Raw genomic sequence first — 448,686 nt, forward strand, 5'->3', positions numbered from 1 at the left:
GCCCGCGCATGCCGACCTCGGTGGCCTTGTTCGTCGGCACACGGAGGGTCATCTTGTCCTTCTCGAAGGAGATGACAAACAGCTCGAGAGAGAGCCCCGCGATTTCCTGTTCCTCGATCGATATGATCTGTCCGACGCCGTGCGCCGGGTACACAACATAATCGTTCGGGCGGAAATCAGGTTTCTTCGTTTTGGTCATGTAGTTCCCTCACCAGGACGCGACAGGCCAAAAAAGCCCGCACCGGGAAGAACCTCTTCCGGAGCGGCCATGGACCAGGGCGTCAAGAGTCCGCCAAACAGGCGAGCAGTCGCTGCAGGCGGCGTCAGTCATCATCGTAGTCTGATATATATAGCACAGATTTGGTCAAATTCAAAGCGCCGCGCCGCGGCGCCGGCGGAGCGCCTTGATCCGCAAGACGATCGGGACAGCGTCATCGGCGGAAATCCGCAAAGCGCGCGGCCGGGAATTCGCCCTCTGCCGCGCGTGTCCGGACATCCCGGTCCCGACAGGCCGAATCGCAGCTCAGCCGCCTTCGCCAGGCGCCTCGGAAAACAGCTCCATCTTGCCCGGCTTGCCGTCCATCTCCTCGGCCGTGGGGAGCGGATCCTTCTTGGTCACGATCACCGGCCAGAGCTCCGAGTACTTGCGGTTGAACTCGACCCATTTCTCCATGTCCGGCTCGGTGTCCGGACGGATCGCGTCGGCGGGGCATTCCGGCTCGCAGACACCGCAGTCGATGCATTCGTCCGGATGGATGACCAGGAAATTCTCGCCTTCGTAGAAACAGTCGACGGGACAGACCTCGACGCAGTCGGTGTATTTGCAGGCGATGCAGTTTTCCGTGACGACGTAGGTCATGGGGGTCTCCGGATTGTCTTGTCGGTGTCAGGTAGCGGAGGCTGCGGGGCTAATCAAGCGGGTCGGGACGCGAATTGACGAGTCTGCGACGTTGTTTTTTGGTCGGCCGGGGCCCGCCCTCGCCCAACGGCCGCTGGGCCGGCTGGGTTTCGGGCGGCGAGAGATCCTCGTAGAGCGCCTGCGCCTCGCTGGCCGGTCCGCGGCGGATGCCGAGGGCGAGGATCCGGACGACGCGGATGGCGTTTCCCTGCGGAAAGGTCAGGACGTCGCCCGGCCCGACGCTGCGGGCGGGCTTGGAGATGCGGGTCGAATTGACCCGCACCTTCCCTTCGGAGACCTGCCGGGCGGCGAGGCTGCGGGTCTTGAAGAACCGCGCATGCCAAAGCCACTTGTCGATCCTGAGCGTCGCCGGGCCAGACCCGTCATCCCGGCTGGCGGAGGCGTCGCTCATGCGGCCGATGCCCCGGTCATTTCTTTTCCGTCAGCCCCATCAGCGCGGCGGCGAAGGGGTTGTCGGGGTCGATCGGCTTTTCCTTCCGCGGCGGGCGGGCCTGGTAGGTCTTGGCGCCCTGGGGCTTGTCGCCCCGGCCCTTGCCGTCGTGACGCGGCGGGCGCTTGCCGCCCTTCGCGCCCTTGCCGCGCGGCTTGCCACCCTGGCGTTCATCGCCCTCGCCGTTCTGGCGGCGCGGACGGCCACCGGCCTGACGGCGCGGCGCCCAGGTGAAGGAATAGAACACCTCCGTCTCGGGCTCAGCGGGGGCCTCGGCCTCCTCTGCGGGGGCCTCGGCATCGGTCGCCTCGGCGGGACCCTCGGACAGCTCGACAGAGGTTTCTCCTTCGGAAGCAACGGCTTCTTCGACGGAGCTCACCTCTGGCTCGACGGCAGCCTCAGGCGCGTCCGCACCGCTGGCATCCGCATCCGGCATCTCGGGGGCGGCCGCCTCGTCAGGGGCGGATGCCCCCTCCTCGGCGACGTCAGCGGCTTGCGCCACTTCCGACACCGGCTCGGGCTTGGGCGCCCGGACCTTCTCCCGCTCGCCCTTTTCGGCGCGGTAGCCGAGCCCCTGCATCAGGTCGGCGAATTGTTCCAGCGTCATGCCGGTGATCGACAGCATGTCGGCCTTGGCCTCGAAGCCGCCGCGGCTGTCCTCGCCGCGCAGCATGTCCGCAAGGCGCTCCAGCATGTCGATGCGGATCGCCCGCGCGCCGGCGATGCGGTAGCCCGACATCGCGGCGTGGATCTGCGGCGTGCCCTCGGGCACCGGCACGGTCACCAGCCCCGGAGGCGGCGCCTCGGGGAACTCGTCCAGGCCGTTCCAGAGCGACCAGAGCACCAGCCGCAGCCGCGTCGGCGCGGGCTTCAGCAGCGCCGGCAGGAAGACCGTGTACTGGCCGAAGCGCACGCCATGCTTGCGCAGCTGGCCGCGCGCCTCCTGGTCCAGCGCCTTCACGTCGGCGGCGACGCCATCGCGCGGCAGGACGCCGAAGCTCTCCATCAGCTGGAAGGCGAAACCGCGGGAAAGGCCGGAGAGCGTCTCGTCCCGGCTCATCGCCAGCAGCGGCTCGAACAGCGTCGCGACCTTGCGGTCGATGAAATGCTGCAGGCGCCGCGCCACCTTTTCGGAGACCTCGCGCCCGGCGTCTTCCTCGACGAAGGCCACGACCGCGGGTTTCATGCCCTCGGCGCCCTTGACCAGCTTGCCCACCGCATGCTCGCCCCACATCAGGCCACCCTGCTCGGTGAAGTCGATCTCGGTATCGGGCGCGTTGTAGAAGCGGTCCGCCCTGAGGTGGAATTCCGGCTTCAGCGCCGTCATCGCCGCCTGCCGCAGCATCTTCGCCTCTTCGGGCGTCGCGGACTTGTCCTGACTGAACCGGAAGCCCTCGAGACGGCCCACGAATTGCTCTGCGACCGTCACTTCGCCCTTGTCGTTCACCTCGGCCACCAGGCCCTCCTTCTGCTTCAACCGGCGCAGCAGCACGCTGGTGCGCCGATCTACAAATCTCTGCGTCAGCGCACCGTGAAGGGCATCCGACAGGCGGTCTTCTACCGCGCGGGTTTCGCCGCGCCAATGGCTTTCGTCGTCCAGCCAGCCTGAACGTTGCGCGACATAAGTCCACGTGCGGATGTATGCCAGTCTTTTGGACAAAGTATCGATATCGCCGTCCTTGCGATCGATGCGCTTGACCTGCCGGGCCATCCAGTCGTCCGGCACCCGGCCGACATCGTGCAGGAAGCCGAAGATCCGGCCGAGCAGGCTCGCGTGTTCGGCATGGCTGATGCCGCGGAAATCCGGAATCCGGCAGACATCCCACAGCAGCCGCACATCCCGGGCGTTGCTGACGCGCCCGGTGACCTCGGTCTCGCCCGCCAGGCTCTTGAGCGCCACGAGGTCGTCGGAATCGCGGGTCCGCGTGAGCCATTCTTCCTCGGTGCGCTGCTCCAGCGAGCCGATCAGCCGCCCCACCGAGCCGAACTCGAGGTCGCTGTTGCGCCACTGCAGCTTGCGGACCGGGGCGAAACGGTGCTCCTCGATCGCCTCCACGACGCCCTCGTCGAGCGGGCTGGCCTCGCCGGTCACGCCAAAGGTGCCGTGGGTCTTGTAGCGCCCGGCTCGGCCGGCGATCTGGGCCAGCTCGTTCGGCGCAAGATCGCGCATCCGCCGCCCGTCGAACTTGCGCAGGCCGGAGAGCGCCACGTGGGTGATGTCGAGGTTGAGCCCCATGCCGATCGCGTCGGTGGCAACCAGGTAGTCGACCTCGCCGGACTGGTAGAGCTCCACCTGCGCGTTGCGGGTGCGCGGGCTGAGCGCCCCCATCACCACCGCCGCCCCGCCCTTCTGGCGGCGCAACAGCTCGGCGATGGCATAGACATTCTCCACCGAGAAGCCGACGATGGCCGAGCGCGGTGTCATCCGCGAGATCTTCTTGGAGCCGGTATAGAGCAGGTCAGAGAACCGCTCCCGGCGCAGAAACTGCACCTTTGGCACCAGCGCCGCGATTGCCGGGCGCATGGTGTCGGCTCCAAGGAACACCGTCTCGTGCAGCCCGCGCGCCCGCAGCAGCCGGTCGGTGAAGACATGGCCGCGCTCGGGGTCGGCGCAGAGCTGGATCTCGTCCACCGCCAGGAAATCGGCCCCGATATCGGTCGGCATCGCCTCCACGGTGCAGACCCAGTAGGCCGCCCGCTCCGGCACGATGCGCTCCTCGCCGGTGACCAGCGCCACAACCGAAGGCCCGCGGATCGCGACGATCCGGTCATAGACCTCGCGCGCCAGCAGCCGCAGCGGCAGGCCGATGACGCCGGTGCGATGCGCCAGCATGCGTTCGATAGCGTAATGGGTCTTGCCGGTGTTCGTGGGACCCAGCACCGCGGTCACGGTGGTTTCTCGCAACATCTCCGGTCCCTTCGGGTGGCCCGGGCGGGCTCAGAGGCGCTCGCCCTCGACCTTGCTTTCAAGCCGCTCGATGCCCTGTCTTACGGACTCGAGATGGGGATGTATAGCCTCGACGGCGCGGTAGGCCTCCAGCGCCTCGGTCTCGTATCCGAGCTCCTCCAGGATGATCCCGAGCCCCGTGATCGCGCCGAAATGGTCGGGGTTCAGCGCCAGCGTCCGCTCGATATCGGCCAGCGACAGGCCGTACTCGCCGGCATGGAAAAACGCGGTCGCCCGCGCGTTCCAGCCTTCGGCGAAATCCGGGGCATGGTCGGTGAGCGCGCTCAGGTGCTCGATCGCCGCCTCCATGTCGCCCTCCTCCATCGCCTGCTGACCGCGCTGCAGAAGCAGGTCCATCGCCGGCGAGCCGGACTTGGACCATTCGCGCATGATGCTGGCCTCGATCTGCTGCCAGCCCTGCTGCTCCGGCTGGGCGAGCTCTCCCAGCAGCCGCTCGACCTCGGCCGAATCGGCGCCCTGGGCGAATGCCGCGGGTGCCAGCCAGAGGGCGGCAAGAAATGCCGTAACGATCCGGTTGAGAGATGGGGCGATGCGAACCATAACGTAGGTCAGTCTAGCGCGGTTGCGGGAAATGCCAATCACCCTCGCAATCACAACCATTGGAGGAAATGCGCGTGAGTGAAGTTATCGACAAGGCCGTCGCCGTGCTGAGCGAGCGTCTGGACGGAAATGTGCCCGGCACCGCCAAGTTCGTGATCGAGGGCGAAGGCGCGCTGATGATCGACGGCACCGGCGTGCACGCCGGCGACGAGGATGCGGACGTGACCCTCACCGCCGACGCCGAGACCTTCCAGTCGATCCTCGAGGGCGAGACCAACCCCACCGCCGCCTTCATGACCGGCAAGCTGACCGTCGACGGCGACATGGGCGTCGCGATGGCGCTCGGGAACGCGCTCGCCTGACACCCGGCACCGCAGGGCAGGACGGATGACGCAAGCACCGTTTCACCACGGCATCGCCGCGGCCCCCGAGGGGGCCGAGGCCGTCTGGGTCGTCGCGCCCGATGGCGTGCGGCTGCGCCTGGCGATGCTGGCCCCGCCGCCCAACGACTGCCGCGGCACCGTGCTGCTGTTCACCGGGCGGACCGAGTTCGTCGAGAAATACGGCCCCGCCGCCGCCGAGCTGCAGGCCCGCGGCTATGCCAGCGTGACCCTCGACTGGCGGGGCCAGGGGCTCTCCGACCGGCAGCTCGACGATCCCGCCACCGGCCATGTCAGCCGCTTTTCCGAGTACCAGCTCGACGTCGCCGAGCTGGTCCGCTTCGCCCGCGCCAAGGGCCTGCCGGAGCCGTTCTTCCTGCTGGCCCATTCGATGGGCGGGGCCATCGGGCTGCGTGCGTTGCACGAGCGCCTGCCGGTCGCCGCGGTGGCCTTTTCCGCGCCGATGTGGGGCATCAAGCTGCACCCCGCGACCCGCCCCTTCGCCGGGCTGATCACGGCCTCGGCCCATGCCACCGGCTTCGGCAGCCGCTACGCGCCCTCGACCAAGCCCGTGACCTACGTGCTCGACGCCCCGTTCGAGAACAACACCCTGACCACCGACCCCGAGATGTTCGCCTGGATGCGGCGCCAGGTGGAGATGCAGCCCGAGCTGGCGCTCGGCGGCCCCTCGATGACCTGGCTCAACGAGGCGTTTCGCGAGGGCCGCCGCCTGCGCCGCCTGCCGCCGCCCGCGACGCCCTGCATCACCTGGATGGGCGGCAACGAACGCATCGTGGAGATCTCGGCGATCCGCAGGCTGATGGCCGACTGGTCCGGCGGCGCGCTCACCGAGGTGCCCGGCGCCGAGCACGAGCTGATGATGGAGCCGCAGCCGATCCGCGCCGCCTTCTTCGACGCCTGCGCCGCGCTTTTCGACACCCGCGGCGCCGCAGCCTGATCATCGCGCGCCCGGCGGAACGGCAGCAGACGCAACGCTGCGTCGGGCCGCAACCTCTGGCCTTCCTGCCCTTCATCGCCTATGTGCGCCCACAAGGAAGGACCGCCATGACCGAAACCACCGAATCTCACTATCGCGACGCCATTTCCTCGGTCGAGGAAATCATCGAAGACGCCCGCAACGGCCGGATGTTCATCCTCGTCGACCACGAGGACCGGGAGAACGAGGGCGACCTGATCATTCCCGCGCAGATGGCCACCCCGGATGCGGTGAATTTCATGGCCACCCATGGCCGCGGCCTGATCTGCCTGTGCCTGACGCCGGAGCGGATCGACGCGCTTGGGCTGCCGCTGATGGCGGAGAACAATTCCTCCCGCCATTCGACGGCCTTCACCGTATCCATCGAGGCCCGCGAGGGCGTGACCACCGGCATCTCCGCCGCCGACCGCGCCCGCACCGTCTCGGTCGCCATCGACCACGCCTCCACCGCCGCCGACATCGCCACCCCGGGCCATGTCTTCCCGCTGCGCGCCCGCGAGGGCGGAGTGCTGGTCCGGGCCGGGCACACCGAGGCCGCGGTCGACATCTCGCGCCTGGCCGGCCTGAACCCCTCCAGCGTGATCTGCGAGATCATGAACGACGACGGCACCATGGCGCGCCTGCCCGAGCTGATCGCCTTCGCCCAGAAGCACGGGCTCAAGATCGGCACGATCAGCGACCTGATCGCCTACCGCCGCCGCCACGACAACCTGATGGAAGAAACCGAGACCCGCGAGGTCAGCTCGGTCTTCGGCGGCACCTGGAAGATGCATGTCTTCACGGAGCGCTCCGAGGGCGTCGAGCACGTTGCGCTGGTCAAGGGCGACATCACCACGCCCGAACCGGTCCTGGTCCGCACCCATGCACTCAACGCGCTGGAGGACCTGCTCGGCATCGGCGTGACCCGCCCCGACACGCTCGGCCGCGCGATGGAGATCATCGCCCGCGAGGGCCGCGGCGCGGTCTGCCTGTTCCGCAACCCCCACCACAAGCTGCAACTCGACGAGGAGGAAGGCCCGCGGATCGTCAAGCAGACCGGGCTCGGCGCCCAGATGCTGTCGAACCTCGGCGTTTCGGAGCTTGTCCTGCTGACGGATTCCCCCTCCACCCGCTATGTCGGCCTCGACGCCTACGGGCTGACGATCACCGGCACCCGCCCGATCACGGAGTAACCCATGGCCCAGGCCGAAACCCACCACGTCCTGCCCCTGCCCGAGTTCGACCGGCCGGTGAAGCTGCTGATCGTGGTCGCCCCCTATTACAAGGACATCGCCGACGAGCTCGTCGCCGGCGCAAAGGCCGAGATCGAGAAGGTCGGCGGCAGCTGGGAGCTGGTCGAGGTCCCCGGCGCGCTCGAAGTCCCCACCGCGATCCGCATCGCCTATCGCCAGTCCAACTTCGACGGCTTCGTCGCGCTCGGCTGCGTGATCCGGGGCGAGACCACCCATTACGACACCGTCTGCAACGACAGTTCCCGCGCGATCCAGCTGCTCGGGCTCGAGGGCGCCTGCATCGGCAACGGCATCCTGACCGTCGAGAACCGCGAGCAGGCCGTCGTGCGCGCCGAGGCGGCGGGCCAGAACAAGGGCGGCGGCGCGGCCGCCGCGGCCCTGCACCTGATCGCCCTCACCCGGCGCTTCGGAAACGAGAAAAAAGACATCGGTTTCAAGCCGCTGCGCGAAGGCATTCAGATCGCGGGCGAGGCCAAGGGGCCGACCACGGCATGAGCGACAAACGCCAGATGAAATCCGCCGCCCGCCTCTACGCGGTGCAGGCGCTGTTCCAAATGGAAGTCTCCGGCCAGACCACGCAGGCCGTCGAGACCGAGTTCGAGAACTACCGCTTCGGCGCCACCTACGAGGGCGACGAAATGGCCGAGGGCGATTCCAAGACCTTCCGCGCCCTCGTCGACCGGGCGGTGAACGAACAGGCCCGGATCGACCAGATGACCGACCGGGCGCTGGTGGCCAAGTGGCCGATCGACCGCATCGACCCGACGCTCCGCGCGCTGTTCCGCGCCGCCGGGGCCGAGCTGGTCGCCGCCGAGACGCCGCCCAAGGTGGTCATCACCGAGTTCGTCGATATCGCCAAGGCCTTCTTCCCCGAAGGCCGCGAGCCGAAATTCGTCAACGCCGTACTCGACCACATGGCCCGCGAGGCGCAGCCCGAAAAGTTCTGACCCCGGCCGGGGGCTCCCGCCCCTGCCCCTCGCCCTTGCGGGCTCGGGAACAGGGTTGGGCCGGGCGCGCGCTTGCGCGCGCGTCACCTGCCCTCGAAGGCCACCTCGAACCCGCCGAAGATCATGCGCTTCATGTCGAAGGGCATGGCCTGCGGGTCGAACATCTCCTGCCAGCGCGCATCCGATTCCATCGAGGCCATGCAGGCGTCATGCGTGGCCTTGTCCGGGAAACTCACCCAGGAAAACACCACCGTCTCGCCCGGCTCCGCCTTGACCGCCATGGGAAAGGAGGTCAGCTCGCCGTCCGGCACCGCGTCCCCCCAGCATTCGCGCATTTCCACCGCGCCATGGTCCTTGAACAGCGGCCAGGCGCGCCGCGCGCTCTCCAGATAGGCCGCCTTGTTCGCCTCCGGCACGGCCTGCACGAAACCTGCTACATACGTCATTGTTTCCTCCTGAAATTCCGGTGTTTCAATCGCCCGCGAAGGCCGCTTCGAGCACCGCAATGTCGAGCTTTCCCACCTGCATCATCGCCGCCTGGGCACGTCCCGCTGCGGCACGGTCTTCCGACTCCAGCATGCGCGGCAGTGCCTCGGGCACGATCTGCCAGAGCACTCCGAACCGGTCGGTGAGCCAGCCGCACATGCTCTCCGCCCCGCCCCCTGCCGTGAGCGCCGCCCAGAGCCGGTCCGTCTCGGCCTGGTCCCCGGTCAGGACCGAGATCGAGGCCGCGGGCCCATGGGTGAACTGCGGCATCCCCTCGGCCGGCGGCACGTCGAGGATCATGTAGGGCACCCCGCCCAACGTCATCCGGATGACACGCGGCGCGGCCGCGCTGTCCCTCCGGCCCACATGGTCGATCCGGCTGTCGGGCAGCAGCGAGACATAGAACTCCGCCGCCGCGCCCCCGTCGCCGTTGAACCACAGGCAGGTGCGCAGATCCGAGATCATGCCGTCCCCCGCAGAGGCTGCAACATGCAGGCAGAGTTGCCCTCGCAATCAGTGAAGGCCACGTAAAGCCCCACCCCGGGGATCTCGTGCGGCGAGCCGTGCACCGTGCCGCCCGAGGCGCCGATCCGCTCCATCGCCGCGGCGATGTCCGCCACGCCGATCACCACAAGCGGGCCCTGTGCCGGCCGGTCGTCCCGGCGCGGAAAGAACCCGCCGTTGATCGCGCCGGGCGTCACCGCCCGCCCGGCCTCGGTCTCGGTGGTTTCCGCCAGGACGTAGTGCCCCATCTCGGGGCCGAGCGCGTTGGTCTTCCAGCCGAAGACCTGCTCGTAGAACGCGGCCATCCGGCCCGCGTCCTCGTAGGGCATCTCGAAATGCACGACGGGGCAAGGCTCGGTCATTGCGCCTGCTCCATCGCCTGCCGGTTCAGCCAGAACGGCTCCCAGATGTGGCCATCGGGATCGGCAAAGGCATGGCCGTACATGAACCCGTGGTCTTCCGGCGCGCGCACCGCCGCCCCGCCGCTGGACAGCGCCGTCGCCACCATCGCGTCCACCGCCTCCCGGCTCTCCAGCTCGAGCGCGACCAGAACCTCGCTCACCGCCCGCGCATCCGCGATGGCGCGGGGCGTGAACCCGGCGAATTTCGGCCGCGTCAGAAGCATCGCGAAGCTCGACGGCCCCAGCACCATGCCGAGTGCCGTCTCGTCGCAGAACCGTTCGTCGAAGCTCAGGCCGAGCGCTTCGAAAAAGGCCCGGCTGCGCCCGAGGTCCTCCACGGGCAGGTTGATGTAAGTATTCATGCGTCGGTCTCCCTGTCAGGTGCCGCGATTCAACAATCGTAAATCAATGCCGCGAGCGTGGTTGACCGTTATGTTGATGTCAACGTAAATTCTCGGCCATGCGTGACGACCTGCCTCTCGAGATCACCCAGGAGGTGCGCGACAGATGCCTCTGCCTGCACCTGCAACGCGCCGCCCGCGCCATCGGCCGGCGCTTCGACGAGGCGCTGCGCCCCCTCGGCCTGACCAACGGCCAGTATTCCCTGCTGGTGTCGCTCAACCGCCCGGAGCCACCGCGCATGGGCGACGTGGCCCACCTGCTCGCTCTGGACCGGACGACGCTCACGGCGAACCTCAAGCCCCTGAACCGGCGCGGACTTCTGGAGATCCTGCCCGATCCTGAGGATGGCCGCAGCCGTCGCCTGGCCCTCACCGACGCGGGGCGCGACCTGCTGGTGAAGGCGGTGCCGATCTGGCGCGCCACCCATGACGCGGTCGACCGGATGCTCGGCGCTGACGCCGACGATCCCCCCCTGCGCGGCCAGCTCCTGCGGCTGACATTCGGCAAGCCCGACGGGGAATGAGCGCGGCAAGACACCACCGGCGGCAAACATATTCAATAATTTTAATTTGGCGGCACAGCCCCGATGCGCTATCTTGGAGATCAAGGAAATCGAACCTTTCGCAACCAGGGAACCGGCCATGCCGCAGCTCGTCCGCCTCTACATCCGCCAGGTCATCATCGGCTTTCTGCTCTCGGCCGTGTTCGTGTGCCTGCTGATGGTGGTCAACGTGGCGAACCTCTGGCACCTGGTGACCCATTCGAGCGGCGGCTACGTGGCGGTGCTCCTGCTCTGGTTGTTCAACGGGATCGTCTTCGCGGGCGTCCAGTTCGGGATCTCGATCATGCGGATGAGCCAGGACGACGGCGACGCCGGCCGCGGCAAGCGCATCACCTTCGCCACCCCGACCGTCCCGCAGGACGGCACCCTGGCGGTGAGTGCCAGCGACAAGCGCGGCTGAAACGACCGAATCCCCAGGACGAAATGACCGAAACGCCCGGAAATCCCCGGGCGTTCGTCGTTTCGTCGCCGATGTTTGCATGAAAATCCGTCAAACGACCGTCAGTCCGGTCGTTTCCCACCGCCGTTCCGGTCGTTGCGACCAGAACAGGCGGTGCGAAATACGTGGCGGGGACCGTACGCAACCGTGAGGGCGTTTCATTCCCGAGGACCTGTATATACAGGTGGGCGCCAGGTAACCGAACCAGGGTCCGGACAGAGCCAGCTCCCTCGGAATTGCTTAAGGCCACTGGAATTTTGGCCCCGCACGGGAAGGACAGATCCGCCAGCGTCGGAGATAGGGGCCGGCGGAGGTTTCGGCAAGAGGGCGAAGGTCATTTTCCGCGCCGAAGGCCCCGCCGCCAACGGATACCCACTCCGCCCCTTGCGAAATGTTCCCGGATTGTTCACATTGGCCCCATGCCCTTTGCCACGCCCGCTCCACAAGACCAGATGCAGCCCGGCCAACTGCTGGCCCGCGGTGTCTGCCGCCACCTGCGCGGCCACGGCTTCGTCACCGTGGAGGAGCTGGTGCCCTCGCCCGGGCTGCGGGTCGATGTCATGGCGCTCGGCGCGAAAGGCGAGATCTGGGTGGTGGAGTGCAAGTCCAGCCGGGTCGACTTCACCTCGGACCGCAAGTGGCAGGGTTACCTGGAATGGTGCGACCGGTTCTTCTGGGCCGTCGACGGCGATTTCCCGACCGACCTTCTGCCGCCGGAAACCGGCCTGATCCTCGCCGATGCCTATGACGCCGAGATCCTGCGCATGGGACCGGAGTCGAAGCTCGCCGGTGCGCGGCGCAAGGTGGTCACCCAGAAGTTCGCGCGCCATGCCGCCCGGCGGCTGCAGGCCCTGCGTGACCCCGGCGTGCGCGGCCTGATCTCGGACGACGAGACCGGCTGAGCCTATTTCTTCTTGCGTCCCATCTGGCGCGCCCGCTCCGCCGCGGCGCGCAGCTCCTCGGCGATTTCCTCGGCCTCTTCGGGCTCGAAATCCAGCGGCAGCTCGACCCCATCGCCCTCGACATAGATCCGCACCATGCCGAGCGAGGTCGGTCCGATCTGGAGGTTGGCGGAAAGGTCGCTTTCCTTGTCGATACCCATGCTGGTCTCCCTGTCGTCGGCTTGCCCCTCTTTATGCCCGACCCTGTGGCCGTTGCCAGAGCGAAAACGCGCCGGAGGCCTCTGCCGGCCGCTAAGGGAAAATCTGCAAAGAGGCGGCGGAAGGGCTTGCACAGTCCGCGCACAGCGGCTAAACGACCGCCCTGTGCCGCCTTAGCTCAGTTGGTTAGAGCGCTGGATTGTGGATCCAGAGGTCCCCTGTTCAAGCCAGGGAGGCGGTACCATCTCCCCAGTTCCCGACAGCATCCGACCGCGCTTGCGGCAGCCTTCTTCTGTCCGGAAACATCCCCACCGGAGGCACGCGCCCGCAAGGGCGCGCCCCCTGCCCGCTCAGTAGATCTTCGGGACGTAGAGATCGTCCGGCAGCACCTTGCGCTCGTAGTCGGGGTTGTAGGTCCGCTCCGGGAGTTCGACCTTCTCGTGTTCGACGGGCTCGTAGGGAATCCGGCTCAGGATGTGCTCCATGCAATTGAGCCGTTCGCGCTTCTTGTCGTTGCCCTCGACGATGTACCAAGGCGCCTCGGGGATGTTCGTGCGGGCGAACATGTCTTCCTTTGCCTTGGTGTACTGCTCCCAGCGGACCCGGCTCTGCAGGTCCATGGGCGAGAGCTTCCACTGCTTCATCGGGTCATGGATCCGCACCTGGAACCGGAGCTGCTGCTCGGCGTCGGTGATCGAGAACCAGTATTTCAGGAGGATGATCCCGTTGCGGACCAGCATCCGTTCGAATTCCGGCACGTCGCGGAAGAACATCTCCACCTGGTCCTCGGTGGCGAAGCCCATCACCCGCTCGACGCCGGCGCGGTTGTACCAGGAGCGGTCGAAGAGCACGATCTCGCCTCCGGCCGGCAGGTGCGGCACGTAGCGCTGGAAATACCACTGGCTCTGCTCGCGCCGGTTCGGCGCCGGGAGCGCCACCACGCGGGCGACGCGGGGGTTGAGCCGCTGGGTGATGCGCTTGATGACGCCCCCCTTGCCGGCGGAATCGCGGCCCTCGAACAGAATGCAGATCCTGGCGCCGGTGGCCTCGACCCAGTCCTGCATCTTGATCATCTCGGCCTGGAGTCGCAGCAGGTTGGTGAAATAGGTGCGCCGGTCGAGCGAATCCGGGTGCGCCTTGCGATAGATCTTGCGGATCTCCTGGCTCAGCATCGGCTCGCTGAACTCCATCTCGAAGGTCTCGTCGAGGGTTTCCTCGAGTTCGGCTTCGAGCCAGTCCTTGTGCATGTCGTCGAGCGGCGTGTCGTCAGGCGCGTCGGTCATCTCGGTCCTCCCGTCTTGCTCTTGCAGCGTCCGGCAGCGTCGCGGACACCGCCTCACTTTGGCGGTATCAGGTGACCGCAACATGTCAATGACGCCGGAAGTCGCTCCGGATGCAGGAATTTCCGCCGTCGCGTGGCCGGTTACTCGACGGCGACCCGCTGGCGCAACGCGCCGGTCGCGGCATCGTAGATCAGGATCTCGTCGGCGTCGGTCACCACGGCCCACCAGCCTTCGCCCTGCGTCACCGCCAGCGGCCGTGCGCCGTCGGGCAGCGCGATCCGCTCGGGCAGGCGCAGGCCCTCCGCCGCCGCAGGCGTACTCCGCTCGCCGCCGGGGAACCGGGTGGCGAAGAGCACCACCAGCGTCCCGATGCCGAGGATCATGGTCGCCGTCAGCACCAGCACCAGGCCGCGCAGGAAGCGCAGGGTGCGGGCGTCCTCGGCACTCAGGTCGGGCTCTTTGGGCTGTTCCACGGCTTGGGCCTCCGTTGCGTTTTCCCGCTGATACGGCAGGTGCGGGGCCGGCGCCAGTGGGCAGGCGGCGCTTGCGCCGGGGGCGCGGGCAGCGTATCGGCCCTGCAAACCCGAAAAGGATCCGCCATGACCGAGCCGCTCCGGACCCTCCGGATCGAGATCACCAGCCCAACCCCGGAGCGCCTCGACAAGGCGCTGGCCAGGGACGTGCCCGAAGAGGCCGCGCTCAGCCGGTCGCGGCTGGCGAAGCTGATCGGGGAAGGCCAGGTGCGCGTCGGCGGCGCGGCGGAGACCAACCCCAAGGCCAAGGTCGCGGCCGGCGACGCGGTGGAGATCACCCTGCCCGAGGCCGCGCCGGTCGAGACCCGCGCCCAGGAGATCCCGCTCGAGGTGGTCTACGAGGATGATGCGCTGATCGTGATCGACAAGCCGGCGGGCATGGTCGTGCACCCTGCCCCGGGCTCGCCCGACGGCACGCTGGTCAACGCGCTGCTCCACCATTGCGGCGACACGCTCTCCGGCATCGGCGGCGAGCGTCGGCCGGGCATCGTGCACCGGATCGACAAGGACACCTCCGGCCTGCTGGTGGTGGCGAAGTCGGACGCCGCGCATCACGGGTTGGCGGCACAGTTCGAGGCGCACAGCGCGGAACGCCGGTACCTGGCGCTGGTCCACGGCTGCCCCGACCACGCCGACCCGCGGCTGCGCGGGATCAAGGGCACCCACTGGGAGAGCGCCGAGGTCCTGCGGATCACCACCCGGCTGGCGCGCCACCGCCACGACCGCCAGCGGCAGGCCGTGGTCTGGGACGGCGGGCGCCACGCCGTCACCCGGTTGCGGGTGCTCGATCTGTTCGGCGCGCCCCCGGCGGCGGCGCTGGTGGAATGCCGGCTGGAGACCGGCCGCACCCACCAGATCCGCGTGCACATGTCCCACGTGGGCCACGCGCTGATCGGCGATCCGGTCTATGGCGGCCGTCGCAAGGCCTCGGCCAGGGCGCTTGGCGCGGACGCCGCGGCCGCGGTCGACGCCTTCCCGCGGCAGGCGCTCCACGCTGCCACACTCGGCTTCGTCCACCCGGTCAGCGGCGAGCGGCTCGATTTCGAGAGCCCGCTGCCGGAGGACATGGCCGGGCTGGTCGCAAAGCTGCAGGGCGGAACGTCCTGAGCCCGGCGGGCCCGGACTAGCGCTCGATGCTCTGGAAGTTCCGCCGGTCGGCCCGCATGTTCAGCAGCCGGGTGCCGTAGGCCTGGTAGAAGATGACATCCATCCAGTTCACCGCGCTGTAGGCATCCCGCTCGAACGCGCGGTCCATCACGACGCAGAACACGATCCCGATGTCCTCGAAACCGGGCAGGCTCTGCCAGTGCCGAACCTCGCCCCGGCAGGTTGCATCGCCATCGGTCAGCGGCAGGGCGGCAGGATCCGGATACAGGATGCCGATCATCGCCGCCTCGCCATCGGGCAGCAGGGACGGCAGGCGGCACAGGATCGGCGCCCGGAGCGGCACGCCCTCCGCCGTGGCGCTCTCCGGCCGGGGGTTCACGCAATCGGAGGCAGGGGCGGCCGTCGGGACCGGATAGGCCGCGTCGTAGCGGGCGAAATAGGCTTCGACATCGGGCACGTGGCGCGGCGAAATCCCGGTGAAGGCGGTCCCGTCGAATTCGAAGACATAGGGCACGAAGGTCTCGGGGGCGTCGCGATCCTCGAAGGTGAAGGCGCCGCCGTGGAAGATGAGCCTGCCATCCTCGACCGTCGCGTCGAAGCGGCGATACCCCATCAGGATCTCCTTGCCGGACAGCATGCCGGTGATCATCCCCTTGAACGCCGAGGCGCGCTGCGCGGAATCGGGCGTCTCGCCGTTTTTCAGGACCGGAGCTGCCAGATGCGAGGCGACGCCGGTGTTGATCACGAAGACCACGAACATGACCAGGATGAACGCCACGAAGGAGAAGGTTTTCATTGATTGAAATGTCCTGACAAGAAACCGGCTCTGCGCGCTGCCCCCGGAGGACTGACGCCTGATGCAGGTAACCGCCGCAGCTGGGCCGGAGTGTGGCCCAACTGTGCCCGGAGCGGGGTTCACGCGAGAAACGGCTGCCCGAATGGAGGTTTTCGGAAACAAAACCCACCGGGAAGGCCTTGTAATATTCAGTGAACACCCCGTGAGAGACATTGCAGCCGCCTTACGCGGCGGCTGGCCCGGGTCTATAGTTGAGACAAGGAAGCGCGGTTATCGCAAACGTGCCCACTTGAACCGAACGGTTCAGTTCATAGATACTATCTCAAGAACTTTGCACCAACGTCGTGCGAAGTGTCCGACAGGCTAGGAGGGACGATAGAGATGAGTAATTACACGAGCCTTCCCGCCCCCTCTCCGGAGCAGGGGCTGAACCGGTACCTGCAGGAGATTCGCAAGTTTCCGATGCTGGAGCCGGAAGAGGAATACATGCTGGCCAAGCGGTGGGTCGACCACCAGGACACCGAGGCCGCGCACAAGATGGTGACGAGCCACCTGCGCCTCGCCGCCAAGATCGCCATGGGCTATCGCGGCTACGGCCTTCCCCAGGCCGAGGTGATCTCGGAGGCCAACGTGGGCCTGATGCAGGCGGTCAAGCGCTTCGACCCGGAAAAGGGTTTCCGGCTGGCCACCTATGCCATGTGGTGGATCCGCGCCTCGATCCAGGAATACATCCTGCGGTCTTGGAGCCTGGTGAAGCTCGGCACGACCTCGGCGCAGAAGAAGCTGTTCTTCAACCTGCGCAAGGCCAAGTCGCGCATCGGCGCCCTGGAAGAGGGTGACATGCGGCCGGAGAACGTGACCCGTATCGCCACCGATCTCGGCGTGACCGAGGAAGAGGTGATCTCGATGAACCGGCGGCTGTCGGGCGGCGACGCATCGCTTAACGCCACCGTTGGCTCCGACGGCGACACCACGACCCAGTGGCAGGACTGGCTGGAGGACGAGGACGCCGACCAGGCCGAGCAATATGCCGAGAGCAACGAGATGTCGGTGCGCCGCGATCTGCTGCTGGAGGCGATGGACGCGCTCAACGACCGCGAGAAGGACATCCTCACGCAGCGCCGCCTGGCCGAGCCGCCGGTGACGCTGGAGGAGCTCAGCAGCGTCTATGACGTGAGCCGCGAGCGCATCCGCCAGATCGAGGTGCGCGCCTTCGAGAAGCTGCAGAAGCGGATGAAGGAACTCGCCCGCGAGAAAGGCATCATGACGGCCGCCTGACCGGCCGCCCCCGTGACGACACAGAAGGCCCCGCTTGTTCCGCAGGCGGGGCTTTTTCGTGCGCGCCGGAAATCCCCCCACGTGCGACGGAACCACCGCTCTCCCACGTTCCAACCATGGGCGGATCTCCTGCCCTTCCGGCAGGATCCGCCGCTGGAGGGAGGAAGAGATGAACGCCGCGCATTCCACCGCGCCGCAGGCTGCCGTTCCGCAGCGCTACGCGCATTTCACCGGCCGGGCCTTTGCCGTTTTCGGGGTCAGCCTGACCTTTCCGGTCCTGCTGTTGAGCGGGATCATCCTCTACATCGCGCCGGCGGGCCGGATCGCCAACCAGTCCGGCTGGCAGGTCCTTGGGCTGGACCGGAGCGGCTGGGAGACGCTGCACGCGACGGCTGCGGTCCTGTTCCTCGGGCTCGTCGCCTGGCACGTGCTGGTGCACCTGCCTGTCTATCGCTCGCTGCTGGGCGGCACGCCCGCGCATCCGGGCGGCCATCGGCGCGAGGCCTTTCTGGCGCTCGGGATCGTCGGGCTGCTGGTCCTGCTGGTGGCGCTCACCTGGCCGCCGGCCAGTTGGCTGGAGGATGGCAGCCGCTACTTCCGTCAGGAGCACTGGACTACCAGCGCCACGGCGCCGGGTCAGTGGCGCGGGGGCGCTCACTGACCCGCGCGGGCCGCGTCAGGCCTGGTGAACGTAGGTCCCCGGTGCCTTGCAGAGCGGTTTGAACCCGGCCCGGGCATTGCCCATCGGCGGCGGCGGCACCTGCTGGCCGCTGCCCTTGCCGCGCAGGAACTCGGCCCAGACCGGCCACCAGGAGCCCTCTTGCGGCTCGTGGCTCTGCACCCAGCTGTCCGGGTCCTGGTAGAGTTCGTCCGGGCAGCGCACACCGACGCGGAAGCTGCGGCGCGCATGGCCCGGCTCGCTGACAATCCCGGAATTGTGCCCGCCTGCCGTCAGCACGAAGGTCTGCTCCGCGTCGTTGAAGAGACGGATCTTGTAGACCGATTTCCAGGGCGCGATGTGGTCCTTCTCGGTGCCCACCACGAAGAACGGCGCGGAGATGTCGGAGAGCGCGATCACCTTGCCCTCCACAGCGTAACGCCCGCCGGTGAGGCGGTTTTCCAGGAACAGGCCGCGCAGGTACTCGGAATGCATCCGGTAGGGCATGCGCGTCGCGTCGGCGTTCCAGGCGGAGATGTCGAAGGGCCGTTCCTGCTCGCCCAGCAGGTAGCGGTTGATCGCACGGGCCCAGATCAGGTCCTCGGCGCGGAGTGCCTGGAAGGCGCCGGCCATCTGGTCCTGATCGAGATAGCCCTGATCCCACATCATGTCCTCGAGATAGGCGATCTGGCTCTCGTCGAGGAACATCATCACCTCGCCGGCCTCGGTGAAGTCGGTCTGCGCGGCGAGCAGCGAGACCGAGGCGAGCCGGTCGTCGCCGTCACGGGCCATCGTCGCCGCCGAGATCGACAGGATCGTGCCGCCGAGGCAGTAGCCGCAGGCGTGGACCTTGCGGTCCGGCACGATCGCCGCCACCGCGTCGAGCGCCGCCATCACCCCGCGCTTGCGGTAGTCGTCCAGCCCGCAATCGGCGAGGCTGGCATCCGGGTTGACCCAGGAGATGGCGAAGACGGTGAAGCCCTCGTCGACCAGGTACTTGATCAGCGAATTGTGCTGGCTGAGGTCGAGGATGTAGTACTTCATGATCCAGGCCGGCACGATCAGGATCGGCTCCGCCTGCACCTTCGCGGTGGTCGGCGTGTACTGGATCAGCTCCATCAGCTCGTTGCGATAGACCACCTCGCCCGGCGTGCAGGCGATGGTCTCGCCGACGCGGAACTGCTCCGGCATCGGCTCCTTCTCGCCGGTCAGCTCCCGCACGAGGTCGTCGGTGAGGTTGCGCCCCCCCGCAAGGAGGTTCTGGCCGCTGGTCTCGAGCGTCCTGGCAATCACCTCGGGATTGGAGAAGGGGTAGTTGGAGGGCGCGAAGGCGTCGAGGATCTGCCGCGCCTGGAAGGCCACGCGCTCGCTCGACTTGTGGCGCATGCCGCGCACTTCCTTGGTCGCCTCTTCCCACCAATCCCCCATAGCGAGGTAGTTCTGTTTCCAGAACGAGAACGGCGGCGCCTCCCAGCCCTCGTGCCTGAAGCGGTTGTCGCCCTTCTTCGGCGCGAACCCCTCGCCGATGCCCATGACGCCGAACCAGAGCTTGCGGGCGTTGTCGACCGCCTTTTCGGCAAGCTCCTGTTGACGGCCCGGCGCCTGCGCGAGGTGCTTGGCCCAGTCGGTCCAGGCCGCCTGCGATGCGTTGACGGACATGCCGTTGGTGATCTGTGCGTTCTTGGCGCGGATCGAACGATCGAGGTTGTGGTAGCGGCGATGCGTTGGCTGGGGCCTGGAGGCCGCCGGCGCCGGGGCGGTGCGGGCGACCGGCTGGCTGTCTGCATTTGCCGACGCCGCCACCGGCTTGAGGGTTTTCACTGAGGACCTGCTGACCATTTCAACCTCGCTCGAATGGATGTCTTTGCCCCGTCGCGCTGCCTGTGCCGCAACGCAGCAGAGCGGTTATCGCCCCTCTTCCGGGCGAAGTAACTGCGACCATCCTTCACCGTTAGCGCAACACCCCGGTCCGGCTCCGGCAGAATACATTCAAACTGTGAAATAATTGGGGTACCCGCATGGAAACAGGCGGTTTCCTCGCATTTTCACACAGGCAGACACGGCCAGACCGGCGCCCCTGTGACGGCGCGACTCACCACGCCCTTTGACAACGCCCGAGTCCCGCCCGATGGTGGCCCCGGGCGGATGCGCCGGCCGCGGGCCGGCACATCCGGGAGACACACGAGGAGGTTTGTCATGAAAACGATCCGCTGGGGTATTCTGGGGGCGTCGAACTTCGCCCGCCAGCACATGGGGCCGGCGATCCACGCCGCCCGCGGGGCGCAGCTGGCCGCGGTGGCGACCTCCTCGGACGAGAAGGCGGCGGCGTTCTCGGAGCTGTTCCCGGGCATCCGTATCCACAAGAGCTACGACGCCCTGCTCACCGACTCGCAGATCGACGCGGTCTACGTGCCGCTGCCCAACCACCTGCACGTGGAATGGACGCTGCGGGCGCTGGCGGCGGGCAAGCCGGTGCTCTGCGAGAAACCGATCACGCTGCAGGCCGGGGAGTTCGACCGGCTGATCGCGGCCCGCGACGCGGCCGGGAAGCTCGCGGCCGAGGCCTATATGGTGGTGCATCACCCGCAGTGGATTCGCGCCAAGGAGATGATCGCGGACGGCGCCATCGGCAAGCTGACCGACGTGCGCGGCGCGTTCTCCTACAACAACCCCGACCCCGGCAACATCCGCAACCAGGCGGAGAGCGGCGGCGGCGCGCTGCCCGACATCGGGGTCTATCCGCTCGGCACCGTGCGCTTCGTGACCGGCGAGGAGCCGGTCTCGGCCACCGCGCGGATCACCTGGGTCGACGGCTACGACACAACCTCGCGCAGCCATCTCGTCTTCCCCTCCTTCGAGATGTCGATGATGCTCTCAACCCGCCTCGCGCCCTACCAGGAGATGGTGTTCCACGGCGACAAGGGCCTGCTGCGGCTCGACTATCCGTTCAATGCCAATGTCCACGGCGAGGCGCGGCTCGACCTGATCCGCGGCAACGAGACGATCACCGAGCGCTGGCCGGGGGTGAACCATTACGTGTTGCAGGTGCAGAACTTCGGCGAGAGCCTGCGCAGCGGCGCGCCCTACCCCTGCCCGCTGGAATTCAGCCGCGGCACACAGGCCGCGATGGACATGATCTTCGCCGCCGATCCCGCGCCGAGCTGAGGGGCGTCACTCCGGCAGGCGCGCCCGCAGCACGCGGACCATGTTTTCGCCCATGACCTTGCGGATCTGCGCCTCGGTGAGGCCCTCGTCCAGCAGGGCCTGGGTGAGCGCGGGCAGCTCGGACGTGTCGAAGGCGGTGGCGACGGAGCCGTCGAAATCGGAGCCGAGCGAGACGTGGTCCTCGCCCACCACATCGATGGCGACCTTGATCGCGCCAGCGACGCCCGCGGGGCTGTCGTCGCAGGTCACGTCCTTCCAGTAGCCGATGCCGATCACGCCGCCCGTGCGGGCGACCTCGACCATCAGCGCGTCGAGGAAGTTCCGCTTCACCTCGCAATGGGAATAGATCCCGGTGTGGCTGACGATGACCGGGCTGGAGACGAGCTGCAGCGCCTCGGCGGCGACGCGGGGGCTGGAATGGGCGAGATCCATGACCATGCCGCGACGCTCGATCTCGGCCACCACCTCGCGGCCGAAATCGGTGAGGCCGGCATTGGCCAGCCCGTGCAGCGAGCCGCCGATCTCGTTGTCGAAGAAGTGCTGCAACCCGATCACCCGGTGCCCGGCGGCCTCCAGCGCGTCGAGATTGGCCAGATCGCCCTCCAGCGGGTGTGAGCCCTCGATCCCGAGCAGCGCCCCCACGACCGTCTCGCCCGAAGCGCGGGCCGCGAGCACGGCCTCCAGGTCGCCCTTCGTGCGGATGATGCGGAGTTGCCCGCCGCTCGCCTCGGCAAAGCGGTGCAGCTTCTCGGCCTGGTAGAGCGCACGCTCCAGCAGGCTGCCCCAGGTCCGCACCGGCCAGAGCTGGCCGATGGCGAGCGCGGTGATGTTGTCGAATGCGTCCGTCGCGTTGGCCTCGTAATTCTGGCCCGCGGGGCTCTTGGTGACGGCGGTGAAGACCTGCAGGCCGACATTGCCCTCGATCAGGCGCGGCAGGTCCACCTGCCCCCGCGACGCGCGCTTCAGCAGGTCGCGCTTCCACAGCAGGCTGTCGGCGTGCCAGTCGCCCACAAGCAGCGTCTGGTGCAGCGCCTGCGCCTCGGCACTGACCGGCCAGGGATCGTGTGGCGCCACCGCGTTGCGGCCCCGCTCCACGTATCCGGGCGCGAAGGCCAGGAACGCCGCCAGCAGCACCGCGAGCCCGAAGAGCACCCGCCCCAGCCATTTCCCGAAAACCCGCATCGCATCGCCCCCTGTCGCCGCGGCCGGCACAGAACCACGCGCCCTGCCCGCTGCCAAGCCCGCCCGGACGCCGCCGGCCGCTGCGAGGTGTTGAACGTTGCGGCACAGGCGTTAATGTCGGGCCGTCCCGGACACGGAGCCGCCCCATGCGCAACGAAGACATCGACGGCCGCCTGCACGGGCCGCAGCCCGACGCAGGCCCGCAGGAGCCGCTGCTGCTGCGGCTGGTCTATATGCTGATCATCTATTTCATGATCGGTATCGCCCAGACGGTGCTTGGCGTGGCGACGGTGGTGCAGCTGATCATCATGCTGCTCAACCACCGCAAGCCGAACGAGCGGCTGGCCGATTTCGGCACCGACCTCGGCATCTGGATCGCCAAGGCGGCACGCTACCAGACCGCCGCGAGCGAGGTGAAGCCCTGGCCCTGGACCGAGCTGGACTAATCCGCCGGTCCAGAATTCCGGAAGAGATTTCAGTGCCTTTTCGTGATACGCCTCGGGGGCGTATACCTTCGAGGCATTGAATGATCTATTTCCTGACCCGGCTCGATGCCGATTTCCGTTTCGTGGGAGACGAGTTGAAGCCCGACCGGGCAACGCTTCCCCTGATAGAGACCTCCGGGCGCGGCGCCAACAAGGTTGCTGTGGACGGTTCGGACTATTCCCAGCTTTGGGACGGCACCAAGCTGCTTGCGATCGACGGCAGGGTTGTCGAGATCGACTATCCCGTGCCGTTCACGGCCAACACTCTGGCCTTGGGCTTCAAGAGCCCGGAGGCCAACTCGGTGCTGACCGACGACAAGGCCGTGTTCGACACGCTGTCCGAGGACTTCTACCTCGGCTTCGCGGCCTATGGCATTCGCGCCTACAAGGTGAACCCGCGGACGTTAGAGTTCACCCTGATCGACGACGATACCGGCAACCGCGTCACCGGCACCAACGGCGACGACGTCCAGCACGGCGGCGCGGGGAACGACGTGCTGAGGGGGCTGGGCGGACGCGACGACATCACAGGCCGCGGCGGCGTTGACGTGATCTACGGCGGCAAGGGAAATGACCGGCTCGACGGCGGCGGCGGCGCCGACACGATCGAGGGCAACGGCGGCAAGGACACGCTGATTGGCGGCGGCGACACGGATAGCCTGCGCGGCGGCGGCGGCAACGACCGGATCGTCGGCGGCACGGGCGACGACCGGCTGTTCGGTGACGCCGGGGCGGACAGGCTGATCGGCGGCGGCGGCCACGACACGCTGACCGGCGGCACCGGCAACGACATCCTGACCGGCGGCAAGGGCGGCGACCATTTCATCATCTCGGCGGGCGACGACAGGGTGACCGATTTCACCGAGTTCGACATCATTACTCTCGAAGGGGTGCGGGAGAACGAGGTGGACCTGCTCTACCGCAAGGGCGACACGCTGCTCCGGGCCGAGGATTTCACGCTCAGGATCGAAGATTACCGTCTCGAGAGCTTCGACTACGGTCTCGTCGATTTCGACCCGTACTAGCCCCCAGCCGGCGCGGATGGCGAATCGTCGCCCGGATGCTATGTGTCTGGGAACGCGGGTGCCGGGAGGCCGGCGCCCGTCGAAATCCGGACCACAGGGCTTTTCCGATGCGCGTTTCTCTCCGTTCCCTTCTCCTCCCCCTGCTCTTCGCCGCCGGCCCCGCCGCCGAGGCGCAAACCTGGACCTCGGCGATCGCCACCAACGGGGAGAGCGCGGGCGGCCTGATCACGGTGGGAGAGAAGACGCTGACGCTCGGCTGCAACCGCACGACCGGCACCTGGCTGTCGCTGGTGCTCACGGGCGGGCCGCACGCGGGAATGAAGAACGCCGACGACACGGCGGACGACATGATGATGTGGATCGTCCTGTCCGGCGGCAACCGCGCCAAGCACCCGATCTCGGGCTTCTACTACGAGGCCGACAAGGCCTTTGTCGGCCGGCTGGAGACCAGCGACACCGTGCTGCGCGAGTTCGCCCAGGGAAGCACGCTGGAGCTGACCAGCAGCTCCGGCGATGTGGTGTTCCAGGCGCCGATGACCGGCACCGGGGATTTTCGCAAGCAGATCCTGGAGGCCTGCGGGATCTGAGCCGGGCTCAGTCCTCCATCGCCTCCAGCTCGTCGATCATGCCGGAGATCATGGCGAGCCCCTTGTCCCAGAACGCGGGATCGGTGGCGTCGAGACCGAAGGGCGCCAGCAGCTCGGTGTGATGCTTGGAGCCGCCCGCCTTGAGCATCTCGAAATACTTCTCCTGGAAGCCCGGATCGCCCTCCTCGTAGACCGCGTAGAGCGCGTTCACCAGCCCGTCGCCGAAGGCATAGGCATAGACGTAGAACGGCGAATGGACGAAATGCGGGATGTAGGACCAGAAGGTCTCGTAGCCGTCCATGAAGCTGAACGCCGGGCCGAGGCTCTCGCCCTGAACCGACATCCAGAGCGCGTTGATCTCGTCCGGGGTGAGCTCGCTGTGGCGGCGCGCCTCGTGCAGCTTGCATTCGAAATCGTAGAAGGCGATCTGCCGGACCACGGTGTTGATCATGTCCTCGACCTTGCCGGCCAGCAGCACCTTGCGCTGCGCCTTGTCCTTGGCCTGGTCGAGCAGCTTGCGGAAGGTCAGCATCTCGCCGAAGACGCTCGCGGTCTCGGCCAGGGTGAGGGGCGTGGAGGCCAGCAGCTCGCCCTGCCCCGCGGCCAGTACCTGATGCACGCCGTGGCCCAGCTCATGCGCCAGCGTCATGACGTCCCGCGGCTTGCCGAGGTAGTTGAGCATCACGTAGGGGTGCACGTCGACGACAGTCGGGTGCGCAAAGGCCCCCGGCGCCTTGCCGGGCTTCACCCCGGCGTCGATCCAGCCCTTCTCGAAGAACGGCGCGGCGATCTCGGCCATGCGCGGGCTGAACCCGGCATAGGCGTCGAGAACGGTCTGCTTCGCCTCCTCCCAGTCGACGATCCGGGTGTCCTCCATCGGCAGCGGCGCGTTGCGGTCCCAGACCTCCAGCGCGTTCAGCCCGAGCCACTTGCGCTTGAGGTCGTAGTAGCGGTGGCTGAGCTGCGGGTAGGCGTTGACCACGGCGTTGCGCAGCGCCTCGACCACCTCGGGCTCGACCTGGTTGGACAGGTGACGGCCGGTCTGCGGCGTCGGCATCCCACGCCAGCGATCCTCGATCTCCTTCTCCTTGGCCAGCGTGTTGTGCACCCGGGCAAAGAGCGAGAGGTTCTCGGAGAAAACGCGGGCCAGTTCGCGGGCGGCAGCCTCGCGCAGCTCCCGGTCCTTCTCGGTCAGGAAGTTCAGCGTCGATTCCAGGCTGTGGGTCTCGCCCTGCACCTCGAATTGCAGCCCCGCCATGGTCTCGTCGAAGAGCCGGTTCCAGGCCGCGGCGCCGACGGTGGACTGATCGTGCAGGAACTTCTCCAACTCGTCGGAGAGCTGGTAGGGCTTCATTGCGCGCAGCTTGTCGAAGATCGGCTTGTAGCGGTGCAGATCCTCGTTCTCCGCCAGCAGAGTGGCCAGCGCCTCGTCCTCGATCCGGTTCAGTTCCAGGCTGAAGAAGACCAGCGGCGTGGTGAAATTGGTGATCTTCTCCTGGCAATTGCCGAGGAACTGCGCCCGCTCGGGGTCGGTGGTGTTCTGGTAGTAGCGCAGCCCGGCAAAGGACATGATGCGCCCGGCGATCACGTCGATCTTCTCGTAGCGCAGCACGCATTCCAGCATTCCCGCGGCGTCGAGCGCGGCGAGCTTGCCCTCGTAATCCTCGGCAAAGCTCAGACAGGCCTGCTCCAGCCAGTCCATGTCCCGCTTCAGCTCCAGGGCGTCCGGCGCGGTGTAGAGATCGCTGAGATCCCAGTCCGGCAGATCGCCGAGCCGCCGCGCCCCCTTGGGTTCGATATCGCGGACGGGACGTGGCATTTGCTGCATCATGGCGGAACCTCCTGCTCTGGTGCCGCTCAGATAAGCCGTCACGCGGGCAATCTTCAACCGCCCCGAGCGGCTTCTGCGTCTTCTTGGCGGAAATACCCCCGCCGGAGGCATGAAATCTTTGTGCGCTCCGCCGGTGGAAGCGCGGGGACCGAGGTCAGCCGGCCTCGGCCAGCCGCGCCACGTAACGGGCGAGCGTATCGATCTCGAGGTTGATCCGGTCGCCCGTCTTCACCCGGCCCCAGGTCGTGACTTCCTTGGTGTGGGGGATGAAATTGATGCCGAAATCCCGGCCATCGACCTCGTTGACCGTCAGCGAGGTGCCGTCGAGCGCCACCGACCCCTTGGGCGCGATGAACCTGGCGAGCGCCTCGGGCGCGCGGAAGGTGACGCGGGTGCTGTCCCCCTCCTGGGCCATGGCGATCACCTCGGCCACCCCGTCGACATGGCCCGACACGATGTGCCCGCCGAGCTCGTCGCCCACCTTGAGCGCGCGCTCGAGGTTGATGCGTCCGCCGACGGTCCAGTCGCCGATGTTGGTCTTGCTCACGGTCTCGGCCGAGATGTCGACGCTGAACCAGTCCGGCCCCTTGTCGACCACCGTCAGGCAGACCCCCGCGCAGGCGATCGAGGCGCCCATGTCGACGGTGTCCATGTCGTAGCTTGTGCCGATCTGCGCCCGCAGATCGCCGCGGCGCTCCAGCGCCCGGATTTCGCCGATGTCGGTCACGATGCCGGTGAACATGGGGGACTCCTTCATGGCTTTCCCGTGAGGTAACGGCGCGCGGGACCGGCGGCAAGCGCCAAACCGTCACTCCCGCCCGGGTCGAGGCCAGGCCGGCACGCGGACCGCATATCTCGCCCCGGCACGCAGGAAAGGCGTGACAGGCGCCGCCGGGGGCGCGATAGATGCCGGGCAATGAGACATCCCGGCACGCCCACCGACGACGCCCCCGCGCCTGACCGGCGGTTCCTGTTCCTTCAGGGGCCGCACGGGCCGTTCTTCGGCCAGCTCGGCGCCATGCTGCGCGCCGCCGGGGCGGAGGTCTGGCGGGTCGGCTTCAACGCGGGCGACGCGGCCTTCTGGCCTGACGGGCGGAGCTACCTGCCCTTCGCGGAAAGCCCGGATGCCTGGCCCGCGCGCTGCGCCGCGCTGCTGGACGACAAGCGCATCACCGACCTGGTGCTCTATGGCGACATCCGCCCGATTCACGCCGAGGCCGTGCGGCAGGCCCGCGCGCGCGGCCTGACGGTGCATGTCTTCGAGGAGGGTTACCTGCGCCCCTACTGGGTCACCTACGAGCGCGGCGGCTCCAACGGCCATTCCCGGCTGATGCAGCTCGGCGTCGAGGCGATGCGGGCGGCACTCGCGCATTCCGACCCCGACCTGCCGGATCCGCCCAGCCACTGGGGCGACACCCGACAGCACATCTGGTTCGGCGCGCTCTACCACTGGCACGTCATGTTCCGGAACCGCCGCTACGCCGGCTTTCGCCCGCATCGCGCCCTGAATGTGCAGCAGGAATTCCGGCTGCACCTCAAGCGGCTCCTGCTGCTGCCGGCGCACCGGCTGGAGCGCCACCTCGCCACCCGCGCCATCCTGCGTGCCGGCGCGCCCTATCACCTCGTCCTGCTCCAGCTCGAACACGATTCCAGCTTCCAGGCCCATGGCCCGTTCGAGACGATGGAGGCGTTCCTGCGGCTCTGCATCGAGGCCTTCGCCGCCGGCGCGCCGCGGCATCACCACCTCGTCTTCAAGGCGCACCCGCTGGAAGACGGGCGCAGCCCGCTCCGGCCGGACATCGCCCGGCTCGCCGCAGAGGCAGGCGTCTCCGAGCGGGTGCATTTCGTGCCTGGCGGCAAGCTCGCACTGCTGCTCGATCACGCCCGCAGCGCGGTCACGGTGAACTCCACCGCCGGACAGCAGGTGCTCTGGCGCGGGCTGCCGTTGCGCAGCTTCGGCGCGGCGGTCTACGACAAGCCGGAATTCGTCTCCGATCAGCCGCTGGAAGCGTTCTTTGCCGCCCCCGCCCGCCCCGACAGCCGCGCCTACCGCGCCTATCGCTCCTACCTGCTGGAAACTTCGCAGGTCACCGGCGGCTTCTACTCCGCGCGCGGCCGGCGCGAGCTCCTGCGGCAAGTGTTGGACATGATCCTCGCCCCGCAGGACCCCTATGACGCCCTCGCCTCCGGCAACTCCGCGCCCCGGCAACAGCTCCGGCTCGTCAAGTGAGCTTTGCATCGCGCGCCCGTTGCGCGAACGGGCGCGGCGCCGGCGCAACACTCGCCGTCCGGCTGCGCGGCGGCCTTCCCTTTTCCACGGTCTGCTGTAGGTTTGTCCGCAAAACTTGAGGCACAAATCCGTCCAAGGAGCCCGAGCAGTGACCAAGAGACAATCCCGCTGGGCCAAGGCGTTGGCCCTGTGCCTGCTGGCATCGGTTGCCAGCGGCTGCGCGCTGCCGCGATCCGGCCCCAGCAAATCCGAAATCTATTCCGGTTCGGTCCTCGAGGACGGCGATGCCTTCGTCGTCTCCGTGAACGACCGCGTCACCCGCGCCACTTCCGTCACCCCGGTGCTCGGCTTCTCCAGCGAGTTCCTGAACGCCGGCGAGGTCGGCTCCGACACGATCCGCCCGGGCGATACACTGGGCCTCACGGTCTGGGAGAACGTCGACGACGGTCTGCTTTCCAGCGCAGGACAGGCCGCGACCGCCCTCGAGGAAGTGCAGGTCGACGGTTCGGGTTTCATCTTCGTGCCCTATGCCGGGCGCATCCGCGCCGCCGGCAACACCCCCGAACGCCTCCGCCAGATCATCACCGAGAAGCTCGACGCCCAGACCCCGGACCCGCAGGTGATCGTCACCCGGCTCGCCGGCGACGGCGCAACGGTCTCGGTCATGGGCGGCATCGCCTCGCAGGGCGTCTACCCGATCGAGCGCCCCACCCGGCGGCTCTCCGCGATGCTGGCCGAAGCCGGCGGCGTCACCGTCACCCCGGAGATCGCCCAGATCACCGTGATGCGCGGCAGCCACCAGTCCAAGGTCTGGTTCCAGGACCTCTTCGCCGATCCGCGGCTCGACATCGCCCTGCGCGGCGGCGACCGCATCCTGGTCGAGGAAGACACCCGCTCCTTCTCGGTCCTCGGCGCGACCGGCTCCCAGAACCGCATCCGCTTCGAGACCCAGACCCTTTCGGCCATCGAGGCGATCGCGCAGGTGGGCGGGCTCAACAGCAACCTCGCCGACCCGACCGGCGTCTTCGTGTTCCGCAACGAGCCCGAGTCCATCGCGCGTGCCGTGCTGGGCCGCAACGACCTCGTGGGCGATCAGCGCATGGTCTACGTGCTCGACCTGACCGAGCCGAACGGCATGTTCGAGGCCCGCGACTTCGCGATCCGCGACGACGACACGCTCTACGTCACGCAGGCGCCCTTCGTGCGCTGGCAGAAGACGCTCTCGGCGGTCACCGGCAGCCTGACGCCCTTCGCCAACTACTCCCAGCTCGCCGGCAACTAGGCCGCGCACGTGGAGCATTCCCCCATCGATGCCGCCGCGGAGACCGCTCCGCGGCGGCTTTTCGTCTACAACGGCGGCTTCCTGAACCGGCGTCTGCGGCGCATCCTGTCGCTCGCCGGCTGGCAGATCACCACCGGGCGCCCCGGCCCGGAGGACTGGGTCGGCGTCTGGGGGCACAGCCCGACCGCCGCGCGGGGCGAGGCGATGGCGGCACGCAGCGGCGCGCGGCTCCTGCGGATAGAGGACCCGTTCCTCCGCTCCGTCCACCTCGGGCGCGCCGGTGAGCCGCCGATCGGGCTGCACATCGACACCTCCGGCGTCCATTTCGACAGCGCCCAGCCCTCCGACCTCGAGCAGATCCTCGCCAACGAACCGCTCGACGATACCGCCCTGCTGGACCGCGCCCGGCAGGCGACGGAGAGGCTGCGCCGCGGCCACCTGAGCAAGTACAACGCCTTCGACCCCGACCTGGAACCGCCCGCGCCCGGCTATATCCTGGTGATCGATCAGACACGCGGTGATGCCTCGATCCGCCACGCCGGCGCCTCGGCCACAAGCTTTGCCGAGATGCTGACGGAGGCGCGGCTCGACAATCCCGGCGCCCGCATCCTCGTGCGCACCCATCCCGAGACGACCGCCGGCCATCGCCCGGGCCATTTCGACCCGGAGGACCTGCCAGAGGGCATCGAGGTCTGCACCGGTCCGGTCTCGCCCTGGCACCTGCTCGACGGCGCGGTGCAGGTCTATACCGTGTCCTCGCAGCTCGGCTTCGAGGCCATCCTCGCCGGGCATCGTCCGCGGGTCTTCGGCCAGCCCTTCTATGCCGGCTGGGGCCTCACGGAGGACGTGCGCCCCGTCTATCGACGCCAGCGGCGCCTCACCCGGGCGCAGCTCTTCGCCGGAGCGATGATCCTCTATCCGACCTGGTACGATCCCTGCCGTGACCAGCTCTGCACGCTGGAAGAGGCGATCGACGGGCTCGAGGCCCGGGTCCGGGCCTATCGCGAGGACCGTGCGGGCTATGTGGCGACGGGGATGCGGCTCTGGAAACGGCCGACCCTGCAGGAGTTCTTCGGCGGGACGCGCCGGCTGCGGTTCCGCGACGCGGGATCGGCCAGCAAGCAGGCCCGGAAGGACGGCTGCCCGGTGCTCGCTTGGGCAGGCAGCGTGGGGCCGGACCTGCAGGACACGGCCGAGCGGGCCAACGTGCCGCTGATCCGGGTCGAGGACGGGTTCCTGCGCTCGCGCGGGCTCGGGGCGGATCTGGTGCCGCCGCTGTCGCTGGTCGCCGACGACCTCGGCATCTACTACGATCCCACCCGCGAAAGCCGGCTGGAGATGCTCATCGCCGGGGCCGCGGCGCTGCCGCCCGAGGGGCTCCGCCGGGCCGAGCGGCTGGTGCTTCGCCTCACCGAGGCAGGGCTTACGAAGTACAACCTCGCCGCCGCGGCCCTTCCCAGCCTGCCGGAGGGTCGGAGGATCCTGGTGCCCGGCCAGGTCGAGGACGATGCCTCGGTGCGTCTCGGGTGCGGGGAGATCCGCGACAACCTCGGCCTGCTGCGCGCCACGCGCGAGGCCAACCCGGACGCCGTCCTGGTCTACAAGCCGCATCCCGATGTCGAGGCCGGGCTGCGCCCGGGCGCGGTGCCGTCGAGCGAGCTCGAAGCCCTTGCCGATGCGGTGATCCGGCAGGGCGATGCCGCCGCGCTGCTGGCAGAGGTCGACGAGGTCTGGACGCTCACCTCGCTGATGGGGTTCGAAGCGCTGTTGCGCGGGCGCAGGGTCACCTGCCTCGGCGCGCCGTTCTACGCCGGCTGGGGCCTGACCCGCGATCTCGGACCGGTGCCGGCACGGCGGATGGCCCGCCCCTCGCTCGCCGCGCTGGCCCATGCGGCGCTGATCGCCTACCCCCGCTATCGCGACCCGGTGAGCGGCCTGCCCTGCCCGCCCGAAGTGGTGGTCGAGCGTCTGGCGCGCGGCACGCTGCCGAAGCCCGGACCGTTCAACCGCTCTCTCTCCAGGCTGCAGGGCCTGCTCGCCAGCCGAGCCGCGCTCTGGCGGTAGGCGTTGGGCAATTTTTCGCACGAAAAATCGTGGGCCCTGCGGCGAGCTCGTCAGGTAGTGGCGCGTTCGGCCGGACGCCAGCGGGCAAGCACGTCCGGGCCGATCCGGTCCAGCCGGTCCAGCGCAAACCTCGGCGCTTCCGCGAGGCGATCCAGCCCCATCGCGCCAAGCCCCGGCTGGCCCTCTGCCCCGAGGCCAATGCCCGCAGTGAAGGTCACCAACTCGTCCACCAGCCCCGCATTGAGCAACGAGGCCGCGAGCGCCCCGCCGCCTTCGCAGAAGGCCCGCGTCAGGCCGGCCGCGCCAAGCGCCTGCAGAAGCGAGAGCGGATCGATCTGCCGGCCGCCGTTCGCGGACACCTCGATCATGCGCGCGCCGCGCCCGGCCCAGGCAGCGTGGCGCTCCGCATCGGCATCGGGGCCGTGGCAGATCCAGACGGGGGCTTCCTCGATCCGGGTGAAGAGGCGGCTGTCTGTCGGCAGGTCAATCCGGCGCGAGGCGACGATGCGGACCGGCTGACGGTCGATGCCGAGGCCGCGGACCGTGAGGCTCGGGTCGTCCGCCCGCGCTGTCCCCGCCCCGACCAGCACGGCATCGTGGCTGGCGCGCATCGCATGAACCGCCCTCCGTGCCTCCGGGCCGGTGATCCACTGGCTCTCGCCGGTCGCGGTCGCGATACGCCCGTCGAAGGAAGTCGCGAGCTTCAGCGTGAGATGGGGGCGGCCGCGGGTGATGCGGCTCAGGAATCCCTCGTTGCCGCGCCGAGCCTCCGCCTCCATCACACCGGTCGTCATCTCGACACCATCATCGGCGAGCCGCGCATGCCCCTGCCCCGCCACCCGCGGGTCGGGATCGGTCAGGGCGCTGACGACGCGAGCAATGCCGGCCTTGGCCAGCGCCTCGGCGCAGGGCGGGGTCTTGCCGTGATGGGCACAGGGTTCCAGCGTGACATAGGCGGTGGCGCCGCGCGCCGCGTCGCCGGCCTGGGCCAGCGCCTCCGTCTCGGCATGGGGGCGGCCGCCCGGCTGCGTCCAGCCACGCCCGAGAACGCGGCCATCCTTGACGATGACACAGCCGACCGCCGGGTTTGGCCAAACCTGGCCAAGCCCGCGCGCGCCGAGACCGAGCGCCATCGCCATGAAGCGGCGATCGATCGCGGCCATGTCCTGCATGCCTATTCCTGGGGCGGCAGGTTCGGGCGCAACTCGCTGACGAACTTGTCGAAATCGTCCGCAGCCTGGAAGTTCTTGTAAACGCTGGCAAAGCGAACGTAGGCGACGGTGTCGATCCGGGCCAGGCTCTCCATGACGATCTCGCCGATCACCTTGGAGGGAATGTCCGTCTCGCCCATGCTCTCCAGACGCCGCACGATGCCGGAGATCATCTGGTCCATGCGTTCCGGCTCGACCGGGCGTTTCTGCAGCGCGATCCGGATCGAGCGCTCCAGCTTGTCGCGGTCGAAATCCTCGCGCCGTCCGTTGGACTTGATCACGACCAGGTCGCGCAATTGCACCCGTTCGTAGGTGGTGAACCGGCCGCCGCAGGCCGGACAGAAGCGCCGCCTCCGGATGGCCACGTGATCTTCCGCCGGGCGGGAGTCCTTCACCTGGGTGTCGACATTTCCACAAAACGGGCAGCGCATCGCGTCCCCCTTACCTCTGCTCCCGGGGGTGCTCCCCCTCTTGTTGGACCGACTATAGGGAATCGGCCATGGCTTGGGTAGAGGATTTGTCCACATACCGGATATTGGGTCATTCCACAGGATTTTCTGCCACTTGTCATGGCGGCTTCATCCAGCGGATCAAGCCAGGTGAACGGCGACCTCGCGGCGGTGCGGACGGGTGCGATGTTCGAAGAGGTAGACCCCCTGCCAGGTGCCGAGAGCCATGCGCCCGCCAATGACCGGGATGCCGAGCGATACCGGCAGGAGCGCGGACTTGATGTGCGCGGGCATGTCGTCGGGCCCCTCGTAGGTGTGCCGGAGGTAGCGCATGGAGGGATCGTTGCTCGGCGGCACGAGGCGGTGGAAGAACTCCCTGAGGTCGTCCTGCACCTCCGGATCGGCGTTCTCCTGGATCAGAAGCGAGGCGGAGGTGTGCCGCACCAGGAGCGTCAACAATCCGTCACGCGGTGGAAGCGTCGCCAGCCAGGCCGAGAGGTCAGGCGTGAACTCGTAGAGCCCGGGACCCCGGGTCTCGATCTCGAAGATATGGTTCATGGTCAAACGACTTGGTGGCCTGCCCTGCAGCCCCGCTTCCAAACCGGGGACGCCGCGCCATCCAGGGCGCAGCCCCCTGACTTACTTGCCCCGGTCCTGATTGACACGCGCCTGGCTGCACAGCACGCGCGCCTGTCTGACGCTGGAGGTCTGCCCGGTGCGCGGCCCTGCGACCATCTCTCCGACCGAAGAGGTTGAGCCCGCCGCCCCGAGGGCAAAGGTGAAGGCTTCGCGATTGGCCGCGTATTTGCTGGGAGCCCGTCCGCTGACGACCGTCAGGGTGTCGGAATTGTCGGCCCCCAGACGCCGCTTTGCGAAATCGCCCGCCGCGCAGAAGTAATCCGCCTTGCCCATGCCGGCCCGCGTCCAGACCTCGAACGTGGGGCCGGGACCGATCGCCGAGAGGCCGCTGGCCGTGGACAATCGCTGGACGGACTGACCAACCGACACCTGCGGCGCAAGTGCCAATACCAGGGCCATCGAGAGCAGAATTTTACGCTGTGTCATCTTCCCGACCTCCTTCGTCAAAGGGAAGCAGTCCGACGTGGAAATCCACGGCACTCCATGGCACGAAAATGCGAGCCTGCCGTGCGGTCCACCCGGTGCACTCGGTGTAACGCTTATCATGGCCACATCAAATGCGCATCGCCACTCAAGCGCTTTTGATGCAAGGAATTTGACGGCTCAGCCGAAGAGGGCGTCGCCCCGTTCGTCGATCAGCTTCTTGGCCTTGGCGGTCGAGATCTCGCGCGCCTCGTCCTCGTTGTTGCAGACGTCGGCGCGGATCAGCCGGTGGCTTCGGGTCTCGCCGTCGAAATCCTTCTCGATCGTCGCGCAGACCCGGAGCCCGCCGGATTCCTTGATGGGTTCCGGAAGGATCCGGAACCCCTTGTAGGTTTCGGGTTCGACCTCTGGGGCCGACCCACCGCCGCCGAACAGGCGTGAAAGAAGCGACATTGGCGCGGCTCCCGTGGTCTTGGCGTTACTGGTCCAGGAAACTGCGCAGCTTGCGCGAGCGGCTCGGGTGCTTGAGCTTGCGCAGCGCCTTCGCCTCGATCTGGCGGATCCGTTCGCGGGTCACCGAGAACTGCTGGCCGACCTCCTCCAGCGTGTGGTCGGTGTTCATGCCGATGCCGAAGCGCATCCGCAGAACCCGCTCCTCGCGCGGGGTGAGCGAGGCCAGAACCCGCGTCGTCGTCTCCTTCAGGTTTTCCTGAATGGCGGAGTCGAGCGGCAGGACGGCGTTCTTGTCCTCGATGAAATCGCCGAGCTGGCTGTCTTCCTCGTCGCCGATCGGCGTCTCGAGGGAGATCGGCTCCTTGGCGATCTTCATCACCTTGCGGACCTTCTCCAGCGGCATCTGCAGCTTTTCCGCCAGTTCTTCCGGCGTCGGCTCGCGGCCGATTTCGTGCAGCATCTGGCGACCGGTGCGGACCAGCTTGTTGATCGTCTCGATCATGTGGACCGGGATCCGGATCGTGCGGGCCTGGTCGGCGATGGACCGGGTGATCGCCTGGCGGATCCACCAGGTCGCGTAGGTCGAGAACTTGTAGCCGCGGCGGTACTCGAACTTGTCCACGGCCTTCATCAGGCCGATGTTGCCTTCCTGAATGAGATCAAGGAATTGCAGGCCTCGGTTCGTGTACTTCTTGGCAATGGAGATCACCAGCCGCAGGTTGGCCTCGACCATTTCCTTCTTGGCCTGCCGGGCTTCCTTCTCGCCCTTCTGCACCTGCTGGACGATGCGGCGGAATTCCGGGATGTCGACGCCCACGTAGGTACCGACCTGGGCCATCTCGGTGCGCAGCTCGGCAACCTTGTCGGCGGAGCGCTCGAACAGCGCCGCCCAGCCACGGCCCGGCTGCGCCGACATCCGCTCCATCCAGGAGGGGTCGAGCTCGTAGCCCTTGTAGGCCTCGATGAACTCGCGGCGGTTGATGCGGGCCTGGTCGGCCAGCTTCACCATCGAGCTGTCGATCGACATGATCTTGCGGTTGATGCCGTAGAGCTGGTCGATCAGCGCCTCGATCCGGTTGTTGTGCAGGTGAAGCTCGTTCACCAGCTCGACGATCTCGGAGCGCAGCTTCTGGTAGCGGGCCTCCTCGGACGCCGAGAAGGAGCCGTCCTCGTTCAGCGTCGCCGACATCCGGGCGTCCTGCATCTCCTCCAGGTCGGAGAAGTCGCGGGCGATGCGGTCGAGGATGTCGAGCACGCGCGGCTTGAGCGCGGCTTCCATCGCGGCGAGCGACATGTTGGCCTGCTCGTCCTCGTCGTCCTCTTCCTCGCGGCGGATCGGATTGCCGTCGGCGTCGTACTCGGGCTCGTCCTTCTTGGTTTCGGACGAGGAGGCCTCGACGTCGAGGTTCTCCACCACCGGCTCGTCGCCCTCTTCCTCGTCGAGGCCGCGCCCGAAGGTCGTCTCGAGGTCGATCACGTCGCGCAGCAGGATTTCCTCGGCGAGGAGTTCGTCGCGCCAGATCGTGATGGCCTGGAAGGTCAGCGGGCTTTCGCAGAGGCCCGCGATCATTGTGTTGCGGCCGGCCTCGATGCGCTTGGCGATGGCGATCTCGCCCTCGCGGGACAGCAGCTCGACCGAGCCCATCTCGCGCAGGTACATCCGCACCGGGTCGTCGGTGCGGTCGAGCTTCTCGGTCTCGGTGGTGGCGACGGCCACCTCGCGGGAGGTCGAAGTCTCGACGACCTCGGTGGAGCCGCTCTTGCGGGTATCGTCCCCGCCTTCCTCGTCCTCGGCTTCCTCGGCCTCGATGACGTTGATGCCCATCTCGGAGAGCATCGACATGACGTCTTCGATCTGCTCGGAGGACACCTGGTCGGGCGGCAGCACCTGGTTGAGCTGGTCGTAGGTGATGTAGCCCTTCTCCCGGGCTTCGGCGATCATCTTCTTGACCGCCGCCTGGCTCATGTCGAGGGTCACGTCCTGGTCGGAATCGTCGGTCTTGCGGTCTTCGGTGTCCTTGGCGGCCATTCAGATCTCCTGATCTCGCGGGAGGCTGATTCGTTGTCGATGTAAACGAATCAATAGCGCACGATTCGCGATGCGCCACCCGGCATATGCACAGCGGCCCGGAATTCCAAGGTCCGGGTCCTGGTTGTCACTCACGCTGCCGACCTCTCTCACCGGGTCCGGCGAACCCGATGGCGTTCAGCAGCGCCTCAAGATCCGAGCGTTCGTCCCGGTCTATGCGGGCACCATTCTCGGCAATATCGAAATCCGCCCGGTCGCCTTCCTGGTTGCGCGAAGCCATCTCCCGCGCCCGAGCCGAAAGGGTCAGGCGGTGGTCGATCCAGGCTTCGGGCGCATCCGCGAAACCGGCCATCGCCTCTTCGATCTCGCGCAGGGCGCCGCGCATGGCGGCAAGCTTGGCGAATTCCTCGGTCAGGCACAGGCGGGCCAGTTCCACGTCGCCGGGTTTGCGAACGGACGGGGCCAGCGTGACATGGCGCGCCGAGTGCAGCCTTTCAAGGGCATCCGCCCCGATCCTTTCACAGATCCGGGCCTCGATGCTCTCCTGCGTGTCCTCCGGGCCACAGAGCAAGAGCAGCCCGGCAATCCCGGCGTGGTCGGGGCCGGCGAATTCCATTTCCTCCAGCGCGTGGGTGAATTCCTCCAGCATCGCCGGCGTGCGGATCAGCGTGGCCAGGATCACCGCCTCGCGCAGGAGCAGCGCCTGGTCGGCATCCGCCGCGGCCAGCAGCGAAGCCCGGGTGCCAGCCACCGGAATGGCCGCTTCGGGCTGCGGGCCGCGGCCGCGCCACGGCGCCCGCCACTCACCCTTGCGCCCCTGCCCCGCGCCATGGCTGCCCTGCGCCCGGTTGAAGCCGAAGAGCGTGCTGCGCCGGTCGCGAATCTCCTCGGCGTAATGGGCGCGAATCGCCGGGTCGGCGATCTTCTTGATCGTCTCCCGCAGCGACTTGTCGAGTGCCGCGCGCCGCTCCGGGCTGTCGAGCACCTTGCCTTCGATCTCTCTCTGCCAGAGCAGCGAGACCATGGGCTGCGCCTCCTCGAGCAGCGCCCGCATCGCCTGCGGACCCTTCTCCTTGAGCAGCTCGTCGGGGTCCTGCCCCTCGGGCATCAGGCAGAAGCGCAGCGACTTGCCGGCCTCGAGCAGCGGCAGCGCCACGTCGATCAGCCGCTTAGCCGCCCGCAGACCCGCGGTGTCGCCGTCCAGCGCCACGACCGGCTCGGGGTGGATGCGCCACATCAGCCGGAGCTGGTCCTCGGTGATCGCCGTCCCCAGCCCCGCGACCGTGGCGCCGAACCCGGCCTCGGAGAGCGCGATCACGTCCATGTAGCCCTCTGCCACCAGAAGCGGTTGCCCCTTGCCGGCGGCCTCGCGGGCCGGGCCGTGGTTGTAGAGGCTGCGCCCCTTGTCAAAGAGGTCGGTGTCCGGGGAGTTCAGGTATTTCGCGTTGTCGTTCGGATCCATCGCCCGCGCGCCGAAGGCGATCGCCCGGCCGCGCGCATCGCGGATCGGAAACATCACCCGGTTGCGGAAGAAGTCGAAGGGATTGCGCCCCTTGTCGGACGGCTTGGCAAGGCCACAGCCAAGGATCAGGTCGGGTGCGATGCCCTTGGCGGTGAGGTGATCCCAGAGGTTCTGCCAGCCCGGCGGCGCGAAACCGATCTGCCAGCGTTCCAGCGCCTCGGGCGAGAGCCCCCGCTTTTCACCCAGGTAGGCGCGCGCGGCGGCCCCGGCGCCGGTCTGAAGCTGGAGCCGGAAGTACTTCACCGCCTCTTCCATCACCTCGGTGAGCTGGCTCCGCCGGTCGGCCTTCTGCTGCGCCTTGGGATCGCGCGCGGGCATCTGCATGCCGGCTTCCTGGGCCAGGATCTCGACCGCTTCCATGAAGCCCACGTTCTCCGTCTCGCGGACGAAGGCCAGCGCATCGCCGGAGGCATGGCAGCCGAAGCAATGGTAGAACCCCTTGCGGTCGTCGACGTGGAACGAGGCGGTCTTTTCCTGGTGGAACGGACACGGCGCCCACCAGTCGCCCTTGCCCTGGTTGGACTTTCGCATGTCCCACGTCACCTTGCGACCGACCACCTGCATAAGCGAGGTGCGGGTGCGAAGCTCGTCGAGGAATCCGGGTGGCAGGGACATTCGCCCAATATCGGTCGCGGCCGCGGGCAAGTCCAGTGGCCCCGGCGCGATCGCTCGGATTGTCCACATGAAAAATCCGGCTCAGCCGCGCGCCGCCACGCTGCGCATCGCTTCCTCGATCTCGGCGGCGGCGGTCCCCGCCATCGAGCGCATCACCATCAGCTCTAAGCCCCCGTCGACGGCCGTGATCTGCGCATTCATGTGCCCCAGCAGGCTGCGCGCGGTGCGCCCGGGCGGGAAGGCCTTGCCGCGCAGGTCCAGCGGGCAGAGCCGGGCCAGCACCTGCGCGGCCCCTGCCCCCTCGAGCCGGAGTCCGGCCCAGCCCTCGGTCTGGTCTACCACGGCCCCGTGATGCGCCAGCTCGGTCGCTGGCGCCGGCCCGGCGAGCAGCGCCTGCGCACGACCGGCCCAGAGGATCCGGGTGCTTCCGTTCTCCAGGGTTTCTCCCGGCTCCGGGAAATGCACCCCATGCGCCGCCTGCAGCGCGTGGCTCATCGCCCGCGCTTCGCCCGGCCAGGGCGCGAGCCAGGTCAGCCTGATGGCCGGCAGTTCGGCCAGCGTCAGGTCGCCGTGGGAGACGCAGAGCCCGCCGAGCGGGGTTTCAACTGCCAGCCTGATCACGCATCCGCCCTCCTTCGGGGTCGAAGAAGACCGGGTCGCGCACCTCGCAGAGCGCCTGGGTCTCCTGCAACCGGTCCACCATCCGCACGACCTCGCCATGCCGTTCCCGCCCGCCTGCGAGGAAGCCGAGCGCCAGGTGTGTGCCGAGCGTCGGCGAGAAGGCCGAGGAGGTGATGTAGCCCTGGTCGGTCTCCGGCGTGGCCGAGGCGCCCTTGCGGAAGAGATGCGCACCCGCCGGCAACCGCCAGTCGGGCTCCAGTGGAACGAGGCCGACGAGCTGTTCCCGGCGCGGGCCGAGCAGCCCCGGCCGCGCCGCCCCTGCCCGGCCGATGAAATCCGCTTTCTTGGGCGACAGCATTCCCTGCAGCCCGAGATCGAAGGCGGTGGTTCGGCCGTGCATCTCGGCATGGGTCGGGAAACCCTTCTCGATCCGCAGCACGTTGAGCGCCTCCATGCCGTAAGGGCCACCGCCAAGCCCCTCGGCCACCGCCAGCAACAGCCGGAAGAGGCTCGCGCCATAACGGGCGGGCACCGCGATCTCGTAGCCGAGTTCGCCGGAAAAGGAGATCCGGAACAGCCGCGCCGGGGTGCCCGCCACATGGACCGCGCCGCAGGACATGAAGGGAAAGGCCGCGCCGCCGACGTCCTCGTCCACCACCGCCTGCAGCACCTCCCGCGCCCGCGGGCCGGCAATCGCGAATTGCGCCCAGGCGTCGGTGGCGGAGGTAAAGCGCAGCCGCGCCCGCGGCAGGAAGGCCTGCTGCACGAGTTCGAGATGCTGCATCACCTGCCCCGCGGCGGCGGTCGTGGTGGTCATCACCCACCTGTCGCCGTCGAGCCGCGCGGTGGTGCCGTCGTCCATCACGTGGCCATCCTCGCGCAGCATGATCCCGTAGCGCACGCGCCCCGGCTTCAGCGTCGAGACGCGGTTGGCATAGACGAGATCGAGGAACCCGCCCACGTCCGGCCCCTGCAGCTCGATCTTGCCGAGCGTCGAGACATCGCAGATGCCCACCGCCTCACGCACCATCCGCACCTCGCGGTCGCAGGACTGCCGCCAGCTCGTCTCGCCCGGCGCGGGGAAATAGCCCGGCCGATACCAGAGCCCCGCCTCCACCATCGGCGCGCCGCGAAGGAGGCTCGCCGCGTGGCTGGTGGTCAGCCGCTCCGGCGCAAACCCATGCCCCTGCGCCCCCGCCCCCATCGCGCCGATCGGCACCGGCAGGAAGGGCGGGCGGTAGGTGGTGGTGCCGGTCTCCGGGATGCTCCGGCCGGTCGCATCGGCCAGAACGGCGAGCGCGTTGATGTTGCTGTTCTTGCCCTGGTCCGGCGCCATGCCCTGCGTGGTGTAGCGCTTCATGTACTCGACGCTGTCGAAGCCCTCGCGTGCCGCCAGCGCCACGTCCTTGGTCGTCACGTCGTTCTGGAAATCGAGCCAGGCGCGCCCCTTGCCGGGCACCACCCAGATCGGGCTGCTGCGGCCCGCGTCCTGCTCCGCCGGCGGCACATCCAGTTCAGCGACCGGCAGGCCGAGGCGTTCGAGGGCGACACCCGCCGCCCGCAGCCCGTCCCGCAGGCACCCCGCCGTGTCGAACACGCCATTGGCCGCCCCCGCGGGGATCAGCCCCGGCACCGCGCCCGGCGCATCCGGTGGTGCGGGCAGGAAGGCGTGGTGCGCCGCGCTCCAGACCGGCCGCGCGCCCATGTGGCAGCTCAGGTGGACCGAGGGATTCCAGCCGCCCGACATGGCCAGCGCCTCGGCGGCGATGGCCCGCGTCGTGCCGCCCTGCCGCACCAGCACCTGCCGCAGCCCCTTGCGGCCGCGCGTGCCCACGACCTCCGCCCCCGCAAGCACCGGGAAATCGCCGTCGCAGGCCGCGCCTTCCCGAGGGTCGATCAGCGCGGCCACCTGCACGCCCGCCGCGGCAAGGTCGCGCGCGGTACGGTGCGCATCGTCATTCGCCGCGAAGACGGCCACCGTGGCGCCAGGGCTGACGCCGTGACGGTTGAGATAGCTGCGCACGCCCGAGGCCATCATCACCCCGGGCCGGTCATTGTCGGCAAAGGCGATGGGGCGTTCGATGGCGCCCGTGGCCATCACCGCCGTCCGCGCAGTGATGCGCCAGAAGCAGTCACGCGGCAGGTCTTGCGCGGGCGCGGCCAGGTGCTCCCCCACCCGCTCGAGCGCGCCATAGACGCCGCCGTCATAGGCGCCGGTGACGGCGGTCCGGGTCATCACCCGCACGTTGGGCATGGCACGGAGCCGTGCCGCCATCTCGTCCGCCCAGCCGGCGGCAGACCCGCCACCGATCTCCTCGACCTCGGAGAGCAGACGCCCTCCCGGCTCGAAACTCTCGTCGGCGAGGAGCACATCTGCCCCCGCCTCGCCCGCCGCGAGCGCCGCCATCAGCCCCGCGGGCCCCGCGCCGATCACCAACAGATCGCAATGGGCAAAGGCCTTTTCGTGCCGCTCGGTGTCGGCGGCCTCCGGCAGCCGCCCGAGGCCCGCGGCACGACGGATCAGCGGCTCGTAGACCCGCTCCCAGAAGCCACGCGGCCACATGAAGGTCTTGTAGTAGAACCCGGCCCCGAGAAACGGCGACAGCAGGTCGTTCACCGCCAGCAGGTCCGCCCCGAGGCTCGGCCAGCGGTTCTGGCTCCGCGCCTCCAACCCCTCGTAGAGCTCCTGCACCGTCGCGCGAACGTTCGGCAGCGCGGCCCCGGCGGCCCCGATCTCGACCAGCGCATTCGGCTCCTCGGAGCCGGCGGTCATCACGCCGCGGGGCCGGTGGTACTTGAACGACCGGCCGACCAGGTGAATGCCATTGGCCATCAGCGCCGAGGCGAGCGTATCGCCCGGATGGCCGGTCAGCAGCCTCCCGTCGAAGGTGAAGGGCAGCGAGACCCGCCGGTCGATGCGGCCGCGCCCATCCACCCTCATTGCTCGGGCTCCCCCGTCACCAGCGACACGCCGATCACCTCGTGGGTCACCGTGTTGCGCTCCACGATCAGCCACGCCCCGCAGCCCGCGCCGTGCCACCAGAGTTCCCGGGTCGCCCCGGCGGGGTTGTCGCGCAGGTGGAGATAGGCGTGCCATTCCTCCGGCAGCGCCTCGGCGTCGGGACGTTCGAGCGTCACCGCCGCGCCGCGCGGCGAGAACTCGCGCAGGTCGCGCGGGCCGCAGAGGGGACAGGGGATCAGCATGGTCCCTCCGGCATCACGCCCCCTCCCCGGGGAACGCTGGGGAGCGCGGCCCGGATGGCCTCAATGCAGATTGTGCTGCGCACCGGTGCCCTCCTCGTCCATCAATCCCCGCCCCGTCTCGAACCTGTCGAGCCGGTACCGAGCCGCCGCCGGGTGCGGTTGCCCGGTGGCGATCAGGTGGGCGAAGCAATGCCCGGAGCCCGGCACCGCCTTGAACCCGCCATAGCACCAGCCGCAGTTCACAAAGAGCCCGTCCACCGGCGCGTGGTCGATGATCGGCGAGCCGTCGGGCGACATGTCCATGATCCCGCCCCAGGAGCGCAGCACGCGCGCGCGGCCCAGCATCGGCATCAGGGTCATCCCGGCCTCCATCACGTGCTCGGCCATCGGCAGATTGCCCCGAGCCGCATAGGACGGGTAGAAATCCAGGTCGCCGCCAAAGACGAGGCCGCCCTTGTCGGACTGGCTGATATAGAAATGCCCCATGCCATAGGTCACCACGTGGTCGATCACCGGCTTCAGCCCCTCCGTCACGAAGGCCTGCAGCACGTGGCTCTCGATCGGTAGGCGCAGCCCGGCCATCGCGGCGACCTGGCTGGAGCGCCCGGCCACCACGATCGCCACCTTTCGCGCCCGGATCGCACCGCGCGTCGTCTGAACCCCGGTGACCTTGCCGCCCGCGATGTCGATGCCCGTCACCTCGCAGGTCTCGATCAGGTCGACGCCCTGCCGGTCGGCCCCGCGGGCGTAGCCCCAGGCCACGGCATCGTGCCGCGCCGTCCCGCCGCGCGGGTGGTAGAGCCCGCCGTAGATCGGGAACCGCGTCTGGTCGTGGTCCAGGTAAGGCAGCATCGCCCGGCATTCCGCGCGGTCGAGCAGGATCGCGTCGTCCCCCTGGTTGAGCATGGCATTGCCCCGCCGGGCGGCCGCGTCGCGCTGGCCGTCGGAATGGAACAGGTTGATGATGCCCCGCTGGGAATGCATCACGTTGTAGTTCAGCTCCTGCTCCAGCCCCTCCCAGAGGCGGAGCGAATGCGAGTAGAACTGCGAATTCCCCGGCAGCCCGTAGTTCGCCCGCACGATCGTCGTGTTGCGCCCGACATTGCCGGAGCCGAGATAGCCCTTCTCCAGCACCGCGACGTTCCGCAGGCCGTGCTCTGCCGCCAGGTAATAGGCCGTCGCCAGCCCGTGTCCGCCGCCACCGATGATCAACACGTCATACTCGGGCTTCGGATCGGGCTTGCGCCAGGCCGGCCGCCAGCCGCGGTTGCCCGCAAGCCCCTGCTTCAGGATCTGAAAGGCGTTGTAGCGCATGCCGCTCCCCGCTGGCCTGCCTCCAGCAAAGCAACGGTGCCGCCGCATTGCAATGCTGCGGCGCGACATCAGGCGGGCCACGGGCGACATCTTCGCCGATCCTCCGCCTCCCCTTGCCCGTCACCGCGTGCTAGGATCGACGCAAATCAAGAACGAGCAGGAGTGAGCAGATGACAATTGCAATGCGCGGCGCCGCGCTGGCGCTGGCGGTATGCGCGACCGGTCTTGGCGCGGCGCCGGCCATGGCCGCGACCACGGTCGAGGTATCCGGCCTGGACGGCGAGGAAATGCTGAAGCTGCGCAGCGGCCCCGGCACCGGCTATCGCATCATCGTGGGCCTGCCGAACGGCACCGTCCTTCGCAACCACGGATGCGACCGGATCGGCGGAACCCCCTGGTGCAAGGTGTCGCTGAGGGAAGCCCGCAGCCTCCAGGGATACGTCTCCGGACATTACCTGAAACAGAAGTGACCCGTCCCGCTCCGAGCGGCGAGCGAAGATCGACCGGCGCGCGCGTCAGCGCGCGCCACGCCCAACGGGAGGAGACGCATCTGCGATGCGCCGACGACGGGCGGGAGCCCGCCTCCCCGGCCGCTTCCCACCGAGGCGCAAGCGCCCGACAATCCGCATTCACGGGTTCCCGAGCGTGTTCTGAAGCCGTTTTCCGCCAGTGCGAATCACGCCGACGCCAACCTTGCCGGCCGGAGCCCGACGCGCCCTTTCAGGACAGTTCCAGGGAATGCCCGCAATCATTTCCCGAGCAGAAACAAGCCGGTGCCTCTCGGTCGCGCGAAAACCTTTGAATTCCGGTGAATTCCGGCAATTCCCCGGGAATCCGCCGCGAAACAAGTGACTTGCGTGGCGACTTTGTGGCAAAAAGTAGTCATTGGGTGGGGGCGCCCAAATCGAGTTGAGTTACAGGGTGTCAGTCATGTTGCATTCGTCCCGGTCGGCGGCTTGCCGCAAAGATGGCGTTCTCGCCGCCATGCGCCGCGCAGGAGCCTTCGGGCGCCGGGAAGACGGCGCGCTGATCGTTTTCACGCTCTACATTCTCATCTGCATGCTGCTCGCCATCGGCATGGGCATCGACATCGTTCGCACCGAACTCGCGCGCATCAAGATCCAGAACACGACCGACACCGCCGTGCTGGCCGCCGCCGACCTGGAACAGACCCTGTCCCCGGAAGCCGTGGTCAAGGATCACTTCAAGCGCGCCGGCATCGACGAGGACGCGATCACGATCACCGTGACCAACGTCACCAACGAAAAGATCGTCTCGACCCAGAGCAACATGATGATCCCGACGATGTTCATGGACATGGTGGGCATCACCAGCCTCGCCGCGCCGTCGAGAGGCACGGCTGAGGAATCCGTCACGGACCTGGAGATCTCCCTGATCCTCGACAACTCGGGATCGATGGGACAGAACAGCAACTACCGCCTGAACCTGCTGAAGCCGGCGGCGAAGGAGTTCGTGGACACGATCTTCGAGGCCGACAGCGACACGAAGCGGATCTCGATCTCTCTGGTGCCCTTCGCCACCCAGGTGACCGCCGGAGCAGAGCTTCTGTCTCATTACTCCGGTGTCACCTCCGAACATGCCTATTCGCATTGCGTGACCTTCGAGGATGCGGATTTCAAGACCACCTCCGTTCCGACGACCCAGACGCTGGCCCGGACCGCACATTTCGATCCCAGCAGCACACGCACCCCGCCCTACGATTCCGGCCGGGTCTGCTCGACCCTCGGCAGCCGCGAGATCCTGCCCTGGTCCAACAATGCCACCGCATTGAAATCGCAGATCGATTCGATGGTCGGCCAGGGCTGGACCTCGATCGAGGTCGCGACGAAATGGGGCATGACCCTGCTCGACCCGTCCTCGCGCAGCGTGCTCTCGGCGATGGCCGACAAGAAGCTGGTGGACGAGGAATTCCGCGGCCAGCCCTTCGACTACACGCGGCGGGCCACCCAGAAGTTCCTGGTCGTCATGTCCGACGGCGAGAACACCAACCAGTACGACATCAAGGCGCCCTATCGTGAGGGCCTGTCCACGGTCTTCGTCTACGAGGAGTCGGGCCGCACGCGGTATACCTATTACGATGAGACCCGCGTCGGCAGCGACAAGTACTACCGCGTCAGCGAGGACCGCTGGAGGTCGACGCCGAACAGCGCCAACGATGCCGTGCGCTGGACCTGGCCCGAGGTCTGGGAGAACATGGGCGTCAAGAAATACACGCAGGACATCGTGTCCGAGGCGCTCGGCGGCACCGCCAACAGCTATTACAACGACATCGTGAACTCCATCGCCTCCGGCAAGAAGAACACCCGCACGTCGGATATCTGCAGCGCCGCCAAGGCCAAGGGCGTGATCGTCTTCACCATCGGAATGGACACCTACGGGCAGGGCGACGCCACGCTGGCCGATTGCGCCTCGAGCGCGTCGCATTTCTACGACGTGGAATCCACGGACATCTCCAGCGCCTTCGCGTCCATCGCCCGGACCATCACCCAGCTCCGCCTGACGGACTAGGCGCCGGAGGTGCAGGGCTGACGTTGACGCAAACGGCAAGTTGCCCTTGGGTCAACATCTGGTCGCCACATTTCCGCCATGAATCGGCCCGCGCACGCCCTGCGCGGGCCGTATTTATGCCTGACTGCGCTGCCTTATGAAGTGCGCGGCTTTCAGGATGGGCCGTCTCCATGATCCAACCCGTCAGGTGAGCCAATGCCGAATGAAAGTTTCAGGCGAAAACGTCGTGCCGCGACGCCGCACAAGTCGAACCAACCTGCCGCCCGCCCCCTGCATGCCAGCATGGCGGGTCTCTTGCATCTGCGGGTGACGAGATTTCGGCGCGACGAGGATGGCTCCCTGATCATCTTCAGCCTCTACATCATGCTCTGCATGATGCTGGCGATCGGCATGGCGCTCGACACGATCCGGTTCGAATACAACCGCACCCTCCTGCAGAGCACGCTCGATCGCGCCGTGCTCGCCGCGGCCGACCTCGATCAGGCACTGGTTCCGAAAGAGGTCGTCGAGGATTACTTCGACAAGGCGGGCCTTGCCGATCACCTCGACAGCGTCGTCGTCACCCAAGGCATCAACCACCGCTCCGTGACTGCCAATGCAAGCGCCGAGATCGACACGATGTTCATGGACATGGTCGGCATCAGGACCCTGACGGTTCCCGGCAGCGGCACGGCGGACGAGTCGCTCGCCGACATCGAGATCGTCATGGTGCTCGACAATTCCGGCTCCATGGGCTCCAACAGCGACTACCGGCTCAACCTCCTGAAGCCGGCAGCCGAGGACTTCATCGACGCCGTTGCGCGCGATGCCGACGACACCGACGGCACCACCGCGATCTCCATCGTCCCCTTTGCGACCCAGGTCACCGCCGGCAAGGATCTGATGGACACGATCAAGCACACCGGCGATCACAGCAGCTCCTACTGCGTCACCTTCGAGGAAGCCGACTTCGACTCGACCACGATGTCGCAGACCAAGACCTACCGCCAGACCGCGCATTTCGACCCCTCCGGCACCAGCTGGACAGCGAGCTCGAATGACCTCGTCTGCTCCAACTGGAGCAGCCGCACCATCACGCCGTGGTCGACCGACGCCGAATATCTCAAGGGCCGCATCAAGGCCATGGAGGCCAATGGCTGGACCTCGATCGAGCTTGGCGTGAAATGGGGTGCCGCCCTGCTCGACCCGAGCATGCAGGACGCCCTTACCGCGCTCGCCGACAAGGGAATTGCCGACGAGGAACTGCGCGGCCAGCCGTTCTCCTACGAGCGGGACAACACCATGAAGGTGATGGTGGTGATGTCGGACGGCGAGAACACCAACCAGTACGACATCAAGGACGGCTACCGCTCCGGAAACTCGCCGCTGATGTACGACTCGAGTTCCAAGGACTACACCTACCACTATCCCGAACGGTCCGGCACCTACGACTATTGGCACGAGGATCGCGACCAGTGGTACACCTACCCGGACGGCTCCAACCCCAAGTACATGACCTGGCCGGAAGTCTGGGCCGACATGACCGTCAACAACTTCGCCAAGAACATCAAGCAGGACGCGATCGGCGGCAGCACCAGCACCTACTACGACGAAATCGTCGAATCCTACGGCTCGACGCTCAAGAACACCCGGACCTCCGAGATCTGCCAGGCCGCCAAGGACGCCGGCGTGACGATCTTCACGATCGGCATGGACACCTACGGCCAGGGCGACGCCACCCTGTCGGACTGCGCCTCGGCGGAGACCTACTTCTACGACGTCGAGAGCCTCGACATCTCGGTGGCTTTCGCGGCGATCGCGCTTCAGATCAACCAGTTGCGCCTGACGCACTGATCGAGGAGCCGGCATGGGCACTGTCGCGCGGAGGTGCAAAATCCGCAGTTCTGCGCGGCGCCTGCCCCAATTCCGCCACAGGTATGAGGTTTCGTTAAAACACAAGATCTTCGGCGTCTGCAGGCAGCCCAAGTCGGAAGGGATTGGTTTCCTGGCCCGGCGCGGCGGCCCAGAGGCCGAGCCTGCCTTTGAACTGCCCGGCGGCTCCACGACGGAGACGCTTCAAGATTGTAACCGGGGCCATGTGCATGAACCGTATTGTAAGTAACTGGAAGGCGCGCATCTTCCATCGGTCGCGGCGGGAGGATGGGAACGCCTCGATCGAATTTGTTATCCTGTTTCCCATCTTCATGGTCCTCTTCATGTCGGCCTTCGAGATCGGCCTGGTGATGGTTCGCCAGGTGATGCTTGACCGCGCAACAGACATCGCCGTGCGCACCCTGCGCCTCGGCCTCTGGTCCGATCCGAACCACGACGATCTGAAGGATTACATCTGCGAAACCGCCGCGGTGCTCCCCGATTGCAAGACCAACCTGCTGATCGAGCTGAGCCCGGTGTCGACCACGACCTGGGCCCCCCTGCCGGATGCCACGACCTGCGTCGACAAGGTGCAGAACATCCAGCCCGTCACGACCTTCGAGGAAGGGATCGACCACGAGCTGATGATGGTGCGGGTCTGCGCCCTGCAGCAGCCGCTGTTCCCGTTGACCGGGCTCGGGCTGCAACTGCAGCGGGTCGACCCCGACCATTACGCGCTGATCTCGATGTCAGCCTTCGTCAACGAGCCGAGCTGAGGGGAGGCACCGCATGTTCCGTTCCGCGACATCCCGCCTGACCGCCCCGCTCCGCCGCTTCCTGGTGCGCGCCGACGGATCGCTTTCCGTCGAGGCGGCGATCATCCTGCCGGCGCTCTGCTACATCTACGTCGGGTCCTTCGTCTGGTTCGACGCCTTCCGGATGCAGACGGTCAACCTCAAGGCGACCTACACGATCTCCGACATGATCAGCCGGGAATTCAACGCCATCGACCAGGATTATTTCGACGGGCTGGACAGCGTCTACGAATACCTGACCGACGGCGTCTACCCGACGCAGCTCCGCGTCTCGATCATCGAATGCACCGACGGGTGCGACAGCGACGACACGCGCCAGCTTGCCGTCTGCTGGTCCAAGGCGACGACCGGCCGGCTGCCCCTGACCGACACGGACCTTGCCGCGAAGGCCAGCATCGTGCCGTACTTCCAGTGGGCGGACCAGCTGATCATGACCGAGACCTTCATGGCCTATACCCCCGCCTTCAACGTCGGGCTCGGGGACCAGACCTACGAGAACGTCGTCTTCACGCGCCCCCGCCTGACCGGCCAGGTCAAGTTCGAGCTCTCGGACGGTACGTTCGAGGATTGCAACAACAACAACTGATCCGGCGGGGCGACGCGGACCGGCCAAGGTCGCCCCTGCCGGCACCGGCGCCGGATCACTCGGACGGCGTGCTTTCCTCGTAGGCCCGCCGCGCGACCAGCGCGGTCAGGATCTCGGAGGTCACCTTGGCCTCGGAGGCGGAGGTGATCCCGCCGACCCCGACCCTGCGGCCAAGCCGCCACCAGAGCCCCGGCGCCCAGTGGTTGCCCGCCGCGCTGTCCGACAGCCGCAGCAGGAAGCCGTTCGACGGCTTGATGGCAAAGGTGCCACGGTCGATCGCGACGATCTGGTCGATCCGCGCCAGAACCTCGCCGCTGCTGTCGCGCAGCTCGGTCTCGGTCAGCTCCAGCCGCTTGGCGGTGGCGCGGCGCATGGCTTCGGAAAGCGCCAGACCGCCGCCCCCGACGACCAGCATGAAGAGCTGCAGCAGCAGATCCTCCGGAGGGCGCGTGACGCCGACATAGACCAGCAGGCTGCCGAAGGTGCACAGGATGATGATGCCGACGACCCTTCGCGGGGTGGACGGGGTGATGGTGGCCAGGATCTCGGGCGTATCGTCGTTCATGGCGGCTCCATAGCGTGCCTTGCGCGCCAAGGCGAGAGCCGCCGTGAACCTGAGCGTCCGTGCACAGTGACCTGATCATCCCCGATCACCTGTGCGGATTGTCACAAACCCACCAGCGACCTACCTTTGCGTCACTCAAGGAGACGCAGCCATGTCCATCAGACCTGTCGACCATACGAGCCTCGCCCGTCCGACCATGGAAGGCGCCGGGGTCCATCTTCACCGCGCCTTCGGCTTTGGCGATCCTGCCCAGAGCGACCCGTTCCTGCTGCTCGACGATTTCCGCAACGACCGGCCGCAGGATTTCCAGGCCGGGTTCCCGTGGCATCCGCACCGGGGCATCGAGACCGTGACCTATGTGCTGAGCGGCACCGTCGAGCATTCCGACAGCCTCGGCAACACCGGCCGGCTCGGCGCCGGGGACGTGCAGTGGATGACCGCCGGCTCAGGCATCCTTCACCAGGAGATGCCCGAGGGGAATGCCCGCGGCCAGATGCACGGCTTCCAGCTCTGGGCCAACCTGCCCTCCTCGCTCAAGATGACCGCACCGCGCTACCAGGATGTGCAGGGCGGCGAGATCCCCGAGATCATCGACGACGACGGCACCCGCGTCCGTGTGGTGGTCGGCTCCTTCTGGGGCAAGACCGGGCCGGTCGACGGCATCGCGGCCGATCCGCAGTTCCTCGACATCTGGGTGCCTGCGGGGGTGAAGAAGACCTTCCCCGTCGACACCTACCGCCGCGCCTTTGCCTATGTGTTCGAAGGGGCCGGCGCCTTTGCCGACGCCTCGAAACCCACCGGCATCCTGCTCGAGAAGGAGGTTCGCGGACAGGAGGTCAACATCCGCGACATGTCGGGCAACCGCACCCTGGTACGCTTCGGCAATGGCGACGAGGTGACGGTTCAGGCCGGGCCAGAAGGCCTGCGGTTTCTGCTGATCTCGGGCGCGCCGATCCAGGAACCCGTCGCCTGGCACGGGCCGATCGTCATGAACACGCAGGCCGAGCTTGAACAGGCGTTCCGGGAGCTGCGCAACGGCAGCTTCATTCGGCCGCAGCACTGAGCGCCGCGTCACCGCCGGATCCGGCCCGCCCGGGTCCGGCCGCCGCGTCGGGCACGCCAACGGCTCCGCGCACCATGTCCCAATAGAGCTGTTCGACATCGAACCGGCTGAGCCGCCCGGTATCGCGGAACCAGGTGCCGATGCCGGTCAGCATCGCGATCAGCCCCATGGTCGCGACCTTGGTATCGGGCACGGTGAAGCAGCCGTCCTCCCGCCCACTGGCGAGGATCGCCTCCAGTTCCCGCTCATAGCGCCGTCGAAGCCCCTCGATCACCGCGAAATGCTCCGGCTCGAGGTTGCGCAGTTCCATGTAGGAGATGAACACCTCGTCCGGCCGGTCGAGGTGGTAACGGATGTGGAACCGGGTGAAGGCCTCGAGGCACGCCAGCGGGTCGTCCGGCCTTGGCTCTTCCTCCCAGCAGCCGAGCAGGTGCTCCATGTGATTGCGCATCAGCTCGAACAGCAGCGACTGCTTGTCGGCGGTGTAGGTATAGAGCGCCCCGGCCTGCACCCCGACCTCGGCCGCGATCTGGCGCATCGAGACCGCCGCGTAGCCATGCCGCGCAAACAGCTCCAGTGCCGCGGCGCGAATGCGCGGACCGGTGATTTCGGCGTGGGATCCTGTCTTGCGTGCCATTGAACGACCTTCCCTTGAACGGGCGTTCAATTCAAGAGCCGATCCTCCGCTTGCCCTTTTCGGCTGCGTGGATAGGGTGCGCCAACCGCTTCACCGGAGCCCAGATGCCGCGAACCGCCCCTGCCCCGATCCTGTTGCTGTGCCTCGCGGCCCTTGCCGGATGCGCGCAATTCCCGGAACTCGACGCCGCGCTGACCGAGGAAGGCAGGCTGGCGCCGGAGCCGGAGCTGGTGGACAACGCACCGCTGCTGGCCGCGGCGGCCGCCGGCACCGTGGACGAGAGCACGCAGGTCGCGCTCCAGTCCCGCGCAGCTGCGCTCGAGGGGCGGGCAAGCGGGCTCGCCGGACCCGTCCTGCTGCCCGAGGAGCGCGCGGAAATCGACGCAGCGCACAGCCGGCTGCGCGGGCTCACCCCGCTCGTTGCACCGGATAGCTGAACGCGCTAAGTCACGCCGGGCCGCTTCCCGGCGGCTCCAGACATCGATCATCACGCAGACCGGAGACCCGCACATGACCCAACCCCTTCGCCTCGGCATCGCAGGGCTTGGCACCGTCGGCACCGGCGTTGTGAAGATCGTCCGCCAGAAGGCCAACCTCCTGGCCGCGCGCACCGGCCGGCCGATCGAGATCACCGCCGTCTCGGCCCGCAACCGCGACAAGGACCGCGGCGTCTCGCTCAAGGGCTACGCCTGGGAAGACGATCCTGTGAAGCTCGCCATGCGTGACGACGTCGACGTCTTCGTCGAACTGATGGGCGGCGCCGACGGCCCCGCCAAGGCCGCGACCGAGGCCGCGCTCGCCGCCGGCAAGGACGTGGTGACGGCCAACAAGGCGATGCTGGCGATCCACGGGCAGGAGCTGGCGGAAAGCGCCGAGGAACTCGGTCGGGTGATCCGCTTCGAGGCCGCCGTCGCCGGGGGCATCCCGGTGGTCAAGGCGCTGACCGAAGGGCTCGCCGGCAACGAGATCACCCGCGTCATGGGCGTGATGAACGGCACCTGCAACTACATCCTGACCCGGATGGAGGATTCGGGCCTGCCCTATGACCAGATCTTCGACGAGGCGCACCAGCTCGGCTATCTCGAAGCCGACCCCAACCTCGACGTCGGCGGCATCGACGCCGGCCACAAGCTGTCGCTGCTGGCATCCATAGCCTATGGCACGCAGGTCGATTTCGGCAATGTCGAGCTGGAGGGGATCCAGAAGATCTCGATCCAGGACATCCGCACCGCCGCCGCCATGGGCTTCCGCATCAAGCTGCTGGGCGTGGCGCAGATGACCGGGCGCGGGCTGGAACAGCGCATGTCGCCCTGCCTCGTGCCGGCCGACAGTCCGCTGGGCCAGCTCCAGGGCGGCACCAACATGGTCGTTCTGGAAGGCGACAGCGTGGGCCAGATCGTGCTGCGCGGCGCCGGCGCCGGCGAGGGCCCGACGGCCAGCGCGGTGATGAGCGACGTGATCGAGATCGCCCGCGGCACCCGTCTGACGACCTTCGGGCAACCGGCCGCCGGGCTGGAAAAGGCCCGTCCGGCCCGCGCCGCCGCGCCGGCTCCCTACTACCTGCGCATGATGCTGACCGACAAGCCGGGCGCGATGGCCAAGGTCGCGACCGTTCTCGGTGACGCCGGCATCAGCATCAACCGCATGCGCCAGACCCACCACGACGACACCGCCGCCCCGGTCGTCTTCGTGACCCACAAGACGGGCCGAGACGCGCTCGACCGCGCGCTCGCGGGCTTTGCCGGCACCGGCGTCGTCCAGGGTGAGGCCGTGGCGATCCGCATCGAGGACGTCTGACGCCCGGGCTTTCGACGGTCTTTCGAAAAAAAGCGAGGCTGTTTGCCGCGATAGCGCTAACGACGCTTGCACCCCGGCTGACAGCGCCGCTACCCCGAAGCTGACCGATCAAACCCTTTGATTCAGGAAGACACAGATGCACAACCCTCCCGAGTTCCACGACCGCCTGCTCTCGCTTTCCCTCGCGCGCGTCACCGAAGCCGCCGCGATGGCGTCCGGGCACCTGGTCGGCCGTGGCGACGAGAAGGCCGCCGACCAGGCCGCCGTCAACGCCATGCGCGAACAGCTCAACCGGATGGAAATCCGCGGCACGGTGGTGATCGGTGAGGGTGAGCGCGACGAAGCGCCGATGCTGTTCATCGGCGAGCAGGTCGGGCTCGGCGAGGGCCCCGAGGTCGACATCGCGCTCGACCCGCTCGAAGGCACCACGCTGACCGCCCATGACAAGCCCAACGCGCTCTGCGTGATCGCCATGGGCCCGCGTGGCTCGATGCTGCATGCCCCCGACGTCTACATGGACAAGCTCGCCATCGGCCCGGGCTACCCGCTCGACGTCGTGACGCTGAAGATGGACCCGGCCGAGCGCGTCCATGCCCTCGCCAAGGCCAAGGGCTGCGACCCCTCCGAGATCAATGTCTGCGTGCTCGACCGTGACCGCCACGAGGACATGATCAAGGACCTGCGCAAGACCGGCGCGGCGATCCGCCTGATCACCGACGGCGACGTGGCCGGCGTGATGCACTGCGCCGAGCCGGAGCTGACCAATATCGACATGTACATGGGGTCCGGCGGAGCGCCCGAAGGCGTGCTGGCCGCCGCGGCGCTGAAATGCATGGGCGGGCAGATGTATGGCCAGCTCCTGTTCCGCAACGACGACGAGCGGGCGCGCGCCGCGAAGGCGGGCATCGAGGATCTGGACCACATCTACACCCGCGACGAGATGGTGACCCGCGACGTCGTCTTTGCCGCCACCGGCGTGACCGACGGCAACCTGGTCCACGGCATCAAGCGCAGCCCGCACCGGTTCACCACCGAAACGCTGCTGATGCGGTCCAAGACCGGGTCGGTGCGCCGGATGATCTATTCCAACCCGGTCTGATCCCGGCATGGCGGCATTTCTGGGGGTCGAGCAGTCGCTCACCGGGCGCACCTGGGTCGGCCCCAGCATCGAACAGGAACGCCGCGCCGAGGCGATGGCGCAAGCGACCCGGATGCCCGGGCCGCTGTGTCACACGCTGGTCCGCCGGGGGGTGGAGATCGACGCCGTCGACGCCTTCCTCGCCCCGACCCTGCGGGACATGCTGCCCGACCCGCGCAGCCTCAAGGACATGGACGCCGCAGCGGATCGCCTGATGACGGCGCTGGAGCGGCGCGAGCGGATCGCCGTCTTTGCGGATTACGACGTGGACGGCGGCAGCTCGGCGGCGCTGCTGCTGTGCTGGCTGCGCGCGCTCGGCCGGCCGGCGACGCTCTACATTCCCGACCGCATCGACGAGGGCTACGGCCCCAACCCGCCGGCAATGCGCGATCTCGCGGCAAAGCACGATCTGATCGTCTGCGTCGACTGCGGAACGCTCTCGCACGAAGCCCTCGCGGCGGCCGACGGAGCCGACGTGGTCGTGCTCGACCACCACCTCGGCGGCGAGACGCTGCCCCCAGCGGTCGCCGTGGTCAATCCGAACCGGCAGGACGAGGACGGCGCGTTGGCGCATCTTTGCGCGGCGGCCGTGGTCTTTCTGCTGCTGGTCGAGGTGAACCGGCGGATGCGCGAGGCCGGCGCGCGCGGGCCGGACCTAATGGCAATGCTCGACCTGGTCGCGCTGGCCACGGTGGCCGATGTTGCCCCGCTCATCGGCGTGAACCGGGCGCTGGTGCGAAGCGGGCTCAAGATCATGGCGCGGCGCGAGCGGCCGGGCCTGCGCGCGCTCGCCGATGTTGCCGGCATGAAAGAAGCGCCGCGGGCCTATCATCTCGGCTACCTGCTCGGGCCGCGGATCAACGCGGGTGGACGGATCGGCCAGGCAGACCTCGGCGCGCGGCTGCTGACCACCGACGACCCCGCAGAGGCGCAGGCCCTTGCCGAACGCCTGGATGCGCTTAACCACGAGCGCCGCGAGATCGAGGCGCAGGTCACCGCCGCGGCACTGGCGCAGGCCGAGGCGCGCGGAATGGATGGCCCGCTGGTCTGGGCCGCCGGCGAGGGCTGGCATCCGGGCGTGGTGGGCATCGTCGCCTCCCGGATGAAGGAAGCCACCAACCGCCCTTCGGTCGTGATCGGGCTGGCCGAGGGCGAAGGCAAGGGCTCCGGCCGCTCCGTCAGCGGCGTGGACCTCGGCGCCGCGATCCAGCGGGTGGCGCAGGACGGGCTGCTGATCAAGGGCGGCGGACACAAGATGGCGGCGGGCCTGACGGTCGCGGCGGACAAGCTGGAACCCGCGATGGAGCGCCTGGCGGACCTGCTGGCCCGGCAGGGCGCCGGCGCGGGCGGCCCGCGCGACCTCGCCCTCGACAGCCTGCTGATGCCGGGCGCTGCCAGCGTCGATCTGATCGAGAAGATCGAGGCCGCCGGCCCCTTCGGCGCCTCCGCCCCTGCCCCGCGATTCGCGATCCCCGACGTGGCGATCCTGCATGCGCGCCGGGTCGGGGAATCACACCTGAAGCTCTCGGTCGGCGACGGGCTCGGCGCGAAGCTCGACGTTATCTGCTTTGGCGCCTTCGACACCCCGCTCGGGCCCCGGCTCGAGGGGCACGCCGGCGCGAGGTTTCACCTGGCCGGACGGCTGGAAGTCAACGAATGGAACGGCCGCCGCGCGCCGCAGCTCCGCCTGGAAGACGCCGCCCCTGCCTGAGCGCCACCGTGAATGGACTCTCGGAGAAACCTGCGAGAATTCCGCCGCCCGACACGAAAATCCCCTTGCACCCCGCGGCCAGCTTTTCTACATACCGCGTCACGCCGATGCGGTCCGTTCGTCTATCGGTTAGGACGCCAGGTTTTCAACCTGGAAAGAGGGGTTCGATTCCCCTACGGACTGCCACTTTTCCCTCATATCGTTGCCGAACTGACGGGCCTGCGCTCAGGTCTCTGCGGGTTGGTCCGCCCTGAGACTGCACGGCGTGTGGCGCCTTTCCCGGCCGCACTGGTCCGAGCTTGCGCGGCTCTCCTGCCACCCTTCTGCGTCCTTGCAATGGCGGGGCAGCGAACGCCTTGGGGGACCGAAAAGCGCCAACAGAGCCAGCTACGTCCGAAGACCTATCCGAAAGCATAGGCAAATCTACCCATATTCCCATTGCTCTATACATGTGCGGGACTGCCCGGGGTTGGGTCTTGGTGCTCTTCTGAGCTTGTTCGAGACACTGACGAGTAGGCGAGATAATGACCCTTACCGAAAAAGCCCGCACCCGCCGCATCACCTGCCTGAGGTTCATGGCCACCCGTCCGCGCAGCCACCGCCCCGTGATGACGTTCGAGCCGGTGGTGGTCGACCTGTTCCGGGGTGCCGGAAGGCAGCGCCCGAGCGGCCGGCACCAGGCGCACGCCGCCTTCTGATCCCGTTACCTCGCCCCCCTGCCGCACGGCGAACGGCTCCGACCAGACCATATCCGTGACGTCGTCCGACCTTGGTCCGAAGAAACCCCGTCTCCCGAGGGGTTAGCTGGTAGCATCGGGCGCTTGCCCAAATGGACCTCTGCCCCGGTTGAGCGGGGCGCCAACGGGAGACCTCACATGTCCAACGAGTTCCGGAAGCTTCTGTCCTCCACCGCCAGCCTTGCGCTGGCCGTGGCCATCTTCTCGGCCGCGCCGTTTCACCTGCAGCTCAATCCTGACGGGGTCGTCGCCGGATTCGACACATCGGCGGCCTGGGCCAAAGGCGGCGATGACGATGACGATGACGACGACGATGACAGCTCGGGCAAGGGCAGCGGCAAAGACGATGACCGGGATGATGATCGGGACGATGACCGCGACGACGACCGGGATGATGACCGCGACGACGACCGGGACGATGACCGGGACGATGACCGGGACGATGACCGCGACGACGACCGGGACGATGACCGGGACGATGACCGAGACGATGACCGGGACGACGACCGGGATGATGACCGCGACGATGATCGGGACGAGCGCGATGACGACGACGAGCGCGGCCAGAGTGGCAACAGAAGCGACGACGACAGCATCGAGGTGACCTTCCGGGACGGCAGCAAGATCGAGATCGAAAACGGCCGCTACGAGCGCAAGGACGCGAACGGCCGGACCGTGGAAGAACGCCCGGCACGGCAGAGCGACTACGCCAGGCTCCAGCAGGCCGGCACCGCGTCGGCGGCTGCCGCCAAGGGCTCCGGAGGTGGTCAGCGGGCTGTGGGCAACGGCAAATTCCGCGGCGGCGGCGTGGTCGCGAAGCTGGAGACGAGCGGCCAGAACATCGAGATCACTTACACCGACGGCTGGAAGGAAGAGATCGAGAACGGCCGCTACGAGCTGAAGGATCCCCAGAACCGGACGGTCATCGAGCGCCGCGCCCGGCAATCGGACCGCGCCCGGCTCTTCAAGGCGGTGCGGTAATTCAGCCCTCCGGCCAGCGGCCGTGCGCGATGAGCGCGGCCTCTGTCCGGTTCCGGACCTGAAGTTTCTGCAGAATGATGGTCATGTAGTGTTTGACCGTTTTTTCCTGGAGGTCGAGCGCAAGCCCGACCTCCTTGTTGCTGCTGCCCCTGGCGACGAGGCGGAGGATCTCCTCCTCCCGCGCGGTGAGGCTGTCCAGCGGGTCCTCCCGGGCCGGCTTCGACGCTCCGCCCCGCATCGCCTGCAGCACCTTCATGGCGAGGCCCGGCGAGACATAGCTGCGCCCGGCGGCCAGATCCTCGATGGCGGCCAGCAGGTCCCTGCCCCCGATCCCCTTCAGAATGTAGCCATCCGCCCCCGCCTGCAGCGCCTTGAAGACGTCGTCGTCCTCCTCCGACACGGTCAGCATCGCCACGACGGGCGGGGGGTCGAGCCGCTTGATCTCACGGAGCGCCCAGAGCCCGCCGTCTGGCATGGAGAGGTCCAGCAGGACGAGGTCTGGCTCCAGCGACCGGGCAAGGTCGAGCGCGGCTTGTCCGGTATCCGCTTGCCCGGCGACGACCGTTCCCTCATGTCCGCCCAGCAGGCCCGCGACCCCTTCTCGAAACAGCGGGTGGTCGTCCGCGATCAGGATGCGTAGCGGTGTCATTTCCATTCTCCCAGGTCAAAGCTCAGCCGGAGTTCGCCCCCCGGGCCGCCTCCCCGCCCGGCATGAAACGCGCCCCCGAGGCTCTCGATACGGTCCCGGAGCCCCGACAGGCCGAGGCCGAGCGGCGTGTCCTCCGGGTCGAAACCGGGGCCTGCGTCGTGCACGGAGAGGGTGAGCCGGTCTGCATCGCAGGCAAGGGACACCGCCATCCCGGCGGCTTCAGCATGGCGGCTGGCGTTGTTCAGGCCTTCCTGGACGAAGCGGAACAGGCAGAGCCGGGCGGCGAACGGCATGTCCACAGGGCCGTCGCAGGCCAGCTCCGTCTCGACCGGGTTGCCGGTGCGGGCGCGGTGTTCCTCGACCGCCAGGGCGACGATCCCGGCGGGAGTCCTGTCGGCGACATCCGGCAGCGACAGCCCGCGGGAAATCGTCCGGATCTCGGCCAAGGCCCCGGCGATGGCGCTGTCTATCCGCTCGATCTCGCCCTGCCGGTCCGCGACCGTTTTCGCCTCCTGCAGCGCATCGAGCCGGAGCGCGGCAAAGGCGAGTTGCTGCGCCGGCCCGTCATGCAGATCGGCGCCGATCTGGCGCAGCACCCTGTCGGCCCGCTCCGCCGAGCGACCGGCGGCGTCGCGCACCCGCCGGCGAAGCTCCTGATTGTGCGACGACAGCGCCTCCAGCTCCGCGTATTGGTTCAGAAGCCGCCTCTGCTGGCGGTCGATCACGCGGCTGCCGCGCAGGACGATCAGGTAGAGGATGACGCCCAGCCCGCCAAAGGCGCCGACGACCACCAGCCAGGCATCCCGACGGGCTCGGGCGAGGTCCGCGGCAAGCTGCTCGTGCACCTCGTAGAACTCGACGACCGCGATGATCTCGCCGGAGTAATACTCCCGGATCGGGCTGTAGATCTCCAGCAGCGGCAGGCCGAGCGCCTGCTCTCCGGCGTCCTCGGCATCCCCGAGCGCCTCGAAATCGGCGGCCACATGTCCCTGCCACGCGGACTGGAGACCGTCGGTCACGGGAAAGATCTCACCGACGATGGCCGGATCGGAGGCCTCGACGATCCGTCCGCCGCGTTTCCAGAACTTGTAGGAGATCACCCGCTCGCCGATCGGCGTGTTCTCGAAAATCTCCTCGAGCGCGCGCCGGGCGCCGGGCGACAGCCTGTCCTGCTCGGCGAATTGCTGGCCGATCGGCGCCAGCACGCTTTCCATGAACATGGCCGTGGAATTGGCGCTGTTGCGGACGACATTCTCCTCGATCCTGGCGGCCACCACCGTCCCCACGAGGATCGCGGCCACCACGAGCACAGCGCTGCTGGCAAACGCGTATTGCGTCGCCAGAGACGCGCCCTTCCACAGGAATTTCTCGGTCCGCCCTCGCTCCATCCCTTCCCTTATGCGCCGATACCGCAGGGGCGAACACGGGCTTTGGTCCGAAGCGGGGGCGATTTGCTGTCACAGGGCATCGGGGCTGCGGGGAAAACAGATGGCCTCGGCCCCGACGGCCGTTACAGGACGCCCGCCGTTCGAATGTCCTGCTGCGCGAAGTCGATCAGCGCGCGAAGCTTCCGCGGCAGCGTCCTCCCTTCGAGGTAGACCGCCGAGATCGGGCTTACCTCGCCCGCGTAATCCTCCAGCAAGGGGACAAGCCGTCCGTCTTCAATGGCCTCGTGCAGCGCGAATTTCGGCCCGTAGGCGATCCCCTGCCCGTTCACCGCGAGTTCGCAGGCGGCACGGGCAGAATTGACCATGAAGCGGCCCGAGACCGGCACGGCGACCTCCCGCTCGCCATGGCGAAAGACCCATCGGGCCGGGGACCGGCGATTGGTGTCGAGGATGCAGATGTGGTGCGCAAGATCGTCAGGGTGCGCGGGGCGCCCGTGTGTCTCGAGATAGGCCGGGCTCGCCGCCACGCAGCCCGCAACGGCACCGAGCTTGCGCGCCTTGACCGACAGCGTCTCGGAGGTGCCGATGCGAAAGGCCAGGTCGATCCCCTCGCTGGCAAGGTCCGAAAAGCGGTCGGTCAGCCGCAGGTCGATGGAAAGGTCGGGATGCAGCGCGGCGAAGCGGCCGAGCATGCCGTTCACGTAGGTCTCCCCGAGGATCACCGGGGCCGAGATGCGGATCGTGCCGGTGAAGCCGCGCGTGTCTTCCGTCACCTCGGCCAGCATGTCGTCCAGCTCGTCGATCAGGGCCGGCGCCCTGGCCATCAGGTCTTCGCCCGCCGCCGTCAGCCCGACCTTGCGCGTGGTCCGCTGGAAAAGCCGCACCCCGAGCTGGGCCTCCAGCGCACCCACGTATTTCGAGGTGAGGCGGTTGGAGATGCCCATCTGCTCCGCCGCCGCGGTGAAGGAGCCGGTCTGGGCAGTCGCGACAAAGGCCCTCAGGCCGTCAACGAGATCCAAGGACGCCCCCAATTGAGAATGAAATGACGATAGTCATACAACACCTTCGCCATTTTGTTGACCACGGGCAAGTCCTACGTTCGGTGCAGATCGAAACACACCGAACGCCAGCGTGCGGACGGATTACCGATACAAGGACCTGACACAATGATCGACCAGACCACCGCGCCCTACGCCGCCCTTGCCCTGCGCATCGCCACCGGCTCGGCCTTTCTCGCCCACGGGCTGCTCAAGCTCTTCGTCTTCACCATTCCCGGCACGGTCGGCTTCTTCGAGAGCCTCGGCCTGCCCGGCATCTTCGCCTACCTGACCATCATCGCCGAGATCGGCGGCGGCGTTGCGCTGATCCTCGGCGTGGCGACGCGGCTCGTCTCGCTGGCGGTCCTGCCGATCCTGCTCGGCGCCGTCTGGGTGCATTCGGGCGCCGGGTGGCTGTTCTCCAACGAGGGCGGCGGCTGGGAATTCCCGCTGTTCTGGGCCGTCGCCCAGGCCTCTCTCGCGCTGCTCGGCAGCGGCGCCTACGCCCTCAAGCTGCCCGCCGTCGAAAAGGCCCTCGGCCAGTTCGCCTGATCCAACGGCGCCGCCCATCGGGCGGCGCCCCCTGCCACAGGTATCTCCCATGAGCGTTGTCCAATCCCTGCAATCCCTCCGCGACCGGCTCCATGCCTCGGACCGGTTGCCCGTGGTCTTCCTCGGCCATGGCAACCCGATGAACGCCATCGAGGATACCGCCTACAGCCGCAGCTGGTCCGACCTGGGCCGCACCCTGCCGCGCCCGCAAGCGATCCTGGTCGTCTCGGCGCACTGGATGACCAAGGGCACCACCCTCGTCGATGTCTCGGCCATGCCGCGCATCATCCACGATTTCTACGGCTTCCCGCAGGAGCTCTACGCGCAGCAATACCCGGCGCCGGGCAACCCGGAGCTCGCCCGCGATGTCGTCGCCCTGCTGTCGAGCCATCACGCGCAGGAGGATGACAGCTGGGGTCTGGACCACGGCGCCTGGACGGTGCTGAAGTTCCTCTACCCCGGGGCCGACGTGCCGGTCTTCCAGCTTTCGATCGACATGTCGCAGGACCTCGACTGGCATCTCCAGATCGGGCGGACGCTGTCGGAGCTGCGCGACCGGGGCGTGCTGATCCTCGGCTCGGGCAACATCGTGCACAACCTGCGCGCGCTCAGCCAGACCGGCACGACGCCGGACTTCGCCCTGGAGTTCGACAGCCTGTTTGCCGAGCGCCTGACCGAGCGCAATCTGGGCGCGCTGGCGGATCGCAAGGGGCTGGGATCGCTGCTTCACCAGGCGCACCCGTCGGTCGATCACTACCTGCCCGCGCTGACCATCGCCGGCGCTTCGGACGAACGCGACGAACTGACCTTCATGAACGACAGCTTCGACCTCGGCTCCGTCTCCATGCGCTCCTTCGTCTTCCATAGCTGAGCCAGGACGCGCATCACCTGCCATGTTCCCAGCCGGAACAGATCAAGCCGCAGCGCCGGCGCTATCTGCCGCGCGCTGCCGGTTCCGGCAGTTCCCCCTCCGGATGAAGCGGACAGGATGAAACAGAAGGCCGCGCATCGCGCGGCCTTCGTTGGTTTCGGATGTCGCAGGGCGACCGGGACCTGTCAGATCGCCGAGGCCACGTTGGTCATCTGCGGCGGCATGACGAGCCGCAGGACCTTGGCCGTCGGGGTCAGGAAGGCGTCCGGCGTGCCGCAGGTCCTGAAGGTGTGCTGGGCGGAGAATTTCACCCGCTGCGACGAATAGATCGACAGGCCCTTGGACACGATCCCCGAGGAGGTTGCGGAGGCGACATCGACATCGTCGTCCACGACCAGGGTGAGATTGGAGATCGTGAATTCCGCCGGCACGCTGACCTTGGACTTCGACATCAGGATGGTGCGTTCATCCTCGTTGCAGGCCTTGCTCGGATCCGCGACGGTGACGGACGAGCCCGCGGTCACGGTGGCGTTCGAGCTTTCGCGCGTCGTCACGATCACCGAGCCAACCGCCCGCGCGCCATCGGCGAAGTTGATGTTGCAATTGGTCATCAACGCGGCATCGTTCATCTGTGCGGTGGTGGCACTGAAATTCAGCCAGGTTTTCGTGCCCGATCCACCGGAGGTGCAGGTCACATGGTAGATCAGGCCGGAGGGAAGCTTTTGCACGGAGTTGAACTGCGCCTGGCTCATCGGAACGACGGTTCCGAGCGGCACGGCCGCTGTCAGGATGTTCTTGTCGATCAGTTCGGTCTGGTCGCCAACAATGAGGCCGTCGAAGAACTCCGTCACGATCTCGGCCTGCCCGACCAACCCGGAATAGACAAAGGCGTCGTAGGTGTCCTGGATCCAGGCGGCGATGTCCGGAATGTGCATGTAGCTTTCGATCGCGACGATCCCCGGATTCTGGGAGTCATCGCACTTGTCCTCGCACAGCGCGAGCTTGGGCATCGAGACATAGGCGCCGGGCTGGAAGGTGTTCTGCTGCGGCAGCCAGACCTTGTCGTTGGAATGCACGCAGAAGCCCGCGCCGATATCGGTCTGGCTCGTCAGGGTCACGGTGCTCTGCGCGTAGATCCCGTCGGACGAGGTGCACTTGCCGTTGATATCGAAGACGGCGGCGCTGAAGACCGTGGTCTCGAAAGACGGGACGTTGGCGAACTTCAGCAGGAAGGTGCGGATGTCGTTGCCGCGCGACCGCGTCCTCTGGAGCCTGACGATCACGGTGTTCGGGTCGTTCGCGTTGTCGAACTCGTTCTTCGTGGTGTCGTAATGGACAAGGGCCACGTCCACCGAGCCGTCGATGACCTGCCCGAAGATCGTGCGCGGCAGGTTCTCCTCGACGATCGACACCACCTCCGCCTTCAGCTGCGCCTCGGGCATGTCATTGGCGATCCCGACCGCGCCGGCATGGGCGCCGATGTCCGCGGCGGCCGAGAGCCTCGTCTTGTTCCACCAGCCCTGGGTGCTGTCCAGCATGATCCCCAGAAGGCCCAGAACGACGATCAGCATGTAGAGCGAAAAGGCGGTTCCGGCGCCCGACTCGCCGCCTGCGAAGCGCCTGACTGTGCTCTGGACCTGTTTCATCACGAGGCCTCGTAGGTGGGCTCGAGCGCGTGGGTGACACGCACTTCAAGCTGCTCGCCGTAGATCCAGCGGAGCACGCCGAACGGGGCGAGCCCTTCCAGCGGCATCGCCATGTCGACAGTCACCCTTGCGGAGGCCATCGACACGTCGACCGTGGGAACGAGGGTTCCGACGCTGCCGGCGCTGGCGGCATAGGTCTCGGCGGTCAACTCGTCCATGCCGTGGCGGGCAATGACGCGGGCAGTCTCCCGAGAGACCTGCCACATCTGGCTTTGTCGCATGAACACGAGCGATGCGTCCGCTGCGAACAACAGAAGAAAAGCGAAGAACGGCAACCACATAACAAACTCAATAGTTACCGAACCACGCTCGCTCTTGAGAAACCTGCGAGTCATTTGATAACACTTTCAGTCTGCATATCAGAATTTCATTATTCATTCGGTCCGTGTCCCGGATTGGGCCGAATTGCGGCACAAATTGGCACGAACGCTGCTTTTGGGTCCCCGGACGCGTGGCGACTGCCGTAGCGCCCGAGACCTCAACGGGCGCGGCATTCGAGCCATTCGGGAGCCTTTTTTCATTCATTCGCAAACATGTCCGAGGCAGGGGCTCACGGCCGATGATGAGGTTGTCCGGATCACCGGTGCGAGATCCCAGCGGATGCCATGCGGGAGCGTCGATCACCTGCCGCCACCGTGCCGCAAAGGGTGAGCTGTCGCGCTGCATGCAGGGGTCCGGAGGTGTCTTGAAGTCGGTCATCATTCCGGGGGGCGATTCTCACTGCCTTTACCAAGGAGAGCAGCGGCGGTCGCCAAGGCTCGCGGAACCGGGCACGGGCGTCGGAGCGGCTTGACGCTGAAGCGAAAAGCGATCACTCGCCCGGGCGCGGACGGAACGAGTCCGTTCGGACATCACGCGACCCACCATGAATCCAGTTATCCTGTCGTCGGGGGATCTGCTTGCAGACCGCCGGGCCCATTTTGCCGAGACCCGTCGTGTCGAGAGCCCGCAGGCGGCATGCGACCTCTATCTCCAGGCGCTCGACCTTGCCCCCGATTGGGCTGCGGGCTGGTTCCGGCTCGGAGAAATCCGTGCCGAGGCGGGCCTCGACGGGGCAGCGGACGCCTTTGAACGTGCTATCGAGGCCGATCCCGAAGACAGGCTTGGCGCCGGGCTGCGCCGCGACCTGCTGCGCAAGCGGACGCTGAGCGCCGACATGCCGACGGCCTTCGTCGAGACCATGTTCGACCAGTATGCCCCGGAGTTCGATGCCGCGCTCCTTGGCCGGCTGGACTACCGCGCGCCCGGCCTGCTTGCGGAGCGGCTGCGCCCGCCCTTCGGGCGCGTGCTGGATCTCGGTTGCGGCACCGGGCTGATGGGCCGGGAGTTGCGCGACGGCGCTCTCTGGCTCGAAGGGTGGGACATCTCGGTCGAGATGCTGCGCGAAGCGGCGGCCAAGGGGCATTACGACGCGCTGGACCGGCGCGACCTGTCGGGACTCGAACCGACGGGCGCAAGCTGGGACACGATCACGGCGGCGGATGTCTTCGCCTATCTGGGGTCGCTGGAACAGATCGTCGCCTGGGTCGCGCAGGCGCTTCGACCCGGCGGACAATTCGCCTTCACGGTGGAACTGCACGAGGGTCTGGAAGCCTGGGTGCTGCGCCCAAGCCGCCGCTATGCCCATTCGGAGCGCTACCTGCAGCAATTGCTCTCCAAGGCCGGATTCTCGTGCAGCATCTCGCGCGAGGTTCTTCGCCAGGATCGCGGCCGGCCGATAGAGGGGCTGGTGATCCATGCGGTTCTTTGCAGCGCCGCCCATCACGGATCAGAGGCCGTGGGACAGCAGATCCCGGATGCTGCGATCCGCGTGGCGCTTTCCGGATCGTGAGCCGGACACGCGGTCACGCCCCGGGATCGTTCGTGGTGTAGGTTCGTCGAATTGAGGTCGGCGCTCGAGGCAGCAACCGTCTCGAGCGCTGCAACGGCGAAGGCGCGGCGAGCCAATCCTGCGCCCCAAAGCGGCAAGACCGGCCGGTTTGTGATAGGATGCCCCCGACAGAGGAGGCGCATTCGATGTTCAACACCGATCATTTCATTGCCGATTGTCTCGCCGCCGTGCACCACGATCCGACCCACAAGAGCGTCGAGGAAGTGGTGCGCCGCGCGATGTCCGATCCCGACGACGTTCTGGCCGCCCTCGGGGAACCCACGGAGCCGGGGATCACGCCGCTCTACCAGTCCGACAAGCTGACGATCGTGAACCTTGCCTGGAAGCCCTCCACGACGATCCCGCCGCACAACCACGAGATGTGGGCGGTGATCGGGATCTATGGCGGGCGGGAAGACAACATCTTCTGGCGGCGCGTGAAGGACCACCCCGAGGGACTCATCGAGGCGGCGGGCGCCCGGGCGCTGACCACCGGCGATGTCTGCCCTATGGGGCCGGACATCATCCATTCCGTAACCAACCCGATCCCCCGGCTGACCGCAGCGCTCCATGTCTACGGCGGCGATTTCTTCGAGGCCGAGCGCAGCGAATGGGAGCCCGAGGGGCTGACCGAGCAATTGCTGAACATCGAGGAAGTCCGGCGCCGCTTCTCCAACTGAAGGGCCTTGGGTCACGGGCAGCGCATTCCGACACCCGAACAGAGGCGGCGCGGGCAGATTTAGTCGCCTTCGTCCGAAGAGCCTTATGACGGCCATGGGGATTAAGCAAAACCTAATCAAGGATGACGAAAAGAGTTCTTTCCTCCAAACTCCCAACCCGTGAAATCAGCCGGGAAAAGCGCAGCGGCCAGGGCGCCGCGAGAGGACAGGACATGACTTCCGAACGGATCGACACGCTCGTGGTGGGCGCGGGCCAGGCCGGCGTGGCCGCGAGCGAGCATCTCGGCAGGAACGGCGTGCCGCACCTGGTGCTGGAGCGGGCCCGGATCGCCGAGCGCTGGCGCACGGAGCGGTGGGATTCACTCGTGGCGAACGGGCCGGCCTGGCACGACCGCTTTCCCGGCATGGAGTTCGGCGGCTTCGGCGGCGACGATTTCGTGCCGAAGGAGGCGGTCGCCGACTATTTCGTCGCTTACGCAGAGAAGATCGGTGCTCCGGTCCGCTGCGGGGTGGAGGTGCGCGAGGTCCGCAGGCTCGACGGGCGGCCGGGCTTCCGGGTGGAGACATCGGAGGGCGTGATCGAGGCCACGAACGTCATCGCCGCGACCGGCGCCTTCCAGCGGCCGATCATCCCGCAGCTCGTGCCCGAGACGCCGGGGCTGACGCAGATCCACTCCACCGGCTATAGCAACCCAGACCAACTGGACGACGGCGGCGTGCTGGTCGTCGGCGCCGGCTCGTCCGGGGTGCAGATCGCGGACGAACTGCTGCGGGCGGGCAAGCGCGTCTACCTTTCCGTCGGCCCCCACGACCGGCCGCCCCGCAGCTACCGCGGGCGCGATTTCGTCTGGTGGCTCGGCGTCCTTGGGAAATGGGACGCCGCGGCGATGGCGCCGGGGCTGGAGCACGTGACTATCGCGGTGAGCGGTGCGAGTGGCGGCCACACGGTCGATTTCCGCCGGCTGGCCCATGACGGCATGACGCTGGTCGGCCGCACCGAGGCGTGCCGGGACGGCGTCCTGACCTTTGCGGGCGACCTTGCGGAGAACATCGCGCGGGGAGACGCCAACCTCCGGGCGCTTCTGGACGAGGCGGATGCCTACGTCGCCCGAAACGGGCTCGACCTGCCTGAAGAGCCAGAGGCGCGCGCCACCCTGCCCGACCCGGACTGCCTCACCCATCCGCTCCGCGAGCTGGACCTGAAGGCGGCTGGCGTCAGCACGATCATCTGGGCCACCGGCTTCGCCGCCGATTACGGCTGGCTCAAGGTCGACACCTTCGGACCGGACGGCAAGCCTCGCCATCAGCGTGGGGTGTCCGCCGAGCCGGGCATCTATTTCCTCGGCCTGCCATGGCAATCGCGCCGGGGGTCTTCCTTTATCTGGGGCGTCTGGCACGATGCCCGGTATGTTGCGGATCACATCGCGACCCAGCGGGTCTATCGGGACTACGCGCCCGACACCGCGCGCTGAGCACAGGAGCAAAGAGGAACCGGGAATGGCCAGAGATCACGTTGACACCGATCCCGCAGCCCTGCTTGCGGCCAACACCGCCCTGCCCTTCGAGCGCGCCGAGGCGATGCCGCCCGAGGTCTATACCTCGGAAACCTTCGTCGAGGCCGAACTGGAGCACATCTTCCGCAAGGAATGGTTCTGCGTCGGCCGCGCCAGCACCCTGCCCGAGCCGGGAGACTACACCACGGTCGACCTCGCCGGTCAGCCGGTGGCGGTGGTGCGCGACCGCGACGGTGCGCTGCGAGCGGTCTCCAACGTCTGCCTGCACCGGATGTCGACCATGTTGCAGGGCCGTGGCCACACCCGCGCCATTACCTGCCCCTATCACGGCTGGACCTACAACCTCGACGGCCGGCTGCGCGGCGCGCCGGGCATGGGGCTGAACGAAGGGTTCTGCAAGCAGGACTACAGGCTGCCGCAGGTACGCTGCGAGGAGTGGCTCGGCTGGATCTTCGTCTCGCTCGCCCCGGAGGTGGCGCCGGTGGCCGAGCGCTACGGCAAGCTGCTCGACCTGGTGGGCGATTTCGACATGGGCGGCTATGTGGAGAGCTTCCAGGAAACCCATATCTGGAACACCAACTGGAAGATCCTCGCCGAGAACTTCATGGAGAGCTACCACCTGCCGGTCTGCCACATGGGCACCATTGGCGGCCAGGTGAAGCTGGAGGAGATGGTCTGCCCCGAGGGCGAGGAAAACTTCAATTACCACTGGATCCTCAAGGACGACTCGCTCGATCTGGCCCTTGCCCACCCGACCAACACCGCGCTCAAGGGCGACGCCCGGCGCACGACCTGGCTGATCTCGCTCTATCCCGGGCTCTTCATCACGCTGTCGCCGGGGTATTTCTGGTACCTCTCCCTGCATCCCGAGGGCCCGGGAAAGGTGCGGATCCTCTACGGCGGCGGCATGGCCAAGGAATTCGCCGCCGATCCCGACGCCGCCTCCCATTTCGAGCGTCTGAAGGTGCTGCTCGACGACGTGAACGTGGAGGACCGCGGCTGCACCGAGCGGGTCTACAAGGGGCTGCTGTCGGGGCTGTCCCGGCCGGGGCACCTGAGCCACCTGGAGCGCCCCAATTACGAGTTCGCCCAGTATCTCAACCGCCGGATCAACGGCGCCGCCTGACAGAACGGAGTGCCGCATGGCCCACACCCGGATCCGCAAGTTCAACACCGCGGACACCTATCCCGAACAGAACCTCGACAACGACCTCTGCCAGGCCGTCGTCACCCGCGGCGGCCGCACCGTCTGGCTGCGCGGGCAATGCCCCCAGAACCTCGACGACGCGCGCTCCATCGACAGCCACGACCCGGTGGAGCAGACCCACAAGGTGATGCAGAACATCCGGCAGCTCCTCGAAGAGGCCGGCGGTTCGATGGAGCACCTGGTGAAGGTCGTGGTCTACATCACCGACGTGCGGCACAGGGAGGCGGTCTACCGGACGATGGGCGAATACATCCGGGGCGTGCACCCGGTGTCCACCGGGCTCGTGGTCTCGGCGCTGGCCCGGCCGGAATGGCTGGTCGAGATCGACGGCACCGCCGTGATCCCGGATTGAGCCGATGACCTTCTCCCTCGTCGCCCGCTGCGCGGAGACCGGCATGTTCGGCATCGCCATCTCCTCGTCTTCTCCCGCCGTCGCCGCGCGCTGTTCCCACGTGCGCGCCGGAATCGGCGCGGTGGCGTCGCAGAACGTCACCGACCCCGCGCTCGGCCCGCTGGCGCTCGACCTGATGGAACGGGGCCTGACGGCGGGCGAGGCCGTCGAGCACATCGTGGCGCAAGGTCGGTTCATGGAATACCGCCAACTCCTCGCGGTGGACCGCGCCGGCCTGACGGCGATCCACTCCGGAACCCGGAGCCTCGGCACATGGTCGGAGTCGCGGGCCGAGAACGTCGCCTCCGGCGGCAACCTGCTGGCAGACCCGGGCGTGCCGCAGGCCATCGTGGAGGGGTTCCTCGCCGCCACGGGCCATCTCGGCGACCGGCTGATCGCAGCCCTCCGCGCGGGTCTTGCCGCCGGCGGGGAGGCTGGCCCGGTGCATTCGGCGGGCCTCAAGATCGTGGACAAGGTGCCCTGGCCCGTGGCCGACCTGCGCTGTGACTGGACGGAGGATTGCCCCATCGAGGCGGTCGCGACCGCCTGGGAGGTCTACAAGCCGCAGCTCGACGCCTACGTGCAACGCGCGCTCGATCCCCGTGAGGCTCCGTCCTATGGCGTGCCCGGCGACGCGTGAGGTGGACGGGCTTGATCCGGCCCGCGGGCTTCGGCTAGCTGCGCCCATGCCGTTGCGCTTCACCCTCCGCCAGCTCGAATACTTCGTCGCCGTGGGCGAAGCCGGGTCGATCGCACTGGCCTCGGAGCGAGTCAACGTCTCGCCTCCCTCGATCTCCACCGCCATCGCCCAGCTGGAGAAGGAATTCGGCATCCCGCTTTTCGTGCGCAGGCACGCGCAGGGCCTGTCGCTCTCGCAGGCCGGACGACAGTTCCTGGTGCAGGCGAAGAAGGTGCTGGACGATGCGGATGTCCTGAACCACCTCGCCGGCGACGTGTTGGGCAAGGTGCGCGGGACGCTCTCCGTCGGCTGCCTGCTGACCTTTGCGCAGCTCGTCGTGCCCCGCCTGCGCCGCTCCTTCGAGACACGCTTTCCCGAGGTCACGGTGCGCCAGCACGAGCTGACCCAGGCCCAGATCTTCGACTGGCTGCGGCGGGCAGAGATCGACCTGGCGCTGACCTACGACCTCGAGATCCCCGCCGATCTGGATTTTCTGCCGCTCGCGGAGCTGCCGCCCTACGTGCTGCTTCCCGAGGATCATCCGCTGGCCGGTCGGAGCGGAGTCGCCGTCCCGGAGCTGCAGGACCTTCCGATGATCCTGCTCGACCTGCCCTATTCCTCCGACTACTTCCTGTCCCTGTTCGACGAGCAGAGGGTCCGGCCGCGGATCGTCGAGCGGACGCGGGACATGGCGGTGATGCGCTCGCTCGTCGGCAACGGCTTCGGCTTCTCGCTCGCCAACATCCGCCCGCTCTCCGACACCTCGCCAGACGGCCGCCGGGTGGTCTCGGTGCCGCTGACCGGCACGGTCCGGAGCCTGCGCCGGGGCCTCGCCATGGCGCCCGGCGCGCGGTCGATCCTGAATATCTCGGCCTTTGCCGAACATTGCCGGGAGGTCGTGACCGCCGGGACGATCCCCGGACTGAAGGCGCCGGAGAACTGACAGATGCAAAGCCTCGACCTCCTCGACCGTCTGGTCGCCTTTCCGACGGTCAGCGCCGACACCAACCTGTCGCTGATCGATTTCGTGGGGGACTACCTTTTGCGGCGCGGTTTCGAGGTGCACCGGATCGCCGACGACACCGGCACCAAGGCCGGTCTCTTCGCCCGGACCGGGCCGCTCGGTCCCGGCGGCGTGATGCTGTCGGCCCATTCCGACGTTGTCCCGACCGCGGGGCAAGCCTGGACCAGCGATCCGTTTCAGCTCCGACGCGACGGCGACCGGCTGTTCGGTCGCGGGACCACGGACATGAAAGGGTTTCTCGCGTCCGCTCTTGCGCTGGCCGACCGGCTCACGGGCCGGCCACTGCGGGAACCGCTCAAGCTGTCGATCTCCTGGGACGAGGAGGTCGGCTGCCTCGGCATTCCTCAGATGCTGCGGCATCTCGGGCCGACCATCGGCGCGCCCCGGCTCTGCATCGTGGGAGAGCCGACGTCCATGCAGGTCGCGACCGGGCACAAGGGCAAGGCGTCGCTGCGCGCCACCTGCCGCGGCGAGGCCGGCCATTCCGCGATGGCGCCGGATTACATCAACGCCCTTTACCTCGCCGCCGATTTCATCACGGGCGTGCGGGAGATCCAGGCCGAGCTCGCCCGGACCGGCGCGCGCGACGAGGGCTACGCGGTGCCCCATTCCACCGTCCATGTCGGCCGGATGCAGGGCGGCACGGCGCTGAATATTGTCCCCGAGCAGGCCGTGATCGACCTGGAATATCGCCACGTGGCAGCCGAATCCTCCGAAGCGATCGAAGATCGGCTTCGGGAAGCGGCCCGACGGGCCGACCCCGGCAAGGCCGGCTGTGGGGTGTCGCTGGAGCGTCTCGGCGGCTACCCGGGGCTCGATCATCCGTCCGACGCCGATTGCGTCCGCGAGGGCGTGACGCTCTCCGGCCACGCTCAGACCATCAAGGTCGGCTATGGCACCGAGGCGGGCCATTTCGCGGCCGCCGGCATCCCGACCATCATCTGCGGCCCGGGATCGATGGACCAGGGGCATATTGCGGATGAATTCCTGTCACGCGATCAACTCGCAGCCTGCGATGCCTTCATGGATCGATTGGCCGATCGCCTCGTCAGCGGTGCGTGACGCGTTCGCGGGCCTCTTTTCGAGCGCCCGGTGCAGCCAATGCTGGCTCTCCGGTGACCGCCGCCGATCCTTGGAGAACTTTGCGGCATTCTGACCGCAAAGGCGCTTGCAATGGCGCGAATCCTTGGCTAGTACACGCGCCACGCTGGTACGGTCCGTTCGTCTATCGGTTAGGACGCCAGGTTTTCAACCTGGAAAGAGGGGTTCGATTCCCCTACGGACTGCCAGCATTTTCCCGACATAGCAGGCAAAAACCAGTTCTGGCTATCATTGGAACCGGCTGCGTATCGGACTCGTTCGGGGCCGGATGCCCCCGCAACCGATTTCATCGCCGCCCTGCCCGAACACGCCCACCGAGCCACCCCGACCATTGCTTCCGGGATCACCCGTCGGGGACGGAACCTGCCTCCGGACGCGCAAGCATGCAGCGCCCCCTGCCGGCGTGCTTGGACGCGTAAAGCGCCTTGTCGGCCTCTTCCAGCAAGGTTTCGCTTCCAACGCCCGGATGCGACTCGCTCGTTGCGATGCCGATGCTGCAGGAAATCCGGCAGGCATTGCCCTCGTACGGGACCGGCTCCTCGAGGCGCGAGATGATCCGCCGGGCGATCGTCTGAAGCAGCTCCGTATCGACGAGCCGCTGGAACACCAGCACGAACTCGTCGCCCCCGACCCTTGCCACGGTATCGCATTCGCGGGTCTCGGAAACCAGGACCCGGGCCACGACCTGCAGCACCTCGTCGCCCGCGGCATGGCCGAACCTGTCGTTGACCTGCTTGAAGTAATCGAGATCCACCTGCATCAGGCCAAACGGCACGCCGGTCGCTTCGAGCCGATCCAGCACGTGCCCAAGCGCCCGGCGGTTTTTCAATCCGGTGAGCGTGTCGGTAAATGCCTGCTCCTCGGCCGCGACCTTGGCGCCCTGAAGCCGCTGGTTCAGCTTCTTGGATTCGCTCATCGCCGCGGATTTCGCCTCGAACAGGTAGAGCATCTCGACGGCGAGATCTGTCGCCGCGAAGTCGCGGGAGGACAGGTCGTAGGCTTCCACGGCATCGACCACTGAGATCCCGAAGGACAGGTTCACGAGGATTCCGCGCCCGCAGGAGAGCTTGGCGGCGAGGGCCTTGAAGTGGGTCCGCACGCCGTCGCGGAAGACGATCGAGACCCGGCCACCGTCCTGCGCGGGCAGCGCCTCGATGTCGGTCACACCGCGCGGCCGTCGCATCTCGAACAGGTCGAAGAACATGCCGCCGATCAGGCCGCCCTCGGGCCGCAGCTTCCGCAAGGTCGGGCCGGCGCGCAGGATGCGCCCGTCCATCGCGACGACCATGTGCATCGGCATGAAGGCGGACAACGCATCCATGTCGAGCAGGTTGACCCTCCCCAGAAGGTCCGGGCTGCAGGCCCGTGGTTTGCAGGCCTTGAGGTTGACGGGGGCGCCAATGTTCATGTGACCTCCTGCTGCGGGCGACGGGCGAGGGAAAAGCACCGCCCTTCGGCGAAGGAGGAATCGAGCACACCGATCGTGATCGCCATGTTGCCGTCGCCCAGGCACTTCTGATCCAGCAGCACCAAGGCGCCGTAATCGTCGGCCATGGTCCGCAGGACACCGACCAGAACGAAGGCAAAGCCCGGGTGAACGCCGCGCACGTGGAGCGTGAAATTCGTCTCGTCCTCGTCCGTGAGTTCGAGCTCCGGCAGTTCAAGGTCGGCAACCGCCAGCTTTGCGCGGTCCGGCAGATCGTCAAGGGAATGCAGGAAATCGGCAAAGGTCTCGCCGCCGAAGCGCAACAGGCGGCGGATTGCCTCGGTGTTCTGGTGGCTTACGAGGTAGGTGCCCACGTCCTCCAGAACCATCTCCTCCGGCTTGTCGAGCTGCAGCACGACCTCGCGAAGCAACGCGTTCCCGAGCGCGTCCTCGTAGACCAGCATGGCCTCGAACCCCTCCGGCCCGATACCGACGGCCTTCGCGATCGACAGCCATCGCTCGACACCATAGGTGTCGCGCACGAAGCATTGGATGGAGCGATTGATCAATCCGTGCATGGCCTGGCCTCTCCTTGAGGCAAGACGCTAGGCTCCGGGCCTTAAGAAAGAGCAAACGCGCCTGTCCGGCAGCAGATCAGAAATCCGTCGGCGCTCCGCCCTCGGCCTTTCGGCGCGCGACGAAATCGGCGAGTTCATCGGCGATCCCGGCGTCCATGGGGGGCGCTTCGAAGGAATTCACGATCTCCTTCCACAGGAGATGGGCGCGTTCGGAGACCCAGGCGCCGCCGGTCAGCGACCATGCCTCGTAGTTGCGCCAGTCCGACAGGAAGGGCTGGTAGAACGCCGTGGTGTAGCGCGACTGGGTATGGTCGGCGCCGAAGAAATGCCCGTTGGGGCCGACGTCCGCGATCGCATCGACGGCAAGGTCCTCCGGCCCGGTCGCGGTCAGCGCCGGCTCGAAATACCGCTGGATCTGCTGGAGGATCTCGCAATCCATCACGAATTTCGCAGGGCTGGCGATCAGCCCGCCCTCCAGCCAGCCGGCCGCGTGATAGACGATGTTGGTGCCCGACTGCACCGCCGACCAGAGCGCGTTCGAGGTTTCCCACATCGCCTGCCCGTCCGGCACGTTGGCCGCGCAGGAGCCGCTGGCGCGCAGCGGAAGGCCGTAGAACCGCGCCATCTGGCCGGTCATCTGGGTCGCCCGCATGTATTCGGGCGTGCCAAAGGCAGGAGCGCCGGATTTCATGTCGACGTTGGAGGTGAAGGTGCCGAGCACGCAGGGGCATCCGGGCTGCACCCACTGGAAAAGCGCGATGGCGGAGAGCGCCTCGGCGATCGATTGCGCCACTGCACCGGCCATGGTGACGGGCGCCATTGCGCCGGCCAGCGTAAAGGGCGTGACGATCACCGCCTGGCCGCGACGGATGAGCCGCAGGCAACCGTCGATCATCGGGATGTCGTGCTTGAGCGGCGAGGTCGAATTGATGTTGGTGTACATGCGCGGCGTGGCGCGGAATTCCTCCTCGCTGAGCCCGCCGGCGATCCGCACCATCTCGGCCACGTCATCCACCCGTTCGGGGCCGAGCGCATAGGCGTGCACCACCTTGTCCGACAGCATCAGCTTGTCGTGCAGCACGTCGAGATGGCGCACCGAGGGATGAATGTCCACCGGCTCCACCGGATAGCCGCCGGCGAAGTGGATGCAGTTGAAATACTGCGTCAACTTCAGCAGGTCGCGGCACTGATCGCGCGTGCCCGGGGTCTTGCCAAGCTCGACATCCCAGTAATTCGGCGGCGAGGAGACGTTGCCGAACAGGATCGTGCGGCCGCCGATGGTGATCTGTCGCTCCGGATTGCGCGGAGTGATGGTGAATTGCGCCGGCGCCCGGCCGACCATCTCCATCACCCAGTCGCGCCCCATGCGCACGTTGGTGCCCTCGACCTTGCAACCAGCCTCGGCAAAGAGCGCCAGCGACTCGGTGTTCAGGAACTCGATGCCGATTTCCTCGAGGATCCGCATCGCCGCGTCATGGATCGCCGCGACGCCCTCCTCGCCCAGCGGCTCGGTGGGGCGGTCCGGGTTCTCCGGCAGGCGCCAGGGCATCTGTTCGATCACCGCGGACTTCGCCCGGCGCGCATTGCCGGCGCGGCCGCCGCCCCGGGCCCTGCGGCGGAGCGGGCTGGCGTCGGAGGCTGGGGGTGTGGCGTCGGTCATGGCTGTGCTCCCGCTGGGTTCCATCAGGATGGCAGGGAGATCGGATCGCCCGAGCGTCGGAATGCGACCGGAAATGTCGGAAAAGGCGCCCGCCTCAGGCCAGACCGAGCCAATCGGGCAGATGGCCGATGTCGGGCAGGACGACGTCGGCGTGCGGCGCCAGTTCGTCCTCCCGCGCCAGACCGGTGAGCACGGCGATGGTTGTCATCCCCGCTGAGCGACCCGCGTACAGGTCGTGGGTGCTGTCGCCGATCATGGCGATCTGCTGCGGCGCGAGCGCGACATGCTCGGCAAAGGCGAGGCACTGGCCCGGCGCTGGCTTGGCGCCGTGGCCGCTGTCGGCTCCGATCACGATCGCAAAGGCATCCAGAACACCAAGCCCGTCCAGTTGCGCCCGCGCGGCCTCTTCGGCGTCGTTCGTCGCCACGCCGAGCGCCAGCCCGGCCCCGCCGAGCCGCGCAAGGAGCCCGGCGAGCGGTGCCGCCTGCACCGGTTCCAGCGTCAGCGAGCGCTCGATGATCAACGCGCGCAGCGCCGGGGCCTCCATCCCCGGCAGCCCGGGCAGGAGAACCGCGACCGACTCGTCGATGGTCCCGGCGATGATCGGGCTGTGCGGCAGGAAGGCCGCCGCCTGACGGTCGAGCCCCGCGCGATCCGCGAGGTCATCGGCCTTCGCCGCGTCGCCGCCCGCCAGCTCCAGCATCAGCGCCGCCGCCCAGCCGCCCCAGCTGCGCTGAAAATCGAAGAGCGTGCCGTCCTTGTCGAAGAGCAGGCCGCGAATCTCTGTCATGGGGTTCCCTCGCTTGCCGTGCGCGGCCGGGTCAGGTCCAGTTCGGCAGCGCGCCGCCGGGCAGCGCCTGGCGCGCGATCATCGGCTGATCGAATCCGAGCCCTGCCGCCTCGCAGAAGCCGGCGATCCAGGCGTCGTCCATGGTCAGGAAATCCAGCACCGCGGCAAGGAATTCCGGCTCGCTGGCGCGCGCCTTCACATCCTCCAGCGAGGCCCCCGTCGCGCCGAGAAACACCGGCAGCAGATCCTCGTTGCCGGCCAGCCAGGCCAGCGCCTGCAGACCGATGGTTTCGGCGGTTTCCGTCTTCATGCACGCCCCTGTGAAATGCCGGGAAAGGTTTCCTTAACCAATCTCAACAAAGACTGACCTCGACAAGTGTTGGCGGGGGCCATCAAACAGGAGTGCGGCGCAATGCCCGGGCGAATTCTGATCGTTGATGACGTCGCAACCAATCGCATGATCCTCAAGGCCATGCTGGCCGGAGCCTGCTACGACGTGCTTCAGGCCGATGGCGGCGCCGAAGCGCTGGTGGTGGCGGAGCGGGATCGGCCGGACCTGATTCTCCTCGACATGTCGATGCCCGATATCGACGGGCTGTCGGTCTGCCGGAAGCTCAAGGCCACGCCCCGGACCGCCGATATCCCGGTGATCATCGTCACCGCGCATGACGACACGCCCTCCAAGCTGGCCGCGCTCGAGGCGGGTGCCGAGGAGTTCCTGTCCAAGCCGCATGACGAGATGGTTCTGCTGGCCCGTGTGCGCAGCCTGCTCCGCGCCCGCAGCATCGAGGCGGAGCTGGCGCTCCGGGACGGCACCAGCCAGGCGCTCGGCTTCGCCGAAGCGGGCAGCGAGTTCGTCCCCGCCGGACGTGTCTGCCTCGTGGCCGACGCGAATGCGGAAGCGCTGAGCTGGAAGACCCGGATGAGCGAGCGCCTGCACGACACTGTCGAGATGCGCAGCCGCGAGACAGCGCTGGCCGAGACCGGACCGACGCCCGACCTCTTCGTCGTGAACGCGGATCTGGGCAGCCCCGGCGGCGGGTTGCTGCTGCTGTCGGAGCTGCGCTCGCGCCCCGAGACCCGCCATTCGGGCATCATCGTCATCGTCCCGCCGGGAAACAGCGCCCATGCGGCCATGGCGCTGGACCTCGGCGCCTCCGACGTCGTGCGGGCCCCGATCGACATGGACGAGATGGAACTGCGACTGAAATCCATGATGGCCCGCAAGCGGCAGGCCGACCGCTTGCGCCGCAAGGTCCGCGACGGGCTGCAGATGGCGGTGACCGATCCGCTTACCGGGCTCTACAACCGCCGTTATGCGCTGCCCCACCTCGGGCGCGTGCGCGAGCGTGCGCTGGATACCGGGCGCAGCTTCGCGGTGCTGATGATAGACCTTGACCTGTTCAAGTCCGTCAACGACGCCCACGGCCACGGCGCGGGCGACCGGGTCCTGAAGACCGTCACCGACCGGTTGCAGACCAACCTTCGGACGGTCGACCTGGTGGCGAGGGTCGGCGGCGAGGAATTCGTCGTCGTCCTGCCCGAGATCAACCCGGAGGCGGCGCTGAATGCGGCCGAGCGGCTGCGGATCGCGATTTCCGACACGCCGATCACGCTTCCCGCCGGCCCGGCCCGCCCGATGCCGGTAGACCTGACCCAGACCGTCTCGATCGGGCTGGTAATCGGCGGCGCGGCGCAGGGCGGACTGGAGGACGACGCGGAACAGCTTCTCGAAACCGCCGATTCCGCGCTCTACCGGGCAAAGGCCAGCGGACGGAACCGGGTCGTGCTCGCGAACGGCGCGCGGCGGGGAAGCGACCGCCCCAAGGCCACCGTCGCTCCGCCCACCTACCCTGCCCCCTCCGCGCCAAGCATGCTGGCGCAACGCCTCAGCGTGGGGATCCGGTGATCCCAGCCACGGAAGCGGCGGGCACCGAGATGGTGCCGGCCGTTCACTTCGATACGAGGTTTCCCCTCCGCAACGGCCTCGAAACCGCGCGTCACTGCCGCGGCTGACGGTCTCCGTCCATGTGGCGGCCATTGCCGGGCCTACCCTTGTCGGAGCGTTCGCCGAAACGCATCGTCCGTTCGAGCCGGTCTGCAAAGGCGTTGCGCTCCTCCGGCGACATCGCCGCAAGCCGCAGCGACAGTTCTTCCTGCCCGATCATCCGCCCGCGCGCCGCGATCTCCGCCTGGCGCTGGACCAGGAAGAGGAACCGCTCGCGGTCGAACGGTTCCTGGCGCAACAGCGTGATCGACTCGCTCAGCGCGTCCCGCCATTCGGCGCGGCCGGCGGCGAGATCCTTGTCGCGGTTGCGGCTGGCGTCGCGCAGGGCCTTGCGGTTCTCGTCGTCCAGCGCGAACAGGAACGGCCCGAGCCCAAGCTCGCGGGTGATCCGGTCCGGCCGCGTGTCGTCGCCCTTGCGCACCTGCAGGACGGTGCCGAGCACCACCCCTGCCACGGCGAGGTTCAGGGCAAGCGATACGAACAGCAGCACCCGCAGCCAGACACGGCTGCGCGGTGCCTTTGGCGGCGTGGCGGGGTTCGGTGAGGTCTCGGTCATCTCTGTTCGGTCTCGGGCATCAACTGTCGGACAGCAGGAACGCGTAATCCGGCAGGGACGAGGCCATCGACAGGCTGTCATCCGCCGTCAGCGCATAGCTGCCACCGACAAAGGTCTCGGAAAACGTATCGAACGCGGCGGGCGGGTTGTAGCCAATCCAGATCCCGGCCGCGGTCGCGGTGACCAGCCCGGCCATCGCCGGCCAGCCCCCCACCGCCTGGAGCAGCCCGGCAAACAGGCCCCGGCGCGGAGCCTCCGGCACGGGCACGGGCATCGCCTCGGGCGCCGCATCGGAGACGACCAGGGCATCCTGCTCGGCATAGGCATCCGCCAGCACGCGCGACAGCAGGGCGGGCGACGGATCGCCACCGACATCTCTGGCCGACTGGAAAAACGCTTCCAGCTCGGCATCGAGTTCGCGGGACTTGTCCTGTTCAGTCGTCATCGCTCAACCCCAGTTCTGCGCGGCGGCCGGACAGTCGGGCGGCCAATGCGCGTTTGCCCCGTGCGGTGAGGCTCTCCACCGCTTCTACGCCGATGTCCATTACGGCGGCGATCTCGGGGTTCGACAACCCCTCCAGGTGCCGGAGCACGACCGCCTGTCGCTGTCGTTCCGGCAATTCTTCCAGCGCGGCCTGCAGCGCGATGGCCCGTTCGGCCTGCCGCAGCCGGTCGTCCGCGCCCGGTGTTTCGTCCGGCGGCTCCACCCCGTCGCCAAAGGCCTCGTCCAGCCCGGTGCTCCGGCGCCGTCTCAGCCGGTCCGTGCACAGGTTCATGGCGACCCGGTAGAGCCAGGTAGAGACCTGAGCCTCGCCCGTGCGCCAGTCCGGCGCGATCTTCCACAGCCGCAACATGGCCTCCTGGGCCACGTCTTCGGCCTCCGCCAGCTCGCCCAGCATGCGCTGCGCCAGCGACAGCACGCGCGGCGTCAGGCGCACCGTCAGGGCGCGGGCCGCTGCGCGGTCGCCATCGGCGTAGCGTATCAGAAGGGCTTCGTCCGAGGTTTCGGACTCGGCGTCGTAGGGCATGGTCATCGCATCCGTGGCCTAGCCTTGTTCCCGCCTCGGGCGCAATGGCCCGGGCGATCCGGCATGCACGGCCTCGCGCCGTGCATGCCTGTCTTGCGGCCGAACCGGTCTCAGTTGCGCCAGAACGGCATGCGGTCATTGTCCCGGCCGTCCCAGCCGCCCTTGCCGCCGCGGCCCTTCTGATCGCGGTCGGAGCGGGCGTGGCGCTGTTCCATCCGCTCGGCAGCGGCGGCGAATTCCTCCTCGGAGACCGCTCCGTCCTTGTCGGTATCGGCCATCGCGATGAAGCGCTCGCCCGGGCTTGCCTTTCGGCCCTGGCCCATGCCGTCGAGCATTTCCTGCTCGCTGACCGTGCCGTCCTTGTCCGCGTCGAAGCGGGAGATCATGCGCTCGGCGCGCTCGGCATCCCGGGTCTCGCGCATCTGGGTCATCGCGGCGGTCAGCTCTTCCTTGCTGATCTTGCCGTCCCCATCGGTGTCGGCGGCCTTGAAGCGCTCGGACGCCATGGTCGCCGGCAGGGCCTGCATCTCCTCGGCGGTCACCTTGCCGTCGCCATCGGTGTCGATCTGCGCGAAGCTCGGGCGCTCCAGCGATCCCTGCGCGCCGCCGAAGGCGTTGGCGCCAGTGGTGACCATCAGGCCGGTGACGATTGCCGTGGTAAGAAGTGCGATTCGTGTCATTTCCTGTATCCTGTCTCTGACTTGCGTCTTCTTGAGACGCGACCTCTCATCGCCGCGTCATGCATCTTTCACGGTGCCCCCCGGTGTTTCCGTCGCCGCGTGTGCAAGTTTTTTTCCGCCGCTCGATTTCGCGACATCCCGACGCACTGACAATCCGCGGCCTCGCATCCGCCGGCGAAGCTGCCATTGTAGCGCCCGCGAACGGAATTCGGCCGCCTCCGGGCGGCATTGGAGCTTCAGGAAATGCATACACCCGACCAGCGAGGCGCCGTATCGGGCGCCTCGGACGAACGGCCATTGAAGCCGGCACTCAAACGCGGCTGGCGCCGGCGCTGCCCGAATTGCGGCAGCGGCCCGCTGCTCTCAGGCTATCTCAAGGTGGCCGACCACTGCCCCGTCTGCGGGCAGGAATTCAGCCACCAGCGCGCGGACGACGGCCCCGCCTATTTGACGATCCTGATCGTCGGGCACCTGATGGCGCCGCTGATCCACGTCCTTTACGCCCAGCTCCGGCTCGAGCCGCTGGTCATGGCCTCGATCCTGACAGTGATCTGCGTGGCCCTGTGCCTGTACCTCCTGCCACGTATCAAGGGGGCCTTCATCGGCCTGCAATGGGCGCGGCGGATGCATGGGTTCGGCGGGCCGAACGGCTCCGTCGAGAGCTGACGGCCCATGGTCGACAAGAGCGCATTGCGGGACGCCGCGACCGTGATCCTCTGGCGCGAGGGCGCTGGCGGCCCGGAAGTGCTCATGGGCCAGCGCGGCTCCTCCGCCGCCTTCATGCCGGACAAGTTCGTGTTTCCCGGCGGCGCGATCGATGCCGGCGACGCGGCGGTCACGCTGGCGGCACAGCCGGGCGCGACCTGCCTGCGGCGGCTGGCGATCGACACCGACGCCCGGCTGATCCCGGCGCTGCTCGCCGGCGCGGTGCGCGAGGTGTGGGAAGAGACCGGCCTGATCCTCGGCCGTCCTGGCCGCTGGGCCCCTCCCGATGCCGATTGGGAGAGCTTCGCGGCCACCGGCCACGCGCCCTCGGCCGAGGGCTTCTCCTTCGTCTTCCGCGCGATCACCCCGCCCGGCCGCCCCCGCCGCTTCGACGCCCGCTTCTTCCTCGTCCCCGCGACCGCCGTAAGGGGCGACCCGGAGGATTTTACCCACGCCTGCGACGAGCTCCGCCACCTGCAATGGATCCCGCTGGGAGAGGTGCGCAGCTTCGACCTGCCCTTCATCACCGAAGTCGTGCTGGCCGAACTGGCGCCGCTGATCGGGCGTGGCGGCGTCCCGGAGAGCGTGCCGATGGTGCGCAACGACGACATCGTCTCCGGCATCACCCGGCTGCGATGACCTGATCCGCCGTCAGGTCACGAGGACCAGCACCACGAGGCTGAGCGCCAGAAGGCCGATCCCGAACACCTCCCGCCGCGACAGGCGCTCGCCGAAAAAGAGCGCCCCGCCGGCCACCGAGAACAGCAGCTCCACCTGCCCGAGCGCATAGACATATGCCGCGTTCTGCAGCGCGAAGGCGGTGAACCAGCAATAGCTGCCGGCGAGGCTCGCCGCCCCGACCGCCAGCCCCGGCCGCCAGGCCTGCAGCACCAGCCGGATCTGCGCCCGGTCCTTCCACAGGAACCAGAGCAGCATCAGAAGCGATTGCGTCGCGGTCACGAGCGCCAGCGCCAGTGCGGCGCGGAACGCCACCGGGCCGTCCCCGAGAGAGAGCGTCGCCCCCCTGTAGGCGACGCCTGCCAGCGCGAAAAAGGCGCCGCTGGTCAGCCCCAGCAGGACCGAGGGGCTGATGAGGCGTTTGACCGCCCTGCCCGCCCCGCGTGGCCCCGGCGGCTCGGCCAGCACGAGGAGCGCCACGAGCCCCAGTACCAGCGCGCCGAACCCGGCTGGCGAGACGGTCTCGCCCAGCAGGAGCCAGCCCACGAGGACCGTCTGCAGCACTTCGGATTTCTTCAAGGTGATGCCGACGGCGAAGTTGCGGAAGCTGAACAGCATCACGACGCAGATCGTCGCCAGGATCTGTGCCACCCCGCCGGCCAGCGCGAAGGCCCAGAACCGCCCGGTGAGCGGCGGCATCTCCGCACCGCCAGCCAGGATCCAGCCGACAACGGCCGAGGCGATCGCCGGCGCGGACCACAGGAAACGCGCCCATGTCGCCCCGGCGGCGGAGAGGCCGGCCTGCTTCAGGCGCTTCTGAAGCGCGAACCGCAGTGTCTGGAACAGCGCGGCTGCCAATGTGACGGCGATCCAGGTTTCCATCTCCGCCCCTTGGCAGGCCGTGGCCGGTCAGTCCAGACAGATCTCCGCCCGGATGCCACCGTCGAGCAGCACCTCGTTGCAGCCGAACATCGGGACGACCGGCGTGCAGGTCCGGGACCGCGCAAGGCACATGCCCTCGCAATCGGAGTTCTGCGAACAGGTCTGGTTGGCATCGCGCGGCGTGATGTAGCACACGCTCGTCGCGCCCCCGGGCGCCTTGCCGAACTGTCCGCCCCGGGCCTCGCAGGACGCCTTCTGTTCTTGGAAGAACTCCGGCGTGCCGGGCGCGGCCTGCGGTTCGGGCGGGCTGCGGTCGGGCAGGCAGGCGGCAAGGGCCAGCAGGCAGGCAAGCGAAAGGAAGTGACGCATCGGACGCTCCGTCGGGCGAGTCTCGGCGGCACGAAACGCCATGCGGCCGGGCGGCGCAAGCCCACGACCGCGTGAACGGCGCAGGCTTGCCGGCCCGCGGCTGTTCGCGGGCGGTGCGCCTGTCTCAGTAGGGCATCGGGTGATCGCGCTGGATCTGGTTGATCTCGGCCAGGACCTCGTCCGACAGTTCGAGGTCGATCCCGTTGAGGATGCGCGCGAGCTGTTCCGTGGTCGTGGCCCCGAAGATCGCCGACCCCATGAACGGCCGCGCCCGGCAGAAGGCCAGCGCCATGTGGACGGGATCGAGGCCATGCCGCTCTGCCAACCCGCAATAGGCCTCGACCGCGGCGTCCGACCGCGGATTGGCGCGCCCCGACAGGTTGGCGTTGAGCGACATCCGGCTGCCTTCCGGCACCACGCCGCCAAGGTACTTGCCGGTGAGCAGCCCGGCCCCGAGCGGCGAATAGGCCAGCAGCGGCACCTTCTCGTTGACGCTGAGCTCCGCCATGTCGGTGTCGAAGATGCGGCAGAGGAGCGAATACTCGTTCTGGATCGAAACCATGCGCGGGGCGCCGGTCTCCGCCGCCAGCCGCAGCCATTCCGCCGTGCCCCAGGCGCTTTCGTTCGACAGGCCGAAATGACGGACCTTGCCGGCGCGCTGCAGCTCGGTCATCGCCGCGAGCACTTCTCGCATGTTGGCCTCGGTCTCCGCACGGTCCTGACCGGAGGGGTCGTAATCCCAGTACTGGCGGAAATGGTAGGAACCGCGATTCGGCCAGTGGAGCTGGTAGAGGTCGATCACGTCGGTCTTGAGCCGGGCCAGCGAGGTCTCGACCGCCGCGACGATGGTCTCGCCATCGATCCCGCGCCCGCCCCGGCAGATGCCCTTGTTGGAACCTGTGATCTTGGTCGCCAGCACGATATCGCCGCGACGGCCGGAGGCGGCGATCCAGTCGCCGATGACCTCCTCGGTCCGGCCGATGGTCTCGGCGCGCACCGGGTTGACGGGGTACATCTCGGCGGTGTCGATGAAGTTGATTCCGGCGTCGAGCGCCATGTCGATCTGGCGGTGGCCGTCGGCCGCCTCGGTCTGGTTGCCGAAGGTCATGGTGCCAAGACACAGGTCGGTCACCTCCAGGTCGGAGGTTCCGAGAGGTTTCTTCTGCATGGTGATCCCTGGTTTTTCGCTTGCGCCCACAGTCGCGTTGCAGGCTGGCGGGAGCAACCCCCAATCGTCGGCCTCCCGCCCGTCGCCGACGCATCTTCAGATGCGCCGCCTCCCGTTGGGCCGGGCCGCGCGCCGGCGCGCGCGGCGCCTCCGACGGGGATGTTTCCCGACAGACGAAAGGGCGTGCGGGTCCATCGGGCGGGCTGCCGCGCTGGTCCCTTGCAACGACCCTGGCCACCCTTTCCACAGGCGAAGCCTGCCCGGCCCAACGGGATGAGATGCCGAAAGGCATCGAAGACGGGCGGGAGAGCGCCGGGCCGGACCCAAGGCACCACTTGAGAACATTAAGTGAACATATATACTCTCTCCCCATGTCCCGTCACCATGCCCTGCTGACACGCCACTCCCATGCCGGTCACCCCGCCCTGCCGGTTGCGGGCGAGATGTCGCTGGCCCTGGCGCGGGTGCATGAATTCTGCGGCCCTGCCCGGCACACCCTGGCGCTGGCGGTTGCGGCGGCCCGGCCCGGCCCGGTGCTGTGGATTGCGCCCAGCTGGGAGGCGGAATGGCTCAACGGAGAGGGGATGGCGGCCCGGATCGACCCGGGCCGGCTGGTTTTCGTGGCGGCTCCACAGGCCGGCGACCTGCTGTGGTCGATGGAAGAGGCGCTGCGCTCGGGCGCAACCGCGCTGGTGGTGGCAGAGCTGCCCGAACCGCCGGCGCTGACGCCCGTGCGGCGGCTGCACCTGGCGGCGGAAACCGGCGCGTCCGAGGGCGCGGTCGTGCCCCTGGGGCTGTTGCTGACCCCCGGCGATGGCGGCGCGCAGGGGGTGGAGAGCCGCTGGCACCTCGCGCCCGACCACACCGCAGCAGAAAGCCACTGGCGCCTGGAGCGGCGGCGCGCCCGATCCGCACCACCGGCTGGCTGGAGGCTGGCGGAGCGGGCCGATCCCGCCGACGGCAGGATGCGGCTTGCCTCCCTGCCCTGACGGATCGGCAGGCCTGACCGGCGCGCGGGCCACTGTTTGCCGGCCCACGTCCCGCCGGATCGGGGCGGCAGGGGTGTGGACATCCCCGCCCGAAGCTTTCATGTCTGTCCGGGTTGGAAGTTCCGGAGCCGAGATGACCACGATCACCGTCTGCACCACCTGCCGCAACGCGGTGAACCGCGACACCCAGAAGGGCGCGCCCACGGGAGAAGATTTCCTGGACCTGGTCCGCGAACGCGCGGAAGGATCGGGCATCGCGGTGCGCGGGGTCGCCTGCCTGATGGGCTGCAACCACGGCTGCAACGTGGCGATCTCCGACACCGGCAAGATGACCTATGTCCTCGGCCGCTTCGACGGCACCGAGGCGGATGCCGCCGCGCTGACAGACTACGCCCGGCAACACGCCACCAGCGCCTCCGGCACCGTGCCCTTCCGGCAATGGCCGCAAGGCGTTAAAGGCCATTTCGTCGCCCGCGTCCCCCCGCTGGACTGACCCGCGACCGCCCTCGAGGGCACCCACGCAATCACATCACCTGTCCGGAAATATCCCCGCCGGAGGCATCCCACGGCGCAAGGGGCGCCTCAGCCCGGCACCGGGCGCGCCATCTCCAGCAGACCGTCGACGTCCATGTGGGCCTCCAGATGCGCGGCCAGGTCATCCAGCGCCGCCTCGACCGCCGCGCCGTGCGACAGGCCCGACGCCACGCCTCCGAGCCCCTGCAGGAACGCCGCCCGGAAGCCGTCCTCGGCGAAAAGACCGTGCAGGTAGCTGCCCATGATCCGCCCGTCGCCCGAAATCGCGCCCTCCGGACGCCCGTCGACCATCGCGAAGGGCCGCGCGCGGTCCGGACCGTCGCTGCGGCCGATATGGATCTCGTAGCCCGAGAAGCCTGCGCCCGTCGGCACATGGGTCGCGCGCACCCGGGTCAGCCGCTTCTCGGGCACCATCTCCGTGACGATATCCAGAAGGCCGAGCCCCTCGGTCTCCCCCGGCGTGCCCTCGAGCCCCTCGGCGTCGACGATGCGACGCCCCAGCATCTGGTAGCCGCCGCACAGGCCCAGCACCCGGCCTCCCCGGCGGACATGCGCAGCCAGATCGATATCCCACCCCTGCGCGCAAAAGAAGGCGAGGTCGCCCCGCGTCGATTTCGTCCCCGGCAGGATCACGAGGTCCGCATCGCCCGGCAACGGATGCCCCGCCCGCACCATGGTGAGCCGGACCCCCGGCTCCAGCCCGAGCGGGTCCAGGTCGTCGAAATTGGCAATCCGCGACAGCACCGGACAGACAACGTGAAACCCGCCCTCGCCGGAGGCGGAGCGCAGATCCAGCGCGTCCTCCGCCGGCAGCCGGCCCGCGCCCTCGAACCAGGGAACGACCCCGAAGCCACGCCAGCCGGCCTTCTCCTCGATCAGCCGATAGCCATCTTCGAAGAGCGCAGGATCGCCTCGGAACTTGTTGATCGCAAAGCCGCAAATCAGGTCGGCATCCTCGGGATCAAGCACCGCGCGGGTGCCGACGATCTGCGCGATCACCCCGCCGCGGTCGATGTCTCCCACCAGCAGGACCGGAACCCCGGCCGCCCGCGCGAACCCCATGTTGGCGATGTCGCCCGCCCTCAGGTTGACCTCCGCCGGGCTGCCCGCCCCTTCGACGAGGACGAGATCGGCCTCTCCGCCCAGGCGCCGAAAGCTCTCCAGTACCGGCGCCATCAGTGTCGGTTTCAGCGCCGCGTAATCCCGCGCCCGCACCGTTGCCACTCGCCTGCCCTGCACCACGACCTGCGCGCCGGTCTCCGTTTCGGGTTTGAGCAGCACCGGGTTCATGTCCACCATGGGCTCGACCCCGCAGGCCAGCGCCTGCAGCGCCTGCGCCCGCCCGATCTCGCCCCCGTCGGCCGTCACCGCCGCGTTGTTCGACATGTTCTGCGGCTTGAAGGGACGCACCGTCAGCCCGCGGCGCAGGAACGCCCGCGCCAGCCCGGCCACAAGCATCGACTTGCCGACATTCGACCCGGCGCCCTGGATCATCAGCGCGCGCATCAAGTCCGCAGCCCCTCCGACGCTGGAATGCCGAGTCTTGCTTCGATCAGACGAGCGCAGCCCAGAGCGATCCCATCGCATTCCATCGGGTAGTAGGCGAGGTCGGCCTCTTCAGGGAGACCTCCGTCTTTGAGCCATTGCCGACCGACCTCGCTGGCATCGACAAGAGTTCGACCCTCATTGAATTCGTAAGCGTAACGCCCTTTCAGGAACGCATTCTTCAGTGCCTTAAGGACCGTTTCCACATCTTCAGCGTTGCGAAGTCTCGCGTGCTCCGCGTAGCGCTCGCGTGCGACGTTCAGAATAGCTTCACGCGGCTCACTGCCAAGATCCTTCCAGATCTTAAAATAGTCGTGTTTATGAGATCGATTGGCGCTTCCACTGTCCAAGCGATAGGCAGCCTTCAGTAAGATCTCCATTTCAAGAGTAGCGAGCATCGCGGAGGCATTTCCATACCCGACAAGTGCAGCCGATAACTTGTCGGAAGCCTCAATGTAGTCCCGTGCGTGTCCATGCATATCACGCACGATCTGCTCATTCGAACGACCCACGCCTAGAACTCGACCCCGGCCTGCGCCTTCACGCCCGAGCGGAACGGGTGCTTCAGCAGTTCCATCTCGGTGGCGAGATCCGCGATCTCGATCAACTCTTCCTTGGCGTTGCGGCCGGTCAGCACGACGTGGGTCATCGGCGGCTTTTGCGTCCTCAGGAAGTCCACCACCTCGGCCACGTCGATGTAATCGTAGCGGATCGCGATGTTGATCTCGTCGAGCAACACCATCCGGTTGGTCTCGTCGAGGATCAGCTCCTTGGCTTTGGCCCAGGCGGCCTGCGCCATCTCGATGTCGCGCGACTTGTCCTGGGTCTCCCAGGTGAAGCCTTCGCCCATGGTGTGGAAGGCGCATTTGTCGGCAAAATGGCCGAGGATCAGGTCGCGCTCGCCAGTCGACATGCCGCCCTTGATGAACTGCACCACCGCGCAGGGCATGTCGTGGGCGATACAGCGAAAGATCATCCCGAAGGCGGCCGAGCTCTTGCCCTTGCCCTTCCCGGTGTGGACGATCACCAGTCCCTTCTCCTCGGTCTTGGTGGCCATGATCTTGTCGCGCGCGGCCTTCTTCTTGGCCATCTTGGCGTTGTGGCGTTCGGTATCGTCGGTCATGCGTTCTCTCCATCGTTGCCGCCATGAGGATGGCGCGGCAGGTCGTCCGAAATCATCATCCAGGACAGATGTTCGGCGTGGTGGACATGAAACCCGGGCCGGTAGTCGGCCGGATCGTCGAGGCCGGCCGCGTAAAAATGCATCTCGCCGCGGTACTTTTCCGACGCGTAGGCGACCGGCGTGCCGCAGGTGGCGCAGAAGAAGCGGGTCACGCCAGGTGCGGAAGCGTAGGTGGCCGGCACCTGCCCGGTCCATCGCCAGTCTCCGTTGCGGACGCCGAAAAAGGCCGCAACCGGAGCCGCGCAGTTCCGCCGGCAGCTCTCGCAATGGCAATAGGCCGACCAGAGCCGCGGCCCCGTGATCTCCCAGCGGATCGCCCCGCAGAGGCAGTGTCCCCGCTCCGCCATCAGCCGCGCCCCGCCCCGATCATCTCCGCAAGACGCATCCGGGCGGAGTTCGAGCGCGGCGTCCAGAGGTCGCGGTCGATCGCCTCCTGGAAGCGCTCGGCCATCTCGCGCAGCGCCGGCGCGTTGGCGTCCGCGACGAATTCGCGGGTGTCGTCGTCCTCCAGATAGGCCTCGTAGACCAGGTCGAAATGGTGATCGCGCACCGCGCCGGTGGTGGCGGCAAAGGCGAACAGGTAATCGACCGTCGCGGCCATCTCGAAGGCGCCCTTGTAGCCGTGCCGCTTTACCCCGGCGATCCACTTGGGATTCGCCGCACGGGCGCGAACGACGCGGCCGATCTCCTCGTCCAGCGTCCGGATCAGCGGCCGTTCCGGGCGGGAGTGGTCGTTGTGATAGACCTTCGGCGCCTCTCCCCGCAAGTGCTCCACCGTCGCGGCCATGCCGCCCTCGAACTGGTAGTAGTCGTCGCTGTCGAGCAGGTCGTGTTCGCGGTTGTCCTGGTTCTGGACCACTGCATCGACCTGCTGGAGTCGCGCCGCGAAGTCGCCGCGCGCCTCGGCGCCCTCGTGCCCCTCGCCATAGGCATATCCACCCCAGGTCAGGAAGGCATCGGCCAGGTCTCCCTTGTCCTGCCAGAGCCGCTCGTCGATCATGGCCTGAAGACCCGCGCCATAGGCGCCGGGCTTCGAGCCGAACACGCGGAAGCCGGCTCGCGCGGCGCCCTGCTCGGCTGAGTCGCGGCGGAACCGGGCGGCGGCCGGGTTCTCGGCCTCCGGTTCGTCCAGTTCCATCACCGCCCGTGCCGCCGAGGCGACGAGGTCCACCTGCGCCGGGAAAGCATCGCGGAAGAAGCCCGAGATGCGGAGCGTGACATCCACCCGCGGCCGGCCAAGCGCGGTGGCGGGGATGATCTCGAACCCGGTGACCCGCCCGGACATCTCGTCCCAGACCGGTTTCACGCCCATCAACGCCAGCACCTGTGCGATGTCGTCACCGCCCGTGCGCATGTTGGCCGTGCCCCAGGCGGTCAGCGCGATGGCGCGCGGCCAGTCGCCGTGGTCCTGCAGGTGCCGGTCGATCAGCATCGACGCCGATTTCCATCCAAGTTCCCAGGCCGCCCGGGTCGGGATGGCGCGGCTGTCGACCGAGAAGAAGTTGCGCCCGGTGGGCAGCACGTCGAGCCTGCCGCGGGTCGGGGCGCCCGAGGGTCCTGGCGCAAGAAAGCACCCGTCGAGGGCCGTCAGAAGCCCACCGATCTCCGCGGCGCCGCAGTGCTGCACCGCCGGGCGAACCCGTGCTTCGATCTCCTCAAGCACCGCCTCCGAGGCCGGGCCCGGGGGGCCGAGCGTGCCTTCGACCATTGCAGCCGCGTAGACCTCCAGCCTCTCCACGGTGTCGCCGGCGCTGCGCCAGGGGTTGCGCTCTCCTGTCGGAGATCGCGAGGGGGGGCGGGAGCCGGGCGCGCCTTGCGCGCCCGGCTCCCGCCCCCGCGGGTCGTCTGCGTCAGCAGGCGAAACATCCAGCGTCGCCAGAGCATCCGGCCGCGCACCGCTCCACGGCGCCGCCAGCGCACAATCCAGCGGGTCGAAGTCGAGGCCGAAGTCACCGGCCAGCGCCCGGATCAGGGAGGCATCGCCGCCCTTGCCGTCTCCGCGGGGAACACGCGTCAGCGCAACGATCAGATCCCGGGCAAGGCGGCCGCCGGGCGCCTCGCCGAAGATGTGCAGCCCGTCCCGGATCTGGCTTTCCTTGAGCTCGCAGAGATAGGCGTCGAGCTTCTGCAGTCGGCTGTCCGTGTCATCGCCCTCGACGACGCCCGCATCCGTCCCGAGCCCCGTCGCCTCCATCAGCGACAGGATCTCGCGGCGCAGGTACTCGATCCGCCGCGCATCGACGCCGGCGGCCTGGTAGTACTCGTCCACCAGCACCTCGAGGTCGCGCTGCGGGCCATAGCTTTCGGCCCGGGTCAGCGGCGGGGTCAGGTGATCGACGATCACCGCCTGGGCGCGCCGCTTGGCCTGGGTGCCTTCGCCGGGGTCATTGACGATGAACGGATAGACATGCGGCAAGGGCCCGAGCACCGCCTCGGGAAAGCAGCAGTCGGACAAGGCCACCGCCTTGCCGGGAAGCCACTCGAGATTGCCATGTTTCCCCATGTGAACAATGGCATGCGCACCGAAACGGAACCTCTGCCAGAAGTAGAAGGCAAGGTAGTTGTGGGGGGGCGCGAGGTCGGGGGCGTGATAGGTGTCGGTCGGGTCGATATTGTAGCCGCGCGCCGGCTGGACCCCAACGACCACGTTGCCATATTCCAGCACGGACAGCGCAAAGCCCGTGCCGTCGCAGAACGGATCGGCCTCCGGCGGACCCCACCTGTCTTCGACCTGTTCGCGCACTTCCAGCGGCAGGGCGTCATAGGCGCGCCGGTAATCCTCCAGCGACAGACGCACGCCACCTGTCCGCTCGGCGCGATCGGTGAGCCAGTTGGTCGGACCGGCCAGCACCGCGGCCATCAATGCGTCGGAACTTTCCGTTTCATTATCAATTTGATACCCCGCACTCTTCAGAGCCGACATCACCCCGACCGTCGCCGCGGGTGTGTCCAGCCCGACGCCGTTCGCGAGGCGTCCATCCTTGTTTGGGTAATTGGCGAGGATCAGCGCGACGCGCCGTTCCGATGCCGGCGTCGCCCGGAGCCGCGCCCAGTTCTCGGCGAGGTCGGCCACGAACTGCACCCTGTCGCCCCGCGCCCGGTAGGCGGCGATGGCGCATTGGGTGGCGTCGTCGAAATAGGCCTGCGCCTTGAAGCTGACAGCGCGTGTCAGGACGCGCCCGTCGACCTCCGGCAGCGCCACGTTCATCGCGATATCACGGGCGGTGAGGCCGCGCTCACTCTCGGCCCAGGCCTCCTCCGCGCCACCCGAGAGCACCACCTGGAGCACCGGCGCGCCGGGGGCATCGAGCACGGTGGACGGACGCTCCCCGGCCCAGGCGGCCGGGTCGGGTGAGGACACGGCAAAGCTTGTGGCATTCAGAACCACATCGGGCGGCGCCACGGCAAAGAGCCGTTCCAGCGTCGCCACCGAAACCGGATCCTTCAACGAGGCCACGAATACGGGCAGCGGGTTCAGCCCCCGCCGCAATAGCGACTTCACCAGTTGATTGACCGGGTGCAGCCCGGCCCCCTGCAGGAGCGCGCGGTAGAAGGTGATCGCCACCACCGGCGCGCCGTCGCTCCAATGGTTGCGCAGGCCGGCAAGGTCGGTGCGGCTCTCGCCCGGCCAGTAGAGCCCGGCGCGGAGCAGCGGCTCGGCCTCGGGCGGGCGCTCGCCCCGGCCCAGAATGTGACCGGTCAGGCGCAGGAAGTTGCCGGCATTCTCCGGCCCGCCCTCGACGCAATAGGCCCAGAGCGCGTGCCAGTCCTCGGCAGAGACGGTGGAGAGTCGCAGCAGTTCCGGGTCCGGCTTGTCATCCCCCGGCAGCAGCGCCAGCGCCACGCCGGCCGCGCGCAGACGGGCCGAGAGCTGCTCCACCGCGTAGGACCAGTAGGCCGCGCCGCCCAGCACCCGGGCGATCACCAGCTTCGACCGCTCCGCCGTGTCGCCGATATAGGTGTCGACGGAAAAGGGATGGGAAAGCCAGCCGAGGTTGGCGAGCCGCAGCTCCGGCGCGGCGTCTCCGAGGGCCTGGCGGGCTTCGGAGAGCGCCGCCAGTTCGGTGTCGGCGGCGGACAGGAAGATCACGTCCGCGGGCGTTTGCCCGGGATCGACCGGCTCGCTGCCGTCGGTGACCTGACCGGGGATGGCGGCGAGCAGATGCATTCAGAGCGCCTTTTCCATGTAGAGGCTCCACGGCGTGGGCGTGTAATCCCCGAAGGCACCGCGATAGGCATAGCCGCTGCGCTCGTAGAACCGCAGCGCGGCCTTGAGCTCGGTGCCCGTCTCGAGGAGCATCAGCGGAAAGCCGAGCTGCCGCGCCTCCTGCTCCACATGCGCTAGCAACTCGGCGGCGAGGCCGGAGCCGCGCATGTCGGCGCGCACGAACATGGATTTCACCTCGCCGTAGCCGTCGCGTTCCGCCAGAGCCACGCAGCCCTGCGCGTCCTCGCCAACCTCGGCCACGAAGAAGTGGATTTCCGGGGCCACCAGCTTGTCGATCGGCAGGTAGTTGCGCGCCTCCGGCGGCGATGAGGCGTGCATGATCTCCTGGCTGGCCCGCAGCAAGGCCGTGGCGCCGGGCTCGCGCGGGTCGCCCCTGCGGATCTGCGCCGCGCTCACGCCACCAGTGCCTTCTCGATGGCCAGCCGGTCGAGTCCGGCCTGGCCAATCACCACCAGCCGCGTCTCGCGCGACTCGTGGGCGGCGAAGGGGCGGTCGAAATAGCTGTCGATCCGGGGGCCAACTGCCTGAACCGTCAGCCGCATCGGCTTGCCCGCCACGGCGGCGAACCCTTTGAGCCGCAGGATGTCATGGGCGCGGATCACCTCCGCCATCTGCTCGGCAAAGGCCGCGGGATCGGCGATCTCGGAACGGCTCACCACGAAGCTCTCGAACTCGTCGTGGCCGTGCTCGTGTTCGTGATCGTGGTCGTCCTCGTCGTCATCGTCGTGGTGATGATGATGGTGATGCACCTCGTGACGCCCTTCCAGGTCGTCCTCGGCGCCGATGCCGAGACCGAGCAGCACAGCGGCGTCCACCGCGCCCATCTCGGCATGCAGCACCGAGACGCCCGCGCGCACCTCGCCCCGGAGTTTCGCGGTCAGCGCCTCGGCAGCGGCACCGCCCAGCAGGTCGGCCTTGTTGACGACGACCATGTCGGCGCAGGCGAGCTGGTCCTCGAACAGCTCGGACAGGGGCGTCTCGTGATCGATGGTCTCGTCGGCCACACGCTGGGCGTCCACCGCCGCCTCGTTGGCGGCAAAACGTCCCTCGGAGAGCGCCGGCCCGTCGACCACCGCCACCACGCCATCCACGGTGACCCGGGTGCGGATGTCGGGCCAGTTGAAGGCCCGCACCAGCGGCTGCGGCAGGGCGAGGCCGGAGGTCTCGATGACGATGTGGTCCGGCGCGTCGGGCCGGTCGATCAGCTTCTGCATCGCGGGCAGGAAATCCTCCGCCACGGTGCAGCAGATACAGCCGTTCGAGAGCTCCACCACGTCCTCTTCCTTGCAGCTCTCGATGCCGCATCCCTTGAGGATCTCGCCATCGACGCCGAGGTCTCCGAATTCGTTGATGATGAGCGCGATCCGCTTGCCGTTGGCGTTGTCCAGCAGGTGGCGGATGAGGGTCGTCTTGCCGGCGCCGAGAAAGCCGGTGACGACGGTTGCGGGGATCTTCTGGGCCATGGCGCGGGCTCCTTGCGACAGCGGCGAAAGGTGCAGGAATCACGCGGGCGGCCTCTGACCGGCGCGACCCCGGAGCACCCCGCCCGAACCCGCATCCCGCACCGGCTGCGCCGGCGGCACGAGGCAGGTCTCCTGGCTCGCGGGTCATCACCGGCACCTGCCTTCCCGGCGCGTCTTGCGCCAGTGGCCCGGGGTGTCGGCTCGCCGCGTACAGTCGCGGGGGCGGCTGCGGTTCGGGGCAACGGCCCCGGCGCATTCCCTCTTCGCCCGGAATCGTCCGGGCACCTCGTGGCGGAGGTTATGGAGCCGTGCCGGAAGGCGTGTCAAGCACACCCCGGCCGGCGAGCAAGCCGAGCACCGCGCCGACCGTCAGGACGTGCGCCACGCCCTCGGGCAGCGGCGGGCGGTCGATCATCATCACCCGCAGGCCGAGATCCGCGGCGGCATCGAGCTTCGCCCGCCCCTCCGTGCCGCCCGCGTTCCTTGTCACCAGGTGGGTGATCCGATGCGCCCGCATCAGCTCAAGTTCCTCTGCACGGGAGAACGGCGGGCGGGCGAGGATCTGGGTGACATGGGCCGGCAGCGCCCCGACCGGCTCGATGGAACGCAGGAACAGCGCCAGGTCCGGCCGCAGGTCCAGCGCCTGCGCCGAGCCGGATCCGGTGGCGAGCAGCGCCCGCGCCCCGGCGGTCAGCGCAGCCATCGCGGCGGGAAGGTCGGCGAAATGGCTCCAGTCCGCACCGTCGGTCCGCTCCCATGCCGGGCGGCGGAGCACCAGGAGCGGGCAGCGCGCCAACTCGGCGGCGCGGACGGCATTCGCGGTGATACCCTGCGCGAAAGGATGCGTGGCATCAACGAGCGCGGTGATCCGCTCTTCGGCCAACGCCGCCGCCAAACCCTCCACACCGCCGAAGCCACCGCGCCGGACATCGCCGGGAAGCGATGCCGGCTGCCGCGTCACCCCGGCGAGCGAGGTCAGGGTCGCGACACCACGTCCCTCCAGCACCTCGGCCAGTTGCCGCGCCTCGGCCGTGCCGCCGAGGATCATCACCCGCACGCTCACGCCGGGCCTGCTTCGGCCAGAATCTGCCCTTGCCGGTCCACCACCAGCACGTCGACGGCGATCCCGGCGCCAGCCACGAGTTGCGCCGCTTCCGCCTGCGCGGCCTGCGCGATGGCCTGCGCCAGCGGCACCCCGACGCGTTCAAGCGCCTCGAGCGCGGTGTTGCAGGCGGCGATCTGCGCCCGATCCGCGCCGAGCCCTGCCGCCGTCTCTGCCAACCGCAGGAAATCCACCTGGCTGCGCGCCGAGTGCAGGTCCCGCGCGCCCTGCGCCAGCTTGGTGAGCTTGCCGAAGCCTCCCGCGATCGTCACCCGCGGCACCGGGTGACGCGCCAGGTATTTCAGCATTCCGCCGGCGAAATCGCCCATGTCGAGCATCGCGTGGTCCGGCAGACCGAAATGCGACTGCGCCACGCGCTCCGAGGTCGCGCCGGTGCTGCCGACCACATGGCTCAGGCCGGCGGCGCGGGCGACGTCGATGCCGCGGTGGATCGAGGCGATCCAGGCGGCGCAGGAAAACGGGCGGACGATGCCGGTGGTGCCAAGGATCGACAGTCCGCCGACGATCCCGAGCCGGGGGTTCCAGGTTTTCCGCGCCAGCCCCTCGCCACCGGGAACCGCAATCTCCACCTCGAAATCGGCGGGGATGCCGCGCGCTTCGGCGACGTCGGTGAGGGCACGGGTGATCATCTGGCGCGGCACCGGGTTGATCGCCGGCTCGCCGACTGCGATGGGCAGGCCAGGCCGGGTCACCTGCCCCACCCCCTCGCCCGCGCGAAACACGATCCCCTGCCCCGGCGCAGCATGGCGCACCGTCACAAGAATCAGCGCGCCGTGCGTCACGTCCGGGTCGTCGCCGGCGTCCTTGATGACCCCGGCCCGCGCCCAGCCCTCGCCCAAGGCCATCTCGGCCAACGCAAAGAGCGGCGTCTCGCCCCGCGGCAGGGTGATCTCAACCGGGTCCACCCATTCGCCCGTCACCAACGCGCCGCAAGCCGCAGCGGCTGCCGCCGTGGCGCAGGCGCCTGTGGTGAAACCGGTTCGGAGGGGCCCCTCGGGTTTGCGTGTCATGCCAGCGGTATAGCCTGATGTCGCAGCCATGCGACAGGGGCAAGCGCGCTGCCCGCCGCGAGCACGGATGGCATCTCGCCATTGCCGTGGGCCGGCGGTATGGTGCGGCCCATGACTGACGCCCCCACGATCGTTCTTCCGCCGCACGACTGGCCGGCCTTTCCCGCAGGCCTTGTCTGGCTTGTCGGCGCCGGCCCCGGCGAGCCCGGACTGCTGACCCTGCAGGCGCTGCATGCGATGCAGCAGGCCGACGTGATCGTGCATGACGCGCTGGTCGATCCGCGCATCCTCGACTGGCGACGGCCGGGAACGCAGCTCGAATATGCTGGCAAGCGCGGCGGCAAGCCCTCCGCGAAGCAGCGGGACATCTCGCTGCGGCTGATCGAGCTCTCGCGCGAGGGCAAACGGGTGCTGCGCCTCAAGGGCGGCGATCCCTTCGTCTTCGGGCGTGGCGGCGAGGAGGCGCAGACCCTGGCGCAGGCTGGCGTGCCGATCCGCGTGACGCCCGGCATCTCCGCCGGGATCGGCGGGCTGGCCTTTGCCGGCATCCCGGTCACCCACCGCGACGTCAACCACGCCGTGACCTTCCTCACCGGCCACGACCAGACCGGCCTCGCGCCGAGCGGCATCGACTGGCCGGCGCTGGCCAAGGGCAGCCCGGTGATCGTGATGTACATGGCGATCAAGCACCTGCCGCAGATCTCTGCCGCGCTGCTCGACGCGGGCCGCCCGGGCCACGATCCGGTCGCCATCGTCTCCAACGCCACACTGCCCGACATGCGGGTGCTCGAGACGACGCTGGCCTGCGCCGCCGAAGACGCGGTGCGCGCCGAAATGCAGGCCCCGGCGATCGTCTGCCTGGGCCGCGTGGTCGAGATGCGCAAGGCCATCGACTGGATGGCGCAGCTCCGTGGCGAGGCGCCGCGCGATCTCGACCCGCTGAAACTCGCGGACACATCCGAGGCATCATGACAGCACGCGGTTTCGTGATTGCCGCCGCCAGTTCGGGTGCCGGCAAGACGACGGTGACGCTCGGGCTCCTGCGGGCGCTCCGGCGTCGCGGGATCGCCGTGCGGGCCGCCAAGAGCGGGCCCGACTACATCGACCCCGCCTTCCATGCCGCCGCCTGCGGCGCGCCGTCCGTGAACCTCGATGCCTGGGCGATGCCGCCCGACACGCTGCGCGCCCGCGCCGCCGGACAGGGCGGCGAGTTGCTGGTGGTGGAGGGCGCGATGGGCGTACTCGATGCCGGGCGCGACGGTCACGGTTCCGCCGCCGACCTCGCGGAAGCGCTCGGCCTGCCCCTGGTGCTGGTGCTCGACATCTCGCGGACCGGGCAGTCGGCGCTGCTGCCGGCGATCGGATTGCAGGCGCTGCGCCCCGACCTGCCGCTCGCCGGGGTGATCCTGAACCGCGCCGGCTCGGAGGCGCACGCCGCGATGGCGGCGGGCCCGCTGGCGGACACCGACACGACCGTCTTCGGCACCCTGCGCCGCGAGGACGTCCTGCGCCTGCCCGAGCGACACCTGGGCCTCGTTCAGGCCGCCGAGACCGAGGCGCTGGAGCACTTCCTCGAGCAGGCCGCCGACCGGATCGAAGCTGCGCTCGACCTCGATGCGTTGCTGGAGGCCGCCCGCCCCCTGCCCTCCGCATCCGGTGCGTTTCCGCGGCTGAAACCGCTGGGCAACCGGATCGCCGTCGCACGGGACGCCGCCTTCAGCTTCACCTATCCGCATCTGCTGGAGGACTGGCACGCGCAGGGCGCACAGATCCTGCCTTTCTCGCCCCTCGACAACAAGGGGCCGGACCAGTTCGCCGACGCGATCTACCTGCCGGGCGGCTATCCCGAGCTCCATGCCGGACGGCTGGCGGCCGCGGGAAAATTCCTCGGCCTGATGCGCCGTGCCGCGCAGCGGGGGGCCCGGATCTACGGAGAATGCGGCGGCTACATGGTGCTGGGAGAGGGTCTCACCGATGCGGAAGGAACGCGGCACGACATGCTCGGCTTGCTCCCGCTCGAGACCTCCTTCGCAGAACGGCGGCTGAGCCTCGGCTACCGGCGGCTGTCGCCCGCGCCTGGCGCGCCCTGGGAGGGGCCGCTGCTCGGGCACGAGTTCCACTATTCCACGGTGCTCCGCGAAGGCGCGGTGGAAAGGCTGTTCCGAGCCGCGGATGCGGCCGGAGCAAAACGCGCGGACATGGGCCTTTGCTCGGGGCGCGTCTGTGGCAGCTTCGCCCATGTGATCGGCCCGGCCTGATCCTCGTCACAACAATCCGTATCTGTCCCGCGCGCCGGAGGCGCGCCCGGCCCAACGAGGCAAGACGCGGCAGCGTCGCGCCTCGGCGGGAGCCCTCCCGCCCGCCGGCACCCCATCCAGGGATGGGGCTTCGCCGGTTGGGCCGGGCCGCGCGCATGGCGCGCGGGCGATCTTTCGGACGAAAGATCGTGCCTCCGGCGGGGATAAATTTCGACAGAAGAAGATCGGGGGCACCTCAGGCCCGGCGTTTCGGCCTCAGGATGTGGGGCTGGTCGGCGTCGTAGAGGGCCGAATCCGGGAAGTCGTGATCGGCGAAGACACGACCGACGAAAACCAGCGCCGTGCGCGTGAGCTTGGCCGCGCGGACCTTGTCGCGGATATCCGAGAGCGTGCCACGGATATAGGCCTCGTCGGGCCAGCCGACGCGGTAGGCGACGATCACCGGGCAATCGGCGCCGTAGAGCGGCGAAAGCTGACGTTCGATCTCGAGCAGGTTGCGGATCGAGAGATGGATGGCCAGCGTCGCGCGGGAGGCGCCGAGCGTGGCGAGGTCCTCGCCTTCCGGCATCGACGAGGATTTCATGGCCGTGCGGGTCAGAATGACCGTCTGCGCCACCTCGGGGATCGTCAGCTCCTGCCCCATCGCGGCGGCGGCAGCGGCATAGGCGGGCACGCCCGGGGTGATTTCGTAGGGAATGCCGAGCGCCCGCAGACGGCGGACCTGTTCGGCGATGGCGCCATAGAGCGAGGGGTCGCCGGAGTGCACCCGGGCGACGTCCTGCCCCCTGGCATGGGCCGCCGCGATCTCGGCGATGATCTCGTCGAGCGCCAGCGGCGCCGTGTCGATCACCCGCGCGCCCTCCGGCGCCCCGGCGACCACGGCCTCGGGAACCAGCGAGCCGGCATAGAGGCAGACCGGGCAGGACGCGATCAAACGCTGCCCCCGGACGGTGATGAGTTCCGGATCGCCCGGGCCGGCGCCGATGAAATGGACGGTCATGTCTGGTCTCCGTCAATGCGTTTCGCGTAGCCGCGCGGGGTATAGATCCAGCTGCCTCCGGCGCCGGCCTCGATATCGCCGCTGGGAATGCGGCGGGAGGTCGAAGCGCCGACGAGCACGATGGTCATCATGTCGACCTCGTCGACATCGAGCGCGTCGAGCCGCCGCAGGGTGAGGCGTTCTTCCGGCCGCCCGAGGCTCTGGGCGAGCAGCACCGGCGTGTCGGCGGGACGGTGCGCGAGCAGGATCTCGCGTGCCTCCGCCAGCAGGGTGCGGCGGCGGCGCGAGACCGGGTTGTAGAAGGCGATCACGAAATCGCCCGCCGCGGCAGCGTGGAGCCGTTTCACGATCGCCTCGCGCGGGGTCAGCAGGTCCGACAGCGAGATCGCGCAGAAATCGTGCCCCAGCAGAGCTCCGGCGCGCGCCGAGGCTGCCTGCAACGCGGAGATGCCGGGGACGTGGGTGAGCGCGACCCGCCGGGCGGCGTCCGAAACCCCGCCCGCCGCCGCGTCCCGGTCCAGGAGTTCCATGACCAGCGCGCCCATGGCGTAGATCCCGCCGTCGCCGGAACAGATCAGCGCCACGCGCCGCCCCTCGCCCGCGGCTTCCAGCGCGTACCGGCAGCGTGCCTCCTCCTCGCCCAGAGCGAAATCGCGGCGCATCCGGCCGCGGGCTTCCGGCCCCAGGAGGTCGATATAGAACCCGTAGCCGACAAGCTCGTCAGCCTCCGCGATCAGCCGCGTGGCCTCCGGGGTGCGCCAGGCGGCCTGGCCCGGCCCGATCCCGATCACGGAGAGGTGGCCGCGTGGGCTGCCCTCGGTCCCGCCGGCGCCGATCCGGGCGGCGGCGCAGGTGGCGTTGGCGCTCTTGCACTTCGGCATGTCGAGCGCGCCCTCGGGGCCTGCTGCGGCAAGCGCTGCGCCCTCGGCCACGCCATGGCAGCCGACCTCGGCGAAGACCACGTCGGAGGGGTTGGCGAGCCGTGGTGCCTCCTGCTCCAGCCGCGCGGCGGGATGGAAGCGGGCCGGCACGCCGAGGTGACGGGCCAGCGCATGGATTGCCGCCTCATCGGTCTTGATGTCGATGGAATGGACCGCCGCGATCTCGCCTGCGGCGATACCGGCCTCTGCAAGGCTCTGCCCGACAAGCGCGATCAGTTCATCCGACGGGCAGCCCCGGGCACAGCCGACCCCAAGGGCAAAGGCGCGGCGACGGTAGATCAAGGGCGGCGTTCCCGCCACGCTGAGCACCACCGGGGCGTCCGCATCAGCGGGCAGCACATCCACCGCGCCCTGCTCCGCCAGCGGTGTGAGCCAAGGCGCGTCGCCGGAGAGCTGACCGCGTTGGCCTGCGAGCAGTGCGGCCATGACCGGCTTGGCGTCCTCCGGGTTGTCCAGCCGCCACCCCTCCGGCGGCTCGTCCAGCGCCACGCCGAGCGCGACATCCCCCGCGGTGGTCAGCGCTGCCTCGGTTCCGAGCATGCCGGCGATCTGTCGGGCCAGGGCGTTGGCCCCGCGATGGCCGCCGAGCAGCGGCACCACGGCGGACCCGTCCTGCGCGACCGCCAGCACGGGCGGCTCGCTGCGCTTGTCGCCGAGAAGCGGCGCAAGGGTGCGGATCAGGATCCCGGCGGCGGCGATGCCGATGATCGGACGGCCAGAGGCGAACAACGCCTGCAGGTGCGCCGCCACGTCGTCGAAATCGCGTCCCCGCAGGTCGGCGCGGCCGCCGGTCGCCGTGGCGATGCGCTCGGCCAGATCGCCATGCGGCAGCAGCGAGACAATCACCGGTTTCGCGTCAGACATGGGCGTCCCTCCCCGGCAGGATGATCATCGAGAAATAGGGCGCCGTCTCCGGCGCCTCGCGAAGCGGGCGCACGTTCTGTTCCGGCAGAGAGGCATGGGAGACGAAAACGGCGCGTTCGGCGAGGCCAAGGCCCTCCAGCAACGCCCTGACCTTCGCGAGGTGCCGACCGATCTTCATGATCGCCACCGCGTTGGACTTGCGGATCTGCGCCTCCAGTTCGGCCTCCGGCAGGGTCGCGGGGAGCACGGTCAGCACCTCGTCGCGGGCGATGAGCGGCCGGCCGGCGGCGGCGGTCACGGCGCCAAGGGACGAGACACCGGGAACCACCTCGGTGGGGAAGCGCTCCGCGAGCCGCGCATAGAGGTACATGAACGAGCCATAGAAGAACGGGTCGCCCTCGCAGAGCACCACCACATCCTGCCCCTGTTCCAGCGCCGCGGCGATTTCCTCGGCGGCGCTGTCATAGACCTCCTGCGCGGGAAATCGTTCGCTGCGCATGGGGATCACGATCGGGATCTCGCGGGCGGTGTCCGGAATGAACGCCGCCGCGATGGAACGCGCAAAGCTCTCGCCGGTGTCCGGGGCCGGATAGGCAATCACCTGCGCGCCGGAGATCAGCCGGTGCGCCTTGAGCGTCAGAAGCTCCGGATCGCCCGGGCCGAGGCCCAAGCCGTAAAGGGTACCAGTCATTTCGTGAAACTCCATTGGGTGACGGGCATCAGCGGCTTCCAGCCGCGCAGGCTGCCCACGGGCGCGGCGCGGGAAACCGCCACCCGAATGAGATTGCCGCCATGGGCCGCATGGAGCTGCGCAAGCAGCGCCTCGCTCTCCAGCGTCACGGCATTGGCGACGAGGCGGCCATGCGGGCGAAGGGCGTCGAGCGATGCCCTTGCCACCTCCTCCGAGAGCCCGCCGCCGATGAAGACCGCGTCGGGCGGGGGCAGGCCTTCCAGCGCGTCAGGCGCAGAGCCATGCCGGAGGTCGAACCGCGGCGCGCCAAGGCGGGTCGCGTTGCCGGCGGCCACGGCGAGCCTCTCCGTGGACGCCTCGATGCCGATGGCCCGCATGTCGCGCTCGGCCCGCATCCACTCGATACCGACCGAGCCGCAACCGGCCCCGATATCCCACAGCAACTGCCCGCGGCGGGGCGCCAGCGCGGCGAGGGTCAGCACCCGCAGCTCCCGCTTGGTGAGTTGCCCGTCGTGCTCGAAGGCATCGTCCGGCAGGCCGGTGCGGGGCAGGATCGCGGCCCCCGGATCGCCCGCGCAGGCAACCGCGAGCACGTGGAAGTCGGGTGCCTGCGCGCTCCACTCGGCGGCGGTGCCGTCGATGCGGGCCTCGTCGGGGCCTGCGAGCGATGCCAGCACGGTCAGCCGGCTCGCGCCCATCCCCGCCTCGCGCAGCATTTCGGCCACGCGGGCGGGAGAGCCGCCATCCTGCGTCAGGATCAGCAGCCGCGCCCCGGGGACGAAAAAGGGCAGCGCCTGTTCCGCAGGGCGCCCGTGGATGGTGAGCGTCTCCACGTCGGCGAGGCTCCACTTCAACCGCGCGGCGGCGAGCTGGAAGGCGGAGAGCTGCGGGTAATAGGTGATCTCCTCGGGCGCGAAATGGCGCATCATCAGCGCGCCGGCGGAGAACCAGAGCGGGTCGCCGGTCACCAGCACCGCGACCCGGCGGCCGCGCCATTTCGTCAGTTCCTCCGCAAGGTCCCGGAATGGCGAAGGCCAAAGCACGCGCTCGGCCGCAATGTCGGGCAGGAGCGCCATCAGGCGTTCGCCGCTGACGACGATCTCGGCCGCTTGCAGCCGCGCCCGCGCCGCCGGCAGCAGCCCGTCCCAGCCGTCCTCACCCATGCCGATCACGTCGAGCCAGGCCGTCATGTGCCGTCGCCTCCCAGTCCGAGGGTCAGCGCATTGACCGCCGCCGCCGCCATGGCCGAGCCGCCGCGCCGCCCGAGCAGCGTGACGAAGGGGACGCCATGCGGGCGCTCGGCCAGCGCCTGCTTGCTCTCGGCAGCGCCGACGAAACCCACCGGGAAGCCGAGGATCAGCGCCGGGCGCGGCCAGCCACGCTCGATCCCTTCCAGCAGGTGAAAGAGCGCGGTCGGGGCGTTGCCGATGGCGACGATGCTGCCCTCCAGGCGCGCGCGCCAGAGCTCGGTTGCCGCGGCGGAGCGGGTGGTGCCGAGGCGTTTCGCCAGATCCGGTACGGAGGTGTCGTTCAGCGTGACCACCGGCGAAACGCCCGCCGGCAGCGCGCGAGCGATGATGCCCCGGGCAACCATTTCGCTGTCACAGAAGATCGGGAGTGTCTCGGCGGAGGCCGTTCCCGTGTTCGCCGCGCGCTGCACAGCCGCACGCCCGGCTTCCACCGCGCCCGAAGAGAGCCTGATGTCGGAGGCCACGTCGACCATACCGCAGGCATGGATCAGCCGGATCGCCAGCGGACGCGCGGCTTCGGGCAGCGCGGAGAGGTCGGCCTCGGCCTCGATCGTGGCGAAGCTCTGCCGGTAGATCGCCGCGGGATCGCGCTCGTAGGTCAGCGGAGCGGGGTCGCCCCGATGGATCACCGGGTCGGTGTCGCCGCCGGAGCGGAACCCCTCGGGATCCGCCATCCCGAGGATCATCGCTTCCTCGGTGCGAACCGCCAGGGGCATCGCGCCCGCCGCCGCGAGATGCCGGGCGAGATCGCCCTGCGCATCGAGGCGCGCGAGCCTGTCGGTCACCGCAGTCACCTGCCGTGCATCCTTGGGCATGTCGCCGGGAGCCGGCTCCAGAAGCGACGGATAGATCTCGGCAAAGACATGAGCCGTCCCGTCTCCCAGCGTCTCGAACGGCCAGATCGCGGCGCCGCAGCGGTGCCGGAGCCGCTCCAGCGCGGCAATGCCGGTCAGCGCCTGTCCTCCGACCGAACCAACGCCATTGAGCTTCCACACCTCCTGCGCGGATCGAACCTGCGTCTCGGCGTGCCGCGCATTGGCTGGCAGGCTTTCGCCCCAACCTTCTTTCCGCTTGGTTCTGGCGAGTCCGGCAATGTCACGTTTCAACCCGTTGCCCCAGAACGGCCCCTCGCCGGGAAAGGACGCGTTCAGGATCGCGGCGGCGTCGAACCGGTTGTTGGAATTGCGCGGCCCCTCTTCGATCAATGCGGCGATCCGGCGCCACAGGGGCGTCCAGCCCGCCTCGCCGGTGATCGCCTGCGCGGTGCCGGCCGGATAGCCGAAGGGAAAGTCGAACCCGCACAGGATGCGGTGCCCGACCCCCGAGGCCCGCGCGAGCAGCGCCTCGATCCGGTCGACCGCCTCGGCGCGGGTCGCGGGATTCTCCAGCACCTCGCTGTCGCCGGGCGCCCTGAAGGAGATCCAGATACTGTCCGGTCCGGTCTTCGGCGTGCCGCTGGCCGACCAGTCCACGGCCATGTAGCCATCGAACAGCCGCCCCTCGCCGCGCGTCATTTGCTCTTCAGATGCTTGCGGACGCTCTCCGGGCCCATCGGGTGATCGGCGTGGGGATAGGGCGGATGGTGGTGGTCGTGATCGTGGGAATGCCCGTGATCATGCGCGTGATGATGATCGTGGCCGTGGTGGTCATGGTCATGGTGGTGATGATGGTGGTCATGCCCCGCGTCGAGCCGGCAGGCGCCGGTGCAGAATGTGTCGCAGAGCGTGCAATCCTCCACGTTGGAGCCGGGGGCGGAGGCGCCCTGGCCCTCGACGTGGTGATGATGGCTCTCCTGCGGCATCCCGACCTCGGCCTCGAAGCCGAGCACCTGCGTGCGGTACTTGCACAGGGAGCAGTTCATCGCCGTCTCGCCGCCGAGGATCTCGGTCACGCGTTCGGCAAAGGTTTCAAGCACCTGCGGGTGGTCGTTCAGGTAGCCGGCCTTGACCCACTGGGCTTCCGGATGGGCGCTGGCAACCATGTCGGTAAAGCCGTAGATGCGGTCGATCAGGATGCCGGTGAACAGGAAATAGGGGAACACGACGTAGCGCTTGAACCCCAGCTTGGCGGCCTGTTCCAGCGCCGGTTCAACCAGCGGGAAGGTGACGCCGGAATAGCCGACCTCGCACCAGCCGAAGCCCATCCCCTCCCAGAGCATCCGGGCGATCTTGGAGACGTTGGAATTTGCGTCTGGGTCGGAGGCGCCGCGGCCGATCACCACCAGGCAGGTCTCGTGCGCCGGCACCGCGCCCTGCTCCGCATCTGCCCTGGCGATGGCCTCGCCGATGCGGTCCGCAGCGGCGGCGATCATCCGTGCATCGACGCCGAGGTCGCGGCCGTAATCCACCTGGATGCCATGCTCGGCTGCATAGGCGTTGAGCACGGAAGGGATGTCGTTCTTGGCGTGCATCGCGGCAAAGAGCATGCCCGGCACCGCCAGGATTCGCTCGCAGCCCGCCTCGCGCAGGTTGTCGAGGCCGACCCGGATCACCGGGTTGGCGAATTCAAGATAGCCGTAATCGACCATCCAATCCTGCGGCAGCAGCGCGGGCAGCTTCTGCGCCAGCACCGCGAACTCGTCCACCGCGGCCTGGGAACGCGAGCCGTGCCCACAGAGCATCACACCGATCCTGCTCATCGCGCGGCCTCCTTGGACGGGGAAATCTGGACAGCAGTCATGGCGTGGCTCCCTCGCTTCGCTGGTCTGCGGCAATACGGGGACGGCTCGGGCGCGGCAAGCGTCCGATTCGACGATGATCCGCCGCGCCCCCGGAATGGGTCGGCGCCGCATCTCTCCCGTTCAGCCCGCAGGCATCGTCTCGGGGTGGCGTAACAGGGCCACCGCCGCGCGGCAAGGTCCGACCCGTCATTGCCCGACCGCGACAATTGCCCGCGACGCACCGCCCGGCCCCGCCTTTTCCGGACCGGTCGTTTTGCGCGATTGACTTCTTTCACCGCGCGGGGAATGAAAGGTCATCTTCGGTTCCGTCGGCGGTTCAGCGCCGAGGGATTCAAAAGGGAACACGGTGCGGCGTACCCATCAGGGACCAAAACCGTGGCTGCCCCCGCAACTGTAAGCGGAGAGCGAGGCCGAACATGCCACTGGGGATATCCCCGGGAAGGCCGGCCGAGCCCAGACCCGCGAGCCAGGAGACCTGCCGAGGCCACATGGGGCTTGCCCCATGGTTTCACCGGGCGCCGGGGTGAGCGTCTGGCGCGAAGCGGGCCGGAGCAATCCCCCAAATCGAGCCGTACCCCGTCCGTCCTTTCAGGATCGCCGCCTGTGCGTGGCCTTTTGAGAGAGACGACAGATGTTGAACCGAAGCTTCCTGCTGGCCGCCTTCGCCAGTCTCGGGCTTTCAGGGCCAAGCCTGGCCCATTTCCAGCTGATCTATTCCCCGCAGACCCTGATCGAGACGCCCGGCGACGTGCCGGTCAAGCTGATCTTCTGGCACCCGTTCGAGAACGGGCATGTCATGGACATGGGCGAGCCGCTGGAATTCTACATGGTCAACCGTGGCGAACGCGTGGACCTCAGGGACCGGCTGTCGCCCGCGACCTTCACCGGCAGCGCCAATGCGGCGGCGGCCTGGGATGCCTCGATCCCGGTGAAACGCTCGGGCGACTACGTCGTGGTGCTGGTGCCCGCGCCCTATTACGAGCAGAGCGAGGACATCTACATCCAGCAGATCGCCAAGAGCTATCTGAACCGGGCGCAGATCCCCTCGGACTGGGCAGAGCCGCAGGGCCTGCCGACCGAGATCCTGCCGCTCAACCGCCCCACCAACGTGCTCGCCGGATCGACCTTCACAGGGCGGGTGATGTCGGAGGGGGCGCCGGTGCCGGGGGCGGAGATCGAGATCGAGTACATCGCGGCCGAGCCGGACATGGCCACCGGCCAGCCCGGATCGCCAACCGCCGCCCCGCCGCCCGGTGGCGCGCTCGTCGCCATCGCCGACGACGCAGGATATTTCTCCTTCGGCATCCCGCGCGCCGGGTTCTGGGGCTTTGCCGCGCTCGGCACCGGCCCGGAGACGGAGCACGAGGGCAAACCCTTGAGCCAGGATGCCGTGATCTGGATCCGCGCCTGGGAAATGGAGTGACGCAATGCACATCGTAGACGGAGCGCTTTCCAACCCGGTCGTCATCGGCGGCGCTGTGCTTGCCGTGGGCGGCATCGCGCGGGGACTTCGCAGCCTGCCGATGGAGAAGATCCCGGTGGCCGGCGTGCTCTCGGCCATGTTCTTCGTGGCCTCGCTGGTCCATGTGCCGGTCGGGCCAACTTCGGTGCACCTGATCATGAACGGGCTCGCAGGGCTCGTGCTCGGCTGGGCGGCCTTCCCGGCCCTGTTCGTGGGCCTTCTGTTGCAGGCCGTGTTCTTCGGCTTCGGCGGGGTCACGGCGCTCGGAGTGAACACGCTGGTCATTGCCGGCCCGGCGGTTCTGGTCTGGGCACTGGTCGGTGGCCAGGTGCGCCGAGGCTCCGCGCGCGACGCCGCGATCTGGGCCGGGATCGGAGGGGCGCTTGCCATCGCCCTGACCGCAATCGCCGTCGCCGGGATGCTCGCCCTGTCGGGCGAAGGGTTCGTGCTGGCGGCCAAGGCGGTGATCGCCGTCCACCTGCCCGTGATGGTGGTCGAGGGGCTGCTGGCGGCGGCGGCGGTTCACCTGGTCAAGAAGGTGAAACCGGAGCTCTTCGCGCCGATTGGCGGAGCGCTGGCATGAAACGCGCCCCTACGCTTTGCTTGGCCGTGGCCGCAGTGCTCGCGCTCGGCTCCGGCCCGGCGTTCGCGCACAAGATCATCGCCTCGGTCTTTGCCAGTGGCAGTTCGGTCGAGGGCGAGGTCGGGATGTCAGACGGCACCATGGCGGCAGACCAGACTGTCGAGGTGTTTGGACCCGACGGTCAGAAGCTCGGCGAGGCCACGACCGACGCCGACGGGTTCTTCCTGTTCACGCCGACGCAGCCCGTCGCCCACGAGTTCCGCGTCGACCTCGGGATGGGGCACGTGGCGTCCGCCCGGATGAGCGCCGAGGAGATCGGGGCGATCCTGGGCCGACAACCGAACGCCGCGAGCAAAACTCCGTCCGCCGGTGCGACCATCGCCTATGCCCCTGCCCCGGCGTCCGGCGCCACCGGGCTGAGCCTCGAAGAGCGTGAGGCCATCGCCGAGATCGTTCGCACCGAGACCCGCTCGCTGCGCCAGGAGATCGCGGCCTACAAGGAAAAGAACGACCTGCAGACGATCCTCGGCGGGATCGGCTACATCCTCGGCCTGTTCGGCATCGGCTTCTACGTCGCCGCGCGCCAGCGCCTGCGGGACACCGCATGAGTTCCGTCCTCAACACCCTCGAGAAACCGCTGACCGCGACCGGCGGGCGGCGGCAGATCAGCTGGCTGGGGCGTATCGATCCGCGGGTCCGGATCGTGGCGGCGCTGGCCTTCGCCGTCGTCACCGTGGCCTGCGGGCGGCTCCCCGTGCTGCTGGCGGCCCTCGGGATCGCCGTGGCGCTGCTCGCGGCCTCGCGCCTGCCTGCCGGGCGCACGTTGCGGCGGATGGCCACGATGGACGGTTTCATCCTGATCCTGCTGGTCATGCTGCCCTTCACCGTGCCGGGCGAGCCGATGTTCTCGCTCTGGGGCCTGCCGGCCTCCCGCGAGGGCCTGGTGCAGGCGGTGGAGATCCTGCTGACCGCCAATGCGGTGATCCTGGCGCTGATGGCGCTGGTCGGCACGATGGAACCGGTCACGATGGGCCATGCACTGCACGCGCTGCGGGTTCCGGCGGCGCTGGTACACCTGCTGATGTTCACCGTGCGCTACATCGACGTGCTACGCGAGGAATACCTGCGCCTGCGCCAGGCCATGAAGGCCCGTGGCTTCCGGCCCTCGACCGGCTGGCACTGCTATCGCAGCTTCGGCTACCTGCTCGGCATGCTGCTGGTGCGCTCCATGGAGCGCTCGGAACGCATTCTGGACGCCATGAAATGCCGCGGTTTCACCGGCCGCATCCCCCTGCTCGACCGTTTCGCCTTCGCTCGGCGGGATGCCGTTTTCACGGCCGGCTTCTCCCTGCTGCTGGCCGGCCTGATCGCGACCGAGATTGCCCATGCCGCTTCTTGACCTGCGGGGCATCGAGTTCGCCTTTCCGGGCCAGCCGCCGATCCTGCGCGGGGCCGACCTTGTCCTGGAGCCGGGTGAGCGGCTGTGCCTGACCGGGCACAACGGCGCCGGCAAGTCGACGCTCCTGCGCATCATGGTGGGCCTGCTCCGGCCGACGGCGGGGCGGGTCCTGGCCTTTGGCTCGGAGCGCGCGGCCGAGGCGGATTTCCACGAGGTGCGGCGGCGCGCCGGGCTGGTGTTCCAGGACCCCGACGACCAGCTTTTCTGCCCAACGGTGGCCGAGGACGTGGCCTTTGGCCCGCTGAACCTCGGCGCCAGCCGCAATGAGGCGATGGCGATCGTGGACCGGGTGCTTAGGGGGCTCGAGCTGATACACCTGCGCGACCGGATCACCCACAAGCTGTCGGGCGGCGAGAAGCGGCTGGTGACGCTGGCCACGGTGCTGGCGATGGAGCCGGATGTGCTGCTGCTCGACGAGCCGACCAACGCGCTGGATGAGCGCAACGAGGCGCGGCTGACCGAGCTGTTGCTGTCTCTGCCGCAGGCGATGGTGATCGTGAGCCACGACCCGCATTTCCGCCGCCGGCTGGGCACCCGCAGCCTGCGCCTGCAGGACGGCAGGCTGGCCCCGCCCGAGCCGGGCTGCCGCCACGCCGTCGCGCCCTGAACCGCCCGCCGGCCCTCCCGCCCGCCTGCGCCCCATCAGAGATGGGTTGCAGTCCGTTGGGCCGGGCCGCGCGCTTGCGCGCGCGGGCGATTTTTCGAACGAAAAATCGGGCCTCCGGCGGGGGTATTTCAACCAAGAAGAAACGCCGGTGTCCCGAGGCGGCCGTCAGCGTTGGCGGAGCCGGTCGAGCAGTTGCGCCCAGCCGCCCGGGCGAAGCACGCCCGAAAGGGCAAACCCGGTAACGAAGCCTGTCAGCTCTGCCACCCAGGCCGGGTTCGACCCGAAGATCAACCCGAAGAGAAGCTGGATGCCGAGCAGGAATCCGATCAACCGAAAGGCCTGCAACTGGTTCTGCCCGGCCCGACCGAGACCGACCCAAAGGATAAAGGTGAAGGCGCCGATCAGCCCGTAGGCCCCGGGATAGCCACCGAGCAGCGGATAGGGATTGTCCAGCAGCAGCCCATAGGCCAGCGCCCCTGCGATGCCCGCACCGAAGAACACCGCGACCACGGCCGTCTGGCTGAAGGTCTCTCCCACCATCTTGCCCAGGGCGAGGACGAAGACGCAGACCATCACCGCGTGGGTAAAGCTGGCATGGACGAAGAGATACGTGACGAAGCGCTGCAGGTGATCGAGCGGCCAGCGCCCGGTCTCGATCATCCAGGCGAGGATCTCGCCGGAGAACGCGAAGCGCTGGATCGCGAAGATACGCCAGTCCTCGCCGCCGCGGGTATTGCCGATGAAGCCCGATTTCGCGAGGAGCAAGAGCACCTCGACGCCGAAGATCGCCAAGACCAGCACGACCACCACCGCGGGGATCGTGTTGAACGGATTGTCGTGCGGTTCCTGTTGCCGGCCCTGCTGCATCCCTGCCTCCTGTTGACGCCCTTTCCCGCCATGGGTAAGCGGATGCGGCCCGTATGACCAGCCGGAGATCCTCAGATGTCGGACGAGACGCCAAGCCAATTCACCCCCCGCGTATTCTCGGGGATCAAGCCCTCGGGCGGGCTGACGCTGGGCAATTACCTCGGGGCGATCAAGCGGTTCGTCGACTGGCAGGAGGCGGGCACGCACGAGACGATCTATTGCGTGGTCGATCTGCACGCGATCACCGTGTGGCAGGATCCGGCGGAGCTTCATGCCGCGACCCGCGAGGTCGCCGCGGGCTTCATCGCCAGCGGGATCGACCCGACGAAATCCGTGCTGTTCAACCAGAGCCAGGTCTCTGCCCATGCCGAACTCGGCTGGATCTTCAGCTGTGTGGCCCGCGTGGGCTGGATGAACCGCATGACCCAGTTCAAGGACAAGGCCGGTGCGAATGCCGAGAAGGTCTCGCTGGGGCTCTATGCCTATCCGGCGCTGATGGCTTCAGACATCCTGCTCTACCATGCTACCCATGTCCCCGTGGGCGAGGACCAGAAGCAGCATGTCGAGCTGACCCGCGACATCGCCCAGAAGTTCAACCACGACTACAAGGTCGACTTCTTCCCAGAGACCAGGCCGGTCATCGAAGGTCCGGCGACGCGGGTGATGAACCTGCGCGACGGCACCAAGAAGATGTCGAAGTCGGGCGAGAGCGACATGGAACGCATCAACATGACCGACGATGCCGACACGATCGCCAAGAAGTTCAAGAAGGCCAAGACCGATCCGGAGCCGCTGCCCGAGACCATGGAAGGGCTGGAAGGGCGGCCCGAGGCCAGGAACCTCGTCGACATCTACGCCGGCCTTTCGGGAATGACCGACGAGCAGGTGATCGCGGAATATGCCGGCGCCGGCTGGGGCCGTTTCAAGCCCGCGCTCGCCGATCTCGCCGTGGAAAAGCTGGCGCCGATCTCGACCGAGATGGCGCGGCTGATGGATGACCCGGCCGAGATCGACCGGATTCTCGCCCATGGTGCCGAGCAGGCCCGCGAAATCGCCAACCCGATCCTGAAGCGGACCTACGAGATCGTCGGTCTCGTCGGGAGCTGACCCGGCGGCCGGCCTCCGCCCCGCTCAACCACGGCAACCGCGCGCCCCGCGCGCGCGGTGGACATCTGTCACCGAACTGTCGCCTCACCGACACATGGCTGAGTCGAATCCGGTCGAGAGTTTCGCCTGCGCGAAGCTTGCGCGTCGACGACCGGTTCGAATTTCCCCATCTCCGCCGGGGTTCCCCCGCGACGCTCTCCCGGCCGCACCGGCATGTCTACGGCTCTCGGGCTTCTTTCCACGAAGCAGCGCCCCCGATCGGGACAATCGGGGGCGCTGCGCTCTCGCGGGGCCGGCCACTGGACCTCGGCTGGCGGCGGGCATAGGGTCCGCGCAAGCCTGCGGGCTGCGCAACCGCCCGCGAGAAGGAGACCGGCCATGGCGATAGGCAGCAACATCCGAACCTATTTCAACGGCACCTGGCATGACGGCGACGTGCCGATCATGCGGGCCGCCGACCATGGCAGCTGGCTCGGCAGCACCGTCTTCGACGGCGCCCGGATGTTCGAGGGCGTGACGCCGGATCTCGACGCCCATTGCGCCCGCGTGAACCGGTCGGCCGAAGCGCTGATGATCACGCCCACGATCAGCACCGAGGACATGGTCGAGATCGCCCGCGAGGGGCTTGCGGCCTTCGCCAAGGGCGCGGCCGTCTACATCCGGCCGATGTACTGGGCGCTGGACGGCGGCGACACGGGCGTGCTGCCAAAGCAGGGCGCGACGGGTTTCGCGATCTGCCTCGAGGAGATTCCGATGGCGCCCGCCGACAAGGCCACCACGCTGACGCGGACCCGGTTCCGTCGCCCGGTGCTCGAATCGAGCGTCTGCAACGCCAAGGCCGGCTGTCTTTACCCCAACAACGGGCGCATGCTCGCCGAGGCCAAGGCCAAGGGCTTCGGCAATGCCCTGGTGGCCGATGCGCTCGGGAACGTCGCCGAGAGCGCCACGGCGAACGTCTTCATGGTGCGGGACGGCGTTGTCTTCACCCCCGTCGCCAACGGCACCTTCCTGTCCGGCATCACCCGCGCGCGCCACATCTCCAACCTGCGGGCCGACGGGCTGGAGGTGGTGGAGACCGTGCTGAGCTTCGAGGATTTCGAAGCGGCCGACGAGGTCTTCCTGTCGGGCAACATGTCCAAGGTCACCCCGGTCACGGCATTCGACGATGTCTCCTACCAGGTCGGTCCGGTGACACGCCGCGCCCGCGACCTCTACTGGGACTGGGCGCTCTCGGCCGCCTGATGCCATGGGCCCGGCTCCTGCGGCGGCTCCTCGGGGCCGGCGCGCTTGCGAGCGGGGTTATCTCGGTCTGGCTTCTGGCGCAGTCGCCTTTCGCCGCGCCCTGGGTCGAGCGGAACGCCGACGAGGCGAAACGGGCGCTCGACCGGGCCGTCGCGCGACAGGTCACCCCCGACTGGCTGTTGCCCCGGATCAACGCGGCGCTCGCCGAGCACGACATGCTGGCGCTGGAAAGCTACCTCTCGCTTGCGGAGGACCACGGCGTCGCCCTGCCGGAGGACCGGCGCCGCGATATCGAATTGCTGCAGGCGCGTCGTGAGAGCCTGCTCGGACAGGCGGGCGCCTGCGGGGCCTGCGCCTGGGACATCACAACCTGCGACAGCCTCCAGAGGCTCAGCCTTTGTGCCCTGCCCGTCGAAATCACGCCGATCGGCGATCTGAACGCGCTCCGCCGGAATGGCGCAGCCCTGGCGAGCGGCGCGCAGGTCGACAGCATCGAGGTCGGCCTCGCCACCCTTGGCCTGGGCGCAAGCGCCGCGGTGGTCGCGACCGGGGGCGGCGCGGGGCCGGTCAAGCTCGGGGTGACGGCGCTTCGCCTGTCGCGGCGGCTTGGCACCCTCACGCCGGAATTCACCCGGGTCCTGAGGGCTTCGCTGCCACCAAGGCGCGCGCTCCTGCGGGGCGAGGGCCTCGGCCCGCTCCGCGCCCTGGCGGCCGACCTGGGGGCGGTTGCGCGCAATACCTCGCCCGCCGACACGCTCCTGCTGCTGCGTCAGGTCGACACGGCAGAGGATGCTGCCCGGCTGGCGAGGCTGTCCGCGATTGCCGGTCCGGAGACGCGCCCCGCCCTTCTGGCACTGGGAAAGGCACGGGCCTTTCGCACCCTCGTCCGGCTGAGCGACATGGCCCGCGCCGCGCTGGTGGCGCTCGCGGCCCTGGTCGCGCAACTGGCCGGGTTGGCGCTTTCGCTTGTGTTGCGGTCCCTGCGGCGTCAGATTGCTGCAACCGAAAGCCGGCGTCTTTCCTGCCGGCAGGGGGAGTAGTCATGCGAAAGTTCCTCGTCGTGCTCGACGACACGCGAGAATGCCTGAACGCCATGCGTTTCGCCGCCATGCGGGCGGCCCATACCGGCGGCGGCGTAGAGATCCTGTCGGTAATCCCGCCGGAGGAGTTCCAGCACTGGATCGGGGTTGGCGACATCATGCGGGCCGAGGCGCGGGAACGCATCGAGGTCCATTTCGAGGTCTTCGCCAAGTGGATGCGCGACCGTCAGGGGATCGACCCGCATCTCGTGATCCGCGAGGGCGAGGCGGTGCCGGAGTTGCTTGCACTGATCAAGGAAGACCCCGACATCGGCGTGCTGGTGCTGGGCGCCGGCACCGGCAAGGGCGGCCCCGGACCGCTGGTCACCCAGCTTACCCGGAACGCGGGCACCTTGCCGATCCCGATCACCATCGTCCCCGGCAGCCTGAGCAAGGAACAGCTCGAGATGGTGAGCTGAGGCGCCCACTTTAGAATCATTCCAGACGGATTGACTCGGGGAAGCCGAGGGCGCATATACGGTCCATCCCTCCAGAGAGGCCCTGCACATGTTCATCCAGACCGAATCCACGCCGAACCCGGCAACCCTGAAGTTCCTGCCCGGACAGACCGTGCTGGAAGCCGGCACCGCGGATTTTCCCTCCGCGAACGCCGCCGAAAGCTCGCCGCTCGCCAGCCGGATCTTTGCCGTGGGCGGGGTGACCGGCGTGTTCTTCGGCAACGACTTCGTCACCGTGACCAAGGCCGAAAGCGTCGAATGGGAGCACGTGAAGCCCGCGATCCTCGGGGCGATCATGGAGCACTTCCAGTCCGGCCAGCCGGCGATCGCCGACGGTTCGCAATCCTCCGGTGGCGGCCATGCCGCGCACGAGGGCGAAGACGCCGAGATCGTCAACCAGATCAAGGACCTGCTGGACACCCGGGTGCGCCCGGCGGTGGCCCAGGACGGCGGCGATATCACCTTCCACGGCTTCGACCGCGGCGTGGTCTACCTGCACATGCAGGGCGCCTGCGCCGGTTGCCCGTCCTCGACCCTGACCCTCAAGATGGGCATCGAGAACCTGCTGCGGCACTACATTCCGGAGGTCGTGGAGGTCCGCCCCGTTGCGGTCTGACCCGGCCATCCTGGCCTTCGACACATCGGCCGCGCATTGCGCGGCCGCTTTGCTGTTCGGAGGCGAGATCCTGCAGGCAGAGACCCGCGAAATGGGAAGCGGCCAGGCAGAGGCGCTGATGCCCCTGCTGGAGGATGTGCTCGAGGCGGCGCATCTCGGGTGGAAGGATCTCGACGCGATCGCCGTGGGCATCGGACCGGGCAATTTCACCGGCATCCGCATCTCCGTCTCCGCCGCGCGCGGGCTGGCGCTGGCGCTTGGCATTCCCGCGGTCGGGGTTTCGACCTTCGACCTCATGGCCTATGGCCAGGCTGGCGCGGAGCTTCTGGTGAGCCTGGCCGCCCCGCGCGACCAGGTCTATCTGCAGCCCTTCCACCACGGCACAGCCAGCGGCCCCGGGCGTCTGGCCGATCCCGCGACCCTGCCCGGCGGCCTTGGGCTGGAAGACGGCGGCATGGTCACCGGACACCGGGCCGAGGAGATCGCCCGGTCGCTGGGCGCACAGGCTGCCCCGGCCGAGCTTGAGGAGATCCCGCAGCGCATTGCGCGCATCGCCGCCGAGCGGCTTGCCGGGGACGGGGCCGCGCCGGAGCGCCCTGCCCCTCTCTACGTGCGCGCCGCCGATGCCGCGCCGCCGTCCGATCCGCCGCCGGTCATCCTGCCGTGACACCGGTACACCTCGCCGAGTTGCACGCCCGCTGCTTCGAAACCCCGCGGCCCTGGTCGGCGATGGAATTCGCGCAACTGCTCGACTCTGAACGGGTCTTTCTGTGTTCCGACGACGCGGGCTTCGCGCTCGGCCGGGTCGTGGCGGACGAGGTGGAATTGCTGACCCTCGCCGTGGCGCCGGAGGCCCGGCGCAACGGGGTCGGCCGGGAACTCGTGGCTCGGTTCGAGGCGACGGCGAGCAGCCGCGGCGCCTGCTCCGCCTTCCTGGAGGTCAGCGCCGAGAACGCCCCGGCCATCGCCCTCTACGAGACATCGGGTTACCTCCGGGGCGGCCTGCGGCGCAGCTACTACGCCGCGCCGGACGGCCGGCGCATCGACGCCCTGCTCTTTTCCAAGTCATTGACCTGACGCGGGACCTCTGGCCGGGCCGGTGCCGCCGAATGACGCACGGGAACGGGGTCACCTGACTGGCGGGACGACCAAAAACCGGTTGACCCCCCCTCGCCGCTGCGGCCTTATTCTCTCCGTGATCCAACGTGGATCTGACGTTTTTGCGGTTCGGGTCGAAGGGCCCCCCGCCCATAACATGTCCAACCGGGAGATACCCAATGACCTTCATGCGGAGCATCCTCGGCGCAGCAGCCACCCTGGCGCTGGTCGCCGGAACGGCCGCGGCCGACCCCGCCATCATCTTCGACCTCGGCGGTAAGTTCGACAAGTCGTTCAACGAGTCGGCCTTCACCGGCGCGAAGCGTTGGGCCGACACCACGGGCGGTTCGTTCCGCGAGATCGAGATGCAGTCCGAAGCCCAGCGTGAGCAGGCCCTGCGCCGCCTCGCCGAGGCCGGGTCCAACCCGATCGTCATGACCGGCTTCGCCTTTGGCAACGTGCTGGCCGAGGTCGCGCCGGATTATCCCGACACCTCCTTTGCCATAATCGACGCGGTGGTCGACGAGCCCAACGTGCGTTCGGTGGTCTTCTCCGAGCACCAGGGCTCCTACCTGGTCGGCATGCTGGCCGCAGAGGCCTCCAAGTCCGGCACCGTCGGCTTCATCGGCGGCATGGACATCCCGCTGATCCGTCACTTCGCCTGCGGCTATGCCCAGGGCGTGAAGGCGGTGAACCCCGACGCCAAGATCATCTCCAACATGACCGGCACCACCCCGGCTGCCTGGAACGACCCGGTGAAGGGCTCCGAACTCGCCAAGGCCCAGATCAGCCAGGGCGCGGACATCATCTATGCCGCCGCCGGCGGCACCGGCGTGGGCGTTCTGCAGGCCGCGGCCGACGCGGACGGCGTGCTCTCGATCGGCGTCGACAGCAACCAGAACCACCTGCACCCCGGCAAGGTCCTGACCTCGATGGTCAAGCGCGTGGACAACGCGGTCGAGCAGGCCTTCAATGACGGCCCTGGCTTCGAGACCGGCACCGTCGTCCTCGGTCTCGCCGAAGAGGGCGTGGGCTATGCCATGGACGAAAACAACGCCGAGCTCGTCAGCGACGAGATGAAGGCCGCCGTCGAGGACGCCAAGCAGAAGATCATCTCCGGCGAAGTCGAGGTTGTCAGCTACTACGACAACAACTCCTGCCCGGCGCTCGAATTCTGATCTGACGCCGCAGAGACTGGCTAATCAGGAAGGGGCCGCGTAGCGTGAAGCCGCGTGGCCCTTTCTTTCAACTACGGGGGTGATCGATGAAGGATCTTGCCGAGAACTCTGGCCAGCCGCCCGGTGCGGCTCCGAACGCCCCTCCGGCGATCGAACTGCGAGGCATCTCCAAGGCCTTCGGCCCGGTGCAGGCCAACAAGGACATCTCGCTGAAGGTCGCCAAGGGCGCGATCCACGGCATCATCGGCGAGAACGGCGCCGGAAAGTCGACGCTGATGTCGATCCTCTACGGCTTCTACAAGGCCGACCGGGGCGAGATCCTGATCAACGGCAAGCCGACCGAGATCCCCGACAGCCAGGCCGCCATCGCGGCCGGTATCGGCATGGTGTTCCAGCATTTCAAGCTGGTGGAGAACTTCACCGTCCTCGAGAACGTCGTGCTCGGCGCCGAGGAAGGCGCGCTGTTGCGGCCGACCCTCGCGAAGGCGCGCAAGCACCTGACCGAAATCGCCGAAGAATACGAGATGAACGTCGACCCCGACGCGCTGATCGAGGAGATCGGCGTCGGCCAGCAGCAGCGGGTCGAGATCCTGAAATCGCTCTATCGGCACGCCGACATCCTGATCCTCGACGAGCCGACCGGGGTGCTGACGCCGGCCGAGGCGGATCACCTGTTCCGCATCCTTCGCGGCCTCCGCGACGAGGGCAAGACGATCATCCTGATCACCCACAAGCTGCGCGAGATCATGGAGGTGACCGACACCGTCTCGGTGATGCGGCGCGGCGAGATGACGGCGACCGTCAAGACCGCCGAGACCAGCCCGGAGCAGCTGGCCGAGCTGATGGTCGGCCGCAAGGTACTGCTCCGCGTCGACAAGAAACCGGCCCAGCCGGGCAAGACGATCCTGAAGGTCGAGGACCTGAGGGTCGTGGATGACGACAAGGTCGAGCGCCTCAAGGGCGTCTCCTTCGAGGTGCGCGCGGGCGAGATCCTCGGCATCGCGGGCGTCTCCGGCAACGGCCAGTCCGAGCTGCTGGAAGTGCTCGGAGGCATGATGCCCGCCACCGGCCGGGTCGAGATCAACGGCGAGGCCATCGACCTCACCGGCAAGCATTCCGACGGCCGCTCCCGCCGCAAGCGCGGCATCGCCCACGTCCCCGAGGATCGCCAGGCCGAAGGCCTGATCATGGATTTCGCGGCCTGGGAAAACGTCGCCTTCGGCTACCAGTGGGACCCGGCCTACAACAAGGGCTGGCTGATGGACAACGCCGGCATCCGCGAGGACACCGCCGGCAAGATGGAGCGCTTCGACGTGCGCCCGCCGCACGCCCACCTGGCGGCCAAGAGCTTTTCCGGCGGCAACCAGCAGAAGATCGTCCTGGCGCGCGAGATCGAGCGCAATCCGGACCTGCTGCTGGTCGGCCAGCCGACCCGCGGCGTCGACATCGGCGCCATCGAGTTCATTCACCAGCGGATCATCGAGCTGCGCGACGCCGGCAAGGCGATCCTGCTGGTGTCGGTGGAACTGGATGAGATCATGGGGATGTCGGACAGGATCGCGGTGATGTTCGACGGCCGGATCATGGGCGAACGCCTGCCCGGCGAGACCAACGAAGGCGAACTCGGCCTGCTGATGGCCGGCGTGACCAGTGGCGAAGGGAAAGCATGATGGATGTGATGCCCAGATGGGCCGACGTGGTGCTGGTGCCACTGATCAGCCTGATCCTCGCCTTCGGAATCTCCGCCCTCGTGATCCTCGGCATCGGCAAGGACCCCGTCGAGGCCGTCAAGCTGATGGTCACCGGCGCCTTCGGCTCGACCTATGGCTGGGGCTACACGCTCTTCTACGCCACCAACTTCATCTTCACCGGGCTGGCCTTTGCCGTGGCCTCCCATGCCAGCATGTTCAACATCGGCTCGGAGGGCCAGGCGACGCTCGGCGGCCTCGGCGTGGCGCTGGTGTGCCTTGCCCTGCCCTGGCCGCACTGGGCGATTGCGCTTCCCGCCGCGATGATCGGCGGCGCGCTCTTCGGCGCCGCCTGGGCCTTCCTGCCGGCCTGGCTGCAGGCGAAGCGGGGCAGCCACATCGTCATCACCACCATCATGTTCAACTTCATCGGCGCCGCCGTGCTGAACTACATGCTGGTCAACGTGATGCGCCCCGAGGGGTCCATGGACCCGGCCTCCGCCAAGTTCCCGGCGGGCACCAACCTGCCGACGCTGCACGACATCCTCGCCCCTTTCGGCATCGAGTTCTCCAGTGCCGCCCCGGCCAACATCAGCTTCCTGATCGCGCTGCTGGCCTGTTTCCTCGTCTGGCTGATGCTCTGGCGGACCCGGTTCGGCTTCGAGCTGCGCGCCTTCGGCCGCTCCGAATCCGCGGCGGTCTATGCGGGCATCTCGCCCGCCAAGATCATCATCGTCGCGATGCTGATCTCTGGCGGCCTGTCCGGCCTGATGGCGATCAACAACGTCATGGGAGAGGCCGAACGGCTGGTTCTGAACTCAGTCGAGGGCGCGGGCTTCATCGGCATCGCGGTCGCGCTCATGGGGCGCAACCACCCCGTGGGCGTGGCGCTGGCCGCGATCCTCTTCGGCTTCCTCTACCAGGGCGGCGCGGAGCTGGCGCTCTGGATGTCGATCCCGCGTGAGCTGATCGTGGTGATCCAGGGCCTCGTGATCTTGTTCACCGGCGCGCTGGACAACATGGTGCGCATGCCGATCGAGCGGGTGTTCCTGATGATGCGGCGCAACGCCAAGGCAGGAGAGTGAGCATGGATTTCTCGACCCTGATCCAGATCCTCGACTCGACCATGCGGCTGGCCACGCCGCTGCTGCTGGCCTGCCTGGCGGGCCTCTTCTCCGAGCGGTCCGGCATCTTCGACATCGGGCTGGAAGCCAAGATGCTGATCTCCGCCTTCTTCTCGGCGGCCGTGGCCTATGACACGGGCTCGGTCTGGCTCGGGCTGCTGGCCGGCATCGCCGCCTCGATGGTCTTTGCCGCGATTCACGGGGTTGCCTCGATCACCTTTCGCGGCAACCAGCTGATCTCGGGCGTGGCGCTCAACTTCCTCGCCTCGGGCATGACCGTGCTGATCGCGCAGAACTGGTTCCAGCAGGGCGGCCGGACGCCGTCGCTGCTCGGCAAGGCCCGGTTCGAGCCGCTCACCCTGCCCTTCGCGGACGCACTCTCGGACGTTCCCGTGCTGGGCCCGATCTATTCCGAGCTCCTTTCCGGCCATTCCATCCTCGTCTACGTGGCCCTGCTGGCCGTGCCGGCGACCTACTGGGTGCTCTACCGCACCCGCTTCGGCCTGCGCCTGCGCGCGGTCGGCGAGAACCCCGCCGCAGTGGATACCGCCGGTGTCTCGGTGATCGGCCTGCGCTATGCCGCCGTCGCCATCGCCGGGCTGCTCTGCGGCATCGCCGGGGCCTATCTCGCCACCGGCCTGCAGGCCGGCTTCGTCAAGGACATGACCGCCGGCCGGGGCTATATCGCGCTCGCGGCGTTGATCTTTGCCAAGTGGCGGCCGTGGTACGCGCTCTCCGCCTGCCTGCTCTTCGGCCTGCTGCAGGCGCTGGCGCTGCGGACCGACGTGGTCGAGGCGATCTTCCCCTTCCGGATGCCGGTGCAGCTGCTCGACAGCCTGCCCTACATCCTGACCGTGGTGATCCTGGCCGGTTTCGTGGGCAAGGCGATCCCGCCGCGTGCGGGCGGCCAACCTTACGTCAAGGAGCGCTGAGCAGCGCCACAGGCCCGGCGCCTCGGGGACACAGCTCCCGAGGCGCCGGGCCAAACTGACGTAGCGGCACATTACGTCAACGGCAGCCCGAAAGATCGGGCCAGGAAAGTTTTGGGAACCCCGGCTTGGGCGTTGCGGCGTCACAAGTCTCGGCCTAAAGGTCGCACATGCAGATCTACCTGCCCATCGCCGAAGTCTCCGTTAACGCCTTCCAACTGCTCGGTCTCGGCGGGCTTGTAGGCGTCCTGTCCGGCATGTTCGGCGTGGGGGGCGGCTTTCTCCTGACGCCGTTGCTGTTCTTCGCAGGGATCCCGCCCGCGGTGGCCGTGGCGACCGGAGCCAACCAGATCGTTGCCTCCTCCGTCTCCGGCGTCCTGGCGCATTTCCGGCGCAAGACGGTCGACATCCGCATGGGGTTCGTGTTGCAGGCCGGCGGCCTGGTGGGCGCGGCCATGGGCATCGCCGTCTTCAACATGCTCAAGGCGCTCGGACAGGTCGACCTGCTCATCACCCTGTTCTACGTCGTCTTCCTAGGGATCGTCGGCAGCCTGATGCTCGTCGAATCCCTCCGCGCGCTGCGCCGCTCGAAGTCGGACGTTCCAAAACCCTACACGCGCCGACAGCGCAACTGGGTCCATACCTGGCCCCTTAAGATGCGGTTCCGTGCCTCCGGTCTCTATATCTCCGTGATCCCCCCCCTGCTCGTCGGCATGTCGGTGGGCGTGCTCGCCGCGATCATGGGCGTCGGCGGCGGCTTCATCATGGTCCCGGCGATGATCTACATCCTCGGCATGCCGACCAAGGTTGTCGTCGGCACCTCGTTGTTCCAGATCATCCTCGTCGCCGCCTTCTCGACGTTGCTGCACGCGATCACCAACCACACGGTGGACATGATTCTGGCGCTTCTGCTGCTGATTGGCGGCGTCGTCGGCGCGCAGTTCGGCACGCAGATCGGAACCAAGCTCAAGGCCGAACAGCTGCGGGTGCTGCTGGCCGCGCTGGTGCTCGCGGTCTGCGGCAAGCTCGCCGCCGACCTGCTGATCGAACCGCGCGAGCTGTTCTCCATCAGCGAATCCGGGGGGCATTCGTGATGCGCAGGGTGCTGCCCGCCGTCCTCGCCCTCGCGGCCGCCCTCGGCATCACCGCCGCGGCGAAAGCGCAGACCGTCGTCGCCGACCTGAGCCAGAGCCGGGTTGCGATCACCACGAATTTCGCCGGCTCCCAGATCCTCGTCTTCGGCGCCGTACAGGAGACCGGACCGGACGCCGGCACCCCGTTCGACATCATCGTGACCGTCTCCGGCCCGCGGGAGCCGGTGACCGTCCGCAAGAAGGATCGCGTGGCCGGGATCTGGGTGAACACGGAAGCCGTGGACATCACCGCCGCGCCGGCCTTCTACGCCATTTCCACGAACCGGCGCATGGAGCAGATCCTGTCCATGACCGAAGACCTGCGCCGCTCGATCACCATTCCCCGGGCGATCCGCTCTGCGGGCCTGGCCAGCCAGGTCGACGAGGCCGAAGAATTCACCGAGGCGCTGATCCGCCTGAGGGAGAGGAACGGCAGCTACCGGGTCGAGGAACACGGCGTCACGATGATCGGACAGCCGCTGTTCAGGACCGACATCAACCTGCCGTCCAACATCTCCGAAGGCCGTTATACCGCGCGGATCTTCATGTTGCGGGACAAGGAGGTCATCGCCTCCTACACGGACGTTCTGGATGTGCGGAAGGTCGGGCTGGAGCGCTGGATCTACAACCTCGCCCAGGAGCAGGCCATGATCTACGGCCTGCTCTCCCTCGCGATCGCGATGGCCGCGGGCTGGGGCGCCTCCGCGGCCTTCCGCTACATCCGGGGAAGCTGAGCTAGGCGGTCCGGTTCAACCGATCTTCCAGCACCTCGAAGGGCACGGAAGGCTCGTTCTTGCCGTCCCGGATGACCAGCGAGGTCTTGACGCTGGCGACATTGGGCGCCGCCGTCAGCTGCCCGGTCAGGAAGGACTGGAAGGTGGACAGGTCGGGCGCCACGCATTTCAGGATGAAGTCGATCTCGCCGTTGAGCATATGGCATTCGCGGACCAGCGGCCACTCGCGGCATTTCTGCTCGAAGGCGCTCAGATCGGCCTCGGCCTGGCTGTTCAGCCCCACCATCGCAAAGACCTGGACCTCGAAGCCAAGCTCGCGCGGGTCAATCTCGGCATGGTAACCGCGAATGAAACCGGCCTCCTCCAGGGTGCGAACGCGGCGCAGACACGGAGGTGCGGAGATGCCGACCCGTCGCGCAAGCTCGACATTGGTCATGCGGCCGTCCGCCTGGAGTTCCGCCAGAATCTGGCGATCGATTGGGTCGAGTTTGGCTCCCGGCATTCAGCCCTCCGAGTTTTTTCCGAACCTTAGCGAGGCAAGCCGGACTGCGCAACAATGTTTCACAGAAGCGCAATATTTATCCGCTTTGCGCTGCGTGCATGGTTGAATGCGGGAAAAGCTTCCAGTTCGACCGGCCCGGTCTTATATCCGACGGAACGGTGCGCCACCGGCGGCACCACAGGTTCACGAAAGGCTCCAGATGTCCAGCACCCGCCACACCCGCGTTCTCATCATCGGATCCGGCCCGGCCGGTTACACCGCCGCCGTATACGCAAGCCGCGCCATGCTCAACCCTATCCTCGTGCAGGGGATCCAGCCGGGCGGGCAGCTGACGATCACCACCGAGGTCGAGAACTGGCCCGGCGAGAAGGAGATCCAGGGCCCGGACCTGATGGTGCAGATGGAGGAGCACGCGCGCGCTGTGGGCACCGAGATCATCGGGGATCATATCGCGTCGATCGACCTGTCGCGCCGCCCGTTCACGGCACAGGGAGACAGTGGCACCACTTACACGGCCGATGCCGTCATCCTGGCCACGGGCGCCCAGGCGAAGTGGATCGGCATGCCGGGCGAGGAGAAGTTCAAGGGGTTCGGCGTCTCGGCCTGTGCGACCTGTGATGGTTTCTTCTACCGCGGCAAGGAGGTCGTGGTGATCGGCGGCGGCAACACTGCGGTCGAGGAAGCGCTGTTCCTGACCAACTTCGCCAGCAAGGTGACCCTGGTGCACCGCCGCGATTCCCTCCGTGCCGAGAAGATCCTGCAAGACCGGCTGTTCAAGCACCCCAAGGTCGAGATCCTCTGGGATCACACGCCCGAAGAGATCGTCGGCGCCGAAACACCGCTCAGCGTCGAGGGTCTGCGCGCCCGCAACGTCAAGACGGGCGAGATCACCCTCGTCCCCGCCGCCGGTGTCTTCGTCGCGATCGGCCATGCGCCGGCCTCGGAACTGGTGAAGGACCAGCTCGAGACCCACATGGGCGGCTACGTTGTCACCGCGCCGGATTCCACGGCCACCTCCATCCCCGGGGTCTTTGCCGCGGGCGATCTGACCGACCACAAGTACCGGCAGGCGGTGACCTCCGCCGGCATGGGCTGCATGGCCGCGCTGGAGGCGGAGCATTTCCTCGCGGAGCAGGAAGCCGAGACGGTCGCGGCGGCGGAATAACCGGCCCGGTACATGGAAAGCCGTGGGCCGTGCAGGGTATCATTAACCCACACGGCCCGCGACGAGCGAGCACCGTCTCTAGAATGCGATCGTGTCCCAGTTCACGAAGAGCAAAAGGCAGACGAACGCCCCGAGCGCCGCGAAGGTGCCGCCCATCAGGAAATCCCTGGTCAGAGAAATCGTCGCCCTCTGCGGGTTTCGCCAATCATGGTGGACATCGATCGTTCGGCCCTGCAGGGACCGAATGCCCTGCTCCGTATGGAGTGCAAAGACACCGCCGGGGGCGGCTTGCTCATATTGGATGAGGGCGCCGTTCGCGGCCTTGAACCGCACGGTCACAATGGCCGATCGGTCTGAATCCGATCCCCGGGCCCGGTGAAATCTCGTGTCGACAATCGTACCGGGGGAGACATCGTGACAGGCGGCGATCCTGATGGCGTCACGGAGCATGAACAGCCCCGCGAAGACAAAGCCCAATCCTCCCACGCACAGCAGGAGCTTGAGGATATCGTCGAGACTTCCTTCCATTCGGATCGCTCCGCTGCCGTGCCGGACTGCCTTCCGGCCACGTAGAACCTAGAAGAGGATTATGGTGGATCTGCGACGGAACCCGCGCGCAGCCGCGTTCGCAGCGCCCCCATGCGCCGCTGATCGGCAGCCGACCAACGGGCTCGCAGGGAGCGGGTCGGGCAGGTGTTGCGTACCGGCAGCATTTCGCCACTTCCGGGAAATTGTCCCCCGCCCCCCCTTTGCCTCACATGGGTTCCGTGACATGCGTTCACGCGTGAACAGATAACGAGTCGCCGATGCCACCCGCCGCAGAGAAAGCCACGACACCAGAGGAGGAGGACCTGCTCTTCCGTCTGCTGCGTCAGCTCGATCTGGCGCCGGAAGCGTCGCAGCGGACCACCGCCGCGGCCCTTGGCATTTCGCTCGGCCGGCTGAACGCCCAGCTTCGGGCAGCAGCCGAGGCCGGGCTGGTCAAGGTCACCGGGCGCGACGGGCCGGACAAGCGGCAACGCTTCGCCTATTCCATCACCTCCCGCGGCGCGGCAGAGCAATCCCGCCTTCGGGACCAGTTCCTCGCGCGAAAATTCGCGGAATACGACGCCCTGCACGCAGAACTGACCGGCACGACGAGCGGTCTCAACCCATTTCAACACAGGACCAAGACGATGCAGAACCAACATGCGCCCATTCCGGAGCTCTATGTCTCGCATGAGAGCGCCCAGAAACTGAAGGTCGAAGCCGCCGACCTGCCGAGCTGGGACCTGACCCCGCGCCAGATCTGCGACCTCGAGCTTCTGATGAACGGCGGCTTCAACCCGCTCAAGGGCTTCCTCTCGGAAGAGGATTACAACGGCGTCGTGGACAACATGCGCCTGGCCGACGGCACCCTCTGGCCGATGCCGATCACGCTCGACGTGAGCCAGAAGTTCGCCGACAGCATCGAGCCCGGCCAGGACATCGCACTGCGCGACCAGGAAGGCGTGATCCTCGCGATCCTGTCGATCACCGACCGGTTCACTCCGAACAAGGCCAAGGAAGCCGAGAAGGTCTTTGGCGCCGATGACATCGCCCACCCGGCGGTGAACTACCTGCACAACGTCGCCGGCCCGGTCTATCTCGGTGGCCCGATCATCGGCATCCAGCCGCCGATGCACTATGATTTCCGCGCCCGCCGCGACACCCCCAACGAGCTGCGCGCCTATTTCCGCAAGCTGGGCTGGCGCAAGGTCGTGGCATTCCAGACCCGCAACCCGCTGCACCGCGCGCACCAGGAACTGACCTTCCGCGCCGCCAAGGAATGCCAGGCAAACCTGCTGATCCATCCGGTCGTCGGCATGACCAAACCGGGCGACGTGGATCACTTCACCCGCGTGCGCTGCTACGAGGCGGTGCTCGACAAGTACCCGGCCGCCACCACCACCATGTCGCTGCTGCCGCTCGCCATGCGCATGGCCGGCCCGCGCGAGGCGGTCTGGCACGGCCTGATCCGCAAGAACCACGGCGTGACCCACTTCATCGTCGGCCGCGACCACGCGGGCCCCGGCAAGAACTCCGCCGGCGAGGATTTCTACGGCCCCTATGACGCCCAGGACCTCTTCAAGGAATTCGAAGAGGAGATGGGCATCGAGATGGTGCCGTTCAAACACATGGTCTACGTGCAGGAGCGTGCCCAGTACGAGCCGGCCGACGAGATCGAAGAGGGCGTGACCGTTCTCAACATCTCCGGCACCGAGCTGCGCCGCCGCCTGGCCGAGGGGCTGGAGATCCCCGACTGGTTCTCCTTCCCCGACGTGGTTTCCGAGCTGCGCCGCACCCGTCCGCCGCGGTCCAAGCAGGGCTTCACCGTGTTCTTCACCGGCTTCTCGGGCTCCGGCAAGTCGACCATCGCCAACGCGCTGATGGTCAAGCTGATGGAAATGGGCGGCCGCCCGGTGACGCTGCTCGACGGCGACATCGTCCGGAAGAACCTGTCCAGCGAGCTGGGCTTCTCCAAGGAGCACCGCGATCTGAACATCCGGCGCATCGGCTACGTGGCTTCCGAGATCACCAAGAACGGCGGCATCGCGATCTGTGCGCCGATCGCGCCCTACGCGACCACCCGTCGCGCGGTGCGTGAGGATATCGAATCCTACGGCGCCTTCGTCGAGGTTCACGTCGCGACCACGATCGAGGAATGCGAGAAGCGGGACCGCAAGGGCCTCTACAAGCTCGCCCGCGAAGGCAAGATCAAGGAGTTCACCGGCATCTCCGACCCCTACGACGTGCCCGAGAACCCCGAGCTGCGCCTCGACACCGACGGCGTCGATGTCGATTACTGCGCCCAGCAAGTGCTGCTGAAGCTCGAGAGCATGGGCCTGATCGGCGCCGAATCCTGATCCCAGGTTCGAACTGACGACACAAGGACGCCCCGCCATCTGGCGGGGCGTTCTGCTTTTCCTGCCTGCCCCTACGGCCGTTCGCGCCTTCGGGGAAATCCCCTCCAAATTGCCCCAATCCGCCTGCGATTTCGCCGGATTCCGGGCGCCTCCTCGCGCTCATTGTTGATGTGTTGAGAGGTGAATTTCATGGGAACGTTCAATCGCGCCGGATTCAGGTCGACCGGGGTCTGGGTCCTCCTGAGATACCTGGCGCTTCCCGTCCTGATCTGCGTCGCGGTCTATTCCTTCGGCGGCCCCCACCTGCGCACCAAGATCCACGCCAGGGCGTCTGCGGTCGTCACACCGATCCAGGAAAGCGTGGCGGCCCTCCTCGGGCGGTCGGAGATGCTGCAGCAGCGGGTTCACATGCGGGACCCCGAGATCGCGCCCGGAACCGCCACGATACGGATCTCCGACCTTCCGGTCGCTGCAAGGGTGCCCGTGGTGAAACTCACCGATCTGCCGACGGTCGAAGGTACGCAAACCGTGCGCCTGAGCGACCTGCCGGAGCCGGTCGAGAACACCTACTATTTCCTGACAGACAAGCCCGAGCCGACGCTGGCGGTGATGACATCCGGCAGGCCGGCGCCGCGTCCGGTGCAAGCGGCATTGGCAGACGTGGTCGCGGTCGACGTCACGGGAGCGGCCCGGGACGGGTCCGCGGGCGCGCTCGAAACGCCGTGAGTGGCGGCAGTCAGTGGACGTTCACCGGGGTCATGTCGTTCTGACGCGCGAGGACGAACGCGAGTTTGCGACCCCGCACAAGGGCCAGGCGCTGCCCTTCGGCGTCATGCACCGCATACAGGTCCTTCACGCCTTCGGCCTGACGCCGCAGTTCTTCCGGCAGATCGTCGAGATCGACGGGGCGGACATAGACGATCGGCCTGTCGTTCGTCGTCTGCGATTCGCCGATCGGATGTTTGTGATCCATGTCTGCCTCCTCAGTTCCGGTTGATCTGGATTGTCTGAACAACGGTGTCGGGCGCCGCATGTTCCAGATCCACATGCAGCAGACCGTTTTCCATCGACGCGCCCTTCACCTCGACACCGTCCGCCAGCACGAAGCTGCGCTGGAACTGACGCGCGGCAATACCGCGGTGGAGGAAGAAGCGCTCGCCATCCTCTTCGGCCTGACGGCCACGGATCACCAGCTGGCGGTCTTCGACGGTGATCGACAGGTCGGTCTCCGAGAAACCCGCAACCGCAAGGGTTATCCGATAGTTCCGCTCGCCGGATTGTTCGATGTTATAGGGCGGATAGCCGTCGTTTCCAGACTTCGCAGTCCGTTCGACGAGGCGCTCCAACTGTTCGAATCCCAACAGGAAGGGATGCGAACCGAGGGCTGTCTTGGTCATCAGGCACGTCCTTTCATGAAGCGACCATGCAGTTGCGGGCCCCGTGCTTGGGCACCCGAAGGTGAATATGGGCGCGATGCGGGCACCGCGCAAGGTTGGGGCTTTGCGCGAGCGACCGAACCCGCCTATATTCGGGGAGTTATCGCGCAGAGTTGACGAAGGGTCCGATGAACGCTCCCAGTGAAATGGATCCGCTCGAGGTCAAGCGGGTGAAGCTGCGGGTTCTCGTCCGGGAACACCGCGATCTCGACGATGCCATCCGCGCCCTTGAGGAGACCGGGACCGCCGATCCGTTCACCGTCCGCCGGCTGAAGAAACAGAAGCTCGTGCTGAAGGACCGTATCGCGGTCCTCGAAGACGAGATCACCCCCGACATCATCGCCTGAAGCCACGCAGCCGTTGCCCCTGCCCGCGGCGCTGCTATGGTGCGCGCTCGCGACAGCAGGAGGGCGCAATGCCGGAGCCGAAGGTGGGAATCATCATGGGCAGCCAGTCGGACTGGCCCACCATGAAGGAAGCCGCGAAGATCCTCGAGGAGCTTGGCGTTCCCTTCGAGACGAAGATCGTGTCCGCGCACCGCACGCCCGACCGGCTCTGGGCCTATGGCAAGTCCGCCGCCGAACGGGGCCTGAAGGCGATCGTCGCCGGCGCTGGCGGCGCGGCCCACCTGCCGGGCATGGTCGCTTCCAAGACCCGCGTCCCGGTGATCGGCGTGCCGGTGCAGACCCGCGCGCTCTCGGGCGTTGACTCGCTCTATTCCATCGTCCAGATGCCCAAGGGGTTCCCCGTGGCCACCATGGCAATCGGCGCCGCCGGTGCCGCAAACGGCGGGCTGATGGCCGCCGCGATCCTCGCCAACGAAGACCCTGCCCTCGCCGAACGGCTCGAGGCCTGGCGCGCGGCGCTCTCCGCATCGATCCCTGACGCGCCGGAGGACATCGAAGAGTGAGCACGATCGGATTCATTGGCACGGGTCACATCGCGGCCCCGATGGTGCGCCACCTTGCCGCCAAGGGGCACGAGATCGTCGTGACCGAGCGGAATGCCGAGGTTTCCGCGGCGCTCGCCGCCGAACTCGGCGTGGGCGTGAGCGACGCGCAGGGTGTGATCGATCGGTCCGAGATCGTCTTTCTCTGCCTGCGTCCGCAGATCGCCGAGGAAGTGCTGGCAGAGCTGACCTTCCGCGCCGGGCAGAAGATCGTGTCGGTCATGGCCGGCATCGGCGTGGAGCGGCTTCAGGTGATCTGCGCCCCCGCTGGCGACATCGTGCAGACGGTCCCTCTCGGCTTCGTCGAAAATGGCGGTTGCCCGCTGGCGGCCCATGGCGACACCGATCTGCTCGCCTCGCTCTTCGAACCCGAGAACCCGGTCGTGCCGGTCGCCAGCGAGGCGGCCCTCGACGCGCATTTCGCGATCTGCGCCATGGTGCCCGGCCTGCTCGACCTGATGGCGACGGCCTCGGGCTGGCTCGGCGCCCGCACCGGCGACGCCAACGCGGCCGAGTTCTACACCACCCAGATGATGACCGGCTTCCTCGCCGCGATGGACAAGGGCGGCGCCGGCCGGCTGGCCGAAGAGCGGGACGCGCTGGCCACCGAGGCCACCCTCAGCCTGCAGATGGTTCAGGGCCTCTCCAACGGCGGCGCTCATGCGGCGCTGGCCGAAACTCTACAAGCGATCCGAAGCAGATTGAGCGGCGATTGATGACAGCCCCCCTTCCCCCCGGCGCCACCATCGGAATTCTCGGCGGCGGCCAGCTCGGCCGGATGCTCTCGGTCGCGGCGGCGCGTCTCGGCTACCGGAGCCACATCTTCGAACCCGGCGCCGCGCCGGCGGCGGATGTCGCCGCGGACACCACCCGCGCGCCCTACGAGGACGGGGAGGCGCTGGAAGCTTTTGCCCGCTCGGTCGACGTGGTGACCTTCGAGTTCGAGAACGTCCCCGCCGAGGCGCTCGACCGCATCGAGGCGCTCCGCCCGCTGCGCCCGAACCGAAAGGCGCTCGCGGTCAGCCAGGACCGGCTGCACGAGAAGGACTTCCTCTGCGGCCTCGGGCTTGCCACCGCGCCCTACCGCAATGTCGAAAGCGAGGACGACCTGCAGCGCGCCGTGGATGCGCTCGGATGCCCGTCGATCCTCAAGACCCGCCGCCTCGGATATGACGGCAAGGGCCAGGTCCGCCTCGCCGCCGCCTCCGATGTCCCCGAGGCCTACGCTGCGATGCAGGGCGCGCCGGCGCTGCTCGAGGGGTTCGTCGACTTCTCCATGGAGATCTCGGTCATCGCCGCCCGCGGCGTCTCGGGCGAGGTCGCCTGTTTCGATCCCGGCCAGAACCTGCACGAGGGCGGCATCCTGCGCCGGACCACCGTGCCCGCCCCGATCCCGGCCCGGCTGCGCACCGATGCGGTGCTGCTGGCCGGCCGCATCCTGAACGCGCTGGACTACGTCGGCGTGCTCGGCGTGGAGCTCTTCGTCACCCCGGCCGGCCTCGTGGTCAACGAGATCGCCCCGCGGGTGCACAATTCCGGCCACTGGACCCAGAACGGCTGCGCCGTCGACCAGTTCGAGCAGCATATCCGCGCCGTTGCAGGCTGGCCGCTTGGCGACGGCAGCCGATATGCCGACGTCGTCATGGAGAACCTGATCGGCGACGACATGGACCGCGTGCCGGAGCTCGCCGCCACACCGTCCACCGCGCTGCACCTCTACGGCAAGGCGGAAACCCGTCCCGGCCGCAAGATGGGCCACGCGAACCACGTTTCTCCGAAGACCGACTGACCCATCAACTGTTCGGAAAGCATCCTCGAGGGGAACACGCCGCCTCGATCGCGCCTCTGGAGCCCCGCCGCCACCTCTTTGCCAAGGCCCGCCGCTCACGGATCGTAGCGAAACACCTTGTCCCGCGCCTTGGCGCCGCGCACCAGGGTCAGGCTCGATTTCGGCACGCCGAGCGCGCGGGCGAGCAGCTTCTGCACGGCGGCATTGGCCTTGCCGCCCTCGGGAACACTCGTGACCAGCACCCGGAGCCCCTCGGGCCCGGCCTCGACGGCATTTCGCGACGCCCTGAGCGTCACCCGCACGGCGATCTCCGTCCCGGGCTCCGCAAGTTCCGACAGATCCGCCTTTGCCATCGCCTCTTTCCGTTCCTGGCCCGCCCCCCTAGGCTAGCCCGGGCAGGCAGGGAGAACCACGGATGCGGACGGGCTTTTTCTGGGATGAACGCTGTTTCTGGCACTCTGGCGGCAACTACGCCCTGACCCTGCCCGTCGGCGGGCTGGTGCAGCCGACCATGGGCGGGCTTCCCGAGAACCCCGAGACCAAGCGCCGGCTGGTGAACCTGATGCGGGTGACCGGGATGGACCGGCATCTCGCCATGCGCGGCGCCGAGCCCGCCAGCGAGGCCGAACTCGCCCGTGTCCACCCGCTGTCCTACCTCTCCGAGTTCAAGGCCCTTTCCGATACCGGCGGAGGTGAGATCGGGCTTCGGACGCCCTTTGGGCAAGGGGGTTACGAGATCGCGGCCCTCTCGGCCGGCCTCGCCCGCGACGCGCTGGTCGCCGTGCTTCGCGGGGAGGTCGAGAATGCCTATGCGCTCTCGCGCCCGCCCGGGCACCATTGCCTGCCAGAGTTCCCCAATGGCTTCTGCCTGCTGGCCAACATCGCCATCGCGATCGAATCGGCGCTGGATCAGGGCCTTGCCGGGCGGATCGCCGTGGTCGACTGGGACGTGCACCACGGCAACGGCACGGAGGCGATCTTCTACGACCGGGCGGAGGTGCTGACGATCTCGCTGCACCAGGAGCGCAACTACCCGCTCGACACCGGCGACGCGGAAGACCGTGGCGCCGGCGCAGGGCTGGGCGCCAACATGAACATCCCGCTGCCGCCGGGCACGGGGCACCGCGGCTACCTGCAAGCCATCGACCGGCTGGTGCTGCCGGCGCTGGAGGCGTTCGAGCCCGACGCGATCATCGTCGCCTGCGGGTTCGATGCCTCTGCCGTCGACCCGCTGTCGCGGATGCTCGCCAGCGCCGAGACCTTCCGCGCCATGACTCAGCGCCTGCGCGCGGCGGCGGAGGATCTCTGCGACGGGCGGCTCGTGCTGGTCCACGAGGGCGGCTACTCGGAGGTCTACGTCCCGTTCTGCGGCCACGCCGTGCTCGAGGCGCTGTCCGACGCCCCCGTGGCGGCCCCCGACCCGCTGGCCGAGACCGTCGCCGCGCGGCAACCGGGACCGCGGCATGACCGGATGGTCGAGGGGCTGATCTCGGATCTGGAGGAAGTGTTCCGGCGGCGATAGGAAGGGGCAAAGCCCGATCCAACGGAGGCCCCATGCCGGACCCGAACCAAGCCGCCCTCGATTTCCTTCTGACCCGGCGTTCCCGCCCGGCCAAGACCCTGCGAACGCCTGTGCCGGACGAGGCCGCACTGCGCACCCTGCTGACGGTAGCCGCCCGCACGCCCGACCACAAGAAGCTGGAGCCCTGGCGCTTCATCGTGTTGGAGAAGCCGGCGCTGGAGCGGCTGGCGCTGATGGTGCCCGACCGCGCCGAGGCGCTCGGCATCGCGCCGGAAACCGCCGAAAAGATGGTCCGCCAGTTCGCCGATGCCGATCTCGTCGTCGCCGTGATCGGTGTGCCGCGGGACAATGACGCGGTGCCCGAGATCGAACAGATCCTTTCGGCCGGCGCCGCTTGCTATGGCCTGCTCTCCGCCGCCCTCGCCGCCGGATGGGGCGCCAACTGGCTGACCGGCTGGGCGGCTTTCGACCGGCCCTTCATCGAATCCGGCCTTGGACTGCGCAGCCATGAGTTCGTCGCCGGCTTCATCCACATCGGCACCGAGACCAGCGCCCCGCCGGAGCGACCGCGCCCGAACCTGGACGCGATCACGGAATGGCAGCGTAAATGAGGATTCTCGGCGATTTCGCACGCGCGGTCGGCCAGATCCCGGACCCGCGCTTCCTGCGTGTCCTGCTCCTCGGCCTGGGCCTGACCCTCGCTCTTCTGATCGGCGCGACCTGGCTCTTTGCCTGGGTCGCGGGCTGGCTCGTGCCGGAGAGCTTCACGCTCTTCGGGCTCACCATCGACTTCGCCGGCGGCATCGCTTCGGGCGCGGCGGTGCTGGTGATGCTGGTGGCCTCGGTCTTCCTGATGGTGCCCGTGGCGTCGGCCTTCACCGGCCTCTTCCTGGAACAAGTCGCCGAGGCAGTGGAGGCCCGATTTTATCCCCATCTGCCCCCGGCCACGCCGGTCCCGATGGGCGAGGCGCTCAAGGACACGGTCAATTTCCTCGGGGTGATCATTGCCGTGAACCTGCTTGCGCTGATCCTGTATTTCTTCGTCGGGCCGTTTGCGCCGGTCCTCTTCTGGGCGGTCAACGGCTTCCTGCTCGGACGGGAATACTTCCAGCTCGTCGCCATGCGCCGGGTCGGCCGACAGGGGGCGATTGCCGCGCGCCGGCGGCACATGCCGGAGATCTGGCTCGCCGGCGGCCTGATGGCGATTCCGCTGTCTGTGCCGGTGATCAACCTTTTCGTGCCGATCCTCGGCGCGGCGACCTTCACGCATCTCTACCACCGGCTGGAGCCGCAGGACGCCCGCGTCAGTTAGTGGCGGGCGCCTTGTCCCAGTTCTCCCGGAAGTAGTCCCAGGCGTCGACCCGGGTGCCGTCGGTCAGCACGCAATAGCCGCGCTGGCCGTCGGCCTCTGTCTCGATCACGTATTGCCCCCCGCTCTCGATGCAGAACGTGGCCGCCGGATTCGCGGCCGCGGTGGTGTTGGCCTGCCCGCCCGTTGCGGCAAAAGCCAGAAGGCCGGCGACGGATATGGTGGTCAGATGATTCACGTTACTGCTCCCCGGATGAGGATGCGCCCGCCCCCGGCCCGAACCGGTGGAACAGGTCGAAGTCGTCGACCGTGATGGTTCCGGTGAGGATGATGGCGCAGGTGATGGCCCAGAGCGGCAGCGTGATCGCCGTCACGATCCGCGCCTTGCGCTTCAGGTTCGGGTTGGTCGGTGCCGAGCGCGGAGTGCCCGGCGCCACGTCCCCGGCCTCGTGCTGCGTCTGAAGCCTGAGCGGCAAGACGATGAAAAAGACCATGAACCAGATCACGGCCAGCAGGACGAGAGCGGAGGTGATTGCCATGGATCAGACCTGCTCCAGTTCGATCAGGCAGCCGTTGAAGTCCTTCGGATGCAGGAACAGCACGGGCTTCTTGTGGGCGCCGATCTTCGGTTCGCCATTGCCGAGCACGCGTGCGCCCTGTGCCTTGAGCTTGTCGCGGGCGGCAATGATGTCCTCGACCTCGTAGCACATGTGGTGGATGCCGCCCGAGGGGTTCTTTTCGAGGAAGCCGGCGATCGGGGAGTTCTCGCCCAGCGGGTAGAGCAGCTCGACCTTGGTGTTGGGCAGTTCGATGAACACCACCGTCACGCCGTGGTCCGGCTCGTCCTGCGGCGCGCCGACCTTGGCGCCGAGCGTGTTGCGGTATTGCTCCGACGCGGCTTCGAGATCCGGCACCGCGATGGCGACGTGGTTGAGACGACCGATCATGATCAGCTTCCTCCTGAGTGGATATGCGCCGCCTTATCGCTCCGCAGGCCCACCCTCCGCAACCCTGCCAGCCTGCGGCGCAGGGTCCATTTACCGCTCGTTAGGCAGAATCGCTCTTAATCGACTCAAAGGTTGAAAGGAACTGCCATGACCGACGACCTCAGCATCCAGATCCCGTCCCGCAAGCCGTCGGTCGACCGGCCGCTCCAGGGGCTTACCGTGCTTGTGGTGGAAGACAGCCGCTTCGCCAGCGAGGCGATGCGGCTTCTGTGCCTGTGCAGCGGCGCGCGCATCCGTCGTGCCGATTGCCTCGCCTCGGCGCACCGGCATCTCGCCGTCTACCGGCCCTCGGCGGTGATCGTCGATCTCGGGCTGCCCGACGGCTCCGGCGCCACGCTGATCCGGGAAATCGCGCAATCGGACCAGCCGGTGCCTGTGCTGCTCGGCACCAGCGGCGACGACGCCGCCGAAGGGGTCGCCATCGCGGCCGGCGCGCACGGGTTCCTGCAGAAGCCGATCACCAGTCTGGCGGTGTTCCAGCAGGCGATCCTGTCGAACTATCCCGGCACGATCGCGCCCAATTGCATGCGCCTGGTCTCCGCCGACCGGGTCACGCCCGATCCGCTGGCTTTGCGGGACGATCTCAGCCACGTGGCCGAAATCCTCGCATCGCCCATGACCCGGCAGAAGCTCGACTATGTGCGCCAGTTCCTCTGCTCGGTGGCCTTCAGCGCCTCCGACGACAAGCTGGCCCGCGCGGCGAACCGGCTGGCCTGGGCCTCGCAGCCGGATCCCAACGCGCGGGCCGCGCTGGCGGAAGTCACCAGCCTCGTCGAAATGCGGATGACCGGCACCGGCGCGTTCTGAGCCACCCGTTCAAAGATCGCTCCGGACCCGGCCTTCGCCGGTCTCCGCGTCAGAGGATCACTTTGCCGATCCCGCTCATGTCCAGACCGGGAAAGATCGCGTCCTCGAGGGTCGCGCGATCGAGGCCCAGAAGTTCGCGCATCGCCGCTGCCGCGTAGCTTCGGACATCGGCCGTCGGCATCAGGTCGCGCCCGGCATAGAGATCGCCCTCCCCCATACCCGGCCAGTCCCGGTGGACGAGTCCGCCCCGCACCGCGCCGCCGGCCATCAGCATCGCGCCGCCGGTGCCATGGTCGGTGCCGCCGGTGCCGTTCTCGCGCGCGGTCCGGCCGAATTCGGTCATCGCGAGTACCGCGGTCTTGCCCCAGACCGGCCCGAGCCCGAGTTTGAGCGCCAGGATCGTGTCGGAGAGCTGCGCCAAGGCCCGGCCAAGGCCCTGCGACTGGCCCCTGTGGGTGTCCCAGCCGTTGATCGAAAAGGCCGCGACCCGGGTGTCGGCGCGCAGGCGGTTGACCGCGAACTCGGCCACGCGCAGATGCCCGCCGCCGGTCGTGGCGGCCTCCATCATCGATTGCATCGCCGCCATGTCCGGCCCGGCGTCCTCCAGCGAGCCGGCAGCCGCAAGCTCGCCGGTCAGCCGCAAGGCCTCCTCGGAGGCCGCGTGGAACAGCGGATCCTGCTCGTAGATCCGGTTCAGGAGCAGCTCCGCCTGTGGCGAGAGCGCAAGCCTGGTCCCGGGCGCCCAGTTGGCGACCGGTGCCGTGCCCTTCAGGATCAGCAGGTCCTCGCGCCCGATCGCATAGGCCGTCTCCGGCTCCAGCCCCGGCACCGCCTGCAACATGCGGTTCAGCCAGCCGTCGCGCCCGGCCGCGCCGCCCGGCACATCGGCGGTACCGGCCTCCAGCAAGTCCTGCCCGTCGAAATGGCTGCGCTTGTCGCGGTAGGGCGTGGAAACCGCATGGGCGAAGGAGAGTTCGCCCGCCGCCCAGAGCGGCATCAAGGGCGCAAGGGCCGGATGAAGCGCGAAGAACCCGTCGAGGTCCGCCGCGCCGGCCGCCTCGCCGACCTTGAGCGCGTTGCCCCTGAGGCCGGCAAAGGCCGGATCGCCGTAGGGCTGCACCACATCGAGTCCGTCCATCCCGCCGCGCAGGATGATCACGACGAGCCGCATGTCCCACGGCGCCGCCGCGAGCGACACCGGCGTCATGAACGGGCTGGCCGCAGCGGTGCAGCCGAGCGCTGCCCCGGTCAGCAGGAAACGACGGCGGTCGAAGGTCGCTTTGCGTGTCATGGCGCGCTCCTAGCGGCGTTGGAATTCCGGGGAGGCGAGGACAATCCCCACCCCGTCCCCGCGGGTCTCGGCGGCTCCGGCCGCAAAGACCAGTTGTTCGGACGCCATGTCGCCAAGCGCCGTCGCGACGAAGGCGCGCGGGTCGGGCATATCGCCGCCGAAATGGCGCTGCAGCCCCATGGCCCAGGTGATCCGAACCGCGAGCCCCTGCGGCGTGATCCAGGCCTCCGCCTCCTCGGGCCAGCCGTCCGGGCCGGACGGGTTCTGCCAGGGCTGTCCCATCATCTCCAGCGGGCGCAGGACGAGCCGCTTGAACGCCTTCGGGTCCATCTCCGCCATCTCCTGCCCCGTCATGCCGAGCGCACGCAGGCTTGAGACAATGAAATCCGTGGGTTGCTTCGCTTTCTGAAGGCGCGGCCGGGTGGCGGAGGGATGGGCCAGCAGGGTGCCGGTCACCGCGCCGAGGTCGCCACCGGTCTCGAGGAAGGCCGCCTCCAGCGCGGCGACCAGCTCGGCATCCGGCTGATCCGAGACGAAGTGAACGGCCAGCTTGCGCGCGATGTGACGCGCGGTATCGGGGTGCACGGCGAGATCGTCGAGCACCTGTTCCACATCCTCCAGCTTCGGCTTGCGCCGCCCGTAGTTCCGCCCCAGCACGGTCTCCGGTCCGGGCTCGCCGCGGTTCTCGTTGAAGGAGAACCCGTTGATCGCGTTCCCGGTCAGCCCGGCAAAGAGCTCCGCCAGTTCACGCACGTCGTCCTGCCCGTAGCTGCCCCCGACGCCCAGCGTGTGCAACTCCAGCACCTCGCGGGCGAGGTTCTCGTTCAGCCCGCGGGCGGGCCTTGTCCTGGCGAAGGCGGAGTTCGGACCGACGGAAGCGCTCTGGTCGAGATAGAGCAGCATCATCGGGTGCTTCACCACCGCGCGCAGCATGTCCGAGAACCGCCCGGCAACATGTGGACGGATCGCCTCCTCGGCAAAGATCGACACGCCCGCGCGGGTATCCGTGCTCTTCCCCAGAACCGTGAAGTGATCGGCCCAGAACCAGGTCAGCCGCTCGCGCAGGCCGTCGTCGGTGTCCAGCCCGCGCGCCAGCGTCTGGCGCGTCAGGTCCCACTGGCGGGCCTGCAGTTCGCGGCGCAGCGCCGACTTGCGGTCGAGGTCCGCCTTGCTGGCGGTGCCGGCACGCCGTCGGTCGTTGACCTGCTTGATCTCCGCGATCGCCGGAAAAAGCGAGGTGAACGCCGGGATCGGATAGGCGGCGGCCATCCGGTCCTGGCCGGCAAGCGCCGCCAGCATGGCGTCTGCGCCCTGCGGGTCCGGGATCCGCGGCGACCGTCCGGTGCCGAAGCGGATCGCGGCAAGGGTTGGATCGAGTGTCAAGAATGCCTCCGCGACGATGACCGCCCCATCATGCAGTCAATGAGGGGTGCAGGTCCCGGATATTCAATAGCATTGCGCGCAACGCGGCGCACGAGGCATGCGGTTGCGCCGTTTTCCGCCGCAGGTCCATGCCCGGAGAGGCCCGAAAAAGGAAACGCCCGGGCGGTGGCCCGGGCGCGTCGGCAGTGCCGCTCAGGGCGATGTCATTCCTTCTCGATCACCCGCAGCGACAGTTCGCGAAGCTGTTCGTTGGTGGGCAGCGAGGGCGCGCCCATCATCAGGTCCTCGGCGCGCTGGTTCATCGGGAACATGATGACCTCGCGGATGTTGGCCTCGTCGGCGAGCAGCATGACGATCCGGTCAATGCCGGCCGCGCAGCCACCGTGCGGCGGGGCGCCGAAGCGGAAGGCGTTGACCATGCCGCCAAAGCGCTTGATCACCTCTTCCTTCGGATAGCCGGCGATTTCGAAGGCCTTGAACATGATCTCCGGCTTGTGGTTCCGGATCGCCCCCGAAAGGATCTCGTAGCCGTTGCAGGCGCAGTCGTACTGGTAGCCCAGCACCTTCAGCGGATCGCCTTCCAGCGCCTCCAGCCCGCCCTGCGGCATCGAGAACGGGTTGTGCTCGAAATCGATCTCGCCGGTCTCCTCGTCCTTCTCGTAGATCGGGAAGTCCACGACCCAGCAGAAGGCGAAGCGGTCCTTCTCGGTCAGCCCGAGCTCGTCGCCGATCACGTCGCGCGCCTTGCCGGCGACCTTCTGGAAGGCCTCCGCCTTGCCGCCAAGGAAGAAGGCGGCGTCGCCCTTGCCCAGGCCGAGCTGCTGGCGGATCGCCTCGGTGCGTTCGGGGCCGATGTTCTTGGCCAGCGGGCCCGCGGCTTCCATGCCGTCCTCGCCGTCGCGCCAGAAGATGTAGCCCATGCCGGGCAGCCCTTCCTGCTGGGCGAACTTGTTCATCCGGTCGCAGAACTTGCGGGACCCGCCGGTGGGCGCCGGGATCGCGCGGATCTCGGTGCCGTCCTGCTCCAGCAGCTTGGCGAAGATCGCGAATCCGGAGCCGCGGAAATGCTCCGAGACGTCCTGCATCTTGATCGGGTTGCGCAGGTCCGGCTTGTCGGTGCCGTACCACAGCGCCGCGTCACGGTAGGAGATCTGCGGCCAGTGCTTGTCGACCTTGGCGCCCTTGCCGAACTCCTCGAAGACGTCGGTCAGCACCGGCTGGATCGTGTCGAACACGTCCTGCTGGGTGACGAAGCTCATCTCCATGTCGAGCTGGTAGAAGTCGGTCGGCGAGCGGTCGGCGCGCGGGTCCTCGTCGCGGAAACAGGGCGCGATCTGGAAATACTTGTCGAAGCCCGCGACCATCATCAACTGCTTGAACTGCTGCGGCGCCTGCGGCAGGGCGTAGAACTTGCCGGGATGCAGGCGGGACGGCACGAGGAAGTCGCGCGCGCCCTCGGGGCTCGAGGCGGTGATGATCGGCGTCTGGTACTCGCGGAAGCCCTGGTCCCACATGCGGCGGCGCATCGAGGCCACCACGTCGGAGCGCAGCTTCATGTTGTCCTGCAGCTTCTCGCGGCGCAGGTCGAGGTAGCGATAGCGCAGCCGGGTCTCCTCCGGGTATTCCTGATCGCCGAAGACCATCAGCGGCAGTTCCTCGGCGGCGCCCAGCACCTCGATGTCGCGGATGAAGACCTCGACCTCGCCGGTCGGGATCTTGGGGTTCACCAGCGCGTCGTCGCGGGCCTTTACCTCGCCATCGATGCGGATGCACCACTCGGAGCGCACCTTCTCGACCTCGGAAAAGGCCGCGCTGTCCGGGTCGGCCAGCACCTGCGTCACGCCGTAATGGTCGCGCAGGTCGATGAACAGGATGCCGCCATGGTCGCGCACCCGGTGCACCCAGCCGGAGAGACGGACGGTTTCGCCCACGTTGGCGCGGGTGAGGTCGGCGCAGGTCATGCTGCGATAGGCGTGCATATCGGGGCCCTTTCGGCGGAAAATCTCGGTCCGCGCCGATACACCCCTTGAGGCGGAGGATGTCAAGCCGAGCCAGCACCGCCTTCCCCCGCGCCGCAGGCGCGCCCGGCCCAACGGGATGAGGGGCCGCAAGGCCCTGAAGACGGGCGGGAGCCGTCGGTCACATGTCGGATCGCTCGATCATCGAGCCGACAGCCCGTCCGTTGCCGCGAGTGGCGGCGTGCTCAGCGCAGGATCGGCGGATCGTCGGGGTCCATTCCGGGCGGGGCGATCTCGGTCACCTCCGACCGGGCCGGTTCCGGCAGGTCGAAGCGCAGCCCCACCCTGGCCAGCCGCGCGGCAAGCGGGTCGCTTGCGGCGATGAAGGCCACGTCCATCTCGCCGGCTTCCAGCCCGGAAAAGGTCAGCGCCTCGCCCGCGGCGGAGGCCAGCGCCCGTTCCGCGCCCGGCACCGTGTCGACAAAGGCGAGGAGGTGTCCGTTGCGGCCGCTGTCGTACTGCACCGCGACCAGGTAGGCCAGGCGCGCAAGTCCGGCGGCGACGGCCAGCTTCGCGTCGAGCCCGCTGAGCAGGCTCTCGGGCACCGACCGGGGCGCCGAAACCTCGCGCGGGCGCTCCTCGGCCTCCTGCGGACCATGCCCGAGCATGTCGGCCAGCCAGTTGACGGCCTCCGCCGGAAGGATCGTCTCGGAGGCCGGAACCCCGAGGTTCACGCCGAGCCCGATCCCCTGCCCCGCAAGCATCTTCACAACATGCCGTCCCGAGAGCGCGGCGAAATCCGCTTCCGCGCCGACGAATTCCGCGAGCCGCAACTCCCGGTCGAACACCAGCACCACCGGCCCGTCCCCCAGCGGAAACACCTTGGGTTCGATGCTCTCGCCGTCGGCCTCGCGCTCGAGCAGCAGGAACAGTTCCGAATCGGCCAGTCTTTCGTGGAAGCGCATCCGCGCGGCGTCGCTGTCCGGCTCCGCGATCATCGCCTGGTGGGCCCGGTCGAGGGCGGTCGCCTCGTCGTTCATCGCATCGTCTCCTGCACCTGTCGTCGCAGAACCGGCAGCAGGTCGCTCTCGAACCAGGGGTTCCGCTTCAGCCACGCCGTATTGCGCCAGGACGGATGGGGCAAGGGGAATACCTCGGGCGCATGGTCGCGCCAGCGCGCCACCGTCCGGGTGACGCCCCCGGCCGCCGCCGCGCCGAGGTGGTATTTCTGGGCATAGCCGCCGATGACGATGGTCAGCCGGAACGGCCCTGCCCAGCGGAGCGCCTCGGCCCGCCAGGTGCGCGCGCAGATCGGCGGCGGCGGCAGGTCCGAACCCTTGCGGTAGCCGGGAAAACAGAAGGCCATCGGCATGATCGCCACCCGGTCGCGGTCATAGAAGCTGTCGCGGTCGAGCCCGAGCCAGTCGCGCAGCCGGTCGCCCGAGGGATCGTGGAACGGTATGCCCGCCTCATGCACCCGCGCCCCAGGCGCCTGCCCCACGATCAACAGTCGCGCGCCGGGGCGGAACCACACCACCGGCCGCGGCGCATGCGCCGTCTCGGTGGCGGCAAAGCGCTCGGCGCAGAGCCGGCAGGCGGATATGCGGGCGGGCAGATCGTCCATTCTGCGAGGGTATCTAGTGCCGGTCCGGAGATCATGCAAATCTGTCATTGCGATATTTCTAGAAGTATAGAAATATATTGGCATGACGACTCACAGCCCTCCCCCCGCCGCCCCGGGCATCGCGCTCGAAATCGCCGCCTCGACCTTTGCCGCCCTCGGCTCCGAACAGCGGCTGAGCGTGTTGCGCAGCCTTGTCCGCGCCGGGCCCGAGGGGCTCTCGATCGGAGAGCTGGGCGAACGCTGCGGGGTGACCGGCTCGACGCTGACCCACCACGTCAAGACGCTCACCCAGGTCGGGCTGGTGAAGCAGACGCGCAAGGGCCGCAGCGTCATCTGCGCCGCCGTCGCCTACCACGAGATCCGCGCCCTGACCGACTTCCTCCTCTCCGAATGCTGTGCCGACAGCACCAACCCACAGGATCACCATCGCCATGAGTGACACCACCCAGACCCCCTCTCCGCTGCCGGCCTTGTGGCGCAGAACCGACAAGGTGTGGCTGCTGATCGCCGCGATCCCGCTGGGCATCGCGCTGTTCGACGCGCCACAGGCGTTGGACACCATGACCTTCGCGCTCGGCGCGCTGGCCCACACCGCGCCGTTCATCCTGTTTGCGGTTCTGGCCGTCGCCTATCTCAAGGCGACCGGCGCCGAGACTCTGCTGGCCCGCGCCTTCGAGGGGCGCGAGACGCGGATGATCCTGCTCGCCGCCATGGCGGGCGGGCTCTCGCCCTTCTGTTCCTGCGAGGTCATCCCCTTCATCGCCGCCATGCTGGCCATCGGAGCGCCGCTCTCGGCGGTGATGGCCTTCTGGCTTGCCTCGCCGCTGATGGACCCCGCGATGTTCATCATCACGACAGGCGCGCTCGGACTGGATTTCGCAGTTGCCAAGACGCTCGCGGCGGTCGGCGTGGGCCTGATGGGCGGTTTTGGCGTCAAGCTCTTCGCCAACTCCGCCATCTTTGTTGACCCGCTGCGCGAGAAGCCGCAGACAAGTTCCTGCTGTTGCTCGAAAAAGCCCCTCTCCGGGGAACCGGTCTGGAAGTTCTGGACCGAGCAGCCCCGGCGCGAGACCTTCGTCTCCACCGGCCGCAACAACGCGATCTTCCTCGCGAAATGGCTGTTGCTCGCTTACATCCTCGAGGCGCTGATGCTCACCCATGTTCCGGCCGAGTCGATCGCGCGCCTGCTCGGCGGCGAGGGGCTCTGGCCGATCCTCGTGGGTGCCCTTGTCGGCGCACCGGCCTACCTCAACGGCTATGCCGCGGTGCCGCTGATCGACGCGTTGCTGCAACAGGGCATGTCGAACGGGGCCGCGATGTCCTTTGTGGTGGCCGGCGGAGTGAGCTGTATCCCGGCAGCCGTGGCCGTCTGGGCGCTGGTCAAGCCGCGGGTCTTTGCAGGTTACATCGGCTTCGCCCTCACCGGCGCGGTGCTGGCCGGAATCGCCTGGTCGCTGGCTGCCTGATCCCGGCGCAACAGATGCTGACACGAGCTGGGCCGCGGGCGGAATGGCGCGCGGCCCTTTGCGTTGGACCACCTGCACCATTCACGACATACTGGCGCCCAAAACGCCTGCGATGTTTAACCACAAGGAAACCCTGCGGGCCCAGAGTCGCGATAACTGGCCCCGCCTGGAACGGTGCATGATCGAGTTCAACAATGTCAGCAAGTCCTTCTGGACCGGCACGCAGCGCAAGGTCATCCTCGACCGTGCGAACCTGCGCGTGGAGCTTGGCCGGTCGCTGGGCATCCTGGCGCCCAACGGCACCGGAAAGACGACGCTGATCAACATGATGGCCGGGCTGGAGAAGCCAGACGAGGGAGAGATCCGGCGCAGCTGCCGCGTCTCCTTTCCGCTCGGCTTCATGGGCGGAGTCGTCCACCGCCACAGCGGAACCGAAAATGCCCGCTATATCGCCCGCCTGTACGGGCTGGACCCGGATTACGTCGAGGCATTCGTGCGCTGGATGTGCGATCTCGAGGAGTATTTCGAGATGCCCGTGGGCACCTACAGCCAGGGCATGAAGGCCCGCTTCAGCTTTGCGCTGATGCTGGCGCTCGATTTCGAGATCTACCTGATCGACGAGGGCATGCCCAACACCACCGACGTGGAATTCAACCGGAAGGCCGGGGCGATCCTGCGCGAGCGACTGAAGCACACGACCGTCGTGATCGTGTCGCATCAGGCCAAGACGCTCGAGAAATTCGCCCGCAGCGCCGCCGTCCTGCGCGACGGCAGGCTCCACATGTTCGACACCCTGGAAGAAGCGAAACAGCTCTATGACTACCAAGGCCAAGGCCAGGAAATACCGTCTCAGGCGCAGTGACGCGCTCGCCGAAGGCGTCTCGGCCGATGGGGTAGCGCGTGCCCGCGCCGCAATCCAGGCCGCGCGGAGCGCGTCCCAGGCGTCCGAAGCCGATGCAGCGCCGAACCCGGCCAACAGCGCCGACGCCCCCGCCGAGGCGCGGTCCGGCGAGATCTCCACGCCACAGGACGTCGCCTCCGAGACCGACATCGCCGCGATCCGGCGCGAGGGGCTGACCGGCCGCCAGCTTCGCCTCGCACGGCGCATGGCCCAGAAGCACGGGCTGGCGGTGACCTCGGATTTCGACGCCGTCCGCCAGCTCCGCGCCCGCGGGATCGACCCGTTCGAGCGCGCCGCGATGCTTGAGCTCGTGCCGACCGAGGCCCGCACCGGTACGTCCGAGGCGAATTACCAGCTGCCGCAGACCGTGGAGCCCACCAAGCCCCCCGCCCTGCCCGAGGTTCCGCTCTCGCTGCCCGAGGACCGCGCCGGCGAGATCTATCGCATTCAGCAGGACATCGCCCGCCGTCGCCGCCGCAACACGATGGCGCTCTTCGCCCGCCTCGCCGTCTTCGTCTTCCTGCCGACGCTGCTGGCCGGCTGGTACTACGCCGTCATGGCGACGCCGATGTACGCCACGAAATCCGAATTCGTGATCCAGCAGGCCGACATCTCCGCCTCCCCCGGCGGGCTTGGCAACCTGTTCCGCGGCACCGGCCTCGCCGTCCAGCAGGACAGCACGACGGTGCAGTCCTACCTGCAATCGCGCGACGCGATGCTGCGGCTCGACGCCGATCTCGGCTTCAAGGCGCATTTCCAGCAGGACTGGATCGACCCGATCCAGCGGCTCGACCCGGACGCGACCAACGAGGCCGCCTACAAGCTCTACACCCGCAACGTCCAGGTCGGCTTCGATCCTACGGAAGGCATCCTCAAGATGGAGGTGATCGCCGCCGACCCGCAGACCAGCCAGGCCTTTGCAGAGGCGCTGATAGGCTATGCCGAGGAGCAGGTCGACCAGCTGACGCAGCGGCTGCGCGAGGACCAGATGTCCGGCGCGCTGCAAAGCTACGAATCCGCCGAGCAGAAGGTGGCCGACGCGCAGGACCGCGTTCTGGCCCTTCAGGAAGAGCTTGGCGTGCTCGACCCGGTCTCGGAGACCGGCTCGATGATGCAGCAGATCACCACTTTCGAGGTCCAGCTTTCCGAGAAGAAACTGATGCTGGAGCAGCTGCTCTCGAATCCCCGCCCGAACGAGGCGCGTGTCGCCGGCACGAGCGGCGACGTCGCCCGGCTCGAAGCGCTGATCGAGGACCTGCGCGGTTCGATGACCGAGAGCGGCACCGGAAAGGCCTCGCTGGCACGCATCAGCGGCCAGCTCCGCATCGCCGAGGCGGACATGACCACCCGGCAGCTTCTGCTCCAGCAGGCCGCCACGCAGCTCGAGATGGCCCGGATCGAGGCCAACCGGCAGGTGCGCTACATGGCCGTCGGCGTGCGCCCCGTCGCGCCGGACGAGCCCACCTACCCGCGCGCCTTCGAGAACACGCTGCTGGCATTCGCGATCTTTGCCGGTATCTACCTGATGGTATCGCTGACCGCCTCGGTGCTGCGCGAACAGATCTCTGCTTGAGGACCCAACCATGATCGACGTCACCGTCGGGCCGCTGACCATCGGCAACGACCGCCCCCTCACCGTGATCGCAGGCCCCTGCCAGCTGGAAACCGCGGAGCATGCCCTGATGATCGCGCGCGCTATGTTCGAGGCCTGTGCCGCCGCCGGCGCGGGCTACGTGTTCAAGGCTTCGTACGACAAGGCCAACCGGACCTCCGTCTCCGGGCGTCGCGGCCCCGGCATGGCGGCCGGCCTCGAGATCCTCGCCCGCGTGCGCGAGGAAATCGGCTGCCCGGTCCTCACCGATGTCCACGCGCCGGAGCAATGCGCCCCGGCCGCCGAGGCCGTCGACATCCTGCAGATCCCGGCGTTCCTCTGCCGGCAGACCGACCTGCTGCTCGCCGCAGGCGAGACCGGCGCAGTCGTCAACGTCAAGAAGGGCCAGTTCCTTGCCCCCTGGGACATGGACAACGTCGCGGCCAAGGTCGCCTCGACCGGCAACAGCCGCATCCTGCTGACCGAGCGCGGCAGCTCCTTCGGCTACAACACGCTGGTAACCGACATGCGCAGCCTGCCCCGGATGATGCAGACCGGCTACCCCGTGGTGATGGATGCAACCCACGCGGTGCAGCAGCCCGGCGGGCTCGGCGGCGCCAGCGGCGGCCAGCGCGAATTCGCCCCGGTGCTGGCTCGCGCCGCCGTCAGCCTCGGAATCGCGGCCGTCTTCATCGAGACTCACGAAGCCCCGGACACCGCCCCGTCCGACGGCCCCAACATGATCCCCCTCGCCGAGATGCCGGCCCTGATCGGGACGTTGATGGCATTCGATCAACTTGCAAAGGCCACGCCCCTCCGCATCTGAGAGGGGCGACAGGCAAATGCAAAAAATATGTCACAAGGGTCTTGCGGTGCCCGGAGGCTGCAAGTATGAACCGCTCCGCTGCTGGGGTGTAGCCAAGTGGTAAGGCAGCGGTTTTTGGTACCGTGTACCGTAGGTTCGAATCCTACCACCCCAGCCATGAAATCCCTTACGGATAGAAAAAATCAACGGGATCAATGCCCTTCCCGGGTGCGGATTTCGACGTTCTCCCGTCTCCGCCGGCCCCGCCGTGACGTCACGCCCTACGTCCGCAAGCGCTGATCCAATGTCACACCCCTAGATGCCTGGAACACCGAGGACGTCGATGCGGGAGATGTCCGGGTTTGCTCCACGCGGGTGCGACAGATTTATTTGAGCGAAGACATGCACCTGACCGAGCATCACCCTGCCGGGCGGCGTGTTCGCTCGTGGTCCGACCGCCGTGACAAGGATCCGGGCTCCGCAGATTGGGCCTCTGTCGCCGATATGCTCAAGGACATTGGGTGTTCGCCCGCGATCGTTGCCAAGGCAGAACTGGCCCTTCATCCGATCCGTGACAATCTTTCCAGAGTGGGCAGGCATTTGAACTTCGCCCAATTAAGGCGACCGGGCGTTCGCTGGGCAGGGCGTCGTAGATGGCTTGGACGGCTTCAACCGCCCAGGTTGGCAATTTCGGTCTCTCGGCCCGGAAACTTCGCTTGGAGCAGCGCAGTGCTCCGCGCGATAGTGACCAAAGATGCCACCTGAAGGACCCGCCTCACATGCCCACCCCGACGACGCTCCGAAATCTGTCCGTTCCGGCCCTGGTATGCGCATTGGTCGGGGCGCCCGCCCTCGCGCAGGAGGAACGCCGGGAGCTGCCGCGACTGGTGCTGCAGATCACCGTCGACCAGTTACGCGGGGATCTGCTCGACCGCTACGGACGGCATCTGGGCGATGACGGCTTCCGGCGGCTGCTCGAAGGCGGGGTGCACTTCGTCGACGTCCATCACCGGCACGCCAACACCGAGACGATCGTCGGACACACGACCCTCGCCACAGGCACCGACCCGGCGATTCACGGCATGGTGGCAAACCTCTGGTTCGACCGGATCGCGGGCACCGAATTCTACAACGTGCAGGACCCGGACTTTCCTCTCGTGGGGGCCGCAGGCGTCGATGCCGATGCGGAGATCGATCCGACCCAGCGGGCGGCCACGACCGACGGGCGCTCGCCGCGCAATATCCTGACCTCCACGATCTCGGACGAGATCGCACTGCATTTCGGGCCGGAGGCGAAGGTCTTCGGCGTCTCGGTCAAGGATCGCGGCGCCATATCGATGGCGGGCCACGCGGGCTCGGCCTACTGGTTCTCGAAATCCGATGGCCGCTTCGTGACCAGCACCTTCTACCGCGACACCTACCCCGAATGGATTGCCGACTGGGAGGCGAAAGGCGTGGTCGCGAGCTACGCAGACCGCGCCTGGGAACTCTCCTCCCCGCCGTCCGCCTACCTGTTCGGCAGCCGCGACGAGCAATCCTGGGAGCCGGTGGCCCCGCCCTGGGTGACGGACTTCCCCGGCTTCGGCCGCACTTTCCCGCACACCTGGGGCGCATTGGACGACAGGTATTTCACGACGCGCCTGACGCTCAGCCCCGCGGGCGACGAGATCACCGTGGATTTCGCGAAGGCGCTGATCGACGCCGAGGCGCTTGGGCAGGACGACGTGCCCGATTATCTCGCGGTGAGCCTGTCGTCGACGGATTACGTGGGCCACCTGTTCGGTCCGTCGAGCCTCGAGGCCGAGGACAACCTGCTCCGACTCGACCGAACGCTGGCAGACCTGCTGTCGCACGTGGATGCCCGGATCGGCCTCGACCGAACGCTGGTCGTCCTGTCGTCGGACCATGGCGCGCCCGAACATCCCGGCTATCTCGCGACCCTTGGCATCGAGGCCGACACGTTCGACTTCAGGCGGGTGGATACCGAGCCGGGATTCGTCCGACTGACGGCGGAATTCGGCGAGAGCCGCGACCTGATCCTCAACTTCTCCAATCCCTACCTCTACCTCGACACCGCCGAGATCGAGGCGCGTGGTCTCGACCGCGCGGACGTGGAACGCGCGGTTGCGAAGGAGTTGGAGCAATTGCCGGGCATCGCCCATGCGATCACAAGTTCGGCCCTGCGCTCCGGTCAGGTGCCCCGCGGCAAGATCCACGACGCCGTTCTGGCCAATTTCCACAGCGACCGGTCGGGCGATATCTACATCGTCTTCGAACCGCACTGGTTCGTTGCCGATTTCGACGGGCTTACCGTGGCCTCGGCGCATGGCTCGCCCTGGAGCTACGACACACATGTCCCGATCATCGTCTCCGGCCCGGGCATCGAACCCTCACGGGTGGCTCGGCGGGTGGAAACGGTCGATGTGGCCCCGACAATCGCGGCCTACTTGGGTACCAAACCGCCATCCGGCTCCCTCGGGCAGCCGCTTGTCGAAACACTCCAGTAGAGCTCGCGGCGGAGGAATCCGCTCCGATCTGGCAAATTCGATGACCCGAAAGCAGCCAGGTGAGCCGTTTGGTCTGTCGGGGATGTCGAGTTCAACTCCTGTGCGAACCTGGGGCGACTGGAGCGTCTCACGGCGAAGACTGCTCCGAAGCGGTCATGCCTCAGAGGAACCCGGGTGGCTTTGGGCCGCGCGCATCCTACGCCTCAAGGTGTTTTCTTGGCAACGCGGAGGGGGTGTCGTCTCGCATCGCTGCCTTCGTCGGGCCCGTGGCGCCACAGGCATTGGTCGGGCATTCCCGGAAGATGCGCGATGGTCCTTTGGAGGCGTTGCGAATGGAGGCGTTGCGAATGTTGGCTACCGTGCGAATAGCCCCCATTGGGAAGGTTGTCAGCACCATATGCTCCCTGAACTTTGCGCCGACGACATGGGTTTTCTTCGCTATCAGGCTTTGGATCGCGGCGAAGCGGACCCCGAAGGAACCCGCGAAAAATCGGCTCCACCACGGGCCGCGTCCCGCTCTTGGCCGCACCGACGGCGGTGCCGATGAACGGCGGCTTCGGAGGTCGGCGTGTCTCGAATGCGCGCGGCAGGGAATTACTGAAACAACCGCCGGGTGTTGCCATCGACACGGCATCACGGAATCGAGAGGCCAATGCGCACCTCCTGCGCCATGCCGTCGGACTCGGCGCGGGCAATCGCCGTTGCGGCGTCCTTCGGCACCGGGACGCCCCAGGCAATGGCGCCACCCACTCGCGCCTCTATGAAGCGCGAGCGACGGCGTCTGCCCGAATCCAGGCCGCCGCCTTTTCGGCGATCATAAGTGTGGGAGCGTTGGTGTTGCCGCTGGTGATCTCGGGCATGATGCTGGCATCCACGACCCGCAGGCCGCTGACGCCCTTGACGCGCAACTGCGGATCGACGACCGCGTGGGCATCCTCCACCGTGCCCATCTTCGCCGTTCCAACCGGGTGAAAGATCGTCGTGGCAATGTCTCCGGCCAGTTGCGCCAGCTCCTCTTCGCTCTGGAACTGAACGCCGGGCTTGTATTCCTCCGGCTCGAAGCGCTGCATGGCCGGTTGCGCCATGATCTGCCGGACCTGGCGCAGGCTCTCGGCGGCGACCTTCCGGTCGTCCTCCGTCGCGAGGTAGTTCAGCGTAATGGCGGGGCGGTCCCTGAAATCGGCGGAGCGGATACGGATATGGCCGCGGCTGCTCGGGTTCAGGTTGCACACGCTCACGGTGATCGCCGGGAAGTCGTGCAACGGCTCGCCGAAGGCCTCCAGGCTCAAGGGCTGAATGTGATATTCGAGATTGGCGTGCGCCCTGCCCGGATCGGAGCGGGTGAACGCCCCGAGCTGGCTCGGCGACATGCTCATCGGCCCGGAGCGTGTGAGGGCGTATTGAAGCCCGATCTTCATCTTGCCGAACACCGAGTGGAGCAGCATGTTCAGCGTCGGCGTGTGCCGGACCTTGAAGACCGTGCGGATCTGCAGATGGTCCTGCAGGTTCTCGCCCACGCCGGGCGCATCCAGAACCACGTCGATGCCATGGGATTTCAGCAGCCCCGCCGGCCCGACCCCCGAGAGTTGCAGGATCTGCGGCGTGTTCACGGCCCCCGCGGAGAGCACGACCTCCCGTCGGGCATCGACCTGAACCGACGTCCGCTCGCGGCACACGTGCACTCCCGAGCACCGGATGCGCCCTTCGGCGGTCCGCTCAAAGGTCAGCCTCTCGACCTGCGCATCTGTCCAGACCGTGAGGTTCTTGCGCGAGCGTGCCGGACGCAGAAAGGCCTTCGACGCATTCCAGCGCCATCCCGAGCGCTGGTTGACGTCGAAATACCCCACCCCGCTGTTGTCGCCGGAGTTGAAATCGTCGGTCTTGTCTATCCCGTACTGTTCGGCGGCGTCGGCAAAACTGTCCAGCACGTCCCACCGCAACCGCTGTTTCTCGATGCGCCACTCCCCGCCGTGGCCATGCGTGTCCGAGAACCGGCTGTTGTGGCCGGTCGACGGGTCGGCCCCATCGTCGAGCCGGTAGTGATCCTCATGCGCCTTGAAGTCCTCCAGCGCGTTCTGCCAGGACCAGGCGGGCTCTCCGGTCAGCCGGGCCCAGTTGTCATAGTCGCGGGCCTGCCCCCGCATGTAGATCATCCCGTTGATCGACGAGCACCCGCCCAGCGTCTTGCCGCGCGGATAGATCAGGCTGCGCCCGTTCAGACCCACGTCGGCCTCGGTCCTGTACATCCAGTCGGCGCGCGGGTTGCCGATGCAGTAGAGATAACCGACCGGGATATGGATCCAGGGATAGGTGTCCGGCTTCCCGGCCTCCAGCAGCAGGACGCGCACCTGCGGATCCGCGCTAAGCCGGTTTGCCAGCAGGCACCCCGCCGTCCCGGCCCCCACGATGATGTAGTCGAATGGTTCTTGCGACATCGTCTCCCCCTCCCCCGCCCAGACATGCACGACCAGAGACACGGCCCGCAAGTCGTTGGTCCGGCCCTGGTCCGTTGCATCCGCTCTCCAGCGAAGGATCCGAAGCATAGGAAACACGGACGGAGACGCTGGACACACGCGCCATCCAGCCGGATTTTCGGTTGCTGGATGGCTGGTTACAGCATTGGGGGAACTGCCCGGCTCGCATACTGGCCCAAGGCACGTTATGAGAACGCTGCCGGAATTGGAGCAACGATTGACCGAACTTCCAAGGATCATCCTGAAGCTCGACGACGCTGGCGCGGAGAGCGACGTCGCTCCGGCGTGCTGGCGCGAGACGATGGACGTGCTGAACGAGCAGCGGGTCGTCGCCTCACTCGGAGTGATCGGGCGCGGGCTGGAAATGCCGGGAGAGGCCTTCCTGGATTGGCTGACGGATCAATCGGCAACGGGCCACGAGATCTGGAACCATGGATATGCGCACGACCGTCCGGAGGATGCGCAGCCTCTCGACGGCCAGCAGGGCGCCGAGTTCCGCGGGACGTCTTTCGGCCATCAACTTGCGGCGTTGCGACGGACGCAAGAGCTTGCCCGGCGCCGACTGGGCCTGACGCTGGCAACGTTCGGCGCTCCGTTCAATGCCACGGACCAAGCCACTGTTTCCGCGATGCATTCGGTCGAGGAACTCGAAGTCTGGCTGTTCAAGGAGACCCCGTTCCCGACCTCGAAGCGGGTTCTTCATCGCATCCCAGAGGTGAACATCGAATACCCGGTCCATGTGCCCGACTACGAGGCGTTCCGGCGGGGCTTCGACCGGCATCTGGACAAGCAGGTGCTTGTTCTCCAAGGGCATCCGAACAGTTGGTTCGGAGACCGCAGCCGGTTTGCCGCGTTCACGAGAATCGTCCGGTTCCTCGTCGATCAGAAGGCGGTTTTCCTGACGCCCCGTGAATGGGCCACAGGCCTTTCGCCGTCGACGTCCGAGGGTTGAAACGCACCCTGCTCCGCGAGCTGGCGGCATGTCCCCCGGCCGTTGCAGTCGGCGCGCGACAGGGGATCTGAGCATCCGCCCCCTTCCACCTGCGCGCGCCCGTCCACGGCATCGGAACGGGCACCGGCGTCATGCCGATCCTGCAGGAAACCGCTGAGACTGGCTCCAGTGCCGAGGCGACTGCCCGTACATGCGCTTGAACTCGCGGCTGAACTGGGAGGAACTCACGTATCCCACATCCATCGCCGCCTCGTTCACGGTCATGCCGCCGGCAATCCGCATCGCGGCATTGTTCAGCCGCATGGATTTGACGAACTGGATGGGCGACATGGTGGTCGCCTGTTTGAACTTGCGGTGAAACACGGCACGGCTCATGCCCACCTGCGCGGCCATATCGTCGATGGTGACCGGTTCGTTCAAGCGGGAGGACAGAAACTCGATCGTCCGGGCGATCTCGTTGCCGACACCAAAGGCCCGCCGCGCCGCCGCCCCCGCCTCGCCTTTCAGAACGGCGTAGTAGAGCTCTCGCAGACGACCATCTCCGAGGACGGTCCGGTCGGTCGGGCTGTCCAGCAGCTGCAGCAGCCGCAGCAGTGCGTCGGTGAACGCATCATCCCAGCGAGCCAGGGTGAGCCCCTGCGGGAGCGGCCCGCCCTTCGGGCTACGGATGGCGCCCGCGGCGTTTTCCATCTCGATCGCGAGTTCGGTCATGACCCGCGTGTTCAGCGAGATCAGCACCCCGAGGAGCGGCGTTTCAGGGGACGCCTCGGGCGTGCCCGCCTCTACCGGCATCGTCATCGGGCAGCACATGTATCGCGTGCTGTCGTAGAGGTGCCTTTCGCCGTCCAGGATCGCCTCCTTGGACCCGCTCACGACGGCCACGACGCAGGGCTCGTAGACCGCGGGGGCGCAGCGAAGCGCTTCGGTGACCCGAAAAAGCTGTACGCCCCTGATCCCGGTCTCGACGGTGCCAGCCGCGCTGACCCGGCGCTCGATGAGGTGCTTGATCCGTTCCTTGCTCATGAGACCGATCTAGCGCCGCTTGATGTCACCATTCAATACACGCGAGACGATCAGGCATGTATTCGAGATGTATTCGCCTGTTTTGCGACGATGCCCGCGTCTAACTGATGCTCCAGACAAGACGAACACACCCCACACAAGCAGCCAGCCGTGGCTGACAGGAGCATTTAAATGGCAGATACACGATTTGGCCCCAAGGGCTGGACCCCGGACCGCCTTGGCGACCTTTCCGGCAAGACCTACCTCATCACCGGCGCCAACGCCGGGGCCGGCTTTCAGGCGGCGCGGACGCTGCTGGCCAAGGGTGCCGGAGTCGTCATGCTGAACCGCAGCGCCGAGAAATCCGCCGCTGCAGAGGCTGACCTCAGGAAAGAGTTCGGCGCTGGCGCCGAGCTGACCTTTGTCCGCATGGACCTCGCCTCGCTCGCCAGCGTGCGGGAGGCCGCGGCGGACGTCCTGAAGACGGTTCCACGGATCGACGCCCTGATCTGCAACGCCGCCATCGCGCAGGTGCCGACGCAGAAGCTCACCGTGGACGGGTTCGAGAGCATGCTCGGCACGAACCACTACGGCCATTTCCTTCTGTGCGGCCTGCTCTTCGAACGGATCGAGGCATCGAAGGGCCGGATCGTGGTCGTCTCGAGCCTCGGCTACACCATGGGGATCAAGACCATCCAGTTCGACGACATGAACTGGGACAGGAACTACCACCAGAACAAGACCTACTCCCAGAGCAAGCTGGCGCAGATGATGTTTGCCTACGAGTTGCAGGACCGGCTTGCAGCGGCCGGGAACACGGACGTCGAGGTCTATGTCTGCCACCCCGGCTCGTCGCGCACCTCTCTCATAACAACCAGCGGCAACCTGGCGACGCGGATCATGTTCGGGCTCATGTCGCTGTCTCCGATGGTGCAATCGGCCGAGAAGGGATCCTGGCCGGAGGTGATGTGTGCGACCGAGACCGGCCTGGAACAGCGGGCGCTCTATGGCCCCACGGGCCGCATGGAATTCGTCGGTCCGGTCGGCAAGGGCACGCTGCACCCGCATGCCCACGACAAGACCGTCATGGTCAGGCTGTGGGACCTGTCGGAAAAGGAAACCGGGTTCAGCTGGAACCTGTAGCGGGCATTCGCCCTGGCAGAGATGGGCGGGCCAAGCGAAGGCCGCTCGGAACGCCGAGCTTCCCCTTCTGCCGCGCGACCAATCCTCCGAGGCAAGCCTGCTGCATGCCCGGCCATAGCTCACAGACGAGAGCCAATCACATGGACATCCTGAAAACAGCCACCGACTGGACGAAGGCCGAGATGGTTTCCTCCGCCTTCTTCGTCCTGTTCGGCCTTTGCTTTATCCTGGCGAGCCTCGGGTTCTGGCAACTGGGAAAGACCGATGTTTCGAAAGCCTATGTCGTCCCGACCCTGGTCGCGGGCAGCTTGCTCCTGATCATCGGGCTCGGGATCTTCCTTCCAGGTTTCTGGAGGGTTTCGAGCTTTGCGGAGGCCTACAACAGCGACGCCGCCGGGTTTGTCGCATCCGAGATCCGGCGGGCCGACAAGGTCCTCAACGACTACCGGATTGCTGTTTTCAGGGTCATCCCCCTGATCATTTCCGTCTGCGCGCTGGCGATCCTGTTGTTCGAGGCGCCCATCTGGCGGGCAAGCCTGGTCACGACCATCGCCATGATGGCCGCCATCCTGATGATCGATACCAACGCCAACGCACGGCTTGAAGCCTACCGGGAGCACCTGTCGGCAGCAGAGCCCACACGGTAAAGGCGTTTGGCCCGGTGTCGCACGAGCAGATCCCGAGCATGCACCGGAGCCGAAATGGCCATCGCGGCACCGCGACCTATTGAGAAGCAGCGGCCGAGGTGCCATTCAGCTAGGGATCAAGTGGAGCGAGCCGATGACGTCCCGGGAGCAGCAGAAGAGCCGTACCGAGTTGATTTGCGTGGCATTGCGCTCCGCGATCCTGGAGCGCGCTCTGCTGCCCGGCATGAAACTGCCCGAGGATTCGCTGGGCGAGCGCTTCGGGGCGAGCCGCACGATCATTCGACAGGCGCTGGAGCGGCTCTCGGTGGAGGGGCTGGTGGAGCTGCGGCACAACCGCGGAGCGGCGGTGGCGCAGCCGAGCCTCGAGGAGGCGCGCGACCTGTTCGAACTGCGGGCGCAGGTCGAGGACCTGGTGATCGCCCGTCTTGCCGCCGACCTGACACCGTCTCAGGAAGAGGCCCTGCTTGCCCATATCGAGAGAGAGGCCGAGGCCAGCGACGGTCCGCCGGCGATCTCGATCCGGCTGGCCACCGAGTTCCACATCCTGCTGGCAGAGCTGACCGGCAGCCCGGTGCTCATCCGCTACGTGAACGAGATCGGCTATCGCTGCGGCTTTACACTGTCGCAATTCTCCCGGCCACATTCGACCCAATGCGGCATCCAGGAACATCGCGACATCGTCGCGGCGCTCAAGTCCGGCGATGTCGCGACGGCGCAGAGGGTGGCGCGGCAACATCTCGATCAGGTCGCCTCGCGCGCGCAGTTCAACGGGGCCGACCTCAACGGGTTCTCGCATCTCGATGCGCTGGAACCCTACGCCAGCCCCGTCCGTGCCAAGGGCTGACGCGCCGCTTCAGGCCTCGATGCCGCGGGCGGTCAATATCCGCTCGGCGCTGTCGTTCCAGACGTCCATCTTCACGATCTTGCCGTTCTCGACGACGAACCGGTCCACGTAGCGGTTGCCGTCGAACGGCGTGCCATCCGGCCAGGCGCCATAGAGAAAGCCCGTGGAATAGACCACGGTGCCCTCGGCGCCCTGCGCCACGTCGAACTGCCGCATGTCCTTCTTCACCCAGGCATAACGCATCGCGTTGAAGGCCGTGGGCCCGGACGGATGATCGAAGACCCGCCCGCCGGTAAAGGTGATGACCACGCCCTCGGCCACGTAGGTCGCCGCGCGCTCGGGGTCGGGCTTCATCGAGGCTTCGAGGAAGTCATGCACGATCCGGGCCTCCTCGGGCAGCGCGTCGTAGTCGATCTTGAGCGGCTCAGGCATAGGTTTCTCCTTCGATCAGTCGATTCGAGACCTGCCACAGATCGCGGCCGCTGTAATCTGCATGCGAAAATTAAATACAAAAATTGCATGCAATCTGCCTCATCTCTGTGCAGGCGCTGTATGACTGGCGGAAATGCAGCCCGTTTGCCCCTGCGCGTTTGACACTCCGGAGCCTCCGAACGCCCCTGAAGGCACCCGCTGTTGTGCTCACGGAGACATATGATGCCTATCTGCCTTCCCCTCACGCGCCGCCTGCTGCTTGCAGGTGCGGCCGCTCTGACCCTGGGTTACGCCCTGCCCGCCGCCGCCCAGGATGACCCGATCAAGATCGGCCTCGTCGCCGCGCTCAGCGGTCAGTCCGCGAAATCCGGCGAGGCCATCACCCGCGGAATCACGCTCGCGCTCGACAAGATCAATTCGGAAGGCGGCGTGCTGGGCCGGCCGCTCGAGCTCGTCAGCCGCGACGACGAGAGCAACCCGGGCAAGGGCCTGATCGCCGCGCGCGAACTGGTGCAGCGCGAAGGTGTCGCCGCGATGATCGGCGGTCTCGACACGCCGGTATCGCTCGCCATCGTGCCCTTCGCGAACGACGCCAAGGTGCCTTTCATCGGCCCCTGGGCCGCGGGCACGCCGATCACCAAGAACGGGGCCGAGGAGAACTACGTCTTCCGCGTCTCGGCAGTGGACGAGTTCGTCGACGAGGCGATCACCGAATACCTCGTCACCAAGTACGGCTCCAAGAAGCCCGGCATGATCCTCATCAACAACCCGTGGGGCGAGTCGAACGAAAAGGGCCTGATGATTGCGCTGGAGAAGCGCGGCATGGAGCACGCCGGGATCGAGAAGTTCGAATCCAACGATGTCGATGTCGTTCCGCAGCTCACGCGGCTGAAGGAAAACGGGGCCGACGGCCTGTTCCTCGTGGCCAACGTGGCGCCCTCGGCGCAAGTCGTGAAGTCGCTCGACCGGATGGGCTGGGACGTGCCGGTCGCCTCGCACTGGGGCCCCTCCGGCGGCCGCTTCACCGAGCTTGCGGGGCCCTCGGGCGAGAAGGTGCACTTCATCCAGACCTTCCTCTTCACGGACCCCGCGCATCCGCTCTTCATGAAGCTGCAGGAGCGGTTCCCCGAGATCGAGAGCCTCGCCGACGTGACCCCGGCCACCGGTATCGCCAACGCCTATGACGCGACGCTGCTTCTGGCCGCCGCGATCGAGAAGGCCGGCTCCACAGAGGGTCCGGCGATCCGCCAGGCGATGTACGAGATCTCCGGCGTCGAGGGGGTCATCAAGACCTACGACATGCCCTTCACGCCGGAGGATCAGGACGCGCTCGGCCCGCAGGATTACATTTTCGCCAACTTCGTCGAGGGCGAGATCGTCCCGCTCGCAGACTGACCCAGGCGCGGCAGCCTTCCTCCCGAGGGCTGCCGCCCCCCTTCCCGGTCGCGCGCCGGGACCGTTCCTTCTTCAAGGCCAAGACCCGGAGCCCCCAATGACCCTATTCGTGACCGCCCTCGTGACCGGCATCGGCCTTGGCGCGATGTACGGCCTGATCGCGCTTGGATTTCAGATCACCTATTCGGTCTGCTCCCGGGTGAATTTCGCCCAGGGCTCGATGGTCATGCTGGGCGCGGTGCTGGGCTTTGTCCTGACCGAGCGCGCCGGGCTGCCGGTCATCCTGGCCTACCCGCTCGCGCTTCTGGGCTGTGCCTTCATGGGCGTGGTCGTTGAGTTCTGCCTGGTCCGTCCCTTCGCGGCGCGCGGCTCCGAGGCCTGGCTCATGGCCACGGTCGCGGGCGGCATCCTGCTCGACAACACCGTGCTCTTCACCTTCGGCAACGAGCCCCGCAGCCTGCCATCGCCTCTCGTCGAGTCGAGCTGGCAGATCCTCGGAACCGGCGTCTATCCGCAACAGCTCCTCATCCCGGCCGTCGCCATCGGCGTCGCAGTGGCGCTCCAGCTTCTCTTCCGCCGCACCCGGCAGGGCCGTGCGCTGCTGGCGGTGGTGCAAAACCCCGATGCCGCGCGGCTGATGGGGATCAACACCTCGCTGATGATCTCGGGCTCCTTCGCGCTCTCGGCGATGCTCGCGGGCGCCGCGGGCCTGCTGATCGCGCCGCTCTTCTCGGTGCATTCCGACATGGGCACGCTCTTCGGGATCAAGGCCTTCGCCGTCGCGATCCTGGGCGGCATGACCTCGGCCTCGGGCGTGATGCTTGCGGGGTTTCTCTACGGGCTCGTCGAAGCCTTCGTGACGACCTATCTCGGCTCGTCCCACACCTACATCCTCACCTTCGCGCTGCTGATCGCGGTGCTCGCCGTGAAGCCCAACGGGCTCTTCGGCAAGGCGGCCCTGCGGAAGGTCTGAGCCGATGAGATCGTTTTTCCGCCCTCGTCCGCTCGACCTGACCATCCTCGCGCTCACCGCGGCGGCGATCCTGTCGCTCGGCGTGATCGGAGGCTACACGCAATTCGTGATCGGCCTCGTGGCGATCTGGACGATCCTCTGCGTGGGGCTCAACGCGCTCTACGGCCTCACCGGCCTCGTCTCGCTCGGCCAGGTCGGGTTTTTCGCCATCGGGGCCTATGCCCATGCGATCCTGATGCAGGCCGGGCTGAGCTTCTGGCTGGCCCTGCCGCTGGCGACCGCGCTCTCCGCGGGCGTCGGCGCGCTGCTCGCCGTGCCGGCGGTGCGGATGGCCGGGCCGTTCCTCGCCATGGTCACCATCGCCTTCGCCTTCATCGTCGAGCATGTCGCCATCGAGTGGCGCAGCCTCACCGGCGGCCAGAACGGCCTGATGGGGTTCGACATGCCGGGACTCCTCGGGCTTTCCTTCGGCGAACGTGAACTGGTGATCCTGTCCATCGTACTCGCTGGCGCGGCGCTGCTGGCCTACCGCGCACTATCCGACAGCGGATGGGGCATGGCGATGGCCGCCCTGCGCGACCAGGAGGTCGCGGCGGGCTCCCTCGGCTTCGACCCCTTCATCACCAAGCTCACCGCCTTCGCCATCGCCGCAGGGACGGCGGGACTGGCGGGCGGGCTCTTTGCCACGCTGATGCAGTTCATCGCGCCCTCGAACTTCATGCTGTCGCAATCGATCCTGTTCCTCTTCGCGGTGATCCTCGGCGGCGCGGGCACGGTGCTCGGCCCGCTCGTCGGCGCGGCCATCGTGGTCTTCCTGCCCGAGATGCTGTCGGGGTTGGCCGAATATCGGCTGCTGTTCTTCGGCGCGCTTCTGATCGCCGTTCTCCTGCTCGCGTCACGCGGCGTGGTCGGCACCATCGCGGCCTTCCTGCCGCGCGCCACCGAAACAACGCCGGCCGCCTCGCGCGACACGGTGCTCGACTTCATCCGCCCCGAGACCAGAGGCGGGCTCAAGGTCGAGGGCCTCGGCATCACCTTCGGCGGGCTCAAGGCCGTGGACGGGGCGACCTTCGATGCCGCGCCCGGCGAGGTCACCGCCGTTATCGGGCCGAACGGAGCGGGCAAGACGACGCTGCTGAACATGGTCTCCGGCTTCTACGTGCCGGAAACCGGCCGCATCGAGACCGCAGGCCGCAACGTCGCCGGCTGGTCGATGCACGCCACCGCCCGGCTCGGCGTGGCGCGCACCTACCAGGCGACGCGGCTCTTCGGAGCGCTCAGCGCCGAGGAGAACGTGATCGCCGGCCTGCCTCGCGGTCGCGGCGGGGCGCCCTTCTCGGCGCTGGCGACACCGGATCGCCGCGCCCTTGCGCGCGGTCTGCTGGCGCTCGTGGAATACGAAGGCGATCCCGCAACCCCGGCGGACGACCTGCCCCACGTGGACCGCAGGCTGGTCGAGATTGCCCGCGCGCTCGCCATGCGCCCGCATGTCCTGCTGCTCGACGAACCGGCCGCGGGCCTCATGCACGCGGACAAGCGCGCGCTATCCGGGCTGCTGCGCAAGCTGGCCGATTGCGGGATCGCCGTGGTGCTGGTCGAGCACGACATGGAGATGGTCATGGGCATCTCGGACCGGATCTTTGCCATGGATGCGGGCCAGCCCATCGCCTTCGACACCCCCGAGGCCATCCGCAGCAACGAAAAGGTCATCGCCGCCTATCTCGGCGAAGGTACGCTCGATGCCCCGCCGCGGGAGCTGGACTACGTGCCGGGCGCGATGGAGCGCCTCATCACCCGCAAGCTCTGCGCCGGCTATGGCGCGGCGGACGTGCTGCAGGAGGTCGACCTGCGGATCGGACAGGGGGAGCTGGTGGCGCTTCTCGGCGCGAACGGCGCGGGCAAGTCGACCTTTCTCAAGACGCTGTCGGGCCTGATGTCCCCGAGCGCCGGCGAGATCATCCTGGAAGACCGGAACATCGAGGGCAGGCCCGCCCACCAGATCGTCGAACGCGGCCTCGTGCTGGTGCCCGAGGGGCGTCAGGTCTTTCCCGACCTGACGGTCGCACAGAACATCGAACTCGGGGCCTACAAGCGCAAGGAGCGCCCGGACCCCTCCGAGCTCGAAGCGATCCTCACGCGTTTCCCGCGTCTGCGCGAGCGGATGAACACCCCCGCCGGACTGCTGTCCGGTGGCGAGCAGCAGATGATGGCGATCGCGCGCGGCCTCATGGCCAAGCCTCGACTGCTGCTGCTCGACGAACCCTCCCTCGGCCTTGCGCCGGCCATGATCGAGGAGCTCTACGCCATTCTGGCCGAGCTCCGCGACGACGGCATCACCATCCTGCTCGTCGACCAGATGGCGACCTTGGCGCTGGCGGTGGCCGACCGCGCCTATGTCCTCGAACAGGGCCGTGTGGTGGCAGAGGGCACGGCCGAGGAGCTGCAGGGCGACGAGGCTCTGATCGCGGCCTATCTCGGCGGCGGGACAGCGGAGGCCGAAGCCCCCCTGTTGAAGGAAGACGTCGCATGACGCTGGACCTCGTGATCCGCAACGCCCTGCTGGAGGACGGCGGCGTTCCGCAGGACCTGGGCATCAGGAACGGGCGGATCGAGACCATCGCACCGCGCATAGCCACCGACGCCCGCGCGCTCGATGCAGGCGGCGGGCTGGTGATCGCGGGCTTCGCCGACAGCCACCTGCATCTCGACAAGGCCTGCCTGCTGGACCGCGCCTCCAACCCGACCGGCACGCTCAAGGGCGCCATCGAGGCGGTCAGCGCTGCCAAACGCGACTTCACGACCGCGGATGTCCATGCCCGCGGCGCCCGCGTGCTGGAAAAGGCCATCGGCCAGGGCACGACGCTTATTCGGACGCAGGTCGAGATCGACCCGGGCGTCGGCCTCGCGGGGTTCGAGGCCGTGCGCCAGCTCAAGGCGGATTACGCCTGGGGCGTGGACCTGCAGATCTGTGTGTTTCCGCAGGAGGGCCTGCTGAACTACCCCGGAACTGAGGCGCTTCTGCGCCGGGCTCTGGACGAGGGCGCAGACCTTCTGGGCGGCTGCCCCTATACCGACAGCGATCCCGAGGGGCATATAAAGGCGCTCTTCGCGATGGCGCGGGACTATGATGTCGATCTCGACTTCCACCTCGATTTCGACCTCGACACGAGCTGGCGGCACCTCGACTGGGTCGCGCGCGAGACCATTGCCCACGGCATGCAGGGCCGCGTCGCCATCGGTCATGTCACCAAGCTCTCGATGCTGCCCCCCGGCCCCCTGACCGATACGATCGCCCTGATGCGCGATGCCGGGATCGCCCTGACGGTGCTGCCCGCGACCGATCTCTTCATGACCGGCCGCGACCACGACCACGGCGTGCCGCGCGGCGTGGCCCCGGCCCACAGGTTCCACGAGGCAGGGCTGTGCTGCACCGTCGCCACAAACAACGTGCTGAACCCCTTCACGCCCTACGGCGACTGCTCCCTGCCGCGCATGGCGAACCTCTTTGCCAACGTGGCCCAGCTCGGCAGCCCGGAGGCGCTGGCCCGGTGCTTTGCGATGGTCAGCGAAGAGCCGTTCCGGCTTCTGGGGCGCGACCCTGTGATCCGCGAAGGCGCGACCGCCGACCTGGTCGCCCTGCCCTGCGCCAGCCGTGCTGATGCGGTGGCCGAAATCGGACGGCCGATCTGGGGCGTCAAGCGCGGCAAGCCGAGTTTCGAGGCGCCTCTGCCCCGCCTACTGCGCCCCGGCGTGGCGCGCCCGGCGGCGCTGGCGGTGTGACGATGGCCGAGATCAACCTGCCGGATGTTCTGGCCGAAGTGACCGAGGCGTTCCATCGCTACGAGACCGCGCTGACCAGCAACGACGTGGCAACGCTCGACGCACTCTTCTGGTCGAGCCCGCATGTCATCCGCTATGGCGCGACCGAGAACCTCTACGGTCAGGAAGAGATCCTCGCCTTCCGCCAGGCGCGGCCTTCCAAGGGCCTCGACCGGACGCTGACGCGAACCGTCATCACCACCTTCGGACGCGACTTCGCGACGGCCAACACCGAGTTCACCCGCGACGGCGTGGCGCGGATCGGCCGCCAGAGCCACAGCTGGGTCCGTCTGCCCGAAGGCTGGCGGATCGTGGCGGCGCATGTCTCGTGGATGGAGGGATGAACGGCTGAACGGGAGTTGCGGCCGGCCCCTGCCTCGACACCTCCGGAAGGCGCGGCGCCCGCTCTTGCTACCGGTCCGGCGCGCCCGCCTCGGCAAATCCGACCCTTTCACGCCGGGCGAAGGGCGACAGCGGCGGCATCCGGGAAGGCAGCAGTCCGCCCTCCTGCTGACGGCGCCACTGCGCCACCCAGGCCGTGGCGAGCAGCATTGCGAGGCCGGCTGGCGGGAGTATCCAGCCCAGCCAGGGCGTCTGACCGAATCCGTGGATCAGGGTCTGGAAGCCGAGGGAGATCAGTGTACCGGTCGCGAAAACCACCAGCCCGTGCTGCCCCATCAGCCTCAGCGGCGCGGCCGCGCGCGACTCGGAGAATCGGACGACGATGGGCAGGCACGAGAGAACGTAGACAAGCGCCAGGCTGTGCAGCAGCCGCGGCAGGGCGAGGTAGCTCTTTTCGTGCGACACGACGTGGAACGGCGCGCCCGCTTCCGCCAACCGCCACATCTGGTGGTTCATGAACGCCGTCACCTCCGGCATGTGCTTCCACGCGACCACGAAGACGAGGAAGGCCGACGCCAGGCCGAACAGCCACTGGGACCGGGGCACCAGCCGCTCGCCACGCCGAAGGCGCAGGCCGATCAGCAGGCCGATCACGAAGATCAACTGCCAGGACAGCGGATTGAAGAACCAGACCCCGCCTTCGGGGAAGTTGGAAAAACTCACCCGCCACCATCCGGCGGCGAACCACAGCGCCAGCGCCAGCCCGAGCAGAAGCATCGGGCGGCGCAGGCCGATCAGGATCGCGGCCGGGGTGAAGAGCAACAGCACGCAATAGACCGGCAGGATGTTCACGTAGCCGATCTGGTGGCCCAGAAGCGGGATCGCGAAAAGCACATCTCCCGGCCGCTCGAAGACGGCGCCGAGGTTGTGCATCTGCAGCAGATCCGGCTTCCCGAAAGCCGCCGCCGCGACGCCGAAGATCGCGATGACGCAGACCGTCAGGAACAGGTGCACCAGGTAGAGCGTCCATGCCCGCCGCCAGATCGGGGCGACGCCGGGCCAAAGACCTGCACGCACTCGCTGGGTGACCTCGAGCCCCCTGGCATAGGCGACACCGGCGGCGATGCCCGACATGATGAAGAAACCTTCGGCGGCGTCCGAGAATCCCCAGTTGCCGATCGTGTACTTCTCGTAGGGATTGCCGGGCATGTGGTTGATGAAGATCATCGCCAGCGCCAGCCCGCGAAACGCGTCGATCCGGGCGTCACGCCGACGCCGGGGCACAGATATGCCCTGCCCTGCGGACGCGGGCATGCTGTTCGTAACGGTCGCTACCACTTCAGGCCGCTTCCTTCCCCATCGGGGCTTCCTGCGGCGAGGCAGGTGTCAGCCAGCGGGCGGCGATGTCGCGGAACTCGGTGACCACGGCCGGGACCTCGGTCTCTTCCGGCACCGAGAAGACCGCGTGGGTCAGCGGCCGGGAGGTCCAGGCGACCAGCACCGGCGCCAGCATCATCGGCAGGCAGACCGGCAGCAGCCAGGGCGCCTGTTCGGGGGCGATCTGGAGAACGGCGACATAGGCCAGTGCGCCCCAGACCACGACCCAGAGGCAGGCGCGCAGGGTCTGGCCGAGATGCAGGATGCCCTCTCCGCGGGCATTGGCCGGCCAGCCGCCGTCCTGCCCGGACAGCACCTGCAGCACCGCCCGGGTCTGGTAGGCCAGAAGGACCGGCGCCAGCAGCGAGGTCAGCGCGATCTCGGTCACCACCGAGGCAAGCGCCCGTATCGGCCCGCCATAGGCCTCGGCCCGGCCGGTCAGCACGGCCTCCGCCCAGACGGCGAATTTCGGCAGGATCAGCAGGCCCACGATCCCCAGGACCAGCGCCAGGATCTCCTGCGTCAGGTCGCTCGGGAAGACCGGGAACAGCTGGTACGGCTCGGGAAAATAGTCCGGCGGCGGCGCCAGCGCGGCAGCGGCCAGCGAGCTGAGCAGGAAACCGGCCCAGAGGAGCGAGACCAGGTAGGCGACGATCCCCTGCAGGAAAACGAAACGGCTCCAGCCCGCGAGACCGGGCGCGAGAAGCAGTCGGATATGCTGCAGGTTGCCCTGGCACCAGCGGCGGTCGCGCCGGGCGTGAGAGAGCACGTTCTCCGGCCCTTCCTCGTAGGAGCCGGCGATCGCGGGATCGACCTCGACCCGCCACCCGGCCCGCGCCAGCAGCGCGGCCTCGACGTAATCGTGGCTCAGGATATGCCCGCCGAAGGGCGGTTTCCCGGCAAGCGCCGGAAGGCCGCAGCTCTCGGCGAAGGCGCGGACGCGGACGATCGCGTTGTGCCCCCAGAAGGGGCCCGTCGCGCCCTGCATACGGGCAAGGCCGCGGGTGAAGACCGGGCCGTGGAAGGCCGCCGAGAATTGCATCATCCGCCCGAAGAAGGAGCGCGCACCGACGATGCGGGGCAAGGTCTGCAGCAGTCCCAGGTCCGGATCGGCCTCCATCCGGGCGATCATGTCCCGGATCGCCGCACCGCTCATCAGGCTGTCGGCATCGAGGATCACCGCATATTCATAGGCGCCGCCCGAGCGGCGGATGAAGTCCTCGACATTGCCGGCCTTGCGGCCGCGCCCGTCCTCGCGGACACGGTAGAACACCCGCCCCTGCCCGCTCACTTCGCGCCGCAGCCGTTCGAAGGCCTCGCGCTCGCGCGCATTCGCTTCGGGGTCGCGGGTGTCGGAGAGAATGGCGATATCGAGAGACACGCCGGCCGCAGCGATCGAATGGTCGATGGCCGCGACCCGCGCGAATGTCAGGACAGGATCCTCGTTGCAGATCGGAACCAGCACCACGGCCGGCGGCTGCGCACCCTGAAGGGCCGGCACGGACCGGGCCCGCCATGGCGCAAGCCCGGTCAACGCAAGCATCACCCCCCAGCCGAGCCAGGCGGTGGTTGCAAAGATCAGGACGATGCGAAACCAGTCGAAGACGCCAACGCTGTCCTGCGCCGCGACGTCGGCCATCAGGACAGCGGCGACCAGCGCCATGAGCGTCGCGCCGACAAGGGCGATCAGGCGCGCGGACCGGGTCGTGCCGGACGCAGGGATCGGTTTGCGCATGTCAGGCCGACTGCCAGCCGAAGACCAGCCGCATCAGCATCGCCAGGCGGCTCGAACTGCGGGGAGCCAGCACCTGTGGCGGCATCGCCAGCGGCGCTTCCGGAGGCAGGCAATCGAGCTCCGGCGCCTTGGTGTCTTTCACGAACTGTGTGTCGTTCATTTGTTTACCCATTGGTACAACCAGGTTTCGCTCAACGCGTGTCCGTATCCTTCGAGGGAGGCCTTCATCTCCACGACAGCGCCATCCGCGGCGCGCGCTTCGATGACCAGTCGCCACGAGCCTGTGTCCTCGATTCGGGACAGGACGGTCTCGACAACCTCGCCATTCTGGATACTGACATTCGGAGCAACTTCTGCCTCACCAGAAAGTTCCGCCAGGGTGCCGCCGGCGAAGTCGACGACGAATTTCCGCCGATCGGAGGGGCCATCCACACCCGAAACGCCGCCTTTTCCGACTCGCGTGCGCAAAACCCGGGCAAGATCTGGAGACCCGTTCCCCTCGGGCGCCAGCCCCCAATACAACCTGTAGGAGAATTCCAGCTCCTCACCGGCCTTGGTCTCGCGGTTGGGAACCCACATCGCAACGATGTTGTCGTTCACCTCGAGGTCCGAGGGGATCTCCAGCAGGCTCACGCTGCCCTGCCCCCAGTCGTTGAGCGGCTTCACGATGACGGAGGGCCGCTGGTCGTAATGCGCCTCGGCATCGAGATAGGTCTGGAATGCCCGGTCGCGTTGGACCAGACCGAAGGAGGCCGGGCTCTGCGCGCCGAGGAAGGAGCTGGCGAGCTGCGGCGGGTTGTTCAGCGGGCGATAGAAGGTCTCGCCAGAGGCCGTGTTCAGGACCAGCGCCTCGCTGTCGTGCACCGCGGGGCGGAAATCGTCGAAGGCGCCGGGGTCGGCACCGCCGAACAGATACATCGAGGTCAGCGGCGCGATGCCTAGATGGCGGATATCCTTGCGGAGGAAGAGCCGCGCGGTCACGTCCATCTCCGTCGTCTCGCCGGGGCGAATGACAAAGCGATAGGCGCCGGTCACCGAGGCACTGCGCAGCGCCGCGTAGAGCGTGACACTGCCGGTTCCGTTGGCGGGACGCTCCAGCCAGATGTCGGAGAAGCGGGGGAACTCCTCGCCCTCCGGACGGCCGGTGTTGACGGCAAGCCCGCGCGCGCTCAGCCCGTAGACGGTGCCGCGCCCGAGCGCCCGGAAATAGCTCGCACCGAGAAAAGACACGAGCTCGTCGAACTTGTCGGCCCGATTGAGCGGGGTCATCAGGCGAATGCCGGCGACGCCCGACATCTCGAAATCTGCGGGGACGTCGGTCTTCAGATCGGAATAGATGAAATCGGCCGTCGAGAACGACATGGGACGAGCCTGACCGTCAATGATTTCATACACATGCACGGGCTCCTTAAAAAGCCACCCGAGGTGGAACGCGTTCATGTGGAAGTCGGGATTGTCGGCCCAGCGGGTCCGATCCGGGTCGAACCGGATGCGCTGGAACTCGTCGTAATCCAGCTCGGCGAGGAAGTTACCGATCTTTTCCACCTCGACAGGCGCCTCGCGGCTCTCGGCCCGCATCATCTCGGTCAGGGTGTCGAAGGAGAACGGCGCCTCCGCAGGCGTCGCGGCAGGCGCGCCTTCGGCAGCGGGCGCGTCAGCCTGCTGGGCAAGGGCCGGAACCCCGCCGACCAGTGAGCCGAGCGCGGCGGTTCCGAGGAGCCTTCCCAGAAAGGTACGGCGGTCCAGGCCGACCGTTTTCCCGGGGAAGGAAATCTCGTTCTTGATCAAGGGACTCTCCATCGTCGATCGCGGGTAGATAATGCGCCATGCCGCGCTGCAGAATTGGGAATCTGCCATCGGGTCAAGCCATCGGCAGAAATCCGCCGCAACCCGTTTGGCTGCAGGCGTTTTTTTGTCAACTCCGAAAGTTAGAAGTGGTTCCCCGAAAAGTTGGAGAGACGTCGCGCTCTCAGGAATTATGCATTAAATACAATTCTTTGACTGAACGTGTTGAATTCGCGAAGGAGCACTCGAAACCTGCCGCCCTGCACAAGCCCTCCGGGCATCTTCGTCACCCGCCAGCCAAGCCGATGCGTGCAATCACCAGGCTCCGCCCCGCATGCCCGATTCGCAGGCGTTCCGCACCCTCGGCGCTGCGCCTGCGAGGTCGGACTCAGGCATTTCAGGCGATGGTTTCGATCGCGAACTGGAACAGCGAGCGGATATGATTCGCCACCGCCTTGCGCGCCGCCTTGGCATCCCGCGCCTCCAGCGCGTCCAGGATCTCGGCGTGCTGTCGGGAATCCGGCTCCAGCCGTTCGTAGAGACGGTCGATCTCGAACATCTTGGTACTGGCGCGCAGCCCGTGGATCAGTTCCGCCATGACCTTGTTGCCGCAGTTCTCGATGACCAGCCCGTGCACCTCGTCGTCCGAGCGCCAGTGCGCCAGCATGTCATAGGGCCGGCGCGTCTCCACCGCCTGCAGGTTGGCCCGCGCCGCCGAGATAGCCTCCCGATCCACGCGATCGACGCAGAGCGCCGCCGCCTCGCTTTCCAGAAGCTCCCGCACCTTCAGGCTCTGCAAATACTCGCGCAGCTCGACCTTGCGCACCTGGAACGAGCGGTTGGCCGACTTCACCAGCACGCCCTCCGCCTCCAGCCTCTGGAGCGCCTGCCGAAGCGGGGTTCGGGAAATGCCCAGCTGGTCCGCCAATTGCTGTTCGACGATCAGGCTCCCCGTGGCGAGCTCCCGCCGCTCGATCATCTCCGAAATCGCGTCATAAGCCTGCTCTGAAAGAGTGCCCCGCCTCGGGAAGGCCGGGGCAATGGTGGCTTTTGCGGAATCGGGAGCGGTGTCGAGCGCGGGCGTCTGCTTCGTCATGTCGTCAACTTTCCAACAATGTCGTCACGGCAGGCACAGCGCCGGGTCCGCGATGACAATTTCATCGTTTTGAGCACGCTTCTCATCCCTGGCCTCTCTTATTCCATGGATACAGAACAAAATCTATTGCGCTCTTTCGGTGTACGGTCTGTTATGCATTGTATACCGCCGGAACACGGAACTGCAAAGGATCAGTCATGAGCGACACCGCCGCCCCCGAGGCCGACAGCCAGAGCGCCATCACCTTCCTGCGCGAGCTGATCGCCGCACAGCCGCGCGGCGAGCACGCGGTTCAGCAGGTGATCGGCGCGCGGCTGGCGCAGGCGGGTTGCAAGGTGAGCCGCCATCACTATGACCCGGCGAGCGTCCCCATGAAGGGAGAATTCGCCGCCGACTCCTCCCGCAACCCCGAGCAACGCAGCGCGGTGGTCGGCACGCTGGAAGGTCGGGACGACCTGCCGAGCCTGCTGATCTTCGCGCACCCGGACGGTGAACCCGTCACCGATGCCGATCAATGGACCCATGACGCCTTTGCCGGGGAAATCGACGGTGGCCGGCTCTATGGCTGGGGCGTTGCGGACGACCTTGCGGGCTGCGCCGCCGCCGTCCTGGCAATCGAGGCCGCGGCCGCGAGCGGCCGGCCGATGGGGCGTGCGGTCTTTGCCTCGACGCCCTCCAAGCGATATGCCCGCGGCGTCGCCGCCCTGCTCCACGACGGGCTGACCGCCGACGCGGCACTCTATCTGCACCCGGCGGAATCCGGGGTCGGCATGCGCGAGATAAAGGCGCTGGCATCCGGCCAGCTCGAGTTCCGCATCACGGTCACCGGCCAGGCACCCGACACCACCGAACCCGGGCAGACCGCGTTCTCCCACCTTGCCGCCAACCCGGTGGACAAGGCCATTCTGATCCACGGCGCGTTGATGGCCCTGGCCGAGGATCGCGCCAGACGCATCCGTCAGCCGCAGATCGAGGCGCGGGTCGGACGGGCCACCAACCTCCACATCTCCCGCATCCAGTGCGGCCAGATGACCAAGCTCGCCCGGATCGCCGATGAATGCGTGATGGGCGGAGCCCTTTCCTTCCCGCCGGGCGAGACGCTGGCGGAGGTGCAGGCCGAGGTCGAGGCCGCCGTCGCCCGCGCCTGCGAGGCCGATGACTGGCTCAGGGCGCACCCGCCCAGGATCGACTGGCTCACCGGCGTCACCGGCGCCCATGTCCCCGAGGAACATCCGCTCTTCCAGGTGACGGCGCGCTCCGTCCGCGAGGTCACCGGCGAGCAGCCCTACGTCAACGCCATGCACACATCGAGCGACATCCGCAATCCGCCGGTCGAGGCCGGCATCCCCTGCGTCGCCTTCGGCTGCCTCTGCGGCGATCTCAGCCAGAACGAGAAACGCGACGAGTGGGTCGATGTGGCCGACTTCCTCCGCATGGTCGACGTCACCACCCGCGTCGTCACCGGCTGGTGCGGCGGCGCCGGCAAACCCTGATCCGAAACACAACAGAAAGGCCGGTCAAGCGGCCCCGCTTCACTTCAACAGAGGACCTTCACGATGATGAATACCAAAGCGACCCGGATGGCTGCGACCGTCCTTCTGACCATGACCGGCGGCGCTGCCGTTGCACAGGACTGTCCGACCGGCCTGCCGGTGGTGGAAGAAGGCAAGCTGGTCATGTCGATCAACGCCACCATCCCGCCCAAGCAGTACATCGACGCCGACGGCAACATCGCCGGCCTGCACCGCGAGATGGGCGACGAGATCGCCAAGCGCCTGTGCCTCGAGCCGGTCTACCAGAACGTCGACTTCGCCGTGCAGATCCCCGGCCTCGACGCCGACCGCTGGGACATGATCAACACCGGCCTCTACTTCACCGACGAGCGCGCGGGCTTCATGCAGCTGGTGCCCTACTCGGTCAACGCGCTGGCGCTGATCTCCGCCGCCGGCAACCCGCTGGGCGTGAGCGAGCCCAAGGACCTGGCCGGCCATGCCGTCGGCGTCGAGATCGCGGGCTTCGAGGAGAAGAAGCTGAACGAGATCAACGACGCCCAGGTGGCCGAGGGGCTGGAGCCGATGGATATCCGCGCCTTCAACACCTACGGCGAGACCTTCCTCGCGCTCGGCGGCGGCCAGATCGATGCGGTCTTCGCAGGTGACGCGATCGGCTCCTACTACCAGGAGAAGGGCCAGTTCACCAAGGCCGCGACCGGCCTCTATCCCGGCACCCCCGGCGCCTTCGCCTTCGACGAGCCGGACCTGGCGCAGGCCGTGGCCGATGCGCTGAACGCGATGAAGGCGGACGGCACCTACGATGCGATGATGGAAGCCTACGGCACCACCAAGATCGACGTCTGGGACCGCTGGCCGGGAGAGTTCACCTATTTCTACACCGGCGACTGATCGCTTCGGACAACTGATCGAAACGCGGGTGGCGCGGACGCGCCACCCCATACCCTGAAGGGGGGTTCTCATGTCCTGGAGCTGGGACCATTTCATGCGTTTCCTGTTCAGCGATTACATGCTGCACGGGGTCTGGACCACGATCTGGCTGTCGATCGTCGCCATGGTGCTGGGCTGTTCGCTCGGCGTCGTCGTGGCCTTCATGAAGATGTCGAAGACCTGGATCCTCCGGCAGATCGCGAACGCCTACATCTGGGTGTGGCGCGGCACGCCGCTGCTGGTCCAGATGGTCATCATCTACACCGTGCTGCCCAAGGTCGGGATCCGCCTCGGCGTGGTCGAGAGCGCCATCGTCGCGCTGTCGCTGCACGAGGCTGCCTATTTCGCCGAGATCGTGCGCTCGGGCGTGCTGTCGGTGAACCGGGGCCAGAAGGATGCGAGCCGCGCGCTCGGCATGACCTGGGCGCAGCGGATGCGCTACGTCATCATCCCGCAAGCCACCCGGGTCATCATCCCGCCGCTCGGAAACCAGTTCAACCTGATGATCAAGACGACCTCGCTCGCCTCCGTCATCTCGATGGAAGAGCTGTTCCGCCGGACCCAGCAGCTCGCGCAGCTCGAGTTCAAGGTGCTGGAAGCCTACATGTGCGCGGCTTGCTGGTACCTGCTGATGACCACGGTCTGGGGCCTGATCCAGAAGCAGCTCGAAGCACATTACGACAAACCCTTCGGACCGGTTTCCGATTCGAGCGAAAAGAAGTCCGATCCGGTCCTGAGCGGCCAGGCGGCCCAGGTCTGACATGGGAGACGAGGACATGACCCGCATGGAAGCAGACGTCGTCCCCGCCGCGCCGGCCAAGCCGCGCGAGCTCGGGCCGCCCATCGTCGAGATCTGCAACGTCGAGAAGCGCTTCGGCTCCAACCACGTCCTGCGGGACGTGAGCCTGACGGTCCGGCGGGGCGAAGTGGTGGTGATCGCCGGCCGCTCCGGCTCCGGCAAATCGACCCTGCTGCGCTGCATCGATCACCTGGAAACCATCGAGGGCGGCACTATCCACGCCTGCGGCGAACTCATGGGATACCGCCAGGATTCCATGGGGAAGAAGACCGAGCTGAGCGACCGGCGCGTCGCCAGGCAGCGGCGCAACATGGGCATGGTGTTCCAGTCCTTCAACCTGTTCCCGCACCTGAACGTGCTGCGCAACATCACCATCAGCCCCGTGAAGATCATGGGAGAGGACCCCGCCAGGGCCGAGGCCCATGCCCGCGAACTGCTGGAGCGCGTCGGGTTGCCCGACAAGGCCGAGGCCTATCCCAGCCAGCTCTCCGGCGGCCAGCAGCAGCGCGTTGCCATTGCCCGCGCCTTGGCGATGCGTCCGCAGGTCATGCTGTTCGACGAGCCGACCTCGGCGCTCGATCCCGAGATGATCTCGGAGGTCCTCGACGTGATGATCGACCTGAGCCGCCAGGGCATGACAATGATCGTCGTGACCCACGAGATGGGCTTTGCCCGCGCCGCCGCCGACCGGGTGCTGATGATGGCCGATGGCGTGATCGTCGAGGACGCCCCGCCGGAAGAGTTCTTTACCAATCCGCAGAGCGAGCACACGCGGCTCTTCCTGTCGAAGATCCTGTAGCGAGAGGGCGGCGTCGTGATCCGGACGGTACTTGGCGACGTGTCGGCAGACGCGGTCGGGCCAGCGCTCATGCACGAACACCTGCTGTTCGACATCGTGCCGCCGCAGGCCGACGGCGACCGCGACGCGGAAATCGCCATGGAGGATCGCTGGCAGGTGGATTACCGCTCCAACGAGACCCCGGCCAATGCCCTCCAGACCGACGCAGAGGTGGCGGCGCACGAACTGGCGTTCTACGCCGCCGACGGGGGCAGCCTCGTCGTCGACCAGAGCGTCCATGGCCTTGCCCGGGACGCCGGGGGGCTGGCCCGCGCGTCCCGGGCCAGCGGCGTGCATGTCGTGGCCAGCGCCGGCACCTACGTCGAGGCCTACGTGGATAGCGCAACGCGCACCCTGAGAGCGGCGGCACTGGCCGATCGCTTCACGCGGGAGGTGACGGAGGGGCTCGACGGCACCGAGATCCGCGCCGGGCTGATCGGCGAGATCGGCTGCTCCTGGCCGCTCACCGGATTCGAGACCCGCGCGCTCGAAGCCGCAGCCGAGGCACAGCGGCGCAGCGGAGCCGCCATCAGCGTCCACCCTGGCCGTCACGAAACGGCCTGCTCCCGGATCCTCGACATCCTCGCGGCCAGCGGCGCCGACCTCTCGCGGGTGATCCTCTGCCACATGGACCGCACCCACCCCGACGGCCATGGCATCCTTCCGCTGCTGGAGCGCGGCTGCGCGGTGGAATGGGATTTCTTCGGCATCGAGCAATCGCATTACTGGATGACCGACGCGGTGGAGCTTCCGACCGATCTCGGCCGCCTTCGCCTGATCCGGGAGTTCGACCGGCAGGGATTTGGCGAGCAGATCGCCATTTCCCATGACATCTGCACCAAGACCCGCCTGCGCCAATGGGGCGGGCACGGATACGGACACATCCTGCGCAACGTCCGCGCGCTCATGCTGCGGCTGGATTTCCGGCCGCCCCTGATCGACGCGCTGCTGCGCGATACCCCACTCAGATTGCTGAACTTGAAGGAGACCCCGCAATGAAGACCGGCTTCCGCGGTACATTTTCCGTGATGGTCACCGCCTATGACGACGCGGGCGCTTTCGACCCCGCCCGGATGGCACGTTTCACCGACTGGCAGGTGACCGAAGGAATCCACGGGCTGATCCCGCTGGGCTCGACAGGCGAGTTCCTGTCCCTGACGGTGAATGAACGCGAGGCGGTGGCGCGCTGCGTCGTCGATACGGTGGCCGGCCGCGTTCCCGTGCTGATCGGCGCCGGTGCGGAGCGGACCGAGGACGTGATCGAGAACTGCCGCATGGCGGAGGCGGTCGGCGCCGACGGGGTGATGATCATCCCGCCGTTCTACTCGACCCCGACCGAGGATGAGCTCTATCGTCACTATGCCCGCATCAGCGAAGCGACGGACCTGCCGATCATGCTCTACAACAACCCGGCCACGGCCAATGTCGACCTGACCCCGCCCATCGTGGCGCGGCTCTCCACGCTCAAGGGGGTCGACTACATCAAGGAAAGCACGATGGATGTGACTCGGGTGCGCGACATCGTGGACCTATGTGGTGACCGGATGTGCGTCTTTGGCGGGATCATGGGGTTCGAGAGCTTCGTGAACGGCGCGCAGGGCTGGGTCGCTGTCGGCTCCAACATCCTGCCGCGGGAATGCGCTCGGCTCTTTACCCTGACGGCCGACGCAAAGGATTACGACGCCGCGCGCGAGATCTATGCGCGTATCCTGCCGGTGATCCGGCTGGTCGGCGGGCATCGCTACGTCTCCGCCACGAAGAAGGCGCTGGAGCTGATGGGCCTGCCAACGGGCGATCCGCGGTCCCCGCGCCTGCCCCTGCCCGAGGCGGACATGCCGGAGCTGCTCGCTGCGCTGAAGGCGGTGGGCCTGCTGGAAACCGCCGAGGCCTGAGCTTCATGCGCTTCACCTGGAATGGCGCGCCGCTGGAGGCCCGCCCCGGCGACAGCATCGCGGCCGCGTTGACCGCGGCGGGGATCCGCAAGCTCGGCTCGGGTTGCGCCGGTCAGGATCGCGCGATGTTCTGTGGCATGGGGGTCTGCCAGGACTGCGCCGTCCAGGTGGATGGTCAGGTGGGCCGGCTGGCCTGCATGACCAAGGTCGAACCGGGCATGGACGTCCACCAGCAGGACGACCTCACCACTCTGCCCGGCCGGTGGGCCGGAGAGGCGACCCCGCCGACGTCCCTGACGGTGGACTGCGTGATCGTCGGCGCCGGGCCGGCCGGCCTGCGCGCCGCGCTGGCCCTGGTGCAGGCGGGCTTGCGCGTACAGGTGCTCGACGAGCGCGACGCCGCGGGCGGACAGTTCTACAAGCCCCGCACCGAAGGCTTTCGCGCCGACACGCCCCACGGCGCGCAACACCGCGCCGGCACCGCCCTGCGCGCGGCGATCGAGGCCGCAGGTGTACCAGTCGCGCAGGGGCAGATCGTCTGGCATGCCCGCGCGGGCGAACAGTTCATCCTGCGCAGCCACGGGGAGACCGGTGGCCTCGAGATCACCGCGCGCACCGTGCTGCTGGCGACGGGAGCATACGAACTGCCGCCGATGGTGCCGGGATGGACGCGGTCCAACGTCCTCAGCATCGGCGGCGCGCAGACGCTTGTCCGGCGCTACGGCGTGCTGCCGCCGGGCCCCGTCCTGATCGCCGGGAACGGCCCCCTGGGCTGGCAACTCGCGGACGAGATCCTGCAACTCGGCGGCAAGGTCGCGGCCCTCGTCGAGCGGGCCCGGCTTCGCGACCCCGGCGCGGTTCTGAGGGCTGGAATGGCCTCGCCCGGCTTGATCCTGAAAGGCGCGCAGCAGAGGCTCGCCATGGCCCGCGCGGGCGTGCCCGTTCTGACGGGCTGGGAGGTGACGGAGATCACGGAGGCAGGGGCGCTTGTCGCGCCCGTCACCGGCGGAGAGTCCCGCATGATCGCGGCCGGGACGGTTTGCATCGGCGAAGGCCTTGCTCCGCAGCTCGACCTGGCGCGCCTGTTGGGGGCAGACCTCTCACCGGATCCGCGCAATGGGCTGCCCGTCCCGACACGAACGCCGGACGGGGCCACCTCTGTTCCCGGCCTCTGGATCGCCGGCGATGCGGGCGGCATGGGAGGTGCGCCCGCCGCTGAGGCCCAGGGCGCGATGGCGGCCGCGGCCATCGCGCGCCACCTCGGGCTCGAAGCGCCGCTGGCCAGTGCCGGGAGGCTGCATCGGGCACGGCGTTTTCAGGCCGCGCTCTGGGCACTCTTCGACGCCCCCCGCCGTGCGCCCTGCCCGGACACAACCATGATCTGCCGCTGCGAGGCGGTCGACGCGGGGCGGCTGCGGGCGGCGATGCGCGACGGCGCCTGCGACCCCGGCGCCCTCAAGCGGGCGACCCGCATGGGCATGGGGCGCTGCCAGGGGCGGTACTGCCTGCCCGCCGCGCAGCGGCTGCTGGCCGAGGCCGGGCAGCCGACCGGCCCCGAACGGCTCTTCGCCCCGCAGGTCCCCGCCAAGCCGGTGCCCGTCTCCGCCCTCGGCATCGAGAAGCCGGAATGGGGTGGCCACAGGGAAAGCGCCCCGGCCGCGCGCCCCGGCACGCCGCCCGAAACCCCGCTGGCACAGGAGACAGCCGACCTCGTGGTGATTGGCGGCGGCATCACCGGCATCTCCGCCGCGCTCTTTGCCGCCCGCGACGGCGTGCGGGTCACGGTGCTGGAGCGCGGATGGCTGAACGCGGAGGCGTCGGGCGGCAACGCCGGCAGCCTGCATCTGCAGCTGCTGTCCTGGGACTTCGGCCAGAAGGCCGTGGGCGGCGGGGACCTCCAACTGCGCACCCTGCCCCTTCAGCAGGAATCCATCGCGCTCTGGGCCGACCTGCAACGGAGCCTCGGCGCGGATTTCGAGATGGCGACCACCGGCGGCCTGATGGTGGCCGAGACCGAGGCGCAGATCCCGTTCCTCGAACGCAAGGCCGAGGCCGAAGCGCGGGTCGGCATCCGGACCGAGATCATCGGCGCAGACCGGCTGCGGCAGATCGCGCCGGAGATTTCCGACCGGATGGTCGCCGCCGCCTGGTGCCCCGGCGAGGGCAAGATCAACCCGCTCGCCGCCTCGCTGGCGCTGATCGCCGAGGCCCGCGCACGCGGCGCAGTGTTCGAGGAACAGGCCCCCGTCACCGCGATTGCGCGAGATGGAACGGGCTACGCAGTGCAGACACCGCGCGGGACTATCCGCGCGCCGCGCATCCTGATCGCGTCCGGTGGCTGGTCGTCGCAGATCGGCCGCATGCTGGGTGCGGAGATCCCGGTGAAGGGCGCGCCGCTGCAGATGGTGGTCACCGAGCGCACCGCGCCGATCCTGCCCTGCCTCGTCGCCCATGTGGACCGTCACCTGACCATGAAACAGACCCGGGCCGGCACGATCCTGATCGGCGGCGCCTGGACTGCGGAGACCGGCCCTGCCGGGCAATCCCGCGTGCTGCCATCCAGCCTCGAAGGCAACCTCTGGGTCGCCGCCCGGACGGTCCCCTCGGTCGGTGGCCTGCGGGTGCTGCGCAGCTGGGCCGCGATGAACATCGACATCGACGGCGCGCCGCTGATCGGCGCCCTGCCCGGCCACCCCGGCATTACCGTCGCCGCCACCGCCAACGGCTACACGCTCGGCCCCTTCATGGGGCGCGAAGCCGCGGCCGCCGCGCTTTCCGGGCAGCTCCGGCAAGACCTCGCGGCATTCTCCTTCGAACGCTTTCAATCCTGAAGAAAGGCAAACCATGACCAAGCTGAAGATCCATGCCGGCCCCTACGAGTTCGACGCCGTGCTCGAGGAGGAGGCCGCGCCCAAGACCTGCGAGGCCTTCCGCAAGACCCTCCCCTACACCAGCCAGATCGTCCACGTCCGCTGGAGTGGCGAGGGCGTCTGGATCCCCCTCGGCGACCACGATTTCGGCGTGACCTACGAGAACCACACCTCGCACCCCGCGCCGGGCCATTTCATCCTCTATCCCGGCGGCATCTCGGAAACGGAGATCCTGCTGGCCTATGGGGGCGTGGATTTCTCGTCCAAGATGGGCCAGCTTGCCGGCAACCACTTCATCACGATCACCAGCGGCCACGAGAACCTCATGAAGCTCGGCAACCTGGTGCTGTGGGAAGGGGCCAAGGAAATCCGCTTCGAGCTGGCCTGACCCTCCGGCAGCGCGGCGCAGGGCATCCTAAGCGTTGCCCGCCGCTCCAACGGGCGGCAGGCCCTTTCATAAACCCGTTCCGGGGCGCCCCGCGTCCCGGAGTCGCGCGCCAGCCCCCCGTTCCGAGCCTTGTTGCCACCCGGTCGCAGGCATAAGCGTCACCTCACCTGACGGTCCCAGCCTTTCCCCGCCCCGGCGCGCGTGCGCAGGGCCGTCGACGGCATGAACTCCGCGCCGCAACCACTTCAAAAGGTGAGCAGATGAACGAAGCCTACATCCACTTCGAGCAGACGACCCAGAAGCTCGTGCGCCCGCTGGTTTCGCTCATGCGCCCCGGGGAAGCGACGCTGCCCATCGCCGGCCCCGCGAGCGACCACGACCAGATGGCCGACGAACTGGAGAGCTTCGCCCGGCCCTGCCTGCTGATCTCGCTCTGGCTGCAATCGACGCCTGTTCCGGCCGACCGCGACGAGATCGGGCTCGACCGGGAGCAGGTGGCGCAGTGGATGCGCGCGGCGCTGCTGCTCGGTACCGATCCCGAGAGTCCTAAGTTCTGGGGTCACCTGCGGAACTTCCATCAGCACGGCGTCGAGATGGCGATCATCACGATGTCGCTGGAGGTCGCCAAGGCCCAGCTCTGGGAGCCGCTCTCGCAAGCCGAGAAGGCCCAGGTCGCCGCGTGGTTCGGTGCCATGCGGGGCAGCGCTCGCTACTGGAACAACCACCTGTTCTTCGGCGTGCTGACCATCGAGTTCCTGCGAAACAACGGCTTTGCAGAGCCGGAAGACGGCGCGCTGATCGAGCACATGTTCCGGCAGCTCGAATGCATGCACCAGGGCGGCGGCTGGTTCATGGACGGCTCCAACCAGAGCTTCGACTATTACAACGCCTTCGCCTTCCACACGTATGGCATGTGGTGGTCGCTGAAATACGGTCACAACGACCGCGCGCGCGCGGATCGGTGGCTCGGATGGGCCAGGAGCTTCGTGAAGGATTACGCCCATTTCTTCGCCGCCAGCGGACAGCACGTCGCCTATGGCCGGTCGATCACCTACCGGTTCAACGCGCTCAGCGTGTTCGGCCTCGCCGCGCGGCACGACCTCGGCGTCCTTCCGATGGGCGAGATGCGCCGGATCTGCCGCAAGAACCTCGAATTCTTCATGGATCAGCCGATCACCCAGGCGCAGGGCTGCCTGTCCATGGGCTGGACCGACGAGTTCCAGGAGATGGTCGAGCCATATAGCTGCGCCGCTTCGCCCTACTGGGCCTCCAAGGGCCTGCTGTTCATGATGCTTCCGCCCGCGCATCCGTTCTGGACCGACGAGGAACAGCCCTACCCGGCCGAACGCGGCGATTTCGCGCATGCCATCGAGACACCCGGCTTCGTCCTGCGCGGCATCGGCGGCGAGGTCGAGCTGCTGAACGCCGGCTCGGCCATCGCCTTCGGGAGCACGAAGCGCTACGGCTCCGCCAACTGGGGCCGCGCCAGCTACCGCACCGGGCACGGGTTCAACATCACCTACGATCCCGCCTTCACCCCGATCGACGCCGCGCTGACGGTGCTCTCCTCCGACGGCAAGCAGCGTTACGGACGGAATTCCACGTTCCCCACCCATGTCGGCACCGATCACCTGTCCTACATGTACAGCTACGGGCTGCGCGAGGATCCGTTCATCACGCAGATCAAGACGACGCTGTTCTGGAACGGGAACTGGACGTTCTGCCTCAACCGGATCGCCGCGCAATCTCGGTCGGTCTTCAGCTTTGGCGGACATGCCGTCGCCTCGGCGGAAGCGACGGCGCTGAGGTCGCGGGCGCACGACCTCTTCGGCACGGCTCATTCGGCGGACCGGTCGGTCGCCCTGCAGGGGCTCGTGGGCTTCACCGGTCTCGTTTTCGAGGAGCGGCTGAGCGATGCCACCCCGCGCGTCAACATCCGGCGGCCGTACCACATGGTTCCGGTCCTGACCTCCGACGAGATCGCGGGCGAGCGCCTCACCCTCGCTGCGCTCATGTGGACCGGCACCGCACAGCAGGAAACGCGCCCCTGGACCCTCAGTTCCGCGGCAGAGGGCAAGTGGGTGCTTTCGCAGGACGAGCATCCGGATTGGGAGATCGCCCACAGGGATCTGCCGTCGGTTCCGGGCGTGGTCTGACGCTTTTGGGATGGGAGCTGTCGCGACGCAGCCGGACGGCTGCGCCCCGGCGGCGAAACGAGCGCGCCCCCCTTCTGTCCGGGCTTGCGACCTCGCAATCGCAAGCATCAGGCCAACCCTCACGGCCCCCCAGCGCCACGAAAGCCAGAGATCCCGCCGCAAGGAACTTGCGCGAGATCAATGACAACCGGCCCCGTCGCCCTATCTTTTCGCGTGGGGAGAGAGGGACAGAGCCTATGGCACGCAAGGGAGAGCGAGCCGATGACGCCCGGACGGGCGTCAATGCTGCGATTTCGCGGCCTCCAGATGGTGTGTCCACATGGGAGCGTACCGAGATCCGCCAGATCGAGGATCTGGGCGATGCCATCAAGGATGCCGGCTTCGAAGCGATCCAGATGCCGCCGCATCCTGTCAAAGGCAGTATCGTCTTTCGGGAGCAGGACGACATCCGTTTCAGCTGCGGCAGGATCTTCGGACATGTCTGCATCAGTGGCGCTCTGCCCGAGAACAGGATTTCCCTTGCCGTCGGCCTACGCATCGCCCCCGGATCCCGGCTCTGGCACCAGGAGATCCACACCGGCGTTCTCGTAGTCCTGCGCCCCGGCGACAGGCAGCAGGCCCTGTTCCTGCCCGGCACGCTCTATGCCGCCGTGACGATGCCACAGGACCGGCTGATGGAAGTGGCCGCGGAGTTCGGGCTGAGCATCGACGAACGGGCGATCCGGGAAACCGGGTTCAGGAACCCAGTATGCCCCACCCCGAATGCCGACGCGCTTTGCCGTGCGATGGACGACATTCACGACGGCGCACTGCAGGCACGTGGTGTGGAGGAGAGGCTGTTGGGGCATCTCGCCCACCAGGTCTCCCGAAACACTGCCCCTCTCGTCCGCCCGGATCACCAGCGCGGCCATACGCGGATCGTCTCGCGGGCCTGTTGCTTCATCGATACGCAGTTCGACAAGCCCCTGACCGTCGACGACGTCGCGGACGCGGCGATGACTTCGCGCCGGACCCTTTACAGGGCGTTCCGGGAGGTGATGGGCCAGCCGCCGCATGTCTACCTGCGGACCATGCGGCTGCACCGAATGCGGCAAACGCTCTTGCGGGCAAGCGACGGCCGCATGTCCGTCACCCGGGCCGCCACCATCTCCGGACTGGACCAGTTCGGCCGGGTGTCCGGGAGCTACAGGGACCTCTTCGGCGAACTTCCCTCACAGACCCTGGCGGGCGCGTTGCGACTCCAGTCTGCTGAGGCCGACTGACCCGCCTCCGTTCCCGGCGGGAACTCCGCAAGCCGACACTTTTTGGCACGATTTGAATAGATCGGCGGGTGTCACGTGCCTAAGCTGGCCCGGCGTGTCTTGGAGCGACGCATGCGGGAGCGTACCGGGTTGGGAGAGGACCGGAGCGCCGAGGGCCACGCAGGGGGAATGGCTTGGCCACGTGAGATCATCGCGACATCCTGACTCGACGCGGCAGTCCCGCCTTTTGCCGCAGCCACAGCCGTTCCCCCCTCACGTGATGCCGCACCGCGCGCTCCAGTAGCCGCAGCGGGATCACTTCACCAAAGGGGGAGATGCAATCATGAAACCTGTTCGCCTTCTGGCCATGGCCGCGCTGGTCCTGACCGCCGGCGCAGCAAGTGCCGAGACGATGTCCACGGTCGTGTGTGAGGACATAAAGGTGACGATCGACGAGAAGCAGACGATGGAGATCAAGGCAGTCACAGGCGAGGAGAACTTCGCCCGGGACGTCTGCGCCGTGATCGGGGACATCGACACCTCGAACCTGTCCGATCCGATGGACGTCGACATGACGTTGTCGAACGGAAACATGTACAAGGTCACGCTCGAAGCCGCCGAATAACCGCTGCCCTCGTGCGGTTTACCACCCGCGCAGCCCGTGATCTTCGGAAGATCGGCCTGCGCGGGTGGCTGTATCGCAGATACCCTCGCGTGCCGACATGATGCTTCCGACACGGCTCGAGTGGCGCAGACGGAGTTCAGACACGTCCATAGATCCTTTTCCGGGATGGAGATCACTCATGATGAAGGACATTTCTATCAATCCAGGATCCATGACCCTGCGACTCGCGGCCTGTCTCGCGGCGCTTGGCATGGTGACGGCCGAGGCACAGGAATATACGACCGAGCAGGAAGACACCGAGGCGGTGCTCGCGCCGGACGGGTTCTCGCCCTATGCCGGGCGGAACTTCCCGCAGGTGCCGCTCTGGGGCGATTCCCACCTTCACACCATGGTCTCGGTCGACGCCGGCACGATGACCCGCCTCACCCAGGAGCAGGCGTTCCGCTTCGCACGCGGCGAAGAGGTGACGACGACCCACGGGCTGCGGGCGAAGCTGTCCCGCCCGCTCGACTGGCTCGTCGTATCCGACCATGCCGAGATGTACGGGCTGATGCCGCAGCTTCTCGCGGGCGACGGCCAGGTGCTGGCCAACGAGCAGGGCAGGCTCTGGTACGAGGCGCTGACCTCGGGCGACCCGCAACTCGCCTTCGACACCGCGATGGAGATCGTCGCATCGCTCTCCGACGACACCCCGCCGATCGACAACCCCAAGGCGATCAAGCACGCCTGGGAGGATTACACCGCCCTGGCCGACAGCTACAACGAGCCGGGGATCTTCTCGGCGATCATCGGCTACGAATACACCACCGAGGGCGCCAACAACCTGCACCGGAACGTCCTGTTCCGGGATGGCCGGTTCCGCGCCAACCAGACGCTGCCGTTCTCGCAATACGACAGCAAGAACCCCGAGGACCTCTGGGCCTATCTCGCCGATTACGAGGCCCGCACCGGCGGCGAGGTACTGGCGATCGCCCACAACGGCAACCTGTCGAACGGGCGGATGTTCTCGTTCAATGCCTATGACGGGTCCGAACTGACCGAGGAGATCGCCTCGCTTCGCGCCCGGTTCGAGCCGCTCTACGAGGCGACACAGATCAAGGGCGACGGCGAGGCGCACCCGTTCCTCAGCCCGGATGACGAGTTCGCCGATTTCGACACCTGGGACGCGGCGAACCTGAACGGCACCGAGGTGAAGGAGCCCGAGATGCTCGCCGGGGAATACGCCCGCGAGGCGCTGAAACGTGGCCTCAGGATCGAGCAGGACCTAGGCGTGAACCCGTTCAAGTTCGGCATGGTCGGCGCCACCGATGCGCACACCGGCATGGCGACCGCGCAGGAGGACAACTTCTTTGGCAAGCACTCCGGCGTCGAGCCGGAGCCGGGCCGCTGGGAGCATGTCGTGATCGAAGCGCCTGATCCGGACCTGACGATCTATGGCTGGAAACAGGCCGCGGGCGGGCTCGGCGCCGTCTGGGCGCGGGAGAACACGCGGGCCGCGATCTTCGACGCAATGATGCGCAAGGAGACCTATGCCACCACCGGGTCGCGCATGTTGGTCCGGTTCTTCGGCGGATACGACTTCACCGATGAGGATACGCTCAGCCGGCTTCCGGCCGATCTGGGATATGCCAAGGGCGTTCCGATGGGCGGCAACCTGAGTGCTGCGCCCGATGGCGAGGCGCCGAACTTCCTGTTCGTTGCCCTCAAGGATTCCATCTCCGGAAATCTCGACCGCATCCAGATCGTCAAGGGCTGGATCGACGCCAATGGCGAGACGCAGGAGAAGATCTACAACGCAGCGTGGTCGGGCGACCGGGAACTCGATGCGGACGGCAAGCTCCCCGAGGTCGGCAACACGGTGGACGTCGCCAACGCCACCTGGACCAACACGATCGGCGCGCCGGAACTGATCGGGGTCTGGGAAGACCCGGATTTCGACCCCGCTCAGCCCGCGTTCTACTATGCCCGGGTGATTGAGATCCCGACGCCACGCTGGACAGCCTACGAGGCCAAGCGGTTCGGCATCGAGATGCCGGACGAGGTGCCGATGATCACCACCGAACGCGCCTATACCTCGCCGATCTGGTACACGCCTGCGGCCGAGTGAACCAACCGGAGCCGCGACGCGTACCTCGCGCCGCGGCTCCGGGTCTTCGCTGATCTCCAGCGCCCACAGCCCGCCGCACGGTCATGCGGTGGCATGCATCTCCCTACTCTCTACACATTTTGAATCGATTTTCGGATTGCCTGCCGTACCGGCTTCAATGCGACGCCGGCACGGTCGCAGAACCGAAGGGATCGAATACGGATGATCAGGCTCGATGTCGCCTCGCGGACCGGCGCCCGTGCAGAAAGCTTGGCTCGGGGGCACAGCCCCGCCCGCACGGCGCTTCTCTGTGATGCCGAGACGGGCCTGACCTGGACACTCGCCACCTGCCCCGGCCGGCTCGACTGGTACGACGCCCTTGCCTGGGTGGCGGAGAACAACACGGACGCCCGCTTCGGCTTCACCGACTGGCGGCTCCCCAACGCGGCCGAACTGGCCCACGTCAAGCGGCGTTTTCCCGGCATCTTCCCGGACAGCGGCGCCAGGATCATCACCCTTTTGCCGGAGGCCATGGCGGCCGAACCGGCGCAAACACCGCTCCAGACCTCTCCCACTCACGGACCCCGGTTGCAGAATGCGGCAGGCAAGCCCGCAGGCGACCGGGTCGAACATCTCTGGAGCCCTGTCCAGGGCGGCCGCGCCCCCCGAACTCCAACAGCGGCCGACCCTGGACACGTGAACACCCCAAGGCCGCACAGCCCGATCGGCCGCCGGATCTTTGACCGGGTGCCACTGGTTCGCACGACCGGCGCCCTCGATCCGGCCTGATCCATTGCGTGGCGCGCGCCTCCCCATCGCGCGCCACGCAATGCGACCTAACCCAACGACGGCCATGCGTCGAAAGGCTGCTTCGCCAGCGTCATCTGCCCGTCCTCGCCCCGGTGGATCGTGATCCAGGCACGCCAGTTCTCGTCATCCTGGTCCGGGTAATCGAGGCGGTAGTGGCTGCACCGGCTCTCGGTCCGCATCAGCGAGGCCCGCAGCTTCATCTCGGCCGAAACGATCATGTTCGCCGTCTCGTGCGCCAGGCGCAGCTCGTGCAGGTCGCCTGCGCGCAGCATCGGCACATGGTGGTCGCGCAGTTCCTGCACATAGGCCAGCGCGGCCCGCATCAGGCTCTCCTTCTTGATGTAGAGCACGAAGTTGGGGATCATGACCCCCTGCAGCGTCTGGGTCACCCAGGCCGGGCCATAGCCCTCCTTGCGCGTGAGCGGCGCAAGCATCTCGGCGCGGATCGCGTCCAGCCGCCCCGAAGGCACCTCGGCAAGGTCGACCCCGCGCGCATATTCCGCAGCCGCCTCTCCGGCAATCGCCCCCTGCACCGCCGACCCTGCCAGCGAGGAACCGATCTGGGTGTAGATACCGCCCGCCATGTGCGAGCCGAGCGCGTCCCCGGCGGCGTAGAGCCCCGGAACCGTCGAGGCTCCGCGGTCGTCCACCGGCACCAGCCCCTCGGACTTGTGGATGGCCATGCCGGCGGAGGCGCCGCCCATCTGCCCGCCCTGCATCGGCCCCGGCCCGCCGCCCTTGCCGCCCGGCGGCGGCGGACGCCGGTCCATGCCGCCGCGCTCAGGCGGGCCGCCTTCGTCTCCCGGCCTTCCCGGCCTACGGCGAAACTCTTCGGGCGTCACCGGCCCGCCGCTGACCCCGGCGGTGTCGATGCTGCCCGGCGGGCCGCCCGCCAGCGGATTCCCGGTCCGGTAGGCGGCATAGTTCATGTCGACCCCGAGGTCGTGGTGGATCTCCACCCCGTTGGTCCCGGGCACTCGTTCGAACATGTCGCCCCAGGCGTCGAAACAGGCGGCGGGGTTCGTGGAACGGGTGACATGGCCGTCGTTCCATTCCTTCCCGGTCACCCAGGCGCCGATGCGGTAGGCCATCACCGTGCCATCGTGCGTCAGGTCGCAGACCGGGAAGCCGTTCGGCTTGAAGCCCCCCGCCCCGGTGCAGAGCACCACGGCGCGGGCGCGCAGGGTGATGACCTCGCCCGCGCCATCGAGACCGAAGCCCGCAGCGCCGGCGATCCGCCCCTCCTCGCGGATCAGGTGCGTGATCATGACCCGCTCGAGCCGCGCGATGGCGCGGGCGGCGATCGGCTTGAGGAACGGGCGATGCGACAGCGTCTGATCGAAGAAGCCCCAGTCGCGCAGCTCTCGGGCACGCTCCAGCGCATGCTCGGCCAGTTGCCGCGTGAAGACCGGGTTGTTGGTGCCGAGCGCCGAGCGCGAAACGGAGTCCACGAAATCGTCGATGCTGCCGCTCTCCGTCTCCGGATCGAAGACGAAGAACCCTTTGGCAAAGGGCGTCATGCCGGAAGCGCCGAGCCGCCCCTTCGAGACCATCAACACCCGCGCCCCGGCATCGTGGGCCTTCACGGCAGCGAACAGGCCAGCCATGCCGCCGCCGATCACCAGCACATCTGTCTCATGCGCGGTTCCCACAATGGCGGCGGCGTCGATCCCGGGCCGGTTGGTGGCCCAGCCCGCGCCCATGCCGGCTGCGGCCAGTCCGGTGGCCGCGCCTGCAAGGCCAAGGAAGGTGCGTCGGCTCGGCTGGTGGAAGGGATCTCTCTGGTTCATGACGGAACTCCGGGAACACCGCGCGATTGCCGCGGGCGGTCGAGCAGATAGAGGCGAAGCAGCAAGGCGAGCCCCACCGCTGCCAGGACTAGGAGAAAGCCCCCCAGCAACAGGCCGGTGTGCCGTCCCAGTTCGATCGCGTGCCAGAGCCCGACCACGACAAAGCCGACCGCCAAGCCCCCGTGCAGGGAGCGCCACGACCGGTAGCGGAGCCCGCGACGCCGGATCAGCCGCATCCGCCCGTAAGCGGTGGCAACAAGCAGCACCATCGACGCCCAGGCAGCGAGCCCCAGGACCACGCCGAGGCTCTCGAACTGCGTGAGCAGGGTCACCAGCGCGTCGAGGGGCCGGACCCCAGCCTCGAGATAACGCGGCAGTACGATCAGGCAGGGATGCACCGCGAGCAGAGCGATGGCGCAGTAGCCAACGACCTTGTGCACGCGTTGTACCGCAGGCGCCTTGAACAGATGCATCAGGACCGGAAGGCTGCGCGCGAGGAAAAACTGCGCGACAACCGCGACGAGCGCCAGAACCGTCAGTATCGACAGCCCCTCCTTCAGCGACGAACGGCGCGGTACGTCGGCCGCGACGTAGAAGGCAAGCGGCAGGACCGCGAACAGGGTGATGGCCGCGAGGAGCACAAGGGCTTTGGGATCGCGTTTCATGCTCACCCCCAGGCAAGGATGACGGGAATGGATTTCTCCGGCGCCATCTCGATCGCATCGACCGGGCAGTACATCCGGCACAGGTGACAGATCTGGCAATCGGCGGGATAGGCGATGACCGCCTTGCCGTTGCCCGGGTCGAGGCGAAGAACGTCGCAGGGGCAGGATTTCACGCATTCCCCGCAGCCGATGCAGCCGTGAATGCTCTTGATCGTCATGGTCGGAAGAACCTCCGGAACGTCGCGTGGACAGGCGGCGCCGTTCGGAGACTTCAGAAGGATGCAAGCATGCGCACTGGCCGAACGGCGCCTCGGGGCGAGTCTGGCCAACGAATGTGCAGCGAGGACGAAGTTTGGAAGGCCAGGACAACAGCTTCGGGCGCCGCCGCAACACGCTGAAAAATCGACGATTATTGGGATCTGAAGAATGAAGCCGCGCGCAGGATGCCGCGCCCGCGGGCAATGCCCACGGGTTCTCCACAATCTGCGCTGCGAAATGCCGGAGGTGGCGCGTCAGCCGGCGGCGGTCAGTCTGCCGCCGCGACTCCGTCCATCTGGGTGTGGTGGTCCTCGATCCGCAGGACTTCGGAGCGCGAGCCAAGGACCACGGGCGTCCGCTGGTGGATCGAGGTCGGCTGGACTTCGAGGATCCGTGCCCGGCCGGTCGAGGCGATGCCTCCCGCCTGCTCGATCAGGAAACCCATCGGGTTGGCCTCGTAAAGCAGCCGCAGCTTGCCACCGGTCGCCCGGTTGTCCCGGTCTTCCGGATAGAGGAAGACGCCGCCGCGCGTCAGAATGCGGTGGATGTCGACCACCATGGACCCGCTCCAGCGCATGCCGAACCGCTTGCGCCGCGGCCCCGCCTCGCCTTCGAGGCACTCCTCGATATAGCGCCGCACCGGCGCGTCCCAGTCGCCGAAGCGAGAGGCGTTGATGGAGAATTCGGCGCTTTCCTCGGCGACCTTCATGTGGCCGGAGACGATCCTGAATTCCCCTGTGCCGAGGTGGTTGACGAATTCATGCACCCCGTGACCGAGCGTGATCACCAGCGTCGTGGCGGGGCCGTAGATCGAGTATCCGGCGCAGATCTGCTCGGTGCCCGGGCGCAGCACGGAGGCGACGTCGCCGGCCTCGATGGCCTCGGGCAGTTGCACGATCGAGAAGATCGAGCCGACGGAGAGGTTGACGTCCAGGTTGGACGAACCGTCGAGCGGGTCGAAATAGACGATGTAATCGCCTGCCGCCGGGCTGTCCTTGAGCCAGATGACCTCCTCGACCTCTTCCGAGACCAGCGCCGCGACCCGGCTGCAGTTGCGGATATGGCTGACGAACTGGTCGTTGGCGAAGATATCCAGCTCTTTCTGGGTCTCGCCCTGCACGTTCTTGGACGCCGCGCTGCCGAGTGTGCCGAAAAACGCCCCGTTGCGGATCGCGAAGGAGATCTCGCGGCAGGCGGTGGCGATGTCTTCGAGCAGGAAGACGAGATCCTTCTCGACCCCATGGGTGCGGTATTCCTGCAGCAGGAAACGGCGGAGGGTCAGTCGGTCGTAGAACATGGTGGCTCCTTTTCTGGAGGCAGGCCGCCCTGGGGCCGGCCGCGTGATCGATAATGACCCCTCGCATCAGCCTCGGGGCGCAAGCGGCGGAAAGCAAGATAAATTTCCGCGCCGGCGAAAACCGGCCCGGAGGCATCACGCCGTGTAGATCGAACCGGCCGTGAGTTCATTTCTCAGCGGCTCGCCGGCCAGGAAACGGCAATAGTTCTCGGCGATCAACTCGACCGCCCTTTCGTCGCGGTCCGGCTCGCGCGGAGAGGTATGCGGGGTGACGATGACGTTCGGCAGGCGCCAGAGCGGACTTTCGGCGGGTAGCGGTTCCTGCGCGAACACGTCGAGCCCGGCACCTGCGATCCGTCCGGTCTCAAGGGCGCGGATCAGGGCGGGCTCGTCAACCACGTTGCCACGCGCGATATTGACGAGATGCGCGGTGGGCTTCATCTGCGCCAGTTCCACCACGCCGATCATCCCGTGCGTCGCGTTGGTCAGCGGCACCGCCAGCACCACGTAATCCGACCGGGCCAGCATGTCCCCAAGGCTCCCGCCCCGCTCCTCGCAGTAGATCTCGTGAACGGCGGGGACCGCCTCGCCGTCGCGGCGGCGATAGCCCAGCACGTTCATCCCCATCGCCTCGCAGCGCACGGCCAGCGCCTTGCCGATGTGACCCAGCCCGACGATCCCGACGGTCTGCTTGTAGAGGCTGCGCAGGTGCTGGCGGCCGGACTTCTCCCATGCCCCGCGCCTCTGGCTGTCGAAGAGGTCCATCGCCCGGCAGGAGAGCGCCAGCATGAAGAAGAGCGCATGCTCGGCCAGCGTTTCCACCGAGTAGCCGGCCGAACCAGAGAGCCGGATACCGCGCTCCAGGATCTCGGGCCGCGCCACACGGTCGAGCCCGGCATGGGTGATGTGAACCCACTCGAGCCGGCGTCCCTTGATCTCCCCGGGCGCCGGAAGCTCGGCCAGGATAGCGACCTCGGCCCGGTCCATCGCCTGTTTCAGCCCGTCGAGGTCTCCGGTCGCGACGCGGATGACGGTCGCCGGCGCGAAGATCTCGCAGATCCGTTCCCACAGCACACCTTCGTACTCCACGTTGGTGACGACGTCGGTGATCCGGTCCCTGTCTGCCATGCTGCGCTCCCCTCGACGGCCTCAGTAGTTCCAGAGCGTTCCGTCTTCGAGACGGGCGACAGGCAGGCTTCCGGGCGTGTAGCTGTAGCGGGCCGCTTCCCTCTCGTCGAAATCGATCCCGAGACCCGGCGTGTCGCTGACATGGAACAGACCGTCCTTGAGGTAATGCTCCGAGGGGAAGAGCGCGTCGCACTCCGGCGTGCCCAGCACCAGGTATTCCTGGATGCCGAAATTCGGCGCCCAGACATTGAGATGCGCCTGCGCCGCCATGCAGATCGGCGAATGGCTCGGGGCGCCGTGAAAACCGGTGCGTACGTGATGCATCGCCGCCAGATCGACGATGCGCCGGGCGTGGGTGATGCCGCCGACATGGCTCACGGCCACGCGGATGAAGTCGATCAACTCGTTCTCGATCAGCTTGTTGCAATCCCAGATCGAGTTGAACACCTCGCCGATGGCGATCGGCACCGTGGAATGCTGCCGCAGCAGGCGCAGCGCGTCCTGATCGTCGGCCGGTGTCGGGTCTTCCAGCCAGTAGAGCCGTACCGGCTCTACCGCCTTGGCGAACTCCGCCGCCTCGCGCGGCAGCAGGCGGTGGTGCACGTCGTGCAGGATCTTGAGGTCGGGGCCGAAACGGTCGCGGATCTCGGCAAGCGCGCCGGGCATGTAGCGCATGTAGAGATCGGTGTCCCAGATCTCTTCCTTCGGGATGATGCCGCTGAAATCGGTGATGTAGTTGCGGTTCTGCCCCTTGCCCTCTGAGACGCCGTAGCTGGCGCTCGGCATGCCCGGCACGCCGCATTGCACGCGCACGGCCTTGTAGCCCTGCTCGACGTAATAGGAGATCGAGTCCATCAGGTCCTCGAGATCGGAGCCGGTGGCATGGGCATAGACCAGCGCCCCCTCCCGGCTCTTGCCGCCGAAGAGCTGGTAGAGCGGCAGCCCCGCGATCTTGGCCTTGATATCCCAGAGCGCCATGTCGACGGCAGCAAAGACGGTCATCGCCAGCGGGCCGCGCCGAAAATAGGCCCCGCGGTAGAAAAACTGCCAGATGTCCTCGCTGTTGCGCGGATCCTTCCCGATCAGGTTCGGGACGATGTAGTCCTGCAAGTAGGCCGCCGTCAGGGTCTCGCGCCCGTTGATCGTCGCATCGCCGAGGCCGTGGATGCCCTGGTCCGTCTCGACCTTGAGCGTGACGTAGTTCTTGCCGGGCCCGCCGACGAACACTTTTGCACCGGTAATCTTCATGGGGCGACCTCTGTCTTGTCTGTTGGCGGGGCGCCGCGCGCCGGTGCGCGGCGGCCCCTTGATACCGGCCTCGCTCAACCCAGCGAGGACACGTCCGTCCAGTTGCCGTTCTTCCGGATCAGGTCGATCAGTTGCTGGTACTGGCTGCCTTCCTGAAAGGTCGGATAGGGCTCCACGGCCTCGCCGCGGATGTCGTTGACGAATTCCCGCGCCAGGTAGTGCCAGCACTGCTCGGTCTCGCCCTTCACGTCGGGGATGCTGGCGGCGATGTCCTGCGGCAGAGGCACCTCGTTCCAGCTCTTGTCGGCGCCGTAAAGGTAGAGCTGGCCGCTGCCGTAATGCCCCTTGATGTAGATCGCGCCCTTGGTGCCGTAGAACACGATGTGATCCTCGTGGAACCGAGGCACCAGCCCGCCGTGCTTGAAGAGCACCGAGACGGGCTGCTTCGCGAAGGGGCTCTCGAGCTGCGCGAGCACCGTGTAGGACCATTCGACATTGCTCTCGCCCCACTTGAGCGAGGGGTCGTTCAGGTCCTTGGGGATGAAGTTCCGCCGGGTGGCGAAGTTGTGCACGCCCTCGACGATCGGCGCGCGGCCCAGGTCGTCCCGCACCTCGCCGATGATCGACAGGATCTTGTCGCCGACGACGGAGGTCGCGATCGACAGGGTGTGCGTGAAGTTGTTGTTGAGCCGGCCGCCGCCATCCTCCTTGCGGTGGGACCAGCCAAAGGGGATCTCCCGCTCGAGGTTGAAATGCGAGATGCACTCGATCTCGGTCGGCTCGCCGATCGCCCCCTCGGCGACCAGGCGCTTCGCGTGCAGGACGGAGGGAGAATAGCGGAAGCTCGCGGCATAGGCCGTCTTGACGCCCTTGTCCCTGGCCAGTTCGAAGAGCTCCACCGCGGTCTCGCCGCTCTCGGTCATCGGCTTGTCGACGAAAACGTGGCAGCCGGCGTCCAGCGCCTGCTTGATCGGCTCGTAATGGGCGCCGCCCGGCGTCGCGATGGAGACGATGTCGGGCTTGCAGGTCTCCAGCGCCTCCTGCCAGTCGGTGCCGCCGAATGGGATGCCCATCTTCCCGGTCACCTCGGAGACCACATGCGGAGTGCGGCCGACCATTCCCACGACCTCGACGCCCGCACCGCGGAAGGCATCGGCATGGCCTTGCCCGGCAAAGCCGGTTCCGGAGACGAGGACAGTCAGTTTCCGCTTGCCTGCGTCTCCGGATTTGCTGGGCGTGGCGTCATTCGTGGCGGTGGGAGACATGTGAAATTCCTTGGATCGTGTGTTTCGAACGAACGGAGTGGCGCTCCCGCCGCCATGAGGCGGAAGCGCCAGGGTTGGCGTCAGCCGCCGTACTGGCGGGTGTAGGCGGATTGCATGACCTCGAGCACGTCGCCCATGCCCATGCGATCGAGCTGGGCGAGGTAATCGTCCCACTCGGCTTCGACATCGGAGGCGCCGAGGATCCAGGCCTGCTGCTTCTCGAGCATGTAGGTCTGGGCGGCGGAGTAGTACTTGTCGTAGACCTTCTGCTCTTCCTCGTTGAAGGCGACGCCGAGGAAGTCCTCGATCAGGTAATCGCCGGCCTCGTAGAGCGCGATGCCTTCGAGCGCCTTCTCGTTGGTCCACTGGATCTCGTAGCGATAGTCCTGGTAGTAGCCGCGCGCGGCGAGCTGCCCGCCGATCTCGTAGAGCTGCGAGTTGATCGGCCGGCCGTTGCTCAGGAACTCCTCCTTGAACACCGGTTCGCCGTCGATCACGTCATAGGTGAGCCCCTCGACGCCGAAGTTGACCATCTCGCGGCCCTTGCCGCCGAACCAGAAGTCGAAATACTTGATGGTCTCGACCGGGTGATCGTTGGTGGCGCTGATCGCCCAGCCGTCCGGCTTGACCGGAATGCGGCGGTGCTCTTCCATCTGCACGCCCGAGATCGAGGCCGGCGGCACGAAGGCGCGGAAATCGAAGCCCGGCACCTTCTCCTGGAGGACGTCGTTATAGCCGGCGGTGGAGGCGAACCAGTCATGGGTCGAGCCGCCGAGGTCCTCGGACAGCAGGTATTCCCGCGAGGAGGAGCCGCGGGTGAACACCTCGGCGTCGATCAGCCCCTCGGAATACCACTTGGCGAGATTCTTGATGCCTTCGCGATACCCTTCGCCCATGTAGGGATGCCGGATCTGGCCATCGTCGACATAGAAGTCGTGGTAGGTGTCCGAGCCGGAGGAACGGCCGTCCCACAGCGTCACGAGGCGGATCAGCTCTTCCCACTGGCGGGCAAAAAAGGGCACTTCGTCCTTCTGGCCGTTGCCGTTCGGATCCTGGTTCCGGAAGGCGGTCAGAACCTCGTAGAACTCGTCGACCGTGCCGGGCACCTCGAGGCCGAGCTTGTCCAGCCAGTCGTAGCGGATGAAATAGCCCCGGCCGAACTTCCCGTCCGGGGTATAGGGCAGATAGTAGATGTTGCCGTCCGCCGCGGTGATCGCCGACTTGATCTTTGGGTTCGCCTCGAACAGCGCCTTGACGTTGGGCGCGTGCTCCTCGATCAGGTCGTTGAGCGGCACGAACGCGCCCTGCGGGCCGTACTGGTTCACGAAATCCTTGATCAGGTGGGAGCCGACGATGTCGGGCAGCTTGCCGGTCGCCAGCAGCAGGTTCATTGCCTCTTCGCTGTTGGTCGAGTTCGAGCCGACCGTGGCGTTCTTGAGGTGGATGCCGGTGACCTCGCGGGCCTTCTGTTCGATCGGCCAGTCTTCCTCGTAATTTGTGTAGAGGTAATGGTGCAGGTGCACTGTCAGCTCCAGCGGCTCATCGACGATCCGGAGGTCGTCATTGGCCCAGGCCGCCGAGACGTTGCAGAGCGCCGATGTCGTCAGCGCAAGGGCCGTGAGTGTCGAAAATCGCATGGATTCCTCCCTGGGGTTGTCTGCGATGTTGAACGTCGTTCCTTTGCTTCGGCCGGCGGCACCGCCGCGGCCGGAGCTGTCAATCGTCGTCGGGCGCCTCGATGGTCCCGAGCATTGCCTTGTCCCGGAACAGCACGCTGATCTGCTGCTCCAGGTCGCCGATATGCGCATTGAGCGCCGCCGCCGCGCGGTCCGGGTCCTGCGCCCGGATCGCCTCGACGATCGCGGTGTGCTCCGCGAGGATCTTCGGCCCGTTGACGACGCCGTGCAGCCGCCGCACATGGCGGGCGCGGTTCACGTCGAACTGGGTACGGCGCGCCGTGGTCCAGGCATCCCCGAACCCCGCCATCTCGAAGAGCTGGAAATGAAACGCCTCGTCGAGTCTGTAGAGGCTCTCGTAGTCCTCGTTGGCGACGGCCTTGGCCTGCTGCGCCAGCATCCTGTCGAGGAATTTCATCCCCTGCTTCAAGTTCGGCGAGCACGCTGCCGCACGGACCGCGCCAAGCTCGAGCTGACGCCGGATGAAACAGGCCGTCCGGTAGCGCTTCACCGAGATTTTCGTCACGTATGTCCCGCTTTGCGGAACAATCTTTACAAGTCTGATCTCGTCCAGCCGGATCATCGCCTCGCGCACGGGCGTCTTGCTGGCCGAGAGCGCTGCCGCGATCTCCTTCTCCGAGAGCCGTTGCCCCGGCCGCAGCTTCACCGAGACGATCAGGTCGCGCAGGATGTCGAACACCTGAAAAGTGATATTCTTTTCAGGGTCCAGGCGGATGCCCACAAGCAGTTCCGAAATCGTCGGGGTCGGCTCCGGCAGCGTCGACAGCTTTTCCGCTCGCTCCTGCACAACGCCCTCCCCGCGTTTCATCCCAATGTCGGGATCGGCTGGTTCCAAAAACCGCCCCTCCTCCTTGCGCAAACTGATATATCAATTCTGGGGGATGAGAAAGACAAATTTTGACATTTCGCAGCCGGCATCGCGAGAGGTGTAAAAGGCGCCGCCAAACTGGGAGTCCGATGGGGCGCAGCAGGATTCAAAGCGATTTGAAACGGCGGTTCGCGACGGCCGGCTGCCGCCCGAAATCACCCGGCTCGAACGATGGGGTCCGAAAGACGAAGGCGGCACGGCCAGGCCGCCCCGATAGACGACGGGCAGAAGCGACTCAGCGCCCTGCCCGCCCCTGAAGATCTGCCCGGTCGAAACCGGCGATGTCCCGTCAGCCGGCGGCGCGGCCGCTGGAGGTCAGCGGCCAAAGGCCGGCCGATGCGCCCTCGGCGACGAAGATCCCGACGTGGTACAGCAGGCGCGACAGCCCCGCGTCCCAAGTGACATTGCCCTGCGCATCGAACTGGTTGACCCAGGACGGCTGATCGCCGGGCGCGAAGTACCGGCCGAAGATCACGTCGGCAATTTCCCGCGCCTTCTGGCCGGCGGCCGCGTCGCCGGTATCGCGCGCCAGGGCGGCGAAATACTTCCCGGCCTCGGTCAGCGGCCACAGGAGGTGCGTCGCCTCCGTCACCTGCCCGTCGGCGGACAGCGCATCGAACAGCGCCCCGGCCATCGGCCCTTCAACCTGCCAGCCATGCGCGGCAGCAAAATCGGCCATCGGGCCGACGAAGCGTCGGGCGTCCTCGTCGCCGGTGAGGTCGACATGGCGCATCAGCAGCCAGGCCCATTCGTACTGGTGCCCCGGCTCCCGGCGGTTGCCATCGGCGGTGTCGATCGGCACGAGGTCATGGCCCACGAATTCCCGCACCGCCCCGGTGGCCGGATCGAAGAAGAAGCGCTCGCCCGCCCGCACCAGAGCCCGCGCCCGGTCGGCCCATACCGGATCGCCGGTCAGTTCCAGGCACTGGAGCACGGCCTCCAGCATGTGCATGTGCGGGTTCTGCGCGCGCAGATCGCCGGGCTGCGCGCCTGCGGCGGCCATGCGGTCGTTTTCCCAGAGCGCGGCATTGGCCGTATCGGTCAGCGAGGTCTCGATGAAGGACCAGCAAAGCTCGATCTCTTCTTCGGATACGGCCTCGGGATCGGCTCGTCGCAAGGTGACCAGTGCCAGCAGCACGAAGGTCTGGTCATAGGTCCGACGCGTGGTCGCCTCGATGCTGTCGATCCGCGAGCCGTCGGGATTGACGGCAAAGACGCAGCCGCCGTCTGGATCCCGCAGATAGCGGGTGATAAAGCCGTTGATCCGGCGCGCGGCATCGATCAGCCGCGGCTGCCCGCCGAGATAGCCCAGCTGCGCGAGAAAGAACGCCGTGCGCGCCTGCGCCAGCGTGGTCGACGGCCCGCCCTTGTCGGGGAGTTCCTCCACCACCGGCGCCGGACCCTCTCCCGCGGGCAAGGCGATATCCAGCCAGGCCGGCAGGAAAACGTCGGTAAAGCTGGCCGCACGCGCGGCGCCGTCTACGGTTGCAGGGCTTTCCCGGGTGGGCATCGTGTCATCCTCCGTGGATCGGTGCGCAGCCGGGCAAACCCGCCCGGGCGCGCGTCTGCCCTATGCCAAGCGTCTCTGTCAGGCAAGAATGAGCCGGCGCTCCGACCAGCGCGCCACGCGGACGTGGATCAGCACCGGGCCGTTGCTGGCTGCGCTCCCGCGGCGGTGCGTGCGGCAAGTTGCCCGGGTCCTCCGGAATCCTCCGGATTGCGGATCGGGTCGGCCAGAAGGCGCAATCCGTTGAGCACCACCAGCACCGTGCCGCCCTCGTGCCCGATCACCGCGATCGGCAGCGGCAGGTGGAAAAACAGCCCGGCAGTGACCAGCGTCACCATCGCCCCGGTCGCGAAGATCAGGTTCTGCCGGATGATCCGTGCAGCCCGCTGCGCGAGCCGGTGCGCCGCCGCCAGCCGCCGCAGGTCTTCCGACAGCAGCGCCACGTCAGCCGCCTGCAGTGCGACCTCGGAGCCCGCAGCGCCCATCGCGATCCCAACGTCGGCACGCGCCAGCGCGGCAGCATCGTTCACCCCGTCGCCGATGAAGGCCACCCGGTCGCGGCTGGCGAAGTCAGCGACCAGCGCCACCTTGTCCTCGGGGCGCAGACCGGCGTGGATCGCTTCCGGCGCGATGCCCAGTTCCGACCCCACGCGGTCCGCCACCGCCTGCCGGTCCCCGGTCAGCATGGCGATCTGCGTGACGCCCCGCGCGCGCAGCGCGGCAAGGCCCGCGCGCGCGGTCTGGCGCGGCTGGTCCTCCACCGTGGCAACCCCGAGGATCCGCGCGCCCCGCCCCATCAGCACCAGGGTCATCGGCGTGTCGTGCAGCGCGGCGAGGAAGGCCGGGCAATCCATCGGCGCGCTGTGCCGGGCCATGCGCCGCGCCAGCCGTTCGTTGCCCGCCCATATCATGCCCTCGGCATCGACGCCGACCATGCCCTCCCCCGGCACGGCCTTTGCCTCGCGCACCTCGACGGGCTCGATCTGCCGCTCCTCCGCGGCGCGCCGGATGGCATCTGCGACGGGGTGCTCGGAATGGGCCTCGAGCCCGGCGAGACGCGCCAGCAGTTCGGTCTCGTCGCCGTCGCTGTGAATGCCCGTGAGTTCCTGCCGCCCGGTGGTGAGCGTGCCCGTCTTGTCGAAGGCGAAGGTCGAGACCGACGCCAGCGTCTCCAGCGCCGCCCCGCCCTTGAACAGCACCCCGCCCCGCGCCGAGGCCGACAACGCCGAGAGGATCGCCGCGGGCACCGAGATCACGATGGCACAGGGGCTGGCTGCGACCAGCAGCGTCGCTGCACGGTAGAGCGCCTCGTTCCAGCCGTTTCCGAGCGCGAGGAACACAAGGAAGGCCAGCACCGATCCGCTCAGCACGGCAATGGTGTAGCGCTGTCCGAACCAGTCGGAGAATTTCTCGGAGGGCGCCCGTGCGGCCTGTGCCTCGGTCACCAGCGCGATCATCCGGGCCACGGTGCTTTCTCCCAGCGCCCGGTCGACCCGCACCGCGAGCACGCCGTTCTGGTTCACCGTCGCTTCGAAGACCTGCGCACCGGCCGCCTTGCGGACCGGGACGGACTCGCCGGTGATGGTGGATTCGTCGATCTCGCCCTCGCCCTCGATAATGGCCCCATCGACCGGCACCCGCGCGCCAGGCCGCAGGATCACCACGTCGCCGGGCACGAGATCCTCCACCGGGACCTCCTCCGTTCCGGTGGCCGTGCGGCGAAGGGCCCTGTCGGGCCGCAGTTCCATCAGCGACTCGATGGCCCGCCGCGCACGCCCCATCGCGCGCTCTTCCAGAGTCGTGGACAGGCTGAAGAGCGCGAGCAGCACGCCACCCTCGAACGCCGCCCCGACGAGCGCCGCGGCGAGCGCCGCGACCACCATCAGCAGGTCGATGTCGAGCTCGTGCTCCTTCCAGAGCGCGGCAAGCGCCCGCAGCCCTGCCGGAACCCCGCCCGCCGCGTAGACAACCAGAAGCGCGAGGCTTCCGAGGACACCCGCCCAGGCCAGTTCCGACGGCAGCGCCCAATGCGCAATGGCCGCGACGAGCATCCCGGCAAGCGTCAGCCCGGTCAGAACCATCGGCCTGAGGTCTTCGTCGATCCTGAACATCCTGGCGATCCTTCGCTGTCGCACAGTCCGGGCTTGGCGACCCCGCGCGCCCAGACTACCCGCAGATGCAGCGGGCTCAAAACCGGACTAGCCTGCGGCCCGGCGGCCGGCCATCGGACATTTTGACGGGGTGAGCGGTCAGGAAACCTGAATGCGGGCTCGTCACGACCGTGACTTCGCTTCCGCCCGAATTGACCGCACCGGCTTTCGGATATCGGAGAGGTCTCGGACTGCGGCTCCGGTAAAGGCAACGGCAGGCTCCAATCGAAGACCGGTCACCCGACAGGCACCACAAACGAAAAGGTCCCGGCCAACGCGATGGGGAATGCGTGGCCGGGACCGCTACTCGGGAACAACAATGTAATCTTCCGGGGGTAACAGATTTACTCGTAACGGGGTGTGTGCGTGTCAGTGAAATCAACCTAACAGTGCCTGCGTGATCGGCCCGTGAGCCTGCCGTCTCACGGCACGGAATCTTCGAAATCAGGGGTGGATGCGGGCACAATAAGCCGAGATCTGGGGAATCATCCCAACCCGCTAAACGCGGCACTTCCGCCGGGGGCCTTCTCAAGTGAGTCGCCGGCGGGCATGGTGGGTTTTGACCCGCCCCCGAGGCGCGCCGGCGGGGTGCAGACCGGACGAAAACCGCCGATCACGGGCGGTCGGCCGGAGACGAGAATCGAAACGGAAATGCCAAAACGCCCATGGCCTCCATGTACAGGACGACCGATCATGCCCACCCCTTCCAAGGCTCCCACGATGGAACAGCTTGAACTCCAGGAAGCGACGCTCGTGTTCGAGGCGTTCGACGAGGTCACCGCGCTGGATCTTGGCTCCGCGCTCGTCGCGGCCGCGCAGGCTGAAGCGGCGGCCGTGGTGATCGACATCCGCACCCCGGACCGGACGCTGTTCCACGCGGCCCTGCCGGGGAGCGCCCCGGACAACGACCACTGGGCACGGCGCAAGAGCAATACCGTGCTCCGCAAGCATCGCTCTTCAATGCTGGTGGGGATGCGGAACGCCGCCAAGGGCAACGTGGTCGGCGCGTCGCTCGGCCTCGACCCCATGGACTTCGCCGACCATGGCGGCAGCTTTCCGATTCGCGTGAAGGGAGTGGGTGTGATCGGCGCGGTCACCGTCTCCGGTCTGGCCTCCGAGGATGACCACGCGATGATCGTCGGCGTGCTGGAGAAAATGCTCGCCTAGCAGGTCGTGTGCGGGCTCAGACGTCGAACCGGGCGCTGACCGAGTCGACGTCGAATTCGAGGCAATCGCGCGGGTCGGAGAAGATGTCGAGAAACTCGAGACGGCGGCCCGGAGACCGGCGCGAGCGGAGCAATTCGACCGCCGTCTTGTCCGCGAAGACAATGGTCGCAACCCCGCGACGCTGCGGGAGGACAAAAGAGCCCGGGCCGAAACCGGTCTGGCTGTTGGCAAGAAAAGCGAGCAGGTCCGATCTGTCGGACGCGAATACCTTGATCACTCTGGTCATGGAATATCTCCCAGCATGTCGAGCAATGCGGTCTGGAAATGAAGCGCAGCGACACCATGACAGCCGCTGCGTGAATCATGCGTGATGCGGCTCTCACGCAAACGCAAGAACCTGAAGATATTCACAAATTCGTTTCAGAGACGCTTCACGGGCTCCGGGAAGGGAGATCGCATCCGGCCCGCGCCCGACTTGACGGTCATGCGGCCTGTCGGGAAGTCCGCCTGCGCCTCGTCCCTGCGTGCCTGCTCGGCCAGCAGCTCGCTTCCGGAAGTATCGGTCTCGCCCCTCAGGCGCGCGAGCGCGATGAACCGGACGGCCTGGGGCGCCGCGAAGCTCGTGCCTCGCATCGCCACGACCGACCCGTCGGCAGAGCCCGCCGCGAGCCGCCCGTAGATCGCCGCCCCGTCGTCGGTCGGGAGCGCCGCCGTCGGCGCGCTGCGCCCATCGTTCGGCAGCGGCACACCTGCGCCGGTGGAGGAATACGGCGCCTCGCGGCCGTCGTTCAGCCGGTAGCCGCCGAGGCAGGCAACCTCCTTGCTCGACGCGGTGGCGTTGATCGTACCGTGTCGCAGCACGACCGGCGTGCCGGGCGGCGCCCCCGGAGGCGTGTTGACCGGCACCGGCTCGGTCGCGGCCGTGTCGAGCAGCCGCCCGGCTTCGTTGTAGCGGTGATAGTAGGGGCTGTCGAAATAGGCGCGGCGGCCCGCGGTGCTGCCGGGCAGGATCGCCTGATCGGTCTGGATGTTCAGGTCGATCTCCAGCCGGTGCGGGCCCAGGTTGCGCAGGTGGATTTTCCACGCGCCGGAGGGAGCGCAAGGACCGGTGTCACCCGGTCGGCTCGTCGGCGCGACGCAAACGAGGATACGGAAGAGCTGCTTGCCGTCCTGACGGTCGGCCGGGTCCATCCCGCAGTGGATCTCGGCCACCTCTCCCCAAAGCGACCGCGCATTCACGCGGGTCCGCCGCGGCTGCGGCGTCCCGCCGGGCGGCACGACATCGATCTCAAGCGGCGCATAGCGCGGATCGAGTCCCTCGACATCCGCCTCGAACAGGATCTCGACATAGCCGGAGGACTGGTCCCCCGGCTGGATGCGCAGCTCGAGTTCCGAGGCCTCGCCCGCGCCTTCCGGGCCGGGTGCGAGGCTGGCAACCGCGTGCATCCGCTCGAGGTTGTCATTGCCCGCAGGGGTCACGACGTCGATCGGCGCATAATCCGCCCGCCGCAGTTCAAGCAGTTGGCTGACCGCGCGCGCGAATATCCCCCTGCGATCCTTGATCCCGGCCTGACGCCCGAACGACAGGTTGACGACGAGCGGATAGCCGTAGGGGCCGTCGCCCGGCTCGGGGTGGTTCCGCAGCCAGATCGCATCGCTCAGGTCGACGATCCGGCGGAGCGCATGCACCATGTAATAGTCGAGGAACTCGCCCGACGCGCCGAAGGCGATCCGCGGCGGCAGGTTGACCGCGAGGACCCGGGTCTGGGCAATCGGATCCTGGTCGCCCTCTGGTCGGCATCCTGCCGCGACGTCCAGCACGTGCGCCCCGTGCGAATAGCGGCTGGCCAGCGCGCGGCGTGCGTATCGGTCCTTCATGTTGACCATCCCGGTGCGGCGGTCGAAAGCCGATTGATCGAGCCGGTTCTCCGGCCCGGACCGGTACTCGCTCAGATAGCGGTCGATATCGGCGGCGTAGAGTTCATGGCCGAACGGAAGGTAATCCGGCCCGTCCGGCAGCCCCATCTGCCAAGCGGCGGCGATACGCGTGTTGCCAGAGGCATCGCAGAGGCGGGTGTGGCCGAGCGGAATGTCGGCGTCGATCACCCCGACCATCACCGTGCCCTCCGGCACCACTGGCAGACGCTCCAGAGGCGGTAGCCAGTCGCCCTGCGCCTCGAGATGCGCCTTGAACCCGGCGTTCCAGGTGCCCGGCGGGGTCGGCGCGGTCAGGGCATTGCTCATTCTGAGGCGGGGCTCGACGGGTTTGCCGCGTGCACCGGGCAGGAGCGAGCGCAGCGGCACCACGTCGTGCATCCGGCCGGTCGGCTGGGGGTGCCCGCTGCCGCGTTCCATCCTGCTCCACCAGTCGTGATAGGGCGACTCGCCCGGCTCCCGCACCGGGCGCCACGCGCTCCAGCGGGTCACGACGGCCACTCGCTCTTGGCTTCCTTGAAGAGCTCGGCGATCAGCGGGATCTTCTCGACCTTTACCCCGCCACCTTCTTCGCATGCTTCGTCGAAGAAGGAATGGGCGAGCCATCTCAGGTCGAAATCCGCCTTGGCGTCGAGCTTGCACTGCCCCGGCCCCTTCCCGCCATAGCCGCGCGGACGCATGTGCCGCCCCTCGGCCGCGGCAAGGACCAGCTCGCCGATGGTGCAGCCGAGCACCGCGCCGGCCGCGGAATCCACCGGGTAGTGCACGCCGGCAATCGTCCGGTTCACCGCGATCCGGTATGCGGCGAGATAGGCCATGCGGGTCTGCACCGATCCCTTGTCGCCAATCAGCAACCGGTCCAGCACGGTCGCCAGCGCGAAGGCTTCTGTGGCGTGGCCGGAGGGGAAGCTCGAATGATCCGGCGTCTGGATGATCGGCTGGACCTTTTCGCTGCGCTCCACCGGCCGGGCCGCCCAGCAGAAATGCTTCACCTGCATTTCCAGCGCGATCGCAAGGGATTGGGTCAGCACCAGAAGGTCCAGCGTCGATTTCCGGGCGGTCTCGTTCAGATGGGTCAGCGTGCCGAAGAACGGCATGATCGTCGCCGTCTGGGCGACGATCTCCGGAATGCGGTCCGAGCGCAGGTCTGCGTAGTTGCGCAGGTAGCGCATCTGCTCCTCGAAATCCTTCTCTCCCGGTCGCCGGATCTCGAAGAGATCCGCCTCTCCGACCCGCAGCCTCGCGGCCCCCTTGGCGGGGTTGCTCACCGACAGCGGGCCGAGCATCTGGCCCAGCAGCACCTCGGCCCGCCGGCCGGGAGACAGGTAACTCAGGTCATTTCCCACCGAGGTCCGCGATGGCCTGGTCAGGCCGGAGCCCGTGTTCCAGTAGCCGGCCAGCGCGTCGTGCGATGTCGTCAGCGCGGAGGACAGAAGCGGCGAGGCCGCGCCCCCTGCTCCGCCGAAACCGCCGCCGAAACCACCTCCAAATCCGCCGCCGAAACCGCCCCCGAAGCCGCCGCCAAAACCTCCGCCGAAGCCGCCCCCGAAACCGCCTCCAAATCCGCCGCCGAAACCACCTCCGGCTGCCAACCCATTTGCCATGTCCAAACCCTCTGTCCCTCGAAATGCCGCCAGTGTGACCGACATCCCCCCTTGAACAAAGCACTTTTCAATTGACTCACGCTGACTTCACGGGCACCCGCGAAATCGTTAACGTAAGGACAGAGGGAGGCCAACGCGCCCCGGTCGGACGGATTAGCCATGACCACGGACCCGGAACTGACGATCCATCTATGCGGCCGATTCCGGGTCGAGACCCGGGCGGGCGAAGAAGTGACTCCTGTCGGACGCAAGGCCCAGGGGTTACTCGCGCTGCTGGCCACCGAGGCCCGCATGACCCGCACGCGCGTCTGGCTGCAGGACAAGCTCTGGGAGGGGGAAACCAAGTCCAGCCAGGCCAACCTGCGCCAGACACTGCGGACGCTGCGCCGGTCCTCCGAAGCCCTCGACGCGGCCTTGCTGACCGACCGGGTGAATGTCGGCCTCGACACCGGCCGGGTCACGGTGATCGACAGCGACGCGCCCGATGCCGAGTTCCTCGAGGGGCTCGATGTCGACAGCCCGGAGTTCAACGACTGGTTGACGCTGATGCGCAGCAAACGCCAGCCGACGGGCGCCGAGCCGACGCAGGCACCGCCCCCGCGCGCGCCGTCCGCCCCCCTCGCCCATCATCACCGCACGCAGCGGCAGATCGTGCTCCAGCTCGGCAGTGCGCAGGGCTCCGCGCTGCGGATGTTCGAGAAACAGTTCTGCGACCACTTCTCGAAGTCCCTGCGCGAGAACTTCGACATCGACGCGCATTTCGCGACGCCCAGTTCCGTCGAGCCCGATCTGCTCGTGGCCGAGGTCGAGGCCTTCTCGACGGGCAGCTCCGAAGAGCTGGGGCTGCGCATGTCGATCGTGGAGAGCGGCACGCATCGCGCCGTCTGGACCGACAGCGTGATCGCCCGCCAACCCGCCTCTCAAGGCGTCGTCGGCATCGCGCACATGGCGCTGAGCCACCGGGCGGTGGTCGCCGTGATGGGCCTGGTCTGCCGGTCCGCCCCGAACCGCCAGCACGACCACGATGCGGATGCGCTTGCCAACACCGCGTTGCGCAAGATGTTCACCATGCGGCGCAAGGATCTCGACGAGGCGAAGCGGCTCCTCCTCCGGGCGCGGGAGATCGAGGCCCGCGGCCTGTTCGACGCCTGGCTCGCGCAGCTCGAAGTGATCCGCTACGTGGAGTTCTGCGACGTCGACCGCGCGAAAACGGCAGAAGCCGTCCGGCGGCTCTGTGCGGACGCGCTCGCCGACGAGCCGACGAATTCCAACGTGCTCTGCTCGGTCGCCAATGCCCGGATGGCGCTGGAACGCGACGGTCAGGCGAGCCGCGAGCTCTCCAAGATCGCGGTCACGGCAAACCCATCGAACCCGCTCGCCTGGTGGTCCTGGTCGACCGCGCTGCTGTACACCGGCGACAGCGAGAAGGCCTATTCCGCCGCCAAGACGGCGCAGATGCTGTCTTACAACGCTTCTTTCCGCTTCTGGACGGAATTCCAGGTCGCCCTGACCGCCGCCGTCACCGGCAGGCTCGAGGAGGCCACGGCCCATCTCGAGACCTCACGGTCGCTGAACCCCGCGTTCCGGCCGCCGTTGCGGTATCTGATCGGGCTCTATTCGCTGGCCCATAACGAGGAAGCCACGCGCCGTTCGATCGAATTGCTGCGGTCGGTCGAGCCCGAATTCACCGTCAGGCGCCTGATCGAGGACGAGACATATCCGGTCTCGATGATGCGCAGCGCCGGGCTTTCCGACGCCGAGTTCCTCCGCGGCCTCGAGTAACCTCCTGCCGGATCACGCTGCACTAACGCTGGCCTTGTTTGACTGCACGACGCGATCGCAAGGAGTCATGCATGCCGTCTTTGGAGAATCTGACGCTCGCCCTTCTGGCGGAATCGATTGCCCTGGACCAGGGCGAGTCGAAAGTGGCGGGCAATACATGGCTGGAGGAGAGGCTTGGGCGCGAAATTCTCGCGAGTGCCATCAGCGAAGGACCAATCGAGGGGCTGATCGGCTCCGCGAGCCCGTCGCTCGACCCGTCGGCCCTCGGGCGGCAGGTCAGCGAGAGGCTGGTGAAGGCCTTCGCGGAGGACCTCCGAAGTCGCGAGGAGGCCGTTCCCGGCAACGGGTTTCTCGGGATCCCGCCCGAGGAGGTCTGCTCCAGCATCACGGCCTTTCTCACCATCGGCCTGGGGATCGGGCCTCGCGCCGCCTGTCCGGCCGGCGCACTGATCCTCAGGCGGCTGAACGATGCCAGCCCGGTGGACAAGGCGCCATCCGCTGACGGCCCTCAGCGCCCCGTCGCCGGCCCATCCTACAAGGCGGCAGCCGGTTGCCGCGATTGAAGCGGGAAATGAGGAACACGCTTTCGCTCGCCCAATCAGGGTGGAGGCGTCCGGATTACTCCACCCACGCCGTCCGAAAGCACGTTCCACGCGAAGGAACACCGGGCGATGCCCGGTGCTCCCGTTGGTCGCGCATGGAGCCATGGCCCATGCGGTGATGGCCTGACGCGCCTATGCGAAGTAGAAGGCGTCCGCATCAAGGTACTCGTCCACGCCGTACAGGGTGGCGATCTGCGTACCGTCGAAGCTCAACTCCAGATCCTGATCGACGATTTTCTGCGTCAGGTGGATGTTGTAATTGTCCGGATCGAGATCGAACCCGATCAGTCCAACCGCATCCCCCTCCTCGGCACCGAAGGCGTAGACCTCGTTGGCGCCGACCCCGGCGGCCGTCAGTTCGCCGTAGCCGAGAACCAGAAGGTCGGCCTCTCCATCGGCGGTCCCGGAACCGGCACCGCTGAGGTAGAACGCATTGCTTCCGGACCCCACGAGGGTGTCGCCGCTGGTGCTTCCGACGACATCGACGCCAGCAACCTCGATCGCAACTTCCTCATATTCCATGAGAAGTTCGGCATCGTAGAGGTTCACTGGCTTCATGTCCCCCTTGATGTAGAAGGCGACATCGAAGTCCTCGGTCATGTTGACGCCATTGGCCGAGACCTCTCCGGCACCGGTTATCCAGCCGGCGCTCAGGGTCATCGGAGACGTGCCGTTCCAGTCGAGCAGGTTCAGCACGGTCGTGGTGTCGACCCCGACCTCGTATTTCTCCTCGCCATTGGCAACCGGCGGGGCCTCGCTCGGATCCTGCGGGATGATCACGCTCGGCAGATCCTGGCCGAACTTGTCAGGCTGCAGCCGCCAGCGCGGACCGATGTCATACGCAGTCCCGTCCTCGGTCAGGTCGGCCATGAACGGCTCCCGATCCATTGTGGTGTACCAGGCTTCCGTGAAGCCGCCCAACAGGTCGGAAGAAAGCCCCCCGATCGTGTCGAGCATAGAGCCGTCAACGGCGTCGATCAGCGAGAAATCGCGAAGGATCGTGCCCATTGGCAGGAAGGTCCCGTCACCGGCATAGTAGTCGTTGATCGACACCCAGTTGCCGTTCGCATCCACCTCGTAGCTTGGCAGGATGCCGATGGCGGCCTCGTTCTCGAAGTCTTCCGGCCGGATCTGGTCGTTCGGGTTGTTGGTGACCGTGTGGTTCACCACCAGCTCGGCGGCCGTGATACGGAAAAGGACATCCGCGAAACCGTCACCGTCTGCGTCGGTCTGCCATTCATCCGGCAGGTCGAGCTTGGCATCGATCCGCATGTCGTTGGGCCGCTTGACCGCGTTGCCCCAGCGATAGAGCAGCTTGCCGTCGTCCTTCAGCGTGACCGAGTAGTCATCGCCGACCGCGATATCCTCGATGATCGAACTTTCGTTCGGCTTGAGAACATCCGCGAGGCCATAGGTGCCGAAACCGTTGAGGTTGCCGTCGTAGTAGTCGATGGTGCCGTCGTTTCCGATGTCCACGACAGCCACGTTCCGCGTTACGCCATCGATTTCCATATCGGTCATATAGGCGGCGTAGAGATCGTCCGTGCCGTCACGGTCGAAGTCCTTCCAGAGCTCCGTCGGCGCAGTGTAGCCACCGGCGTCCTCCAGCGCCCCGATCAGTTCCTTGACATAGAAGCCGTGCATGGCGTCATCGACCAGCGAACTGCTCGGATTGCCAGCCTCGTCCACCGGCATGCCGTCGTCACCGGTCCGATAGTCGACGATCCAGAGATCGTCATCGAGCTGATAGTAGCCGCTGGTGTCGCCCGGATAGGCCTGGTCGGACAGGATCGCCTGCATCACCGTGTAGTGCTCGGTGGATGCCTTGACGAAGTTGCCACCGATGCCTTCCAGCCAGGTTCCGAAACGCGCCGGCACCGAGAAGGTGACGGTGCGCGCGTTGGACACGGCGATGCCGCCATCCGCCAGCTCACCCACGAAGCCTTCGCCGAAGTCCCCGTCAAAGACCTTGGGCTGCGCGCCGATGAAATCGGTCACGTAGAAACCGAACTCGTTGTCGACCGCGTACATCTCAACGCCGGCCTTGGTCGTCATCGCCACGGAGTCGGACAGGCTTTCGGGCCGGGTTGCGAGCGTTTCGCCGCCCCAGCCGACCGTGATGTCGCCGACCTTGAAGGTGTAGCCAGCCTTGTACTGAACCGTTTCGGGATCCAGCAAGGGGACGTCCGGCGGCGTGGGTGCCGGGGCCGGCTTGTCAGAGATGCCGTCACCGTCGCCGGTGCCGTCCCCCTTTCCGTGACCGGGATTGCCGGCGTCGTCGGGCTTGTCGGGGATCCCGTCCCCGTCACCTTCTCCGTCGCCGTTCTTGTCGGGATTGCCGCCGGCACCGTAACCGTCGCCACCCCTGTCAGGGTTGCCGCCGGCACCGTAGCCGTCACCGCCCTTGTCGTTATTGCCGCCAGCGCCGTAGCCGTCACCGCCCTTGTCGGTATTGCCGCCAGTGCCGTAGCCGTCGCCGCCCTTGTCGGTATTGCCGCCAGCGCCGTAGCCGTCGCCGCCCTTGTCGGTATTTCCGCCAGCTCCGTAGCCGTCGCCTCCGGTTCCGGCTCCATCAGGCTTGCCGCCGACCCGGTCGGCGAGGTCGGAAACGACGCGCTCCCAAAGATCGGCCGCCCGGGCCGAGCCAGGGATGTTGGCTATGACCTCGGACAGTTGACCGGCCCTCGAAATGGCCGCCTTGGACGTCTTTGTGCCCGACGCCGCGAGGGATGCGGCCACGCTGTCCAGAACAGAGTCCAGATAAGATATATCCTGAGTGAGAGGTATGTCATACCTCGCCCCTTTGCGAGCCTCCGCCGTGCTCCAAGGCGTTTCCCAGGGAATGTCGCTAAGCGCGTCTTTCAGGTAATTTCTCTGCGATTTCTGGGCCATCTCTATCCCCCATAGTTAGAGATTCTGGTGATTAACCTGGCCAGACGCCAAGCTCTCCCTTCCCCGAGACGCCCAGCACAAATTATATATCTGATTTATTAAATTTTAGATGGAGCGTCGTTGACCGAGATCAAATCACGTGCAACGACCTTGTTTCCGAACACCGCCGTTGACCGGAGAATACCCGCCCGAGAGGACAGGCCCGTCTTCACGCAGGCTGAAGGAATTCACCGGACCCGGAACGAAGCTCAGGTCGAGACCTTGCGCAGCCGTTCGAATTCCTGTGCCATATCCTCGGCGAGGGCCGAGAGGTCGGCCTCGCCTGTGCCCTGATGCAGCTCGAAACGAAGCGCCATGATACAGGCCTGCAAGCGGCGCGCGAGCCGCTGGGGATCGGTATCCTCGGGAAGCTCACCCGCCGCGATTGCGCGCTCGAAGACCTCGGTCATCGCGTCCCGCATCCCTGAGAGGTATTCCCGCGATTTCTCGGCAATAGCCGGTTCGGTCGCGCGCGTGTCCACGAGGGTCTTCAAGAGCATGCACGCCTGCGCCCGGGGATGGTCCGTCGGGATATCGGCATAGCTCCGGAGATGCTGTGCAACCCCCTCAAGCGGCGAGCCGGCCTTGGCCATCTCCGCGGCAAACGCGCCTCGGGAGGTCTCGTAGTACCGGGCAAGCGCCTCAAGGAAGAGCCCCTCCTTGCTGGAGAAGGCAGCGTAGATGCTGCCGGGCTTCATGTTCAGCGCCGCTTCCAGATCCTTCAGCGACGTGGCGTGATAGCCCTTTTTCCAGAAAAGCGTCATCGCCGCCTCCAGGGCGGTCTCGCGATTGTATGGCAGAGCTCGTGTCATCACCCGGGAACATAAGAGGTTGCGCGGGCATTGTCCCGTCAGAGAGCGCGCGCAAGGCTCACGATTGAGTGAACGCTCAAATCGCGCATTGAGCAATCACTCAAAGACACCTAGTTGAGGGTCATCGAAGCGCGGACAGGGATCGCGGCGCACAGCCGGCGCAGTCCCGATCCGCTCACGCAAGTGCGGCCATACCGCAGGAGACCAGAATGACCGAGTACACACTCCACGACGAAACCACCGCGCCCGAGGCGTCGAAGCCGCTGCTGGCCGAGAGCCGCAAGAAGAACGGGCGCATCCCCGGCCTGCACGCCGCCATGGCCGAGGCGCCGGGCCTTCTGGCGACCTACAATTTCGCGCACGAGCAGTTCATGAGCTCCAGCTTCGACGCCGAGGAAAAGACCGTCGTCTGGCAGGCCATCAACGTCGAACAGAACTGCCATTACTGCGTGCCGGCGCACACCGCGATCGCCAAGATGATGAAGGTCGACGACGCGATCACCGAAGCGCTCCGCAACGAGACGCCGCTGCCGAGTGCGAAGCTCGAGGCCCTGCGCGATTTCACCCTCTCGGTCGTGCGCAACCGTGGCGATGTCGACGAAGCGGCCGTCCAGGCGTTCCTCGATGCCGGGTTCACGCAGCGGCAGGTCCTCGAGGTCGTTCTCGGGGTGGCGCAGAAGGTGATGTCAAACTACGTAAACCACCTTGTGGACACGCCGGTCGACGAGGTGTTCCAGAAATTCGAATGGAAGAAGGCGAGCTGATCGCCGAACAGGGTCCGGCCTCCGGGCCGGACCTGACCAAGGAGACGCGTCCATGACCGACACTTCCGAAACACTGCGGATCGACATCGTGTCCGACGTCGTCTGCCCCTGGTGCATCGTCGGCTACCGGCAGCTTGTCCGGGCGCTGGAGGCCACCGGCACCAAGCACGAGATCCATTGGCATCCGTTCGAACTGAACCCGCAGATGCCACCCGAAGGCCAGAACCTGCGCGAGCACATCGCGGAAAAGTACGGCGCATCGCCGGAGGAATCCGAACGCAACCGCCAGCGGCTGGCCGAGATCGGCGCCGACCTCGGCTTTGCGTTCAACTACACCGACGACATGCGGATGCCGAACACATTCGACGCGCACCGGCTTCTGCACTGGGCCGACCTGCAAGGCAGCAAGCACGCCCTGAAACAGGCGCTCTTCGCGGCCTATTTCACGGACCGGCGGGACATCTCTGACCACGAGGTGCTGGCCGACATCGCGGCCGAGGTCGGGCTCGACCGGGCCAAGGCGCTGGAAGTGCTGACCGAGCAGCGTCATGCCTCCGACGTGCGCACCGAGCAGAATTTCTGGCTCCGGCAAGGCATCCGTGGCGTTCCGGCCATGGTTTTCGACCGTCGGCACCTCGTGACTGGCGCGCAGGGCTTAGACGGTTACATCGACATACTGAACCAGCTCGCACAAATGCGGGCAGAGACTCACTGAGCAGGAGAAGCTACCCCATGACCGGGAACGACACCTACCAACCGCCTGCCGTCTGGACCTGGGATGCCGAGAACGGCGGCGAATGGGCCAGCACGAACCGGCCGATCGCCGGGGCGACCCACGACGCGGAACTGCCGCGCGGCAAGCATCCGCTGCAGCTCTATTCGCAGGGCACGCCCAACGGTCAGAAGGTGACGATCCTGCTCGAGGAGCTTCTGGCGCTCGGCGAGACCGGGGCCGAATACGACGCCCACCTGATCCGCATCGGCAAGGGCGACCAGTTCTCCTCCGGCTTCGTGGAACTGAACCCGAATTCCAAGATCCCCGCCCTGCTCGACGCGGAAACCGGTCTTCGGGTGTTCGAGTCCGGTGCGATCCTGCTCTACCTCGCGGAGAAGTTCGGGCATTTCCTGCCCACGGATCTCGCGGCTCGCACCGAGGTGATGAACTGGCTGTTCTGGCTGCAAGGGTCGGCGCCATACCTCGGCGGCGGCTTCGGGCACTTCTATGCCTATGCGCCCGAGAAATTCGAGTATCCGATCAACCGATACACGATGGAAGCCAAGCGCCAGATGGACGTGCTGAACCGTGAACTGGCCGAGAACCGATTTCTTGGCGGCGACAATTATACCATCGCGGACATCGCGACCTGGCCCTGGTACGGGAACCTCGTCCTCGGCAATTCCTACAATGCCGGCGAATTCCTCGACGTCGAGAGCTACACCCACCTGCGCCGCTGGGCGAAAGAGATCCTGGCGCGTCCCGCCGTCCAGCGCGGCCGCATCGTCAACCGGCTCGCGGGCGACCCCTCCGAGCAACTGCACGAGCGCCACGACGCGTCCGACTTCGAACTGCGCACCCAGGACAAGCTGACCCGGGACCCTGCGGCCTAGGATCCTGCGCCCGCTGCAACGCACAGGTAACTCAACACACCCGCCCGAGGCGTCCAGTTGCGCCTCGGGCGTTCTTCGTGTGCCCCCCAGCATGCCGCAGGTGGTTTCCCTGCGAACGGCGGCCCATCCTGCCACCGTCCGCAGTGCCGCGCGGAGTGTGCTGACGTTATTGTGATTCTTTGCGCGCCTTGACTTTGGTCAAGATTGATTTATCGCTGCCCTGATAATAGGCTCCGAGAACATACAGCCAGTTCGGATGCCTTCATGCCAATCCCGACAAGCCGACGCGACTTTTTGCGTGGATCGCTCCGCGGCGGTGAGTTTTTGCGTCCGCCGGGCGCGCGGCCTGCGGGATTCGAGCGCGCCTGCACCGGGTGCGGCGATTGCGCGGCGGCCTGTCCGGAAGCGATCATCCAGACCGACAACCGGGGCGCCGTGCGCCTCGATCTTGCCCTGGGCGCCTGCACCTTCTGCGGCGACTGCGCCCGCGCCTGCCCGACCGACGCCCTGTCCGCAGACCGGCTGGGAGACTGGCCCTGGGTCGCGACCATCTCGGCCGAATGCCTGTCGCTCAACGCCGTGTCCTGCCGCGCCTGCGAGGACGCCTGCGAACCACGGGCGATCCGTTTCCGGCCGGCGCTTGGCGGCCGGGCCCAGCCGATCGTCGATGACGAAGGCTGCACCGGATGCGGCGGCTGCATCTCCATCTGCCCCGTCGGGGCGGTTTCCCTGTCCCATCGCGCCCCTGCCGAATGCGAGGTCACCCAATGAACATCTGCGGATGCCTGGTCCATGCCGCCCCCGGACGCGGCGAGGCCACCCGGGCCGCCATCGAGGCGATGAACGGCACCGAGGTCCATGCCGTGACCGAGGACGAACGCCTTGTCGTCGTCGTCGAGGACACCGGAGCGAAACGCGCCTCGGAACTGATCATGGAGATGCACCAGATCCCCGGGGTGATCTCCGTCACCCTGACCTATCACCACTTCGAAGACCCCGAGGGCGGCGACAGCCGGCCACAGCCGGTCGCCACCCCTTGCACCCTCTGAACCGGAGCACCTGAGCATGACAATGTCGGAATCCCGCCGGACCTTCCTGAAATCGACCGCAGCGGCTGCGACGGCCTCCGCAGCGGGGATCACCCTGCCCGGCGCACCCGCCCAGGCCCAGATCCAGACGCCCGACATCCGCTGGGACAAGGCCGCCTGCCGGTTCTGCGGCACCGGCTGCTCGGTGCTCGTGGGCACCAAGGACGGCAAGGTCGTCGCCACCCAGGGCGACCCCGACGCACCGGTCAACCGCGGACTCAACTGCATCAAGGGCTATTTCCTCAGCAAGATCATGTATGGCGAGGACCGCCTGACCACGCCGATGCTGCGCAAGACGAACGGCGTCTTCGACAAGAACGGCGAGTTCGAACCGGTGAGCTGGGACGAGGCCTTCGACGTGATGGCCGAGAAGTGGAAGGCCGCGATCAAGGAAAAGGGCGGCGCCGGCGTGTCGATCTTCGGCTCGGGCCAGTGGACGGTCTGGGAAGGCTATGCCAACGCCAAGTTCATGAAGGCCGGCCTGCGGTCCAACAACATCGACCCCAACGCGCGGCACTGCATGGCCTCCGCCGTGGTGGGCTTCATCCGCGCCTTCGGGATCGACGAGCCGATGGGCTGCTACGATGACCTGGAGCACGCCGATACCTTCGTGCTCTGGGGCTCAAACATGGCCGAGATGCACCCGATCCTGTGGTCGCGCCTCACCGACACGCGCCTGACCAAGCCGGGCTGCGAGGTCCACGTGCTCTCGACCTTCGAGCACCGGTCCTTCGAGCTTGCCGACAACGGCATCGTCTTCGCCCCGCAGACCGACCTCGCGATCCTGAACTTCATCGCAAACTACATCATCCAGAATGACGCGGTGAACCAGGACTTCATGGACAAGCACGTCAACATCACGCGGACGGCGACGGACATCGGCTACGGCCTGCGCGACGACAACCCGCTCCAGATGCAGGCGGCGAACCCGAACTCGGGCGAGCTGTCGCCGATGACCTTCGAGGAATACGCCGCGGCGGTTTCCGAATACACCGCCGAGTATGTCTCCGAGCTTTCCGGCGTCCCGGTGGCGCAGCTCGAGCGGCTGGCCCAGCAATACGCCGACCCGAACCGCAAGGTGATGAGCCTCTGGACGATGGGCTTCAACCAGCACACGCGCGGCTCCTGGGTGAACGGGCTGATGTACAACGTCCACCTGCTGACCGGAAAGATCTCGGAGCCGGGCAACTCGCCCTTCTCGCTCACCGGCCAGCCTTCGGCCTGCGGCACCGCCCGCGAGGTCGGCACCTTCGCGCACCGCCTGCCGGCCGACATGGTCGTGGCCAACGACGCACACCGCGAGATCTGCGAGACCGCCTGGAACGTCCCGGCGGGCACGATCCCGCCCAAGCCCGGCTACCATGCCGTGCTGATGAACCGGATGCTCAAGGACGGCGAGCTCAAGTGCCACTGGGTGCAGTGCAACAACAACATGCAGGCCGCGCCCAACATCAACGAGGAAGGCTTCCCGGGCTATCGCAACCCCGAGACCTTCATCACCGTGTCCGACCCCTACCCGACCGTTACCGCGCTGTCGGCCGACCTGATCCTGCCCACCGCGATGTGGGTCGAGAAGGAAGGCGCCTACGGCAACGCCGAGCGCCGCACGCAGTTCTGGCGCCAGCAGGTGAAGGCACCGGGCGAGGCGAAGTCCGACCTCTGGCAGGTGATGGAGTTCTCCAAGCGCTTCACCGTCGAGGAAGCCTGGGGCGAGGAACTCGTGGCCCAGAAGCCGGAGCTTGCCGGCAAGACGCTCTACGAGGTGCTGTTCGAGAACGGCGTGGTCAACCAGTTCCCGCTGTCCGAGACCGCCGAGGGCTTCGACAACGACGAGAGCACCGATTTCGGCTATTACGTCCAGAAGGGCCTGTTCGAGGAATATGCCGCTTTCGGCCGCGGTCACGCCCACGACCTCGCGCCGTTCGACACCTATCACCAGGCCCGCGGGCTGCGCTGGCCGGTCGTGGACGGCAAGGAGACCCTCTACCGCTTCCGCGAGGGCTATGACCCCTATGTCAAGGAAGGCGAGGAGGTGAAGTTCTACGGCCACAAGGACGGCAAGGCCAAGATCATCTTCGCCCCCTACGAGGCCGCCGCCGAGGAACCGGACGAGGAGTTCGACCTCTGGCTCTGCACCGGCCGCGTGCTGGAGCACTGGCATTCCGGCTCGATGACCCGCCGCGTGCCCGAACTGCACCGCTCCTTCCCCTCCGCCGTGGTCTTCATGCATCCCGACGACGCCAGCGAACGCGGGCTGCGCCGGGGCCAGGAGATCGTGCTCTCCACCCGCCGGGGCGAAGTGAATTCCCGGGTCGAGACCCGGGGCCGCAACAAGGTGCCGCGCGGGCTCGTCTTCATGCCCTGGTTCGACGAGAGCCAGCTCACCAACAAGCTGACCCTCGACGCGACCTGTCCGCTGTCCAAGGAGACCGACTTCAAGAAATGCGCCTGCAAGGTCGAACGGGCCTGATCGCGAAACAGGAAACGCGCGTTGCCTCGAAGCACGCAGGAGTGAGCCATGGCCGCCGCCACGCCCAGCACCGTCAACCGCCGTCGGTTCCTGACCGACAGCGCGCGCATGGCCGCGGGCTGTGCGGTGGCGGGGTCGCTCCTGGCCTATGTGACACGCGATGCGAGGGCGCTTCCGGATCAGGCCCTGCGGCCGCCGGGGGCGCTGCCCGAGGACGACTTCCTCGCCGCCTGCATCCGCTGCGGCCTCTGCGTTCGGGACTGCCCCTATGACACGCTGACCCTCGCGGCTCTGGGAGAGGACGGGCCGGCCACCGGCACACCCTTCTTCACCGCCCGCGACGTGCCCTGCGAGATGTGCGACGACATCCCATGCGTCGCCGCCTGTCCTACCGGCGCGCTCGACAAGGACCTGACCGACATCGAGGACGCCCGGATGGGCACCGCCGTGCTGGTCGACCAGGAGAACTGCCTGAACTTCCTCGGCCTGCGCTGCGACGTCTGCTACCGGGTCTGCCCGATGATCGACGAGGCGATCACGCTCGACGTGCGACACAACGAGCGCTCCGGCCACCACGCGATCTTTGCGCCGACGGTTCATGCCGCGGCCTGCACGGGCTGCGGCATCTGCGAAAAGAAATGCGTGCTGCCCGAGGCCGCGATCAAGGTGCTGCCCGTGCGGCTGGCCCGCGGCGCGCCAGCGGAGCATTACCGTAAGGGCTGGGAGGAGAAGGACGCCAAGGGCGCCCCGGTGGTCGAGGGCATCATCGACCTGCCGGACCGCCTGCCCGGCCCCGGCACCGACAACCTCGCCGCGCCCGGCGGCTACGAGCCCGGTCTCGGCGCTGTCGACGGCAGCGCCGGAGGCTTCCGGCCGACCTTCCAGCTGCCGGAGGTGCGCCAATGAGCACCACTGGCAAGGTCCATCTTCCCACCGGACAGGAAGCCCTGGAGAAGAAGGGCTGGTTCGGTGCACACAAGTACCTGGTGCTGCGCCGGCTCAGCCAGGCGTTCTTCCTGTTGCTGTTCCTGCTCGGTCCGTGGTTCGGCATCTGGTGGGTGCAGGGCAACCTGGCGGGCTCTATGACCTTCGGCTTCCTGCCGCTGAACGACCCGCTGATCCTCGCGCAGATGATGGCCGCCGGCCACTGGCCGGAAACCACCGCCCTGATCGGCGGGCTGATCGTTCTGGTCGCCTATGCGCTGATCGGAGGCCGCGTCTATTGCTCCTGGGTATGCCCGATCAACCCGGTGACCGACGCCGCGCATTGGCTGCATGTGAAGCTCGGCCTGCAGAAGGGCTGGCAGCCCAAGCGGTCCGCCCGGCTCTGGATCCTGGCGACCGTGCTGATCGTCTCGGCCCTCACCGGCACCATCGCCTGGGAGGTCATCAACCCGGTCACCATGGTGCACCGCGGGCTGGTCTTCGGCATGGGATTCGTCTGGGCCCTTGTCGCGGCGATCTTCGTCTTCGACCTGATCGTCGCCCGGCGCGGCTGGTGCGGTCATGTCTGCCCGGTGGGCGCGTTCTACGGCCTCGTCGGCGCGAAGAGCCTGCTGCGGGTCAGCGCGGTGCGCCGCGACGCCTGCGACGATTGCATGGATTGCTACGAGGTCTGCCCGGAAAACCAGGTGATCTCGCCCGCCCTCAGGGGCAAGGGCGCGAGCACTCCCCTGATCCTGTCGCCCGACTGCACCAATTGCGGGCGATGCATCGACGTCTGCGCGATGGACGTCTTCGCCTTCACCCACCGTTTCGACGATCACGTCGAGACCCCGCCCGACGCGGCGACCGACGGTCGGCCGCGTGAAAAGACAGCAGCGTGAACTGAGCAACGGAGAACCATGATGAACAAGCCGATCCTTGCAGGCGCCTTCGCCCTCACGGCGTCCCTCGCCCTTGTCGGCGCCGCCCTGGCGCAGTCGGCCGGCGGGCTCTCCACGCTGCGCGGCGCCTCGGTCGAAGACCCGGTCGCGGTCGAGCAGGTCTTCCAGCAGGAGACCCAGCGGTTCAACCGCGAGTACCGCCAGCAGCCGCCGCTGATCCCGCATTCGATCGACCAGTACCAGATCGACCTGCGCGCCAACCAGTGCCTGAGCTGCCACGACTGGACCAATGCCGGCGACCGCGGCGCGCCCACGCTGTCGATGACCCATTACCTCGACCGCGACGGCAACGAGATGGACCACGTCGCCGGCACCCGCTGGTTCTGCAACCAGTGCCACGTGCCGCAGGCCAACGCGCCGGAACTGGTGGAGAACACCTTCGAACCGTCCACCGGCCGCTGAGCCAGGCGTCAGACAAGGAATACAAGTGATGGCAGAGCACAGCACAGACGGCAAGCGGCCCGGTTTCCTTCGGCGCACATGGGAGTGGTTCTGGCGCCCCAGCAGCGTCCTCAGCTTCGGCTTCGTGATGATCGCGGGCTTCGTGGCGGGCGTCCTGTTCTGGGGCGGGTTCCACTGGGCGCTGGAGGAAACGAACACCGAGGAATTCTGCACCTCGTGCCACACGATGACGAAGAACTTCGACGAGTACACGGAGACCGTGCATTACAACAACCACTCCGGCGTGCGCGCGACCTGCCCGGATTGCCACGTGCCCCACGAATGGCAGCACAAGGTCAAGGCCAAGATCATGGCCAGCAAGGACGTCTATCACGAGCTGATGGGCACGATCGACACCGACGAGAAATATGACGAGCGCCGGCTGCACATGGCGAGCGCGGTCTGGACCAAGATGAAGAAGACGGACAGCCGCGAGTGCCGCAACTGCCATGCCTTCGAATTCATGGACTTCACCATCCAGGAGACCCGTGCCGCCGCCGAGCACCAGAAGGCGATCGACGAGAGCATGACATGCATCGACTGCCACCAGGGCATCGCCCACGGGCTGCCGGCGGGCTATCTCGAGGAATACCGCCGGGTGGTGGACGAGATGGCCAGCACCGAGGCCGACGGGCCAGTGACGCGGGTGGGCATGATCGATCCGACAGGTCTCGGCAGCGCGATCCGGGGCTACCTGTCCGGCACCGACCACTAGGGCGCGCGCGCCGTCAGGACAGGTGGCGCGTGAACTGCGGGCGCTCCGCCTGCCAGAGATGGGGGAAGGCGCGCATCGCGGCCCGCGCGCCGGCCTCGTCACCGGATTTCGCGAGAGTTTCGATGTCGCCGAGCGCCCGGTGCAGGGACTTGGCTTGGAACGTCCCGCAGGAGCCGGCCATCTTGTGCGCCCGGGCGACCAGGTCGCCAAGCGGCTCCGCATCCAGGGTTTCGGACCCGAAAAGCGTCGCGCCCGCGTCGAGTTCCTGCACGAAGCTGCCGACCAGGCCGGTCACCTTTTCCGCCCCCAGCGTCTCGACCAGATCACGCAAGGCATCATCCGCAGGGCCATTCGATGTGCCGGCATGCTCCGCCGGTGCGGGGGTGGCGGAGCCGACCCGCTTCTCGATCAGGCTGAGCTGGTGCCGGAGACTGTCGCGCTCGATCGGCTTGGTAACAAGTCCGACCATGCCTGCGGAACGGAATGTCTCCCGGTCGGCAGGCATTGCATGGGCGGTGACGGCCAGGATCGGCGTGCCGCGGTTGGGACCGTCGCCCTCGCGGATCGCGCGGGTTGCGGCGATCCCGTCCATCACCGGCATGCTGATGTCCATCAGGATCACGTCGAACGCCTCCGCCCCCGCGACCGCAACGCCTTCCCGGCCGTCGAAGGCCTCGGTCACGGCATGGCCGTCCTGGGTCAGCATCCCGTGCAGCACGCTCCGGTTGATCTCGTTGTCCTCGACGATGAGGATCGAGAGCTTGTCCTCGAACGCCTTCTTGCGCGGATCGGACGCGGCCGTCTTGGGGCCGCTTGCGATCTCCAGCGGGATCCGCACCCAGAACAGGCTCCCTTCGCCCTCAATGCTCTCGACGCCAATCTCGCCATCCATCGCCCGGGCCAGGCGCCGCGCGATCCCGAGGCCGAGCCCGGTGCCGCCGGTCTTTCGGCCGTAGGACGTGTCGATGGTCTCGAAATCGTCGAAGATCCGAGCCTGGTCGGCGTCGGAAATGCCGATCCCGTCGTCGATGACCCGGAATTCCGCCACTCGACGCCGGCCGGTTCCGTTCACCTCGGCCTCGAGCCGGACCTCGCCGGCATGGGTGAACTTCAGCGCGTTGTTGACGAGGTTCAGCAGCACCTGGCGCAACCGCACCGGATCTCCGCGCACCTCGCCCGGCTTGGGCGACGTCCAGACCTCGACAAGCTTGTTGCCATGGGCAGCGGCCACGCTGCTCTGACCGGCGACGACATCGCTCAGAAGCGCGGCCAGATCGAAGACCTCCGAGTTGATCTCCATCCGCCCAGCTTCGAACTTCGAGATATCGAGCACGTCGTTGACGTGGTGCAGCAGCAAGTGGCCGGAGGCGTCCATGTTGTCGAGATAGGTCGACTGCCGCTGTGTCAGCTCGGTTTCGCGCAGCAGCGACATGGTCCCGAGCAGACCGTTCAGCGGTGTGCGCATCTCGTGGCTCATCACCGCAAGGAAGTCGGCCTTGGCCTTTTCGCCCGCCAGCGCCTTGTCGCGCGCCGCGACCAGCTCTTCCTGCGCCCGCTTGTCCTCGGTGATGTCGCGCAGGAAGGAGACGAAGCTGATCCCCTCCTCGCTTTCGATCATGTCGATCGACAACTCCACCGGGAACACCTCGCCCGACTTGCGCTTGCCCTCCAGTTCGACCCGCCCCGCGCCGACAACGCGCTGCTTGCCGGTTTCGAGGAAGCGCTTCATGCCGGCGGTATGCGCCGCCGCGTAGTGGTCGGGGATGATCAGGTCCACCAGCGACTGGCCCACCGCCTCTTTCTCGGTATAGCCGAAAACACGCTCCGCCGCGCCGTTGAACTGCTTGACGACCCCCTTGCCGTCGGACTCGATCACCGCGTCGAGCGAGGTGCCGATGATCGCCCGCAGACGCGCGGCAAGCAGCCTCTGCTCGCGCCCGCTCTGCACCGCGGTCTTGTTCATCCGCCACAGGCCGAATGACAGCAGGACCAGCAGCGACACCAGCGCGGCAAGCGTGATGGCGAGCTTCAACAGCGTGGCCGAGACCGCATCACGGCGCTCGTCGGAGGTGATGGCAAACAGCTCCAGCGCGCGCAGCGAGAGATTGCGAACGTCTTCCCGAAGCTCGGCGACCGTGGAATCCAGCGCAGGAAGCTCCGAGGCAAGCACGTCGAGCGGGCCGTCGACCAGCGGGATCGTGTCCTCCAGGAAGCGCTGAACCGGGACGAGGCTCAGGGCAAACGAATAGTCATCCTTCAGATCCTGGTAGGCCGTGCCATTCTGCAGCGTCGCGACCCGGCTATAGAACACGTCGAAGCGCCGCTTCATCTGAAGCAGCGCGGTCTCGGAGCCGCCCCGCGCTTCGCGCAGCGACATCTGGAAAAGGAGGAACTCCACCTCGAGCTGCGACAGCGTCCACTGCACGTTGTCGGAATGCGCAACGTCCAGCGATCTCAGCTTCCGCGACACCTCGCTCGACAGCATGATGATCGCGCCGGCAAAGGCAAGTGCGGCAACGACGACCAGGACCGGCCGAATCCCGCGAAGAATGGAAGTCCTGATCCCGCCTTGCATGGTGCCTCTTCAGTCGTGTGTTATTCGAAACCGGTGGCTCAGTCCGGCTGAACCTCGATCCGGTCAAGTTGCCATATGCTGCGTGAATAGATGCTTTCGGCCTGGTACTCGGGGTTGGAATCGTAGGGATAGATGATCCACAGCGGCCCCTTGTCGCGCACCGACATCGGCTCGCCGTTATTGGCATAGGCGACGATCGGACCGTCCGGGATGGCGTCGGCCACCGGGATCGTGACCGAGTAGTCGTTGATCGCGGTGGCCGAAAGTGTTCCGCTGCCGACCCCGAGCAGGTCGAGCAGCGTATCCAGACCGACGCCGGTGAACTCCTGTTCCCCTTCGGTCCAGATCGTGGTGGTGGCAATGGTGCGGCTCTCCAGGGCGCTGAGCATGTCCAGGTCGAACCGGGCCACGTCGTCGCCGTTTGTTGTCGATATCGCACCGCTCACAGTCAGGACGACCTCACCTTCCGGTTGCGGCAGGTCCGCCGCACCGGCTGCGCCGGAAATTGACACGGTGAATGCGATGGCTGCGAGGCTTGTCGAGAGTCCGTGGAGCGTGCGCATGTCCTGATCCTGTTCGCTGCTTGCGTAAGTTGTCCCTAGCACGGATCGGCACGGGGGCCAGTTGGTCAAGCGTATAGCGACCTATCCGATCGGATAGGTCGCCATGCCGCAGGCCCCGTGAGGCCCTTCGGCAACGTTCGTGTCAGTAGGCGCCACGCCCGGAGAAGACCGCGCGGAAGGTCATCAGGATCAAGGCGATGTCGAGCAGGATCGTGCGGGACGCGGCATAGGCGAGGTCCATGTCGAACATCTTTTCCGCCCCGATGTCGGCGCGTCCGGAGACCTGCCACAGGCCGGTCAGGCCGGGCCGGACAGCCAGGCGGCCGTGGGCGCGGGTCGGATAGGCGGCGACTTCCTGCGGCAGCGAGGGGCGCGGCCCCACGACCGACATCTCGCCCTTCAGGATGTTGAGGATCTGCGGCAGCTCGTCGATCGAGTAGCGGCGCATTATCCGGCCGACGCGGGTAACGCGGGGGTCATGGCGGGACTTGAAGAAGATGCCTTCGCGGTCGGACTGCGCCAGCAGCGCGGCCCGGCGGGCCTCGGCGTCGACATGCATCGAGCGGAACTTCAGCATCTCGAAGGCGCGGCCGTCGCGGCCGACCCGGGTCTGGCGGAAGAAGACGGGGCCACGGCTGTCGAGCTTGATGGCGAGAGCCACCAGCGCGAAAAGCGGCGACAGAGCAAGGATCGCTGCCCCGGTCAGCGCAACGTCCAGCGCCCGCTTGGCCACGGCGTCGCGGTTGGCGGAAGCGACGGCGTGGGCGGCCGCACGCGCCATGAAGGTCACGTTGCCGACGAGGTAGCGGCCCGCCATGCGGCGCGGTTCCATCGCCAGGCGCCAGGCCCATTCCATGCGCGCGTTGCGCACCGCGGCGGGCGCACGGCGCACCCGGCCGGCGAGGAAGTCGAACAGCGCGCCAACCCCGAGGCTCAGTTTCGGCGCGAGGCGGTCCGCGTTCTGCTCCAGCCAGATATCCTGGCGCGGCACGCCCATCGCGACGATCAGGATGTCGGCGCCGGAGCGGTTGATCGCATCGATCGCGGCCTCGTCGTCGGCCGCGCCATCGAACCCGTCGCGCGTGCCGGCGATGCGGAGGCCGGGGATGTCGAGGCAGAGCTTATCGGCCGCCTGGTCCGCCACGCCGGGAGCCGCGCCGAACAGGAACACGGAGAGCCCGCGCCGCGCCGCCTCGCGCAGCAGGCGGGGGGTGAAATCGGTGCCGTTCAGGTTGGCGCTGAGCTGCTGGCCGGTCATCTTCGCCGCCAGATCGATGCCGATCCCGTCGGGCAGGACCGCGTCCGCCGTGGCCATCGCCTGGGCATAGGCCGCATCGCGCGCCATCACGTTCGCGCAATGCGCGTTGAGAAAGGCGACCCGATGGCGCTGACCGTCGAGCAGGTGGTCGATCGCCTGGTCCGCATCCGCATCGACGATCGCGAGATCGAAGAGCGGGATACGCTTCATGGGCTTGCGCGCCGGAGCGGCGGCAACGTCCTGGGTGTCGGCGTGGAACGGGGCGGTGGCGGTGGCGGTGATGGCAGCGTCGAAGGGCATCGGTGTCTCCGGTCGGGGGTATCGGTTGGTCACCATGGATGCCGCCCCGGCCGCCGTCTCTCAACGTGGCGGAGGGAGAGGTTGCGGGGCCTATCGGCTGGCCGGCTGTCCGCCCGGAGCCCGCGATGGGCCGATCGCGCCCCGCTCCCTCGCCTTTCGGATAGAGAAAGTACCCGGATGGTAACGACTTCGCCGGCGGGGCTGGTCCATTATTCGTGGGACATTTGAAAGGCCCGCGATATGATCGGCGCGATCTTCCGCTTCAGAGGACAAGATGAAGATACTTATCGCCGACGATCACGACCTGCTCCGCGACACCCTCGTGGCTTTCCTCGAAAGCGAGAGCGACATCACGACCGCCAGCGCCTCGACCTTTGACGAGGCGGCGGCCCGGATCGCGGACGACGACAGTTTCGACCTGGTCCTTCTCGATTACAACATGCCGGGAATGAACGGCCTGTCCGGGCTGGAGCGGGCGATCACCACCGGACGCGGGCAACGCGTGGCGCTGATCTCGGGCGTGGCGGCGCGGGACGTGGCGGAAAAGGCGCTGGCGCTCGGCGCCGCCGGCTTCCTGCCCAAGACGCTCTCGGCCAAGTCCCTGGTCAACGCGGTTCGGTTCATGGCGATGGGCGAGCAATACGCGCCGCTCGACTTCATGACAGCCGAGGAGGAGGCGCCGAAGCACGAGCTGGCCGAGAAACTCTCCCGGCGCGAGTTGCAGGTGCTCGAAGGGCTGACCCAGGGCAAGTCCAACAAGGAGATCGCGCGCGATCTGGATGTGCAGGAGCCGACCGTGAAGCTCCACGTCAAGACGCTCTATCGCAAGATCGGCGTGGCGAACCGCACCCAGGCCGCCATGGTGGCCAAGGAATCCGGCCTCTTCTGAGCGCCGCACCCATCCGAACGGATAGGTCCGACTCCGGATGCGTCGCCGCCTATCCTTCGGCGGCGCAGCATCATTCTGCGCAGGCATGTAGACAAGGCGGCAAAGGAGAGCCGCCATGACCGACTGCACCACCGCCCTGCCCGATGCCCCCGCCGCCAAGCCGTCGCGGAACTTCTGGATCTTCCGGATGCCGCTGCGCGAGCTGAGCGCTGCGCGGATCTTTCGGGGCGGGCGGCTCAACGATGCAGGCCGGCTGCCTCGGTACATCTTCATCTTCCTGCTCGGCGCAGCGGTGATCTGGGCCCCCATCGTGGGTTACCTGTCGACAGCCCCGCTGCGCTTCACCTCCACCATGTCGCTGATCCTGCCCGGCTCCGGCGCGTCGGCTTCCGTCAACCTCGACCGGATCGGGCAGGCCTCCTCCTTTGCCAACTCGCCCTTCGCCAGCAGCTCGGTCAGCCCGACGGAGACCTACAAGCGCCTGCTCGCCGCCGACCGCATCCTAGCGGCCGCTGCCGGCAAGGTTGGCATGGCGCGACAGGATTTCGGCATGCCGCGGGTCAACCTCGTGGACCAGACGAGCCTGATACATGTCGAGGTCACCGGCAATTCGCCCGAGGACTCGCAGGCGCGCGGCGATGCGCTGCTCGAAGCCTTCTTCTCCGAGATCGACGCCCTGCGCAGCGACGAGCTGACCGTGCGCGAGGACGGCGGACGCGGCGCACTCGAGGAATACCGCAGCTCGGTTTCCGCCACCCGCGAGGAAATCAGCCGCCTGCAGCGCGAGACCGGGCTGATCAACGCCAGCCAGTACGAAGACCTCGTGCGCGACACCGACGCCCTGCGCGGCCGCATTGCCGAGGTCTCGTCGGAACTGAGCGAACGCACGCAGGCGACCGAAGCCCTGCGCGCCACGCTGGGGATCGACCCTCGCGCCGCGGCGGCGACGCTCAAGCTGCATGCCGACAGCGAGTTCAACACGGTCATCCAGGAGATGAGCCAGCACGCGGCCAGCCTGGCCGAGGCCGAGGGCCGCTACGGTCCCAGCCACCCTGCCCTCAAGGCCGCGCGCGAAAGCCACGACGCCACCCGGATGCGGGCGCTCGACAAGGCGGTCGAGATCACCGGCCTGTCGGTGACCGAGGTCGCCCGCCTCGACATGTCGCCCGTCGGTGGCCGCGCCGAACTGCTGGGCCGGCTGGTCGAATACGACAGCGAACGCTCCGGCCAGGCCGCCGAACTGGCGGCGCTGCAGCAGCAACTGGTCGAGGCAGAGGCCCGGGTGATCGACCTGATCGAGCCCGCCGCGCGCCTCGAGGACCTGCAGCGCGACTTCTCCGTGGCCGAGGCCGTCTTCGCCTCCACCGCGGCGCGGTCCAAGACCTCCAAGGTCGATCTCTTCGCCTCCTATCCGCTGGTGCAGGTGCTCGAGAACCCCTCGCTGCCCACCGACCCGACCTCGCCCAAGCGGGTGCTCGCCGTTGCGGCCGGCATCGCGGCGACCATGATGCTGCTCTTCGGCCTGATCCTCGGCTGGGTCCGCGCCCGCCTGATCTCGCGGCTGCTGGCCGACGGCAAGGCCACCGCGCCAGCGGCGGCGCAGGCCGCGGCATGAGCGACGCCCCCGCCAAGCTGCGCCCGGCCAACCCGGCCGAGGCGATGGTTCTCAAGACCCTCGCCTGGACCTGGCCCTTCTACTTCATCGGCGCGCTTTACGTGGTCGGGCCGGTGCTGGCCTGGACGCTTGGCGGCCTCGCGCTCCTCTCGCTATACCTCGGCCCGGCCATCCGGCCGGACCTGCGGGCGACCGGAACGATCCCGCCGGTGGTCTGGGCCTGGATTCTCGGCATGCTGGTCATGCTGGTCGCGCTCTGGGTCGGCCATGTCGACTGGGGGCTCGGCCTCAAGAAGACCATCAAGTCGAGCATCGGCTGGGCCAAGGGCTGGGCATTGCTCGCGCTGTTCCCGCTGATCGGAGCGGTGCTGCCGATCCGCCGCGAGATCCTCGCGCGCGGCCAGTGCATCGTCGGCCTGTGGACGCTGGCGCTGCTGCCCATCCTCGCCGTGGCCCCCTACATCGGCCTGCCGGAGAAGATCTTCACCTCGCCCTTCAAGGCCGTCGGCGGCCCGGGCCCGGAATATTTCAGCGTCTACTTCTTCACCTACGACCCCTCGAGCTGGACGCCGCGCTGGCAGTTCTTCGCCCCCTGGTCGCCCTTTGCCGCGCTGCTCGGCGTGGTGATGGTGCTGTTCGCCCTGGAGGAAAAGGACCGCCGCTGGCGGGCCGCCGGCATCGCTGCCGGCATCGCGATGATCCTGATGTCGAAATCCCGCATGGGCCTTGTCGGCCTCGTGGCGTGCACCATCGGGCCGCGGATGCTGCCGCTGATCCTGCGCGGCTGGGCCTGGCAGATCGTTGCGCTGATCACCGCCTCGCTGGCGGTCATCGGGCCGGCGCTCCTTCAGGGGTTCAAGGATGGCGTCGCCGCCTTCAAGGGCGCGCGGGCCGACAGCACCCGGGTTCGCGAAACACTTCAACGTATCGCCGGAGAGCGTTGGCAGAACGAGGCTTTCTGGTTCGGCCACGGCACCGTGCAACCCGGTCCGCACCTCGTGGAATACATGCCGATCGGCAGCCACCATACCTGGTGGGGCCTGCTGTTCGTGAAGGGGCTCGTGGGCTTTCTGGCGATGCTCGTGCCGCTGCTCTGGCAGACCTGCCTCGCCCTGCTCGACGCCGCCCGCAATCCGCGCGGACGCCTGCCGCTCGGCATCGTCATGACGCTGGTCCTGCTGTCGATGGGAGAGAACATCGAGATCGAGGCCTACATGATGTGGCCGGGCCTGATGGTTCTCGGCCTGCACGCGCGGGAGCTGGCCGATGAGCAGATGGAGCGCATGAAGCAACGCACTCTTCAGGCCCGGGCCGCCTGATCCGGGCGCCAGTGGCTCAGGTCACGCCCGAACCGCTCCTCCAGCCACGCGATGTCCTCCTCCAGCTCGGCAGCCAGCCGACGCGCGACGTGTGGGTCGAGCGTCGGGCGTTTTCCCGCATTGAGACGATCGAGCGCTGCGCGGATCCGGCGGCGCCCGCCCTTGGGAACCAGGCGCGACACCGCCTTTACGCCCGCGCCCGGGTGGGACAGCATCCGCCGAAGCGCAGGGCTCCGCGCCGTGGTCGCGACGGCTGAGGCCTGGTTGGTCCTCGCAGCCAGCTCATCGGCCGGAAAGGGCGGGATCCCCAGGAAATCGGACAATGTCGAGAGGAAGCCTGCGGGATCGGCCTCCATGTCATCATGGAACAGCACGCAGAGCCGCTCGCGCGGAATGACCGCCTCGAAACGGCGCAGGGTCTCGGCGTATCGGCTGCCGCTGGCGTAGCCACAAAAGGGGGACCAGCCGGCCGCGAGGCGGGACGGCTCGTCGGCGAGCGCCTGTCCGAAGTCCGACGTCGTCTCCAGCCCGTCGCGCACATGGTGGGCGAACTGGGAGAACGCGCGCGCCACAGGATCGCGGAGAACCAGCAGCACCTTGATCTCGGGCGACCATTCGGCAATCCGCCCCGCGGCCTCCGGCACCAGGGCATAAACGGGCGATGCCTCGCCGCGCAATTTCCCATGGGCGTCACGAAAGAGGGCCTGGTAGGCGGAAGGATCGGTCACGATGGTCGAGAAATAGTCCGGGTCGAAGGGTCCGGAAGCGGGCCGTGGATCGCTCCCGGCAAAGGCGAAAAAGCCCGGCTCCTTCGAGCCGGGCATGAAGGTGGATGGATGGCGCGACAGGGCGGCCCAGAGTGCAGTCGTTCCTGCTTTCGGCCAGCCGGCTACCACGAAGTCGGGGCCGGTCTTACCTGCCGCGCCTCCGCCGGTCATGCTGCGTCTCGCGAGTGGTGGTGACCGGCGATCTTGTTCAGAAGCTTGGCCCAGAGTTCGGGCGTGGTCCGTTGGACATCGGCCGCGGAGATGCGGCCCCAGGCGATGCCGATATGCAGCGCCGGACCGGTCTTGCAGGCGGTTTCGATCGCCTCCCGCCAGGCTTCGACGGTGCCACCCGCGACCGCGCGGGCGCCGCCCTCGATGTGATCCTGCAGCCCGTCGACCTGCGCCACCAGCAGCGCGCGACCCGCGGCCCGCGCCTCGAGCGCAACCAGCCCGTAGGCTTCCCAGCGGGAGGGCATCGCGACCATGTCGAGCTTCGCCATCTCCGCGGCGGGGGTGCTGCTGTAGCCGTGGAAGGAGATCCGGCTGTCGCCGCTGGCAAGCTCCTCCAGCGCGGCCCGGTCCGCCCCCTCTCCGATCAGCCGCAGGCGCAGGTCGGGATCGGCGGTCTCGCGGAAGGCGCGGATCAGGGTGTCGAACCCCTTTTGCTCGTCAAAGCGGCCGATGGCGCCGATGATGCGCGGCGCGCCATAGCGCCCAGGCAGGGCAAGAAACGGCGCGAGATCGACGCAGGACGGGATCACGGCAAGGGCCTCTTCGCGGACCAGCCCGCGCTCGGCCAGCCAGCGCCCCTGCCCCTCGCTCACCGCGATCACGCGGTCGAAAAGCGAATAGGCCGTGCGCAGCAGAGCGAAGAACCGGGTGCGGTGGCGCACCTTCAGGCCGGTGAAAGCGCCGGTGTAGCTGTGCTCGACGTGGATCAATGTGCGGTCGGCATAGCGGGCCCGCAGACCGACCAGCATGGGCAGGTTGCGCCAGCTCACCGACAGGTGGGAAACGATGATCTCCTCGTCGAGTTGCGGTGCCGCGAGGCGCCCGCGGGCCACGACCTGCACCCGGTGGCTGCCAAGCCGTGCCATCTCGGGGTTGGTCTCGATGAAGTCCAGCATCCGCATCACGCCGCCGGCGGTGGTATCGTCAACAAGGTGAACAATGGTCTTGGGGCTCATGATCTATTCCTCCTTCAAAGGGTTTGGTCGGAGGTCGCGGTGCGACCCGAAACAGCGTTGCGCAGGGACTGGAACCGGTCGGCCCCCAGAGCGCCGAGCGCCAGCGCGGCGGCGAATGTCGTTGCGCTCTTGGCGGGTTCTTCCCAGAGCGGGCGGCGCGAGCTCTGGAAGCTGCGCCGGGCGAGCGTCGCGGCCGCGGCGGCATCGCCGTCGCTGATCGCGCGGCGGCAGAGGTAGCGCAGCTGGTAGGCGCGCGCGGCCGGGGTGTGGCGCTCGAAGAAGCCGGGCGCCAGCGGGGTCAGCTTTTCTACCAGCCGCTCCCAGGCGCGGAACTGGGCCTCGACGCCGGCGGAAAGGCCGCCGGAGTTGATCCGGTAGAGCGTCAGGTCGCCCCGGATCCCCTCGAAGGCCCAGTCGGTGGTCAGCGCCATGCGCAGCCAGCATTCGATGTCCTCGGACTGGCGGAAGCTCTCGTCGAACCACCAGTCGCGGATGAACTCGCCGGCCGGGCGCCAGGCGATCGCGTCGAGCGCGGCGCGGCGGATCACCGGGGCGGAGCCATTGCCGACCGGGTTGCGGCGAAAGATGTGGGCGGCGTCAATGTTGGTCAGGCGCGGCGTCTGGCTGAGACCGAGCGGGAGGCCAGCCTCGTCGATCATCGCCGAGGCGCTGTAGCTCACACCGACCTCCGGGCGCGCGTCGAGGTGCCGGACATGGCGCTCCAGCTTGGTCGGATGCCACAGGTCGTCGCTGTCGCAGAAGCCCACCAGTTCGCCCCGGGCGGCCGCGATGCCGCTGTTTCGCGCCCCGGCAAGACCACGGTTCGCCTGTTCGACGATCCGCAGGCGGTCGCAGTCGAAGCTCTGGGCGATCTCTAGCGTCTCGTCGGTCGAGCCGTCGTCCACCAGAACGATCTCGTAGTCGGCGAAGGTCTGGGCGCGCAGCGACTGCAGGGTCGCGGGCAGCGTTGCGGCGACGTTGTAGGCGGGGACGACGATGGAGGCCTTGGGCATCGGAAGGTCCTTTCGGTCAGCGGGCAAAGAGGGTGCGGGAGAGCTGCCGCGGCAGCACCGGGGAGAGCGCGGCGGCGAGCGCGGTCAGGGCGCCGCGGCGGGGGTCGGAGAAGAAACCGGCGGGGCTGGTGCAGATGCCGGAGAGCGCAAGGCGCAGCGGCAGCACCCGGCCGGATTGCAGGCGCAGCGCCCGGCGGGCGAGATAGCGCAGGTGCACCGCCTCGTGCCGCGCCGCAGGCACCGCGCCGAAGCGGCGGGCGGTGGCCAGGGCGGCGGCGCGGCCCTGGCGCATCCGCTCGAGATCGGCAGAGAGGCCGGTGGGGCTGGCCCGATACCAGACCAGCAGATCCTGAACGCCGCCAAGGCGATAGCCCTGGCCGACCAGCCGGATCAGCCATTCCAGGTCCTCGTTATGGACCATGTCCTCGTCGAACCCGCCGGTGGCCGCAAAGACGTCGCGACGGACCGTGAGGTTGGACATCGTGCAGACCGGGTTCTCGCCGAGCAGGTCGTCGATCCCCAGCGGGGACGCGGGCACGGTCGAGAAGACCCGGGCCGCGTCCGGCGCGGCATCGAAAAAGGCGATGCGGGCGAAGCAGGCGTCGTGGTCGCTGGCAACGCAGGCGGCATGGGTGCGGGCGAGCTTCTCGGTCGACCAGATGTCGTCGGCATCGAGAAAGGCGATCCAGTGGCCGCGGGCCAGTTCCAGCGCGGCATGGTTGCGCGCGGCGCTCGGTCCCTTGCCCGGGTTGGCGATGCGGCGGATGCGCGGGTCGGTCTCGGCGATGCGGTCGATCAGAGCCGCGGTCCCGTCGGTCGAGCCATCGTCGACGCAGATCGCCTCCCAGTCGGTCAGGGTCTGGGCCGACAGGCTGGCCAGGGTCTCCGGCAGGGTATCGGCCGCGTTGTAGCAGGGGATGACAACGGTGAAGAGCGGCATCGATCAGGCCTCCGACAGGGCAGGTTTGCGGGCGCCGACGAACGGCAGCGCGGCGGCGACGAGCTGGGTGAAGGTGGCAACGAGGAGGTAGCCCCAGGCCAGCGCCATCAGCCCGTGCGGCGCCATCAGGACGGTGTTGACGATCAGCGCGAGGGTCATGACCAGGGTCGCGGCAAACTCGATCTCGGGGCGGTTGTCGGCCCGGAGCCACTGCGCCGTCGCCGCCCAGATCACGCCGGGGATCGCCGCGAGGCAGAGGATCGAGACAACCCCGCTCAGGTCCTGCCAGTCCGGGCCGAACAGGAGCGGCACGTAGAGCGGCGCGGCGAGCGACTGGAGCACCACCATCGGGACGATGACCGAGAGCGCCATGATCAGCGCACGCTGGAGCGAGGAGGCACGATCGTCGCTGGCACAAAGGTGGGGGAAGAGCACGTTGGCAAAGGCCATCGCGAAGGAGTTGGCAAGCCCGAGGCCGGCGTTGAAGGCCATGAAGTAGAGCCCCAGGATCTCGGCCCCCATCAGCACGCCGACCAGCAGCTTGTCGGCCTGAAGACGCAGCGCCTTGACGACCTCGACCCCGAGCACGGCCCAGCCGTAGGTGACGAAGGGGCGCAGCGGCGCGAGCGGCTGGGTGGTGTCGGGCGACCAGGGGCGCAGGCGGCGCACCGCGATCAGCCAGATCGGCGCCGACAGCAGGCGCGGCAGGACGAGGGCCAGCGGCCCCGGCCAGACGATCGCCAGAGCGACACAGGCGACATTCGCGCCGACGATCTGCCCGGCGGAAATGGCGGCGGTCTGCTGCAGCTTGCCTTCGCGCATCGCGAGGGCGACCTGCACCAGGCCGGCCGGCATGAAGAGGTACTCGGCTGCGAGGATCACGATCAGCATCGGGATCACCGCGCTGCCGCTGACGGCGAAGAACACCGCGGCGACGGCGCATTGCAGGGCGAAAAGGCCAAGGCACCATGCCCAGAAGATGCGCTGCGCGGTCCGGCAGGTGCTCTCCAGAGTGGCAGCGGGCGCGGCGATGATACGCTGGACGGCGCCGTTCTCGGTCAGGGACTTGAGAATGTCGGAGGTGGCGAGCGCGGCAGCGGCAAGACCGATCGCCTCGGCCTCCATGGTGCGGGCGACGGCGACCACGACGAACAGGCGCGAGGCTTTCGCGGCGACCTCGGACACGGAATACGCCAGCAGGTCGCGGGCGAAGGGGCCGAGCCGGGCGATATGGTCTTGCAAAGTCATGCGGTTTGAAACCTGTCCTCGATCTGCCGCCACGTTGACGACCGGTGAGGACTGTCTAAACCGTGGCGGGTCGCGATGCGCGGACGCCGACGGACACGTCGATGTCCAGCCCGGACAGGCTCCTATCCCTTCGGATAGGCCGGACCCTGCGGATAGACTTGGCCCGCCGCAGGGACTATCGTGCCCACAAGGACAGAGCAGAAGACGAAAAAAACGTGAGACAGGCAGCCGGTATCATCCTTGCGGTTCTCGGAACGGTCGCGCTGAACGGCTGTGGTCCGCAGGGCAAGGCGGACAATCTGGAAATCGTCGATCGGGCCGCTGCCGACGCGGCCTACCAGGCGCAGTACCGCCTGCCCGTGCCGCGCAGCCAGGCAGCGGACATCCTCGTCGCCAAGCAGATGAACGCGGATCGCTGCCGCCCCTGGGCGGGCGGCGACGGCTCCAAGGCCGCGAGCCCCCTGCCCGCCGAGCTTCGCCGCGAGAGCCTGTCCGATGGCGATCTCGTCGAGGTGCATGTCGAGGGTGACCAGGCGGTGCTGGGCGAGCAGGCCATCTTCTCCGGCGACTACATCATCTCCCGCGAAGGCACGATCAAGCTGCCGTTCATCGGCGCCTTCCGTGCCGACGGGCGCACGCCGGAATCTCTGGCCGCCGAGATTGCCTCGGCCCTGGAGCGGGGCGAGTTCTACAACGAGGCGCCGCGGGTGTCGGTGCTGCTCTCGGATCTCGGCCCGGTGCGGGTCACCGTGGCCGGCGCCGTCTTCGAGCCGAGCCCGATGGACCTCGGCAAGCCCGAGGGCACCCTGACGGACGAGCGGCGGATCAACGCCCGCGGAGCGTCCACCGATGCCCGCAACCTGACCGTTGCCCTGCGCCGGGCCGGCGGGGTGCGCCCGGACGCCGACCTTTCTGCGGTGGAGCTGCGCCGTGGCGGACGCAGCTATCGCTTCGACCTGCGCCCGGTGATCGAGGGCCGCGCCTTCCAGGACGTTATGCTGGTGAGCGGCGACGAGGTCATCGTGCCGAGCCGTCTCTGCTTCCAGGACGAACTGATGGTGCCGAGCCCGATCAGCCCGCCGGGCATCAGCCTGTTCCTGTCGAACCTCATCCAGCCCACCCAGGGCAACGCACCGGCCGCCGTCGGCCGCGAGGCGCGCTCGGTGCCCTACGGCACCCGGATGATGCAGGGCATCGTCGGCACCAACTGCGTCGGCGGCGTGCGCGCGACGAATGCCAGCCGCTCCGCGGCGCTGTTCTCCCGCAACCCGCTGACCGATGTCTCCATCGTGGTCGAACGCGACGTGGAGGACATGCGCGTGCGCCAGGACCGGGACGATTACGACCCGTTCCTGCTGCCGGGCGACGCCATCGCCTGCTACGACAGCGGCGTGACCAACGTGGCCGATGCGGCCCGGATTCTCGGCATCGTCGGCGGCGCCGCGCTCCTGGCAGGCGCCAACTGACCCTGCGCCCCATCGGGCGCCGGGAGGGTGACCGCTCGCGGCGAACGTGATTTACTGGCCCCGCCCCGACAACCGGACCGCAAGACACCTTGGCCTTCACCCTGCGTCAGATCCAGTACTTCGTCGCCGTCGCCGAACACGGCTCGATCAGCCATGCCGCCAAGGCCCTGTCGATCTCGCAATCCGCGGTGACGGAGGCCGTGCGGTTCCTCGAGGAAGACCTCGGCGTCACCCTGTTCGACCGCCACCCGCGCGGCCTCAACATCACCCACAAGGGCCACCAGTTCCTGCGCCATGCGACCGCGATCCTCGCCGAGGTCTCCGGCGCGCGGCGGGCGCTGGAACACGAGGGCGAGGCCTTGACCGGCCGGCTGAACCTCGGGGTGACATCGCTGATGGCGGGCTACGTCATGTCCGACCTGCTGGCGCGCTATCGGCGGGCCAACCCGCTGGTCGACATCTCGGCCATCGAGGACAAGGGCGAATACCTCGAACACCTGCTGGTCGGCGGCGAGCTGGATGTCGCCGTCATGGTCACCTCCAACCTCTATGACCGGCATGCGCTGCAGGTGGAGATTCTCGACGTCTCGCCCTACCGGCTCTGGCTTCCCATCGGGCACCGGCTGGTGGCGCAGGACAGCATCTCGCTCGACGACCTGACCGGCGAGCAGCTCATCATGCTGGACATCGACGAGATGGGCGAAGCGGCGGTCAAGCTGCTCTCGGCGCTCGGCACCCGGCCACGGATCGCCTTTCGCACCCGTTCCGTCGAGGCCGTGCGCAGCCTCGCGGCCACCGGCGCGGGCATCGCCCTGCTTCCGGACCTTGTATATCGCCCGTGGTCGCTCGAAGGCGACCGCATCGTCTCCCGAGATGTCTCCGGGGCACTGCCCGTGGTCCAGGTGGGCATGGCCTGGCGCAAGGGCTCGCCGCTCTCCCCCGCGGCGCGGGATTTCATCGCCATCGCGCAGGAACACCAGTCCGCGCAGCAGCGTTAAAGGCCGATATCGGTTTCTCCGATACCTGCGTTTTGTATTTTGCGTTTGCGAAAGCAAGCGCCCGCCCGCATCGTTTCTCCCAATGAAGCCCCGGAAAGGGGCGCGCCCAAGTCCAACAGGAGAACCACAATGCAAGCGACGCCAAGGACGCTGGCACTGCTGACCAGTGTCAGCCTCATCGCATCCCAGGCCACGGCCCAGGAGATGCTCACCGAGATCGGAGAAGGCGAAGGCCAGGTCAATATCGTGGCCTGGCCCGGCTACATCGAGCGCGGCGAAACCGACGCCGCCTTCGACTGGGTCACCAGCTTCGAGGAAGCCACTGGCTGCAAGGTCAACGTGAAGACCGCCAACACCAGCGACGAGATGGTCGCGCTGATGAACGAGGGCGGGTTCGACCTCGTGACCGCCTCCGGCGACGCCTCGCTGCGCATGATCGCGGGCAAGCGCGTGCAGCCGGTCAACATCAGTCTGATCCCGAGCTGGGACAGCGTCGACGACCGGCTGAAGGAAGCGCCGTGGCACTACGTCGGCGGCATGCATTACGGCACGCCCTACATGTGGGGCCCGAACGTGCTGATGTACAACACCGAGGCCTTCCCCGAAGCTCCCACCAGCTGGTCGGTCGTGTTCGAGGAGACCACGCTGGCCGACGGCGAGAGCAACAAGGGCCGCGTGCAGGCCTATGACGGCCCGATCCACATCGCCGACGCGGCGAACTACCTGATGTTCCACAAGCCCGAACTGGGGATCACCTCGCCCTACGAGCTGAACCAGGAGCAGTACGACGCCGCGCTCGACCTGCTGCGCGGGCAGCGGGAGCTGGTGTCGCGCTACTGGCACGACGCCTTCATCCAGATCGACGACTTCAAGAACGAGGGCATGGTCGCCTCCGGCTCCTGGCCTTTCCAGGTGAACCTGCTGCAGGCCGACGGCGCGCCGGTGGCCTCCGTCATCCCCGAGGAGGGCGCGACGGGCTGGGCCGACACGACGATGATGCACGTCGATTCCGAGAACCCCAACTGCAGCTACATGTGGATGGAGCACACGCTCTCGTCCAACCTGCAGTCCGATCTCTCGGTCTGGTTCGGCGCCAACCCCTCGGTGCCGGACGCCTGCACCGACGGTCGCGGCATGCAGACCGCCGAGGGCTGCACCACCAACGGCATGGACGATTTCGAGAAGATCAAGTTCTGGCAGACCCCGGTCTCGAGCTGCGAAAGCCAGGGCGAGTGCGTGCCCTACTATCGTTGGGTGTCGGACTACATCGGCGTGATCGGCGGCCGCTGAAACACCACTCACGGCAACGACCCACCGCCCGGTTGCGGGCGGTGGGCCCTTGAACGGAAGACCCATGACAGCAGCGGTTCGATTCTCAGGCGTTTCGCGCCACTACGGTGACGTGCGCGCCGTCGACGACGTAGACCTCAGCATCGCCGAGGGCGAGTTCTTCGCCATGCTCGGCCCCTCCGGCTCCGGCAAGACGACCTGCCTGCGGCTGATCGCCGGCTTCGAGCAGCCGACCGCGGGCGAGGTCTCGATCTTCGGGGAGAGCGCCCACGGCGTGCCGCCCTACCGGCGTCACGTCAACACGGTGTTCCAGGACTACGCGCTGTTCCCGCATCTCAACGTGATCGACAATGTCTCCTACGGGCCGATGATCGCCGGCACGCCCAAGGCCGAGCGCCACCGCGCCGCCGAGGACGCGCTGGAGATGGTCGCCCTGCCCGGCTACGGCAGCCGCAAGCCGTCCGAGCTGTCTGGCGGCCAGCGGCAGCGGGTAGCGCTGGCCCGCGCGCTGATCAACCGCCCCCGAGTGCTGCTGCTCGACGAACCGCTCGGTGCGCTTGACCTGAAGCTGCGCGAACAGATGCAGGAGGAACTCAAGGCGCTGCAGCGCAAGCTCGGCATCACCTTCGTCTTCGTCACCCACGACCAGGGCGAGGCGCTCTCCATGGCCGACCGGGTGGCGGTATTCAACGCCGGCAAGATCGTGCAGATCGGCGCCCCGGAAGACGTCTATTACCGCCCCGAAGTGCCTTTCGTCGCCGACTTCGTGGGCTCCTCCAACGTGCTGCCGCCGCATCTCGTCGCCAAGGTCACCGGCCAGTGGCGCCACGGCGCGCTCCGCCCGGAGGCCGTCCGGCTGGGCGATGCCGGGCTGGGTGCCGACGGGCTGCACGCAACCGTTCATTCCACCGCCTTCCTCGGCGCCGCGACGCGGGTGTCCCTGGATCTCGAAGACCTCTCGATGGTGGCGCTCCTGCCCAAGGGCGCGCGCATTCCTCAGCCCGGCGAGCAGGTGCATGTGAGCTGGGCGGCTGAGGACCTTCACATGATGGAGGCCACGGAATGAGCGAACACGCGATCGACCCCGGCCGGCGCGGCATCCTGCCCGCGCTCTCGGACCTTCTCTGGCGCAACCCGCGGCTGGTGATCCTGCTGCTGCTCGGGCCGCCCGCGCTCTGGCTCGGCATCGTCTACCTCGGCGCGCTCTTCGCCCTTCTGGCCCAGAGCTTCTTCTCCATCGACGAGTTCTCGGGCCTGATCCAGTACGAGTTCACGCTCAAGACCTATCGCGAGCTGTTCACCCCCGCGAATTTCGACATCATCCTGCGCACCGTGGTGATGGCCGCCTCCGTCACCATCGCCGCCGCCATCGTCGCCTTCCCCATCGCCTATTACGCGGCGCGCTATGCCCGCGGAAAGTGGAAGGCGCTGTTCTACCTCGGGGTGATGCTGCCGCTCTGGTCGAGCTACCTGGTCAAGGTCTATTCCTGGAAGCTGATCCTCGCCAAGGAAGGCATCCTGAACTGGCTCTTCGAGACCCTGCACCTGAGCTGGCTGCTGAATGCCTATCTCGCGATCCCGGTGGTGGGCGGCAATTCGCTTTCAGTCAGTGCCACCGGCACCTTCCTGGTGTTCCTCTATGTCTGGCTGCCCTTCATGGTGCTGCCGATCCAGGCCGCGCTGGAGCGGGTACCGGCCTCGATGCTTGAAGCCTCGGGCGATCTCGGCGCCACGCCGGGACAGACCTTTCGCCACGTGCTGCTGCCACTGGCGCTTCCGGGCGTGATCGCAGGCTCGATCTTCACCTTCTCACTCACGCTGGGCGACTACATCATTCCGCAGATCGTTGGCACATCGCGCCGCTTCATCGGCCAAGCCGTCTATGCCTACCAGGGCACGGCCGGGAACATCCCGCTCGCAGCCGCCTTCGCCGTAGTGCCGATCGTCATCATGGCCATCTACCTCTGGGCGGCCAAGCGCATGGGGGCCTTCGATGCACTCTGACCGCGCGCCACTCGCCCTCAAGATCGCCGCCGCCGCCGGCTTGGCCTTCATGCACCTGCCGATCCTGCTGATCTTCGTCTATGCCTTTACCACGGAGGACAAGTCCTACCAGTGGCCGCCCCCGGGCTTCACCACCAAGTGGATCGGCGTCACCTGGGAACGGCCCGACGTGTGGGAGGCCCTGTCGCTCTCCCTCAAGGTCGCCGCCATTTCCACCGGCATCGCGCTGGTGCTGGGCACGCTCTGCGCCGCCGCCGTGAGCCGCACCCGGTTCTTCGGGCGCGAGGTGGTGTCGCTGCTGGTGATCCTGCCGATTGCCCTGCCCGGCATCATCACCGGCATCTCGCTGCGCTCGGCCTTCCACCTCGCCGACATCCCGTTCAGTTTCTGGACCATCGTTCTAGGCCACGCGACCTTCTGCGTCGTGGTCGTCTACAACAACGCGGTGGCGCGGTTCCGGCGCACGTCGGGCTCGCTGATCGAGGCCTCGATGGACCTCGGCGCGGACGGGTTCCAGACCTTCCGATACGTGATCCTGCCAAACATCGCGACCGCCCTGCTGGCAGGCGGCATGCTCGCCTTCGCGCTCAGCTTCGACGAGGTGATCGTCACCACCTTCACCGCGGGCCAGCAGCAGACGCTGCCGATCTGGATGCTCGAAGAGCTGGTCCGGCCACGTGAACGCCCGGTCACCAACGTCGTCGCCATGATGGTGGCGCTGGTGACGCTCCTGCCGATCCTCGGCGCCTATTACCTGACCCGCGGCACCGACACGGTGGCCGGACAGGGCAAATGACAACAGGGAGACAACCATGGAAACCAACATGCTGATCGGCGGGGATTTCGAGGCCGGGACAGAGACCGAGGAGATGGTGCTCAACCCGCGAACCGGCGAGCTGATCGTCAAGATGCCGGAAGCCAGCGGCGAGCAGATCGACCGGGCGGTGGCGGCGGCGCGCAAGGCCTTCGTCAAATGGTCCCGCACCACGCCGGCGGAGCGCTCGGAAAAGCTGCTGGCGATTGCCGACGCGGTCGAGGCGAATGCGGAGGAGCTGGCGCAGCTCGAGGCGCTCAACTGCGGCAAGCCGATCGGCGCGGTGTGCGGCGACGAGATCCCGGCCATCGCCGATTGCTTCCGCTATTTCGCGGGCGCGGTGCGCAACATGCACGGGCCGCTGGCGGGGGAATACATGGAGGGCCACACCTCGATGATCCGGCGCGACCCGGTCGGAGTCGTGGCCTCCATCGCGCCCTGGAACTATCCGATGATGATGATGGCCTGGAAGCTCGCCCCGGCACTGGCGGGCGGCAACACCGTCGTCCTGAAACCCTCCGAACAGACGCCGCTCACCGCGCTCAAGCTGGCCGGCGTGCTATCCGAGATCCTGCCCGAGGGCGTCGTCAACGTCATCGTCGGCCAGGGGGCGAGCGTCGGCAACACGCTGATCAACCATCCCGGCGTCGACATGATCTCGATCACCGGCGATATCGCGACCGGCAAGAAGGTGCTGGTTGCGGCGGCCAATTCGGTCAAGCGCACCCATCTGGAGCTGGGCGGCAAGGCGCCGGTGATCGTCTACGACGATGCCGATCTTGCCCGCGTCGTCGAGGGGCTGCGCGCCTTCGGCTATTACAACGCCGGCCAGGACTGCACCGCCGCCTGCCGGATCTATGCCGGCGCCGGCATCTACGAGAAGCTGGTGGCGGATCTCTCCGGGGCGGTCTCCGGCATCGTCTATGACAATGCCGACGACACCGTGAACGAGATCCCGCCGCTGATCAGCCAGCGCCAGCGCGACCGCGTTGCCAGCTTCGTGCAGCGCGCCGCCGACCAGGGCCACATGGAGGTCACCACCGGCGGCGGGCTGCATGACGGGCCCGGCTTCTACTACAAGCCCACGGTCATCGCCGGCGCGCTTCAGACCGACGAGATCGTGCAGCGCGAGGTCTTTGGTCCCGTCGTCTCGATCACCCGCTTCGGCGCGGACGACGACGTGATCTCCTGGGCCAACGACAGCCGCTACGGGCTCGCCTCCTCGGTCTGGACCACCGATATCGGGCGGGCGATGGAGGCCTCGGCCCGGCTCAGCTATGGCTGCACCTGGGTCAACACGCATTTCATGCTGGTCAACGAGATGCCGCATGGCGGGTTGAAGCAATCGGGCTATGGCAAGGACATGTCGATGTTCGCGCTGGAGGATTACACCGCCGTGCGGCACGTGATGATCGCTCATTGACACCGCTTCGGCCTGCCCCCCGCCGTGCGCCGGAGGCAAGTCGTCGGATTGGGGTATTTGAGCCAAGAAGAGGCTGGGAGCGCGCTGTGCGCTCCGGGCGCTTGTGGTCAGTCCCGGAACTGGATGACCGGCGCCTGCAGCGTCTGCGGCGGCGGCAGGTGCGGCTCGGCGATGCGGCGCAGCAGGTGGTCGCCCAGGAGCCGGCCAGCCTCCTCGATATCCTCGTGAATCACCTCGGCGCCGGCATCGATCTGGGAGAGGATGCCGGAGATGGATTTCGCAACGGCACGAAAGCGCGCGCCCTGTCCCGCCGCGCGATAGCCGTTGCGGATCGCGAGCCAAGATGCCTCGCCCCCGCAGATGAAGCCGTCCGGGCTGTCCGGGGTGGTGGCAATGGCCTGCGCCCAGGCCTGGATCCGGTCCATCGGGGAATCCAGCGTGACCTCATCGGGAATATGAAACTCAACGCCGGTCTCGCGCACCGCGCGCATCAGGCCGTAGCGCAGGTGCTGGCGGAAGGTCAGGCTTTCGGGCGGCAGCAGCGCGCAGATCCTCTGGCACCCCTGCGCGACCAGCCGGCCGGCCGCGGCATAGGCGAAGGCCTCGTTGTCGTGATCGACCCAGGGGTGCGGCTCGGTGAACTCCGTTCGCCCGTGGCAGACGAAGGGAAAGCCCTGCTCCATCAGAAACCGCACCCGCTCGTCAAAGGGCGCCGTCCGGGTAAAGATCAAGCCGTCGGCCTGCCGGTTGGTGACGATGCGGCGGATCGGCGGCAGGACGTCCTCCTCGGTAAAATGGGGCGTCACGACGAGGTTGTAGCCGGTGCCCTCCAGCGCGCCAGTCAGACCGACAAGCAGCGCGTTGCCGAAACCCAGCACTTCGAAATGCGGGTCGAGGATCAGGTTGATCACCATGGTCCGGCCGGTGCGCAGGCGCCGCGCCGCGCGGTCCGGTTCGTAGCCGATCAGGCGCGCGATCTCCGCCACCCGCTTGCGGGTCGCCTCGGCGATCTTGGGATCATCGGCCAACGCCCTCGAAACCGTTGCCACGGCCAGCCCCGACATCTCGGCGATGGTCTTCAGCGTGGGCCTTGGGGGGCCGCTTCGGACGGAGGGCTGTTCGTGGTCGCCGGTCGGCATGGGCTGGCTCGACACCGAAGATTAAAACGATTCAAATTCCGCGACACCGCGGCTTGACCTTGGATCATACCGCCAATGAAAGATAACGAAAGACTGTTTGCGAAAACAGTGTTGACAGATATGCCAAGTTAAATCGTTATAAAGCTCACTTTCGAACCTGCGTGTTTTCATTGGGAGGAAACCATGAAACTCAGACTAGCCCTGAAGGCTACGGCCTCGGCAATCGTACTCTGTGCCGCCGCGCCGCTGGCCCAGGCCGAAGAAGTGGAGGTCCTGCATTGGTGGACGTCCGGCGGGGAGGCCGCGGCGCTCAACGTGCTCAAGGAGAACCTCGAGGCCAAGGGCGTCACCTGGCAGGACATGCCGGTCGCCGGCGGTTCCGGCGTCGAGGCGATGACCGTGCTGCGCTCGCGCGTGACCTCGGGCAACCCGCCCACCGCCGTGCAGATGCTGGGTTTCGACATCAAGGATTGGGCGGCCGAGGGCTTCCTGGGCGACCTGTCCGACCTCGCTGCGGAAGAAGGCTGGGCCGAGGTGGTTCCGCCGGCGCTGCAGGAGTTCTCCAAGTTCGACGACAAGTGGATTGCCGCACCGGTGAACGTCCACTCCACCAACTGGATGTGGATCAACAAGGAGGCGCTCGACGCCGCTGGCGGCGCGGCCCCGACCACCTGGGAAGAGCTGATCGCCGTGCTCGACAAGATGAAGGAGAACGGGATCATCCCGCTCGCCCACGGCGGCCAGCCCTGGCAGGACGGCACGATCTTCGACTCGGTCGTGCTGGGCCTCGGGGACGATTTCTACAAGGCCGCCATCATCGAGCAGAACCCGGAGGCGCTCTCCTCCGAGCAGATGGTCGAGGCGTTCAAGCGCATGGAAGTGCTGCGCGGCTATTTCGACGACAACTTCTCGGGCCGCGACTGGAACCTCGCCTCGGCGATGGTGATCAACGGCGAGGCCGGGATGCAGGCCATGGGTGACTGGGCCAAGGGCGAGTTCCTGCGGGCCGAGCAGGTGCCGGGCGAGGATTTCGTCTGCATCCGCTTCCCCGGCACGCAGGGCAGCGTCCTGTTCAACTCCGACCAGTTCGCCATGTTCGACGTCTCCGAGGACAAGGTCGCCGCTCAGAAGCTGATGGCGTCGGCGGTGATGGACCCGGCCTTCCAGGTCGCGTTCAACACGGTCAAGGGCTCGGTGCCCGCGCGCACCGACATCTCGGACGAAGCCTTCGACGATTGCGGCAAGAAGGGCATGGCCGACCTGGCCGAAGCCGCTGCCAACGGCACGCTGCAGGGCTCGATGGCGCATGGCCACGGCGCCAGCTCCAACATCAAGAGCGCCATCTTCGACGTCGTCACCGCGCATCTGAACGGTGAATACAGCGCCGAGGACGCCGCCGAAGAACTCGCCGCCGCCGTCGAGGCCGCGCAGTAACCTCGTCTCGCCGCGCGGGGCCTGCCCCCGCGCGACCGCGATCCGGGCCGGCGGCCTGTCTGCCGGCCCCTCAGGACCGAGGGAGCCTTCATGAGAGACCGCCTTCAGGACTGGGTGCCACGCATCGTGCTGGCCCCTAGCTTTGCCGCCGTATTGCTGTTTGTCTACGGCTTCATCCTCTACACGGGATGGCTGTCGATGACGAACTCGCGGATGCTGCCCAACAACGACTTCATCGGGCTGGCCAATTACGTCAAGCTGTTCGGGCTGAAGCACTGGAACATCGCCCTGGTCAACCTGGCGATCTTCGGCACGCTCTACATCCTCATTAGCTCGGTGCTCGGCCTTTTCCTCGCGATCCTGCTCGACCAGCAGATCCGCAACGAAGGCTTCATCCGCACCGTCTATCTCTACCCGATGGCGATTTCCTTCATCGTCACCGGCGTCGCCTGGAAATGGTTCCTCGACCCCGGCATCGGGCTTCAGAACACCATGCACAAATGGGGCTGGGAGAGCTTCGAGTTCACCTGGATCAAGGACAGCGACATGGCGATCTACACCATCGTCATCGCCGCGATCTGGCAGAGCTCGGGCTACGTGATGGCGATGTTCCTCGCCGGGCTGCGGGGTGTCGACAACGAGATCATCAAGGCTGCGCAGGTCGATGGCGCTTCGGGCGTCCTGATCTACCGCCGCATCATCATCCCGATGATGCGACCGGTGTTCCTCTCGGCCTTCGTGGTGCTGACCCACCTCGCGATCAAGTCCTACGACCTCGTCGTGGCGATGACCGGCGGCGGCCCGGGCCGGGCGACCGAGATGCCGGCGACCTTCATGTATTCCTACACCTTCACCCGCAACCAGATGGGCGTGGGCGCCTCCTCGGCGATCATCATGCTGGTGATGATCTTCTCGATCATCATCCCCTATCTCTACAGCGAAATCCGGGCGGGGGCCGACAGACGATGAGCATTCCAAGCCAGGACAACGCGATCCAGTCCGGCCGCCTGATGCGGGCGCTGATCTACACGCTGCTGATCTTCTTCGTGCTCTATTACCTGCTGCCGCTCTGGGTGATGGTCTCGAACTCGCTCAAGACGCTGGACGAGATCCACGGCGGCGACATGCTCGCGCCTCCCAGGGCGATCACCTTCGAACCGTGGAAGGCCGCCTGGTCCACCACACAGGTCGGGGTCGAGGCGACGGGGCTGCGCCCCTATTTCCTCAACTCGATCCTGATGGTCGTGCCGGCGGTCCTGATCTCGACCTTCCTCGGGGCGCTCAACGGCTACGTGCTGACCAAGTGGTCGTTCCGCGGCGCCAACCTCGTCTTCGGGCTGATGCTGCTGGCCTGCTTCATCCCGTTCCAGATCGTGCTGATCCCGATGGCGCGGATCCTCGGCATGCTGGGGCTGGCGGGCACGATCCCGGGGCTGGTGATGGTGCATACGGTCTATGGGCTCGGCTTCACCACGCTGTTCTTCCGCAACTACTACGCCGCATTCCCGACAGAACTCGTGCGTGCGGCGCAGATCGACGGCGCCTCGTTCTTCCAGGTGTTCTGGCGCATCCTCGTGCCCTCCTCCGGGCCGATCTTCGTCGTCACCATCATCTGGCAGTTCACCAACGTCTGGAACGACTTCCTCTTCGGGGCGTCCTTCTCCAGCTACGATTCCACGCCGATCACCGTGGCGCTGAACAACCTGGTGAACTCCTCCACGGGGGTGAAGGAATACAACGTTCACTTCGCTGGCGCGATCCTTGCCGCGCTGCCCACCCTCGTCGTCTACATCGTCTCCGGACGCTACTTCGTGCGCGGCCTGATGGCCGGCGCCGTGAAGGGATGATCCCATGGCCTCACTGACCATCGACAAACTGACCAAGAGTTTCGGGGTGGTGGATGTCCTGAAGGGCATCGACCTGGAGATCGAGGACGGCGGCTTCCTGGTGCTCGTCGGCCCCTCCGGCTGCGGCAAGTCCACGCTGCTCAACTGTATCGCGGGGCTGGAAAAGATCAGCTCCGGCGAGGTTCGGATCGGCGACCGCAACGTCGAGGGGCTGCATCCTTCGAAGCGCGACATCGCGATGGTGTTCCAGTCCTATGCGCTCTACCCCAACATGACGGTGCGGGGGAACATCTCCTTCGGGATGGAGATCCGCGGCATCGACAAGGCCGAGCGAGAGAAGGCGATCGAGGAGGTGGCCGACATCCTTCAGATCGGCGAACTCCTGGACCGCAAGCCGTCCCAGCTTTCCGGCGGGCAGCGCCAGCGGGTCGCGATGGGCCGGGCGCTGGTCCGTCATCCGCAGGTTTTCCTGTTCGACGAGCCCCTCTCCAACCTCGACGCCAAGCTGCGGGTCGACATGCGGACCGAGATCAAGCGGCTGCACCAGCGGATGGGCACCACCATCGTCTACGTCACCCACGACCAGATCGAGGCGCTGACCCTTGCCACCAAGATCGCGGTGCTCGAGGCCGGCTACCTGCAGCAGTTCGGCACCCCGGACGAGATCTACAACGACCCCGCCAACATGTTCGTGGCCGATTTCATGGGCTCGCCCTCGATGAACCTGATCGACGGGATGCTGGACCAGGGGCAGGAGGGGCTAGAGGTCCGGATCAAGGGGCACGGCGGCAGCGAGATCGCCCTGCCCGCCCCCGACACTGCCGCGATGCGCGAGCGTCTCGGCAAGCCGGTGGTCTTCGGCATACGCCCGGAGGCGATGACCGACCCCGACGGCGCGGACCGTACCTCGCCGCGGATCGAGACCCGCGACTGCTACATCGAGGTCAGCCAGCCCGCCGGATCGGACACCTTTGCCCTGACGCCGCTCGGCGGCAAGGAATGCATCGCGCGGTTCCGCGCCGACGCAAAGATCCAGCTCGGCAGCTTCTCCCCGATCTCCTTCAACATGACGAAGGCCGTGTTCTTCGATCCGGAGACCACCCTGCGTATCCGCTGAGGCGGGGACGCAGGCGTGGCGCTAGAGGCCGACGGCCGCAAACGCCGGCTCGGCGTCGAACTGCAGCGCATCGCCGGACCGGTCCGCAACCCGCAGGCGCCCGCCCTCCAGCGTGACCTCGGCCACCTCCCGCCAGCCCCCGGGGCGCGGGAAAGCGAGGATGGCATGGGCGATCCGGTGCTCCCGCCCCGGCGCCAGGTCCAAAGCATCCGCCACACCGGCGGCGGAAACCGCGTTGGGGTGGAACGCGGCGCTGTGTCCGCCGGCGCCGGGCGCGCAGCCGTCCTCGATGCCCAGCACGCCGGTATGACGCCCGTCCCAGGGCGCATAGTCCCGCCCACCGTTGGAGTGCCAGAGCATCGTCACCGGCAGGGTCGCCGGGTCCTTCAGGATCAGCACCACGTCGTCCTCGGCGTCGCGCACTACAGCGCTCCAGCCGAGCGGACTGCCCGCCGCCTCCACCAACAGGATGAAATCCTCGCAACCCTCGGCGATCGGCAGGGCGTGGAGATCGACAGTGTCGCCACCCGCCGCCGGAAAGGCGGAAAGGTCCGCTCCCCGCGCAGGACATGCCAGCCGGTTGCGGCCAGCCTCGAGCGGCGCATCAGGTGTGACCGCGAAGCGCTTGGCAGAACAGGAAAACCGCGCCGCGCCCTGCATCCGGATCATCGGGTGATGCGCCACCGGCAGCCGCCCCTCGCCGCCGAGGATGCGGTGCTCCTGGCAAAGAACCGGCACCTGCCGGCCGAGCCGCAGCGATTTGGTGATCTCGGCGCCCTGGACGAGCCGATCGAGCCGCAGGTCGAGCGCCCCGTCCCCCGCGCCCACGACCCGCCAGGGACTGTTCGCGGTCCAGCCGTGGATCGGCCCCGGCTCCACGTCGTTGCCGCCAAAAGGCGCGCAGAAGAAATCGCCCGCGAGCCGGCGCTCCACCGGGTCCATCAACGCAAGCTCGTCCTCGCGCCCCTCGTCCACCCACGGCGCGCGGTGCAGTGGCGCGATCTCGCCCCCGCCAAAGGCGAAGCTCAGGCTGTTCAACCCGCCGGTGCCGGTGTCGACCTCGACGCGTGCGATGCCTGTCTCTGCCCGCGCCACGCCGTGCGCCAAAGCCTGGGTCGTCATGGTCGGATCCTCGGGAAAGCTCACCACGCAGCCGTGATGCGGCAATGCGCGTGGCATGTCCAGACGACAGGACAGCGCGAGCCGCCTGCTCAGGCCACCGCGCGGGCCTGTTCGGAACCGGCAGCCTCCATCGACTTTGGATAGCGCAGGAACAGGATCGCCGGGCTTTGGATGCCTTCGCCCGCGACCGTCTCCGACAGCGTGCCGAGCGTCGCCCGGACATGCCTCTCGCGGTCCGTGCTGACCGAGGCTACGATATCGACCGGGCAGCCGGCGGGAACCCCGTCGGCCAGCAGGTCGGCCTCCACCTCGGCGGCCCGCTCCACGGCCATGTAGAAGGCGACGGAGCTTCCGGGACGCGCCAGCCCGGCGCGCTGCGGGTTGGCGTCGCCGGGGCGGCAGGTGCCGGTGGTGGCGACGAAGGTGTCGATCTCCCCCCGCTCGGTCAGCGGCTGCTGCAGGCTTGCGGCAGCCGCCGAGGCGGCGGTGATGCCGGGAACGAGCTCGACCGCGATGCCCGCGGCGCGGGCGGCGGCGAGTTCCTCCCCGGCGCGGCCGAAGACGGACGGATCGCCGGACTTGAGCCGGACAACCCGCCGCCCGCGCGACGCCTCGGCGACGATCAGCGCGTCGATCCGGTCCTGCGGCCAGCTGCTGGCGCCGACCTCCTTGCCCACGAACACCCGGTCCGCGTCGCGCCGGGCCAGCTCGAGCACTTCCGGGTCGACCAGCCGGTCATAGAAGATCACGTCGGCCTGCTGCAGCCGCTGTACCGCCCGCAGGGTCAGCAGGTCCCTCGCCCCCGGCCCCGCGCCGACCAGCGCGATATGGCCGGAAGCGTCCGGTGCCTGCGCGGCCTCGATGGCGGCCTTCAGCATCTCGGCCGCGGCCGTCTCGCGTCCGTCGATATGCGCGCGATAGGCCGCGCCGGAAAACGCCCATTCCCAGAAGCCGCGGCGCGCGGACGGCGCGATCCGCTCGGCGACCGCATCCCGCAGGCGCCCGGCCAGCGCCACGAACGGCCCGAGGCGGGGCGGCAGCATGGTTTCCACCTCGGTCTTGATCGCACGCCCCAGCACCGGCGCCGCGCCCTCTGTGCCGATTGCCACCACAACCGGGTCGCGGTCCACGATCGAGGGCGTGAAGGCATCGCACATGCCAGGCCGGTCGACCACGTTGACCACGGCCCCTGCCCGGCGCGCGGCATCCGCCAGCGTAGCATCGAGCCCCGGGCAGCCGGTGGCGACAAAGGCCAGCGCGGCGCGGTGGAAGGTATCCTCGCGCAACGCCGGATGGTGCACCGCGCGCCCCGAGGCCACCAGCCCCGAGAGCTCCGGGTCCAGCTCCGGCGCCAACACGACTATCTCGGCCTCGGTCTTGAGTACCAGCCGCGTCTTGCGCGCCGCCTCGCCCCCACCGCCACAGATCACCACCCGCCGGCCGTCCATGCGGAGGAACATCGGAAAGTTCTTCATCTTGATCGCCTTTCAAATGCAAAAAAGGCCGCCGACATGCGCGCGACGAATGTCGCGACAAGTCGAGCAGCCTTGCTCATGGGCCCGGTCTTCGGGAAAGGCGGCGCCGTTGCCACCGACGGCAGACTAAACGCGCCCGGCCTCCGCGATCAAGCAAAAGATGCTGCGCCTGCGAAAAGCGGCTTGGCGCGCCCGGTCCGACAGGTGGCCGGGATCAGCGCATCCAGAGCTTCGCGGCCTTGATCCTGTTGCGGATCTTCTGCTCCGGCCGCGGCAGGTTCGCGCGGTCGAACATGGCCCGCACCTTGTGTCCGCGCCCCTGGTAGATCATCCGCAGGAAGGGCTCGTGCTCCTTCAGCGCCTTCTTGATCCAGTTCGGGGCCGCGACCTGCTCGAGCACCTCGACGGCCCGGTCGCTTTCGCGCGCGTAGAGCAGCGGCAAGACCCGCCAGTGGCAGGTTACATCGCCGTCCATCGCCGCGAGCTCCGGCCCCGGCCGGCCGCCCCCGAAGGAATGGATCACCAGCGGCAGAACCACCTGGTCCAGCCAGGGGTCGAGCGACTGGCAGACCAGTTCCTCCGGCGGGTCATCCCGCACCGACCGGGCGAACTCGAGAAACCGCGCGCCAAATGCCTGCGGGTCGTGGAAGAAGAACCAGCCCGCGTTGAAATAGAGGTATCGCTGCCAGTAGCCGTCGGGCTGCGAGAGGTCGAGCGAGCTGTCGAAATCGAGCCCGAAGCGGCGGTAGAGGCTGCTCCAGATATCGTTGTAGCCCGGTCCGTAAAGCTCGATCTCGGGCCAGGTCGGTTCCCGCCGCATCGAGGCCGATGGCCGGTCGAAGTCGAAGGGCACCGCAGAGAGCGGGCCGGTGATCAGTGTGTCGCTGTCGAGAAAGAGAAAGGGTTCCCCTTCCGGCAGGGCCGCCAGTGCCTCGATCTTGTTGCCTTGCGGATAGGCCGCGCCGAAATGACGGGCCTCGAAGGGGATGATTTCTGCACCAAGCCGGTCGAGGGCGGCGCGGGTCGCTTCGCCCCGGATCCGGGGATCCTCCGGCCAGGCGCCGCCGGGCTGCGGCTCCAGCAGGATCACCCGGCCCGGGAAGTCCGGATCGCAGGCCCGCAGGGAGGCAACCAGAAGCAACGCCTCGTATTGCAGCCGACCGCCCTGGGCGATGGCCGCGATGTTGAAGGGTTTGCCTGAAATGGTCTGCATCCTGCCCGTGCCGCCCGCGGTTCGTTCTTCCCGCGACCATAGGCGGCAACAAGGGCCAGATGAAGAACCGAGCGCGGCAATTTTCGGCGCCGTGCCTCTCCCCGCTTGCCAGACGGCCGCCCCCGATGCAGGCTTTTCCCGTCGTCACAGACGCTCAGGAGGCCGCCATGATCCGCCCCGCCCTTGCCTGCCTTGCCGCGCTTCTGGCCACGCCGCTCGCTGCGGAGGATTTCACGACCGCCGCCGAGGTTCGCCCGATCCTGAACATGCAAAGGGCAAGCTGGATCGCCGTGCGGGAATACGATGGTCAGGACCTCGTCTACTTCACCTCCGTCCTCGCCTGGCGTTGCGGGCTGGAGTCGGTGCATTACGGCTTCAACGACGCGCCGGCGGAGACGCCGCTGGAGATGGAGCCCTGCCACACCGACACCGCCACGCCGAATGCGATCACCGGCGATGCGCATCCGATCTACGTCACCGCACCGCTCGGCAGCGTCGAGACAATCCGGCTGCGGCTGACCTACGACGACGGGATGACCGATGAGGCGAGCTATGCTCGCAAGGATGTGCTGATGCCCTGAACCACGCGAGGTTCAGACGAACTCCAGATCCGCCGCCCCGAGGTCCGAAAGGCTGACGCCGGCCAGAGTGATCGTGTTCAGCCCGTCGCCACCGGCATCGAATACGGTGTCCCCGCCCTCCTCCCGGCAGGCTTCGAGAAACGCGTCCGCATCCGCAACCTCGGCCGTGGACAGGACAAGACGGTCCGAGGCCCCGCCCAATGCGTCCGGGCGGAAATCGCCGATGATGTCCTGCCCGAAGACCTTGGCGCTGAAGATGAACCGATCCGCGCCGCCACCGCCCGTCAGCACGTCCGCCCCCAGCCCGCCGTTCAGCAGGTCGGCCTGTGCCCCGCCGGCAAGCGTGTCGCTGCCGCGTCCGCCGAACAACCGGTCCGCGCCGCGCTGACCGGCGAGCAGGTCGCTGCCGGTACCGCCGCGGGCCACATCGTCGTCCGCACCGCCATAAAGGCTGTCGTCCCCGCCGCCGCCCACCAGCAGGTCGTCGCCGCCGCGGCCGCGGATCTCCTCGCCATGCACCTCTGCCATCACGAAGGAATCGTCCGCCGCCGTTCCGCGCAGCACGCCGTCCGCCGGCGGCGTGACGCTGGACAGGATATCCTCCGCAGATGACAGTCCCACCGGACCGAGCGGACTGCCGGTATCGGGCGGGAAATCGTCATCACCCCCTGCCGCCTCGACCAGCGCGCCGATCAGGGCGTTGCTGTTTGTGGAGCTGAAATCGTAGCGGACGTCGGCCTCGTCGATCATCCGCGCGTAACGCACCATCAACGCCCAGGCCTCGTCCACCGTCAGGTCCGGAAAGTCGAGCGCCACCGCATCCCGATCCGACGGGCTCTCGCCGCCGCGCGCTTCCGGAGAGCTCTCGATCGGCTCGTTGACCTGAATGTCGAACCCTCCCCCTACGACATCCTCCGGCCCGTCCGGGCCACCCCCGATGATGTAGTCCTGGCCGAGGTAATTCCGATAGACGAGATAGAGGTGATCGGCCCCGAGCGGGACAAGCCCGAGTGAAACCGGTCTCGCTTCGACATAAATCATCGGCATGGGGCGCTCCCTGGTGACGGAAAGGCGACGGCTTGCGCGCCGCGAGCGATTTCGGCCAACCTAACACGCCCGGCCGGAATTCAGGTCACAGTGTTTCGACAAAGTGCCTGGACTGCGGAGCGCAGGCCACGCTCCATCAGCGTCACCGGCCCTGAAGGCATCCTGCCAGCATCGCCTGCACCACCTCTTCGGCGGATCGCTCGCTCGGGATTGTGGACCATTCCACCGAGCCGGACGCGCGGGCCAACTGGGCCTCAAGCACCTCGACCGTGGCATCGGACGGCCCCTTGGGCCGGACTTCGATCCTGTGGCGGAGGACATCCGGATCCGCCGCCAGCCAGAAACCGGCAAACCGGTGCTCGCGCAGGGCCTCCGCCAGTGCCGCGCGCCGATCTGAGCGGTCGAAGACCGCGTCGACGACCACGCTCGCGCCAGCCTCGACAAGCGCCCGCGACCGGGCCGCCAAGCGCGCATAGACCTCGTCGGAAACCTCGGTGTCATAGGCTTCCGGCGGCAGTGGCGTCTCGGCCGGCACGCCGAACATCGCCTTGCGGGTGCGGTCGCTTTCCACCACCCGCGCGCCGGGCGGCGGCGGCATGCGCGGTGCCAGCGTCTCGGCGATCGTCGTCTTGCCGCTGCCGGAGAACCCACCGATGGCCGTTACCCCGCAGGGTTCCGCGTCCAGCAACTCCAGCGCGAGATCGAAGTATTCCCGCGCGATGGCCGCCTGTCGCGGCGCATCCGCCCCGCAATCCTTCGCGAAGGTCCCCGTCACATGCGCCCGGACCGCCGCCCGCACGGCCATGAAGAACGGCAGCAGCTCATAACCGGCATCCTCCCCGATCTCGTCGAAATAGCGGTTGGCCACGAGGTTCGCCAGGCCGCCCAGGTTGCGATGCCAGAGGTCCATCAGCAGGAACGCGAGGTCATAGAGCACGTCGACCGTGGCGATCTGGTCGTTGAAATCGATGCAGTCGAACAGGGTCGGCCGGCCGTCGAAAAGGCAGATGTTGCGCAGGTGCAGGTCGCCGTGGCACCGCCGCACGAGTCCCCGCGCCTCGCGCGCGTCCAGAACGGCCGCGTGCCGCTCCAGACGCTGGCGAAAGGCGGCGTCGAAGGCGGCAACCTCGGCCTCGCCGAACACCTCGCCGGTCGCGAAGCCGGCCCGGTTGATGTCCAGAACGCCGGCGAGGTTCTCTGCCCCGCCGCCCGCGTGGATCACGGGCGCCTCGGCGTGGAACTGCGCGATGCGATGCGCCAGCGTGGCCATGATCGCGGGGGTCAGCACGCCGCTCTCGGCCTGCCGGTCGAACAGGTCGCATTCGTCGAACCGCACCATCTCGACCACCGCATCCACGAGCTCTCCCGGCCCGTCGAACTCCAGCCCGCCGCCCGCCGCACGGGTGATCCGCCGCACGCCGAGATAGAGCGAGGGCGCCGTGGGCTTGTTGAGCGCAAATTCCGCCTTGCAGGTGGCGAGCCGCAGGTCCGGCGTCGAGAAATCGGTATAGGGCAGCCGGACCGCGCGCTTGAGCTTGTAGGCCCGGTCCCCGTTCAGCACGACGACCGAGATATGGGTGCGGATCACCGTCGCCGGCTCGGCCCCGCGCTGGTTGGCGGGATCGGTCAGAAAGGCGATGACGGCATCCTGAGCGGCGTCGGGCATGATGGCGGCTCCCCTGCCGTGCCGCGCACGGGCATTCTCGCCCGGGCAGCGAGCGCACTTGCCTTCAGCTTGCGGTTCCCGCGCCGGAGGTCAAGCGCCGAGCCCACGGGTGCGACGCCATGAAATCGCACAGGGTCATCCGGTTCAGGCGCGACACGTCGCCTGCGTTGAAACACCCCTAGAATGGCGCGCCCTGTGCCGCGACGGAGGCATCGCCCCCGTCGTTGTCGGCGACAGGAATTGGCTAGTCCGCACGGCAGGCCATCCGGCCCGGAACAGATCTACCCGTCGGCTGCCTCCCGCACGATCTCGTCCAGCAATTGCTGCACTTCCTGCATCGGGCCTTCGGGATAGGTCCGGTAACCGACCTGCACCTTGCCGTCCGTTTCCAGGACAAAGACGTTGTAGGGGCAGTGGATCACGTTCATCGGGTCGGCTTCCATCACGCTCCGCGACACCACGGCGGAGCAAAACAGAAAGACGTCGGCCGCGTCGAAGATGGTCACGTCGCTGCCCACGTCGGCACCGGTGCGTGCGAGCATCTCGCCGACATGGCTCACGTAATCGACAACCAGCCCGCGCCCGACGATCGCCGATTCGACGGCAAAGGTCGCATCCTCGAAGGAGCCGTCGAAGTCGTGCAGAACAGCCTCCTGGGCACTGGCCGGCAACGCCAGCGCGAATGCCGCCGCTGCGATGGTAGAGATATGGTAGCGCATTTCTTCCTCCTCTGTTGTCCGTCTTCTGCTCTCTGACAGCCCTGCCCCGACTGATCCGTGGCCCCGAGGTGGCGTCCTGCGCGGTCAGCCCCGGCCCCACGGGGCCGAAGCAGATGGTCTTGCGTCAGCCCCCCCCCTCAGGGATGCGCCTTGAGATACGCGATGACCGCTGCAGTATCCTCCGCCTTCTTCAGGCCGGCAAAGGACATCCGGTTGCCCTTCAGATAAGCCTTCGGATTGGTCAGGTATTCGGTGAGCGTCTCGTCGGTCCAGACAAGGCCGTCGGCACCGGCACCGGCCATGACCTTGGAGTATTTGAAGCCCTCTCCGGCACCGGCAGCGCGGCCGACGATCCCGTTGAGCGTGGGGCCGACCTTGTTCACCGCGCCTTCGCCCACCTGGTGGCAGGCCTGGCACTTCTTGAACACCTTCTCGCCTGCGGCGACGAGCTCCGGATCGGGCGTATCGGCAGCAGCGGCAGGGGCTGCGGCGACTTCCTCGGCAGCAGGGGCTGCCTCCGCTTCCGGCGTGGCCGCCGGCTCGGCCGCGGCAGCGACCTGCACGGGCTCGGCCTCGGCGGTTCCCGCTGGGACGCCCGCATCCTCCGGCGTCACGTCGAGGACGGCCGCGCGCATGGTGATCTCGACGCTCTCCTTGCAGTTCTCCATGCAAGGCTCGGCGCTGAACAGCCCCAGCTCCGTTTCCGCCCGGTCGTCGACGATGAACCCGTCGGCATTGGGCATCTCGACCTCGAGGAAGGTCTCTTTCGAGAGGACGAAATCGTCATCCACCAGGTCGTTGGAATAGAGGATGTAGGCCACCATGGCATAGACGTCGTCGTCGCTCATCGTTTGGGCCGCGCCGAAGGGCATCGAGCGGCGAACGTAGTCGAAGGCCGTGGACAGGTAGGGCCAGTAGGAGCCGACGGTCTTGAGCGGATCCTCGCGGTCCAGCGTGTCCATGCCGCCCGCCAGCTTGGGCCAGTTGTCGACGCCCTCGGCGAAGTCGCCATGGCAAACGGCGCAATTGTCGGCAAAGACCTCCTCGCCGGTCCAGACATCGCCCTCGCCATCGGGCAGCCCGGTGCCGTCGGGCATGATGTCGAGGTTCCAGGCGGCGACCTCCTCGGGCAGCGCGGCGCGGCCGAGACCGAACTTGCCTTGCGCGGCGGCGGTGTCCTCGCCCGTCATCGCATCGGTGTCGCCCTGGCCATCGAGCTTGTCGGTCGCGCCATCGACCACGGCGACGGCAACCGGTTCCGCGGGGGCGTCCGGAGCGGGCGCTTCGGCCACCTCTTCGGCCGGGGCTTCTTCCGCCGGCGCCGCATCGGCGACCTCGGCTGCCGCAGGCTCGTGCGGCACGGCGGACTTCGCCGTCGCCTCGGCATGCAGCGCCGCCTCGTGGGCCGCCTCCGCCGCCTTGTGGGCGGCGCGTTCCGACATCCCGACCGCCAGAGCGATGGCCGAGACGCCGACCAGGCTCACAAGGGCGAGCTGGTTAGGAAATTTCGACATTTTCGGCCTCCCCGTCGGCGTTGACCCACCAGGTCTGGATACCGTTGTTGTGATAGATCGAGTTCAGCCCGCGCACCTCGCGGAGCTGGTTCTTGGTCGGCTGGACATAACCGGTCTCGTCCCGCGCCCGCGATTGCAGGAACATCTCCTCGCCGGTCCAGACCGTGTCGAGGTAGAAGCGGGTGAGCGCCTTGTCCTGACCGGGTGCGGCAAGACGGGCCTTCTGCCAGTTCTTGCCGCCGTCGACCGAAACGTCGACCCCGGTGATCGCCCCGCGTCCCGACCAGGCCAGGCCGGTGATCACGAGCGGGCCCGGTCCGTGAGTGATGGGGGCCTGCGGGCTGGGCGAAGTGATGACGGATTTCGCGTCCATCTCCCAGGTCCATTTGCGGCTGGTGCCGTCGGCCAGGGTATCGGTGTATTTCGAGGTCTCCTCGCGGCTTTCCACGGCGGCGTCCGTCACCTCGATCCGGCGAAGCCACTTCACCCACATGTTGCCTTCCCAGCCGGGCACCACGAGGCGCACCGGGTAGCCGTGCTCCATGCGCAGCGCCTCGCCGTTGGCCTTGAAGGCCACCAGCACGTCGTCCAGCGCCTTTTCCAGCGGGATCGAGCGGCCGTTGGAAGAGGCATCGGCGCCCTCCACGTAGACCCATTTCCCTTCCGGCTTCACGCCCGCCTCGTTCAGCAGCGTGCGAAGCGGAACCCCGGAATATTCCATGTTGTGGATCATGCCATGGGTGAACTGCGCGCCGTTGAGCTGCGCCCCGGCCCATTCCATGCCCGAGTTCGCCGCGCATTCGCAGAAATAGACCCGGTTCTCGCGCGGGAAGCGCTCGAGATCGGCATAGGTGAAGACCAGTTCCTGATCGACGAGACCGTTGATCATCAGCCGGTAGTCTTCCTTGCGCAGCGAGATCGCGCCGGAATGGTGCCGCTCGAAGGCGCAGCCCTGCGGGGTGATCGTGCCGTCGAGCGCATGGATCGGCGTGAAGTTGATCGAGGAGATCGTGTCGGCGGTCAGCCATTCCACGTTGCGGCGCACCACGTCGCCCTCGAACTCGATCGGCAGGCCATAGGGCGTGGCATCGACGCCTGCGCCCATGCCCGAGGCCCATTCCTGGACTTCTGTGATCAGCGGATCGGGTCCGGCAGCGCGGCTGGCACCGGCGGCCATGGCTCCGGCACCGACGGCGGCGGCGCCGGTCAGGAACTGCCGCCGCGACGGGCTGGGCCCCTTGTCTTTGGTGGTCATCGGGGATGTCCCTCCTTGATGTTGCGTTCGGCCGTCGGGGTGGCCCCGCGGCGATGTTCGATGACGCCGGCGTCAGGCGCCGGTGACTGTGACGGAATTGTTCGGACGGGTGGAGACGGTGCCGAGCTTGCGGATGTGGCTCTCGACCACGTCCCAGATCGGCGGGCCCTCGGTGCCCTCGTTCACGCTCGCCCAGCCGGCGACCATGTAGGTCTTGGCCGGGTCGATCGCCTCGCCGGTCTTGAGCAGGGTCAGGTTGGTGATCCGGCTGCCCTGGGGCTTGGTGACGTCGATGTCGTAGCCCATGCCGCCGATCCGGACCATGTCGCCGCCCTGCTGGTAATAGGGGTCGGGGTTGAACAGGTTGTCGGCCACGTCCTCGAGGATCACGTGGATGAACTCCCCGGTCATCTCGGTGCGATAGGCGTTGGGGTAGGTCATCGAGGTGACGTTCCAGATGTCCTCGCGGGTGATCTCCTGCCCCGGCAGCAGCGACGGCCCCCAGCGGACGCCGGGCGACATGGCGATGTCGGCCTCGCGCTCCGAGAGCAGCGCGTCGCAGATCAGGTCGTCCCAGGAGCCGTTGAAATTGCCGCGGCGGTAGAGCACCGCCTCCATGTCGAGCTGGCCGATCACCTCGGTGAGCTGGTCGAGATAGGGCGCACGCTGCTCGTCGATCAGCGCGGTCATTTCGGCGTCGGGCTCGATCACGTCAGAGAAGATCGGGATCAGCTTGTGCTTGAAGCCCATCATCTTGCCGTCGCGAACGTCGAGGTCCACGCGGGAGACGAACTTGCCGTTGGAGCCGGAGGCGATGATGATCGTCTCGCCCACCAGCACCGGCTCTGGCACGGCGTCGTGGGTGTGGCCCGAGAGGATCACGTCGATGCCAGACACGCGCGAGGCCATCTTCTTGTCGACGTCGAAGCCGTTGTGGCTGAGCACGACGACCAGCTCGGCGCCTTCGCCACGCGCCTCGTCCACCATCTCCTGCATCCGCTCGTCGCGAATGCCGAAGGAGTATTCGGGGAACATCCAGCCGGGGTTGGCGATCGGCATATAGGGGAAGGCCTGACCGATCACGGCGACCAGCGTCCCGCCGCGCTCGAACAGCTTGTAGCTCTCGAAGTTCTCGCTGGGCTCGTCCCATTCCTGGTCGAAGATGTTCTGGCCGAGCGCCGCAAAGGGCAGATCGGCCAGGATCTCGTGCACCCTGTCGGAGCCCAGGGTGAACTCCCAGTGGAAGGTCATCGCGTCGGGCGCGAGCTTGTTCATCACGTTGACCATGTCCTGGCCCTGCGTGTGATAGCAGGTGTAGGAGCCGTGCCAGGTGTCGCCGCCGTCGAGCAGCAGCGCGTCGGGACGGGCGGCGCGGATGGCGTTGATCACGGTGGAGACCCGGTCGAGCCCCCCGACCTGCCCGTATTCCTTCCCGAGCGCCGCGAAGTCGTTGTAGGTGAGCGCATAGGCCGACGGGCTGCCATCCTCGATGCCATAGAGCTTCCGGAACTCCGCCCCGGTGATGTGCGGGATCTGGCCGCGTGCATCGCCCACGCCGAGGTTGATCTCCGGCTCGCGGAAATAGATCGGCTTGAGCTGCGCGTGGATGTCGGTGACGTGGATCAGGGTCACGTTGCCGAAGGTGTCGAATTCCAGGAGCTGGTCCTGGGTCAACGCCTGCTGGGCGGCAAGGCGGCCCCAGTTTCCGAAACCGGAAGCCCCGACGATGGCGGAGGCAGCCATCGAGACCTGCAGAAAGTCACGGCGCGAGATCATGCGATTCTTTTCCTCGTGGTGGCGCTGGCTGCCCTGTCAATGCGGCAAACATGCGCAAATTTGAATATTTCTGAACGCAAAAAACCCGCACCGGCTCGGGGCCGATGCGGGCATGTCAGCTCAGTTGCGGACCGACGGACCTTCGACCGACAGGCCGTTGCCGCGGGACGTCACGTAGAGCTCCAGCGCCACGAACTCCGGGCTGCCGATGCCGAAGGGCTCGGCGCGGGTATCGCGGATGCAGCCCTTGAACCGGTTGTGGATGCCGTTCAGCTTGGCGTTCTTCAGACGATAGGTCGGAAAGCCGTTGATCTGGCCCTGGCTCAGGTGGTCGGCGCGGATCATGTTGCCGTAGTTGTCTTCGTGGCAATTCGCGCAGGCAAGCTCCAGTTGACCGTACCGGGTGTAGTAGATCTCCTTGCCCTGCTCCCAGGTCTCGGCGGCCGGACCGTCGATGGCGACGTTGACCGGAAGACCGCGCGAGACATAGGACATCAGCGCGGACATGTTGATCATGTCGTCGCTGTTGTAGCCCCAGGCCTCGGCGCCCATCTGTTCCGTCCGGCAGGAATTCATGGCCATCTCGATGGTCCAGACCTCGCCTGCGGCCTCGTTCCACTTGGGATAGACAGGCTTGACGCCGACCATCTGGTCCTCGTCGATCGCACCGTGGCAGTCGGAGCACGCCTTGCCGGCAGTGCCTTCGACCGTGTCCCAGGCCTCAATTGCGGCCTCGACCCCGAGCATCCCCGGGTTGTCGAAGTCGTCGCGCTCCATGTCGCGGGTGTCGTCGTTGCGGAACATCCAGCCCGACATGACCTCGTCGACGTATTCCATGTGCTCCGGCGCGGCCGTCTTCACGGTCATCTCGATCTCGTCGTTGATCACCAGCGTGTCATCGACGGGGTCGGCATTCGCGGCTCCGACGGCGGAGATGGCAAGTGCACCGGCAAGCGCCGTCATTGCCTTGAATTTCATGTCTCGTGTCCTCCCTGTGGGTGGCCCGCCCCCGGAGCGCTTCCGGGAGCCGGCTGTCCTTCCCTTGCCCTGCCCGGGCTCAGCCGATCGAGATCGACTTGGCGTCCTCGTAGACGGAGCCGTCGTCGTCGTACCAGGTGAACTTGAACTCGCCCGCTTCCGGCACCGTCGCTTCGAATTCGAAGTACGGGTTGGTCGAGATCGCGGGCTCGAGCGTCACGTCGATGACGTTCTTGCCGTTGAAGTCGCAGGTGAAGCGATTGATGATCGACCGCGGGATCGGGTTGCCATCGCCATCCTTGCGCTGCCCGGATTCCATCGGGTGCGAGATCAGGGTCTTGATCGTGATCACGTCGCCGGCGGCCGCAGATTTCGGCACCTTGACGCGGGGTTTGACACCATCTGCCATTTTCTATGTCTCCTGTTCTCTCAGCCGCCGCAGCCGCCGATGGTGACCTTCACGGTCGAAGAAGCCTGAACGAAGCTGCCGTCCGCCATCTTGGCGACGGCGACGACGTCCTGCGTGCCGGCGAGGCGAATGCGGGTCGAGGCCGCCTGGCTGCCCGCCAGCTCGCCGAACTTGAACTCGGCCACGCCCGGGGTCGGGTTGCCGGTGGCCAGCAGCAGGATGGCGGCCGCGCCGGGCGCATCCACCGCGATCGGAACCGTGTTGCCGTTCTCGGCGATCTCCGGTGCGGTCAGGGTCAGTCCGCCGGAGCCGACCTCGGCGCCTCCGGTGAAGGCGGCAATGGCATCCTCGGCGGCGGCGTTCACACGGAAGGGCATGAAGCCCATCGCGGCGGCGCCGAGGCCCAGGGCCAGCGTCTCGCGTCGTGAGAAGTTCATCTCTCTCTCCTTGGTTGGGACCGGCTGACCCTTGTCGGGCCCGCCCGGTCGGGAAGTGCTATTCCTTGAGCGTCACGAGATAGGCGACGACATCCTCGATCTGCTGCGCGGTGAGCAGCGGGGTGACATCCTCAGGCGCCAGCGGCTTGGCCGTGAAGCCGACACCGGGCCGGATGAAATCACCGGTCTTGTAGAACGAGGGCATGATCGTGCCGTCGTAGGTCATCTTGGCATTGGCGACGATCCCGCGGATCTCGGCCTCCGACCAGCGATCGCCGACACCGTCGAGCGCCGGGCCGACATTGCCCTGGAAGGGCACGTCCGGCATCGCGCTGACCTGATGACAGGACACGCAGTTGCCGATCGACTTCTCACTGATGACCTTGGCCCCCTCCTCCGGGTTGCCTGCCGCACCGGAAAGAGACGCCGTGATCGCGCCCTCCTCGTAGACCACGTCGTTCGGATCGACGGTCTCGGCCATGGCCGGGATAGCCAGAGTCATGGCGGCGGCTGCCGCTGAAATAGCGCGTTTCATATGTCCTCCCGTAGCGACGCCTTCGCGTTTCGTGCGATGTCTGATCTGGATCGCTCCGTGTACCGTAGCGCACAGAAATCGACCCACGCAACAACAAATTCTATTTTTTGAATTTTGCCTGTTGATCGATCCGTTCATCAGGTCACGCGAAGGCAGTCAATCCTTTCAATTCCCGCATGAAATCAGACACAAAACACCGATCACCCCTGACGCTCCTTGAGCTTGCGTGCGTGATACCGTTGGAAGTCCTCGTCGGTCTCGTAGCCGTGCTCCGTGACCCAGACCAGCAGATCCATCGTGGTGCTGGCCCCGAAAGCGCCCGGCATCGTGGCCACCGCGGCGCGGTTCGCAGGCTCGCCTTCCGCCACCTCCTCCGGCAGGAAAAGAATCAGAGGCGTGAACATCAGGCCCCACTTCTTGGCCATGTCCGATTCGCTCAGGACCTCGCCGTCGAAATCGGTCACCTCGGTCTGACCGTGCATGTTGAGCTGAACGACGAAGAAGTTCTCGGCGATGAAGTCCGAGACCTCCGCCTTGGAGAAGACCTCCTCGTGCATCTTCTTGCAGTAGATGCAGCCGCGCTGCTCGAAGATCACCATCAGCCGCTTGTCCTCGGCATTGGCCTCTTCCAGGTCCTCGCGCAGGTCCTTGAACGTGTCCCGCATCCAGGGCTGCTTGTGAAGCCCGTCGTCCCCGATCTCGGCCGCAAGCAGCATCGGCGCAGCCAGCAGGAGCGCCACCGTGGCGCCGAACATTCTCCTCGACATTCCGCGTCTCCTCCCAAGGTATGAAATTGGCCCGACGGCATCAGCCGATCGCGGGCAGGTAATTCAGCATCCATTCGGCAATCAGGTTCACCGAGTTCGTCCCGATCAGCACCCCGAAGACGATCAGCAGGACACCCATCGCCTTCTCGATCTTCGGCAGGTGCTTCCGGAAGCCTTTCATCCAGCGCATGAACGGCCCGATGAAGAAGGCCGCCAGCACGAAGGGCAGCGTCATCCCGATGCCGTAGACCAGAAGCAGCATCGCGCCCCGCATGGCGCCCTCGGCCTCGGTCGCCGCCGTGAACAGAATCGCCGCCAGAACCGGGCCGACGCAGGGCGTCCAGCCGAAGGCGAAAGCCAGACCGATGACATAGGCCCCGAGCCAGGACATCCGGACCGTGTCGCCCGCCTCCGCCCGGAACTGGCGATAGAGAAAGCCGATGCGGATCACGCCCAGGAAATGCAGCCCCATGGCGATGATCACCACCGCCGCCACGATTCGCAGCATGTCCATGTATTGCGACACCAGTTGCCCGAAGGCCGAGGCGGAGGCGCCGAGCGCCATGAAGATGGTGATGATCCCGGCCGAGAAGAAGATCGCCGAGATCACCGCGCGGCGCCGCACCTCCGGCGGGATCGTCCCCTCGGCACTGATCTGGTTCATCCCGACGCCGGCCATGTAGGACAGATAGAATGGAACGATCGGAAGGATGCATGGCGAGAGGAAGGACAGCAGGCCCGCCAGCGCGGCCCCCGCCCAGGAAACCTCGAGCATGGACGTCCCTCCCTTGTCCCATTCATATATTCATATTATCTTTGTCGAATGTGACCCGTCAATCGGAGCCGACACCCCATGTCCGGAATTCTTCGCGTTCTCGCCGTGTCCGCCATGATGGCGCTGGCCGCGTTGCCCGGTCATGCCGTGGAGCTGGTGATGGTCGAGCAGGCCGGCTGCAGCTACTGCGCCCGCTGGGAAGACGAGATCGGACCGATCTATCCGAAGACGCCCGAGGGCGCCCATGCGCCGCTGCGGCGTGTCGATCTGCGCGGCGACGAGATCGACGCGCTGCGCCTGAAACGCCGGGTCAACTTCACACCGACCTTCATTCTGATCGACGCCGATGGACAGGAAATCGCTCGGCTCGAAGGCTACCCCGGGGAGGACTTCTTCTGGGGTCTGATCGAAAGGATGCTGCAGGAAAACACGGCCTACCGCCCTCCTGTGGCCGCCGGTGGCTAAGCCGCCGACACACCAGCCGGACGCGCGCGCGCCGGCCGGGAATGCGGAAGAAACCGCACAATCCGCTGGCGTTTCCGGCCATACGCAGTCAGGATTGCCGGCAACACCGCCCGACCGCATTGAAAACTCTGCGCCCAAATGCAATTTTGGGTTCTGTGAAGCTGATGAAAGTAGATTGGACGCCATGGGATTGCCGATCATCGACGCCAAGACAACCGAAGAGGAAATCGACAAGATCGTCTCCAAGGCGACCACGGCGTCGAACTTCCTGAAGGCGATCAGCCACGAGGGACGGCTGATGATCCTGTGCCACCTGGTCACGGGAGAGAAATCGGTCACCGAACTCGAGAACCTGCTGTCGGTCCGCCAGGCGGCGGTTTCGCAGCAATTGTCGCGGCTTCGTCTTGAGGGTCTCGTGACCCCGAGGCGCGACGGAAAGACGATCTACTACTCCTTGACCGATGACCGGCCCCGCAGGATACTCGAGGTCGTTTACGACCTTTTCTGCAAGGAAGAGAGCGCCGACTAGGCCGTCGGCCGACTGCCACGACAGGGCATCGACCCGGCCTGAACAGCTGGGGAGGGCTGTTTATGGGCGAGATCCTGCAAGACAGCGTGCTTGTCGCGCTGCTTGGATTCCTGGGAGGCCTGGGCCTGGGGCTTGCAGCCCGTATCGGCCGCTTCTGCACACTTGGCGCAATCGAAGACGCTCTTTACGGCGGGTCCGACATCCGGATGCGCATGTGGGCGGTTGCGATCGGCGTCGCGGTCATCGGCGCCTTCGGTCTCGCCGGAGCCGGCCTCTTCGAACCGACCGACAGTTTCTACCTCGGAACCGGCTGGAACCCGGTCGCCCATATCGTTGGCGGCCTCGTTTTCGGCTATGGCATGGCGCTGGCCGGAAACTGCGGCTACGGGGTGCTCGCCCGGGTCGGCGGCGGCGACCTGCGCGCCTTCATCATCGTCCTGGTGATGGCGATCGCCGCCTATTCGGTGATCTCCGGTCCCTTTGCCGCGCTGCGGGTCGCGGTCTTTCCCGACACCCTGCTGGGCACCGGCACGCCCGCGGGCTTCGCGCATCTTCTGTCCGACGCAACCGGCCTCGCCCCCGCCGCCATCGGGATCCTGATCGGGGCCGCGATCCTTGCCGCCGCGCTTGCGCCGGCGCGGGTGCGGGCGAGCCGCAAGGCGATGGGTTGGGCGGCGGTCGTCGGCCTGTCGATCGTCTCGGGCTGGGCCGCCACTACCTACATGTCCCACCGCAGTTTCGGCGCCATACCGGTCGAGAGCCACACCTTCTCGGCCCCGCTCGGCGACACCGTGCTCTACGCCATGCTCGCCTCGGGCATGAACCTCTCCTTCGGCGTCGGCTCGGTGGCCGGCGTGCTCTGCGGCGCCTTCATCGGCAGCCTGCGCAAGGGGCATTTCCGCTGGGAAGCCTGCGAGGACCCGAGGGAACTCCGCCGCCAGATCGGCGGCGCGGTCATGATGGGCGCGGGCGGCGCCGTCGCGATCGGCTGTTCCGTGGGACAGGGGCTCTCCGCCTTCTCGCTGCTGGCCTTCTCGGCCCCCCTGACGCTCGGCGCGATCATGATCGGCGCCTGGCTCGGGCTGCGGCAGCTGATCCACGGCTTCGCCCCGCTCTGACGCCCCGGCGGCCTCCCGGAAAGATCTTCGGGGGGCTCTCAGCCCCCCGCGATCCGACGCCTCAGTATGCGCCCCGGATGTGGTCCTTGATCTCCGCCGCGTAGAACGCCGCAAGCTCCTCGTGCAGTGCCTTGGGCAGCGGCGCCACGTCCGACGCCGCGGCATTCCGCAGGATCTGGTCCGGCGCCGAGGCCCCCGGGATGATCGTGGACACCGCCGGATGATCGAGGATCCAGCGCTGCGCCATCTTGGCCAGCGTCATGCCCTCCGGCCGCATCCCCTTGAGCGCCTCGGCCAGTTCCACCGCCTTCTCGAACGGCAGTCCGGAGAAGGTCTCGCCCACGTTGAAGGCCGCACCGTCGCGGTTGTAGTTGCGGTGGTCCTTCGCATCGAAGGTCGTCTCGGCGGTGAACTTGCCGCTGAGCACTCCGCTCGCCAGCGGCAGACGGACGATGATGCCGACGCCCTTCGCGTCCGCCTGCGGCAGAAGTTCGGTGACCAGCTTCTGCCGGAACAGGTTGAAGATCACCTGCAGCGACAGCAGCCCCTCCTGCTCAAGGCAGATCAGCCCCTCTTCCACCGTCTCGACGCTGGCGCCGAAATGCCGGATCGCGCCCTCGTCCTGCAGCTTGCGGAGCCAGTCGAATATCTCGCCCTGCCGCATCACCTCGGTCGGGATGCAATGGAGTTGCACAAGGTCGATGGCCTCCACGCCCAGCCGCTCCCGGGATGCCTCGACGCCGCGGCGCAAGGCGTCCTCGGTGTAGCCGTCGGGATAGACGCCCGGGCCCCGCCCGAACTTGGTGGCCACCCGGATCGGCGCCCCGTCCCAGTGCTTCAGGAACTGCCCGATCAGATCCTCGCTGCGCCCTGCCCCGTAGACATCGGCGGTATCGAAGAAGCTCACACCATGCGTTGCGGCGGTGGTCAGGATCTCGAGCCCGATGTCGCGCGCCACGCCGCTGCCCCAGTCGGCGCCGAGCTGCCAGCAGCCCAGCCCCACCTCGCTCACGTCGAATCCCTTCGCGCCCAGCTGTCTCGTCTTCATGAATGCCTCGCTGATTGGGCCCCGCGCCGTCGCACCCCTGCGGAGGACAGCGGACCTCGGGCGCGTTATCGGTGCCCTGCCCCAGAGGGTCAACTGCACCATCGGACGCGCCCCCTGAGCACGTCGCCTGACCTGCCCTCGCCGGCGCCGCTCAGCTGCGGCCGGCCAGCGCCTGCTCCATGTCGTAGATTGTCACCAGCATCGCCGTTGCATCTGTCCGGATCAGGCCCTCGGTGGCGCGCTGCATGTCGAGGATCGAGGCCATCACCAGGAACAGGAAGCCGGAGAATGCGAAGGTGCGCCAACTGAGCTTGCGTCCGATGGTCCCGGCCCGGTTGCCGAGCAGGAACAGCGCGAGCAGGGCCGCGGCGAGCAACATCGCCTGCGCCAGTTCGGAGACCGGCACCGAGAGCGTCTCCACCCGGTAGAGGTGCGAATCCAGCGCCTCGTTCACGGCGCCTGCGACAAAGGCCTTCATCGGCGGCGGCAGCGGGTCGGCCGTGGCTTCCAGCGTCAGGGGCCAGAGCCTCGCCTGCAACTCGAGCGTCGTGGCGATGAAGCGCTGCGCCTCCTCCAGCGAGGTGATCGAGTTGTCTCCCGGCAGGAGCCGCGTCCGCGCATAGTCCAGAAGCGCCACCTGCAGATCTGTCCTGCCGGGCTCGGCGAGGTAGTCCGCCCGGAGGAACGCGGTTCCTAGGGCCGCAGCCTCCGAAACGAGGACAGACTTGCGGGTTTGCGAGAGGTTCAGGGAGTTGCCGTAGCTGAAGGCGATCAGCAGCCCGAGCAGCGCCAGCGCGGCGCCCAGCGTCGTCTCCCCGGCCACCTGGTCCACCGGACGCCCGGTCTTGATCAGAACCTGACGACGCCGCGCGCCGGACAGGAAGCCGAGGACCGCGGCCGCCGGCAGCGATACCAGAAGGATCAGCATTGCCCCGCCTATCGAGAAATACGGCAAGCTGATGTTGTCGTACAAGGCCGCAGCGCCGATCGGTTCCATCTCCCCCTCCCCAGCAGGATCTCCTCAGACTGAATATGAGCAGATCGCGTCCGAGCGCGCTACATGTTTGCGAATGACTCCCGTCTTTTCAGGGGGCTGCGCGACGTTGCGAAGGTCGCCCCACGCTCAGGCCGGCGGCTTGCGATGGGCATAGAGCGCCGCCACCGCGCAGGAGACGAGCCGCGCCTTGTCGTCATCGGCACGGCTGGTCAGGATCACCGGGCATTTCGCCCCGATCACGATGCCGCCCGCCTCCGCATGCGCGATGAAGGTCAGCTCCTTGGCAAGCATGTTGGCGGATTCGAGGTTCGGCGCGATCAGGATCTCGGCCTGCCCCGCGACCATCGACTGGATGCCCTTGGTACGGGCGGCCTCGAGGTTGATCGCGTTGTCCATCGCCAGCGGTCCGTCGACCAGCGCCCCGGTGATCTGCCCGCGCTCGGCCATCTTGGAGAGCGCGGCAGCCTCGAGCGTGGAGGGGATCCTCGGGTTCACCGTCTCCACCGCCGAGAGGATGCCGACCTTGGGCTCGGCCATGCCGAGCGTATGGGCAAGGTCGATCGCGTTCTGGGTGATGTCCACCTTGGTTTCGAGGTCCGGCGCAATGTTGATCGCGGCGTCAGAGATCAGCAGCAGGTGGGTGAGCCCCGGCACGTCCATCACGAAGACATGGCTCAGCCGGCGCCCCACCCGCAGCCCGCCATCCCGCTTGACGATCTCCGCCAGCAGGATGTCGGTGTGCAGGTTGCCCTTCATCAGCGCCGCCGCACGCCCCTCGTTGACAAGTCGGACACCGAGCGCGGCCGCGGCCCGGTGGCGCGGCTCGTCGATCAGCTCGAATGCCGAGATGTCCCGGCCGACCTTGGCGGCCGCCTCCCTTATCTTGGCCGCATCGCCGATCAGGATCGGGTCGATCAGCGTGTTGTCGTAGCCGAGCAACGGCCCAAGCAGCGCATCCTCGCTCTCGGGCGCCACAACGGCCGTCCGGATCGGCGGCAACGGCCGCGCCTCCGCCAACAGCTTGTCGAAATGGACATGCCGCTCGACGATCAGGCCGGGGATGTCGTCGAAACTGTAGTCCATCGGGTCGGTCGGCGCGATCACTTCGGCCACGCCCCGCGCCAGCTTCTTGCCGTCGGTGGTGTCGATGGCGCATTCGAAAACGGCGATGCAATCGTCCTTCTTCTCGGTCAGCTTGATCCGGACGACAACCTCGTCACCGGCAAAGGCGCGTTCGAAGAACTCGAGGCAATGGGACTTGTAGAGCGTGCCCGGCCCGGGAAGCTTGTTGCCGAGCACCGACGAAACCAGCGTGGCGATCCACATCGCCGGGGCCACCGGCTCCTGAAGCGCCCCCTCGACATTCTTGAACCGTGGGAAGTGCTTGGGGTTCATGTTGCCGGTGATGTTGGCGAAGACGAAGAAGTCGTCGGCGCGGCAGACCCGGCGCAGCTCGGCCTCCATTCCCACTTCCAGCGCGTCCCAAGGCGTGTTCCTGATGGTCGTCATCGTCACATCCCATGTCCCGGTCGCGGTTGTCGTGAGATGCGGCGGCCCCCGGGCGGCCAGTGCATCGACAGGTGTTGCCCGCCAAGACCTATCTCAGGGCCGCAAGTTCATGACAGACGATCTGTCGCCGCAGGCCGCCTCTCGGGCCGGGTGTTTCCCGAATGCAGCGCCCCTGAAAGGCCCGCGCCGCACCCCGCGCGGTCGCAAGCGCCCTGCTCAGAAAGGTTTGCGCACCGCCGGCAACGTGCTAACCCTTAGGAACGAGCGTTTTTTTGGTTACCTTGAGAGAGCAATCCGATGATGCCGAAATCCATTGCGGCCTTGGCCATGGTCGCCATTTCAGGCCTGAGCGCCGCCCCTGCACTTGCCCAGGACAGCGGCTTCGGGCTGGAACTGAACAACGTCCGGGATTCCGAGAACGGCTGCCGCATGACCTATGTCGCGCGCAACGCAACCGGCACGGATCTCGATGCGATCTCCTTCGAGGTTGCCGTCTTCGACGCGAGCGACATCGTATCGCGGCTGCTGATCCTCGAGTTCGGGGCGCTGACCGACGGCAAGACCAAGGTCGTCCAGTTCGATCTCGCCGATCAGCCCTGTGAAGGCATCAACCGCCTTCTGATCAACAACGTCACCGAATGCGCCGCCAGCGAGGGCGAAGCGCCGGATTGCATGGCCGTGCTGAACGCCAGCAGCCGCACCGACGTGGGCTTCGGGCTCTGACAGCTTCGGGCGGGCGCCTCGGGCTCCCGCCTCCACGGGTCAGGCCACGCGACGACCGGCAACCCAGGCGCCCCGAACCGCGCCGGCGCCGGCGACCCTGTGCACCCGGATCACATCGGCGCGGGCGCCGATCTCCAGTCGCCCGCGATCCGCAAGCCCGACCACATCCGCCGGCGCCGTCGTTACGGTGCGCACGCCGCGCGGCAGATCCCCCCAGAAATCGCCCAGCATCAAGGCCGCCGAGAGCAGCGCCGAAGGCACGTAATCCGAGCTGACGATGTCCAGCATCCCGGCCTCCGCCAGGGCACTGGCGGCGACATTGCCGGAATGGCTGCCGCCCCGGATCAGGTTCGGCGCTCCCATCATCACCGCGATCCCGTGGTCGTGGCAGGCGGACGCCGCCTCCAGCGTGGTCGGGAATTCCGCCAACCGGACCCCGTGCGCCGCCGAGACCTCGACATGCTCGCCGATGGTGTCGTCGTGGCTGGCCAGCACCGCACCGTAGCGCCGCGCCTCCGCCACCGCCGCCGCCTCGTGCGCTTCCCCATACCTGTCGCGGAGGGCGCGCAAATGGGCCACATGCTGCAGGAACTGGTCGTCGGACATGCCGTGCTTGCCCTGCACATACTGCTTGAGGCGGGAGACATCCCGGAACTGCCGCTGTCCCGGCGTGTGATCCATCAGGCTGACGATGCCGATCCGGTCCCCGGGGCCGAAGGCCGCCATCTCCTCGATCAGGGTCTGCGAGCAGATCTCGGCCCGCAGGTGCAGGTAATGGCTGATCCGGAGCACGCCCTCGGCGCGCAGTTGCAGCAGCTCGGTCGCCAGCCCGCGGGCATAGGCGGCGTAGTCGTTGCGGGGATTCGGCACCGAACCCACCCGCATCGCGTCGAAGACCGTGGTGATCCCGACGCTGGCCAGTTCCGCGTCATGGGCCACGATCGCCGCCGCGTGGGGCCAATCGACCTTTGGCCGTGGCTGAATGTGCCGCTCCAGGTTGTCGGTGTGCAGCTCGATCAGCCCCGGCATCACAAGATCGCCCTCGCAATCGACCGCCCCCTCGGGCACGCCGCCGCCCGCCGCGATGTCGACGATCCGCCCGCCGTCGATCCTCAGACTGCCCATCTGCACGCAGTCGGGAAGCACCATCCGGGCATTGGCGAGAATTGTCAGCGACATGAGAGGTTCCGTTCTTCTATGATCTCGCGGCCAGAGCCGTGACGTGCTAGGCGCGAGACAGGAGGAAAGCCATGGACGGTTTCACGCGATACGCGCTCTACTACGCTCCGCCACCTGGCGCCCTGGCGGATTTCGGTGCCGCATGGCTCGGCTGGGATCCGCGCGGCGGCCGCAAGGTGGCGCGCACCACCCTGCCCGGCCTGCCGATGCCGGTGGCGAAGATCACCGAGCCCCCGCACCGCTACGGCTTGCACGCCACGCTCAAGCCGCCCTTCCGGCTGGCGCCGGGCTTCGACGTCTCCGAGCTGCACAACGCGGTGGAGGCGCTCGCCTCCTCTCTCGAGCCGGTGATGGTGGACGGGCTGCGGCTTGACCGGATCGACGGCTTTCTTGCCCTCGTCCCCGAGGGCGACCCCACCCCGCTCGCCCTGCTGGCCGCCCGCGTGGTCGAGGCGCTCGACGCCTTCCGCGCCGTACCGAGCGAGGCCGAGCTGGAACGCAGACGGCAGGCCGGCCTCAGCCACCGGCAGGAGGTACTGCTCCAGCAATGGGGCTATCCCTACGTGATGGAGGAATACCGTTTCCACCTCACGCTCTCCGGCCCGCTGCCCGACGAGGAGGCCGAAGAGATCGAAACCCTCCTCTCCCCCGTGCTCGAGCCGATCCTGCCCGCCCCCCTTCGCATCCGGGACATCTGTCTCTTCGGCGAAGGCCAGGACGGGCGCTTTCACAACCTGCACCGCTACACGTTGAACGGCTGAAGCACGGACAGGAAGGCCTGCACCGCGGCCTCGAGCTCTCCGTTGTTCTCGACCACACGGATCGGCGGTCCGTATGGGATCTCATAGGCAGCCCTCGCAAGCCGCGTCGCCATGCCGTCCCTGGTCTCGCGCCCGCGCGCGGCCAGCCGCTCGGCCAGCACCGGCACGGAGGCCGTCACCAGGATAACCGACAGGCCGGGAAATTCCTCCCAGGCCCGCCCCATCACACCGCGAGAGCCGTTGAACAGCACGTCGCGCCCCTCGGAGACCGCAAGGTCGATGCTGCTCGGGATCCCGTAGAACAGCCCGTGCGCCTCCCAGTCGAGCGCGAAATCGCCCTCGGCCTTGCGACGCTGGAACTCCTCCACGCTGACCGAGTCGAATTGCTCGCCCCCGGGCACCTCCGGCCGGGTGATGACCCGGCGCACGACATGCAGGTCAGGCCGGCGGCGCTTGGCCTCCGCCATCAGGGTATCCTTGCCGGCGCCCGAAGGTCCGACCACTGCGAACAGCCGCCCCGCCATGTCAGCTCTCTTTCATCCTGCTGGCGCTGCTATCGAACTGCTGTCGCAGAGGCGTGACGTCGCCCACCGACAGCGCCCTGCGTCGGCCGCCACACATGCCCGCCTCAATTCTCATGCCCCTGCCTCCCCTGGTCGCTCCGGCCCGATTCAGAGCCAGCCGCGCCACTTGAAATACAGATACCCGATCGCCCCGGACCCCACCATCAGAAGCACTGCGAAGAGGAAGCCCCATTCGCCATGCAGCCCGGGCATCCAGTCGAAATTCATCCCGTAGATCGACGAAATCAGCGTTGCCGGCGCAAACAGCGCCACCAGCGCCGAGAGCACCGACACCGCCTTGTTCTGCTCCAGGTCGATCAGGCCCAGCGTCGCGTCGGTGACGAAGGAAACGCGCTGCGACAGGAAATCTGCATGGACCTCCAGCGCTGCGATGTCGCGCGCCTGTCCGCGGGCGAGCCGCTTGGCATCCCGGCTGGTCTCTTTTTCCGTTGGAAACTGCTCAATGTAGTTCAGCGCCCGCTCCAGCGTCAGCAGCGACAGCCGCACCTTGCCGATCCGCTCGCCCAGCAGACCGGCCGCGATCAGCGCCCGTTGCAGCACGTTGGCACGGCCAAGCCCGCCTTCGTCGAACACCTGCAGCGAGATCTCGTCGAGCTTGCGCCCGATCTCCTCGAGCGTGTCGGCGAGATGGTCGACGATATCCTCCACCAGCCCCATGGCGACCCGCCCAGGCGTGGCCGAGCCGATGCCGTCCCGCCCGGAATTGGCAACATAGCGCCGAAACGGCTCGGGATCGTGGTAGCGGACCGTGACCAGCCGCTCGTGGGCCAGGATGAAACAGACCGGCAGGGATTTTCGGCGCCCCTCGGGCGTCAGGCCGGGCAGCACCACAGTCATGTAATCGGTGGAGCCTTCCCGGTAGAGCCGGCTGGAGATCTGGATCTCCTCCAGGTCCGTCAGGCTCGGAACGCTGAGCCCGAGCGCCTCGACCCTCTCGATCTGCTGGGGCTGCGGCCCGAACAAGTCGATCCAGACGCAATCCTCGAGCCCCTCCTCCTGGGACAGGATCGGGCGCAGGCCCCGTTCGGTGTTCCGGTAGGCATGGAGCATGAGAGGGACCCGCGAGGCGATCAAATCGGGATCTGGGTATACCTGTAAGTTCGACGATCCAAGCCCCTCTCGCCCTCGGCGCGACGCTTGCGCATGGGAATGTCGAGACAATCGGGCAGCGCACGGGCTGTTGGACACGGCGCGGTTCGAATTGTCCCCGTTCGAACCCTCCGCCGCCACGCCACCGCCCCAATTGGGCGGCATGGTCATCGGCGTAATAGGTAGCGGAGGAAGACATCATGGCATGGCTGTCGCAGATCACCGTCGGAGAAGTCATCATGACCTTCCTCGCCTGTTGCCTGATCCACGAAACGCTGGTCGTTGTCCTGCCGGACCATCTCGCCGGCCCGGGCGGCTGGCTCATCGATACCGGCGACCAGGACTGACGGCCCCGTCTGCGGCGCACGAACTGCTGCCCCCCTGAATGACGGCTGTGCGACGCAGCCCCGCTGTCACGTCCGTGCCCCGACGAACCGCGCGTGCAAGAACGCAGCCCGGCACGGGATCACCGGCCTGAGACCACGTCACGTTCCTGCGAAAACGCCCTGAAAACCGGTCGTTTCGTCACAATCGCGATACAGAATATGCGTATCCCGGTGAGACAAAGTGACGAAGCGGCAACTCAGAGCACTCACCCGATGCACACGGCCCTGCCCCCGGTGCGCCTGACCGGCGCGCATATCCTCCGCGACGGCGCCATCCAGCGCCGTTCGCTGGCGATTGCCGATGGCCGGATCACCAAGGGTCCGTTGCCGGAGGTGGACATGCGGGGCTACCTGCTGCTGCCGGGGATTATCGATCTGAACGGAAATGCGCTCGCGCGCAACCTCTGGCCCGAACCGCATGACGACCTGAAGCGCGTGCTGTCCGCCATCGACCGCGACGCCGCCGCCCATGGCGTGACCACCGGCTGGCTGGCGCAGGGCTGGTCCTGGGAGGGCGGCACCGAGGGCCCGGATTTCGCCGAGCGCCTGCTCGCAACCCATCTCGCCCGCCAGCCGACCCTCGGCACCGACCTGCGGCTGCAGCTCAGATGCGAGACGCACCTGCTCGGCACGGCCGACCGGATGCTCGCCGCGATCCGCCGCCACGGCGTCGATTTCGTCCTCTTCGACAACCGCCTCGAGCAGGCGCTGGAGATGGCGCGCTGCAACCCGGAGGCATTCGCCGTTCGCGCCCGGCGGGCCTGCCGAACACCGAGCGATCTCCGGGACGGGATCGAGGAGATGCTCGCGCGCCATTCCGAGGTTCCGCGGCATCTCTGCCGGCTTGCGGAAGCCTTCGACGTGCTCGGCGTCTGCTACGGCAGCAAGGCCGATCCGGACGGCGAGACCCGCGAGACCTATTCGATGATCGGCGCCAGCATCGCCGCGATGCCCGGCTCGCGCCAGGCCGCCGCCGCAGCCAAGGCCATGAACGACCCGGTGATCCTTTCCGCCCATGACGTTCTGTTCGGCGGAAAGAAGACCGGGGGCACCCGCCCCGTCGACCTGGTCGCGCAACACCTGTGCGACGCGCTGGTTTCGGACGACCATTACCCGTCGCTCGCGGCCGCGGCGTGGGCGTTGGTCGACAGGGGCCTGCGCAGCCTGCCCGACGCCTGGACGATGATCTCCTCCGGCCCGGCGGAGATCATGCGCCTGACCGATCGCGGCACGCTCGATTTCGGCAAGCGTGCCGACGTCGTCGCCGTCAACACCCGGACCCGCGAAGTCGAGATGACCATTGCGGGGGGCGTTGTCACCCATCTCGGCGAAGGCGCGGCCCGGCGCTTCGCCGGTTTCAACGCGATGCTGGACATGGCGGCGGAATAGCGCTCCGCTCTCGGGCACCAGACATCCTGCAACCGCCGGATGCGGGTATTTTCACCAAGAAGACGAGAGCCGGGCTTTCTTCTTGGCTGAAATACCCAAGTCCATCGGCATTGCCGGGCGACGCGTTAGAGGACCACTTCGATCAGGTAGGGGCCAGGCTCGCCGACACCGCGCCGGAAGGCCTCCGCGAAGCCCTCCGCATCCGTCACCCGCGCGGCCTCCACCCCGTGACCGGCGGCAAGCGCCACCCAGTCGAGCGTGGGATCCTCGACGTTGAACATGCGTTCCGCATTGCGCCCGACGCTGTTGACGCCGACGTTGGCAAGCTCGCCGCGGAGGATCTGGTAGCCGCGGTTCGCGAACACGATGACCAGCACGTCCAGCCGCTCGCGCGCCATGGTCCAGAGCGATTGCAGGGTGTACATGGCAGAACCATCGCCCGTGGGAGCGATCACCCGGCGGTCCGGGCAGGCGACGGCCGCGCCCACCGCGAGCGGCAGGGCCGCGCCGATGGCGCCGCCGGGATTGGTCAGCCAGTCGTGGCGGCGAGCCGTTCGCGTCGCCTTGGCCAGGGGGTGGCCCGAGGTGATCGCCTCGTTGGCCACGATAGCCCCCTCGGGCATCAGCGCCGCCATTACCTGCCCCACCTTCACCGCATCGATCGGGCCTGTGGGCAGGTCCGGCAGATCGAGCGGAAGCGTGGCAGGCGCGGCTCCGGATGCGCCCGTCGCCTCGACAAGCGCTTCCAGCGTCCAGGCGATGTCCATGTCCGGCCCGCAGAGATCCAGGATCCGGCAATCCGCGGGTGTGGGGGTCGAGGGCTTGTCGGGATAGGCGAAGAACGCCACCGGCTCTCCGGCGCCGAGCAGCACCATGTGCCGAACGTCCCGCAGGATCTCGACATTCTCCAGCACCGGGTAGTGGAGGCACTCGATCGCGACCGCCCCCTCCCCTCGTTCGATGCGCGGCACGAAGAGGTCGGCCATGAGCCTGCACCCGGTCTGGGCCGCGATCCGGCCCGCCACCCGCGCCAACTCGCCATGAAGCGCGAGGCCACCGACGAAGAGCGCCGCCCCCGGCGCGCGAAGAGCCTTGGCGGCCGCGGCGATCTGATCCGGGCGTGGGCGATGCAGGCGCACCGGCGGCAGCGGCGTGGCCGGCGCCTCGGCCTCCTCCCAGGCGGTGTTGGCCGGAAGCACCAGCGTCGCGATCTGGCCATTGCGGGCCCGCGCCGCCCGGATCGCCTCGGCCCCGTCCTGCGCCACGGAGAGCGCGTCGGCCGAGGTGCGCAGCCAGTGCGAAACCCCGCGCGTGACGCCCTCGATGTCGCCCTTGAGCGGGGCATCGTATTTCAGGTGGTAGTCGGCGTGCTCGCCCACGACGTTGATCATCGCGCTGTGCCCCTTGCGGGCGTTGTGCACGTTGGCGTAGCCGTTGCCGAAGCCCGGCGCGAGGTGCAGCAGGGTCGCCGCGGGCCTGCCGCTCATCCTGTGATAGCCGTCCGCCGCCCCGGTCACGCCGCCCTCGAACAGGCTCAGCACGCACCGCATGTCGGGATGGGTGTCGAGCGCCGCGACGAAATGCATCTCCGACGTGCCGGGATTGGCGAAACAGACGTCCACGCCTCCGGCCAGAAAGGTTTTCACCAGGGATTCCGCACCGTTCATGCGCCCGCCTCCGCTCTTGCCCGGCCCGCCACGGGGCCCTTCGTGGCGCACTCAATCACAGCCGGCGCGCGGGCGCATCCCCAAAGACCGAAGGCGCGGCGCCGCACGGGCGGCACGCCCCGCCAAGTACACGGGCAGGAGCCGAGGCTGACTGGCGATGCGCCTTTACCCTGCCGAAAGGGGTGTTCGCAGGCGGCCCTTTGTGGTCGTGTTGGGGCATCGCAAACTCGCCGTGACACATCTTGGAAGGGATCGCCATGGAGCGCGTGGAACTGACCGTCGGCCTCGAACTGAGCCGGATCGTCTATGGGATGTGGCGGCTGCTGGACGACCCCGACCCCTCGCCCGCCCGGGTGCAGGCCAAGATCGAGACCTGCCTCGAGGCCGGCATCACCAGCTTCGACCAGGCGGACATCTATGGCGGCTATTCGGCGGAGGCGCGGCTCGGTGCCGCGCTCACGGCAGCGCCCCACTTGCGCCGGCAGATCGAGATCGTGACCAAATGCGGCATCGTGGCCCCCATGGGCCGGTATGCCGACCGGCGGGTCAAGTATTACGACACCAGCGCCTCCCACATCCTGTCCTCGATAGAGGCGTCGCTGCGGAACATGGCCATCGAGCGGATCGATCTGCTGCTGCTGCACCGCCCCGACCCGATGATGGATCACTACGAGACCGGCCGGGCGCTGGACGAAGCGGTCGCTTCGGGAAAGGTGCGCGCGGTCGGCGTATCGAACTTCCGCCCGCATGACTGGCGGCTGTTGCAGAGCGCGATGGACACGCCGCTCGCCACCAACCAGATCGAGATCAGCCTGCTGGCCAACGCCCCGATGACCAACGGCGACCTCGCTTTCCTGCAGGAACTGGACGTCGCGCCGATGGCCTGGTCCCCGCTCGCGGGCGGCGCGCTGCTGTCCTCGGGGCACAACACGATGAACGAGGCGCTGCGCGCGATCGGCGAACGCGACGGCGTGGAGCCGATGGCGGTGGCGATCTCCTGGCTGCTGGCGCATCCCGCCTGCATCCTGCCGGTTATCGGCACCAACACATTGGAGCGAATCCGTAGGATTCCCGACGCCTTCAAGGTCGACATGGACCGCCAGACGTGGTTCACGCTCTATACCGCCGCGCTCGGGCACGAGGTTCCCTGATCCGCACCGGGCGGCGCGTCGAACAGAGCCGGAAGGACCGACAGATGACCGACAGTTTCGCCCCCGGACCGGGCCGCGAGCGCGAATACCGCACCGCTCTTGGCGCCTTCGCCACGGGGGTCACCGTCGTCACCTGCCGCGATGCCGACGGGCCACTCGGCTTCACCGCTAACAGCTTCACCAGCGTCTCGCTCGACCCGCCGCTGGTGCTGTGGTCGCCGGCCATCACCTCGCCCCGCCACGACGCCTTCGTCGCGGCGCATGATTTCGCGATCCATGTGCTGGAAGCCCGCCAGCTCGACCTGTCGGAGCGTTTCGCCGCCGAGGCGCGCAATTTCGACGGTATCGACTGGCGCGAGGACGCCCGCGGCGTGCCCGAGATCGCCGGTTGCCTGACCCGGCTGGAGTGCCGGCATTTCGCCGCCCATGGCGCGGGGGACCATACCGTGGTGATCGGCCAGGTGGACCGGGTCACCCATACGCCGGGCTCGCCACTCGTCTTCGCGCTCGGCTCCTACGGGCGCTTCTCCCCCAGCCATCCGGGTGACTGAGGGGCAGCCGATTTCCGCCCGGCAAACAGGCACTTGCATACCGGCATCGGCTGGCGGATTGTGCCGCTCATGGACCTGCCGCCGACAGACCCAGTCGCCCCCCTCATCCGATCGCTGCTTGCCGAAGGGCGGCCGCGGGTCTGGTCGATCATTGTCACGGTTCTGGGCGATGCGGTGGAGCCGCATGGCGGCTGGATCGCCTCCGCGCGGCTGTCCGAACTGCTCGAACGCGTGGGCATCGCGCCCGGCGCAATGCGGGCGGCGCTGTCGCGACTGGCCGCCGACGGGTGGCTGGAACGCGAGCGGGAGGGCCGGGCCAGTTTTCACCGCCTGAGCCGCGACCGGTTGAGCGAATACCGCAAGGCCGCGCGTGCGATATATGCCGCGCCCAGAGCGGGCGACATGCAGGACTGGGTTCTGACGATCGGGGTGGCGCCCGATGCGCGCGGCGGGTTGCTGCTCGCGCCGGGCACGGTGCTCTGGCCGGCCGAGGCCGCCCCGAAGAAGGGGGCCGGGCTCCGCATCACCGGCAAGCTCGACCTCTCGGGCAGCATCCCGCTTCCACGACAGCACCTCGACGCCCGCCGCCGGATGCGCAGCGACCTCGCCGCTCTCGACGCTTTCCCCGCCGACCTCGCCCCGCTCGACGCCATGGCGGCGCGACTGCTGCTCCTGCACCGCTGGCGGCGGCTGGTGCTGAAGTTCCCGGATCTGCCCGCCGGGGTCGACCCGACCGGCGACACCGACCTGCGCCGGATGGTGGCCGTGCACTACCGCCGCTTGCTGCCCGCCTCGGAGCGCTGGCTGGCGGAGGCCGGCCCGGGGTTCGACGCCCTGCCCCCCGCCGCGACCGGCGCCGAGCCCTTCACCCGCTTCACGCAGCCTGCCTGAATTCACGGCAGCGGGCGCCCGGGCGGCGTTGTGCCGTGAGCGATTCCGCAACAGCCCTGCTCCGTTGGGCGGGGCGGCGGCCCTGTGGACGCGGCCGGGGTTGCGCCGGTTCGGTGGCTCGGGAATAACCTCGCTGAACGACACGTGCCGCCCTCCCCTCCTGTGGCACCAACCGAGGACGACAGATGACACCCGCCCAGATGAAAGACGCGATCCTCCATCACCTTGTCTACACGCTCGGCAAGGACGCTGCGCACGCGCAGACCTATGACTGGCGGATGGCCCTGTCCTTCGCCGTCCGCGACAAGATCGTCGATCGCTGGTTCGAGGCCACCCGCCGCACCTACGCCGGCCAGCACAAGCGGGTCTACTACCTGTCGATGGAGTTCCTGATCGGCCGCCTGCTGAAGGACGCGATCATCAACATGCGCCTCGAGGAGGCGGCGATCGACGCGCTGCAGGAGCTCAAGGTCGACTACCAGGCGATCCTCGAGGACGAACCGGATGCCGCGCTCGGCAACGGCGGCCTCGGACGGCTCGCGGCCTGTTTCATGGAATCGATGTCGACCATCGGTTGCCCGGCCATGGGCTACGGCATCCGCTACGAGAACGGCCTGTTCCGCCAGCGCTTCGAGAACGGCCGGCAGGTGGAGGAGCCCGAAGACTGGCTGAGCCAGCGCCACGCCTGGGAATTCGAGCGCCCCGAAGTTTCCATCGACATCGGCTTCGGCGGCCACGTCCAGGAGATCGGCAAGCGGGCGAACTGGTATCCCTCCGAAATGCTGATCGCGATGGGCCACGACACGCCGATCATCGGCTGGCGGGGCCGCTGGGGCAACACGCTGCGCCTTTGGGAAGCTCGGCCGATGCACGGCTTCGACCTGCAGCGCTTCAACCGCGGGGATTACGCCGCCGCCGCCGAGCCCGAGGCGCTGGCGCGCACGCTCTCCCGCGTGCTCTACCCCGACGACACGACCGAACAGGGCAAGGAGCTGCGGCTCAAGCAGGAATTCTTCTTCACCTCCGCGAGCCTGCGCGACATCCTGCGCCGCTTCGAGAGCGAGTACGACGACCTGAGGCTGCTGCCCAAGAAGGCCGCGATCCAGATGAACGACACCCACCCGGCCATCGCCGGGCCGGAGCTGGTGCGCCTGCTGGTGGACGAGCGCGGGATCGATTTCGAGGAAGCCGTCGGCATCGCCCGCAATACGCTCTCCTACACCAACCACACGCTGCTGCCAGAGGCGCTGGAACGCTGGGACGAGGGCCTGATGGGCCGCCTCCTGCCCCGCCACCTGCAGCTCATCTTCCGTATCAACGAGCTGCACATGAAGGACGTGGGCACCCGCAAGGTGACCGCGGTGGACGACGGGCACGTCAAGATGGGCGAGCTCAGCTTCATCATGGCGCACCGGGTCAACGGCGTGTCGGCGCTGCACACCGAGCTGATGAAATCGACGGTCTTCAAGGACCTGCACGAGCTGCACCCCAACCGCATCGTCAACGAGACCAACGGCGTCACCCCGCGCCGCTGGCTGCTGTCGTGCAACCCGCGGCTGTCGACGCTGATCACCGACGCGATCGGTGACGACTGGGTCGACGACCTGGAGCAGCTCGAGAAGCTCGAGCCCCATATCGACGACGCGGCCTTCCTCGAGAGCTACGCCGCTGCCAAGCGGCAGAACAAGAACGACCTCGCGAACTGGATCGCCGAGAAGCTCGAAGTCGGCATCGACCCCGAGGCCATCTTCGACGTGCAGATCAAGCGGATCCACGAATACAAGCGCCAGCACCTGAACCTGCTGGAGACCATCGCCCACTGGCTGGAGATCCGAGACAACCCCAACCAGGGCTGGGTGCCGCGCGTGAAGATCTTCGGCGGCAAGGCGGCGCCGGGCTATGTCTTCGCCAAGGAGATCGTGCGCCTGACCAACGACGTCGCCAAGGTGCTCAACAGCGACCCGCTGACCTCGCGCTATCTCAAGGTGGTCTACCCCCCGAACTACAACGTGAGCCTCGCCGAGAAGCTGATACCGGCCTCCGACCTCAGCGAGCAGATCTCGACCGCCGGCAAGGAAGCCTCGGGCACCGGCAACATGAAGTTCGCCCTCAACGGCGCGCTGACCATCGGCACGCTTGACGGCGCCAACGTCGAGATCCGCGAGCACGTGAAGCCGGAGAACTTCTTCCTCTTCGGCATGACCGCCGACGAGGTGATGGAGCGCCGCAGGATCGGCGGCCATGCCGGCCAGGCGATCGCCGCCGACCCGCGCCTCGCCCGCGCCATCGAGGCGATCCGCGCCGGCCGCTTCAGCCCCGACGACCCCGGGCGTTATCACGGTATCGTCGACAACCTCGTGCACCACGACTACTTCGTCGTCTGTTCCGACTTCACCGATTACTGGCGGGCGCAGCGCGAGGTCGACACGGCCTTTGCCGCGCCGAAGGACTGGGCGCGGATGGCGGCGTTCAACACCGCCCGGTCGGGCTGGTTCAGCTCCGACCGGACAATCCGCGGCTACATGGCGGATGTCTGGCACGCCGAGGCCGCGCCAACGGTCGAAGACGCCGCAGGCTGAGGTCTTTGCTTGCGGAAGTGGTGCGAAGGAGTAGCCTGAGGTCATGATGACCGACGCCTCCGCTCCCCACCCGCAAGCGCCGCTGTCCCACGAGACGGCACAGCAGATCGCCCATGGCGCGCTGCACGATCCCTTTGCGATCCTTGGCCCGCAGGACCACGCGGGCCAGGTCTGGGTCACGGCCTACGACCCCGGCGCCAGCGCCTTGGAAGCGGTGATGGACGGCACCGGCCACCCGCTGCAGCCGGTCGATGGCGTGCCCGGGGTGTTCTGCGGCCCCGTACCGGCCCGCGCGCCCTACATGCTGCGCGGCCGCAACGCTGCCGGCGAGACCTGGGAGCACGAGGACCCCTATCGCTTCGGCCCGGTGATCGGCGAGATGGACGAATACCTGCTCGCCGAAGGCACCCACCAGCGCGTCTGGAAGGTGCTCGGTGCCCACGTGATGGATCACGAAGGCGTTCGCGGCACCCATTTCGCGGTCTGGGCACCGAATGCACGGCGGGTCTCCGTCGTCTGCGACTACAATTCCTGGGACGGCCGCCGCAATCCGATGCGGCTGCGCGGCTCCACCGGGGTCTGGGAGATCTTCATCCCCGGCATCGGCGAGGGCGCGGCCTACAAGTACGAACTGATCGGCGCCCAGGGGCAGCTGATGGCGCAGAAGGCCGACCCGGTCGGCTTCGGCTCGCAGCATCCGCCCGAGACGGCGAGCGTGGTGCGCGACATTGCCGGCTACGGCTGGCACGACGGCAAGTGGATGAAGTCCCGCTCCGCCAGCAACGCCCATGATGCCCCGATCTCGGTCTACGAGGTGCACCTCGGCTCCTGGAAGCGGATCGCCGAAGAAGGCAACCGCCCGCTCTCCTACAAGGAGGCGGCCGTCGAGCTGGTCGGCTATGCCAGGGACATGGGGTTCACCCATATCGAGTTCCTGCCGATCAGCGAGCACCCGTTCGACGGCTCCTGGGGCTACCAGCCGATCGGGCTCTTTGCGCCGACGATCCGCCACGGGCCTCCGCACGAGTTCCGCGACCTCGTCGATGCCGCGCACAAGGCCGGGCTCGGGGTGATCCTCGACTGGGTGCCGGGGCATTTCCCGGCCGACGTGCACGGGCTGGCGCAGTTCGATGGCACCGCGCTCTACGAGCACGCCGACCCGCGGGAAGGGTTCCACCAGGACTGGAACACGATGATCTACAACTTCGGCCGCACCGAGGTTGCCAACTTCCTGATCTCCAACGCTCTGTATTGGCTGGAGGAATACCACGTCGACGGGCTGCGCGTGGATGCCGTGGCCTCGATGCTCTATCGCGACTATTCCCGCGAGGAGGGCCAGTGGATCCCCAACAAGGACGGCGGCCGCGAGAATTACGAGGCGATCAGCCTGCTCCAGCGCACCAACATGATATGCTACGGCGAGGTGCCCGGCATCCTGACCGCGGCGGAGGAAAGCACCTCCTTCCCCGGCGTTTCCAAGCCGGTCGACGCCGGCGGGCTCGGCTTCGGCTTCAAGTGGAACATGGGCTGGATGAACGACACGCTCGACTACATCGAGCGCGAGCCGGTCCACCGAAAGCACCATCACCACCAGATGACCTTCGGCATCCACTACGCCTTCAGCGAAAACTTCATCCTGCCGATCAGCCATGACGAGGTGGTGCACGGCAAGGGCTCGATGCTCACCAAGATGCCGGGGCTGGAGGGCGACAAGTTCGCCAACCTGCGCGCCTATTACGGCTTCATGTGGGGGCATCCGGGCAAGAAGCTGCTCTTCATGGGCTGCGAGATCGCCCAGTGGTCGGAGTGGAACTACAAGGACCAGATCGACTGGAAGGCCGCGGAGTATCACACCCATGCCGGGGTGCAGCGGCTGGTCAGGGATCTCAACCATCTCTACCGCGAAACCCCGAGCCTCTATCTCAAGGATTGCGAACCGGGCGGCTTCGAATGGCTCGAGGCCAACGACATGGACAATTCGATCTATGCCTGGGTGCGCCGAGGCGGGCCCGGAGACCCGCCGGCGGTCGTGGTGTGCAACTTCACGCCGGTGGAACGCAGCGGCTATCGCGTGGGCCTCCCCCTGCCGGGGCGGTGGCGCGAGGCGCTCAACACCGATGCCGAGCCCTATGGCGGACAGGGGCGCGGCAACATGGGGAGCGTGACCACGGAGGAGAAGGACTGGCACGGTCAGGATCACTCCGCGCCGCTGACACTGCCGCCGCTGTCGACGATCATCCTGGTTCACGACGAGGACTGAGAAGCGCCCGTAGAAAGACATTGAGGGAGGGAAACCAACCATGCCGAATTCACATGTGAGACTGTCTTCGAGGGCGATGGCCTTTGTGCTGGCCGGGGGACGGGGCAGCCGCCTCAAGGAACTGACCGACAACCGCGCCAAGCCCGCGGTCTACTTCGGCGGCAAGAGCCGCATCATCGACTTCGCGCTCTCCAACGCGCTCAACTCCGGCATCCGAAAGATGGCGATCGCCACCCAGTACAAGGCGCATTCGCTGATCCGGCACTGCCAGCGCGGCTGGAACTTCTTCCGCGCCGAGCGCAACGAATATCTCGACATCCTGCCGGCCTCGCAAAGGACGGGCGGCGAGAACTGGTACATGGGCACCGCCGACGCGGTGACCCAGAACATCGACATCATCGACAGCTACAACATCGACTACATCCTGATCCTCGCCGGCGACCACATCTACAAGATGGACTACGAGATGATGCTGCAGCAGCACGTCGACTCGGGCGCCGACGTCACCATCGGCTGCCTGACTGTGCCGCGGGAAGAGGCCAGCGCCTTCGGCGTGATGGACGTGGACGCCGCCGGGCGCATCATCAGCTTCCTCGAAAAGCCGGCCGATCCGCCGGGCACGCCGGACGACCCCACTGTCACGCTCGCCTCGATGGGGATCTACGTCTTCAACTGGAAGTTCCTGCGCGAAATCCTGATCGAGGATTCCGAGAACCCGAACTCCAGCCACGATTTCGGCAACGACATCATCCCGAAGCTCGTGAAGGGCGGCAAGGCCGTCGCCCACCGCTTCACCGACAGCTGCGTGAAATCCACCCCCGATGCCCCGGCCTACTGGCGCGACGTCGGCACGGTGGACGCTTTCTGGAAGGCCAATATCGATCTCACCGACTTCACGCCGGAACTCGACCTGTGGGATCACGAATGGCCGATCTGGACCTATTCGGAATCCGTCCCCCCGGCCAAGTTCATCCATGACGAGGCCGACCGGCGCGGCACCGCAGTGTCGTCGATGGTCTCGGGCGGTTGCATCATCTCGGGCACCGAGGTCCGCAATTCGCTTCTTTTCACCATGGTGCGCTCCAATTCCTTCTCGGTACTGGATCGTGCGGTCGTGCTGCCGTATGTCACGATCAACCGCCATGCGCGGCTGAAGAATTGCGTGATCGACCGCGGCGTGGTCATCCCCGAGAGGCTCATCGTGGGCGAGGATCCCGAGGAAGACGCCAAGTGGTTCCGGGTCTCCGGCAAGGGGATCACGCTGATCACGCAGGACATGCTCGATAGAAGGGAAGCCGCGCTCTCATGAAGGTCCTCTCCGTCGCCTCGGAAATCGCCCCTCTGATCAAGACCGGCGGGCTGGCCGACGTGGCCGGCGCGCTGCCGGCCGCGCTCAAGGCACAAGGCGTCGAGATGCGCACCCTGGTCCCCGGCTATCCGGCGGTTCTCGATGCGCTCGGCGAGGGACGGCAGGTGATCACCGATGGCGACCTCTACGGCGGCCCGGCGCAGGTGGTGTTCGGAATGGCCGCGGGGCTGGAGCTTTACGTGCTCGACGCGGCCCACCTGTTCTACCGCGAGGGCGGCCCCTACGCGGCGCCGGACGGGTACGATTGGTGGGACAATGCCGAACGTTTCGCGGCGCTCTGCTGGATGGGCGCGCGGCTTTGTGCCGAGGGGCAACTGCACGGCTGGAAACCCGACGTCCTGCAGGCCCACGACTGGCAGGGCGGCCTCGCGCCTGTCTACCTGCAGCGGATGGGGGCGGCGCATCACACCGGCTCGGTGATGACGATCCACAACATCGCCTTCACCGGCTCGGCCGGGGCCGACATGGTCCACCGCCTGCGCCTGCCGATGCAGGGCTACAACGCCGGTGGCTACGAGTTCTACGGCCGGATCTCGGCGCTCAAGGCCGGCATCTCCTATGCCGACAAGGTCAACACGGTCAGCCCGACCTATGCGAAGGAGCTGACGACCGAAGCCTTCGGCATGGGGTTCGACGGCACGCTCAAGTACAAGGGCAAGGATTTCACCGGCATCCTGAACGGCATCGACACCGATGCCTGGAACCCGGAGACCGACCCGAACATCGCCACCTACAAGGCGCCGCGCGCCAAGACCAGGGCGCGCGAGGCGCTGATCGCAGAGATGGGGCTCGATTCCGACGGCGGGCCGCTCTGCGTGGTGGTCTCGCGGCTCACCGAGCAGAAGGGGCTCGACCTGCTGCTGGCCGCCCTGCCCCGGCTGATCGAGCGCGGCGGCCAGCTCGCCCTGCTCGGTTCCGGCAACCCGTGGCTCGAAAGCCAGTTCCTGGCCGCGGCGGGCAGCCATCCCGGGCGCGTGGCAGTCCGGATCGGCTATGACGAGCCGCTCTCGCACCGGATCATCGCCGGCGGCGACGCGATCCTGGTGCCGTCGCGCTTCGAACCCTGCGGGCTGACCCAGCTTTACGGGCTGCGCTATGGCACGGTTCCGGTGGTCGCAAAGACCGGGGGCCTTGCCGACACCGTTATCCCGGCGACGGTCGCGACGACCACGGCGAAGGTCGCCACCGGCATCCAGCACGCCCCGGACAGCGTCGAGGCGCTGGAAGACGCCATCGACACGCTCTGCGACCTCTGGGCCGACCCCAAGGCCTACCAGCAGATGCAGCGCAACGGCATGAAGTTCCCGGTCGGTTGGGACACATCGGCCGCCGCCTATGCGGCCCTGTTTGCAGAGGCGGCAAAACACCCGTGAGGCATCCCGAATACGCTATTTCCGGAGGGCGCCCGGCGCCGCTCGGCGCGACCTTTGACGGCGACGGCGTGAATTTCGCCGTGTTCTCGCAGCATGCGACCGCCATGGAGGTCTGCCTGTTCAGCGCCGACGGCAAGACCGAGCTGCAGCGCCTGCGGCTGCCGGAACGGGACGGCGACGTCTGGTATGGCTATGTCTCCGGTCTCCGGCCCGGGCAATACTACGCGCTGCGCGCCCACGGCCCCTACCGGCCCGACGTCGGCCACCGCTTCAACCCGAACAAGCTGCTGCTCGACCCCTACGCCAAGCGGCTGACCGGGATGCCGGTCTGGCACGACGCGCTGATGGGCTACCAGATCGGCTCCAATGCCCGCGACCTGAGTTTCGACACCCGCGACAGCGCCCCCTACATGCCGCGCTGCGTGGTCGAGGACCCGGCCTTTTCCTGGGGCTACGATCACCCGCCGCGCACCCCGGTCGCGGACTCGGTGATCTACGAGGCCCATGTGAAGGGGCTGACCCAGATGCACCCCCACGTGGCACCGGAGGGCACCTTCCTCGGGCTCGCCACCGACCCGATGCTGGAGTACTACCACAAGCTCGGGATCACCGCGATCGAGCTGCTGCCGGTGCACGCCTTCCTGACCGACCGGTTCCTGCACGAGAAGAACCTGTCGAACTACTGGGGCTACCAGACGCTCGGCTTCTTCGCGCCGGACCCGCGCTATCTCTCCGAAGGCCGCATCAGCGAGTTCCAGCAGATGGTGGCGCGGCTCCACCATGCCGGGCTCGAGGTGATCCTCGACGTGGTCTACAACCACACCTGCGAAGGCAACGAGCTCGGCCCGACGCTCAGCTTCCGCGGCCTCGACAACCTCAGCTACTACCGGCTGATCCAGGACCGGCGCTACTACATCAACGACACCGGCACCGGAAACACGCTCAATCTCGACCACCCGATGGTGCTGCGCATGGTGATGGATTCCCTGCGCTACTGGGTCGAGGTGATGCATGTGGACGGCTTCCGCTTCGACCTCTGCTCCACGCTCGGCCGCACCGATCACGGGTTCGACCCCGGTGCGAGCTTCTTCGACGCGATCCGGCAGGACCCGGTGCTGACCCAGGTCAAGCTGATCGCAGAGCCCTGGGACGTGGGCCCCGGCGGCTACCGGCTCGGCGGCTTCCCGCCCCCGTTCCACGAGTGGAACGACCGGTTCCGCGACGGCGTGCGCCGGTTCTGGCGCGGCGACCCGGGCCGCGCACCCGACCTCGCGGGCCGGCTCACCGGCTCGGCGGCGGAGTTCGACCATTCCGGCCGCCCGGCCACGGCGTCGGTCAACATGATCACCGCCCATGACGGTTTCACGCTGCACGACGTGGTCAGCTACAACGGCAAGCACAACGAGGCCAACGGCGAGGACAACCGCGACGGCCATTCCGAGAACTATAGCGACAATTTCGGCTGGGAAGGTCCGACCGACGACCCCAAGATCATCGAGGGCCGCAACCGCCGCAAGCGCGCGATGATCGCAACGCTGATGCTCTCCCAGGGCACGCCGATGCTGCTGGCGGGGGACGAGCTCGGCCATTCGCAGAACGGCAACAACAACGCCTATGCCCAGGACAATCCGACCAGCTGGATCGACTGGGCCGAGGCGGACACCGATTTCATGGCCTTCACGGCCCGGCTGATCCGGTTCCGCCGCGAGCACCCGATCCTGCGCCAGAAGGTGTTCCTGCACTCGCGCGAGCGCCGCATCGACGGGCGCGAAGACCTGTTCTGGTGGCGCGCCGACGGCAAGCCGATGTCGACGCCAGACTGGGTGGACCCCTCGCTGCGGATCGTCTGCGTGGAAATGCGCACTGCCTCCGGAACACCCGTCTTCGCGGCGACCGAATCCGCGATCTTCATGGTGTTCAACGCAGGCGGCGACACCAAGGTGCGGCTGCCCGTGCCACCCAAGCGTCAGAACTGGGTCTGGTCGATCAACACCGCGACCCCCGACGCCCCCGAGAAACCGGTCCGCAAGACCGAAGTGCTGATCGGCGCGCAGTCGGTCTCGGTTTTCGTGCTGGAGGCCGCCGAATGAACGACGTACTGGGCGCGCTTGCCGACCTGGCGGGCATCCATTTCGACTATTGGGACCAGACCGGCACGCAGGTGCCGACCTCGGACGGCACGGCGCGCAGGCTGCTTGCCGCCATGGGCCTGCCGGCCGAGACGGACGACGCGGCCCGCGAAACCCTCGACCGCCTGCTCGCGGAGGCCGCGCGGCGCGCCCTGCCTCGATGGCTGATCCTGGAACCCGGCCAGCCAAGCCACCATCCGCTCGCCCGTCCGACCGATGGCGGCAAGCTCGTCCTGGAGGACGGCACCGAGATGCCGCTCGCGGCCGGAGCGGTGCTGGACCTGCCGGCGCTGCCGCTCGGCATCCACAGGCTGGAGCTGGAAGGCGACGCGACCACGCTGCTCGTCGCCCCGCCGAGCCTGCCCCTGCCCGAGCCGGGCTGGGGTGTCACCCTGCCGCTCTATGGTCTGCGAACCGAGGCCGAGGGCGGCTTCGGCGACTACGCCGACCTTGCCCGCGCCACCGAGGGGCTCGCCCAAGCCGGTGCGGATTTCGTCGGCCTGAACCCGGTCCATGCCGGTTTCCCGAGCGATCCCAACGCCTTCAGCCCCTATTCTCCGTCGCACCGGCGGCGCTTCAACACCATGCATATCGCGCTGGAGGGCGCGCGGCTGAACGGTGGCGGGGCGTTGATCGACTATCCCGACACCCGGCTTCGCCTGCGCGCGCGGCTGGAAGACGAGTTCACCGCCTTCGAGGCCGCTGGCGGTGCCCCCGCGTTCGAGGCCTGGCGCGCCGCCGAGGGCGCCTCGCTTGAACGGTTCGCCACCTATCAGGCGCTGGCCGACCGTCACGGCCCCTACTGGTTGGACTGGCCCGAACCGCTGCAGCACCACGGCGCACCTGCGGTCACGGAGTTCCGCGCCGAGAACGCCCGCGCGGTCCTGTTCCACGCCTGGCTGCAATGGCGCAGCGAAACCCAGCTCGGCCATGTGGCGCAGATCGCCCGCGAGGCCGGAATGCGGTACGGGCTCTACCTCGACCTCGCCGTCGGCACCCACCCCCACGGCGCCGAGACCTGGTCCGAGGGCGCGGGCTTTGCCACCGGTGTTTCGCTCGGTGCGCCGCCTGACGCCTTCTCGCCCGACGGGCAGGTCTGGGCCCTGGCGCCGTTCAACCCGCATGCGCTCGCCCGGATGCACTTCCGCCCCTTCGCGGAGACCCTGCGCCGCCAGCTGCGCTATGCCGGGCTGCTCCGGATCGACCATGTTCTGGGCTTCGAACGCGCTTTCTGGGTGCCCGACGACCGGGCCGAGCCCGGCGCCTATGTCGCCATGCCGCGCGACGCGCTTCTGGCGGTGGTGCGCATCGAGGCGACCCGCGCAGGCGCGACGGTGGTGGGCGAGGATCTGGGAAACATCCCCGACGGGCTGCAGGCGGAACTGGCGGCCTCCGGCGTGCTGGGCTGCCGGGTCGCGATGTTCGAACAATATCACCACGGCAACTTCCGCCGCCCCGAGGAATATACCGAGGCCGCGCTGGCGTCCTTCGGCACGCACGACCTGCCGACCTGGGTGGGCTGGCGCCGGGGCCGCGACGTGGAGGTCCGGCACGAGATCGGCATCCTCTCGGACGAGGATTATCACAACGGTCTGGACTGGCGCGCGGGCGAGGTCCGGGGCTTCGATGCGCTCTCCGGCGCCGAAAGCGAGGACCCCGACCAGATGCATTGCTTTCTCGGCGGCGTCCGCAGCCGGCTGGTGGCCCTCCAGCTCGAGGACATCCTCGGCCTGACCGAGCAGGCCAACCTGCCAGGCACCGTCGACACCCATCCGAACTGGCGCAGACGCCTGACCGTCCCGGCCGAAGAGCTTGGCGGGCACCCCGCGGTCCGGCGCGCCGCGGAAATCATGAGCGACACCGGTCGCAACCGGGTCGGATCAGGGTAGACTTGCCCCAAGATGACACAGGCCTGAGATTGACTGGCCAAGACGCAACTGGCCGACAGGAGTGAGCCATGGAACGCATTACCGTCCAGACCCAGCCGATCGAGGGGCAGAAGCCCGGCACCTCCGGCCTCCGCAAGAAGACCGACGTCTTCATGGGGCCGCACTACCTCGAAAACTTCGTCCAGGCGATCTTCACCGGCATCGGCGGCGTGGAGGGCAAGACCCTCGTGCTTGGCGGCGACGGCCGCTACTTCAACGATCGCGCCGCGCAGGTGATCCTGCGCATGGCCGCCGCGCAGGGCTGCGCGCGCATCATCGTCGGGCAGAACGCGCTGATGTCGACCCCGGCCGCTTCCAACATGATCCGCATCCGCCAGACCGACGGCGGCATCATCATGTCGGCCTCTCACAACCCGGGCGGGCCGAAGGAGGATTTCGGCGTCAAGTTCAACACGCCCAACGGCGGGCCCGCGCCGGAAGAAGTGACCAACCGGATCTTCGACGCCACCAGGACGATCGGGAGCTATGACATCCTGGTCAGCGAGGATATCGACCTCGCCACGCTCGGCGAGACGCGGCTTGCCGACATGGTGGTCGAGGTGGTCGACCCGGTCGCGGATTACGCCGCGCTGATGGAGAAGCTGTTCGATTTCGACGCGATCGCGGGGCTGTTGAAGGGCGGCTTCCGCATCCGCTTCGACGCGATGCACGCGATCACCGGCCCCTATGCCAAGGCGATCCTCGAGGAGCGTCTGGGCGCGCCGGCTGGCTCGGTGGTGAACGCCGTGCCCTCGCCCGATTTCGGCGGCGGCCATCCGGACCCGAACCCGATCTGGGCCAAGGAACTGATGGACGTCATGTACGGCGACGACGCGCCGGATTTCGGCGCCGCCTCCGACGGCGATGGCGACCGCAACATGATCGTGGGCCGGGGCGCCTATGTGACGCCCTCGGATTCACTGGCGCTGCTGGCTGCCAACGCGCACCTGGCGCCGGGCTATGCCGCAGGGCTGAAGGGCGTGGCCCGTTCCATGCCGACGTCGGGCGCGGTGGACCGGGTCGCCGCGAAGCGCGGGCTCGACTGTTACGAGACGCCCACGGGCTGGAAGTTCTTCGGCAACCTGCTGGACGCCGGCCGCGCCACGCTCTGCGGCGAGGAAAGCGCCGGCACCGGCTCCGACCACGTGCGCGAGAAGGACGGGCTCTGGGCGGTGCTCCTGTGGCTGAACATCCTGGCGGCGACCGGCAAGTCGGTGCAGCAGATGCTCGACGACCATTGGGCGGAGTTCGGACGCAACTACTACTCACGACACGATTACGAGGGCGTGGACAATGCCGCGGCCGAAGGTCTGATGGACAACCTGCGCGCCCGCTTCGACAGCCTGCCGGGTCAGAGCTTTGCCGGGCGGACCGTCGCAAGCGCCGACGAATTCGCCTATGACGACCCGGTCGACGGCTCGCATTCCGCCGGCCAGGGCATCCGCATCGGCTTCGAGGGCGGCGGACGGGCCGTGTTCCGCCTGTCGGGCACCGGCACCGTTGGCGCGACGCTGCGGGTGTACCTCGAGGACCTCTGCGAGGACCCGGCGGCGATGCACCGGGATCCGCAGGAAGCGCTTTCCGACATCATCGCCGCCGCCGACGCCATTGCCGGCATTTCCGAGCGCACCGGCCGCAACGGCCCGGACGTGCGCACCTGACACCGGCGTTGTCGGGGGGCTGTCTGCCCCCCGTCCGGCGCCACGGCGCCGGCCTCCCCCCGAGGATATTTCCGGACAGGCGAAGGCCGGATGCGGACCCGGGCTTGATGCCTGTCAACGAGGTCATCCGGCGGATGTGATACGCTCCGGCTCGCGGAAAGGCGCGATCGGGGAGGAAGATCATGTCCGATTTTGTCATATGGTTCGAGGATCTGGCCCGCGAGGATGTCGGCCTGGTCGGCGGCAAGAACGCATCACTCGGCGAGATGGTGCAGAAGCTTGGCGCGAAGGGCATCAGGGTTCCGGGCGGCTTCGCGACCACGGCGGCCGCATACCGCGCCTTTCTCGGCCACAACGACCTCGACGCCCTGATCGACCGCAACATGGACCGGCTGGAAAGCGGCCGGATCACCCTGCACCAGGCCGGACAGCGCATCCGCGAGGCTGTGGCAGAGGGCGAATGGCCCGAGGACATCCGCGTCGCCATTTCCGAAGCCTATGCCGCGCTCGCCCAGCGGCTCGGCGCGGCCTCCCCCTCCGTCGCGGTGCGCAGTTCGGCCACCGCCGAGGACCTGCCGGAGGCGAGCTTCGCCGGCCAGCAGGAGACCTTCCTGAACGTCACCGGCGAGGCGAGCCTGCTCGACCATTGCCGGCGCTGCTATGCCTCTCTCTTCACCGACCGGGCGATCACCTATCGCAAGCTGCAGGGCTTCGATCACCGGGATGTGGCGCTGTCGGTGGGGGTGCAGCAGATGGTGCGCTCGGACAAGGGCGGCTCGGGCGTGATGTTCTCGATCGATACCGAGTCGGGCTTCGACAAGGTGGTGCTGATCAACGCGGCCTGGGGTCTGGGCGAAAACGTCGTGCAGGGCACGGTGACGCCCGACGAATACCAGGTCTTCAAGCCCTTCCTCGACCGCCCCGACCTCGTGCCGATCCTGGAGAAACGCCGGGGCAAGAAAGAGAAGAAGATGGTCTATGCCCGTGGTCCGCACGGCGAGACCACGACCCGCAACGTGCCGACCTCGCGCGACGAGCGGCGGCGGCTGGTGCTGTCGGATGCCGAGATCCTCGACCTCGCCCGGATGGCCTGCACCATCGAGGACCATTACGCCTGCCCGATGGACATGGAATGGGCCCGCGACGGCGAAGGCGGACCGCTCTACATCGTGCAGGCGCGTCCGGAGACGGTTCAGAGCCAGGCCGAGAAGGGCGCGATCCGCTCCTACGGGATCGGCAACAAGGGCAAGCTGCTGCTGACCGGCCTGAGCGTCGGCTCGGCGGTGGCGACGGGCCATGTCTGCCTGATCGAGAGCGCGGCCGAGATCGACCGCTTCGTCGACGGCGCCATCCTCGTCACCGGCACGACCGACCCTGACTGGGTTCCGATCATGAAACGCGCCGCGGCGATCATCACCGACCACGGCGGGCGCACCAGCCATGCCGCCATCGTCAGCCGCGAGCTTGGCCTGCCGGCGATCGTCGGCACGGGGAACGCCACCGACCTGCTGCATGACGAGCAGGAGGTCACCGTGTCCTGCGCCGAGGGCGACACCGGCAACGTCTACGAAGGGATCGCGGAGGTGACGGTCGAGGATCTGTCTCTGGAGCATATCCCGGAGACCCGCACCAACATCATGCTCAACCTCGCCAACCCCTCTGCCGCGGCGCGGTGGTGGCGGCTGCCGACCAAGGGCGTGGGGCTGGCGCGGATGGAGTTCGTGGTCTCCAACACGATCAAGGTCCACCCGCTGGCGCTCACCCGGTTCGACGACCTGACCGACCCGCACGTGCGCGGGGAGATCGAGGCGCTGACCCTGGGCTACGAAGACAAGGCCACATACTTCGTAGAGACCCTGGCCCGCGGCCTCAGCCGAATCGCCGCCTTCTGCCATCCGGAGCCGGTGATCGTTCGGATGAGCGACTTCAAGACCAACGAATACGCCGACCTGCTGGGCGGCCGGCAGTACGAGCCCGCGGAGGAGAACCCGATGATCGGGTTCCGCGGCGCATCGCGCTACTACTCGCCGCAATACCGCGAAGGGTTCGAGTTGGAATGCCGGGCGATCCGGTATCTGCGCGAGGAGATGGGCTTCGACAACGTGATCGTGATGATCCCCTTCTGCCGCACCCCGACCGAGGCCGACAAGGTGCTGGAGGTGATGAAGGGCGTCGGGCTGGAGCGCGGAAGGAACGGGCTGCAGGTTTACGTGATGTGCGAGATCCCGTCGAACGTGATCCGGACGGAGGATTTCGCCAAGCGGTTCGACGGCTTCTCCATCGGCTCGAACGACCTCACGCAGCTCACTCTGGGGGTCGACCGCGATTCCGAGATGCTGGCGGAACTCTTCGACGAACGCGACGCGGCGGTGCAGTGGATGATCGAAAGCGTCATCACCCGCGCCCACAAGGTCGGCTCCAAGGTCGGCTTCTGCGGCCAGGCGCCGAGCAACGATCCGGCCTTCGCCCGGTTGCTGGTTGGGTACGGGATCGACTCGGTCTCGGTCACGCCCGACAGCTTCCTGGCGGTGAAGCGACTGGTCGCGGAGGCAGAGGCGGAAGCCTGACAAGCTGCTTGGCGACCGATTGACCAGGCTACGACGGCGCTGACCGGGGACTTCCGGTCAGCGCAGCCTGTCTTTTTCCGATCTTTTGAGGGTATCGCGCCAGAACGGGGCGCTCATTCGTTCCGTTAACCATTGCCGCGGTTTCCGGACGTATTAACAAACCGTTAATGCTAGACCTGAGATCAGCGACGATCCGGAGTCGCGACGTGTTGACGAGTGTTCCCGTGAAAACCCCTGTCCTTTTCCAACTTTTGCTGCTGGCATGCCTGTCTGCATCGCCATGCGTGGCCGTGACCATCGAGGCGACCGGGACCGTCACCGGGCTCCGGTTCTTCGGTGCGGACGGCGGCCCCTTCATTACCGAGTTCGCAGCCGGCGACCGGCGGCTGGAGAACTGGTCGGGAGCGGCTCTGCTGAGCCAGACAGCTTCGGTCGATCTGGAACTCCGGGAGGCGCGCGGCGGCTGGGCGATGGTCGACCGGTCGGAGTGCCGGGGCTTCCTGACGCTGTTCTGTAGTGGCCTCGGTGTCGCGCAGGTGCAGGACGGCGCCATGGTTCTCCCGATCCATTCGGCGGCGTCGAACCTGCAGTTCCGGCTGACCGCGACCGAATACAGCTATGCCGACGACACCAGGCATGCCTGGTCGAACATGACCGGGGTCTACGATTTCCGCGACGGGTTCAGCATGGTCGTGGCCATCGACTCCTTCGTCCCTGCCCCGACCGCCCCCGTGCCGTTGCCGGCCCCGGGGGTGATGCTGGGGACCTGCCTGGCCGCCGGCGTGGCGCTTGCGCGCCGTCGACGCCTCAGCCGGCCGGACTAGGGCCGCTGACCTTCGGAGGGACGCAGGTAGATGAACCAGTAGAGCAGCCCGACAAGCAGCCCGCCGCCGATGATGTTGCCGAGGGTCACGGGGAGCAGATTGTGCATCAGGAAGTTCGACCAGGTGAGATCGGCGAATTGCGCGGCGCTCGCGCCGGTCGCCTCCCAGAATTCCGGACCCACGGCGTCGCGGGTGAGGATCGCCATTGGGATCTGGAACATGTTGGCGACGCAGTGCTCGAAACCGGCCGCGACGAACATCGCCACAGGCAGGACCACCGCCAGCAGCTTGTCGGTGACTGTCCGCGCCGAGAAGGTCATCCAGACGCCGAGACAGACCATCACGTTGCACATCACGCCGAGGGCCACGGCCTGCCCGAACTCGTGGTGCAGCTTGTGCTGGGCAATGGACATGTAGTTGAGCCCAAGCTGCCCGCCGGCCAGGTCGTAGTGCTTGGCCGCCTGCATGATCAGCACCAGCCCGAAGGCGCCGACGAAGTTGCCGGCGTAGACCAGCGCCCAGTTCCGGGCGAGCTGCGACCAGCTGATCTTGCGGCTGGCCCGCGCGACGACCGTCAGCACGGTCGAGGTGAAGAGCTCGCCGCCGTTGACCACCACAAGCATCAGCCCGAGGCTGAACGCGAGCCCGCCCATCAGGCGGTTGGCGCCCCAGCCCATGCCGGTATTGCCGGTGGTGACCACGGTGTAGAAAATGAAGGCGATGCCGATGAAGGCGCCGGCCGTGATGGCGAGGACAAAGGTCGAGACCGGGTTCTTGGTGGCCTTGGCCACGCCCATGTCCTCGGCTTTCCAGGCCATCGCCTGCGGAAGCAGGGCGTCGAAAGTCTGATGCTGCATCTGTGTCGAAGTCCGTCGTCAAGCGGGCGGCGGGTCGTCCGGCCCGCCCTGCCCGCGGATCAGGTCGCGACGAGCCCGCGGGCGCGGAAGATGTCCCGTGCCGCCTCGGCGTCGTCATGTGTAGGTGTGGGCGTGTCACGAAGCTTGTAGTCCAGCCCGAGGCGATCCCATTTCGAGATGCCGAGCTGGTGGAACGGCAGCACCTCGACCAGCTCGACCAGATCGCCGTAGCTGGCAACGAGGTCGGCCATCTTCGCCACGTCGTCGGGCGCGTCGGTCCAGCCGGGCACCAGCACGTAGCGGATGCGCATCTGCTTGCCCAGCCGCACCAGCCGCTGCGCAAAATCGAGCGTCGGCTGCAGTTCCTGCGCGGTCAGCTCCTTGTAGCGCACGGGATCGATATGCTTGATGTCCAGCATCACCAGGTCGATCGGCTCGAACCAGCTGTCCGGCACCTTGGCGTGCAGGAAACCCTGGGTGTCGAGCGCGATGTGCAGGTCCCACCGTTTCTTGATCGCCCGCGCCGTGGCGCCGACGAACTCCGCCTGCATCAGCGGCTCGCCGCCGGAGAAGGTCACGCCCCCGGCGAACTTGAGGAAGCGGGAGTACTTGCCGACCTGGGCCAGCATGTCGTCGACCTCCACCCGGGTGCCGTTGTGCAGCTTCCAGGTGTCGGGGTTGTGGCAATAAAGGCAGCGGAACTGGCAGCCCGCCATGAAGAACACGAAGCGCATCCCCGGGCCGTCGACGGCGGCGCCGGATTCGACCGAGTGGAGGAACCCGTGGCAGGCGGCTTCGTGAATGCCGTCGAACGTGTCGTCTGGATGGGAGATCGTCATGTCCTCGCTCCGGTGCAGGCGGGGGGGGGCACATGGCCCCCCCTCCCCGTTACATCTTGTTATGGAACGTCCGGCCGATCACGTCGAGCTGTTGCTCGCGGGTCAGCTTGACGAAGTTCACCGCGTAGCCGGAGACGCGCACCGTGAGCTGCGGGTGTTCCTCGGGGTGGTCCATCGCGTGCATCAGCGTTTCACGGCTGAGCATGTTGACGTTCACGTGGAAGCCGCCGGCATCGACATAGGCGTCGAGGCAGTTGGACAGGTTGCGCACCTGCTCGGCTTCGGTGTGGCCCATCGAGGTCGGCGTGGCCGAGGCCGTCCAGGAGATGCCGTCCTTGGCGAACTCGTAGGGCAGCTTGGCAACCGAGGCGCCGGCGGCAACGAAGCCGTTCTTGTCGCGGCCGTTCATCGGGTTCGCACCGGGGGCGAAGGGCTCGCCGGCGGCGCGGCCGTCCGGGGTGGCGCCGGTTTTCTTGCCGTAGACCACGTTGGAGGTGATCGTCAGCACCGACTGCGTCGGCATCGACTTGCGGTAGAAGTGCGGCTGGGCCTCGACCTTTTCCATGAAGGTCCGGGTCAGCCAGACGGCGATGTCGTCCACGCTGTCGTCGTTGTTGCCGAAGGCCGGGTATTCGCCCTCGATCCGGTAGTCGACGGCCAGGCCCTGCTCGTTGCGCACGACGTGGACCTTCGCGTTCTTGATTGCCGAGAGCGAGTCCGCCGCGATCGAGAGGCCGGCGATGCCGCAGGCCATGGTCCGCAGGATGTCGCGGTCGTGCAGCGCCATCTCGATCCGCTCGTAGGCGTATCTGTCGTGCATGTAGTGAATGCAGTTCAGCGCCTTGACATAGGTCTTGGCCAGCCAGTCCATCGTCTTGTCGAACTTGGCCACCACCTCGTCATATTCGAGCACATCGCCGGTGATCGGCTCGAAGCCGGCCGCGATGAGCTTGCCCGACTTCTCGTCCACGCCGCCGTTGATCGCGTAGAGCAGCGCCTTGGCAAGGTTGGCGCGGGCCCCGAAGAACTGCATCTGCTTGCCGATGGCCATGGCCGAGACACAGCAGGCGATGCCGTAGTCGTCGCCCCATTTCGGGCGCATCAGGTCGTCGTTCTCGTACTGGATGGCGGAGGTGTCCTTGGAGACCTTGGCGCAGAAATCCTTGAAGCCGCGCGGCAGGCTGGAGGACCAGAGCACCGTCAGGTTCGGCTCGGGTGCCGGGCCGAGGTTGTAGAGCGTGTGCAGGATCCGCATGGAGTTCTTGGTCACCAGCGTGCGGCCGTCAAGGCCCATGCCGCCGATCGCCTCGGTCACCCAGGTCGGGTCGCCGGAGAACAGCTCGTCGTATTCCGGCGTGCGCAGGAAGCGGATGATGCGCAGCTTCATGACCATGTCGTCGATCATTTCCTGCGCTTCGCTCTCGGTCAGCGTACCGCGGGCAAAATCGCGCTCGATGTAGATGTCGAGGAAGGTCGAGACCCGGCCGATCGACATCGCGGCGCCGTTCTGCTCCTTCACCGCGGCGAGGTAGCCGAGGTAGGTGAACTGGATCGCCTCGCGGGCCGTGGCGGCCGGCCTCGACATGTCCACACCGTATTTCAGGCCCATCTCGCGCAGTTCCTCGAGCGCACGGTACTGCTCGCTCAGTTCTTCGCGCAGGCGCAGCGTCTCGTGGTCGAAGACGGCGTCGTCGAGTTCGCGATGCTCGCGCTTCTTGTCTTCCTTCAGGAAGTCGAGGCCGTAGAGCGCGACCCGGCGGTAGTCGCCGATGATCCGGCCGCGGCCATAGGCATCCGGCAGGCCGGTGATGACGCCGGACTTGCGGCAGGCGATGATGTCGGGGGAATAGACGTCGAAGACGCCCTGGTTATGGCTCTTGCGGTACTTGGTCCAGATCTCGTGGACCATCTCGTCCGGCTTGAAGCCATAGGCCTCGAGGCCGTTCTCGACCATCCGCAGGCCGCCGTTCGGCATGATCGCCCGCTTCAGCGGCGCATCGGTCTGCAGCCCGACGATGATCTCCAGATCCTTGTCGATGTAGCCGGCGTCATGGGCCGTGATCGTGGAAGGGCGGTCGGCCGAGACATCGAGGACACCGGCGGCGCGTTCCTTCTTGAGCAGCTCCCCGAGCTGACCCCAGAGCTTCTCGGTCCGTTCGGTCGGGCCGGCAAGGAAGCTGTAGTCGCCCTCGTAGGGGGTGTAGTTCTCCTGGATGAACCCACGCACATCCACCGCCTGGCGCCATGCGCCGTCGGAAAACCCGTCCCAGGGTTCGGAAGTGGTGGTGGATGAATGTGCGTTCATGGTCGCCTCCTGGCGTTACATTTCGAGCGGACAGCAATCACTGGTCCGCGACATTGTCTCGGTCTGCGTGGTCGGCCTTGGTGGAGGCCTGCCGGGGAGGTATTTCAAAGGCGTCTTCCCGGCCCGGTCGACAACGCCACCTTTGCGTCGTCGCTACGCTAACATATCGCGTGTACACGATTTCGTTCAACTGGCGCCGCGTGGGTTGCAAAATTCAAATCCGTTATTTTTCAATACGTTGCAAAGGGGGTCAGGACGGCAATGCGCGCCGCGCATGGAATCGCACGGGTTACCACCTTTCGGATTCTGCCCCGCAGCATTCCAATTATTTCGCGGCGACAGATTGGGAAACGCGGGAGACAGCAGGCGCAACAATAGATCGCCGCGGGACACGTGCGACCACTGTCCGTGCGACTCTGCCGGCGCGGAAAATCGTGGAATGACATGGCGATGGCGGGTGTTGACCTATGCGTGATGCGCTGACGTGCCCTGCGTGAGCAACAATGCCTCGGTTCAGGTCGTCCGAACGCCGGCCCGTCGGCGCCGACGCTCTCCCCGGGCCTCGGTCCCCTGCGGAGACGGCGGCCCAGCGGCGCGCGGGTGCGCGCTCCAGGATCGGAAAAGCTGGCATCAATCGCTTTGGGCATAATACCGGAAGCGTACTATAGATCGCCGCGATCGCCTAACGGGATCATCGCACGATCTCGCCGGTGAGCGGGGGGCGGGCAACCGCTTGCGCGCGCTTTCCGGGACAAGGAGGCTGGCCTAGCCGGACCGCACCCCGAGGTCCTGAAAGACGAGATGGGTCCCCTCCCCTCCGATGTGCCGCAAGGCGCCGTACGGGATCTCGCGTCCTCCGTCTGGCCCGGCGCCATTCGCCTCCAGCACGATGGCCAGGATACGGCGGCTGTCGGGATCAAACTCCAGGTCCTGCACCCGGCCCAGTTCGCCCGACGCGTCGAACGCGGGAAGGCCGAACCAGGCGCTCGCCCGCTGCATGTCCCGGGAGATCTGCGGCCCGCGTCCGTCCGACGCTATCGATGCCTCTTCCCGCTCCTGCAACGCGCGGATCTGCTCGTACATCAGGATCGGGGAGACCGTACTCCCGAACGGGCCGACGATGACGGGCGGCCATTTCAGAAGGTCGATACCCTCGGCCTCTTTCGCCCCGCCCCAACGCGGCGCCGCCTCGAGCGCCTCCTCGCTGAGCGACAGCCTCCAGCGATCGTCGCCCTCGGCGCCTTCAGGCGGCATCAGGAGTTCGCTGGAGACGAGCACCCTGTCCGTGCTCAACCAGCCGCCGACATCGACCAGCACATGTGTCAGGCAACCGTCCTCGACGCGAAAGAACGCATCGCTGAACGTGCCCTCCCGATCACCGGCGCGAAGCCGACTGCCATGCAGGTTTCGCAGGGATTGAAGCATCCGGACCTCCCTTCGCAGATGTAGCTCTGCATAAGGACAACGCAGCTCCGCCCCAATGGTTCCTGACGGTCGCCGTTGATCCCCGGCTTCCCGGCATGTCAGACTGGCCGGCGACGGTCCCGGCAACCTGGAGGCACATCATGTCCGAACTTTCCGATCCCGTCCTCGAAGGCCGACTCATCGCCTTGCGCCATATCCTGTGCCTGCTCGCCTCCGGCCATGCGGGCGCGGATCTGCTTGCAGCGCTCGACACAGTCGTGCAGGACGGTCAGGAAGACCCCGGGGCGTCGGCCGAGGATGCCGTGGACGCCATCGCCTTCGCGATCCGCCAGGCCAAGGCCGACGAGGAACGCGCCTTCCGGAACCTGCTCGAGATCGCCCTCCAGTCTGGCAAGGGCTGACGGGGTCACAGCATTCCGAAGGCCGTCAGCGGCAACACGAGCGCGCCGCCCATGGCCACGATGCCCATCAGCGCGAAGAGCCCGTCGCGGGTCATCAGAGATGTCGAGAAAAGGAGCACGGCCGCGCCGAGGATGGAGGAGGAGAACGGCACCACTTCCAGGAACGGCATGCAGAGCCCGCTGACGAGGCACAACGCCTGCAACCATTTGCGCATCGGCCACCGCGTCAGCGGGGACAGGCGCTTGCGGGAATGACCGTCCAGCCAGTCTGCCATCCGGTGCACCCATTTCATCGCCCCCTGGGCTTTCTCGCCGTCGATCTCCCGGCGCTTGAGGAATTCGGGGAGCCAGAGTTGGTCGCGTCCGAGCAGCATCTGGCCGGCCACGATCGCGATTGTCAGCCCGCAGGCCGAGGAGAACAGGGGAATGCCGCTCAGCGGGGTCACGACGAGGATGGCCGGGATCATCACCATTGGCAGGAAGGACTGCGCACCGAAGGCGTCCGCGATGTCGCCCAGAGAGACGCAGTCCTCGTCCGCGAAGTCCGACAGCTTCTCCACGATGCTGCGCACCGGGCGCTCCGGATCGGTCCCCTGATCTATCGTCGTGCTGCCTTGCATCGAACGTCTCTCGTCACTTCTGGCTGAAACGCCGTGGGTCAAATGGTGACGGCGATGAACACCACCCCGGCCAGCAGCGTTGCGCCCACGGCCAGGTACGCCGCCACCCAGCTCGGGCTTGGCGTGGACGATATTTCGTCGGGGCCGGCAACGGATGGCGCGCGGGAGGGCATCTCCGCCACGCTGTCCTCGGCCGGTTTCGGACGTGCCATCTGCACATCGCTCGCGGCGTCCAGCGGCAGACGGATGCGGCCTCTTTGCCGCCGTCCCTCCCGCTCCTGTGCGGGTTCGAAATCGACGACGGCCCGGCTGTCCGAATAGACGTGGATCACCTTGGGAGCGGCGCTCGGGGCCCGCACGCCCGTCTCTGCCCGAAGTCCGAAATCTGAATTGAGCTGCATCGCATCCTCCTGCCGGAATCAATCTGCGTGTAATCTGCTTTGGTGGCACGGTGGCCAAGTCCCGGCCCTGTCCGCACGATGGCGACAAGCGAGGGAAAGGTCCGGTGGCCTATCGCCACCGGACCCGCGATGCCGCAGCGCGGAGCGCGGCATCGCGAACGTTCATGGAGATCAGCTCTCCCAGGCGTCCATGGACTCGAGCTCTTCCTCGGTGCTGTTGATCCGCACCACCTGGTCGGCCAGGCCATCGTTCTCCTCGACCTGGATCTCGGCGAACGGGATCGCGACCGGCTTCTCGCCAATGCCGAGGAAGCCGCCGACTTCCACGATCAGGTTCTCGATCTTGCCGTCTTCGGCCAGAACGATCTCGGACACCTCGCCGACGCGCTCGCCGTCGCTGCCGATCACCGGCATGCCCTGCAGCTCCTCCGAGGTCAGCGGGGAGTCCGCAGCATCAGCCATCAACGGATCCGCATCATCGGACATCGCGCTTTCGTCGCTCGTGGCTTCGGCCTGCTCGGGCTCGTACATCTCGCCGGTGTCGTTCGCCATCAGCGCCGTCTCACGCTGCGCGGTCCAGGAGCTGTAGCCGCTCTCTTCCAGCACGGTCTGGTCGTAGTCACGCTCCATCTCCAGCTTGGAACGGTCGCCGGTGTAGACGACGAAGAACGAGTCCTCGCTGTCGGCTTCCGTCACGAACTCCAGCGAGTCCATCCCGGTCTGGACGTTCTTCTCGCCCATGCCGAGGAAACCGCCGACATCCAGCGCGACCGAGTCGATCTCGCGCTCGGGCGACAGGATCACGTCGCCAACCTCGCCGATCTGCTCCCACTCGGCCGGCACGTCCTCGAGGCTCGTGGCGATATCGGCGCCGACTTCGGCGTCGGAGCGGATGTAGACGCTGTGGCCGATCAGATCCGACGCCGGGATCGACATGTCACCGGCAAGGGTGGACGGCTCTTCGGACATCATGTCGCCGGACTGCGCAGTCTGACCGTCAAGCACGGGGGTCTGGTTCATCGTGTCGGCGGGCTGGCTCGCCTCGCCGGTTTCACCGACCGTGGTCTGCGCCTGGGAATAGGTCGGCAGGGTCAGCAGAAGGACGGTCGCGGTCGTAGTGAAAAAGCGGGTCATCGAATGTCTCCTTTCACATGCTTCGCAAGCGGCGCTTCGGTGCCGTTTGCATCTGTACGAACAACGACGACACCCCCGGGGAGTTCCTTTGGGGGGATGCAAAATTCTCGAATAATTTCGGGAACCAAACGGGCGCGGATGCGTTGCGCGGCGCCCTCTCGACATCGCGCTGGAGCACGGAACGCCCGCCGCGCGTCCTTCCTCGTTTGAGACGGAGACCTACAGCGGCCAGACCAGCAGAATCATCGGCACCGCGATTACCACGACGAGGATCTCCAGCGGCAATCCCATGCGCCAGTAGTCGCCAAAGGCGTAGCCGCCCGGCCCGAGGATCAGCGTGTTGTTCTTGTGGCCGATCGGCGTGAGAAACGCGCAGGACGCAGCGATCGCGACCGCCATCAGGAAGGGATCGGGGCTGACGCCGAGGCTCTGGGCCATCTGGATCGCCACGGGTGCGGCGACCACGGCCGTGGCGGTGTTGTTGAGCACGTCGGACAGGGTCATCGTGACGGCCATCAGCAGCGCCAGCAGTGCCCAGGCCGGCCAGCCCGCCCCCAGATCGACGAGCGCATTGGCAATCAGCGCCGTGCCCCCGGCGGCATCGAGCGCCGCACCGAGCGGGATCATCGACCCCAGCAGCACGATCACCGGCCACTCGATCCGGTCGTAGAGTTCCGAGATCGGCAGAACGCCGGTCAGCACATAGGCGATCACGACGATGCCGAGCGCCACCGGCAGGTAGATCAGCCCCAGCGAGGCGGCCGCCACAGCCAGGGCGAAGATCCCGGTCGCCGTCCAGACCTTGCGCTGGTCCGTGACCACGAGGCCGCGGTCGGCCAGCGGCAGCACGCGGAGCCAGTCCGTCACCGATTCCTCGTCGCCCTCCGGCATCAGAAGCAGCAGGATGTCGCCCGGCCGCACGACAGTCGTGCGCACCTCCCTCGTGATCCGCTGCCCGCCGCGCGATATCCCCAGAAGCACGGTGCGGTGGTGCAGGGCGAGCCCAACCTGCCGGGCCGACTTGCCGACGATCCGCGCCCGGTCCGTCACCACCGCCTCCACGATCGACAGGCCCTCCCCGGCAATGCCGGTCACCTCCTGCTCGTCGCCGTCGAGGAACTCCAGACCGGTCGCGGCGCGGAACTCGTCCAGTGCCTCGGGCCGGGCCTCCAGCACGAGCGCGTCGCCTGCCTGCAGGATCGTGTTGCGCTGTGTCCCGTAAAGCCGTTTGCCCTCCCGTGCGAGACCGAGCACGGCGACGTCGTTCTTCTCCGCCGCCTCGTAGGTCTCGAACAGGCGTTTGCCGATCAGTTCCGATCCGGCCGGGACCTTGAGTTCGGCGATGTAGTCCTTCACCCGCTCGCGCGTCTCTGACAAGGCGCCCTCGCCCTCCGCCTTCGGGATCAGCCGCCAGCCGATCAACGCGACGAAGCAGAGCCCCGCCAGCGCCACCACCCCGCCCACGGGCGCGAAATCGAACATCGTGAAGCTCTCGCCGAGCTGATCCTCGCGAATGCCGGCGATGATGATGTTGGGGGGCGTGCCGATCAGCGTGACCATGCCCCCGAGGATCGTGCAGAAGGACAGCGGCATCAGCGAGAGCCGCGCCGCCCGCCCCGCCTTGCGGGCCGTCTGGATGTCCACGGGCATCAGCAGCGCCAGGGCGGCCACGTTGTTCATGAACGCAGACAGCGCCGCGGCGATCCCGCCCATGAAGGCGATATGCGCCCCGAGGCTTCGGGCGGGATCCACCAGCGTCCGGGTGATCAGAAAGACCGCCCCCGACCGCTCCAACCCGGCCGAAACCACCAGCACGAGTGCGACGACGAGCGTCGCGGGATGTCCGAAGCCGGCGAAGGCCGCGTCGGCGGGAACGAGGTCCAGCACGACGGCCACCATGAGCGCGGCAAAGGCAACGATATCGTAGCGCAGCCGCCCCCAGAGCAGCATCGCAAAGACCGCGCCGAACAGCGCGAAGAGGAGTGTCTGGTCGGCCGTCATATCGGCAATCTATCCGCGGGCCGCGGTTCGGTCCATCCCGGGCGGCATTGATAAGCCACTCCGGAGACACGGAAACTCATGCCCCGAGGGGCGGGATGTCGGCCAACTCCGGAGGCTGCGGGCGCGCGGCGCATTCGGAAAACACGCGCGCCGTGCAGACCTCGCATCTGGACAGGGGAACATGGCTCACCGCGGCGGCAATTGCGGCGCCCTTGCCATCGAAGATCCGGTCGCGCCCGAGCATGTCTACCAACCCCAATTGCTCCAGGCGTTTCGCCAGCGGCGGATAATGGACGACGACGAAGACATCGCCGCCAACGGCCCTGCGCCTCTCGGCCTCCATTTCCAGCAATTCCACGCCGGCGAGGTCCACGTCGCCCACGCCGTGGAGGATGAGAACGAGGTTGGTTTGCTCGGGACGCCGCCGCGCCAGCGCGCGCAACTTCCCGTTGAGCGAGTCCACCGACCCGAAGAAGAGCGGACCGTCCAGTCGGGCGATGGCAATTGCCGGGCATTCCTCGAGTTCGAACAACTCGGCATTGCGGATCTTGCGGTGCTCCGCCCCCGGATCCGGCGCGCCGATCGCGAGATCGGGGTTGGCGCTCTTGTTGAGGAACACGGCCAGCGACGCGAAGGTCCCGATGTAGATCGCGAACTCCAGGTTCATGAACAGGCCGGTCAGAAAGGTCAGCCCGGCGATGATCGTTTCGCGGCGGCTGGTCCGGATCAGGCGGTTGAACTCCGCGAAGTCCAGCAGTTTCCACGCAACGTAGAGGATCAGCCCGGCCACCGAGGCAATCGGCACGTGCTCGATCACCGGCCGAAACAGCACCACCAGAAGGACGAGGAAGATGGCTGCGAAGACAGCCGCGAACGGGGTGCTCGCGCCGGCCTCGAGGTTCACGCTGGAACGCGTGAAGGAGCCGGATGCCGGGTAGCACTGGAACATGCCGCCGGCGATGTTGGAGAGCCCCTGTCCGAGGACCTCCCGGTTGGCGGAGAAATCGGTACGGGTCCGATGTGACAGGCTGCGACCGATCGCGATCGCCTCCAGCAGGCCGATCAGCGCGATGGCGAAGGCGCTCTCCAGAAGTTCCGCCATGTTGCCGACGCCGAAATCCGGCAGCCGGAAGTCAGGGTATGCCGCGGGAAGCTCCCCGACGAAGGCGAGCTTGCCGGCCATGTCGCCCATCAAGGCTGCGGCGATGGTGCCGATGGCGATCGCGATCAGGAAACCGGGCCAGCGGGGCAGGAACCTGCGGCAAAGCAGGACGGTCGCGAGGGTCAGACCGGCGCAGACCAGGGCTGCCGGGTCATAGGCCGGCAGGCGGCCTGCGACCGAGGCGAGGCGTTCGCCGATGCCCCCTGCCCCGCCGCCTTCCAGTCCGAGCGCCGGGCCGAGTTGGCTGACCGCGATCAGCAGCGCCGCTGCGGCCGTGAACCCCGTCATCACCGAATGCGAAACGAACCCCGCCAGCCGCCCGACGCGGACCAGCGCGAAGGCCGTCTGCAACAGGCCGACAAGGAACGCGAGCAGGATCGCGGCCTCGACGAATTCCGGCGACCCCGGCTCCATCCGGCCCACCAGCGCCGACAGGACCACGGCGGATATCGCGGTCGTCGGGCCGGAGACCATGACGAGCGACGACCCGCTGAGGGCCGCGACGACGGGTGTCACCATCGCCGTGTAGAGCCCGTATTCCGGGGGCAGGCCCGCGATGGCGGCAAAGGCGACCGCCTGCGGCAGGACCACCGCGGCGCCGGTCAGGCCGGCGAAGGCATCCGTCCGCAGGCTGGATCGCGTGACCAGCGCCAGCCACTCGAATCCGGCAACACGGCCGGCGAGTTTGTTGATCCGGTCGGTCACGACGGACTCATGGCGCCCATTTGCCGATCAGGATGCCCGAGCTGTCCTCGTCCCGCCGCAGCGCGCGCACGCCCTCGTCCGTCATCGTGACGCGGTTCTTGCGGCTGGTGAGCCTGTCCAGCAGGCGGCTGTGCATCTCCTGACGGACCATTTCGTAATCGGGATTGCGGCCCAGATCCTCGAACTCGTCCGGGTCGTGGCGCAGGTCGAAGAGCTGCGGCGGGAACCCCTTGAAATGGATGTATTTCCAGCGAGCCGTCCGAAGCATGTAGCCGCGCGCCTCGGACACGTCGACATCGAGCGCCTCGCGGGCTGCGTAGAAGGCATAGTCGATCTCGGAGAACACCGCGTCGCGCCAGTCCTCCGGGGTGCCACCGTGCAGCAACGGCTGCAGGGAGCGCCCTTCGAGACGGTGACTGGCACTCGGCGCGCCGGTCGCCTCGAGGAAGGTCGGCACAAGGTCGATCGCCTCGACCAGCGCATCGCAGACCGTGCCCCTCGTGGCATCGGCCTCGGGGCGCGGATCGTAGATGATCAGCGGAACCCGGACCGAGACCTCGTGGAACAGCTCCTTCTCGCCCATCCAGTGGTCGCCCAGGTAGTCGCCGTGATCGGAGGTGAACACGATCATGGTGTCCTTGTCCTTGCCGGTCTCTTCCAGCCAGGAAAACAGCCGCCCGAGGTGGTCGTCGATCTGCTTGATCAGCCCCATGTAGGCGGGAAGCACGGTTTCCCGCACCCCCTGCATGGAGAAGGTCTCGCTGACTTCCATGCCCATGAACGCGCCGTAGACCGGGTTCGGGTTCTCGCGCTCCGCCTCGCTGCGGACTGCCGGCAGCCAGGTCTCCGGGCCGAACATGTCGTGGTAGGGCGCCGGCGCCATGTAGGGCCAGTGCGGCTTGATGTAGCTCAGATGGCAGAGCCAGGGCCGGTCGCCCGTCTCCTCGATGAACTCCCGCGCCCGCATCGTCATGTAGGCGGTTTCCGAGTGCTCTTCCTGCACCCGCGCCGGCAGGTTCGAATTCTTCAGGTGCCAGCCGGACAGAAGCGCGCCATCGGGTCCTTCGGCCGCGTTGGCATAGTCGTTCCACGGGTTCTCGCCCTCGTAGCCCTGCCGCCGCAGCCAGTCGTTGTAATGCAGCGTGCCGCCCTTGTTTCGCAGCATCGGCGTCGGGTGCAGGCCGTCGTCACGCTCGTAGGGATCGAAGCCCGGCTGGCTGACGCGGATGCCTATCTCGGTGGAGCCGTTCAGGCCCAGCCGCGCCATGCCCTCCCGGTCCGGCACCATGTGGGTCTTGCCGACCACGGCGGTTCTTACGCCGAGCGGCCGCAGGTAATCCCCAAGCGTCAGCTCGCCAATCGGCAGCGGCACCCGGTTCCAGGTTGCGCCGTGGCTGAACACGGTACGCCCCGTGTAGCAGGAGGCCCGCGACGGACCGCAGACCGGCGACTGCACATAGGCACGGTCGAACCGCACGCCCCGCTCCGCCAGCCTGTCGATGTTGGGCGTGTGCAGGTGCGGGTGCCCGTAGCAGCTCAGGTAGTCCCACCGGAGCTGGTCGGCCATGATGAAGAGGATGTTCTTGATCTTCGTCACCGGGATTACCTAATCAGGTTGGGCAGGAAGGTCGCGATACCGGGGATGGCCAGCACCAGGATGAGGCCGGTCGTCAGGGCGATGATGTAGGGCGTCACGCCGCGAAAGATCTTGCCAAGCGGCACGTCCGGCAGGACGGACTTCACCACGAAGACGTTCATGCCTATGGGGGGCGTGATCAGGCCGATCTCGCTGACCAGCACCACGAGGATCCCGAACCAGATCATGTCGACCCCGTTCATCATCAGCGCGGGCAGGAACACTGGCACCAGCAGGACGAGGATACCGATCGCCTCGAACACCATCCCCATCAGGATCGCGATGACGCAGACGAAGATCACCAGCCCGGTCGGAGAGAGCTCCCACGCCTCCACGTAGTCCAGCAGGTCGTAGAGCATCCCCGAGAGGTTGATGAACTGCGAAAAGACGATGGCCCCGAGCAGGACGATGAAGATCGTTGCGGTGGTCGTCGTCGCATCCACCAGGCATTCGCGCCACTCCGAGAAGCTGCGCATGTGCCCGCGCAGGACGGCAATCACGGCGGCCCCGAAGGAGCCGATCCCGGCGGCCTCGGTCGCGGTGAAGGCGCCGGTGTAGATACCGCCCAGCACGACAAGGAACAGGATCAGGACCGGCATCGTGCCACGGATCGCCGCCTTGCGGCGCTCAGGGTCGAGCGGCGGCGACGGCGGTGCGGCGGACGGGTCGCGGCGGACCACGATGCCGACGCAGATCAGGAACAGAACCACCAGCATCAGCCCCGGCAGGATGCCGGCGATGAACAGCAGCCCGATGTCCTGCTCGGCGATCAGCCCGTAGATGACCAGCGGTACCGAGGGCGGGATCATGATCCCGAGCGTGCCGCCCGCCGCGATGGTTCCGGAAGCCAGGCGGCGCGAGTAGTTGTAGGCGCGCATCGGCGGCATGGCGACCTTTGCCATCGTGGCGGCGGTGGCGAGCGTCGATCCGCAGACTGCCGAGAATCCGCCCGCTGCGAGCACCGTGGCCAGGGCCAGGCCGCCGCGGAAACGGCCGAGCGCAGCATAGGCCGCATCGTAGAGATCCTTGCTGATGCGCGCGTGCACGATCAGCACCCCCATCAGGATGAAGAGCGGGATCACGCTGAGGTTGTAGTTCATGGAATCATGCAGGACCTGCTGCCCCACCATGGCGAACGACGCGTCCCAGCCGCGCTCCATGGCGAAGCCGACGAAGCCCACGATCAGGGTGGCAAACCCGACGCGGAAGCCGGCGAAGCACAGCAGCAGGAGGGCGGCAAATCCGATCAGCGCGGTCGCCATCACACGTCCTCCAGGTGATGCCCGGCAGCGCCGCCGCGCCCGACCACGAGGCCGAGGACCTGGCTGACGACGCTGAGCGCCGCCAGCCCCGCAACGGTGCCTGTGATCCAGGCGAGCGGCCATTCCAGAACGATGGTGGTCGTGCCCGCATGGGCGGCCTCGATGGCCTGCTGGAACAGCACGAAGACGATCAGGCACATCGCGGCAATCGAGAAGCCCTGGACGACGACGTCATAGGCCCTCGGCGCAAGAGACCGCACGCGATGATCGACGAGTTCGACCACGATGTGCTTGTCCCTTGCGTTGGCAATGCCAAGACCGAGGAAGATCGTCAGCGCCAGCATGGTCGAGATCATCTCGGAGGCCCCGAAGACCGGTGCCCCCAGCAGGTAGCGCCCCACCACGTCAACGAAGGTCAGGAGCATCATCGCCAGCAGCACGACGCTGCAGAGCACTTCCAGCATCCGGACAATCGCGTTCAGCGTTCTTGCCGCCATGATCCCTCCTCCCTTCGCTTCGGTTGATCACTGGGCAAGTTGCGACGTGTAGAAGTCGAGAACCCCCTGCCCGTCCATCCCGGCATCGGCGGCGGCCTTGAGCCAGCCCTCGGTCACGAAGGCGGCGGCCTCGGTCAGCGCGGCCTCGAAGGCCGGGTCGGCCTCGACAACCTCGATGCCGGCCTCGGGATAGGCGGCCACGGCCGCCGCGGCGGCCTTGTCCCAGCGGGCGCCGAACGCGGCCGCCAGAGCCTCCCCCGACACGCTCATGATGGCTTCCTGATCTTCCGGCGAGAGCTCCGCCCACTTGTCGGAATTCGCGAAGACGGAGAACGAGGTCGAATAGATCGGGGTCGAGAAGGCGGTCGTCGATTTCGTGTAGGGCATGAGCTGGAACGCCTGCACCGCCTGCGGGTCGAGGCCGAGGTGCCCGTCGACGACACCACGGGAGATGATCTCGTTGGAGCTGACCGCCGGGCTGGACACCACGCCGCTTCCGAGCTTCTTGGCGATTTCGGCGAGCGGCCCGGGCAATACCCACATCTTGCGGCCGGCGAGGTCCTCGATCGAATTCATCGGCGTGTCCGTCTGGCTGTAGAGCTCGGCCGGAGAGATCACGAATTGCGACAGCAACTGCACCGTGTCGATCTCGTCGGCAAAGAACTCCCGGTTCGTCCTCCACAGCGCCCGCGACATGGCCTCGGCGCTGTTGGACCCCACGAAGGGCTGCATGGCCACCAGCGGCCCGGTGACGCTCTCGCCGAAGAAGCCGTTGAACATCACGGAGACGTCGGCGATGCCCTTTTGCACCGCGGCGACCTGATCCGGCGGCGGCGCCACGGATTTCGGCGGGATGATCCCGGTGACCCTGCCCTCCGTCACGCGCTCGACCTCGTCGATCCATGCCGGCAGGACCTCGCTGCAGGCGAAATGGCTGGACGGCCAGAAGCAGTTGACCAGCAGGCGGGTTTTCGCGTCCGCCGCCGTCGTTCCAAGTGTCAGGGCGAGTGTCGCCACGATCAGCGTCTTGTTCATGGTAGTCCTCCCTTGGGATCGCGCGCGCAGGGTGGCCGATCCGGTTTGATCCGCAATTTCTCGCGGTCGTTCTGTCAGCTCTGAAGCCCGCCGTAAGTGCGGATGTCGGTGCCTTCCGCCCGCCGCGTCCGGGTGTACTCGGCAAAGACGCCGGCCACCTCCTCGTTCTGCCAGGCAAGCAGCGCCGCGCCGTAGCTCGGGCGCCGGGACACCCGGTCGAACCAGTCCTGAAGCCGCGGCGTCTGCTCGAAGGGCCAGCCCATCAGGGCGAAGCGATGCACGTTCGGCATCCAGGCCACATCGCTCAGCGAGAACGTCTCGCCCGACAGGAAGGGCCTCCCGTCCGCGAGCAACGCGTCCAGATGCCGGAAGCCCTCCGCCGTCCGGCGCACCGCGGCGTCGATCCTCTCGCGGCCGAAGCCCTGTGCGAAATCGCGGCGGAACTGCTTGAGCCAGTCGTTCCGGTGCCCGTCCTCGAAGGCCGCGACCTGCTCCGTCGAAGGCGGCGGCCCCGCCCGGAACAGGAATTCGAATGTCAGGAGCTTGAGATCCGCCTGGGCCGCGTTCGCACGTTCCAGCAGGTCGGCCTCGGCGTTCTCCAGCAGCTCGGACCCTTGGCCCGCGACATGCTGGATGATGTCGATCGACTCGATCATCAGCCGCCCGTCATCGACCAGCGCGGGCACAAGGCCCTTCGGGTGGATCGCCTGGTAGGCTTCCGTCGCGTGCTCATCCTTCTCGAGATCGATCGGATGGCTTTCCCACGCCCGACCCGTCTCCTCGATCACGATACGGACGCGCTGCGAACAACTCGACATCGGCGCGTGCCACAGGTGCAGGCCCTTTAGAGCCTTCAGACTCCGGTCCTTGGGTTCGATCTCGGGCATCGCAAGTCTCCTCCCTTGCGTTGGAAACGACAGCGCCGTTCCCCATGGCTTGACTGAGTATTGGCTGCGCTATCATATCAGTCCAATGACATCTCGGTATGATAGCATTCGGTTTTGATATGCAGATTGACCCCCGGCACCTCGAACAACTCGCCGTCATCGTCGAGGCAGGAACCCTCCAGCTTGCCGCCGAGCGGATCGGCACCTCGCAGCCGGCCCTGAGCCGCATGATCGGCACGCTCGAGGCGCGGATCGGCATGCCGCTTTTCGAACGCAGCACCCGGCCACTGACCCCGACCGCGCTCGGGCTGGAGCTGTCGCACCAGGGCCGCGCGATCCGGACCGCGCGGCTCCGGGCGATCGAGACGGTCGACTTCGGCTCCCGCGGCTTCTTCGGCGTTCTGAAGCTGGGCGCGCCGCCGTTCCTGTGCCGAAGCCTGATGTCCGATGCGGTCGCGAGCTTCCTCGCGGCCCGGCCAAACATCCGGATCGACCTGACGCCCGACTACCGTTCCGGGCTGATGGAGCGGATCTACCGGAACCAGCTCGACATCGTGGTCGGGCCGTCGAAATTCGTCGACAAGGGAAACACCGAACTCGTACTCGAGCCGCTGTTCAGCGACCGGATCGTCATCGTCGGCCGGGCCGGACATCCGGTCATGCAGGTCGATGCCCCGTCCGCCGGCGACCTCGACGGCATCACCTGGGTGGGCCATTCCGAGCGGAGCATCCTGCTCGCCGACATGGAAGACGCACTGCGGATGCTGGGCGTCAGATCGCCGCGCGTCGCCTTCCAGAGCGAGTCCGCCCAGGCCGTTCTCGAACTGTTGAAACAGTCGGATTTCCTGACCGTGCTGCCGAACTACGCGATCAAGGCCGATGGGGGCGACGGACTTGCCATCGCCCCCATCGAACTTCCGACACAGCCACATGTGATCAGCGCCATTACCCTTGCGGAACGCGCGGAATCCAAGCTGACGTCCGATTTCAAGGCGCACCTTCGGGCGCAGGCGACCGCACGCTACGGCGCCTGACCGGATCACCACGTGCGGCCGTCGGGCTCAGAACGCCACCCGGTCGCCGCCCTTGAGCGCCAGCATCTCGCGCGCCTCGTCCGGGCTCGCCACCTCGCACCCCAGGTCCTCGACGATGCGGCGGATCTTGGCGACCTGCTGGGCGTTGCTCTCCGCCAGCTCGCCGCGCGAGATGAACAGGCTGTCCTCGAGGCCGACCCGCACGTTCCCGCCCATCTGGCTCGCCGTCGTGGCGAGCGACATCTGCGCCCCGCCGGCGCCCAGAACCGACCAGCGGTAGTTGTCGCCGAAGAGCCGGTCGGCCGTGCGTTTCATGAAGACGAGGTTGTCCACCTCGGGGCCGATCCCGCCGAGGATGCCGAAGATGAACTGGATGAAGATCGGCGCCTTGAAGAGCCCGATATCCATGCAGAATTTCAGGTTGTAGAGGTGCCCGACATCGTAGCATTCGTGCTCGAACTTGATGTCGTGCGGGGCCAGCTGCGTGGCGGCGTTCCGGATGTCCGCGAAGGTGTTGCGGAAGATATAGGTGTCCGAGTTCTCGATGTAGTCCTTCTCCCAATCGAACTTGAAGCTGTCGTAGCGCTTCGCCAGCGGATGGAAGGAGAAGTTCATCGAGCCCATGTTCATCGAGCACATCTCGGGCGAAAACCGCAGCGCCGGGGCGATGCGTTCCTCGATCGTGTTCTTGAGGCTACCGCCGGTCGAGATGTTGATCACCGCGTTCGTCGCCTGCTTGATGCGCGGCAGGAAGTTCGCGAAATCGTCGGGGTTGATCGACACCGCCCCGTTATCGGGATTGCGGGCGTGCAGGTGCAGGACGGAGGCGCCGGCCTCGGACGCGGCGACCGCCTGGGCGGCAATGTCGTCGGCGGTATAGGGCAGCGCGTCTGACATGGTCGGCGTGTGGATCGCGCCGGTGATTGCGCAGGTGATGACGGTTTTCTGGCGTGCCATGGATCAGGCTCCCTTGGATGGCCCGCGGCGTATCACGCGATAGCGTAGCGGGAAGAGTTGCAGGTCGAAGCGGCTGCGGATCAGGCCCCAGACACCGCGGGGCGCCTTGAGCATCACCACGATCGCGACAAGCCCGAGGACGATGAGGTAGACCGTGCCGAGATCCGCCAGCGTCTCGCGCAGGGCGAAGAAGATCAGCGTGCCGATGATCGGCCCCTCGACCGTGCCGATGCCGCCGATCACCACGATGAAGATCACGAAGGCTGTCCAGTCGTTGACGCTGAAGGCCGCATCGGGCGAGATCCGCAGCTTCTGGAGGAAGATGAGAGCCCCCAGCATCGAGGTGAGCGCGGCGGAAACGATGTAGACCACGAGCTTGGTCCGCCAGATGTCGATGCCGAGCGAACTGGCGGCGAGTTCGTTGTCCCGGATCGCCGTGAGCGCCAGCCCCCTGCGGGATCGCAGGAAGAAATAGACGGCGGCCACCACGAGCACGGCGGCGCCGAGCGCCAGCCAGTAGCTGAGCGCCTCGCGCGTGTCCCGCGCATCCGCGAGGGACTTCACGATGCCCACCGGCAGGGACGACCCCGAGCCGCCGCCAAGCGCCGAGACCTGCGCGAAGGAGAGCCGGAAGACCTCGGCGATCACCCAGGTCCCGATGGCGAAATAGGCCCCCCGCAACCGGAAGATCAGCACCGCGACCGGCACCGAGATCAGCGCGCCGAGCACCCCGGCGAGACCGATGGCGGTGAGCGGATGCAGCCCGGCGAACATCGTCAGCGCAAAGAGCATGTAGCCGCCGAAGCCCACGTAGGCCTGCTGTCCTACCGAAACCAGCCCGGCATAGCCCGCCATCAGGTTCCAGAGGCTGGCCAGCGCGAGGTAGAGGAACATCTCGCCCATCAGCCGCATGTCGGCACGCCCGGCCCACCAGGGCGCGGCGATCAGAACGACCACGACGATGGCGCCGAGGATCGCGGCAACGCGCGCGGCGTTCGAGGAGCGGGTGACCTGGTATTCCTGATTGCTCATGCCGCGATCCTCGGGAAGAGGCCGTTCGGGCGAACCGCCAGGATGAACAGGAAGGCCAGATGCCCGGCAAGGAGCTGCCAGCCCGGATCGATCTTTGCGCCGACGGTCTGGGCCACCCCCAGGATGACCCCTCCGGCCAGCGTGCCCCAGAGATTGCCGAGCCCGCCGATGATCACCGCCTCGAAGGCAAAGATCAGCCGGCCGCCGCCGATCGACGGGTCAAAGCTGGTCCGGATACCGAGCAGGATGCCGGCAATACCCGTGACCACCAGCGCAAGCGCCATCGCAAGGCCAAAGACGTGGCGCCGGTTGAGCCCCATGAGCTGCGCGATGTCCTGGTTGTCGGAGACGGCCCGGAACGCCCGTCCGAGGGAGGTATGATAAAAGGTCCACTGCAGCGCCCAGATCACCGCGACCGCGACCGCAAAGGTCAGAACCGGCAGGATACCCAGCGACAGCCCACCTACGGACAGGCTGGCCGTTTCAAGGGCGCCGGCGTCGAGTTTCTGCGGATCGGCGGAATAGACCTCGAGCAAGCCGTTCTGGATGATCACGCTCAGCCCGAAGGTGACCAGCAGCGGCGGCAGCAGGTCGTCGCCGAGCGTCTGGTTCAGCAGGCCGCGCTGCAGCGCGTAGCCGATCGCCCCCATCGCCGGAACCACGACCACGAGCGCCAGCAGCGGGTGCAGCCCGGTCGCGGCGGTGACGGTGAGCCCGAGATAGGCCGCCAGCACGATCAGGTCCCCATGCGCGATGTTTACCAGACGCATGACGCCGAAGATCAGCGACAGCCCGGCGGCAAACAGGGCGTAAAGCCCGCCAAGCAGGGCGCCCTGCACGATTGCGTTCAACCATTCCATGTCATTGGATCCCGAAATAGGCGCGGGAGATTTCCTCGCGGGAGATTGTGGCGGACGCCCCTTCAAGCGAGACGCGCCCTTCCTGCAGGCAGTAGACCCGGCTGGAGACCGACAGCGCCTTGGTGATGTCCTGCTCCACGATGACCGCGCTCATGCCCTCGCCGATGATGCCGGGCAGCGCGTCATAGATGTCCTTGATCACGATCGGGGCGAGCCCGAGGCTGATCTCGTCGAACAGGATGATGTCCGGGTTGGACATCAGCGCCCGGCCGATGGCGACCATCTGCTGCTGTCCGCCGGACAACGAGGTCGAGGGCACCGCGCGGCGATCCTTGAGGATCGGGAACAGCGCGAAGACCTTCTCGAGGCTCCACGGCCCCCGCCGCCCCATCTGGCCGCCGATGACTAGGTTTTCTTCCACCGAGAGCGAGGGGAAAAGCTGGCGGCCCTCCGGCACCATGGCCAGGCCGAGGCGCGCGACCTGGTCCGCGCGCATCCCGCCGATATCGACGCCGCGATAGAGGATCTGCCCCGGCCCGTTGGCGATCAGCCCGGTGATCGAGCGCATCAGGGTGGTCTTGCCGGCCCCGTTGGCGCCGATGATGGCGAGGACCTCGCCGGTGTCGACATGCATGTCGACACCGTAGAGCGCCTGGAAATCCTGGTAATGGGCGTCGAGCCCCTGCATCCGGAGAATGTCGTCAGGCATCGGCTTCGATCCCCAGGTAGATTTCCTTGACCTCGGGGCTGTCCATGATCGCATGCGGCTCGCCCTCCGCGATCAGCCGCCCGAAATCGATCACGATCAGCCGGTCGACGACCTCAAGAAGCGCATGCACCACGTGCTCGATCCAGATGATCGTGACGCCGACGGCATGGATGTCCTTGATCGTGCGGATCAGGGACACGCATTCGGCTTCGGTCAGTCCGCCGGCGATCTCGTCGAGCAGCAGCAGCTTCGGCTTCGCACAGAGCGCACGGGTCAGTTCCAGCCGCTTCCGCTCCAGCAGCGTGAGCGACCCGGCGGTGGTGTTCGCCTTGGCCAGCAGCCCGGTCTGCTCGAGCACCTCGATGCAGAAGCGCTCCGCCGCGTGCTCCCTAAGGCCGGCCGCCTGGGTGGCGGCGACCATCGCATTTTCGAACACGGTCATGTGGCTGAACGGCTGGGGCACCTGGAAGGAGCGCGCGATGCCGGCATGACAGCGCCGGGCCGCGTTGTGCGATGTCACGTCGTTGCCTGCAAAGATCACCCGGCCGCTGTTCGGCGCAAGTGTCCCGGTGATCAGGTTGAACATCGAGGTCTTGCCGGCGCCATTCGGGCCGATCACGCCGAGAGCCTCGCCCTCGGCCACCTCGTAGCTCAGGTCATCGGCGACCTTGACCGCGCCGAATGCCTTGCAGACGGCGTCGAGTTTCAGAATTGTCGTCATCCGGTCCTCGGGGGAATTCGGGCGACCGTCTCCGGTCGCCCCGTTGGGTCAGCCGAGAAGCTTCATCTCGCCGGTGGTCGGGATGTCAGGCGCGTTCGAATTCGCGACGATCTTGAGCTCCATCGCGTCGCCGTCCTTCTGCCACTGGCCGGCAACCAGCGGCGTCTTGGTGACGTTGTTGATCGGCCCGTTGGCCCAGTTCACCGGCCCCACGATCGTTTCGAGGTTGGTGGCCGCGATGGTCTCGACGATCGCCGCGGGATCCTCGAGGTCCTCGGCGCGCCGGATCACGTCGGCCACGACCTCGAAGAGCGCGTGCTTGAAGCCGATCGGCTGGGTCCAGGGACGGCCCGACGCCGCGGAATATCCCTCGGCCAGGTCTTTCGCGGAGGCTCCGGTGAGCGACGAGGAGAAGGGATGGTTTGGCGACCACCAGACCTCGGAGCTGAGGCCTTCGCCCCGCTCCCCCAGGCTCTCGATCACCGACGGGAAGAGCAGAGCCTTGCCGATGGTGACGATCCTGGGCGCGAAACCCTGCTGCGCCGACTGCGACCAGAAGGTCGCGAAGTCGGGCGGTATCATGTTGCCGGTGACAATCTCGCATCCCGCCTCCTTGAAGGCGGCGATCTGGTTGGAGAAATCGTCCGACAGCGGCTGGTAGCGGCCGGGATCGACAAGGCTGTAGCCAGCCGCGGCGAGCGGCTTGGGCAGCCCGTTCTCCGCGTCGCCCCAGGCATTGCCATCGGCGTCGTTGGGGAAGAGGCCGCCGACCGACTTCGCGACATCGACCTGCCCCCACATGTCGAGGAAGGCCGCGATCACGTCCTCCAGCCCCCAGAAGAAGTGGTAGGTATTCATGAAGCCTTCGCCGGGCACGCCGTTGCGGCCGAAGAAGTAGGGCTGCCAGGGGCAGTCCGTGGTGATGCAGGGAACCTCGTTGATCTCGGCCTGGTCGGAGACCGGGTTCACCGTCTCCGGCGTCGAGGCGGCGACGATGATGTCGACCTCGTCGCCGAGGATCAGGTCCGCGGCCACCTCGGCGGCGCGGTTGGGGTTGGACTGGCTGTCCTTCGAGATGATCTCGACGCTCCAGGTCTTGCCGTTGTTCTCCAGCCCGGCCGAGAAGGTCTGCTGGATGGCCTCCAGAACGTAGTCGTCCGCCTCGGCAAAGGCCGCGAGCGGGCCGGTGCGCGGGCTCACGTGCCCGACCCTGAGCACCGGATTGGCCGCATAGGCGCGGGTACTGCGCAGGATGGCCGGCGCCGCCAGCGTGGCGGTCGCCCCCAGCAGGAAGCCCCTGCGGTTCGGCGTCTTGAATTGCTTGGTCATGTGTCCTCCCTTTCCCGGCTTTCTGCCGGCTTCGCCTCAGGTCTCGAGTATGCCTTCGAGCTTGCGCAGGTGGCTGGCCACGCGGGCGCGCACCGCCTCGGCCTCCGCCTCCGTCCACGTCCGGAACCCCTCGCCGGATTTCATGCCCAGCCGCCCCGTCTCGACGAGCGAGCGCAGGTAGGGCGATGGCCCCCTGCGGGTCTCGAGGTCGGCCAGAACGTTCTCGTGGATGTCGAGCGTCAGGTCGGTGCCGACGAGATCGGCATTTTCCAGCGGCCCGAGAACCGCAAGCCGACGCCCGAAGCTCGCCTTGATGACCGTATCCACCGCCTCCGCATCGCAGATCCCGTTCTCCACCAGGCTCACCGCCTCGCGCCAGAGCGCGTGCTGAAGCCGGTTGCCGATGAAGCCGGGCACGTCCTTTTCGACCATCACCGGCGTCTTGCCGGCATCCGCAAGCAGGTCGACCATCCGCTGCGCGACCTCCGGATCGGTCCAGGCGGTCTTGATGACTTCGACCAGCGGGATCATGTGCGGCGGGTTCCACCAGTGTGTCCCGAGCGCCCGCGCCTTCAGGCGCAGGCCCGACATGATCTCGGTGATCGGCATGACCGAGGTGTTGGAGGCGAGGATGCAGGTCTCGGGCGCATGCGCCTCGACCTCGGCAAAGATCGCCTGCTTGAGGGCCATCTTCTCCGGCGCGGCTTCAAAGACGACGTCCGCCCGCCGGACCGCCGCGGCGGTGCTGTCGAAAATCTCCACCATCTTCAGGGCGCGGGTGATCTCCGTCTCGGAGATCCCCATCGCTCCCATGCTCTGGCGAATGCGGGCGGCGACGCCGTCGCGCGCCTCCTTCATCGGATCGGTGATGGCCACGTAGTGCCCGGCCCGCGCCAGGGTCAGGGCGATCCCGTGCCCCATGAGCCCCGCGCCGATCACCGCCATCTGCTGTTTCTTCGCGACCATGGTTCAACCCGCCGTGTAGCCGCCGTCGGCATAGAGGATATGCCCGGTGTAGAAATCCGACGCCTTGCTCGACAGGAAGAGCAGCGGTCCGGCGAGGTCCTCGGGCTCACCGAGCCGCCCCACGGGAACGCGTGCGAGAAAGCCGGTGCGGACCTTTTTCGCCTCTTCGGTGTCCTCGAACATCCAGGCGGTCAGCGGGGAGCGGAAGACCGTCGGTGCGATGGCGTTCACCGTGACGCCGGCCGCGCCCAGTTCGCAGCCAAGGGCCTTGGTGATCCCGTCGACCGCAGACTTGGAGGCGCAATAGGCCGTGTATCCCGCCGGATGGCCGAGAAGGCCGCGGGCCGAGGACACGAGCACGATCTTGCCGTTGCCCTGCTCCTTCATCCGCCGTGCGGCGGCACGCGCCATCAGCCAGCTTTGCGTGACATTGGCATCCATGACCGAGGTGAAGGTCACGGGTTCCATGTCGGTGACGAGCGCCACCTTGTTCATGCCCGAGGCCACGACGAGGACATCGAGCGCGCCGAAGGCCTCGACCGTCTGGGCGACCAGCCCTTCGCAGGTCTCCTCGTCGGTCGGGCGCGCGTTGACGGCCAGCACCTCCGCGCCCATTCCGCGGCATTCCTCGGAGATCTCGTCCAGAGCCCCCTGGTTGCCGGCGACAAGCACCAGCCGGCATCCGGCGCCCGCAAGCACGCGTGACGCGACCATCCCGAAGGCGCCCGACGCCCCGGTGATCAGAGCGACCTTGTTCTTTACATCGAACATGGAAAGGGGGTTCGCCATAACATTCATGTCTCAGGCCTCCTGTGCCGGCGGCGCCGGATAGGGAATGACAACCAGCATGGTGCAGGTCAGGTTCGAGCGGTTCACCAGCGTGCGGACCTCGTTCGGCGCGATGGTGCAGCTGTCGTACTTGCCGAGCACCGTTTCCTGCCCGTCGATGACCACGGTCATCTGCCCCTCCAGCACGACGTAGACCTTCTCGAACGGCGTCGAATCCGGCCCCGCGCCGCCGCCGGGGAGGAACTGGCTGAGCCCGACCCACTGGTTGGTAGGCCCGCCCTCCTCGAAGCCCTGCAGCCGCAGGCCGTGGCAGGCGAAATGGTTGGGTGCATCATAGGATTGAGCGTCTTTGAACGGTTTTACATGCATGGTTCAGTTTCCTTCGCGAGGGTCGATGACCTCGACCGCGTCGCCGATGACGAACTGCATCAGATCCACTCCGTCGATCATCGGACCGTCGTAGCCGGCTTTAGCCTCCGCCATGACATCTTCCGCATCCGGCCGGCCAGGTCCCTGGCCGAGGAACACGAAATGGGTGAAGGCGGCCATCTTCGGCTGGGTTCGCGTGAATATCTCGGCGGCCTCGGTGGGGTTGGTGTGATGACCCATGATCACCTTGATCGGCGGCCGTTCCGCGATCTTGGGGTCGGCCATGGCAACTTCGTGGATGAGCAGGTCGACGCCGGTGGCGTGCTTGACGACGTTTTCGTTCGGCTTGGTGTCGCCGCTGATGACGACCGAGCGACCGTCGTAATCGATCCGATAACCGTAGGACGGATTGAGGTGTTCACCGTGAAAGTTGGCAAAGGCGGTCACGGCAACGCCATTCTCCTCGAACACCGACCCGTCTTGGTCGAACTCGGTCACGTCCCACTCGACGCCTTTCGGATCCAACCCGGCATCGGCAATGCGAATGCGGTGATCCTCGGCATAGGCGAGCGTCAGCCCGTCGGTCAGCTGCCTGGTGCCTACCGGGCCGGTGATGGTGCGCGGCTCCACGCGGCGGCCCTGCGGCGGCAGCCAGGGGGTCAGCCAGAGATCCGGCAGACCGATGGTGTGGTCGGAGTGGAAATGCGTCAGGAAGATGTGGTCGATCTCAGCCGGCACGATGCCCAGCTGGTCGATCCGCTGCATGGCGCCCCGGCCCGCGTCGAACACGAGGTTGAGCCCGCCCGCCTGGACCAGAGTGCTGCTCCCGAAACGGTCAATTCGCGGATCGGGAACCCCGGTTCCCAGAAGGGTCACCACGAAATCGGGCTTTGCATCCTGCGCCGCCGCCGATGCGCCGATCAGGCTGGCGAGCAGCGTCGCCACAAGGGTGGTCGACTTGTACTCCATGATGCCTCTCCTCCTTGGCACATGTCGCGGTGAAAGGGGCCGCCGGTCTCCCGGCGGCCAGTCGGGGAGTATTCAGAAGTCCTCGCCGGGTTCGATCCGGTAGTTCTGGCCCTTGTCGATCATCGCCACGAGGCGGACGATGCAGCCGTCGCCGCGATCCCAGTTCCAGGGGAAGAAGGCGAATGTGCAGCGCTTGCCGGTCACGGCATCCAGGTCGCCGCCGACGTTCTCGATGCCCATGATGCCGTTCTTGAACAGGATGTTGTGAACGGGTTCCCAGTCGGGGAAGTCATCCTTCCAGTCGCGGCCGCCGGACCATTCCTTGTACTCGTCCGCGAGGTGCGGAAGCAGCGGGCCGTTGCGCTGCGGGCCGATCGCGGTGGCCAGCGGGTGGTCGTTGGCCTGGGTGTCGTGACCGACGACCTTGATCCCCTTCTCGACCATCCATTCGCCGGCGGAAGCCACGAAGCCCGGGCAATAGGCGAAGTAGTCGCCATCCTCGTACTGCTTGTGCCATCCCGTGTTGATGATCAGCACATCGCCCTTGCGAATGGCGTGCCCGCAGGCCTTTTCCAGGTCGTCGCCGGTGATCGGCTCCCACATCTTCTTGGGCAGCGAGACCACGATGCCGGTGCCGAAGAAATGCGGCAGCGGCACCTCGTCGATGAAGGGCGTGCCCTGAACCACGTGGGCGGGCGCGTCGATGTGAGTGGTGGCGTGCATCGTGGTGGTGATGCGCTGGCTCAGCACCCCCGACTTGGCCATGTAGTGAATGCGTTCGATCTTGGTGTCTTCGAAATAGGGCCAGTTCGGGTTCTGGAAGCCGAACCGATGGCTCAGGTTGTAGAACTCCAGCCCCATGGTGTTGTCGGTATTTCCCTGGAACTCGATGCCGCGAATTTTGACCATTGGGCACAACTCCTCTGTTCGCCGGAAACCCGGCGCTGTCCGTTTTGAATTGTCAGGATGGCTCCTCCCACCTGTCCCGAATGATGATGCATTCGCACCGCATAACGGTCAACATGTAAATCGCATTGCGGATCGCAGAGACCGCATTGCGGTACAATTTTTCTGACGATATGGTTCCGGGAACAGATTGGGGAATCCACGAGAGACGCGGCAAATGACTGACAGGGAAGACAAAAACGGACGATCCGGAATCCAGGTGATCTCGAGGGCGGCTGCGATTCTGCGTGTCCTGAAGAGTTCAAAGTCCGGAATGAGCCTTGGACAGATTGCCGAGAAGGTCGATCTGCCCCGCTCTACGGTACAGAGAATCACGGGCGCCCTCGCCGCGGAAAGGTTCCTGATCAGCGACCCGGAAGGCCGGGGATTGCGGCTCGGTCCGGAACTCAGCTCCCTTGCCGGCGCCGCGCGCTACAACATCGTGGAGCACTGCCGGATTCTCCTGACGGAATTGACCCAACGCACGGGCGAGACCGCCGATCTCGCCGTCATGCGCGGGGCTGGCATGGTCTTTCTGGACCAGGTCCCCGGCACGCACCGGCTGACCACGGTGTCGAAGGTTGGAGAGGTCTTTCCGCTCACGAACAGCGCCAACGGGCGGGCATGCCTTGCCGAGCTTCCGGAGGATGTCGCCCGCAAGCTGATCCAGGCCGAATGGGATCGCAGGGGGATCGACACGGACCCGGACGAACTGATGGCCAAGCTGGCGCGCGTCCGGGAGACCGGACTTGCCTATGATCTCGACGAGCACACCCCGGGCATCTCGGGCATTGGCTTCGCTTTTCGCGACTGGGGCGGCGAGCTCCACGCGATCTCCGTCCCCGTGCCGTCAACCCGCCTCGCGGAGACCCGCAAACGGACCGAGGAGGCATTGCTCAAGACACGGCACGAGATCGAGAAGTCATTCTCGAGAGAGACACCGCAGGGCTGAAGCCATTTCTGGCTGCCGACCGCCCCCCCCACCAAGCACCACTGGCCGCCCTGCCCTCCCGGACAGGGTCCCTGTCGAATGTGTCCCGGGCCGCCCGCTCCGTCGTCCGGGCACGCAGGCGAACGAGGGTCCGGGCTTACCACCAATTCTCGTACTGTATGCCGAAGGTGGTTCCGTCCGTCGCGTTTCCGAGCGCCGCCTGCTGGGTGATCACACCGGGGTCGCTCCACTTGGCATAGGTCACGAAGGCCCGAAGCTGCGGCCGGGCGAAGAACCCGGTCTTTCCGAAGCTGTAGAAGGGCGCGAAGGTCACCTTGCCGAGGGTTGCGCTGTCACCCTCCTCCGGGACCACGACGTCGTAGCCGAATTCGACCGCGACGCCGAAATCGTCGGTGATGTTGTATTGCGGGCGCGCACCCACCGACCACCAGGTTTCCGTATCATCGCCGATCCGGGTCCGTTGCCAGACGCCCGTCGCCTGGGTCTGGAACTCCTCGGTGGTGGCGAAGAGCGCCTGTGTCACGAAGCGCCAGCGGTCGTCGTCGGACGAGACACCGGGATTGCCGGACGAGTTGAAGTTGATCCCCGATCCGCGCCCGTACATGAGCGCGTTCTGCCATTCGCCCCAGGGCAGCTCGAGGTTCGCCGCGTGGAGCCGGATCGCGTAGCCCTCGTTGTCGGACGGCGCGTCCTGCCCGTCGGTGCCGGTATAGGACAGGCCGACCTCGCCCAGCCATCCGCCGCCGAGCGCGATGTCGTGGAAGCGCAGATCGAGGGTCCCCGCCTGGTAGTCGATGTCGTCGTCATCGTAGTAGAACAGCGCCGACGAGAGGTGGAAGCTGCCGAGGTCGAGGTTTTCCAGACCGATCCCGTCGTTCGAGTAGTTCTCGTAGTAGAAATCGGTCATGTGCACATCGCGCCGCCGGTAATAGCGCCGCCCGGCCCAAAGGAACGCCTCCGCCGCCGCTCCGCTGCCGAGCCGCTCGATGCCGGCATAGGCCTGGGCGACGCCACCGTCCTCGTTCGGGTCATCGCCCCAGATCAGGAAGTTGGAATCGGCCCATCCGTTGAGCATGACCTCGGCGACAAAGTCCGAGGCGCCTCCCATCGGCGTGCGAATGCCCAGCGACGCCTCGCCGTAGAAGTCGCTTTCGTTGCCGAGGCGATACTTGCTCTCGGCGCCATCGAGCTGGAAGGCCAGCATCGGGTCGTCGTCGGTCGAGCCGACGCCGATCCGGACATAGCCATGCGAGAACAGCCCGAGAGGGTTCGGCTCCGGCGCCGCCGGCCCGGCCGTATCCCCGGACTGAAGATCCGTTCCCGGCGATACCTCCTGCGCGACCAGCTGGCCGGTGGCGGCACAAAGCGCAACGCCAGAAATGCAGGCGAAGGCCAAGGATTTCACGTCTGTCATGTCCTGATCCTCCCAGATGGCAGATGCCCGAAATCGCATCTGCGCCTCCTTGCCGTCACCTTATCACATCCGGGCGTCGCCGAATGCCGGCGGCCGGTGACCGAGGCGGGAAAAATCGTCGCGGGGATCCGGCAGATCCGATCTGCACCCCGGCCTGCGTACACGGCAACCGAACGCCCTTGGCCTGACAGTCCTTCGCACAAGGCGCCTCGCCCGCGAACCCACTCGACCTGCCCAGGGTCACCCGCCGAGCCGAACGATCTTTCCCTGGAGCTCCGTCGCCAGCAGAAGCGCCTTGCCGGTCGTGACCGTCATCGGCGGAAGGGTCATCCATTCCAGCGTCCAGGCCGCGCCGGAGCGCTCCTGCTCGTGGATCATCGCGTGGTGCATGTTCGGCAGCATGGTCGCGTTGAACCGGGCATGCGTGACCAAAAGCTCGGCAAGCACGGGGTTCTGCTTGTGCGGCATGGCGGAACTGGTACCGCCGCCGAGCATCTCCAGTTCGCCGTCCTGTTGTTGCGCCATCAGGCAGATGTCCTGACCGAACTTTCCAAGGGTTGCCGAGATCATCGACAGCAGCCCCGCGTATTCCGCGAACACGCCGCGCTCCGTGTGCCAACCACGCCCCGGCTCCCCGAGCCCCAGTTCGCAGCCCAGCACCCGGGCGACCGCCTCGCCGTCCGGCCCGAGCGCCGACCGGTTTCCGACCGCACCGCCGAATTGCAGAACCTCCAGCCGCGGCCGAAAGGCTGTCAGGGAGCGCAGATGGTCCCTGAGCGGCGCCGTCCAGGCCCGGATCCGGTCCGACACCAGGATCGGCACGGCGGCCTGCATGCGCGTGCGCCCCATCATGGAACCCGCCCCCCATTTCGCGTCGAGCGCGGCGAAGCCGTCGATCACCGACCCTATGCGGGCCTCCAGCAAGGCATTGATGTCCCGCAGGATCAGCACGAAGGCGGTGTCGATCAGGTCCTGTGAGGTCGCCCCCCGGTGGATCGCCGGCAGGCTTTCTTCCCGGCAATGGGCCTTGAGCTGTCGAAGCAGCTCCGGCACCGGCACACCGTCGACCAGCGTCGCTGCGGCGATCTTCGCGACATCCGGCGCGAAACTGGCGATGTCTTCCGCCGCCGCGCCCGCCTGCTCCGCTGTCGCCACACCGCTCTCTGCCAGTGCTCTCGCCAGTGCGCCTTCGAAGGTCAGAAAGGCAGAAAGGAAGCGCTCCGAAGACCAACGGCTCTCGACCTCCGGGTCGGCAAACAATGCCCCGAACAGGTGGTCTTGCCGGCTCAGTGGGTTCATGCGTCTTAGCCTTGTGGGGAGGTCAGAAAGTCTCGGTCAGGTCCAGGCCATTGGAACCCCGACCTAGCCCGGGGGTCAATCGCCTCCGTCATGCCGGACGCAGCCCGAGGATCTCGCGTGCCTGCGCGGGCGTGGCGACCGGGCGCTCGTATTTCTCGCAAAGTTCGGCGGCGCGGCGGATCAGGGCGGCGTTGGACGGCGCAAGCGTAGTCCGGTCAAGCCGCACGTTGTCCTCCAGCCCCGCCCGCGTGTGCCCACCCGCGGCGATGGCCCATTCATTCACGGTGAGCTGCGCCGCGCCGATCCCTGCCGCGCACCATTCCGCGTCGGGCGCGCGGGACTGCATCGTCCGGACGTAGAAGTCGAAGACCTCGCGATCGACGGGCATCGCGTTCTTCACCCCCATCACGAACTGGACATAAAGCTTGCCGAACAGCTCCCCCGCCGCGTGCATCCGGATCGCCTGCAGGATGTGGCTAAGGTCGAATGCCTCCACCTCCGGCGTGATCTCGAAGGCTCGCATCTCGGCCGCCAGCCAGGCCACGAGGTCGGGCGGGTTCTCGTAGACGCGGGTCGGGAAGTTGTTCGAGCCGACGGAGAGCGAGGCCATGTCCGGCCGCAGCGACAGCATCCCCCCGCGCGCCTTGCCTGCCCCGGACCGCCCGCCGGTGGAGAACTGCACGATCACCCCCGGGCAATGCGCCTCGAGCCCCTCCTTGAGCCGCGCGAACTTGTCCGGATCGCTCGACGGGGTCTCGTCGTCGTTGCGCACATGGGCATGGATGATCGAGGCCCCGGCTTCGAACGCCTCCTGGCTGCTTTCGATCTGCTCGCTGATCGTGATCGGCACCGCCGGGTTGTCGGCTCTCGTCGGAACCGATCCGGTGATGGCGCAACACAGGATACAGGGTTTGGTCATGGGGGCCTCCGGTTACGGGTCCGTCCTGTGCGGCCCCGATCTCATCATATGTTCAAGAATATCCGGGGGGAGCGTTCCCCGGAGCGCGCCGGTTCTGGCTCAGATGTCGAAGAAAACCGTCTCGTCCTGCCCCTGCAGCTTGATGTCGAAACGGTAGACGATCTGCCCGTCCCTTTCGCCGCGCTTTGCGATCAGCGTGGCGCGGCGGCGCTCCCATTCGATCAGGTTGATCACCGGATCGGCGGCGTTGGCCTCGGCCTCGTCGTCGAAATAGATCCGGGTGTTCAGCCCGACGTTGATACCGCGGGCGACGATCCACAGGTTGATATGCGGCGCCATCAGCTTGCCCGACCGCCCCATAACGCGGCCCGGCTTGACGGTGTCGAAACCCCATTCTCCGGTCTCGAAATCGGTGATCACACGGCCCCAGCCGCGGAACCCCTCCTCGACCTCGCCCGGATGCTCGGGATGGGCATAGATGCCGTCCGCATTGGCCTGCCAGGCCTCCAGCAACACGTCCTTGATCGGCGAGCCGATGCCGTCGATGACGATGCCCTCCACGCGAATGCGTTCGCCCTTCGCGTTCGGCCCGGCAATGTCCCAGCCCAGTTCCTTGTCGTAGATCTCGAAGCCGGCCGCGCCGGGCGCCAGCCCGATATGGACGTAGGGCCCAGCGGTCTGGGAGGGCGTCTCCTTGAGGTAGTCGAGCTTCTGCACCATCGTCAGTTCCCCTCCAGCCGGTTCTCGAAAACGGTCGACCGGCGCCCGCGCAGGACGATGTCGAACTTGTAGGCGATCGTGTCGAGCGGGATCGTGGCGTTCATGTCGAGCGCCGCGACAAGCTGATCCCGCGCCGTCTGGTCGGGGATGGTGTTCACGATCGGGCATCGGGCGATCAGCGGGTCGCCCTCGAAATAGCACTGGGTGATCAGCCGCTGGCTGAACGATGTGCCGAAGATCGACAGGTGAATATGCGCCGGCCGCCAGCTGTTGACCCAGTTGCGCCAGGGATAGGCGCCGGGCTTCACGGTGCGAAAGACATAATAGCCCTCGTCATCCGTCAGCACGCGGCCGCAGCCGCCGAAATTCGGGTCGATCGGCGCAAGGTAGGTGTCCTTCTTGTGCCGGTAGCGTCCGCCGGCATTGGCCTGCCAGGCCTCGACCAGCGTGTTCCGCACCGGGCGCCCGTTCTCGTCCAGCACCTGGCCGTGCAGGATGATCCGCTCGCCGATGGCGCTCTCGCCGGGCTGGGCGTAGTTGTGGATCATGTCGTTGTCGAGCGGGTCGATGTCGTTGTGGCCGAAAGTCGGCCCGGTGATCTCGCTCGCCGATTGCTCGAGGCTCAGAAGCGAGTATTCCGGCGACCGGGTGACCGAGGTCTTGTAATCCGGCGTCGCCGCCGGCGGATGCCATTCCCGGTCGCGCTGGTAGAACTCCCCAGGCTGTTTCATCGTCCGTCTCCTCCCCCGGCCGGGTGCGCCCGGCTCACTCCTTTTCCATCTCTTCGTAGGTCTGCTTGGCAAGCCTGATCGCGTGATTGGCCCGCGGCACCCCGCAATAGATCGCCACGTGCTGGAACACCTCAAGCACGTCCTGCTTGCTGGCCCCCGTGCGCGCGGTGGCGCGGATGTGCATCGGGATCTCGTCGAAATTCCCGGCCGCGGCCAGCAGGGCCAGCGTCAGCATCGAGCGCTCGCGCAGGCTGATGCTCTCGCCCGCCCAGACCGTGCCCCAGGCGCTCTCGGTGATCAGTTGCTGGAACGGCGCGTCGAACTCCGACTTGCTGGCTTCCGCCCGGTCGACATGGGCATCGCCCAGCACCTTGCGACGGACGGACATGCCGGCCTCGTAGCGTTCAGACATGTCCGATCTCCTTCAGGAACTGGGTAAGCAGGGTGGCATAGGCTTCCGGCGCCTCGACGCAGGGCAGATGCCCCGTGGCCGGGATCGTCTCCATTCGGCCCCCCTTGATGCTGCCGACGGTCGCTGCGGTCCGCTCCGCCGGACAGGCGCCGTCTTCCGCCCCTGCGATGCCGAGAACGGGCAATGCCAGCGCCGCCGTGCTTTCGGTCAGGTCGGCGGCGGCGATGGCCGCGCAGCAGCCGAGGTAGCCCTCCTGCGGCGTCCGGATCATCATGTTCTTCCACAAGGCAACCGAAGGGTCATGCCGGAAGCTCTTGCCGAACCAGCGATCCATGACGGCCTCGGCGACGGCGTCGAGCCCGCCCGTGCGGATCGCTTCCATGCGCGCCTCCCACATGGCGGCGTCGCCCATCGTCGCCGCGGTGTTGGAAAGCACGGCGGCGCGGATGAGGTCGGGGCGCCTTGCGGCGAGGCTCTGGGCGATCAATCCCCCGACCGAAAGGCCGACGAACACGCAGTCCCGAATGGCAAGTGCGTCCAGCAGCGCCTCGGCATCGGTGACAAGGTCCTCGAGGCGGTATGGTCCCGCGGGACAGTCCGACAGACCGTGGCCGCGCTTGTCGTAGCGGACCATACGGAGGCCCGCCGGCAGGTGCGGCAGGATCGCGTCCCAGAGCCGCAGGTCCGTGCCCAACGAGTTGGAAAAGACCACCGGCGCCCCGTTCGGATCGCCGTCCTCGCGCACATGCAGCGCAACGCCATTTGCCTCGACCATCCGCATCAATAGGGCAGCCCCACGTAGTTCTGGGCAAAGACCTTCTGCGCGGCCTCGCTGCTGCGCAGGAACTCGATTTCCGCGCGCTGCATCTTCAGGTCGAACCCGGACTGGTCGGGGTAGCGGTGCAGCAGGTTGGTCGTGGACCAACTGAAGCGCTCCGCCTTCCAGATCCGCGCCAGCGCCTTCTCGGAATAGCGGTCGATGCCTTCCGGATCGCCCTCCTCGTAGAACTGCACGAGCCCGTGGTAGAGGTAGTGGATGTCCGAGGCGGCGGTGTTCAGCCCCTTGGCGCCGGTCGGCGGCACGATATGCGCCGCGTCTCCGCACAGGAACAGCCGCCCCCACCGCATCGGCTCGGTCACGAAGCTCCTGAGAGGCGCGATGCTCTTCTCGATGGAGGGGCCGGTGACGAGCGCCTCGGCATGGCAGGCCGGGATGCGGCGCTTGAGTTCCTCCCAGAAGTTGTCGTCGCTCCAGTCCTCCGGGCTGTCGGAAAGCGAGCACTGGATGTAGTAGCGGCTGAGGTTTGCATTCCGCATCGAGCAGAGCGCGAAGCCGCGCTCGGACCAGGAATAGATCAGTTCCTCATGCACCGGCGGCGTTTCGGACAGGACGCCGAGCCAGCCGAAGGGATAGACCTTCTCGTACTCGCGGCGCACGGTGAGCGGGATTGTCTGGCGGCTGACACCGTGAAACCCGTCGCAACCGGCCACGTAATCGCAGTCGAGGCGTTGCGCCTGTCCCTCGACCGTGTAGGTCACGAACGGGGCGTCGCTGTCGGCGTCATTGATAACGACGTTCTCGATATTGAACACCAGCTTGGCGCCTTCGGCCTCGCGCGCGTCATAGAGGTCGCGCGTCAGCTCCGTCTGGCCGTAGACGATCACGTCGCTGCCGGTGTGCTCGCGAAAACTGACCCGGAACTCCTCGTCGCCATAGGCGATGACGGTGCCTTCGTGGGTGAAGCATTCGGCATCCATCCGCGTGCCGACGCCCGCTTCCCGCATCAGATTGACCATGCCGGTCTCGAGGATGCCGGCGCGAATGCGGCCAAGCACGTAATCCCGGGTCTTCCGTTCCAGAACGACCGTGTCGATCCCCTTCCGGTGAAGAAGCTGCGACAGCAGAAGCCCGGAAGGCCCGCCGCCGATGATCGCTACCTGTGTCCGCATGTTCAGCCTCCTTCTCCATCGAAAATGAATTGTTGAACACACAAAGTAAAATGAGATATTCGACCCTTTGATTTCCGAATTTGGAATGAAACCATGATCGACCGACGCATCAAGTTCCGCCACATCCAGTGTTTCGTGGAGATCGTCCGGCAGCAGAGCATGAAACGCGCCGCCGAGCGGCTCCACCTGACCCAGCCTGCGATCTCCAAGACACTCAAGGAACTGGAGGAGATCATCGGCGCCGCGCTCCTCGTGCGGAACCGGGCCGGCGTGGCCCTGACCCGGCAGGGAGAGGTCTTTCTCCACTTCGCCGAGATGAGCGTGGCGGCGCTCCAGCAGGGGCTGGACGGTGTCGAGCAGCTTGGCCGCGGGGACAGGGCGACGCTCTCGGTCGGCGCGCTGCCGAGCGTGGCGGCGCGGTTGATGCCGGACGTGGCGCGCGAGTTCGCCGAGCTTGCTCCGGAGACGACGCTGCGGATCACGGACGGACCGCACGCCTACCTGATCGACCAGCTCCGGCGCGGCAACCTCGACCTCGTGATCGGCCGCCTCGGCCCGCCGGACACGATGAAGGGCATCTCCTTCACCCAGCTCTACAACGAATATGTCGAGTTTGTCGTGCGCTGCGGCCACCCGTTGCTGAACGATCCGGACATGCGCAGGATCGGCGAGTGGACGGTGATCTTCCCGCCCGAAGCCTCGGCCATTCGCTCGCTGGTGGAGCGTGTGCTCATTGCGCACGGGGTGGGCGATATCCCGCACCGGATCGAGAGCGTCTCCGGCGCCTTCGGGAGGAACTATGCCCGCAAGTCGGATGCGATCTGGATCATCTCGGCCGGCGTCGTGGCGAACGAGATCGCCGAGGGCTCGCTGGTGCGCCTGCCCTTCGACAACGCGATCACATCCGGGCCGGTGGGCCTGATGGCGCGCCCGGACGGGCAGTCGACGCCCGAGGAACAGGTGTTTCGCGTGGCGATCAACAACGTCGTGGCCAAGCTGCCCGCCTAGCGCCCCACCCAGGCCGGTCACGCCGCAAGGCGCACCATCGCCGCGTGAAACAGGATGCGCTCACGCCCGGTCGCAACCGCCGACGCGCCGACGCGCCGGATCCTCTCGGGATCGGGGTGACGCTCCGAGGCCGAGAGCATCCGCTGCCACAGGCATTGCAACAGGACCTCCGCCGTCAGCGCCATGAAGTCATGGGCCGCGGGCGTCGGGCCGCTACGTCCCAGAAGGTCCCGCCGCGCGGCCTTCCAGGCCGTAACACCTTCCACGGCCTCGCCCGCCTCCGCCTCCAGAAAACGTTCCAGCGCGTCGCCGGAACGACCGGGCATCAGGCGCGTGACGAGCGCGCGCGCGTGGATACCGTTCGCCCCTTCGTAGATCGCCGTGATGCGGGCATCGCGATAGGTCTGCTCGATCCGGTATTCAGCCAGATAGCCGTAGCCGCCGAGGACCTGAACACCCAGGTTCGCCGCCTCGATCCCGGCCTCGGTGCAGTGAACCTTGGCAATCGGCGTCAGGGCCTCCACGAGATCTTCCGCATCGCCCCGCTCCATCGCCACGACAGCCAGATGTGCGAGCGCCCGGCCGCCAAGGGCGAGCGCGTCCATCCGGTCGAGCATCCGCCGTACATCGGCATGGGCCTCCAGCGCCACGGGCGCCCCGTCCGGGCCGCGCCCCTGCACCCGCTCGGCGGCGTAGTGGCGTGCGATATCGGTGGCGCGGGCGGCATGGGCCACGCCCTGCAGCGCAACGTCGGCGCGGGCGTGGTTCATCATGGTGAACATCGCGCGGAGCCCCTGCCCTTCGTCGCCGATCAGCTCGGCCTCGGCACCGTCGAAGGCAAGCTGGCAGGTCGGCGAGGCGTGAAGCCCCATCTTCTCCTCGATCCGCGTGACCGAGACGCCGTTCCGGCGGCCGTCCCGCCGCGTGCAGGGGCAGAGAAAGAGCGACAGCCCCCTGATCCCGTCGTCCGAGGTGCGGGCCAGCACCAGATGCAGGATGCGTTCGCTCAGGTTCTGGTCGCCGCCGGAGATGAAGATCTTCTCGCCCGTCAGTTGCCAGCCATCGCCGGCGGGTTCCGCACGGCAGCGTATGCGCGACAGGTCCGAGCCTGCACCGGGCTCCGTCAGGCACATCGTGGCCAGCATCCCGCCCGACGCCAGCCGCGGGATATGCGCCGCCCTTTGCGCCTCGGTGCCGTGGGCGAGCAATGTCCGGATCGCGCCCGGCACCAGCCCGGTCACCATCTGCAGCGCGTGGTTCGCCCCGGTGAAGATCTCCGAGGTGACGGCCAGCAAGGTCGCGTCGAGCCCCTGCCCTCCATAGGCTTCGGGCGCCGTCAGCCCCTGCCAGCCTTGTTCGGCAAACGCCCGAAAGAGCTTGTCAAAGCCATCGGGCATCAGCACCCGCCCGCCTTCGAGCCGGCATCCCTTCCGATCGCCCGGCTCGTCGAGCGGCGCGATCTCGGCCTCGGCGAAACTGGCGAAGTGGCCGGCGATCTCGGCCGTAAGATCCGCGTCGTAGTCGGGCAGCTCCCCTGCGCCGGCCACGTCGTTCAGGGTGAAGAGGATATCCTCCAAGGGCGCCTGGAACGGTTTCATCTCATGCCAGCCCGAGCAGCCGCGCCGCATTGCCCTTGATGATGTCCGGGCGCAGCTCGTCCTTGATCGCGATCTTCTCGAAATCGGCAAGCCAGCGTTCCGGCGTGATCATTGGCCAGTCGGACCCGAAGAGCACCTTCTTCCGCAGGATCGAGTTGCAATACTTCACCAGGATCTCCGGGAAGTACTTCGGCGACCAGCCGGAGAGGTCGATGTAGACGTTCGGCTTGTGCTGGGCGACGGCCAGCGCCTCTTCCTGCCAGGGGAAGGACGGGTGCGCGAGGATGATCTTCATGTCCGGGAAGTCCACCGCGACGTCGTCCATGTACATCGGGTTGGAATACTTCAGCCGCATCCCGTTGCCACCTCGCATGCCGGACCCGACGCCGGTCTGCCCCGTGTGAAAGAGCGCGATGCCGCCCTCCTCGGCGATCGCCTCGTAGAGGTCATAGGCCATGCGGTCATTCGGAAAGAAGCCCTGCATGGTGGGGTGGAACTTGAACCCCTTGATGCCGAACTCCGAGATCAGGCGGCGCGCTTCGCGCGCGCCCATCTTGCCCTTGTGCGGGTCGATGGAGGCGAAGGGGATCAGGACGTCGTCGTTCTCGGCGGCGAGTTCCGCCACTTCCTCGTTCCGGTAGCGGCGATAGCCGGTCTCGCGCTCGGCATCGACGGGGAAGATCACCGCGGCGATGTTCTGCTCCCGGTAATGCGCCGCGGTTTCCGGCACCGTGGGCGGATGCTCCCAGGGCGCGCGAAAATACTTCGCCATCGTCGCCTGAAGGTCGTCGTAGCCGTCGTCGGCATGGCAGCCGCAGGGTTCCTCGGCATGGGTATGAATGTCGATCGCGCGGACCTTGGAGATATCAACCATGGGGCGTTCCTTTCGGGTGGAATGGGTTGCGGCTCAGGCCAGCGCCACGGCCGGATCGTTGTCGTCGTAAAGCCGCTCCAGCAGGTCCTTCCTGCGGGTTAGCACCTTGCGGAAGTTGAGGTTGCCCTTGGCGGTCATCTCGCCTTCCGGCATCGATGGCGGCTCCGACAGGACGATGGCCCGGGATACCAGCGACGAACTGCCGGACACCTCCCGCGCCCGCTCGGCGAGGCGGCGGTGGATCTCGCCCTGCAGCAGCCTGCAGGTCAGCGCGCCCCGGTCCTCGTGCAGTTCGAACCCCTCGCGTTCCAGCTCCGCGCGGTCCGGAAAGATCATCACCCCGATCTGGTTGCGGTCCGCCCCGGTGATCACGATGTCCGCGGCCAGCGGCGCGAGATGGGCCAGCATGTCGAGCCGGAGTTGCGCGGCGCGGACCCAGGTGCCGGTCAGCAGCTTGAAGTCGTCCGAGATCCGGCCGTCGAAGCGCATCCCCCTGTTCGGATCGTCGGGATCGATAAAGACCATCGCGTCACCGGTGATGAAGAAACCCTCCGCGTCGAAGGCGGCCGCGGTCTTTTCCGGGTCCTCGAAATAGCCGGTCATCACGTTCGGCCCCTTCACCCGCACCTCGCAGCGCTGGTCCGCATCCGGCAGCAGCTTCACCGTCACTCCGGTGACGGGGACGCCGACGATCCCCGACCGATCCGTCGGCTCCATCTGCATCATTGCCGACGGCGCGGTTTCCGTCAGCCCCCAGGAGGAGGTGATCAGCGGCACCTCGCCCTTCACCTCCATCGCCATCTGCTCGAAGCCGGTCCAGACTTCCTGCGGCAGCGAGGCACCGGCGTAGAAGATAAGATCCAGGTCCTCGAAGAAGCGCCGACGCAGCTCCGCATCCTTGCGAAGCGCCGCCAGCAGCATGCCGAAGCCGAGCGGCACGTTGAACGCGAGCGTCCCGGTCACCAGCGACAGGTTCTCCAGCGTCCGCTCGAACAGCCCTTTCACCGGCTTGCCGTCGTCTATGTAGAGCGAGCCGCCATTGGCCAGCATCATGTTGAAATTGTGCGACCCGCCGAAGACGTGATTCCAGGGCAGCCAGTCGACGATCCGGGGCGGACGCTCGCGCAGGAAAGGCAGCGCATCGGCGAGCTGGGTCTGGTTGGTGCACATCATCCGTTGGGTCGTCAGAACCCCCTTCGGACTGGAGGTCGAGCCGGAGGTCATCAGGATCTTGCCTACCGTGTCGGGCGTCACCCGCGCATGGGCTGCATCGATGTCCACCGAGGCATCGCCCTCGAGCAGTTCCTCGAAGGGCGTGACGCCCAGCACGTGGCCCGGCTTGCTGGAGACGATCTCCACCCCGACCAGCGCATCGAGACCGAGCGCCTCGACGTAGAGGTCGGCATCGACCACATAGGCCATCTTCGGCTTCAGCAACTCGATCGCCCCGCGCAGGCGTCCGTGCGCCCCGTGGATCAGCGCGTATTGCTCCGCGACCGGCGCGGTCGGCACGCCGACGTATTGCGCCGCGAGCGACAGGATCCCGTGGTCGACCCCGTTGCCGGACATGATCAGGATCGGCGTATCCGCCCCCATGCCCCGCGCCAGCAGCGCCGCCCCGACGGCGCGCACCTTCTCCAGAACCGAGACGTAGCTCTCCCGCCGCCAGCCGGCGCCGTAGCGCTCGGCCAGAAACACCCGGTCCGGCGCCTCCTCTGCCCAGTGGTGCAGCCAGTCCCCGGTCGTCTCGACCACGGGGCCAAGGGCGTGGTTCGATGTCAGGAGAATGCTTCCGTCCGCGCGATCCTCACGCGTCACGGAATGCGGGCGAAATCTCGTCGTCCGTTTCATCGGAATGTCCTCCCTCCGGCGTCAGCCGCGCTGGCGTCCCTGTTCGATCCTGTTCATTGCTTCGATGGCACCGGCCCGCATCTCTTCGTCGAGCCCTCCCAGAAGCGCCTCCTCGTGGGCCGTCACGGCCGTCGTTGCCTCGGCGCACAGCATCCGCCCCTGCCGCGTCGCCTGCAGCGAATAGGCCCGCCGATCCGTCGGAACCCTCTCCTTGGAGATCAGGTCCCGGCGCACCAGTTCCTCGACAATGGTGACGAGGTTCGGCCGTTCGACATCCATCGCTTCAGCAAGCTGTGACTGGCGCAGGCCGGGATTGCTCACGACCAGCGTTAGCGCCGTGAAGGTCAGCATGCGCAGCTCGAAGGGCTTCAGCGCCAGGGCAAGATCGGCCTGTATCACGTTGAAACTGCGCTTCATCCGATAGCCGAAGAAAGCGCGAAGGGCGCTGTCGTCGACGTGATGGACGTCATCTGTCGCGGTGAGGGCATCCGGCATCGGCTTACCGGAACTTCGGCGCGCGCTTCTCGAGGAAGGCGGCGAGCCCCTCGAGCGCATCCGCGCTGGTCTGGGTGAGCGCCGCGCAGAGGCTCTCGGTGAAAAGCCCCTCGTGGCGCGGCATGTCCTCGATCCGGGAGAGCGCCTGGATCATGATGTAGTTCGACAGCGGCGCGTTCGACGCGATCTTGCGCGCCAGCTCCATTGCCAGCGGCAGTGCCTCGCCCTCGCCGACGCTGTAATGGGCGAGCCCGAGCGCCAGACCCTCGTCGGCACCGTACTTGCGCCCCGTCAGCATCATCTCTGTCATCCGGTCGGCGCCGAGGATGCGTCCCACGCCCACGGAGGCCCCACCGCCGACGAAGATCCCGCGCCGCCCCTCGGGAAGCTGGAAGATCGTCGAAGGCTCGGCGATGCGGACATGCGTGGCGGAAGCCAGTTCCAGCCCGCCGCCGATCACCGCGCCGAACATCGCCGAGACCACCGGCACCCCGCCGAACTTGATCCGGTTCATCACCTCGTGCCAGCCGCGCGAATGGCGCATGGTGCCCTCGGCATCGCGGGAGACATGCTCGCTCAGGTCCAGGCCAGAGCAGAAATGCCCCGCCGTTCCCGTCAGCACGACCACCTTCACCCCGTCCGGCGGGGCGCGAAAGACGGCGTCGATCTTCTCCAGCAGGGCATCGCACATGGCGTTGCGCTTGGCGGGACGGTTCATGGTCAGAACGGCAATGCCATCCTCGACCTCGACATTCAGCATCTCTTCGGACATGGCCCGGCTCCTCAGCGCGGCGGCAGGCGCACGGCGCCGTCCAGCCGGATGGTCGTTCCGTTGAGGAACGGGTTGGTGATGATCTGCTCGGCCAGCAGCGCGTATTCCCGCGGCGCGCCGAGGCGGTGCGGGAAGGGAATGTTGGCGACGATCTCGTCCGTGGTCTCTTTCGGAAGTCCCTCCATCATCGGGGTGTGGAACAGTCCCGGGGCAATCGCCACGACGCGGATGCCGAAACGGGCGAACTCGCGCGCCGCCGGCAGGCACATGGACGCGATGGCGCCCTTGGAGGCCGCGTAGGCGGATTGACCGAGCTGCCCGTCCTGCCAGGCCACCGACGCGGTGTTCACCACCACGCCGCGCTCGCCGTCCGCGAGCGGCTCAAGCTCCATCATACGCTTCGCCGCGTGGCTCATGACGAAATAGGTGCCGAAGAGGTTCACCCGCAGCGTCCGCTCGAACAGGTCGCCCGAGGTCTTCCCCTCGCGGCCGACGATCCGGGCCGCCGGGCCGATCCCGGCGCAGCTCACGGCAATGCGGGGCGCCGTGCCGAACTGCTCGGCCACGGCACCGATGGCGACGTCAACCGCGGCCTCGTCCGAAACATCGGCCTGCACGGCGAACCCGTCGATCTCGGCGGCAACTGCCTTTGCCCGCTCGAGATCGAAGTCCAGAACACCGACATGCGCGCCCTTCTCGGCAAGATGCCGTGCCGTCGCGGCACCAAGGCCGCTCGCTCCACCGCTTACGACGGCCACCTGTCCCTCAATCTGCATCTGTCAAATCCTTCTCGAAAGTCATCATGATTGCTCCTGTTCTTTCGTGCCCACCGGGCGGCTGACAGACCCGTTCAGCTCGCTCCATCGGCTCGAAAACGGCCGATGATGAAATCGAGCGACGGCTGCACCGCGGCATTGAAGGGATCTCCGCCATGTCCGCCGCCTTCGACGATGATCAACTCCGCATCGCTCCCGCGTCCGCTCAGGACGTCCAGCACGCGCTTGCTCTGCAGCGGCGAAACGCGCGGATCCGCGTCGCCATGGACCAGAAGGATCGGCGGCAGCGCGGCCTCCGGGGGAAGCTTGGCGGCCTGGATGTCCGGGCTCACCGCATCCGCCGCGGGCTTGTCCTGTTGCGCGTCCACACCGATCAGGTTGGTTTCCGGCGACGGAAGCCGCTCCTTTTCATTGCCGCCCGGCACGTCGTCGGCGAGGCGGTCATGCCAGAGCATGTAGAGATTGGAGGGCGCGCACCAGGACACCACTGCATCGATGCCGAGGCTGTCGTCTTCCGCCGCCAGCACGGCGCTCCAGAGCGCGAGATGGGCGCCCGAGGACTGCCCCCAGACCGCGAAGCGTGACATGTCGTATCCATAGGTTCCCGCATTCTCCTGCAGGAACCGGATCGCAGCGACCACGTCATCCTTCTGCGCCGGCCAGGTTGCCTGTTGCGACCACGTGTGGTTGATCGTGGCGACCGCGATCCCGGCCTCGTTCATCCGCTTGCGACGGTCATATTCCTCGACCTGCGCCTTGTCGCCACGGAACCAGGCCCCGCCATGGATGTACATGACGAGGGGCGGGTGCTCGACACCCTGCGGCAGGAAAAGGTCGAGGACGTTGCGCTCCCCCGGGCCATAGGAGAGATCCTGATGCACGTCCTGGGCAAGTAGCCCGGACGCGCTGCAGACCGTGGCAGCAAGCGCCAGCGCCAGTTTGCGTTTCATCGAGGTCTCCTCTTTCGCAGGGGTGTGTGGCCTGACACCTGACGGCGTGATCCCGCCGCTGCGCTCCTGATCGGGCGATCGCACCGGGTCGTTATTAAGCATCATCATTATGCTCCATATCTATCTGCCGGCGACCCGGTCGGTTGGTGAGGGCGCTGCCCGGATCTAGCCGGGCAGCAGGAAGAGGGTGATTGCAGGGAAGAGGACCAGGATGATCACCCGGACGATGTCCGAGGTCACGAACCACAGAACGGCCTTGTAGGTGTCCGTCATGGCGGTCTGCCGGTCCATCGCGTTGATGATGAAGAGGTTCATCCCCACCGGTGGCGTGATCAGTCCGACCTCGACGACGATCAGCACGAGGATGCCAAACCAGATCGCCACGTGCTCCGGGCTCATGCCGAATTCGAGCGAGCTGATCACCGGGAAGAAGATCGGGATGGTCAGCAGGATCATCGAAAGGCTATCCATCAGGCAGCCGAAGATCAGGTAGAACACGAGGATCAGCGTCAGCACCGTCCAGGGGCTGAACCCCTGCCCCACGACCCAGCCCGAAAGCTCCTGGGGGACTTGTGACAGGGCGAGGAAGGAATTGTAGAGGCCCGCGCCGAGCACGATGAAGAAGATCATCGCCGTGCTGAGCGCCGTCTGCAGGATGGAGTCGACAAAGATCTTCCAGGTCAGGCTGCCGGACAGCAGCGCGATCAGCCCGGTACCCGCCGCCCCCACGGCTGCGCCTTCGGTCGGGGTGAACCAGCCCAGGTAGATGCCGCCGACGACGAGGCCGAAGACCAGCAGCACCGGCCAGACGTCGATCAGCGCCTTGAACCGTTCGGCATAGGGGATTGGCTCACGGGTGCCCGCCGCCTTGGGGTTCACGCGGACATAGATCGAGATGGTGATGATATAGCCGATCGCCGCGAGGATGCCGGGGATGAAGGCGGCGAGGAACAGCTTGGCGATGTTCTGCTCGGTCAGGATGGCGTAGATCACCAGGATCACCGAGGGCGGGATCAGGATGCCGAGCGTGCCGCCGGCGGCCAGCGTCGCGGTGGAGAAGCCCCCCGAGTAGCCGTAGCGGCGCAGTTCCGGCAGCGCGACCTTGCTCATCGTGGCGGCGGTCGCCAGCGAGGAGCCGCAGATCGCTCCGAAGCCAGCACAAGCCCCCACGGCCGCCATCGCCACCCCGCCCTTGCGGTGCCCGAGCCAGCTCTCGGCCGCCTTGAACAGCGCGGAGGACATGCCCGAGAGGGTTGCGAATTGCCCCATCAGAAGGAACATCGGGATGATCGACAGCGAATAGCTTGAGAAGGTCGAGTAGGTCTCGGTCTTGAGCTTCGACATGAACATGTTCGAGCCGCCCATGGCGAAGTAGAGCCCGCCGATCCCGCAGAGCAGCATCGCCAGCCCGATCGGCGCCCGGAGAAAGATCATCGCCAGCAGGATCGGGAAGGACAGGTATCCCAGCTCGAGCATGCTCAATGGTGCGCTCCTTCGGAATTGGGCAGGTGGCTGCGGCCGGTGACGACATCGAGAACACGCGCGATGGCGCAGTAGATCCCGACGATCGAGGCCGCGACGGCGGCGACGAAACTGGCGGCGTAGGCCCACCAGACCGGGAATTGCAGCAGGAAGGTCGTCTCGCCGTTCGACATCTTGCCTTCCATCCCGGCGTAGAGGCGCCAGGTGATGAGCAGGATCACGGCCGATAGCACGAACTCCCAGAAGACGATCAGGAACCGGTTGAACCAGCGCGGGAACGCCGTCGCGAAAATGTCGACCGTCGCATGGCCATGGTGCAGCTGTGCATAGGGGAGAAAGGCGAAGATCGCGAAGGCGATCCCTGCCTCGACCAGCTCGAAATCCCCCGTGATCGGAGCGACGCCCGTGGAGAGCAGCGCCCCACCGGCGCCCTCGGAGAGCGACGTCAGGAAGGCCGAGTGACCGAGCGTGTTCAGGCCGCGGCCCAGAACGCTCGCACAGGTCAGGACGACCAGAAAGGTCAGGACGAGACCGCCAAGCACCGCCATGACGCGGGCAAGGCGCTCCATGAGCGACAGCATCATTGGAACGGACTCACATTGAGTTGCGACGCCCCCGGGCAGGCTCGTCCGGGGGCGATCAGGATCAGTTCGAGTTTGCTTCGATCAGCTCCAGCGCCCGCGCACGCAGGCCGGTGCCGTCGAGACCGTTCTGGTCCATCTCGGCGACCCAGGCATCGATGGTCGGCGCGGCAGCGGCCTTCCACCCGGCAATCTGATCGTCGGACAGCTCGATGATATTGTTGCCCATCTCGGCGGCCATGGCAGCCGGCGCGGCATCGTCCGCCGCCATCTGCTTGCCGGCCATGGCCGAGAAATCCATGCCGGAATTGGCGTCGATCACCGCCTTGAGATCGTCCGGCAGGGACTCGTAGCGATCCTTGTTCATCGCCAGAACGAACGTGGCGGTGTAGAGCACGTCGTTGCCGAAGGTGGTGTGGTTCTTGACCAGTTCGGAGGTCTTGAGCGCGCCGGTCACCTCCCACGGGATCACGGTCGCGTCGATGACGCCCTTGGAGAGCGCCTCCGGAACCGCCGGGATCGGCATACCGACAGCGGTGGCGCCCATCGAGCTGAACATCTGGTTGGTGACACGCGTGGGCGCGCGCAGCTTGACGCCGTTGAGGTCCTCGACCGTTTCGATCGGGTCCTTGGAATGGATCACGCCGGGGCCATGCATCCAGAGGCCGAGGACCTTCACGTCCTTGAAGTCCTGATCGAGCATGGTCTCTTCGCCAAGCTGCCAATAGGCCTTGGAGCCGGCTTCGGTGTCCGTCATCGAGAACGGCAGTTCGAACACCTCGGTGCGGGGAAAGCGGCCCGGCGTATAGCCCGGCAACGTCCAGACGATATCCGCGACACCATCGACCACCTGGTCGTAAAGCTCCGGAGGCTTGCCGCCGAGCTGCATCGCCGGGAAGTGCTGGATCTCGATCCGCCCGTCCGACTCCGCCGCGATCTTGTCCATCCACGGCTGAAGGATGTTCCGCGGAACGGCGGCCTGCGCCGGCAGGAACTGGTGCAGGCGCAGGGTGACGTCCGCCGCCAAGGCCTCGGTTGCCATGCTCGCAAGCCCCACGGCCGTCAGGGCGCTCGCCCCCATGAATTGCAGAATACTCCTGCGCGTGTTGATCATCGTGTCCTCCCTGGTCGATCAACCTGTCGTTCAATCTGTCGAACCTGCCGGCAAACGGCGCATCCGCAAATTGATTATGACTTATAACTTTCGTTACACGATCCAGCACCAAAAGGGTCAAGTCAATTGAGCGTTCATCGCTTTTAGTTGCACAATCAGGCAAGAAAGCTCATGTCATCCTGGGAACGAGCCGGACGAGCCACCTCCCCCGACCGGCCCTTGTCGCGAGAGGATCTCCGGCGCTAGGGTGGACCGATCTGACTTCCAGACGCCGCGTGAAACCGAGGCAGCGCGTCCTTGCCCCAGCGTGGTTCTGTCGTACTGCCTGGCCTCCAAGGCAGCAGAAACGACTGCATGGGAAAGTTTTAGAGAATTTGCAGGTGCGTTGCAGTCGGCAACGCGGAATGGTGCCCCCAGAGAGACTCGAACTCCCGACCCTCTGATTACAAATCAGATGCTCTACCAGCTGAGCTATAGGGGCACTCCGCGTTCAGATACGCCGACAGCGGCCTCGAGCGCAAGGGGCTGGGTACGAGGCGTGCTGTGGCGGTGGCGGGCGGAGGTTTACCTCGCCTGCGAAGCGCTTATAGTCACGCCGAAATCTGCCCCTGCCGATGGGGCCATGCGCCGGCGGATGACCGGCATGACCAGGGGGCGTGATGAAGCTCGTCTATCACATCGGACTTCACAGCACCGATGAGGATCGCGCGTTGCGATGCCTGCTCCAGAATGCCGAGAAACTGGCCGAGGTCGGAACCATCGCCCCTGCGCCGGGCCAGTTCCGGCCGGTGCTGCGGCAGGCGATGATCCACTTGCGCGGCGCTCCGGCGAGCCGGCACATCCAGGAACAGGTGCTCGACGAGGTGATCGACCACGACACCACCGAACGGCTCCTGTTCTCCAACGATAGCTTTCTCTGTGTCCCCAAACGCGCGATCACCGGCGGGGCGCTCTACCCCCTCGCGGAGGAACGCGCTCCCTGGATCCGCAACCTCTTTCCAGACGACCCCGCGGAATTCGCCTTCGGTATCCGCAACCCGGCAACGCTGATCCCCGCCCTGCAGGCCCGTTTCGCGGAGGAAGAGGATTTCGCGGCCTATCTCGCGCGCATCCAGCCCGAGGACCTCTCCTGGGCCGACATGGTCGCGCGCTTCCAGCGGGCGGTGCCCGACTGCCCGCTGACGATCTGGTGCAACGAGGATACACCGCTGATCTGGTACGATATTCTGGAGGCGCTTACCAGCTGTCCGAATGCGCTAGAGCTCGAAGGCGTGCACGAGTTCCACCGGACGATCATGTCCGAGGAAGGCGTCGAACGGATGGAACGCTATTTCGAGAGCCACCCGTCGGAGAACGGTGAGCAGCGCCGGCGCGTGATCGCAACCTTCCTTGAGGAGTTCGCCACCCCTGAGGCTGTCGAAGAGGAATACGATCTGCCCGGATGGACCGCCGACCGGATTGCCCGCCTCAGCGAGCGATACGAGGCTGACGTCGCCGAGGTCGCCGCGATGGAGGGCGTGCGCTTCCTGCGCGCATGATCGCCCTCCGTCAAAGCCGGCTCACATGCCGAGCGCGGCCTTGTACATTTCCAGCACCGCCTCTTCCTCGGCGATGTCATCGGGCTCGCGCTTGCGCAGCGCGATGACCTTGCGAATCACCTTGGTGTCGTAGCCGCGCGCCTTCGCCTCGGCCATCACCTCTTTCTGCTGCTCGGCGATGTCCTTTTTCTCGGCTTCAAGCCGCTCGAAACGTTCGATGAACTGGCGCAACTCGCCTGCCGCAACCTTGTAGGTCGCATCCGCCGAGGATCCGCTCTCGATATCGCCTGTCATTTCGCTCATTGCCGCCCCTGCCCTGTTTCTCGGTGTGAAATACGCTTGGGAGCCCTGTCCTACCGAGCCGCGCAGCCCCCTGCAAGAGCGGTTGCGCCCCGGCCGCGCAGGCTGTAGCGCAGGCGCGAGGCAAGACGGAGGAGGCTCGATGGAGCTGCTGATCTGGATCGGGGCGGCGATCTCGCTCCTGGGGCTGACTGGCATCGTCGGCTGTGTCGTGGCAGTGACCCGCGCAAAGCGCGCCGGGCTGGACGACGAGGCGATGCGCGCGCGGCTGCAGAAGGTCGTGGCCTGGAACCTCGGCTCGCTCTTCACCTCGGCCATCGGGCTGGCGATGGTGGCCGTCGGCGTAATCCTGAGCTAGCGGCTCAGGCCGCGGGCGCCAGCGCCGATAGCCCGCCACCCCGCGCCACCGCCTCGTCGAGGATGGCGGGCGGCGCCCAGAAGCGGGCATCTTCCCGCGACGCGAGGACGCCGAGCCGCCGTCGCAGCTCGCTCCATCCCATCAGCCCTGCCTGGTACATCGGCCCGCCGCGATGACGCGGAAATCCGAGCCCGTGAACCGCCGCAAGGTCCACCTCCGCCGGATCGCGCAACAGGCCATCACCGATCACCTCCAGCCCCGCGAGCGCCAGTGCGAGGCCCATGCGCTCCACGATACGTTCTGCCGAGATCCGCTGCGGCACCGTACCCGCATCCCGGCGCGCCTCTTCCACCAGCCGCTCGACCTCGCCGGAGGGCAGGCCCTCCGGGATACCGGCCGGATAGTCATAAAAGCCCCTGCCACTGGCCTGACCAAGCCGCCCCGCAGCGACCAGGCGGTCGAGGACGGTCACGTACCTGTCCCTTGGATCTCGGATGGTGGCCGCCTGCTGGCGGCGTCGGGCCGGGCCGAGCAGCCCCTCGCGATCCAATGACCGGAACGGCCCGAGGGAAAACCCCGCGGCCTCCATGGCGGCATCGATCTCAGCCGGGGTCGCGCCGTCCTCCAGCAAGTGCTCGGCAGCAGCCCGGAACCGCTCGACGAGCCGCCCCAGGGCAGAGCGCCCAGGCCTCCGGCAAATCAGCGGGCGGGCACCGATCCGATGCAGCAGAGCCGCAAGCCCTTCCGTCTCGCCGACCGTGCCCTGCGGGTCGGGCAAAATCTCCGCCACGTCGCCAACCCGGAAAGGGCGGCTCAGGACGATCCTCGCACCATCCGCCGCCGGGTCGGGATCCCGTGGCGCGATCACGGTGGCGAGCGCCCCGGCGCGGGCCTTCGACCGCGGCAAGCGTCCATCGCCCGATGCAACACGCAGGTGCAGATCGCTGCGGGCAAAGTCCGACGCACCAGCATCGGACCGCAGCAGCGCCAGTCGGGCGCGGCGCTCGGCCTCCCCGATCCGGCCCTCGCGGACGGCATCGGACAGCGCCTGTCCGATCTGCGAAAGCACACCGGCCTCGGCTTCCCGCACGCGCAGCGCCACCCCCGCCTCCAGCAACGCAAGGGCAAGATCGGCCCCGGCCTCGTCATCGGCCTCCAGCGACACCGTCCCGATCGTAGGCGCCTCCGCTGGCCGCGCCGACGCCAACCGCTCCTCGGCCGTCACCACATGGTGCAAGGCGCGGGCTTCGTCGGAATTTTGCAGCGCGTCGGCCGTCGCCCTCTCGAAACCGACGCCGGCCTCGAAGGGCAAGAGCAACGCTGCCTCGACGCATTCGATGATCCGCGAAGACCCCGGCTGCTCGGCACGCTCGCGCGCCACGGAAATCGCGGCGTGATAGGCATCCCGGTCTGCCTGCCCCTCGCGCCGGTCGCGGGCGCGCAGCGGCGCGACGCCGCCCTCGGCCAGGCGCTCCGCCAGCGCAAGGGCGGTCTCCACCAAATCGCCTCGCACCAGCCCGTCCAGCAATCCGGCCTCCTTCGCCGCCTCCGCAGACAAAGGCGCTCCGCCCAGCAGCAGGTTCAGGCTGACCTCGGCACCCGCGATCCGCGGTAACCGCTGCGTCGCACCGCCGCCTTCTAGCGTGCCGGTCGCGATGCCTGGAAACTCCAGGCACGGGCCATCGGCGGCGAGACGGAAATGGGCGGCCAACGCCAGCTCGGCGAGCGGCCCGCGCGCGCAACCCGCGAGCGCGGCGACAACGGGAAACCGGCAGCATTCGAGGGTGTCGCAGAGGTCCGGCAGGGCAGGAACGGTCGCTTCCGGGCGCCAGCGGCCGGATACCTCGGGCAACACAAGCACCGCGGCCTTGACTTCGGCATCCTCCTCGAAGGCGTCAAGGGCGGCCATCAGACCTGCGCGCACACGCGGCCCCGGCCAGCCCGGCGCAAGGGCCAGCAATCCGACCGATCCAATGCGTTCCACCTCGACCGGCCGCGCCGCCATCCCGAAACTCCCCTACCGGGCGACAGGTTCGACCGGTGCGCCCATCAAACCCGCGCCTCGCGGCAGTGGCAAGCCACCTCGCGGCCTCGCGGCCCGGATCGGGCCAAAAGCTTCCGGATTACTTGGCGACGGCGCGCGCGCAGGCAGCGCAGAAGGGCGTGTAGGGCAGAAGGTCCAGACGCGCCTCGGAGATCTCGTCGCCGCATTTGACGCATTCGCCATAGGTGCCCTCTTCGATCCGCGCCAGTGCGGCGCGGATGGCCGTCATCTCGACCTGCCCGGCCCGGCCCTCGCCTTCGAGAACCTCGTCGGTCTCGCGCTCCACCGCCAGTTCCTCCCAGTCGCGCGACTGGTGGCTGTCGAGTTCGGCGTCGATCTCGCGCAGTTTCTCCTCCAGCGCCACGAGCCGGGCCTCGAGCTGGGCCTTGCGTTCCAGAACCGCGACCATTGTTGTTCTCCTTCGAGCAGGTCCCTGGACCGACAGGCTAGAAAACGGGCGGCGTTTCGTCCTTGACGCAAATCAACACCGTTGACGCTTGACCTTGACCCGTTGCCGCGCAATTTGAGCGCATGGATATACGCGCATTGACCCCGGCCTTCGCCGTCTCGCCCCAGATCACGCCCGAGGACGTCCCCGCGATCGCCGCGGCCGGCTTCCGCACGATCCTTTGCAACCGCCCGGACGAGGAAATCCCGCCCCCGATGCGCGCCGAAGCGGTGCGTGCGGCAGCCGAGGCGGCCGGGCTCGCCTTCGTCACCATCCCGCTCACCTCGCGCGACATGACGCCCGCCGCCGTCCGCGCCAACCGCGACGCGATCGCGGACGCCGAGGGACCGGTGCTCGCCTATTGCGCTTCGGGAACCCGGTCGACCGTGGCCTGGATGTTCGGCAATGCCGGGTCCCAGCCTGCCGACGAGTTGGTCGCGGCCGCAGAGCGGGCGGGCTATCCGCTGGGCAATCTGCGGGATCAACTCGATCACATCGGGGAACTCGTCGGCAAAGCCTCCTGATCGGAGGCGCCCGCGCGTCCCGCCCTACCGCTCGTAGCGACCCCCATGGTCCGCGCTTTTTTCCGGTTGCAGACGCGCGTGGCACCACGTCACTGCGTCACGCGCCAACGGCATTTCTGGCATCAGCTTACTCAACCGTCCGATAACGGCGGCAGCCCGGCCATCGGCAGGGGCCCCGGTGTTGGCAGGTTCGCATCGCTCGCCTGCGACACGGGCTGGGGCGTGGAGCGTACCTCCGGTTCCGCGCCACCTGCGACCGCCACCGGCTCGAACGGCGCGGCCGTGTGCGGCAGCCCCGGCTGAGGCGCACCGGCCAAGGCCTCCGCCGCGATTTCCAGACGCCCGGGCAGGTCGCCCAGGGCATTCAACCGCAACGCACGGTTGCCCCGGCTCTGCCCCAGCCGCCCGATGGCGCATGTGCCTCCTTCGAGGCCGATCAGCCGCACCTGGTCGATGGAAACCGCGGGCAGCGGGATCTCGTCGCCCTCCTTGAGCAGCGCGACCTTCGCGAAGGGCATGCGGACCCGATGCATGATCGCTTCCAACCGCACATCGGCGCCCATCACCGCAGCTTCCATCGCGCTCTCCCATCGGGCGTCCCGCGGTGGCTCCTGCGCAACGGCGGCCTTCCCGGCAAGGCCACGCCCTTCCGCGGGCAAGGCCAGGACGGCGCTCCCTGTGCGCTGTCCCTCCGCCAGATCGAGATCGAGCGTCAGCAACCGGTAGTCCTGGTCCTCCAGCAGCAGACCGAGCGGCCGCACGTCTTCCACGTGGCTCGCATATCCGAAACCGGCCGCCCAGGCAGCCTCCGGCCCGGCCATAAAGGGCGCCTCGAATTCGCGCAGGGTGTCATCGATCAGATCGGCGACGAGCGCCGCATCGGTTCGGGTCACGCGGCGCGGCGGCGGCGGACGGTTCCCGAGGCTGCCGGTCATCTGCATCTCGATCAGGGAGGACAAGAGTGCGTTGTCCAGCGCCATCAGCCCCTGCGTCTCGCCCGGGCCGTCGAGCACGGCAAGCAGCCCGTTCTCGGGCAGAAGCTCCAGCAGTTCCGCCAGCGAACCCGTGCGATCCGAGCTGCCGTTCGCCACCGCACCCAGCGACATCGTTGACTGGAGGGCCCGGCTGATCCCGTTGGCGAGGGCGCGAGCCGGCAGCACGGCCTGGCTGCGCGGAGCGGCATCCCGCCCGGCAGACGCCATGCGTTGGAGCACAGACTGCGCCTCTGTCTCGGCCATTGCGACATTGTCCTTGGTCCGCCGACGGGATCGCGGCAGGGAGGGTTCCGCAGCAGGTTGCACCGGACTCCCTTGGCAAAGGGTTAAGACCCGCCCCGTTCGCGCAGACTATTCCGCCGCGCGGGCCGTGTCGGCGGCTTCGGCCAGCGGCAAGGTCACGCGGAAGGCCGCGCCGCCCTGCCCCGGCAGATACTCGATCGCGCCGCCCAGCCGCGCCATGATCTCGCGGCAGATCGCCAGCCCGAGCCCGGCCCCGCCGGCGGCGGACTGGTCGGACAGGCGCGAGAATTTCTCGAAGATGATGTCCTGGCTGCGCGCCGGAATGCCTGTGCCGTTGTCGATGAAATCCACCACCGCCTGCCCGTTCTGACGCCGCACGCGGATCGTCAGTTCGGGGTGCTCGGCATCGCAGTATTTCCGCGCGTTCCCGATGAGGTTGATGAAGACCTGGGTCAGACGGTCCGCATCGGTCACCAGGTGGATCTGCTCGTCGGCCGGAGTCCGGTGGAGTTCCAGCCCGTTGCTCGCGCGCACCTCCGTCATCGCGCCGGTGGCCGCAATCGCCCGGTCGATCAGTTCCTTGAGCCGGGCGGGTCCGAGCGTCAGGCTGACCTGCGCGTTCTCCAGCACGCTCAGGTCGAGCAGATCGTCGAGCAGGCGCGTCAGCCGGATCGCCTCGTCATGGATGATCCCGGCGTAGCGCGTCGTCTCCTCCTCGGCGAGCCCGCCTTCTCGCAGGATCTCCGCGAAGGCCCGGACCGAGGTCATCGGCGTGCGCAGTTCGTGGCTGATCTGGCTGAGGAAGGCGTCCTTCTGGATCGACAGTTCCGTGAGCTTCTGGTTCGCATCGCGGAGCTGACGCGCCGTGCGCTCGAGCTCTTCGGACTGCGCTTCGAGCCGGTTGGAATACTCGAGGATCTGCTGCGCCTCGTCGGCGACGCGGATCAGGTCCTCCACCAGCACCGAGGAGGAGCCCGCGATCTGCGCCACCATCGCGTGGGCTGTCGCCGCACCGACGCTGGCCGACAGCTCACGTTCCAGCCTGTCCAAGAACTCCGGCGTCGTATCGGGCAGGTAGCCCGCCTTGCCCTGCGCCGCAGCCTCGCCATGAAACAGCGCCTGAGCCTCGGTCGCGCCGAGGATACGCTGCGCCATCATCAGCAGATCTTCCGCCTCGGCGCTGCCCCGCGTCCAGCCGCGCGCGCCCAGCGTGTGCTCGAAGACATTGACGACCTGCGCGCCCTGCAGCCGCTCCAGCGGGGTCGGGAAGGTGGCGATGGAGACGCCGCAATAGGCGATGGTGTTGAGCAGGATCGACCAGAAGACCGCGTGGATCAGGGGGTCCATCCCGCCGATCCCGAACAACGCCTGCGGCCGGAGCCAGAATATTCCGAACGGGCCATCGGCCAGCATCGCGGCGTTGAACGGGCCGGCCGGGCCGAAGCTCGGCAGGAACAGCGTATAGGCCCAGACTGCGAAGCCGGTGAGCAGCCCCGCCGCCGCGCCGACCCGCGTCCCGCCGCGCCAGAACAGCCCGCCCAGCAGGGCCGGAAGCACCTGGCTGACCCCGACGAAGGAGATCAGCCCGATGGACGCCAGCGCCGCCGAGCCGCCCGAAAAGCGGTAATAGAGGTAGCCCAGCAGCAGCACCCCGCCGATGGAGAAGCGCCGCGCCTGCAGCACCACGGTCCGCACGTCCCCCGCCATCGTCGCGCCACCCGGGCGCCGCGAGAGGTAGAGCGGCATCACCACGTGGTTCGACACCATCGTCGCCAGCGCCAGCGCCGCCACGATCACCATCGACGTCGCCGAGGAGAAGCCGCCGAGAAAGGCGAACACGGCGAGGTAATCCCATTCCTCCTTGAGCGGCAGGGTCAGCACGAAGAGGTCCGGGTTGGACCCCTCCGGCATGTGGTCCAGGCCGATCACCGCGATCGGAACCACGAAGAGGCTCATCAGGAACAGGTAGAGCGGGAAGGCCCAGGAGGCGACGCCGAGATGCGCCTCGTCGGTGTTCTCGACCACCATGACCTGGAACATACGCGGCAGGCAGAGGATCGCCGCCGCCGAGGTGAAGATCAGCCCGGCCCAGCGGGACGGCTCGATATCCCAGCCGGCGATCGACGAGGCGTCGATACGCGCCAGCATGTCGGCCGGCCCGTCCGCGATCCCCCAGACGACGAACACCCCGACAGCCATGAGCGCGAGCAGCTTGACGACCGCCTCCACCGCGATGGCCATGACCACGCCATAGTGCCGTTCGTTGGTGTTGAGGTTGCGGGTTCCGAACAGGATCGTGAAGAGCGCCAGCCCTCCCGCGACCCAGAGCCCGGTCGAAGCCGGGTTGGCGGGGTTCCAGCCCTGCGGATCCTCGATGGCGAAGACGCCGAAGGACAGGGTCACGGACTGCAACTGCAACGCGATGTAGGGCGTGGTACCGACCACCGCCATCATTGTCACCAGCACGCCAAGGGAGTTCGACTTGCCGTATCGGGAGGAGATCATGTCCGCGATCGAGGTGATGCGCTGGCTCCGCCCCACCCGCACCAGCTTGCGCAGCAGCAGCCACCAGCCGGTGAAGACGAGCGTCGGCCCGAGATAGATCGTGATGAACTCCAGCCCAGAGCGCGCCGCGTAGCCGACCGCACCGTAAAAGGTCCACGCCGTGCAATAGACCGAGAGCGACAGCGTATAGACCAGCGGCGAGCCCAGCCAGCCGCCGCCGACCCTGCGCGCCCGGCGGTCGGCGAAGGCAGCCACGCTGAACAGAAAGATCACATAGGCCAGCGAGATGACGACGAGCGCGTTGAACGACATGGCTCAGACCTCGCCCGGCTCGCCTGCGCCATCCGCCGGCGCGCCCTGCTCGGGGCGACCGACCTGCCGCAACGGCTCCGACAGACGGCGGGACAGGTAGCCCGCCGCCAGGATCAACCCGAACCAGACCACGAACAGATAGACGACGCCCGCGGCCGTTCCGTGGCTGCGCGCCCAGAGCATCGGCAACAGCAGCAAGACCGTGCCGAGCGCCGGCAGCAACCGGGCCGCATCCATGACGCGGCGGCGGCGATAGATGTCGCGCCCGAGAAACACCGGGGCGCGCTTGCGGTCGTCCCCTTCAAGGGCGAGGTTCTCCCACTCGTCCCACCCCGCCTTGGCGGGCTCGGGCTGCTGGGATGAGGACGGGCGCGCTCCGCCGCCCGGCGCGGCGTCAGTCTCCGGTCCGGTCGGTCTGCTCAAACCCGCCCCAGGGCGCCGGCCTGCAGGGCGTTGACGGTCTCGAGCACCTCGGAATTGGCAAAGGGTTTCTTCATGAAGCAGCTCACGCCATAGCGTTCGGCCTGTTCGCGGTCGCGCTCCTGCCCCTTGGCCGTCAGCATCAGAACCGGCAGTTCCGCCGTCTCCGGATTGGCGCGCAGGTCGCGAAGGATCTCGAAGCCGGAACGGCCGGGCAGCATCACGTCGAGCACGAGCACGTCCGGCGGTGCAGCCAGCACCTTTTCCACGGCGGTCGCACCGTCCACATGCGTCTCCACCGACCATCCGTCCCGTGACAGGATGAAGCGGATCGCTTCGATGATGTTCGGCTCATCCTCAACGAGCAAAACACGTTTTTCCATTCGGCATCCCCCCGAAGAAGCGGCGCGCCTCCCCGCGGCCGCTTGTGCGCACTATCACCCCTTCCGGGGTGCGTGTCAAAACGCCTCTGCCATGATCGACGGCTCGCGGCGGGCGGCGCAGGCCGCGCGCGGGCAGATCCGGCAGGACGTCCCGATCTCCAGAGGCGCACGGGCCTCGGCCGCATCGACCATGTCCTGCGGCAGGATCAGCATGGCGGCCTCAAGCACTTGCGGCCCGTCGAACCCCGCCGGCTGGAGGCTCTGGCAGACGGAATAGGTGAGAAACAGGCGTGGGCTGCGTCCTCCCATCTCGACCAGCCGCCGCACCGGCGCCATCGGCCTCGACAGCGCCTGGTAGAGCGGCCAGAGCGAACAGGCCGCCGAGTAGCGCGGCAGCGGGAAGCCGTCCACCGGCTTGCGGAAGGTCAGCGTGCCCGAGGCGTCGCAGGACACCAGCCCGATCTCGCCGCCGATCCGATCCGCCGGGAGCGTCGCGAGGCGACGAAACACCGCGCCCAGGTCGACGCCGAAGCGCATCGCCAGCGCCGCCGGATCGAACCCGCCCTTCTGCGCCTCCTCCTGGAAGGCGGCCAGCGGCATGTGCTCGGCATCCTTTCGGTAGCGCTGCAGATAGCTCAGCGCCAAGGACCGCGCCGCGGCACTTCGCAGGCTCTCGGCGCGTCCGACGATCTTCTCCGGGTCGGTCGGCAAGGCGCGCTCCAGCTCGGCGACGTGGTAGCCGGACTGCCGCAGCCAGCCGTCGAGTTCCTCCTGCGGCGTGGAGGCCGCGAACTCGGCCGAACTCGCCTCGTCGAGGTAGCGCACCAGCGCCTCGGCGCTCTCCGCCAGCCGGGCGGATTCCTCGGCCATGTTGCGGTGAAACCGGTCCCGCCATTCCGGATCGATGTCCCGCGTCTCGGCCAGGATCGTCGCCGTGGAGCGGATCGCGGTCACGGTGGAGATCACCTCGTGCAGCGAGGCCGAAAGGAACGGATCGTGGGTCATCCGGTCCGACAGCACGTCCACCGCGTGCTCCAGCCCGGTCGCCCGCTGCCGCGTCTCGGCCAGCAGCCGCGCCCAGCCGGGAAAGCGGCCGACGAACTCCTCCAGCCGCGGAAGATCCTCCGCCGCGCCCTCGTGGTCCGCCGCGGCCTCCCTCAGCGCGTTCAGCAGCGCCGCCTCCGCCCCCTCGGACAGCGCGGAAGGCTCCACCCCGAGCTCGCGCGCAATATTGCTCAAGAGTTTGCCGCCGATTCTTCGGCGATTGTGCTCGATCAGGTTCAGATACGACGCAGAAATACCCACCGACCGTGCCAGATCGGCCTGCTTGCGGCCGGTCATCGTCCGCCGCTCGCGGATTCGGCTGCCTGTCAGAGAGGGACGTGCCATCGACTTTTCCCCATCATCCCAATGGCTTTCTGCGCTGCATTGAGAATGCTTTTACAAGTTTTTCGTAACGCGTGTGTATATTTTTACAAAAAAATCGTTCGAACAAAAGCATTTGTTGCCAGCTTTGACAGATGAGGCGGATACTGAACTGGCCTGCAAGACGGGCAGCCGGGGACCGAGGACTCTCCGGGCGACACTACATTGGGAGGACTACATGTCGAAATACAACGTGACGCGCCGTGGCGCGCTCAAGACTGGTGCCGCCGCAGGTGCCGGCCTGGCACTGCCCACGATCTTCACGGCCAGCTCGGCCCACGCGTTCACCAACGAGCCCACCGGCTCGACCGTCACCCTGGGTTTCAACGTTCCGCAGTCCGGCCCCTATGCCGACGAGGGCGCCGACGAGCTGCGCGCTCAGCAGCTCGCGGTCGAGCACCTCAATGGCGAAGGTGACGGCGGCATGCTGAACACCTTCTCGTCCAAGGCACTGGACGGAACCGGCATCCTGGGCAAGAAGGTCACCTTCGTGACCGGCGACACCCAGACCAAGTCCGACGCCGCGCGCGCATCGGCCAAGTCGATGATCGAAAAAGACGGCGCGATCATGGTCAACGGCGGCTCCTCTTCGGGGGTTGCGGTGGCCGTGCAGGGCCTCTGCCAGGAAGCCGGCATCATCTTCATGGCCGGCCTGACCCACGCCAACGACACGACCGGCAAGGACCGCAAGGCCAACGGCTTCCGCCACTTCTTCAACGCCTACATGTCGGGCGCCGCGCTGGCGCCGGTGCTGGCGAACGCCTACGGCAAGGAGCGCCGCGCCTATCACCTGACCGCCGACTACAACTGGGGCTGGACCCAGCAGGAGTCGATCCAGGCGTCGACCGAGGCACTGGGCTGGGAGACCGTGGAGAACGTGCTGACGCCGCTCGCGTCGACCGACTTCTCGTCCTACATCGCGCCGGTTCTGAACTCCGGCGCAGACGTGCTCGTACTCAACCACTACGGCGGCAACATGGTGAACTCGCTCACCAACGCCGTGCAGTTCGGCCTGCGTGACAAGATGGTCAACGGCAAGCAGTTCGAGATCGTCGTTCCCCTCTACTCCGAACTGATGGCCGCCGGCGCCGGCGAGAACATCAAGGGCGTGCTGGGCTCGATGAACTGGAACTGGCAGCTGACGGACGAGGGATCCAAGGCCTTCGTCAAGTCCTTCGGCGAGAAGTACGGCCGTCCGCCGTCGAACTCGGCCCACACCTGCTACGCGCAGGTTCTGCTCTACGCCGATGCCGTCGCCCGCGCCGGCTCCTTCGCGCCCTGCGCCGTCGTCGAGGCCCTGGAAGGCTTCGAGTTCGACGGCCTCGGCAACGGCCCGACGCTCTACCGCGCCGAGGATCACCAGTGCTTCAAGGACGTGCTCGTGGTGAAGGGCGCCGAGAACCCGACCAACGAGTACGACACGCTCGAGGTCGTGGAAGTCACGCCGCGTGCGCAGGTCGAGTATCCGCCGAACCACCCGATGTTCGGTGGCGACGAAGCCTCGCTCGGCGAGTGCAACGACGGCGCCTGATCCGCTCACACAACTCTCGCCGGTCGCGTTTCACGCGCGACCGGCACCTCTGAATTCTGGTGGCATCTCCCAGCCGAGGCCCCGGACACGATACAGGTGGGGAACATGGACGCGATCCTCCTTCAGATTCTGAACGGGCTCGACAAGGGCTCGGCCTATGCGCTGATCGCGCTCGGGCTTACACTCATCTTCGGCACGCTGGGCGTTGTGAACTTCGCGCACGGCGCGCTTTTCATGCTCGGCGCCTTCTGCGCGGTGACGCTGCAGCGGTTGCTGAGCCTGTCCTTCGAGACGATCGACGAGACCAAGACCGACTTCCTCGGCAATCCGCTCAAGGTGAAGACGCCCTACGTGGAAGGTTGGTTCGGGCCGGAGGTCGGCGGGGCCATCATCGACTGGGCGGTGCCCCTTTCCATTCTCGTCGCCATCCCGATCATGATCGGCATCGGCTTCGCGATGGAGCGCGGCCTGATCAAGCACTTCTACAAGCGCCCCCATGCCGACCAGATCCTCGTGACCTTCGGCCTGGCCATCGTGCTGCAGGAGGTCATCAAGTATTTCTTCGGCGCCAACCCGATCCAGACCCCGCCGCCCGACGCGCTGCTGGGTGTCGTGAACCTGGGCTCCTGGCTCGGGCTCGACCTGCCCTACCCGATCTGGCGACTGGTCTACTTCCTGTTCGCGATCGTGGTCATCGGCGGCGTCTTCTCCTTCCTGCAGTTCACGACCTTCGGCATGGTGGTCCGCGCCGGCATGGCCGACCGTGAAACCGTGGGCCTTCTGGGCATCGACATCGACCGCCGCTTCACCATCATGTTCGGCCTCGCCGCCGCCGTGGCCGGTCTGGCGGGTGTCATGTACGGCCCGATCGTTGCGCCGAACTACCACATGGGGATGGATTTCCTCGTGCTCAGCTTCGTCGTGGTCGTGGTCGGCGGCATGGGTTCGTTGCCCGGCGCCGTGCTCGCGGGCTTCATGCTCGGCATCCTGGAGAGCTTCGCCTCCACGACCTGGGCCACCACCACCCTTCCGGGGATCAACCAGATCATCATCTACCTGGTCGCCATCATCGTTCTGCTGACCCGTCCGCGGGGCCTGATGGGCCGCAAGGGCGTGATGGAGGAATAATCACATGCTCGGTCTCAACTCCAAGGACACGATGCTGCTGATCGTTGTCGCCTTCCTGGCGCTCGCGGCTCCGTTCCTTCTCAACCCCTTCCCGACGAACAGCTCGCTCGCACAGTTCAACGCCGGCTATCCGGACCTGATGCAGCGCTTCGCGATCTTCGGGATCTTCGCCATCGGCTTCAACATCCTGTTCGGTCTCACCGGCTACCTCTCCTTCGGTCACGCGGCCTTCCTCGGCGTGGGCTCCTACGCCGCGGTCTGGATGTTCAAGCTGCTCAGCTACAACGTGATCCCGGCAATCATCCTGGCGGTCATCGTGGCCGGTCTGTTCTCCGTGCTCATCGGCTATGTCTCGCTGCGCCGCTCGGGGATCTATTTCTCGATCCTGACGCTCGCCTTCGCACAGATGTCGTTTGCCCTCGCCTACTCGGTGCTGTCGAACCCCAAGTTCAACCTCACGAACGGCGAAACCGGGCTGCAGGTCTATGGCGACGACCCGCAGATCCTGCACCGCGAGGGCCTGCCCGACGTGCCGCACCTGTTCGGCTGGGCGATGCGGGACAACTTCCTCGAGCTTGAGGTCGCCGGCTGGGAATTCACCTTCAACAACGGCTACTATCTCTGCGCCGTCATCCTGCTGGTGGTGTTCTACCTCGCCATCCGGCTGTTCCGGTCGCCCTTCGGCCTGATGCTGCGCGCGGTCAAGTCGAACCAGCAGCGCCTCAACTACACCGGCCTGAACCCCAAGCCCTACACGCTCGCCGCCTTCATCATCTCGGGCATGTACGCCGGGCTCGCCGGCGGCCTGCTGGCCGCGATGGACCCGCTGGCCGGCGCCGAGCGCATGCAGTGGACCGCCTCCGGCGAGGTCGTGCTGATGACCATTCTCGGCGGCGCGGGCACCCTGATCGGCCCCGTCCTCGGCGCGGGCTTCATCAAGTACTTCGAGAACATCTTCTCGAAGATCAACGACAACGTCCTGCACCAGTGGTTCGCCTTCCTGCCGGACGGGATGGAAGACTTCATGGTCTTCATCGTCCATCCCTTCGTCGGCAAGGGCTGGCACCTGACGCTCGGCATCCTGTTCATGCTCGTGGTGACCTTCCTGCCCGGCGGCCTTGTCGAGGGCGGCCAGCGGATCGCCCGGCTGTTCCGGCGCCGCGGCAAGAAGACCGACACGCCCGATCCCGAGCATCACCCCAAGGAAACGCCCCACGTGGCGGAATGAGGAGACCTGACAGATGGGAATTCTTGAAGTCAAAGGGGTGAACAAGCGCTTCGGTGGCCTGCAGGCCCTCGGCGACGTGAACCTCAGCGTGGAGGAAAACACCGTCCACGCGATCATCGGCCCCAACGGCGCCGGCAAGTCCACCCTGCTCAACTGCCTGGTGGGCAAGCTGATCCCCGACACCGGCTCGGTCATGTTCGACGGCCGCTCGGTGCTGGGCCGCACGCCTTACGAGATCAACCAGATGGGGATCTCGCGGGTGTTCCAGACGCCCGAGATCTTCGGCGACCTGACCGTATTCGAGAACATGGTCATCCCCGCCTTCGCCAAGCGCGACGGCGCCTTCCGGATGCATGCCTTCGAAAGCGTCGCCCGGGAGCAGGACATCGTCGAGCGCGCGCAGCAGATGCTGGAGGAGGTCAACATGCTGGACAAGCTCCACATGCATTCCGCCTCCCTTTCGCGCGGCGACAAGCGCCGTCTGGAGATGGCCATGTGCCTGCTGCAGGAGCCCCGGCTGCTGCTGCTCGACGAGCCAACCGCCGGGATGGCGCGCGCCGACACCAACAACACGATCGACCTGCTCAAGGAGATCAAGCAGAAGCGCGACATCACCATCTGCATCATCGAGCACGACATGCACGTGGTGTTCAGCCTCGCGGACCGGATCACCGTGCTGGCCCAGGGCTCGCCGCTTGTGGAGGACAGCCCCGAAAACATCCGCGGCAACCCCAAGGTGCGCGAAGCCTATCTCGGCGAGGCCGCCTGATGTCGCGCCCTGCCCTTCTTCTGTCCGCAAATATCCCCGCCGGAGGCTGATACATGAACGTCAAACCGGACTTTTCCAAGAACGCCAACATGGCGTCCACCGCTCCGGCCTTCCTGTCGGTCTATGACATGCACGCCTATTACGGCGAGAGCTACATCATCCAGGGCATCTCCTTCAACGTCCACGAGGGCGAGATCCTGGCCCTGCTCGGCCGCAACGGCGCCGGCAAGACCACCACGCTGCGCGGGATCGCCCGGATGGATGCCCCACAGGTCACCCACGGCGAAATCTGGCTCGACCACCAGCACCTGCACACAATGAAGAGCCACCAGGCCGCCGTGGCGGGCATCGGGCTGGTGCCCGAAGACCGGTCGATCATCCCCGGCCTGACGGTGGAGGAGAACCTGCAGCTGGCGCAGATCGTCGAGCCGATCGGCTGGACGCTCGACCGCCTCTACGACCTCTTCCCCCGCCTCGGCGAACGCCGCAAGCAGGAGGGCGTCACCCTTTCGGGCGGCGAACAGCAGATGCTGGCCATCGCCCGGGCGCTGGCGCGGGACATCAAGGTGCTGCTCCTCGACGAGCCCTATGAGGGCCTCGCTCCGGTCATCGTCGACGAGATCGAGAAGACCCTCATCCACATCAAGGAACAGGGCATCACCACGGTCATCGTGGAGCAGAACGCCGTCCGCGCGCTGGAACTGGCCGACCGCTCGGTGATCCTCGACACCGGTTCCATCGTCTTTGACGGCACCGCCGCCGAAGTGCTGGAAAACGCCGAGCTGCGGGCGGAATACCTCGCGATCTGAACAAAGGTTCGCGGCGCCTCCGCGAAGAGAGGCCCGTCCAGAGCCCTTCGGGGCATCCTTGATCCCGGCCGCGCCCTGCGCGGCCGTTTTTCTTGCGCTGGTTACATTCCCCCCGCTCCCCTGCGACGCAACGCCATCGCGAAACGCTGGACGGACGCCCCGCCCACCGTTAGCCATGGGAGGGATCGCCGCGCGACGCGGCGGCGGCCGCCCTGCCGCAACCAGGAGACACCGATGCGCATTCTTCTCGCCACCCTCGCCGTTCTTTTCCTTGCCAATTGCGCGCCCACCGGCACCTATGCCGTGAGCGAACCGGGCAATCCGGTCGAGCCCGATTACTCGAGGGCTGCGGCGGAATCCGTGGGCGGCGTGAACTCCGGCGAGTTCCGGGGCCCTGGCGTCTGAGGTTCGGGGTCCATCGGGCGTTCTCTCGCGGTTCGCTGCGTCAAGATTTCCGTTGACTTGAGGGGGTGCCGGGGAAAGACCTTGGCATGACAGCGCCGCGACCGCCGTCTCAGACATGAACTGTCACGAGGCACGTCATGGACATCTCGCCAAACGCTCCCCCGCTTCCGCCGACCGAAAGCGCAGCCGACCTCTACGCCTCTGTTTCCCAGATCCGCGCCGCCATCTCGCGCGAGGCGGAGGCGACGCTCGCAAGCTGGCAGCCGGCGATCCACCGGCCGGACTTCCTGCCTTCGGCCCGCAATCTCGCCCATTACCTCGCCCTGCGGAAGATCGACCTCCGTCCGCATCAGGACCGGCTCATCGCGCTCGGGCTCTCCTCGCTCGGCCATTGCGAGGAGGCCGTGCGCCCCGCGCTGGACGCCGCCTGCGCCTCCCTCGCCTCGATTGCCGGGCTGACGCCCGAGGGCTACCCGCCGGCCGCCGAGTTCACCAAGGGCCGGCAGCGGGTTGCCGCAGCCCAGGCCGAGATGTTCGGCACCGGCGATGGCGAACCGGGCACGCGCATCATGGTGACCCTGCCGACCGAGGCCGCTGCAGATGAGGAAATCGCGCGCAGCTTCATCTTCGCCGGCGCCGATTGCGTCCGTATCAACTGCGCCCATGACGATGCCGAGACATGGGCGGCGATGATCGCCAATGTCCGCCGGGTCTCCCGCGACCTGGGCCGCCAGATCCGCATCAACATGGATCTCGGCGGGCCGAAGGTGCGCACCGACCTCGGCGGCCGGACCAAGGGGATCAAGCTGCGGCAGGGCGACCGGTTCCGGATGGCTCAGAGCCTCGAAGCCGCGCCGGCGGGCGCCGAAGAACTCCCGGCCCTGAGCCTCAACCACCCCGAGCTCGTCGCCTCGCTTCGCCCCGGCACGGAGATCTGGTTCGATGACGGCAAGATCGGCGCCCGCATCGACAGCCGGAGCGGCGATGACGTGATCCTCCTCGTCACCTCCGTCCGGCCCAAGGGCGAGAAGCTCAAGCACGGCAACGGCGTCAACCTTCCCGGCGTCGAGGTCGACATCCCCGCCTTGACGGAAAAGGATCTGCAGGATCTCGACTTCGTGCTGCGGCACGCCGACACCATCGGCTTCTCCTTCGTCCAGTCGCCCCGCGACGTCCGCGACCTGCTCGCCGCGCTCGACGCGCGGCTCGACGGCGCGCAGCCGCCGGGGGTCATGCTCAAGATCGAGACCGACCTCGCGGTGCGCAACCTGCCCCGTCTGCTCGTCGAGGCCGGAGGCCGCTTGCCGGTGGCGGTCATGATCGCCCGCGGCGACCTGTCGGTCGAACTGGGCATGGACCGGACCTCGGAGATGCAGGAGGAGATCCTCTGGCTGTGCCTGGCGGCCCATGTGCCGACGGTCTGGGCGACGCAAGTCTTGGAAAACATGATGAAACAGGGGCGTGCCAGCCGTGCGGAGGTGACCGACGCCGCGATGGGCCAGCGCGCCGATTGCGTGATGCTGAACAAGGGCCCCTATGCCCCGCAGGCGATCACCTTTCTGCATGGGATCCTGCGCCGGATGGCGCGGCATCACAGCAAGGGGGTCTCCAGTCTCGCGCCGCTGAACTCCTGGCGGCAGTCACAGGCGCTCTGAGCCGGCTTGACCAACTCTCGGCATTTAAGTCGAATTGACCGCATGTTCCGGTCGTTTCGACCGGCCGCCAGCCCCACGCGTTAACTCCCGGTTCACAGTCTCGCGCCATCCTTCTCCCGGGTGGGGGTTCCTCGAGACAGGACTCCGAAAATGATCTCCATCGGCTCCAGCCCGTTCCTGCCGGCGGTCGGTGGGCCGCACAGCGCCACCGCCGAAGACCGACGGGCCACATCCCCTTCCTCTTCCGTCTCGCCCACCTCGCGGGTCGCGGAGGGGACCGTTCAGGGGGCCACCACGGCCCAGCCCGATCCCCGGGTACTCCAGCCGGTTCCCGCGGGCGGGCCATCCGCCACGGATCGCACCCGCTCCGAGCCCGAGCGCCCGCTGGCGGATCTCGGCGAGCGGGGCGGCGATGCGCAGGGCCAGGAAACGCAGGCCGCGCATATCCGGGAGCCCGTGCCGCCGCTGACGCAGTTCGTGGAAATTCCCACCGAGACCACGGCGGAGATCCAGCGCCTGCGAGAGGAAGCCAGATCGGCGCGCCCGGAAAGCGACGCAGGTATCGTCCCGGCCTCCGCCAGCACAGGCCCCGAGCGGGACGCGGCGCAAAGGATCGGCACCAGCCTCAGCACGATGCGGCAGATCCAGGCGCCCGGGGCGCTGACGCTGGACATCACCCGCTAATCCGGCCGCGAAAACGAAGACGCCGCCCCGAGGGGCGGCGCCGCACCTGCGATTGGAGGCAGGTCATGTCATCCGGGGCGTCCCGTCGATCAGTTCAGCGCCTTGTCGCTGATCTGGTGGGTCCAGGCGCCTTCCGGCTCCTGGCTGATGACCGGGTCAGAGCCGCCGCTCAGCAGCGTCGACACGGTGCGCTCGTAATCGGCCGGGTCGAGCGCGCCGTTGGAGCCCGCGGTCAGCTTGGCAATCTCGCCCATCATGCGCTTCTGGTGGGTCTCGGTCTGGGCGCCGGTCTCGTCATTGTCGAGCACGATCATCGCCGCGTCGTCCGGGTTCTCCTCGGCCCATTTCCAGCCCTTCATGGAGGCCCGCACGAAGCGCACCATCTTGTCCTCGAATTCCGGGTCGGCGAGATTCTCTTCCAGCACGTAGATGCCGTCTTCCAGCGTCGCGACGCCCTGATCCTCGTACTTGAAGGTGATGAGCTCGTCCGGAGACACGCCGGCGTCGATCACCTGCCAGTATTCGTTGTAGGTCATGGTCGAGATGCAGTCGGCCTGCCGCTGCAGCAGCGGATCGACGTTGAAGCCCTGCTTGAGCACCTCGACGCCCATCTCGGCCTTGCCGTCGGTCGAGATCCCGAGCGAGGACATCCAGCTCATGAAGGGGAACTCGTTGCCGAAGAACCAGACGCCCAGCGTGCGGTTGACGAGATCCATGGGCTCTTCGATGCCGGTGTCCTTCCAGCAGGTCAGCATCATGCCGGAGGACTTGAACGGCTGGGCGATGTTGACCAGCGGCAGCCCCTTTTCACGGGCGGCGAGCGCGGCGGGCATCCATTCGATGGTCACGTCGGCGCCGCCGCCGGCGATCACCTGGGTCGGCGCGATATCGGGGCCGCCGGGCAGGATCGTGACGTCCAGGTCCTCTTCCTCGTAGAAGCCCTGGTCGAGCGCCACGTAATAGCCCGCGAACTGGGCCTGGGTGACCCACTTGAGCTGCAGCGTGACCTCGTCGGCCGCCATGGCCGAGCCGGCGATCAGCGACAGCGCCGTTCCCGCTAGAAATTTCTTCATCTTCTCTCTCCTTGTTGGCTCTTCAGTTTTTGCCTGCCTTTTCGGCAGCTTGGTTACCTGCGTTGCGAGGGGTGCCAGAAGGTCACCACCTTTTCGATCCACGAAACGCCGCCATAAAGCAACGTCCCCACGATGGCCGCCACGGCGATTTCCGCCCAGACGAGGTCAATGGACAGGCTCCCGACCCCGGTGGAAATGCGGAACCCCATGCCGCGCGTCGGCGAGCCGAAATACTCGGCCACGATAGCGCCGATCAGCGCCAGCGTTGATGCAATCTTGAGCCCGTTGAAAACAAAGGGCATCGCCGCCGGCAGCCGCAGCTTGACCAGGGTCTGGAGATAGCCCGCCGCATAGGTGCGCATCAGGTCGCGTTGCATCGCGTCGGTCTCCCGCAGCCCCTGCACGGTGTTCACCAGCATCGGGAAGAACACCATCACCACGACGACCGCCGCCTTGGACTGCCAGTCGAAGCCGAACCAGCTCACCAGGATCGGCGCGATGCCGACGATCGGCAGCGCGGCCACGAAGTTGCCGATGGGCAGCAGCCCGCGGGTGAGGAAGCTGGAGCGGTCGATCAGCACGGCAATGACGAAGGCCGCGGTGCAGCCGATGACATAGCCCGTGAGCGCCCCCTTGAGCACGGTCTGGACGAAATCCTCCCACAGTATGGCGGTGGAGGCGGCGAAGGTGGCCGCGATGTCCGAGGGCGCGGGCAGGATCACCGGCGAGACCCCGAGCCCGGTCACCAGCCCTTCCCAGAGAAACAGCGTCGCCCCGCCCAGCACCACCGGCACGAAGATCCGCGCCGCGCGGTCGTCCCGGTCCGGGGAATTGGCGATTTGCCGGTTCATCGCCCAGACGGCGCACCAGATGACGACGGAGAAGATCAGCAGCGTCATGTCGGCATCCCCATCCGCTTGAGCGTGACGCGCTGCAGGATGTCGAGCAGCGTCACCAGCACCCCGGCCAGGATCGCCGCGGCCAGCAGCGCCGCCCAGATCGCCAGCGGCGTGCCGAACTGGTCGCCGATCAGGATGCGCGCGCCGAGCCCGGAGATCGCGCCGGTGGGCAGCTCGCCGACGATGGTCCCGACCAGCGCCGAGGCGATGCCGATCTTGAGCGAGGTGAAGAGATAGGGAAGCGAGGCCGGCAGCCGCAGCTTGAAGAAGGTTTCCCGCTGCGAGGCGTTATAGGTGCGCAGCAGGTCGAGCTGCGAGGCCGTGGGCGCGCGCAGCCCCTTCACCATGCCGACCAGCACCGGGAAGTAGCACAGGTAGGCCGAGATGATCGCCTTTGGCACTCCGCGGCCCTCGATCCCGAGCTGTGCGCTGAGCACGATGATCATCGGCGCCAGCGCCACGATGGGGATCGTCTGGCTGATGATCGCCCAGGGCATGACGCTCATGTCCATCACCCGGGAATGCACGATCGCCACCGCGCCGAGGATGCCGAGCGTCGTTCCGAGCAGGAACCCCCAGAGGGTAGACTGCAGGGTGATGCTGGCGTGGTAGATCAGCGAGCGCTTCGACATGGCGCGCCCCTTCAGCACCATCTCGCCAGTGGTCTTCCACAATTCCTCGCCGACCTGGACGGGCGTGGGCAGGCGGGGACGGTCGAGGGCATAGCCTTCCGAGACATGGTCCGGATTGTCGATCATCAGGCGCCAGACCGAGACTTCGAGCCGCTCGCGCGCCCCGGCGGGCTCCACCGCGGCCCCGGCCCGCTCGGCCTGGTCCAGCGCGGTGCGGATGTTCATTGGCGCCACGGCCGCGTACCAGAGCGCCACGATCGCGGCGAGCACCACGAGAACGGGAAAGGCGGTCTTCATCGCACGGCCCTCCGCCCGGGCTTCGGATCAATCGTCATAGGCATGCCCCGCCCGCAGCCCCTCGCGCACCCGGTGCGCGATGGCGAGGAATTCCGGCGTGTCGCGGATGTCCAGCGGACGCTCCCGCGGCAGGGTGCTCTCGATCACGTCGGTGATCCGCCCCGGCCGCGGCGACATCACCACGATCTTGGTCGAGAGATAGACCGCTTCGGGGATCGAATGGGTGACGAAGCCGATCGTCTTGCCGGTCCGGTCCCAGAGCGCCAGCAGCTGCTCGTTCAGGTGGTCGCGGACGATCTCGTCCAGCGCGCCGAAAGGCTCGTCCATCAGCAGGATCTCGGCGTCGAAGGCCAGCGCCCGCGCGATGGAGGCCCGTTGCTGCATGCCGCCCGACAGCTGCCAGGGGTATTTCGCGCCGAAGCCCTCGAGGTCGACCAGCTTCAGCACCCGCGCCACCTGCTCGTCCTGCTGCGCCCGGGAATAGCCCATGATCTCCAGCGGCAGCTTGATGTTCTTGGCGATGGTCCGCCACGGATAGAGCCCGGCCGCCTGGAACACGTAGCCATAGGCCCGCTTGCGCCGCGCCTCGTCGGGGCTCATCCCGTTCACGGTGATCTGCCCGCCCGTCGGATGCTCCAGCGCCGCCACCACCCGCAGGAACGTGGTCTTGCCGCAGCCGGACGGGCCAATGAAGGAGACGAAGTCGCCCTTGTTGATCGTCAGGTTGACGTCCCGCAGCGCCTGCACCGCGCCGTCGTTGGTCTGAAAGGTGAGGTCGAGCTTGCGGGCCTCTATGACCGGCGAACGCTGGGATGTCCCTGCCCCGGAAGGTCTCACGCTATCGGTTTCCATGCTGGGTTCACTCATGTCCCTCGCCGCTGCTTCTGTGGTCCGACATTGGTGGCGGATCCTGTTCTTGTCATGTGTCGCCCCACAGGTGTGGTTCGGCAAATTCTACGCTGTTGCCGGCCGGATCCCGCACGTAGATCGACCGTGCTCCGTTCGGCCAGGCGAAATCCGCCTCGATCTCGATTCCGGCGGTCTCGAGGCCCGCACGCATGGCGTCCATATCGGATGACGCCACCGCGAAGCAGATGTGCCCCGCGCCGGCCGCCCCGTGCGGCGGCACCGGCAGCGCGCCCTCCGCCGGCGGGACGCGGGTGACCTCCGGAATGAAGATCAGCACAACGCCCGCGCCGCAGCGGAAGAAGACGTGCCGGCCGTCGACCCGGACGATACGCGGCAGGCCCAGGGTCTCCCCGTAGAAGGCCTCGGCCGCGTCGAGGTCGTCGACGTAAACCGCCGATTCCAGCACGCCCGAGATCGCCGCGATTCCGGTCATCCCTGCGCCGCGCTCCGGCAGGAGCGCGGAAGGCCGGATGGGAGTGCTTTCGCCATCACACCCCGCTCGCCGGAATGCCGGAGCGCTCCACGGGCCGCGGCGCGGTCAGCTCCTTCCAGGTGGACAGCGCCTTGTTGACGGTGCCGTTCGGCTCGCGGGCGACGAACTCGCCGTGGCCTTCCTTGGGCTTCACCTCGCCATCGACCACGGCCACGCGGCCACGGGTGAGGGTGTAACGCGGCAGGCCCTTCACCTTCTTGCCCTCGAAGACGTTGTAATCGATCGCCGATTGTTGGGTGCTGGCCGAGATGGTCTTGGTCTTTTCCGGGTCCCAGACCACGATATCGGCATCCGCCCCCACCATGATCGCGCCCTTTTTCGGGTAGCAATTCAGGATCTTGGCGATGTTCGTTGAAGTGACGGCGACGAATTCGTTCGGCGTCAGCCGCCCGGTGCCGACGCCATGGGTCCAGAGCATCGGCATCCGGTCCTCCAGGCCCCCGGTGCCGTTGGGGATCTTGGTGAAATCGCCCACGCCAAAGCGCTTCTGCTCCGTGGTGAAGGCGCAATGGTCCGTCGCCACCACCGAGAGCGAGCCCGACTGCAGCCCAGCCCAGAGCGAGTCCTGGTGCTGCTTGTTGCGGAACGGCGGCGACATTACGCGCCGCGCGGCGTGGTCCCAATCGGGGTTGGAATACTCGCTCTCGTCCAGCGTCAGGTGCTGGATCAGCGGCTCGCCCCAGACGCGCTTGCCCTGCATCCGCGCCCGCCGGATCGCCTCGTGGCTCTCCTCGCAGGAGGTGTGCACGACGTAGAGCGGCACGCCGGCCATGTCGGCGATCATGATGGCGCGGTTCGTGGCCTCGCCTTCCACCTGCGGCGGGCGGGAATAGGCATGTGCCTCGGGGCCTGTATTGCCTTCGGCCAGCAGCCGCGCGGAGAGCTCGGCCACCACGTCGCCGTTCTCGGCATGGACCAGCGGAATGGCCCCCAGCTCGGCGCAGCGCTGGAACGACGCGTAGAGCTCGTCGTCATTGACCATCAGCGCGCCCTTGTAGGCCATGAAATGCTTGAAGGTGGTGATGCCGCGCTTCACCACTTCCTCCATCTCGTTGAAGACCTGCTCGCTCCACCAGGTGATCGCCATGTGGAAGGAATAGTCGCAATGCGCGCGGGTCGACTTGTTGTCCCACATCTTGAGCGCGTCGAGCAGCCCCTGCTCCGGGCTCGGCAGGGCGAAATCAACCACCATCGTGGTGCCGCCCGACAGCGCGGCACGGGTGCCGCTGTCGAAATCGTCGCTCGAATAGGTGCCCATGAAGGGCATCTCGAGATGGGTGTGCGGGTCGATCCCGCCCGGCATCACGTAGCAGCCGGTGGCGTCGAGCACCTCGTCGCCCTTCAGGTCCGGCCCGATCTCCACGATCTTGCCGCCGTCAACCAGCACATCCGCCTTGTAGGTCAGATCGGCGGTGACGATGGTTCCGTTCTTGATGAGAGTGGTCATGGTCTGTCTCCCTGTCGAGCTGCCGCGCCACCTTTGCACGGCTCCCGCATCATCTGTTGAAAAATATCCCGGGGGCCCGGGGGCAACGCCCCCGGCCGCGCCGTTTCACTCCACGATCTCCGCCGTCTCCAGCACCGCGTGGCAGAGCACTTCCGCCCCGGCGGCTGCCCAGTCCGGCGTGATCTCTTCGGCCTCGTTGTGCGACAGCCCGCCGACGCAGGGACACATCACCATCGTCGTCGGCGCAACCTTGGCCGCCCAGCAGGCATCGTGGCCGGCGCCGGAGACCAGGTTCATGTGCGAATAGCCCAGCCGCTCCGCCGCGGCGCGGACGTTCTCCACCAGATCCGGCGTGAAGGTGACCGGGTCGAAATGGCCCACGCGCTCGACGGCGCAGCCGACGCCCAGTTCCTCGCAGATCTCCGCCGCGCGGGCCTCGATCGTGTCGCGCATCCCGTCGAGCTTGGCCTGGTCGACGGTGCGGATGTCGACCGTGAAGACCACCTTGCCAGGCAGCACGTTGCGCGAGTTGGGGCTGAACGTCACCTGCCCCACGCCACCCACGGCATCGGGCTGCGCGGCCATCGTGACCTCCTGCACCATCTCGAAGATCCGGCTCATGGCGAGCCCCGCGTTCACCCGCATCGCCATCGGCGTGGAGCCGGTATGCGCCTCCTTGCCGGTGAGGGTGAACTCCAGCCACCAGAGGCCCTGGCAATGGGTCACGACGCCGATGTCCTTGCCCTCGGCCTCGAGGATCGGCCCCTGCTCGATGTGCAGCTCGTAATAGGCGTGCATCTTGCGCGCGCCGACTTCCTCGTCGCCGACCCAGCCGATCCGCTTCAGCTCGTCGCCGAACTTCATGCCCTCGAGGTCCTCGCGGTCGTAGGCGTAGTCGAGCGTGTGCACCCCGGCGAAAACGCCGGAGGCCAGCATCGCGGGAGCGAAGCGCGCGCCCTCCTCGTTGGTCCAGTTCACCACCACGATCGGGTGTTTTGTCTTGATGCCGAGGTCGTTCATCGTCCGCACCGCCTCGAGCGCGCCCAGCACGCCGAGCACGCCGTCATACTTGCCGCCGGTCGGCTGGGTGTCGAGGTGGCTGCCCACGTAGACGGGCAGCGCGTCCGGATCCTCGCCCGCGCGGGTGGCGAACATGGTGCCCATCTTGTCGACGCCCATGGTCAGCCCCGCCTCGTCGCACCATTTCTGGAACAGCGCGCGGCCCGCGGCATCGGCATCGGTCAGGGTCTGGCGGTTGTTGCCGCCCGCCACGCCCGGGCCGATCTTTGCCATTTCCATGATCGAGTCCCAAAGGCGGGTGCCGTTGATCTTCAGGTTCGCGCCAGGTGCAGGCATCTCTTTCTCCGTTCTTCGCTACGAACTCGCGCCCTCGGCCAGGGCGCGCAACGCGTCGAGCGCTGCCTCGGCCTGGTCCTCCGGCACGAAGACATGGTCGTGGTGGTGGGCGGCCACCATGTTGCAGGGGATGCCAAGGGCGGCGAGCGCCCCCGACACCGCTGCGGTCAGCCCGACGCCGTCGAGGGCGGAATGCACCTCCAGCGTGATCTGTCGCATCGCGAGGGGCGCGCGGGGCGGCACCGGCACGATCACCGAGATCCCCTCGGCTTCGCGGAACATGCCCTGCGCGCGCGGCAGGACCTCGGCCAGCTCATCCGGATCGAGGAGCGTGCGAAAGGCGAAATGGCCCGGCACGAGGCGCGGCGCCATCTGCCGAACCATCGCCTGCCCTTCTTTCACCCTCTCGGTCACCGCGCCCGCCTCAGTCCAGCGCGTTCAGAACATCGCGCAGCGTGCCGACGAGCTGGTCGACATGCGGCTTCTCGATGATCAGCGGCGGGCTGAGCGCGATGATGTCGCCGGTGGTCCGGATCAGGCACCCCTTGTCATAGGCATCGAGGAAGGCGCTGAAGGCCCGCTTGGTCGGCGCGCCGGCGATCGGCTCCAGCTCGATCGCCCCGATCAGCCCCATGTTGCGGATATCGACGACATGCCGGCAATCGGCCAGCGAATGCAGGGCGTCCTCCCAGTAGGGCGCAAGATCCGCCGCACGCTGGAACAGCCCTTCCTCGCGATAGGTCTCGAGCGTGGCGAGGCCGGCGGCCGAGGCAATCGGGTTGCCGGAATAGGTGTAGCCGTGGAACAGCTCGATCATGTGCTCCGGGCCGGTCATGAAGGAGTCGTGGATCTGGCCCGTGGCCAGCACCGCGCCCATCGGGATCACCCCGTTGGTCAGCCCCTTCGCGCAGGTGATGAGGTCCGGCATCACCCCGAAATGCTCCGCCGCGAAGGACGACCCGAGCCGGCCGAACCCGGTAATGACCTCGTCGAAGATCAGCAGGATGCCGTGCCGGGTGCAGATCTCGCGCAGGCGCTCAAGGTACCCCCTGGGCGGCAGCAGCACGCCGGTCGAGCCGGCCATCGGTTCCACGATCACCGCGGCGATGGTCTCGCCGCCATGCAGGGCGCAGATCCGCTCCAGCTCGTCGGCCAGATGCGCGCCGTGTTCCGGCTGGCCGCGGGTCATGGCGTTTTCCGGCAGATGCGTCGCCGGCAGGTGGTCCACCCCGTTCAGGAGGGTGCCGAAGACCTTGCGGTTGTTGACGATGCCGCCGACGGAGATCCCGCCGAAGTTGACACCGTGGTAGCCGCGCTCGCGGCCGATCAGGCGGGTGCGCTGCCCCTCGCCGCGGGCACGGTGATAGGCGAGCGCGATCTTCAGCGCGGTCTCGACGGATTCGGACCCGGAGTTGGTGAAGAACACATGTTCGAAGGGCTCGGGCGCCATGTCCCGCACTGCGGAGGCGAGCTGGAACGCCTTGGGGTGGCCCATCTGGAAGGCCGGTGCATAGTCCAGCTCGGCCGCCTGTGCCTGGATCGCCTCGACTATCTTCGGGCGGCGGTGACCGGCGTTGCAGCACCAGAGGCCGGCGGTGCCGTCCAGAACCTGGCGGCCGTCGTCGGTGGTGTAATGCATACCCTCGGCAGCCACGAACATGCGCGGGGTCTGCTTGAACTGGCGGTTTGCAGTGAACGGCATCCAGAACGCACTGAGATCGTTTGGTGCGGGGTTGCGATCGAGCGCCATGTTGTCTCCCTGCTGGCTGCCCTTCTTGCGGGGTGCGAGCTTGTTTGTTTGACCAAATGGTCAGGAACACGCTACCACGGGTCGGGGGGCAGTCAAGCGCGGGGCACGAAATGCAGTCAGATGCCTCACAGGACTCCCGTTTTTGCAGGCAGTTTGATGGAAACTTGAGCGACGCATGAATTCAGAGAAGTCTCCGCCCCGAATCCCGAGCGAGCCCCGCACCCGCATCCAGCGTCGCAACCACAAGGCCATCCTCGACGCGGCTCTGGATGTCTTTTCTTCCAAGGGTTTCCGCGGCGCGACCGTGGACGAGATCGCGCAGGCGGCGGGCCTCTCCAAGCCCAACCTGCTCTACTACTTCCCGACCAAGGAGGCGATGCACCTGGCGCTCCTGTCGACGCTGCTCGACGTCTGGCTCGACCCGCTGCGCACGCTCGATCCGCAGGGCGATCCGGTGTCGGAGATTCTGGGCTACGTGCGGCGCAAGCTGGAGATGAGTCGCGAGATGCCGCGCGAAAGCCGGATCTTCGCCAACGAGGTGCTGCAGGGCGGTCCGCATCTGGGCGATACCCTGGGCACGGTGCTGAAACCGCTGGTCGACGAGAAGGTCGAGGTGATCCGTGGCTGGATCGCCGCCGGGCGGATCGCCGAGGTGCACCCCTATCACCTGATCTTCTCGATCTGGTCGCTGACCCAGCACTACGCGGATTTCGACGTGCAGGTGCGCACCGTTCTGGGGGACGAGGGCGCGGACCCCTTTCCCGAAGCCGAACGTTACCTGGTGGCGCTCTTCACGAAGCTGCTCACGCCCTGAGCCCTGGCAAACGAGAACGGGGCGCCGAAGCGCCCCGCTGAATATCGTAACATGTCAGACCCTTATTCGGCGGCGCAGGCCGTCTGCGGGTTGTTGGGATGGGTCGTCCAGTCACCGGGCTCGGCCGGGACCTTCTCGCCCGTGCGCAGGTCGAGCTCGCCGGCATCGAGCCGCCGCATGGTGATGCAGCCCTCGATCGGGCAGACGTTGACGCAGAGGTTGCAGGCGACGCATTCGCTGTCGTCGACCTCGAACACGCGATCCTCCTTCATCACGATGGCCTGGTGCGAGGTGTCCTCGCAGGCGGCAAAGCAGCGGCCGCACTTGATGCAGGCCTCCTGGTCGATCTCGGCCTTGGTGATGTAGTTGAGGTTGAGGAACTGCCAGTCGGTGACGTTCGGCACCGCGCGGCCGACGACCTCGTCGACAGAGGTGTAGCCCTTCTCGTCCATCCAGGAGGAAAGCCCGGCAATCATCTCCTGCACGACGCGGAAGCCATAGGTCATCGCCGCGGTGCAGACCTGCACGTTGCCCGCGCCGAGCGCCATGAACTCCGCCGCGTCGCGCCAGGTCGTGACGCCGCCGATACCGGAGATCGGCAGGCCGGCGGTTTCGGGGTTGCGGGCGATCTCGGCCACCATGTTGAGCGCGATCGGCTTCACCGCCGGGCCGCAATAGCCGCCGTGCGTGCCCTTGCCGTCGATCATCGGCTCCGGGCTCATCGCGTCGAGGTCGACCGAGGTGATCGAGTTGATCGTGTTGATCAGGCTGACCGCATCCGCCCCGCCGCGCTTGGCCGCCTCGGCCGGGTAGACGATGTTGGTGACGTTGGGCGTGAGCTTCACGATCACCGGCATCCTGGTGTTCTGCTTGCACCAGCGGGTCACCATCTCGATGTACTCGGGCACCTGCCCCACCGCCGAGCCCATGCCGCGCTCCGCCATCCCGTGCGGGCAGCCGAAGTTCAACTCGATCCCGTCGGCGCCGGTTTCCTCGACCACCGGCAGGATCGCCTTCCAGGCTTCCTCCTCGCAGGGGACCATGAGGCTCACCACCACGGCGCGGTCGGGATAGTCACGCTTCACCGCCTTGATCTCGCGGAGGTTCACCTCCAGCGGGCGGTCGGTGATCAGCTCGATGTTGTTGAGCCCGAGCAGGCGGCGATCGGCGCCCCAGACGGCGCCGTAGCGCGGACCGTTGACGTTGACGATCGGCGGGCCTTCCTGGCCTAGGGTCTTCCAGACCACGCCGCCCCAGCCGGCCTCGAAGGCGCGGCGGACGTTGTATTCCTTGTCGGTCGGCGGCGCGGAGGCCAGCCAGAACGGGTTGGGCGACTTGATGCCGACGAATTCGCTCGCAAGATTTGCCATCTGTTAGATCTCCCTCACTCGGCTGCGACGGCGGCTTCGCCGACCAGCGCCAGGTGGATGTCCTCGGCCGCGTCGCGGCCATCGGCGACCGCGGTCACCGTCAGGTCGTCGCCGCCCGCGGCGCAGTCGCCGCCGGCCCAGACGCCGTCGAGCGAGGTGCGGCCCGGGCCGGTGACCACGATCTTGCCGCCCTCGGTCTCGACCACGCCGGGCACGCCCTCGAGCGACTGTCCGATGGCCTTGAGAACCTGGTCGGCCGGCAGCGTGAAGGTCTCCTCGGAGGCTTGCATGCCGTTCGGCGTGTCCTCGGTATAGGCGAAAGTCACGGAGGACACGGTCTGTCCATCCGTGGTATTGAAGGCCACCGGCTGGGCGTTGAGGATGATCCGCACGCCACGCGCCGCCGCCAGTTCCTGTTCGAATGTCGAGGCCGAGAGCCGTTCGCGCCCGCGCCGATAGACCATCGTGACATGCTCGGCGCCCAGCAGCTTGCTCTGGATCGCCGCGTCCACCGCGGTCATGCCGCCGCCGATCACCACCACTTCGCGGCCGACGGGCAGCTTGGAGAGGTCTTCGGCCTGGCGCAGCTCGGCGATGAAATCAACCGCGTCGCGCACATGGGCATGGGCCTCGCCCTCGACCCGCAGGGCGTTCACCCCCGGCAGGCCGATGCCGAGGAAGACGGCGTCGAAACCCTCGCGGAGTTCGTCCAGTGTCAGGTTCTCGCCGAGCTTCATGCCGGTCCGCAGCTCGATCCCGCCGATCTTCAGCAGCCAGTCGACCTCGAAGGAGGCGTAATCCCCGACCGTCTTGTAGGCGGCGATGCCGAATTCGTTGAGACCGCCCGCCTTTTCGCGGGCGTCGAAAATCACCACGTCATGGCCGCGCATCGCCAGCCGGTGGGCACAGGACAGCCCGGCCGGCCCGGCGCCGACGACGGCGACGCGCTTGCCGGTCTCGGCGGCGCGGGTGAAGGGGTGGATGCCCTGCTCCATGAGGTGGTCGGTCGCGTAGCGCTGAAGCTGGCCGATCTCCACCGGGCTGCCCTCGGCCACCTGCCGGACGCAGACTTCCTCGCAGAGCGTCTCGGTCGGGCAGACACGGGCGCACATGCCGCCGAGAATGTTCTGCTCCAGAATCGTCCGGGCCGCGTTGTCCGGGGTGCCGGTCTGGATCTGCCGGATGAACATCGGGATATCGATGTCGGTCGGGCAGGCCGTGACGCAGGGCGCGTCGTGACAGAAGTAGCAACGGTCCGCCGCGACATGGGCCTCGTGCGCGTCAAGCGGCGGGTGAAGCTCGTCGAAATTCCGGTTGTAGCTGGCCTGATCGAGTCGTCCGGGCACGACCCCTGGCGTCCTCTGGCTGTTTTGCATCGTGCAAACCCCTGCTGGAGACATTTCCTTTCTTCAACGCTGGCACAGGTCAAATTTTTTATCAAACGGTAAATTTTGTGATTTTGCCTGCGGCCAGGGCTGCATTCCGCGAGAGGCGCGATTTTGGGCAGCGGAACGGGTGGATTGGTGGCTCAGAAGGCAGAGCCGGCGTTCAAAAACCCGACTCCGGGCATCGGCGCGGGCGCCTTCTATGCGCAACGTCCCTTTTAACGGCCGTGACGTTCCGTTACATGGAAGCATATTTTTCAGGAACCAGAGGCAAGGGCCACATGACCAGGAAGAGTCAGGACGCGGATGTCGCCTTCATCGAGGCGCTCGCGGAGCTGCTGCGGGCAAACGAGTTGACCGAGCTGGAAGTCAAACGCGAATACGGTGAGGACGACAGCCTGAACGTGCGGGTGTGCCGCCATCTCGCCGCGGCGCCGGCGCCGGTCGCCTATGCCGCTCCCGCGGCTGCGCCGGCCCCCGCTGCCGCACCGGCCGCTCCCGCCGAGGCCGCAGCCCCCGTCGAGGATCCGGCTCAGCTGCCCGGCGCGGTCACCTCGCCGATGGTCGGCACGGTCTACATGGCCGCCGAGCCCGGCGCCGCACCCTTCGTCGAAGTGGGCACGACCGTGTCCGAGGGCCAGACGGTGCTGATCGTCGAGGCCATGAAGACCATGAACCAGATCCCCGCGCCGCGGTCCGGCACGGTCAAGCGCATCCTGGTCGAGAACGGCGCCCCGGTGGAATTCGGCGCCCCCCTGATGATCATCGAATGATGTTCGACAAGATCCTGATCGCCAACCGCGGCGAGATCGCCCTGCGCGTGATCCGGGCCTGCCGCGAAATGGGCATCCGCTCGGTCGCCGTGCATTCCACCGCGGACAGCGATGCGATGCACGTGCGCCTGGCCGACGAGAGCGTCTGCATCGGCCCGCCGCCCTCGCCCCAGAGCTACCTGTCCTTCCCCAACATCATCTCGGCCTGCGAGATCACCGGGGCGGACGCGATTCACCCTGGCTACGGCTTCCTCTCGGAAAACGCGGCCTTCGTGCAGATCGTGGAAGACCACGACATCACCTTCATCGGCCCCAAGGCGGAGCACATCCGCGTCATGGGCGACAAGATCACCGCCAAGGAGACGATGAAGAACCTCGGCGTGCCCTGCGTGCCGGGCTCCGACGGCGGCGTGCCGGACCTCGAGACCGCCGAGAAGGTGGCCGCCGAGATCGGCTACCCGGTGATCGTCAAGGCCACCGCCGGCGGCGGCGGTCGCGGGATGAAGCTCGCCAAGACGGCGGCGGACCTGCCCAACGCCTTCCGCACCGCCCGCTCCGAGAGCAAGGCGGCCTTCGGCAATGACGAGGTCTATATCGAGAAGTACCTCACCAAGCCGCGCCACATCGAGATCCAGGTCTTCGGCGACGGCAAGGGCAATGCCGTGCACCTCGGCGAGCGCGATTGCTCGCTGCAGCGCCGGCACCAGAAGGTCTTCGAGGAGGCCCCCGGCCCGGTGATCGATGCCGAGACCCGCAACCGGATCGGCAACATCTGCGCCGACGCCGTGGCCCGCATCAACTACATCGGTGCCGGCACGATCGAGTTCCTGTTCGAGGACGGCGAGTTCTACTTCATCGAGATGAACACGCGGCTTCAGGTCGAGCATCCGGTCACCGAAGGCATCTTCGGCGTCGACCTCGTGCGCGAGCAGATCCGCGTGGCCCAAGGCCTGCCGCTTTCGTTCAGCCAGGACGACCTGGTGGTGAACGGCCATGCCATCGAGGTACGGATCAACGCCGAGAAGCTGCCGAACTTCACCCCCTGCCCCGGCACCGTTGGCATGTACCACGCCCCCGGCGGGCTGGGCGTGCGGATGGATTCGGCGCTCTACGGCGGCTATACGATCCCGCCCTATTACGACAGCCTGATCGGCAAGCTGATCGTGCACGGCCGCGACCGCGAAGAGGCGCTGTCGCGCCTGCAACGCGCGCTCAGCGAGATCGTGATCGAGGGCATCGACACGACCCTGCCGCTGTTCGACGGCCTGCTGGCGGAACCCGATATCCGTGCCGGGAACTACGACATCCACTGGCTGGAGAAATGGCTGGCCGCCCAGGGCGCGTGACACGCCCGCACAACGACCCCCGCCGCGCCCGGAGCGACGTCTCCGGGCCGGCACGCATCGCGGCGGCCGCCTCCCGGATCCGGACGCGATGGACCTGACCCCCGATCTCCTTCTGCGTGGCTATGCCTCCGGCATCTTCCCGATGGCCGAGAGCCGGGAGGACACCGAAGTGTTCTGGGTCGAGCCGCGGATGCGCGGCATCTTTCCCCTGGATGGGTTCCGGATCTCCCGTTCGCTCCGCCGACGCCTCCGCAGCGGCTGTTACACCGTCTCGACCGACCGGGATTTCACCGGCGTGCTCGAGGGATGCGCCGACCGTCCGGAAACCTGGATCAACCGCACGATCTTCGATCTCTACACCCAGCTCCACGCGGCGGGCCACGCGCATTCGCTGGAGGTCTGGGAGGGTGAGGAACTGGTCGGCGGTGTCTATGGTGTGACGCTCGGCGGCGCCTTCTTCGGAGAGAGCATGTTCTCGCGGCGCACCGATGCCTCGAAGGTCGCGCTGGCCTACCTCGTGGATCGCTTGCGGCAGGGGGGCTTCACGCTTTTCGACGCGCAGTTCCTGACGCCGCACCTCGCCAGCCTCGGGGCCATCGAGATCACGCAGGCGGAGTATCGGAAGCGGCTGGCCGAGGCGCTGGCCGTGCGGGCCGATTTCGACGCCACCGGCCCCCTGCCCTCGGCTCAGTCGTTGCTACAGCGCAGCAGCCAGACGTCGTAGCGCGGGTGGTCCATCGCCTTGAGCGCCGGCGAGGAAGCGATCATCCAACCGGAGAAGGCCGGATCGCCGGAGGTCACGTCCCGGATCTCGAGCCAGCCGAAGGCGTCCGAGTTGGGGTTGCTCGCCGGGTAGCGGCAATCGCCAAGCGTGATCGACAGGCGGCCGAAGAGCTTGGTCTCGCCGCGCCCGATGCTGATGTCGGTGGTCTCGCCGTTGATCTTGTCGAGCAGGCGGATCTCGCCGCCACTGGCGCTCCGCGCCTCCTGCTGGGCGAACGCGGGCGCGGCCGCGAGCAACGCGATCGCCAGCCAGCGCATCACTCGTCCTCGGTCGAGCTGACGAACTTGGCCAGCAGACCCAGGAGACTGAGCGCCCCTTGCGTGTCCTCGATCTCCGAGCCCGGTTCGAGGTTGAAGGGCGAGCCGCCGGGCACCAGTTCGACGAAGTTGCCGCCGAGCAGACCTTCGGAGGAGATCGCGATGGAGCTGTCCTCCGGCACTTCGAGGCTGTCGGCCACGTTGAGCGTGACATCGGCCCGGAAGGTCTGGTGGTTGAGGTCGAGCCCGGTCACCGTGCCGACCTTGACCCCTGCGAGGCGAACGTCGGTGCCGACGGTGATGCCTTCGGCGGAGCGGAAGCTGGCGGTGAGATCATAGCCCGCGCCCTGGCTCGGCGACATGCCCGCGCCCTGGCTGGCATAGACGAGGAAGCCGACAGCGACGGCAAGGGTTGCCGCACCGGCGAGGATTTCTCCGGGACTTTCAGACATGGCTACCTCCGCGCCTCAGGATTGTGGCCGGCCCGAGGTCGCAACGCCGCGCGAACGCAATGGTCATTCAGGCGTCCACGCCTCGTAATCGCTGCGCGCCACCGGATCGGTGCGACGCAGGGAGCCGGCCGGCTTGTAGGCCATGTCCGGCATCCCGGTGAGATTCTCGACATGCGGCTTTTCCCACGGCTTGTGGGGCAGCGGCCGGTCGCTGGGCGGCTCGTCGTACATCCGGTGCAGCCAGCCATGCCACTCGGGCGGCACCTTGCTGGCCTCGATCTCCCCGTCGTAGATCACCCACCGCTTGCTGTCGTCGGCATTGCGGTAATAGACGTTGCCGTCCTTGTCCTCGCCGACCTTCTGGCCGTGGCGAGAGGTGAAAAGCTGGGTGCCGTAGGTCTGGCCGTCCCACCAGATGATGGCGCGGAGAACCGAATTGAGGATACCCATGAAAGCCTCCGGATGCGTGTCGCGATCCGGTATGGACCAACTGCGCCCCGAGGTCCAGTGATCAGCGCGGCAGAGCCCGCCGATCAGTCCGGCAGGCGGGCCGTCACCTCGATCTCGATCTTCATCTCCGGCTCCTGAAGGCCCGCGGTGATCATCGTCGCCGCCGGTTTGGCCCTGCCAAACGCCGCCCGCGTGGCAGGCCAGCATGCCGGCCAGTCACCGGCGTCGGGCAGGATGTAACGCACGCGCACCACGTCATCGAGGCTCGCCCCCGCCTCGACCAGCGCCCGGCCGATCGTGGCCAGCGCGTTCGAGCATTGCATCTCGACTTCCTGCGGCATCTGCATCGTCGCGTAGTCGTATCCGGTGGTGCCGGAAACGAAGACCCATCCGTCGCAGACCACGGCCCTGGAATAGCCGATCTGCTCCTCGAAGGGCGATCCTGTGGAAATCAACTGCCTTGGCATGGTCCGGTCCGCCTCCTTGCGGAAGTTGGTTCATCCGGACCATGCCGCAGAACGGGCAGCGCCGTCAGGCGGATAGTGATGCCTCACGCAGGATTTTCAGCCGCGGCGCTCCGTTTCGCCCCGTCCTATTCCGCCTGGATCGTCGAGAGATACTCGACCAGCGCCAGGATGCGGAACCTCGCATAGGTTTCCGCCTCGGACAGCGAGAAATCGGGGTTGCCCGCCGCTTCGCCCTGCACCCGGTAGCGGTTGCCCCAGATCGGCATCTCGCGGGTGCCGTGCGCGCCGGGCTCGGCCGCTCCCTGGATCATCGAGTAGACCCGGGTGATCGGAAATACCCCACCGTTTTCGGCGGCCAGCGTGGTCAGATCCGGCATTGTGCCGGTCAGGAACCCGACCATCGGGCCGTCGCCCTTGCCGCCGGCCCCGTGGCACTGGGCGCAGCTGTTCATGTATTCGTCCTGCCCGACCGTTTCCGCCGCGGCGGGCTGGATGGCGAACGCCGTCATCGCCAGAAGAACGCTCACCAGATTGAGTGTCCGTGTCATTGCCTCCTCCCAAGTTTACCCAAGGGCAAGGCTAAACGCCCGGAAGCGTCCCCGACATGATTTCAATCAATGCAAAGCGCATATGACCGAACTCCCGTCGCCCGGCTCACCGGAACGAAAAAGGCCTCCCGAAGATCCGGGAGGCCTTTCGTATCTGTATCCGCGCTGGCTCAGCTCGCCGAGGCGCTGTCCTTGTTCTCGGCGTAGATCAGCAGCGGCTGGGCCTCGGAGGTCACGGCCTCCTCGTTGACGACGACCTCGTCCACGCCCTCGAGGCCGGGAAGGTCGAACATCGTGTCGAGCAGGATGTCTTCCATGATCGACCGCAGGCCACGCGCACCGGTCTTGCGCTCGATGGCGCGGTGGGCGATGGCGCGCAGCGCATCATCGGTGAAGGCCAGTTCGGTGTCTTCCAGTTCGAAGAGCCGCTGGTACTGCTTGACGATGGCGTTCTTCGGCTGCGTCAGGATCGTGACCAGCGCGTCCTCGTCGAGGTTCTCCAGCGTGGCGATCACCGGCAGACGGCCGACGAATTCCGGGATCAGGCCGAACTTCAGCAGGTCCTCCGGCTCCAGATGCCGGAACAGTTCGCCGATGTCCTGGTTGCCCTCGTCCTTGACGTCCGCGCCGAAACCGATGGCCGAGCCCTTGCCCCGCTGGGCGATGATCTTGTCGAGCCCGGCAAAGGCGCCGCCGCAGATGAACAGGATGTTCGTCGTGTCGACCTGCAGGAATTCCTGCTGCGGATGCTTGCGCCCGCCCTGCGGCGGCACGGAGGCCACGGTGCCCTCCATGATCTTCAGCAGCGCCTGCTGCACGCCCTCGCCCGAGACGTCACGGGTGATCGAGGGGTTGTCGGACTTGCGGGTGATCTTGTCGACCTCGTCGATATAGACGATGCCGCGCTGCGCCCGCTCGACGTTGTATTCCGACGCCTGCAGCAGCTTGAGGATGATGTTCTCGACATCCTCGCCCACGTAACCGGCCTCGGTCAGCGTGGTCGCATCGGCCATGGTGAACGGCACGTCGAGAATGCGCGCCAGCGTCTGGGCGAGATAGGTCTTGCCGCAGCCGGTCGGGCCGATCAGCAGGATGTTCGACTTCTGCAGCTCGATCTCGGCATTCTTGGACGCGTGATTGAGCCGCTTGTAATGGTTGTGGACCGCAACCGAGAGCACGCGCTTGGCGCGGGCCTGGCCGATCACGTAATCGTCGAGGACATTGCAGATTTCCTGCGGGGTCGGCACCCCGTCGGAGGACTTCAGCCCGGAAGACTTGGTTTCCTCGCGAATGATGTCCATGCAGAGCTCGACACATTCATCGCAGATGAAAACCGTCGGCCCCGCAATCAGCTTGCGCACCTCGTGCTGGCTCTTTCCGCAGAAGGAGCAGTAGAGGGTGTTCTTGCTGTCGCTACCGGATGAATTCGCCATGCCAATCCTCTAGGGCCCTGTGCCCGCTGTCCCAGCCGCGCCGGCGGCCCATGTGAGGGGACGGTCCTGATCGCCCCGTCCCGCCAAGAGTATGGCACGCCCCGGCGAGGCACAATGCCCAAATGTCGATGGGCAAGGCCACGCTGCGGACGCGCCGGATCGATGTGAAAGACGCCTCAGCTCTTGGCGCCGTCTTCCGCCGTCTTGCGGCTCTCGACGATCTCGTCGATCAGCCCCCATTCCTTCGCGTCCTCGGCAGACATGAAGTTGTCGCGCTCCAGCGCAGCCTCGACCTTCTTGAGAGTCTGCCCGGTGTGCTTAACGTAGATATTGTTAAGACGATCCTTCAGCTTCTGGGTTTCCTGGGCGTGGATCATGATGTCCGTCGCCTGACCCTGGTAGCCGCCGGAGGGCTGGTGCACCATGATGCGGCTGTTGGGAAGCGAGAACCGCATGCCCTTCTCGCCGGCGGTCAGCAGGAGCGAGCCCATCGAGGCGGCCTGACCGACCACGAGGGTGGAGACCTTGGGCTTGATGTACTGCATCGTGTCGTAGATCGACAGGCCCGAGGTCACGACGCCGCCGGGGCTGTTGATATACATCGAGATCTCCTTGGAGGGGTTCTCCGCCTCCAGGTGCAGCAGCTGGGCCACGACGAGCTGGCTCATGCCGTCGTGCACCGGGCCGTTGACGAAGACGATCCGCTCCTTGAGCAGGCGCGAGAAGATGTCATAGGCGCGTTCGCCGCGGCTGGTCTGTTCGACGACCATCGGGACGAGGTTCATGTAGGTCTCAACGGGGTGCTGCATGGGGGTCTGCCTCGGTGGGGGGCGGTCGCTCTCGCAAACGCCGCTGCGGTTCTGTCCCTGAGTCTTAGTGTCGGGCACCGGGGGCTGCAAGGGCAGCCGGCACGATCGGATTTGACTCCGGGCCGCACGGAGATTTACCTTGGGTCAATACTTTTCCCGCGACGCCGGCGTGCCCGTTTCTGTCGCCCGTGCCCGATTTCCTTTCCCTTCCCGACCGGCGCCCGTGCCCAAACCGCAGCCCATTCCCATCCCCCAGGAGGAGCCCGGCCCGATGCCCGACACCGTTCTGATCGTTCGAAAGACCTATTCGCTTCCGGTGACACCCGACACCGCCTTCCGGCTTTTCACGGCCGAGATCGGCGGGTGGTGGCCGGTCGGGTCGCATTCCCTGTCGGCTTCCGAAGGCCGCCTGCCGCTGGAGATCTGGATGGAACAGCGGCAGGGCGGACGGATCCGGGAGCGGCGCCACGACGGAAGCGTCGTCGACTGGGCGACGCTCACCACCTGGTTGCCCCACGAGCGGCTCGAACTGGACTGGTATGTCGGCCGCGCCAGGACCGACGCCACGTCGATCATGCTGGATTTTGCCTCCGACGGCCCGGACGCGACCCGTCTCCTGCTGACCCACGGCGGGTTCGAGCGGCTCGGGACGGCCGGCGAGGCTGCGGCCGCGAATTACGACGAGGGCTGGGACCTCGTGCTTGGCGAACGGTTCCTCCAGGCCTGCGAAGGCGACTGAGCAAGAACTGGGACTCGTGACACTGCCTGGGAGGAGGACCGGATGAACTACCTGCACCTGACCGAGGACGCGGAAGGCATCTCGCATTTCGAGGACCGCCCGATCGAGATGAGCGCCGCCGACTTCGCGCCCCCGGCCCCGCCGATGCCGGTCTCCGAGGCCGAACCGGCCGCCGCCCTGCTCTACCTCGTGCTGCCCGCCGGCTGGAGCGGCGCGCAGCATCCCTCGCCGCGCCGGCAGGTGGCCTTCTGCCTCGCGGGCCGGCTGCGCGTGGTGGCCGGGGACGGCGAGGTGCGAGAGATCGGCCCGGGCGGCATCTGGCGGATGGAGGACACCACAGGAAGCGGGCATGTCTCCTCGGTGATCGGTTCGAAGAACGTGGAACTCGCCATCGTCCAGCTCTGACCGAAGGACCGCAGGCTCGAAGGCCTCCCGCCCGTCGTCGCCGCATCGCAGATGCGTCTCCTCCCGTTGGGCCGAGCCGCGCGCTGCGCGCGCGGCTCGGCGCTCGCCCAGGTCATTTATGTTAATTTTCCGAACACTACGAGACAAACCTGAACTTTCCTGCGAGGCGACGCCTCCATCGCAAGTGCAGGCTGGTACACCAAAGCGCGCAACGACCGAACACGCGCCCGGATACCCGGTCGCCTCCTCCCACACCGCGGACATCGCGCTTCGCCCGAAGGGCGCCCGGCCCAACGGCGTCCGACCCCGCAAGGGGGAGGACGTCGGCGGGAGCCGCTCCGGCCGGTGTCGCGCCCGGCCCGGCTCGCCAGACCAGCCGTGCCTACTCCGTGCGACCCCGCGCCCCGCCCGGCAGGCGTGGCTTGTTTCGTTGCAGCCGCTATCCTACGTGAAAGGAAGGGAGTTCCGGTCATGACGGGCCAAGACGATCCCATGTCCCTGCCGACCTTCCGCACCGAGGGCCTGACCAAGGTCTATGGCGCGGGCGAAGCCGCCGTACACGCGCTGCGCGGGGTGGATCTCGTTGTGCCGCGCGGCGAACTCGTCGTCCTGCTCGGGCCCTCCGGCTCCGGCAAGTCCACCCTGCTCAACATCCTCGGCGGCCTCGACCGCGCCAGCGGCGGCACCGCCCGGTTCCGCGACCGCGAGCTGACCGGGATGGGCGACGGCGCGCTCACGCGCTACCGGCGGGACCACGTCGGTTTCGTCTTCCAGTTCTACAACCTGATGCCCTCGCTCACCGCCGAGGAGAACGTGGAGCTGGTGACCGAGATCGCCCGCGCCCCGATGGACCCCGCAGAGGCGCTGCGTCTCGTGGGGCTCGGCGAGCGGCGCCACCATTTCCCGGCACAGCTCTCGGGGGGCGAGCAGCAACGGGTCGCCATCGCCCGGGCCGTGGCCAAGCAGCCGGACGTGCTGTTTTGCGACGAGCCCACCGGCGCGCTCGACAGTGCCACCGGCCGGGCGGTGCTCAAGGTGCTGGCCGATGTGAACGCCTCGCTCGGAACCACGATCCTGATGGTCACCCATGCCGCCGCCACCGCCGCAATGGCACACCGGGTGATCCATTTCGCGGACGGTGCGATCCGTGACGTGCAGGTCAACGAGACCCGCCTCGCGCCGGAGGAGATCGTATGGTGACCCTGCTCGCACCGCTCGACCGAAAGCTCCTGCGCGACCTCTGGCGGATCAAGGGGCAGGCGCTCGCCATCGCCGCCGTCATCGCGCTCGGCGTGCTGATGCTGGTGATGATGACGGGCCTCGTGAACACGCTGGAGGAGACGCGCCGGGCCTATTACGACCGTTACCGTCTCGCCGACGTCTTCGCCCCGGTGGAGCGCGCGCCCGACCGGGTGCTGGAGCGGCTGGCCGAGATCCCGGGCGTCGCCGTGGCGGTCGGCCGGGTCACGGGCTCGGCGCTGATCGACCTGGAGGGCGAGATCGTGCCGGTGCGCGCGCAGGCGGTGTCGTTGCCGGATCACGGTCCGGCCCGGCTCAACGACATCCACCTGACGGCGGGGCGGATGCCCGACCCGGACCGCGGCGACGAGATCCTGCTGCTCAAGGGGTTCGCCGATGCCCGCGGCCTCGCCCCCGGCGACCGGCTGCAGGCGACCATGAACGGCGCCCGCCACGGCTTCCGGGTCGCGGGCCTCGCCCAGAGTCCGGAATTCCTCTACACCACCGCGCCGGGAGAGATCGTGCCGGACGACGCCCGTTTCGCCGTGATCTGGATGGGGCGCGACGCCCTGTCCGCCGCCTATGACATGCAGGGCGCCTTCAACGAGGCGCTGGTGGGGCTGGAGCGCGGGGTGAACCTGCAAAGCGTGCTCGATGCAATCGACCGGGTACTCGAACCCCGCGGCGGGCTCGGCGCCTACGGGCTGGAGGACCTGCCATCGAACTTCTTCATCACCGAGGAGATCGAGGGCGGCCGCAAGAACGCGATCGCCGTGCCGCCGATCTTTCTCGGGGTTTCGGCCTTCCTGCTTTACATCGTCATAAGTCGGATCGTGCAGGCCGAGCGGGAGGAGATCGGGCTGCTCAAGGCCTTCGGCTACACCGACTGGGAGGTCGCGAGCCATTACCTGAAGCTGATGCTGACGATCGCGATTGCCGGGGCCATCGCGGGCTCGCTCGGCGGCATCGCGGCCGGGCGGGCGATGGCCGGGGTCTACCAGGATTACTACAAGTTCCCCTTCCTCGTGTTCCAGCTCGATCCGCGCAGCTTCGTCATCGGCGTGATGACCTCGGTCCTCGCGGCCTGCGCGGGCGGGTTCGGGGTGTTGCGCGGGGTGTTCCGCCTCGCCCCGGCGGTGGCGATGCGCCCGCCCGCCCCGGCCGATTACAGCGGCACCGGGCGGCTCGCGGGCCTCTGGAGCCGGTTGCTCGACCAGCCCGGACGGATGGTGCTTCGCCGGCTTCAGCGGCAGCCGATGCGGATGGCCGGCGGTGCGCTCGGCATCGCAACGGGCATGGCGCTCTCGGTGGGCATGATCGGGGTCCAGGCCGGCTTCTCGAAATCGATCGATCTGGGGTTCAGCGTGCTCGACCGATCCGACGCACAGGTCAGCTTCACCCATCCGCAATCCGACAAGGCGATCTACGAGCTCGGCCGGCTGCCCGGCGTGCAGGAGGTGGAGCCGGTCCGGAACGTGCCCGTGCTGCTGCGCCACGGGCTGAACGATCACCGCGGCACCATCAACGGGATGCTGTCCGCGCCGCGGCTCGCCCGCGCGATGGACGAGGCGCAACGCCCGCTGACCCTGCCCGAGGAGGGGATCGTGCTCTCCACCACCCTAGCACGCGTGCTGGAAGCGGCGCCGGGCGACGTGGTGACGGCGGAAGTGCGCGAAGGCCGCCGGCCGGTGCTCGACATCCCGGTGGTGGCGGTGGCCGACAGCCTGCTCGGGTCGCCGGCCTACATGAACATGGAGGCCCTCAACGCCGCGCTGAAGGAGCCGGGCCGGGTCTCCGGCGCCTATTTGCGGATCGACAGCGCGGTGCAGGACGAGGTGCTCGTGGCGATCAAGGACATGCCGGGCGTCGCCGGGGTGGCGCTCAAGGCCGAGACCCGGGATTCCATACAGACGATGATGGACAGCGGCATGGGGATGATGCGCTACATCATGCTGGCGATTGCCGGGGTGGTCACCTTCGGCATCGTCTACAACTCGGCCCGCATCGCCTTTGCCGAGCGGGTGCACGACCTCGCCAGCCTTCGGGTGATCGGTTTCAGCCGGGGCGAGGCGGCCTTCGTGCTGCTGGGCGAGCTCGGCCTCGTGACGCTGGCCGCGCTGCCGCTGGGGGCGCTGCTTGGATACGGCATGGCGGCGGCGGTGTCGGCGGCCTTTTCGACCGAGGTCTATTCGATTCCGCTGACCTTCGATGCGCAGTCGGTGGGCTCGGCCGCGCTCGCCGTTCTTGCCAGCGCTGCGTTCTCGGGCTGGCTGGTGAAGCGCGATCTCGACCGGGTGGACCTGGTCACGGCGCTCAAGATGGGGGAGTGAGACCGTCATGGCACGCAGGAAACGATCCCGCAGGTTGCTGACGCTGTTGGTGCTGGCGCTCGTTGCGGGTGCCCTGGCCTTCGCCTTCTGGCCGCGCCCGATGCTGGTGGATATCGGCGAAGTCACGCGCGGCCCGCTGGTCGTCACCATCGACGAGGAGGCCCGCACCCGGGTGCATGACCCCTATGTCGTCTCCACCCCGGTCACCGGACGGCTGCTGCGGGTCGCGGTGGAACCGGGCGACGCGGTGGTGCGCGGCACGACCGTGGTGGCCCACATGCTGCCCATCAACCCCTCGGCGCTCGACATCCGGACCCGGGAACAGGCCCGCGCCGCCGTGACCGCCGCCGAGGCCGCGCTCCGGGTGGCCCGCGCCGACCTCAACAAGGCCATCGCGGACAACGACGTGGCCCAGTCGGACCTTGAACGCGCCCAGCAGCTTGCGCAGACCGGCACGCTGGCGCAGGCGGCGCTGGAGCGGGCCGAGGGCACGGCGCGGGCCGCGCAGGCCGCGCTCGACACCGCCGAGGCCGCGATCTCGATGCGCGAGGCCGAGGTCGCCAACGCCCGCGCCCAGCTCATCGGCTTCGACGACCAGGGGCTGGCCACCGCGCTGCAGATCAACACCGAGAAGGCGACGCCGCTCTTCGCCCCTGCCACAGGCCGCATCCTGCAGGTCATGCAGAAGAGCGAGACCACCCTGCCCGTCGGAACGCCGATCATGGAGATCGGCAATATCGAGGAGGATCTCGAGGTCGTGGTGGAGTTGCTCTCGACTGACGCCGTTCAGGTGCGCGAGGGCGACCGGGTGATCGTCGACAAATGGGGCGGACCGCAGCCGCTGGCCGGAGAAGTGATCCGGATCGATCCCTGGGGCTTCACCAAGTATTCGGCGCTTGGCGTGGAGGAGCAACGGGTGCGGGCGCGGATCGCCCTGACCGACCCGCCGGACACCCGCACGGCCCTTGGCCACGGGTTCCGCGTCGAGGTGCGGATCGTGGTCTGGGAGACCGGGGACGCAACCATCGTGCCGGCCAGCGCGCTGTTCCGGCAGGACGGCGGACAGGCGGTCTTTGTCGTCGAGGAGGGCGTGGCGCGGCTGCGCCCGGTCGAGATCGAGCGTTCGAACGGGCTGGAGGCGGCTGTCGCCTCGGGCCTCGAGCCCGGCGAGCGGATCGTGCTCTACCCGGCCCCCGGCCTTGCCGAGGGCGCACGGGTCGCCAACCGCGCGACGAACTGACCGGCCGGCAGGGCGCGTCAGTCCGAGCTGCGCACCACGAACACGGATTGCTTGGCGTGGCGCACGACGCGCGCGGCATTGGGGCCGAGCAGGTAATCCTCCAGCTCCGGCTTGTGCGAGCCGAGCACGATCACGTCGGCGCCGATCTTGTCCGCAGTCCGGAGGATGTTGTCGTAGACGCTGCCCTTCACCACCGTGAGATCGTAGGAAATGCCCTCCGGCACTTCCTCCGCGGCCCAGTCGGCGAAGCGCTTGCGCTCGTCGTCGATGATCTGCTTCTTCTGCGCCGCGCTGAAATACGAGCCGACGATCGACATGCCGAAATCCGGGATCACGTTGACGATGTGCAGGGACGCCCCGTGATCCTTCGCCAGGCGGAATGCCACCTCGGCGACCTTGTGCGCGGAGGGGCCATCGTTCAGGTCGATGGCAAGCAGAATGGACGAGTACATCTTGGGGCTCCTGGGATAGACCGGCGCAGGGAACATGGCGCGGCCGGGGGGATTGCTGCGACGGGTCAGAGGCGCCGGATCGCGCCCATGCACCCCTCGCAGGACGCCCGCTTACCACGGGGCAAGGATCAGCGGAATCGCAATCGTCCGCCGCGCCACCAGCCCGCGGAATGGCCGTCATGCAAGCAGGCCATCACAGCGGCCTGGAGCGGCCCTGGAGCGGCATCTCGGCGCAGGAGCGGAGCCGCGCAGCCCGATCCCGCCGGGCACGCCCCCTCGCTCCCATGTTCGCGGAAGCAGCCGGGCCGGATCGTCCGGACACCTTCGAATCAAGACCCAGCCGCCGCACCGAGCCACCCTGCGCGCCGACGCCTCACGGGGGCATCTGGCGCCCTCCGGCAACCTGTGAATTCGCTGATGTATCCCGCCTGCGACGCCGGTTTCGACAAGGACCGATTTGCTTTTCCCGACAAATTTCCTACTAATCCCCGAAACGCTTGCGCGACAGCCTACCAGGAGAAGATGGGGACGATGACGTGACAGAGCACACGGATGTGACGCTTGCCCTGATCGCGGCCCTGCCGTTCATCGGCGCGCTGTTTCCCGGACTTATGATCCGCGTCGGCAGGAACGCCTGCGCCCTGTCCGCCGGTTGGGCCACCCTCTCCGCGCTGATCCTGCTGGGGATTCACTCCACCGCCGTCTGGCGCGGCGAGATCGTCACCTACCGGCTCGACTGGATGCCGCTGCTCGGGCTCAACGCGCATTTCATGCTGGACGGGCTCGGGCTGCTGTTCGCCACCATGATCCTCGGCATCGGCCTGCTGATCATCCTCTACGCGCGCTTCTACCTCTCGCGCGAAGACCCGATGGGCCAGTTCTACACCTACCTGATGCTGTTCCAGGGGGCGATGCTGGGCATCGTCCTGAGCGACAACATCCTGATGATGGTTATTTTCTGGGAGCTTACGTCGCTTTCCTCGTTCCTGCTGATCGGCTACTGGCGGCACACGGGCGCGGGCCGGCAGGGCGCGCGCATGGCGCTCGCGGTGACCGGGATGGGCGGGCTGGCGCTGATCGGGGGGATGCTGTTGCTGGGCGAAGCCGCAGGCACCTACGACATCTCCGAGATCCTGACGCAGCGCGACGCGATCCAGGCCTCGCCGCTCTACGTCCCGGCGCTGCTGCTGATCCTGCTCGGCGCCTTCACCAAGTCGGCGCAGTTCCCGTTCCACTTCTGGCTTCCGCACGCCATGGCGGCCCCCACGCCGGTCTCCGCCTACCTGCACTCGGCCACCATGGTGAAGGCCGGTCTCTTCCTGATGGCGCGGCTCTGGCCGGTGCTGTCGGGCACCGACCTCTGGTTCTACCTCGTCGCCACCACCGGCCTCGTGACCATGGTGGTGGGCGCGGCCATCGCGATCTTCAAGGACGACCTCAAGGCGCTGCTGGCCTATTCGACCGTCAGCCACCTCGGGCTGATCACGATGCTGTTAGGCTTCGGCACGACGGCGGCGGCGACGGCGGCGGTGTTCCACATCATCAACCACACGATCTTCAAGGCCGCGCTCTTCATGACAGCCGGCATCGTCGATCACGAGACCCACACCCGCTCGATCAAGCGGCTGGGCGGGCTTCGGCACCTGATGCCGATCACCGCCACCCTGGCCACCGTGACCGCGCTGTCGATGGCGGGCATTCCGCTTCTCAACGGCTTCCTCTCGAAGGAGCTGATGCTGGAGGAGGCCTCGCACACCGCATGGGCCGGGAGCTACTGGGTGATCCCGGTGCTGGCGACGCTCGGGGCGACGCTCTCGGCGGCCTATTCCTTCCGATATGTCGGCCACGTCTTCCTCGGCCCGGTGCGCGACGACTACCCGTCCAAGCCGCACGATCCGCCGTTCGGCATGTGGGCCGCGCCCGCCCTGCTGTCGGTGATGGCGGTGGTGATCGGGATCTTCCCGCAGGCGACGGTGGGCAATTTCCTGCATGTCGTGGCCGATGCGACGACCGCGCAGCACCTCGAGGCGCACAAGCTCAAGATCTGGCACGGCTTCACCCCGGCGCTTCTGATGAGCGTCATCGCCACGATCGGCGGCCTTGCGATCCTCTATGCCTTCGCGCCGCTCGACCGGATCTGGGCGGCCATGCCGAAACCGGAGGCGAAGCGGATCTTCGAATCTCTCGTGGAAACCCTGCACCGCAGCGCCGGCCGGCTGTCCAACAACCTGCATGACGGGCGCCTCACCAAGTTCGTGGCGATCCTCGGCACGGCGACGGTGGCGGCCGGGCTCTATGCCTTCTCCTCGGGCACGCACACGCCGGGCACGCGGGCGACCCTGGATCCGACCATGGTCGACTACATCGGCGCGATCCTGCTCGCGGCCTCGACGATGGCGATCATGACCTACCACCGCTCCCGCCTGCTGGTGCTGGTCCTGATCGGGATCAACGGCCTGATCGTATCGATCATCTTCGTGCGGCTCTCGGCCCCCGACCTTGCCATGACGCAGGTGACCGTGGAGGTCGTGACGCTGATCCTGATGCTGCTGGCCCTGCACTTCCTGCCCAAGCACACGCCGCGGGAATCGAGCTGGAGCCGGCGCGGGCGCGACATGGCCGTCGCAGGGGCGGCCGGCATCGCCGTGGCGGCGCTGGCCTGGGCACTGATGACCCGAGATTTCGAGACGATCTCGGGCTACTACATCGCCAACGCCAAGCCCGAAGGGGGCGGCACCAACGTGGTGAACGTGATCCTCGTGGACTTCCGCGGCTACGACACTTTCGGCGAGATCATCGTGCTCGGCATCGCCGCCCTGCTGATCTACGCGCTGGAGGAAGCGCTGATGGAGGGCCGGGCCTCGCGCAAGCTGGCCAACTGGGTCCACGAGATGCGCTATTCCAAGGACCGCCACCCGCTGATGATGGTGGTCGCGACCCGGGTGATGATGCCGATCTCGCTGATGGTCGGGGTCTACATTTTCCTGCGCGGCCACAACGACCCCGGCGGCGGCTTCATTGCCGGCCTCGTCGTCGCGATCGCGCTGCTGATGCAGTACATGGCCTCCGGCTTCGCCTGGGCCACCGAGCGGATCAGCATTCCCTACCACGCCTTCATCGGCTGGGGCGTGCTGATCGCGGCGATCACCGGGATCGGCGCCTGGTTCAACGGCCTGCCGTTCCTGACCAGCGCCTACGGCTATTTCCACATCCCGCCGATCGAGGAATTCGAACTGGCGACGGCAATGGCATTCGACCTCGGCGTTTTCCTGACGGTGGTCGGCGCGGTGATGCTGGCGCTCTACTCGCTGAGCCGGCTGGCGCGGCGCACCGGTGAATCGGTCAACGTCTCGCCGATGGATTACGACCCCTCGGCGCTGGCCGCCGACGACGGCCCGGAGAACTGAGATGGAAGCACTTCTCGCACTGGTTATCGGGCTTCAGACGGCCGGCGGGATCTACCTGATCCTGCGGCGGCGGACCTTCTCGGTCATCGTCGGCACCGCGCTGTTGACCTATGCCGTGAACCTGTTCCTGTTCGCCAGCGGCCGGCTCGCGATCAACATGCCGCCGGTCTATTCCAAGTATGCCGAAGGCTACACCGACCCCCTGCCCCAGGCGCTCGTGCTGACCGCCATCGTGATCTCGTTCGGGATGACGGCGGTGGCGGTGCTGATCGCGCTCGGGGCCTTCCTCGAATCCGACACCGACCACATCGACCTGCGCCGCTCGCCGGGTGAGATGGACCTCGATCCGGACGAAATCCCCTGGGAGGAGGACCCCACCGAACCGGGCCTGCAACGGCCGAGGGGAGATTTCGGATGAGCAACTGGATCATCGCTCCCGTCGTGATGCCGGCCATCGTGGCCGCGGTCATGGCGATGGCCATGCGCCACGACCTCGTGCTGCAGCGCGTGTTCTCCATCGCCATGACGGTGGCGCTCATCGCCATCGCGGGCGGGCTCTACATCTCCACCCTCGACGGTACCATTCACGTCTACCGGCTGGGCGACTGGCCGGCGCCCTTCGGCATCGTGCTGGTGCTGGATCGGCTGGCCGCGACCATGCTGGTGCTCACCTCGCTGTTGGCCATCGGCGTGGTCCTCTACGCGATGGGCAGCGGCTGGGACGGGCGCGGCTGGCACTTCCATGCGCTCTTCGCCTTCCAGCTCATGGGGGTGAACGGCGCCTTCCTGACCGGCGACGCCTTCAACCTCTTCGTCTTCTTCGAAGTGCTGCTGATCGCCTCCTACGGGCTGATGATCCACGCCGGCGGCGGCGTGCGGCTGCGCGCGGGTCTACAGTACGTGGTGATGAACCTCGCAGGCTCCACGCTGTTCCTGTTCGCGATGGGCACGCTCTACGCGGTCACAGGCACGCTCAACATGGCCGACATGGCCCTGCGCGTGCGGGAGGTGCCCGCGGGCGACCAGGCGCTGCTGCTGGTCGGCGGGGCGCTGCTGCTGATCGTGTTCGGCATCAAGGCGGCGGCATTTCCGGTGCAGTTCTGGCTGCCCGGCACCTACCGCAACGCGCCGATGCCGGTGGCCGCGCTCTTCGCCATTCTGACCAAGGTCGGCGCCTACTCGATCATCCGCATGTACACGCTTGTCTTCGGCACGGGTTCGCCGGCGATCGGCGACTTCTTCATCGGGCTGATCCTGCCGGCAGGCCTGGCGACGCTGATAATCGGCGCCATCGGCGTGCTCGGGGCGAAACAACCGCCGCGGCAGGCCGCCTTCGCGGTGCTGGCCTCGATGGGCACGCTGCTGACCGCGATCGGCCTCGGCACCGAGCAGGCCACGGCGGCGGCGCTGTTCTACCTGCTGCATTCGACCTTCGCCGCAGCCGCGCTGTTCCTTGTGGTGGACCTGATCCTCGCCTCGCAAGGGCCGACCGTCCGCGCACCGGGCGGCTTCGTCGCATCGCTGTTCTTTGCCGCCGCCATCGCCTCGGCGGGGATGCCGCCCCTCAGCGGCTTCCTCGGCAAGCTGCTGATCCTCGACGCCAGCAGGGACGCGGCCTGGATGCCGACGATCTGGGCGATTATCCTCATCACCTCGCTGCTGGTCATCGTGGGCTTCACCCTGCGCGGCAGCCGGTATTTCTGGAAACCGCTCGATCCGCATTTCGCCAATCCGAAGAACCTCGATCTCGACGGCAACCCGATCCCGGCGCACCCGCTGCGCCCGCTGGCGCTGACTGCCGCCGGCATCCCGCTGGCGATGATGGTGCTGCTGACCCTGGCCGCCGGCCCGGTGCTGCAGGCGATGGAGGACACCGCGGCGCAGATATGGGATCCGGATCGCTATATCGAGGCGGTGCTCGGGCCGCAGGAGGAGGGGTAGGACCATGGTTGGAGCCATCCTGAGACGCGTCTTTCCGCACCCGCAGCTGACCGGCTTCCTGGTGATCATCTGGCTTCTGCTGGTCAACACCATCACCCTCGGCAACCTGCTGTTGGGCGTCGTTCTGGGCGTGCTGATCCCCGGCATCACGCAGCCCTTCTGGCCGGACCGTCCCAAGGTCGGCAAACCGCTGAAGGCGGCGGAATACATTCTGCTCGTGCTCTGGGACATCTGCATCGCCAACATCGCGGTGGCGAAGATCATCCTGTTCAAGTCGAACGCGAACACCCACAGCCAGTGGATCGCGGTGCCGCTGGAGCTGCGCTCGCCGGAAGCCATCACGATGCTGGCCGGCACGATCACCATGACGCCGGGCACCGTGACCGCGATGCTTTCGGCCGACGCCAGCCACCTGCTGGTCCACTGCCTCGATACGGACGATCCCGACGCCGTGCGCGACGAGATCAAGCACCGCTACGAGCGGCGCCTGAAGGAGATCTTCGAATGATTACCTTTGCGCTCTACTTCGCCATCGCCTGCTACGGGATCGGCCTGTTGCTGAACCTCTGGCGCATCCGCTTCGCCCCAGGCGTCGTCGACAGGATCCTGGCGCTCGACACCATGGTCATCAACGCCATCGCCCTGCTGAACATCTACGGCATCCTCGTCGGCACCGCGGTCTATTTCGAGGTCTCGCTGCTGATCGCCATGTTCGGCTTCGTCTCCACCGTCGCCTATTGCCGCTTCATCCTGCGCGGCAACATCATCGAGTGAGGAAGCCATGAGCCTGATTGCCGAGATAGTCATATCGTTCATGCTGATCGTCGGCGGGATCTTCGGCCTGCTCGGGTCCTGGGGGCTGGTAAAGCTCAACGACACGATGCGGCGGCTTCATGCACCGACCAAGGCCACGACGCTGGGCGTCGGCGGCGTGCTGATCGCCTCGATGGTCTATTTCGCCGTCTTCATGGAGCGCGTGTCGTTCCATGAACTGCTGATCACCGCCTTCCTGCTGATCACCGCGCCGATCACCGCCAATTTCGTCGCGAAAGCCCACATGCACCGCGACGTGAAGGAGCGCGATCTGCCTCCCACGGGCGGCGACTACGGCTGGGCCGGGTATGACGAGGTCGGCGACGGCAAGCAGCCGATCGACACCAAGTAACGCCCCTTCACGAAGCGAGAGACCAGATGACCGACTCCAAGCCCGCCGCCGGCGGCCCCCTGCCCCATATGGCGTTTCCGAAGCTCGGTGGCGGGCAGATCGAGATCGGCGGCCCACGGGAGCGCCACACGCTGCTGGTGGTCTACCGCGGCAAGCATTGCGGGCGCTGCAAGAAATACCTCGCCGGGCTCGAGGCGCTCAAGGGCGACTGGGAGGACGCGGGCTTCGACGTGATCGCCGTCTCCGCCGATCCCGAGCCGAAGGCGCAGTCCGACGTGGCCGAGTTCGGCTGGAGCTTCGATGTCGGCTACGACCTGGGCGAGGCGCAGATGCGGACACTCGGCCTCTACGTCTCCGAACCGCTGTCGCCCCAGGAGACAGACCGCCGCTTTGCCGAGCCGGCGGTGTTCTGCGTGCGCCCCGACGGGATCATCCAGGTGGTCTGCCTGTCGAACGGCCCCGCCGCACGCCCTGACCTGGCGGAATTGCTGGACGGCATGAAGTTCAACATCGCCCACAACCGTCCCGCGCGCGGGACGGCCTGACACGGCCGGACCTTTTCCGCTGTCTCAGTGCTTGGGCGAGAGACCGCGTGTGCGCGCGTGGTGCAGCGCCGCCACAGCGCAGGAGGCGAGACGAGCCATGTCGCCGTCGGACCGCGAGTTGAGGATGATCGGCACGCTGGCCCCCAGCACCAGACCTGCCCCCTCGGCGTGCGAGATATAGGCCAGCTGCTTGGCCAGCATGTTGGCGGAGTCGATGTCGGGCGGCACCAGCACCTCGGCGCGCCCGGCCACCTCCGAGGTGATCCCCTTGGTCCGCGCGGCGCCGATGTCGACGGCGTTGTCCATGGCCAGCGGCCCGTCCACCAGCCCGCCGGTGATCTGCCCGCGATCGGCCATCTTGGACAGAAGCGCGGCGTCGATCGAGGACGGAATGTCGGGGTTCACGGTCTCCACCGCCGACAGCATCCCGACCCGCGGCACCGCGATCCCGATGGAGATCGCGACGTCGATGGCGTTCTGCACGATGTCGACCTTGGTCTTCAGGTCCGGCTGGATGTTCACCGCGGCGTCGGTCACCAGCAGCGGGTGCGGCACGCCGGGCACGTCCATGACGAAGACATGGGTGAAGCGCCGCCCGGCGCGCAGGCCCCGCTCCTTGCGAAGCGCCGCCCGCAGCAGGTCGTCGGTGTGCAGGTGCCCCTTCATCAGCGCCCCGGCCCGGCCGTCGGCCACCAGGTCCACCGCGCGATGCGCAGCCAGCGCGTGATCGGGCTCGTCGATGATCTCGATGCCTTCCAGCGACAGCCCGGTCTCGGCCGCGGCGGCGGCGATCCTGTCCGGCGCTCCGACCAGGATCGGCGTGATGATGTTCTGCGCATGGGCCAGCAGCGCACCGCCCAGGGACCGCGGTTCCTCCGGCGCGATGACGGCCGTGACCAGCGGGTCCAGCGGCGCGGCCAGCGCGACAAGCTTCTCGAAATGCCGGTGGCGCTGCACGATCAGGCCCGGCACGTCTAGCGCGTCGAACCGCAGCTTGCGGGTCGGCGCGGAGATGAGCGCCTCGCCGGAGACGATCACCGCCCCGTCTGCAGCCCGCCGCACCTCGGTGGACAGCCGGACTTCGTGCTCCGGCAGCTTCTCCAGCACCCGCACGGTCACCACCAGCTCGTCCCCCGCCTGGGCATGGCCGGAGAAGTCGAAGCTCTGGTGGCGATAGAGCGTGCCCGCACCGGGCAGCAGGTTGCCCAGCACCGCCGAGACGAGCGAGCCGACCCAGAGCGACGGCGCAATCGCCTCCGGAACCCCGTCGCCATCGCCGTCATAGGCCGCGAGGTGCATCGGGTTGTGATTGCCGGAGGCCGTGGCGAAGACCAGGAAATCCTCCTCGCGGGCGATCCGGGCCAGGCTGGCCTCGTCGCCGACCTTCAGCTCCTCGTAGGTGCGGTTCTCAAAGGTGGTTCCCTGTGTCATCGGTGCAATCCCCCGGAATGATCGGCGCCTCGGCATGCAGGCGGGTGGCGCCGGCACTCCTTGTCAGGCGGGCGCGCAACGGCCCGACGACGAGGATGGCCGATGGCCGGTCCACCGTCGATGGGGTTGTTGCGAAATTTCCGTGACAGCAGGGCCCGCCTGCCTACTGGAACGCCTGGATCCCGGTCTGTGCCCGCCCGAGGATCAGCGCGTGGACGTCGTGGGTGCCCTCGTAGGTGTTCACGGCCTCGAGGTTCATCACGTGCCGGATCACGCCGTATTCGTCGGAGATCCCGTTGCCGCCCAGCATGTCCCGCGCCTCGCGCGCGATGGCGAGCGACTTGCCGCAATTGTTGCGCTTCATCAGGCTCACCAACTCCGCGGGCGCGCGGTGCTCGTCCATCAGCCGGCCGAGGCGCAGCGCGCCCTGCAGGCCCAGGGCAATCTCGGTCTGCATGTCGGCGAGTTTCTTCTGGATCAGCTGGTTGGCGGCGAGCGGGCGGCCGAACTGCTTCCGCTCGAGCGTGTAGTCGCGCGCCATGTGCCAGCAGGCCTCCGCCGCGCCGAGCGCACCCCATGCGATACCGTAACGGGCCCGGTTGAGGCAGCCGAAGGGCCCCGCAAGGCCGCTGGCTTCCGGCAGCAGGTTCTCTTCCGGCACGAAGACCTCGTCCATCATGATCATGCCGGTGATCGAGGCCCGCAAGCTGAACTTGCCCTCGATCTTGGGCGTCTCCAGCCCCTTCATGCCGCGTTCCAGCAGGAAGCCCTTGATCTTGCCGTCATGGGCCTCGGACTTGGCCCAGACCACGCAGACATCGGCGATCGGGCTGTTGGTGATCCAGTTCTTCGCCCCGGAGACGAGGTAGCCGCCGTCGACGGGCTTGGCGCGCGTGACCATGCCGCCGGGGTCGGAGCCGTGGTCGGGCTCGGTCAGGCCGAAACAGCCGACCAGTTCACCGGTCGCGAGTTTCGGCAGGAAGCGTCTGCGCTGTTCCTCGGTGCCGTAGGCAAAGATCGGGTGCATCACGAGCGAGGATTGCACCGACATCGCCGAGCGGTAGCCGGAATCGACCCGCTCCACCTCGCGGGCCACCAGCCCATAGGAGGTGTAGTTCACGCCCGCCCCGCCGTATTCCTCGGGGATCGTCGCGCCCAGCAGGCCGAGTTCGCCGAGTTCTGTCATGATCTCGCGGTCGAAGACCTCGTGCCGGTTGGCCTCGAGCACGCGGCGCGCGAGCCCGTCCTGGCAATAGGCATGGGCCGCGTCCCGGATCATCCGCTCCTCTTCGCTCAGCTGATCGTCCAGCAGGAACGGGTCCTCCCAGACCAGCGGCGCGGGGCGCGCGCGGGCAAGCTCGGGGGTGTTGGGGTGATCCTCGGTGGCCATCGGCGCTCCTCCATGTTCTCTGCCCGTCGGTGCGACGGAGTTAGACACTTTTTCGCGGAACTTCAAAGGCGCTGCGAGGCCCGCGACAAAACACGCGCCTCCCATGCCGCCCCACTTGCCGCTTGCGCTTGGCGGCAAATCCGCGATGGTTGGCGGGCACCACCGGAAGGAGCCTCGCCATGAGCCATTGCGTTTTCGTCCAGATCCGCTGCGCCCCCGGCACCACCTACCAGGTGGCCGATGCCATCGCCCTGCGCGAGATCCACTCGGAGCTCTACTCCACCTCGGGCGAATACGACCTGCTGCTGAAGCTCTACATCCCGGAGGGCGAGGACGTGGGCCATTACATCAACGAGAACTTGGCCAGCGTCGAGAACGTGCAGCGCACTCTGACGACCATGACCTTCCGCGCCTTCTAGACGACAGGCTCAGCCCTGCATCGCGTCGTAGGTGGCCACCATCCCGGCGCGCAGGCGATCGACATCGGCGTCCACGCTCGCACCCGTGTCCGGGTGAAAGCTCTCCATCACCTCGATCCGGATCGTCCCCGCCCGCGGCATGAGAGCGCCACGCGGAAGCAGTGCATCCGAGCCCGCGATGACGACCGGGCGAATGCTGCGCCCGGTTGCGCGCGCGACCAGCAGGATGCCTGCCTTGAACCCGCCGAGCGCCTCGCCCCGCGCCCGCGTACCCTCGGGGAACAGGATCAGCGAGCGGCGGAGTGGCATCGCCTCAACGGCCCGCGTAAGCACCTGCAACGCCTGGCTGCCGCTCTTGCGGTCGATCTCCACGAGGCCGGCCGCGCGAAACCCGCGCCCGATCAGGCGATTGTCGAACAGTTCCTTCTTGGCGCCGAAGGTCACCCACTTCGTGGCAGGCACGTTCGCCAGAAGCGCGAACCCGTCGAGGTGACTGCGGTGGTTCACCGCGAAGAGGCTGTTGACATCCACATCCAGGCGCTGTCGCGCCTCGGGGCTGATCTCAACCCGAATGCTGAGGAACCACAGGAGCCAGCCGCAGGAGCGCGGCACGAGCCGCCAGTACCAGGCCCGGAAACCACGCCTGCGGTCGCAGACATAGGGCGCCGCGCAGATGAACAGGAACAGCGCCGGGCCGATGACGATGAGCGCGAGGCGCTTGAGAATTTGCAACGGGTGTCCTTCCGGATCGGGGCAAGGTCTGGCGGGGCCTGCCAGCGCGGGGGCCGCAAGCGCCCCGATGCCGTCCGGGCACTCCCCCTCTGCGCGCAGCCTGTCCCGCGTATTCGCCGCGCTGTCAACGCAAAGCCGCCGCGGCCCGGCAAGCCGCGCCAGGGAAGGCTTCGGCCTGCCATGCCACCAGGGCCTAGCGGGTATCCCGTTTTGGGCGGTCAAGTGGCGCCTCGTCACATTGCTGAGGGGTGGGGTTTCTGCCTATCAATCTGTCAAGCCTCACAAAACCACCGGCATGCGGACGCAGCGGTAGCTTTCGATGAGGTTTGTCGTTGAGGAGGCGCCGGGCACTGGCCCGCGCCGCTGGACATCCCCCGGCCCCGCGCCGGGAAAACCCGGAGGAATCAATCGTGACATCGTCGGACCGTATCAAGAACGCCTTCCTGCGCTCGAAAATCATGACCGCGGAAGACGCGGCTTCGCTCATCCAGTCGGGCAACACCGTCGGGATGAGCGGATTCACCGGGTCCGGCTACCCCAAGGCGCTGCCACCGGCGCTGGCCGAACGTATCGAAACGGCCCATGACGCCGGCGAGAACTTCAAGATCAACCTCTGGACCGGCGCCTCGACCGGCCCCGAGCTGGACGGCGCCCTGTCGAAGTCGGATGCCATCGAATACCGGCTGCCCTACAACTCCGATCCGGTGGGCCGGGAAAAGATCAACCGCGGCGAGATCGACTATCTCGACATGCACCTCAGCCACGTCGCCCCGATGGTCTGGGAAGGGTTCTTCGGCAAGCTCGATGTCGCGGTGATCGAAGTGACCGGCGTCAACGAGGACGGCTCGCTGATCCCCGCGACCTCCGTGGGCAACAACAAGACCTGGATCGACTGCGCGGAGAAGGTGATCCTCGAGGTCAACAGCTGGCACGACGAGCGGATGCTGGGGATGCACGACATCTACTACGGCACCGCCCTGCCCCCCAACCGCGTGCCGATCCCGATGGTCTCCGCCGACGCGCGCATCGGCCAGCCGACCTTCCGCTGCGACCCGCACAAGGTCGCCGGCGTCATCGTGACCGACTTGCCGGACCGCAACGCGCCGTTCTCGCCGATCGACGACACCTCCCGCACCATCGCCGCGCACCTGATGGAGTTCCTCCAGCACGAGGTGAAGATGGGCCGGCTCACGAACCGGCTGCTGCCCCTGCAATCGGGCGTCGGCAACGTGGCCAACGCGGTGCTCGACGGGCTGAAGGATACGCCGTTCCACGACCTGAAGGCCTATACCGAAGTTCTGCAGGACGGGATGATGGACCTGCTGGATTCCGGCCAGCTACTGACCGCCTCCTCCACCGCCTTCTCGCTCAGCCCCGAAGCCGCCGTCAGGTTCCGGGAGAACCTCGATTTCTACCGTGACAAGGTGATCCTCCGCCCGACGGAGATCTCGAACCACCCCGAGGTGATCCGCCGCCTTGGCTGCATCTCGATGAACGGCATGATCGAGGCCGACATCTACGGCAACGTGAACTCGTCGCTGGTGATGGGCTCGCGCATCATGAACGGCATCGGCGGGTCGGGCGATTTCGCACGGAACTCCTTCATCTCGATCTTCGTCTCGCCATCGGTCGCCAAGGGCGGCAAGATTTCGACCATCGTGCCGCAGGCCAGCCACGTCGACCACATCACCCAGGATGTGCAGGTTCTTGTCACCGAACAGGGCCTTGCCGACCTGCGCGGCCTGTCGCCCAAGAAGCGGGCCCAGACGATCATCAAGAACTGCGCGCACCCCGACTATCGCCCGATGCTCGAGGATTACTTCGAGCGCGCCAAGCGGGATGCCTATGGCCTGCAGACGCCGTCGCTGCCGAGCGAGGCGCTGTCCTGGCACCAGCGGTTCATCGACACCGGCACCATGCGCCCTTGAGCGCAGCGAGCGCGTGACAAAAGAAGCGCCCGACAGAGATGCCGGGCGCTTTGCTGTTTGCCGTGCGACTGGATCAGAACGGGCTGTCCGGGAAGTAGAACTTCTCGGCGTTCTCCTGGGTCACCAGCACGGAGCCGATCACGAACTTGCCCGAGACCGGGGCGTTGGAGACGAAGTTGAGCGCCGTGAGCTCGATCGCCGTGCCGCTCATCGAGGGCGGATAGGTCACATTGGCCTTCACATAGGGGTCGCCGTCGCGGACGCGGGCAATCATTTCCTTCATGCCGGCGCCGCCGAGCACCCACATCTCGTCCATGCGGCCGGCTTCCTTGATCGCCGCCAGCACGCCAATGGCCATGTCGTCATCCGAGGCCCAGACCGCGTCGATCTCCGGATACTTGGACAGGAAGTCCTGCATCACGGTGAAGGCGTCGTCACGGTTCCAGTTGCCGTGCTCCATGCCGAGGATCTCGATGCCCGAGCCCTCGATGGCTGCCTGGAAGCCCTCGACCCGCTCGTTGTCGATCGTGGTCGGGATGCCGCGCAGCACGACGATCTTGCCGCCGTCGGGCATCATCTCCTTGAAGAACATGCCGGAAGTGGTGCCGAAGCCCGGGTTGTCGCCGGCGACATAGAGATCCTCGATGCCGTCTTCCGAAAGGCCGCGGTCGATCACCGTCACCCAGGCGCCGCTGTCCTTCACGCGCTTCACCGGCGCGGTCAGAGGCTCGGATTCGAAGGGCAGCACCACCAGCGCGTCGATGTTGCGGGTGGCCATCATGTCCTCGATGTCGTTGACCTGCTTGGCCGGGTCGGAGGCCGTGGCGAGCACGAAATCGAGCTCGGGATAGGTCGCTTCGAGCCGGTCGATGGCTTCCTGCGCATGGAAGTTCATGCCGCCGGCCCAGCCATGCGTCGCCGCCGGGATCGACACGCCGATCACCGTGGTCTCCTGCGCGAAGGCACCAGAGGCGCCAAGCACCATGGCAACCGCGGTTGCGCCGAAAAGGTGTTTCATAATCATACTCTTCCTCCCTAGGTTTCCCAGTTCTGCGCCCCTCCCCGGAGCGCGCCTCCCATCAGCGGGATGACTTCCTGGCGCGTTGCAGCACAACGGCCAGAATGATGATCACGCCCTGGATCGCCCCGTTGAGATAGGGGCTCACGAGGTCCGTGAGATTAAGAATGTTGTCGATCAGCCCGAGGATCAGCACGCCCACCACGGTGCCCCAGACCCGGCCGAAGCCGCCCGACAGAAGCGTGCCGCCGATGATGACGGCCGCGATCGTTTCCAGCTCCCAGAGCAGGCCGGTGGAGTTCGAGGCCGAGCCGAGCCGCGGCACGTAGAGCACCGAGGCGAGCCCGACGAGCGTGCCGAGCACCACGTAGGTCAGCATCCGCACGCGCTTGACATGGACCGCCGAGTAGAGCGCCACCTGCTCGTTCGAGCCGATGGCGGCGCAATGCCGACCATAGGCGGTGTGGCGCATGGCGATCTCGCCGAGGATCGCCACGACGGCGAAGACGATGATCGGCCAGCGGATGCCGAAGAGCCCGCCGTAGTAGACCGGCTCGTAGAGACTGCCGAGCGCGAAGTTCAACGAAATCGTGCCGCCGTCCGCCAGCCAGGTCACGAGGCTGCGGAAGATCACCATCGAGCCCAGCGTCACGATAAAGGCCTCTATCCCCATTCGGGTGATCAGGAACCCGTTGACCGCCCCTGCCAGCGCGCCCAGGGCCAGCCCTGCGCCCATACCGATCAGGATCACCCCCCAGCTTGTGCCGAGCGACGGGATCAGCGCGTTCATGATCATGATCATGATGCCTGCGATAAAGGCCGTCATCGACCCGACGGACAGGTCGAGCCCGCCCGCGGTGATCACGAAGGTCATGCCGACCGCCATGATTCCGATGAAGGCCGAGCGCGACAGCACGTTGGTGATGTTCTGCTGGCCGAGGAAATCGGGGTTCAGAAGCGTGCCGATCACCACCAGTACAACCAGCGCCAGGATCGGCCCGAGCGCCTGAAGATCGAACTTGAACCCTGCCTTGCCCGGGGCATTCGTGGTTTGCTCAGCCATTGCTGTTGCCCTTCTTTTCCAGTCCCATCGCGAGGCGGACGATAGTATCCTCGTTCACGTCCATGCCCTGAACCTCGCCTGCGATCCGGCCGCGCCGCATCACCGCCACCCGGTCGCAGAGACCGATCACCTCGGTCATCTCCGAGGAGATCACGATCACCGAATGGCCCGCTCCCGCCAGTCTGTGGATGAAGCCGTAGAACTGCTGCTTGGTGCCGACGTCGATGCCGCGCGTCGGCTCGTCGATGATGACGATCTGCGGATCGGCCAGCATGATCTTGGCCAGCAGCAGCTTCTGCTGGTTGCCGCCCGAGAGGTTGCCCACCAGCACGCTGCGCTCCGGGGCGCGGATGTCGAACTCCTGGATCGCGCGGTCGAGCGCGGCCTCCTCGGCCCGCTTGTCGACAAGCAGGTTGGAGAACTTTTTCAACGCCAGGAGCGTCAGGTTGCGCCGCATGTCCTGCGTCAGGATCAGCCCGTGCTCCTTGCGGTCCTCGGGCAGGTAGACCAGCCCCGCGGCCATCGCCGCCTCGACCGAATGCAGGTGAACCGGCGCGCCATTGATCGCGACCGAGCCGCTGGAGTGGCGCACGCCTATCAGCCCTTCCATCAGCTCGGTCCGCCCCGATCCGACGAGCCCGGCAAAGCCAAGGATCTCGCCGCGCCGGAGCGTGAACGACACGTCGCGGACGGCATCGCCGACCGAGAAGCGCTGCACCTCCAGCACCGGCGGGGCGCCATCGGCGGGGCGCTTGGCGGGGAACATGTCGCTCAGCTCGCGCCCGACCATGGCCTCGGCCATCTGGTCCTCGTTCATCTCGCCGCGCAGCGCACTGCGCACGATGCGCCCGTCGCGCATCACCGTCACCCGGTCGGCGATCCGGGCGACCTCGTCGAGCTTGTGGGAGGTATAGAGAATCGCCACCCCTTCCGCCTTCAGCCGCTCGATCTGCTTGAACAGAACGCTGGTCTCGCGATTGGTGAGCGCCGCCGTGGGCTCGTCCATGATCAGCACCCGCGCCTGCCGGGTAAGCGCCTTGGCGATCTCCACCATCTGCTTTTCCGGCACCGAGATCGACGAGACCTGCGCCCTCGGGTCGAGCGGCGTTTCCAGCCGCGCCAGCAGATCGCGGGTCTGCGCCCGCATCGTCGCGTGATCCAGCAGCCAGCCGCGCTTCAGCTCGTGGCCGAGAAAGATGTTCTGCTCGACCGAGAGAAGCTGCGCGAGGTTGAACTCCTGGTGGATCAGCGTCACGCCGCGCGCTTCGGCTTCCCGCGACCGGGCAAAGCTCACCGGCACGCCGTCGAGCAGGATCTCGCCCGCCGAGGGGGCGAGATAGCCCGACATGATCTTCATCGTCGTGGACTTGCCGGCGCCATTCTCGCCGATCAGCGCGTGGACCTCGCCGGCATGCAGCTCGATGCCGATGTCATGCAGGATCCGGATCGGCCCGAAGGAGCGCTGCACGTTGCGCAGCGCCAGCGCCGGGACCGCCGCCTGTCCCGGCGGCGGCTCCGGCTGGCCCGATTGAAGGGTCGTCGCTTGCATGGTTTCCCTCACGCCAGCTTGACCCAGGCCGCGTCGCGGGCCGAAGAGCGGACGCAGGCATCGACAAAGGCGACCCCGGCCAGCCCGTCATCGACCGTCGGGAACACCACGTCTCCCGGGATCGCTGCGCCGGCCTGTTTCGCCCGGATCGCCCGAGCCGCCTCGGCGTAGATGTTGGCGAAGCCCTCGAGGTAGCCTTCCGGGTGCCCGCCCGGCGTCCGCGACACCCGCGCCGCGACATCCCGCGCGCCGCTGCCGGCGCGGGTCAGCAACCGCTTGGGCTCGCCGAAGGGCGTGTACCAGAGGTAGTTCGGATCCTCCTGCGCCCATTCCAGCCCGCCCTTCTCGCCATAGACCCGGAGCCGCAGCGCGTTCTCGTTGCCCGGCGCCACCTGGCTGCACCAGAGCATCCCGCGCGCGCCGCCCTTGTAGCGCAGCATGACGTGGCCGTTGTCGTCGACCCGCCGCCCCGGCACGAAGCTCTGCAGGTCGGCCGAGAGCGCCTCCAGCTCCAGCCCGGTCACGAAGCCCGCGAGGTTGAAGGCATGGGTGCCGATGTCCCCGGTGGAGCCCCCCGCCCCGGAGCGTTCCGGATCGGTCCGCCATTCGGACTGCTTGTTGGTGCCGGTCTGCTCGACCGCCTCGGTCAGCCAGTCCTGCGGATATTCCACCTGCACAACCCGGATCTTGCCCAGCTCGCCCCGCGCCACCATCTCGCGGGCCTGACGCACCATCGGGTACCCGGTGTAATTGTGGGTCAGCACGAACAGCGCGTCGCTCTCGTGGGCCAGCTTGGCGAGCTTGCGCGCGTCCGGCAGGGTCGATGTCAGCGGCTTGTCGCAGATCACGTGGATGCCGCGTTTCAGAAATTCCCGCGCGACCGGGTAGTGCATGTGGTTGGGCGTGACGATCGCCACCGCCTCGATCCCGCCCTTGATCCGGTTCTCACGGATCGCCATCTCGCGGAAATCGCCATAGGTCCGGTCGGGCGCCAGCCCGAGCGCCGCGCCACTTGCCTGCGCCTTTTCCGGCGTGGAGCTGAGCGCCCCGGCGACCAGCTCGTATTCCCCGTCGATCCGCGCGGCGATACGGTGGACGGCACCGATGAAGGCGTCCTTGCCGCCGCCGACCATGCCAAGCCTGATGCGATCCGCCATGTCAGCCTCCGATTCCGAGCATCTTGCGGTTGGCGGCCTCGTCGGCGCCGCTGTCCGCGAAATCGTCGAAGGCCTTCTCGGTCACGCGGATGATATGGTCGCGGACGAACTGCGCCCCTTCGCGGGCCCCGTCCTCGGGGTGCTTGAGGCAGCATTCCCATTCGACCACGGCCCAGCCGTCGAAGTCGTTGGCCGCCATCTTGGAGAAGATCGCCCCGAAATCGCACTGTCCGTCACCGAGCGACCGGAACCGCCCGGCCCGGTCCACCCAGCTCTGATAGCCGGAATAGACACCCTGCCGGCCGGTCGGATTGAACTCCGCGTCCTTGACGTGGAACATCCCGATCCGGTCCTTGTAGATGTCTATATTGTCCAGGTAATCAAGGCATTGCAGCACGTAGTGGCTGGGATCGTAGAGCATCATCGCCCGCGGGTGGTTGTTCACCCGTTCGAGGAACATCTCGAAGGTGACCCCGTCATGCAGGTCCTCGCCGGGATGGATCTCGTAGCAGACGTTCACGCCACATGCCTCGGCATGGTCGAGCAGCGGCTTCCAGCGCCGCGCCAGCTCGTCGAAGGCCGTCTCGATCAGCCCCGCCGGCCGCTGTGGCCACGGGTAGATATAGGGCCAGGCCAGCGCGCCCGAGAAGGTCGCATGCGCCGTGATGCCGAGATTCTTCGACGCGGTCAGCGCCATTTTCACCTGCTCCACGGCCCATTCCTGCCGCGCCGTCGGGTTGCCGCGCACCTCCGGCGCCGCAAAGCCGTCGAAGGCGGTATCATAGGCCGGGTGCACGGCCACGAGCTGCCCCTGCAGGTGGGTGGAAAGCTCCGTCACCTGCACGCCGTTGGCCTCGGCCACCCCCTTGAACTCGTCGCAGTAATCCTTGCTCTCCGCCGCCTTGGCGAGGTCGATCAGCCGGCCGTCCCAGCTTGGCACCTGAACACCGACATAGCCGCAATCGGCGACCCACTTGGTGATGCTGTTCCAGGAATTGAACGGCGCCTCGTCACCGGCAAACTGCGCCAGGAACAGGGCGGGCCCCTTGATCGTCTTCATCGTATTCCTCCTCGAGCGACGAGACAGACAGCATTCGCACAGCCCCTCCTCGGCCCCGCGAATCCCTTATGTAATCCATTACATTGGCATCATACGGTTGATGTAATCGTTTACAAGTACCATCGAGCTGCTAATCTCGGCAAAAGCGTCGGCACCCGAAAACACCGGCAGGCCGGCAGAACGAGACACAGCAATGACAAAGCGTGCCCCATCCATCCGAGACGTGGCCATCGCGGCCGGCGTTTCCACGGCGACCGTCAGCCGGACCCTCTCCTCGCCGGAAGTGGTGAGCGAGAAGACGCGGGAGACCGTGTACCGGGCGATCTCGGAAACCGGCTACCGGCTCAACGTCATGGCGCGGAACCTTCGGCGACGCGAGACCGGCGCGATCGCGGTGCTGCTCCCCAACCTCGGCAACCCGTTCTTCGCCAAGATCCTGTCGGGGATCGCCGAGGTCATGTCGGCCGCCGGCTACAACGTGCTGATCACCGACACCACGCCGACCTCACCCGACGACCACCGCTTCCCGGAATACTTCAGTCACAACCAGACCGACGGGCTGATCGTGCTGGATGGCATGCTCAATCGCGAGCTGCTGCTGAACCGGGGCACGCCGGAGGTGCGTGCGCCGATGGTCTTTGCCTGCGAATGGATCGACGAGATCGAACGGCCGAAGGTGACGATCGACAACCGCGCCGCCTCGGAACGCGCGGTCAGCCACCTGATCGAGCTCGGGCACCGGCGCGTCGGCCATGTCTGCGGCCCGCCGGACAACGTGCTGACCGTCACCCGCCGGCAAGGCACACGAGAGGCGCTTCAGGCGGCCGGCCTCCCCTGCCGGGACGACTGGTTCTACGCGGGAGATTTCTCGCTGCAATCCGGCGCCGATGCCGCGCGGCGCTGGTGCGAGACGCCCGACCGCCCGACGGCGGTGCATTGCGCCAGCGACGAGATGGCGATGGGGTTCATCGGCGAATTGCATCGCCGGCGCGTGCGGGTGCCGGAGGATGTGTCGGTGGTCGGGTTCGACGACCTCGAGATCACCGCGCATTTCATCCCGCCGCTCACGACGATCCACCAGCCCCGGGTGGAGATCGGTCGCGCCGCGGCGCGGATGCTGCTTGAACGGATGCGAATCCCGCCGCAGGATCGCCAGCGTGGACCGGTGCCGCGGCTGGTCCTGCCGGTCGAACTGGTGGAAAGGCTCAGCACCGCGCCGCCTCCGGTCGACGCCCGGCAGAACGCCGGCTAGGCGGCCCGCGGGAGGAGGAACCGTGAGACAGACGACACATGCCGCAGCCCTTGCCCTGCTGCTCGGCCTTGCACCGGCCACCGGGCGGGCGCTCGACCTGCCACCGCCCGTCACCGACGACATGTATGCGCCGGTCATCAGGCCGCTGGCCGAGGTCGGACACCTGCTGTTCTGGGATCCGATCCTGAGCGGCAACCGCAACATCGCCTGCGGCACCTGCCACCACCCCCGCTTCGGCACCTCCGACGGCGTCTCGCTGACGATCGGCGAGGGTGGCATCGGCCTCGGCCCGGAGCGCCGCCCCGACCCCGACAACATGCCCGAGCAGCGCGTACCCCGGAACGCGCCGGCATTGTTCAACCTCGGCGCGCGGGAATTCACCACGCTGTTCCACGACGGCCGCATCCAGGCCGACCCGTCGCAGCCCAACGGCCTGCGCACGCCGCTCGCCCAGGAGATGGTCCAGGGCTTTTCCGGCGTGCTCTCCGCCCAGACCATGTTCCCGGTGCTGAGTCCCGACGAGATGGCCGGCCATTACGGCGAGAACGAAATCTCCAAGGCCGTGCGCTCCGGGCGGCTGACCGGCGAGGGCGGCGCCTGGGACCTGATCGCCGCACGGGTGCGCGGCATTCCCGAATACCAGGCCGCCTTCGAAACCGCCCTTCCGGAGGTGGCCGCCGGAAAAGCGGTGAGCTTCACCGACATTTCCGACGCCATCGCCGAGTTCATCGCCGTCGAATGGCGCGCCGATGACAGCCCGTTCGACCGCCACCTCCGCGGCCAAGAGCCTCTCACCGGGGACGCGCTGCGTGGAATGGAACTGTTTTTCGGGGAGGCCGGGTGCAGCACCTGCCATTCCGGCCCCTTCTTCACCGACCACGGGTTTCACGCGATGGGCGTGCCGCAGTTCGGGCCGGGCAAGGCGGAGCGTTTCGAGAGCCATTCGCGGGACGAGGGCCGGTTCCGGGTGACCGGGCACGAAGAGGACCTCTACGCCTTTCTCACGCCGAGCCTGCGAAACGTCGCGGCGACCGCTCCCTACGGACATACCGGCTCGCACCGCGACCTCGCGGCCTTCCTCGCCCATCACGTCGACCCGAGTGCCGGCCTCTCAAGCTTCGACAGGAGCCAGCCGATCCTGCACGACTTCGAGGGCAAGCCCGTCTGGGCGGCGCTTGACGACCCGGCGGAGGCGGCGCGCATTTCTGCGGCCGCGGGGAGTGAGGCGCGCGAGATCGGTGACGCGGATCTGGCGGCGCTCGTTGCCTTCCTTGAGAGCCTGACGGACGATGCCAGCCTCTCCGGCCGGTTCGGCGTACCGGAGAGCGTGCCCAGCGGCCTGCCGGTCGACAGGTAGCCACGGAGCACTCCCGCCCGTCGTCGACGCATCAAGGATGCGCCTCCTCCCGTTGGGCCGGGCCGCGCGCAGGCGCGCGGCGGCGCGAGCATTCAGCGGGTGTTCTGCTTATTGCTTGCCAGGGGCGCCGGCACGCGAAGCGTGCCCGGCCCAACGGGAGGAGGCGCCGCGGCGCCGACGACGGGCGGGAGCCCCGGTTGCCTCTCAGTGCGGAGCGGGCCCTCCCGGGAGGCGGACCTCAAGTCCGCGCTCCGCATCGCGGCAGACCTCTACCGCCTGGTTTGCCGCCACCTCGACCCAATCGCTCATTGCACCGTCGGGCCAGATGACTCGCAGCTCAACTGCCTCCGCCGCGCCGAGCCCGAAGTGTTCCGGCAGTGCGCGGCCGCTTGCGTGGTATCCGCCGACCGTGATCTCCCTTGCCGTGATCCGCCCCTCCGCATCGCGCAGCTCCAGCCAAGCGCCGACGGCGAAGCCGTTGCCGCCCTGCTGACGCGGCTGCACCGTCAGCCAGTTGCCGGCGCCCTCGGTGACGTTCCGGTAGAGTTCCATCGGCGCGCGGCGGTTCACCACCGCGAGATCCAGCCGGCCGTCCCCGTCGAAATCGGCCAGAGCCGCCCCTCGGGACCGCTCCGTCGTCGCCACCCCGGCCTCCACCGAGCGTTCGGCGAAGGTGCCGTCGGGCTGTTGCACAAGCAGGTTGTTCGGGTCGTTGATCGCGTTGCTCGGCATCTGGTCCACGTTGCCCTTGGCGATGAACAGGTCGTCCCGGCCATCGTTGTCGACATCGCCGAACTGCGCCGTCCAGCCGGTGGAGGGCCGACCGTCGTCGCCGAGGTGCGGGCGTTGCGCAAAGGTGCCGATCTCGTAGGGGGCCTGCACGTAGTCCGACACCCCGTCCGACAGCAGCGTCAGCTGATCCGCCATGGAGGTCAGCACCAGGTCGGGCCGACCGTCGCCGTTCAGGTCGCGGCTGGCGATGCCCATGCCCCAGATCGAGAATTTCTTCCAGCCATCCTCTGCTCCGAGCAGTGCCGGCGCCTCGCCCATCCGCCACATCTGTTCCGCGCCGCCGCGCACATAATAATGACGGTCGTTCGAGACCCGCAGGTCCTGCCGGCCGGCACGCATCCAGTCGGAGAACAGCATCGACAGCGCGCAGAAGCCCGGCTCCAGCAGGACCGGCGGGCCGTAGCCCAGCCCCTCGGGCCGGTGCAGCTCGTTCACGTCGCAGGCCTCGAAGGGGCCCTCGGGATCGCTGCGGTCGACGTAGTTGCCGAAGGCGAGTGTTGGACGGGATGCGCCTGGCTCCCAGGTCGCGGAGAAGGCCGTGGTCCAGCGGTCCCCCGCCTCCAGCCCGAACGCCGCCGTGGCATCCTCGAAACGGCAGTCGCCCTGCCCGCGCAGCAGGACGTTGGGCCCCACCCGCAGTATGGCCAGGTCCAGCAATCCGTCGTCGTCGATGTCCAGAGGATAGGCGCCGGTCACGCCGGAAAGCTCCGGGATGCCCTGCCCGAGCGCAAAGGACAGCGGCGCGCCGGCGCCTTCGGTCCGATTCACGAATAGCCGCGCCGGGGCCTCGCCGCCGGCCACGAACATGTCCGGCAGGGTGTCGCCATTGCAGTCGAAGGTGGCGAGCCCGCCGCCGACGAAATGCTCCCAGCCACCGGAATAGACATGTTCGACCGGCAGCGCAGCGCGTGCATCCTCGAAGCGGACCTCGCCGCCGAAGGCGGGCAAACCGGCGAGAAGCGGAAGCAGCCCGAGCGCCAGGCGCGTCATGCCGCGGCCTCCCCGGCGCAGCGGGCCGCAGTCTGTGCCTCGAGCGCCAGCGTCGCCGCGCCACGCGCCCAGACCAGGTCGCCCCAGGCGTTGATCTCGATCCTGGGCAGGGTGCGCCCCTTGTTCACCGTCATCTCCCGCACCTCCGTGAGCACGTCCTCGGCGTAGAGGTAATCGTATTTCATCCGCGCCCCGGACAGGATCACCAGCGACGGATCGAACAGGTTGATCACGTTGGCGAGCCCGGCCGCGAGGAAACGCCCGGCGCGGCGAAAGATCGTGCGCGCGGCCTCGTTGCCGGCCTTGGCCTGGTCGTAGAGGCTTTCCAGCATGACCTGGGCGCTGCCCGACGCTGTACGGTGCAGATCGAGCGCGACCGAGGCCTCGCGCACCAGCGCATAATCGGACACGTAGGCCTCGAGACAGCCGCGCTGGCCGCAGCGGCAGAGCGCGCCGTCGAGCTGCACCTTGGTGTGGCCGATCTCCATCCCCACGGAATGCGCGCCACGGTAAAGACGGTGATCCATCACCAGCCCCATCCCGACGCCATACTCAAGGGTGACGACCGCGAAATCCGGCAAGGCCCTGCCCGCCCCGTACCAGAGTTCCGCCAGTGTCAGCAGGTTGGCGTCGTTGTCCACATAGACCGGCAGGCCCAGATGGTCTGACATCAGCGAGGCGAGCGGCAGATCGATTCCGCGGATGATCGGCGACCAGAGGGCAACGCCCCGTGCGTGGTCGACCATCCCCGGAACGCCGACCCCGAGGGCCGCGATGTCGCTCCGCTTCATGCCGGCCTCGCTCAGAAGACGGACGAGCAGCGCGTCGGCTTCCTCGACCAGCAGATCGAGGTCGGTGCGCAGGCTGGTGCGGGGAAGGCTCGCCTCGGCGACCGGGCGGCCGGAGAAATCGACGATGACACCGGTATGGACCAGGTCGCTTAGCTTGATGCCGGCGACGTAGCCTGCCTCGGGGCGCACCTCCAGCGCCACCGGCGGCCGTCCCCGGCTGCTTGGATCACGCGGAACCTCGACTTCCTGCAGAAGCCCCGCGCCCAGCAGATCGGCGACCTGGGTGGACACGCTCGCCGGGCTGACCTCGAGCCGTTTCGCCACGTCGATCCGCGAGAGTTGCCCCTGCGAGCGGATGCAGTCGAAAACCTGCTGGCGCAACGGCAGCACGGCCGTCTCTCGGGGCGAAAGGATGGGCCCGCAACCTGAAGGCGGCAGAAGTCGTGACACCGAATCCGTAGCTTTCAGACCCACCATTCATTCAGCCTTCCAAATAATAACAATTCTGCAATGCAGAAATTCCGGGCAAAAAGTGCCGAAGAGACACAACTCGCGCCATCCAATCAAACATACACCCGTATCCTTGTCGATTTTTATTTTGACAAATGAAATAAATGACGCGATGGTCGGCACCAGGGGAGCCCATGGGCTACCCCTGCCCTTCACGCAGGGTAAAATCGGGAGGAATTCATGCGTAACCTTTTCATTGCGGCTGCCGCACTGACGACCGCGTTCACCACAACCGCGCTCGCCCAGGACCTGACCGTGGGCGTCAGCTGGTCGAACTTCCAGGAAGAGCGTTGGAAGACCGACGAGGCAGCGATGGTCGCGGCCCTCGAGGCCGGCGGCGCGAAATACGTCTCCGCGGACGCCCAGTCGTCCTCGTCCAAGCAGCTCTCCGACGTCGAGGCGCTGATGGCGCAGGGCGTCGATGCGCTGATCGTGCTCGCCCAGGACACCGAAGCGGTGATCCCCGCGGTTCAGATGGCCGCGGACGAAGGCATTCCGGTCATCGCCTATGACCGCCTGATCGAAGATCCGCGCGCCTTCTACCTGACCTTCGACAACGTCGAGGTCGGCCGGATGCAGGCCCGCGCCGTGCTCGAGGCCGCGCCCAACGGCAACTACGTGATGATCAAGGGCTCGCCCACCGATCCGAACGCGGACTTCCTCCGCGGCGGCCAGCAGGAAGTGCTGCAGGCGGCGATCGACGCCGGTGACATCACCATCGTCGGCGAAGCCTATACCGACGGCTGGCTGCCGGCGAACGCGCAGCGCAACATGGAGCAGATCCTGACGGCGAACGACAACAAGGTCGACGCCGTGGTCGCCTCCAACGACGGCACCGCCGGCGGCGCCGTGGCCGCGCTCACCGCGCAGGGCATGGAAGGCATTCCGGTATCCGGCCAGGACGGCGACCACGCCGCGCTGAACCGCGTCGCCAAGGGCACCCAGACGGTTTCGGTCTGGAAGGACGCCCGTGACCTCGGCAAGGCCGCCGGCGAGATCGCCGTGGCGCTGGCCGGTGGCACGGCAATGGCCGACATCGAAGGCGCCGCCGAGTGGACCTCGCCCGCCGGCACGACCATGACCGCGAAGTTCCTGGAGCCGGTTCCGGTCACCCAGGACAACCTGACCGCCGTCACCGACGCCGGCTGGATCTCGGTCGAGGCGCTCTGCCAGGGCGTCGAGAGCGGCCCCGCGCCCTGTAACTGACGCACAGCACATCCGCTGAAAGCACCAAGCCCCCGCCGAATGCGGCGGGGGCCCTCGGAACGCGCACCCCGGAGAGCGCCCAAATGGCCGATAGCACGGACACCCGCGACCTGCCGAAAAAGACCCGCCGGAACATCCTCGACACCATGGAGATCGACACCCGCCTGCTCGGCATGATCGGGGCCTTTGTCGTTATCTGCATCGTCTTCGATGTCTGGACGGGCGGCCGGTTCCTGACACCCCGCAACATTTTCAACCTGACGATCCAGACCGTCTCCGTCGCGATCATGGCGACCGGCATGGTTTTCGTCATCGTCACCCGCCACATCGACCTGAGCGTCGGCGCCCTGCTCGCCACATGCTCCGCCTTCATGGCGATGACGCAGACGGCCTGGCTGCCGAACCTGGTCGGCCTGCCGCTCGGCTCGCCGATGATCGCGCCGATCGCGATCCTCGTGGGCCTCGTCGTCGGCACCGCCATCGGCGCCTTCCACGGCTGGCTGATCGGCTACCTGACGATCCCGGCCTTCATCGTCACGCTGGGCGGCCTCTTCGTCTGGCGCAACGTCGCCTGGCACCTGTCGCGCGGCCAGACAATCGGCCCGCTCGACGAGACCTACGTCACGCTGGGCGGCATCGAAGGCACGATGGGCGCAACCGGCTCCTGGATCCTGGGGGCGCTCGCCGCGGCCTTCACGGTCTACCTGATGATCAATGCCCGCCGGAACAAGGTGCGCCATGACTTCCCCGTGAAGCCCATCTGGGCCGAGGCGGTCATCGGTGCGATCGCCGTCGGCGCGATCCTCGGCTTCGTCTGGATCCTGAACTCCTACGAGGTGCCGATCGGTCGCCTGCGCCGGATCTTCGACGCGCGAGGCGAGACCATGCCCGAGGGCTACACGGCCGTCTACGGCGTGCCCTACTCGGTGCTGATCCTGATCGTCGTGGCCATCGTGATGACCGTCGTCGCGCAGCGCACCCGGCTTGGACGCTACATCTTCGCGACCGGCGGCAACCCGGAGGCGACGGAGCTCGCCGGCATCAACATCCGCTTTCTCACCGTGAAGGTGTTTGCGATCGTCGGCTTCCTCTGCGCGCTGTCGGCAGTCGTGGCCTCGGCCCGCCTGAACTTCCACTCCAACGACATCGGCACGCTGGACGAACTGCGCGTGATCGCGGCGGCCGTCATTGGCGGCACGGCGCTCTCGGGCGGCATCGGCACGATCTATGGCGCCATCCTCGGCGCGCTGATCATGCAGTCGCTGCAATCGGGAATGGCGATGGTCGGCGTCGAGGCGCCCTACCAGAACATCGTCGTCGGCATCGTGCTCGTCTTCGCCGTCTATGTCGACATCCTCTACCGCAAGCGGACGGGAGACTGACCCATGCCACTTGATACCCAGGACCGCGGCACCCCGCTCGTCGAGATGCGCAACATGCGCAAGTCGTTCGGCGGGATCCACGCCGTCGACGACGTCACGATCAACCTCTACCCGGGCGAGGTCGTGGGCGTGCTCGGCCACAACGGCGCCGGCAAGTCGGTGCTGATGAAGATGCTCTCGGGCGCCTACAAGCGCGACGGCGGGCAGATTTTCGTCAACGGCGAGGAGGCGCATATCAACTCGCCGAGGGATGCCCGGCAGTACAACATCGAGACGATCTACCAGACGCTCGCGCTGGCCGACAACCTCGATGCCGCCTCCAACCTGTTTCTCGGGCGGGAGCTCGTCACGTCCGCAGGGCTGGTGAACGACGCGCTGATGGAGGCCGAGACGCGCAAGATCATGGCGCGGCTCAACCCCAACTTCCAGCGCTTCCACACCCCGGTGGCCGGCCTTTCGGGCGGCCAGCGGCAGTCCGTGGCGATCAGCCGAGCGGTCTATTTCAACGCCAAGATCCTCATCATGGACGAGCCCACCGCGGCGCTCGGCGTGGAGGAAACCGCGATGGTGGCCAAACTGATCGACGAGCTGAAGGCGCAGGGACTCGGCATCTTCCTGATCGACCACGACATCCACCAGGTGAAGGCGCTCTGCGACCGCGCCTCGGTGATGAAGAACGGCCGGCTGGTGGGCACCGTCAAGGTCGACGAAGTCACGGAGGACGACATCCTCGGGATGATCATTCTCGGCAAGCAACCGGAAAAAGGAATGGCGTGATGTATATCGGTCTGGACCTCGGGACCTCCGGTCTCAAGGCGCTCCTGATCGACGACGACCAGAAGGTCATCGCCGAGGCCACGGCACCGCTCACGGTGTCGCGGCCGCATCCCGGATGGTCGGAGCAGTCGGCAGCCGACTGGCTGGCGGCCGCCTCGGCCGCGATGGACGGGCTCGCGGCCGCCTCCTCGCTCGCGGGCGTGAAGGGGATCGGACTCAGTGGCCAGATGCACGGGGCGACCCTGCTGGACGCCTCCCAGAACGTGCTGCGCCCCTGCATGCTCTGGAACGACACCCGCTCCTACCAGGAGGCCGCCGCGCTCGACGCCTCGCCGGCCTGGCGGGAGATCACCGGCAACATCGTCTTCCCCGGCTTCACCGCTCCCAAGCTGATGTGGGTGCAGAAGAACGAGCCGGATATCTTTGCGAAGGTTGCGAAAATCCTTCTTCCCAAGGATTACCTCCGGCTCTGGCTCACCGGCGAGACGGTCTCCGAGATGTCCGACGCGGCCGGCACCAGCTGGCTCGACACCGGCAAGCGGGACTGGTCGGACGTCCTGCTCAACAGCTCGGACCTGACGCGGGATCACATGCCACGGCTGGTCGAGGGCTCCGAGGTCTCCGGCACGCTCCGCAAGGAACTGGCCGACCGCTGGGGCCTGCCGGCCGGCGTGGTGGTTGCCGGCGGCGGCGGCGACAACGCGGCCTCGGCCGTGGGCGTCGGCGTGGTCAAGGCGGGCGACGCCTTCATCTCGCTCGGCACCTCGGGCGTGCTGTTCGCGGCATCGGATGCCTACCAGCCCGACGCCGCCACGGCGGTGCACACCTTCTGCCATGCCCTGCCCGGCACCTGGCACCAGATGGGCGTGATCCTCGCCGCGACCGATGCGCTCAACTGGTATGCGGGGCTGGTCGGCTCCGACGCCGCCACGCTGACCGGCGACCTCGGCGCCAGCCTCCGTGCACCCGGCCGGACGATGTTCCTGCCCTATCTCGGCGGCGAGCGGACGCCGCACAACGACGCGCAGATCCGCGGCAGCCTGACCGGGCTGGAGCACGCGACCAACCGCTCCGCCGGCACCGCCGCGGTGCTCGAGGGCGTGACCTTCGCGATCCGCGACTGCTACGACGCGCTGGCCTCCACCGGCACGCGGTTCGACCGGCTGATCGCGGTGGGCGGCGGCTCGCGCTCGGACTACTGGCTGCGGGCCATCGCGACCGCGCTCAACATGCCCGTGCAGGTCCCCGTCGCCGGCGATTTCGGCGGCGCCTTCGGGGCCGCACGCCTGGCGATGATGGCCGCGACCGGCGCTGGAGCCGAGATCGCGTCCGTCCCGAAAATCTCCAAGGTCGTCGAGCCCGAGAAGGAGCTGACGACCGCCTTCGCCGAAGCGCAGACGCGCTACCGCGACACATATTCAGCCCTCAGAGGTCTCTCATGACTAACTTCTTCGACGGCATCGAGCCGATCAGATACGATCCCAGTGCCGAGACCGACCTGGCCTATCGCCACTACAACCCCGACGAGATCGTCATGGGCAAGCGGATGGAGGACCAGCTCCGCTTCGCCGTCGCCTATTGGCACAGCTTCGCCTGGGAGGGCGGCGATCCGTTCGGTGGGCGGACCTTCGATCGCCCCTGGTATCCGCAGGACTCGATGGAGATGGCCAGGGCCAAGGCCGATGTGGCCTTCGAGATGTTCGCCCTGCTCGGCCAGCCGTTCTTCTGCTTCCACGATGCCGATGTGCGCCCAGAAGGCGCCAGCTTTGCCGAGAGCCAGCGGAACCTCGAAGAGATCGTCGACTATTTCGGCGAGAAGATGGAGGCCACCGGCACGAAGCTGCTCTGGGGCACGGCCAACATGTTCACCCACCGCCGCTTCATGGCCGGTGCGGCGACCAACCCCGATCCGGACGTCTTCGCCTGGAGCGCGGCGACGGTGAAGAACTGCATCGACGCCACCAAGAAACTCGGCGGCCAGAACTACGTGCTCTGGGGTGGGCGCGAGGGCTACGAGACCCTGCTCAACACCGACCTCGTGCGCGAGCGCCAACAGGCCGGGCGCTTCCTGCAGATGGTGGTGGACTACAAGCACAAGATCGGCTTCGACGGCGCGATCCTGATCGAGCCCAAGCCGCAGGAGCCCTCCAAGCACCAGTACGACTACGACGTGAACACCGTCTATTCGTTCCTCAAGGAGTTCGGCCTCGAGGGCGAGGTGAAGATGAACATCGAGCAGGGCCATGCAATCCTAGCCGGCCATTCCTTCGAGCACGAGCTGGCGATGGCGGCCGCCTTCGGCATCCTCGGCTCGATCGACATGAACCGGAACGACTACCAGTCCGGCTGGGACACCGACCAGTTCCCGAACAGCGTCCCCGAGGTCGCGCTGGCCTATTACGAGATCCTCAAGGCGGGCGGATTCACCACCGGCGGCACCAATTTCGACGCCAAGCTGCGGCGGCAATCGCTCGACCCGGTGGACCTGATCGCCGGCCATGTGGGGGCGATGGACGTCTGCGCCCGTGGCCTCAAGGCCGCGGCGGCGATGCTGGAGGACGGCGGGCTGGAGAAAGCGCGCGGCGAACGCTACGCCGGCTGGGATGCGCCCAAGAACCGCGACATGCTGGAGAACGGCACGCTCGAGAGCATCACCGAGCGCGTGCTGTCCGAAGGCATCGACCCCGAGCCCCGCTCGGGCCGCCAGGAACGGCTGGAAAACTACATCAACCGCTTCGTCTGAGCGCGTGACAGATCACACCGGCTTTCGGCGGCCCCCTTGGCCGCCGATTGCATTTTTCCGGCCGGAGGCGGGCGGGTTTCTTGACTTCCGTGTCGCAAACAGGCCAGACCGGCGCAGCCCGCCAGTCCACCCCGGCAGGGTGAAATACGAGCCCTTCCCATGCGCCTCCTGATCTCCCTTGCCGCGCTTCTGCTGTCGGTGCTGCTGCTCCAGCTTTCCTCGGGCGGCGTCGGTCCGCTGGACGCGCTCTCGGGCCTCGAGCTGGGCTTTTCGCGCGCCGAGATCGGCCTTCTCGGCTCGGCGCATTTCGCGGGCTTCTTCGTCGGCTGCTGGTGGGCGCCGCGCCTGATGGGCTCCGTCGGCCATTCCCGCACGTTCGCGGCCTTTGCCGCCGCCGGCGCCATCGGCCTGCTGGCGCACCCGATGTGGCAGACGCCGTTGGCCTGGACGCTTCTTCGGCTGGCCACAGGGCTCTGCGTCGCCGGCTGCTACACGGTGATCGAGTCCTGGCTGCAGGCACGCGCCGACAACGCAAACCGTGGCCGCGTGATGGCGAATTACCGGGTGGTCGACCTTGTCGCGGCCATCGGGGCGCAGCTGATGATCGGCGTGCTCGAACCGGCGAGCTATGTCTCCTACAACATCCTCGCGATCCTGTGCTGCGCGGCGCTGTTCCCGATCACGCTGTCGACCATGCCGCAACCCCACACGCCCTCGGCGCCCCGGCTGCGGCCCCTGCTCGCGGTCCGCATGTCACCGCTCGCCGCCGCGGCGGTGATCGTCGCCGCCGTCTCCTCGGCCTCGTTCCGCATGGTCGGGCCGATCTATGGCCAGGAAGTCGGACTGGAACCGGCGCAGATCGCCTGGTTCCTCGCCGCCTGGGTGCTGGGCGGGGCGCTGGCGCAGATTCCGGTGGGCTGGCTCGCCGACCGGTTCGACCGCCGCCACGTGCTGGTGGCGCTCTCTGTCGCCGCGATTGCGAGCTGTCTCGCGACGGTCACGCTCGGCGCCGCCGGCAACGTCGCGATCTTTGCCAATGCGCTCGTCTTCGGCATCACGACCTTCCCGGTCTATTCCGTCGCCGCCGCCCATGCCCACGATTTCGCCCGCAGCTCCGAGCGGGTGGAGCTCTCGGCGGCGCTGATGTTCTTCTTCGCCGTGGGCGCAATCGGCGCGCCGCTTTTTGCCTCGAGCCTGATCGAGGCTTTCGGTCCCTCCGCGCTTTTCGGCATGATCGCGGCGGCGCATGCGGTGCTGCTCGTCTTCAGCATCGCGCGGATGCGCGTGGGCCGCATCAAGGTCCGGCGAACCCCGTATGTCTACACGCCGCGCACCTCCTTCACCATCGGCCGGCTGCTGCGAAAGAGCCGCGACAACCGCCCGCCCCCGGCGCCGACCCGCGACAGACAGGAACCTTGACCGGGCGACGCAGCCTTTCCATCCTGATACGGGACGGAGGGCGGCGATGAAGTACTTCCTGGCAGCAGCCTTGCTTGCAGCATCGGTTGCCCCGGCTGGGGCGGCCCAGCCTATGACCTTTACCGAGCGGGTCGAGATCAACGGCCACCGGATGCCGATCTTCATGGAGGTCTATCTCGAACCCGCCAGCCGCTCGAAGATCGCGGTCAAGGTGGCGGGCAACCTCCGGGCGGTCCAGGTGAACATTCCGGCGCTCCTGTCCGGTGTCGTGCAGGACACCTGCGAACAGCGCATCGCCCTCCAGCTCGACAAGGCCCGCTCCGAAGGCGACCACATCCGGCTGCTCGGACGGGTCCAGCTCATCCGCTACCGCTGCGATGCCGAGGGGGATTTCGACACCCGGCGCCGCACCATCAGCAACATCACCCAGGTCGACGCGCTGCTGCACGGTCAGATCCGCAACAATTGCCTCTTCGCCAGCCTGGAGGAACTGACCATCGACCCGAGCGGGCTGATCGGCGGCGTCATGAACCTTCTCAACCTGACCGAGAGAGTGTCACAGACCGTGCGCGAGGACCTCAATGCCGAACTGGCCGACACCGACATGTGCCTCGACATGCCCGATGCGCTGAAGGCCCTCGACGCCCATATCGCGCAAGGCGGCTTCCGGGATTTCGGCGACGGACAGCTCGGGTTCGTGATCCGGGGCAGCGTGGATCTGAATGCGGAAGGCGTGATCGCGATCCTGCACATGCTGCCGGAGCTGGGCGGCGCGCCCTGCGATTGCGACTGAGACGCCTCCGCCGAACTGGGCGGTGGCGCTTCGCCGGTGCATCGGCTAAAGCGACCTCCGTCGGTAACGGAGCAGGCCAGGCATGTCGCGAATTCTCATCACTTCAGCGCTACCCTACATCAACGGCATCAAGCATCTGGGCAACCTCGTGGGAAGCCAGCTGCCGGCCGATCTCTATGCCCGCTACTGCCGGGCCCGGGGCCACGAGGTCCTGTTTCTCTGCGCCACGGACGAGCACGGCACGCCGGCGGAGCTCGCCGCCGCCAAGGCCGCGATGCCGGTCGATGCCTATTGCGCGCAGATGCACCGCACCCAGGCCAAGCTCGCCGCCGGGTTCCGCCTGAGCTTCGATCACTTCGGCCGCTCCTCGAGCCCGCAGAACCACCGGCTGACGCAGTATTTCGCCGGCCGGCTGGCCGAGAACGGCTTCATCTCGGAGGTTTCCGAGAAGATGGTCTACTCGCCCGCCGATGGCCGCTTCCTGCCCGACCGCTACATCGAGGGCACCTGCCCCAACTGCGGCTACGACAAGGCTCGCGGCGACCAGTGCGAGAACTGCACCAAGCAGCTCGACCCGACCGACCTGCTGGAGCCGCGCTCCGCGATCTCCGGCTCGACCGACCTCGAGGTGCGCGAGACCAAGCACCTCTACCTGCGCCAGTCGGAGCTGAAGGACGAACTCGACGCCTGGATCGACAGCAAGTCCGACTGGCCGGTGCTGACCACCTCCATCGCCAAGAAATGGCTGCACGACGGCGACGGCCTGCAGGACCGCGGCATCACCCGCGACCTCAACTGGGGCATTGCCGTTCGCAAGGGCGAAGAGGACTGGCCCGGCATGGAGGGCAAGGTCTTCTACGTCTGGTTCGACGCGCCGATCGAATACATCGCCTGCGCCGCCGAATGGGCCGAGGCCCAGGGCAAGGACGAGGAGGACTGGTGGCGCTGGTGGCGCACCGATGCGGGCGCCGGGGATGTGCGTTACGTGCAGTTCATGGGCAAGGACAACGTGCCCTTCCACACGCTCTCCTTCCCTTCGACGCTGATCGGCAGCCGCGACCCGTGGAAGCTCGTCGACTACATCAAGTCGTTCAACTACCTGAACTACGACGGCGGGCAGTTCTCGACCAGCCAGGGCCGAGGAATCTTCCAGGACCAGGCGCTGGATATCCTGCCCGCCGATTACTGGCGCTGGTGGCTGCTCTCCAATGCGCCGGAGACCTCGGACAGCGAGTTCACCTGGGAGAAATTCCAGGCCGGCGTGAACAAGGACCTCGCCGATGTGCTGGGCAATTTCGTGAGCAGGGTGACCAAGTTCTGCCGCTCCAAGTTCGGCGAGGAGATCCCTGCCGGCGGCGAGGTGACGCCGGAGGGCGCGAAGCTGATCGCCGATCTCGACGCGCGTCTTGCGGCCTACAACGGGCACATGGAAGCGATCGAGGTGCGCAAGGCCGCTGCCGAACTCCGCGCGATCTGGGTCGCGGGCAACGAGTTCCTGCAGACGGCCGCGCCCTGGACGAGCTTCAAGACCGACCCGGAACGCGCCGCGGCCGACGTCCGGCTGGCGCTGAACCTGATCCGCGTCTATGCCGTGATCTCGGCCCCCTTCATTCCCGACGCGTCCGCGAAGCTCCTCGAGTCGATGCAGACCGATGTCACGGATTGGCCCGAAAGCATGGGTCCCGCGCTGGAAGTGCTCGCGCCGGGCCATGGCTTTGCCGTGCCGGATACGCTGTTCGCCAAGATCACCGACGAACAGCGCGAAGAATGGGAAAGCAGCTACGCCGGCACCCGGGGCTGACGCCGACCGGGCATCCCGATCCGCGGCGTCGCGGCCGCAACGATGGCGCTCCCGCCCCCTCGTCGCCCGCCCGAGGCGGGCGCTCGGCGTTGGGCCCCGAACCACGGCCGTCGTGCCGGGACCGGCAGGCCGCAGGCCTGCCACGCCCAACGGCGGGCAAGCGCGCCAGCGCGCCGTCCCGTCGGCGGGAGCCGCCCCCGCCCGGCTCGACCGATCCGCGGCGCGGCCCTCGCCTCTCTTTTCCTGCCGCCCGCACCGGGCTACCTCTGGGCCGAAGAGCAAGAAGGATCGAAGATGCGGATCGAGGCAGCCGGGCTGAGCAAGTCCTATCACACCACCGACGGCCCCCAGCCGGTTCTGGAGGACGTGTCGCTCACCCTCGCCCCGGGTGAGACCCTCGCCCTCACCGGCGAGTCCGGCTCCGGCAAGAGCACGCTGCTGCACCTGCTCGCCACACTCGACCTGCCCGACGCCGGTTCGATCCGGCTCGACGGCACCGAGGTGACCGGGTTGGGCGACGCCGGTCGTGCCGCCGTCCGCAGGGACCGGATCGGCCTGATTTTCCAGCAGTTCAACCTGATCCCGTCGCTTACCGTCGCTGGCAACCTCGATTTTCAGGCCCGCCTCGCCGGGCGCCATGACCCGGAATGGTCGGCCGAACTGGTCCATCGGCTGGGCCTCGCTGACCTGACCGACCGCTACCCGGAACAGCTCTCGGGCGGCCAGCAGCAACGCGTCGCGATCGGCCGCGCGCTGGCGCCACGTCCGAGCGCGCTCCTCGCCGACGAACCGACCGGCAACCTCGACGAGCGTACGGCCGGGCAGGTCTTCGAGCTGATCCTGGAACTCGTCGCCGAGACCCGTGCCAGCCTGCTCGTGGTCACCCATTCCGAGCGGCTCGCCTCCGGGTTGGCTCGCCGCCTGCACCTGAGCCGCGGGCGGCTGGCATGAGGCGCGCGGCCCTCGCGGCACTGCTGTCGCACTGGCGCCGTCAGCCGCTCCAGCTCTTCACCCTTCTGGCGGGGCTGGCGCTCGCCACGGCGCTCTGGTCTGCCGTGCAGGCGATCAACGGCGAGGCGCGCCGGAGCTATGACCAGGCCGCCTCCACGCTCGGCATCGGCAGCTATGCGAGCCTCACGCACACAGATGGCCCACTCTCCGTTGCCACCTATGTCGCGCTCAGGCGCGGCGGCTGGCTGGTCTCCCCATTAGTCGAAGGCCGCCTGCAGCGCGGCGATATACGTCTGCAAGTCACCGGCCTCGAACTGCTCACCGCCCCGCCCGGTCTCCTGCCCACCGACCTCAGCGCCGGCGCCGGCACCACACCGCTCGACCTGCTGCGCCCGCCCGGCGTCGGCTTTGTCGCCCCGGAAACCGCGCGCCTGCTGAAGGAAACCGAGGGGTTGCCCCGGCTGATCCCGGATCCCGCCATCCCTCCCGGCCGCCTCTTCACCGATATCGGCACGGCCGAGACCCTGTTGGGCACACCCGGGCAGATCGACCGGCTCCTTGTCCTGCCGGATCAGCCCGCCAACCAACGCCCCCTTGATCAGCTTGCCTCCGGCCTCACCCTCAGCCCGCCGCAGGAACAGGGAGACATCGCGCGGCTGACCGACAGCTTCCACCTCAACCTGACCGCCTTTGGCCTGCTGTCCTTCGCGGTTGGCCTTTTCATCGTCCACGGCGCGATCGGGCTCGCCTTCGAACAGCGCCGCCCGATGTTCCGAACCCTGCGCGCCCTTGGCCTGCCCGCACGCAGCCTGCTGACCCTCCTGCTCGCCGAAGTCCTGCTGCTGGCACTGCTCGCCGGCGGCTTCGGCCTCCTGCTGGGCTACCTGATCGCCGGCGCCCTGCTGCCCGACGTCGCGGCCACCTTGCGCGGTCTCTACGGAGCCGATGTCCGCGGCGTGCTGAGCTTCGATCCCGGCTGGGCGCTCGCCGGCCTCGCCATTGCGGAGACCGGTGCGCTGGTGGCGGCGGCGCATGGACTGCTGACCGTGCACCGCATGCCGCTGCTGGCCTCGGCACAGCCCCGCGCCTGGGCAACCGTCTCCGCCCGCGCTTTGCGGCGGCAGGCGTTCGCGGGCCTCGCCCTCCTGGCCGCCGGCATCCTGGCGGCTATCTTCGCCGACGGCCTGGTGGCCGGCTTCGCCCTGCTTGGCGGCCTTCTGCTCGGGTCCGCTCTGATCCTGCCGCGCCTGCTTGCCGCGGCGCTCGGCCTCGGCGCAAGGCTCGCCCGCGGCCCGCTCGCGCAGTGGTTCTGGGCCGACACGCGGCAGCAGATGCCCGGCCTGTCGCTCGCCCTGATGTCGCTGCTCCTCGCGCTTGCGACCAATATCGGCGTCTCCACCATGGTCTCCTCCTTCCGACTCAGCTTCACCGGATGGCTCGACCAGCGGCTTGTCTCGGATCTCTACGTCACCGCCCGCAGCGAGGCCGACGGCGAGGCGCTGCGCGCCTGGCTCGCCCCCCGTGCCGATGCGGTGCTGCCGATCTGGCCTGTCGACCTGCCCCTCGCCGGCGCCCCGGGCGAGCTCTATGGCATCATCGACCACGCGGTCTATCGCGACCACTGGCCGCTCCTGCGTTCCACGCCCGACACCTGGGACGCGGTGATGGAGGGGCGCGGCGTCCTGATCAACGAACAGCTCGCCCGCCGCGAGAACCTGCGGCTCGGCGCGCCGCTCGCCCTCGGGCCTGACTGGGAACTGCCGATCAGCGGCGTCTACTCCGACTACGGCAACCCGATCGGGCAGGCCGTCGTCGCGCGCGAAGCCCTGCTCGCCCATCACCCGGATGTGTCCAAGCTTCGCCACGGCATCGTCACCGCCGATCCGGACGCCCTGCGCAGGGCCCTCCTCGAGGACTACGGCCTGCCCGAAGCCAACCTGATCGACCAGGCGCGGCTCAAGGCCACGTCGCTGCAGATCTTCGAGCGCACCTTCACCGTGACCGGCGCCCTGAACGTGCTGACCCTCTCGGTCGCGGGCTTCGCGATCCTGACCGCCCTGCTCACGCTGTCGACCATGCGCCTGCCGCAGCTCGCCCCGGTCTGGGCGCTCGGCCTGACCCGCCGCCGGCTCGCGCGGCTGGAGATCCTGCGCACCCTCGCGCTCGCCACTCTGACCTTCCTCGCCGCCCTGCCGGTGGGGCTGGCGCTGGCCTGGTGCCTGCTGGCGGTGGTCAATGTCGAGGCCTTCGGCTGGCGCCTGCCGATGTTCCTGTTTCCCGGCCAATGGGGCGCGCTCTTCGCCCTCGCCCTTGCCGCTGCCGCACTGGCGGCCGCCCTGCCCACCCGCAGGCTCGCCCGAACCGCGCCCTCGCAATTCCTCAAGGTCTTCGCCGATGAACGCTGACCTCTCTTCCTGGCACAAATACCCCCGCCGGAGGCGGTCAGCCCTCGCCGCCCTCGCGGCGCTCGCCGCCTCTCTCGCCATGGAAGCCGGCGCCCAGGGCTTCGCGGGGCTGGGCACCGATGCCGAAGGGTTCGCCCTGCCCTCCCGCGAGACCGCGCTCGCCTTCCCCGCCGACCATGGCCCGCATCCGGATTACCGCATCGAATGGTGGTACCTGACCGCGAACCTCTCCGGGGAAGACGGCCGCGACTACGGCATCCAGTGGACCTTGTTCCGCTCCGCCGTGGCGCCGGAAGCGGGCGTCCCGGTCGAGGGCTGGCAAAGTCCGCAGATCTGGATGGGGCACGCCGGATTGACCACGCCCGAGGCGCATTTCAGCGCGGAACGGCTGGCACGGGGCGGCATCGGCCAGGCGGGCGCGGTTGCGGCCCCCTTCGAGGCCTGGATCGACGACTGGCGGATGGCCAGCACGGGGGGCGGCTCCGACGAGTACGACACGCTGGCCCTGAGCGCGACCGGGTCGGACTTCGCCTATCGCCTCGAGCTTCACGCCAACGGTCCGCTCGTCTTTCACGGCGAACGCGGCTACTCGGTGAAATCCCCCGAAGGCCAGGCCAGCCACTATTATTCCCAGCCCTACTACCAGGTCACAGGCACGCTTTACCTGCCCGAGGGCGAGGTTGCCGTGACGGGCGAAGGCTGGCTAGACCGGGAATGGTCCTCGCAGCCGCTGGCCCCGACGCAGGACGGCTGGGACTGGGTCTCGCTGCATTTCGACAGCGGCGACAAGCTGATGGGCTTCCGCCTGCGCGACCGGGAAGGCCCACCCTTCACCTCGGCCACCTGGATTGCCGCCGACGGGAGCGCCACGGCGCTCGGCGACGGGGCGCTGCGGCTCACGCCGCTTGCTGAGACCGAGGTGAACGGCGCCGCCATTCCGACGCGCTGGAAGGTCGAGTTGCCCCAAAGGGAACTCTCGGTCGAACTCGACGCCCTCAATCCGCAGGCATGGATGGCAACCTCCTTCCCGTACTGGGAAGGGCCGGTGCGGATCACCGGCAGCCACCCCGGCCGCGGCTACCTGGAGATGACCGGTTACGGGGCTGAATGAAGAGACGGCCCGCCGGTCGCCGCGCGGCGCCTCCGGGATCGGTATTTGAACCAGAACAGGGGCCGGCGCCAATCTGGCCCCCAAGATCCGCCGCGTCGTTACAGCAATTTGGAGCGCGGCCTTTTCCTTGGGCCGCGCATTCGCTAGAGGGTCCTGCGACCCATCCGAGGACCAGACACATGCCGATGGAAAAGACCTTCGACGCCGCCGAGGCGGAACCGCGGATCTACGACGCCTGGGAGAGCTCCGGCGCCTTCAAGGCCGGTGCGAACGCCACGCGGACCAAGACCTTCTGCATCATGATCCCGCCGCCCAACGTGACGGGCTCCCTGCACATGGGCCACGCCTTCAACAACACGTTGCAGGACATCCTGATCCGCTGGCACCGGATGCGCGGCTTCGACACGCTCTGGCAGCCCGGTCAGGACCATGCCGGCATCGCGACCCAGATGGTCGTCGAACGCGAACTCGTCAAGGACAAGTCCAACGCCAGCCGCCGTGAGATGGGCCGCGAGGCCTTCCTGCAGAAGGTCTGGGAGTGGAAGGGCCAGTCCGGCGGCACGATCATCAACCAGCTCAAGCGGCTGGGCGCTTCCTGCGACTGGTCGCGCAATGCCTTTACCATGGCAGGCGCGCCGGGCGACCCGCGCACCGGGCACGAGAACTCGCCCGACTTCCACGAGGCGGTGATCAAGGTCTTCATCGACATGTACCAGAAGGGCCTGATCTACCGCGGCAAGCGGCTGGTCAACTGGGACCCGCATTTCGAGACCGCGATCTCCGACCTCGAGGTCGAGAACATCGAGGTCGCCGGCCACATGTGGCACTTCAAGTACCCGCTGGCGGGCGGCGAGACCTACACCTACGTCGAGAAGGACGAGGACGGTAAGGTCATCCTCGAAGAGGAACGCGACTACATCTCCATCGCCACGACGCGGCCGGAGACCATGCTGGGTGACGGCGCGGTCGCGGTGCATCCCTCCGACACGCGCTACGCGCCGATCGTCGGCAAGCTCTGCGAGATCCCGGTCGGTCCGAAGGAGCACCGCCGCCTGATCCCGATCATCACCGACGAGTACCCGGACCCGGAATTCGGCTCCGGCGCGGTCAAGATCACCGGCGCGCATGACTTCAACGACTACGGCGTTGCGTCCCGCGGCGGCATCCCGATGTACCGGCTGATGGACACCAAGGGCCACATGCGCGAGGACGGCCCGGCCTATGCTGACGCCGCGGCCCGCGCCCAGGCCATCGCCGAGGGCGACGCCTTCACCGAATCCGAGGTCGACGCGCTGAACCTGGTGCCCGACGAGCTGCGCGGGCTGGACCGGTTCGAGGCCCGCAAGCGGGTCGTCGCCCAGATCACCGAGGAAGGGCTCGCCGTCATGGTGCGCCGGGTGGAATACGACCCGGCCGATCCGGAGAGCGGCGCCGAGTTCGAGCCGCTGGTCGAGTCCAAGCCGATCATGCAGCCCTTCGGCGACCGCTCCAAGGTCGTCATCGAGCCGATGCTCACCGACCAGTGGTTCGTCGATGCGGCGAAGATCGTCGGGCCGGCGCTCGATGCGGTGCGCGACGGGCGCACGGTGATCCTGCCGGAAAGCGGCGAGAAGACCTATTACCACTGGCTCGAGAACATCGAGCCCTGGTGCATCTCCCGCCAGCTCTGGTGGGGCCACCAGGTGCCGGTGTGGTACGGGCTCGACATCTGGCCGACCGGTTTCCGTGACGACGAGGGCGACGCGGCACTCGACGAGGTGGAGATCTTCCGCCTGCTCGAGGAAGGTGCCTTCAACCACGCCCAGCCGACCTATCACTGCGCCGCCGAACTTGACGCGGTCTGCGAGAAGTTCCGCAAGGACCTGGGCGCCCTGCCCGCGCCGCTCCATGCCGCGCGGATCGTCGAGGTCGCCGACCGGGCCGAGGCTATGGACCGTCTGGCCGCGAGCCTGGCAGACTATAATCTGAGCCAGGATCCGACCCATCTGGTCTACCCGATCTGGCGCGACCCGGACGTGCTCGACACCTGGTTCTCCTCTGGACTCTGGCCGATCGGCACCCTCGGCTGGCCAGAGCAGACGCCGGAGCTGGCGAAGTACTTCCCGACCGACGTGCTGGTCACCGGGCAGGACATCCTGTTCTTCTGGGTCGCCCGTATGATGATGATGCAGCTCGCCGTGGTCGACGAGATCCCGTTCCACACGGTCTACCTGCATGGCCTCGTCCGCGACGCCAAGGGCAAGAAGATGTCGAAGTCGACCGGCAACGTCGTCGATCCGCTGGAGATCATCGACGAGTACGGCGCCGACGCCCTGCGCTTCACCAACGCGGCCATGGCCTCGCTCGGCGGGGTGCTGAAGCTCGACATGCAGCGCATCGCCGGCTACCGGAACTTCGGCACCAAGATCTGGAACGCAGCCCGCTTTGCCGAGATGAACGGCGTGTTCGAGCCGTCGGTCGCCCCGATCGACCCGGCCTCGAAACCTGCCGCGACGGTCAACCGCTGGATCATCGGCGAGACGGCCAAGGTGCGCGAGGCGGTCGATTCCGCGCTGGAGGGCTATCTCTTCAACGATGCGGCCAACGCGCTCTACGCCTTTGTCTGGGGCAAGGTCTGCGACTGGTATGTCGAGTTCGCCAAGCCCCTGCTGCAGGGCGAGGACGAGGCGCTGAAGGCCGAGACCCGCGCCACGATGCGGTGGGTGCTGGAGCAGAGCTTCGTGATGCTCCACCCGATCATGCCCTACATCACCGAGGAGCTTTGGCAGACCCTCGGCTGCGGGTCCAAGATGCTGGTCCATGGCGACTGGCCGACCTATAGCGCCGCCGATCTCGTGGATCCGCAGGCCGATGCCGAGATGAACTGGGTCATCACCCTGATCGAAGGCGTCCGCTCGGCGCGCGCGCAAGTGCGGGTGCCGGCGGGGCTGCAGGTGCCGATGGTCCACACCGGGCTTGACGCCGCGGCGCAGGCGGCATGGGAGAACAACGAGGCGCTGATCACCCGGATCGCGCGGATCGCGAGCCTGCAGGGCTACGAGTCCATGCCCAAGGGCTGCATCACCGTTCCCGTCCCCGGCGCCACATTCGGCCTGCCGGTGGCCGACATCATCGACGTGGCCGAGGAGAAGGCGCGGCTGGAGAAATCCATCGCGAAGCTGGACAAGGAGATCGGCGGGCTTTCCAAGCGGCTCGGCAACCCGAAGTTCGTCGAGAGCGCCCCGGAAGAGGTGGTCGAGGAAGTGCGCGACAACCTCGCCGAGCGCACCTCGGAGCAGGACCGCCTGAAGGAAGCCCTGGAGCGGCTGGCCGAAATCGGCTGAGCGCTCCCCGCGAAATCGGCGGCCGGGCGAAATGCCCGGCCGCATCCCCCCGGAATCGTTGACCGGTGGCACGCCCTCCCCTAGCGTTCGAAAGTGTTGACGCCACGAGGAGGCCGCGATGACGCGTCGCTCACTACACCATTCCCTGGCTCTTCTGGCGCTGCTATGCGGCCCTGCGATGGCCCAGACCGAGGCCCCGGCCGAACCGGCCACCGAAAGCGCCAGCCTTCTGACCGATGCCGAGCTTCAGACGCTCGTTGCGCCGGTCGCGCTTTATCCGGACACGCTGCTGATCCAGGTTCTGGTCGCCTCGACCTACCCGCTGGACGTAGCCAAGGCGCAGATCCTGCTCGAGAAGAACGAGGGGCTCGACGCAGAGGCGCTCGAAGCGACGATCGCGCAGGAGGCGTTCGACCCAAGCGTCGCGGTGCTGGCGACGGCCTTCCCGACCGTCGTCGGCGAGATGGCCGAGCACCTCGACTGGACCGAGTCCGTCGGCAACGCAATGCTGGCCCAGAGCGACGACGTGATGAACGCGGTTCAGGTGCTCCGCCAGCAGGCGATCCAGACCGGCGCGCTGGTCGATAGCGACCAGCAATCTGTCACGGTGGAGGAAATGGACGCGACGCTCTCGACCAGCGACGCGCCGGCGGAGACGGTCGTGATCCAGCCCGCCGATCCACAGACCGTCTACGTCCCGCAATACGATCCGAACGTTGTTTACGACACCAATCAATATGGCGTCGGAGATGCGCTGCTGACCGGCGCCGTCGCCTTCGGCACCGTCGCGCTGATCGACGAGATCTTCGACGATGACGACGATTGGGACGATTACTGGGGCTGCCGCAACTGCGCCGGTTGGGGCGGCGGACCGATCTATCGCGAGCCCGACATCGATATCGACGTCGACGGAAACGTGAACGTCGGCAACCGGCTGGAGATCGACCGGGACAGGCTCGATATCGATCGGGACAAGATCAACGCCGACGACATCAAGCTCGACGGCAACCGCATCGACATCGACAAGGACAAGATCCAGGCCGGCGGCTGGAAGCCCGACCCCGAGCGGAAATCCCAGGCCCAGGACAAGATCGCCGCGCGGCGCGACGAAATGGGCGCAACGACGTTGCCGATCGAACGCAAGTCCGGCGGCGGCAAGAGCCAGGGCGACGAGTTGCGCGAGAAGCTCTCGTCGAGCACCGGCGCACGCGACATCACGCGTCCCGAAAATGCCGGTGCGCTCCGCGAAGCTTCCGGTGGTGGCGGGCTGGGCGCCGCGGCGGCCGGCGCTGCGGGGGCCACCGGGGCCATTGCGGGCAAGGAGTTGCTGAAGAAATCCGGCGGCAGCAAGCCCAAGCAGATCTCCCGCCCCAGCGGCGGCTCCAGACCGGAGGTCAAGAAGGCCGCCGCACCGGCGAAAAAGGCCGCGGCGCCAGCGAAGAAGCCCGCGGCGGCCGTCCAGCGAAAGGCGCCGAAGACCGTGGCGAAGAAACCCTCCAGTGGCTCGATCAAGAAAAAGGCCTCCGGCAGCAAGGTCCGCAAGGCCTCCTCCCGTGGGGGCTCAAAGAAAATCAAGCGCAGGTGAGACGATGACGCGTCATGTTCCCATTCTCGCCCCGGCCCTGGTCGCCGCGGCAAGCCTTGCCTCGGCGCAGGAAGCCCCCGTATACCCGACCCCGCAGGACGCGCTGGAGACCCTGGTCGCGGCGCTGTCCTCTGGCGAGACCGCCGAGGTGGTCGACGCCATCGGCCCCGACGTGACCGAGCTGATGCGCCCCGACGACGACGTAGAGCGCGCGGAGGACTGGGCCGAGCTTCTGGCGGCCTATGGCGAGGGCTATCGCTTCGTGCCGTTGGCGGACGGCCGTGTCGAGATCGTCCTCGGTGCCGACGACTGGCCCTTCCCGTTCGAGCTGGAACGCGGCGCGGAAGGATGGTCCTTCGATGTGGCCTCCGGCCTCGACGAGATCGCGGCCCGCGAGATCGGCCTGAACGAACTCGACGTGATCGACGCGCTCGAAGCCTATGTGGAGATCCAGGCCGCCTACCGTCTGGTCGACCACGACGGCGACGGGGTCATGGAGTTCGCCGCGCACGTGATCTCGACCGAGGGCACGCGGGACGGGCTCTACTGGCCCGGCGAGGACAGCCCGATCGGCGACCTCGTCGCGCAAGCCAGCTTCGAAGGCTATGCAGAGGCCGGGGAGGAAACGGATCCGGAGCCCTACCTCGGCTATGTCTTCCAGGTGCTCGACGGCCAGGGGCCGGACGCGCCAGGCGGCGAGATGAGCTATGTCGTCAACGGCAACCAGGTGGCGGGCCACGCTCTGCTGGCCGTCCCGGCAGAATATGGCGTGACCGGCGTCATGACCTTCATGGTCGGCGAGAACGGCCGGATCTACGAGGCGGATCTCGGCGAGGACACGCTCTCCGTCGCCGCCGCAATCGAACTTTTCAACCCCGGCGAGGGCTGGTCCGAGATCGAGGTGGAGTGAGGCCGTGCAGCGGTGGGACCGCATCGCCGAACACCGGATGCGCAAGGCAGAGGCGGACGGCTCGCTGAAGAACCTTTCGGGCGAGGGCGCGCCCCTGCCCGAAAGGCCAGAGGCGGCGCATATCGACACAGGCATCGCCGTCGGCCACCGGATCATGGCGGAAGCCGGGGCGCTGCCCCGGGAAATCACGCTCAAGAAAGAACTTCTCGCCTTGCAGGAAGGTTACGCTGCCGAGACGGACCCGACGCGAAAGAAAGCCCTGATGGCAGAAATCGCCCGGGTCCAGATGCGGCTCGGCATCGAACAGGAAGCGCGCCGCGTCTTCCTGCGCCGCTAGGCCGGCCACGAAGCTACGATTTTTCGTCCGAAAAATCGTCGCCTGTCCGGTCCGCGGCATTGACTTCGCCGGTCTGCGGCGCGATGCACCCTCTCGCACACATATCCTGCAACCGGGCGTTCCGTGGCGGGCACCGGCAAGGCCCCGGATTACCAGCAGAAACCCCAATCATTATCAGGCCACTATGCGGAATTCTCCGTCGCAGGATGCCCCCAGACGTTTCGTGCCGCTTCACCAAATATCACACACCGGAAGTGACGGATCAGTGACTGCTCTGGTGCTGAGCGACCGGATCGACTATATGGGAGGGGTGCCGGGCGGTGTTGGAAGCACCGACCCGGCCACACGACCGACACCGCTTAAGGAAGCCTGCCATACCTACCGACACATACGATCTGACCACCGCCATTGCCACCCTCGCCGACGAGGCGGCCCAGCGCGGCACCGACCCCCGCGCCATCACCAAGGCGCTGATGCAAGTCGCCCTCGAAACCGGCATCCGCCGGGAGTTGCGCAGCACCGTGCAGCTTGCGCTGGAACAGGCGAGTGGCGACGCACCCAAGGAACTGACCGATCTGGCCTGTCGTCGGCTGAAGCCGGGCAACCGTCTCAGCGACCCGCAGTTCGCGGGCCTGATGCTCGTCGCATCCACGAGGGGGAAGCGGTGGGTCCTCCGGTCTCAGGCCGGGGGCAAGCAGCGCCAGAAGACCGTCGGCCACTATCCGGCCCTGACACTCGCCGAGGCGCGCGAGAAATGGGTGACCATCAAGTCCGAAGGGTGGAACACAGCTCCGGCAGACAAGCGCTCCGAGACCACGCTGGAGGCGCTGGTGGACCACTACGTTGACCACCTGAAGGCGAAGGGCAACCGCTCATGGCAGCGGACGCTGAAGGTCTTGCAGAAGCACCTGCTGGACAAGCACGCCGCCATGCCCCTCGCCGACGTGACCGCTGAGGTTCTGGAAGGCTGCTACGAACACCTGATCGACACCCAGCCCGGCACCGCCCACAACATCCGCGCCCCTCTTAGCGCCATGATGAACTGGGCCGAGGCCCAGAAGCGGCTTCCCGTGGGAATGACCGCGCCCAAGCTGAAGGACACGCGCCGCGCCAAGGTGAAGGAATACCATCCGGGCACCAGCGAGTTGCGCACCATGCTGCAGGGTCTCGACACCCTGAAGCCCGAATACGCCGACATTCTGCGCCTCCAGGCGCTGACCGGCTGCCGCATCAGCGAGGTATGCGGGGCCGACTGGTCCGAAATATCCCTCGACGAGAGGCGGTGGACCATCCCGGGTGAGCGGATGAAGAACAAGGAACAGCACATCGTCATGCTGTCCGATCAGGCCATCGCCCTGCTGGAACGCCAGCCGACCCGAACCGGCACGGTGTTCGGCAAGACCGCACCGACCCGCGAACATGTGTCGAAGCTGTGGGCCACGCGCCGCGACGAACTGGGCCTGCCGAAGGCGTTCACCAGCCACACGCTGCGCAAGGCGTTGGGATCGTGGCTCGCCGAGAGCGGCGAAGGTCTCGACATGCGTGACCGGATGCTGGCGCACAGCCGGGGCGGCGTGGACAAGCACTACAACCTCGCCCTGTTGAACCAGCCCGCCGCCAAGTGCTGGCAGAAGTGGGCCGACCGGCTCGACGCCATCGAGACCGGCGGCAGCGTCGTCCTGATCGACGAGGTCCGAGCATGAGCCTCCCCGACTACAAGACCGAACACTGGACGATGTGGTTCATGACCGGATGCCACATCGACGGCCTCGTGCCGCCGAACGTAGTGGCCGTGCCAACCGTCTACCTCGACGTGCGATCCAAGTTCCGAGCCTCCGAACGCACCCTTGCATGTATCACAGCCCAGCGCCTGAAGCTGGACCCGATCTTCACGGAGGCCCTGATCCGCGTGCTGAAGGGGGCCGCCGATGGCCTGCTTTCGGAGGCCCGGGCATGACCGGGCCGAAAGACCCCACCCTCGCCAACTGCTGGGCATCCACCCCGGGTAGGAGCGCCGAGGAACTGCGGCAGGCGTTCGCGGCCCACAAGCTGGCGCGGGACCTGCAGTCTTCGCTTGATGCGAGGTCCGTCGAGCCTCGGATAGAGCTGACGCCCATCGGCCATGACGAGGACGGCAACCCCATCCTCTCCGAAGCCGACTGGTTGACGATGGCCGAGGGGGAGATCGAGGCCTGGGAACCCGCGCCGGACTGGCTGGTGCAGCAGCTTGGTATGCCGATCCCGGTGGACTATGTGCGTCCGGCCATCCGGGGGCTTGCCGCCACCGCCAAGCGTGCCGCCGAGGATGGCCGACCGCTGACCGGCACCAACGCCCAGCGCCAGCAGACTGCCAAAGACGGGGCCGCCGCAATCCGCGCCGCCGCCATCGAGGAACAGTACGTGGGGATGCAGAAGTCGCAGTGGAAGGCGGAACTGGCGACCCGGTTCGGCGTCAGCACCAAGACGGTCCACCGCGCCCTCGACGGAATGAAGCCGCCGACCGGGTAGCCCGGAAGCACCTGAAAAAACAGGACACACATGTGTGTCCACACTTTCTGGAAGGGACACACATGTGTGTCCCTTCTTTGCTGTTGGGCGCTGGGAGGTCGTGTGCATTGAAAGGGGTCGTCCCGAAACATCCTATGGAGATGACACCATGCCCAAACCTCCCGATCACAGCGTTCCGCCCCGGAGCGAAACCTCCGATTTGACCATCAAGGAAGTCTGCAGCGAACTGCGGGTCGCCCCGGCGACCGTCTACCGGATGCTGAAATCCGGTGAACTGGCAGGCTACAAGTTCGGCGAGAACAACTGGTCCACCCGCATCACCCGCCAGAGCGTTGACGCGCTGAAGCGGCGCCAGCCCTTCGAACCGAAGGGGGCCGCGTGATGGACCTGATCATGCTCTCCAGATCCAGGCTCCAACTGGAACTGGAGGCCGACCGATGATCGTCGATGGAAACTACCGAGCCCGGCGCCTCGATGACTTTCAGTTTGTGGTCGAGCGGCGGAAGGGCCGACAGCCCGGGAACAAGCGGTTTGGGGGGGCTTGGCGGGTCCTCGGGTATGTAACGACGCCCGAAGGCGTGATGCGGCTCACATCCACCAAAACTAGGGTCTGCGACGTGACCGGGAGACAGTGGCATCCGGCTCCGGCCCCTAGCAAAGCGCTTCTGGATTGGCTGCTCCAGGAGATGGCGGCCTCCACCGCCAGGCGGAAGGTGCACCGGGAGAACGGCGATGACTGACAACCACTGGGGCCTGTTCGCCATCGTCTCGAACGACAAGCCCAACGGCAAGCCGGACAAGATACCGATGGACCTGACGACAGGGAAATCTCCGGTCGCCGCGAAGTCGGCCTTCACCTACTCCCTTGAAGAAGCCAAGGCGAAGCTGAACGGCGGCTCCACGATGCTGGGCTACCTGCCTGCACCTGACAGCACCTATGTTGGGGCCGACTTGGACAAGTGCCTCGAAAACGACGGGGCCACTTTCAAGGATTGGGCCGACGACCTGCTGGGCGACTACGATGGGCCGGATGCGGTCACCCCGTCCGGACAGGGGGTGCGGATCATGATGCCCCGCGCGCCTGGCGACGAGGACCGGGGCAGCGCCAAGGAAAGAAACGACGTGGGGTTCTTTGCAACGGAGGCCCGTGCATTCACGGTGCCGCTGGAACTGGCGGACAAGCTGGACGAGTTGGTGCGCGACGATGGTCTGGTGGATCGCATTGTCGCCCGCCGGGACGCCGCCGATGACGAGGCGCGCCCGGGTCTCTACACGGCGGAGCAGAAGGTCGCCCACAACGGCGAATTCGACCGCAAGTGGAAGGATCACTGGTTGAACCACCTTTCACCAGAGGACCAGCAAGCCGCTGTGACAGAAATGCTGAAAGCCTTGCCGAAGGAGTTCTGCGAAGAGTACTCCCAGTGGCTGGAAATATCGATGGCCCTGCACCATTTGAGCGTTCTCGTCATCTGGGATGCGGAGACCATTTGGGACCAGTGGAGCGAGAGCGGCGCAGTGTATCGCGCTGGCTTCTTCAGGATCAGGACGGGCGACGCCAACTACAACCCGGCCCAAAACCGCTACTTTTGGGGGCGACTGCAGCCCAACAAGGGCGTCACGATCTTCACGCTGCTGCACCATGCCAGGGAACACGGGTTCGACATAGAGCCGTGGCGGCAGAAGGCCGAGGTGAGGCGCCGCGAACGACTAGCGGAAGATCTGGGCGAGTTGCTGACGAAGACCCGCAAGAAGCAGGAGAGCGGGAAGCCCGAAGGACGCATCATCAGCGGCCCCGACTTCCTCAATTACGACCCGGGTGCATTGCGGTGGGTGGTAGATGAGTGCATCCCGCCCGGCCTGACGGCGTTGGCAGGCCAGATGAAGGTAGGCAAGTCGTTTCTGCTGATCCAGCTTGCGGAGGCGATAACGACCGGCAGGGATTTCCTGGATATGCCGACGCAGCGAGGTCGGGTGCTGTATTATGCCGTCGAGGATGGGGTGAACCGCCTGCGTAGGCGCGTGAAGCAAATGGGCGTCCGGTTCGACCCTGATCGGCTGTCACTGGTGTTCCAAGGATCACCGACCCCCACGGACCTGGCGAAGGATATCGCAAGGGACATTGAGGCGGTGGGCGGTGACGTCGCGTTGGTGATAATCGACACCTTCAAGCTGGCGTCCGGCACGCGAGAGGACAGCCGCAAGAACGCCTACGAGCAGGACGTGGAAATGCTGGCGGTGTTCAAGATGCTGGCCGACATGTCCGGTGTCGCCATCCTCGCCACCTTCCACGAGCGAAAGCCGCCACCCGGACGACAGAGACAGACAGGGGATCACTTCGATGCCATTTCCGGGTCGGCGGGCATCCTCGCCACAGCTGACGGTTTCCTGCGGCTTATCCGAGAGCGTGAGACGACGCTGGGGAGGCTTTACATAGGAGGCCGAGACGTGCGCGAGGACCGCACTATCAACCTCGATCACAGCCGTGAAGACGAGGGCCGCTGGTCGCCGCTGTCCGGGGCAATGAACAGGTCTCTCGACATGCTGACGAGGATGAAGGCAGGGGCGCGGAAGGACATTCTGGAAACGATTATGTTGAAGGGTCCGATGACCCGGGACGAGCTGCGAGGGACGCTGCCGAACCACACCTCGGAGAACATCCAGCGGTCTCTGCACAGGCTCTTGGAGGGGGGTGTGATTGTCGAGGACGAAGACGGAAACCTGCACCTGGCGATGGGGGAATGAAGTGTCTTCTGTCTGGGTGCTGTCTGGATTTCTGTCTGGGGCGAGCGGGCGAAACAAGACGAGAACATTCTACTGTCCCATACACCCCCCATGTGCGTCTGGGTTTATGTCTGGATTTCTGTCTGGGTGGACAGGGACCCAGACAGTAGAGAGGGGATGTATAGAGACCCACCCCTCGATGAACTGGTTTCTTGCCCCAAAGGGCGCACCGACGCGGGTCGAATGGGTGTCTAGCGATCCCGGACCGGCCTCTTCTGGTGGAGCACGCCGCGAGGAGCACCATCCTCGGCAGGAAGCCTCTCACGCGCGTGGGCACCGGCGTCCGTGCTGACGGTCAACTAGCGCCACGTCGCCCCACATACCTCGGATCGACAAACCCGCAGCCCACAACTCGCCGACCGCACCAGCAGTTGAAGTGCGCCTGATAGCAAGCGTGCCACCGGGCGCTGTAAAGGGCGGCACCCGCCCGCATCAGGCACTCGGAATGCGGCCTCCTGTGCCTGAAACCCTATCAAGAAGTGGCCTATAGAAATGGGTCTGGACAGCCGGCCAGTTCCGGGCCTTGTAGGCGGGGGGGGGGGGAGTCGGTTTGCTCATGCATCCCAGCTATCACGCTGGATTCACGAGATGAATGCCTCACGCGATTTGTGCATCAGGGCCCCTTCCGGTGGAAACATATTGGCGGGAGTCGTTTCAGAAAGCAGCCCTCAGCCTCAGCCCGAACATGGCAACCGTATCTTTTGTGGGGCTCAGCGCCGGGTTTTTGATCACCTGAATGCTCGGGGTCAGCTCAATGCCTTCGGTCAATTGCCATTGCTGGAATACCTCAAGGCTATATTGATCGTCCAGCTTGGACCCGAAGGTGTCTTCATTTGGTCGGGACCAGTTCAGCCCCGCACCAAGCATGTTCTGGCTCGGGTTGGTCGTGTAGCCGAAACCGGCACTCAGAGCGGTTTCATAGAGGCTGCCGCCATCCTTGGCCCAACCACCGCGTATAAACGGAAACCACGTGTTGTCGATCGCTTTGGAGTAAGAAAATGCAGCCCCGTACCCGCTGGGGGTTCCTGCCGCCGTGCGTTCATCAATTTGCCATAGGGTCACGTGGGCATTATCGAAGAAAAGGGCATCGGGCCCAGAGGTCCACCCGAACTCCAGCGTTTTGAAGGTCTCGAAGTCGTTGAAGAAGGTGTCAAACCCGGCAAGCGGATCGGTCGGGTCTCCGTTGGCGTCGACGATGCTGGCCGCGACATAGTAGTTTTCGCTCAAGAAACCGCCGGCCATCACCCCCAGAGATCCGTCAGGCAACCCGCCGATGGTGCCCGATCCGGTCTGGAAAGCGAGGTTCGAGAAACCGGACCACGGGCTGGCAAGGGCATAGACATCGGTGTAATCCGTCACGTCCAGCCACCCGGCATAAACGGTGCCGCGGCCTTCAGCAAAATCCTGTTGCCAGTAGAAATGCGTCATCCGCGTGCCCTGGTCGCTGAAGACGGAACTGATCGCCCCAGCATAGCCAAGCTCGCTGCCAAAGTCAGTCGGTGCCACGTCTGTAAAGGCATGACGGTGCTCAAGTTTGAAGACGAGCTTGCCCGAATTGGCCTGCCCCCGGTTCAACAATTCCCAAGTACCAAAGAAGCGAAGCGCACCGCTGGCTGTGTTGTCTTCTCCAAGGCTTGAGGACGCCTTGTAGCCCAGAACGTTGTAGTCGATCCCAAAGTCTAACCCTGTGCGCTCCTTTACGCCTGCTTTCCACTCCGACCAGGATTGCTGCTTGTTGATACCAAGCAGGTCGTCAGAATCCTCCGCGTCGGATGCCAGGACATTTGGCGTTGAGTCGGGGCCGGCGAGGTTGCTGGCGCTTTGGGCAAAAGTTGCCATCGGCGCTGCGGCGAACAATCCGGAAAGTGTCGGCGCGAGGATGTAGGACTTGAGGGTGGGTTTCACGGGGCTTTGTTCCCTGTCGTTTCGTTGGTGGAAAAACGTGAACCAGAGTGTGGTGGGAGGCCTGCAAAAGTTTCATGGCGGCAGTGTCCTGTCGAGTGGTGTAGCTAGCGCTGATCGTCACCGTGATGCTCGGCGCCGGCCTGCTTGATCACAGCCACCCGCTTCTACCGCTTTCCGGTTGGAACGCGCCGCAGCCGCTGACGATAAGCGCGCGGCGTTTCGCCCGTGTTGGACTTGAAGAACCTCGAGAAGTTGGCGGCAGCGGAAAAACCCAACTGGGCCGCGATGTCCGCGATCGGCGTGTCAGTCGTTTCCAGCGCGTCACAAGCCAGCGCAAGGCGCGCGCGACGGAGTTCGCTCGCGAGGCTCGTGCCAAGGACAGACAACCCGGCTTCCAGTTCTGCCGGAGCCAGGCCGATCGCCTCGGCCACGGCCTGCTGCAGGTTGTCTTCGTGGCGATTGAGGATCTCCGGCGCTACGGCGGCGATGGCGCGGGTCAGCGACGGGCGCTCCAGTAAAGCCTCGGTTGCAGGGGTGCGGGCAAGACGGTTGACAGCACGGGACCGCAGCAGCTTTGACGGAAAGCGGATCACCTGCACTGGAGACCCGGTTTCCCGAATGTCGAGGCCTCTGTAACCCGGCGGCAATGCGAGTGCAGAAGGTGTTTCGAGCACCACGTCGCCGGTTGCCCGAGTGTCGTCGAGCAGATCGAGAATCCGGAGAAATGTTGCAAATGTGAATCCGATGTTCTGAAGCGGCACTTGGCGCGGACGAAACGTGCGTTCTACACAGTAGGAGGATTGCACGGGGCCGATTTCCAGACGGTGCCGCGCCGATGCGGTGAATTTCACTGTGGAAAGCACGAGGCCTGTCAGGATTTGGCCAAGAGTTTCGCCACCCTTGAGCGCGTCCTGCGTGATAGGCCATGCCTCCAGGTCGAGGTGTTCCCCGACGTGCACGCCGAGCCACGGGTCGCCGATGGCCCGGGCAAGGGACTCGACGAGCCCATAGATCACCTCGGCCTGCACGAGCCGCGAAGGATCTTTCGCGGCTTCCAGCGTAAGCCCGTGAGCCTCCATCAGTTGGTCCACGTCATAGGACCGCGCCTTCAGATAGCCAAGCAAAGGGGAAATCGTGTTCAGTTGCACCAAGGCGCTCGCCCGGGCTACGGGGCTTCCCGGGAGGAAATCGGCATCAGGTAACTTCATGCTTCCCATCATACTTCGAGATGCAGTGAAAACTTATCAAAGAGTGGGATTCTCGGGATAATTTCATCCCATTTTGATAATTTTCTGCCGCCTCAGGTTGCTAGTCTGCGCCGACTGCTGAGGCATCGCCCGAAAGATTCGGTTCGCGCGAACGGCGAATTACAAGCGCTCATGTTGGAGCGGTGAACGGCCCGCGCAAGGCGTATGTGGCCACTGCAAACGGGAGAAAACGGTTTGAAAAACTTGATGAAAATAGCTGTGCTGTCTGTCCTGGCGGCAGGCCCGGTGTGCGCACAAGATGCGCTGCCGCAGGTATTGTTTACGAATGTGCAGGTGTTTGACGGTGTGAACGAGGCCCTCATCGAAAACGCTTCGGTTCTGGTCGAGGGCAACAAGATCAAAACCGTGTCGACCGACGCCGTCGACGCCCCGGATGCGACAGTGATCGACGGTGGCGGGCGGACGATGACGCCGGGATTCGTCGAGACCCATGCCCACTTCATGCTCATGGGGCCATCGGTGCCGGCCATGGAAGCCAGTAAGACCTGGGAGGATTTCGGCATCCACGCCACCAAGATGGCCGAGATGTACTTGATGCAGGGCTTCACCACCGTACGCGACGCGGGCGGAGCTAACGGTGGTATTCGTAGGGCAATCGATAGCGGGTTGATCGTCGGTCCGCGCCACTATCCTTCCGGTGCGTTTATCGGCACGAGAGGGGGGCACGCCGATTTCGCCAACTTCACTGCACTGCCTGATGCAGAGACAAACGTATCTCGATTGAACATCTCGCAACAGGCCAACGGCCCTGACGACGTGCTGAAATTCGCGCGCAACAACTTCCGCATGGGTGCCACTCAGATTAAATTCATGCAATCGGGTGGCATCGTTTCGGTATTCGATCCGTTCCAATTGCTTGCCGGATCAAAAGAGGAACTTGAGGCGGCGGTTCAGGTCGCCAACGAGTACGGCAGTTACGTCATGGTACATGCCTATCGAAAAGAAGCCGCGATGGCCGCACTGAATGCTGGCGTTAAGTCCATCGAACATAATTTGGGGTTCGACAAGGAAGTCGCAGATTTGATGATAGAGAAAGGCGCCTACACCACTACCAACCTGACCAGCTTCGATCCGTCGATACTGGAGATTCCGCCAGTGCGCGACGTGCCATCAAGCCTGGCCAAAGCGACAGCGGCAAAGGAGATGTTTGCGAACTACATTTCGAACATGAAGCAATATCCTGTTAAGCGTGGCTTCAATACGGATTGTATTGACACGGTTGAAGCCTGCAACATCCAGATTGCCTACGAGAAGCATTTGCACGAGAAATATTTCAGCGCCTTCGATGGACTGGTGGCGATGACATCGGTGGGTGGAGAAATTGTCGCCCTGTCTGGCGATTTCATGAACCCATATCCGGAAGGCAAGCTCGGCGTCATCGAAGAAGGCGCTTACGCTGATCTGTTGCTCCTCGACGGGAATCCGCTCGAAGCCTTCTCTGTCGTCGGCGCGTCAGACAAGTGGCTCGACGCAGAGCCGCGCCCTGAAAGCCCCGAAACGATCCGCATCATCATGAAGGACGGCGTGATCTACAAGAACACGCTTCAGTGACAACGACCGTCCGCCGCGAAAACGCGGCGGGCGACTTCATGGCCGGGAGACCGATAGTTGCACCCATTGCGGATTGATCGGCTTGTCCACCGGTGGCCGCGCGCGGAGCGTTGCACGCTGGAGATTGGCGCGCTGTCTCTGGCGTCCGGCGAGAGCCTGTTCCTGTATGGACCGAGCGGGTGCGGAAAATCGACCTTGCTGTCCGCGATCGCGGGAGTGGTCGATGTGCCGAAGGGGGTCATCCGCGTCGCGGAACAGGATCTTGGCGCCCTGCGCGGTGGTGCGCGGGACCGGTTCCGGGTGGATCACATCGGCATTATCTTTCAGGTGTTCAATCTCGTTCCGTGGCAGAGTGCGCTCGAGAACGTCCTTCTGCCCTGCACATTCTCGCAGCGTCGCCGCGTGCGTGCGGGCGACAATCCCGCGGGAACGGCCCGCCGACTGCTTGACGAATTGGGTCTGTCCGATCCGGCGCTGGCGTCGAAGCCGGCCAACGAGCTCAGTGTCGGGCAACAGCAGCGGGTCGCCGCCGCGCGGGCTCTGATCGGCAAGCCGGACCTGATCCTGGCGGACGAGCCGACCTCGGCGCTCGATGAGGCGGCCAAGGCGGCCTTCGTCGACCTGCTGGCGCGGGAATGCGCCGAAGCGGGCGCCGCGCTTCTCTTTGTCAGTCACGACCGCAGCCTGGAGCGTCATTTCGACCGCAGTGTGGACTTCCTCGAACTGAACCGGAGCGCCGCCTGATGCTTGGGTTCAGCCTGCGCAGCCTGTGGAACCGCCGGTTCGTCGCCGGCCTGACCGTGCTGGCCATCAGCCTCAGCGTCGCGCTGATCCTCGGTGTCGAGCGGATTCGGGGGGGCGCGCGCGACAGCTTCGCCAACTCCGCCTCGGGGATCGACCTGGTCGTGGCGCCGCGCGGCAATTCCGTCCAGATCCTGATGGCCACGGTGTTTGGCGTCGGCGGTACCGGGACCGGCATGACCTGGGAGAGCTTCAAGTGGCTGGAGGATCGGCCCGAAGTCGCCTGGGCGGTCCCGATCCAGATGGGCGACAATCATCGCGGCTATCCGGTGATCGGGACGGATGCGTCGTATTTCGAGCATTTCCGGCACTCCGGCGGCCAACCGCTCTCTCTGGCGGCTGGCACGTTCTACACCGGCGATGGGGCAGACGCCGCCGTGATCGGGGCCGAAGTCGCGGCGCGGTTCGGCTATGCGCCCGGTGCGGTGATCGTCAACGCCCATGGCTCAGGAGAGGTCTCGTTCGACCTCCACGACGACGCGCCGTTCACCATTTCGGGCGTGCTCGCGCCGACCGGTACCGCCGTCGACCGGATGGTCTTCGTCACGCTCGAGGGCTTTGACACCCTGCATGCGCAGGAAGACGCGCCGCTGGCCGCCCCCCTCGACCCGGCCGCCATGCCCGCCGACGGTCATGGTGAGGATGACGCACACGACGACCATGACGACCACGAAGATCATGGCGACCATGAAGGCACGGAGGTCGGACACGGACACGAACCGGACCGGATCAATGCCGTCTATATTGGGCTGATCGATCGGACCAGTGTCCTCGGTCTGCAGCGGGCCGTCAACCAACGCCCCTCTGACGCGTTGAGCGCCGTCCTCCCGGCGGTCGCGCTCGCCGAGCTCTGGGGGATCACCGGGACGGCTGAACGCGCGATGCGACTGATGGCTTGGGCCGTGGCTTTGGCAGGAATGATCGGCATGGTGGTCATGCTCTCTGCGACCCTCGAGACCCGCCGCCGCGAATTTGCGATCCTGCGGTCTGTTGGGGCCACACCCACGCGTATCTTCACGTTGATCGTCACGGAAGCAGCCGTCCTCACCGCGGCGGGGCTGATCCTTGGCCT

At 67.2% G+C, this 448,686-nt stretch carries 421 protein-coding genes, 5 tRNA genes, 1 pseudogene and 2 riboswitches (2 of these 429 cut by a window edge); of the genes and pseudogenes, 213 read left to right on the plus strand and 214 right to left on the minus strand.

Annotated features, from left to right (window positions below; all coding sequences use genetic code 11):
- The 5 genes from CHB86_RS05570 to CHB86_RS05590 form a co-directional block, all read right to left on the minus strand.
- Positions 1-199 carry the 5' end (the start) of a CarD family transcriptional regulator gene (locus CHB86_RS05570; RefSeq protein WP_089232026.1) on the minus strand. The gene continues 311 nt to the left of window position 1, outside the view, so only the first 199 of its 510 coding nucleotides appear in the window; its start codon is at positions 197-199; its stop codon lies off the left edge, out of view.
- A gap of 324 nt (positions 200-523) precedes the next feature.
- Positions 524-859, minus strand: coding sequence for a ferredoxin FdxA (gene fdxA / locus CHB86_RS05575; RefSeq protein WP_089232027.1), 336 nt, complete (start codon positions 857-859; stop codon positions 524-526).
- Positions 860-908: 49 nt separating this feature from the next.
- Complete coding sequence (locus CHB86_RS05580; protein WP_089232028.1) at positions 909-1,310, minus strand: RNA-binding S4 domain-containing protein; 402 nt, start codon at positions 1,308-1,310, stop codon at positions 909-911.
- 16 nt (positions 1,311-1,326) lie between these two features.
- Positions 1,327-4,257 (minus strand): helicase-related protein, encoded by a 2,931-nt coding sequence (locus tag CHB86_RS05585; protein WP_089232029.1) that lies wholly within the window; start codon positions 4,255-4,257, stop codon positions 1,327-1,329.
- 30 nt (positions 4,258-4,287) lie between these two features.
- Positions 4,288-4,857, minus strand: a complete 570-nt coding sequence (locus CHB86_RS05590; RefSeq protein WP_245837759.1) for a tetratricopeptide repeat protein — start codon at positions 4,855-4,857, stop codon at positions 4,288-4,290.
- Positions 4,858-4,925: 68 nt separating this feature from the next.
- On the opposite strand from CHB86_RS05590, the gene CHB86_RS05595 reads away from it, so the two are divergent.
- The 5 genes from CHB86_RS05595 (at position 4,926) to nusB (ending at position 8,413) form a co-directional block, all read left to right on the plus strand.
- Positions 4,926-5,219 carry an SCP2 sterol-binding domain-containing protein gene (locus CHB86_RS05595; protein WP_425445407.1) on the plus strand — a complete coding sequence of 98 codons (294 nt, stop codon included), beginning with the start codon at positions 4,926-4,928 and terminating at the stop codon, positions 5,217-5,219.
- Between the two features lie 25 nt (positions 5,220-5,244).
- Positions 5,245-6,195, plus strand: coding sequence for an alpha/beta fold hydrolase (locus CHB86_RS05600; RefSeq protein WP_089232031.1), 951 nt, complete (start codon positions 5,245-5,247; stop codon positions 6,193-6,195).
- A 107-nt stretch (positions 6,196-6,302) separates the two neighbouring features.
- A complete protein-coding gene (gene ribB / locus CHB86_RS05605) occupies positions 6,303-7,406 on the plus strand; it encodes a 3,4-dihydroxy-2-butanone-4-phosphate synthase (protein WP_089232032.1) in 1,104 nt (367 codons plus the stop codon).
- Between the two features lie 3 nt (positions 7,407-7,409).
- Positions 7,410-7,961 (plus strand): 6,7-dimethyl-8-ribityllumazine synthase, encoded by a 552-nt coding sequence (locus CHB86_RS05610; protein ID WP_089232033.1) that lies wholly within the window; start codon positions 7,410-7,412, stop codon positions 7,959-7,961.
- Positions 7,958-8,413 carry a transcription antitermination factor NusB gene (gene nusB, locus CHB86_RS05615; protein WP_089232034.1) on the plus strand — a complete coding sequence of 152 codons (456 nt, stop codon included), beginning with the start codon at positions 7,958-7,960 and terminating at the stop codon, positions 8,411-8,413. The genes CHB86_RS05610 and nusB overlap by 4 nt, the downstream gene beginning before the upstream one ends.
- A gap of 83 nt (positions 8,414-8,496) precedes the next feature.
- On the opposite strand, the gene CHB86_RS05620 is transcribed toward nusB, so the two are convergent.
- The 4 genes from CHB86_RS05620 to CHB86_RS05635 are packed head-to-tail and all read right to left on the minus strand — an operon-like array spanning position 8,497 to position 10,166.
- Positions 8,497-8,859, minus strand: coding sequence for a DUF1428 domain-containing protein (locus CHB86_RS05620; protein WP_089232035.1), 363 nt, complete (start codon positions 8,857-8,859; stop codon positions 8,497-8,499).
- Positions 8,860-8,884: 25 nt separating this feature from the next.
- Positions 8,885-9,364 (minus strand): VOC family protein, encoded by a 480-nt coding sequence (locus CHB86_RS05625; RefSeq protein WP_089232036.1) that lies wholly within the window; start codon positions 9,362-9,364, stop codon positions 8,885-8,887.
- A complete protein-coding gene (locus CHB86_RS05630) occupies positions 9,361-9,765 on the minus strand; it encodes a VOC family protein (protein ID WP_089232037.1) in 405 nt (134 codons plus the stop codon). Before CHB86_RS05630 ends, CHB86_RS05625 begins: the two co-directional genes overlap by 4 nt.
- The gene (locus tag CHB86_RS05635; RefSeq protein ID WP_089232038.1) at positions 9,762-10,166 is read right to left on the minus strand and encodes a VOC family protein; all 405 of its coding nucleotides are present in this window, start codon (positions 10,164-10,166) and stop codon (positions 9,762-9,764) included. Before CHB86_RS05635 ends, CHB86_RS05630 begins: the two co-directional genes overlap by 4 nt.
- A gap of 98 nt (positions 10,167-10,264) precedes the next feature.
- Between CHB86_RS05635 and CHB86_RS05640 the strand changes: the two genes are divergently transcribed.
- From CHB86_RS05640 to CHB86_RS05650, 3 genes are all read left to right on the plus strand, one after another.
- A complete protein-coding gene (locus CHB86_RS05640) occupies positions 10,265-10,729 on the plus strand; it encodes a MarR family winged helix-turn-helix transcriptional regulator (protein ID WP_089232039.1) in 465 nt (154 codons plus the stop codon).
- A 118-nt stretch (positions 10,730-10,847) separates the two neighbouring features.
- The gene (locus CHB86_RS05645; RefSeq protein ID WP_089232040.1) at positions 10,848-11,168 is read left to right on the plus strand and encodes a hypothetical protein; all 321 of its coding nucleotides are present in this window, start codon (positions 10,848-10,850) and stop codon (positions 11,166-11,168) included.
- A gap of 491 nt (positions 11,169-11,659) precedes the next feature.
- Positions 11,660-12,109 carry an MmcB family DNA repair protein gene (locus tag CHB86_RS05650; protein ID WP_245837761.1) on the plus strand — a complete coding sequence of 150 codons (450 nt, stop codon included), beginning with the start codon at positions 11,660-11,662 and terminating at the stop codon, positions 12,107-12,109.
- Between the two features lie 2 nt (positions 12,110-12,111).
- Here the strand turns inward: CHB86_RS05650 and CHB86_RS05655 are convergent, their stop codons facing one another.
- Entirely contained in the window at positions 12,112-12,309 is a 198-nt protein-coding gene (locus CHB86_RS05655) for a DUF6324 family protein (RefSeq protein WP_089232042.1), read from the minus strand.
- Positions 12,310-12,474: 165 nt separating this feature from the next.
- On the opposite strand from CHB86_RS05655, the gene CHB86_RS05660 reads away from it, so the two are divergent.
- A tRNA-His gene (locus CHB86_RS05660) sits at positions 12,475-12,551 on the plus strand.
- Positions 12,552-12,657: 106 nt separating this feature from the next.
- Here the strand turns inward: CHB86_RS05660 and ppk2 are convergent.
- On the minus strand, positions 12,658-13,590 hold the full coding sequence (gene ppk2, locus CHB86_RS05665) for a polyphosphate kinase 2 (protein WP_245837763.1): 933 nt from the start codon (positions 13,588-13,590) through the stop codon (positions 12,658-12,660).
- Between the two features lie 140 nt (positions 13,591-13,730).
- On the minus strand, positions 13,731-14,063 hold the full coding sequence (locus CHB86_RS05670) for a DUF6476 family protein (RefSeq protein WP_245837765.1): 333 nt from the start codon (positions 14,061-14,063) through the stop codon (positions 13,731-13,733).
- 126 nt (positions 14,064-14,189) lie between these two features.
- Between CHB86_RS05670 and CHB86_RS05675 the strand changes: the two genes are divergently transcribed.
- A complete protein-coding gene (locus CHB86_RS05675; RefSeq protein WP_089232043.1) occupies positions 14,190-15,230 on the plus strand; it encodes an RluA family pseudouridine synthase in 1,041 nt (346 codons plus the stop codon).
- A 16-nt stretch (positions 15,231-15,246) separates the two neighbouring features.
- Here CHB86_RS05675 and CHB86_RS05680 read toward each other — a convergent pair whose 3' ends face one another.
- Complete coding sequence (locus CHB86_RS05680; RefSeq protein ID WP_089232044.1) at positions 15,247-16,026, minus strand: hypothetical protein; 780 nt, start codon at positions 16,024-16,026, stop codon at positions 15,247-15,249.
- A gap of 381 nt (positions 16,027-16,407) precedes the next feature.
- On the opposite strand from CHB86_RS05680, the gene rpoH reads away from it, so the two are divergent.
- Complete coding sequence (gene rpoH / locus CHB86_RS05685; RefSeq protein WP_089232045.1) at positions 16,408-17,304, plus strand: RNA polymerase sigma factor RpoH; 897 nt, start codon at positions 16,408-16,410, stop codon at positions 17,302-17,304.
- A gap of 169 nt (positions 17,305-17,473) precedes the next feature.
- Positions 17,474-17,965, plus strand: coding sequence for a DUF4405 domain-containing protein (locus CHB86_RS05690; RefSeq protein ID WP_089232046.1), 492 nt, complete (start codon positions 17,474-17,476; stop codon positions 17,963-17,965).
- A 15-nt stretch (positions 17,966-17,980) separates the two neighbouring features.
- Here the strand turns inward: CHB86_RS05690 and CHB86_RS05695 are convergent, their stop codons facing one another.
- Positions 17,981-19,783, minus strand: coding sequence for a PHA/PHB synthase family protein (locus CHB86_RS05695; RefSeq protein WP_176442784.1), 1,803 nt, complete (start codon positions 19,781-19,783; stop codon positions 17,981-17,983).
- Positions 19,784-20,158: 375 nt separating this feature from the next.
- Between CHB86_RS05695 and CHB86_RS05700 the strand changes: the two genes are divergently transcribed.
- Positions 20,159-21,127 carry a Gfo/Idh/MocA family protein gene (locus CHB86_RS05700; RefSeq protein ID WP_089232048.1) on the plus strand — a complete coding sequence of 323 codons (969 nt, stop codon included), beginning with the start codon at positions 20,159-20,161 and terminating at the stop codon, positions 21,125-21,127.
- Between the two features lie 6 nt (positions 21,128-21,133).
- Here the strand turns inward: CHB86_RS05700 and CHB86_RS05705 are convergent, their stop codons facing one another.
- Entirely contained in the window at positions 21,134-22,309 is a 1,176-nt protein-coding gene (locus tag CHB86_RS05705; RefSeq protein ID WP_089232049.1) for a dipeptidase, read from the minus strand.
- A 146-nt stretch (positions 22,310-22,455) separates the two neighbouring features.
- Between CHB86_RS05705 and CHB86_RS05710 the strand changes: the two genes are divergently transcribed.
- The 3 genes from CHB86_RS05710 to CHB86_RS05720 all read left to right on the plus strand — a co-directional run bounded on the left by CHB86_RS05710 (position 22,456) and on the right by CHB86_RS05720 (position 24,406).
- Complete coding sequence (locus tag CHB86_RS05710) at positions 22,456-22,755, plus strand: DUF4389 domain-containing protein (RefSeq protein WP_089232050.1); 300 nt, start codon at positions 22,456-22,458, stop codon at positions 22,753-22,755.
- 80 nt (positions 22,756-22,835) lie between these two features.
- On the plus strand, positions 22,836-23,819 hold the full coding sequence (locus tag CHB86_RS05715; RefSeq protein WP_089232051.1) for a calcium-binding protein: 984 nt from the start codon (positions 22,836-22,838) through the stop codon (positions 23,817-23,819).
- Positions 23,820-23,926: 107 nt separating this feature from the next.
- A complete protein-coding gene (locus CHB86_RS05720) occupies positions 23,927-24,406 on the plus strand; it encodes a hypothetical protein (RefSeq protein WP_089232052.1) in 480 nt (159 codons plus the stop codon).
- Between the two features lie 7 nt (positions 24,407-24,413).
- Here the strand turns inward: CHB86_RS05720 and CHB86_RS05725 are convergent, their stop codons facing one another.
- Together CHB86_RS05725 and CHB86_RS05730 are read right to left on the minus strand one after the other, a co-directional pair.
- Complete coding sequence (locus tag CHB86_RS05725; protein WP_089232577.1) at positions 24,414-26,234, minus strand: M3 family oligoendopeptidase; 1,821 nt, start codon at positions 26,232-26,234, stop codon at positions 24,414-24,416.
- A 157-nt stretch (positions 26,235-26,391) separates the two neighbouring features.
- Positions 26,392-26,979 (minus strand): riboflavin synthase, encoded by a 588-nt coding sequence (locus CHB86_RS05730; protein WP_089232578.1) that lies wholly within the window; start codon positions 26,977-26,979, stop codon positions 26,392-26,394.
- Between the two features lie 174 nt (positions 26,980-27,153).
- On the opposite strand from CHB86_RS05730, the gene CHB86_RS05735 reads away from it, so the two are divergent.
- The 3 genes from CHB86_RS05735 (at position 27,154) to CHB86_RS05745 (ending at position 31,813) form a co-directional block, all read left to right on the plus strand.
- Positions 27,154-28,467 carry a capsule biosynthesis protein gene (locus CHB86_RS05735; RefSeq protein ID WP_089232053.1) on the plus strand — a complete coding sequence of 438 codons (1,314 nt, stop codon included), beginning with the start codon at positions 27,154-27,156 and terminating at the stop codon, positions 28,465-28,467.
- 148 nt (positions 28,468-28,615) lie between these two features.
- Positions 28,616-29,749 (plus strand): polysaccharide biosynthesis/export family protein, encoded by a 1,134-nt coding sequence (locus CHB86_RS05740; RefSeq protein ID WP_089232054.1) that lies wholly within the window; start codon positions 28,616-28,618, stop codon positions 29,747-29,749.
- A gap of 9 nt (positions 29,750-29,758) precedes the next feature.
- Positions 29,759-31,813: a capsular polysaccharide biosynthesis protein gene (locus tag CHB86_RS05745; RefSeq protein ID WP_245837766.1), complete on the plus strand. Its 2,055-nt coding sequence runs from the start codon at positions 29,759-29,761 to the stop codon at positions 31,811-31,813.
- A gap of 50 nt (positions 31,814-31,863) precedes the next feature.
- Here the strand turns inward: CHB86_RS05745 and ribD are convergent, their stop codons facing one another.
- From ribD to CHB86_RS05800, 11 genes are all read right to left on the minus strand, one after another.
- Positions 31,864-32,976, minus strand: a complete 1,113-nt coding sequence (gene ribD / locus CHB86_RS05750; RefSeq protein WP_089232580.1) for a bifunctional diaminohydroxyphosphoribosylaminopyrimidine deaminase/5-amino-6-(5-phosphoribosylamino)uracil reductase RibD — start codon at positions 32,974-32,976, stop codon at positions 31,864-31,866.
- 11 nt (positions 32,977-32,987) lie between these two features.
- Positions 32,988-33,455 (minus strand): transcriptional regulator NrdR, encoded by a 468-nt coding sequence (gene nrdR, locus CHB86_RS05755; RefSeq protein ID WP_089232055.1) that lies wholly within the window; start codon positions 33,453-33,455, stop codon positions 32,988-32,990.
- A gap of 159 nt (positions 33,456-33,614) precedes the next feature.
- Positions 33,615-34,031, minus strand: coding sequence for a secondary thiamine-phosphate synthase enzyme YjbQ (locus tag CHB86_RS05760; protein ID WP_089232581.1), 417 nt, complete (start codon positions 34,029-34,031; stop codon positions 33,615-33,617).
- An 81-nt stretch (positions 34,032-34,112) separates the two neighbouring features.
- Entirely contained in the window at positions 34,113-34,538 is a 426-nt protein-coding gene (locus CHB86_RS05765; protein ID WP_089232056.1) for a hypothetical protein, read from the minus strand.
- Between the two features lie 177 nt (positions 34,539-34,715).
- Entirely contained in the window at positions 34,716-34,988 is a 273-nt protein-coding gene (locus tag CHB86_RS05770) for an HlyU family transcriptional regulator (RefSeq protein WP_089232057.1), read from the minus strand.
- A 25-nt stretch (positions 34,989-35,013) separates the two neighbouring features.
- The gene (gene rpoD, locus CHB86_RS05775; RefSeq protein ID WP_089232058.1) at positions 35,014-37,017 is read right to left on the minus strand and encodes an RNA polymerase sigma factor RpoD; all 2,004 of its coding nucleotides are present in this window, start codon (positions 37,015-37,017) and stop codon (positions 35,014-35,016) included.
- 127 nt (positions 37,018-37,144) lie between these two features.
- A complete protein-coding gene (dnaG, locus tag CHB86_RS05780) occupies positions 37,145-39,154 on the minus strand; it encodes a DNA primase (protein ID WP_089232059.1) in 2,010 nt (669 codons plus the stop codon).
- A gap of 81 nt (positions 39,155-39,235) precedes the next feature.
- Positions 39,236-39,775 carry a sarcosine oxidase subunit gamma gene (locus CHB86_RS05785; protein ID WP_245837767.1) on the minus strand — a complete coding sequence of 180 codons (540 nt, stop codon included), beginning with the start codon at positions 39,773-39,775 and terminating at the stop codon, positions 39,236-39,238.
- Positions 39,756-42,716 carry a sarcosine oxidase subunit alpha family protein gene (locus CHB86_RS05790; protein ID WP_089232061.1) on the minus strand — a complete coding sequence of 987 codons (2,961 nt, stop codon included), beginning with the start codon at positions 42,714-42,716 and terminating at the stop codon, positions 39,756-39,758. Before CHB86_RS05790 ends, CHB86_RS05785 begins: the two co-directional genes overlap by 20 nt.
- Positions 42,713-42,979, minus strand: coding sequence for a sarcosine oxidase subunit delta (locus tag CHB86_RS05795; RefSeq protein ID WP_089232062.1), 267 nt, complete (start codon positions 42,977-42,979; stop codon positions 42,713-42,715). Before CHB86_RS05795 ends, CHB86_RS05790 begins: the two co-directional genes overlap by 4 nt.
- A gap of 60 nt (positions 42,980-43,039) precedes the next feature.
- Complete coding sequence (locus tag CHB86_RS05800; RefSeq protein ID WP_089232063.1) at positions 43,040-44,293, minus strand: sarcosine oxidase subunit beta family protein; 1,254 nt, start codon at positions 44,291-44,293, stop codon at positions 43,040-43,042.
- A gap of 170 nt (positions 44,294-44,463) precedes the next feature.
- Here CHB86_RS05800 and CHB86_RS05805 point away from each other — a divergent pair, with 170 nt between their 5' ends.
- The 5 genes from CHB86_RS05805 (at position 44,464) to CHB86_RS05825 (ending at position 50,074) form a co-directional block, all read left to right on the plus strand.
- The gene (locus CHB86_RS05805) at positions 44,464-44,763 is read left to right on the plus strand and encodes an SH3 domain-containing protein (protein ID WP_245837769.1); all 300 of its coding nucleotides are present in this window, start codon (positions 44,464-44,466) and stop codon (positions 44,761-44,763) included.
- Positions 44,764-45,277: 514 nt separating this feature from the next.
- Entirely contained in the window at positions 45,278-46,822 is a 1,545-nt protein-coding gene (locus CHB86_RS05810) for a TadE/TadG family type IV pilus assembly protein (protein WP_176442785.1), read from the plus strand.
- 282 nt (positions 46,823-47,104) lie between these two features.
- Positions 47,105-48,655: a TadE/TadG family type IV pilus assembly protein gene (locus CHB86_RS05815; RefSeq protein WP_176442786.1), complete on the plus strand. Its 1,551-nt coding sequence runs from the start codon at positions 47,105-47,107 to the stop codon at positions 48,653-48,655.
- Positions 48,656-48,903: 248 nt separating this feature from the next.
- Positions 48,904-49,449 carry a TadE/TadG family type IV pilus assembly protein gene (locus tag CHB86_RS05820; protein ID WP_089232067.1) on the plus strand — a complete coding sequence of 182 codons (546 nt, stop codon included), beginning with the start codon at positions 48,904-48,906 and terminating at the stop codon, positions 49,447-49,449.
- Positions 49,450-49,462: 13 nt separating this feature from the next.
- Positions 49,463-50,074 carry a TadE/TadG family type IV pilus assembly protein gene (locus CHB86_RS05825; RefSeq protein ID WP_089232068.1) on the plus strand — a complete coding sequence of 204 codons (612 nt, stop codon included), beginning with the start codon at positions 49,463-49,465 and terminating at the stop codon, positions 50,072-50,074.
- Positions 50,075-50,129: 55 nt separating this feature from the next.
- Here the strand turns inward: CHB86_RS05825 and CHB86_RS05830 are convergent, their stop codons facing one another.
- A complete protein-coding gene (locus CHB86_RS05830; RefSeq protein WP_089232069.1) occupies positions 50,130-50,639 on the minus strand; it encodes a hypothetical protein in 510 nt (169 codons plus the stop codon).
- Between the two features lie 151 nt (positions 50,640-50,790).
- On the opposite strand from CHB86_RS05830, the gene CHB86_RS05835 reads away from it, so the two are divergent.
- Positions 50,791-51,702: a pirin family protein gene (locus CHB86_RS05835; protein ID WP_089232070.1), complete on the plus strand. Its 912-nt coding sequence runs from the start codon at positions 50,791-50,793 to the stop codon at positions 51,700-51,702.
- On the opposite strand, the gene CHB86_RS05840 is transcribed toward CHB86_RS05835, so the two are convergent.
- Complete coding sequence (locus CHB86_RS05840) at positions 51,683-52,339, minus strand: TetR/AcrR family transcriptional regulator (protein ID WP_089232071.1); 657 nt, start codon at positions 52,337-52,339, stop codon at positions 51,683-51,685. The two genes, CHB86_RS05835 and CHB86_RS05840, sit on opposite strands and share 20 nt — an antisense overlap.
- 104 nt (positions 52,340-52,443) lie before the next feature.
- Here CHB86_RS05840 and CHB86_RS05845 point away from each other — a divergent pair, with 104 nt between their 5' ends.
- The 7 genes from CHB86_RS05845 to CHB86_RS25020 all read left to right on the plus strand — a co-directional run bounded on the left by CHB86_RS05845 (position 52,444) and on the right by CHB86_RS25020 (position 58,703).
- Positions 52,444-52,776, plus strand: coding sequence for a hypothetical protein (locus tag CHB86_RS05845; protein ID WP_089232072.1), 333 nt, complete (start codon positions 52,444-52,446; stop codon positions 52,774-52,776).
- Positions 52,777-52,849: 73 nt separating this feature from the next.
- A complete protein-coding gene (locus CHB86_RS05850; RefSeq protein WP_089232073.1) occupies positions 52,850-54,136 on the plus strand; it encodes a homoserine dehydrogenase in 1,287 nt (428 codons plus the stop codon).
- 136 nt (positions 54,137-54,272) lie between these two features.
- Positions 54,273-55,235: a class II fructose-bisphosphatase gene (gene glpX / locus CHB86_RS05855; RefSeq protein ID WP_089232074.1), complete on the plus strand. Its 963-nt coding sequence runs from the start codon at positions 54,273-54,275 to the stop codon at positions 55,233-55,235.
- A gap of 7 nt (positions 55,236-55,242) precedes the next feature.
- Positions 55,243-56,985, plus strand: coding sequence for a single-stranded-DNA-specific exonuclease RecJ (gene recJ, locus CHB86_RS05860; RefSeq protein WP_089232075.1), 1,743 nt, complete (start codon positions 55,243-55,245; stop codon positions 56,983-56,985).
- Between the two features lie 111 nt (positions 56,986-57,096).
- Positions 57,097-57,171: transfer RNA gene (locus CHB86_RS05865), tRNA-Glu, on the plus strand.
- 338 nt (positions 57,172-57,509) lie between these two features.
- Complete coding sequence (locus CHB86_RS24550; RefSeq protein WP_176442787.1) at positions 57,510-57,683, plus strand: hypothetical protein; 174 nt, start codon at positions 57,510-57,512, stop codon at positions 57,681-57,683.
- A 177-nt stretch (positions 57,684-57,860) separates the two neighbouring features.
- Complete coding sequence (locus CHB86_RS25020) at positions 57,861-58,703, plus strand: hypothetical protein (RefSeq protein WP_245837771.1); 843 nt, start codon at positions 57,861-57,863, stop codon at positions 58,701-58,703.
- A 1-nt stretch (position 58,704) separates the two neighbouring features.
- On the opposite strand, the gene CHB86_RS05880 is transcribed toward CHB86_RS25020, so the two are convergent.
- The 3 genes from CHB86_RS05880 to CHB86_RS05890 form a co-directional block, all read right to left on the minus strand.
- Positions 58,705-59,352 carry a response regulator gene (locus CHB86_RS05880; protein WP_089232076.1) on the minus strand — a complete coding sequence of 216 codons (648 nt, stop codon included), beginning with the start codon at positions 59,350-59,352 and terminating at the stop codon, positions 58,705-58,707.
- Entirely contained in the window at positions 59,349-60,740 is a 1,392-nt protein-coding gene (locus CHB86_RS05885; RefSeq protein ID WP_089232077.1) for a sensor histidine kinase, read from the minus strand. Before CHB86_RS05885 ends, CHB86_RS05880 begins: the two co-directional genes overlap by 4 nt.
- Before the next feature lie 122 nt (positions 60,741-60,862).
- Positions 60,863-61,759: a LysR family transcriptional regulator gene (locus CHB86_RS05890; RefSeq protein ID WP_089232078.1), complete on the minus strand. Its 897-nt coding sequence runs from the start codon at positions 61,757-61,759 to the stop codon at positions 60,863-60,865.
- A 147-nt stretch (positions 61,760-61,906) separates the two neighbouring features.
- Here CHB86_RS05890 and CHB86_RS05895 point away from each other — a divergent pair, with 147 nt between their 5' ends.
- Positions 61,907-62,329, plus strand: a complete 423-nt coding sequence (locus CHB86_RS05895) for a DoxX family protein (protein ID WP_089232079.1) — start codon at positions 61,907-61,909, stop codon at positions 62,327-62,329.
- A gap of 49 nt (positions 62,330-62,378) precedes the next feature.
- Positions 62,379-63,200, plus strand: coding sequence for a 4,5-DOPA-extradiol-dioxygenase (gene ygiD / locus CHB86_RS05900; protein WP_089232080.1), 822 nt, complete (start codon positions 62,379-62,381; stop codon positions 63,198-63,200).
- A 185-nt stretch (positions 63,201-63,385) separates the two neighbouring features.
- On the opposite strand, the gene CHB86_RS05905 is transcribed toward ygiD, so the two are convergent.
- Both CHB86_RS05905 and CHB86_RS05910 read right to left on the minus strand, forming a co-directional pair.
- Positions 63,386-64,846 (minus strand): TadE/TadG family type IV pilus assembly protein, encoded by a 1,461-nt coding sequence (locus CHB86_RS05905; RefSeq protein ID WP_089232081.1) that lies wholly within the window; start codon positions 64,844-64,846, stop codon positions 63,386-63,388.
- Positions 64,846-65,241 (minus strand): TadE/TadG family type IV pilus assembly protein, encoded by a 396-nt coding sequence (locus CHB86_RS05910; protein WP_089232082.1) that lies wholly within the window; start codon positions 65,239-65,241, stop codon positions 64,846-64,848. The genes CHB86_RS05905 and CHB86_RS05910 overlap by 1 nt, the downstream gene beginning before the upstream one ends.
- A gap of 530 nt (positions 65,242-65,771) precedes the next feature.
- Here CHB86_RS05910 and CHB86_RS05915 point away from each other — a divergent pair.
- The 9 genes from CHB86_RS05915 to CHB86_RS05955 all read left to right on the plus strand — a co-directional run bounded on the left by CHB86_RS05915 (position 65,772) and on the right by CHB86_RS05955 (position 73,560).
- Complete coding sequence (locus CHB86_RS05915) at positions 65,772-66,737, plus strand: class I SAM-dependent DNA methyltransferase (protein WP_089232083.1); 966 nt, start codon at positions 65,772-65,774, stop codon at positions 66,735-66,737.
- Between the two features lie 185 nt (positions 66,738-66,922).
- Positions 66,923-67,456, plus strand: a complete 534-nt coding sequence (locus CHB86_RS05920; RefSeq protein WP_089232084.1) for a cysteine dioxygenase family protein — start codon at positions 66,923-66,925, stop codon at positions 67,454-67,456.
- A gap of 212 nt (positions 67,457-67,668) precedes the next feature.
- The gene (locus CHB86_RS05925; RefSeq protein WP_089232085.1) at positions 67,669-68,928 is read left to right on the plus strand and encodes a flavin-containing monooxygenase; all 1,260 of its coding nucleotides are present in this window, start codon (positions 67,669-67,671) and stop codon (positions 68,926-68,928) included.
- Between the two features lie 25 nt (positions 68,929-68,953).
- Positions 68,954-70,096 (plus strand): aromatic ring-hydroxylating oxygenase subunit alpha, encoded by a 1,143-nt coding sequence (locus tag CHB86_RS05930; RefSeq protein ID WP_089232086.1) that lies wholly within the window; start codon positions 68,954-68,956, stop codon positions 70,094-70,096.
- 16 nt (positions 70,097-70,112) lie between these two features.
- On the plus strand, positions 70,113-70,529 hold the full coding sequence (locus CHB86_RS05935; protein ID WP_089232087.1) for a RidA family protein: 417 nt from the start codon (positions 70,113-70,115) through the stop codon (positions 70,527-70,529).
- A 4-nt stretch (positions 70,530-70,533) separates the two neighbouring features.
- Entirely contained in the window at positions 70,534-71,208 is a 675-nt protein-coding gene (locus CHB86_RS05940) for a DUF1028 domain-containing protein (protein WP_089232088.1), read from the plus strand.
- A gap of 46 nt (positions 71,209-71,254) precedes the next feature.
- Positions 71,255-72,190, plus strand: coding sequence for a LysR family transcriptional regulator (locus CHB86_RS05945; RefSeq protein ID WP_089232089.1), 936 nt, complete (start codon positions 71,255-71,257; stop codon positions 72,188-72,190).
- Positions 72,191-72,193: 3 nt separating this feature from the next.
- A complete protein-coding gene (gene argE, locus CHB86_RS05950; RefSeq protein WP_089232090.1) occupies positions 72,194-73,333 on the plus strand; it encodes an acetylornithine deacetylase in 1,140 nt (379 codons plus the stop codon).
- 152 nt (positions 73,334-73,485) lie between these two features.
- Positions 73,486-73,560 (plus strand) — tRNA-Glu (locus CHB86_RS05955).
- 155 nt (positions 73,561-73,715) lie between these two features.
- Here the strand turns inward: CHB86_RS05955 and CHB86_RS05960 are convergent.
- From CHB86_RS05960 to CHB86_RS05980, 5 genes are all read right to left on the minus strand, one after another.
- The gene (locus CHB86_RS05960; protein ID WP_245837778.1) at positions 73,716-74,780 is read right to left on the minus strand and encodes a GGDEF domain-containing protein; all 1,065 of its coding nucleotides are present in this window, start codon (positions 74,778-74,780) and stop codon (positions 73,716-73,718) included.
- Entirely contained in the window at positions 74,777-75,376 is a 600-nt protein-coding gene (locus CHB86_RS05965; protein WP_089232091.1) for a heme NO-binding domain-containing protein, read from the minus strand. The genes CHB86_RS05960 and CHB86_RS05965 overlap by 4 nt, the downstream gene beginning before the upstream one ends.
- Before the next feature lie 76 nt (positions 75,377-75,452).
- The gene (locus CHB86_RS05970) at positions 75,453-77,036 is read right to left on the minus strand and encodes a trimethylamine methyltransferase family protein (RefSeq protein WP_089232092.1); all 1,584 of its coding nucleotides are present in this window, start codon (positions 77,034-77,036) and stop codon (positions 75,453-75,455) included.
- Positions 77,037-77,130: 94 nt separating this feature from the next.
- Positions 77,131-77,826: an HAD family hydrolase gene (locus CHB86_RS05975; RefSeq protein ID WP_089232093.1), complete on the minus strand. Its 696-nt coding sequence runs from the start codon at positions 77,824-77,826 to the stop codon at positions 77,131-77,133.
- Between the two features lie 31 nt (positions 77,827-77,857).
- Entirely contained in the window at positions 77,858-78,136 is a 279-nt protein-coding gene (locus CHB86_RS05980; RefSeq protein WP_089232094.1) for a DUF3572 domain-containing protein, read from the minus strand.
- Positions 78,137-78,238: 102 nt separating this feature from the next.
- On the opposite strand from CHB86_RS05980, the gene CHB86_RS05985 reads away from it, so the two are divergent.
- The gene (locus tag CHB86_RS05985; RefSeq protein ID WP_089232095.1) at positions 78,239-79,735 is read left to right on the plus strand and encodes a diguanylate cyclase; all 1,497 of its coding nucleotides are present in this window, start codon (positions 78,239-78,241) and stop codon (positions 79,733-79,735) included.
- Positions 79,736-79,826: 91 nt separating this feature from the next.
- Here CHB86_RS05985 and CHB86_RS05990 read toward each other — a convergent pair whose 3' ends face one another.
- The 4 genes from CHB86_RS05990 to CHB86_RS06005 all read right to left on the minus strand — a co-directional run bounded on the left by CHB86_RS05990 (position 79,827) and on the right by CHB86_RS06005 (position 82,098).
- Positions 79,827-80,390, minus strand: coding sequence for a periplasmic heavy metal sensor (locus CHB86_RS05990; protein WP_176442789.1), 564 nt, complete (start codon positions 80,388-80,390; stop codon positions 79,827-79,829).
- 19 nt (positions 80,391-80,409) lie between these two features.
- Positions 80,410-80,835, minus strand: coding sequence for a hypothetical protein (locus CHB86_RS05995; RefSeq protein WP_089232097.1), 426 nt, complete (start codon positions 80,833-80,835; stop codon positions 80,410-80,412).
- Positions 80,825-81,424, minus strand: a complete 600-nt coding sequence (locus CHB86_RS06000) for an RNA polymerase sigma factor (protein ID WP_089232098.1) — start codon at positions 81,422-81,424, stop codon at positions 80,825-80,827. Before CHB86_RS06000 ends, CHB86_RS05995 begins: the two co-directional genes overlap by 11 nt.
- Before the next feature lie 104 nt (positions 81,425-81,528).
- Positions 81,529-82,098 carry an EF-hand domain-containing protein gene (locus CHB86_RS06005; RefSeq protein WP_089232099.1) on the minus strand — a complete coding sequence of 190 codons (570 nt, stop codon included), beginning with the start codon at positions 82,096-82,098 and terminating at the stop codon, positions 81,529-81,531.
- A gap of 243 nt (positions 82,099-82,341) precedes the next feature.
- On the opposite strand from CHB86_RS06005, the gene CHB86_RS06010 reads away from it, so the two are divergent.
- Positions 82,342-82,764, plus strand: coding sequence for a DUF983 domain-containing protein (locus CHB86_RS06010; RefSeq protein WP_089232100.1), 423 nt, complete (start codon positions 82,342-82,344; stop codon positions 82,762-82,764).
- Between the two features lie 6 nt (positions 82,765-82,770).
- Entirely contained in the window at positions 82,771-83,442 is a 672-nt protein-coding gene (locus tag CHB86_RS06015; RefSeq protein WP_089232101.1) for an NUDIX hydrolase, read from the plus strand.
- Positions 83,443-83,454: 12 nt separating this feature from the next.
- On the opposite strand, the gene CHB86_RS06020 is transcribed toward CHB86_RS06015, so the two are convergent.
- The 3 genes from CHB86_RS06020 to CHB86_RS06030 form a co-directional block, all read right to left on the minus strand.
- Entirely contained in the window at positions 83,455-84,363 is a 909-nt protein-coding gene (locus CHB86_RS06020; RefSeq protein ID WP_089232102.1) for an EamA family transporter, read from the minus strand.
- 27 nt (positions 84,364-84,390) lie between these two features.
- Positions 84,391-84,732: a hypothetical protein gene (locus CHB86_RS06025; protein ID WP_089232103.1), complete on the minus strand. Its 342-nt coding sequence runs from the start codon at positions 84,730-84,732 to the stop codon at positions 84,391-84,393.
- A gap of 124 nt (positions 84,733-84,856) precedes the next feature.
- Complete coding sequence (locus CHB86_RS06030; RefSeq protein WP_089232104.1) at positions 84,857-85,900, minus strand: aldo/keto reductase; 1,044 nt, start codon at positions 85,898-85,900, stop codon at positions 84,857-84,859.
- 371 nt (positions 85,901-86,271) lie between these two features.
- Between CHB86_RS06030 and CHB86_RS06035 the strand changes: the two genes are divergently transcribed.
- Entirely contained in the window at positions 86,272-86,889 is a 618-nt protein-coding gene (locus CHB86_RS06035) for an ImuA family protein (RefSeq protein WP_089232105.1), read from the plus strand.
- Between the two features lie 133 nt (positions 86,890-87,022).
- On the plus strand, positions 87,023-87,382 hold the full coding sequence (locus CHB86_RS06040) for a DUF1636 family protein (protein ID WP_089232106.1): 360 nt from the start codon (positions 87,023-87,025) through the stop codon (positions 87,380-87,382).
- A gap of 89 nt (positions 87,383-87,471) precedes the next feature.
- Here the strand turns inward: CHB86_RS06040 and CHB86_RS06045 are convergent, their stop codons facing one another.
- The 9 genes from CHB86_RS06045 to CHB86_RS06085 form a co-directional block, all read right to left on the minus strand.
- Positions 87,472-88,929 carry a cobyric acid synthase gene (locus CHB86_RS06045; RefSeq protein ID WP_089232107.1) on the minus strand — a complete coding sequence of 486 codons (1,458 nt, stop codon included), beginning with the start codon at positions 88,927-88,929 and terminating at the stop codon, positions 87,472-87,474.
- Positions 88,929-89,456 (minus strand): hypothetical protein, encoded by a 528-nt coding sequence (locus CHB86_RS06050; RefSeq protein ID WP_141134830.1) that lies wholly within the window; start codon positions 89,454-89,456, stop codon positions 88,929-88,931. The genes CHB86_RS06045 and CHB86_RS06050 overlap by 1 nt, the downstream gene beginning before the upstream one ends.
- A gap of 26 nt (positions 89,457-89,482) precedes the next feature.
- Positions 89,483-90,091, minus strand: coding sequence for a cob(I)yrinic acid a,c-diamide adenosyltransferase (gene cobO / locus CHB86_RS06055; protein WP_089232109.1), 609 nt, complete (start codon positions 90,089-90,091; stop codon positions 89,483-89,485).
- Positions 90,088-90,498, minus strand: coding sequence for a GFA family protein (locus tag CHB86_RS06060; RefSeq protein ID WP_089232110.1), 411 nt, complete (start codon positions 90,496-90,498; stop codon positions 90,088-90,090). The genes cobO and CHB86_RS06060 overlap by 4 nt, the downstream gene beginning before the upstream one ends.
- Complete coding sequence (gene cobN / locus CHB86_RS06065; RefSeq protein ID WP_089232111.1) at positions 90,498-94,319, minus strand: cobaltochelatase subunit CobN; 3,822 nt, start codon at positions 94,317-94,319, stop codon at positions 90,498-90,500. The genes CHB86_RS06060 and cobN overlap by 1 nt, the downstream gene beginning before the upstream one ends.
- Positions 94,320-94,775 carry a GNAT family N-acetyltransferase gene (locus tag CHB86_RS06070; protein ID WP_245837779.1) on the minus strand — a complete coding sequence of 152 codons (456 nt, stop codon included), beginning with the start codon at positions 94,773-94,775 and terminating at the stop codon, positions 94,320-94,322. It abuts the gene before it with no gap.
- A complete protein-coding gene (cobW, locus tag CHB86_RS06075; RefSeq protein ID WP_089232112.1) occupies positions 94,772-95,842 on the minus strand; it encodes a cobalamin biosynthesis protein CobW in 1,071 nt (356 codons plus the stop codon). The genes CHB86_RS06070 and cobW overlap by 4 nt, the downstream gene beginning before the upstream one ends.
- Before the next feature lie 105 nt (positions 95,843-95,947).
- Positions 95,948-96,146: riboswitch (cobalamin riboswitch) on the minus strand.
- Positions 96,141-96,905 carry a cobalt-precorrin-6A reductase gene (locus CHB86_RS06080; RefSeq protein ID WP_089232113.1) on the minus strand — a complete coding sequence of 255 codons (765 nt, stop codon included), beginning with the start codon at positions 96,903-96,905 and terminating at the stop codon, positions 96,141-96,143. (Overlaps the previous riboswitch by 6 nt.)
- Positions 96,902-97,975: a cobalt-precorrin-5B (C(1))-methyltransferase gene (locus CHB86_RS06085; protein ID WP_089232114.1), complete on the minus strand. Its 1,074-nt coding sequence runs from the start codon at positions 97,973-97,975 to the stop codon at positions 96,902-96,904. The genes CHB86_RS06080 and CHB86_RS06085 overlap by 4 nt, the downstream gene beginning before the upstream one ends.
- A 111-nt stretch (positions 97,976-98,086) precedes the next feature.
- On the opposite strand from CHB86_RS06085, the gene cobA reads away from it, so the two are divergent.
- Positions 98,087-98,947: a uroporphyrinogen-III C-methyltransferase gene (gene cobA, locus CHB86_RS06090; protein WP_089232585.1), complete on the plus strand. Its 861-nt coding sequence runs from the start codon at positions 98,087-98,089 to the stop codon at positions 98,945-98,947.
- Complete coding sequence (locus CHB86_RS06095) at positions 98,944-100,233, plus strand: cobyrinic acid a,c-diamide synthase CobB (RefSeq protein ID WP_089232115.1); 1,290 nt, start codon at positions 98,944-98,946, stop codon at positions 100,231-100,233. Before cobA ends, CHB86_RS06095 begins: the two co-directional genes overlap by 4 nt.
- 235 nt (positions 100,234-100,468) lie before the next feature.
- Here the strand turns inward: CHB86_RS06095 and cobM are convergent, their stop codons facing one another.
- The 6 genes from cobM to CHB86_RS06125 are packed head-to-tail and all read right to left on the minus strand — an operon-like array spanning position 100,469 to position 107,617.
- Complete coding sequence (gene cobM / locus CHB86_RS06100; protein ID WP_089232116.1) at positions 100,469-101,233, minus strand: precorrin-4 C(11)-methyltransferase; 765 nt, start codon at positions 101,231-101,233, stop codon at positions 100,469-100,471.
- Positions 101,230-103,038, minus strand: coding sequence for a precorrin-3B C(17)-methyltransferase (gene cobJ / locus CHB86_RS06105; protein ID WP_089232117.1), 1,809 nt, complete (start codon positions 103,036-103,038; stop codon positions 101,230-101,232). The genes cobM and cobJ overlap by 4 nt, the downstream gene beginning before the upstream one ends.
- Positions 103,031-103,729: a precorrin-2 C(20)-methyltransferase gene (gene cobI / locus CHB86_RS06110; RefSeq protein WP_089232118.1), complete on the minus strand. Its 699-nt coding sequence runs from the start codon at positions 103,727-103,729 to the stop codon at positions 103,031-103,033. The genes cobJ and cobI overlap by 8 nt, the downstream gene beginning before the upstream one ends.
- Entirely contained in the window at positions 103,726-104,919 is a 1,194-nt protein-coding gene (gene cbiE / locus CHB86_RS06115; RefSeq protein ID WP_089232119.1) for a precorrin-6y C5,15-methyltransferase (decarboxylating) subunit CbiE, read from the minus strand. The genes cobI and cbiE overlap by 4 nt, the downstream gene beginning before the upstream one ends.
- Complete coding sequence (locus CHB86_RS25300) at positions 104,916-106,493, minus strand: precorrin-8X methylmutase (RefSeq protein ID WP_342747450.1); 1,578 nt, start codon at positions 106,491-106,493, stop codon at positions 104,916-104,918. The genes cbiE and CHB86_RS25300 overlap by 4 nt, the downstream gene beginning before the upstream one ends.
- Positions 106,490-107,617, minus strand: coding sequence for a sirohydrochlorin chelatase (locus tag CHB86_RS06125; RefSeq protein ID WP_089232120.1), 1,128 nt, complete (start codon positions 107,615-107,617; stop codon positions 106,490-106,492). Before CHB86_RS06125 ends, CHB86_RS25300 begins: the two co-directional genes overlap by 4 nt.
- 325 nt (positions 107,618-107,942) lie before the next feature.
- Positions 107,943-108,156, plus strand: a riboswitch (cobalamin riboswitch).
- 134 nt (positions 108,157-108,290) lie between these two features.
- Here CHB86_RS06125 and CHB86_RS06130 point away from each other — a divergent pair.
- The 5 genes and pseudogenes from CHB86_RS06130 to CHB86_RS06150 all read left to right on the plus strand — a co-directional run.
- Positions 108,291-109,082: a DUF4198 domain-containing protein gene (locus tag CHB86_RS06130; RefSeq protein WP_089232121.1), complete on the plus strand. Its 792-nt coding sequence runs from the start codon at positions 108,291-108,293 to the stop codon at positions 109,080-109,082.
- 4 nt (positions 109,083-109,086) lie between these two features.
- On the plus strand, positions 109,087-109,704 hold the full coding sequence (gene cbiM / locus CHB86_RS06135) for a cobalt transporter CbiM (protein WP_089232122.1): 618 nt from the start codon (positions 109,087-109,089) through the stop codon (positions 109,702-109,704).
- Positions 109,701-110,312, plus strand: a complete 612-nt coding sequence (locus tag CHB86_RS06140; RefSeq protein WP_089232123.1) for a cobalt ABC transporter permease — start codon at positions 109,701-109,703, stop codon at positions 110,310-110,312. Before cbiM ends, CHB86_RS06140 begins: the two co-directional genes overlap by 4 nt.
- On the plus strand, positions 110,309-111,103 hold the full coding sequence (cbiQ, locus tag CHB86_RS06145; protein WP_089232124.1) for a cobalt ECF transporter T component CbiQ: 795 nt from the start codon (positions 110,309-110,311) through the stop codon (positions 111,101-111,103). Before CHB86_RS06140 ends, cbiQ begins: the two co-directional genes overlap by 4 nt.
- A 58-nt stretch (positions 111,104-111,161) precedes the next feature.
- A pseudogene (locus CHB86_RS06150) lies at positions 111,162-111,770 on the plus strand (energy-coupling factor ABC transporter ATP-binding protein); the annotation flags it as partial.
- A gap of 165 nt (positions 111,771-111,935) precedes the next feature.
- Here CHB86_RS06150 and CHB86_RS06155 read toward each other — a convergent pair.
- Positions 111,936-112,637: a rhomboid family intramembrane serine protease gene (locus CHB86_RS06155; RefSeq protein ID WP_089232126.1), complete on the minus strand. Its 702-nt coding sequence runs from the start codon at positions 112,635-112,637 to the stop codon at positions 111,936-111,938.
- Between the two features lie 75 nt (positions 112,638-112,712).
- Between CHB86_RS06155 and trpS the strand changes: the two genes are divergently transcribed.
- The 13 genes from trpS to CHB86_RS06220 all read left to right on the plus strand — a co-directional run bounded on the left by trpS (position 112,713) and on the right by CHB86_RS06220 (position 125,023).
- Entirely contained in the window at positions 112,713-113,744 is a 1,032-nt protein-coding gene (gene trpS, locus CHB86_RS06160) for a tryptophan--tRNA ligase (protein WP_089232127.1), read from the plus strand.
- Positions 113,745-114,122: 378 nt separating this feature from the next.
- Positions 114,123-114,986 carry a branched-chain amino acid aminotransferase gene (locus CHB86_RS06165; protein ID WP_089232128.1) on the plus strand — a complete coding sequence of 288 codons (864 nt, stop codon included), beginning with the start codon at positions 114,123-114,125 and terminating at the stop codon, positions 114,984-114,986.
- Positions 114,986-116,026 (plus strand): hypothetical protein, encoded by a 1,041-nt coding sequence (locus CHB86_RS06170; protein ID WP_089232129.1) that lies wholly within the window; start codon positions 114,986-114,988, stop codon positions 116,024-116,026. The genes CHB86_RS06165 and CHB86_RS06170 overlap by 1 nt, the downstream gene beginning before the upstream one ends.
- 2 nt (positions 116,027-116,028) lie before the next feature.
- Positions 116,029-116,484 (plus strand): universal stress protein, encoded by a 456-nt coding sequence (locus CHB86_RS06175; protein WP_089232130.1) that lies wholly within the window; start codon positions 116,029-116,031, stop codon positions 116,482-116,484.
- An 88-nt stretch (positions 116,485-116,572) separates the two neighbouring features.
- Positions 116,573-117,139 (plus strand): NifU family protein, encoded by a 567-nt coding sequence (locus CHB86_RS06180; RefSeq protein WP_089232131.1) that lies wholly within the window; start codon positions 116,573-116,575, stop codon positions 117,137-117,139.
- On the plus strand, positions 117,129-117,806 hold the full coding sequence (gene tsaB, locus CHB86_RS06185) for a tRNA (adenosine(37)-N6)-threonylcarbamoyltransferase complex dimerization subunit type 1 TsaB (protein ID WP_089232132.1): 678 nt from the start codon (positions 117,129-117,131) through the stop codon (positions 117,804-117,806). Before CHB86_RS06180 ends, tsaB begins: the two co-directional genes overlap by 11 nt.
- Positions 117,803-118,216 carry a GNAT family N-acetyltransferase gene (locus tag CHB86_RS06190; protein ID WP_089232133.1) on the plus strand — a complete coding sequence of 138 codons (414 nt, stop codon included), beginning with the start codon at positions 117,803-117,805 and terminating at the stop codon, positions 118,214-118,216. The genes tsaB and CHB86_RS06190 overlap by 4 nt, the downstream gene beginning before the upstream one ends.
- Positions 118,217-118,416: 200 nt before the next feature.
- Positions 118,417-119,415, plus strand: a complete 999-nt coding sequence (locus tag CHB86_RS06195) for a BMP family lipoprotein (protein ID WP_089232134.1) — start codon at positions 118,417-118,419, stop codon at positions 119,413-119,415.
- 86 nt (positions 119,416-119,501) lie between these two features.
- Positions 119,502-121,085 (plus strand): ABC transporter ATP-binding protein, encoded by a 1,584-nt coding sequence (locus CHB86_RS06200; RefSeq protein ID WP_089232135.1) that lies wholly within the window; start codon positions 119,502-119,504, stop codon positions 121,083-121,085.
- Complete coding sequence (locus tag CHB86_RS06205; protein ID WP_089232136.1) at positions 121,085-122,188, plus strand: ABC transporter permease; 1,104 nt, start codon at positions 121,085-121,087, stop codon at positions 122,186-122,188. The genes CHB86_RS06200 and CHB86_RS06205 overlap by 1 nt, the downstream gene beginning before the upstream one ends.
- Before the next feature lie 2 nt (positions 122,189-122,190).
- The gene (locus CHB86_RS06210; protein ID WP_089232137.1) at positions 122,191-123,159 is read left to right on the plus strand and encodes an ABC transporter permease; all 969 of its coding nucleotides are present in this window, start codon (positions 122,191-122,193) and stop codon (positions 123,157-123,159) included.
- A 167-nt stretch (positions 123,160-123,326) separates the two neighbouring features.
- A complete protein-coding gene (locus CHB86_RS06215) occupies positions 123,327-124,250 on the plus strand; it encodes a sulfite exporter TauE/SafE family protein (protein ID WP_089232138.1) in 924 nt (307 codons plus the stop codon).
- On the plus strand, positions 124,250-125,023 hold the full coding sequence (locus tag CHB86_RS06220; protein ID WP_089232139.1) for a TIGR02186 family protein: 774 nt from the start codon (positions 124,250-124,252) through the stop codon (positions 125,021-125,023). The genes CHB86_RS06215 and CHB86_RS06220 overlap by 1 nt, the downstream gene beginning before the upstream one ends.
- 1 nt (position 125,024) lies before the next feature.
- Here the strand turns inward: CHB86_RS06220 and CHB86_RS06225 are convergent, their stop codons facing one another.
- Positions 125,025-125,525 (minus strand): Lrp/AsnC family transcriptional regulator, encoded by a 501-nt coding sequence (locus tag CHB86_RS06225; RefSeq protein ID WP_089232140.1) that lies wholly within the window; start codon positions 125,523-125,525, stop codon positions 125,025-125,027.
- Between the two features lie 199 nt (positions 125,526-125,724).
- Between CHB86_RS06225 and trxB the strand changes: the two genes are divergently transcribed.
- Positions 125,725-126,690, plus strand: coding sequence for a thioredoxin-disulfide reductase (gene trxB / locus CHB86_RS06230; RefSeq protein WP_089232141.1), 966 nt, complete (start codon positions 125,725-125,727; stop codon positions 126,688-126,690).
- A 78-nt stretch (positions 126,691-126,768) separates the two neighbouring features.
- On the opposite strand, the gene CHB86_RS06235 is transcribed toward trxB, so the two are convergent.
- Complete coding sequence (locus tag CHB86_RS06235; protein ID WP_089232142.1) at positions 126,769-127,218, minus strand: DUF3592 domain-containing protein; 450 nt, start codon at positions 127,216-127,218, stop codon at positions 126,769-126,771.
- A gap of 278 nt (positions 127,219-127,496) precedes the next feature.
- Between CHB86_RS06235 and CHB86_RS06240 the strand changes: the two genes are divergently transcribed.
- Complete coding sequence (locus CHB86_RS06240; RefSeq protein WP_089232143.1) at positions 127,497-129,575, plus strand: bifunctional sulfate adenylyltransferase/adenylylsulfate kinase; 2,079 nt, start codon at positions 127,497-127,499, stop codon at positions 129,573-129,575.
- Between the two features lie 189 nt (positions 129,576-129,764).
- Positions 129,765-130,301, plus strand: a complete 537-nt coding sequence (locus CHB86_RS06245; RefSeq protein WP_089232144.1) for a hypothetical protein — start codon at positions 129,765-129,767, stop codon at positions 130,299-130,301.
- Between the two features lie 10 nt (positions 130,302-130,311).
- On the opposite strand, the gene CHB86_RS06250 is transcribed toward CHB86_RS06245, so the two are convergent.
- Positions 130,312-130,548 carry a DUF1150 family protein gene (locus tag CHB86_RS06250; RefSeq protein ID WP_089232145.1) on the minus strand — a complete coding sequence of 79 codons (237 nt, stop codon included), beginning with the start codon at positions 130,546-130,548 and terminating at the stop codon, positions 130,312-130,314.
- 10 nt (positions 130,549-130,558) lie between these two features.
- Positions 130,559-130,972, minus strand: coding sequence for an Hsp20 family protein (locus CHB86_RS06255; RefSeq protein ID WP_089232146.1), 414 nt, complete (start codon positions 130,970-130,972; stop codon positions 130,559-130,561).
- Positions 130,973-131,139: 167 nt separating this feature from the next.
- Between CHB86_RS06255 and CHB86_RS06260 the strand changes: the two genes are divergently transcribed.
- The 4 genes from CHB86_RS06260 to CHB86_RS06275 all read left to right on the plus strand — a co-directional run bounded on the left by CHB86_RS06260 (position 131,140) and on the right by CHB86_RS06275 (position 133,749).
- Entirely contained in the window at positions 131,140-131,358 is a 219-nt protein-coding gene (locus CHB86_RS06260; RefSeq protein WP_089232147.1) for a YdcH family protein, read from the plus strand.
- 68 nt (positions 131,359-131,426) lie between these two features.
- A complete protein-coding gene (purE, locus tag CHB86_RS06265) occupies positions 131,427-131,921 on the plus strand; it encodes a 5-(carboxyamino)imidazole ribonucleotide mutase (RefSeq protein WP_089232148.1) in 495 nt (164 codons plus the stop codon).
- Entirely contained in the window at positions 131,918-132,676 is a 759-nt protein-coding gene (locus CHB86_RS06270; protein ID WP_089232149.1) for an NAD(P)-binding domain-containing protein, read from the plus strand. The genes purE and CHB86_RS06270 overlap by 4 nt, the downstream gene beginning before the upstream one ends.
- Entirely contained in the window at positions 132,676-133,749 is a 1,074-nt protein-coding gene (locus tag CHB86_RS06275) for a 5-(carboxyamino)imidazole ribonucleotide synthase (RefSeq protein WP_089232150.1), read from the plus strand. The genes CHB86_RS06270 and CHB86_RS06275 overlap by 1 nt, the downstream gene beginning before the upstream one ends.
- A 95-nt stretch (positions 133,750-133,844) precedes the next feature.
- On the opposite strand, the gene CHB86_RS06280 is transcribed toward CHB86_RS06275, so the two are convergent.
- Positions 133,845-134,102, minus strand: a complete 258-nt coding sequence (locus CHB86_RS06280) for a DUF167 domain-containing protein (protein WP_089232151.1) — start codon at positions 134,100-134,102, stop codon at positions 133,845-133,847.
- 62 nt (positions 134,103-134,164) lie between these two features.
- Between CHB86_RS06280 and CHB86_RS06285 the strand changes: the two genes are divergently transcribed.
- From CHB86_RS06285 to CHB86_RS06295, 3 genes are read left to right on the plus strand one after another with little or no spacing between them, the layout of a single operon-like run.
- Positions 134,165-135,271 carry a class II histone deacetylase gene (locus CHB86_RS06285; RefSeq protein ID WP_089232152.1) on the plus strand — a complete coding sequence of 369 codons (1,107 nt, stop codon included), beginning with the start codon at positions 134,165-134,167 and terminating at the stop codon, positions 135,269-135,271.
- Between the two features lie 32 nt (positions 135,272-135,303).
- Entirely contained in the window at positions 135,304-135,882 is a 579-nt protein-coding gene (locus CHB86_RS06290) for a nitroreductase family protein (protein WP_089232153.1), read from the plus strand.
- The gene (locus CHB86_RS06295) at positions 135,879-136,583 is read left to right on the plus strand and encodes an EI24 domain-containing protein (protein ID WP_089232154.1); all 705 of its coding nucleotides are present in this window, start codon (positions 135,879-135,881) and stop codon (positions 136,581-136,583) included. Before CHB86_RS06290 ends, CHB86_RS06295 begins: the two co-directional genes overlap by 4 nt.
- On the opposite strand, the gene CHB86_RS06300 is transcribed toward CHB86_RS06295, so the two are convergent.
- From CHB86_RS06300 to mce, 3 genes are read right to left on the minus strand one after another with little or no spacing between them, the layout of a single operon-like run.
- Positions 136,576-136,818, minus strand: coding sequence for a DUF333 domain-containing protein (locus CHB86_RS06300; protein WP_089232155.1), 243 nt, complete (start codon positions 136,816-136,818; stop codon positions 136,576-136,578). The two genes, CHB86_RS06295 and CHB86_RS06300, sit on opposite strands and share 8 nt — an antisense overlap.
- A gap of 1 nt (position 136,819) precedes the next feature.
- Entirely contained in the window at positions 136,820-137,119 is a 300-nt protein-coding gene (locus tag CHB86_RS06305; protein ID WP_089232156.1) for a DUF1467 family protein, read from the minus strand.
- A gap of 3 nt (positions 137,120-137,122) precedes the next feature.
- Positions 137,123-137,527 carry a methylmalonyl-CoA epimerase gene (mce, locus tag CHB86_RS06310; protein ID WP_089232157.1) on the minus strand — a complete coding sequence of 135 codons (405 nt, stop codon included), beginning with the start codon at positions 137,525-137,527 and terminating at the stop codon, positions 137,123-137,125.
- Positions 137,528-137,674: 147 nt separating this feature from the next.
- Here mce and CHB86_RS06315 point away from each other — a divergent pair, with 147 nt between their 5' ends.
- Complete coding sequence (locus CHB86_RS06315) at positions 137,675-138,394, plus strand: response regulator (protein ID WP_089232158.1); 720 nt, start codon at positions 137,675-137,677, stop codon at positions 138,392-138,394.
- 49 nt (positions 138,395-138,443) lie between these two features.
- Here CHB86_RS06315 and CHB86_RS06320 read toward each other — a convergent pair whose 3' ends face one another.
- From CHB86_RS06320 to CHB86_RS06340, 5 genes are all read right to left on the minus strand, one after another.
- On the minus strand, positions 138,444-139,685 hold the full coding sequence (locus CHB86_RS06320; protein ID WP_089232159.1) for a DUF1501 domain-containing protein: 1,242 nt from the start codon (positions 139,683-139,685) through the stop codon (positions 138,444-138,446).
- A gap of 9 nt (positions 139,686-139,694) precedes the next feature.
- On the minus strand, positions 139,695-141,068 hold the full coding sequence (locus CHB86_RS06325) for a DUF1800 domain-containing protein (protein ID WP_089232160.1): 1,374 nt from the start codon (positions 141,066-141,068) through the stop codon (positions 139,695-139,697).
- Between the two features lie 203 nt (positions 141,069-141,271).
- Positions 141,272-143,047 (minus strand): aspartate--tRNA ligase, encoded by a 1,776-nt coding sequence (aspS, locus tag CHB86_RS06330; protein ID WP_089232161.1) that lies wholly within the window; start codon positions 143,045-143,047, stop codon positions 141,272-141,274.
- Between the two features lie 224 nt (positions 143,048-143,271).
- Entirely contained in the window at positions 143,272-144,066 is a 795-nt protein-coding gene (locus CHB86_RS06335; RefSeq protein WP_089232162.1) for an SseB family protein, read from the minus strand.
- Positions 144,063-144,650, minus strand: a complete 588-nt coding sequence (locus CHB86_RS06340) for a uracil-DNA glycosylase family protein (protein ID WP_089232163.1) — start codon at positions 144,648-144,650, stop codon at positions 144,063-144,065. The genes CHB86_RS06335 and CHB86_RS06340 overlap by 4 nt, the downstream gene beginning before the upstream one ends.
- An 82-nt stretch (positions 144,651-144,732) precedes the next feature.
- Here CHB86_RS06340 and CHB86_RS06345 point away from each other — a divergent pair, with 82 nt between their 5' ends.
- The 7 genes from CHB86_RS06345 (at position 144,733) to CHB86_RS06375 (ending at position 151,920) form a co-directional block, all read left to right on the plus strand.
- Positions 144,733-145,089: an ArsR/SmtB family transcription factor gene (locus CHB86_RS06345; RefSeq protein WP_089232164.1), complete on the plus strand. Its 357-nt coding sequence runs from the start codon at positions 144,733-144,735 to the stop codon at positions 145,087-145,089.
- Positions 145,082-146,116, plus strand: a complete 1,035-nt coding sequence (locus CHB86_RS06350; RefSeq protein ID WP_089232165.1) for a permease — start codon at positions 145,082-145,084, stop codon at positions 146,114-146,116. The genes CHB86_RS06345 and CHB86_RS06350 overlap by 8 nt, the downstream gene beginning before the upstream one ends.
- Before the next feature lie 178 nt (positions 146,117-146,294).
- Positions 146,295-146,978, plus strand: a complete 684-nt coding sequence (locus tag CHB86_RS06355; protein ID WP_089232166.1) for an ABC transporter ATP-binding protein — start codon at positions 146,295-146,297, stop codon at positions 146,976-146,978.
- The gene (locus CHB86_RS06360; RefSeq protein ID WP_089232167.1) at positions 146,932-148,590 is read left to right on the plus strand and encodes a KpsE/RkpR family capsule polysaccharide export protein; all 1,659 of its coding nucleotides are present in this window, start codon (positions 146,932-146,934) and stop codon (positions 148,588-148,590) included. Before CHB86_RS06355 ends, CHB86_RS06360 begins: the two co-directional genes overlap by 47 nt.
- Positions 148,591-148,600: 10 nt before the next feature.
- Complete coding sequence (gene kdsA, locus CHB86_RS06365; protein WP_089232168.1) at positions 148,601-149,434, plus strand: 3-deoxy-8-phosphooctulonate synthase; 834 nt, start codon at positions 148,601-148,603, stop codon at positions 149,432-149,434.
- An 82-nt stretch (positions 149,435-149,516) separates the two neighbouring features.
- A tRNA-Gln gene (locus CHB86_RS06370) sits at positions 149,517-149,591 on the plus strand.
- Between the two features lie 601 nt (positions 149,592-150,192).
- Complete coding sequence (locus CHB86_RS06375) at positions 150,193-151,920, plus strand: alkaline phosphatase family protein (RefSeq protein ID WP_089232169.1); 1,728 nt, start codon at positions 150,193-150,195, stop codon at positions 151,918-151,920.
- A gap of 758 nt (positions 151,921-152,678) precedes the next feature.
- Here CHB86_RS06375 and CHB86_RS06380 read toward each other — a convergent pair.
- Positions 152,679-154,355, minus strand: coding sequence for a GMC family oxidoreductase (locus CHB86_RS06380; protein ID WP_089232587.1), 1,677 nt, complete (start codon positions 154,353-154,355; stop codon positions 152,679-152,681).
- Between the two features lie 226 nt (positions 154,356-154,581).
- On the opposite strand from CHB86_RS06380, the gene CHB86_RS06385 reads away from it, so the two are divergent.
- Positions 154,582-155,346 carry a DUF2334 domain-containing protein gene (locus CHB86_RS06385; protein ID WP_141134831.1) on the plus strand — a complete coding sequence of 255 codons (765 nt, stop codon included), beginning with the start codon at positions 154,582-154,584 and terminating at the stop codon, positions 155,344-155,346.
- 129 nt (positions 155,347-155,475) lie between these two features.
- Here CHB86_RS06385 and CHB86_RS06390 read toward each other — a convergent pair whose 3' ends face one another.
- Entirely contained in the window at positions 155,476-156,369 is an 894-nt protein-coding gene (locus CHB86_RS06390) for an AraC family transcriptional regulator (protein WP_089232171.1), read from the minus strand.
- Positions 156,370-156,540: 171 nt separating this feature from the next.
- Here CHB86_RS06390 and CHB86_RS06395 point away from each other — a divergent pair, with 171 nt between their 5' ends.
- The 3 genes from CHB86_RS06395 (at position 156,541) to CHB86_RS06405 (ending at position 158,982) form a co-directional block, all read left to right on the plus strand.
- On the plus strand, positions 156,541-157,491 hold the full coding sequence (locus tag CHB86_RS06395) for an SDR family oxidoreductase (RefSeq protein ID WP_089232172.1): 951 nt from the start codon (positions 156,541-156,543) through the stop codon (positions 157,489-157,491).
- 140 nt (positions 157,492-157,631) lie between these two features.
- Positions 157,632-158,138, plus strand: coding sequence for a hypothetical protein (locus CHB86_RS06400; RefSeq protein WP_089232173.1), 507 nt, complete (start codon positions 157,632-157,634; stop codon positions 158,136-158,138).
- Between the two features lie 133 nt (positions 158,139-158,271).
- The gene (locus CHB86_RS06405; protein WP_089232174.1) at positions 158,272-158,982 is read left to right on the plus strand and encodes a GntR family transcriptional regulator; all 711 of its coding nucleotides are present in this window, start codon (positions 158,272-158,274) and stop codon (positions 158,980-158,982) included.
- Between the two features lie 9 nt (positions 158,983-158,991).
- On the opposite strand, the gene CHB86_RS06410 is transcribed toward CHB86_RS06405, so the two are convergent.
- Entirely contained in the window at positions 158,992-159,414 is a 423-nt protein-coding gene (locus CHB86_RS06410) for a nuclear transport factor 2 family protein (RefSeq protein ID WP_089232175.1), read from the minus strand.
- Between the two features lie 222 nt (positions 159,415-159,636).
- Here CHB86_RS06410 and CHB86_RS06415 point away from each other — a divergent pair, with 222 nt between their 5' ends.
- From CHB86_RS06415 to hpxZ, 5 genes are all read left to right on the plus strand, one after another.
- Positions 159,637-160,809, plus strand: coding sequence for an ABC transporter substrate-binding protein (locus tag CHB86_RS06415; protein ID WP_089232588.1), 1,173 nt, complete (start codon positions 159,637-159,639; stop codon positions 160,807-160,809).
- Between the two features lie 97 nt (positions 160,810-160,906).
- Complete coding sequence (locus CHB86_RS06420) at positions 160,907-161,782, plus strand: branched-chain amino acid ABC transporter permease (RefSeq protein ID WP_089232176.1); 876 nt, start codon at positions 160,907-160,909, stop codon at positions 161,780-161,782.
- Between the two features lie 4 nt (positions 161,783-161,786).
- Positions 161,787-164,312 carry a branched-chain amino acid ABC transporter ATP-binding protein/permease gene (locus CHB86_RS06425; protein WP_089232177.1) on the plus strand — a complete coding sequence of 842 codons (2,526 nt, stop codon included), beginning with the start codon at positions 161,787-161,789 and terminating at the stop codon, positions 164,310-164,312.
- On the plus strand, positions 164,309-165,562 hold the full coding sequence (locus CHB86_RS06430; protein ID WP_089232178.1) for an amidohydrolase family protein: 1,254 nt from the start codon (positions 164,309-164,311) through the stop codon (positions 165,560-165,562). The genes CHB86_RS06425 and CHB86_RS06430 overlap by 4 nt, the downstream gene beginning before the upstream one ends.
- Before the next feature lie 2 nt (positions 165,563-165,564).
- Positions 165,565-165,945, plus strand: a complete 381-nt coding sequence (gene hpxZ / locus CHB86_RS06435; protein WP_089232179.1) for an oxalurate catabolism protein HpxZ — start codon at positions 165,565-165,567, stop codon at positions 165,943-165,945.
- Positions 165,946-166,012: 67 nt separating this feature from the next.
- Here hpxZ and CHB86_RS06440 read toward each other — a convergent pair whose 3' ends face one another.
- From CHB86_RS06440 to CHB86_RS06455, 5 genes are all read right to left on the minus strand, one after another.
- Positions 166,013-167,227, minus strand: coding sequence for an OpgC family protein (locus CHB86_RS06440; RefSeq protein ID WP_176442790.1), 1,215 nt, complete (start codon positions 167,225-167,227; stop codon positions 166,013-166,015).
- A 55-nt stretch (positions 167,228-167,282) separates the two neighbouring features.
- Positions 167,283-169,055 (minus strand): glucans biosynthesis glucosyltransferase MdoH, encoded by a 1,773-nt coding sequence (gene mdoH, locus CHB86_RS06445; RefSeq protein ID WP_089232181.1) that lies wholly within the window; start codon positions 169,053-169,055, stop codon positions 167,283-167,285.
- Position 169,056: 1 nt separating this feature from the next.
- Positions 169,057-169,215, minus strand: a complete 159-nt coding sequence (locus CHB86_RS24560; protein WP_176442791.1) for a hypothetical protein — start codon at positions 169,213-169,215, stop codon at positions 169,057-169,059.
- Entirely contained in the window at positions 169,212-170,843 is a 1,632-nt protein-coding gene (locus tag CHB86_RS06450) for an OpgD/OpgG family glucan biosynthesis protein (RefSeq protein WP_245837780.1), read from the minus strand. Before CHB86_RS06450 ends, CHB86_RS24560 begins: the two co-directional genes overlap by 4 nt.
- Before the next feature lie 394 nt (positions 170,844-171,237).
- Complete coding sequence (locus CHB86_RS06455) at positions 171,238-171,936, minus strand: GntR family transcriptional regulator (protein WP_089232182.1); 699 nt, start codon at positions 171,934-171,936, stop codon at positions 171,238-171,240.
- A gap of 197 nt (positions 171,937-172,133) precedes the next feature.
- Here CHB86_RS06455 and CHB86_RS06460 point away from each other — a divergent pair, with 197 nt between their 5' ends.
- From CHB86_RS06460 to CHB86_RS06520, 13 genes are all read left to right on the plus strand, one after another.
- Complete coding sequence (locus CHB86_RS06460) at positions 172,134-173,429, plus strand: M20 family metallopeptidase (RefSeq protein ID WP_089232183.1); 1,296 nt, start codon at positions 172,134-172,136, stop codon at positions 173,427-173,429.
- 63 nt (positions 173,430-173,492) lie between these two features.
- The gene (locus CHB86_RS06465) at positions 173,493-174,338 is read left to right on the plus strand and encodes an ABC transporter substrate-binding protein (RefSeq protein ID WP_089232184.1); all 846 of its coding nucleotides are present in this window, start codon (positions 173,493-173,495) and stop codon (positions 174,336-174,338) included.
- A 70-nt stretch (positions 174,339-174,408) separates the two neighbouring features.
- Positions 174,409-175,137: an amino acid ABC transporter permease gene (locus CHB86_RS06470; RefSeq protein ID WP_089232185.1), complete on the plus strand. Its 729-nt coding sequence runs from the start codon at positions 174,409-174,411 to the stop codon at positions 175,135-175,137.
- A gap of 25 nt (positions 175,138-175,162) precedes the next feature.
- Positions 175,163-175,975 carry an amino acid ABC transporter ATP-binding protein gene (locus tag CHB86_RS06475; RefSeq protein ID WP_425445414.1) on the plus strand — a complete coding sequence of 271 codons (813 nt, stop codon included), beginning with the start codon at positions 175,163-175,165 and terminating at the stop codon, positions 175,973-175,975.
- A 15-nt stretch (positions 175,976-175,990) separates the two neighbouring features.
- Positions 175,991-177,013 carry a phosphotriesterase family protein gene (locus CHB86_RS06480; protein ID WP_141134832.1) on the plus strand — a complete coding sequence of 341 codons (1,023 nt, stop codon included), beginning with the start codon at positions 175,991-175,993 and terminating at the stop codon, positions 177,011-177,013.
- On the plus strand, positions 177,010-177,906 hold the full coding sequence (locus tag CHB86_RS06485; RefSeq protein ID WP_089232188.1) for a dihydrodipicolinate synthase family protein: 897 nt from the start codon (positions 177,010-177,012) through the stop codon (positions 177,904-177,906). Before CHB86_RS06480 ends, CHB86_RS06485 begins: the two co-directional genes overlap by 4 nt.
- 5 nt (positions 177,907-177,911) lie before the next feature.
- Positions 177,912-180,737 carry an FAD-dependent oxidoreductase gene (locus CHB86_RS06490; protein WP_089232189.1) on the plus strand — a complete coding sequence of 942 codons (2,826 nt, stop codon included), beginning with the start codon at positions 177,912-177,914 and terminating at the stop codon, positions 180,735-180,737.
- Positions 180,738-180,750: 13 nt separating this feature from the next.
- The gene (locus CHB86_RS06495) at positions 180,751-181,164 is read left to right on the plus strand and encodes a DUF3830 family protein (protein ID WP_089232190.1); all 414 of its coding nucleotides are present in this window, start codon (positions 180,751-180,753) and stop codon (positions 181,162-181,164) included.
- A 260-nt stretch (positions 181,165-181,424) separates the two neighbouring features.
- Positions 181,425-183,320 carry a DUF2264 domain-containing protein gene (locus tag CHB86_RS06500; protein ID WP_089232191.1) on the plus strand — a complete coding sequence of 632 codons (1,896 nt, stop codon included), beginning with the start codon at positions 181,425-181,427 and terminating at the stop codon, positions 183,318-183,320.
- 167 nt (positions 183,321-183,487) lie between these two features.
- The gene (locus CHB86_RS06505; protein ID WP_141134833.1) at positions 183,488-184,582 is read left to right on the plus strand and encodes a helix-turn-helix transcriptional regulator; all 1,095 of its coding nucleotides are present in this window, start codon (positions 183,488-183,490) and stop codon (positions 184,580-184,582) included.
- A 322-nt stretch (positions 184,583-184,904) separates the two neighbouring features.
- The gene (locus CHB86_RS06510) at positions 184,905-185,186 is read left to right on the plus strand and encodes a hypothetical protein (RefSeq protein WP_141134834.1); all 282 of its coding nucleotides are present in this window, start codon (positions 184,905-184,907) and stop codon (positions 185,184-185,186) included.
- Between the two features lie 211 nt (positions 185,187-185,397).
- Positions 185,398-187,293 (plus strand): DUF3604 domain-containing protein, encoded by a 1,896-nt coding sequence (locus CHB86_RS06515; RefSeq protein WP_245837782.1) that lies wholly within the window; start codon positions 185,398-185,400, stop codon positions 187,291-187,293.
- 201 nt (positions 187,294-187,494) lie between these two features.
- Entirely contained in the window at positions 187,495-188,061 is a 567-nt protein-coding gene (locus tag CHB86_RS06520) for an Lcl C-terminal domain-containing protein (RefSeq protein ID WP_089232195.1), read from the plus strand.
- 47 nt (positions 188,062-188,108) lie between these two features.
- On the opposite strand, the gene CHB86_RS06525 is transcribed toward CHB86_RS06520, so the two are convergent.
- The 11 genes from CHB86_RS06525 to CHB86_RS06575 form a co-directional block, all read right to left on the minus strand.
- Complete coding sequence (locus tag CHB86_RS06525) at positions 188,109-189,872, minus strand: FAD-dependent oxidoreductase (RefSeq protein ID WP_089232196.1); 1,764 nt, start codon at positions 189,870-189,872, stop codon at positions 188,109-188,111.
- On the minus strand, positions 189,869-190,537 hold the full coding sequence (locus tag CHB86_RS06530) for a ferric reductase-like transmembrane domain-containing protein (RefSeq protein WP_089232197.1): 669 nt from the start codon (positions 190,535-190,537) through the stop codon (positions 189,869-189,871). The genes CHB86_RS06525 and CHB86_RS06530 overlap by 4 nt, the downstream gene beginning before the upstream one ends.
- 2 nt (positions 190,538-190,539) lie before the next feature.
- Positions 190,540-190,755 (minus strand): 4Fe-4S dicluster domain-containing protein, encoded by a 216-nt coding sequence (locus CHB86_RS06535; protein ID WP_089232198.1) that lies wholly within the window; start codon positions 190,753-190,755, stop codon positions 190,540-190,542.
- 308 nt (positions 190,756-191,063) lie between these two features.
- On the minus strand, positions 191,064-192,092 hold the full coding sequence (locus tag CHB86_RS06540) for a class 1 fructose-bisphosphatase (RefSeq protein ID WP_089232199.1): 1,029 nt from the start codon (positions 192,090-192,092) through the stop codon (positions 191,064-191,066).
- 135 nt (positions 192,093-192,227) lie between these two features.
- On the minus strand, positions 192,228-193,220 hold the full coding sequence (locus tag CHB86_RS06545) for a D-2-hydroxyacid dehydrogenase (protein WP_089232200.1): 993 nt from the start codon (positions 193,218-193,220) through the stop codon (positions 192,228-192,230).
- Between the two features lie 21 nt (positions 193,221-193,241).
- Entirely contained in the window at positions 193,242-194,468 is a 1,227-nt protein-coding gene (gene manD / locus CHB86_RS06550) for a D-mannonate dehydratase ManD (RefSeq protein WP_089232201.1), read from the minus strand.
- Positions 194,469-194,542: 74 nt separating this feature from the next.
- Positions 194,543-195,733: a Gfo/Idh/MocA family protein gene (locus tag CHB86_RS06555; protein WP_089232202.1), complete on the minus strand. Its 1,191-nt coding sequence runs from the start codon at positions 195,731-195,733 to the stop codon at positions 194,543-194,545.
- Between the two features lie 80 nt (positions 195,734-195,813).
- Positions 195,814-197,370: an extracellular solute-binding protein gene (locus tag CHB86_RS06560; RefSeq protein ID WP_089232203.1), complete on the minus strand. Its 1,557-nt coding sequence runs from the start codon at positions 197,368-197,370 to the stop codon at positions 195,814-195,816.
- A 79-nt stretch (positions 197,371-197,449) separates the two neighbouring features.
- Positions 197,450-198,217 carry a GntR family transcriptional regulator gene (locus CHB86_RS06565; protein WP_176442792.1) on the minus strand — a complete coding sequence of 256 codons (768 nt, stop codon included), beginning with the start codon at positions 198,215-198,217 and terminating at the stop codon, positions 197,450-197,452.
- A 370-nt stretch (positions 198,218-198,587) separates the two neighbouring features.
- Complete coding sequence (locus tag CHB86_RS06570; RefSeq protein WP_089232205.1) at positions 198,588-199,808, minus strand: AGE family epimerase/isomerase; 1,221 nt, start codon at positions 199,806-199,808, stop codon at positions 198,588-198,590.
- A gap of 128 nt (positions 199,809-199,936) precedes the next feature.
- A complete protein-coding gene (locus CHB86_RS06575) occupies positions 199,937-201,916 on the minus strand; it encodes a heavy metal translocating P-type ATPase (RefSeq protein ID WP_089232206.1) in 1,980 nt (659 codons plus the stop codon).
- A gap of 732 nt (positions 201,917-202,648) precedes the next feature.
- Here CHB86_RS06575 and CHB86_RS06580 point away from each other — a divergent pair.
- The gene (locus CHB86_RS06580; protein ID WP_245837783.1) at positions 202,649-203,122 is read left to right on the plus strand and encodes a heme-degrading domain-containing protein; all 474 of its coding nucleotides are present in this window, start codon (positions 202,649-202,651) and stop codon (positions 203,120-203,122) included.
- A 16-nt stretch (positions 203,123-203,138) separates the two neighbouring features.
- Here the strand turns inward: CHB86_RS06580 and CHB86_RS06585 are convergent, their stop codons facing one another.
- The 3 genes from CHB86_RS06585 to CHB86_RS06595 all read right to left on the minus strand — a co-directional run bounded on the left by CHB86_RS06585 (position 203,139) and on the right by CHB86_RS06595 (position 206,661).
- Positions 203,139-203,408 (minus strand): hypothetical protein, encoded by a 270-nt coding sequence (locus tag CHB86_RS06585; protein ID WP_089232208.1) that lies wholly within the window; start codon positions 203,406-203,408, stop codon positions 203,139-203,141.
- Positions 203,409-203,542: 134 nt separating this feature from the next.
- The gene (locus tag CHB86_RS06590) at positions 203,543-205,558 is read right to left on the minus strand and encodes a S8/S53 family peptidase (RefSeq protein ID WP_089232209.1); all 2,016 of its coding nucleotides are present in this window, start codon (positions 205,556-205,558) and stop codon (positions 203,543-203,545) included.
- Entirely contained in the window at positions 205,546-206,661 is a 1,116-nt protein-coding gene (locus tag CHB86_RS06595; protein ID WP_141134835.1) for a phosphatase PAP2 family protein, read from the minus strand. The genes CHB86_RS06590 and CHB86_RS06595 overlap by 13 nt, the downstream gene beginning before the upstream one ends.
- 159 nt (positions 206,662-206,820) lie before the next feature.
- Between CHB86_RS06595 and CHB86_RS06600 the strand changes: the two genes are divergently transcribed.
- Complete coding sequence (locus CHB86_RS06600) at positions 206,821-208,443, plus strand: AfsR/SARP family transcriptional regulator (protein ID WP_089232211.1); 1,623 nt, start codon at positions 206,821-206,823, stop codon at positions 208,441-208,443.
- Between the two features lie 71 nt (positions 208,444-208,514).
- The gene (locus CHB86_RS06605; protein WP_089232212.1) at positions 208,515-209,006 is read left to right on the plus strand and encodes a hypothetical protein; all 492 of its coding nucleotides are present in this window, start codon (positions 208,515-208,517) and stop codon (positions 209,004-209,006) included.
- Positions 209,007-209,177: 171 nt separating this feature from the next.
- Here CHB86_RS06605 and CHB86_RS06610 read toward each other — a convergent pair whose 3' ends face one another.
- Positions 209,178-211,784 (minus strand): hypothetical protein, encoded by a 2,607-nt coding sequence (locus CHB86_RS06610; RefSeq protein WP_089232213.1) that lies wholly within the window; start codon positions 211,782-211,784, stop codon positions 209,178-209,180.
- A 401-nt stretch (positions 211,785-212,185) separates the two neighbouring features.
- Complete coding sequence (locus CHB86_RS06615; RefSeq protein WP_245837785.1) at positions 212,186-212,740, minus strand: TetR/AcrR family transcriptional regulator; 555 nt, start codon at positions 212,738-212,740, stop codon at positions 212,186-212,188.
- A 257-nt stretch (positions 212,741-212,997) separates the two neighbouring features.
- On the opposite strand from CHB86_RS06615, the gene CHB86_RS06620 reads away from it, so the two are divergent.
- The 10 genes from CHB86_RS06620 (at position 212,998) to CHB86_RS06665 (ending at position 221,760) form a co-directional block, all read left to right on the plus strand.
- Entirely contained in the window at positions 212,998-213,552 is a 555-nt protein-coding gene (locus CHB86_RS06620) for a carboxymuconolactone decarboxylase family protein (protein WP_089232215.1), read from the plus strand.
- A 52-nt stretch (positions 213,553-213,604) separates the two neighbouring features.
- Positions 213,605-214,267: a DsbA family oxidoreductase gene (locus tag CHB86_RS06625; protein ID WP_089232216.1), complete on the plus strand. Its 663-nt coding sequence runs from the start codon at positions 213,605-213,607 to the stop codon at positions 214,265-214,267.
- 17 nt (positions 214,268-214,284) lie between these two features.
- Positions 214,285-215,160, plus strand: a complete 876-nt coding sequence (gene yghU, locus CHB86_RS06630; protein WP_089232217.1) for a glutathione-dependent disulfide-bond oxidoreductase — start codon at positions 214,285-214,287, stop codon at positions 215,158-215,160.
- Between the two features lie 264 nt (positions 215,161-215,424).
- Positions 215,425-215,931: a ferredoxin-type protein NapF gene (gene napF / locus CHB86_RS06635; protein ID WP_089232218.1), complete on the plus strand. Its 507-nt coding sequence runs from the start codon at positions 215,425-215,427 to the stop codon at positions 215,929-215,931.
- Positions 215,928-216,209 (plus strand): chaperone NapD, encoded by a 282-nt coding sequence (locus tag CHB86_RS06640; protein ID WP_089232219.1) that lies wholly within the window; start codon positions 215,928-215,930, stop codon positions 216,207-216,209. Before napF ends, CHB86_RS06640 begins: the two co-directional genes overlap by 4 nt.
- 16 nt (positions 216,210-216,225) lie before the next feature.
- Positions 216,226-218,718, plus strand: a complete 2,493-nt coding sequence (napA, locus tag CHB86_RS06645; protein ID WP_089232220.1) for a nitrate reductase catalytic subunit NapA — start codon at positions 216,226-216,228, stop codon at positions 218,716-218,718.
- Positions 218,719-218,766: 48 nt separating this feature from the next.
- Positions 218,767-219,624 (plus strand): ferredoxin-type protein NapG, encoded by an 858-nt coding sequence (napG, locus tag CHB86_RS06650; protein WP_089232221.1) that lies wholly within the window; start codon positions 218,767-218,769, stop codon positions 219,622-219,624.
- Positions 219,621-220,544: a quinol dehydrogenase ferredoxin subunit NapH gene (gene napH, locus CHB86_RS06655; RefSeq protein WP_089232222.1), complete on the plus strand. Its 924-nt coding sequence runs from the start codon at positions 219,621-219,623 to the stop codon at positions 220,542-220,544. The genes napG and napH overlap by 4 nt, the downstream gene beginning before the upstream one ends.
- Before the next feature lie 21 nt (positions 220,545-220,565).
- On the plus strand, positions 220,566-221,006 hold the full coding sequence (locus tag CHB86_RS06660; protein WP_089232223.1) for a nitrate reductase cytochrome c-type subunit: 441 nt from the start codon (positions 220,566-220,568) through the stop codon (positions 221,004-221,006).
- Between the two features lie 28 nt (positions 221,007-221,034).
- On the plus strand, positions 221,035-221,760 hold the full coding sequence (locus CHB86_RS06665) for a NapC/NirT family cytochrome c (RefSeq protein WP_089232224.1): 726 nt from the start codon (positions 221,035-221,037) through the stop codon (positions 221,758-221,760).
- A 13-nt stretch (positions 221,761-221,773) separates the two neighbouring features.
- Here CHB86_RS06665 and CHB86_RS06670 read toward each other — a convergent pair whose 3' ends face one another.
- The 3 genes from CHB86_RS06670 to CHB86_RS06680 form a co-directional block, all read right to left on the minus strand.
- Entirely contained in the window at positions 221,774-224,335 is a 2,562-nt protein-coding gene (locus tag CHB86_RS06670; protein ID WP_089232225.1) for a PAS domain-containing hybrid sensor histidine kinase/response regulator, read from the minus strand.
- 38 nt (positions 224,336-224,373) lie between these two features.
- Positions 224,374-224,898 (minus strand): putative pterin-binding protein, encoded by a 525-nt coding sequence (locus tag CHB86_RS06675; protein WP_141134836.1) that lies wholly within the window; start codon positions 224,896-224,898, stop codon positions 224,374-224,376.
- Positions 224,899-225,040: 142 nt separating this feature from the next.
- Positions 225,041-226,456 (minus strand): WecB/TagA/CpsF family glycosyltransferase, encoded by a 1,416-nt coding sequence (locus CHB86_RS06680; RefSeq protein WP_425445408.1) that lies wholly within the window; start codon positions 226,454-226,456, stop codon positions 225,041-225,043.
- A 274-nt stretch (positions 226,457-226,730) separates the two neighbouring features.
- Between CHB86_RS06680 and CHB86_RS06685 the strand changes: the two genes are divergently transcribed.
- The 3 genes from CHB86_RS06685 (at position 226,731) to CHB86_RS06695 (ending at position 230,279) form a co-directional block, all read left to right on the plus strand.
- Positions 226,731-227,345, plus strand: coding sequence for a LuxR C-terminal-related transcriptional regulator (locus tag CHB86_RS06685; protein WP_089232226.1), 615 nt, complete (start codon positions 226,731-226,733; stop codon positions 227,343-227,345).
- 115 nt (positions 227,346-227,460) lie between these two features.
- Positions 227,461-228,960 carry a GumC family protein gene (locus tag CHB86_RS06690; RefSeq protein WP_089232227.1) on the plus strand — a complete coding sequence of 500 codons (1,500 nt, stop codon included), beginning with the start codon at positions 227,461-227,463 and terminating at the stop codon, positions 228,958-228,960.
- Positions 228,957-230,279 carry an O-antigen ligase domain-containing protein gene (locus CHB86_RS06695; RefSeq protein ID WP_245837787.1) on the plus strand — a complete coding sequence of 441 codons (1,323 nt, stop codon included), beginning with the start codon at positions 228,957-228,959 and terminating at the stop codon, positions 230,277-230,279. The genes CHB86_RS06690 and CHB86_RS06695 overlap by 4 nt, the downstream gene beginning before the upstream one ends.
- Here CHB86_RS06695 and CHB86_RS06700 read toward each other — a convergent pair.
- The 5 genes from CHB86_RS06700 to CHB86_RS06720 are packed head-to-tail and all read right to left on the minus strand — an operon-like array spanning position 230,261 to position 235,434.
- A complete protein-coding gene (locus tag CHB86_RS06700) occupies positions 230,261-231,217 on the minus strand; it encodes a sulfotransferase (protein ID WP_089232228.1) in 957 nt (318 codons plus the stop codon). The genes CHB86_RS06695 and CHB86_RS06700 overlap by 19 nt on opposite strands.
- On the minus strand, positions 231,214-232,233 hold the full coding sequence (locus CHB86_RS06705) for a glycosyltransferase (RefSeq protein ID WP_089232229.1): 1,020 nt from the start codon (positions 232,231-232,233) through the stop codon (positions 231,214-231,216). Before CHB86_RS06705 ends, CHB86_RS06700 begins: the two co-directional genes overlap by 4 nt.
- 14 nt (positions 232,234-232,247) lie before the next feature.
- Entirely contained in the window at positions 232,248-233,246 is a 999-nt protein-coding gene (locus CHB86_RS06710; protein WP_089232230.1) for a glycosyltransferase family 2 protein, read from the minus strand.
- A 16-nt stretch (positions 233,247-233,262) separates the two neighbouring features.
- A complete protein-coding gene (locus CHB86_RS06715; protein ID WP_089232231.1) occupies positions 233,263-234,186 on the minus strand; it encodes a glycosyltransferase family 2 protein in 924 nt (307 codons plus the stop codon).
- A gap of 3 nt (positions 234,187-234,189) precedes the next feature.
- Positions 234,190-235,434, minus strand: a complete 1,245-nt coding sequence (locus CHB86_RS06720; RefSeq protein ID WP_089232232.1) for an oligosaccharide flippase family protein — start codon at positions 235,432-235,434, stop codon at positions 234,190-234,192.
- 215 nt (positions 235,435-235,649) lie between these two features.
- On the opposite strand from CHB86_RS06720, the gene CHB86_RS06725 reads away from it, so the two are divergent.
- From CHB86_RS06725 to CHB86_RS06755, 7 genes are all read left to right on the plus strand, one after another.
- On the plus strand, positions 235,650-236,900 hold the full coding sequence (locus tag CHB86_RS06725; RefSeq protein WP_245837788.1) for a polysaccharide biosynthesis/export family protein: 1,251 nt from the start codon (positions 235,650-235,652) through the stop codon (positions 236,898-236,900).
- 89 nt (positions 236,901-236,989) lie between these two features.
- Positions 236,990-237,898 carry a LysR family transcriptional regulator gene (locus tag CHB86_RS06730; RefSeq protein ID WP_089232234.1) on the plus strand — a complete coding sequence of 303 codons (909 nt, stop codon included), beginning with the start codon at positions 236,990-236,992 and terminating at the stop codon, positions 237,896-237,898.
- Between the two features lie 129 nt (positions 237,899-238,027).
- Positions 238,028-239,188, plus strand: a complete 1,161-nt coding sequence (locus tag CHB86_RS06735; protein WP_089232235.1) for an ABC transporter substrate-binding protein — start codon at positions 238,028-238,030, stop codon at positions 239,186-239,188.
- A 64-nt stretch (positions 239,189-239,252) separates the two neighbouring features.
- Positions 239,253-240,254, plus strand: coding sequence for an ABC transporter ATP-binding protein (locus CHB86_RS06740; RefSeq protein WP_089232236.1), 1,002 nt, complete (start codon positions 239,253-239,255; stop codon positions 240,252-240,254).
- Positions 240,251-241,192, plus strand: coding sequence for an ABC transporter permease (locus CHB86_RS06745; protein WP_089232237.1), 942 nt, complete (start codon positions 240,251-240,253; stop codon positions 241,190-241,192). The genes CHB86_RS06740 and CHB86_RS06745 overlap by 4 nt, the downstream gene beginning before the upstream one ends.
- Positions 241,182-241,988 (plus strand): ABC transporter permease, encoded by an 807-nt coding sequence (locus CHB86_RS06750; RefSeq protein WP_089232238.1) that lies wholly within the window; start codon positions 241,182-241,184, stop codon positions 241,986-241,988. The genes CHB86_RS06745 and CHB86_RS06750 overlap by 11 nt, the downstream gene beginning before the upstream one ends.
- A 16-nt stretch (positions 241,989-242,004) precedes the next feature.
- Positions 242,005-243,429 carry a gamma-aminobutyraldehyde dehydrogenase gene (locus CHB86_RS06755; protein ID WP_089232239.1) on the plus strand — a complete coding sequence of 475 codons (1,425 nt, stop codon included), beginning with the start codon at positions 242,005-242,007 and terminating at the stop codon, positions 243,427-243,429.
- A 107-nt stretch (positions 243,430-243,536) separates the two neighbouring features.
- On the opposite strand, the gene CHB86_RS06760 is transcribed toward CHB86_RS06755, so the two are convergent.
- Positions 243,537-244,568: a LacI family transcriptional regulator gene (locus tag CHB86_RS06760; RefSeq protein ID WP_089232240.1), complete on the minus strand. Its 1,032-nt coding sequence runs from the start codon at positions 244,566-244,568 to the stop codon at positions 243,537-243,539.
- Positions 244,569-244,751: 183 nt separating this feature from the next.
- Here CHB86_RS06760 and CHB86_RS06765 point away from each other — a divergent pair, with 183 nt between their 5' ends.
- The 4 genes from CHB86_RS06765 (at position 244,752) to CHB86_RS06780 (ending at position 248,966) form a co-directional block, all read left to right on the plus strand.
- Positions 244,752-246,002: an ABC transporter substrate-binding protein gene (locus CHB86_RS06765; protein ID WP_089232241.1), complete on the plus strand. Its 1,251-nt coding sequence runs from the start codon at positions 244,752-244,754 to the stop codon at positions 246,000-246,002.
- 90 nt (positions 246,003-246,092) lie between these two features.
- Positions 246,093-246,971, plus strand: a complete 879-nt coding sequence (locus CHB86_RS06770) for a carbohydrate ABC transporter permease (RefSeq protein ID WP_089232242.1) — start codon at positions 246,093-246,095, stop codon at positions 246,969-246,971.
- Positions 246,968-247,849, plus strand: coding sequence for a carbohydrate ABC transporter permease (locus CHB86_RS06775; RefSeq protein WP_089232243.1), 882 nt, complete (start codon positions 246,968-246,970; stop codon positions 247,847-247,849). Before CHB86_RS06770 ends, CHB86_RS06775 begins: the two co-directional genes overlap by 4 nt.
- A gap of 4 nt (positions 247,850-247,853) precedes the next feature.
- Entirely contained in the window at positions 247,854-248,966 is a 1,113-nt protein-coding gene (locus CHB86_RS06780; protein WP_089232244.1) for an ABC transporter ATP-binding protein, read from the plus strand.
- 21 nt (positions 248,967-248,987) lie between these two features.
- Here CHB86_RS06780 and CHB86_RS06785 read toward each other — a convergent pair whose 3' ends face one another.
- From CHB86_RS06785 to CHB86_RS06795, 3 genes are all read right to left on the minus strand, one after another.
- The gene (locus tag CHB86_RS06785; RefSeq protein WP_176442793.1) at positions 248,988-250,088 is read right to left on the minus strand and encodes a hypothetical protein; all 1,101 of its coding nucleotides are present in this window, start codon (positions 250,086-250,088) and stop codon (positions 248,988-248,990) included.
- Between the two features lie 89 nt (positions 250,089-250,177).
- Positions 250,178-251,563 (minus strand): siroheme synthase CysG, encoded by a 1,386-nt coding sequence (cysG, locus tag CHB86_RS06790; RefSeq protein ID WP_089232246.1) that lies wholly within the window; start codon positions 251,561-251,563, stop codon positions 250,178-250,180.
- A 214-nt stretch (positions 251,564-251,777) separates the two neighbouring features.
- Complete coding sequence (locus CHB86_RS06795) at positions 251,778-252,776, minus strand: hypothetical protein (RefSeq protein ID WP_176442794.1); 999 nt, start codon at positions 252,774-252,776, stop codon at positions 251,778-251,780.
- Between the two features lie 167 nt (positions 252,777-252,943).
- On the opposite strand from CHB86_RS06795, the gene CHB86_RS06800 reads away from it, so the two are divergent.
- A complete protein-coding gene (locus CHB86_RS06800; protein ID WP_089232247.1) occupies positions 252,944-253,357 on the plus strand; it encodes a hypothetical protein in 414 nt (137 codons plus the stop codon).
- Between the two features lie 12 nt (positions 253,358-253,369).
- Here CHB86_RS06800 and CHB86_RS06805 read toward each other — a convergent pair whose 3' ends face one another.
- The 12 genes from CHB86_RS06805 to CHB86_RS06860 all read right to left on the minus strand — a co-directional run bounded on the left by CHB86_RS06805 (position 253,370) and on the right by CHB86_RS06860 (position 265,235).
- Positions 253,370-254,404 carry a calcium-binding protein gene (locus CHB86_RS06805; protein WP_089232248.1) on the minus strand — a complete coding sequence of 345 codons (1,035 nt, stop codon included), beginning with the start codon at positions 254,402-254,404 and terminating at the stop codon, positions 253,370-253,372.
- Positions 254,405-254,546: 142 nt separating this feature from the next.
- Positions 254,547-256,070, minus strand: coding sequence for a bifunctional aminoglycoside phosphotransferase/ATP-binding protein (locus CHB86_RS06810; RefSeq protein WP_089232249.1), 1,524 nt, complete (start codon positions 256,068-256,070; stop codon positions 254,547-254,549).
- Positions 256,071-256,351: 281 nt separating this feature from the next.
- Entirely contained in the window at positions 256,352-256,789 is a 438-nt protein-coding gene (locus tag CHB86_RS06815; RefSeq protein ID WP_089232250.1) for a DUF302 domain-containing protein, read from the minus strand.
- A 137-nt stretch (positions 256,790-256,926) separates the two neighbouring features.
- On the minus strand, positions 256,927-257,979 hold the full coding sequence (locus tag CHB86_RS06820; protein WP_245837833.1) for a c-type cytochrome: 1,053 nt from the start codon (positions 257,977-257,979) through the stop codon (positions 256,927-256,929).
- Between the two features lie 307 nt (positions 257,980-258,286).
- Positions 258,287-259,558 carry a sulfite dehydrogenase gene (gene soxC, locus CHB86_RS06825; protein WP_089232252.1) on the minus strand — a complete coding sequence of 424 codons (1,272 nt, stop codon included), beginning with the start codon at positions 259,556-259,558 and terminating at the stop codon, positions 258,287-258,289.
- A 72-nt stretch (positions 259,559-259,630) separates the two neighbouring features.
- Positions 259,631-261,334: a thiosulfohydrolase SoxB gene (soxB, locus tag CHB86_RS06830; RefSeq protein ID WP_089232253.1), complete on the minus strand. Its 1,704-nt coding sequence runs from the start codon at positions 261,332-261,334 to the stop codon at positions 259,631-259,633.
- Between the two features lie 120 nt (positions 261,335-261,454).
- The gene (gene soxA, locus CHB86_RS06835) at positions 261,455-262,312 is read right to left on the minus strand and encodes a sulfur oxidation c-type cytochrome SoxA (RefSeq protein ID WP_089232254.1); all 858 of its coding nucleotides are present in this window, start codon (positions 262,310-262,312) and stop codon (positions 261,455-261,457) included.
- 79 nt (positions 262,313-262,391) lie between these two features.
- Positions 262,392-262,721 carry a thiosulfate oxidation carrier complex protein SoxZ gene (gene soxZ / locus CHB86_RS06840; RefSeq protein ID WP_089232255.1) on the minus strand — a complete coding sequence of 110 codons (330 nt, stop codon included), beginning with the start codon at positions 262,719-262,721 and terminating at the stop codon, positions 262,392-262,394.
- Between the two features lie 20 nt (positions 262,722-262,741).
- Entirely contained in the window at positions 262,742-263,158 is a 417-nt protein-coding gene (gene soxY / locus CHB86_RS06845) for a thiosulfate oxidation carrier protein SoxY (RefSeq protein ID WP_089232256.1), read from the minus strand.
- A 58-nt stretch (positions 263,159-263,216) separates the two neighbouring features.
- Positions 263,217-263,693, minus strand: coding sequence for a sulfur oxidation c-type cytochrome SoxX (gene soxX / locus CHB86_RS06850; protein ID WP_089232257.1), 477 nt, complete (start codon positions 263,691-263,693; stop codon positions 263,217-263,219).
- A gap of 200 nt (positions 263,694-263,893) precedes the next feature.
- On the minus strand, positions 263,894-264,460 hold the full coding sequence (locus CHB86_RS06855) for a thioredoxin family protein (RefSeq protein ID WP_089232258.1): 567 nt from the start codon (positions 264,458-264,460) through the stop codon (positions 263,894-263,896).
- Between the two features lie 40 nt (positions 264,461-264,500).
- A complete protein-coding gene (locus CHB86_RS06860) occupies positions 264,501-265,235 on the minus strand; it encodes a cytochrome c biogenesis CcdA family protein (protein ID WP_089232259.1) in 735 nt (244 codons plus the stop codon).
- A 78-nt stretch (positions 265,236-265,313) separates the two neighbouring features.
- Here CHB86_RS06860 and CHB86_RS06865 point away from each other — a divergent pair, with 78 nt between their 5' ends.
- The 3 genes from CHB86_RS06865 (at position 265,314) to CHB86_RS06875 (ending at position 267,347) form a co-directional block, all read left to right on the plus strand.
- Positions 265,314-265,700, plus strand: a complete 387-nt coding sequence (locus CHB86_RS06865) for a thioredoxin fold domain-containing protein (protein WP_089232260.1) — start codon at positions 265,314-265,316, stop codon at positions 265,698-265,700.
- Positions 265,701-265,884: 184 nt separating this feature from the next.
- Positions 265,885-266,229: an ArsR/SmtB family transcription factor gene (locus tag CHB86_RS06870; RefSeq protein ID WP_089232261.1), complete on the plus strand. Its 345-nt coding sequence runs from the start codon at positions 265,885-265,887 to the stop codon at positions 266,227-266,229.
- Positions 266,230-266,291: 62 nt separating this feature from the next.
- Positions 266,292-267,347 carry a YeeE/YedE family protein gene (locus CHB86_RS06875; RefSeq protein WP_089232262.1) on the plus strand — a complete coding sequence of 352 codons (1,056 nt, stop codon included), beginning with the start codon at positions 266,292-266,294 and terminating at the stop codon, positions 267,345-267,347.
- A gap of 61 nt (positions 267,348-267,408) precedes the next feature.
- On the opposite strand, the gene CHB86_RS06880 is transcribed toward CHB86_RS06875, so the two are convergent.
- The 3 genes from CHB86_RS06880 to CHB86_RS06890 all read right to left on the minus strand — a co-directional run bounded on the left by CHB86_RS06880 (position 267,409) and on the right by CHB86_RS06890 (position 270,901).
- Positions 267,409-268,395, minus strand: coding sequence for an aldo/keto reductase (locus CHB86_RS06880; protein ID WP_089232263.1), 987 nt, complete (start codon positions 268,393-268,395; stop codon positions 267,409-267,411).
- 151 nt (positions 268,396-268,546) lie between these two features.
- Positions 268,547-269,392, minus strand: a complete 846-nt coding sequence (locus CHB86_RS06885) for a hypothetical protein (protein WP_089232264.1) — start codon at positions 269,390-269,392, stop codon at positions 268,547-268,549.
- A gap of 126 nt (positions 269,393-269,518) precedes the next feature.
- A complete protein-coding gene (locus tag CHB86_RS06890; RefSeq protein ID WP_089232265.1) occupies positions 269,519-270,901 on the minus strand; it encodes a bifunctional enoyl-CoA hydratase/phosphate acetyltransferase in 1,383 nt (460 codons plus the stop codon).
- A 297-nt stretch (positions 270,902-271,198) separates the two neighbouring features.
- Here CHB86_RS06890 and CHB86_RS06895 point away from each other — a divergent pair, with 297 nt between their 5' ends.
- Positions 271,199-271,624, plus strand: a complete 426-nt coding sequence (locus CHB86_RS06895) for a hypothetical protein (protein WP_245837793.1) — start codon at positions 271,199-271,201, stop codon at positions 271,622-271,624.
- Positions 271,625-271,663: 39 nt separating this feature from the next.
- Here CHB86_RS06895 and CHB86_RS06900 read toward each other — a convergent pair whose 3' ends face one another.
- On the minus strand, positions 271,664-272,803 hold the full coding sequence (locus tag CHB86_RS06900) for an alpha-D-ribose 1-methylphosphonate 5-triphosphate diphosphatase (protein WP_089232266.1): 1,140 nt from the start codon (positions 272,801-272,803) through the stop codon (positions 271,664-271,666).
- Positions 272,804-272,874: 71 nt separating this feature from the next.
- On the opposite strand from CHB86_RS06900, the gene CHB86_RS06905 reads away from it, so the two are divergent.
- Positions 272,875-273,564: a DUF1045 domain-containing protein gene (locus tag CHB86_RS06905; protein WP_089232267.1), complete on the plus strand. Its 690-nt coding sequence runs from the start codon at positions 272,875-272,877 to the stop codon at positions 273,562-273,564.
- Here the strand turns inward: CHB86_RS06905 and phnN are convergent.
- Together phnN and CHB86_RS06915 are read right to left on the minus strand one after the other, a co-directional pair.
- Entirely contained in the window at positions 273,546-274,088 is a 543-nt protein-coding gene (phnN, locus tag CHB86_RS06910; protein ID WP_089232268.1) for a phosphonate metabolism protein/1,5-bisphosphokinase (PRPP-forming) PhnN, read from the minus strand. The two genes, CHB86_RS06905 and phnN, sit on opposite strands and share 19 nt — an antisense overlap.
- Before the next feature lie 147 nt (positions 274,089-274,235).
- A complete protein-coding gene (locus CHB86_RS06915; protein ID WP_089232595.1) occupies positions 274,236-275,198 on the minus strand; it encodes a CorA family divalent cation transporter in 963 nt (320 codons plus the stop codon).
- Positions 275,199-275,437: 239 nt separating this feature from the next.
- Here CHB86_RS06915 and CHB86_RS24565 point away from each other — a divergent pair, with 239 nt between their 5' ends.
- Both CHB86_RS24565 and CHB86_RS06920 read left to right on the plus strand, forming a co-directional pair.
- On the plus strand, positions 275,438-275,584 hold the full coding sequence (locus CHB86_RS24565) for a hypothetical protein (protein ID WP_176442795.1): 147 nt from the start codon (positions 275,438-275,440) through the stop codon (positions 275,582-275,584).
- 252 nt (positions 275,585-275,836) lie between these two features.
- Positions 275,837-277,012 (plus strand): alpha-D-ribose 1-methylphosphonate 5-triphosphate diphosphatase, encoded by a 1,176-nt coding sequence (locus tag CHB86_RS06920; RefSeq protein WP_089232269.1) that lies wholly within the window; start codon positions 275,837-275,839, stop codon positions 277,010-277,012.
- 125 nt (positions 277,013-277,137) lie between these two features.
- Here CHB86_RS06920 and CHB86_RS06925 read toward each other — a convergent pair whose 3' ends face one another.
- Positions 277,138-278,679 (minus strand): acetolactate synthase large subunit, encoded by a 1,542-nt coding sequence (locus tag CHB86_RS06925; protein WP_089232270.1) that lies wholly within the window; start codon positions 278,677-278,679, stop codon positions 277,138-277,140.
- A 257-nt stretch (positions 278,680-278,936) separates the two neighbouring features.
- Here CHB86_RS06925 and CHB86_RS06930 point away from each other — a divergent pair, with 257 nt between their 5' ends.
- The 12 genes from CHB86_RS06930 (at position 278,937) to CHB86_RS06985 (ending at position 297,962) form a co-directional block, all read left to right on the plus strand.
- Positions 278,937-279,830: an aldo/keto reductase gene (locus tag CHB86_RS06930; RefSeq protein ID WP_089232271.1), complete on the plus strand. Its 894-nt coding sequence runs from the start codon at positions 278,937-278,939 to the stop codon at positions 279,828-279,830.
- A gap of 44 nt (positions 279,831-279,874) precedes the next feature.
- Positions 279,875-280,381, plus strand: a complete 507-nt coding sequence (locus CHB86_RS06935) for a flavin reductase family protein (protein WP_089232272.1) — start codon at positions 279,875-279,877, stop codon at positions 280,379-280,381.
- Between the two features lie 33 nt (positions 280,382-280,414).
- Positions 280,415-281,272: a PaaX family transcriptional regulator C-terminal domain-containing protein gene (locus CHB86_RS06940; RefSeq protein ID WP_089232273.1), complete on the plus strand. Its 858-nt coding sequence runs from the start codon at positions 280,415-280,417 to the stop codon at positions 281,270-281,272.
- Positions 281,273-281,457: 185 nt separating this feature from the next.
- On the plus strand, positions 281,458-283,851 hold the full coding sequence (locus tag CHB86_RS06945) for a glycogen/starch/alpha-glucan phosphorylase (RefSeq protein ID WP_089232274.1): 2,394 nt from the start codon (positions 281,458-281,460) through the stop codon (positions 283,849-283,851).
- Between the two features lie 46 nt (positions 283,852-283,897).
- Positions 283,898-286,111: a 1,4-alpha-glucan branching protein GlgB gene (glgB, locus tag CHB86_RS06950; protein ID WP_089232596.1), complete on the plus strand. Its 2,214-nt coding sequence runs from the start codon at positions 283,898-283,900 to the stop codon at positions 286,109-286,111.
- 40 nt (positions 286,112-286,151) lie between these two features.
- Positions 286,152-287,420 (plus strand): glucose-1-phosphate adenylyltransferase, encoded by a 1,269-nt coding sequence (glgC, locus tag CHB86_RS06955; protein WP_089232275.1) that lies wholly within the window; start codon positions 286,152-286,154, stop codon positions 287,418-287,420.
- Positions 287,417-288,853 (plus strand): glycogen synthase GlgA, encoded by a 1,437-nt coding sequence (glgA, locus tag CHB86_RS06960; RefSeq protein WP_089232276.1) that lies wholly within the window; start codon positions 287,417-287,419, stop codon positions 288,851-288,853. The genes glgC and glgA overlap by 4 nt, the downstream gene beginning before the upstream one ends.
- A complete protein-coding gene (gene glgX / locus CHB86_RS06965; protein WP_089232277.1) occupies positions 288,850-290,943 on the plus strand; it encodes a glycogen debranching protein GlgX in 2,094 nt (697 codons plus the stop codon). The genes glgA and glgX overlap by 4 nt, the downstream gene beginning before the upstream one ends.
- The gene (malQ, locus tag CHB86_RS06970) at positions 290,940-292,871 is read left to right on the plus strand and encodes a 4-alpha-glucanotransferase (protein WP_089232278.1); all 1,932 of its coding nucleotides are present in this window, start codon (positions 290,940-290,942) and stop codon (positions 292,869-292,871) included. Before glgX ends, malQ begins: the two co-directional genes overlap by 4 nt.
- Positions 292,872-292,939: 68 nt before the next feature.
- Positions 292,940-294,571 carry an alpha-D-glucose phosphate-specific phosphoglucomutase gene (locus CHB86_RS06975; RefSeq protein WP_089232279.1) on the plus strand — a complete coding sequence of 544 codons (1,632 nt, stop codon included), beginning with the start codon at positions 292,940-292,942 and terminating at the stop codon, positions 294,569-294,571.
- A 182-nt stretch (positions 294,572-294,753) separates the two neighbouring features.
- Positions 294,754-297,138: a phosphoenolpyruvate synthase gene (ppsA, locus tag CHB86_RS06980; RefSeq protein WP_089232280.1), complete on the plus strand. Its 2,385-nt coding sequence runs from the start codon at positions 294,754-294,756 to the stop codon at positions 297,136-297,138.
- A gap of 224 nt (positions 297,139-297,362) precedes the next feature.
- Positions 297,363-297,962 (plus strand): hypothetical protein, encoded by a 600-nt coding sequence (locus tag CHB86_RS06985; RefSeq protein ID WP_176442796.1) that lies wholly within the window; start codon positions 297,363-297,365, stop codon positions 297,960-297,962.
- Here CHB86_RS06985 and focA read toward each other — a convergent pair.
- The 4 genes from focA to CHB86_RS07005 form a co-directional block, all read right to left on the minus strand.
- Entirely contained in the window at positions 297,959-298,819 is an 861-nt protein-coding gene (gene focA / locus CHB86_RS06990) for a formate transporter FocA (protein WP_089232282.1), read from the minus strand. The genes CHB86_RS06985 and focA overlap by 4 nt on opposite strands.
- Positions 298,820-298,878: 59 nt before the next feature.
- Complete coding sequence (pflA, locus tag CHB86_RS06995) at positions 298,879-299,658, minus strand: pyruvate formate-lyase-activating protein (RefSeq protein WP_089232283.1); 780 nt, start codon at positions 299,656-299,658, stop codon at positions 298,879-298,881.
- 49 nt (positions 299,659-299,707) lie between these two features.
- On the minus strand, positions 299,708-301,963 hold the full coding sequence (pflB, locus tag CHB86_RS07000; RefSeq protein WP_089232284.1) for a formate C-acetyltransferase: 2,256 nt from the start codon (positions 301,961-301,963) through the stop codon (positions 299,708-299,710).
- Between the two features lie 765 nt (positions 301,964-302,728).
- Positions 302,729-303,388, minus strand: a complete 660-nt coding sequence (locus tag CHB86_RS07005; RefSeq protein ID WP_089232285.1) for a PRC-barrel domain-containing protein — start codon at positions 303,386-303,388, stop codon at positions 302,729-302,731.
- Between the two features lie 140 nt (positions 303,389-303,528).
- Between CHB86_RS07005 and CHB86_RS07010 the strand changes: the two genes are divergently transcribed.
- Entirely contained in the window at positions 303,529-303,789 is a 261-nt protein-coding gene (locus CHB86_RS07010; RefSeq protein WP_089232286.1) for a hypothetical protein, read from the plus strand.
- A 5-nt stretch (positions 303,790-303,794) separates the two neighbouring features.
- On the opposite strand, the gene CHB86_RS07015 is transcribed toward CHB86_RS07010, so the two are convergent.
- The 10 genes from CHB86_RS07015 to CHB86_RS07060 all read right to left on the minus strand — a co-directional run bounded on the left by CHB86_RS07015 (position 303,795) and on the right by CHB86_RS07060 (position 315,129).
- A complete protein-coding gene (locus tag CHB86_RS07015) occupies positions 303,795-304,409 on the minus strand; it encodes an exopolysaccharide biosynthesis protein (RefSeq protein WP_089232287.1) in 615 nt (204 codons plus the stop codon).
- 38 nt (positions 304,410-304,447) lie between these two features.
- Entirely contained in the window at positions 304,448-304,810 is a 363-nt protein-coding gene (locus CHB86_RS07020) for a hypothetical protein (RefSeq protein WP_089232288.1), read from the minus strand.
- Positions 304,811-304,981: 171 nt separating this feature from the next.
- The gene (locus tag CHB86_RS07025) at positions 304,982-305,944 is read right to left on the minus strand and encodes a PRC-barrel domain-containing protein (protein WP_176442797.1); all 963 of its coding nucleotides are present in this window, start codon (positions 305,942-305,944) and stop codon (positions 304,982-304,984) included.
- Between the two features lie 219 nt (positions 305,945-306,163).
- Positions 306,164-307,945: an SLC13 family permease gene (locus CHB86_RS07030; protein WP_089232290.1), complete on the minus strand. Its 1,782-nt coding sequence runs from the start codon at positions 307,943-307,945 to the stop codon at positions 306,164-306,166.
- Positions 307,946-308,021: 76 nt separating this feature from the next.
- Positions 308,022-309,812: a SulP family inorganic anion transporter gene (locus CHB86_RS07035; protein WP_089232291.1), complete on the minus strand. Its 1,791-nt coding sequence runs from the start codon at positions 309,810-309,812 to the stop codon at positions 308,022-308,024.
- Positions 309,813-309,819: 7 nt separating this feature from the next.
- Positions 309,820-311,409, minus strand: coding sequence for an alkaline phosphatase family protein (locus tag CHB86_RS07040; protein WP_089232292.1), 1,590 nt, complete (start codon positions 311,407-311,409; stop codon positions 309,820-309,822).
- 5 nt (positions 311,410-311,414) lie between these two features.
- Positions 311,415-312,710: a TRAP transporter large permease gene (locus CHB86_RS07045; RefSeq protein WP_089232293.1), complete on the minus strand. Its 1,296-nt coding sequence runs from the start codon at positions 312,708-312,710 to the stop codon at positions 311,415-311,417.
- Positions 312,710-313,207 (minus strand): TRAP transporter small permease, encoded by a 498-nt coding sequence (locus CHB86_RS07050; protein WP_089232294.1) that lies wholly within the window; start codon positions 313,205-313,207, stop codon positions 312,710-312,712. Before CHB86_RS07050 ends, CHB86_RS07045 begins: the two co-directional genes overlap by 1 nt.
- A 27-nt stretch (positions 313,208-313,234) precedes the next feature.
- On the minus strand, positions 313,235-314,242 hold the full coding sequence (locus tag CHB86_RS07055; RefSeq protein ID WP_089232295.1) for a type 2 periplasmic-binding domain-containing protein: 1,008 nt from the start codon (positions 314,240-314,242) through the stop codon (positions 313,235-313,237).
- Between the two features lie 74 nt (positions 314,243-314,316).
- Positions 314,317-315,129: a glutathione S-transferase family protein gene (locus CHB86_RS07060; RefSeq protein WP_089232296.1), complete on the minus strand. Its 813-nt coding sequence runs from the start codon at positions 315,127-315,129 to the stop codon at positions 314,317-314,319.
- A 119-nt stretch (positions 315,130-315,248) separates the two neighbouring features.
- Here CHB86_RS07060 and CHB86_RS07065 point away from each other — a divergent pair, with 119 nt between their 5' ends.
- Entirely contained in the window at positions 315,249-316,163 is a 915-nt protein-coding gene (locus CHB86_RS07065; protein WP_176442798.1) for a LysR family transcriptional regulator, read from the plus strand.
- A gap of 27 nt (positions 316,164-316,190) precedes the next feature.
- On the opposite strand, the gene kce is transcribed toward CHB86_RS07065, so the two are convergent.
- The 11 genes from kce to CHB86_RS07120 form a co-directional block, all read right to left on the minus strand.
- Complete coding sequence (kce, locus tag CHB86_RS07070; RefSeq protein WP_089232298.1) at positions 316,191-317,120, minus strand: 3,5-dioxohexanoate:acetyl-CoA acetone transferase; 930 nt, start codon at positions 317,118-317,120, stop codon at positions 316,191-316,193.
- Positions 317,121-317,123: 3 nt separating this feature from the next.
- Positions 317,124-318,152, minus strand: a complete 1,029-nt coding sequence (locus tag CHB86_RS07075; protein WP_089232299.1) for a branched-chain amino acid ABC transporter permease — start codon at positions 318,150-318,152, stop codon at positions 317,124-317,126.
- Complete coding sequence (locus CHB86_RS07080; protein WP_089232300.1) at positions 318,149-319,012, minus strand: branched-chain amino acid ABC transporter permease; 864 nt, start codon at positions 319,010-319,012, stop codon at positions 318,149-318,151. Before CHB86_RS07080 ends, CHB86_RS07075 begins: the two co-directional genes overlap by 4 nt.
- Position 319,013: 1 nt before the next feature.
- The gene (locus tag CHB86_RS07085) at positions 319,014-319,721 is read right to left on the minus strand and encodes an ABC transporter ATP-binding protein (protein WP_089232301.1); all 708 of its coding nucleotides are present in this window, start codon (positions 319,719-319,721) and stop codon (positions 319,014-319,016) included.
- The gene (locus tag CHB86_RS07090; protein ID WP_089232302.1) at positions 319,714-320,442 is read right to left on the minus strand and encodes an ABC transporter ATP-binding protein; all 729 of its coding nucleotides are present in this window, start codon (positions 320,440-320,442) and stop codon (positions 319,714-319,716) included. The genes CHB86_RS07085 and CHB86_RS07090 overlap by 8 nt, the downstream gene beginning before the upstream one ends.
- Positions 320,443-320,490: 48 nt before the next feature.
- Positions 320,491-321,771: an ABC transporter substrate-binding protein gene (locus CHB86_RS07095; RefSeq protein WP_089232303.1), complete on the minus strand. Its 1,281-nt coding sequence runs from the start codon at positions 321,769-321,771 to the stop codon at positions 320,491-320,493.
- Between the two features lie 36 nt (positions 321,772-321,807).
- The gene (locus tag CHB86_RS07100; RefSeq protein WP_217898277.1) at positions 321,808-322,737 is read right to left on the minus strand and encodes a 3-hydroxyacyl-CoA dehydrogenase family protein; all 930 of its coding nucleotides are present in this window, start codon (positions 322,735-322,737) and stop codon (positions 321,808-321,810) included.
- A 3-nt stretch (positions 322,738-322,740) separates the two neighbouring features.
- Positions 322,741-323,535 (minus strand): SDR family NAD(P)-dependent oxidoreductase, encoded by a 795-nt coding sequence (locus tag CHB86_RS07105; RefSeq protein ID WP_089232304.1) that lies wholly within the window; start codon positions 323,533-323,535, stop codon positions 322,741-322,743.
- Positions 323,536-323,538: 3 nt separating this feature from the next.
- Positions 323,539-323,895, minus strand: a complete 357-nt coding sequence (locus tag CHB86_RS07110) for a cupin domain-containing protein (RefSeq protein WP_089232305.1) — start codon at positions 323,893-323,895, stop codon at positions 323,539-323,541.
- A gap of 3 nt (positions 323,896-323,898) precedes the next feature.
- Positions 323,899-324,864 (minus strand): MBL fold metallo-hydrolase, encoded by a 966-nt coding sequence (locus CHB86_RS07115; protein ID WP_089232306.1) that lies wholly within the window; start codon positions 324,862-324,864, stop codon positions 323,899-323,901.
- A 72-nt stretch (positions 324,865-324,936) separates the two neighbouring features.
- Positions 324,937-325,773, minus strand: a complete 837-nt coding sequence (locus CHB86_RS07120; RefSeq protein WP_217898278.1) for a cyclase family protein — start codon at positions 325,771-325,773, stop codon at positions 324,937-324,939.
- Positions 325,774-325,987: 214 nt separating this feature from the next.
- Between CHB86_RS07120 and CHB86_RS07125 the strand changes: the two genes are divergently transcribed.
- On the plus strand, positions 325,988-326,761 hold the full coding sequence (locus tag CHB86_RS07125; protein ID WP_089232307.1) for an IclR family transcriptional regulator: 774 nt from the start codon (positions 325,988-325,990) through the stop codon (positions 326,759-326,761).
- Positions 326,762-326,897: 136 nt separating this feature from the next.
- Here CHB86_RS07125 and CHB86_RS07130 read toward each other — a convergent pair whose 3' ends face one another.
- From CHB86_RS07130 to pobA, 8 genes are all read right to left on the minus strand, one after another.
- Positions 326,898-328,175, minus strand: coding sequence for a carbohydrate porin (locus CHB86_RS07130; RefSeq protein ID WP_176442799.1), 1,278 nt, complete (start codon positions 328,173-328,175; stop codon positions 326,898-326,900).
- 240 nt (positions 328,176-328,415) lie between these two features.
- Positions 328,416-329,474, minus strand: a complete 1,059-nt coding sequence (locus CHB86_RS07135; RefSeq protein WP_089232309.1) for a 3-carboxy-cis,cis-muconate cycloisomerase — start codon at positions 329,472-329,474, stop codon at positions 328,416-328,418.
- Between the two features lie 88 nt (positions 329,475-329,562).
- Positions 329,563-330,393, minus strand: coding sequence for a 3-oxoadipate:acetyl-CoA acetyltransferase (locus tag CHB86_RS07140; RefSeq protein ID WP_089232310.1), 831 nt, complete (start codon positions 330,391-330,393; stop codon positions 329,563-329,565).
- A gap of 99 nt (positions 330,394-330,492) precedes the next feature.
- The gene (gene pcaG, locus CHB86_RS07145; protein WP_089232311.1) at positions 330,493-331,113 is read right to left on the minus strand and encodes a protocatechuate 3,4-dioxygenase subunit alpha; all 621 of its coding nucleotides are present in this window, start codon (positions 331,111-331,113) and stop codon (positions 330,493-330,495) included.
- Between the two features lie 2 nt (positions 331,114-331,115).
- Complete coding sequence (gene pcaH / locus CHB86_RS07150; protein ID WP_089232312.1) at positions 331,116-331,844, minus strand: protocatechuate 3,4-dioxygenase subunit beta; 729 nt, start codon at positions 331,842-331,844, stop codon at positions 331,116-331,118.
- A 34-nt stretch (positions 331,845-331,878) separates the two neighbouring features.
- A complete protein-coding gene (gene pcaC / locus CHB86_RS07155) occupies positions 331,879-332,256 on the minus strand; it encodes a 4-carboxymuconolactone decarboxylase (RefSeq protein ID WP_089232313.1) in 378 nt (125 codons plus the stop codon).
- Complete coding sequence (gene pcaD, locus CHB86_RS07160; RefSeq protein WP_089232314.1) at positions 332,249-333,037, minus strand: 3-oxoadipate enol-lactonase; 789 nt, start codon at positions 333,035-333,037, stop codon at positions 332,249-332,251. Before pcaD ends, pcaC begins: the two co-directional genes overlap by 8 nt.
- A complete protein-coding gene (pobA, locus tag CHB86_RS07165; protein ID WP_089232315.1) occupies positions 333,037-334,206 on the minus strand; it encodes a 4-hydroxybenzoate 3-monooxygenase in 1,170 nt (389 codons plus the stop codon). Before pobA ends, pcaD begins: the two co-directional genes overlap by 1 nt.
- Positions 334,207-334,299: 93 nt before the next feature.
- Between pobA and pcaQ the strand changes: the two genes are divergently transcribed.
- Positions 334,300-335,214 (plus strand): pca operon transcription factor PcaQ, encoded by a 915-nt coding sequence (pcaQ, locus tag CHB86_RS07170; protein ID WP_089232316.1) that lies wholly within the window; start codon positions 334,300-334,302, stop codon positions 335,212-335,214.
- 17 nt (positions 335,215-335,231) lie between these two features.
- On the opposite strand, the gene CHB86_RS07175 is transcribed toward pcaQ, so the two are convergent.
- The 11 genes from CHB86_RS07175 to CHB86_RS07225 all read right to left on the minus strand — a co-directional run bounded on the left by CHB86_RS07175 (position 335,232) and on the right by CHB86_RS07225 (position 346,188).
- Positions 335,232-336,812, minus strand: coding sequence for an acyl-CoA dehydrogenase family protein (locus CHB86_RS07175; RefSeq protein WP_089232599.1), 1,581 nt, complete (start codon positions 336,810-336,812; stop codon positions 335,232-335,234).
- 1 nt (position 336,813) lies between these two features.
- A complete protein-coding gene (locus tag CHB86_RS07180) occupies positions 336,814-337,686 on the minus strand; it encodes an amidohydrolase family protein (protein WP_089232317.1) in 873 nt (290 codons plus the stop codon).
- Positions 337,687-337,719: 33 nt separating this feature from the next.
- The gene (locus CHB86_RS07185) at positions 337,720-339,537 is read right to left on the minus strand and encodes a feruloyl-CoA synthase (RefSeq protein ID WP_089232318.1); all 1,818 of its coding nucleotides are present in this window, start codon (positions 339,535-339,537) and stop codon (positions 337,720-337,722) included.
- 21 nt (positions 339,538-339,558) lie between these two features.
- On the minus strand, positions 339,559-340,032 hold the full coding sequence (locus CHB86_RS07190) for a MarR family winged helix-turn-helix transcriptional regulator (protein WP_089232319.1): 474 nt from the start codon (positions 340,030-340,032) through the stop codon (positions 339,559-339,561).
- Positions 340,033-340,036: 4 nt separating this feature from the next.
- Positions 340,037-340,804 carry a crotonase/enoyl-CoA hydratase family protein gene (locus CHB86_RS07195; protein WP_089232320.1) on the minus strand — a complete coding sequence of 256 codons (768 nt, stop codon included), beginning with the start codon at positions 340,802-340,804 and terminating at the stop codon, positions 340,037-340,039.
- 11 nt (positions 340,805-340,815) lie between these two features.
- Positions 340,816-341,580 (minus strand): SDR family NAD(P)-dependent oxidoreductase, encoded by a 765-nt coding sequence (locus tag CHB86_RS07200; RefSeq protein WP_089232321.1) that lies wholly within the window; start codon positions 341,578-341,580, stop codon positions 340,816-340,818.
- Positions 341,581-341,654: 74 nt separating this feature from the next.
- Positions 341,655-342,530, minus strand: a complete 876-nt coding sequence (locus CHB86_RS07205) for an alpha/beta hydrolase (RefSeq protein ID WP_089232322.1) — start codon at positions 342,528-342,530, stop codon at positions 341,655-341,657.
- Positions 342,531-342,695: 165 nt separating this feature from the next.
- Entirely contained in the window at positions 342,696-344,012 is a 1,317-nt protein-coding gene (locus tag CHB86_RS07210; protein ID WP_089232323.1) for a TRAP transporter large permease, read from the minus strand.
- Entirely contained in the window at positions 344,009-344,596 is a 588-nt protein-coding gene (locus tag CHB86_RS07215) for a TRAP transporter small permease (RefSeq protein WP_342747452.1), read from the minus strand. The genes CHB86_RS07210 and CHB86_RS07215 overlap by 4 nt, the downstream gene beginning before the upstream one ends.
- Before the next feature lie 61 nt (positions 344,597-344,657).
- Positions 344,658-345,707, minus strand: a complete 1,050-nt coding sequence (locus tag CHB86_RS07220; RefSeq protein WP_089232324.1) for a TRAP transporter substrate-binding protein — start codon at positions 345,705-345,707, stop codon at positions 344,658-344,660.
- Between the two features lie 405 nt (positions 345,708-346,112).
- Positions 346,113-346,188: transfer RNA gene (locus CHB86_RS07225), tRNA-Thr, on the minus strand.
- A 178-nt stretch (positions 346,189-346,366) separates the two neighbouring features.
- On the opposite strand from CHB86_RS07225, the gene CHB86_RS07230 reads away from it, so the two are divergent.
- The gene (locus CHB86_RS07230) at positions 346,367-347,245 is read left to right on the plus strand and encodes a hypothetical protein (protein ID WP_089232325.1); all 879 of its coding nucleotides are present in this window, start codon (positions 346,367-346,369) and stop codon (positions 347,243-347,245) included.
- Positions 347,246-347,266: 21 nt separating this feature from the next.
- On the opposite strand, the gene CHB86_RS07235 is transcribed toward CHB86_RS07230, so the two are convergent.
- The gene (locus CHB86_RS07235) at positions 347,267-347,548 is read right to left on the minus strand and encodes a DUF2312 domain-containing protein (protein WP_425445409.1); all 282 of its coding nucleotides are present in this window, start codon (positions 347,546-347,548) and stop codon (positions 347,267-347,269) included.
- A gap of 139 nt (positions 347,549-347,687) precedes the next feature.
- Here CHB86_RS07235 and CHB86_RS07240 point away from each other — a divergent pair, with 139 nt between their 5' ends.
- Positions 347,688-347,903: a hypothetical protein gene (locus CHB86_RS07240; protein ID WP_089232326.1), complete on the plus strand. Its 216-nt coding sequence runs from the start codon at positions 347,688-347,690 to the stop codon at positions 347,901-347,903.
- A gap of 4 nt (positions 347,904-347,907) precedes the next feature.
- Here CHB86_RS07240 and CHB86_RS07245 read toward each other — a convergent pair whose 3' ends face one another.
- Together CHB86_RS07245 and CHB86_RS07250 are read right to left on the minus strand one after the other, a co-directional pair.
- On the minus strand, positions 347,908-349,908 hold the full coding sequence (locus tag CHB86_RS07245) for a 3-hydroxyacyl-CoA dehydrogenase family protein (protein ID WP_089232327.1): 2,001 nt from the start codon (positions 349,906-349,908) through the stop codon (positions 347,908-347,910).
- A gap of 118 nt (positions 349,909-350,026) precedes the next feature.
- Entirely contained in the window at positions 350,027-350,356 is a 330-nt protein-coding gene (locus CHB86_RS07250; protein ID WP_089232328.1) for a TraR/DksA family transcriptional regulator, read from the minus strand.
- A 122-nt stretch (positions 350,357-350,478) separates the two neighbouring features.
- On the opposite strand from CHB86_RS07250, the gene CHB86_RS07255 reads away from it, so the two are divergent.
- On the plus strand, positions 350,479-350,919 hold the full coding sequence (locus tag CHB86_RS07255; RefSeq protein WP_089232329.1) for a protein tyrosine phosphatase family protein: 441 nt from the start codon (positions 350,479-350,481) through the stop codon (positions 350,917-350,919).
- Positions 350,920-351,050: 131 nt separating this feature from the next.
- On the opposite strand, the gene CHB86_RS07260 is transcribed toward CHB86_RS07255, so the two are convergent.
- From CHB86_RS07260 to CHB86_RS07280, 5 genes are all read right to left on the minus strand, one after another.
- Positions 351,051-352,157, minus strand: a complete 1,107-nt coding sequence (locus tag CHB86_RS07260; RefSeq protein WP_089232330.1) for a FliM/FliN family flagellar motor switch protein — start codon at positions 352,155-352,157, stop codon at positions 351,051-351,053.
- Positions 352,158-352,265: 108 nt separating this feature from the next.
- Positions 352,266-354,974, minus strand: coding sequence for an ATP-binding protein (locus tag CHB86_RS07265; RefSeq protein ID WP_089232331.1), 2,709 nt, complete (start codon positions 354,972-354,974; stop codon positions 352,266-352,268).
- Positions 354,975-354,977: 3 nt separating this feature from the next.
- Positions 354,978-355,397 (minus strand): hypothetical protein, encoded by a 420-nt coding sequence (locus tag CHB86_RS07270; RefSeq protein WP_245837797.1) that lies wholly within the window; start codon positions 355,395-355,397, stop codon positions 354,978-354,980.
- Positions 355,394-355,777: a response regulator transcription factor gene (locus tag CHB86_RS07275; RefSeq protein ID WP_089232333.1), complete on the minus strand. Its 384-nt coding sequence runs from the start codon at positions 355,775-355,777 to the stop codon at positions 355,394-355,396. The genes CHB86_RS07270 and CHB86_RS07275 overlap by 4 nt, the downstream gene beginning before the upstream one ends.
- A gap of 75 nt (positions 355,778-355,852) precedes the next feature.
- Positions 355,853-357,166: a helix-turn-helix transcriptional regulator gene (locus CHB86_RS07280; RefSeq protein ID WP_089232334.1), complete on the minus strand. Its 1,314-nt coding sequence runs from the start codon at positions 357,164-357,166 to the stop codon at positions 355,853-355,855.
- Positions 357,167-357,380: 214 nt separating this feature from the next.
- Here CHB86_RS07280 and CHB86_RS07285 point away from each other — a divergent pair, with 214 nt between their 5' ends.
- The 8 genes from CHB86_RS07285 (at position 357,381) to CHB86_RS07315 (ending at position 365,411) form a co-directional block, all read left to right on the plus strand.
- Positions 357,381-358,733 (plus strand): substrate-binding protein, encoded by a 1,353-nt coding sequence (locus tag CHB86_RS07285; RefSeq protein WP_089232335.1) that lies wholly within the window; start codon positions 357,381-357,383, stop codon positions 358,731-358,733.
- Between the two features lie 105 nt (positions 358,734-358,838).
- Complete coding sequence (locus CHB86_RS07290) at positions 358,839-359,861, plus strand: branched-chain amino acid ABC transporter permease (protein ID WP_089232336.1); 1,023 nt, start codon at positions 358,839-358,841, stop codon at positions 359,859-359,861.
- 4 nt (positions 359,862-359,865) lie between these two features.
- The gene (locus tag CHB86_RS07295; protein WP_089232337.1) at positions 359,866-361,089 is read left to right on the plus strand and encodes a branched-chain amino acid ABC transporter permease; all 1,224 of its coding nucleotides are present in this window, start codon (positions 359,866-359,868) and stop codon (positions 361,087-361,089) included.
- Positions 361,090-361,102: 13 nt separating this feature from the next.
- Positions 361,103-361,858, plus strand: coding sequence for an ABC transporter ATP-binding protein (locus CHB86_RS07300; RefSeq protein WP_089232338.1), 756 nt, complete (start codon positions 361,103-361,105; stop codon positions 361,856-361,858).
- Between the two features lie 53 nt (positions 361,859-361,911).
- Positions 361,912-362,667: an ABC transporter ATP-binding protein gene (locus tag CHB86_RS07305; RefSeq protein ID WP_089232339.1), complete on the plus strand. Its 756-nt coding sequence runs from the start codon at positions 361,912-361,914 to the stop codon at positions 362,665-362,667.
- A gap of 234 nt (positions 362,668-362,901) precedes the next feature.
- A complete protein-coding gene (locus CHB86_RS24570; protein ID WP_176442800.1) occupies positions 362,902-363,072 on the plus strand; it encodes a hypothetical protein in 171 nt (56 codons plus the stop codon).
- Positions 363,073-363,209: 137 nt separating this feature from the next.
- Positions 363,210-364,727 (plus strand): pyruvate kinase, encoded by a 1,518-nt coding sequence (locus CHB86_RS07310; protein WP_089232340.1) that lies wholly within the window; start codon positions 363,210-363,212, stop codon positions 364,725-364,727.
- A 150-nt stretch (positions 364,728-364,877) separates the two neighbouring features.
- On the plus strand, positions 364,878-365,411 hold the full coding sequence (locus tag CHB86_RS07315; protein WP_089232341.1) for a hypothetical protein: 534 nt from the start codon (positions 364,878-364,880) through the stop codon (positions 365,409-365,411).
- An 89-nt stretch (positions 365,412-365,500) separates the two neighbouring features.
- On the opposite strand, the gene CHB86_RS07320 is transcribed toward CHB86_RS07315, so the two are convergent.
- The 9 genes from CHB86_RS07320 to aptA form a co-directional block, all read right to left on the minus strand.
- Positions 365,501-366,484, minus strand: a complete 984-nt coding sequence (locus tag CHB86_RS07320; protein ID WP_089232342.1) for an ABC transporter substrate-binding protein — start codon at positions 366,482-366,484, stop codon at positions 365,501-365,503.
- A 53-nt stretch (positions 366,485-366,537) separates the two neighbouring features.
- A complete protein-coding gene (locus CHB86_RS07325) occupies positions 366,538-367,383 on the minus strand; it encodes an ABC transporter permease (protein WP_089232343.1) in 846 nt (281 codons plus the stop codon).
- Complete coding sequence (locus CHB86_RS07330) at positions 367,380-368,312, minus strand: ABC transporter permease (protein WP_089232344.1); 933 nt, start codon at positions 368,310-368,312, stop codon at positions 367,380-367,382. Before CHB86_RS07330 ends, CHB86_RS07325 begins: the two co-directional genes overlap by 4 nt.
- A gap of 27 nt (positions 368,313-368,339) precedes the next feature.
- Positions 368,340-369,164: an ABC transporter ATP-binding protein gene (locus CHB86_RS07335; protein ID WP_176442817.1), complete on the minus strand. Its 825-nt coding sequence runs from the start codon at positions 369,162-369,164 to the stop codon at positions 368,340-368,342.
- A gap of 67 nt (positions 369,165-369,231) precedes the next feature.
- Positions 369,232-369,654: a VOC family protein gene (locus tag CHB86_RS07340; protein ID WP_089232346.1), complete on the minus strand. Its 423-nt coding sequence runs from the start codon at positions 369,652-369,654 to the stop codon at positions 369,232-369,234.
- A 55-nt stretch (positions 369,655-369,709) separates the two neighbouring features.
- A complete protein-coding gene (gene hydA / locus CHB86_RS07345; RefSeq protein ID WP_089232347.1) occupies positions 369,710-371,161 on the minus strand; it encodes a dihydropyrimidinase in 1,452 nt (483 codons plus the stop codon).
- A gap of 105 nt (positions 371,162-371,266) precedes the next feature.
- Positions 371,267-372,517 carry a Zn-dependent hydrolase gene (locus CHB86_RS07350; protein WP_089232348.1) on the minus strand — a complete coding sequence of 417 codons (1,251 nt, stop codon included), beginning with the start codon at positions 372,515-372,517 and terminating at the stop codon, positions 371,267-371,269.
- Positions 372,518-372,535: 18 nt separating this feature from the next.
- Positions 372,536-372,931 (minus strand): ACT domain-containing protein, encoded by a 396-nt coding sequence (locus tag CHB86_RS07355; RefSeq protein WP_245837799.1) that lies wholly within the window; start codon positions 372,929-372,931, stop codon positions 372,536-372,538.
- A gap of 10 nt (positions 372,932-372,941) precedes the next feature.
- Positions 372,942-374,267, minus strand: coding sequence for an omega-aminotransferase AptA (aptA, locus tag CHB86_RS07360; RefSeq protein WP_089232350.1), 1,326 nt, complete (start codon positions 374,265-374,267; stop codon positions 372,942-372,944).
- A gap of 175 nt (positions 374,268-374,442) precedes the next feature.
- Between aptA and CHB86_RS07365 the strand changes: the two genes are divergently transcribed.
- Positions 374,443-375,081: a TetR/AcrR family transcriptional regulator gene (locus CHB86_RS07365; RefSeq protein WP_089232351.1), complete on the plus strand. Its 639-nt coding sequence runs from the start codon at positions 374,443-374,445 to the stop codon at positions 375,079-375,081.
- Positions 375,082-375,143: 62 nt separating this feature from the next.
- Here the strand turns inward: CHB86_RS07365 and preA are convergent, their stop codons facing one another.
- A complete protein-coding gene (gene preA, locus CHB86_RS07370) occupies positions 375,144-376,451 on the minus strand; it encodes an NAD-dependent dihydropyrimidine dehydrogenase subunit PreA (protein ID WP_089232352.1) in 1,308 nt (435 codons plus the stop codon).
- A gap of 14 nt (positions 376,452-376,465) precedes the next feature.
- Entirely contained in the window at positions 376,466-377,827 is a 1,362-nt protein-coding gene (locus tag CHB86_RS07375; protein WP_089232353.1) for an NAD(P)-dependent oxidoreductase, read from the minus strand.
- 290 nt (positions 377,828-378,117) lie between these two features.
- Between CHB86_RS07375 and accB the strand changes: the two genes are divergently transcribed.
- From accB to aat, 3 genes are all read left to right on the plus strand, one after another.
- Positions 378,118-378,609: an acetyl-CoA carboxylase biotin carboxyl carrier protein gene (gene accB / locus CHB86_RS07380; RefSeq protein ID WP_089232354.1), complete on the plus strand. Its 492-nt coding sequence runs from the start codon at positions 378,118-378,120 to the stop codon at positions 378,607-378,609.
- Positions 378,609-379,955, plus strand: a complete 1,347-nt coding sequence (gene accC, locus CHB86_RS07385) for an acetyl-CoA carboxylase biotin carboxylase subunit (protein ID WP_089232602.1) — start codon at positions 378,609-378,611, stop codon at positions 379,953-379,955. Before accB ends, accC begins: the two co-directional genes overlap by 1 nt.
- 88 nt (positions 379,956-380,043) lie before the next feature.
- Entirely contained in the window at positions 380,044-380,679 is a 636-nt protein-coding gene (gene aat, locus CHB86_RS07390; RefSeq protein WP_089232355.1) for a leucyl/phenylalanyl-tRNA--protein transferase, read from the plus strand.
- On the opposite strand, the gene CHB86_RS07395 is transcribed toward aat, so the two are convergent.
- The 7 genes from CHB86_RS07395 to CHB86_RS07425 form a co-directional block, all read right to left on the minus strand.
- Complete coding sequence (locus tag CHB86_RS07395) at positions 380,643-380,996, minus strand: DUF2155 domain-containing protein (protein ID WP_089232356.1); 354 nt, start codon at positions 380,994-380,996, stop codon at positions 380,643-380,645. The two genes, aat and CHB86_RS07395, sit on opposite strands and share 37 nt — an antisense overlap.
- The gene (gene mlaD, locus CHB86_RS07400) at positions 380,996-381,448 is read right to left on the minus strand and encodes an outer membrane lipid asymmetry maintenance protein MlaD (protein WP_089232357.1); all 453 of its coding nucleotides are present in this window, start codon (positions 381,446-381,448) and stop codon (positions 380,996-380,998) included. Before mlaD ends, CHB86_RS07395 begins: the two co-directional genes overlap by 1 nt.
- A 63-nt stretch (positions 381,449-381,511) precedes the next feature.
- Positions 381,512-381,898 (minus strand): NADH:ubiquinone oxidoreductase subunit NDUFA12, encoded by a 387-nt coding sequence (locus CHB86_RS07405; RefSeq protein WP_089232358.1) that lies wholly within the window; start codon positions 381,896-381,898, stop codon positions 381,512-381,514.
- Positions 381,899-381,981: 83 nt separating this feature from the next.
- A complete protein-coding gene (locus tag CHB86_RS07410) occupies positions 381,982-382,365 on the minus strand; it encodes a RidA family protein (protein WP_089232359.1) in 384 nt (127 codons plus the stop codon).
- A 125-nt stretch (positions 382,366-382,490) separates the two neighbouring features.
- On the minus strand, positions 382,491-382,913 hold the full coding sequence (locus tag CHB86_RS07415) for a c-type cytochrome (RefSeq protein WP_089232360.1): 423 nt from the start codon (positions 382,911-382,913) through the stop codon (positions 382,491-382,493).
- A gap of 170 nt (positions 382,914-383,083) precedes the next feature.
- Complete coding sequence (clpX, locus tag CHB86_RS07420; RefSeq protein WP_089232361.1) at positions 383,084-384,346, minus strand: ATP-dependent Clp protease ATP-binding subunit ClpX; 1,263 nt, start codon at positions 384,344-384,346, stop codon at positions 383,084-383,086.
- A 176-nt stretch (positions 384,347-384,522) separates the two neighbouring features.
- Positions 384,523-385,155 carry an ATP-dependent Clp protease proteolytic subunit gene (locus CHB86_RS07425; RefSeq protein ID WP_089232362.1) on the minus strand — a complete coding sequence of 211 codons (633 nt, stop codon included), beginning with the start codon at positions 385,153-385,155 and terminating at the stop codon, positions 384,523-384,525.
- A gap of 271 nt (positions 385,156-385,426) precedes the next feature.
- On the opposite strand from CHB86_RS07425, the gene CHB86_RS07430 reads away from it, so the two are divergent.
- From CHB86_RS07430 to CHB86_RS07450, 5 genes are all read left to right on the plus strand, one after another.
- Entirely contained in the window at positions 385,427-385,894 is a 468-nt protein-coding gene (locus CHB86_RS07430; protein WP_089232363.1) for an SRPBCC domain-containing protein, read from the plus strand.
- A 42-nt stretch (positions 385,895-385,936) separates the two neighbouring features.
- Complete coding sequence (locus CHB86_RS07435; protein ID WP_089232364.1) at positions 385,937-386,299, plus strand: cupin domain-containing protein; 363 nt, start codon at positions 385,937-385,939, stop codon at positions 386,297-386,299.
- Positions 386,300-386,770: 471 nt separating this feature from the next.
- Positions 386,771-387,499 carry an ABC transporter ATP-binding protein gene (locus tag CHB86_RS07440; RefSeq protein ID WP_425445410.1) on the plus strand — a complete coding sequence of 243 codons (729 nt, stop codon included), beginning with the start codon at positions 386,771-386,773 and terminating at the stop codon, positions 387,497-387,499.
- A complete protein-coding gene (locus tag CHB86_RS07445; RefSeq protein ID WP_245837801.1) occupies positions 387,493-389,868 on the plus strand; it encodes an ABC transporter permease in 2,376 nt (791 codons plus the stop codon). The genes CHB86_RS07440 and CHB86_RS07445 overlap by 7 nt, the downstream gene beginning before the upstream one ends.
- 7 nt (positions 389,869-389,875) lie before the next feature.
- Positions 389,876-391,108, plus strand: coding sequence for an efflux RND transporter periplasmic adaptor subunit (locus tag CHB86_RS07450; RefSeq protein WP_089232365.1), 1,233 nt, complete (start codon positions 389,876-389,878; stop codon positions 391,106-391,108).
- A 17-nt stretch (positions 391,109-391,125) separates the two neighbouring features.
- Here the strand turns inward: CHB86_RS07450 and CHB86_RS07455 are convergent, their stop codons facing one another.
- Positions 391,126-391,560: a universal stress protein gene (locus CHB86_RS07455; RefSeq protein ID WP_089232366.1), complete on the minus strand. Its 435-nt coding sequence runs from the start codon at positions 391,558-391,560 to the stop codon at positions 391,126-391,128.
- A 554-nt stretch (positions 391,561-392,114) separates the two neighbouring features.
- Here CHB86_RS07455 and CHB86_RS07460 point away from each other — a divergent pair.
- The 7 genes from CHB86_RS07460 to CHB86_RS07490 are packed head-to-tail and all read left to right on the plus strand — an operon-like array spanning position 392,115 to position 398,618.
- Positions 392,115-394,967: a monovalent cation/H+ antiporter subunit A gene (locus tag CHB86_RS07460; RefSeq protein ID WP_089232605.1), complete on the plus strand. Its 2,853-nt coding sequence runs from the start codon at positions 392,115-392,117 to the stop codon at positions 394,965-394,967.
- A gap of 1 nt (position 394,968) precedes the next feature.
- Positions 394,969-395,385 carry a Na+/H+ antiporter subunit C gene (locus tag CHB86_RS07465; RefSeq protein ID WP_089232367.1) on the plus strand — a complete coding sequence of 139 codons (417 nt, stop codon included), beginning with the start codon at positions 394,969-394,971 and terminating at the stop codon, positions 395,383-395,385.
- Positions 395,382-396,908 carry a monovalent cation/H+ antiporter subunit D gene (locus tag CHB86_RS07470; protein WP_089232368.1) on the plus strand — a complete coding sequence of 509 codons (1,527 nt, stop codon included), beginning with the start codon at positions 395,382-395,384 and terminating at the stop codon, positions 396,906-396,908. The genes CHB86_RS07465 and CHB86_RS07470 overlap by 4 nt, the downstream gene beginning before the upstream one ends.
- 16 nt (positions 396,909-396,924) lie before the next feature.
- The gene (locus CHB86_RS07475) at positions 396,925-397,416 is read left to right on the plus strand and encodes a Na+/H+ antiporter subunit E (RefSeq protein ID WP_089232606.1); all 492 of its coding nucleotides are present in this window, start codon (positions 396,925-396,927) and stop codon (positions 397,414-397,416) included.
- Positions 397,413-397,682, plus strand: coding sequence for a K+/H+ antiporter subunit F (locus CHB86_RS07480; protein ID WP_089232369.1), 270 nt, complete (start codon positions 397,413-397,415; stop codon positions 397,680-397,682). The genes CHB86_RS07475 and CHB86_RS07480 overlap by 4 nt, the downstream gene beginning before the upstream one ends.
- A gap of 7 nt (positions 397,683-397,689) precedes the next feature.
- Positions 397,690-398,073 carry a Na+/H+ antiporter subunit G gene (locus CHB86_RS07485; RefSeq protein ID WP_089232370.1) on the plus strand — a complete coding sequence of 128 codons (384 nt, stop codon included), beginning with the start codon at positions 397,690-397,692 and terminating at the stop codon, positions 398,071-398,073.
- Positions 398,074-398,099: 26 nt separating this feature from the next.
- Positions 398,100-398,618 carry a redoxin domain-containing protein gene (locus tag CHB86_RS07490; RefSeq protein WP_089232371.1) on the plus strand — a complete coding sequence of 173 codons (519 nt, stop codon included), beginning with the start codon at positions 398,100-398,102 and terminating at the stop codon, positions 398,616-398,618.
- 24 nt (positions 398,619-398,642) lie between these two features.
- On the opposite strand, the gene CHB86_RS07495 is transcribed toward CHB86_RS07490, so the two are convergent.
- Both CHB86_RS07495 and CHB86_RS07500 read right to left on the minus strand, forming a co-directional pair.
- Positions 398,643-400,049: a bifunctional enoyl-CoA hydratase/phosphate acetyltransferase gene (locus CHB86_RS07495; protein WP_089232372.1), complete on the minus strand. Its 1,407-nt coding sequence runs from the start codon at positions 400,047-400,049 to the stop codon at positions 398,643-398,645.
- A 163-nt stretch (positions 400,050-400,212) separates the two neighbouring features.
- The gene (locus CHB86_RS07500) at positions 400,213-401,439 is read right to left on the minus strand and encodes an acyl-CoA dehydrogenase (protein ID WP_089232373.1); all 1,227 of its coding nucleotides are present in this window, start codon (positions 401,437-401,439) and stop codon (positions 400,213-400,215) included.
- A 179-nt stretch (positions 401,440-401,618) separates the two neighbouring features.
- Here CHB86_RS07500 and CHB86_RS07505 point away from each other — a divergent pair, with 179 nt between their 5' ends.
- The gene (locus CHB86_RS07505) at positions 401,619-401,858 is read left to right on the plus strand and encodes an Lrp/AsnC ligand binding domain-containing protein (RefSeq protein WP_089232374.1); all 240 of its coding nucleotides are present in this window, start codon (positions 401,619-401,621) and stop codon (positions 401,856-401,858) included.
- A gap of 9 nt (positions 401,859-401,867) precedes the next feature.
- Here CHB86_RS07505 and CHB86_RS07510 read toward each other — a convergent pair whose 3' ends face one another.
- A complete protein-coding gene (locus tag CHB86_RS07510) occupies positions 401,868-402,590 on the minus strand; it encodes a lysophospholipid acyltransferase family protein (RefSeq protein ID WP_176442801.1) in 723 nt (240 codons plus the stop codon).
- A gap of 410 nt (positions 402,591-403,000) precedes the next feature.
- Between CHB86_RS07510 and scpC the strand changes: the two genes are divergently transcribed.
- On the plus strand, positions 403,001-404,518 hold the full coding sequence (gene scpC / locus CHB86_RS07515; protein WP_425445411.1) for a succinyl-CoA:acetate CoA-transferase ScpC: 1,518 nt from the start codon (positions 403,001-403,003) through the stop codon (positions 404,516-404,518).
- Positions 404,519-404,591: 73 nt separating this feature from the next.
- Here the strand turns inward: scpC and CHB86_RS07520 are convergent, their stop codons facing one another.
- From CHB86_RS07520 to CHB86_RS07540, 5 genes are read right to left on the minus strand one after another with little or no spacing between them, the layout of a single operon-like run.
- A complete protein-coding gene (locus tag CHB86_RS07520) occupies positions 404,592-405,542 on the minus strand; it encodes an ABC transporter substrate-binding protein (RefSeq protein ID WP_217898279.1) in 951 nt (316 codons plus the stop codon).
- A 55-nt stretch (positions 405,543-405,597) separates the two neighbouring features.
- Positions 405,598-406,599, minus strand: a complete 1,002-nt coding sequence (locus tag CHB86_RS07525; RefSeq protein ID WP_089232377.1) for an ABC transporter permease — start codon at positions 406,597-406,599, stop codon at positions 405,598-405,600.
- Positions 406,592-408,148 carry a sugar ABC transporter ATP-binding protein gene (locus tag CHB86_RS07530; RefSeq protein WP_089232378.1) on the minus strand — a complete coding sequence of 519 codons (1,557 nt, stop codon included), beginning with the start codon at positions 408,146-408,148 and terminating at the stop codon, positions 406,592-406,594. The genes CHB86_RS07525 and CHB86_RS07530 overlap by 8 nt, the downstream gene beginning before the upstream one ends.
- Positions 408,149-408,156: 8 nt before the next feature.
- Positions 408,157-409,305 (minus strand): Gfo/Idh/MocA family protein, encoded by a 1,149-nt coding sequence (locus CHB86_RS07535; RefSeq protein ID WP_089232379.1) that lies wholly within the window; start codon positions 409,303-409,305, stop codon positions 408,157-408,159.
- 1 nt (position 409,306) lies between these two features.
- Positions 409,307-410,365: a sugar phosphate isomerase/epimerase family protein gene (locus CHB86_RS07540; RefSeq protein ID WP_089232380.1), complete on the minus strand. Its 1,059-nt coding sequence runs from the start codon at positions 410,363-410,365 to the stop codon at positions 409,307-409,309.
- 193 nt (positions 410,366-410,558) lie between these two features.
- Between CHB86_RS07540 and CHB86_RS07545 the strand changes: the two genes are divergently transcribed.
- Both CHB86_RS07545 and CHB86_RS07550 read left to right on the plus strand, forming a co-directional pair.
- The gene (locus CHB86_RS07545; RefSeq protein WP_089232381.1) at positions 410,559-411,617 is read left to right on the plus strand and encodes a LacI family DNA-binding transcriptional regulator; all 1,059 of its coding nucleotides are present in this window, start codon (positions 410,559-410,561) and stop codon (positions 411,615-411,617) included.
- A gap of 22 nt (positions 411,618-411,639) precedes the next feature.
- A complete protein-coding gene (locus CHB86_RS07550; protein ID WP_245837803.1) occupies positions 411,640-412,974 on the plus strand; it encodes a cytochrome-c peroxidase in 1,335 nt (444 codons plus the stop codon).
- Between the two features lie 204 nt (positions 412,975-413,178).
- Here the strand turns inward: CHB86_RS07550 and CHB86_RS07555 are convergent, their stop codons facing one another.
- Positions 413,179-414,756 (minus strand): CRTAC1 family protein, encoded by a 1,578-nt coding sequence (locus tag CHB86_RS07555; RefSeq protein ID WP_089232382.1) that lies wholly within the window; start codon positions 414,754-414,756, stop codon positions 413,179-413,181.
- Positions 414,753-415,937, minus strand: a complete 1,185-nt coding sequence (locus CHB86_RS07560) for an ROK family transcriptional regulator (RefSeq protein WP_342747453.1) — start codon at positions 415,935-415,937, stop codon at positions 414,753-414,755. Before CHB86_RS07560 ends, CHB86_RS07555 begins: the two co-directional genes overlap by 4 nt.
- 300 nt (positions 415,938-416,237) lie before the next feature.
- On the opposite strand from CHB86_RS07560, the gene xylF reads away from it, so the two are divergent.
- The 20 genes from xylF (at position 416,238) to CHB86_RS07665 (ending at position 442,050) form a co-directional block, all read left to right on the plus strand.
- Entirely contained in the window at positions 416,238-417,263 is a 1,026-nt protein-coding gene (xylF, locus tag CHB86_RS07565) for a D-xylose ABC transporter substrate-binding protein (RefSeq protein ID WP_089232384.1), read from the plus strand.
- 83 nt (positions 417,264-417,346) lie between these two features.
- Positions 417,347-418,645, plus strand: a complete 1,299-nt coding sequence (locus CHB86_RS07570; protein ID WP_089232385.1) for a sugar ABC transporter permease — start codon at positions 417,347-417,349, stop codon at positions 418,643-418,645.
- Between the two features lie 3 nt (positions 418,646-418,648).
- Entirely contained in the window at positions 418,649-419,422 is a 774-nt protein-coding gene (locus CHB86_RS07575; protein ID WP_089232386.1) for an ATP-binding cassette domain-containing protein, read from the plus strand.
- Positions 419,422-420,864 carry a xylulokinase gene (gene xylB / locus CHB86_RS07580; RefSeq protein WP_089232387.1) on the plus strand — a complete coding sequence of 481 codons (1,443 nt, stop codon included), beginning with the start codon at positions 419,422-419,424 and terminating at the stop codon, positions 420,862-420,864. Before CHB86_RS07575 ends, xylB begins: the two co-directional genes overlap by 1 nt.
- A complete protein-coding gene (xylA, locus tag CHB86_RS07585; RefSeq protein ID WP_089232388.1) occupies positions 420,861-422,165 on the plus strand; it encodes a xylose isomerase in 1,305 nt (434 codons plus the stop codon). Before xylB ends, xylA begins: the two co-directional genes overlap by 4 nt.
- A gap of 159 nt (positions 422,166-422,324) precedes the next feature.
- Positions 422,325-423,584, plus strand: a complete 1,260-nt coding sequence (locus tag CHB86_RS07590) for an MFS transporter (RefSeq protein WP_089232389.1) — start codon at positions 422,325-422,327, stop codon at positions 423,582-423,584.
- 46 nt (positions 423,585-423,630) lie between these two features.
- Complete coding sequence (locus tag CHB86_RS07595) at positions 423,631-424,377, plus strand: hypothetical protein (RefSeq protein WP_141134839.1); 747 nt, start codon at positions 423,631-423,633, stop codon at positions 424,375-424,377.
- A gap of 82 nt (positions 424,378-424,459) precedes the next feature.
- Positions 424,460-426,178: a methionine--tRNA ligase gene (metG, locus tag CHB86_RS07600; protein WP_089232391.1), complete on the plus strand. Its 1,719-nt coding sequence runs from the start codon at positions 424,460-424,462 to the stop codon at positions 426,176-426,178.
- A gap of 294 nt (positions 426,179-426,472) precedes the next feature.
- Positions 426,473-427,129 carry an ABC transporter ATP-binding protein gene (locus tag CHB86_RS07605; protein ID WP_089232392.1) on the plus strand — a complete coding sequence of 219 codons (657 nt, stop codon included), beginning with the start codon at positions 426,473-426,475 and terminating at the stop codon, positions 427,127-427,129.
- A complete protein-coding gene (locus CHB86_RS07610) occupies positions 427,126-429,534 on the plus strand; it encodes an ABC transporter permease (protein ID WP_089232393.1) in 2,409 nt (802 codons plus the stop codon). The genes CHB86_RS07605 and CHB86_RS07610 overlap by 4 nt, the downstream gene beginning before the upstream one ends.
- The gene (locus CHB86_RS07615; protein ID WP_089232394.1) at positions 429,524-430,645 is read left to right on the plus strand and encodes a lipocalin-like domain-containing protein; all 1,122 of its coding nucleotides are present in this window, start codon (positions 429,524-429,526) and stop codon (positions 430,643-430,645) included. The genes CHB86_RS07610 and CHB86_RS07615 overlap by 11 nt, the downstream gene beginning before the upstream one ends.
- Positions 430,646-430,824: 179 nt before the next feature.
- Positions 430,825-433,968 carry a valine--tRNA ligase gene (locus CHB86_RS07620; protein WP_089232395.1) on the plus strand — a complete coding sequence of 1,048 codons (3,144 nt, stop codon included), beginning with the start codon at positions 430,825-430,827 and terminating at the stop codon, positions 433,966-433,968.
- A 118-nt stretch (positions 433,969-434,086) separates the two neighbouring features.
- On the plus strand, positions 434,087-435,553 hold the full coding sequence (locus tag CHB86_RS07625; RefSeq protein ID WP_089232396.1) for a DUF3300 domain-containing protein: 1,467 nt from the start codon (positions 434,087-434,089) through the stop codon (positions 435,551-435,553).
- A gap of 4 nt (positions 435,554-435,557) precedes the next feature.
- Entirely contained in the window at positions 435,558-436,463 is a 906-nt protein-coding gene (locus tag CHB86_RS07630; RefSeq protein WP_089232397.1) for a DUF2950 family protein, read from the plus strand.
- A gap of 4 nt (positions 436,464-436,467) precedes the next feature.
- The gene (locus tag CHB86_RS07635) at positions 436,468-436,800 is read left to right on the plus strand and encodes a DnaJ family domain-containing protein (protein ID WP_245837805.1); all 333 of its coding nucleotides are present in this window, start codon (positions 436,468-436,470) and stop codon (positions 436,798-436,800) included.
- A gap of 320 nt (positions 436,801-437,120) precedes the next feature.
- Complete coding sequence (locus CHB86_RS07640) at positions 437,121-438,503, plus strand: tyrosine-type recombinase/integrase (protein WP_141134840.1); 1,383 nt, start codon at positions 437,121-437,123, stop codon at positions 438,501-438,503.
- Positions 438,500-438,757, plus strand: a complete 258-nt coding sequence (locus CHB86_RS07645; RefSeq protein WP_089232399.1) for a hypothetical protein — start codon at positions 438,500-438,502, stop codon at positions 438,755-438,757. The genes CHB86_RS07640 and CHB86_RS07645 overlap by 4 nt, the downstream gene beginning before the upstream one ends.
- On the plus strand, positions 438,754-439,308 hold the full coding sequence (locus tag CHB86_RS07650; protein WP_089232400.1) for a hypothetical protein: 555 nt from the start codon (positions 438,754-438,756) through the stop codon (positions 439,306-439,308). The genes CHB86_RS07645 and CHB86_RS07650 overlap by 4 nt, the downstream gene beginning before the upstream one ends.
- Before the next feature lie 148 nt (positions 439,309-439,456).
- On the plus strand, positions 439,457-439,690 hold the full coding sequence (locus tag CHB86_RS07655; protein ID WP_089232401.1) for a helix-turn-helix domain-containing protein: 234 nt from the start codon (positions 439,457-439,459) through the stop codon (positions 439,688-439,690).
- Between the two features lie 350 nt (positions 439,691-440,040).
- Complete coding sequence (locus CHB86_RS07665; protein ID WP_089232403.1) at positions 440,041-442,050, plus strand: AAA family ATPase; 2,010 nt, start codon at positions 440,041-440,043, stop codon at positions 442,048-442,050.
- Between the two features lie 693 nt (positions 442,051-442,743).
- Here CHB86_RS07665 and CHB86_RS07670 read toward each other — a convergent pair.
- Entirely contained in the window at positions 442,744-443,994 is a 1,251-nt protein-coding gene (locus CHB86_RS07670; protein ID WP_089232404.1) for a carbohydrate porin, read from the minus strand.
- Positions 443,995-444,158: 164 nt separating this feature from the next.
- Entirely contained in the window at positions 444,159-445,202 is a 1,044-nt protein-coding gene (locus CHB86_RS07675; protein ID WP_176442802.1) for a helix-turn-helix domain-containing protein, read from the minus strand.
- A gap of 234 nt (positions 445,203-445,436) precedes the next feature.
- Here CHB86_RS07675 and CHB86_RS07680 point away from each other — a divergent pair, with 234 nt between their 5' ends.
- From CHB86_RS07680 to CHB86_RS07690, 3 genes are all read left to right on the plus strand, one after another.
- The gene (locus tag CHB86_RS07680) at positions 445,437-446,813 is read left to right on the plus strand and encodes an amidohydrolase family protein (protein ID WP_245837806.1); all 1,377 of its coding nucleotides are present in this window, start codon (positions 445,437-445,439) and stop codon (positions 446,811-446,813) included.
- Between the two features lie 66 nt (positions 446,814-446,879).
- The gene (locus CHB86_RS07685; RefSeq protein WP_176442818.1) at positions 446,880-447,557 is read left to right on the plus strand and encodes an ATP-binding cassette domain-containing protein; all 678 of its coding nucleotides are present in this window, start codon (positions 446,880-446,882) and stop codon (positions 447,555-447,557) included.
- Positions 447,557-448,686 carry the 5' portion of an ABC transporter permease gene (locus tag CHB86_RS07690; protein ID WP_089232408.1) on the plus strand. The gene runs 202 nt beyond the window's last position, so only the first 1,130 of its 1,332 coding nucleotides appear in the window; the start codon lies at positions 447,557-447,559; its stop codon lies off the right edge, out of view. The genes CHB86_RS07685 and CHB86_RS07690 overlap by 1 nt, the downstream gene beginning before the upstream one ends.

It is taken from the genome of Tropicimonas sediminicola, from assembly GCF_900188335.1.
Lineage (GTDB): Bacteria > Pseudomonadota > Alphaproteobacteria > Rhodobacterales > Rhodobacteraceae > Tropicimonas > Tropicimonas sediminicola.

Excerpts from the sequence above, each read along its gene's own strand:
- CHB86_RS07590 (WP_089232389.1), top strand. The coding sequence starts at position 422,325 with ATGCGCCTCCTGATCTCCCTTGCCGCGCTTCTGCTGTCGGTGCTGCTG.
- soxC (WP_089232252.1), bottom strand. The coding sequence starts at position 259,558 with ATGACCACCAAAGACAAGGGGCCCAGCCCGTCGCGGCGGCAGTTCCTG.
- CHB86_RS06060 (WP_089232110.1), bottom strand. The coding sequence starts at position 90,498 with ATGGCGGAGCGGGGACACTGCCTCTGCGGGGCGATCCGCTGGGAGATC.
- CHB86_RS07320 (WP_089232342.1), bottom strand. The coding sequence starts at position 366,484 with ATGAAGAAATTTCTAGCGGGAACGGCGCTGTCGCTGATCGCCGGCTCG.
- CHB86_RS06165 (WP_089232128.1), top strand. The coding sequence starts at position 114,123 with ATGGCGATAGGCAGCAACATCCGAACCTATTTCAACGGCACCTGGCAT.
- soxZ (WP_089232255.1), bottom strand. The coding sequence starts at position 262,721 with ATGGCAGATGGTGTCAAACCCCGCGTCAAGGTGCCGAAATCTGCGGCC.
- CHB86_RS06035 (WP_089232105.1), top strand. The coding sequence starts at position 86,272 with ATGTCCCGTCACCATGCCCTGCTGACACGCCACTCCCATGCCGGTCAC.
- focA (WP_089232282.1), bottom strand. The coding sequence starts at position 298,819 with ATGCAGCATCAGACTTTCGACGCCCTGCTTCCGCAGGCGATGGCCTGG.
- CHB86_RS06260 (WP_089232147.1), top strand. The coding sequence starts at position 131,140 with ATGAACGCTCCCAGTGAAATGGATCCGCTCGAGGTCAAGCGGGTGAAG.
- CHB86_RS06475 (WP_425445414.1), top strand. The coding sequence starts at position 175,163 with ATGGAAGCAGACGTCGTCCCCGCCGCGCCGGCCAAGCCGCGCGAGCTC.
- CHB86_RS06515 (WP_245837782.1), top strand. The coding sequence starts at position 185,398 with ATGACCCTGCGACTCGCGGCCTGTCTCGCGGCGCTTGGCATGGTGACG.
- CHB86_RS05595 (WP_425445407.1), top strand. The coding sequence starts at position 4,926 with ATGCGCGTGAGTGAAGTTATCGACAAGGCCGTCGCCGTGCTGAGCGAG.
- CHB86_RS05995 (WP_089232097.1), bottom strand. The coding sequence starts at position 80,835 with ATGACGACTGAACAGGACAAGTCCCGCGAACTCGATGCCGAGCTGGAA.
- CHB86_RS07365 (WP_089232351.1), top strand. The coding sequence starts at position 374,443 with ATGAATTCAGAGAAGTCTCCGCCCCGAATCCCGAGCGAGCCCCGCACC.
- CHB86_RS06925 (WP_089232270.1), bottom strand. The coding sequence starts at position 278,679 with ATGAACGGTGCGGAATCCCTGGTGAAAACCTTTCTGGCCGGAGGCGTG.
- pcaQ (WP_089232316.1), top strand. The coding sequence starts at position 334,300 with ATGATCGACCGACGCATCAAGTTCCGCCACATCCAGTGTTTCGTGGAG.
- CHB86_RS06640 (WP_089232219.1), top strand. The coding sequence starts at position 215,928 with ATGAACATCTGCGGATGCCTGGTCCATGCCGCCCCCGGACGCGGCGAG.
- kce (WP_089232298.1), bottom strand. The coding sequence starts at position 317,120 with ATGGCACGCCAGAAAACCGTCATCACCTGCGCAATCACCGGCGCGATC.
- CHB86_RS06195 (WP_089232134.1), top strand. The coding sequence starts at position 118,417 with ATGACCTTCATGCGGAGCATCCTCGGCGCAGCAGCCACCCTGGCGCTG.
- CHB86_RS07305 (WP_089232339.1), top strand. The coding sequence starts at position 361,912 with ATGAACGTCAAACCGGACTTTTCCAAGAACGCCAACATGGCGTCCACC.
- CHB86_RS06905 (WP_089232267.1), top strand. The coding sequence starts at position 272,875 with ATGGACGGTTTCACGCGATACGCGCTCTACTACGCTCCGCCACCTGGC.
- CHB86_RS07055 (WP_089232295.1), bottom strand. The coding sequence starts at position 314,242 with ATGAACAAGACGCTGATCGTGGCGACACTCGCCCTGACACTTGGAACG.
- CHB86_RS07625 (WP_089232396.1), top strand. The coding sequence starts at position 434,087 with ATGACGCGTCGCTCACTACACCATTCCCTGGCTCTTCTGGCGCTGCTA.
- CHB86_RS05610 (WP_089232033.1), top strand. The coding sequence starts at position 7,410 with ATGGCCCAGGCCGAAACCCACCACGTCCTGCCCCTGCCCGAGTTCGAC.
- CHB86_RS06695 (WP_245837787.1), top strand. The coding sequence starts at position 228,957 with ATGAGCGACGCCCCCGCCAAGCTGCGCCCGGCCAACCCGGCCGAGGCG.
- CHB86_RS05725 (WP_089232577.1), bottom strand. The coding sequence starts at position 26,234 with ATGCAGCAAATGCCACGTCCCGTCCGCGATATCGAACCCAAGGGGGCG.
- CHB86_RS06455 (WP_089232182.1), bottom strand. The coding sequence starts at position 171,936 with ATGACGAAGCAGACGCCCGCGCTCGACACCGCTCCCGATTCCGCAAAA.
- hydA (WP_089232347.1), bottom strand. The coding sequence starts at position 371,161 with ATGACCACTCTCATCAAGAACGGAACCATCGTCACCGCCGATCTGACC.
- CHB86_RS07595 (WP_141134839.1), top strand. The coding sequence starts at position 423,631 with ATGAAGTACTTCCTGGCAGCAGCCTTGCTTGCAGCATCGGTTGCCCCG.
- CHB86_RS06555 (WP_089232202.1), bottom strand. The coding sequence starts at position 195,733 with ATGTCTCCCACCGCCACGAATGACGCCACGCCCAGCAAATCCGGAGAC.
- pcaH (WP_089232312.1), bottom strand. The coding sequence starts at position 331,844 with ATGAAACAGCCTGGGGAGTTCTACCAGCGCGACCGGGAATGGCATCCG.
- CHB86_RS05630 (WP_089232037.1), bottom strand. The coding sequence starts at position 9,765 with ATGACCGAGCCTTGCCCCGTCGTGCATTTCGAGATGCCCTACGAGGAC.
- CHB86_RS05905 (WP_089232081.1), bottom strand. The coding sequence starts at position 64,846 with ATGAAACAGGTCCAGAGCACAGTCAGGCGCTTCGCAGGCGGCGAGTCG.
- cobO (WP_089232109.1), bottom strand. The coding sequence starts at position 90,091 with ATGACCGACGATACCGAACGCCACAACGCCAAGATGGCCAAGAAGAAG.
- CHB86_RS06855 (WP_089232258.1), bottom strand. The coding sequence starts at position 264,460 with ATGTCGAGGAGAATGTTCGGCGCCACGGTGGCGCTCCTGCTGGCTGCG.
- CHB86_RS06315 (WP_089232158.1), top strand. The coding sequence starts at position 137,675 with ATGACCGACGACCTCAGCATCCAGATCCCGTCCCGCAAGCCGTCGGTC.
- CHB86_RS05910 (WP_089232082.1), bottom strand. The coding sequence starts at position 65,241 with ATGACTCGCAGGTTTCTCAAGAGCGAGCGTGGTTCGGTAACTATTGAG.
- CHB86_RS06895 (WP_245837793.1), top strand. The coding sequence starts at position 271,199 with ATGATGCCGAAATCCATTGCGGCCTTGGCCATGGTCGCCATTTCAGGC.
- CHB86_RS05825 (WP_089232068.1), top strand. The coding sequence starts at position 49,463 with ATGTTCCGTTCCGCGACATCCCGCCTGACCGCCCCGCTCCGCCGCTTC.
- CHB86_RS06140 (WP_089232123.1), top strand. The coding sequence starts at position 109,701 with ATGAAACGCGCCCCTACGCTTTGCTTGGCCGTGGCCGCAGTGCTCGCG.
- CHB86_RS05585 (WP_089232029.1), bottom strand. The coding sequence starts at position 4,257 with ATGTTGCGAGAAACCACCGTGACCGCGGTGCTGGGTCCCACGAACACC.
- CHB86_RS07350 (WP_089232348.1), bottom strand. The coding sequence starts at position 372,517 with ATGCCTGCACCTGGCGCGAACCTGAAGATCAACGGCACCCGCCTTTGG.
- CHB86_RS06390 (WP_089232171.1), bottom strand. The coding sequence starts at position 156,369 with ATGAGCAAGGAACGGATCAAGCACCTCATCGAGCGCCGGGTCAGCGCG.
- CHB86_RS06670 (WP_089232225.1), bottom strand. The coding sequence starts at position 224,335 with ATGCAAGGCGGGATCAGGACTTCCATTCTTCGCGGGATTCGGCCGGTC.
- CHB86_RS05880 (WP_089232076.1), bottom strand. The coding sequence starts at position 59,352 with ATGACACCGCTACGCATCCTGATCGCGGACGACCACCCGCTGTTTCGA.
- CHB86_RS24560 (WP_176442791.1), bottom strand. The coding sequence starts at position 169,215 with ATGAACGACACACAGTTCGTGAAAGACACCAAGGCGCCGGAGCTCGAT.
- CHB86_RS07440 (WP_425445410.1), top strand. The coding sequence starts at position 386,771 with ATGACGGGCCAAGACGATCCCATGTCCCTGCCGACCTTCCGCACCGAG.
- cobN (WP_089232111.1), bottom strand. The coding sequence starts at position 94,319 with ATGCATCTGCTCGCCGCCATCCCCGGTCAGGTCACCGACGGCAGCGAG.
- CHB86_RS05930 (WP_089232086.1), top strand. The coding sequence starts at position 68,954 with ATGGCCAGAGATCACGTTGACACCGATCCCGCAGCCCTGCTTGCGGCC.
- CHB86_RS07135 (WP_089232309.1), bottom strand. The coding sequence starts at position 329,474 with ATGAACCCACTGAGCCGGCAAGACCACCTGTTCGGGGCATTGTTTGCC.
- CHB86_RS07665 (WP_089232403.1), top strand. The coding sequence starts at position 440,041 with ATGACTGACAACCACTGGGGCCTGTTCGCCATCGTCTCGAACGACAAG.
- CHB86_RS05805 (WP_245837769.1), top strand. The coding sequence starts at position 44,464 with ATGACAATTGCAATGCGCGGCGCCGCGCTGGCGCTGGCGGTATGCGCG.
- CHB86_RS07080 (WP_089232300.1), bottom strand. The coding sequence starts at position 319,012 with ATGGAATGGTTGAACGCAATCGTGCAGGGCGCCCTGCTTGGCGGGCTT.
- CHB86_RS25300 (WP_342747450.1), bottom strand. The coding sequence starts at position 106,493 with ATGACGCGCGGCGAGGGGCGGCTGTTCGATGGCTACATGGCCGTGGAC.
- pcaD (WP_089232314.1), bottom strand. The coding sequence starts at position 333,037 with ATGCGGATGGTCGAGGCAAATGGCGTTGCGCTGCATGTGCGCGAGGAC.
- CHB86_RS06205 (WP_089232136.1), top strand. The coding sequence starts at position 121,085 with ATGGATGTGATGCCCAGATGGGCCGACGTGGTGCTGGTGCCACTGATC.
- pcaG (WP_089232311.1), bottom strand. The coding sequence starts at position 331,113 with ATGGTGCAGAAGCTCGACTACCTCAAGGAGACGCCCTCCCAGACCGCT.
- CHB86_RS06625 (WP_089232216.1), top strand. The coding sequence starts at position 213,605 with ATGACCGACACTTCCGAAACACTGCGGATCGACATCGTGTCCGACGTC.
- CHB86_RS05970 (WP_089232092.1), bottom strand. The coding sequence starts at position 77,036 with ATGACCGACGCCACACCCCCAGCCTCCGACGCCAGCCCGCTCCGCCGC.
- CHB86_RS06245 (WP_089232144.1), top strand. The coding sequence starts at position 129,765 with ATGGGAACGTTCAATCGCGCCGGATTCAGGTCGACCGGGGTCTGGGTC.
- CHB86_RS06495 (WP_089232190.1), top strand. The coding sequence starts at position 180,751 with ATGACCAAGCTGAAGATCCATGCCGGCCCCTACGAGTTCGACGCCGTG.
- cobM (WP_089232116.1), bottom strand. The coding sequence starts at position 101,233 with ATGACCGTCCATTTCATCGGCGCCGGCCCGGGCGATCCGGAACTCATC.
- cobJ (WP_089232117.1), bottom strand. The coding sequence starts at position 103,038 with ATGTCTGACGCGAAACCGGTGATTGTCTCGCTGCTGCCGCATGGCGAT.
- CHB86_RS07615 (WP_089232394.1), top strand. The coding sequence starts at position 429,524 with ATGAACGCTGACCTCTCTTCCTGGCACAAATACCCCCGCCGGAGGCGG.
- CHB86_RS07025 (WP_176442797.1), bottom strand. The coding sequence starts at position 305,944 with ATGACCCGCTTTTTCACTACGACCGCGACCGTCCTTCTGCTGACCCTG.
- CHB86_RS05965 (WP_089232091.1), bottom strand. The coding sequence starts at position 75,376 with ATGCACGGATTGATCAATCGCTCCATCCAATGCTTCGTGCGCGACACC.
- CHB86_RS06355 (WP_089232166.1), top strand. The coding sequence starts at position 146,295 with ATGATCGAGTTCAACAATGTCAGCAAGTCCTTCTGGACCGGCACGCAG.
- CHB86_RS06760 (WP_089232240.1), bottom strand. The coding sequence starts at position 244,568 with ATGCCGACCGGCGACCACGAACAGCCCTCCGTCCGAAGCGGCCCCCCA.
- CHB86_RS06780 (WP_089232244.1), top strand. The coding sequence starts at position 247,854 with ATGGCCTCACTGACCATCGACAAACTGACCAAGAGTTTCGGGGTGGTG.
- CHB86_RS06690 (WP_089232227.1), top strand. The coding sequence starts at position 227,461 with ATGACCGACTGCACCACCGCCCTGCCCGATGCCCCCGCCGCCAAGCCG.
- CHB86_RS07140 (WP_089232310.1), bottom strand. The coding sequence starts at position 330,393 with ATGACCAAACCCTGTATCCTGTGTTGCGCCATCACCGGATCGGTTCCG.
- cysG (WP_089232246.1), bottom strand. The coding sequence starts at position 251,563 with ATGAAGAACTTTCCGATGTTCCTCCGCATGGACGGCCGGCGGGTGGTG.
- CHB86_RS06415 (WP_089232588.1), top strand. The coding sequence starts at position 159,637 with ATGCCTATCTGCCTTCCCCTCACGCGCCGCCTGCTGCTTGCAGGTGCG.
- CHB86_RS07630 (WP_089232397.1), top strand. The coding sequence starts at position 435,558 with ATGACGCGTCATGTTCCCATTCTCGCCCCGGCCCTGGTCGCCGCGGCA.
- CHB86_RS07490 (WP_089232371.1), top strand. The coding sequence starts at position 398,100 with ATGACCGACTCCAAGCCCGCCGCCGGCGGCCCCCTGCCCCATATGGCG.
- CHB86_RS24550 (WP_176442787.1), top strand. The coding sequence starts at position 57,510 with ATGACCCTTACCGAAAAAGCCCGCACCCGCCGCATCACCTGCCTGAGG.
- CHB86_RS06875 (WP_089232262.1), top strand. The coding sequence starts at position 266,292 with ATGGGCGAGATCCTGCAAGACAGCGTGCTTGTCGCGCTGCTTGGATTC.
- CHB86_RS06005 (WP_089232099.1), bottom strand. The coding sequence starts at position 82,098 with ATGACACGAATCGCACTTCTTACCACGGCAATCGTCACCGGCCTGATG.
- aptA (WP_089232350.1), bottom strand. The coding sequence starts at position 374,267 with ATGGCGCTCGATCGCAACCCCGCACCAAACGATCTCAGTGCGTTCTGG.
- ribD (WP_089232580.1), bottom strand. The coding sequence starts at position 32,976 with ATGGCCGCGATCGATCGCCGCTTCATGGCGATGGCGCTCGGTCTCGGC.
- CHB86_RS05680 (WP_089232044.1), bottom strand. The coding sequence starts at position 16,026 with ATGAAAACCTTCTCCTTCGTGGCGTTCATCCTGGTCATGTTCGTGGTC.
- CHB86_RS07215 (WP_342747452.1), bottom strand. The coding sequence starts at position 344,596 with ATGATGCTGTCGCTCATGGAGCGCCTTGCCCGCGTCATGGCGGTGCTT.
- CHB86_RS06595 (WP_141134835.1), bottom strand. The coding sequence starts at position 206,661 with ATGGCAAATGGGTTGGCAGCCGGAGGTGGTTTCGGCGGCGGATTTGGA.
- CHB86_RS06350 (WP_089232165.1), top strand. The coding sequence starts at position 145,082 with ATGAGTGACACCACCCAGACCCCCTCTCCGCTGCCGGCCTTGTGGCGC.
- clpX (WP_089232361.1), bottom strand. The coding sequence starts at position 384,346 with ATGGCGAATTCATCCGGTAGCGACAGCAAGAACACCCTCTACTGCTCC.
- CHB86_RS06685 (WP_089232226.1), top strand. The coding sequence starts at position 226,731 with ATGAAGATACTTATCGCCGACGATCACGACCTGCTCCGCGACACCCTC.
- CHB86_RS07470 (WP_089232368.1), top strand. The coding sequence starts at position 395,382 with ATGAGCAACTGGATCATCGCTCCCGTCGTGATGCCGGCCATCGTGGCC.
- CHB86_RS07655 (WP_089232401.1), top strand. The coding sequence starts at position 439,457 with ATGCCCAAACCTCCCGATCACAGCGTTCCGCCCCGGAGCGAAACCTCC.
- CHB86_RS07535 (WP_089232379.1), bottom strand. The coding sequence starts at position 409,305 with ATGGCGGATCGCATCAGGCTTGGCATGGTCGGCGGCGGCAAGGACGCC.
- CHB86_RS07120 (WP_217898278.1), bottom strand. The coding sequence starts at position 325,773 with ATGGTCAAAATTCGCGGCATCGAGTTCCAGGGAAATACCGACAACACC.
- CHB86_RS05795 (WP_089232062.1), bottom strand. The coding sequence starts at position 42,979 with ATGCTGATCCCCTGTCCCCTCTGCGGCCCGCGCGACCTGCGCGAGTTC.
- CHB86_RS05620 (WP_089232035.1), bottom strand. The coding sequence starts at position 8,859 with ATGACGTATGTAGCAGGTTTCGTGCAGGCCGTGCCGGAGGCGAACAAG.
- CHB86_RS07495 (WP_089232372.1), bottom strand. The coding sequence starts at position 400,049 with ATGACACAGGGAACCACCTTTGAGAACCGCACCTACGAGGAGCTGAAG.
- CHB86_RS05765 (WP_089232056.1), bottom strand. The coding sequence starts at position 34,538 with ATGACACAGCGTAAAATTCTGCTCTCGATGGCCCTGGTATTGGCACTT.
- CHB86_RS06820 (WP_245837833.1), bottom strand. The coding sequence starts at position 257,979 with ATGACGGGCGAGGACACCGCCGCCGCGCAAGGCAAGTTCGGTCTCGGC.
- CHB86_RS06930 (WP_089232271.1), top strand. The coding sequence starts at position 278,937 with ATGGAGCGCGTGGAACTGACCGTCGGCCTCGAACTGAGCCGGATCGTC.
- CHB86_RS05935 (WP_089232087.1), top strand. The coding sequence starts at position 70,113 with ATGGCCCACACCCGGATCCGCAAGTTCAACACCGCGGACACCTATCCC.
- recJ (WP_089232075.1), top strand. The coding sequence starts at position 55,243 with ATGGCGGCATTTCTGGGGGTCGAGCAGTCGCTCACCGGGCGCACCTGG.
- CHB86_RS07010 (WP_089232286.1), top strand. The coding sequence starts at position 303,529 with ATGTCCGAACTTTCCGATCCCGTCCTCGAAGGCCGACTCATCGCCTTG.
- CHB86_RS06620 (WP_089232215.1), top strand. The coding sequence starts at position 212,998 with ATGACCGAGTACACACTCCACGACGAAACCACCGCGCCCGAGGCGTCG.
- preA (WP_089232352.1), bottom strand. The coding sequence starts at position 376,451 with ATGGCAAATCTTGCGAGCGAATTCGTCGGCATCAAGTCGCCCAACCCG.
- CHB86_RS06600 (WP_089232211.1), top strand. The coding sequence starts at position 206,821 with ATGACCACGGACCCGGAACTGACGATCCATCTATGCGGCCGATTCCGG.
- mdoH (WP_089232181.1), bottom strand. The coding sequence starts at position 169,055 with ATGCGCAAACCGATCCCTGCGTCCGGCACGACCCGGTCCGCGCGCCTG.
- ygiD (WP_089232080.1), top strand. The coding sequence starts at position 62,379 with ATGAGCGTTGTCCAATCCCTGCAATCCCTCCGCGACCGGCTCCATGCC.
- CHB86_RS07530 (WP_089232378.1), bottom strand. The coding sequence starts at position 408,148 with ATGCAAGCGACGACCCTTCAATCGGGCCAGCCGGAGCCGCCGCCGGGA.
- CHB86_RS06770 (WP_089232242.1), top strand. The coding sequence starts at position 246,093 with ATGAGAGACCGCCTTCAGGACTGGGTGCCACGCATCGTGCTGGCCCCT.
- CHB86_RS05925 (WP_089232085.1), top strand. The coding sequence starts at position 67,669 with ATGACTTCCGAACGGATCGACACGCTCGTGGTGGGCGCGGGCCAGGCC.
- CHB86_RS06865 (WP_089232260.1), top strand. The coding sequence starts at position 265,314 with ATGTCCGGAATTCTTCGCGTTCTCGCCGTGTCCGCCATGATGGCGCTG.
- napA (WP_089232220.1), top strand. The coding sequence starts at position 216,226 with ATGACAATGTCGGAATCCCGCCGGACCTTCCTGAAATCGACCGCAGCG.
- CHB86_RS07300 (WP_089232338.1), top strand. The coding sequence starts at position 361,103 with ATGGGAATTCTTGAAGTCAAAGGGGTGAACAAGCGCTTCGGTGGCCTG.
- CHB86_RS06180 (WP_089232131.1), top strand. The coding sequence starts at position 116,573 with ATGTTCATCCAGACCGAATCCACGCCGAACCCGGCAACCCTGAAGTTC.
- CHB86_RS07110 (WP_089232305.1), bottom strand. The coding sequence starts at position 323,895 with ATGCATGTAAAACCGTTCAAAGACGCTCAATCCTATGATGCACCCAAC.
- CHB86_RS06805 (WP_089232248.1), bottom strand. The coding sequence starts at position 254,404 with ATGCCGATGATTTATGTCGAAGCGAGACCGGTTTCACTCGGGCTTGTC.
- xylF (WP_089232384.1), top strand. The coding sequence starts at position 416,238 with ATGCGTAACCTTTTCATTGCGGCTGCCGCACTGACGACCGCGTTCACC.
- soxB (WP_089232253.1), bottom strand. The coding sequence starts at position 261,334 with ATGATCTCGCGCCGTGACTTTCTGCAGGTCTCGATGGCTGCCTCCGCC.
- xylB (WP_089232387.1), top strand. The coding sequence starts at position 419,422 with ATGTATATCGGTCTGGACCTCGGGACCTCCGGTCTCAAGGCGCTCCTG.
- CHB86_RS07180 (WP_089232317.1), bottom strand. The coding sequence starts at position 337,686 with ATGGTTGATATCTCCAAGGTCCGCGCGATCGACATTCATACCCATGCC.
- CHB86_RS07605 (WP_089232392.1), top strand. The coding sequence starts at position 426,473 with ATGCGGATCGAGGCAGCCGGGCTGAGCAAGTCCTATCACACCACCGAC.
- CHB86_RS06975 (WP_089232279.1), top strand. The coding sequence starts at position 292,940 with ATGGAACGCATTACCGTCCAGACCCAGCCGATCGAGGGGCAGAAGCCC.
- CHB86_RS06935 (WP_089232272.1), top strand. The coding sequence starts at position 279,875 with ATGACCGACAGTTTCGCCCCCGGACCGGGCCGCGAGCGCGAATACCGC.
- CHB86_RS07610 (WP_089232393.1), top strand. The coding sequence starts at position 427,126 with ATGAGGCGCGCGGCCCTCGCGGCACTGCTGTCGCACTGGCGCCGTCAG.
- CHB86_RS05830 (WP_089232069.1), bottom strand. The coding sequence starts at position 50,639 with ATGAACGACGATACGCCCGAGATCCTGGCCACCATCACCCCGTCCACC.
- CHB86_RS06375 (WP_089232169.1), top strand. The coding sequence starts at position 150,193 with ATGCCCACCCCGACGACGCTCCGAAATCTGTCCGTTCCGGCCCTGGTA.
- CHB86_RS07260 (WP_089232330.1), bottom strand. The coding sequence starts at position 352,157 with ATGGCCGAGACAGAGGCGCAGTCTGTGCTCCAACGCATGGCGTCTGCC.
- fdxA (WP_089232027.1), bottom strand. The coding sequence starts at position 859 with ATGACCTACGTCGTCACGGAAAACTGCATCGCCTGCAAATACACCGAC.
- CHB86_RS06170 (WP_089232129.1), top strand. The coding sequence starts at position 114,986 with ATGCCATGGGCCCGGCTCCTGCGGCGGCTCCTCGGGGCCGGCGCGCTT.
- CHB86_RS06675 (WP_141134836.1), bottom strand. The coding sequence starts at position 224,898 with ATGCGCACGCTCCACGGACTCTCGACAAGCCTCGCAGCCATCGCATTC.
- CHB86_RS07405 (WP_089232358.1), bottom strand. The coding sequence starts at position 381,898 with ATGGGTATCCTCAATTCGGTTCTCCGCGCCATCATCTGGTGGGACGGC.
- CHB86_RS07255 (WP_089232329.1), top strand. The coding sequence starts at position 350,479 with ATGGATATACGCGCATTGACCCCGGCCTTCGCCGTCTCGCCCCAGATC.
- CHB86_RS05920 (WP_089232084.1), top strand. The coding sequence starts at position 66,923 with ATGTTCAACACCGATCATTTCATTGCCGATTGTCTCGCCGCCGTGCAC.
- argE (WP_089232090.1), top strand. The coding sequence starts at position 72,194 with ATGCAAAGCCTCGACCTCCTCGACCGTCTGGTCGCCTTTCCGACGGTC.
- CHB86_RS07030 (WP_089232290.1), bottom strand. The coding sequence starts at position 307,945 with ATGACGGCCGACCAGACACTCCTCTTCGCGCTGTTCGGCGCGGTCTTT.
- CHB86_RS05960 (WP_245837778.1), bottom strand. The coding sequence starts at position 74,780 with ATGAACATTGGCGCCCCCGTCAACCTCAAGGCCTGCAAACCACGGGCC.
- CHB86_RS07065 (WP_176442798.1), top strand. The coding sequence starts at position 315,249 with ATGCAGATTGACCCCCGGCACCTCGAACAACTCGCCGTCATCGTCGAG.
- CHB86_RS06945 (WP_089232274.1), top strand. The coding sequence starts at position 281,458 with ATGACACCCGCCCAGATGAAAGACGCGATCCTCCATCACCTTGTCTAC.
- CHB86_RS05770 (WP_089232057.1), bottom strand. The coding sequence starts at position 34,988 with ATGTCGCTTCTTTCACGCCTGTTCGGCGGCGGTGGGTCGGCCCCAGAG.
- CHB86_RS07430 (WP_089232363.1), top strand. The coding sequence starts at position 385,427 with ATGCCCGACACCGTTCTGATCGTTCGAAAGACCTATTCGCTTCCGGTG.
- CHB86_RS06900 (WP_089232266.1), bottom strand. The coding sequence starts at position 272,803 with ATGTCGCTGACAATTCTCGCCAATGCCCGGATGGTGCTTCCCGACTGC.
- CHB86_RS07295 (WP_089232337.1), top strand. The coding sequence starts at position 359,866 with ATGCTCGGTCTCAACTCCAAGGACACGATGCTGCTGATCGTTGTCGCC.
- trxB (WP_089232141.1), top strand. The coding sequence starts at position 125,725 with ATGTCCAGCACCCGCCACACCCGCGTTCTCATCATCGGATCCGGCCCG.
- CHB86_RS06345 (WP_089232164.1), top strand. The coding sequence starts at position 144,733 with ATGACGACTCACAGCCCTCCCCCCGCCGCCCCGGGCATCGCGCTCGAA.
- metG (WP_089232391.1), top strand. The coding sequence starts at position 424,460 with ATGTCGCGAATTCTCATCACTTCAGCGCTACCCTACATCAACGGCATC.
- CHB86_RS05640 (WP_089232039.1), top strand. The coding sequence starts at position 10,265 with ATGCGTGACGACCTGCCTCTCGAGATCACCCAGGAGGTGCGCGACAGA.
- CHB86_RS06535 (WP_089232198.1), bottom strand. The coding sequence starts at position 190,755 with ATGACGATCAAGAGCATTCACGGCTGCATCGGCTGCGGGGAATGCGTG.
- CHB86_RS06395 (WP_089232172.1), top strand. The coding sequence starts at position 156,541 with ATGGCAGATACACGATTTGGCCCCAAGGGCTGGACCCCGGACCGCCTT.
- CHB86_RS07015 (WP_089232287.1), bottom strand. The coding sequence starts at position 304,409 with ATGCAAGGCAGCACGACGATAGATCAGGGGACCGATCCGGAGCGCCCG.
- CHB86_RS07265 (WP_089232331.1), bottom strand. The coding sequence starts at position 354,974 with ATGTCGTTCAACGCGCTCGTCGTCATCTCGCTGGCCTATGTGATCTTT.
- CHB86_RS06510 (WP_141134834.1), top strand. The coding sequence starts at position 184,905 with ATGAAACCTGTTCGCCTTCTGGCCATGGCCGCGCTGGTCCTGACCGCC.
- CHB86_RS06240 (WP_089232143.1), top strand. The coding sequence starts at position 127,497 with ATGCCACCCGCCGCAGAGAAAGCCACGACACCAGAGGAGGAGGACCTG.
- CHB86_RS06320 (WP_089232159.1), bottom strand. The coding sequence starts at position 139,685 with ATGACACGCAAAGCGACCTTCGACCGCCGTCGTTTCCTGCTGACCGGG.
- CHB86_RS06750 (WP_089232238.1), top strand. The coding sequence starts at position 241,182 with ATGCACTCTGACCGCGCGCCACTCGCCCTCAAGATCGCCGCCGCCGCC.
- CHB86_RS07175 (WP_089232599.1), bottom strand. The coding sequence starts at position 336,812 with ATGAAACCGTTCCAGGCGCCCTTGGAGGATATCCTCTTCACCCTGAAC.
- xylA (WP_089232388.1), top strand. The coding sequence starts at position 420,861 with ATGACTAACTTCTTCGACGGCATCGAGCCGATCAGATACGATCCCAGT.
- CHB86_RS05635 (WP_089232038.1), bottom strand. The coding sequence starts at position 10,166 with ATGAATACTTACATCAACCTGCCCGTGGAGGACCTCGGGCGCAGCCGG.
- CHB86_RS06250 (WP_089232145.1), bottom strand. The coding sequence starts at position 130,548 with ATGGATCACAAACATCCGATCGGCGAATCGCAGACGACGAACGACAGG.
- CHB86_RS05625 (WP_089232036.1), bottom strand. The coding sequence starts at position 9,364 with ATGATCTCGGATCTGCGCACCTGCCTGTGGTTCAACGGCGACGGGGGC.
- CHB86_RS06020 (WP_089232102.1), bottom strand. The coding sequence starts at position 84,363 with ATGGAAACCTGGATCGCCGTCACATTGGCAGCCGCGCTGTTCCAGACA.
- CHB86_RS07395 (WP_089232356.1), bottom strand. The coding sequence starts at position 380,996 with ATGCGCTGGCTGGCGATCGCGTTGCTCGCGGCCGCGCCCGCGTTCGCC.
- CHB86_RS05975 (WP_089232093.1), bottom strand. The coding sequence starts at position 77,826 with ATGACAGAGATTCGCGGCCTGCTCTTCGACAAGGACGGCACGCTCTTC.
- CHB86_RS07280 (WP_089232334.1), bottom strand. The coding sequence starts at position 357,166 with ATGGCACGTCCCTCTCTGACAGGCAGCCGAATCCGCGAGCGGCGGACG.
- glgA (WP_089232276.1), top strand. The coding sequence starts at position 287,417 with ATGAAGGTCCTCTCCGTCGCCTCGGAAATCGCCCCTCTGATCAAGACC.
- CHB86_RS06765 (WP_089232241.1), top strand. The coding sequence starts at position 244,752 with ATGAAACTCAGACTAGCCCTGAAGGCTACGGCCTCGGCAATCGTACTC.
- CHB86_RS06740 (WP_089232236.1), top strand. The coding sequence starts at position 239,253 with ATGACAGCAGCGGTTCGATTCTCAGGCGTTTCGCGCCACTACGGTGAC.
- CHB86_RS05655 (WP_089232042.1), bottom strand. The coding sequence starts at position 12,309 with ATGGGTATCGACAAGGAAAGCGACCTTTCCGCCAACCTCCAGATCGGA.
- CHB86_RS07325 (WP_089232343.1), bottom strand. The coding sequence starts at position 367,383 with ATGACGCTGCTGATCTTCTCCGTCGTCATCTGGTGCGCCGTCTGGGCG.
- CHB86_RS05675 (WP_089232043.1), top strand. The coding sequence starts at position 14,190 with ATGACCGAGCCGCTCCGGACCCTCCGGATCGAGATCACCAGCCCAACC.
- CHB86_RS06040 (WP_089232106.1), top strand. The coding sequence starts at position 87,023 with ATGACCACGATCACCGTCTGCACCACCTGCCGCAACGCGGTGAACCGC.
- CHB86_RS06430 (WP_089232178.1), top strand. The coding sequence starts at position 164,309 with ATGACGCTGGACCTCGTGATCCGCAACGCCCTGCTGGAGGACGGCGGC.
- CHB86_RS06575 (WP_089232206.1), bottom strand. The coding sequence starts at position 201,916 with ATGTTCAGGATCGACGAAGACCTCAGGCCGATGGTTCTGACCGGGCTG.
- CHB86_RS05840 (WP_089232071.1), bottom strand. The coding sequence starts at position 52,339 with ATGGCACGCAAGACAGGATCCCACGCCGAAATCACCGGTCCGCGCATT.
- CHB86_RS06815 (WP_089232250.1), bottom strand. The coding sequence starts at position 256,789 with ATGCGCTACCATATCTCTACCATCGCAGCGGCGGCATTCGCGCTGGCG.
- CHB86_RS07130 (WP_176442799.1), bottom strand. The coding sequence starts at position 328,175 with ATGACAGACGTGAAATCCTTGGCCTTCGCCTGCATTTCTGGCGTTGCG.
- CHB86_RS06280 (WP_089232151.1), bottom strand. The coding sequence starts at position 134,102 with ATGGCAAAGGCGGATCTGTCGGAACTTGCGGAGCCCGGGACGGAGATC.
- CHB86_RS07450 (WP_089232365.1), top strand. The coding sequence starts at position 389,876 with ATGGCACGCAGGAAACGATCCCGCAGGTTGCTGACGCTGTTGGTGCTG.
- CHB86_RS05820 (WP_089232067.1), top strand. The coding sequence starts at position 48,904 with ATGAACCGTATTGTAAGTAACTGGAAGGCGCGCATCTTCCATCGGTCG.
- CHB86_RS06200 (WP_089232135.1), top strand. The coding sequence starts at position 119,502 with ATGAAGGATCTTGCCGAGAACTCTGGCCAGCCGCCCGGTGCGGCTCCG.
- rpoH (WP_089232045.1), top strand. The coding sequence starts at position 16,408 with ATGAGTAATTACACGAGCCTTCCCGCCCCCTCTCCGGAGCAGGGGCTG.
- CHB86_RS07075 (WP_089232299.1), bottom strand. The coding sequence starts at position 318,152 with ATGAGCAATCAGGAATACCAGGTCACCCGCTCCTCGAACGCCGCGCGC.
- CHB86_RS06460 (WP_089232183.1), top strand. The coding sequence starts at position 172,134 with ATGAGCGACACCGCCGCCCCCGAGGCCGACAGCCAGAGCGCCATCACC.
- pobA (WP_089232315.1), bottom strand. The coding sequence starts at position 334,206 with ATGCGGACACAGGTAGCGATCATCGGCGGCGGGCCTTCCGGGCTTCTG.
- CHB86_RS06615 (WP_245837785.1), bottom strand. The coding sequence starts at position 212,740 with ATGACGCTTTTCTGGAAAAAGGGCTATCACGCCACGTCGCTGAAGGAT.
- CHB86_RS06000 (WP_089232098.1), bottom strand. The coding sequence starts at position 81,424 with ATGACCATGCCCTACGACGCCGAGTCCGAAACCTCGGACGAAGCCCTT.
- CHB86_RS07525 (WP_089232377.1), bottom strand. The coding sequence starts at position 406,599 with ATGGCTGAGCAAACCACGAATGCCCCGGGCAAGGCAGGGTTCAAGTTC.
- CHB86_RS07375 (WP_089232353.1), bottom strand. The coding sequence starts at position 377,827 with ATGCAAAACAGCCAGAGGACGCCAGGGGTCGTGCCCGGACGACTCGAT.
- ppsA (WP_089232280.1), top strand. The coding sequence starts at position 294,754 with ATGTCCGATTTTGTCATATGGTTCGAGGATCTGGCCCGCGAGGATGTC.
- CHB86_RS06680 (WP_425445408.1), bottom strand. The coding sequence starts at position 226,456 with ATGCCCTTCGACGCTGCCATCACCGCCACCGCCACCGCCCCGTTCCAC.
- CHB86_RS06125 (WP_089232120.1), bottom strand. The coding sequence starts at position 107,617 with ATGAGCAGGATCGGTGTGATGCTCTGTGGGCACGGCTCGCGTTCCCAG.
- CHB86_RS07310 (WP_089232340.1), top strand. The coding sequence starts at position 363,210 with ATGGACATCTCGCCAAACGCTCCCCCGCTTCCGCCGACCGAAAGCGCA.
- manD (WP_089232201.1), bottom strand. The coding sequence starts at position 194,468 with ATGAAGATTACCGGTGCAAAAGTGTTCGTCGGCGGGCCCGGCAAGAAC.
- CHB86_RS05835 (WP_089232070.1), top strand. The coding sequence starts at position 50,791 with ATGTCCATCAGACCTGTCGACCATACGAGCCTCGCCCGTCCGACCATG.
- CHB86_RS07100 (WP_217898277.1), bottom strand. The coding sequence starts at position 322,737 with ATGGTCGCGAAGAAACAGCAGATGGCGGTGATCGGCGCGGGGCTCATG.
- CHB86_RS07275 (WP_089232333.1), bottom strand. The coding sequence starts at position 355,777 with ATGGAAAAACGTGTTTTGCTCGTTGAGGATGAGCCGAACATCATCGAA.
- pflB (WP_089232284.1), bottom strand. The coding sequence starts at position 301,963 with ATGAACGCACATTCATCCACCACCACTTCCGAACCCTGGGACGGGTTT.
- CHB86_RS07435 (WP_089232364.1), top strand. The coding sequence starts at position 385,937 with ATGAACTACCTGCACCTGACCGAGGACGCGGAAGGCATCTCGCATTTC.
- CHB86_RS07485 (WP_089232370.1), top strand. The coding sequence starts at position 397,690 with ATGAGCCTGATTGCCGAGATAGTCATATCGTTCATGCTGATCGTCGGC.
- CHB86_RS05590 (WP_245837759.1), bottom strand. The coding sequence starts at position 4,857 with ATGGTTCGCATCGCCCCATCTCTCAACCGGATCGTTACGGCATTTCTT.
- CHB86_RS06235 (WP_089232142.1), bottom strand. The coding sequence starts at position 127,218 with ATGGAAGGAAGTCTCGACGATATCCTCAAGCTCCTGCTGTGCGTGGGA.
- CHB86_RS06605 (WP_089232212.1), top strand. The coding sequence starts at position 208,515 with ATGCCGTCTTTGGAGAATCTGACGCTCGCCCTTCTGGCGGAATCGATT.
- cobI (WP_089232118.1), bottom strand. The coding sequence starts at position 103,729 with ATGACTGGTACCCTTTACGGCTTGGGCCTCGGCCCGGGCGATCCGGAG.
- CHB86_RS07540 (WP_089232380.1), bottom strand. The coding sequence starts at position 410,365 with ATGAAGACGATCAAGGGGCCCGCCCTGTTCCTGGCGCAGTTTGCCGGT.
- CHB86_RS05600 (WP_089232031.1), top strand. The coding sequence starts at position 5,245 with ATGACGCAAGCACCGTTTCACCACGGCATCGCCGCGGCCCCCGAGGGG.
- CHB86_RS06485 (WP_089232188.1), top strand. The coding sequence starts at position 177,010 with ATGAAGACCGGCTTCCGCGGTACATTTTCCGTGATGGTCACCGCCTAT.
- CHB86_RS06520 (WP_089232195.1), top strand. The coding sequence starts at position 187,495 with ATGATCAGGCTCGATGTCGCCTCGCGGACCGGCGCCCGTGCAGAAAGC.
- purE (WP_089232148.1), top strand. The coding sequence starts at position 131,427 with ATGCCGGAGCCGAAGGTGGGAATCATCATGGGCAGCCAGTCGGACTGG.
- ribB (WP_089232032.1), top strand. The coding sequence starts at position 6,303 with ATGACCGAAACCACCGAATCTCACTATCGCGACGCCATTTCCTCGGTC.
- CHB86_RS07230 (WP_089232325.1), top strand. The coding sequence starts at position 346,367 with ATGAAGCTCGTCTATCACATCGGACTTCACAGCACCGATGAGGATCGC.
- CHB86_RS05895 (WP_089232079.1), top strand. The coding sequence starts at position 61,907 with ATGATCGACCAGACCACCGCGCCCTACGCCGCCCTTGCCCTGCGCATC.
- CHB86_RS06220 (WP_089232139.1), top strand. The coding sequence starts at position 124,250 with ATGCGCAGGGTGCTGCCCGCCGTCCTCGCCCTCGCGGCCGCCCTCGGC.
- CHB86_RS05990 (WP_176442789.1), bottom strand. The coding sequence starts at position 80,390 with ATGACCGAGACCTCACCGAACCCCGCCACGCCGCCAAAGGCACCGCGC.
- CHB86_RS06360 (WP_089232167.1), top strand. The coding sequence starts at position 146,932 with ATGACTACCAAGGCCAAGGCCAGGAAATACCGTCTCAGGCGCAGTGAC.
- CHB86_RS05885 (WP_089232077.1), bottom strand. The coding sequence starts at position 60,740 with ATGGAGCGAGGGCGGACCGAGAAATTCCTGTGGAAGGGCGCGTCTCTG.
- CHB86_RS07465 (WP_089232367.1), top strand. The coding sequence starts at position 394,969 with ATGGAAGCACTTCTCGCACTGGTTATCGGGCTTCAGACGGCCGGCGGG.
- CHB86_RS06870 (WP_089232261.1), top strand. The coding sequence starts at position 265,885 with ATGGGATTGCCGATCATCGACGCCAAGACAACCGAAGAGGAAATCGAC.
- accC (WP_089232602.1), top strand. The coding sequence starts at position 378,609 with ATGTTCGACAAGATCCTGATCGCCAACCGCGGCGAGATCGCCCTGCGC.
- CHB86_RS07340 (WP_089232346.1), bottom strand. The coding sequence starts at position 369,654 with ATGACCGGAATCGCGGCGATCTCGGGCGTGCTGGAATCGGCGGTTTAC.
- CHB86_RS05705 (WP_089232049.1), bottom strand. The coding sequence starts at position 22,309 with ATGCGGGTTTTCGGGAAATGGCTGGGGCGGGTGCTCTTCGGGCTCGCG.
- CHB86_RS06290 (WP_089232153.1), top strand. The coding sequence starts at position 135,304 with ATGCCGGACCCGAACCAAGCCGCCCTCGATTTCCTTCTGACCCGGCGT.
- CHB86_RS05940 (WP_089232088.1), top strand. The coding sequence starts at position 70,534 with ATGACCTTCTCCCTCGTCGCCCGCTGCGCGGAGACCGGCATGTTCGGC.
- CHB86_RS05850 (WP_089232073.1), top strand. The coding sequence starts at position 52,850 with ATGACCCAACCCCTTCGCCTCGGCATCGCAGGGCTTGGCACCGTCGGC.
- CHB86_RS06010 (WP_089232100.1), top strand. The coding sequence starts at position 82,342 with ATGCATACACCCGACCAGCGAGGCGCCGTATCGGGCGCCTCGGACGAA.
- CHB86_RS07185 (WP_089232318.1), bottom strand. The coding sequence starts at position 339,537 with ATGAAACGGACGACGAGATTTCGCCCGCATTCCGTGACGCGTGAGGAT.
- CHB86_RS05580 (WP_089232028.1), bottom strand. The coding sequence starts at position 1,310 with ATGAGCGACGCCTCCGCCAGCCGGGATGACGGGTCTGGCCCGGCGACG.
- CHB86_RS07445 (WP_245837801.1), top strand. The coding sequence starts at position 387,493 with ATGGTGACCCTGCTCGCACCGCTCGACCGAAAGCTCCTGCGCGACCTC.
- malQ (WP_089232278.1), top strand. The coding sequence starts at position 290,940 with ATGAACGACGTACTGGGCGCGCTTGCCGACCTGGCGGGCATCCATTTC.
- CHB86_RS07425 (WP_089232362.1), bottom strand. The coding sequence starts at position 385,155 with ATGCAGCACCCCGTTGAGACCTACATGAACCTCGTCCCGATGGTCGTC.
- CHB86_RS06335 (WP_089232162.1), bottom strand. The coding sequence starts at position 144,066 with ATGAACGACGAGGCGACCGCCCTCGACCGGGCCCACCAGGCGATGATC.
- CHB86_RS06785 (WP_176442793.1), bottom strand. The coding sequence starts at position 250,088 with ATGACGACCCAGGCTTTGGCGCACGGCGTGGCGCGGGCAGAGACAGGC.
- soxY (WP_089232256.1), bottom strand. The coding sequence starts at position 263,158 with ATGAACTTCTCACGACGCGAGACGCTGGCCCTGGGCCTCGGCGCCGCC.
- CHB86_RS06715 (WP_089232231.1), bottom strand. The coding sequence starts at position 234,186 with ATGCCGCTCTTCACCGTTGTCATCCCCTGCTACAACGCGGCCGATACC.
- CHB86_RS06045 (WP_089232107.1), bottom strand. The coding sequence starts at position 88,929 with ATGCGCGCGCTGATGATCCAGGGCGCCGGGTCGAATGTCGGCAAGTCG.
- napF (WP_089232218.1), top strand. The coding sequence starts at position 215,425 with ATGCCAATCCCGACAAGCCGACGCGACTTTTTGCGTGGATCGCTCCGC.
- CHB86_RS06085 (WP_089232114.1), bottom strand. The coding sequence starts at position 97,975 with ATGACACGCAAACCCGAGGGGCCCCTCCGAACCGGTTTCACCACAGGC.
- CHB86_RS07250 (WP_089232328.1), bottom strand. The coding sequence starts at position 350,356 with ATGGTCGCGGTTCTGGAACGCAAGGCCCAGCTCGAGGCCCGGCTCGTG.
- CHB86_RS06890 (WP_089232265.1), bottom strand. The coding sequence starts at position 270,901 with ATGACGACCATCAGGAACACGCCTTGGGACGCGCTGGAAGTGGGAATG.
- cobW (WP_089232112.1), bottom strand. The coding sequence starts at position 95,842 with ATGGCCCAGAAGATCCCCGCAACCGTCGTCACCGGCTTTCTCGGCGCC.
- rpoD (WP_089232058.1), bottom strand. The coding sequence starts at position 37,017 with ATGGCCGCCAAGGACACCGAAGACCGCAAGACCGACGATTCCGACCAG.
- CHB86_RS06490 (WP_089232189.1), top strand. The coding sequence starts at position 177,912 with ATGCGCTTCACCTGGAATGGCGCGCCGCTGGAGGCCCGCCCCGGCGAC.
- CHB86_RS06225 (WP_089232140.1), bottom strand. The coding sequence starts at position 125,525 with ATGCCGGGAGCCAAACTCGACCCAATCGATCGCCAGATTCTGGCGGAA.
- CHB86_RS07090 (WP_089232302.1), bottom strand. The coding sequence starts at position 320,442 with ATGACGACAATTCTGAAACTCGACGCCGTCTGCAAGGCATTCGGCGCG.
- CHB86_RS07315 (WP_089232341.1), top strand. The coding sequence starts at position 364,878 with ATGATCTCCATCGGCTCCAGCCCGTTCCTGCCGGCGGTCGGTGGGCCG.
- CHB86_RS06210 (WP_089232137.1), top strand. The coding sequence starts at position 122,191 with ATGGATTTCTCGACCCTGATCCAGATCCTCGACTCGACCATGCGGCTG.
- CHB86_RS06560 (WP_089232203.1), bottom strand. The coding sequence starts at position 197,370 with ATGCGATTTTCGACACTCACGGCCCTTGCGCTGACGACATCGGCGCTC.
- nusB (WP_089232034.1), top strand. The coding sequence starts at position 7,958 with ATGAGCGACAAACGCCAGATGAAATCCGCCGCCCGCCTCTACGCGGTG.
- CHB86_RS05720 (WP_089232052.1), top strand. The coding sequence starts at position 23,927 with ATGCGCGTTTCTCTCCGTTCCCTTCTCCTCCCCCTGCTCTTCGCCGCC.
- CHB86_RS05945 (WP_089232089.1), top strand. The coding sequence starts at position 71,255 with ATGCCGTTGCGCTTCACCCTCCGCCAGCTCGAATACTTCGTCGCCGTG.
- CHB86_RS07575 (WP_089232386.1), top strand. The coding sequence starts at position 418,649 with ATGCCACTTGATACCCAGGACCGCGGCACCCCGCTCGTCGAGATGCGC.
- CHB86_RS07095 (WP_089232303.1), bottom strand. The coding sequence starts at position 321,771 with ATGACCAAGCAATTCAAGACGCCGAACCGCAGGGGCTTCCTGCTGGGG.
- CHB86_RS07455 (WP_089232366.1), bottom strand. The coding sequence starts at position 391,560 with ATGTACTCGTCCATTCTGCTTGCCATCGACCTGAACGATGGCCCCTCC.
- CHB86_RS07060 (WP_089232296.1), bottom strand. The coding sequence starts at position 315,129 with ATGCCCGAGATCGAACCCAAGGACCGGAGTCTGAAGGCTCTAAAGGGC.
- CHB86_RS07545 (WP_089232381.1), top strand. The coding sequence starts at position 410,559 with ATGACAAAGCGTGCCCCATCCATCCGAGACGTGGCCATCGCGGCCGGC.
- CHB86_RS06800 (WP_089232247.1), top strand. The coding sequence starts at position 252,944 with ATGATCCGCCCCGCCCTTGCCTGCCTTGCCGCGCTTCTGGCCACGCCG.
- pcaC (WP_089232313.1), bottom strand. The coding sequence starts at position 332,256 with ATGTCTGAACGCTACGAGGCCGGCATGTCCGTCCGTCGCAAGGTGCTG.
- CHB86_RS06420 (WP_089232176.1), top strand. The coding sequence starts at position 160,907 with ATGACCCTATTCGTGACCGCCCTCGTGACCGGCATCGGCCTTGGCGCG.
- CHB86_RS07500 (WP_089232373.1), bottom strand. The coding sequence starts at position 401,439 with ATGGCCACCGAGGATCACCCCAACACCCCCGAGCTTGCCCGCGCGCGC.
- hpxZ (WP_089232179.1), top strand. The coding sequence starts at position 165,565 with ATGGCCGAGATCAACCTGCCGGATGTTCTGGCCGAAGTGACCGAGGCG.
- CHB86_RS06705 (WP_089232229.1), bottom strand. The coding sequence starts at position 232,233 with ATGAGCCCCAAGACCATTGTTCACCTTGTTGACGATACCACCGCCGGC.
- CHB86_RS06720 (WP_089232232.1), bottom strand. The coding sequence starts at position 235,434 with ATGACTTTGCAAGACCATATCGCCCGGCTCGGCCCCTTCGCCCGCGAC.
- CHB86_RS06215 (WP_089232138.1), top strand. The coding sequence starts at position 123,327 with ATGCAGATCTACCTGCCCATCGCCGAAGTCTCCGTTAACGCCTTCCAA.
- ppk2 (WP_245837763.1), bottom strand. The coding sequence starts at position 13,590 with ATGACCGACGCGCCTGACGACACGCCGCTCGACGACATGCACAAGGAC.
- trpS (WP_089232127.1), top strand. The coding sequence starts at position 112,713 with ATGTCGGACGAGACGCCAAGCCAATTCACCCCCCGCGTATTCTCGGGG.
- nrdR (WP_089232055.1), bottom strand. The coding sequence starts at position 33,455 with ATGCGCTGCCCGTTTTGTGGAAATGTCGACACCCAGGTGAAGGACTCC.
- CHB86_RS07645 (WP_089232399.1), top strand. The coding sequence starts at position 438,500 with ATGAGCCTCCCCGACTACAAGACCGAACACTGGACGATGTGGTTCATG.
- CHB86_RS07205 (WP_089232322.1), bottom strand. The coding sequence starts at position 342,530 with ATGAAACGCAAACTGGCGCTGGCGCTTGCTGCCACGGTCTGCAGCGCG.
- CHB86_RS05800 (WP_089232063.1), bottom strand. The coding sequence starts at position 44,293 with ATGCGCTACAACGCCTTTCAGATCCTGAAGCAGGGGCTTGCGGGCAAC.
- CHB86_RS07650 (WP_089232400.1), top strand. The coding sequence starts at position 438,754 with ATGACCGGGCCGAAAGACCCCACCCTCGCCAACTGCTGGGCATCCACC.
- CHB86_RS05760 (WP_089232581.1), bottom strand. The coding sequence starts at position 34,031 with ATGAACCATATCTTCGAGATCGAGACCCGGGGTCCCGGGCTCTACGAG.
- napG (WP_089232221.1), top strand. The coding sequence starts at position 218,767 with ATGGCCGCCGCCACGCCCAGCACCGTCAACCGCCGTCGGTTCCTGACC.
- CHB86_RS05810 (WP_176442785.1), top strand. The coding sequence starts at position 45,278 with ATGCGCCGCGCAGGAGCCTTCGGGCGCCGGGAAGACGGCGCGCTGATC.
- CHB86_RS07505 (WP_089232374.1), top strand. The coding sequence starts at position 401,619 with ATGAGCCATTGCGTTTTCGTCCAGATCCGCTGCGCCCCCGGCACCACC.
- CHB86_RS06380 (WP_089232587.1), bottom strand. The coding sequence starts at position 154,355 with ATGTCGCAAGAACCATTCGACTACATCATCGTGGGGGCCGGGACGGCG.
- CHB86_RS06585 (WP_089232208.1), bottom strand. The coding sequence starts at position 203,408 with ATGACCAGAGTGATCAAGGTATTCGCGTCCGACAGATCGGACCTGCTC.
- CHB86_RS06530 (WP_089232197.1), bottom strand. The coding sequence starts at position 190,537 with ATGAAACGCGATCCCAAAGCCCTTGTGCTCCTCGCGGCCATCACCCTG.
- CHB86_RS05735 (WP_089232053.1), top strand. The coding sequence starts at position 27,154 with ATGAGACATCCCGGCACGCCCACCGACGACGCCCCCGCGCCTGACCGG.
- CHB86_RS05715 (WP_089232051.1), top strand. The coding sequence starts at position 22,836 with ATGATCTATTTCCTGACCCGGCTCGATGCCGATTTCCGTTTCGTGGGA.
- CHB86_RS05980 (WP_089232094.1), bottom strand. The coding sequence starts at position 78,136 with ATGAAGACGGAAACCGCCGAAACCATCGGTCTGCAGGCGCTGGCCTGG.
- CHB86_RS07220 (WP_089232324.1), bottom strand. The coding sequence starts at position 345,707 with ATGATCAACACGCGCAGGAGTATTCTGCAATTCATGGGGGCGAGCGCC.
- CHB86_RS06275 (WP_089232150.1), top strand. The coding sequence starts at position 132,676 with ATGACAGCCCCCCTTCCCCCCGGCGCCACCATCGGAATTCTCGGCGGC.
- CHB86_RS06915 (WP_089232595.1), bottom strand. The coding sequence starts at position 275,198 with ATGCTCCATGCCTACCGGAACACCGAACGGGGCCTGCGCCCGATCCTG.
- CHB86_RS07190 (WP_089232319.1), bottom strand. The coding sequence starts at position 340,032 with ATGCCGGATGCCCTCACCGCGACAGATGACGTCCATCACGTCGACGAC.
- CHB86_RS06795 (WP_176442794.1), bottom strand. The coding sequence starts at position 252,776 with ATGCAGACCATTTCAGGCAAACCCTTCAACATCGCGGCCATCGCCCAG.
- CHB86_RS07045 (WP_089232293.1), bottom strand. The coding sequence starts at position 312,710 with ATGGCGACCGCGCTGATCGGATTTGCCGCCCTCCTGCTGCTGTGCTTC.
- CHB86_RS06255 (WP_089232146.1), bottom strand. The coding sequence starts at position 130,972 with ATGACCAAGACAGCCCTCGGTTCGCATCCCTTCCTGTTGGGATTCGAA.
- CHB86_RS06710 (WP_089232230.1), bottom strand. The coding sequence starts at position 233,246 with ATGCCCAAGGCCTCCATCGTCGTCCCCGCCTACAACGTCGCCGCAACG.
- CHB86_RS06810 (WP_089232249.1), bottom strand. The coding sequence starts at position 256,070 with ATGCCCGACGCCGCTCAGGATGCCGTCATCGCCTTTCTGACCGATCCC.
- CHB86_RS07520 (WP_217898279.1), bottom strand. The coding sequence starts at position 405,542 with ATGATTATGAAACACCTTTTCGGCGCAACCGCGGTTGCCATGGTGCTT.
- CHB86_RS07675 (WP_176442802.1), bottom strand. The coding sequence starts at position 445,202 with ATGAAGTTACCTGATGCCGATTTCCTCCCGGGAAGCCCCGTAGCCCGG.
- CHB86_RS06470 (WP_089232185.1), top strand. The coding sequence starts at position 174,409 with ATGTCCTGGAGCTGGGACCATTTCATGCGTTTCCTGTTCAGCGATTAC.
- CHB86_RS07200 (WP_089232321.1), bottom strand. The coding sequence starts at position 341,580 with ATGCAGATTGAGGGACAGGTGGCCGTCGTAAGCGGTGGAGCGAGCGGC.
- CHB86_RS06175 (WP_089232130.1), top strand. The coding sequence starts at position 116,029 with ATGCGAAAGTTCCTCGTCGTGCTCGACGACACGCGAGAATGCCTGAAC.
- CHB86_RS06285 (WP_089232152.1), top strand. The coding sequence starts at position 134,165 with ATGCGGACGGGCTTTTTCTGGGATGAACGCTGTTTCTGGCACTCTGGC.
- CHB86_RS06155 (WP_089232126.1), bottom strand. The coding sequence starts at position 112,637 with ATGCAGCAGGGCCGGCAACAGGAACCGCACGACAATCCGTTCAACACG.
- CHB86_RS05710 (WP_089232050.1), top strand. The coding sequence starts at position 22,456 with ATGCGCAACGAAGACATCGACGGCCGCCTGCACGGGCCGCAGCCCGAC.
- glpX (WP_089232074.1), top strand. The coding sequence starts at position 54,273 with ATGCACAACCCTCCCGAGTTCCACGACCGCCTGCTCTCGCTTTCCCTC.
- mce (WP_089232157.1), bottom strand. The coding sequence starts at position 137,527 with ATGATCGGTCGTCTCAACCACGTCGCCATCGCGGTGCCGGATCTCGAA.
- CHB86_RS07415 (WP_089232360.1), bottom strand. The coding sequence starts at position 382,913 with ATGACACGGACACTCAATCTGGTGAGCGTTCTTCTGGCGATGACGGCG.
- CHB86_RS05790 (WP_089232061.1), bottom strand. The coding sequence starts at position 42,716 with ATGAGGGTGGATGGGCGCGGCCGCATCGACCGGCGGGTCTCGCTGCCC.
- CHB86_RS05700 (WP_089232048.1), top strand. The coding sequence starts at position 20,159 with ATGAAAACGATCCGCTGGGGTATTCTGGGGGCGTCGAACTTCGCCCGC.
- CHB86_RS06410 (WP_089232175.1), bottom strand. The coding sequence starts at position 159,414 with ATGCCTGAGCCGCTCAAGATCGACTACGACGCGCTGCCCGAGGAGGCC.
- CHB86_RS07570 (WP_089232385.1), top strand. The coding sequence starts at position 417,347 with ATGGCCGATAGCACGGACACCCGCGACCTGCCGAAAAAGACCCGCCGG.
- CHB86_RS06305 (WP_089232156.1), bottom strand. The coding sequence starts at position 137,119 with ATGGCAATCACCTCCGCTCTCGTCCTGCTGGCCGTGATCTGGTTCATG.
- CHB86_RS06745 (WP_089232237.1), top strand. The coding sequence starts at position 240,251 with ATGAGCGAACACGCGATCGACCCCGGCCGGCGCGGCATCCTGCCCGCG.
- soxA (WP_089232254.1), bottom strand. The coding sequence starts at position 262,312 with ATGAAATTCAAGGCAATGACGGCGCTTGCCGGTGCACTTGCCATCTCC.
- CHB86_RS05645 (WP_089232040.1), top strand. The coding sequence starts at position 10,848 with ATGCCGCAGCTCGTCCGCCTCTACATCCGCCAGGTCATCATCGGCTTT.
- CHB86_RS07330 (WP_089232344.1), bottom strand. The coding sequence starts at position 368,312 with ATGAAGACCGCCTTTCCCGTTCTCGTGGTGCTCGCCGCGATCGTGGCG.
- napH (WP_089232222.1), top strand. The coding sequence starts at position 219,621 with ATGAGCACCACTGGCAAGGTCCATCTTCCCACCGGACAGGAAGCCCTG.
- CHB86_RS07005 (WP_089232285.1), bottom strand. The coding sequence starts at position 303,388 with ATGCTTCAATCCCTGCGAAACCTGCATGGCAGTCGGCTTCGCGCCGGT.
- phnN (WP_089232268.1), bottom strand. The coding sequence starts at position 274,088 with ATGGCGGGGCGGCTGTTCGCAGTGGTCGGACCTTCGGGCGCCGGCAAG.
- CHB86_RS06405 (WP_089232174.1), top strand. The coding sequence starts at position 158,272 with ATGACGTCCCGGGAGCAGCAGAAGAGCCGTACCGAGTTGATTTGCGTG.
- cbiM (WP_089232122.1), top strand. The coding sequence starts at position 109,087 with ATGCACATCGTAGACGGAGCGCTTTCCAACCCGGTCGTCATCGGCGGC.
- CHB86_RS06570 (WP_089232205.1), bottom strand. The coding sequence starts at position 199,808 with ATGCCCACCCGGGAAAGCCCTGCAACCGTAGACGGCGCCGCGCGTGCG.
- CHB86_RS07085 (WP_089232301.1), bottom strand. The coding sequence starts at position 319,721 with ATGCCTGACGACATTCTCCGGATGCAGGGGCTCGACGCCCATTACCAG.
- CHB86_RS05985 (WP_089232095.1), top strand. The coding sequence starts at position 78,239 with ATGCCCGGGCGAATTCTGATCGTTGATGACGTCGCAACCAATCGCATG.
- CHB86_RS05650 (WP_245837761.1), top strand. The coding sequence starts at position 11,660 with ATGCAGCCCGGCCAACTGCTGGCCCGCGGTGTCTGCCGCCACCTGCGC.
- CHB86_RS07555 (WP_089232382.1), bottom strand. The coding sequence starts at position 414,756 with ATGACGCGCCTGGCGCTCGGGCTGCTTCCGCTTCTCGCCGGTTTGCCC.
- CHB86_RS07480 (WP_089232369.1), top strand. The coding sequence starts at position 397,413 with ATGATTACCTTTGCGCTCTACTTCGCCATCGCCTGCTACGGGATCGGC.
- CHB86_RS05845 (WP_089232072.1), top strand. The coding sequence starts at position 52,444 with ATGCCGCGAACCGCCCCTGCCCCGATCCTGTTGCTGTGCCTCGCGGCC.
- CHB86_RS05730 (WP_089232578.1), bottom strand. The coding sequence starts at position 26,979 with ATGTTCACCGGCATCGTGACCGACATCGGCGAAATCCGGGCGCTGGAG.
- CHB86_RS06095 (WP_089232115.1), top strand. The coding sequence starts at position 98,944 with ATGACAGCACGCGGTTTCGTGATTGCCGCCGCCAGTTCGGGTGCCGGC.
- pflA (WP_089232283.1), bottom strand. The coding sequence starts at position 299,658 with ATGACGATCTCCCATCCAGACGACACGTTCGACGGCATTCACGAAGCC.
- CHB86_RS05690 (WP_089232046.1), top strand. The coding sequence starts at position 17,474 with ATGAACGCCGCGCATTCCACCGCGCCGCAGGCTGCCGTTCCGCAGCGC.
- CHB86_RS06500 (WP_089232191.1), top strand. The coding sequence starts at position 181,425 with ATGAACGAAGCCTACATCCACTTCGAGCAGACGACCCAGAAGCTCGTG.
- CHB86_RS07240 (WP_089232326.1), top strand. The coding sequence starts at position 347,688 with ATGGAGCTGCTGATCTGGATCGGGGCGGCGATCTCGCTCCTGGGGCTG.
- CHB86_RS06775 (WP_089232243.1), top strand. The coding sequence starts at position 246,968 with ATGAGCATTCCAAGCCAGGACAACGCGATCCAGTCCGGCCGCCTGATG.
- CHB86_RS06580 (WP_245837783.1), top strand. The coding sequence starts at position 202,649 with ATGCCCACCCCTTCCAAGGCTCCCACGATGGAACAGCTTGAACTCCAG.
- CHB86_RS07620 (WP_089232395.1), top strand. The coding sequence starts at position 430,825 with ATGCCGATGGAAAAGACCTTCGACGCCGCCGAGGCGGAACCGCGGATC.
- CHB86_RS07115 (WP_089232306.1), bottom strand. The coding sequence starts at position 324,864 with ATGGAGTACAAGTCGACCACCCTTGTGGCGACGCTGCTCGCCAGCCTG.
- CHB86_RS06755 (WP_089232239.1), top strand. The coding sequence starts at position 242,005 with ATGGAAACCAACATGCTGATCGGCGGGGATTTCGAGGCCGGGACAGAG.
- CHB86_RS06340 (WP_089232163.1), bottom strand. The coding sequence starts at position 144,650 with ATGGACGATCTGCCCGCCCGCATATCCGCCTGCCGGCTCTGCGCCGAG.
- cbiE (WP_089232119.1), bottom strand. The coding sequence starts at position 104,919 with ATGACGGCCTGGCTCGACGTGATCGGCATGGGTGAGGACGGCTGGGAC.
- CHB86_RS06880 (WP_089232263.1), bottom strand. The coding sequence starts at position 268,395 with ATGAAGACGAGACAGCTGGGCGCGAAGGGATTCGACGTGAGCGAGGTG.
- CHB86_RS06860 (WP_089232259.1), bottom strand. The coding sequence starts at position 265,235 with ATGCTCGAGGTTTCCTGGGCGGGGGCCGCGCTGGCGGGCCTGCTGTCC.
- accB (WP_089232354.1), top strand. The coding sequence starts at position 378,118 with ATGACCAGGAAGAGTCAGGACGCGGATGTCGCCTTCATCGAGGCGCTC.
- yghU (WP_089232217.1), top strand. The coding sequence starts at position 214,285 with ATGACCGGGAACGACACCTACCAACCGCCTGCCGTCTGGACCTGGGAT.
- CHB86_RS06385 (WP_141134831.1), top strand. The coding sequence starts at position 154,582 with ATGAGAACGCTGCCGGAATTGGAGCAACGATTGACCGAACTTCCAAGG.
- CHB86_RS06030 (WP_089232104.1), bottom strand. The coding sequence starts at position 85,900 with ATGCAGAAGAAACCTCTCGGAACCTCCGACCTGGAGGTGACCGACCTG.
- kdsA (WP_089232168.1), top strand. The coding sequence starts at position 148,601 with ATGATCGACGTCACCGTCGGGCCGCTGACCATCGGCAACGACCGCCCC.
- CHB86_RS06400 (WP_089232173.1), top strand. The coding sequence starts at position 157,632 with ATGGACATCCTGAAAACAGCCACCGACTGGACGAAGGCCGAGATGGTT.
- CHB86_RS06525 (WP_089232196.1), bottom strand. The coding sequence starts at position 189,872 with ATGAACCAGAGAGATCCCTTCCACCAGCCGAGCCGACGCACCTTCCTT.
- glgB (WP_089232596.1), top strand. The coding sequence starts at position 283,898 with ATGACCGACGCCTCCGCTCCCCACCCGCAAGCGCCGCTGTCCCACGAG.
- glgC (WP_089232275.1), top strand. The coding sequence starts at position 286,152 with ATGCCGAATTCACATGTGAGACTGTCTTCGAGGGCGATGGCCTTTGTG.
- CHB86_RS07105 (WP_089232304.1), bottom strand. The coding sequence starts at position 323,535 with ATGAATGTTATGGCGAACCCCCTTTCCATGTTCGATGTAAAGAACAAG.
- CHB86_RS06920 (WP_089232269.1), top strand. The coding sequence starts at position 275,837 with ATGCACACGGCCCTGCCCCCGGTGCGCCTGACCGGCGCGCATATCCTC.
- CHB86_RS24570 (WP_176442800.1), top strand. The coding sequence starts at position 362,902 with ATGCGCATTCTTCTCGCCACCCTCGCCGTTCTTTTCCTTGCCAATTGC.
- CHB86_RS06545 (WP_089232200.1), bottom strand. The coding sequence starts at position 193,220 with ATGGCAGACAGGGACCGGATCACCGACGTCGTCACCAACGTGGAGTAC.
- CHB86_RS06885 (WP_089232264.1), bottom strand. The coding sequence starts at position 269,392 with ATGGAACCGATCGGCGCTGCGGCCTTGTACGACAACATCAGCTTGCCG.
- CHB86_RS06425 (WP_089232177.1), top strand. The coding sequence starts at position 161,787 with ATGAGATCGTTTTTCCGCCCTCGTCCGCTCGACCTGACCATCCTCGCG.
- aspS (WP_089232161.1), bottom strand. The coding sequence starts at position 143,047 with ATGCACGCCTATCGCAGCATGACCTGCGCCGACCTCACCCGCGCCAAC.
- CHB86_RS07290 (WP_089232336.1), top strand. The coding sequence starts at position 358,839 with ATGGACGCGATCCTCCTTCAGATTCTGAACGGGCTCGACAAGGGCTCG.
- CHB86_RS24565 (WP_176442795.1), top strand. The coding sequence starts at position 275,438 with ATGGCATGGCTGTCGCAGATCACCGTCGGAGAAGTCATCATGACCTTC.
- CHB86_RS07410 (WP_089232359.1), bottom strand. The coding sequence starts at position 382,365 with ATGCCAAGGCAGTTGATTTCCACAGGATCGCCCTTCGAGGAGCAGATC.
- CHB86_RS06540 (WP_089232199.1), bottom strand. The coding sequence starts at position 192,092 with ATGTTCTACGACCGACTGACCCTCCGCCGTTTCCTGCTGCAGGAATAC.
- CHB86_RS05815 (WP_176442786.1), top strand. The coding sequence starts at position 47,105 with ATGGCGGGTCTCTTGCATCTGCGGGTGACGAGATTTCGGCGCGACGAG.
- CHB86_RS07245 (WP_089232327.1), bottom strand. The coding sequence starts at position 349,908 with ATGGCGGCGCGGCCGGTCGAGGTGGAACGCATTGGATCGGTCGGATTG.
- CHB86_RS06025 (WP_089232103.1), bottom strand. The coding sequence starts at position 84,732 with ATGCGTCACTTCCTTTCGCTTGCCTGCCTGCTGGCCCTTGCCGCCTGC.
- CHB86_RS06015 (WP_089232101.1), top strand. The coding sequence starts at position 82,771 with ATGGTCGACAAGAGCGCATTGCGGGACGCCGCGACCGTGATCCTCTGG.
- CHB86_RS05915 (WP_089232083.1), top strand. The coding sequence starts at position 65,772 with ATGAATCCAGTTATCCTGTCGTCGGGGGATCTGCTTGCAGACCGCCGG.
- CHB86_RS06660 (WP_089232223.1), top strand. The coding sequence starts at position 220,566 with ATGAACAAGCCGATCCTTGCAGGCGCCTTCGCCCTCACGGCGTCCCTC.
- cobA (WP_089232585.1), top strand. The coding sequence starts at position 98,087 with ATGACTGACGCCCCCACGATCGTTCTTCCGCCGCACGACTGGCCGGCC.
- CHB86_RS07285 (WP_089232335.1), top strand. The coding sequence starts at position 357,381 with ATGTCGAAATACAACGTGACGCGCCGTGGCGCGCTCAAGACTGGTGCC.
- CHB86_RS25020 (WP_245837771.1), top strand. The coding sequence starts at position 57,861 with ATGTCCAACGAGTTCCGGAAGCTTCTGTCCTCCACCGCCAGCCTTGCG.
- CHB86_RS06465 (WP_089232184.1), top strand. The coding sequence starts at position 173,493 with ATGATGAATACCAAAGCGACCCGGATGGCTGCGACCGTCCTTCTGACC.
- CHB86_RS07020 (WP_089232288.1), bottom strand. The coding sequence starts at position 304,810 with ATGCAGCTCAATTCAGATTTCGGACTTCGGGCAGAGACGGGCGTGCGG.
- CHB86_RS06735 (WP_089232235.1), top strand. The coding sequence starts at position 238,028 with ATGCAAGCGACGCCAAGGACGCTGGCACTGCTGACCAGTGTCAGCCTC.
- aat (WP_089232355.1), top strand. The coding sequence starts at position 380,044 with ATGGACCTGACCCCCGATCTCCTTCTGCGTGGCTATGCCTCCGGCATC.
- soxX (WP_089232257.1), bottom strand. The coding sequence starts at position 263,693 with ATGAAACGCGCTATTTCAGCGGCAGCCGCCGCCATGACTCTGGCTATC.
- CHB86_RS07235 (WP_425445409.1), bottom strand. The coding sequence starts at position 347,548 with ATGAGCGAAATGACAGGCGATATCGAGAGCGGATCCTCGGCGGATGCG.
- CHB86_RS06130 (WP_089232121.1), top strand. The coding sequence starts at position 108,291 with ATGTTGAACCGAAGCTTCCTGCTGGCCGCCTTCGCCAGTCTCGGGCTT.
- CHB86_RS06295 (WP_089232154.1), top strand. The coding sequence starts at position 135,879 with ATGAGGATTCTCGGCGATTTCGCACGCGCGGTCGGCCAGATCCCGGAC.
- mlaD (WP_089232357.1), bottom strand. The coding sequence starts at position 381,448 with ATGTCTGAAAGTCCCGGAGAAATCCTCGCCGGTGCGGCAACCCTTGCC.
- cbiQ (WP_089232124.1), top strand. The coding sequence starts at position 110,309 with ATGAGTTCCGTCCTCAACACCCTCGAGAAACCGCTGACCGCGACCGGC.
- CHB86_RS06665 (WP_089232224.1), top strand. The coding sequence starts at position 221,035 with ATGGCAGAGCACAGCACAGACGGCAAGCGGCCCGGTTTCCTTCGGCGC.
- CHB86_RS06700 (WP_089232228.1), bottom strand. The coding sequence starts at position 231,217 with ATGACCGGCGGAGGCGCGGCAGGTAAGACCGGCCCCGACTTCGTGGTA.
- dnaG (WP_089232059.1), bottom strand. The coding sequence starts at position 39,154 with ATGTCCCTGCCACCCGGATTCCTCGACGAGCTTCGCACCCGCACCTCG.
- CHB86_RS07125 (WP_089232307.1), top strand. The coding sequence starts at position 325,988 with ATGACTGACAGGGAAGACAAAAACGGACGATCCGGAATCCAGGTGATC.
- CHB86_RS07195 (WP_089232320.1), bottom strand. The coding sequence starts at position 340,804 with ATGTCCGAAGAGATGCTGAATGTCGAGGTCGAGGATGGCATTGCCGTT.
- CHB86_RS07335 (WP_176442817.1), bottom strand. The coding sequence starts at position 369,164 with ATGGAAACCGATAGCGTGAGACCTTCCGGGGCAGGGACATCCCAGCGT.
- CHB86_RS07050 (WP_089232294.1), bottom strand. The coding sequence starts at position 313,207 with ATGGCGGCAAGAACGCTGAACGCGATTGTCCGGATGCTGGAAGTGCTC.